General features: G+C 64.6%; 396 protein-coding genes, 4 tRNA genes, 1 other RNA gene, 20 pseudogenes and 1 riboswitch (1 of these 422 running past the window's edge). Of the genes and pseudogenes, 189 read left to right on the top strand and 232 right to left on the bottom strand.

Annotation, left to right across the window (positions count from 1 at the left end; all coding sequences use genetic code 11):
• Window positions 1-608: 608 nt before the first annotated feature.
• Window positions 609-1,511 (bottom strand): hypothetical protein, encoded by a 903-nt coding sequence (locus tag ACVWY3_RS33300; RefSeq protein ID WP_456842234.1) that lies wholly within the window; start codon window positions 1,509-1,511, stop codon window positions 609-611.
• 723 nt (window positions 1,512-2,234) lie between these two features.
• On the opposite strand from ACVWY3_RS33300, the gene ACVWY3_RS33295 reads away from it, so the two are divergent.
• Window positions 2,235-2,504 (top strand): KTSC domain-containing protein, encoded by a 270-nt coding sequence (locus ACVWY3_RS33295; protein WP_456836900.1) that lies wholly within the window; start codon window positions 2,235-2,237, stop codon window positions 2,502-2,504.
• A gap of 10 nt (window positions 2,505-2,514) precedes the next feature.
• Here ACVWY3_RS33295 and tnpC read toward each other — a convergent pair whose 3' ends face one another.
• The 6 genes from tnpC to ACVWY3_RS33265 form a co-directional block, all read right to left on the bottom strand.
• A complete protein-coding gene (tnpC, locus tag ACVWY3_RS33290) occupies window positions 2,515-4,113 on the bottom strand; it encodes an IS66 family transposase (RefSeq protein ID WP_456843261.1) in 1,599 nt (532 codons plus the stop codon).
• A 93-nt stretch (window positions 4,114-4,206) separates the two neighbouring features.
• Window positions 4,207-4,554 carry an IS66 family insertion sequence element accessory protein TnpB gene (gene tnpB, locus ACVWY3_RS33285; RefSeq protein ID WP_027520144.1) on the bottom strand — a complete coding sequence of 116 codons (348 nt, stop codon included), beginning with the start codon at window positions 4,552-4,554 and terminating at the stop codon, window positions 4,207-4,209.
• Entirely contained in the window at window positions 4,551-4,952 is a 402-nt protein-coding gene (gene tnpA / locus ACVWY3_RS33280; RefSeq protein WP_129146458.1) for an IS66-like element accessory protein TnpA, read from the bottom strand. The genes tnpB and tnpA overlap by 4 nt, the downstream gene beginning before the upstream one ends.
• 440 nt (window positions 4,953-5,392) lie before the next feature.
• Window positions 5,393-9,340: a hypothetical protein gene (locus ACVWY3_RS33275; protein ID WP_456842233.1), complete on the bottom strand. Its 3,948-nt coding sequence runs from the start codon at window positions 9,338-9,340 to the stop codon at window positions 5,393-5,395.
• 1,853 nt (window positions 9,341-11,193) lie between these two features.
• Complete coding sequence (locus ACVWY3_RS33270; protein WP_456842232.1) at window positions 11,194-11,376, bottom strand: hypothetical protein; 183 nt, start codon at window positions 11,374-11,376, stop codon at window positions 11,194-11,196.
• A gap of 173 nt (window positions 11,377-11,549) precedes the next feature.
• Window positions 11,550-11,747 carry a hypothetical protein gene (locus ACVWY3_RS33265; RefSeq protein ID WP_456842231.1) on the bottom strand — a complete coding sequence of 66 codons (198 nt, stop codon included), beginning with the start codon at window positions 11,745-11,747 and terminating at the stop codon, window positions 11,550-11,552.
• A gap of 689 nt (window positions 11,748-12,436) precedes the next feature.
• On the opposite strand from ACVWY3_RS33265, the gene ACVWY3_RS33260 reads away from it, so the two are divergent.
• Window positions 12,437-13,312 carry a hypothetical protein gene (locus tag ACVWY3_RS33260; RefSeq protein WP_456842230.1) on the top strand — a complete coding sequence of 292 codons (876 nt, stop codon included), beginning with the start codon at window positions 12,437-12,439 and terminating at the stop codon, window positions 13,310-13,312.
• Between the two features lie 782 nt (window positions 13,313-14,094).
• On the opposite strand, the gene ACVWY3_RS33255 is transcribed toward ACVWY3_RS33260, so the two are convergent.
• Both ACVWY3_RS33255 and ACVWY3_RS33250 read right to left on the bottom strand, forming a co-directional pair.
• Entirely contained in the window at window positions 14,095-14,460 is a 366-nt protein-coding gene (locus ACVWY3_RS33255; protein ID WP_456842229.1) for a hypothetical protein, read from the bottom strand.
• A 94-nt stretch (window positions 14,461-14,554) separates the two neighbouring features.
• Entirely contained in the window at window positions 14,555-16,879 is a 2,325-nt protein-coding gene (locus ACVWY3_RS33250; protein WP_456842228.1) for an AI-2E family transporter, read from the bottom strand.
• Window positions 16,880-17,859: 980 nt separating this feature from the next.
• Here ACVWY3_RS33250 and ACVWY3_RS33245 point away from each other — a divergent pair.
• The 3 genes from ACVWY3_RS33245 (at window position 17,860) to ACVWY3_RS33235 (ending at window position 19,339) form a co-directional block, all read left to right on the top strand.
• A complete protein-coding gene (locus ACVWY3_RS33245; RefSeq protein WP_456842227.1) occupies window positions 17,860-18,219 on the top strand; it encodes a hypothetical protein in 360 nt (119 codons plus the stop codon).
• Window positions 18,209-18,373, top strand: coding sequence for a hypothetical protein (locus ACVWY3_RS33240; protein ID WP_456842226.1), 165 nt, complete (start codon window positions 18,209-18,211; stop codon window positions 18,371-18,373). The genes ACVWY3_RS33245 and ACVWY3_RS33240 overlap by 11 nt, the downstream gene beginning before the upstream one ends.
• A gap of 738 nt (window positions 18,374-19,111) precedes the next feature.
• On the top strand, window positions 19,112-19,339 hold the full coding sequence (locus ACVWY3_RS33235; RefSeq protein ID WP_456842225.1) for a hypothetical protein: 228 nt from the start codon (window positions 19,112-19,114) through the stop codon (window positions 19,337-19,339).
• A 158-nt stretch (window positions 19,340-19,497) separates the two neighbouring features.
• Here the strand turns inward: ACVWY3_RS33235 and ACVWY3_RS33230 are convergent, their stop codons facing one another.
• Window positions 19,498-19,686, bottom strand: a complete 189-nt coding sequence (locus tag ACVWY3_RS33230; protein WP_456837580.1) for a hypothetical protein — start codon at window positions 19,684-19,686, stop codon at window positions 19,498-19,500.
• Window positions 19,687-19,752: 66 nt separating this feature from the next.
• Entirely contained in the window at window positions 19,753-20,679 is a 927-nt protein-coding gene (gene ligD / locus ACVWY3_RS33225; protein ID WP_456842224.1) for a non-homologous end-joining DNA ligase, read from the bottom strand.
• Window positions 20,680-21,096: 417 nt separating this feature from the next.
• Between ligD and ACVWY3_RS33220 the strand changes: the two genes are divergently transcribed.
• A complete protein-coding gene (locus tag ACVWY3_RS33220) occupies window positions 21,097-23,046 on the top strand; it encodes a PAS domain S-box protein (protein WP_456842223.1) in 1,950 nt (649 codons plus the stop codon).
• A gap of 190 nt (window positions 23,047-23,236) precedes the next feature.
• Here the strand turns inward: ACVWY3_RS33220 and ACVWY3_RS33215 are convergent, their stop codons facing one another.
• The 13 genes and pseudogenes from ACVWY3_RS33215 to ACVWY3_RS33155 form a co-directional block, all read right to left on the bottom strand.
• Window positions 23,237-23,467, bottom strand: coding sequence for a hypothetical protein (locus ACVWY3_RS33215; RefSeq protein WP_456842222.1), 231 nt, complete (start codon window positions 23,465-23,467; stop codon window positions 23,237-23,239).
• On the bottom strand, window positions 23,461-23,694 hold the full coding sequence (locus ACVWY3_RS33210) for a hypothetical protein (RefSeq protein ID WP_456842221.1): 234 nt from the start codon (window positions 23,692-23,694) through the stop codon (window positions 23,461-23,463). Before ACVWY3_RS33210 ends, ACVWY3_RS33215 begins: the two co-directional genes overlap by 7 nt.
• A gap of 178 nt (window positions 23,695-23,872) precedes the next feature.
• Complete coding sequence (locus ACVWY3_RS33205; RefSeq protein ID WP_456842220.1) at window positions 23,873-24,049, bottom strand: DUF2934 domain-containing protein; 177 nt, start codon at window positions 24,047-24,049, stop codon at window positions 23,873-23,875.
• 347 nt (window positions 24,050-24,396) lie between these two features.
• Window positions 24,397-24,597, bottom strand: a complete 201-nt coding sequence (locus ACVWY3_RS33200; RefSeq protein ID WP_456842219.1) for a DUF2934 domain-containing protein — start codon at window positions 24,595-24,597, stop codon at window positions 24,397-24,399.
• A 94-nt stretch (window positions 24,598-24,691) separates the two neighbouring features.
• Window positions 24,692-25,705 carry a hypothetical protein gene (locus tag ACVWY3_RS33195; RefSeq protein ID WP_456842218.1) on the bottom strand — a complete coding sequence of 338 codons (1,014 nt, stop codon included), beginning with the start codon at window positions 25,703-25,705 and terminating at the stop codon, window positions 24,692-24,694.
• Between the two features lie 129 nt (window positions 25,706-25,834).
• Window positions 25,835-26,143, bottom strand: coding sequence for a hypothetical protein (locus ACVWY3_RS33190; RefSeq protein ID WP_456842217.1), 309 nt, complete (start codon window positions 26,141-26,143; stop codon window positions 25,835-25,837).
• 64 nt (window positions 26,144-26,207) lie between these two features.
• Entirely contained in the window at window positions 26,208-30,035 is a 3,828-nt protein-coding gene (locus tag ACVWY3_RS33185; RefSeq protein WP_456842216.1) for a hypothetical protein, read from the bottom strand.
• A complete protein-coding gene (locus ACVWY3_RS33180; protein ID WP_456842215.1) occupies window positions 30,035-30,586 on the bottom strand; it encodes a hypothetical protein in 552 nt (183 codons plus the stop codon). Before ACVWY3_RS33180 ends, ACVWY3_RS33185 begins: the two co-directional genes overlap by 1 nt.
• 181 nt (window positions 30,587-30,767) lie before the next feature.
• Window positions 30,768-30,962, bottom strand: coding sequence for a helix-turn-helix transcriptional regulator (locus ACVWY3_RS33175; protein ID WP_456842214.1), 195 nt, complete (start codon window positions 30,960-30,962; stop codon window positions 30,768-30,770).
• 192 nt (window positions 30,963-31,154) lie between these two features.
• Window positions 31,155-32,417, bottom strand: coding sequence for a tyrosine-type recombinase/integrase (locus tag ACVWY3_RS33170; RefSeq protein ID WP_456842213.1), 1,263 nt, complete (start codon window positions 32,415-32,417; stop codon window positions 31,155-31,157).
• Window positions 32,418-32,859: 442 nt separating this feature from the next.
• A complete protein-coding gene (locus tag ACVWY3_RS33165) occupies window positions 32,860-33,960 on the bottom strand; it encodes an IS4 family transposase (RefSeq protein WP_456836948.1) in 1,101 nt (366 codons plus the stop codon).
• A 338-nt stretch (window positions 33,961-34,298) separates the two neighbouring features.
• A complete protein-coding gene (locus ACVWY3_RS33160) occupies window positions 34,299-35,399 on the bottom strand; it encodes an IS4 family transposase (RefSeq protein ID WP_456836948.1) in 1,101 nt (366 codons plus the stop codon).
• Window positions 35,400-36,113: 714 nt separating this feature from the next.
• Window positions 36,114-36,311, bottom strand: a pseudogene (locus tag ACVWY3_RS33155) (ferric reductase); the annotation flags it as partial.
• A gap of 160 nt (window positions 36,312-36,471) precedes the next feature.
• On the opposite strand from ACVWY3_RS33155, the gene ACVWY3_RS33150 reads away from it, so the two are divergent.
• Window positions 36,472-37,479: an LLM class flavin-dependent oxidoreductase gene (locus ACVWY3_RS33150; RefSeq protein WP_456842212.1), complete on the top strand. Its 1,008-nt coding sequence runs from the start codon at window positions 36,472-36,474 to the stop codon at window positions 37,477-37,479.
• A 175-nt stretch (window positions 37,480-37,654) separates the two neighbouring features.
• Here ACVWY3_RS33150 and ACVWY3_RS33145 read toward each other — a convergent pair whose 3' ends face one another.
• The 6 genes from ACVWY3_RS33145 to ACVWY3_RS33120 are packed head-to-tail and all read right to left on the bottom strand — an operon-like array spanning window position 37,655 to window position 42,260.
• A complete protein-coding gene (locus ACVWY3_RS33145) occupies window positions 37,655-38,530 on the bottom strand; it encodes an amidohydrolase family protein (RefSeq protein ID WP_456842211.1) in 876 nt (291 codons plus the stop codon).
• A 12-nt stretch (window positions 38,531-38,542) separates the two neighbouring features.
• Window positions 38,543-38,926: a RidA family protein gene (locus ACVWY3_RS33140; protein WP_027561465.1), complete on the bottom strand. Its 384-nt coding sequence runs from the start codon at window positions 38,924-38,926 to the stop codon at window positions 38,543-38,545.
• Between the two features lie 25 nt (window positions 38,927-38,951).
• Complete coding sequence (gene hpaH, locus ACVWY3_RS33135) at window positions 38,952-39,755, bottom strand: 2-oxo-hept-4-ene-1,7-dioate hydratase (protein WP_456842210.1); 804 nt, start codon at window positions 39,753-39,755, stop codon at window positions 38,952-38,954.
• A 3-nt stretch (window positions 39,756-39,758) separates the two neighbouring features.
• Window positions 39,759-40,619, bottom strand: coding sequence for a fumarylacetoacetate hydrolase family protein (locus tag ACVWY3_RS33130; protein ID WP_456842209.1), 861 nt, complete (start codon window positions 40,617-40,619; stop codon window positions 39,759-39,761).
• A 53-nt stretch (window positions 40,620-40,672) separates the two neighbouring features.
• Complete coding sequence (locus ACVWY3_RS33125; protein WP_283083537.1) at window positions 40,673-41,290, bottom strand: flavin reductase family protein; 618 nt, start codon at window positions 41,288-41,290, stop codon at window positions 40,673-40,675.
• A gap of 4 nt (window positions 41,291-41,294) precedes the next feature.
• Window positions 41,295-42,260 (bottom strand): Bug family tripartite tricarboxylate transporter substrate binding protein, encoded by a 966-nt coding sequence (locus ACVWY3_RS33120; protein WP_456842208.1) that lies wholly within the window; start codon window positions 42,258-42,260, stop codon window positions 41,295-41,297.
• A gap of 126 nt (window positions 42,261-42,386) precedes the next feature.
• On the opposite strand from ACVWY3_RS33120, the gene ACVWY3_RS33115 reads away from it, so the two are divergent.
• The 4 genes from ACVWY3_RS33115 to ACVWY3_RS33100 all read left to right on the top strand — a co-directional run bounded on the left by ACVWY3_RS33115 (window position 42,387) and on the right by ACVWY3_RS33100 (window position 46,065).
• Window positions 42,387-43,175 (top strand): IclR family transcriptional regulator, encoded by a 789-nt coding sequence (locus tag ACVWY3_RS33115; RefSeq protein ID WP_456842207.1) that lies wholly within the window; start codon window positions 42,387-42,389, stop codon window positions 43,173-43,175.
• 237 nt (window positions 43,176-43,412) lie between these two features.
• Entirely contained in the window at window positions 43,413-44,708 is a 1,296-nt protein-coding gene (locus ACVWY3_RS33110; RefSeq protein WP_456842206.1) for an O-acetylhomoserine aminocarboxypropyltransferase, read from the top strand.
• Between the two features lie 3 nt (window positions 44,709-44,711).
• The gene (locus tag ACVWY3_RS33105) at window positions 44,712-45,494 is read left to right on the top strand and encodes an alpha/beta fold hydrolase (protein ID WP_456842205.1); all 783 of its coding nucleotides are present in this window, start codon (window positions 44,712-44,714) and stop codon (window positions 45,492-45,494) included.
• 67 nt (window positions 45,495-45,561) lie between these two features.
• Window positions 45,562-46,065, top strand: a complete 504-nt coding sequence (locus tag ACVWY3_RS33100) for a DUF6496 domain-containing protein (protein WP_456842204.1) — start codon at window positions 45,562-45,564, stop codon at window positions 46,063-46,065.
• Window positions 46,066-46,210: 145 nt separating this feature from the next.
• Here ACVWY3_RS33100 and ACVWY3_RS33095 read toward each other — a convergent pair whose 3' ends face one another.
• Window positions 46,211-46,432, bottom strand: a complete 222-nt coding sequence (locus ACVWY3_RS33095) for a hypothetical protein (RefSeq protein ID WP_456842203.1) — start codon at window positions 46,430-46,432, stop codon at window positions 46,211-46,213.
• Between the two features lie 230 nt (window positions 46,433-46,662).
• Between ACVWY3_RS33095 and ACVWY3_RS33090 the strand changes: the two genes are divergently transcribed.
• Complete coding sequence (locus ACVWY3_RS33090) at window positions 46,663-46,836, top strand: hypothetical protein (protein ID WP_456842202.1); 174 nt, start codon at window positions 46,663-46,665, stop codon at window positions 46,834-46,836.
• Window positions 46,821-47,552 carry an SDR family NAD(P)-dependent oxidoreductase gene (locus ACVWY3_RS33085; protein ID WP_456842201.1) on the top strand — a complete coding sequence of 244 codons (732 nt, stop codon included), beginning with the start codon at window positions 46,821-46,823 and terminating at the stop codon, window positions 47,550-47,552. Before ACVWY3_RS33090 ends, ACVWY3_RS33085 begins: the two co-directional genes overlap by 16 nt.
• Here the strand turns inward: ACVWY3_RS33085 and ACVWY3_RS33080 are convergent.
• From ACVWY3_RS33080 to phnG, 10 genes and pseudogenes are all read right to left on the bottom strand, one after another.
• Window positions 47,549-48,667: an IS630 family transposase gene (locus tag ACVWY3_RS33080; protein ID WP_456838572.1), complete on the bottom strand. Its 1,119-nt coding sequence runs from the start codon at window positions 48,665-48,667 to the stop codon at window positions 47,549-47,551. The two genes, ACVWY3_RS33085 and ACVWY3_RS33080, sit on opposite strands and share 4 nt — an antisense overlap.
• 337 nt (window positions 48,668-49,004) lie before the next feature.
• Complete coding sequence (locus tag ACVWY3_RS33075) at window positions 49,005-49,616, bottom strand: pyridoxamine 5'-phosphate oxidase family protein (RefSeq protein WP_456842200.1); 612 nt, start codon at window positions 49,614-49,616, stop codon at window positions 49,005-49,007.
• Window positions 49,617-49,643: 27 nt separating this feature from the next.
• Window positions 49,644-50,242, bottom strand: a pseudogene (gene phnN, locus ACVWY3_RS33070) (phosphonate metabolism protein/1,5-bisphosphokinase (PRPP-forming) PhnN).
• Window positions 50,239-51,396 (bottom strand): alpha-D-ribose 1-methylphosphonate 5-triphosphate diphosphatase, encoded by a 1,158-nt coding sequence (locus ACVWY3_RS33065; protein WP_456842199.1) that lies wholly within the window; start codon window positions 51,394-51,396, stop codon window positions 50,239-50,241. Before ACVWY3_RS33065 ends, phnN begins: the two are co-directional and overlap by 4 nt.
• 5 nt (window positions 51,397-51,401) lie before the next feature.
• A complete protein-coding gene (gene phnL, locus ACVWY3_RS33060) occupies window positions 51,402-52,100 on the bottom strand; it encodes a phosphonate C-P lyase system protein PhnL (protein ID WP_456842198.1) in 699 nt (232 codons plus the stop codon).
• Window positions 52,101-52,122: 22 nt separating this feature from the next.
• Window positions 52,123-52,920 (bottom strand): phosphonate C-P lyase system protein PhnK, encoded by a 798-nt coding sequence (gene phnK / locus ACVWY3_RS33055; protein WP_456842197.1) that lies wholly within the window; start codon window positions 52,918-52,920, stop codon window positions 52,123-52,125.
• Entirely contained in the window at window positions 52,913-53,809 is an 897-nt protein-coding gene (locus ACVWY3_RS33050) for an alpha-D-ribose 1-methylphosphonate 5-phosphate C-P-lyase PhnJ (RefSeq protein ID WP_456842196.1), read from the bottom strand. The genes phnK and ACVWY3_RS33050 overlap by 8 nt, the downstream gene beginning before the upstream one ends.
• Window positions 53,806-54,921: a carbon-phosphorus lyase complex subunit PhnI gene (locus tag ACVWY3_RS33045; protein WP_456842195.1), complete on the bottom strand. Its 1,116-nt coding sequence runs from the start codon at window positions 54,919-54,921 to the stop codon at window positions 53,806-53,808. The genes ACVWY3_RS33050 and ACVWY3_RS33045 overlap by 4 nt, the downstream gene beginning before the upstream one ends.
• A 3-nt stretch (window positions 54,922-54,924) precedes the next feature.
• Entirely contained in the window at window positions 54,925-55,533 is a 609-nt protein-coding gene (gene phnH, locus ACVWY3_RS33040) for a phosphonate C-P lyase system protein PhnH (RefSeq protein WP_456842194.1), read from the bottom strand.
• A gap of 4 nt (window positions 55,534-55,537) precedes the next feature.
• Window positions 55,538-56,002, bottom strand: coding sequence for a phosphonate C-P lyase system protein PhnG (gene phnG, locus ACVWY3_RS33035; RefSeq protein WP_456842193.1), 465 nt, complete (start codon window positions 56,000-56,002; stop codon window positions 55,538-55,540).
• Window positions 56,003-56,122: 120 nt separating this feature from the next.
• On the opposite strand from phnG, the gene phnF reads away from it, so the two are divergent.
• Complete coding sequence (gene phnF, locus ACVWY3_RS33030) at window positions 56,123-56,851, top strand: phosphonate metabolism transcriptional regulator PhnF (protein ID WP_456842192.1); 729 nt, start codon at window positions 56,123-56,125, stop codon at window positions 56,849-56,851.
• Window positions 56,852-56,979: 128 nt separating this feature from the next.
• On the opposite strand, the gene phnE (ACVWY3_RS33025) is transcribed toward phnF, so the two are convergent.
• From phnE (ACVWY3_RS33025) to phnC, 4 genes are all read right to left on the bottom strand, one after another.
• Entirely contained in the window at window positions 56,980-57,774 is a 795-nt protein-coding gene (gene phnE, locus ACVWY3_RS33025; RefSeq protein WP_456843520.1) for a phosphonate ABC transporter, permease protein PhnE, read from the bottom strand.
• 47 nt (window positions 57,775-57,821) lie between these two features.
• On the bottom strand, window positions 57,822-58,706 hold the full coding sequence (phnE, locus tag ACVWY3_RS33020) for a phosphonate ABC transporter, permease protein PhnE (protein ID WP_456842191.1): 885 nt from the start codon (window positions 58,704-58,706) through the stop codon (window positions 57,822-57,824).
• A 79-nt stretch (window positions 58,707-58,785) separates the two neighbouring features.
• Window positions 58,786-59,721, bottom strand: coding sequence for a phosphonate ABC transporter substrate-binding protein (gene phnD, locus ACVWY3_RS33015; RefSeq protein WP_456842190.1), 936 nt, complete (start codon window positions 59,719-59,721; stop codon window positions 58,786-58,788).
• A gap of 64 nt (window positions 59,722-59,785) precedes the next feature.
• Complete coding sequence (gene phnC / locus ACVWY3_RS33010) at window positions 59,786-60,595, bottom strand: phosphonate ABC transporter ATP-binding protein (protein WP_456842189.1); 810 nt, start codon at window positions 60,593-60,595, stop codon at window positions 59,786-59,788.
• A 173-nt stretch (window positions 60,596-60,768) separates the two neighbouring features.
• Between phnC and ACVWY3_RS33005 the strand changes: the two genes are divergently transcribed.
• Genes ACVWY3_RS33005 through ACVWY3_RS32995 form a run of 3 tightly spaced genes read left to right on the top strand, consistent with a single transcriptional unit; the run spans window position 60,769 to window position 63,338 of the window.
• A complete protein-coding gene (locus tag ACVWY3_RS33005) occupies window positions 60,769-61,428 on the top strand; it encodes a transferase hexapeptide repeat family protein (protein WP_456842188.1) in 660 nt (219 codons plus the stop codon).
• Complete coding sequence (locus ACVWY3_RS33000) at window positions 61,425-62,618, top strand: alpha-D-ribose 1-methylphosphonate 5-triphosphate diphosphatase (RefSeq protein ID WP_456842187.1); 1,194 nt, start codon at window positions 61,425-61,427, stop codon at window positions 62,616-62,618. Before ACVWY3_RS33005 ends, ACVWY3_RS33000 begins: the two co-directional genes overlap by 4 nt.
• A gap of 18 nt (window positions 62,619-62,636) precedes the next feature.
• Window positions 62,637-63,338 carry a DUF1045 domain-containing protein gene (locus ACVWY3_RS32995; protein WP_456842186.1) on the top strand — a complete coding sequence of 234 codons (702 nt, stop codon included), beginning with the start codon at window positions 62,637-62,639 and terminating at the stop codon, window positions 63,336-63,338.
• A 54-nt stretch (window positions 63,339-63,392) separates the two neighbouring features.
• Here ACVWY3_RS32995 and ACVWY3_RS32990 read toward each other — a convergent pair whose 3' ends face one another.
• From ACVWY3_RS32990 to ACVWY3_RS32960, 7 genes are all read right to left on the bottom strand, one after another.
• The gene (locus tag ACVWY3_RS32990) at window positions 63,393-63,986 is read right to left on the bottom strand and encodes a hypothetical protein (RefSeq protein WP_456842185.1); all 594 of its coding nucleotides are present in this window, start codon (window positions 63,984-63,986) and stop codon (window positions 63,393-63,395) included.
• 80 nt (window positions 63,987-64,066) lie between these two features.
• Window positions 64,067-65,467 (bottom strand): selenium-binding protein SBP56-related protein, encoded by a 1,401-nt coding sequence (locus ACVWY3_RS32985; protein ID WP_456842184.1) that lies wholly within the window; start codon window positions 65,465-65,467, stop codon window positions 64,067-64,069.
• Between the two features lie 255 nt (window positions 65,468-65,722).
• Complete coding sequence (locus tag ACVWY3_RS32980) at window positions 65,723-66,661, bottom strand: dihydrodipicolinate synthase family protein (RefSeq protein WP_456842183.1); 939 nt, start codon at window positions 66,659-66,661, stop codon at window positions 65,723-65,725.
• A gap of 123 nt (window positions 66,662-66,784) precedes the next feature.
• On the bottom strand, window positions 66,785-68,866 hold the full coding sequence (locus ACVWY3_RS32975; RefSeq protein ID WP_456842182.1) for a methyl-accepting chemotaxis protein: 2,082 nt from the start codon (window positions 68,864-68,866) through the stop codon (window positions 66,785-66,787).
• Between the two features lie 122 nt (window positions 68,867-68,988).
• A complete protein-coding gene (locus ACVWY3_RS32970) occupies window positions 68,989-69,759 on the bottom strand; it encodes an enoyl-CoA hydratase (RefSeq protein ID WP_456842181.1) in 771 nt (256 codons plus the stop codon).
• 12 nt (window positions 69,760-69,771) lie between these two features.
• Window positions 69,772-70,233 carry a MarR family winged helix-turn-helix transcriptional regulator gene (locus tag ACVWY3_RS32965; protein WP_456842180.1) on the bottom strand — a complete coding sequence of 154 codons (462 nt, stop codon included), beginning with the start codon at window positions 70,231-70,233 and terminating at the stop codon, window positions 69,772-69,774.
• A gap of 48 nt (window positions 70,234-70,281) precedes the next feature.
• Entirely contained in the window at window positions 70,282-70,893 is a 612-nt protein-coding gene (locus ACVWY3_RS32960) for a TetR/AcrR family transcriptional regulator (RefSeq protein ID WP_456842179.1), read from the bottom strand.
• A 142-nt stretch (window positions 70,894-71,035) separates the two neighbouring features.
• On the opposite strand from ACVWY3_RS32960, the gene ACVWY3_RS32955 reads away from it, so the two are divergent.
• From ACVWY3_RS32955 to ACVWY3_RS32945, 3 genes are all read left to right on the top strand, one after another.
• The gene (locus tag ACVWY3_RS32955) at window positions 71,036-72,298 is read left to right on the top strand and encodes an HlyD family secretion protein (protein WP_456842178.1); all 1,263 of its coding nucleotides are present in this window, start codon (window positions 71,036-71,038) and stop codon (window positions 72,296-72,298) included.
• Window positions 72,240-73,862 (top strand): MDR family MFS transporter, encoded by a 1,623-nt coding sequence (locus ACVWY3_RS32950; RefSeq protein ID WP_456842177.1) that lies wholly within the window; start codon window positions 72,240-72,242, stop codon window positions 73,860-73,862. The genes ACVWY3_RS32955 and ACVWY3_RS32950 overlap by 59 nt, the downstream gene beginning before the upstream one ends.
• A gap of 111 nt (window positions 73,863-73,973) precedes the next feature.
• On the top strand, window positions 73,974-75,695 hold the full coding sequence (locus ACVWY3_RS32945) for an ATP-dependent Clp protease adaptor ClpS (RefSeq protein WP_456842176.1): 1,722 nt from the start codon (window positions 73,974-73,976) through the stop codon (window positions 75,693-75,695).
• Window positions 75,696-75,705: 10 nt separating this feature from the next.
• On the opposite strand, the gene ACVWY3_RS32940 is transcribed toward ACVWY3_RS32945, so the two are convergent.
• From ACVWY3_RS32940 to ACVWY3_RS32925, 4 genes are all read right to left on the bottom strand, one after another.
• Window positions 75,706-77,160 carry a GntP family permease gene (locus ACVWY3_RS32940; protein ID WP_456842175.1) on the bottom strand — a complete coding sequence of 485 codons (1,455 nt, stop codon included), beginning with the start codon at window positions 77,158-77,160 and terminating at the stop codon, window positions 75,706-75,708.
• 3 nt (window positions 77,161-77,163) lie between these two features.
• Window positions 77,164-78,183, bottom strand: a complete 1,020-nt coding sequence (locus tag ACVWY3_RS32935; protein WP_456842174.1) for a patatin-like phospholipase family protein — start codon at window positions 78,181-78,183, stop codon at window positions 77,164-77,166.
• Window positions 78,184-78,293: 110 nt separating this feature from the next.
• Window positions 78,294-79,538, bottom strand: a complete 1,245-nt coding sequence (gene serA, locus ACVWY3_RS32930; protein WP_456842173.1) for a phosphoglycerate dehydrogenase — start codon at window positions 79,536-79,538, stop codon at window positions 78,294-78,296.
• A gap of 298 nt (window positions 79,539-79,836) precedes the next feature.
• On the bottom strand, window positions 79,837-81,069 hold the full coding sequence (locus tag ACVWY3_RS32925; RefSeq protein ID WP_456842172.1) for a rhodanese-like domain-containing protein: 1,233 nt from the start codon (window positions 81,067-81,069) through the stop codon (window positions 79,837-79,839).
• A gap of 258 nt (window positions 81,070-81,327) precedes the next feature.
• Here ACVWY3_RS32925 and ACVWY3_RS32920 point away from each other — a divergent pair, with 258 nt between their 5' ends.
• Window positions 81,328-82,446, top strand: a complete 1,119-nt coding sequence (locus ACVWY3_RS32920; protein WP_456838572.1) for an IS630 family transposase — start codon at window positions 81,328-81,330, stop codon at window positions 82,444-82,446.
• A 1,060-nt stretch (window positions 82,447-83,506) separates the two neighbouring features.
• Here ACVWY3_RS32920 and ACVWY3_RS32915 read toward each other — a convergent pair.
• From ACVWY3_RS32915 to ACVWY3_RS32900, 4 genes and pseudogenes are all read right to left on the bottom strand, one after another.
• Window positions 83,507-83,653, bottom strand: a pseudogene (locus ACVWY3_RS32915) (DUF1963 domain-containing protein); the annotation flags it as partial.
• Between the two features lie 195 nt (window positions 83,654-83,848).
• Window positions 83,849-85,045 (bottom strand): PepSY-associated TM helix domain-containing protein, encoded by a 1,197-nt coding sequence (locus tag ACVWY3_RS32910; RefSeq protein WP_456842171.1) that lies wholly within the window; start codon window positions 85,043-85,045, stop codon window positions 83,849-83,851.
• Between the two features lie 2 nt (window positions 85,046-85,047).
• Window positions 85,048-87,369 carry a TonB-dependent siderophore receptor gene (locus ACVWY3_RS32905; RefSeq protein WP_456842170.1) on the bottom strand — a complete coding sequence of 774 codons (2,322 nt, stop codon included), beginning with the start codon at window positions 87,367-87,369 and terminating at the stop codon, window positions 85,048-85,050.
• 211 nt (window positions 87,370-87,580) lie between these two features.
• Window positions 87,581-88,465: a dihydrodipicolinate synthase family protein gene (locus tag ACVWY3_RS32900; RefSeq protein ID WP_456842169.1), complete on the bottom strand. Its 885-nt coding sequence runs from the start codon at window positions 88,463-88,465 to the stop codon at window positions 87,581-87,583.
• A 182-nt stretch (window positions 88,466-88,647) separates the two neighbouring features.
• Here ACVWY3_RS32900 and ACVWY3_RS32895 point away from each other — a divergent pair, with 182 nt between their 5' ends.
• Together ACVWY3_RS32895 and ACVWY3_RS32890 are read left to right on the top strand one after the other, a co-directional pair.
• Window positions 88,648-90,060, top strand: a complete 1,413-nt coding sequence (locus tag ACVWY3_RS32895) for an FAD-binding oxidoreductase (RefSeq protein ID WP_456842168.1) — start codon at window positions 88,648-88,650, stop codon at window positions 90,058-90,060.
• Between the two features lie 8 nt (window positions 90,061-90,068).
• A complete protein-coding gene (locus tag ACVWY3_RS32890) occupies window positions 90,069-90,734 on the top strand; it encodes a GntR family transcriptional regulator (protein WP_456842167.1) in 666 nt (221 codons plus the stop codon).
• Window positions 90,735-90,739: 5 nt separating this feature from the next.
• Here ACVWY3_RS32890 and ACVWY3_RS32885 read toward each other — a convergent pair whose 3' ends face one another.
• On the bottom strand, window positions 90,740-90,991 hold the full coding sequence (locus tag ACVWY3_RS32885) for a hypothetical protein (protein WP_456842166.1): 252 nt from the start codon (window positions 90,989-90,991) through the stop codon (window positions 90,740-90,742).
• 191 nt (window positions 90,992-91,182) lie between these two features.
• Here ACVWY3_RS32885 and ACVWY3_RS32880 point away from each other — a divergent pair.
• From ACVWY3_RS32880 to ACVWY3_RS32870, 3 genes and pseudogenes are all read left to right on the top strand, one after another.
• Window positions 91,183-93,205: pseudogene (locus ACVWY3_RS32880) on the top strand (YgiQ family radical SAM protein).
• 581 nt (window positions 93,206-93,786) lie between these two features.
• Window positions 93,787-94,713, top strand: coding sequence for a tyrosine-type recombinase/integrase (locus tag ACVWY3_RS32875; protein WP_456837439.1), 927 nt, complete (start codon window positions 93,787-93,789; stop codon window positions 94,711-94,713).
• Between the two features lie 11 nt (window positions 94,714-94,724).
• A complete protein-coding gene (locus ACVWY3_RS32870) occupies window positions 94,725-95,936 on the top strand; it encodes an IS91 family transposase (RefSeq protein WP_456837762.1) in 1,212 nt (403 codons plus the stop codon).
• A gap of 423 nt (window positions 95,937-96,359) precedes the next feature.
• Here ACVWY3_RS32870 and ACVWY3_RS32865 read toward each other — a convergent pair whose 3' ends face one another.
• The gene (locus tag ACVWY3_RS32865; protein ID WP_456843519.1) at window positions 96,360-97,268 is read right to left on the bottom strand and encodes a LysR family transcriptional regulator; all 909 of its coding nucleotides are present in this window, start codon (window positions 97,266-97,268) and stop codon (window positions 96,360-96,362) included.
• 150 nt (window positions 97,269-97,418) lie between these two features.
• Here ACVWY3_RS32865 and ACVWY3_RS32860 point away from each other — a divergent pair, with 150 nt between their 5' ends.
• Window positions 97,419-98,351, top strand: a complete 933-nt coding sequence (locus ACVWY3_RS32860; protein ID WP_456842165.1) for a tripartite tricarboxylate transporter substrate-binding protein — start codon at window positions 97,419-97,421, stop codon at window positions 98,349-98,351.
• 219 nt (window positions 98,352-98,570) lie between these two features.
• Window positions 98,571-98,990 carry a hypothetical protein gene (locus ACVWY3_RS32855; RefSeq protein ID WP_456842164.1) on the top strand — a complete coding sequence of 140 codons (420 nt, stop codon included), beginning with the start codon at window positions 98,571-98,573 and terminating at the stop codon, window positions 98,988-98,990.
• An 836-nt stretch (window positions 98,991-99,826) separates the two neighbouring features.
• On the opposite strand, the gene ACVWY3_RS32850 is transcribed toward ACVWY3_RS32855, so the two are convergent.
• Together ACVWY3_RS32850 and ACVWY3_RS32845 are read right to left on the bottom strand one after the other, a co-directional pair.
• The gene (locus tag ACVWY3_RS32850) at window positions 99,827-100,657 is read right to left on the bottom strand and encodes a tetratricopeptide repeat protein (RefSeq protein ID WP_456842163.1); all 831 of its coding nucleotides are present in this window, start codon (window positions 100,655-100,657) and stop codon (window positions 99,827-99,829) included.
• Window positions 100,651-101,295, bottom strand: coding sequence for a FecR family protein (locus tag ACVWY3_RS32845; protein WP_456842162.1), 645 nt, complete (start codon window positions 101,293-101,295; stop codon window positions 100,651-100,653). Before ACVWY3_RS32845 ends, ACVWY3_RS32850 begins: the two co-directional genes overlap by 7 nt.
• A gap of 36 nt (window positions 101,296-101,331) precedes the next feature.
• Here ACVWY3_RS32845 and ACVWY3_RS32840 point away from each other — a divergent pair, with 36 nt between their 5' ends.
• Window positions 101,332-103,671 (top strand): VCBS domain-containing protein, encoded by a 2,340-nt coding sequence (locus ACVWY3_RS32840; protein ID WP_456842161.1) that lies wholly within the window; start codon window positions 101,332-101,334, stop codon window positions 103,669-103,671.
• Window positions 103,672-104,349: 678 nt separating this feature from the next.
• Window positions 104,350-105,066 carry a DsrE family protein gene (locus ACVWY3_RS32835; protein WP_456842160.1) on the top strand — a complete coding sequence of 239 codons (717 nt, stop codon included), beginning with the start codon at window positions 104,350-104,352 and terminating at the stop codon, window positions 105,064-105,066.
• Between the two features lie 156 nt (window positions 105,067-105,222).
• Here the strand turns inward: ACVWY3_RS32835 and ACVWY3_RS32830 are convergent, their stop codons facing one another.
• Complete coding sequence (locus ACVWY3_RS32830; RefSeq protein ID WP_456842159.1) at window positions 105,223-105,405, bottom strand: hypothetical protein; 183 nt, start codon at window positions 105,403-105,405, stop codon at window positions 105,223-105,225.
• A gap of 237 nt (window positions 105,406-105,642) precedes the next feature.
• Here ACVWY3_RS32830 and ACVWY3_RS32825 point away from each other — a divergent pair, with 237 nt between their 5' ends.
• Window positions 105,643-105,765: a hypothetical protein gene (locus ACVWY3_RS32825; protein ID WP_456842158.1), complete on the top strand. Its 123-nt coding sequence runs from the start codon at window positions 105,643-105,645 to the stop codon at window positions 105,763-105,765.
• A 431-nt stretch (window positions 105,766-106,196) separates the two neighbouring features.
• On the opposite strand, the gene ACVWY3_RS32820 is transcribed toward ACVWY3_RS32825, so the two are convergent.
• The 6 genes from ACVWY3_RS32820 to clcA all read right to left on the bottom strand — a co-directional run bounded on the left by ACVWY3_RS32820 (window position 106,197) and on the right by clcA (window position 111,954).
• On the bottom strand, window positions 106,197-106,385 hold the full coding sequence (locus ACVWY3_RS32820; RefSeq protein ID WP_456842157.1) for a hypothetical protein: 189 nt from the start codon (window positions 106,383-106,385) through the stop codon (window positions 106,197-106,199).
• A gap of 333 nt (window positions 106,386-106,718) precedes the next feature.
• Entirely contained in the window at window positions 106,719-106,934 is a 216-nt protein-coding gene (locus tag ACVWY3_RS32815) for a hypothetical protein (RefSeq protein WP_456842156.1), read from the bottom strand.
• Between the two features lie 288 nt (window positions 106,935-107,222).
• Window positions 107,223-107,417 (bottom strand): hypothetical protein, encoded by a 195-nt coding sequence (locus tag ACVWY3_RS32810; RefSeq protein ID WP_456842155.1) that lies wholly within the window; start codon window positions 107,415-107,417, stop codon window positions 107,223-107,225.
• 423 nt (window positions 107,418-107,840) lie between these two features.
• On the bottom strand, window positions 107,841-108,845 hold the full coding sequence (locus ACVWY3_RS32805) for a c-type cytochrome (protein WP_456842154.1): 1,005 nt from the start codon (window positions 108,843-108,845) through the stop codon (window positions 107,841-107,843).
• Window positions 108,846-109,282: 437 nt separating this feature from the next.
• Entirely contained in the window at window positions 109,283-110,311 is a 1,029-nt protein-coding gene (locus ACVWY3_RS32800) for a transglycosylase (protein ID WP_456842153.1), read from the bottom strand.
• A gap of 314 nt (window positions 110,312-110,625) precedes the next feature.
• Window positions 110,626-111,954, bottom strand: coding sequence for a H(+)/Cl(-) exchange transporter ClcA (gene clcA, locus ACVWY3_RS32795; RefSeq protein WP_456843518.1), 1,329 nt, complete (start codon window positions 111,952-111,954; stop codon window positions 110,626-110,628).
• A gap of 310 nt (window positions 111,955-112,264) precedes the next feature.
• On the opposite strand from clcA, the gene ACVWY3_RS32790 reads away from it, so the two are divergent.
• Together ACVWY3_RS32790 and ACVWY3_RS32785 are read left to right on the top strand one after the other, a co-directional pair.
• Window positions 112,265-113,287: an LLM class flavin-dependent oxidoreductase gene (locus tag ACVWY3_RS32790; RefSeq protein ID WP_456842152.1), complete on the top strand. Its 1,023-nt coding sequence runs from the start codon at window positions 112,265-112,267 to the stop codon at window positions 113,285-113,287.
• A gap of 313 nt (window positions 113,288-113,600) precedes the next feature.
• Window positions 113,601-115,406: a tetratricopeptide repeat protein gene (locus ACVWY3_RS32785; protein ID WP_456842151.1), complete on the top strand. Its 1,806-nt coding sequence runs from the start codon at window positions 113,601-113,603 to the stop codon at window positions 115,404-115,406.
• 45 nt (window positions 115,407-115,451) lie between these two features.
• On the opposite strand, the gene ACVWY3_RS32780 is transcribed toward ACVWY3_RS32785, so the two are convergent.
• Window positions 115,452-115,670 (bottom strand): hypothetical protein, encoded by a 219-nt coding sequence (locus ACVWY3_RS32780; protein ID WP_235547971.1) that lies wholly within the window; start codon window positions 115,668-115,670, stop codon window positions 115,452-115,454.
• 198 nt (window positions 115,671-115,868) lie between these two features.
• Here ACVWY3_RS32780 and ACVWY3_RS32775 point away from each other — a divergent pair, with 198 nt between their 5' ends.
• A complete protein-coding gene (locus ACVWY3_RS32775) occupies window positions 115,869-116,195 on the top strand; it encodes a hypothetical protein (protein WP_456842150.1) in 327 nt (108 codons plus the stop codon).
• Between the two features lie 65 nt (window positions 116,196-116,260).
• Here ACVWY3_RS32775 and ACVWY3_RS32770 read toward each other — a convergent pair whose 3' ends face one another.
• Both ACVWY3_RS32770 and ACVWY3_RS32765 read right to left on the bottom strand, forming a co-directional pair.
• Window positions 116,261-116,620: a hypothetical protein gene (locus ACVWY3_RS32770; protein ID WP_456842149.1), complete on the bottom strand. Its 360-nt coding sequence runs from the start codon at window positions 116,618-116,620 to the stop codon at window positions 116,261-116,263.
• Between the two features lie 27 nt (window positions 116,621-116,647).
• Complete coding sequence (locus ACVWY3_RS32765) at window positions 116,648-117,787, bottom strand: acetate--CoA ligase family protein (protein ID WP_456842148.1); 1,140 nt, start codon at window positions 117,785-117,787, stop codon at window positions 116,648-116,650.
• A gap of 14 nt (window positions 117,788-117,801) precedes the next feature.
• On the opposite strand from ACVWY3_RS32765, the gene ACVWY3_RS32760 reads away from it, so the two are divergent.
• Entirely contained in the window at window positions 117,802-118,242 is a 441-nt protein-coding gene (locus ACVWY3_RS32760) for a hypothetical protein (protein ID WP_456842147.1), read from the top strand.
• On the opposite strand, the gene ACVWY3_RS32755 is transcribed toward ACVWY3_RS32760, so the two are convergent.
• Window positions 118,239-118,418, bottom strand: a complete 180-nt coding sequence (locus tag ACVWY3_RS32755) for a hypothetical protein (protein WP_456842146.1) — start codon at window positions 118,416-118,418, stop codon at window positions 118,239-118,241. The two genes, ACVWY3_RS32760 and ACVWY3_RS32755, sit on opposite strands and share 4 nt — an antisense overlap.
• 43 nt (window positions 118,419-118,461) lie before the next feature.
• The gene (locus ACVWY3_RS32750) at window positions 118,462-119,019 is read right to left on the bottom strand and encodes an alpha/beta fold hydrolase (RefSeq protein ID WP_456842145.1); all 558 of its coding nucleotides are present in this window, start codon (window positions 119,017-119,019) and stop codon (window positions 118,462-118,464) included.
• 497 nt (window positions 119,020-119,516) lie between these two features.
• Between ACVWY3_RS32750 and ACVWY3_RS32745 the strand changes: the two genes are divergently transcribed.
• Both ACVWY3_RS32745 and ACVWY3_RS32740 read left to right on the top strand, forming a co-directional pair.
• Window positions 119,517-124,340: an NAD-glutamate dehydrogenase gene (locus ACVWY3_RS32745; protein WP_456842144.1), complete on the top strand. Its 4,824-nt coding sequence runs from the start codon at window positions 119,517-119,519 to the stop codon at window positions 124,338-124,340.
• Between the two features lie 157 nt (window positions 124,341-124,497).
• A complete protein-coding gene (locus ACVWY3_RS32740) occupies window positions 124,498-124,818 on the top strand; it encodes a hypothetical protein (protein ID WP_456842143.1) in 321 nt (106 codons plus the stop codon).
• 61 nt (window positions 124,819-124,879) lie between these two features.
• On the opposite strand, the gene ACVWY3_RS32735 is transcribed toward ACVWY3_RS32740, so the two are convergent.
• Window positions 124,880-124,956 (bottom strand) — tRNA-Arg (locus ACVWY3_RS32735).
• 264 nt (window positions 124,957-125,220) lie between these two features.
• The gene (locus ACVWY3_RS32730; RefSeq protein ID WP_456842142.1) at window positions 125,221-126,720 is read right to left on the bottom strand and encodes an ATP-binding protein; all 1,500 of its coding nucleotides are present in this window, start codon (window positions 126,718-126,720) and stop codon (window positions 125,221-125,223) included.
• A 380-nt stretch (window positions 126,721-127,100) separates the two neighbouring features.
• On the opposite strand from ACVWY3_RS32730, the gene rpmH reads away from it, so the two are divergent.
• The 10 genes from rpmH (at window position 127,101) to dapE (ending at window position 136,267) form a co-directional block, all read left to right on the top strand.
• Window positions 127,101-127,235, top strand: coding sequence for a 50S ribosomal protein L34 (rpmH, locus tag ACVWY3_RS32725; protein WP_008542748.1), 135 nt, complete (start codon window positions 127,101-127,103; stop codon window positions 127,233-127,235).
• A gap of 27 nt (window positions 127,236-127,262) precedes the next feature.
• Window positions 127,263-127,661: a ribonuclease P protein component gene (gene rnpA / locus ACVWY3_RS32720; protein ID WP_456842141.1), complete on the top strand. Its 399-nt coding sequence runs from the start codon at window positions 127,263-127,265 to the stop codon at window positions 127,659-127,661.
• A 16-nt stretch (window positions 127,662-127,677) separates the two neighbouring features.
• Window positions 127,678-129,543 carry a membrane protein insertase YidC gene (gene yidC, locus ACVWY3_RS32715; RefSeq protein WP_456842140.1) on the top strand — a complete coding sequence of 622 codons (1,866 nt, stop codon included), beginning with the start codon at window positions 127,678-127,680 and terminating at the stop codon, window positions 129,541-129,543.
• Between the two features lie 134 nt (window positions 129,544-129,677).
• The gene (yihA, locus tag ACVWY3_RS32710) at window positions 129,678-130,331 is read left to right on the top strand and encodes a ribosome biogenesis GTP-binding protein YihA/YsxC (protein ID WP_456842139.1); all 654 of its coding nucleotides are present in this window, start codon (window positions 129,678-129,680) and stop codon (window positions 130,329-130,331) included.
• Window positions 130,331-130,696, top strand: a complete 366-nt coding sequence (locus tag ACVWY3_RS32705) for a DUF423 domain-containing protein (protein WP_456843517.1) — start codon at window positions 130,331-130,333, stop codon at window positions 130,694-130,696. Before yihA ends, ACVWY3_RS32705 begins: the two co-directional genes overlap by 1 nt.
• 207 nt (window positions 130,697-130,903) lie before the next feature.
• Window positions 130,904-131,791 carry an acetylglutamate kinase gene (gene argB / locus ACVWY3_RS32700; protein WP_235541610.1) on the top strand — a complete coding sequence of 296 codons (888 nt, stop codon included), beginning with the start codon at window positions 130,904-130,906 and terminating at the stop codon, window positions 131,789-131,791.
• A gap of 155 nt (window positions 131,792-131,946) precedes the next feature.
• Window positions 131,947-132,933, top strand: coding sequence for a DUF1036 domain-containing protein (locus tag ACVWY3_RS32695; protein ID WP_456843516.1), 987 nt, complete (start codon window positions 131,947-131,949; stop codon window positions 132,931-132,933).
• Between the two features lie 234 nt (window positions 132,934-133,167).
• Entirely contained in the window at window positions 133,168-133,863 is a 696-nt protein-coding gene (locus tag ACVWY3_RS32690) for a pyrimidine 5'-nucleotidase (protein WP_456842138.1), read from the top strand.
• 186 nt (window positions 133,864-134,049) lie between these two features.
• A complete protein-coding gene (gene dapD, locus ACVWY3_RS32685) occupies window positions 134,050-134,895 on the top strand; it encodes a 2,3,4,5-tetrahydropyridine-2,6-dicarboxylate N-succinyltransferase (protein ID WP_456842137.1) in 846 nt (281 codons plus the stop codon).
• Window positions 134,896-135,100: 205 nt separating this feature from the next.
• On the top strand, window positions 135,101-136,267 hold the full coding sequence (dapE, locus tag ACVWY3_RS32680) for a succinyl-diaminopimelate desuccinylase (RefSeq protein WP_456842136.1): 1,167 nt from the start codon (window positions 135,101-135,103) through the stop codon (window positions 136,265-136,267).
• A gap of 157 nt (window positions 136,268-136,424) precedes the next feature.
• On the opposite strand, the pseudogene truA reads toward dapE, so the two are convergent.
• From truA to def, 3 genes and pseudogenes are all read right to left on the bottom strand, one after another.
• Window positions 136,425-137,163: pseudogene (gene truA / locus ACVWY3_RS32675) on the bottom strand (tRNA pseudouridine(38-40) synthase TruA).
• 118 nt (window positions 137,164-137,281) lie between these two features.
• Window positions 137,282-138,217, bottom strand: a complete 936-nt coding sequence (gene fmt, locus ACVWY3_RS32670) for a methionyl-tRNA formyltransferase (protein ID WP_456842135.1) — start codon at window positions 138,215-138,217, stop codon at window positions 137,282-137,284.
• Between the two features lie 123 nt (window positions 138,218-138,340).
• The gene (gene def / locus ACVWY3_RS32665) at window positions 138,341-138,868 is read right to left on the bottom strand and encodes a peptide deformylase (protein ID WP_456842134.1); all 528 of its coding nucleotides are present in this window, start codon (window positions 138,866-138,868) and stop codon (window positions 138,341-138,343) included.
• A gap of 171 nt (window positions 138,869-139,039) precedes the next feature.
• On the opposite strand from def, the gene ACVWY3_RS32660 reads away from it, so the two are divergent.
• From ACVWY3_RS32660 to ACVWY3_RS32650, 3 genes and pseudogenes are all read left to right on the top strand, one after another.
• Window positions 139,040-140,239 carry a DNA recombination protein RmuC gene (locus ACVWY3_RS32660; RefSeq protein ID WP_456842133.1) on the top strand — a complete coding sequence of 400 codons (1,200 nt, stop codon included), beginning with the start codon at window positions 139,040-139,042 and terminating at the stop codon, window positions 140,237-140,239.
• Between the two features lie 135 nt (window positions 140,240-140,374).
• Window positions 140,375-140,515 (top strand): annotated as a pseudogene (locus tag ACVWY3_RS32655) (GIY-YIG nuclease family protein); the annotation flags it as partial.
• Between the two features lie 183 nt (window positions 140,516-140,698).
• Entirely contained in the window at window positions 140,699-142,063 is a 1,365-nt protein-coding gene (locus ACVWY3_RS32650) for an AmpG family muropeptide MFS transporter (protein ID WP_456842132.1), read from the top strand.
• A 127-nt stretch (window positions 142,064-142,190) separates the two neighbouring features.
• Here ACVWY3_RS32650 and ACVWY3_RS32645 read toward each other — a convergent pair whose 3' ends face one another.
• The 5 genes from ACVWY3_RS32645 to ffs all read right to left on the bottom strand — a co-directional run bounded on the left by ACVWY3_RS32645 (window position 142,191) and on the right by ffs (window position 145,734).
• On the bottom strand, window positions 142,191-142,628 hold the full coding sequence (locus tag ACVWY3_RS32645; RefSeq protein WP_456842131.1) for a hypothetical protein: 438 nt from the start codon (window positions 142,626-142,628) through the stop codon (window positions 142,191-142,193).
• A 27-nt stretch (window positions 142,629-142,655) separates the two neighbouring features.
• Window positions 142,656-143,258, bottom strand: coding sequence for a recombination mediator RecR (gene recR, locus ACVWY3_RS32640; RefSeq protein ID WP_027561562.1), 603 nt, complete (start codon window positions 143,256-143,258; stop codon window positions 142,656-142,658).
• A gap of 1 nt (window position 143,259) precedes the next feature.
• Window positions 143,260-143,580 carry a YbaB/EbfC family nucleoid-associated protein gene (locus tag ACVWY3_RS32635; protein ID WP_027561563.1) on the bottom strand — a complete coding sequence of 107 codons (321 nt, stop codon included), beginning with the start codon at window positions 143,578-143,580 and terminating at the stop codon, window positions 143,260-143,262.
• Window positions 143,581-143,702: 122 nt separating this feature from the next.
• Window positions 143,703-145,541: a DNA polymerase III subunit gamma/tau gene (locus tag ACVWY3_RS32630; RefSeq protein ID WP_456842130.1), complete on the bottom strand. Its 1,839-nt coding sequence runs from the start codon at window positions 145,539-145,541 to the stop codon at window positions 143,703-143,705.
• Between the two features lie 96 nt (window positions 145,542-145,637).
• Window positions 145,638-145,734, bottom strand: an RNA gene (gene ffs / locus ACVWY3_RS32625) — signal recognition particle sRNA small type.
• Window positions 145,735-145,917: 183 nt separating this feature from the next.
• Here ffs and ACVWY3_RS32620 point away from each other — a divergent pair.
• From ACVWY3_RS32620 to ACVWY3_RS32580, 9 genes and pseudogenes are all read left to right on the top strand, one after another.
• Entirely contained in the window at window positions 145,918-146,766 is an 849-nt protein-coding gene (locus ACVWY3_RS32620; RefSeq protein ID WP_456842129.1) for a transporter substrate-binding domain-containing protein, read from the top strand.
• Between the two features lie 115 nt (window positions 146,767-146,881).
• Window positions 146,882-147,544: an amino acid ABC transporter permease gene (locus ACVWY3_RS32615; protein WP_456842128.1), complete on the top strand. Its 663-nt coding sequence runs from the start codon at window positions 146,882-146,884 to the stop codon at window positions 147,542-147,544.
• Complete coding sequence (locus ACVWY3_RS32610) at window positions 147,541-148,335, top strand: amino acid ABC transporter ATP-binding protein (protein ID WP_456842127.1); 795 nt, start codon at window positions 147,541-147,543, stop codon at window positions 148,333-148,335. Before ACVWY3_RS32615 ends, ACVWY3_RS32610 begins: the two co-directional genes overlap by 4 nt.
• On the top strand, window positions 148,335-149,090 hold the full coding sequence (locus tag ACVWY3_RS32605; protein ID WP_456842126.1) for an SDR family NAD(P)-dependent oxidoreductase: 756 nt from the start codon (window positions 148,335-148,337) through the stop codon (window positions 149,088-149,090). Before ACVWY3_RS32610 ends, ACVWY3_RS32605 begins: the two co-directional genes overlap by 1 nt.
• A 53-nt stretch (window positions 149,091-149,143) precedes the next feature.
• Window positions 149,144-150,214 carry a muconate cycloisomerase family protein gene (locus ACVWY3_RS32600; protein WP_456842125.1) on the top strand — a complete coding sequence of 357 codons (1,071 nt, stop codon included), beginning with the start codon at window positions 149,144-149,146 and terminating at the stop codon, window positions 150,212-150,214.
• Window positions 150,215-150,384: 170 nt separating this feature from the next.
• Window positions 150,385-150,804, top strand: coding sequence for an HIT domain-containing protein (locus ACVWY3_RS32595; RefSeq protein WP_027561570.1), 420 nt, complete (start codon window positions 150,385-150,387; stop codon window positions 150,802-150,804).
• 10 nt (window positions 150,805-150,814) lie between these two features.
• Window positions 150,815-151,753, top strand: a complete 939-nt coding sequence (nudC, locus tag ACVWY3_RS32590) for an NAD(+) diphosphatase (RefSeq protein ID WP_456842124.1) — start codon at window positions 150,815-150,817, stop codon at window positions 151,751-151,753.
• A 45-nt stretch (window positions 151,754-151,798) separates the two neighbouring features.
• Window positions 151,799-152,042: pseudogene (locus tag ACVWY3_RS32585) on the top strand (PfkB family carbohydrate kinase); the annotation flags it as partial.
• A 99-nt stretch (window positions 152,043-152,141) separates the two neighbouring features.
• Window positions 152,142-152,651, top strand: a complete 510-nt coding sequence (locus ACVWY3_RS32580) for an Lrp/AsnC family transcriptional regulator (RefSeq protein WP_456842123.1) — start codon at window positions 152,142-152,144, stop codon at window positions 152,649-152,651.
• Between the two features lie 171 nt (window positions 152,652-152,822).
• On the opposite strand, the gene ACVWY3_RS32575 is transcribed toward ACVWY3_RS32580, so the two are convergent.
• Window positions 152,823-154,322, bottom strand: coding sequence for a phosphomannomutase/phosphoglucomutase (locus ACVWY3_RS32575; protein WP_456842122.1), 1,500 nt, complete (start codon window positions 154,320-154,322; stop codon window positions 152,823-152,825).
• A gap of 171 nt (window positions 154,323-154,493) precedes the next feature.
• Between ACVWY3_RS32575 and ACVWY3_RS32570 the strand changes: the two genes are divergently transcribed.
• Both ACVWY3_RS32570 and ACVWY3_RS32565 read left to right on the top strand, forming a co-directional pair.
• Window positions 154,494-154,670: a hypothetical protein gene (locus ACVWY3_RS32570; protein ID WP_456842121.1), complete on the top strand. Its 177-nt coding sequence runs from the start codon at window positions 154,494-154,496 to the stop codon at window positions 154,668-154,670.
• A gap of 144 nt (window positions 154,671-154,814) precedes the next feature.
• Window positions 154,815-155,348, top strand: coding sequence for a transglutaminase-like cysteine peptidase (locus tag ACVWY3_RS32565; RefSeq protein WP_456843515.1), 534 nt, complete (start codon window positions 154,815-154,817; stop codon window positions 155,346-155,348).
• A gap of 247 nt (window positions 155,349-155,595) precedes the next feature.
• Here ACVWY3_RS32565 and ACVWY3_RS32560 read toward each other — a convergent pair whose 3' ends face one another.
• The 3 genes from ACVWY3_RS32560 to ACVWY3_RS32550 form a co-directional block, all read right to left on the bottom strand.
• The gene (locus ACVWY3_RS32560) at window positions 155,596-156,108 is read right to left on the bottom strand and encodes a TIGR02281 family clan AA aspartic protease (protein WP_456842120.1); all 513 of its coding nucleotides are present in this window, start codon (window positions 156,106-156,108) and stop codon (window positions 155,596-155,598) included.
• Window positions 156,109-156,274: 166 nt separating this feature from the next.
• Entirely contained in the window at window positions 156,275-158,749 is a 2,475-nt protein-coding gene (hrpB, locus tag ACVWY3_RS32555) for an ATP-dependent helicase HrpB (RefSeq protein ID WP_456842119.1), read from the bottom strand.
• 121 nt (window positions 158,750-158,870) lie between these two features.
• Complete coding sequence (locus tag ACVWY3_RS32550) at window positions 158,871-160,187, bottom strand: UDP-glucose dehydrogenase family protein (RefSeq protein WP_456842118.1); 1,317 nt, start codon at window positions 160,185-160,187, stop codon at window positions 158,871-158,873.
• A 193-nt stretch (window positions 160,188-160,380) separates the two neighbouring features.
• Between ACVWY3_RS32550 and ACVWY3_RS32545 the strand changes: the two genes are divergently transcribed.
• From ACVWY3_RS32545 to ACVWY3_RS32535, 3 genes are all read left to right on the top strand, one after another.
• A complete protein-coding gene (locus tag ACVWY3_RS32545; RefSeq protein ID WP_456842117.1) occupies window positions 160,381-161,448 on the top strand; it encodes an acyltransferase family protein in 1,068 nt (355 codons plus the stop codon).
• A gap of 195 nt (window positions 161,449-161,643) precedes the next feature.
• Window positions 161,644-164,769 carry a DNA polymerase I gene (gene polA / locus ACVWY3_RS32540; RefSeq protein ID WP_456842116.1) on the top strand — a complete coding sequence of 1,042 codons (3,126 nt, stop codon included), beginning with the start codon at window positions 161,644-161,646 and terminating at the stop codon, window positions 164,767-164,769.
• Between the two features lie 145 nt (window positions 164,770-164,914).
• Window positions 164,915-165,550, top strand: coding sequence for a LysE family translocator (locus tag ACVWY3_RS32535; RefSeq protein WP_456842115.1), 636 nt, complete (start codon window positions 164,915-164,917; stop codon window positions 165,548-165,550).
• A 181-nt stretch (window positions 165,551-165,731) separates the two neighbouring features.
• Here the strand turns inward: ACVWY3_RS32535 and ACVWY3_RS32530 are convergent, their stop codons facing one another.
• Window positions 165,732-166,358 (bottom strand): glutathione S-transferase family protein, encoded by a 627-nt coding sequence (locus tag ACVWY3_RS32530; RefSeq protein WP_456842114.1) that lies wholly within the window; start codon window positions 166,356-166,358, stop codon window positions 165,732-165,734.
• Between the two features lie 185 nt (window positions 166,359-166,543).
• On the opposite strand from ACVWY3_RS32530, the gene pyrE reads away from it, so the two are divergent.
• Both pyrE and ACVWY3_RS32520 read left to right on the top strand, forming a co-directional pair.
• Window positions 166,544-167,107, top strand: coding sequence for an orotate phosphoribosyltransferase (pyrE, locus tag ACVWY3_RS32525; RefSeq protein ID WP_220014271.1), 564 nt, complete (start codon window positions 166,544-166,546; stop codon window positions 167,105-167,107).
• Between the two features lie 249 nt (window positions 167,108-167,356).
• Window positions 167,357-168,133, top strand: coding sequence for a DUF2865 domain-containing protein (locus ACVWY3_RS32520; RefSeq protein WP_456842113.1), 777 nt, complete (start codon window positions 167,357-167,359; stop codon window positions 168,131-168,133).
• 117 nt (window positions 168,134-168,250) lie between these two features.
• Here ACVWY3_RS32520 and ACVWY3_RS32515 read toward each other — a convergent pair whose 3' ends face one another.
• From ACVWY3_RS32515 to ACVWY3_RS32495, 5 genes are all read right to left on the bottom strand, one after another.
• Window positions 168,251-168,682: a hypothetical protein gene (locus ACVWY3_RS32515; protein WP_456842112.1), complete on the bottom strand. Its 432-nt coding sequence runs from the start codon at window positions 168,680-168,682 to the stop codon at window positions 168,251-168,253.
• 341 nt (window positions 168,683-169,023) lie between these two features.
• Window positions 169,024-169,722 (bottom strand): ligase-associated DNA damage response endonuclease PdeM, encoded by a 699-nt coding sequence (gene pdeM, locus ACVWY3_RS32510; RefSeq protein WP_456843514.1) that lies wholly within the window; start codon window positions 169,720-169,722, stop codon window positions 169,024-169,026.
• Between the two features lie 153 nt (window positions 169,723-169,875).
• Complete coding sequence (locus ACVWY3_RS32505; protein WP_456842111.1) at window positions 169,876-172,452, bottom strand: ligase-associated DNA damage response DEXH box helicase; 2,577 nt, start codon at window positions 172,450-172,452, stop codon at window positions 169,876-169,878.
• Window positions 172,453-172,723: 271 nt separating this feature from the next.
• Window positions 172,724-173,953, bottom strand: coding sequence for an ABC transporter substrate-binding protein (locus tag ACVWY3_RS32500; protein ID WP_456842110.1), 1,230 nt, complete (start codon window positions 173,951-173,953; stop codon window positions 172,724-172,726).
• Window positions 173,954-174,069: 116 nt separating this feature from the next.
• On the bottom strand, window positions 174,070-174,996 hold the full coding sequence (locus tag ACVWY3_RS32495) for a methyltransferase domain-containing protein (RefSeq protein WP_456842109.1): 927 nt from the start codon (window positions 174,994-174,996) through the stop codon (window positions 174,070-174,072).
• A gap of 201 nt (window positions 174,997-175,197) precedes the next feature.
• On the opposite strand from ACVWY3_RS32495, the gene ACVWY3_RS32490 reads away from it, so the two are divergent.
• The 5 genes from ACVWY3_RS32490 to ACVWY3_RS32470 all read left to right on the top strand — a co-directional run bounded on the left by ACVWY3_RS32490 (window position 175,198) and on the right by ACVWY3_RS32470 (window position 180,513).
• On the top strand, window positions 175,198-176,235 hold the full coding sequence (locus ACVWY3_RS32490) for a ligase-associated DNA damage response exonuclease (protein WP_456842108.1): 1,038 nt from the start codon (window positions 175,198-175,200) through the stop codon (window positions 176,233-176,235).
• Window positions 176,232-177,893 (top strand): ATP-dependent DNA ligase, encoded by a 1,662-nt coding sequence (locus ACVWY3_RS32485; RefSeq protein WP_456842107.1) that lies wholly within the window; start codon window positions 176,232-176,234, stop codon window positions 177,891-177,893. Before ACVWY3_RS32490 ends, ACVWY3_RS32485 begins: the two co-directional genes overlap by 4 nt.
• 225 nt (window positions 177,894-178,118) lie before the next feature.
• Window positions 178,119-178,424 carry a DUF6460 domain-containing protein gene (locus tag ACVWY3_RS32480; protein WP_456842106.1) on the top strand — a complete coding sequence of 102 codons (306 nt, stop codon included), beginning with the start codon at window positions 178,119-178,121 and terminating at the stop codon, window positions 178,422-178,424.
• A gap of 27 nt (window positions 178,425-178,451) precedes the next feature.
• Entirely contained in the window at window positions 178,452-179,186 is a 735-nt protein-coding gene (locus tag ACVWY3_RS32475) for an MBL fold metallo-hydrolase (protein WP_456842105.1), read from the top strand.
• Between the two features lies 1 nt (window position 179,187).
• Window positions 179,188-180,513, top strand: a complete 1,326-nt coding sequence (locus ACVWY3_RS32470; RefSeq protein WP_456842104.1) for an MATE family efflux transporter — start codon at window positions 179,188-179,190, stop codon at window positions 180,511-180,513.
• 130 nt (window positions 180,514-180,643) lie between these two features.
• Here ACVWY3_RS32470 and ACVWY3_RS32465 read toward each other — a convergent pair whose 3' ends face one another.
• A complete protein-coding gene (locus ACVWY3_RS32465) occupies window positions 180,644-181,741 on the bottom strand; it encodes a quinone-dependent dihydroorotate dehydrogenase (RefSeq protein ID WP_456842103.1) in 1,098 nt (365 codons plus the stop codon).
• Window positions 181,738-182,082, bottom strand: coding sequence for a DUF952 domain-containing protein (locus tag ACVWY3_RS32460; RefSeq protein WP_456842102.1), 345 nt, complete (start codon window positions 182,080-182,082; stop codon window positions 181,738-181,740). Before ACVWY3_RS32460 ends, ACVWY3_RS32465 begins: the two co-directional genes overlap by 4 nt.
• Window positions 182,083-182,273: 191 nt before the next feature.
• Between ACVWY3_RS32460 and ACVWY3_RS32455 the strand changes: the two genes are divergently transcribed.
• Window positions 182,274-182,927, top strand: a complete 654-nt coding sequence (locus ACVWY3_RS32455; RefSeq protein ID WP_456842101.1) for a S24 family peptidase — start codon at window positions 182,274-182,276, stop codon at window positions 182,925-182,927.
• 119 nt (window positions 182,928-183,046) lie between these two features.
• Complete coding sequence (locus tag ACVWY3_RS32450; RefSeq protein WP_456842100.1) at window positions 183,047-183,799, top strand: carbonic anhydrase; 753 nt, start codon at window positions 183,047-183,049, stop codon at window positions 183,797-183,799.
• Between the two features lie 63 nt (window positions 183,800-183,862).
• On the opposite strand, the gene ACVWY3_RS32445 is transcribed toward ACVWY3_RS32450, so the two are convergent.
• From ACVWY3_RS32445 to ACVWY3_RS32430, 4 genes are all read right to left on the bottom strand, one after another.
• A complete protein-coding gene (locus ACVWY3_RS32445; protein WP_456842099.1) occupies window positions 183,863-185,503 on the bottom strand; it encodes a lysine--tRNA ligase in 1,641 nt (546 codons plus the stop codon).
• A gap of 208 nt (window positions 185,504-185,711) precedes the next feature.
• Complete coding sequence (locus tag ACVWY3_RS32440) at window positions 185,712-186,623, bottom strand: transporter substrate-binding domain-containing protein (protein WP_456843513.1); 912 nt, start codon at window positions 186,621-186,623, stop codon at window positions 185,712-185,714.
• Between the two features lie 178 nt (window positions 186,624-186,801).
• A complete protein-coding gene (locus ACVWY3_RS32435; RefSeq protein WP_456842098.1) occupies window positions 186,802-187,392 on the bottom strand; it encodes an SCO family protein in 591 nt (196 codons plus the stop codon).
• A 380-nt stretch (window positions 187,393-187,772) separates the two neighbouring features.
• Window positions 187,773-188,294 (bottom strand): hypothetical protein, encoded by a 522-nt coding sequence (locus ACVWY3_RS32430; RefSeq protein WP_456842097.1) that lies wholly within the window; start codon window positions 188,292-188,294, stop codon window positions 187,773-187,775.
• A 264-nt stretch (window positions 188,295-188,558) separates the two neighbouring features.
• Here ACVWY3_RS32430 and ACVWY3_RS32425 point away from each other — a divergent pair, with 264 nt between their 5' ends.
• From ACVWY3_RS32425 to ACVWY3_RS32410, 4 genes are all read left to right on the top strand, one after another.
• Complete coding sequence (locus ACVWY3_RS32425; protein WP_456842096.1) at window positions 188,559-190,217, top strand: FAD-binding dehydrogenase; 1,659 nt, start codon at window positions 188,559-188,561, stop codon at window positions 190,215-190,217.
• Window positions 190,218-191,135, top strand: coding sequence for an alpha/beta hydrolase family esterase (locus tag ACVWY3_RS32420; protein WP_456842095.1), 918 nt, complete (start codon window positions 190,218-190,220; stop codon window positions 191,133-191,135).
• A 114-nt stretch (window positions 191,136-191,249) separates the two neighbouring features.
• Window positions 191,250-191,600, top strand: coding sequence for a RidA family protein (locus ACVWY3_RS32415; RefSeq protein WP_011083946.1), 351 nt, complete (start codon window positions 191,250-191,252; stop codon window positions 191,598-191,600).
• Window positions 191,601-191,712: 112 nt separating this feature from the next.
• Entirely contained in the window at window positions 191,713-192,078 is a 366-nt protein-coding gene (locus tag ACVWY3_RS32410) for a nuclear transport factor 2 family protein (RefSeq protein WP_456842094.1), read from the top strand.
• Window positions 192,079-192,280: 202 nt separating this feature from the next.
• On the opposite strand, the gene ACVWY3_RS32405 is transcribed toward ACVWY3_RS32410, so the two are convergent.
• The 12 genes from ACVWY3_RS32405 to ACVWY3_RS32350 all read right to left on the bottom strand — a co-directional run bounded on the left by ACVWY3_RS32405 (window position 192,281) and on the right by ACVWY3_RS32350 (window position 203,052).
• Window positions 192,281-193,123 (bottom strand): amidohydrolase family protein, encoded by an 843-nt coding sequence (locus tag ACVWY3_RS32405; protein WP_456842093.1) that lies wholly within the window; start codon window positions 193,121-193,123, stop codon window positions 192,281-192,283.
• A gap of 3 nt (window positions 193,124-193,126) precedes the next feature.
• On the bottom strand, window positions 193,127-194,104 hold the full coding sequence (locus ACVWY3_RS32400) for an aldo/keto reductase (RefSeq protein ID WP_456842092.1): 978 nt from the start codon (window positions 194,102-194,104) through the stop codon (window positions 193,127-193,129).
• A gap of 102 nt (window positions 194,105-194,206) precedes the next feature.
• A complete protein-coding gene (locus ACVWY3_RS32395; protein WP_456842091.1) occupies window positions 194,207-195,139 on the bottom strand; it encodes a sugar-binding protein in 933 nt (310 codons plus the stop codon).
• Between the two features lie 94 nt (window positions 195,140-195,233).
• Window positions 195,234-196,304, bottom strand: coding sequence for an ABC transporter permease (locus ACVWY3_RS32390; protein WP_456842090.1), 1,071 nt, complete (start codon window positions 196,302-196,304; stop codon window positions 195,234-195,236).
• Entirely contained in the window at window positions 196,304-197,062 is a 759-nt protein-coding gene (locus tag ACVWY3_RS32385) for an ATP-binding cassette domain-containing protein (RefSeq protein WP_456842089.1), read from the bottom strand. Before ACVWY3_RS32385 ends, ACVWY3_RS32390 begins: the two co-directional genes overlap by 1 nt.
• A gap of 12 nt (window positions 197,063-197,074) precedes the next feature.
• A complete protein-coding gene (xylA, locus tag ACVWY3_RS32380; protein WP_456842088.1) occupies window positions 197,075-198,397 on the bottom strand; it encodes a xylose isomerase in 1,323 nt (440 codons plus the stop codon).
• Window positions 198,398-199,852 (bottom strand): xylulokinase, encoded by a 1,455-nt coding sequence (xylB, locus tag ACVWY3_RS32375; protein ID WP_456842087.1) that lies wholly within the window; start codon window positions 199,850-199,852, stop codon window positions 198,398-198,400. It lies immediately after the preceding gene.
• A gap of 85 nt (window positions 199,853-199,937) precedes the next feature.
• Window positions 199,938-200,981, bottom strand: coding sequence for a LacI family DNA-binding transcriptional regulator (locus ACVWY3_RS32370; RefSeq protein ID WP_456842086.1), 1,044 nt, complete (start codon window positions 200,979-200,981; stop codon window positions 199,938-199,940).
• An 89-nt stretch (window positions 200,982-201,070) separates the two neighbouring features.
• Window positions 201,071-201,535, bottom strand: coding sequence for a GNAT family N-acetyltransferase (locus ACVWY3_RS32365; RefSeq protein WP_456843512.1), 465 nt, complete (start codon window positions 201,533-201,535; stop codon window positions 201,071-201,073).
• A 2-nt stretch (window positions 201,536-201,537) separates the two neighbouring features.
• Window positions 201,538-202,050: an N-acetyltransferase family protein gene (locus ACVWY3_RS32360; RefSeq protein ID WP_456842085.1), complete on the bottom strand. Its 513-nt coding sequence runs from the start codon at window positions 202,048-202,050 to the stop codon at window positions 201,538-201,540.
• Window positions 202,050-202,631, bottom strand: coding sequence for a helix-turn-helix domain-containing protein (locus ACVWY3_RS32355; protein ID WP_342741104.1), 582 nt, complete (start codon window positions 202,629-202,631; stop codon window positions 202,050-202,052). Before ACVWY3_RS32355 ends, ACVWY3_RS32360 begins: the two co-directional genes overlap by 1 nt.
• A 347-nt stretch (window positions 202,632-202,978) precedes the next feature.
• Window positions 202,979-203,052 (bottom strand) — tRNA-Gly (locus tag ACVWY3_RS32350).
• A 348-nt stretch (window positions 203,053-203,400) separates the two neighbouring features.
• On the opposite strand from ACVWY3_RS32350, the gene ACVWY3_RS32345 reads away from it, so the two are divergent.
• The 4 genes from ACVWY3_RS32345 (at window position 203,401) to ACVWY3_RS32330 (ending at window position 205,782) form a co-directional block, all read left to right on the top strand.
• A complete protein-coding gene (locus ACVWY3_RS32345) occupies window positions 203,401-204,240 on the top strand; it encodes a helix-turn-helix transcriptional regulator (RefSeq protein WP_456842084.1) in 840 nt (279 codons plus the stop codon).
• A gap of 55 nt (window positions 204,241-204,295) precedes the next feature.
• Window positions 204,296-204,655, top strand: coding sequence for a VOC family protein (locus ACVWY3_RS32340; protein ID WP_456842083.1), 360 nt, complete (start codon window positions 204,296-204,298; stop codon window positions 204,653-204,655).
• A 128-nt stretch (window positions 204,656-204,783) separates the two neighbouring features.
• Window positions 204,784-205,182: an SRPBCC family protein gene (locus ACVWY3_RS32335; protein WP_456842082.1), complete on the top strand. Its 399-nt coding sequence runs from the start codon at window positions 204,784-204,786 to the stop codon at window positions 205,180-205,182.
• A gap of 111 nt (window positions 205,183-205,293) precedes the next feature.
• Window positions 205,294-205,782: a hypothetical protein gene (locus ACVWY3_RS32330; RefSeq protein WP_456842081.1), complete on the top strand. Its 489-nt coding sequence runs from the start codon at window positions 205,294-205,296 to the stop codon at window positions 205,780-205,782.
• On the opposite strand, the gene ACVWY3_RS32325 is transcribed toward ACVWY3_RS32330, so the two are convergent.
• The 4 genes and pseudogenes from ACVWY3_RS32325 to ACVWY3_RS32310 form a co-directional block, all read right to left on the bottom strand.
• Window positions 205,779-207,224 carry an MATE family efflux transporter gene (locus ACVWY3_RS32325; RefSeq protein ID WP_456842080.1) on the bottom strand — a complete coding sequence of 482 codons (1,446 nt, stop codon included), beginning with the start codon at window positions 207,222-207,224 and terminating at the stop codon, window positions 205,779-205,781. The genes ACVWY3_RS32330 and ACVWY3_RS32325 overlap by 4 nt on opposite strands.
• A 224-nt stretch (window positions 207,225-207,448) precedes the next feature.
• A pseudogene (locus ACVWY3_RS32320) lies at window positions 207,449-208,502 on the bottom strand (hypothetical protein).
• Between the two features lie 105 nt (window positions 208,503-208,607).
• Window positions 208,608-209,021 (bottom strand): PAS domain S-box protein, encoded by a 414-nt coding sequence (locus ACVWY3_RS32315; RefSeq protein WP_456842079.1) that lies wholly within the window; start codon window positions 209,019-209,021, stop codon window positions 208,608-208,610.
• 161 nt (window positions 209,022-209,182) lie between these two features.
• Window positions 209,183-210,321, bottom strand: a pseudogene (locus ACVWY3_RS32310) (2'-deoxycytidine 5'-triphosphate deaminase).
• 80 nt (window positions 210,322-210,401) lie between these two features.
• Window positions 210,402-210,481: riboswitch (SAM riboswitch) on the top strand.
• A gap of 74 nt (window positions 210,482-210,555) precedes the next feature.
• On the opposite strand from ACVWY3_RS32310, the gene ACVWY3_RS32305 reads away from it, so the two are divergent.
• A complete protein-coding gene (locus ACVWY3_RS32305; protein ID WP_456842078.1) occupies window positions 210,556-211,743 on the top strand; it encodes an O-succinylhomoserine sulfhydrylase in 1,188 nt (395 codons plus the stop codon).
• A gap of 66 nt (window positions 211,744-211,809) precedes the next feature.
• Here ACVWY3_RS32305 and ACVWY3_RS32300 read toward each other — a convergent pair whose 3' ends face one another.
• From ACVWY3_RS32300 to ACVWY3_RS32290, 3 genes are read right to left on the bottom strand one after another with little or no spacing between them, the layout of a single operon-like run.
• A complete protein-coding gene (locus tag ACVWY3_RS32300) occupies window positions 211,810-212,802 on the bottom strand; it encodes an SGNH/GDSL hydrolase family protein (protein ID WP_456842077.1) in 993 nt (330 codons plus the stop codon).
• 12 nt (window positions 212,803-212,814) lie between these two features.
• Window positions 212,815-213,597, bottom strand: coding sequence for an SGNH/GDSL hydrolase family protein (locus ACVWY3_RS32295; RefSeq protein WP_456842076.1), 783 nt, complete (start codon window positions 213,595-213,597; stop codon window positions 212,815-212,817).
• Complete coding sequence (locus tag ACVWY3_RS32290) at window positions 213,597-214,829, bottom strand: OpgC domain-containing protein (protein WP_456842075.1); 1,233 nt, start codon at window positions 214,827-214,829, stop codon at window positions 213,597-213,599. Before ACVWY3_RS32290 ends, ACVWY3_RS32295 begins: the two co-directional genes overlap by 1 nt.
• A 170-nt stretch (window positions 214,830-214,999) precedes the next feature.
• On the opposite strand from ACVWY3_RS32290, the gene apaG reads away from it, so the two are divergent.
• Window positions 215,000-215,404, top strand: coding sequence for a Co2+/Mg2+ efflux protein ApaG (gene apaG, locus ACVWY3_RS32285; RefSeq protein ID WP_456842074.1), 405 nt, complete (start codon window positions 215,000-215,002; stop codon window positions 215,402-215,404).
• A gap of 166 nt (window positions 215,405-215,570) precedes the next feature.
• Here the strand turns inward: apaG and ACVWY3_RS32280 are convergent, their stop codons facing one another.
• From ACVWY3_RS32280 to ACVWY3_RS32270, 3 genes are all read right to left on the bottom strand, one after another.
• The gene (locus ACVWY3_RS32280; protein ID WP_456842073.1) at window positions 215,571-216,578 is read right to left on the bottom strand and encodes an Hsp33 family molecular chaperone; all 1,008 of its coding nucleotides are present in this window, start codon (window positions 216,576-216,578) and stop codon (window positions 215,571-215,573) included.
• Window positions 216,579-216,885: 307 nt separating this feature from the next.
• Window positions 216,886-217,809, bottom strand: coding sequence for an ornithine carbamoyltransferase (argF, locus tag ACVWY3_RS32275; protein WP_456842072.1), 924 nt, complete (start codon window positions 217,807-217,809; stop codon window positions 216,886-216,888).
• Window positions 217,809-219,011 (bottom strand): acetylornithine transaminase, encoded by a 1,203-nt coding sequence (locus ACVWY3_RS32270; protein WP_456842071.1) that lies wholly within the window; start codon window positions 219,009-219,011, stop codon window positions 217,809-217,811. The genes argF and ACVWY3_RS32270 overlap by 1 nt, the downstream gene beginning before the upstream one ends.
• 456 nt (window positions 219,012-219,467) lie before the next feature.
• Between ACVWY3_RS32270 and ACVWY3_RS32265 the strand changes: the two genes are divergently transcribed.
• Window positions 219,468-219,980, top strand: a complete 513-nt coding sequence (locus ACVWY3_RS32265; protein WP_027564820.1) for a GcrA family cell cycle regulator — start codon at window positions 219,468-219,470, stop codon at window positions 219,978-219,980.
• Window positions 219,981-220,081: 101 nt separating this feature from the next.
• Here ACVWY3_RS32265 and phoB read toward each other — a convergent pair whose 3' ends face one another.
• The 12 genes from phoB to ACVWY3_RS32205 all read right to left on the bottom strand — a co-directional run bounded on the left by phoB (window position 220,082) and on the right by ACVWY3_RS32205 (window position 231,908).
• Window positions 220,082-220,789: a phosphate regulon transcriptional regulator PhoB gene (phoB, locus tag ACVWY3_RS32260; RefSeq protein WP_008143479.1), complete on the bottom strand. Its 708-nt coding sequence runs from the start codon at window positions 220,787-220,789 to the stop codon at window positions 220,082-220,084.
• Between the two features lie 22 nt (window positions 220,790-220,811).
• Window positions 220,812-221,528 (bottom strand): phosphate signaling complex protein PhoU, encoded by a 717-nt coding sequence (gene phoU / locus ACVWY3_RS32255; RefSeq protein ID WP_456842070.1) that lies wholly within the window; start codon window positions 221,526-221,528, stop codon window positions 220,812-220,814.
• 11 nt (window positions 221,529-221,539) lie between these two features.
• The gene (pstB, locus tag ACVWY3_RS32250; protein WP_456842069.1) at window positions 221,540-222,358 is read right to left on the bottom strand and encodes a phosphate ABC transporter ATP-binding protein PstB; all 819 of its coding nucleotides are present in this window, start codon (window positions 222,356-222,358) and stop codon (window positions 221,540-221,542) included.
• On the bottom strand, window positions 222,355-223,200 hold the full coding sequence (pstA, locus tag ACVWY3_RS32245; RefSeq protein ID WP_456842068.1) for a phosphate ABC transporter permease PstA: 846 nt from the start codon (window positions 223,198-223,200) through the stop codon (window positions 222,355-222,357). The genes pstB and pstA overlap by 4 nt, the downstream gene beginning before the upstream one ends.
• A gap of 1 nt (window position 223,201) precedes the next feature.
• A complete protein-coding gene (gene pstC / locus ACVWY3_RS32240) occupies window positions 223,202-224,191 on the bottom strand; it encodes a phosphate ABC transporter permease subunit PstC (RefSeq protein ID WP_456843511.1) in 990 nt (329 codons plus the stop codon).
• Window positions 224,192-224,311: 120 nt separating this feature from the next.
• Complete coding sequence (pstS, locus tag ACVWY3_RS32235) at window positions 224,312-225,325, bottom strand: phosphate ABC transporter substrate-binding protein PstS (RefSeq protein ID WP_456842067.1); 1,014 nt, start codon at window positions 225,323-225,325, stop codon at window positions 224,312-224,314.
• Window positions 225,326-225,469: 144 nt separating this feature from the next.
• Complete coding sequence (locus ACVWY3_RS32230) at window positions 225,470-226,768, bottom strand: ATP-binding protein (RefSeq protein WP_456842066.1); 1,299 nt, start codon at window positions 226,766-226,768, stop codon at window positions 225,470-225,472.
• A gap of 33 nt (window positions 226,769-226,801) precedes the next feature.
• Window positions 226,802-227,857 carry a UPF0104 family protein gene (locus ACVWY3_RS32225; RefSeq protein ID WP_456842065.1) on the bottom strand — a complete coding sequence of 352 codons (1,056 nt, stop codon included), beginning with the start codon at window positions 227,855-227,857 and terminating at the stop codon, window positions 226,802-226,804.
• Window positions 227,858-228,581: 724 nt separating this feature from the next.
• Window positions 228,582-229,508, bottom strand: coding sequence for a haloalkane dehalogenase (locus tag ACVWY3_RS32220; protein ID WP_456842064.1), 927 nt, complete (start codon window positions 229,506-229,508; stop codon window positions 228,582-228,584).
• Window positions 229,505-230,095 carry a TetR family transcriptional regulator C-terminal domain-containing protein gene (locus ACVWY3_RS32215; protein ID WP_456842063.1) on the bottom strand — a complete coding sequence of 197 codons (591 nt, stop codon included), beginning with the start codon at window positions 230,093-230,095 and terminating at the stop codon, window positions 229,505-229,507. Before ACVWY3_RS32215 ends, ACVWY3_RS32220 begins: the two co-directional genes overlap by 4 nt.
• 119 nt (window positions 230,096-230,214) lie before the next feature.
• Window positions 230,215-230,511, bottom strand: a complete 297-nt coding sequence (locus tag ACVWY3_RS32210) for a hypothetical protein (RefSeq protein ID WP_456842062.1) — start codon at window positions 230,509-230,511, stop codon at window positions 230,215-230,217.
• A gap of 2 nt (window positions 230,512-230,513) precedes the next feature.
• Complete coding sequence (locus tag ACVWY3_RS32205) at window positions 230,514-231,908, bottom strand: OmpA family protein (protein ID WP_456842061.1); 1,395 nt, start codon at window positions 231,906-231,908, stop codon at window positions 230,514-230,516.
• Between the two features lie 165 nt (window positions 231,909-232,073).
• Between ACVWY3_RS32205 and ACVWY3_RS32200 the strand changes: the two are divergent.
• Both ACVWY3_RS32200 and ACVWY3_RS32195 read left to right on the top strand, forming a co-directional pair.
• Window positions 232,074-233,133 (top strand): annotated as a pseudogene (locus ACVWY3_RS32200) (polysaccharide deacetylase family protein).
• A gap of 140 nt (window positions 233,134-233,273) precedes the next feature.
• Entirely contained in the window at window positions 233,274-234,083 is an 810-nt protein-coding gene (locus ACVWY3_RS32195; RefSeq protein WP_456842060.1) for an SDR family oxidoreductase, read from the top strand.
• A 92-nt stretch (window positions 234,084-234,175) separates the two neighbouring features.
• Here the strand turns inward: ACVWY3_RS32195 and ACVWY3_RS32190 are convergent, their stop codons facing one another.
• The 3 genes from ACVWY3_RS32190 to ACVWY3_RS32180 all read right to left on the bottom strand — a co-directional run bounded on the left by ACVWY3_RS32190 (window position 234,176) and on the right by ACVWY3_RS32180 (window position 237,064).
• Window positions 234,176-234,931 carry a hypothetical protein gene (locus ACVWY3_RS32190; RefSeq protein ID WP_456842059.1) on the bottom strand — a complete coding sequence of 252 codons (756 nt, stop codon included), beginning with the start codon at window positions 234,929-234,931 and terminating at the stop codon, window positions 234,176-234,178.
• Complete coding sequence (locus tag ACVWY3_RS32185) at window positions 234,928-235,716, bottom strand: enoyl-CoA hydratase (RefSeq protein WP_092220437.1); 789 nt, start codon at window positions 235,714-235,716, stop codon at window positions 234,928-234,930. Before ACVWY3_RS32185 ends, ACVWY3_RS32190 begins: the two co-directional genes overlap by 4 nt.
• Before the next feature lie 139 nt (window positions 235,717-235,855).
• The gene (locus ACVWY3_RS32180; RefSeq protein WP_456842058.1) at window positions 235,856-237,064 is read right to left on the bottom strand and encodes an ABC transporter substrate-binding protein; all 1,209 of its coding nucleotides are present in this window, start codon (window positions 237,062-237,064) and stop codon (window positions 235,856-235,858) included.
• Window positions 237,065-237,354: 290 nt separating this feature from the next.
• Between ACVWY3_RS32180 and ACVWY3_RS32175 the strand changes: the two genes are divergently transcribed.
• Window positions 237,355-238,215: a thermonuclease family protein gene (locus ACVWY3_RS32175; RefSeq protein ID WP_456842057.1), complete on the top strand. Its 861-nt coding sequence runs from the start codon at window positions 237,355-237,357 to the stop codon at window positions 238,213-238,215.
• Between the two features lie 131 nt (window positions 238,216-238,346).
• Window positions 238,347-239,738 (top strand): M48 family metalloprotease, encoded by a 1,392-nt coding sequence (locus ACVWY3_RS32170; RefSeq protein WP_456842056.1) that lies wholly within the window; start codon window positions 238,347-238,349, stop codon window positions 239,736-239,738.
• 87 nt (window positions 239,739-239,825) lie between these two features.
• On the opposite strand, the gene ACVWY3_RS32165 is transcribed toward ACVWY3_RS32170, so the two are convergent.
• Window positions 239,826-241,154, bottom strand: a complete 1,329-nt coding sequence (locus ACVWY3_RS32165; RefSeq protein WP_456842055.1) for an MFS transporter — start codon at window positions 241,152-241,154, stop codon at window positions 239,826-239,828.
• A gap of 180 nt (window positions 241,155-241,334) precedes the next feature.
• On the opposite strand from ACVWY3_RS32165, the gene cyoA reads away from it, so the two are divergent.
• From cyoA to ACVWY3_RS32130, 7 genes are read left to right on the top strand one after another with little or no spacing between them, the layout of a single operon-like run.
• The gene (gene cyoA / locus ACVWY3_RS32160) at window positions 241,335-242,495 is read left to right on the top strand and encodes a ubiquinol oxidase subunit II (protein WP_456842054.1); all 1,161 of its coding nucleotides are present in this window, start codon (window positions 241,335-241,337) and stop codon (window positions 242,493-242,495) included.
• An 11-nt stretch (window positions 242,496-242,506) separates the two neighbouring features.
• Entirely contained in the window at window positions 242,507-244,504 is a 1,998-nt protein-coding gene (gene cyoB, locus ACVWY3_RS32155; RefSeq protein ID WP_456842053.1) for a cytochrome o ubiquinol oxidase subunit I, read from the top strand.
• Window positions 244,505-245,134, top strand: coding sequence for a cytochrome o ubiquinol oxidase subunit III (gene cyoC / locus ACVWY3_RS32150; RefSeq protein WP_456842052.1), 630 nt, complete (start codon window positions 244,505-244,507; stop codon window positions 245,132-245,134).
• Window positions 245,131-245,511, top strand: a complete 381-nt coding sequence (gene cyoD, locus ACVWY3_RS32145; protein ID WP_456842051.1) for a cytochrome o ubiquinol oxidase subunit IV — start codon at window positions 245,131-245,133, stop codon at window positions 245,509-245,511. Before cyoC ends, cyoD begins: the two co-directional genes overlap by 4 nt.
• Window positions 245,508-246,356 carry an SURF1 family protein gene (locus tag ACVWY3_RS32140; protein WP_456842050.1) on the top strand — a complete coding sequence of 283 codons (849 nt, stop codon included), beginning with the start codon at window positions 245,508-245,510 and terminating at the stop codon, window positions 246,354-246,356. Before cyoD ends, ACVWY3_RS32140 begins: the two co-directional genes overlap by 4 nt.
• Entirely contained in the window at window positions 246,328-247,719 is a 1,392-nt protein-coding gene (locus tag ACVWY3_RS32135; protein WP_456842049.1) for an ATP-binding protein, read from the top strand. Before ACVWY3_RS32140 ends, ACVWY3_RS32135 begins: the two co-directional genes overlap by 29 nt.
• Entirely contained in the window at window positions 247,709-248,242 is a 534-nt protein-coding gene (locus tag ACVWY3_RS32130) for a response regulator transcription factor (RefSeq protein WP_027565016.1), read from the top strand. The genes ACVWY3_RS32135 and ACVWY3_RS32130 overlap by 11 nt, the downstream gene beginning before the upstream one ends.
• 307 nt (window positions 248,243-248,549) lie before the next feature.
• On the opposite strand, the gene ACVWY3_RS32125 is transcribed toward ACVWY3_RS32130, so the two are convergent.
• The 5 genes from ACVWY3_RS32125 to ACVWY3_RS32105 all read right to left on the bottom strand — a co-directional run bounded on the left by ACVWY3_RS32125 (window position 248,550) and on the right by ACVWY3_RS32105 (window position 255,409).
• The gene (locus ACVWY3_RS32125) at window positions 248,550-249,362 is read right to left on the bottom strand and encodes a CarD family transcriptional regulator (protein WP_456842048.1); all 813 of its coding nucleotides are present in this window, start codon (window positions 249,360-249,362) and stop codon (window positions 248,550-248,552) included.
• Between the two features lie 345 nt (window positions 249,363-249,707).
• Window positions 249,708-250,046: a ferredoxin FdxA gene (gene fdxA / locus ACVWY3_RS32120; protein WP_456842047.1), complete on the bottom strand. Its 339-nt coding sequence runs from the start codon at window positions 250,044-250,046 to the stop codon at window positions 249,708-249,710.
• Window positions 250,047-250,178: 132 nt separating this feature from the next.
• Complete coding sequence (locus tag ACVWY3_RS32115) at window positions 250,179-250,436, bottom strand: RNA-binding S4 domain-containing protein (RefSeq protein ID WP_456843510.1); 258 nt, start codon at window positions 250,434-250,436, stop codon at window positions 250,179-250,181.
• An 84-nt stretch (window positions 250,437-250,520) separates the two neighbouring features.
• Complete coding sequence (locus tag ACVWY3_RS32110) at window positions 250,521-253,895, bottom strand: helicase-related protein (RefSeq protein ID WP_456842046.1); 3,375 nt, start codon at window positions 253,893-253,895, stop codon at window positions 250,521-250,523.
• Between the two features lie 653 nt (window positions 253,896-254,548).
• Complete coding sequence (locus ACVWY3_RS32105; RefSeq protein WP_456843509.1) at window positions 254,549-255,409, bottom strand: DUF3108 domain-containing protein; 861 nt, start codon at window positions 255,407-255,409, stop codon at window positions 254,549-254,551.
• A 466-nt stretch (window positions 255,410-255,875) separates the two neighbouring features.
• On the opposite strand from ACVWY3_RS32105, the gene rpmB reads away from it, so the two are divergent.
• The 4 genes from rpmB (at window position 255,876) to ftsZ (ending at window position 258,738) form a co-directional block, all read left to right on the top strand.
• Window positions 255,876-256,184 (top strand): 50S ribosomal protein L28, encoded by a 309-nt coding sequence (rpmB, locus tag ACVWY3_RS32100; protein ID WP_456842045.1) that lies wholly within the window; start codon window positions 255,876-255,878, stop codon window positions 256,182-256,184.
• Window positions 256,185-256,512: 328 nt separating this feature from the next.
• Window positions 256,513-256,749 carry a hypothetical protein gene (locus ACVWY3_RS32095; protein WP_456842044.1) on the top strand — a complete coding sequence of 79 codons (237 nt, stop codon included), beginning with the start codon at window positions 256,513-256,515 and terminating at the stop codon, window positions 256,747-256,749.
• Window positions 256,750-256,816: 67 nt separating this feature from the next.
• On the top strand, window positions 256,817-257,428 hold the full coding sequence (locus ACVWY3_RS32090) for a hypothetical protein (RefSeq protein ID WP_456842043.1): 612 nt from the start codon (window positions 256,817-256,819) through the stop codon (window positions 257,426-257,428).
• Window positions 257,429-257,478: 50 nt separating this feature from the next.
• Complete coding sequence (gene ftsZ / locus ACVWY3_RS32085) at window positions 257,479-258,738, top strand: cell division protein FtsZ (protein ID WP_456842042.1); 1,260 nt, start codon at window positions 257,479-257,481, stop codon at window positions 258,736-258,738.
• A gap of 376 nt (window positions 258,739-259,114) precedes the next feature.
• Here the strand turns inward: ftsZ and ACVWY3_RS32080 are convergent, their stop codons facing one another.
• Complete coding sequence (locus tag ACVWY3_RS32080) at window positions 259,115-259,462, bottom strand: hypothetical protein (protein ID WP_456842041.1); 348 nt, start codon at window positions 259,460-259,462, stop codon at window positions 259,115-259,117.
• Between the two features lie 475 nt (window positions 259,463-259,937).
• On the opposite strand from ACVWY3_RS32080, the gene ACVWY3_RS32075 reads away from it, so the two are divergent.
• Entirely contained in the window at window positions 259,938-261,269 is a 1,332-nt protein-coding gene (locus ACVWY3_RS32075) for a DUF2235 domain-containing protein (protein WP_456842040.1), read from the top strand.
• Window positions 261,270-261,444: 175 nt separating this feature from the next.
• The gene (locus ACVWY3_RS32070; RefSeq protein ID WP_235541726.1) at window positions 261,445-261,690 is read left to right on the top strand and encodes a PilZ domain-containing protein; all 246 of its coding nucleotides are present in this window, start codon (window positions 261,445-261,447) and stop codon (window positions 261,688-261,690) included.
• Between the two features lie 184 nt (window positions 261,691-261,874).
• On the opposite strand, the gene ACVWY3_RS32065 is transcribed toward ACVWY3_RS32070, so the two are convergent.
• The 5 genes from ACVWY3_RS32065 to cobS all read right to left on the bottom strand — a co-directional run bounded on the left by ACVWY3_RS32065 (window position 261,875) and on the right by cobS (window position 268,002).
• Window positions 261,875-262,282 (bottom strand): hypothetical protein, encoded by a 408-nt coding sequence (locus tag ACVWY3_RS32065; RefSeq protein ID WP_456842039.1) that lies wholly within the window; start codon window positions 262,280-262,282, stop codon window positions 261,875-261,877.
• Window positions 262,283-262,518: 236 nt separating this feature from the next.
• Window positions 262,519-263,631: an NADH:flavin oxidoreductase/NADH oxidase gene (locus ACVWY3_RS32060; protein WP_456842038.1), complete on the bottom strand. Its 1,113-nt coding sequence runs from the start codon at window positions 263,629-263,631 to the stop codon at window positions 262,519-262,521.
• A gap of 160 nt (window positions 263,632-263,791) precedes the next feature.
• Window positions 263,792-264,865, bottom strand: a complete 1,074-nt coding sequence (locus tag ACVWY3_RS32055) for an esterase-like activity of phytase family protein (RefSeq protein ID WP_456842037.1) — start codon at window positions 264,863-264,865, stop codon at window positions 263,792-263,794.
• On the bottom strand, window positions 264,862-266,766 hold the full coding sequence (gene cobT, locus ACVWY3_RS32050; RefSeq protein ID WP_456842036.1) for a cobaltochelatase subunit CobT: 1,905 nt from the start codon (window positions 266,764-266,766) through the stop codon (window positions 264,862-264,864). The genes ACVWY3_RS32055 and cobT overlap by 4 nt, the downstream gene beginning before the upstream one ends.
• Before the next feature lie 237 nt (window positions 266,767-267,003).
• Window positions 267,004-268,002, bottom strand: coding sequence for a cobaltochelatase subunit CobS (gene cobS / locus ACVWY3_RS32045; RefSeq protein WP_018643488.1), 999 nt, complete (start codon window positions 268,000-268,002; stop codon window positions 267,004-267,006).
• A 309-nt stretch (window positions 268,003-268,311) separates the two neighbouring features.
• Between cobS and ACVWY3_RS32040 the strand changes: the two genes are divergently transcribed.
• Window positions 268,312-268,971 (top strand): DedA family protein, encoded by a 660-nt coding sequence (locus tag ACVWY3_RS32040; RefSeq protein WP_456842035.1) that lies wholly within the window; start codon window positions 268,312-268,314, stop codon window positions 268,969-268,971.
• A gap of 180 nt (window positions 268,972-269,151) precedes the next feature.
• Here the strand turns inward: ACVWY3_RS32040 and ACVWY3_RS32035 are convergent, their stop codons facing one another.
• Window positions 269,152-270,381 (bottom strand): citrate/2-methylcitrate synthase, encoded by a 1,230-nt coding sequence (locus tag ACVWY3_RS32035; RefSeq protein ID WP_456842034.1) that lies wholly within the window; start codon window positions 270,379-270,381, stop codon window positions 269,152-269,154.
• Between the two features lie 84 nt (window positions 270,382-270,465).
• On the opposite strand from ACVWY3_RS32035, the gene ACVWY3_RS32030 reads away from it, so the two are divergent.
• Together ACVWY3_RS32030 and ACVWY3_RS32025 are read left to right on the top strand one after the other, a co-directional pair.
• Window positions 270,466-271,560, top strand: a complete 1,095-nt coding sequence (locus tag ACVWY3_RS32030; RefSeq protein WP_456842033.1) for a citrate synthase/methylcitrate synthase — start codon at window positions 270,466-270,468, stop codon at window positions 271,558-271,560.
• A gap of 165 nt (window positions 271,561-271,725) precedes the next feature.
• Window positions 271,726-272,781: a sensor histidine kinase gene (locus ACVWY3_RS32025; RefSeq protein ID WP_456842032.1), complete on the top strand. Its 1,056-nt coding sequence runs from the start codon at window positions 271,726-271,728 to the stop codon at window positions 272,779-272,781.
• 84 nt (window positions 272,782-272,865) lie between these two features.
• On the opposite strand, the gene ACVWY3_RS32020 is transcribed toward ACVWY3_RS32025, so the two are convergent.
• Entirely contained in the window at window positions 272,866-273,501 is a 636-nt protein-coding gene (locus ACVWY3_RS32020; RefSeq protein ID WP_456842031.1) for a J domain-containing protein, read from the bottom strand.
• A gap of 138 nt (window positions 273,502-273,639) precedes the next feature.
• Here ACVWY3_RS32020 and ACVWY3_RS32015 point away from each other — a divergent pair, with 138 nt between their 5' ends.
• Window positions 273,640-273,909 (top strand): BolA family protein, encoded by a 270-nt coding sequence (locus ACVWY3_RS32015; protein WP_456843508.1) that lies wholly within the window; start codon window positions 273,640-273,642, stop codon window positions 273,907-273,909.
• Between the two features lie 96 nt (window positions 273,910-274,005).
• Here ACVWY3_RS32015 and ACVWY3_RS32010 read toward each other — a convergent pair whose 3' ends face one another.
• Genes ACVWY3_RS32010 through ACVWY3_RS32000 form a run of 3 tightly spaced genes read right to left on the bottom strand, consistent with a single transcriptional unit; the run spans window position 274,006 to window position 277,109 of the window.
• A complete protein-coding gene (locus ACVWY3_RS32010; RefSeq protein ID WP_456842030.1) occupies window positions 274,006-275,310 on the bottom strand; it encodes an HlyC/CorC family transporter in 1,305 nt (434 codons plus the stop codon).
• 30 nt (window positions 275,311-275,340) lie between these two features.
• On the bottom strand, window positions 275,341-276,489 hold the full coding sequence (gene aroB / locus ACVWY3_RS32005) for a 3-dehydroquinate synthase (RefSeq protein WP_456842029.1): 1,149 nt from the start codon (window positions 276,487-276,489) through the stop codon (window positions 275,341-275,343).
• Window positions 276,486-277,109 (bottom strand): shikimate kinase, encoded by a 624-nt coding sequence (locus ACVWY3_RS32000; RefSeq protein ID WP_456842028.1) that lies wholly within the window; start codon window positions 277,107-277,109, stop codon window positions 276,486-276,488. The genes aroB and ACVWY3_RS32000 overlap by 4 nt, the downstream gene beginning before the upstream one ends.
• A 161-nt stretch (window positions 277,110-277,270) precedes the next feature.
• Between ACVWY3_RS32000 and ACVWY3_RS31995 the strand changes: the two genes are divergently transcribed.
• From ACVWY3_RS31995 to ACVWY3_RS31980, 4 genes are all read left to right on the top strand, one after another.
• On the top strand, window positions 277,271-277,417 hold the full coding sequence (locus ACVWY3_RS31995) for a histidine kinase (RefSeq protein WP_283083333.1): 147 nt from the start codon (window positions 277,271-277,273) through the stop codon (window positions 277,415-277,417).
• A 17-nt stretch (window positions 277,418-277,434) separates the two neighbouring features.
• Complete coding sequence (xerD, locus tag ACVWY3_RS31990) at window positions 277,435-278,421, top strand: site-specific tyrosine recombinase XerD (RefSeq protein ID WP_456842027.1); 987 nt, start codon at window positions 277,435-277,437, stop codon at window positions 278,419-278,421.
• Window positions 278,422-278,758: 337 nt separating this feature from the next.
• Window positions 278,759-279,721 (top strand): acetyl-CoA carboxylase carboxyltransferase subunit alpha, encoded by a 963-nt coding sequence (locus ACVWY3_RS31985; protein ID WP_456842026.1) that lies wholly within the window; start codon window positions 278,759-278,761, stop codon window positions 279,719-279,721.
• A 534-nt stretch (window positions 279,722-280,255) separates the two neighbouring features.
• Window positions 280,256-281,803, top strand: a complete 1,548-nt coding sequence (locus tag ACVWY3_RS31980) for a L,D-transpeptidase family protein (RefSeq protein WP_456842025.1) — start codon at window positions 280,256-280,258, stop codon at window positions 281,801-281,803.
• A 214-nt stretch (window positions 281,804-282,017) separates the two neighbouring features.
• Here the strand turns inward: ACVWY3_RS31980 and secA are convergent, their stop codons facing one another.
• Window positions 282,018-284,858: a preprotein translocase subunit SecA gene (secA, locus tag ACVWY3_RS31975; protein ID WP_456842024.1), complete on the bottom strand. Its 2,841-nt coding sequence runs from the start codon at window positions 284,856-284,858 to the stop codon at window positions 282,018-282,020.
• A 353-nt stretch (window positions 284,859-285,211) separates the two neighbouring features.
• On the opposite strand from secA, the gene ACVWY3_RS31970 reads away from it, so the two are divergent.
• The gene (locus ACVWY3_RS31970) at window positions 285,212-286,132 is read left to right on the top strand and encodes a peptidylprolyl isomerase (protein ID WP_456842023.1); all 921 of its coding nucleotides are present in this window, start codon (window positions 285,212-285,214) and stop codon (window positions 286,130-286,132) included.
• A gap of 129 nt (window positions 286,133-286,261) precedes the next feature.
• On the top strand, window positions 286,262-287,503 hold the full coding sequence (gene argJ, locus ACVWY3_RS31965; protein WP_456842022.1) for a bifunctional glutamate N-acetyltransferase/amino-acid acetyltransferase ArgJ: 1,242 nt from the start codon (window positions 286,262-286,264) through the stop codon (window positions 287,501-287,503).
• 107 nt (window positions 287,504-287,610) lie between these two features.
• On the opposite strand, the pseudogene ACVWY3_RS31960 reads toward argJ, so the two are convergent.
• Window positions 287,611-287,849 (bottom strand): annotated as a pseudogene (locus ACVWY3_RS31960) (pilus assembly protein); the annotation flags it as partial.
• 104 nt (window positions 287,850-287,953) lie between these two features.
• On the opposite strand from ACVWY3_RS31960, the gene ACVWY3_RS31955 reads away from it, so the two are divergent.
• On the top strand, window positions 287,954-288,364 hold the full coding sequence (locus ACVWY3_RS31955) for a (deoxy)nucleoside triphosphate pyrophosphohydrolase (protein WP_456842021.1): 411 nt from the start codon (window positions 287,954-287,956) through the stop codon (window positions 288,362-288,364).
• 126 nt (window positions 288,365-288,490) lie between these two features.
• Here the strand turns inward: ACVWY3_RS31955 and ACVWY3_RS31950 are convergent, their stop codons facing one another.
• Window positions 288,491-289,369, bottom strand: coding sequence for a methyltransferase domain-containing protein (locus ACVWY3_RS31950; RefSeq protein WP_456842020.1), 879 nt, complete (start codon window positions 289,367-289,369; stop codon window positions 288,491-288,493).
• A 197-nt stretch (window positions 289,370-289,566) separates the two neighbouring features.
• Between ACVWY3_RS31950 and ACVWY3_RS31945 the strand changes: the two genes are divergently transcribed.
• The 4 genes from ACVWY3_RS31945 to ACVWY3_RS31930 are packed head-to-tail and all read left to right on the top strand — an operon-like array spanning window position 289,567 to window position 292,037.
• Window positions 289,567-290,376 (top strand): ComF family protein, encoded by an 810-nt coding sequence (locus ACVWY3_RS31945; RefSeq protein WP_456842019.1) that lies wholly within the window; start codon window positions 289,567-289,569, stop codon window positions 290,374-290,376.
• A gap of 34 nt (window positions 290,377-290,410) precedes the next feature.
• Window positions 290,411-290,686 (top strand): glutaredoxin 3, encoded by a 276-nt coding sequence (gene grxC, locus ACVWY3_RS31940; protein WP_456843507.1) that lies wholly within the window; start codon window positions 290,411-290,413, stop codon window positions 290,684-290,686.
• Window positions 290,683-291,561 carry a carbon-nitrogen hydrolase family protein gene (locus ACVWY3_RS31935; protein WP_456842018.1) on the top strand — a complete coding sequence of 293 codons (879 nt, stop codon included), beginning with the start codon at window positions 290,683-290,685 and terminating at the stop codon, window positions 291,559-291,561. The genes grxC and ACVWY3_RS31935 overlap by 4 nt, the downstream gene beginning before the upstream one ends.
• Window positions 291,558-292,037 carry a DUF1178 family protein gene (locus tag ACVWY3_RS31930; protein WP_456842017.1) on the top strand — a complete coding sequence of 160 codons (480 nt, stop codon included), beginning with the start codon at window positions 291,558-291,560 and terminating at the stop codon, window positions 292,035-292,037. Before ACVWY3_RS31935 ends, ACVWY3_RS31930 begins: the two co-directional genes overlap by 4 nt.
• 118 nt (window positions 292,038-292,155) lie before the next feature.
• On the opposite strand, the gene ACVWY3_RS31925 is transcribed toward ACVWY3_RS31930, so the two are convergent.
• The 3 genes from ACVWY3_RS31925 to ACVWY3_RS31915 form a co-directional block, all read right to left on the bottom strand.
• Window positions 292,156-293,055, bottom strand: coding sequence for an EamA family transporter (locus ACVWY3_RS31925; RefSeq protein ID WP_456842016.1), 900 nt, complete (start codon window positions 293,053-293,055; stop codon window positions 292,156-292,158).
• Between the two features lie 182 nt (window positions 293,056-293,237).
• A complete protein-coding gene (gene ubiG, locus ACVWY3_RS31920) occupies window positions 293,238-293,891 on the bottom strand; it encodes a bifunctional 2-polyprenyl-6-hydroxyphenol methylase/3-demethylubiquinol 3-O-methyltransferase UbiG (RefSeq protein WP_456842015.1) in 654 nt (217 codons plus the stop codon).
• Between the two features lie 135 nt (window positions 293,892-294,026).
• Window positions 294,027-294,494 carry a PH domain-containing protein gene (locus tag ACVWY3_RS31915; protein ID WP_456842014.1) on the bottom strand — a complete coding sequence of 156 codons (468 nt, stop codon included), beginning with the start codon at window positions 294,492-294,494 and terminating at the stop codon, window positions 294,027-294,029.
• 150 nt (window positions 294,495-294,644) lie between these two features.
• Between ACVWY3_RS31915 and ACVWY3_RS31910 the strand changes: the two genes are divergently transcribed.
• The 3 genes from ACVWY3_RS31910 to prfA all read left to right on the top strand — a co-directional run bounded on the left by ACVWY3_RS31910 (window position 294,645) and on the right by prfA (window position 299,663).
• Window positions 294,645-295,901, top strand: a complete 1,257-nt coding sequence (locus ACVWY3_RS31910; protein WP_456842013.1) for an aspartate kinase — start codon at window positions 294,645-294,647, stop codon at window positions 295,899-295,901.
• 348 nt (window positions 295,902-296,249) lie between these two features.
• The gene (ptsP, locus tag ACVWY3_RS31905) at window positions 296,250-298,517 is read left to right on the top strand and encodes a phosphoenolpyruvate--protein phosphotransferase (protein ID WP_456842012.1); all 2,268 of its coding nucleotides are present in this window, start codon (window positions 296,250-296,252) and stop codon (window positions 298,515-298,517) included.
• A gap of 60 nt (window positions 298,518-298,577) precedes the next feature.
• Window positions 298,578-299,663, top strand: coding sequence for a peptide chain release factor 1 (gene prfA, locus ACVWY3_RS31900; protein WP_456842011.1), 1,086 nt, complete (start codon window positions 298,578-298,580; stop codon window positions 299,661-299,663).
• Window positions 299,664-299,672: 9 nt separating this feature from the next.
• On the opposite strand, the gene ACVWY3_RS31895 is transcribed toward prfA, so the two are convergent.
• The gene (locus tag ACVWY3_RS31895) at window positions 299,673-300,149 is read right to left on the bottom strand and encodes a MarR family winged helix-turn-helix transcriptional regulator (RefSeq protein WP_456843506.1); all 477 of its coding nucleotides are present in this window, start codon (window positions 300,147-300,149) and stop codon (window positions 299,673-299,675) included.
• 117 nt (window positions 300,150-300,266) lie between these two features.
• On the opposite strand from ACVWY3_RS31895, the gene prmC reads away from it, so the two are divergent.
• Together prmC and ACVWY3_RS31885 are read left to right on the top strand one after the other, a co-directional pair.
• Entirely contained in the window at window positions 300,267-301,157 is an 891-nt protein-coding gene (prmC, locus tag ACVWY3_RS31890) for a peptide chain release factor N(5)-glutamine methyltransferase (protein WP_456842010.1), read from the top strand.
• 464 nt (window positions 301,158-301,621) lie between these two features.
• Window positions 301,622-302,389, top strand: coding sequence for a DUF4167 domain-containing protein (locus ACVWY3_RS31885; RefSeq protein WP_456842009.1), 768 nt, complete (start codon window positions 301,622-301,624; stop codon window positions 302,387-302,389).
• A gap of 111 nt (window positions 302,390-302,500) precedes the next feature.
• Here ACVWY3_RS31885 and ACVWY3_RS31880 read toward each other — a convergent pair whose 3' ends face one another.
• Complete coding sequence (locus ACVWY3_RS31880; protein ID WP_456842008.1) at window positions 302,501-303,247, bottom strand: methyltransferase domain-containing protein; 747 nt, start codon at window positions 303,245-303,247, stop codon at window positions 302,501-302,503.
• 108 nt (window positions 303,248-303,355) lie between these two features.
• Between ACVWY3_RS31880 and gloB the strand changes: the two genes are divergently transcribed.
• Complete coding sequence (gene gloB, locus ACVWY3_RS31875) at window positions 303,356-304,123, top strand: hydroxyacylglutathione hydrolase (RefSeq protein ID WP_456842007.1); 768 nt, start codon at window positions 303,356-303,358, stop codon at window positions 304,121-304,123.
• A 23-nt stretch (window positions 304,124-304,146) separates the two neighbouring features.
• Window positions 304,147-304,569, top strand: a complete 423-nt coding sequence (locus ACVWY3_RS31870; protein ID WP_456842006.1) for a cupin domain-containing protein — start codon at window positions 304,147-304,149, stop codon at window positions 304,567-304,569.
• A gap of 134 nt (window positions 304,570-304,703) precedes the next feature.
• Here ACVWY3_RS31870 and yddG read toward each other — a convergent pair whose 3' ends face one another.
• From yddG to ACVWY3_RS31855, 3 genes and pseudogenes are all read right to left on the bottom strand, one after another.
• Entirely contained in the window at window positions 304,704-305,573 is an 870-nt protein-coding gene (yddG, locus tag ACVWY3_RS31865; protein WP_456842005.1) for an aromatic amino acid exporter YddG, read from the bottom strand.
• A 115-nt stretch (window positions 305,574-305,688) separates the two neighbouring features.
• A complete protein-coding gene (gene phbB / locus ACVWY3_RS31860) occupies window positions 305,689-306,414 on the bottom strand; it encodes an acetoacetyl-CoA reductase (protein WP_456842004.1) in 726 nt (241 codons plus the stop codon).
• A 240-nt stretch (window positions 306,415-306,654) separates the two neighbouring features.
• Window positions 306,655-307,834 (bottom strand): annotated as a pseudogene (locus ACVWY3_RS31855) (acetyl-CoA C-acetyltransferase).
• Between the two features lie 315 nt (window positions 307,835-308,149).
• Between ACVWY3_RS31855 and phaR the strand changes: the two are divergent.
• Window positions 308,150-308,740, top strand: coding sequence for a polyhydroxyalkanoate synthesis repressor PhaR (gene phaR / locus ACVWY3_RS31850; RefSeq protein ID WP_080140538.1), 591 nt, complete (start codon window positions 308,150-308,152; stop codon window positions 308,738-308,740).
• Window positions 308,741-308,848: 108 nt separating this feature from the next.
• On the top strand, window positions 308,849-309,466 hold the full coding sequence (locus ACVWY3_RS31845; RefSeq protein ID WP_456842003.1) for a class I SAM-dependent methyltransferase: 618 nt from the start codon (window positions 308,849-308,851) through the stop codon (window positions 309,464-309,466).
• Between the two features lie 98 nt (window positions 309,467-309,564).
• On the opposite strand, the gene ACVWY3_RS31840 is transcribed toward ACVWY3_RS31845, so the two are convergent.
• Window positions 309,565-310,452: a branched-chain amino acid aminotransferase gene (locus ACVWY3_RS31840; RefSeq protein WP_456842002.1), complete on the bottom strand. Its 888-nt coding sequence runs from the start codon at window positions 310,450-310,452 to the stop codon at window positions 309,565-309,567.
• 137 nt (window positions 310,453-310,589) lie between these two features.
• Here ACVWY3_RS31840 and ACVWY3_RS31835 point away from each other — a divergent pair, with 137 nt between their 5' ends.
• The gene (locus ACVWY3_RS31835) at window positions 310,590-311,525 is read left to right on the top strand and encodes an alpha/beta hydrolase (RefSeq protein WP_456842001.1); all 936 of its coding nucleotides are present in this window, start codon (window positions 310,590-310,592) and stop codon (window positions 311,523-311,525) included.
• 9 nt (window positions 311,526-311,534) lie between these two features.
• Here the strand turns inward: ACVWY3_RS31835 and ACVWY3_RS31830 are convergent, their stop codons facing one another.
• The gene (locus ACVWY3_RS31830) at window positions 311,535-311,783 is read right to left on the bottom strand and encodes a hypothetical protein (RefSeq protein WP_456843505.1); all 249 of its coding nucleotides are present in this window, start codon (window positions 311,781-311,783) and stop codon (window positions 311,535-311,537) included.
• Window positions 311,784-312,301: 518 nt separating this feature from the next.
• On the opposite strand from ACVWY3_RS31830, the gene ACVWY3_RS31825 reads away from it, so the two are divergent.
• Window positions 312,302-312,499 carry a hypothetical protein gene (locus tag ACVWY3_RS31825; RefSeq protein WP_456842000.1) on the top strand — a complete coding sequence of 66 codons (198 nt, stop codon included), beginning with the start codon at window positions 312,302-312,304 and terminating at the stop codon, window positions 312,497-312,499.
• On the opposite strand, the gene ACVWY3_RS31820 is transcribed toward ACVWY3_RS31825, so the two are convergent.
• Entirely contained in the window at window positions 312,496-313,056 is a 561-nt protein-coding gene (locus tag ACVWY3_RS31820; RefSeq protein WP_456841999.1) for a carboxymuconolactone decarboxylase family protein, read from the bottom strand. The two genes, ACVWY3_RS31825 and ACVWY3_RS31820, sit on opposite strands and share 4 nt — an antisense overlap.
• Before the next feature lie 115 nt (window positions 313,057-313,171).
• Window positions 313,172-313,636 carry an Lrp/AsnC family transcriptional regulator gene (locus ACVWY3_RS31815; RefSeq protein ID WP_036014765.1) on the bottom strand — a complete coding sequence of 155 codons (465 nt, stop codon included), beginning with the start codon at window positions 313,634-313,636 and terminating at the stop codon, window positions 313,172-313,174.
• On the opposite strand from ACVWY3_RS31815, the pseudogene ACVWY3_RS31810 reads away from it, so the two are divergent.
• Window positions 313,635-314,815, top strand: a pseudogene (locus ACVWY3_RS31810) (1-aminocyclopropane-1-carboxylate deaminase). The gene ACVWY3_RS31815 and the pseudogene ACVWY3_RS31810 sit on opposite strands and share 2 nt — an antisense overlap.
• A 184-nt stretch (window positions 314,816-314,999) precedes the next feature.
• Here the strand turns inward: ACVWY3_RS31810 and recQ are convergent.
• From recQ to ACVWY3_RS31785, 5 genes are all read right to left on the bottom strand, one after another.
• The gene (gene recQ, locus ACVWY3_RS31805; RefSeq protein ID WP_456841998.1) at window positions 315,000-316,865 is read right to left on the bottom strand and encodes a DNA helicase RecQ; all 1,866 of its coding nucleotides are present in this window, start codon (window positions 316,863-316,865) and stop codon (window positions 315,000-315,002) included.
• A gap of 167 nt (window positions 316,866-317,032) precedes the next feature.
• Window positions 317,033-317,776, bottom strand: a complete 744-nt coding sequence (locus ACVWY3_RS31800) for a polysaccharide deacetylase family protein (protein WP_456841997.1) — start codon at window positions 317,774-317,776, stop codon at window positions 317,033-317,035.
• Window positions 317,777-317,881: 105 nt separating this feature from the next.
• The gene (metA, locus tag ACVWY3_RS31795; RefSeq protein WP_456841996.1) at window positions 317,882-318,877 is read right to left on the bottom strand and encodes a homoserine O-succinyltransferase MetA; all 996 of its coding nucleotides are present in this window, start codon (window positions 318,875-318,877) and stop codon (window positions 317,882-317,884) included.
• Between the two features lie 13 nt (window positions 318,878-318,890).
• Window positions 318,891-320,192: an O-acetylhomoserine aminocarboxypropyltransferase/cysteine synthase family protein gene (locus ACVWY3_RS31790; protein ID WP_456841995.1), complete on the bottom strand. Its 1,302-nt coding sequence runs from the start codon at window positions 320,190-320,192 to the stop codon at window positions 318,891-318,893.
• Window positions 320,193-320,788: 596 nt separating this feature from the next.
• Window positions 320,789-321,970 (bottom strand): MFS transporter, encoded by a 1,182-nt coding sequence (locus ACVWY3_RS31785; protein WP_456841994.1) that lies wholly within the window; start codon window positions 321,968-321,970, stop codon window positions 320,789-320,791.
• Between the two features lie 98 nt (window positions 321,971-322,068).
• Between ACVWY3_RS31785 and ACVWY3_RS31780 the strand changes: the two genes are divergently transcribed.
• Window positions 322,069-323,028: a LysR family transcriptional regulator gene (locus ACVWY3_RS31780; RefSeq protein ID WP_456841993.1), complete on the top strand. Its 960-nt coding sequence runs from the start codon at window positions 322,069-322,071 to the stop codon at window positions 323,026-323,028.
• Between the two features lie 3 nt (window positions 323,029-323,031).
• On the opposite strand, the gene ACVWY3_RS31775 is transcribed toward ACVWY3_RS31780, so the two are convergent.
• Window positions 323,032-323,121 (bottom strand) — tRNA-Ser (locus ACVWY3_RS31775).
• A 196-nt stretch (window positions 323,122-323,317) separates the two neighbouring features.
• Between ACVWY3_RS31775 and ACVWY3_RS31770 the strand changes: the two genes are divergently transcribed.
• Window positions 323,318-323,659: a hypothetical protein gene (locus ACVWY3_RS31770; protein ID WP_456841992.1), complete on the top strand. Its 342-nt coding sequence runs from the start codon at window positions 323,318-323,320 to the stop codon at window positions 323,657-323,659.
• 175 nt (window positions 323,660-323,834) lie between these two features.
• Here the strand turns inward: ACVWY3_RS31770 and otsA are convergent, their stop codons facing one another.
• The 3 genes from otsA to ACVWY3_RS31755 form a co-directional block, all read right to left on the bottom strand.
• Complete coding sequence (gene otsA / locus ACVWY3_RS31765) at window positions 323,835-325,298, bottom strand: alpha,alpha-trehalose-phosphate synthase (UDP-forming) (RefSeq protein ID WP_456841991.1); 1,464 nt, start codon at window positions 325,296-325,298, stop codon at window positions 323,835-323,837.
• A 311-nt stretch (window positions 325,299-325,609) separates the two neighbouring features.
• Window positions 325,610-326,425 carry a trehalose-phosphatase gene (gene otsB / locus ACVWY3_RS31760; RefSeq protein WP_456841990.1) on the bottom strand — a complete coding sequence of 272 codons (816 nt, stop codon included), beginning with the start codon at window positions 326,423-326,425 and terminating at the stop codon, window positions 325,610-325,612.
• A gap of 3 nt (window positions 326,426-326,428) precedes the next feature.
• Window positions 326,429-327,916: an MFS transporter gene (locus ACVWY3_RS31755; protein ID WP_456841989.1), complete on the bottom strand. Its 1,488-nt coding sequence runs from the start codon at window positions 327,914-327,916 to the stop codon at window positions 326,429-326,431.
• A gap of 175 nt (window positions 327,917-328,091) precedes the next feature.
• On the opposite strand from ACVWY3_RS31755, the gene ACVWY3_RS31750 reads away from it, so the two are divergent.
• The gene (locus ACVWY3_RS31750) at window positions 328,092-328,487 is read left to right on the top strand and encodes a DUF3175 domain-containing protein (protein ID WP_456841988.1); all 396 of its coding nucleotides are present in this window, start codon (window positions 328,092-328,094) and stop codon (window positions 328,485-328,487) included.
• A 77-nt stretch (window positions 328,488-328,564) separates the two neighbouring features.
• On the opposite strand, the gene ACVWY3_RS31745 is transcribed toward ACVWY3_RS31750, so the two are convergent.
• The gene (locus ACVWY3_RS31745) at window positions 328,565-330,598 is read right to left on the bottom strand and encodes a methyl-accepting chemotaxis protein (protein WP_456841987.1); all 2,034 of its coding nucleotides are present in this window, start codon (window positions 330,596-330,598) and stop codon (window positions 328,565-328,567) included.
• Window positions 330,599-330,802: 204 nt separating this feature from the next.
• Window positions 330,803-332,842, bottom strand: coding sequence for a methyl-accepting chemotaxis protein (locus ACVWY3_RS31740; RefSeq protein ID WP_456841986.1), 2,040 nt, complete (start codon window positions 332,840-332,842; stop codon window positions 330,803-330,805).
• 340 nt (window positions 332,843-333,182) lie between these two features.
• Between ACVWY3_RS31740 and ACVWY3_RS31735 the strand changes: the two genes are divergently transcribed.
• The 4 genes from ACVWY3_RS31735 (at window position 333,183) to ACVWY3_RS31720 (ending at window position 338,248) form a co-directional block, all read left to right on the top strand.
• On the top strand, window positions 333,183-333,668 hold the full coding sequence (locus tag ACVWY3_RS31735) for a (2Fe-2S)-binding protein (RefSeq protein ID WP_027563543.1): 486 nt from the start codon (window positions 333,183-333,185) through the stop codon (window positions 333,666-333,668).
• Window positions 333,669-333,751: 83 nt separating this feature from the next.
• The gene (locus tag ACVWY3_RS31730) at window positions 333,752-336,094 is read left to right on the top strand and encodes a xanthine dehydrogenase family protein molybdopterin-binding subunit (RefSeq protein WP_456841985.1); all 2,343 of its coding nucleotides are present in this window, start codon (window positions 333,752-333,754) and stop codon (window positions 336,092-336,094) included.
• Window positions 336,095-336,108: 14 nt separating this feature from the next.
• Complete coding sequence (locus tag ACVWY3_RS31725; RefSeq protein WP_456841984.1) at window positions 336,109-336,909, top strand: FAD binding domain-containing protein; 801 nt, start codon at window positions 336,109-336,111, stop codon at window positions 336,907-336,909.
• A gap of 226 nt (window positions 336,910-337,135) precedes the next feature.
• Window positions 337,136-338,248 (top strand): CaiB/BaiF CoA transferase family protein, encoded by a 1,113-nt coding sequence (locus ACVWY3_RS31720; RefSeq protein WP_456841983.1) that lies wholly within the window; start codon window positions 337,136-337,138, stop codon window positions 338,246-338,248.
• Window positions 338,249-338,384: 136 nt separating this feature from the next.
• On the opposite strand, the gene hppD is transcribed toward ACVWY3_RS31720, so the two are convergent.
• The gene (gene hppD, locus ACVWY3_RS31715) at window positions 338,385-339,503 is read right to left on the bottom strand and encodes a 4-hydroxyphenylpyruvate dioxygenase (protein WP_456841982.1); all 1,119 of its coding nucleotides are present in this window, start codon (window positions 339,501-339,503) and stop codon (window positions 338,385-338,387) included.
• 122 nt (window positions 339,504-339,625) lie between these two features.
• Between hppD and ACVWY3_RS31710 the strand changes: the two genes are divergently transcribed.
• A complete protein-coding gene (locus tag ACVWY3_RS31710; protein ID WP_456841981.1) occupies window positions 339,626-340,105 on the top strand; it encodes an Lrp/AsnC family transcriptional regulator in 480 nt (159 codons plus the stop codon).
• Between the two features lie 73 nt (window positions 340,106-340,178).
• Window positions 340,179-340,490 (top strand): DUF1272 domain-containing protein, encoded by a 312-nt coding sequence (locus tag ACVWY3_RS31705; protein WP_092219441.1) that lies wholly within the window; start codon window positions 340,179-340,181, stop codon window positions 340,488-340,490.
• 134 nt (window positions 340,491-340,624) lie between these two features.
• Here the strand turns inward: ACVWY3_RS31705 and fahA are convergent, their stop codons facing one another.
• The 5 genes and pseudogenes from fahA to ACVWY3_RS31680 form a co-directional block, all read right to left on the bottom strand.
• Window positions 340,625-341,896 (bottom strand): fumarylacetoacetase, encoded by a 1,272-nt coding sequence (gene fahA / locus ACVWY3_RS31700; protein WP_456841980.1) that lies wholly within the window; start codon window positions 341,894-341,896, stop codon window positions 340,625-340,627.
• Window positions 341,897-342,005: 109 nt separating this feature from the next.
• On the bottom strand, window positions 342,006-343,352 hold the full coding sequence (gene hmgA / locus ACVWY3_RS31695; RefSeq protein ID WP_456841979.1) for a homogentisate 1,2-dioxygenase: 1,347 nt from the start codon (window positions 343,350-343,352) through the stop codon (window positions 342,006-342,008).
• 2 nt (window positions 343,353-343,354) lie between these two features.
• Window positions 343,355-344,312 (bottom strand): annotated as a pseudogene (locus tag ACVWY3_RS31690) (MBL fold metallo-hydrolase).
• Between the two features lie 22 nt (window positions 344,313-344,334).
• Window positions 344,335-344,559: a DUF2783 domain-containing protein gene (locus ACVWY3_RS31685; RefSeq protein ID WP_456841978.1), complete on the bottom strand. Its 225-nt coding sequence runs from the start codon at window positions 344,557-344,559 to the stop codon at window positions 344,335-344,337.
• An 8-nt stretch (window positions 344,560-344,567) separates the two neighbouring features.
• Window positions 344,568-346,188, bottom strand: a pseudogene (locus ACVWY3_RS31680) (FAD-dependent oxidoreductase).
• 110 nt (window positions 346,189-346,298) lie between these two features.
• Between ACVWY3_RS31680 and ACVWY3_RS31675 the strand changes: the two are divergent.
• From ACVWY3_RS31675 to ACVWY3_RS31665, 3 genes and pseudogenes are all read left to right on the top strand, one after another.
• Window positions 346,299-346,841 carry a MarR family winged helix-turn-helix transcriptional regulator gene (locus tag ACVWY3_RS31675; protein WP_456841977.1) on the top strand — a complete coding sequence of 181 codons (543 nt, stop codon included), beginning with the start codon at window positions 346,299-346,301 and terminating at the stop codon, window positions 346,839-346,841.
• A 69-nt stretch (window positions 346,842-346,910) separates the two neighbouring features.
• The gene (locus ACVWY3_RS31670; protein WP_456841976.1) at window positions 346,911-347,636 is read left to right on the top strand and encodes a class I SAM-dependent methyltransferase; all 726 of its coding nucleotides are present in this window, start codon (window positions 346,911-346,913) and stop codon (window positions 347,634-347,636) included.
• A 411-nt stretch (window positions 347,637-348,047) separates the two neighbouring features.
• Window positions 348,048-348,128 (top strand): annotated as a pseudogene (locus tag ACVWY3_RS31665) (MarR family winged helix-turn-helix transcriptional regulator); the annotation flags it as partial.
• Between the two features lie 96 nt (window positions 348,129-348,224).
• Here ACVWY3_RS31665 and ACVWY3_RS31660 read toward each other — a convergent pair.
• A pseudogene (locus ACVWY3_RS31660) lies at window positions 348,225-349,032 on the bottom strand (N-acyl homoserine lactonase family protein).
• 384 nt (window positions 349,033-349,416) lie between these two features.
• Between ACVWY3_RS31660 and ACVWY3_RS31655 the strand changes: the two are divergent.
• From ACVWY3_RS31655 to ACVWY3_RS31640, 4 genes are all read left to right on the top strand, one after another.
• Window positions 349,417-350,934 carry a caspase family protein gene (locus ACVWY3_RS31655; protein WP_456841975.1) on the top strand — a complete coding sequence of 506 codons (1,518 nt, stop codon included), beginning with the start codon at window positions 349,417-349,419 and terminating at the stop codon, window positions 350,932-350,934.
• 144 nt (window positions 350,935-351,078) lie between these two features.
• Window positions 351,079-351,753, top strand: a complete 675-nt coding sequence (locus tag ACVWY3_RS31650) for an OmpA family protein (protein ID WP_456841974.1) — start codon at window positions 351,079-351,081, stop codon at window positions 351,751-351,753.
• Between the two features lie 158 nt (window positions 351,754-351,911).
• Complete coding sequence (locus ACVWY3_RS31645) at window positions 351,912-352,841, top strand: efflux RND transporter periplasmic adaptor subunit (RefSeq protein WP_456841973.1); 930 nt, start codon at window positions 351,912-351,914, stop codon at window positions 352,839-352,841.
• A complete protein-coding gene (locus ACVWY3_RS31640; protein WP_456841972.1) occupies window positions 352,841-355,990 on the top strand; it encodes an efflux RND transporter permease subunit in 3,150 nt (1,049 codons plus the stop codon). Before ACVWY3_RS31645 ends, ACVWY3_RS31640 begins: the two co-directional genes overlap by 1 nt.
• A 157-nt stretch (window positions 355,991-356,147) precedes the next feature.
• On the opposite strand, the gene ACVWY3_RS31635 is transcribed toward ACVWY3_RS31640, so the two are convergent.
• Entirely contained in the window at window positions 356,148-356,822 is a 675-nt protein-coding gene (locus ACVWY3_RS31635; protein WP_456841971.1) for a Crp/Fnr family transcriptional regulator, read from the bottom strand.
• Between the two features lie 235 nt (window positions 356,823-357,057).
• On the opposite strand from ACVWY3_RS31635, the gene ACVWY3_RS31630 reads away from it, so the two are divergent.
• Together ACVWY3_RS31630 and ACVWY3_RS31625 are read left to right on the top strand one after the other, a co-directional pair.
• The gene (locus ACVWY3_RS31630; protein WP_456841970.1) at window positions 357,058-359,121 is read left to right on the top strand and encodes an AsmA family protein; all 2,064 of its coding nucleotides are present in this window, start codon (window positions 357,058-357,060) and stop codon (window positions 359,119-359,121) included.
• 245 nt (window positions 359,122-359,366) lie between these two features.
• The gene (locus tag ACVWY3_RS31625; protein ID WP_456841969.1) at window positions 359,367-361,814 is read left to right on the top strand and encodes an adenylate/guanylate cyclase domain-containing protein; all 2,448 of its coding nucleotides are present in this window, start codon (window positions 359,367-359,369) and stop codon (window positions 361,812-361,814) included.
• A gap of 203 nt (window positions 361,815-362,017) precedes the next feature.
• On the opposite strand, the gene ACVWY3_RS31620 is transcribed toward ACVWY3_RS31625, so the two are convergent.
• Complete coding sequence (locus ACVWY3_RS31620; protein WP_456841968.1) at window positions 362,018-362,638, bottom strand: type I restriction-modification enzyme R subunit C-terminal domain-containing protein; 621 nt, start codon at window positions 362,636-362,638, stop codon at window positions 362,018-362,020.
• Window positions 362,639-362,821: 183 nt separating this feature from the next.
• On the opposite strand from ACVWY3_RS31620, the gene ACVWY3_RS31615 reads away from it, so the two are divergent.
• Entirely contained in the window at window positions 362,822-363,118 is a 297-nt protein-coding gene (locus tag ACVWY3_RS31615) for a type II toxin-antitoxin system RelE/ParE family toxin (protein ID WP_456841967.1), read from the top strand.
• A 3-nt stretch (window positions 363,119-363,121) separates the two neighbouring features.
• The gene (locus ACVWY3_RS31610; RefSeq protein WP_247550462.1) at window positions 363,122-363,430 is read left to right on the top strand and encodes a HigA family addiction module antitoxin; all 309 of its coding nucleotides are present in this window, start codon (window positions 363,122-363,124) and stop codon (window positions 363,428-363,430) included.
• Window positions 363,431-363,449: 19 nt separating this feature from the next.
• On the opposite strand, the gene ACVWY3_RS31605 is transcribed toward ACVWY3_RS31610, so the two are convergent.
• The 3 genes from ACVWY3_RS31605 to ACVWY3_RS31595 all read right to left on the bottom strand — a co-directional run bounded on the left by ACVWY3_RS31605 (window position 363,450) and on the right by ACVWY3_RS31595 (window position 366,516).
• Window positions 363,450-363,674, bottom strand: a complete 225-nt coding sequence (locus ACVWY3_RS31605) for a hypothetical protein (RefSeq protein WP_456841966.1) — start codon at window positions 363,672-363,674, stop codon at window positions 363,450-363,452.
• Window positions 363,675-364,089: 415 nt separating this feature from the next.
• The gene (locus tag ACVWY3_RS31600; RefSeq protein ID WP_456841965.1) at window positions 364,090-365,346 is read right to left on the bottom strand and encodes a Spy/CpxP family protein refolding chaperone; all 1,257 of its coding nucleotides are present in this window, start codon (window positions 365,344-365,346) and stop codon (window positions 364,090-364,092) included.
• Window positions 365,347-365,499: 153 nt separating this feature from the next.
• Window positions 365,500-366,516 (bottom strand): LysM peptidoglycan-binding domain-containing protein, encoded by a 1,017-nt coding sequence (locus tag ACVWY3_RS31595; protein WP_456841964.1) that lies wholly within the window; start codon window positions 366,514-366,516, stop codon window positions 365,500-365,502.
• A 162-nt stretch (window positions 366,517-366,678) separates the two neighbouring features.
• Between ACVWY3_RS31595 and ACVWY3_RS31590 the strand changes: the two genes are divergently transcribed.
• Entirely contained in the window at window positions 366,679-367,374 is a 696-nt protein-coding gene (locus ACVWY3_RS31590; protein ID WP_456841963.1) for a hypothetical protein, read from the top strand.
• A gap of 273 nt (window positions 367,375-367,647) precedes the next feature.
• A complete protein-coding gene (locus tag ACVWY3_RS31585) occupies window positions 367,648-370,311 on the top strand; it encodes a bifunctional diguanylate cyclase/phosphodiesterase (protein WP_456841962.1) in 2,664 nt (887 codons plus the stop codon).
• A gap of 168 nt (window positions 370,312-370,479) precedes the next feature.
• Here the strand turns inward: ACVWY3_RS31585 and ACVWY3_RS31580 are convergent.
• Window positions 370,480-370,989, bottom strand: a pseudogene (locus tag ACVWY3_RS31580) (phosphatase PAP2 family protein); the annotation flags it as partial.
• Window positions 370,990-371,668: 679 nt separating this feature from the next.
• Here ACVWY3_RS31580 and ACVWY3_RS31575 point away from each other — a divergent pair.
• Window positions 371,669-372,028 carry a hypothetical protein gene (locus ACVWY3_RS31575; protein WP_456841961.1) on the top strand — a complete coding sequence of 120 codons (360 nt, stop codon included), beginning with the start codon at window positions 371,669-371,671 and terminating at the stop codon, window positions 372,026-372,028.
• A gap of 61 nt (window positions 372,029-372,089) precedes the next feature.
• On the opposite strand, the gene ACVWY3_RS31570 is transcribed toward ACVWY3_RS31575, so the two are convergent.
• A complete protein-coding gene (locus tag ACVWY3_RS31570) occupies window positions 372,090-372,212 on the bottom strand; it encodes a hypothetical protein (protein WP_456841960.1) in 123 nt (40 codons plus the stop codon).
• 95 nt (window positions 372,213-372,307) lie between these two features.
• Complete coding sequence (locus ACVWY3_RS31565) at window positions 372,308-372,484, bottom strand: hypothetical protein (protein WP_283083237.1); 177 nt, start codon at window positions 372,482-372,484, stop codon at window positions 372,308-372,310.
• 130 nt (window positions 372,485-372,614) lie between these two features.
• On the opposite strand from ACVWY3_RS31565, the gene ACVWY3_RS31560 reads away from it, so the two are divergent.
• From ACVWY3_RS31560 to ACVWY3_RS31550, 3 genes are all read left to right on the top strand, one after another.
• On the top strand, window positions 372,615-372,752 hold the full coding sequence (locus ACVWY3_RS31560; protein ID WP_456841959.1) for a hypothetical protein: 138 nt from the start codon (window positions 372,615-372,617) through the stop codon (window positions 372,750-372,752).
• Window positions 372,753-372,879: 127 nt separating this feature from the next.
• Window positions 372,880-373,995 carry a lactonase family protein gene (locus ACVWY3_RS31555; RefSeq protein WP_456841958.1) on the top strand — a complete coding sequence of 372 codons (1,116 nt, stop codon included), beginning with the start codon at window positions 372,880-372,882 and terminating at the stop codon, window positions 373,993-373,995.
• 334 nt (window positions 373,996-374,329) lie between these two features.
• Window positions 374,330-375,217 carry an efflux RND transporter periplasmic adaptor subunit gene (locus ACVWY3_RS31550; protein ID WP_456841957.1) on the top strand — a complete coding sequence of 296 codons (888 nt, stop codon included), beginning with the start codon at window positions 374,330-374,332 and terminating at the stop codon, window positions 375,215-375,217.
• A gap of 381 nt (window positions 375,218-375,598) precedes the next feature.
• On the opposite strand, the gene ACVWY3_RS31545 is transcribed toward ACVWY3_RS31550, so the two are convergent.
• Window positions 375,599-376,447, bottom strand: coding sequence for a caspase family protein (locus ACVWY3_RS31545; protein ID WP_456841956.1), 849 nt, complete (start codon window positions 376,445-376,447; stop codon window positions 375,599-375,601).
• A gap of 426 nt (window positions 376,448-376,873) precedes the next feature.
• Here ACVWY3_RS31545 and ACVWY3_RS31540 point away from each other — a divergent pair, with 426 nt between their 5' ends.
• From ACVWY3_RS31540 to ACVWY3_RS31525, 4 genes are all read left to right on the top strand, one after another.
• Window positions 376,874-378,604 carry a hypothetical protein gene (locus ACVWY3_RS31540; protein WP_456841955.1) on the top strand — a complete coding sequence of 577 codons (1,731 nt, stop codon included), beginning with the start codon at window positions 376,874-376,876 and terminating at the stop codon, window positions 378,602-378,604.
• A 249-nt stretch (window positions 378,605-378,853) separates the two neighbouring features.
• Window positions 378,854-379,576, top strand: coding sequence for a thermonuclease family protein (locus tag ACVWY3_RS31535; RefSeq protein WP_456841954.1), 723 nt, complete (start codon window positions 378,854-378,856; stop codon window positions 379,574-379,576).
• A 107-nt stretch (window positions 379,577-379,683) separates the two neighbouring features.
• A complete protein-coding gene (locus tag ACVWY3_RS31530; protein WP_456841953.1) occupies window positions 379,684-380,871 on the top strand; it encodes a pyridoxal-phosphate-dependent aminotransferase family protein in 1,188 nt (395 codons plus the stop codon).
• A gap of 229 nt (window positions 380,872-381,100) precedes the next feature.
• Window positions 381,101-383,203: a S9 family peptidase gene (locus tag ACVWY3_RS31525; RefSeq protein ID WP_456841952.1), complete on the top strand. Its 2,103-nt coding sequence runs from the start codon at window positions 381,101-381,103 to the stop codon at window positions 383,201-383,203.
• 44 nt (window positions 383,204-383,247) lie between these two features.
• Here the strand turns inward: ACVWY3_RS31525 and ACVWY3_RS31520 are convergent.
• The 3 genes and pseudogenes from ACVWY3_RS31520 to ACVWY3_RS31510 all read right to left on the bottom strand — a co-directional run.
• A pseudogene (locus tag ACVWY3_RS31520) lies at window positions 383,248-383,966 on the bottom strand (ribonuclease activity regulator RraA).
• Window positions 383,967-384,062: 96 nt separating this feature from the next.
• Entirely contained in the window at window positions 384,063-385,802 is a 1,740-nt protein-coding gene (araD, locus tag ACVWY3_RS31515; RefSeq protein WP_456841951.1) for an L-arabinonate dehydratase, read from the bottom strand.
• A pseudogene (locus ACVWY3_RS31510) lies at window positions 385,799-385,966 on the bottom strand (ABC transporter permease); the annotation flags it as partial. The gene araD and the pseudogene ACVWY3_RS31510, both read right to left, overlap by 4 nt.
• 276 nt (window positions 385,967-386,242) lie before the next feature.
• Between ACVWY3_RS31510 and ACVWY3_RS31505 the strand changes: the two are divergent.
• Window positions 386,243-386,662 carry a response regulator transcription factor gene (locus ACVWY3_RS31505; protein ID WP_456841950.1) on the top strand — a complete coding sequence of 140 codons (420 nt, stop codon included), beginning with the start codon at window positions 386,243-386,245 and terminating at the stop codon, window positions 386,660-386,662.
• Window positions 386,640-390,236 carry a PAS domain S-box protein gene (locus ACVWY3_RS31500; RefSeq protein WP_456841949.1) on the top strand — a complete coding sequence of 1,199 codons (3,597 nt, stop codon included), beginning with the start codon at window positions 386,640-386,642 and terminating at the stop codon, window positions 390,234-390,236. The genes ACVWY3_RS31505 and ACVWY3_RS31500 overlap by 23 nt, the downstream gene beginning before the upstream one ends.
• Window positions 390,237-390,349: 113 nt before the next feature.
• Here the strand turns inward: ACVWY3_RS31500 and ACVWY3_RS31495 are convergent, their stop codons facing one another.
• On the bottom strand, window positions 390,350-390,985 hold the full coding sequence (locus tag ACVWY3_RS31495; RefSeq protein WP_456841948.1) for a response regulator transcription factor: 636 nt from the start codon (window positions 390,983-390,985) through the stop codon (window positions 390,350-390,352).
• A 184-nt stretch (window positions 390,986-391,169) separates the two neighbouring features.
• Here ACVWY3_RS31495 and ACVWY3_RS31490 point away from each other — a divergent pair, with 184 nt between their 5' ends.
• Window positions 391,170-391,424 (top strand): hypothetical protein, encoded by a 255-nt coding sequence (locus ACVWY3_RS31490; RefSeq protein WP_456841947.1) that lies wholly within the window; start codon window positions 391,170-391,172, stop codon window positions 391,422-391,424.
• A gap of 55 nt (window positions 391,425-391,479) precedes the next feature.
• Here ACVWY3_RS31490 and ACVWY3_RS31485 read toward each other — a convergent pair whose 3' ends face one another.
• From ACVWY3_RS31485 to ACVWY3_RS31460, 6 genes are all read right to left on the bottom strand, one after another.
• Window positions 391,480-391,983, bottom strand: a complete 504-nt coding sequence (locus ACVWY3_RS31485; protein ID WP_456841946.1) for a response regulator — start codon at window positions 391,981-391,983, stop codon at window positions 391,480-391,482.
• Window positions 391,984-392,129: 146 nt separating this feature from the next.
• Window positions 392,130-392,444 carry a PilZ domain-containing protein gene (locus ACVWY3_RS31480; protein WP_456841945.1) on the bottom strand — a complete coding sequence of 105 codons (315 nt, stop codon included), beginning with the start codon at window positions 392,442-392,444 and terminating at the stop codon, window positions 392,130-392,132.
• 2 nt (window positions 392,445-392,446) lie between these two features.
• Window positions 392,447-393,325: a CheR family methyltransferase gene (locus ACVWY3_RS31475; RefSeq protein ID WP_456841944.1), complete on the bottom strand. Its 879-nt coding sequence runs from the start codon at window positions 393,323-393,325 to the stop codon at window positions 392,447-392,449.
• A gap of 61 nt (window positions 393,326-393,386) precedes the next feature.
• Window positions 393,387-393,773 carry a response regulator gene (locus ACVWY3_RS31470; RefSeq protein ID WP_027563594.1) on the bottom strand — a complete coding sequence of 129 codons (387 nt, stop codon included), beginning with the start codon at window positions 393,771-393,773 and terminating at the stop codon, window positions 393,387-393,389.
• Window positions 393,774-393,804: 31 nt separating this feature from the next.
• On the bottom strand, window positions 393,805-394,278 hold the full coding sequence (locus tag ACVWY3_RS31465; protein WP_456841943.1) for a chemotaxis protein CheW: 474 nt from the start codon (window positions 394,276-394,278) through the stop codon (window positions 393,805-393,807).
• A gap of 80 nt (window positions 394,279-394,358) precedes the next feature.
• Window positions 394,359-397,214, bottom strand: a complete 2,856-nt coding sequence (locus tag ACVWY3_RS31460; protein WP_456841942.1) for a hybrid sensor histidine kinase/response regulator — start codon at window positions 397,212-397,214, stop codon at window positions 394,359-394,361.
• Window positions 397,215-397,943: 729 nt separating this feature from the next.
• On the opposite strand from ACVWY3_RS31460, the gene ACVWY3_RS31455 reads away from it, so the two are divergent.
• From ACVWY3_RS31455 to ACVWY3_RS31440, 4 genes are all read left to right on the top strand, one after another.
• Window positions 397,944-398,654: a Crp/Fnr family transcriptional regulator gene (locus ACVWY3_RS31455; RefSeq protein WP_456841941.1), complete on the top strand. Its 711-nt coding sequence runs from the start codon at window positions 397,944-397,946 to the stop codon at window positions 398,652-398,654.
• Window positions 398,655-398,831: 177 nt separating this feature from the next.
• A complete protein-coding gene (locus ACVWY3_RS31450) occupies window positions 398,832-399,530 on the top strand; it encodes a Crp/Fnr family transcriptional regulator (RefSeq protein ID WP_456843504.1) in 699 nt (232 codons plus the stop codon).
• A 151-nt stretch (window positions 399,531-399,681) separates the two neighbouring features.
• Window positions 399,682-400,059: an Hpt domain-containing protein gene (locus ACVWY3_RS31445; protein ID WP_456841940.1), complete on the top strand. Its 378-nt coding sequence runs from the start codon at window positions 399,682-399,684 to the stop codon at window positions 400,057-400,059.
• 98 nt (window positions 400,060-400,157) lie between these two features.
• Entirely contained in the window at window positions 400,158-400,406 is a 249-nt protein-coding gene (locus tag ACVWY3_RS31440; RefSeq protein ID WP_456841939.1) for a hypothetical protein, read from the top strand.
• Window positions 400,407-400,442: 36 nt separating this feature from the next.
• Here the strand turns inward: ACVWY3_RS31440 and ACVWY3_RS31435 are convergent, their stop codons facing one another.
• Window positions 400,443-401,066 carry a LuxR C-terminal-related transcriptional regulator gene (locus tag ACVWY3_RS31435; RefSeq protein WP_456841938.1) on the bottom strand — a complete coding sequence of 208 codons (624 nt, stop codon included), beginning with the start codon at window positions 401,064-401,066 and terminating at the stop codon, window positions 400,443-400,445.
• 309 nt (window positions 401,067-401,375) lie between these two features.
• On the opposite strand from ACVWY3_RS31435, the gene ACVWY3_RS31430 reads away from it, so the two are divergent.
• The 3 genes from ACVWY3_RS31430 (at window position 401,376) to ACVWY3_RS31420 (ending at window position 404,849) form a co-directional block, all read left to right on the top strand.
• The gene (locus tag ACVWY3_RS31430) at window positions 401,376-402,539 is read left to right on the top strand and encodes a hypothetical protein (RefSeq protein ID WP_456841937.1); all 1,164 of its coding nucleotides are present in this window, start codon (window positions 401,376-401,378) and stop codon (window positions 402,537-402,539) included.
• Between the two features lie 385 nt (window positions 402,540-402,924).
• On the top strand, window positions 402,925-403,350 hold the full coding sequence (locus ACVWY3_RS31425) for a hypothetical protein (protein ID WP_456841936.1): 426 nt from the start codon (window positions 402,925-402,927) through the stop codon (window positions 403,348-403,350).
• Window positions 403,351-403,634: 284 nt separating this feature from the next.
• Entirely contained in the window at window positions 403,635-404,849 is a 1,215-nt protein-coding gene (locus tag ACVWY3_RS31420) for an EAL domain-containing protein (RefSeq protein WP_456841935.1), read from the top strand.
• 422 nt (window positions 404,850-405,271) lie between these two features.
• On the opposite strand, the gene ACVWY3_RS31415 is transcribed toward ACVWY3_RS31420, so the two are convergent.
• The 3 genes from ACVWY3_RS31415 to ACVWY3_RS31405 all read right to left on the bottom strand — a co-directional run bounded on the left by ACVWY3_RS31415 (window position 405,272) and on the right by ACVWY3_RS31405 (window position 408,317).
• Window positions 405,272-405,643: a hypothetical protein gene (locus ACVWY3_RS31415; RefSeq protein WP_456841934.1), complete on the bottom strand. Its 372-nt coding sequence runs from the start codon at window positions 405,641-405,643 to the stop codon at window positions 405,272-405,274.
• Window positions 405,644-405,716: 73 nt separating this feature from the next.
• Complete coding sequence (locus tag ACVWY3_RS31410; RefSeq protein ID WP_456841933.1) at window positions 405,717-407,108, bottom strand: DUF1254 domain-containing protein; 1,392 nt, start codon at window positions 407,106-407,108, stop codon at window positions 405,717-405,719.
• A gap of 348 nt (window positions 407,109-407,456) precedes the next feature.
• Window positions 407,457-408,317 (bottom strand): DMT family transporter, encoded by an 861-nt coding sequence (locus tag ACVWY3_RS31405; RefSeq protein WP_456841932.1) that lies wholly within the window; start codon window positions 408,315-408,317, stop codon window positions 407,457-407,459.
• Between the two features lie 116 nt (window positions 408,318-408,433).
• Between ACVWY3_RS31405 and ACVWY3_RS31400 the strand changes: the two genes are divergently transcribed.
• A complete protein-coding gene (locus ACVWY3_RS31400; RefSeq protein ID WP_456841931.1) occupies window positions 408,434-409,843 on the top strand; it encodes an aminotransferase-like domain-containing protein in 1,410 nt (469 codons plus the stop codon).
• 30 nt (window positions 409,844-409,873) lie between these two features.
• On the opposite strand, the gene ACVWY3_RS31395 is transcribed toward ACVWY3_RS31400, so the two are convergent.
• The 4 genes from ACVWY3_RS31395 to ACVWY3_RS31380 all read right to left on the bottom strand — a co-directional run bounded on the left by ACVWY3_RS31395 (window position 409,874) and on the right by ACVWY3_RS31380 (window position 413,278).
• Window positions 409,874-410,854 (bottom strand): Bug family tripartite tricarboxylate transporter substrate binding protein, encoded by a 981-nt coding sequence (locus ACVWY3_RS31395; protein WP_456841930.1) that lies wholly within the window; start codon window positions 410,852-410,854, stop codon window positions 409,874-409,876.
• Window positions 410,855-410,875: 21 nt separating this feature from the next.
• Window positions 410,876-412,516, bottom strand: coding sequence for an FAD-dependent oxidoreductase (locus tag ACVWY3_RS31390; protein WP_456841929.1), 1,641 nt, complete (start codon window positions 412,514-412,516; stop codon window positions 410,876-410,878).
• Between the two features lie 231 nt (window positions 412,517-412,747).
• Window positions 412,748-413,134, bottom strand: a complete 387-nt coding sequence (locus ACVWY3_RS31385; protein ID WP_456841928.1) for a hypothetical protein — start codon at window positions 413,132-413,134, stop codon at window positions 412,748-412,750.
• Window positions 413,135-413,188: 54 nt separating this feature from the next.
• Window positions 413,189-413,278 (bottom strand) — tRNA-Ser (locus ACVWY3_RS31380).
• Window positions 413,279-413,412: 134 nt separating this feature from the next.
• On the opposite strand from ACVWY3_RS31380, the gene ACVWY3_RS31375 reads away from it, so the two are divergent.
• On the top strand, window positions 413,413-414,276 hold the full coding sequence (locus tag ACVWY3_RS31375) for an alpha/beta fold hydrolase (RefSeq protein ID WP_456841927.1): 864 nt from the start codon (window positions 413,413-413,415) through the stop codon (window positions 414,274-414,276).
• A gap of 185 nt (window positions 414,277-414,461) precedes the next feature.
• On the opposite strand, the gene ACVWY3_RS31370 is transcribed toward ACVWY3_RS31375, so the two are convergent.
• Complete coding sequence (locus ACVWY3_RS31370) at window positions 414,462-415,589, bottom strand: ROK family protein (protein WP_456841926.1); 1,128 nt, start codon at window positions 415,587-415,589, stop codon at window positions 414,462-414,464.
• A gap of 327 nt (window positions 415,590-415,916) precedes the next feature.
• Between ACVWY3_RS31370 and rplU the strand changes: the two genes are divergently transcribed.
• The 3 genes from rplU (at window position 415,917) to ACVWY3_RS31355 (ending at window position 417,408) form a co-directional block, all read left to right on the top strand.
• Complete coding sequence (gene rplU, locus ACVWY3_RS31365; protein WP_235541884.1) at window positions 415,917-416,291, top strand: 50S ribosomal protein L21; 375 nt, start codon at window positions 415,917-415,919, stop codon at window positions 416,289-416,291.
• Window positions 416,292-416,393: 102 nt separating this feature from the next.
• Window positions 416,394-416,663 (top strand): 50S ribosomal protein L27, encoded by a 270-nt coding sequence (gene rpmA / locus ACVWY3_RS31360; RefSeq protein WP_456841925.1) that lies wholly within the window; start codon window positions 416,394-416,396, stop codon window positions 416,661-416,663.
• 151 nt (window positions 416,664-416,814) lie between these two features.
• A complete protein-coding gene (locus ACVWY3_RS31355) occupies window positions 416,815-417,408 on the top strand; it encodes a GNAT family N-acetyltransferase (RefSeq protein ID WP_456841924.1) in 594 nt (197 codons plus the stop codon).
• 274 nt (window positions 417,409-417,682) lie between these two features.
• Here the strand turns inward: ACVWY3_RS31355 and ACVWY3_RS31350 are convergent, their stop codons facing one another.
• Window positions 417,683-418,597 carry a DMT family transporter gene (locus tag ACVWY3_RS31350; protein ID WP_456841923.1) on the bottom strand — a complete coding sequence of 305 codons (915 nt, stop codon included), beginning with the start codon at window positions 418,595-418,597 and terminating at the stop codon, window positions 417,683-417,685.
• A gap of 122 nt (window positions 418,598-418,719) precedes the next feature.
• Between ACVWY3_RS31350 and ACVWY3_RS31345 the strand changes: the two genes are divergently transcribed.
• The 3 genes from ACVWY3_RS31345 (at window position 418,720) to ACVWY3_RS31335 (ending at window position 422,166) form a co-directional block, all read left to right on the top strand.
• Entirely contained in the window at window positions 418,720-419,202 is a 483-nt protein-coding gene (locus ACVWY3_RS31345) for a MaoC family dehydratase (RefSeq protein WP_456841922.1), read from the top strand.
• An 85-nt stretch (window positions 419,203-419,287) separates the two neighbouring features.
• Entirely contained in the window at window positions 419,288-420,328 is a 1,041-nt protein-coding gene (gene obgE / locus ACVWY3_RS31340) for a GTPase ObgE (protein ID WP_456841921.1), read from the top strand.
• Between the two features lie 203 nt (window positions 420,329-420,531).
• A complete protein-coding gene (locus ACVWY3_RS31335; RefSeq protein WP_456841920.1) occupies window positions 420,532-422,166 on the top strand; it encodes an alkaline phosphatase family protein in 1,635 nt (544 codons plus the stop codon).
• Window positions 422,167-422,339: 173 nt separating this feature from the next.
• Here the strand turns inward: ACVWY3_RS31335 and ACVWY3_RS31330 are convergent, their stop codons facing one another.
• Window positions 422,340-423,305: a Bug family tripartite tricarboxylate transporter substrate binding protein gene (locus ACVWY3_RS31330; RefSeq protein WP_456841919.1), complete on the bottom strand. Its 966-nt coding sequence runs from the start codon at window positions 423,303-423,305 to the stop codon at window positions 422,340-422,342.
• A gap of 205 nt (window positions 423,306-423,510) precedes the next feature.
• Between ACVWY3_RS31330 and proB the strand changes: the two genes are divergently transcribed.
• The gene (gene proB, locus ACVWY3_RS31325; protein ID WP_456841918.1) at window positions 423,511-424,632 is read left to right on the top strand and encodes a glutamate 5-kinase; all 1,122 of its coding nucleotides are present in this window, start codon (window positions 423,511-423,513) and stop codon (window positions 424,630-424,632) included.
• A gap of 33 nt (window positions 424,633-424,665) precedes the next feature.
• On the opposite strand, the gene ACVWY3_RS31320 is transcribed toward proB, so the two are convergent.
• Together ACVWY3_RS31320 and ACVWY3_RS31315 are read right to left on the bottom strand one after the other, a co-directional pair.
• Window positions 424,666-424,914 (bottom strand): type II toxin-antitoxin system RelE/ParE family toxin, encoded by a 249-nt coding sequence (locus ACVWY3_RS31320; protein WP_456841917.1) that lies wholly within the window; start codon window positions 424,912-424,914, stop codon window positions 424,666-424,668.
• The gene (locus tag ACVWY3_RS31315; protein ID WP_456841916.1) at window positions 424,904-425,182 is read right to left on the bottom strand and encodes a type II toxin-antitoxin system ParD family antitoxin; all 279 of its coding nucleotides are present in this window, start codon (window positions 425,180-425,182) and stop codon (window positions 424,904-424,906) included. The genes ACVWY3_RS31320 and ACVWY3_RS31315 overlap by 11 nt, the downstream gene beginning before the upstream one ends.
• Before the next feature lie 190 nt (window positions 425,183-425,372).
• Between ACVWY3_RS31315 and ACVWY3_RS31310 the strand changes: the two genes are divergently transcribed.
• The 9 genes from ACVWY3_RS31310 (at window position 425,373) to ACVWY3_RS31270 (ending at window position 433,796) form a co-directional block, all read left to right on the top strand.
• Complete coding sequence (locus tag ACVWY3_RS31310) at window positions 425,373-426,680, top strand: glutamate-5-semialdehyde dehydrogenase (protein ID WP_456841915.1); 1,308 nt, start codon at window positions 425,373-425,375, stop codon at window positions 426,678-426,680.
• 16 nt (window positions 426,681-426,696) lie between these two features.
• The gene (locus ACVWY3_RS31305) at window positions 426,697-427,341 is read left to right on the top strand and encodes a nicotinate-nucleotide adenylyltransferase (protein WP_456841914.1); all 645 of its coding nucleotides are present in this window, start codon (window positions 426,697-426,699) and stop codon (window positions 427,339-427,341) included.
• Window positions 427,342-427,547: 206 nt separating this feature from the next.
• On the top strand, window positions 427,548-427,904 hold the full coding sequence (rsfS, locus tag ACVWY3_RS31300) for a ribosome silencing factor (protein WP_456841913.1): 357 nt from the start codon (window positions 427,548-427,550) through the stop codon (window positions 427,902-427,904).
• A gap of 111 nt (window positions 427,905-428,015) precedes the next feature.
• Window positions 428,016-428,498 (top strand): 23S rRNA (pseudouridine(1915)-N(3))-methyltransferase RlmH, encoded by a 483-nt coding sequence (gene rlmH, locus ACVWY3_RS31295; RefSeq protein ID WP_456841912.1) that lies wholly within the window; start codon window positions 428,016-428,018, stop codon window positions 428,496-428,498.
• A gap of 33 nt (window positions 428,499-428,531) precedes the next feature.
• The gene (locus ACVWY3_RS31290; protein ID WP_456841911.1) at window positions 428,532-429,887 is read left to right on the top strand and encodes a murein hydrolase activator EnvC family protein; all 1,356 of its coding nucleotides are present in this window, start codon (window positions 428,532-428,534) and stop codon (window positions 429,885-429,887) included.
• The gene (locus tag ACVWY3_RS31285; protein ID WP_456841910.1) at window positions 429,884-431,242 is read left to right on the top strand and encodes a S41 family peptidase; all 1,359 of its coding nucleotides are present in this window, start codon (window positions 429,884-429,886) and stop codon (window positions 431,240-431,242) included. Before ACVWY3_RS31290 ends, ACVWY3_RS31285 begins: the two co-directional genes overlap by 4 nt.
• Before the next feature lie 145 nt (window positions 431,243-431,387).
• Window positions 431,388-432,611, top strand: a complete 1,224-nt coding sequence (locus ACVWY3_RS31280) for a divergent polysaccharide deacetylase family protein (RefSeq protein WP_456841909.1) — start codon at window positions 431,388-431,390, stop codon at window positions 432,609-432,611.
• 73 nt (window positions 432,612-432,684) lie between these two features.
• On the top strand, window positions 432,685-433,191 hold the full coding sequence (locus ACVWY3_RS31275) for an RNA pyrophosphohydrolase (RefSeq protein WP_456841908.1): 507 nt from the start codon (window positions 432,685-432,687) through the stop codon (window positions 433,189-433,191).
• A 104-nt stretch (window positions 433,192-433,295) separates the two neighbouring features.
• Window positions 433,296-433,796, top strand: a complete 501-nt coding sequence (locus ACVWY3_RS31270; protein ID WP_456841907.1) for an RNA pyrophosphohydrolase — start codon at window positions 433,296-433,298, stop codon at window positions 433,794-433,796.
• Between the two features lie 268 nt (window positions 433,797-434,064).
• On the opposite strand, the gene ACVWY3_RS31265 is transcribed toward ACVWY3_RS31270, so the two are convergent.
• The 6 genes from ACVWY3_RS31265 to ACVWY3_RS31240 form a co-directional block, all read right to left on the bottom strand.
• Window positions 434,065-435,735, bottom strand: a complete 1,671-nt coding sequence (locus ACVWY3_RS31265) for an adenylate/guanylate cyclase domain-containing protein (RefSeq protein WP_456841906.1) — start codon at window positions 435,733-435,735, stop codon at window positions 434,065-434,067.
• A 152-nt stretch (window positions 435,736-435,887) separates the two neighbouring features.
• Window positions 435,888-436,295 (bottom strand): F0F1 ATP synthase subunit epsilon, encoded by a 408-nt coding sequence (locus ACVWY3_RS31260; protein ID WP_456841905.1) that lies wholly within the window; start codon window positions 436,293-436,295, stop codon window positions 435,888-435,890.
• A gap of 142 nt (window positions 436,296-436,437) precedes the next feature.
• Window positions 436,438-437,880: a F0F1 ATP synthase subunit beta gene (gene atpD, locus ACVWY3_RS31255; protein WP_456841904.1), complete on the bottom strand. Its 1,443-nt coding sequence runs from the start codon at window positions 437,878-437,880 to the stop codon at window positions 436,438-436,440.
• 34 nt (window positions 437,881-437,914) lie between these two features.
• Window positions 437,915-438,790 (bottom strand): F0F1 ATP synthase subunit gamma, encoded by an 876-nt coding sequence (locus ACVWY3_RS31250; protein ID WP_456841903.1) that lies wholly within the window; start codon window positions 438,788-438,790, stop codon window positions 437,915-437,917.
• Window positions 438,791-438,963: 173 nt separating this feature from the next.
• Complete coding sequence (gene atpA / locus ACVWY3_RS31245) at window positions 438,964-440,493, bottom strand: F0F1 ATP synthase subunit alpha (RefSeq protein ID WP_456841902.1); 1,530 nt, start codon at window positions 440,491-440,493, stop codon at window positions 438,964-438,966.
• On the bottom strand, window positions 440,493-441,053 hold the full coding sequence (locus ACVWY3_RS31240; RefSeq protein ID WP_456841901.1) for a F0F1 ATP synthase subunit delta: 561 nt from the start codon (window positions 441,051-441,053) through the stop codon (window positions 440,493-440,495). Before ACVWY3_RS31240 ends, atpA begins: the two co-directional genes overlap by 1 nt.
• A gap of 660 nt (window positions 441,054-441,713) precedes the next feature.
• Between ACVWY3_RS31240 and ACVWY3_RS31235 the strand changes: the two genes are divergently transcribed.
• Window positions 441,714-442,217, top strand: a complete 504-nt coding sequence (locus ACVWY3_RS31235; RefSeq protein ID WP_456841900.1) for a septal ring lytic transglycosylase RlpA family protein — start codon at window positions 441,714-441,716, stop codon at window positions 442,215-442,217.
• Window positions 442,218-442,422: 205 nt separating this feature from the next.
• Here ACVWY3_RS31235 and ACVWY3_RS31230 read toward each other — a convergent pair whose 3' ends face one another.
• On the bottom strand, window positions 442,423-444,633 hold the full coding sequence (locus ACVWY3_RS31230; protein WP_456841899.1) for a primosomal protein N': 2,211 nt from the start codon (window positions 444,631-444,633) through the stop codon (window positions 442,423-442,425).
• A gap of 123 nt (window positions 444,634-444,756) precedes the next feature.
• On the opposite strand from ACVWY3_RS31230, the gene ACVWY3_RS31225 reads away from it, so the two are divergent.
• Together ACVWY3_RS31225 and ACVWY3_RS31220 are read left to right on the top strand one after the other, a co-directional pair.
• The gene (locus ACVWY3_RS31225) at window positions 444,757-445,722 is read left to right on the top strand and encodes a tyrosine recombinase XerC (RefSeq protein ID WP_456841898.1); all 966 of its coding nucleotides are present in this window, start codon (window positions 444,757-444,759) and stop codon (window positions 445,720-445,722) included.
• A gap of 121 nt (window positions 445,723-445,843) precedes the next feature.
• On the top strand, window positions 445,844-446,434 hold the full coding sequence (locus ACVWY3_RS31220; RefSeq protein WP_456841897.1) for a DUF4337 domain-containing protein: 591 nt from the start codon (window positions 445,844-445,846) through the stop codon (window positions 446,432-446,434).
• Between the two features lie 202 nt (window positions 446,435-446,636).
• On the opposite strand, the gene ACVWY3_RS31215 is transcribed toward ACVWY3_RS31220, so the two are convergent.
• The 4 genes in view from ACVWY3_RS31215 to odhB are tightly spaced (at most 58 nt apart) and all read right to left on the bottom strand, a layout consistent with a single transcriptional unit that may run on beyond the window.
• Complete coding sequence (locus ACVWY3_RS31215) at window positions 446,637-447,167, bottom strand: hypothetical protein (RefSeq protein ID WP_456841896.1); 531 nt, start codon at window positions 447,165-447,167, stop codon at window positions 446,637-446,639.
• Window positions 447,168-447,200: 33 nt separating this feature from the next.
• Window positions 447,201-448,601 carry a dihydrolipoyl dehydrogenase gene (gene lpdA, locus ACVWY3_RS31210; RefSeq protein WP_456841895.1) on the bottom strand — a complete coding sequence of 467 codons (1,401 nt, stop codon included), beginning with the start codon at window positions 448,599-448,601 and terminating at the stop codon, window positions 447,201-447,203.
• A gap of 58 nt (window positions 448,602-448,659) precedes the next feature.
• Window positions 448,660-449,421 (bottom strand): SDR family oxidoreductase, encoded by a 762-nt coding sequence (locus ACVWY3_RS31205; RefSeq protein WP_456843503.1) that lies wholly within the window; start codon window positions 449,419-449,421, stop codon window positions 448,660-448,662.
• A gap of 52 nt (window positions 449,422-449,473) precedes the next feature.
• Window positions 449,474-449,818, bottom strand: partial view of a 2-oxoglutarate dehydrogenase complex dihydrolipoyllysine-residue succinyltransferase gene (odhB, locus tag ACVWY3_RS31200; protein WP_456841894.1) — the end only. It continues 897 nt past the right edge of the window; 345 of the gene's 1,242 nt are visible here — the last part of the coding sequence; the start codon falls outside the window, past its right edge; its stop codon occupies window positions 449,474-449,476.

Genomic DNA, 449,818 nt, shown 5'->3' with positions numbered 1-449,818 from the left:
ACCAAACACGCGGACGGGAAAGGGGCTGGAGCCTTTAAGATTTTGAGCGATGGCTGCCCACAAGTCTATTCGACGGCCTGCCCTCCCCGTCGCACAGTATGCTAGACGCACCGGTTCGCGAAACTGCTGAGCTTGTCGCGCGCACAGCGTCGGCGAGCGTTCAACCGCAGTCCAACGTTCAGACGGCAGCGCTGATGATACCCGCAGCTGCGACAAACGCCGCACCCGTAGAGCCCTCTCCAACTGCTGTGAAACGAACCACCTCCGAGCGCGAACGCATCATGGCACGCGTGCAAGGCTTCCGAGCGCATCAAGAACGGGTTCGGCGCGAGCGTGAGGACTTTTATTCCCGCACGGTGCAGCGGGCTCGCGATGTTGCCAACGGGCACTCCCAGGGCACCGCCTAAACCTCGGGTACAAAGAGGGCCGCCCTTTCCTTCTTTCGACTTGGCGAAGGCGGCAACTGGATGGACGGACGGCCCTATGACAGGCCGTCCGCCGACGTGGACTGAAGTTGTGGACTGAAGTTGAAGATGGCCGAGCGGTCTCCCGACGACGCAAGGCGGTCAGCTACGATCTTTGCGTATGATATGGAGTGGCTCAGATCGTCACTGGCCTTCGAACATCTTTGTTTTGCCTATAACCTCCACTGCCACTTCCGCATTCTTCACCGGAACAGCTTTGAGCACTACTGCGCTAACGGTTGCCGTGCCGCGCACATGTCCATCTTTTGCGTCAAGGTGCCAGTTAATATTAGCACACGCTTCGCGATCCATGTACGTGCGCGCACCGGTTTCGATTAGTCTTGCCCGCTCTTGAATGTCAGCATCCAATTTAACGTCCAACGACCTGGGTACTATGACTGCGTCTTGCTCGTCATTGGGCAGTGTGATGCACATGGTCTTAGGGTAAGAGTTCCCACCCCCATAAACCTCGTGGGTCTCGGCCACTTTTCTCAACTGCTTCTCTAACGTTTTCGCGGGGAATGCGGGTAGAGTAATTGTCGGATATGGTTGGTTATCCACGTGTACGCTTAGTTCAACAGGCTTGTACATGCTGGCTCGCTTTATCGGAAAGGAGTCGGCCGATGGTGATTTAATTCTCGATGGCGCACCTTTGGCGCTTGAGTTCAATAAGACAACGTGAAACGGCACGGTATTCACTGTGTAGCTCGGCCTCCACGTATATTCCAAGATGAATTCGTCACTGCTCGTGGCCGCATCTGACAGCTTCACAATGAGGTTTGCGTTCAGGTGCTGAAGGCACTCTACGTACGCCCTAACGCCAAAGTCATCCAATGTCGATGTCAGCAGTGTTTCTTGGTCGCGCTGAGACCACTTCAGGTCCAGCATGTGCTCAAGAGTCGTAGTGAGACTGTGCGCCTCGCCGTATGTGAACTTTCCGTAGTCTAGTATTTCCAAATCGGCCTTGTCGGAGTCCTTCCGATCCTCCCGACTTGCCACGCGCTCAATGTAAGCCAAGTTGGTCAGCAGGTCCTTCGTGTAATACAAGTTCTGCTTAAACTGGGATATGTCGCAAGTCTGCGCAGATGCGTTTGAATTTACGAGCGATGCCGCGCATACCGAGAGGGTTACCAAAAAGCATCTCATGACACTTCCTCCGTACTGGCGAGTGGACGGAGCTTAATGCAATCTCGCACACAATTTAAGGTATGAATAAGCGGTACTGGGTCAAATCTGCTTACGTGCCTAAACGTCCAGCGCCTCCGCTCCGAAACGATACCGCAAGCTGTCCTCGGCCCGGCAAAGCATCAATGCCCCACAGCCGAATGCGCGTGCCGGGGATTTCGAGCGTGTCGCCGTCAAGGATGCGGGTTAGGCCTGCTAGCTCGCACGACAGCGCCAGGCCGCTAACTCCTAAAAGCAGCAAGCCAGCAAGTGCGAGACGAACAATTCACACATCAGGCTGCTTAGCCATCACTCTTTTTGCTCAGACGTGTCATCGGTGTAGTGACTGAACGCCTCCGAGCCGAACATCGCGACATCCCGCTGCATCGCTCGAAACAGGCCCGACTGAAAAAAGCGCTCGTGTCCGCGCGAAGCTGTCTGCAATCTTTTGTTGCTGAGTGGGGGATATTGATTCCAGTACGCGTCTGACGAGCATCGCTCTACCGTTCAGATAATCCCATAGCGCTCGGCACAGTGATATTGTGCGGCTGAAACGTGCCCGTCCGGTGAAGACCGCGGCTGAGGCGAGCGGGAACCAGCTGACGGATGGACGAGGCTTGGCCGGATCGCCATATTGGCTGGATGCGGCGAGGTGTGAAGGCCATGCGGCTGCGTCGGGTGCAATCGTCGAGCATTGAGGCTGCAGGGTATGACCTGAAGCGGCGGATGTTGCGCATACGTTATATCCGCGGTTCGACCTACGATTACCAGGCTGTCCCGGCGAAGGTGTTCAAGAACCTCCTTGCAGCGGAGTCCAAGGGACGGTTCGTCAATTGGTCGATCAAGCCGTACTATCGGTACACGCGGGTTAACTGATCGGCGATGATCAGATCAGCTGCGGCGATGCGGTGAGCGCAGCTTTCCAGTTCCAGGGCAGCAGTTGATCGAGACGTTGAACGTTGTGATCGTTGATGCGAGCGAGCACATCGGCGAGCCAGGCTTGCGGATCGATGTCGTTGAGCTTTGCCGTCATGATCAGCGTCGCCATGATGGCGGCGCGGTCAGCGCCGCGTTCCGAGCCGGCAAACAGCCAGGACTTGCGGCCCAGGGCAAAGCCGCGCAGCGCGCGCTCCGCCGCATTGTTTGTCAGGCAGATCCGCCCGTCATCGATGAAGCGAGCAAACCGGTCCCAGCGGCGCAGCATGTAGTCGATTGGCTTGGCAACTGCAGACGAGTTCGACAGCCGGGCGCGCTGCTCGCGCAGCCATGCTTCCAATGCCGTCAAAGGCGGAGCGCTTTGCTCCTTGCGCATGCGCAGACGCTGTTCGGCGCTTTGGCCGTTGATGCCGCGCTCAATATCGAACAGCGCATCGATGCGCTTGACCGCCTCCAGGGCAATCGGCGAGATCGCTGCGGCATTCCTGTCGCGCCTCGCGTTGGCCGCGATGTCCGCCAGCTCGAAGAACTGCCGCCGGGCGTGGGCCCAACAGAGTGCGGACGTGATCGGTCCCTGCGCGCGGGAGGCGTCATACAGCTCGTTGTAGCCGCTATAGGCGTCGGCCTGCAGGATACCGGAGAAGCTTTGGAGATGCCGTGTGGGATGCTCCTGCCGTCGGTCGCGCGAGGCGTAGTAGAGCGCACCCGGCGGCGCCCGCCCGCCAAACGGTCGATCATCGCGAACGTAGGTCCAGATATGTCCCTTGACCGTCTGGCCCTTGGCCAGGATCGGCACCGTGGTGTCATCGCCATGCAGCCGCTCGGCGGAGAGGACGTGACGCTCGATCAGCCGATAAAGCGGCTGCAGGGCCGCCGCACAGGCGCCGACCTGATCGGCCAATGTCGACAGGCTCAGATCGATGCCCTCCCGGGCGTAGCGCTCGCTCTGCCGGTTCAAGGGCTGATGCTGGCCGAACTTCTCGAACAGGATCATGGCCAGCAGGTTCGGCCCGGCAAAGCCGCGCGGCGTCACGTGGAAGGGGGCTGGCGGCTGGGTGATCGTCTCGCAGTCCCGGCATGAGAACTTTTCGCGCACCGTCTGGATCACCTTCCACTGCCGGGGAATGACCTCCAGCGTCTCGGTGATATCTTCGCCCAGCTTTGATAGCTTCGATGAGCCGCAGCAAGGGCAGCTCTGCGGTGTGGCGACTACGACACGCTCGCGCGGCAAATGGTCGGGGAACGGTTTGCGCGACGGCCGCTTGCGCTGGAAGGATTGTACCGTCTGCGCCTTGGCTGCCGCCCTCTCGGCTGCCAGCTCGTCTTCGGTTGCGGTTGCTTCCAGCTCTTCGAGCTCAAGCTCCATCTGCTCCAGAAGCCGTGCCTTGCGCTCCGAGCGGCTGCCGTAAATCTGGCGACGCAGCTTCTCGATCTCGAGCTTGAGGTAACTGATCAGTGCCTCGGCCGCCTTCGCATTGGCCGCTTCCGCTTTTGCGTTCGCCGCAACCGCCTCCGCTTCCAGCCGCGCGGCGCGCTCCGCCAGGATCATCGCATGCGCGGCGGCAAGATCGGTGGGGAGCGATTCAGATGTGGTCACGAGGATGATGGAATCACATCCACCACGATCCGCAAGTTCAAAGCCTCATCCGACCGATGTCGGCCGCCACGTCTCTTGTGGGTGCCGCCAGTCGATCCCGGACAAGAGATAACCAAGCTGCGCCGACGAGATCGTCACCACACCCTCCGCCGGGCTCGGCCAGATGAAGCGCCCCCGCTCCAGGCGCTTTGTGAACAGACAGGCGCCCTGGCCGTCATGCCAGATCACCTTCAAAAGGTTGCCGCGGCGACCGCGGAAGCAAAACAGGTGGCCGCCCAGCGGGTCGCGATGAAGGATCTCCTGAACCTGCAACGCCAGCGATGGAAAGCCCTTCCGCATGTCGGTATGGCCGGTCGCGAGCCATACCCGCACGCCGGCAGGCAATGGAATCATCGTGGCCGTCCATCAGTCAGCGCCGCCACGACTGCGCTCAGCGTCGCCGCGTCAACCGCGCCCGTGATCCGCATCCGAGCCCCGGCCGCGAACTCAATCTCGATCGCACCGCAGCTTCCGGAGGGCGCCGTCAACGATTGCCGGTCTGGCGCAATGGAGACTGCCGCAAAACGGACTTCGCCATCCTGCCGCTGCATCGGCTCGGGCCCGCAAGCGAGGACGCCGGTCCGCGCCTGCCGCCGCCAAGCCGTAACCAGATTGCGGTGAACGTCATGTCGCCGAGCAACCTCGACAACACTGGCCCCAGGCGCCAGACTCTCCTCCACGATCCGAAGCTTCTCGGCACTCGTCCATCGCCGTCGCCGCTCAGGACCGGACAGAACCGTAACCGTCGTCACGTTTGCTCATTTGCTTGCGAATTAATGAGCAAACCATCTCACCCTCAAGCGCAATCCGGGAAGGCGGCCTCCACCGGGGGCTTACGCTGAAACCAGCCTGCGCCGTTAGGAACTCTCGTCCCCCTCCACTGCCCCGGATGCGATTGCACGAAGCCAAAGATCGCGAACGGTCCGAGTTTGGAGTAGCTAAAACATGTCGAGCTATTGGCCGCCAAGTCTATGTCAATCGCGCGCGTAAGATACCGATTGATGTTTGGCGTGCTCATCGGGAACGACGAGCTCTCGATTTCATCGAACGTCAACACGTGCAGCTCGAATTCGCCTGTGTGCTTATAACGTCCCCGAAGAAAGCGCGACCAGGTCTCAAGGGCCCTCTCACCCGAAGCCGCTTGTTCTTCGGTCAGACGCTTGAGGGATGTCATCCGACATTTGACTGATTATTACACGAGCACATGAAACTCTTGCCATGTACTCCACGACACGCCGTCGCTGGCTCTCACCCAGAGATCGTCCGACACCGTGCCGCTTTGGAAACTCGTCGCGGCGAGCTGAGCTGCATTGACGTTGATTGCAGTGTTCACTGGCTGGACGGTCCCGGATATGGCCCAGTGACCGCTAGAGACTGAGGCTGTGGAATCCCAGAACTGGTATTGCGTGATACTGTCCCCATCGGGATCGGAAACCGAGAAGAGCGATGATGCCGCAATGCTCTGGCTGGGTGCGGCATGGTAGTCCGGTGCGGTAACGACGGGCGCCCTATCCAAGGGAGCATTGACGTGAAACTCCTTCCACGGCCCCCAGGCAAAGCCGTCGTAAGCGCGAGCCCAGAGATCATCTGCGCCTGATCCACTCTGGAAGGTCGTGGTCGAGAGCTGCGCTGACGTGACACCGATAGCGACGTTCGCGGCCTGCGCAACGCCCCCGACCACCCAATGCCCGCTGCTCGGGTCAGTCGTCGAGTCCCACAGTTGATAATTCGTGACAGTGTCTCCATCCGCATCAGAGGCCGAGAGCAGAGCTGAAGCGGCGACATTCTGATTGTGGGTCGCTGTGAAATCCGCTGCGGTCACGACGGGAGGATTGTCCAGCGGAGCGTTGACGTGAAACTCCTTCCAGCTGCTCCACTTCGTCCCGTCGAAGGCGCGAACCCACAGGTCATCCGATCCTGATCCACTCTGGAATGACGCATTCGCCAGCTGGGCGGCGCTGACATCAATGCTCTGGTTCGAAGGCTGTGCAGCGCCAGCGACCACGAAATGCCCGCTCGCGGAATCGGCGGTCGAATCCCAAAACTGGTAGCCGGTGATCGCGTCGTGATCAGCATCGCTAGCCGTGAACAGGGTACCAGCAGCGATGTTCTGTCCATGGATAGCGTTCACATCGGATGCATTGACCACAGGAGCGTTGTCGATCGGAGCATTGACGTGGAACTCCTTCCACGCGCCCCATAGCGTGCCATCATTGGCCCGCACCCACAAATCATCGGATCCGGAGCCGCTCTGGAACGTCGTCGTTGCCAGCTGCGCAGCGCTTACGTCGATGGCGACATTCGACCCCTGTGAAACGCCGCCGACAACCCAATGACCGCTGGAAGGATCCGTTGTCGAGTCCCAGAGCTGGTAGTTGGCTATCGTGTCCCCATCCACATCAGTTGCAGTGAACAGGCCGGAGGCCGCGATGTTCTGGTTGTGGGTAGCCGCGACATCTGAAGCCACAACCATGGGCGGATGGTTCGCATACGGCGTTGCCGTGAACGGCACCCATGCTCCCCACAAAATTCCATCATACGCGCGTACCCACAACTGGTCCGCGGCCGAACCGAACTGATAACTTGTCTGCGCGAGCTGGGCCGCCGTAATGTCGACTTCGGCATTGGCGGCTTGAGCCGCTCCGTTGACGATCCAATGGCCGTTCCCGTTCGTGTCCCACAGCGCATACTGCGTGATCGTATCACCGTCAGCATCGCTGACGGTGAAAAGGCTGGACGCTGCAACGGACGCCTGCCCGTGCATCGCCGTGATGTTTGGTGCGGTGGCGACAGGTGCGTTGTCAATCGGGAATGTGACCGTCACCTTTGCCCAACTGCTCCAAAAGGAGCCGTCGGACGCGCGCAAAAACAGCGTATCGGTGTTACCGGACCCGCTCTGGTACAATGCCACTACAAGTTGGGCGGGCGTCAAAAGGTTGTCAGTCTGAGACGCGAGCTTTTGACCGTTAAGCGACATATATGCACCGCCGGCCCCGGTGTCCCAGACGTCATATTGAGAGATTGAATGTCCCGCCACATTGCTGGCCAAGAAAAGGCTTGAGAGCGAGAAGCTCTGCCCGTGAGTCGCCGGAATATTGAGGGTCAATGGATTGACGATCACAGGATCAGACGGCGGGAGGGTCGGTGCTTGCGGTGTCGGAAGATGGGGATCGTCCCACTCCTGCTGGGGATCGCCTGGGTCAAACAGCTTATACGTGTCTCCGATTCTGGCCTTGACGTCGTCCATCCATTGCTGCCACTGAGCAGACCAATTGATTGACGACAAGTTATTCTTGTACTGGGCTACGCGATCGACCAGTGCCACAGTTGCCAGCGATACGTCCGCCGTCAAATCGGTGGCGCCGGTCTCGATCGAGGCTTTTGCGGTAGCTTTCCAACTGTCAGGCATTGGCAGCTTGTCTACCGCAGACTCCAGAACCGATTTTGCCTGACTAATGATTGGTGCCGTAGCAGCGTTGGCTGCCTGAGCCAGCGTAACCTTAATGGCACTCTTGAAGTCGGAATCACTCTCCGTAGCGACCTGGGCGAGACCCCCAATCACACCGTCAACATAGTCGAACCAGGCTCCTATCGCCTTGAGCTTCGGATCAGAAATGTTGTTTGAAAGTCCAATGTAGGATCTCAGCTGTTCGAAGGCGTCGGCGAGCGACCAGAGCCCATAAGCAACAGCGGAGGCGTGATACAGATCGCTCTCAAGGATGGTCTTGTCCGTGAACTGAAGCTTGTTCCAATTTATAATCGTATCTTTGTTAGATGCGTTTATCGGACTTACGATGGCGCCGAACCCAACACTGCTAGAACCATCTGACAGGCTGAGAGTAGGTTTGAACTTAATATCGTAGGTCGCGCGCGAATTGGCGAACGTTACGATGTCAGTAGAGTTTAGGTTGGTATAGCTTGCCCCATTAATCTCATCGTTGCCGGCTTGCGCTGCTGAAGAGGTAAGGCCCACGCCGGCGAAGGTATCGCTCCCAGCGCCGCCCTTCAGAAAATCGTTGCCCGCGCCGGTGCTGATGTTGTTGCCAGCATTTCCGCCGGTAATCTTCTCGACGCCGGTCCCCGTGATAGTGATTGAATTGGCACTTGTGGCGGTGGAGGCGTCGACGGTGTTGTTGCCGTTGCCATGTATGATGACAGAGACGGTTCCCCCTCCGGCAGTGATCTTGTTGTCGCCGTCGCCATTAATTTGAATCGTATCGGAGCCAGCGTTCCCAGTTATCGTGTTCTTGCCGTTTCCGTTGATTGTAATGTCGTCATCACCCTTGCCTCCCAAATTGATATTGTAAGTGCCAGTAGTTCCAGAGATGTTTGTAAAGCCATCGCCGAAAATATTGATCGTGTCCGTTCCGGTACCTGCTACAACGGAGTTTGAACCGTTACCGGTGATGTTGATCCTGGTGTTACCCGAACCGGCAGTGACACCGTTATCGCCATCGCCGGTGATCGTGATGCTCTGATTGCCGGAGCCTCCAACTACGTTGCTAGCTCCGTTTCCGGTAAGATCGACGACGTCGGATCCTGCGCCGAGGGCAATCGAAAAATTAGCGTTCGCCCCCGTAACGGTCGGGCTGTCGCCTGGCTTGGAGCCTGTTGAAAACGTTCGATAGGACGCATTGAGCGTAACCTCGTCGTTTCCGCCTAATCCGTTTGTCGTATCCGCTCCGTTCGCGATTGCTGCCTGTTGGTCTGAAGTGAGATTGTTAAAGTTGACGCTATCCGCATGGGTTGTGAAGAGGGGGCTAGAAAAGCTCAGCGAATAGGAAACGAAGTCAACGAACACGTAGCCATTTGGGTAGGCGGGGATGCTGTCGTCCCACTGTATCGTCCCTGATAAGGACGTGGGTGCTGTGAATGTGATAGTGGCAGAACCAAAGTCCCCCGAGATTTGTCCAACAAAATCGGTTACGCCGGTGATGCCGTAGCGGTAGAAGTTTCCACCGACACTCAACTCAGTTCCTGAGAAAATAACATTCGGGTCAGCGTAAAAATTCGCGACCGCTCCTAGGAAGCTGTCGCCGGCAGGAGGGACGCCCGGATCAAATGTAAAAAGGTCAGAAAGCGAATATGCGTGATTGAGCTGAATCGTAATTTGCTTAGGAGTTAGCGAGGGATCCGACATGGCGAACTCCCACAAAAAATAATCAAACAGCTCACAGCCTTCGCACCGGTCGAGTCAATAAACGGTCCAAAAAAAATATGACTTGACACGTCATTGCAAATAGCCGCACCGCCGCCCTCGGTGTCGACGGCATCCGCGGCTGCGCTGCACAGCCGACAATACGACCGTGAGGTGCAGCCCTATGCGTTCGATATCCTTGTAATGGGCGGCGATAATTTACGGTCCCTGCCCCTCCGCATGCGAAAAACCAATCCGCAGCGGCTATTGGCGCGGCGGCCGGACGGCATCAACGTGGCTCCCCTTCGAGCGGGGCAAGATCAGTCCAGAGCTGTTCCGCCCCGCCTGCCGCATGGGTTTTGAGGGCTTGTTTCCAAGCACTGCGATCGGCCGTATCGTGGGGGGCCGCCAGAAACACTGGACCAAGGTGAAGAACCGACCCGCCCGCGCTGCGGAGCCCGCCAAGGCTCCACGCGACTCAGCAGTTCTCGGCGCCAACCGGCTGGGGCCCTTCAATTTTGGCAGAAGCCGATGCGCTACGTAGCCCGTGCCATCGACTTAAGGGCGTCTCGTTCGCAAGCGGATTAAGCTTAGGGCTGGGACTGGAAAATATCATTCTTCGCTGCGTTAGCCTGGGCTACGACCGAAGAGCTCTGGAGAATGACTAAGTTTGCTGCCGAATGACCTATGCCGTCCCAGAAGCCGCCGCGCGCAAGCTGGTCGAGATCGCCGCCGCTACCCGTCCGTGCAGGACGGCCGGATCTACATCGAGCGGATCAACGCGCAGTTCGTCGGCTTGAAGGCAGCCGCGGCCATCCGGAGTTTGGGGCCGGTACCCGGTACGCCACCGAGCACGGCTGGCTCGAATTGCACGAGAGCGGAACTTACGTCAGGCTGCTCAACGATGACCGAGCGCGGCCTCTTTGAAGTGAGCCATGGTTGCTGTCCTAACCGGAGGACACCCGTAGATTAAATTTAGGACACTCGATCATTTGAGACTCCGGGAGTGAATCCCGCGCTGGACGCTATGAACCGGCGTGCCGCGTTGAGTAAGGTGCGTCGGGCGGTCTCGGTGCGTCTCGGTCCTCCAGCCCGGAGATGCCTGGGGCCGTTCGTACCTGCGAGAGCAGATTAGGACACTCCGAAGTGAGTGCCTCGTTCGAGCGATATCGTCTTAAGTAGAGTAGGAGTAAAATCCGGTAGCCTCCGGGCTATCACCAGCCCCCGCCCGGAGCGCAGGCGGCCTCGCCACGCAGCGTGCCAGCGTTGGTGGGGCCGCTGCTCGTTGGGATGAAAAGAGGACTCCACTAAGGCGGCCTTACTCTTTCGGTTCCTCAAGCGGGAATGGCTCTTGGGTCCTGCGACCAAGGAATGTGTCCGGCTTGGGTAAGACGCTCGCGCGATGATCTCGCGCATACGGGCGTTCTGTTGAGCAATCTCGGAGGCCAAGTCGTGGGCGCGATAGACCGACTTCTTGTCCATCATGACGATGCTCCCTGTTGTGCAGGCGGGAGCACGAGCGGTCTCTCAGCCACCGACGCCTACGGGCAGAGCCTTGGCCGGTGATGGAAGGTAAACTACCCCGAATCGCTTTGGTTCAGAATTGAACATATGGCTCAGCGCACTGGCGATCCAACCAATCCGCCAAGGTCTTGTATTCGCGAGCCATTTCCAACAGCTCCAGCTTGGCCGCCGGGGTAGTTGAGACGGCCGCCTGATGGCGGCAGAGGGCCTCAAGCGACCGATATGACTCGGATCGAGGATGCATCAGGAGCACCGTGGCCCTCGGTGCGGTTCGCGTCCATCACTTGTGTTACAAAGTGTACATTCGATGATGTGCGCCAGACCCAGCGGCCTTAGTCATTCTCGACCTTTACTTGCTCAATCGCTCTTTCGAGCTCTGCGGCGAGGACCTTGTAGTGAGAGACCACTCGCTCGAACGTCGCTCGCTTGATCTGCGACTTGGCCGTATCTCTCAACTGCTCGCATTTTAGGATCTGCTCGCGCAACGTGGCGAGGTGTTCAAGCATGTCCTTCATGGCATGTTCCCCCTCAGGAACCACCTTAGGGCCAATCAGGACAGTGGCAAATCAATTCAACACTCGGAATCGAATACGGCACCCGGCAGGCGGCCGAGAAATGGTCGAACGACCCCGAGGGAGCCGCCTTCGCATACGATTTGGTCGAAGAGTGAGGCCAACCAGGGAAGATATCAGCGCCAAATTGTAGGTGGGTTCAGGGCCTTGCGGCCTGCCGCCTTCAACGCATCTGTTGAGACTTGCCCTTGTGCCGCAGCTTCCAGGATCTTCGATGCAACATGCGTTCTGGCGCCCGTCTCACTGACAGGAATTTTCTCGCAAACTTCCTCAAGCACCGCCCTGAGAAGCGCAGTCATTTCGGCGTCAAACATGCCCAACTCCCGAAATTGAGAGGATGCTGAACGCCGCACGAGCGGAATATGTTCGCTCGGGAGCGTCCGGCGTGCATTCCCGTCTGGGCTCTGAAATCCCAGCGTCCGCAAAATTGGCACTCGTCTGTCAAAGTATTGTGACACCCCCGCCCGGCCAGCTTCAATCACACAGCTCAAGTCAATCCTGTAGGAATCTGGCAAACGAAACCCCCGGCGCGAACGCTGAGGGCATTTTCCAAGTAACCTTTGATCTAGCAATGTTTCATTTAATAGCAGACGACACCTATTGCGCTTGTGAGGTGGTTCACAGATCGGGACAGAAGGCCCGCCAGCGTCAACCGGCGGGCCCTACCTTTACCGCATCAGCCCGGGGCACGCGTCGCCAGCCGCGCGGGTACACTTCCTGTGCGATCGACGCCCGCGCTTCCCACGGCTGGTGGTAGCTCGCATGCAGTGGAGTCGCTGGGAATGCATAATATTTATTTGCGAGGTGCTACGCTGGTGGCCTTCATTGAGGCATGCCTCCTTCCCCATTCCAAAAAAAGACCTTTGTGAAGTTTAGCGCCTCAATCCCTCTTGCGACTCAGTGTCCGCGTACGCCGTCCACGCCGCGGTTTCACATTGACGGCATTTTAGTCAAAGCAGAACATGCAGTCCTTGGGGCAGGCTTGAACAAGCGGGAGCGTGCCATGCCAGATCTACCGCTGCCTCTTCAACATGACGTAGAGATACAGAACGATAAGACCGGCCAAGTCGGGTACCTCAAATTTATCGGCGACACTTTGGTCGACAGTGCGCTCTTCGATTACGGACTGGGTCCGAACTTTAAGATTGTCGCGTCTGATAGCATAAACGCTGATGGGACTCCCGACCTGGTGGCGCAAAACCAGACGACCGGACAACTCGACTTTCTGTTCCTTGATGCGAACGCCAATTTGATCGGAAGCGCTCTCGGCGCCGTCGTGCCGGATATTGTAGGTGTGGGCTTCGACTTCGGAACGGTACCGGGACAGGCGGGCCATACGATGGTTAGCCAGTTGCCGAACGGTCAACTCGACTTTCTCGCGTTCGATCAATCGGCACACCTGATCGCGAGCGATTTGATCGCAAATACAGCAGGTCTACCATTTGCCGTCGGGGTCGCGGCTGGCTCTAATAGTGCACAGGCAGTGCTTGGTGTAGGCGATCAAGATGCGGTTGTCACACAGCTTCCAAACGGAGCCGTTGATTTCATCGGATTCACGGGGAGCTTCGGCCAGTCTCTCGCATACACTGCGAGCTTTCTCGCTCCTGGTTCGGCAGGAACACCGCCGATCGGTGCCATAAATCAGAACATCGGCTTCAATTTCAACGAGGTAAATCCAGGAAATGCTACTGAGGCGATTCATGCACTCGCGCAATTGCCCGGCGGACGACTCGATGCCATATTTTTCGACTCCGGAAAAAACGACCCGACGCACACGGGCTTCGAGTATGCCTCCACCCAATTCCACTCGACGTTCCCCGGGTGGCATCTCGTTGATGCCGGCCTAGTGAGCCACCAGGATTTATTCCTCATAAGCTGAGTGGCTTAGCTAGGGCGGCTTCGACGTCTGCGCCCGCGGTCGTAAGCGCGGGACCGAAGCCCCGCGCTTATGGTTCCCGTGCGACGATTGGCGCGGACGCCCATCTTGCGGCGGTGCCTCTGAATGATCTTCCGGAGACTCCGCACCGTACATTGGTTGCCTTGCTATCACCAAGATATCCGCCGTCGCGCGTTTTGGGCTTTTCTTCGTCAGCCTGAATGGGGAGATCGTCCACCCTTAGCGGTTCGTCCTTCGTCATCTGTTGATCCCACGATGCATATGCCATCTCCGGAAAAAGCCCGCCGGCGAACCTGCGCCGACGGGCTGTTCTTACTTCTTAGTGTCATGCCCCTTCGACTTGGTGTCATTCATCGTCGCCGAGGGGTTCGCGGACGTTGGGCTGCTCGAGGCGCCCTGGCCGGTGGTAGCCGCCGGAGAATCGCCGCCACCTCCGCCGGAGCCGGAGCCTCCGCCCGCCCCAGCTCCCGCACCCGCTCCCGCTCCGCCAGCGCCACCACCCGCACCGCCTCCGCCCGCGCCTTGAGCGGACGCTGCCGCGATCGAGCCGAACACCAGTGCCGCAGCCAAGGCAATCTTTGCAATCTTCATTGTTGCAGTCTCCTGTTGAAGTTCGCTTGAAACTCGGTCTCCAGGTGAACGTTCCTCGCTCGATGATTGACAACCTCAGCCATGAGGGCCAGCGCTAGCTGATCGTCTAACAGGGATTGAACTCGCCTATCCTCCGCTAAATGAGGGCGGGCGCGGTTTATTTGTTTTTCAAACTAGGGCAGCAATCGAGCGATGCAGCGTTCAAGTTGCTCGATCTGAAAAGGTTTTTGCAACCGCGGCTGTTCGCGAAATTGTTCTGGCGCTCCGTCCGCGCCAAAGCCGCTTGCGAATGCGAACGGGATATTGCGATTTGCGAGAGCCTTCGCCACGGGCTCAATGCTGTCACCCTGCTGCGCCGGCCGGCCTCCATCAACTGGCTTTAATTTCCCGGCCCAGCCACTCGTCCAGATCCTCGGATCGATTTGCCAGGAGGGCGATACGCCATCCGCTGTTCGAGCCGCCAGCCGGTAACCTTTCCGGCGGAGCTTGCCCGCCAATTTCTTCGCGCCGGCCTCGTCACTGATATCACTACGTCGCAACAGCCGTCTTTTCCAACACAATCGACCCGAAGCGGACATAGGGCCAAAGACCGCGGGCAGATGCGGCCGCTAAATGGTGGGTCGGCTCGCTCTCTTAAGATGCGGGATGTATTTCTTTCAAGCCATCGGAATCGACGTCAATGGTCGTTTGGGAGCTCTGGATATCGACCATCAATTGGTTCGCCATCTCCTGTAGCCGGTGACGATCTCGATCGGCGAACTCCCGCGGTTGAGTATCGATGACACAAAGGCAGCCCACAACATGACCGGATGAAGTTCTCAGCGGGGCCCCTGCGTAGAAGCGAATGCCTCTCTCCAGCACACGCGGATCATCGGCAAAGCGCGGATCCTCAGTCACATCCTCAGAAATCAGCATATCGTCTGCAGCGATCACATGCGCATCGAGGGACCCCTCGTGGTTGCCGTGCAGACCAGCTCGAACTTCCTGGGGGAGGCTGTCAGCGGCAGTTGGATGAGTATCGTCGACCAATGACACCAGCGCGATCGGAACGTTGAAGGCTTGCGCGACCTTTCTGGACGCCTCATCGAGGGCCTGACGTTTCGAGGCGTCCAAGCCAAGGCTGCGTAGCGCGGTGAGCTGCGCCCGCTCGGCATCAGCCGTAACCTGGGGCGCATCGCCGCGAGCTGCCGCCCGACCGATCCATGCTTCGACCTGCTCGGTGCAAGCTTGCAGAGACGCGAATGCTGCGTCGGCGGCCATCTGCCTCTTGAGCTCTTCCGCCTGTTCCATTCCCGCCATCAAATTCCAGCAGCAGACGACGAACTTCACTTGGGGAGCCCGGCGACGCAAGCGACGAAAGACATATCGGGCATAGACCTGCGGCTGCGGGTGAAAATAGGACAGGCACACCACGTCCACCCCTTGGAGATCAAGCTGCTCCAATGCTCCCCGACTGACCACGATCGGCGGCAAGACTTTGGCGCCAATGTTACGCTCCTGAAGTACCTGGGCGAGCATCTCCGACGCTGCATGGTCAAGCTCCGTACGTCCTGCGAGACAGAGGACGCATGACTGCTTCGTCGGATGACTTCCCTCTTCCACTGAAGCCGCTTTCTCGCGGACATGGTCGTCAACCTCCCGGACAACCGAGATGGCCGTATCTGCGACGAGGCGGCGGTAGTTGGTGTCAATACTGCTGCGCTGGCGATCATTTTCCGCCAAGCGCAGAGCTGGAATGCCTACATTATCGTACAGCTCGCGCGAGGAGCACTCGTCGACATAGTTCTCGGCGAACTCGACCGCCTCCTCCAAGTTGCCAGCCAATAACCGCTGATAGAGTTGTTCCTCCGGCGCGAGTACAGGGTCGCTGCCAAGCAGAACGCCCAAGAACTCCAACTGCGGGACGTAGCGCCCGATGACGACCAGACAGACGGTCAAAGGTGTCGCCAGGAATAGCCCGACAGGCCCCCACAGCATCGTCCAGAAGATCGCGGCGATGATGATCGCAAGAGATGACAGGCCTGTGCTCGAGCCATAAAGCCAAGGTTCGATGACATTATTGCTGATGAGTTCAGCCGTGAGGAACAGCCCGACGACCCAGAACAGCATCGTCCAGCCTGGATCGACGGCGATGGCCAGGGCAACCGGAAAGATCGCGGCCAGAAAAGGACCGAGGTAGGGAATGAATCGGAGTACCGCTGCGAGCAGGCCCCAAAGAATCGCGTTCGGTACGCCGACAAAGTAGAGCGCAACTCCAATCGGAACGCCATAAGTCAGATTAACAACGAGCTGCATCAGCAGATAGCGGCTGACCCGGCCGGCGGCGTCGTTGATGGCCTGAGTACTCTTTTGAAGGTCGCCGGCTCCCGCCAATTTGATGAAGCGATCGCGCAGATCTTCGCGCTCGAGCAGCACAAAGATCACGAAGATGACGACGAGCCCGGACGTAGCGAGCGGTGCCAGCAACGGACCTATGACAGAGCGGATGAGCTCCAGCGGTCTTGGCTGCGGCGGCTCCATCCGCACCGTGACGGGCTCCTGACTCTCGGTACCTGCGCCAAGCCGCGATGGCGCTGCCCCCGACTTTTTCTGGTCGCCCGAGATCTCCCTGCCAAGATCCTGCATCGTCGTGGTGACCGCGTCCACAATCCCACCGCCTGGCGCAGAGCTTTGCAACGAGTGGATCTTCTCGGTGATGGTGGTCTGATAATTGGGAAGGTTGGTCGCGAGCTGGACCAGTTGGCGCCCGACGACCAAAGCGATTCCTGCGACCACGATGAAGGCAACAAAAACGGCGATTAGTACCGCTGCAATGCGGGGTACTTTCCAACGTCTTAGCCAATTGACCAAAGGCGTGAGAACGAAGCTCAGCAGGATCGCAAGAGCAAAAGGAACGAAGATTTCCCGGCCGAGATAGAGCGCTCCGATGGCCAGGACGATACCACCGGCTGTGAGCATGGGCGAGGACGCGGCTCGGGCGGGCGGTGTTCCTTGCGGCGCCGGAGCCAGCTCGGCCATAGGAGCGAGCCTTTCGGTGGAGGTTTCGGCAGGTCAACCCCAAATCGACGGGTTTGATCCAATCCAGAATATTTCGAGATGTTCGATATCTGCCCTCTGCCAGAGGCAATCAGCCCGACTACCACGGTAGGTTCGGTCCGCGCGACCGCTGATCGGGCTTTTTTGGAGCGGTTTAAGAAGACGTGCCACCGCTCTGTACGGGCTCTATGGAACAGGTGGACAAGCATTAGCCCCGCCCATTGTGAATCCCTGCCCCTTGCTAATCGCCCGGAGCGAGCTGGGGTCGAAGCTTCGTGCAGCTAGGAGTGATCTCAATGCTGATGGTACGACGGTCCGTGCGCTGCGTGGTTGGGTGATGAATGTGCTGCAAGAGGCCGGTGCCATCCGCGAGTGCGAAGAGCACGGATGCGCCCAGGACCGAACGGACCCACATGCCCCATGACGCCAATCCTTGATTGGTTCGTTCATGGTTATTAATGGACCTTCAGTCCAACTGTTCCCTTTGTTCGCCGACCGACTTTAGTTGTCCCAGGTCAGTGCTCCGCACTTGAATGTGAAGACGCGGATAAAACGCTTCGTCTCGATGTCCCAAATCTTGTCAGCCAAAGTGAGCGGTTGGGTGCATTTGGGGCACCGATACACCACAGGTGTAAGAGGTGATGCTAGAGGCATAGCTCGTCTCTCTATCCAGAGACGCACAACCGCCGCGCCCGTTCCAACTTAACTTAGGATATTTTTGGTAGCGGCTCCGGTCGCAGGCCAACGGAGGGGAGGTGGTAAGGGCCGGAGCCGCGTTCCGCCTGAGCGCGGATAGGCATCCTGCACGAATGAGGACGAGCAGCCATTAAACCAGATTAAATGACTCGCAATCAGCGGCCCTACCCCCTAGCTTCGACTCTGGGGCACTGGAGTTTTTGCGTATGGCCTCGCAGTCGATCATTCCGAACGATCGTCTCGACAAAGATTTTTACATCGTCCTCGAGGACTTCCGCGATGGCGCCGCCTTCAGGGAAACTGACGAAGGTATCGACCATGCCACGTTGATTTCCGACCTCCTCAGCGGACAGTACGGCCAAATCCTCCGCGTGGTTGCCTTCAATCCGGTCGAGGGCTGGTCGCGGGACGCCTCAGAGGATGTTGCGCTTGAGCTTGAGCGGCGCATCGCGTTCGGAGGACACCGCATCGATGATGCCTTGAAGGACTTCATTGAGAACCAGCTCAGCCGCGCGATTGGTGTGCAGTTGGCGCTTCCACTGCGGATGGCGAGCTATGCCTCGTGAAGGCAAACCGCAGGGCGACTGGCGCCTGCAACGCGAGAGCGATCATTTCATCCGCTGCACGGTCTGCGGCGAGTTGCTAGACATGCGCGACCTCGGCGAGGTGCTCGAGCATCTCCACTGGCAGCACGTTGAGGAAGAGCCGACACAGCATTGAAGGGACACTATCCGATATGACTTGCGCGCGCTGCGACGGCACGCATTGGGTTTGCGAGAACCACCCCGAACGCCCTTGGGAAGGGCCACATTCCTGCGGCTGCGGGGGCGCGGGCGCCCCCTGCCCGATCTGCAATAAGGGTGAGCCCGACGAGATGCCATTGCTGCCAAACGGCTTTGAGACCAGTTTTACCACCACCGAGATCATGAGGCCGCTTCTTCGAAACAAGTCTCGCGTAAAGTGACCGCCTGACTCGACTTAACGCCTATTACCCTTTTGGCCGTTTTCTTCTTCTCGATTTGGACACCTTCGAACATCGGACGAGGCGCGTTACCGGCCCTGCTCGACGATTGTCCTCTCTGGCTCGGCATGTTCGGCGGTATGCACGCCGCCATCCCTGCCCCATCGGGCGAGCATTACGGCGACTACCAGCACGAAACCTAATATCGCAATGCGCTGCATACCCTTAAACGCTTCGTCAGCCCGCTGGTTACCGAGCGCCTAGGAACGGAGGGTGGCACCATCCATTATCGTCCTATGGAAAACGCCCCCCAAAGACCGAGACCCCGCCAGACGCCGACGGATGATCCTCGACAGCAAACAGACGAGCCAACCCACGGGCAGACGAACAAGCCGTGGACGGGCAATCCCGAAAAGGATCAACTTCCGCCGGACCGGCCGGATCTCGATCTGGAGAAATGGCAAGAGTCCAACACCCACTGAGGCCTGAGTAGCGTGATGTACCAAACGAGAGAGTACCTGGAGTGCGCCGAGAACTGCGCCGAGCTGGCGGAGGAGGCCGAGACCTCCCCCGCCGCGCGCCGCTTCCAGAGGATGGAGGCGGCGTGGCGCGCTTTGGCCGAGGAGCAGCAGTGGCTTAATGGGGAAGTGCCCCCAGTGCCACTCGTACATTCGCCAGTCATAATGAGGAAGGGTCCTGGTGCCTCTTCCCATGTTGTTGCTTGAGCTTAGCAAAAACAACGGGGCTTCCGGCGGCCAGTGAGTACGGCGATCGGCGCGCTCGGAGGGCTGGATCGTCAACATGGCCGGATCGACAATCAAGCGGCACTGTCGAAATGGCCCTCGGGGCGGGAGCAGCGGTGGCAGGAGTTTTCCCGGCGCTCTTAGTGGTCCTGACGAAGTTGCCGCTCAATGTCGATTGCTTGATCTGCATTGCGTGCTCGCTTGAGCAAGGCGTTGCGCTCGTCGCCGGGAGGCTTTCCATCCGCCCGCTCACGCATGTCCTGTGCAAATTGCTCCAGTCGCGTTTCTAGAGAATCGGTCTGCTTGAATCGCCTGCGCTTCAATCCCATCGTATGTTCCTTCTGCTGATGGGTATTGATTGTACGTCCGCGTGCAGATCACCGCAGGAACATAAGTTATTTTCGACTTAAACCTTTGAACGAGCTGGCGCGTAGCAGTCCTTCGGAAGTTATGTCGCGATACTCGATTTCAGCAACAAACTTTGGCTCCACCCACGTGGCTCTGGGTTTTTTGAGTGGCTTACTCAATCTACTCTTCGGGCTGACTACAGTATCGAGCGCATCCCTGATCTTGCGCGAGGTGGTCCGGCTCCAACCCGTGCCGACCTTCCCCAGATAGCGCAGCTCCTTCCCCTCCTGTTTACCGAGATACAGAGCGGCAATACCGGTGGGATCTTTTATGAAGCCGACCACGGGGAATTTACCCTTCTGGACGGTTTTGATTTTTTGCCAGGCTTCCACCCGCTCCGATCGGTATGGAGCATCCACTCGCTTGGAGATGATGCCCTCGTACTTCAGTTTGCTGGCTGCTTCGAACAGCGCCTGCCCGTCCCCTTCGTGATGTTCACTGTAGAGGATAGGCTCCTTGATGCTATTGCTCTCGATTAGCTCCTTGAGCTGCTCCTTACGCGCAAGCTGGGAAAGCTCCCGGAGGTCTTGGCCATCAAGCCAAAGGAGATCGAAAGCAAAGTAAACTAAGCGATCCTGGTCCCCTCTCGCGAGGTCGGCCTGCAGCTCGGAGAAGTTGGGTCGCCCCTCGTGGATAACGACGACCTCACCGTCAACGATGGCCTGACCTTCGATGTCGAAGGCGCCGGCGATCACGGAAAATTTGTGAACCCAGTTGTGGCCGTTTCGCGTGTAGGCGCGGCGGTCGTCGCCATTGATGTGGAGCTGGATGCGGTAGCCGTCATATTTGACTTCGTGAATCCACCGAGACCCGGAAGGCGCCTTCATCTTCAAGGTCGCAAGCTGGGGAGGAATGAACCCCGGCATCGGAGGAGCCCCCCGCTTTTTCGCCGGTGCTTTGGTACGCTTTGCCACTAACGCAACTCACAAAGAGCCCGCCGTCGGGTTGGGGCCAACGGCGGGCAGTCTACCTACGTCAATCAACAAGTCACGAAGGCAAAATCGCGCCCGGAGTTCCTGCACGTTCTCAGCTACAACCGCGATAGCGATTCCTGGTTGTGTTTTCAAGGTCAACGAGAACGCCAGCCGAACGGCAAGAGAACGCGGTGTGATAAAGTGTCCCGAATTATTTGGATGTTCGCGCAAGACGACCTAGGCAGTTGAAGCGCGAGTCTGTCCGACCTCTGGAAACAGACATCAGGGTCTCGAAGATCGAGGGCCGCCAAGAGCCAACGAGCTGACGTTCGCCTCCATGCCACCAATCGCTTGCGCTGGCTCGGAACCTGCCCCAAGCTTTTGAGTTGATCCCACTCTCCTTTTCGAGTTCCGAAAATGAAAAAGACCTCTGTCGGGGATGCCCGCAGCCTCGAACTGATGGTCAATGCGATTGTCGATTACGCGATCTTCATGCTCGATACGGAGGGCTTGGTCAGGACCTGGAACAAGGGCGCCGAGCGCCTCAAGCTCTATGCCGCCGATGAGATTGTCGGGAAGCCCTTCTCGATCTTCTACACGCCTGAAGATCGAGAGAAGGGTCTGCCGAGCAGAGCGCTGGCGACAGCCGCGGAGACCGGGCGCTTCGCATCCGAAGGCTGGCGAGTTCGGAAAGATGGCAGCCGGTTCTGGGCGCTTGTCGTTCTCGACGCCATCCGTGACGAGGAAGGCCGCCTGGTCGGGTTTGCGAAGGTGACGCGGGACATCACCGAGCGGCAGCAGGCCCATAGCGACCTTCTGGAAAGCGAAAGACGATACCGCCGGCTTGTGGAAGCGGTCGTCGACTACGCGATTTTTCAGCTCGACCCTTCCGGGAATGTCGCAACCTGGAATCCCGGAGCCGAGCGCATCAAGGGCTATCGGCCGGAAGAGATCATCGGCCGGCACTTCAGCGCCTTCTACACGCCTGAGGATCTCGAAAGAGGCGTGCCGAAAGCGGCGCTAGCGGAGGCCACCGAGAAAGGGCGGTTCGAAGCCGAGGGCTGGCGCATGCGCAAGGACGGCACGCGCTTCTGGGCATCGGTCGTCATCGATCGAATTACGGACGAGAGTGGCGCGATCATCGGCTTTGCGAAAGTCACGCGTGATCTGACCGAACGCAAGCAGGCACAGGACGAACTTCAACGTGTCCAGGAGCAGCTCGTTGCCTCGCAAAAGCTCGAAGCGGTTGGACAGCTGAGCGGCGGCATCGCTCACGACTTCAACAATCTTCTGATGATCGTCCTTGGCAATCTTGAGAACGCGGAGCGGAGCAGCCGCAATATCGGGGGGCCGAACCTGCACCGCGCGCTGACGAATGCGAAGCGCGGCGCCCAACGGGCTGCGGCACTGACAAGCCGGTTGCTCGCCTTCTCACGCCGCCAAGCGCTCGACCCGAAGCCGGTCAACCTCAATGGCTTCCTGAGCGGCCTCCAGGAGTTCCTTCAGCGCACCTTGGGCGAACGCATCGAAATTCAGACGGTCGGCGGAGCCGGCCTCTGGCAGATCGAAGCGGACGTCAACCATCTGGAATCGACCATCGTCAACCTGGCCATCAATGCCCGGGACGCGATGCCAAATGGCGGAAAGCTGACCATCGAGGGGGCGAATGTCTCCGTCGACGACGATTATTCGCGTATCAACCCGGAACTCGCTGCCGGGCAATATGTCCTCATCAGCGTGAGCGATACGGGCTCCGGCATGACTCCAGAGGTGCTCAATCGTGCATTCGAGCCGTTCTTCACCACCAAAGAGCCGGGGCAGGGAACAGGGCTTGGACTTAGCCAGGTCTATGGTTTCGTCAAGCAGTCGGGCGGACACGTGAAGATCTACAGCGAGGTCGGGGAAGGTACGAGCATCAAGATGTATTTTCCCCGCTACACCGGCAATGCGCAACCTGCGCCCGACGATCCGGACGATCTCATATCGGAAGGCGCGTCTTCAGAGACTATTCTCGTGGTCGAAGACGATGCCGATCTCAGGACCTACGTCTCGGACGTACTGCGGGATCTCAACTACCGGGTTTTGTCAGCAGCTAGCGCGCAGGCCGCCTTAACCATTCTGCTGCAGGAGGATCAGCATGTTGATCTCCTTCTGACCGATGTCGTCATGCCCGGCATCAACGGCCGCGAGTTGGGAAGGCGCGCGCAGCAGATCAGGCCGCATCTCAGGATTCTCTACATGACCGGTTACTCGCGCAACGCCGTCGTTCACCAGGGACGGCTGGACGAGGGTGTCGATCTCCTGGAGAAACCGGTCACCCAAGCAAGGCTTGCGTTGAAGGTTCGCGAGCTTCTGGATCGAACCTGAAAAACGCCAGATAGCCAGCCTCGTCGCCACACGCCTCACCCAGGGCCTGCAGTCCTACTCGCACTACAAAGAGGTTTGCATCGTCAAGCCGGTCAACAAGAGCATTTGCAATGGCGCCTGGATGAAGTGCTCTAGTACCGGCATCTAGATCGGCCCAGAAAGCGGAACGAACCAGGCCGAGAAGAAGTAACTACGGGATATCGGTCTGGCTCCGAGGCCCGATGCCGTACGGCTTGTTGAGGAAGAACTCACGGTTGCCCAGCGCGGCTTCGGCGTACTGATCGATCGCGACCTGGATGGCGAGGACGTGATCGCGGCACCAGCCCTCACGGGTCCCGAGCCTTCGGACAAGCTCCAGCGCCTTGATGTATTCGGGCGGGTTTTGCCAATCCGAAAAATACTGCGGATGAACCCTCACCATTTCCGTCCCCCGAGCACCCGCGGTTTGATCTCGCGCGGTTCAGCCTTCTTCTTCTCATCCCGTTGGGCACAGAGTTCGTCCACCTTCGCTTGCATCCGCGAAAGGAGGGCTTCGGCCGATGCCGTCCCTATCCCGGCTCGCTGGAGCTGGAGGATTTCCTTGCGCTGCCGTCCTATCTGCGCGCGCATGCGCTCGATCTCCGAGCGGACGAATTCGAGTGTGGGCATGGTCTAACCTGGGATTTTGCTCAATAGAACGAAACAAGAACTAAGAGTCAAGCTCGGACGCAAAAAACGCCGCCCGCTTAAATGATCGCGGGCGGCGGCCTTCCAGCCCCGAGAGGGTATGCGCAAAATCTCGGTAGGCTGGCGGTAAGCACGATCTGTACCAAAGCTTTGTGACAGCTCAGACGGGCAAATTGTCAGTCATTCCAGGGGGCACCTCGCCCAATTCCCTGCGTTCGGCAAGAAGCTGCTTCTCAGCCTTGTACCAAAATGTGTCCATCTGTCCCGCCGGCTCCCCGGCCTCTGTCCAGAGATGATACGCCCGAACGCGGATTTCTTCTTCGCTTAGACCAGCCATGACTTTCTCCTTTCAGAAGCAAGCGTTGGCGAAACGCCCGAGTTCCTGTCATGCGGCAACGAGAGCGCTCATCTTCACCTTGCCCTCCGCGCATGCAATCTAAAGTCGGCCAAAACTTCTTCGTAGATGACACGCAAGCCGGCAATTAATGAGCCAGGCCAAGGCTAGCCAGCAACCAATTTGTGCCGACTGCTCATTCTTTCGGCGCATCGGAATCCAATAACCTGCGTTTTCACTAATGCGGGTCCTGGCGGTGACACCTCGTCCGCGAGCCTCACCTCCTCCATCCGCGCAGCCCTCGCCGGCTAACGGCGGGGGCTTGTCGCCATTCTTGCGGGGCCGGAAGATCAGGCTGCGCAGCGTTTCTTTCGCGAGCCCGTCGGCTTCGCCTTTTCACGCGTGACCTTCGAAACACGTGCGACGGAGCTGAGCGACGCGGCGAGGATTTCGCGCTGAGCCTCGAGCGTCTCGGCGTTGCCCTCCTGCTGACCACCTTCCTGCCAGAGCTGGTAGGCGCGCTCGCGGATCGCCTGTTCTAAATCAGACATCTGTGTCCCTCCGATTAGGAGCGGCATCCTGCAAGCTGACGGTTAACAAGGATTCAATCCGAGCAAGTTCCAAAGTGCCTGTGTCGTTGCTGACCTAGATTTCTCCCGCGCGGCTGCGCGCAACCATCATTAGCAGCCCGCCAATCTGCGGCAGCAGAGCCAGCAACATCAACCGAAGCATCTCAAAGTCTTCCGGCGTAGGCCGCAGCAAGCCGCGAGACGTCCAAACTACCAGCTTGCTCGCGGCATCCGTCTGGGGATCTGCTCGCTGGCCGACCGCCGCTTGAGCCGTGTCGAGAACTTGGCGTCGCTCCGCTACTGCGGCTTCCCGCTCTCGGCAAAATTTCCCGACCCCACCTTTGCACTCGCGATCTCGAGCGGCAATAGCGTCGGACAAGCCTGTCTGCGCAGCCGTCACTGCCGGTGTGACGCGTGACGCGCGGGCGAGCGTCACGTCGCTAACGTTCGTTGACGCAAAACCGAGGCCCGCCGTAACGGCGAAAACGAATGTCACCAGCCAGAGAGCCCACCCGAGGGCAGCGGTCCCGCGGCGCCCCATTTGCCAGAGATTGGCGGCACATGAAGGCATTCCCAGTGCAATGAGGTCAGCGGCCGCGCCAAGCGTCAGAAACAGCCATCCCGCGAAGTCGCTGGAGCCCAGCGATCGCGCGAACCAACCGTTGATCGCTACGCCCACGCCCGCCAAAGCAAACGCGGCCGCGTTGAGCAGGATTGGGGCGAACTGAAACCGTGACGCGGCAGTGGCCGTGATGGTGGACGCCGTTGCGGTCTGCACCACGCGAGCGGGCGTGACGGGGCAAGTAGCGCGGGGCAGTTCGGGGGGCGTGACGCGTCCTGCCGAGGCGACCGGCGGAGCCGCAGGTGCTATGCTCGATGCCTTTAAGAGTTCTTCGCGCGGTATTTCGTCACCAAGTGCGCGGTTTGTGGAAGGGGCGAGCTCAGCTTGCGGCGGTGCAGCAGCTTCGGTGCCTCGGCCCTTTGCTTTCCGTTTTCGATCCCGGTAGGCCTTTGACCGCTCGGCGCCAGACATGGCTTTCTTTGGCGCTTCACGGAGCGAGATCACGGCGGCGGAGGTGTTGGAGGTCATCGCGTAACGATCCGTTTTGGCGGTTTTGGCGATTTGGTCGGGTTTACTGCGAAGCTTTAGGCTGGATTCGCGGGACGGAGTTTGGTGACGCGGGGTACGGTCTCCGGACGTCGCCGTAGACGTCACTTTTCACTGAGACCCCGCACAACGCACCAGCGTTTCCTTAAACTGCGGCTGCACTGCCCAAGCGTCGAACCCTTCTTTGGCAAAGCTGCCTCGGGCGACCTCAATCTCCGCCGCGCAGCTGCAAACGACCGTTGCGGTCATTCCGGACCTAACGACTTTTTCGAGGCCGCCGTTCGAGATGATCGTTCCGACGCAGGCGTCTGCAAGCCGGCGAACCACCAAGCCGAGCTTCTCGTTTGCATCCGCCTGGTTGCTCCAAGCGCATACCGCCGCGCTGAGCGCGGCATAGGCGATCGCGGTCCTGGTTTTCATTGTCCCCTCCCCGCGCGTCGCAGGAGGATGCCGGAGCGGCCGTCGACTGCAAGCAGTGGAGTGCTCACGCGCGCTCCGCCTGTCGCATTTTCTCCGCGAGCGCGCGCACGGCGCCGATGAATTGTTCACGACCGACCTTGAGCGTCATCCACTGAATCGCCGCGCGTTCCCACTCCGCGCCGGGGAGCTTCCGAAACCGCGACTTGCCCATGTGGTTCTTGAGCGCGAAACGGGAAATGCCGAGGTGATCGCAGATACGTTCGACCGTCAGCACGGGTTCAGCCGCGAGGGCCCGACGGGGCGGTTGCAGTGTGCGCGCGAGGATAGGCCGGCCTTCATCCTCGACCGGCCAGAAGCGAACGTCACCAGCGGCCGTCCGAACATGTAAGGGCGCCGTCGGGAAAGGCGCCGCGGCCGGATCTCGGCGGTCGGTGCCGAATATGTCGGACACGATGGACGGCGCCCGCGGGAGCCGGAGGACAAGCGGGGGGCAGGTTTCGACGGTGGGCGGCTCTATGTCCGCGCCCGCCGGTTCGAATAGTGCCAGGGCACTGCCGAGTCGATCCGACCAGGCCGCCGCAGCGTCGGGATGCAGAGCCGGATCGACCGCGACCAGATGCGACCGCCTCGAACCTTTGACCTTGTACCTGTACAGCGGCCAGACCTCGACGTGCCGTAACGTGCCCTCCGCCCTTATAAGAATCTCTCTATAAGGACGAAGGGCACCTTTCGCCGCCAGCACCGCATCGACCGCCTCGCGCAGCGCCATTTCGGTCGGATTTTTCTCAAACCAGCGACGGACGGCCGTGGGCGTCGGAAAAAGGTCCGCCAAAGTCGCCTGTTTGCCTTCCCAACTGGCCGGCCAAAACCCACGCGCTGCCAGAAGGCGTGTCGGAGAGGTCTCAAGCCATTCTTCAAAGGTCCCGGTGCTGTCGACTGTGATGTCGACCGGTACTCCCGCCACGATCTCGATGACCAACGGGCGGTCTTTCCCTCGTTGCACGGGCCGCGCACGGTGTACGGCTTGCGTGACTTCTGCATCGCGGATTTGTTCCAGAAGGGCGTCGGCCAGCTGATCCGGATGGTATGGTTGTTCAACAGAAACGACGGCATTGCCCGGGCTGCGCAATGCAACTATGCGGGTGGGGTAGAAACCTGCCCCAATTGACGCGGTCGGATGTCGTCCGAATTCCACCCGCGCTATTCGTTCGATCTCGCCGGCTTGCGGCTCAGTGCGCGAGATCAGGATCTCTCGCAGGCAGTCCTCGAGGTTGTTCATCCCCCGAATATTTCCGTAGTGGTTCAGGATCAAGTTAGAAGGCCGCGTCTTCCACGCGTTCCACGTCTGCTCCAGGTACTCTTCGAGGCTTTTCGGGGCGATGACTCCCGTCTTCCCGCCTGCCCTGCGGTCTTCTGCGGCCTTCACTTCGATTGTACGCATGATCCTTTGCGCGTAGGCCTGTTGCGAGGATCGCTTCTGCGGGCTCTGATCACCACCGGCGCCGGGCACTACTTTTCCGTAGCTGACGGCTTGGTCGACAACTTGGTGCACGGAGAAAACGCCGGCGCCCCGCTCGACCCGGATGTCTGCGACCAGTTCGAACCGAGGAAGCCAGTTCGAGACGACCTTTTCGTTAAGCGTTGCGTCCAAGTGGAGAACCGGCCGCTTGAGCCAATCCGGGTGCGGACGCGCCGGCGTCGCTATACGGATCGCCGGATCATCACCGGCCAACAGCTTCATGCGCGCCGATGTGGGCTCTTCGCTACCGAGCAATTCGCTTAGATGCCGCCAGAACGTCTGGCGGACGCGAACCAACCCGTTTGACAAGGCGACGGGCTCGATACTCGCTTGGATTGCGTCGTCGTCCTCGCGCGGGTCGAAAGCCTTGGCGACGGGAGCATAGCCGTAAGCTTCGCCCGCACCGAGGGCGGCGCAAGCGGCCTCACTGAGACCCTCGGCCTCGAACGGGGCCCGCGGCAGGTAGCTGCCGGGCGCCACCCGCTCTACGGCCGCCCGGGCCCGCCTCAGCCACCGTTCAAGGCGCGCATGTGTCGCCCGGGGAACGGCGAAGTCAGAGAGCGGCAAGTCGTCATCGCGAGCGCTACCCAGCGTGAGAGCCTCGTCGATGATCAAGGCGGTCGCATCTTTCATCGAGCCTTGAGGCTTCGTTGCGAGGGCTGCATGCGTCGTGACCCATACGCGCGGCGCCAGGTCGGCCTGTTGTCGGTAACCGCAGTCGCCACGGAAGGGGCAGAAGCCTCGGCTCGGAGAACCGCAGACGTCATTTATTGAGCCTGACGACTTCACCACGGCTTTGACCAGCTCGCCGCGCCGGCAAAGCTTCACGCCCGGCCGGGCTGGATCGTCGCGATCAATGCCGCGCCATGTGGCCGCGAGCGTTTCGCCCGCGAGGCTATTGATGTCCGCTTCGATCTCTTCTGCTTTGGAGTGCGTTGGCACGGCATAAACAACGCCCCGGCCGGTCTCCTTCGCGTACTGGACAATTCGTTCGATCGCAGTGTGGGTCTTGCCAGCGCCAGGCGTGATCCTAATGCCCCACTGAGCGTATTGCGGTGGTGTGGGTTCGTCGTTTGATGCAAAGATGCTTTCCGGGTCGATTTCCTCGAACTCGACTTCGGCCGAAAGCTCCCCCCGTGCCGCGCGGTGCTCATCAAGGGCCTCTTCGTACGCCTCGCAGTCGGCGAGCCCCTTCGGCACCGCTTCGTCAAAGAAGCGCGCTACGGCTGCTTGCAGCACGGGCCGGGCCTCAGCCAGCGGCATTCCCTGATCCGGCCAAGGGCACGACGCCCGCGCGCGGCGTTCCTCCTCAGCTTGCTCAGACGCTCGCTGTTGACCGCGGACCGAATCGATCAGCGTGTCGATACGGTCGAGCTCCATTCGGCGATAAGCCGGCGGATGAACCTCTGAATCCCATTCGGCGGCGGCAACCCGCTCGGTCAACAGCCGCTTCAGCTTCTCTGGGCTGGCGCTCGACCCGTTCCGACGCCAATAAACGGCGACGCAGTGCTTCAGAGCGCCGTGGCAGCCGGCGCCGCCTTCATGGTCGCCGATGGCCGCGAGGCACTCCGAAAAGGTCGCGCCGACGCCCCCACCCGGCGCGCCCAAGACCGCATTCCGTTCGATCGGGCGCGGGTAGTCGAAACGCGGCACAACTACGCTGTCCGAACTGCCGCCGATCAGACCGGACCGCGGACATCGACCAGCCAAAGGGTCTTGAGCGGCCGCCTCGACGATCGGCGCGGCGACGTAGATCGGTTGAATTGTGGTGAACACGGCTGGGTCAACTGGATATTCGCGAAACCAGGTTTTTGTCGCCTTCCCGGGCTCCGGGACTTTTCGGCCAAGCCATTGCTTAAGCTCCACTTCACCGAGCGGGCGATCAAGCCAAAAGCCGAGCCGGATGTGCAAGCCGGGTTTGATGCCCGCACTGCCCGTGTATTGGTACCAACACGCGACATTGTGAAAGCACGGCGCCAGCTTGGCGCGCACCAATTTCACCGTATCAGCAGGGCTTGCCAACGGATCGAAATCGGCAGGCAGTGCGACGCCGTCGATATCGAACAGGATCCATCGGCGCGGCTTCTCGACCAAAGTTGCTGGCCCATCATCCTTTGGAAACTTTCGACGCAACATCCGCTCGCGATCAATACCGGGAGCGATCGCCCCGCGCACGACACACTTACGCGGATCGACCGATGTCCTCTCAAGAAGGTCGGCGAAGTCGCGGATGCTGGAGACGCTAAGCTCTTCTCCCCGGTAGAACTTTACGTTTTGCTGAGTGCGCGTCTCGATGCTGCCATCTCGGCTCCTGACGATCGTCTTTGTCAGCGGCCGACTAAGCGACGTTAGAACCGTCACGGTGTCGGTCATCAGGCGCGGCCCGCGGCGAGATGGATGACCGTAAGTCTATGCCTCCCCTTAAGGCGTGGTTTCAGGTAGCGGACCCAGCCATCGACTTCCCGCTCCTGACAACGAAACACGACCTGCTTTGGTGCTAAAACGCGGTGCGCCTCGCCGGTTGCTAGGCCGCGCTCTCGATCCACAGCAATCAAGACTTCGTCGCATTCGCCAAGAGCCCACTCTACGGCCGACGATTTGAATACGCTTGGGGTGGATAGTCCGCCAGCTGGGCTCGAGAATTCGATTTCAACGCGGTCGGGAAGCGCCTTCGCGACGTACTGATGAAAAAGGCGCTTGGTCGCAGTGGTGACGCGCACACCCGGCCCTAAGTAAAGAATTACGCTGCTTGCGTGCTCGTCCAAATCAGTCGAGCTTGTGTCTGGCGGCGGCTCGTAAACTTTAAGCATTGATCGGCCAGGCCACGGCGCCTGGTCGCGCCAAGGCGCGTGATAGTTGCCTTCAGCCGTCGACATCAGATGCGCTGGAAAATCCACGGGTCGCGTGGTAGATTGTACGCTCATTCAAAGCATTCCTTCGGCCCTCGTTCAGCGCTGACACGCTGTGCGGGGGCCGAAGTGTTTCGACCGAACCGCGGAGAGCCTCTTTGAGAAGATAAGGTTGCCGAATGCGAAATGAGGGAATGAGATGAGCGCGGGTCAAGCGCCGCGGGCAGATTAGCTTTTTGCAGATCGCCGCCCTTACTTAGGCCGCGACGCCTGCGAATTCCAGAATCGAACGGACCGAGTAGGCAACACGGCGCGCGCCGATCTTCTTGGCTTTCGGCCCTTCACCACGGGAGCGCCAGCGCTCAAGCGTGCGTTCGCTCAGCCGGAGCACCTCAGCGGCCTCGCTTTCACGCAACAGCGTTTCCGGATCCAGCCGCGCGATTGCGCCCAAAAGTCAGCTTACCCGCAAGCGCATCAGAATGGTTTTTCGCTGGGGCGGTAGCGGTGTTCATCGTGCCACATCCTATCTAAGTGGGAATATGGCGTCAGAATCGGACGCATTGTCGATTTTGTCGACGCGCTAAAATCATCAAAATCGACAAAACGCGATCGACAAGGGGACTCTTGGAGCTGGATATCTCGATCACGCGCTCGCGGCGAGATCCGTAACCCCAGCGTCGGCAACAACACGAGCGACGTATTTAGCCCATCGATCCGCCGCATCGACGCGCTCTTTCCATCGCGGTTCGCGATCGTATGTTTCGAGAAGCTCTTCGCGCGTGTGGTTGAGCATCATCTCGGCTACTTCCTCCTCTACGCCTGCGGCAGAGAGACCGGAACGGAACGAGCGGCGGCAGTCGTGCAAATTGAACTTGACCCCGCACTTCTTCACGAGATCGGGCTGGCGCTTGGACCACCCCGTCATGCGCTTGCCGCCGGCGCCCGCGAAAACGTAGTCGCTCTTCGCCCACTTCTTCTGGCGCTGCAGAATCGCTAGAGCGAATGCTGGTAGCGGGACGCGATGCTCTCGGCCGTTCTTCGTTTGCGGTCCTGGAATGGTCCAAACGCCCTTCGTGAAGTCAACGTCTGATCGCTTCATGAGAGCCGTTTCCTTCCGCCGCTGTCCTAGCAGCAAGAGGATCCGCACATAGTCCCCGTACGGCGCCGAAACTGCGCTACAACCGCGCCAGATGAGTTTGAGCTCGGCCTCCGGGATCGCCCTTCCGGTTCGCGAAGTGAACTGAGCGCGCGTTTTGCGATCGCGGCGCCAGCCGGCCAAGGGGTTTGCATGGAGCAAGCCGCGGTTGACGCACCAATTGAGGAACGTCGCGGCTTTCGAACGCAGATCCTGAGCGGCTCCGGGCTTCTTTCGCTCCTCGAGCTTGGCGACCTGGTTCGCAACCGATTGCCGGTCTATCGTCTGCACGTCGACCTTCCCCAGCGGCCCCAGCAGTTCCCGCCGCAGTAGAGAGACGATGTGCACCGTGTTGACTACGTGCCGACCCTTGAGATGCTCTTCGTAAGCATCGATCGCACGGTCCAAGCGCGCCGCATCGCGGCGCAAGGCTTCTTTCCGCTGGCTCTGAGGGTCTAAACCTCCAGCAATCTGGCCGGCGAATTTGCGGGCGGCCGTCCTAGCATCGGCCAATCGGACAGAACCAACCTCGCCAAGCGTCATGCGCCGTTGCGGCGCCTTCCGGCCTCCGCCGCCGGCCCGGTACAACAGGATGAAGAGCTTCCGACCCGACGGCCAACAGCGCACACCAAACCCGCGCACCTCTGAATCCCAAAGAACGACCTCGCGGCCCTCTTCTGGCTTCAGCGCCTTGATGCGCTCCTCGGTGAGGTTCACTCGATTCTGCATTTTCTTCACCCCTATGCCCGGAAGCACCCCGGAATCACGCATTTGCGGGCTCGCGCGGGCTGCGTCGGGATAGTGTCTCACGGAAGTCACTGATTGCCCAGTATTTTCGGGAGCGCGCGGGCTCGCGCGGAATCACGCGGAGCTGGGGCACACTTTTGGTAATGGAGAGGTCGACAGTTCAATCCTGTCTGGCAGCACCATTTCTTCGGTTCAATCACACGCAGATCGGCATTCTCGCGGCACCAAACGCCCGAGTTTTGCTCTCCTCTTTCGCCCTCCTCCAATGGGAGGGCGCAGGGAAGGCCGCATAGGCGTTAAGGTAGCGCAAGCATTGATTGATATTGACGTTTTCGGGGAGGCTCGCGCAGGTGCCGCCCGAGCGCTCGCTTACTGCGGCGCAAGCGGCGGATGGTTGGTTGTGGAATGATTGCTTGCAGCAAGGATGCAACGAGTTGTTGCAAGATACGCCAACCGCCAGGTGTCGTCAGGCGGCCTGCTTCCAGTGGGGAGAGTCCTCGAAGTCGCGGACAAGCGGCTCGAGCAGCAGGATAATCAAGAGGTGAGCCAGCAGGTAGGGCTTCGCCGAACGCTGATCAGTTCCAGGCGGTGTCTTGAGACCAATCAGGCTTTTCAGTCGCTTGAAGCCAAGTTCGATCCGCCATCGCAGTCGATAGAGTGCAAGCACATCCTTGGCGGAGAACTCGTCCCGTGCGAGCGACGTGACCAGAATGACCCAATCCGCGGCTTCCAGAGTCCCTTTGGAGATGATGCGGTTTTCGTCTCGTGCGTCTCGCCGAGCTTTACGACGCGAAGCCGCGGCCGCACCGGTGGGCTTCTTGACCGCAACCAGACGCATAGCCAGAGGCGCCCCGTCCTTGCGTTTGATCCAAATCCTCCGATCGATCAGTCCGCGTGCCTTTGCCGCACGCAATTGGGCCATCAGATCGAATGGAAGGCCTTGGGCATCAAGCCAGCGCGCGTTCTTCCAGCCTGCTCGGATCAGAACGTCGGCACCAGCCGCGCGGACAGCCGCGATGCGGTCAGGTTGCAGATAAGCGCGGTCAGCAATGCGGATCTCGTTCTTGACTACTGGTATCCGGTCAAACGTTTCGCCCTCTTGCTGATCCGTTAGCTCGAAGTGACCAAAGCGCTCACTTGGCAGATCAAATGCACTATGAAGCCGCCAAAGCTCACTGCTCCTGCGGGCAGTCGGCCCGGCCTGAGGTACTGTCGTCGCATCGACGATGCGGATCAGGCGGCCTCGGCTCGCCTTCGGCGCTGCCGCATCGAGCAAGCTCTCCACCAGCACTGCAAACCAATCGCCACATTGACGCAGGCGATAGAACAACGCCACGCTGCTGAGGTCCGCAAGGCCAACAGAAGCCGCCCACGCAGCTGTCGATCTCAATCCTCTTTCCCCTAAACAATAGGCCAGCATCAGCCGAAGCAACGCCACCGCGTCTGGAATTTGGCGCCGCCGCGCGAAAGCCTTCGTCTGGCGCGCGCTTATCTCAAGCTGCTCAGCCCCACCCAGCTGCGCAACCACTCTCGTCCAGTCCTCATTTAGAAGCGATTCGTCTGCCATGCCCCTTGGAATCACGTGTGATTCCAACACTCAAGAATAAACTTAACGCCTATGGGGAAGGCCGGGTGCCGGCTGGCACCCATGATCCGCTGCGCGAAGAAATTGCACACGCAAATGCGCAGGCGGGAAACAGGTGGGCCGGAGAACACCCGGCCTTCCCCATAGGCGTTAAGGTAGCGCAAGCATTGATTGATATTGACGTTTTCGGGGAGGCTCGCGCAGGTGCCGCCCGAGCGCTCGCTTACTGCGGCGCAAGCGGCGGATGGTTGGTTGTGGAATGATTGCTTGCAGCAAGGATGCAACGAGTTGTTGCAAGATACGCCAACCGCCAGGTGTCGTCAGGCGGCCTGCTTCCAGTGGGGAGAGTCCTCGAAGTCGCGGACAAGCGGCTCGAGCAGCAGGATAATCAAGAGGTGAGCCAGCAGGTAGGGCTTCGCCGAACGCTGATCAGTTCCAGGCGGTGTCTTGAGACCAATCAGGCTTTTCAGTCGCTTGAAGCCAAGTTCGATCCGCCATCGCAGTCGATAGAGTGCAAGCACATCCTTGGCGGAGAACTCGTCCCGTGCGAGCGACGTGACCAGAATGACCCAATCCGCGGCTTCCAGAGTCCCTTTGGAGATGATGCGGTTTTCGTCTCGTGCGTCTCGCCGAGCTTTACGACGCGAAGCCGCGGCCGCACCGGTGGGCTTCTTGACCGCAACCAGACGCATAGCCAGAGGCGCCCCGTCCTTGCGTTTGATCCAAATCCTCCGATCGATCAGTCCGCGTGCCTTTGCCGCACGCAATTGGGCCATCAGATCGAATGGAAGGCCTTGGGCATCAAGCCAGCGCGCGTTCTTCCAGCCTGCTCGGATCAGAACGTCGGCACCAGCCGCGCGGACAGCCGCGATGCGGTCAGGTTGCAGATAAGCGCGGTCAGCAATGCGGATCTCGTTCTTGACTACTGGTATCCGGTCAAACGTTTCGCCCTCTTGCTGATCCGTTAGCTCGAAGTGACCAAAGCGCTCACTTGGCAGATCAAATGCACTATGAAGCCGCCAAAGCTCACTGCTCCTGCGGGCAGTCGGCCCGGCCTGAGGTACTGTCGTCGCATCGACGATGCGGATCAGGCGGCCTCGGCTCGCCTTCGGCGCTGCCGCATCGAGCAAGCTCTCCACCAGCACTGCAAACCAATCGCCACATTGACGCAGGCGATAGAACAACGCCACGCTGCTGAGGTCCGCAAGGCCAACAGAAGCCGCCCACGCAGCTGTCGATCTCAATCCTCTTTCCCCTAAACAATAGGCCAGCATCAGCCGAAGCAACGCCACCGCGTCTGGAATTTGGCGCCGCCGCGCGAAAGCCTTCGTCTGGCGCGCGCTTATCTCAAGCTGCTCAGCCCCACCCAGCTGCGCAACCACTCTCGTCCAGTCCTCATTTAGAAGCGATTCGTCTGCCATGCCCCTTGGAATCACGTGTGATTCCAACACTCAAGAATAAACTTAACGCCTATGCGGCCTTCCCTGCGCGATGGGTTGACGGCTTATACGCGCTCTCCCCGGAGCCGAGTTCCTTCTGGCCTCCGTCACCTCGCGAATTGGCGATGGCTTGAGGCCCGGTTGAGCCTCGATCCATCTCCGCAAGGCTTGACCGTAGCAACGACGGTCAGGACCACGCGCTTTCGCCGTTCGCGTCGGCCCGGCTTCGCTCGAGGAGCTTCGCCGGACACAGCGCCGTCCGTTCCGCACGGAGCAAAGACCTCACGAGGTTCATCTCGCCCTGGTCCCGCATACCCGTGCCCGGCGCTGCCGCGTCCACCGCACCCCGATCCACGTTCGACACGACGTACGATCGCCCCTCCTCCGGGGACCGGGATGGCGGGATAGTGCCGCAAATCCGAATTTCGGTAAAGCGGAATATTTTTGCGGAAGGGGATTGACGGGATTTGGCAGGAGGCGGGCGTGTTGCCCGACGGGTCGCGCAGGTAAGGTTAATTCTTCCTTTCGATTGTCGGTAAAGTTTTATCTATTATCGTCTTTGTCATTCGTGACGAACCAGAGGCTCCAATAGTGTTTGCGTGTTGCCTGATCGTGACTGGAACTGCACTGCTCCTGGCCGGCCTGGTCGCCTTCGGCCTTCATAGAAACTCGCTGCACTCATTGGCATTGCTGTAGTCGGCCGCGATAGGCCGAGAAGCCCGGCAGATAGCCGCCGATCAGCAGGGGCTGAACGAGCACGAGGCCGAGGGCGATGATCCCGGCGAAGCCGGCGAGGATGTAGACCGGGCCGCGCTATGCGAGCTGCTCGCTAGCCTCGGCAAACGCGATCGGCACGCCGATCGCCGTGACAAGGGCGGTCCAGATCAGGATCACCCGGGCCAGCAGCAACAGGCGCAACACGCCCAGTCGAGACGAAGGACGCCCTACGTCGCAATAACAGGGTTGTGAATGCGGCCGCCGGCGGCGAGAGCAGCTTCCTGCACGCTGGCATTACATATGATCTTCGCAGTCCCTCCACGCCGGTACCCCGCCCATGATCCCTTTCTCCATCCTAGACCTCGCACCTATCCGTCAGGGCGGCGACGCGTCGCAGGCGTTCCGCAATTCGCTTGATCTCGCGCTACATGCGGAGACGTGGGGCTTCAAGCGTTTCTGGCTCGCCGAGCATCACAACATGACGGGGATCGCGAGCGCGGCGACTTCAGTCGTGATCGCCCATGTCGCAGGCGGGACGAAGACGATCCGCGTCGGCTCTGGCGGGATCATGCTGCCGAACCATTCGCCGCTTGTCATCGCCGAGCAGTTCGGCACGCTGGAATCGCTTTATCCCGGCCGGATCGATCTCGGCCTCGGGCGAGCGCCGGGCACCGACCAGTTGACCGCGCGGGCGCTGCGGCGCGACCTCGCCACCACGTCCGAGAATTTCCCGCACGACGTGCTGGAGCTGCAGGCGCTGCTCGGTGACGTGCAGCCGAACCAGGCGATCCGCGCCGTGCCGGGCATGGGGACGAAGGTGCCGCTCTGGATCCTGGGATCGAGCACCTTCGGCGCGCAGCTTGCGGCGATGCTCGGCCTGCCCTTCGCCTTCGCCTCGCATTTCGCGCCACAGATGATGATGCCGGCGCTGCGCGAATATCGCGCGCGCTTCGAGCCGTCGGCCCAGCTCGACAAGCCCTATGCGATGATCGGCGTCAACGTGTTCGCCGCCGACAGCGACGCGGAGGCGCGGCGCATGTTCTCCTCGCTGCAGCAGCAGTTCATCAACCTGTGCCGCGGCACGCCGGGGCCCCTGCCGCCACCGGTCGACGACATGGACGCGCTGTGGTCGCCGGCCGAGAAGGCCGGCGTGGGCCAGTCGCTGTCCTGCTCCGCAGTCGGCTCGCCGGACGTGGTCGAGGAAAAGCTGAAGGCGCTGATCGCCGAGACCGGCGCGGACGAATTGATGACCACGGGCCAGATCTACGACCACGCGGCGCGCCTGCGCTCGTTCGAGATCGCGGCCGAGGTGCGGGATCGGCTGGCGCAGCAGCCGGCGGTGTGAGGGCGATCGCAGCTCAACGGAGGTGCGCTCCCTCCCCCGCACGCGGGGGAGGGCTGGGGAGAGGGTGTCTCCACAATGGGACAATCCCCAAGAGCAATGAGCCCTCACCCCGCCCCTCTCCCGCAAGCCAAGCGGGAGAGAGAGTGCACCGTGATCGTGGCGAGCTTCGCGCGCTCTAATCCGGAAAGCCGAACAGCTTGGCCGGATTGTGCACCAGGATCTTTTCCAGCTCGGTCGGATCGGGCGCGTAGCGGTACATCAGTTCGAGCAGATCGGCATCGTTCGGCGGCTGCTTCACGGAGACCGGGTGCGGCCAGTCGCTGGCCCAGACGCAGCGGTCGGGTGCGGCCTCGATATAGGCGCGCGCGATCGGGATCACGTCGTCGTAGGGAGCGCCGGCCTTCGAGGTCTTCTCGCCGAGCGACAGCATGACCCAGAAATTGCCCTTCTTGAGCAGCTCCAGCATCTTGCGCAGGTTCGGATCGTCCTTGCCGGCTTCCGGATCGGGCCGCGCCATGTGGTCGATCAGCACGGGCACGTCGAGATTCTCGTACTTGGCGACGCTGGATACGATGCCATCCTTCTCCGGTTGGATCTTGACGTACCAGCCGAGCTCGCGGATCCGCGCGATGGCCCGGGCGAAGTCGGCGTCCGAGAGCACGGCACCGAGCTCCTGGCGAAAACTGAAGCGCGCGCCGCGCACGCCGGCCTCGTGCAGCTTGGCAAGATAAGAGTCGCTCGCCTCCGCGAACACCAGCGCGTTGGCGCAGCCGCGATAGTTCGGACCCATCGCGGCGAGGCCGTCGAGCACGACGGCATGGTCGGCGCCGTAGGTCGTGGTCTGCACGATGACGCCGCGCTCGATGCCGAGCGCCTTGTGCATGCGCAAGGCCGCCTCCCAGGTTGCGGTCGGCATCCGATAGGCGGCGCCGGGACGCTCCGGATATTTCTCGATCGGACCGAGCACGTGAAACTGGCTGTCGACGCTCTTCGGTGGCGGCGGCTTGCTTGGGCGGCGCGGATTGGGATCGAACGGCAGATAGGTCGGCATGCGCAAATCTCCTCAGTCGATCACGGCGGTGAAGTCGCACTGCACCAGCGCGCCGCCATCCATGTTGTCCATCGGCAGCGCGTGGCGCGCCGGGCGCGAGTGCTCGTCCGGAAACATCTTCAGCCATTCAACATTGACCGGACCGCGCTGCGTGCGGTCCTTCAGCCACACCGTCATCTTGATGATGTCGTCGGTGGTGCCGCCGGCGGCCTCCACCGTCGCCTTCATATGCGCGAACATGTTGGCGCATTGGGCGTCGAGACTCTCGGGCATCACGCCGGCCGCATCGCGGCCGAGGATGACGCCGGACATCACGAGATTGCCGATGCGGCAGGCGTTCGGAATCGGATTGGCGTGCTTGAATCCGCCGATATGGATGCTCTTGCGCCGTGTCATGGTACGCTCCCTGCTTGTTGTTGGTTCAGACGAACTGGCACGACACCGAGCCGAACGCGCCATAATCGGCATGGAAGGTGTCGCCGCGCCGGATGTCGACGGGCCGCGTGAAAGACCCCGCCAGCACCACCTCGCCGCTCGCGAGATGCTCGCCGTGTGGCGCGAGGCGGTTGACGAGCCAGGCGATGCCGTTGGCGGGGTGGTTGAGCACGCCGGCGGCAAGGCCGGTCTCCTCGACCTCGCCGTTGCGGAACAACAGTGCGCCGATCCAGCGCAGATCCGCATCCATCGGGCGGATCGGCCGGCCGCCGAGCACCAGCGCGGCATTGGCCGCATTGTCCGAGATCGTGTCCATGACCTTGCGCGTCTTGCCCGTCGCGGGATCGACGCGATGCACGCGCGTTTCCAGGATCTCGAGCGCCGGCGTGACGTAGTCGGTGGCATTGAGCACGTCGAAGATGGTGCAATCGGGCCCGCGCAGTGGTGCCTTCAGCACGAAGGCGAGCTCGACCTCGATGCGCGGCGCATGGAAGCGGTCGAACGGGATCGGCGTCGCATCGGCATAGAACATGTCGGCGAACAGCACGCCGTAATCGGGCTCATTGATGCCGACCGCGTTCTGCATCGCCTTCGAGGTCAGGCCGATCTTGTGGCCCTTGATGACGCGGCCGCGGCCGAGCTGGAGCTTGGTCCATGCGCGCTGTATGGCGTAGGCATCCTCGATGCTGAAGTCCGGATATTCTTTCGAGAACATCGGGATCAGCGCCTTGGTGCGCTCGGCCTCGTCGAGGCGCGCGGCCAGGCGTTCGATCGTCGCGGCATCCAGCATGATTTAACTCTCCGCGGCGACGGTGTTGCGCAGCACGCCGATGCGGCTCGATTCGACCTCGACGACGTCGCCGACCTTGAGCCAGCGCGGCGGATCGAAGCGTGCGCCGGCGCCGGTCGGCGTGCCCGTCACGATCATGTCGCCGGGCTTCAGCGTGGCGAAGGTGGAGAGATAGGAGATCAGGAAGTCGAACGGGAACATCAGCCGCTCGGTGGTGTCCTGCTGCCGCACCTCGCCGTTGACGCGGGTGACAATGTCATGCGGCCCGCGGGGGTCGAGCTCGTCCGCGGTAACGATCCACGGCCCGATGCTGCCGGAGCGGTCGAAGTTCTTGCCTTGCGTGACGTTGAACTTGCCATGACGCAGCCAGTCGCGAACCGTGCCCTCGTTGCAGAGCGTCATGCCGAAGATGTGCGCCCACGCCTTCTCGCGCGGGATGTGACGGCCGCCCTGCCCGATCACGATGACGAGCTCGCCTTCGTAGTCGAGCTGGTCGGAGACGTCAGGCTTCTCCAGCGGCTGGCCGGAGCCTGATATCGAAGACATGCTGCGCACGAACAGGCTCGGATATTTGGGCAGGTCGGAATTGTCTTTGTATTCGGCGTTGCGCTCGGCGTAGTTGACGCCGATGCACCAGAGCTTTTCCGGGGCGAGCACCGGCGGCAGCAGGACGAGATCTTCCAGCGCGTGATCCGGCTTCTGTCCGGCCGCGGCTTCCTGCGCATCGGCGAGCGCGTTCGCCGCGATCAAGGCCCGCACGTCGGAGAAGTCGCGGCCGATGCGTTTGGTCAGATCGACCACGCCGTCTTCAACGGCCGCGCCATAGCGCGGCTCTCCGTCCAGGAGATAGCTTACGAGTCGCATTGTCGTTTCCTCCAATGATTTTCCGGCGCAGGCCGGCGCGGCTGGCCGCGTGCTCAGTCTTTCGATTTGGGCGTCTGGAACACGGTGTTCAGCGTCACGATCTCGCCGAGGCGGGCGTAGCGTGGCCCGCCGATGCGCGCGATCGGGTCGAGCGCCTTGGTCTCGACCTTGCCGTCGTTGACGAGGCCGTCGCGCAAGTGGAACATCACGACCTCGCCGACAATGAGCCGGCTCTTGGCCTCGCCGAATTCGAGGCACTGACGGAAGCGGCATTCCATCGCAACCGGCGCCGCCGCAAGGCGCGGCACCTTGATGCGCTCGCACGGCACCGTCTCCAGGCCGAGATGCTCGACCTCGCTGATCTCAGGTGGATGCTCGACCGAGCTATCGTGCACCGCCGACATCAGCGGGGTATCGGCGATGTGGATCACATATTCCTCGGTATCGAGGATGTTGTGCGCGGTGTCCTTGTAGTCGGCGCCCTTGCGGCCGACGCTGATGGCGAGCATCGGCGGCTTCTGCGAGACGAAGGTGAAGGCGCTGAACGGGGCGAGATTGAGCACGCCCTTGCTCGAGAGGCTCGTCACCCACGCGATCGGGCGCGGCACCACGATGCCGGTCATCAGGCGATAGATGCGCTCGGCGCCGAGCTCGGTGGGATCGATCCGCATGCGATCAGTCAGCCTTGATGTTGGCCTTGCGCACGACCGGAATCCATTTGGCGTCCTCGCGCTCGAGATAAGCCTTGAACTCCTCCGGCGTCATCGCCGTTGCTTCGCCGCCGAGCTTCTCGAACTTGTCGACCACGCCGGGGTCCTTCAGGATCGCAACCAGCGTCTCGTGCAGCTTGTCCACGATCGGCGCCGGCGTGCCCGCGGGCGCGAACAGGCCGGTAAAGGTCTGGCCGTCAAAATCCTTGTAGCCGAGCTCGGCGAAGGTCGGCACGTCCGGCAGCGACTTCAGGCGATGCGGGCTGGTGACGGCGAGCGGGCGGAACAGGCCGGCCTTGATGTGCTGCAGGCTGACCGTGAGCTGGTCGAATGCGAACTGCACCTGGCCGCCCAAGAGGTCGTTGATGGCCGGCGCGTTGCCGCGGTAGTGCGCGGTGACCCATTGCAGGTCGAGGCTCGACTGCATCAGCTCGCTGAGCAGGTGGTTGGTGGTGCCGGGGCCGGGCGAGGCCATGGTCAGCTTGCCGGGCTCGCGCTTGGCGAGGTCGATGAATTCCTTGAAGGTCGTCGCCTGCACCGAGGGATGCACCTCGAGCACCAACGGCGTCATCGAGATGGTCGAGATCGGCAAAAAGTCCTTCTTCCAGTTATAGGCCTCGCGCTTGTTGATCTCGGTCGCGAACAGCACCGGGCCGTTGGCGCCGACGAACAGCGTGTAACCATCGGGCGCTGATTTGGCGAAGGCCTCGCCCGCGATCATACCGCCGGCGCCGGCCTTGTTCTCGATTATGAAGGGCTGGCCGAGCTTTTCCTGGAGCTTGTCGGCGATGATGCGCGCCGCGCTATCGACATTGCCGCCGGCAGGATAGGGCACGATCAGCTTGACGTTGCGCGCCGGCCATTGCTGGGCCGATGCAGGTCCCGCCAGCATCGCGGCGGCGGCAGCTATGGCAAACCAGATTAATCTCATGTTAACCTCCCGGCGGCGCTTCCAATTTCAGGTCGGTTGCCCTGACGGCAGGGCATCCCGACGGAAGCGCAATCTCCAGATGCGCGCTTTACCTGTCGAGCGAATTGTGGCGTTCTCGTCCATATTATGGACAGAGCAGAATCCACCCGCAGCGCGATGGAACCGCGGCAAGGCGCACAAACGATCCGGCGCGCGCTCGCGGTGCTGCGCATTCTTGCAGCAGGCCGCGAGGACGGCGTGCCGCTGGCCCAAGTCGTGCAGGCGACCGGCCTCACCCGCCCGACCGTGCATCGCATCGTCCACGTGCTGATCGAGGAAGGCATCGTCGAACGGAACGAGAAGAGCGGCCGCTATGCGATCGGCAATCAGGTGCCGGAATTGGCGCTCGCGCGTCCGCGGCCGTCGCGGCTGCTGGTCGCCGCCAATCCGTCGATGCGGCGCGCCTCCGCCGAGATCGGAGACACGCTGTTCCTGACGGTGCGGACCGGCAACGACACGCTGTGCGTCGATCGCAGGATCGGCGTCTATCCGATCCAGGTGCTGTCGATCGAGATCGGCGCGCGCCGGCCGCTCGGCGTCTCCAGCGCAGGCGTTGCCATCCTCGCGGCGATGCCAGCACAGGAGGCACGAAAGATCGTTGCAGCCAACGAGAAGCGGTTCGAGGCCTATCACACCGACGCCGCGACCGTGCTGGGCGAGGTCACGTCGGCGCGCAAGCGCGGCTACTACATGCGAGAGACCGGCCTCGTGCAGGGCACGAAATCGATCTCGATCTGGATCAAGACGCCTGACGGCCAGCCCGCCGCGGCAATGACGGTCTCCGCCGTCCGGACGAGGCTCGGACCACGGCGCGAGCAGGAGGTGGCGGAGATCTTGCTCCGCGAGGCGCGGATCATCGAGCAGGCGATCGGCTAAAGCGCGATCAGATTTGGATGAATCGTCATCGCGCCTTTAGGTTGTTGTTTACGCATGATGTTTCCGGAAAACCGCTTCGCACTTTTCCGGATCATGCCTTAGCGCTGACGGCGCTCCTTCGCCTCTCCCGCATTCGGGGCGAGGGAGCGCACCGCCATCGGCGCTGTCAATGGCTGACTTCACGCTCCGTTTTATGGCACAACGGCCGCCTCGCCGAATGACCAACGAGGCCACGCAATGCCCGCGCCGAAACCGCCTTCCTTCGAGACCCTGAGCCTGCATGCGGGCCAGCATCCGGATCCTGCGACCGGCGCCCGCGCGGTGCCGATCTACCAGACCACGTCCTACGTGTTCCAGGATTCCGACCACGCCGCCGCGCTGTTCAACCTGGAGCGCGCCGGCCACATCTACACGCGCATCTCCAACCCGACCACCGGCGTGCTGGAGGAACGGCTTGCTGCGCTCGAAGGCGGCGTCGGCGCGATCTGCACCGCGAGCGGCATGGCGGCGCTGCATCTGGCCATCGCCACGCTGCTCAATGCCGGCGACCATATCGTGGCGTCGAGCTCGCTCTATGGCGGCACTATCAACCTTTTGGCGCATACGCTGCCGCGCTTCGGCATCACCACAACGTTCGTGAAGCCGCGCGATCTCGGGGCGTTCCGCGCGGCGATCAAGCCGAACACGAAACTCGTGATCGGCGAGACCATCGGCAATCCCGGTCTCGAGGTGCTCGACATTCCCAAGGTCGCGGCGATCGCGCATGAGGCGAAGATCCCGCTCTTGATCGACAATACATTTGCCACGCCCTATCTCAGCCGGCCGATCGAGCTCGGCGCCGACATCGTGATGCATTCGGCGACCAAATGGATCGGCGGCCACGGCATCGCGATCGGCGGCGCCATCGTCGATGGCGGCCGCTTCGATTGGCGCGGCTCGGGCAAGTTCGGCGTGCTGACCGAGCCCTATGGCGGCTATCACGGCATCGTCTTCGACGAGCAGTTCGGCACGGCCGCCTTCATCATGCGCGCCCGCACCGAAGGCCTGCGCGATTTCGGCGCCTGCCTGTCGCCGACCAACGCGTTCCAGCTTTTGCAGGGCGTCGAGACGCTTCCCGTGCGCATGGACCGCCATATGCAGAACACGCATCTCGTGCTGGAGGCGCTGAAATCCAACAAGGCCGTCGACTGGGTGCTGCATCCCTCGCTCGAGGACCACATCGACTACCAGCTCGCAAAACAGCTGCTGCCGCGCGGCGCCGGCTCGATCGTCTCCTTTGGCATCAAGGGCGGGCGGCCTGCGGGCCGCAAGTTCATCGAATCGCTGCGCATGATCAGCCATCTCGCCAATGTCGGCGATGCCAAGACGCTGGTGATCCACCCGGCCTCGACCACGCATCAGCAGATGGACACCGAGCAGCTCAAGGCAGCCGGCATCGGCGAGGAGCTGGTGCGGCTGTCGGTCGGCATCGAGACCGCCTCCGACATCATCGACGATCTCGCGCAGGCGCTGCGCATCTCGCAAAAGGTCTGAACCATGAAGCTCTCCGTCAACGGCCTCGAGGTGTTTGTCGCGAACGGCGGCCGCGACTTCGACAAGTCCCTGCCTACCGTGGTTTTCATCCACGGCGCCGGCTTCGACCATTCGACCTGGGCGCTGCACACGCGCTGGTTCGCCTATCACGGCTTTGGCGTGCTGGCGCCCGACCTGCCCGGTCACGGCCGCTCGACCGGCCGTTCGCTCGGCAGCATCGCCGAGATGGCCGACTGGACGGCCGCGCTGCTCGATGCCGCGGGAGCTGCGAAGGCGCACCTGATCGGCCATTCCATGGGCTCGCTGATCTCGCTGGAGACGGCGGCCCGCCACCCCGACAAGGTGTCCGCGCTGAGCCTGGTCGGCACCGCCGCGACCATGACGGTCGGGCCCGATCTGCTCAAGGCCGCCGAAGCCAATTCGCAGGATGCCAACGACATGGTCTCGATCTGGGGCCTCGGCTTCAAGGCCGAGCTCGGCGGCAGCCTCGCGCCCGGCCTGTGGATGCATGGCGGCGCGCAGGCGGTGCTCAAGCATTGCGAGCCGGGCGTGCTGTTCAGGGATTTGTCGGCCTGCAATGCTTATGCGAATGCACTTGCGGCTGCTGCGAGCGTGAAGGTGCCGACGACGCTGATCCTCGGCGAGCGGGACATGATGACACCGGCAAAGGCGGGCAAGGCGCTTGCGGCAGCGATCCCGCACGCGAAGACCGTCGTGGTGCCGGGCGCAGGTCACATGATCATGGCCGAACGCCCGGATGAACTGCTGGCGGCGCTGAGGGCCTGATAGGATCAATCTCCCGCGTCGCGCGTTGCGGTCAGACACCCCTGTGACTGAAACGGGATTTTGACCCATGCCAAGACAGGAAATCATCCGCAAAGCGAAGCAGGACAAGCGTGCCGGCAAATCGGCGAGCACGCAGGCCGGCGAGTTCGTCAAGGACGAGATCGACAAGATCAGGAAGGGCAAGCACGGCGCGCGCTCGACCAAGCAGGCCATCGCCATCGGCCTGTCCGAGGCGCGCCGCGCCGGCGTCGACCTGCCGCCGCCGCGCAAAGGGCGCACCAAGAAGTCGACGCGCCGCAGCGCCAAATACGCCTATGAGGTCGGTCAGGGCAAACGCACGGCGAAGCGCCGGCCGAAAGTGTCGCGCGCCGTCGAAGGCGTGTTGAAGAAGGAGCCGCGCTCGACCGCATCGCGCAGCGCGCTGTCGAAGCAGGGCAAGCGCGCCGCAAGCCGGCGCACCGCAGCTTCGCGTTCGGCCGCTGCGCGGAAGGCCAGTCGCACCAAGGGCGCCAAGGCCCGCTCCGCTGCAGCACAGAAGGCGGCACGCACCCGGTCGCGCCGCCGGAGTTGAACAGTCGCGCGCTGGTATAGGCCGAGGTTGCGCTCTGGCGAGGCCCCTCAGGATGAGGCGGAACCGCCTCCTGCTCAAGAGCTTGGACGAAGACGGCCGCCACGAGCGTCATGGCCGGACTTGTCCCGGCCATCCACACCTGAGATCAGGTGGCGAACAGTTGGGAATTCGCGCGGCGACTCCGCTCGGAGAGCACGGCGCGGGCGGCCCGCTCGGCCTCGCGCGCCGAGCGGAACTGGCGGCCTTCGAGACTGTCGAACAGGCGCTCGGAGGAGAAGAAACGGAAGCCGCGCTCATCGCGGGTGATGATCCCGGCGGCACGATCGTGGATCTCGATGATGTAGGCGTTCGATAGGGCTTGGGACATGGCTGCTCGTTCGCCGAAGTTCGGCGTTCCTGTCTTGGGATTTCCGGTGTGCGGCGTTGCTAAGAGACGGTCAGCAACAACAGGCGCCTGTGGCCGCCGAGAAACAGCGCCGCGTCATGCACGCATGCATGTCGCCTCTGTTACGCTGGTGATCGGTTCTCATATCGCGGCTTCAGGCTCGAGGAGCAGTTTCGACGCGTCGAATATCGAGCGGTTGGCACAATTGGTCAATGAAATGGCTATCCATATTTGTCGTGAGCGCGCTGGTGCGCTTCTCCCGCGGCAAGAGCTGGCAGGCGGTTTCATCTCGCGATGAGTTCAACACGGCACGCACGGCCGGCATGGTACGCTTCCGGTGGGCGCAAGAGAAAAATCGGGAGATAACGGCATGGCAAATGATCTGAGGGGGCGCACCGCGCTCGTGACCGGCGGCTCGCGCGGAATCGGCGCGGCCGTCTGTCGTGCGTTGGCCGAAGCTGGTGCGGCCGTGGCGATCAATTGCCGCGAGCAGATCGGACAGGCCGAGCAGCTGGCCGGCGAGATCAGCAGGCAGGGTGGCCGCGCCATCGTCGTTGCCGCCGATGTCTCGCAAAGCGAGGCGGTGGCGAACATGGTCGAGCACGTCACCGGCGGGCTCGGCCCCATCGACATCCTCGTCAACAATGCCGGCATCGCCATCACGCGCGGCGTCGACGACCTCACCGAGGACGATTTCGACCGCACCATGCTGGTCAATCTGAAATCGGCGTTCCTGTGCACGCAGGCGGTGCTGCCGTCGATGCGTGCGCGGAAATGGGGCCGTATCGTCAACATCTCCTCGGGCGCGGCGCGCGGTGCTGGCTCGATCGGCCCGCACTACAATGCGTCCAAGGCCGGCATGGAGGGCCTCACGCGCGGCTATGCGGCGCGGCTGGTCAAGGAAGGCATCACCGTCAACGCGGTGGCGCCGTCGCTGATCGAGACCGACATGATGAGCGGTCAGCCGCAACTCGTCAGCCGCATCCCGCTCGGCCGTTTCGGCACGGCGGACGAGGTGGCGAAAGCGGTGATGCTGCTGGTCGACAACGCCTACATGACCGGGCAGACCATCGCGCTGAGCGGCGGGATGGCGTTCAACTAGTGTCCTGAACCAGAAGTTCGCAACATTGGTCCGTTTTGTGCCGGGGCATTGTATCGGCAGAAGCGCTCGATGGAAGCAAGGATGTCGTCAGCGGACTTGGTCCATCGGAATGGTTTCGGATCGGCATTGTGTCGTTCGATGAACGAGGTGATGTCCGCCCTGAGGGCAGCGACACTGCGATAGACGCCGCGCCTGATCTTCTTATCGGTAAGGAGCGCGAAGAAGCGCTCGACCTGATTGAGCCATGACGAACTGGTCGGAGTCAGGTGCACATGCCAACGCGGCCTTTTGGCTAGCCATTTCCGGATCAGCGGCGTCTTGTGCGTTGCATAGTTATCCATGACGAGATGGACGTCGAGTTCGCCCGGTACGGCGGCCTCGATCTCGTCGAGGAACTTGCGGAACTCGGCGGCTCGGTGGCGTCCGTAGCATTTGCCGATGACCCGTCCGGTCGCAATGTCGAGAGCGGCGAACAGCGATGTGGTGCCGTGCCTTTTGTAGTCATGGCTCCTTCGAGCCGGCTGACCGGGACGCATCGGCAGCATCGGCTGACTGCGGTCCAGCGCCTGGATTTGGGACTTTTCGTCTACACACAGAACGATGGCGTGTGCCGGCGGCGAGACGTAAAGGCCGACGACGTCGCGCACCTTGGCGACGAAGTTCGGATCGGTGGAGAGCTTGAATGTCTCTAGCCGGTGCGGCTGGAGCCCGAAGGCCCGCCAGATGCGTTGCACCGTTGACACCGACAGGCCGCTGGCCTTCGCCATGCCCCGAGAACTCCAATGAGTGGCGTTCTCGGGGCAGCTTTCCAGCGTCCGCACGATCACAGCTTCGATGCGGGCATCGTCAATGGTGCGCGGCGCCCCGGAACGCGGCTCGTCGTGCAGCCCGGCCACGCGCTGCTCTACAAAACGCTGCCGCCACTTGCCTACCGTTCCCCGCTCCAGGCCTAGCTTGGCCGCCACCTCCTTGTTCTGACCGCCTTCCGCGCAGGTCAGCACGATCCGGGCTCTCAGAGCCAGCGCCTGCGCCGTTTTCCGCCGCATCGTCAGCGACTGAAGTTCGGCAAGCTCATCATCGCTCAATATCAGGGGCGCAAGCCGCTGGGCCGACATCAGATCCTCCGTCGCTGTTACAGCCGCCATCTCTGGCACAGCGACGCGAATCTACTGCGAATCTACGATTGCGAACTTGTGACTCAGGACACTAGGGTGGTGCACACCCCGTATGGCCGGGCTTTGTCCCGGCCATCCACGCCTTACAGGTGGCACGAAGAACGTGGATGCCCGGGACAAGCCCGGGCATGACGATCATTAGAGCCGCAGGGTGGGCAAAGCGGAGCGTGGCCAAGTTCTGTCGCGATGTTGGACAGGTGGTGGGCACGGCGCAAGTGCGCCTTTGCCCACCCTACGATTCCGCAAGAGCGGGGCGAGGGAGACGAGAGAGCGGAGATCACCACATCGTCGCGGCCGCGCGCGTCGGCCAGATGCGGTCGTACTCTTCGCCGCCGACCTTGTTCTCGCTCATCTCGGCGAGGATCTGGCCCGGCGTCGGCAGCGTCCTGGGATCGATGCGCTTGTCGGAATTCCAGAGGTCGGAGCGGACGATGGCGCGGGCGCACTGGAAGTAGATCTCGTCCACCGCCATCACCATGACGCTGCGCGGCGCCTTGCCGTCGACCTTGAATGAATCGAGCAGGCCAGGATCGATCGAGAGATGGGCGCGGCCATTGGCGCGGACCGCGTTGCCGGAGCCGGGAATCAGGAACATCAGCGACACGCGCGGATCGCGCACGATGTTGCGCAGTGAATCGACCCGGTTGTTGCCGCGCCGGTCCGGCAGCATCAGCGTCTTCGGATCGTGGATGCGGACGAACCCGGGCAGATCGCCGCGCGGCGAGCAGTCGATGCCCTCGGGGCCGATGGTCGCGAGCGCCGCGAACGGCGCCTTCTCGATGAAGATGCGGTAGAGCGGAGTGACGTGGTCGGCGACTTTCACGGTCGAGGCGTCGTTGGTGGCGCCGTAGATGGCCTCTAGCTCCTCGACCGTATTGATCACGGTCATTCCACTCTCTCCTTGTTTTGCCGGCCGCTACTCGCGCCAGCCTTCGTTCCTGATCACCCGCACGAGCTGGCGGCTGTGGTAGTCCGCGCTGCCGGCGTTGAGGATGGTGACGTCCGCATTCGCCGACGCGTCGTCGACGCTGCGCGACAGGCGCGCCGCGATGTTGCCGTCGCTGTGACGCGCCCGCGCGGCGAGCCGCTGCGCCAGCACGTCCGGCGGGGCGGTGATCGCGACCACCACGACGTTCGCATAGGTCTTGCGGAGCGCGCCGATCACCGTGCGCGAGACGTTGACGACGACGGCGCGGCCGGCGCGGATGTCGTCGTTGATTTCGAGCGGCAGGGCGCGTAGCAATGCCCGTGCGCCTCCCAGTGCACGGCGAAATCGCCGTGGTCGAGCGCGCGGCGGAATTCATCGGAGCTCATCGCGATGTTGTCCTCAGCCGCTGAGGATTCGCGCGTCACGACGCGGCGCGGGAAGACGATGTCGTGATCCTCGACGCAGGCTGCTTGCGCGAGCCGCAACAGCGTATCCTTGCCCGCACCGCTCGGTCCGACCACAAGCACGAGCCGCCCCGGGCCGGTCGCGCCCGTCTCATCCTGCGCTATGGCCATCGTCTCGCTCATGCGACGCGGCGTCCTTCGCGCCAGACGCTGCGGACGACGGGAACGTCGCCTGCAACATGCACGCGGATCAGATCGGCGCGCTTGCCGGTCGCGACCTCGCCGCGGTCGGTGAGGCCGACCGCCTCGGCCGGCGCCTTGGTCACGGTGCGAACCGCGGCCGGCAGGCTGATCGCCGGCACATGCTCGGGCAATTGCAGCGCGGCCATCAGGAGGCTCGACGGGATGTAGTCCGACGACAGGATGTCGAGCAGGCCTTCGCGGGCGAGGTCGACGGCGGCGATGTTGCCGGAATGCGAGCCGCCGCGCACCACGTTCGGCGCGCCCATCAGGATGTCGATTCCGGCCTGGTGCAGGCCGCGCGCGGCCTCCAGCGTGGTCGGGAATTCCGCGACCGACACGCGATCGCGCACGGCGTCCGCGACGTTCTCCTCGGTGGTGTCGTCGTGGCTCGCGAGCGGAATGTTGTACTCGTGTGCCAACGCCACGATCTCGCGCATGTTGGCCGCGGCATAAAGCCTCTGATATTCGAAGCGCTTTGCGAACAGCTCGTCGAGCTCGGCATCGGTCTTGCCGCCGCCCTTGCCGCGGTAATAGTCGCGCAGCTTGACCTCGTCGCGGAACTGGCGCTGGCCCGGCGTATGATCCATCAGCGACATCAGCTTGACGTCGGGACGGTCGATCAGCTCCTTGGCCTCCTCGACCACGCTCGGCATCGGGATCTCGCAGCGCAGATGAAGGAAGTGGTCGGCGCGCAGCAGATTGGCATTGCGCGCGGTCGTGATCGCGGCGGCGAGCACGCCGGCCCGGCCGTCGACCTCCTCGGCGCCGTCCTCGCGCCAGACCCGGAGCGAGTCGAACACGGTGGTGATGCCTGAGGTCGCGAGCTGGCCGTCATAGGAGATGACGGCGGCGACCGGATTCCAGAATACCTTTGGCCGTGGCACGTAATGCGCTTCGAGGTGGTCGGTGTGGAGCTCGATCAGGCCGGGCATGATGAGGTCGCCGCCGGCGTCTTCTGCGTCCGCGGGCGCGGTCCCATCGCCAATCTCGGCAATGCGTCCGTTGGCAAGGGCGAGCCAGCCCTGCTCGATCACCCGGTCAGCCAGCACGATCCTGGCGTTGGCGATCAACGATTCCTTCGACTTCATTTCCATTCCCTTCAGGCCGCGGCGGCAAAGCTGGTGACGTCGACGATGCGGTCGGCGATCAGATGGCGGATTTCATCGTCATGGACAATGGCGACCATGGCGACGCCCTCGCGCTTCTTCTCGGCGACCAGCTCGACCACGACGGCGCGGTTGGCGGCATCGAGCGAGGCGGTCGGCTCGTCCAGTAGCAGGATCGGCAGATCCGAGATGAAGCCGCGCGCGATGTTGACGCGCTGCTGCTCGCCGCCGGAGAAAGTCGCAGGCGGCAGCTGCCAGAGTCTTGCGGGGATGTTGAGCCGATGCAGTAATTCGCCGGCACGGGCCTGCGCGTCGGCCCGGCTCATGCCGTTCACGATCAGCGGCTCGGCGACGACGTCGATGGTGGCGACGCGCGGCACGGCGCGCAGGAATTGGCTGACATAGCCGATGGTACAGCGGCGGATGTTCAGGACCTGCCGCGGCTCGGCAGTGGCGAGATCGACCACCGCGCCGCGATGGCGGATGCCGATGCGGCCGCTATCGCAGCGGTAGTTGCCGAAGATCATCTTCAGGATCGACGATTTGCCGGCGCCCGATGGCCCAGACAGCACGACGCATTCCCCCGGGGCGACCTGGAAGCTCACGCCGCGCACGACCGGCAATTCGATGCCGCCTTGCAGATGCATCGTGAAGGTCTTACCGGCGTCGGTGATGTCGATCATCGCGGTCATCGGAGAACTCATGTTGGAAGGCTTATGGCGGCAGAATCGAGGAGACGAGGAGCTGGGTGTAAGGCTCGCGGGGATCATCGAGCACCTGGTCGGTGAGGCCGGTCTCGATGACGCGGCCGCCCTTCATCACCATCACGCGGTGTGACAACAGGCGCGCGACCGCGAGATCGTGGGTGACAATGATGACAGCAAGGTGCAGCTCGGCGACGAGGCTGCGCAAGAGGTCGAGCAGGCGCGCCTGCACGGAGACATCGAGGCCGCCGGTCGGCTCGTCCATGAACACCAGCCGCGGCTCGGTGACGAGGTTGCGCGCGATTTGGAGGCGCTGGCGCATGCCCCCGGAATAGGTACGCGGCGCATCATCGATGCGCGCGGTGTCGATCTCGACGCGGGTGAGCCAGTCCGACGCAGTGTTGCGGATGCGGCCATAGTGGTTCCAGCCCACCGCCATCAGCCGCTCGCCGACATTGGCGCCGGCCGAGACCGCCATGCGCAGGCCCTGCGCTGGATCCTGGTGCACATAGCCCCAATCGGTGCGGAACAGGAAGCGGCGCTCGGCCTCACCCAGGGTCGTGAGGTCGCGGGTGATACCATCGCGCATCCGATACGACACCCGGCCGGCGGTCGGCGCGAGCTGGCCCGACAGCATCTGCAGCAGCGTCGATTTGCCCGAGCCGGACTCGCCGACGATCGCCAGCACCTCGCCGGGATAGAGCGCGAACGACACGTCGCGGCACGCTGCGATGCGGCCATAGGACTTGCCGAGGGATTCCGCCACCAGCAGCGGCTGGTCGTCTTCAAGCGTGTCGAGATCAGCCATGTGAACTCCCCTGCGCCTTCTCCTTGTACGGCGCGGCGCTGAGGCTGCCGTGATGGCCAGCGGCCTGGCGGCCCTCGCAATAGTCGGTGTCGGAGCAGACGAACATCCGGCCGCCCTTGTCGTCGGTGACGATCTCGTCGAGATAGGAATTTTCGGCGCCGCACAGCGCGCAGGGCGCGTTGAAGCGGTACGGTTCGAACGGGTGATCCTCGAAATCGAGCGACACCACCCGGGTGTAAGGCGGAATCGCGTAGATGCGCTTCTCGCGGCCGGCGCCGAACAGCTGCAGCGCCGCGCAATTGTCCATCTTGGGATTGTCGAATTTCGGCGTCGGCGACGGATCCATCACATAGCGCGCATTGACCTTCACCGGATAGGCATAGGCGGTCGCGATGTGGCCGAAGCGGGCGATGTCCTCGTAGAGCTTGACGTGCATCAGGCCGTATTCGGCGAGCGCATGCATGCGCCGCGTCTCGGTCTCGCGCGGCTCGAGGAAGCGTAAGGGTTCCGGGATCGGCACCTGATACACCAGCACCTGGTTCGCGCGCAGCGTCGTCTCCGGAATGCGGTGACGGGTCTGGATCACCGTTGCCTCGTCCGTCGCGGTCGTCGTGGCAACGCCCGCGGTCTTGGCGAAGAATTTGCGGATTGAGATCGCGTTGGTAGTGTCGTCGGAGCCCTGGTCGATCACCTTGAGCACGTCTTGGGGACCGAGGATCGCGGCCGTCACCTGCACGCCGCCGGTGCCCCAGCCATAGGGCATGGGCATCTCGCGGCTGGCGAACGGCACCTGATAGCCGGGGATCGCGATCGCCTTGAGGATCGCGCGGCGGATCATCCGCTTGGTCTGCTCGTCGAGATAGGCGAAATTGTAGGCGGGCGCGTTCATTCCGCGGCCTCCTTCATGGCATCGGGGGCGTTGGCGTCGGCAAACGCTCTGGAAAATTCTTGGCGGAGCTTGCGCAAGAGCCCGAGCTCGGACTGGAAGTCGACGTAGTGCGGCAGCTTCAGATGCTCGACGAAGCCGGTCGCCTGGACGTTGTCCGAATGCGACATCACGAATTCTTCATCTTGCGCGGGGGCCAGGGCCTCTTCACCCAGCTCGCGGGCGCGCAGCGCGCGGTCGACCAGCGCCATCGACATGGTCTTGCGCTCGCTCTGGCCGAAAGCGAGACCGTAGCCGCGGGTGAAGCACGGCGCTTCGGTCGCCGAGCCCTTGAACTGGTTGACCATCTGGCACTCGGTGAGCTCGATGGAGCCGAGCGGCACCGCGAAGCCGACCTCCTCGGCGAAGAATTCGACCTCGACCTCGCCGAAGCGGATCTCGCCGGCGAAGGGATGGTTGCGGCCATAGCCGCGCTGGGTCGAGTAGCCCATCGCGAGCAGGAAGCCTTCGTCACCGCGCGCGAGGTTTTGCAGACGCAAATCGCGATCCGCCGGAAAGTTCAGCGGCTCGCGGGTGAGATCGCCGACGGTAGCGCCTTCTTCGGCCGGCGGCGAGGATTCGATCAATCCGTCGCGGCCGAGAATGTCGGTCACGCGCGGCGTTGCCGCGCTCGAGGCTTCGGCCGTCGCGGGCGGCTCCGGCACGAAGCCTTCGGCAAGCGCAGGATCTAGCAGGCGATGCGTATAATCGAAAGTCGGACCTAAGATCTGGCCGCCGGGGATATCCTTGAAGGTCGAGGACACCCGCCGCTGAACGCGCATCGCGCCGGTGTCGACCGGCTCGCTGACACCGAAGCGCGGCAGGGTGGCGCGGAAGGCGCGAACCAGGAAGATCGCCTCGATCAGGTCGCCGCGCGCCTGCTTGATCGCGAGCGCCGCGAGTTCGCGGTCATAGAGCGAGCCCTCGCTCATGACGCGATCGACGGCAAGGCCGAGCTGCTCCGAGATCTGGTCGAGAGTGACCTCCGGAACGCTTTGATCGCCGCGCCTGGCATTTGCGAGCAGGCGATGGGCGTTCTCGATGGCGCGTTCGCCGCCTTTGACTGCGACATACATGCTTCAGCTTCCCTTGTTCGCGACGCGCGTCGTGCGCGGGATCGCAACCACGGCATCATCGGCGACCAGCACCACGTCGATGCCGCGCGGAAACAGCGTCTCGTTGAACTTCAGACGGTCGAATAAATCGGTCGGCTTGATCGAGGCCTGGAGCGTCGCGACGCCGTCGATACCGGGGCCGCGCAGCTCGAAGGCGCGGCCGGAATCGAGGCTCTCGACCTGGATGATCACCGTGGTCGAACGATCCGGATATTCATTGGTGCCGAGCGCGAAGCGCTCCAGCGCCGGCAGCAGGACGCCATCGCCGATCAGCGCGAAGCTCGCAATCGAGTTATCCTGGATCACCGGCGCACCGGTGTGGAACTTCAGCCACTTCGTCACGTCGGAGCTTTCCGCCAACCGCGCATCGAGCCAGAGCGGCGTGTCGTGATCGAACAGCGTGAGCGCGATCGCGGCCGTGCCGCGCATCATCATGCCCGGCGCGCCCGCCATCGGCACGATGCGCTGGACCGAGCCCGGCCGCGCCATCGCATCCATCACCGAGCGAAAGGTCGATTGGGCCGACAACACCTTGTCGGCGAACCCCGGCGGCAATTCCGCAATCGTGGTCATGGTCTCACCCCTCACCGCGCACCATGGTGTAGAAATCAACCTTCGTCGCGGCGGTCTCTTCCGCCACCTGCCTGCGCTCGACCATAAGCTGCTCGCGCAACGGCGCGATTACGTCGCGCTCGACGGCGGCGGCGAAATCGCGCGACTGCATCAGCGCATCGCACAACGCGATCAGCCGCGCCTTGTCGCCGTCGCGTCCGAGCGTGTAGCCGAAGCCGACCTCGCCGCTCGCAAGCCGCACCGCGGCACGCGACACCGTGGCTTCGCCGAGATTGAACGGCGCGCCGTCGCCGCCGACGCGCCCGCGCAGCATCACGAGGCCGTTCTCCGGCGCGCGCAGATCCCGATGATCGGGCAACGCGATAGCGCGGAGGCGGGCGGCGATCTCGCCCGCCTCCGCATGCGCCAGCACGGCCATCGCGGCCTGGCGCTGGGCTTGCTGGTTGTTGTGCTGGGTCACCTGATCCACCGAACTTTTCGACACAACTTGCCGAATCTAAGTTGTCTATGATAATAGACAACTTGATACGGAAGCGCCATGACTGTTTCGTGACAAACGTGTGATTTCTGGAGTAGGCTTTCCGGCGACATGAGTATGCAGGACACCGCCTCCTCAGGCGTCGCGCTGTGGCGCCTCGTCGCCGACGGCATCGAACGCGGCATTGCCGACGGCCGCTTTGCGGCCGGCGACAAATTGCCGGGCGAGATGGAGATCGCCGAAACCTATCGCGTGAACCGCCACACCGTGCGGCGCGCGCTCGCGGCGCTCGCCGAGCGCGGCCTCGTGCGCGCCGAACGCGGCAGCGGCACCTATGTCGAGGCGCAGAAGCTCGCTTATCCCTTGCGCTCGCGCACGCGCTTCTCCGAGATCGTCGGCGCCGAGGGCCGCGAACCGCATGGGCGGCTGATCGAGGCGACAGATGACGTGGCGACGCGCGAGCTGGCGCGGGAACTCGGCCTCAAGGCCGGCGCGCCCCTGGTGAGGATCGAGGCGATCCGGCTTGCCGACCGCACGCCGATCTGCGTCTCCACCACCTGGCTGTCAGCGGAACTGTTCCCCGGCGCCGGCGAGGTGTTCGCCGAGACGCGCTCGATGACGAAGCTGCTCGAGCATTTCGGCGTGCGCGACTATCGCCGCGGCGCGACGCGCATCACCGCGGGTATCGTCGATGCCACCGACGCCGCGCGGCTCGACCTGCCGCTGGGCCGGCCGATCCTGGTGGTGGATGCCACCGACCATGATCTCGGCGGCAAGCCGCTGGTGACCAAGCACTCGCGGTTTGCGGCCGAGCGGGTGGAGTTTCTGGTGGAGTCGTAGCGACTGTCTCCGCAAAACCGGAGCCGTAGGGTGGGCAAAGGCGCGACAGCGCCGTGCCCACCATCTTTGCAAGATTCGCGAGAAGTGGTGGGCACGCTTCGCTTTGCCCACCTCTACGGCACCTGTGCTTAGGCGACCGCCCTACGCCCGATAATGGCAAACCGAAGCTTGCCCGAGATGAAATCGATCGCGGAGACGGCGACGAGGATCATCAGGATCAGGAACGACACCTTCTGCCATTCCAACACGCGGATCTGCTCGGCGACCTGGAGGCCGATGCCGCCGGCGCCGACGATGCCGATGATGGTGGCCGAGCGGGTGTTGGATTCGATGAAGTAGAGCACCTGCCCTGCGATCACAGGCAGCACCTGCGGCAACAGACCAAAACGGATCTCGTGCAGCGCGCTGCCGCCGGAGGCACGGATGCCTTCGACCTGCTTCTGGTCGGCGCCTTCGATCGCCTCCGAAAACAGTTTTCCGAACGCGCCGAAATCCGACACGGCGATGGCGAGCACGCCGGCGAACGGGCCGAGTCCGACCACGTTGATCCATACCAGCGCCCAGATCAGCGTATCGACGCCGCGGATCGAATCGAGGAAGCGGCGTACGGGAAAGCGCAGGATCCGCGAGGGGATGACGTTGCGCGCGGCGAACAGGCTGACCGGCAGCGCGAACAATGCGGCGAGCGTGGTGCCGAGCAGCGCGATCGAGAGCGTCTCGCCGAGCGCCTTCAGGTAGGCCGGCAGCGAGGAGCCGGGATCCGGCGGGATCATCATCGGGCTGATCCAGCCGAGCTGGCTGAGGCCGGCGAAGAACCGCGAGGGCGAGAAATCGAGATCGACGAGGCCGTAGATGAGGATCGCGAACGCCGCAACGATCATCGCCGGCATCGCGAGCCGCGTCGATGCCGGCCGGTCGAACATTTCGGGGTAGCGCGCTCGCATCTCGCGCGTATCGACCTCCTGCGGCGTCACGTCCGCGCCTCCTTGCCGAACAGGCGGCCGCGCAGCCAGCCGGTGGTGATGTCGATGATGAAGACGGTGATGATGATGAACAGGAGGATCGCGCTGACGTCGGAGTAGTAGAACTTGCGGATGGCGACCACGAGCTCCTGCCCGATGCCGCCGGCACCGACGAACCCCATCACCGAGGCCTCGCGGACATTGATCTCGAAACGCAGCAGCGCGTAGCTGGCATAGCCGGCCGTGACCTGCGGCAGGATGGCAAAGCGCATGCAGGCGAGCCAGCCCGCGCCGGTCGAGCGGATGCCTTCGACCGGCTTCATGTCGGCATTCTCGACGATCTCGGAAAACAGCTTGCCGAGCGCGCCGGTGGAGTGGATCGCAATCGCGAGCACGCCGGCCATCGGCCCGAGCCCGAAGGCGATCACGAAAACCAGCGCGAACACGATGCCGGGCACAGTGCGCGCGAATTCGAGCAGGCGGCGGACCACGAAGCGCAGCCAGGACGACGGCGAGGTGTTTTCGGCAGCGAAGAAGTTCAGGGCAAAGGCCAAGGTCGCGCCGGTCAGCGTGCCGACATAGGAGATCAGCAGGGTCTCGCGCAGCATCTTCAGCCATTTACGCCAGCCCCAGAGCCACTCGCCGAAATCGGTCCAGACCCGCTGGCCATTGTCGAGCGTGAGGATGCGGTCGAAATAGCTGATGAAGTTGCCGAAATAGGTGAACAGCGTGCGCAAATTCACCTCGGCGCCGATGCCGGCGAGAACCAGCGCCGCGGCGAAGATCACGACTCCGAACAGAAGGCGGATCCGCTTGCGCGCAACCGCCTGGCGATAGGCGGCGTTGAGCGCGGCCAGCTGCTGCTCGGGGAGGATCGAAACCGCGACGGTCATCGGATCAGGAACGGTGATCGGTCAAAAAAGAGAAAGAGCCGGGTCCGTCGACCCGGCTCAAGTGGCTCGTCCCGAAAGCTCAGGACGCCTTCTTCTTACGCAGCGCATCGACGAACTTGATCAGCTCGATCGTGCCATCCCAGTCCTTGGTGGTGGCGGGATGAAACCCCTTCTTCTGGCCATCCGACAGGCGCTCGAACGCGGCCTTGTCCTTGGCCGGCGCGTCGAAGAACGCCTTGGCGATCGCAGCCTTGGCATCTTCCGGCAGGTCCGAGTTGTAGGCATAGGGGCCGTTGATGATCGGCGCCGACTTGTGGATGATGCGGAAATCATCCTTCTTCATCGCCGAGCCGTCGGCGTTCTTCAGCATGCCCTTGGTCAGCATCTGCGCCAGCGTGGAGTCGTCGTCGCTGGTCCACTGATTGGCCGCGACGTCAACCGTGCCCTGCGCCAGCGCCAGCATGGCATTCTCGTGGCTGCCGGTGAAGACGACCTTGCTGAAATAGCTGTCGGCGTCTGCGATACCCATCTTGTCGAGCTCGAAACGCGGCACGTTGTTGCCGGAAGTCGAATTCGGGTCGACGAGGCCGAGATTCTTGCCCTTGAGGTCGTCGACCTTCTTAAAGGGGCTGCTCGCCTTGACGAAGAACACCGAGTAGTAGCCGGTCGAGCCGTCGGCGTTGATGTCGTTGGCGAAGGCGTCGGTCTTGACGCCGGTGAGGCGAGCGCGGGCGAACGAGGCCGAGCCGTAGCTCGCGATATGGATGTTGCCGGCGCGCTGGCCTTCGATCACGGCCGCGTAGTCGTTGGCGATGCGCAGCGTGACCTTCACGCCGAGCTGCTTCGAGAGATATTCCACGAACGGGGTCCAGCGCTCGGTGACGCCGGAGGCGTTCTCCGCCGGAACGACCGCAAAGGTCAGCTCGGGATATTTGGCTTTCCAGTCTTCGGCGGAGGCCGACGAGGCGAAAGCGAGCGCGGCAGCGCCGGCAAGAACTAATCTGCGAGTGATCATGATACCCTCTTGATCGTTGGAAATCGGTTGACGCGAAACTGGCAAACTCAACAGGTGGCGCGGCTCAGGCGGCCGCGGCAGTTCCAAGCGCCGGAACGCCCTCGGGCGCAGGGACAGGGGTGCCGCCCATGACGTCGGCGGCTTCGAGATCGTAGAGCTCGCGCGCAACGTGGTCGGTCAGCGCCGACGGCGCGCCATCGAACACAACGCGGCCCGCTGCCATGCCGATCAGGCGATCGCAGTAGGTGCGCGCCAGATCGAGCGAATGCAGGTTGCAGAGCACGGTGATGCCGAAGTGCTTGTTGATGCGCAAAAGCGCATCCATCACGATCTTGGTGTTGCGCGGGTCGAGCGAGGCGATCGGCTCGTCGGCGAGGATAATGTCGGGCTGCTGCACCAGGGCGCGGGCGATGGCGACGCGCTGCTGCTGACCGCCGGAGAGCTGGTCGGCGCGCTGGGCGGCGAGCGAGGCAATGTCGAACTGCTCGAGCGCGGACATCGCCAGCGCCTTGTCCTGCTCGGGCCAGATCTGCGAGAGCGAGCGCCAGGCCGGAATGGTGGCGAGGCGCCCCATCAAGACATTGGTCAGCACATCGAGCCGGCCGACCAGGTTGAACTGCTGGAAGATCATGGCCGAACGCGCCCGCCACTGCCGCAGCTCCTTGCCGCGCAACGCGGAAACGTCCAGACCGTCGAACAGGATGCGGCCCTGCGTCGGCGTGACGAGACGGTTGATGGTCCGCAGCAGGGTCGATTTGCCGGCGCCGGAGCGCCCGATCACGCCGACGAAGCCGCCGGGGGAAATTTGAAACGAAGCGTCGTCCACCGCGGCTTTTGCGCCGAAGCGGCACGTCAGGCCTTCAACCACCAGCATGCAGGGCTCCAGAGTAGCTGGAGCCCACCGCTAACGCCGGCGCTTGACACTTGTGTGACACGCGCAGTGCGGTGCGGCGATCCTACACAGCTCGTCCCCTGTCATCGCTTCGTCATGACATCGTCATCAAGCCGCTCGAAGAGGAGTGCCCGCCCTCGCATTACGGACGTAACATGGCCGGTCAGAAGCTTTCGGTTCAACCGACCATCGATCCGTCCGCAAAGCTGCATGAAACCAGGCTCGGCGCCTATACAGAGGTCGGTGCGCGCACCATCCTGCATGAAGTGGCGATGGGCGATTACTCCTATGTCGTGAACGACGCCCAGATCACCTACACGACGATCGGGAAGTTCTGCTCGATCGCGGCGATGACGCGGATCAATCCGGGCAATCATCCGATGCATCGCCCCGCGCAAGCGCACTTCACCTATCGTTCCAGCGCCTATTTCGAAGGCGAGAGCGACGACATCGAGTTCTTCGACTGGCGGCGCCAGCATCACGTCCATATCGGCCATGACGTCTGGATCGGCCATGGCGCCATCGTGCTGCCAGGGCGCAACATCGGCACCGGCGCGGTGATCGCGGCCGGCGCCATTGTCAGCAAGGACGTGCCGGCCTACACCATCGTCGCCGGCAATCCTGCGCGCATCGTGCGGCGGCGATTCCCGGAAGAAATCGCCGGACGGCTCGCAAAGCTGGCGTGGTGGGATTGGGATCACGACAAATTGCGTGAGGCGCTGCCTAATTTCCGCAAACTCGGGATTGAAGATTTCCTCGCGACATACGAAGCACGGTCGAATTCCACAACCAGCAAACGAAGCGCGGTCGCGTGACAGACATCTTCCTTGAGGGCGGCCGGGCCCTGATCGGCACCGAGCTCGTCGAGACGTCCCTTCTCGTGTCTGGAACTGATATCGCCGAGGTCGATGCCTCGCGCGGCCGGGCGCGGCTTGCGATCGATGCGCGCGATCTCCTGGTGCTGCCCGGCATCGTCGACCTGCATGGCGATGCCTTCGAGCGGCAGATGATGCCGCGCGCCGGCGTCGACTTCCCGATCGACGTCGCGCTCGCCGACAGCGATCGCCAGGCGATCAGCAACGGCATTACCACGGTGTTCCACGCCACCACCTGCTCGTGGGAGCCGGGCCTTCGCAGCGCCGACAATGCCCGCGGCCTGATGGAGGCGATCGAACGCCAGCGTCCGCAATTCGCCGCCGACACCCGCTTCCACCTCAGGCACGAGACCTACAATCTCGACGCCGAGGCCGAGATGACCCAGTGGCTCGCCGAGGGCCGCATCGACCTGTTCGCCTTCAACGATCACATGGACGGCGTCGTTGCCGACATCTCCAATCCGCGCAAGCGCAACCGCATGGTCGAGCGGACTGGCCTGTCGAGCGAGGCGTTCGACCGTCTGGTCGGACACGTGATGTCACGCAAGGCTGAGGTGCCGGCTTCCGTCTCGCGGCTGGCCACCGCGGCCCGTGCCGCCGAAGTGCGGATGCTCTCGCATGACGACGCAACGCCGGCGATGCGCCAGGAGTTTCGCGAGCTGGGCGCTGACATCGCGGAGTTTCCGATCAACGAGGAGACCGCGCGCGCCGCGGCAAGCCACGGCGATGCCATCGTCTACGGCGCGCCGAACGTCGTGCGCGGCGGCAGCCACACCGGCTGGACCAAGGCGTCCGACATGATCGCCAAGGGGCTCTGCTCGGTGCTGGCGTCGGACTATTACTATCCCGCGCAGCTGCTCGCTGCGTTCCGTCTCGCCGCCGATGGCGTGTTGCCGTTGACCGAGGCCTGGAGCCTCGTTTCGGCGGGACCTGCGCGTGCAACCGGCCTCACCGATCGCGGCGTGCTTGCAGAAGGCCGCCGCGCCGACATCATCCTCGTCGACGACACCGTGCCGCTGCGGCCGCGGCTGATCGCGGTGATCTCTGGCGGCAAGCTCGTGCATCTCACCGATGCGACACGGCTGCTCGCAGCGGCAGCGACGCCGCGCGGGGCTGTCGTTGCGGCATAAACCGGTTATGTTCGGGCAATGACAGGTTTCCCTCGCTACGCGATCTATTTTGCTGCAGGCAGAGACAACGCACTGTCCCGCTTCGGGGCCGAGCTGCTCGGCTACGATGCCTATGCCGGCGACGAGCTGCCGTTTCCGGCGGATGCATTGCGCATCGCGCCGGACTGGCGCGACATCACCAGCGATCCCCGCAAATACGGCTTTCATGCCACGCTGAAGGCGCCGATGGCGCTCTCGCCCGGCAAGACTGAAGCCGATCTCATGGCTGCCTGTGTGGCCTTCGCCGGTAAGCCGCGGCCGATCCCGGCGATCCGCCCGATCGTCGATTCCATCAGCGGCTTCATCGCGGTCATTCCGGCCGAGCCGGTGGACGCGCTCCAAGAGCTTGCGGCTGATTGCGTTCGCAAGTTCGATTCCTTCCGCCCCGGCCTGACCGCGCAAGACCGCGCGCGTCGGAAGCCGGAGAAGCTGAGCGAGCGCCAGCGCGATTATCTCGACCGCTGGGGCTACCCCTACGTGATGGAGGAGTTCCGCTTCCACATGACGCTGACGGGGCGGCTGGATGCGGAACGGCGCGGGCCGATCCTGCAGATGCTGCGGGAGCGGTTTGCGGCGCTGAAGCTCGATATGCCGCTGACGGTCGATCGCATCGCGCTGTTCAAGCAGGATGATGTCAAGGCGCGCTTTCGCATCATCGGCGAGTGGGCCTTGGCGCGCTAAAGCGCGATCTTTCCTGAAAACCGCTGCGCACTTTTCCGGATCACGGTCCGAACCTCAGCGCCAGCTCGCAAGATTGAGGGCGAGCGCAACCGCGCCGACCAGAACGAGGCTGATGGCCCAGACTGCATCCAGATTGAACCAGCTTCGCGAGACGAACTTTAGTCCCAGATAGCGGTAGACCAGCCAAGCCAGACACCCGCCCGCACTGACCATGGCGGTCACGTGAACCAGCGACACCAGTACCGCCATCCCGAGACTTGCCTTCATCAGCGCGCCCGCTGCCTGGTGGCCTGCATCGAGCTCGAAGGCCTGGCAGAGCCCGAGATAGATCGGCACGAGCATCAAGGCGGCGCCGTGAGCAATGGCGACGGCAAATGACCAGAGGCCCAATTGCGTCGGCGGAATTCGTGCCAGCGCGCGGGGATGGCGCCGCACCGTCAGCTGATAGACGCCGAAGCCGATGACGAGAAGGCCCGCGAGTAGCTGGATCGGGCGCTGCCACGCGGCCAGTACGAGCAGGAACGCGAATGGCAGGAGCACGAGAAGTGTTGCGAGGAGATGCCCGGCCGACAGCGCCCATAACGCGCGAAAGAGCGCGCGTGGGCTCTTGTCCATGAGCCCGGCCGAAACCGCGAGCGGCCATCCCATTGCCGGATTGACTCCGTGGTAGAGACCGCTCGCAACAAGAGCGAGCCAGAGCCAGAGTGCCGGGCTCGCGTGCCCCCAATCTAGACCGACGGGTAACAAAAGGAGTCCGTCGAACAATCGCCGCCCTCGAGCCTGATCTGGTGCGCACGATATCCGTCGGGGAAGCTCACGAAATAGTTCTTGTCGAGCTCGAGGCCGCCATTGCGACCAACATTGGCCATGACTTCCACGCCCGGAACCCCATCGGGATAGAACTGGTCGTCCCAGGTGGAATAGAGCGAATTGGTCCAGTACACGCGCCTGCCGTCGCGACTGATCTCGACCATCTGCGGACCCGCGGCAAATGCCTTGCCGTTCGGATGGGGCGTGCGGCGCGCGATGCCTCCGATGTGGACGGACCCCGCAAGCTTCGGTTTGCGCGGATCACTGACGTCGTACTGGCGCATTTCTCCGGTGCCCCAGCACGAGGCATAGAGAAATCGGTCGTCCATCGACAGATCGATGTCCGTCACCAGCGGCGGTACCGCGCCAAATCCCTGCAGCAGCGGCGGCAGCTTCTCCTTGGGCGCTGGTTCGGGAGGGATCGTCGCCGTCTTTTCGGCATGGAATTTCCCGCCCTCGCGCCACCAGGTCCAGATCGATGCTTCGAGATTGGTGGTGTCGACCACCACGCCGACGAAGCCGTACTCGCGAACCGGATCGTGCGCCGGCCGTACCTCCAGCGCCATCTGATGATTGGCGCCGAGATCGATGGTCTGGACGTTGCGACGGGCGCGAAGGTCCCAGAAATGGAGACGATGGCCGTATTTGTTCGCAAGCAGGTCTTCCGGGACGATCCCGTTCTCGAACTGCGGCGGCAACGCCCATTCGCTCGTCACCATGTAATCGCGCGGCAGATTCCACCAGAAATCATAATGCAGCGTCTGCGGGCCGCGGTCGATCTCCCATCGCCCGAGGACCTCGAACGTCTCGCAATCCATGATGAAGACGCCTGGAGGTCCGTTGGTGCCGTCCTTGCCGCCACCGCCCAGCGTGCTCACATAGATGCCGTCCGGCCCGCAATGGATCGTATGCGGCCGCGAGTAGCCGGTCTTCCTGAAGACCTCCTCCGGTTCGATGATCTTGTGGATCTTGGCCTGGGTCGGATCTGGCTTGGTATCGATGATGTAGATTCGCGACGAGCGCAGCCCGGGGATGATGAGATAGCGCCGCTCGATGAAAGCGTGTCCGGTGAGCGGCGAAAGAGCGGAGGAGCAGGCATTCCAGCCGAAATGATGAAACTCATCGCCCTTGTTGGGCATCGTCACGGTGTGAACGATCTGGCCATAGGTCGGCGATCCCGGCTTGACGTCGATGACCGCGAGCGCATCCGGCCTTGAGAAATCCGGACTGAGCAGCAGCGTGTAGGCAAAGTTCTCCGCTGGTGCTTCCATCGCAAGCTTGGGCGATGCGTGAAAGGTCGGATCCGGCCTCATCGTCATGGCACTGCCTCCCTGTTCTGTCGGTTCGCGCCAACCTGGCTCGGGATAGCGGCATAATGAAGAACAGTTCCGCGACGTCTTGCGTCCCGCGGGCTTGGTCGGCGAGCGTACAATATGCCATTGCCGCGCCGCGGGGAACGGCCGGAGCCGCGCCAATTCGACGCCTTCAGCCGAAATCGGCAGGTGACATGAGGCGAGCGCGCACCTCACCCACAGTGTCGTCCCGAAGGCCGGGACGACACTGAATGTTTGGCCCTATTTGCCCCACCGCAGCGCCAGGGCATCGCGCTCCTTGGCGAGTTCCAGCAGGCCCGCGCGTGTCGCCGGATGCAGCGGCTGCAAGGGATGGCGCACCGTCTCAGATTTGATCACGCCGCCGGCCTGCATCATCGCCTTGCAGGCGATCAGGCCGCATTGACGGTTCTCGTAGTTGATCAGGGGCAGCCAGCGCTCATAGGCAGCTTTCGCCTTTTCGCGGTCGCCGGCGAAATAGGGATCGATGATCTGGCGGATCCCGTCCGGATACCCGCCGCCCGTCATCGCGCCGGTCGCGCCCGCATCGAGATCGGCGAGCAGCGTGATTGCCTCCTCGCCGTCCCACGGTCCCTCAATGTCCTTCCCGCCCGTCTCGATCAGGCTGCGCAGCTTTGAAGCAGCGCCCGGCACCTCGATCTTGAAATAGCGGATGTTGGAGAATTCGCGCGACAGCCGGGCCAGCAGCTCGACCGACAGCGGCGTGCCCGCGACCGGCGCGTCCTGGATCATCATCGGAATATTGATCGCACCGGAGAGCACCCTGAAGAATTCGACGATGCCCTTCTCGGGCACGCGGAACGTCGCGCCATGATAGGGCGGCATCACCATCACCATGGCGGCGCCGGCCGCTTCCGCCTGCTTGCTGCGCGCGGCGCAGACGGCGGAGCTGAAATGCGTGGTGGTGACGATGACGGGAACCCGGCCGGCGACATGCTCCAGCACGGCGTGCATCACCGTCTCGCGCTCGGCGTCGGTGAGCACGAACTGCTCGGAGAAATTGGCGAGGATGCAGATGCCGTGCGAGCCGGCATCGATCATGAAATCTATGCAGCGACGCTGGCCCTCGAGATCGAGCTCGCCGCGCTCGTCGAAGATGGTGGGTGCGACCGGGAATACGCCGCGATAGGGGCGCTGGACCTTGTGTGGCGTGACCGGCATCGAACTCTCCATCCCTGATGTGTCTTGCGTCTGCTGCCGCGCTGGCGCGGCGGCACAGATGTACCTGCCGCGCGGACCGGCGGCAATGGCCGCGCGACGTCGGGATGGGGGAACTGAGCGAAGTTAAGCAGTCTTCACCGCGCCGAGGAAGCCCTCGACCGCGACGCGGAGACGATCGGCATCCGCCGACATCTTCTTCACGGACTCCGACAGCACCGTGCCGGCGTTGCCGGTCTCCTGGTTGAGCCTGGCGACGCTGCCGATGGTGTCGGTGACCTCGCGGGTGCCTTGGGCTGCCTGCTGGAAGTTGCGCGAGATCTCGGTGGTGGCCGCACGCTGCTGCTCGACGGCGGCGGCAATTGCCGTCATCTTCTCGTCGATGCCGCTGATGGCGCCGCCGATCGAGCGGATCGCGGCAACCGCCTGACCGGTCGCACCCTGGATCTCCTCGACCTGGCGCGAGATCTCTTCCGTCGCCGTCGCCGTCTGCGCCGCAAGGCTCTTGACCTCGCCGGCGACCACCGCGAAGCCGCGGCCGGCTTCACCGGCGCGTGCGGCCTCGATGGTCGCATTCAGCGCGAGGAGATTGGTCTGGCCGGCAATGGCGTTGATCATCTTCACGACCTCGCCGATGCGGCTTGCGGTCTGATCGAGGATCTCGACCGTGGCGTTGGTCTGCTCGGCCTGCGAGACGGCCTCGCGCGCCTCGCGGGCGCTCGACTGCACCTGCGCGGAGATCTCGCCGACGGACGCCGAGAGCTCCTCGGTCGCCGCGGCGATGGTCTCGAGATTGTTGGTGGCCTGCTCGGCGGCGGAAGAGACCGCCGCGGTCTGGCTGCTCGATTCTGACACCAGCGAGCGCACGCCGGTCGCGGTGGCGTCGAGCTCCTTGGTGGAGGCCACCACGCTCTGGAGCACCGCCTGCACGGTGTCGTCGAAGCTGCGACAGGCCGCATCCACCGTGCCGGATCGGGCGAGCTGGAGTGCCTGCTGCGATTCGCGTTCCTGGCCGAGACGCTCGGCAGTCGCCGCACTCTCGCGCAGGCTTTCGAGCGCGGTGGCCATGGTGCCGAACTCGTCGGGATATCTGGATTGCGGCACCGGTGTCGCATAGTCGCGGGCGCTGATGCGTGCGATTGCGTCGAGGATGGCGCGCACCGGACGCATCAGGCGGTTGCGCACCACGTACACGCCCGCCATGGTCAGGGCGAGTGCCAACAGGAAGGCGAGCGACTGCACGATCAGCTTGGTCAGCGCTATCGCCTGAACGGCCTCGGCGCGCGCGATCGACTGATCCAGCGCCTTGGTGGCGACGCCGACGATCAGCGGGAACGGCGACTGGCACAGCGTGTTCCATTCAGCCGCCGGCATCGCAGGCTTGCCGCTGCCATCGAAATTCCTGGTGAGATCGCCGATCTGCTTGAGGACGGCGTCGGTCTTGGCCTTCGCCTCCGACGCGGCTGTCACCAGCTCCGCGGTCACATCAGGCGCAGCCAGTAGCTCGGCCATGCCGGCCCAGCCGGAATTGATCGTTCCGTCCCATTGCGCCACCGACCGCTTCTGGGCGTCGTCGAGCGGCTTGCTGCTGTTGACGTTCGAGCGCAGCGACGAGCAATAGATACCGTAGCGGTCGCGCACCTGCCAGGCGAAGCGGCGGGCCTGGATCATGCGGGCGATGTAGGGATCGTTCATCCAGGCGCGGTTCGACACCGCGGTCGAGGCGAGGTTCGCGGTGTCGATCACCTTGGTGACTGCGTCGTACCAGGAATTGGTCCGCTCGATCTTGCGCTCGGCGCGCGGACGCTTGGCTTCGTCGTAGAACAGCTGGAACTGCGGCGCAGCGTCGCTCCAGCGCTGCTTCAGCGTGCTGGCGAGCTCGTCGCGGCGCGCGAATTCGACGGTGGCAAGCGCGGCGATGATCCCGTCATAGCCGGCCTGCTCGGCTTTCTCGGCCTCACTGAGCTTTGCCTTGGGATCGTCCTCGCCGAGGATGGCGCTTTGGGCGTCGCCACGATTGTTGCGCAGGGACAGCACGCCATGGAAGATCGCCTTGTCGGCAGCGGCAAGCCGCGCCGTCTCGAGACTGTCGCTGTAGCGGCCGAAGGCTCCGACCATCTGGATCGCCGTAGAGGCCAGCGCTCCGACGGCGAGCAGGGCCATCAAGGCCAGGAGAAGCGAGCTTACCGATTTCTTAAACATTGCCATGGGGGTCAGGGGGCCTGCTTTGTACTGCGGGCCACCCTGCATCGCGACATGCCAAGGATCGGTTAAGGGTTTGGTCAAATTGCCGGGAGTTTCCGGCCTACTGACGCTTTACGCTAGCGAAATCAGGCAACCCTCGTGAAATCGGGCGGGCGGCGCTCGGCAAATGCCGTGAACGCTTCGCGCGCCTCGGCGGTGCGCAGGCGCTGCGCGAACTGCTCGCCCTCGGCCTGCATCTGCGCCACCAGCGCCTCGCCATTGCGCATCAGCTTCTTGGTCGCGGTGAGCGCGCCAGCCGGCTGGCGGGCAAGACGCTGCGCAAGGGCAAGTGCTTCGGCATCGAGCCTCTCGAGCGGCACCACGCGGTTGGCGAGGCCCCAATCCAGCGCGGACTTCGCCGGCACCGTCTCGCCGAGCGCGAACATCTCATAGGCGCGGGCATAGCCGATACGCGCCGGCATCAACAGGCTCGAGGCAGCTTCCGGCACCAGCGCGAGGCTGACGAAGGGCGTCGACAATTGCGCGTTGTCCGCGAGCACCACGAGGTCGCAATGCAGCAGCATCGTGGTGCCGACGCCGACGGCGCGTCCCTGCACCGCCGCAACCAGCGGCCGCGTGCAGCGCGCCAGCGACTGGATGAAGCGCACGACGTTGCGGCTGCCTTCCGACTTGCCCGATGCGACGGCGGCGAACTCGCCGACGTCGTTGCCGGCAGTGAACATGTCGCCCTCGCCGCGGATCAGGATCACGCGGACCGAAGCATCGCGCTCGGCGGATTCGATGCTGTCGGCGAGCTTGCCGTACATCGCATCGGTCAGCGCGTTCTTCTTGTCGGGCCGCACCAAAGTGAGCGTGAGAATTCCGCTGTTGTTCTCGACTCGCACATGCTCGGTCATTGCTCTCTCCTGCTAGTCCTGTGGATCTCTTGTCGCGTCTCTTGGAAACTTGTCCTGAATGCTTGTCAGCCAGCGCGCGACCACGTCGATCTCGGCAGCTGTAAACCCTTCCGTCAGCGCCGCGTTGACCGCCGCCGCGGAGGTCTTCGCCTGCATCAGCGCAGTCCTCCCCTTCGGCGTCAGCCAGACACGAAAGGCGCGGCCGTCCTCGGCATCGGCCCGCCGCTCCACCAGCTTGGCGGCCGCCGTGCGATCGACCAGGCCGGATATGCCGGCCGGACCGAGATCGAGCGCAGCACCCGCCTCGCCCATCAACACGCCGTCCTGCTTGCCGAGGATGAACAGCAGCCCCGCCTGCGCCGGCGTCACGTCGCTCCCAGGTTGCGCTGCCATCCAGCGCTGCAAGCGGCGCTGCGCGACGTTCAACAGATAGATCAGCCGGTGATGCCGCGCCTCGGGCGATTTATTTCGCATGCGAATCATATAATTGCAATTCCGGCGAATTGTCAAAACCTGCCGCCGCTAGCTGCCCAACGGCCCGCGACAGCCGTCGAGCAGAATTGCGGCGCAAACCTTCGCCCGCTTCTCGATCTCCTTGCGCGAGGGCAGTGTCACGCCTGCGTAGATCGCCGCGCGCTGAGGCGCCGACACCATCATGCCGATCATCATCCCCGCGGCTTCATCGACGTTATCGAGCGCGATGCGCTTCTTCTTGACTTGATCGCGAAGCCAGCCCGCGAGCGCCGCCGCGGTACGGGCGATGCCGTCCCTGTAGAAATTCGCGGCGAGGTCGGGGAACGTCGCCGATTGCTGCAACACCATGCGCTGCAGCGCCACGACCTCCGGATCGAGCGCGAGATCGGCACAGGCAACCAGCACGGCAGCCAGGCTCGTTTCGACATCGGCCTGATTGTTGGCCTGAAGATTGACGTCGGAGAGCAGCCGCTCGAGCCGGTCCGCGCACATCGCCTCGAACAGGGCCGCCTTACCCGGAAACAGCCGATAGAGAGTCTTGGTGGAGATGCCGGCGCCGCGCGCCAGCTCCTCGGTGCTGGTGGCTGCGTAGCCATCGACGGCGAAAGCGTGCCGCGCGGCCTCGAGGACGATTCGCTTCGTCTCGTCATCGCTGCGCACCGGTGGCCGCCCGCGCGGGCGACATTCTAATGACGGTTTTGCCTGAGCCATGTTTTTAGATGATGCCTGTCATTCCATTGACAGTCTCCAACCTAGTCCTATTTTGGAAATCGTCAAGTTTCCTAATTCGAGGGAGCCGGCCATGAACGTGCACACCACCCCGTCCAAGACTGAAGCCACCGTGGTCCCGCCCCCTGGGCTGGAGGGCGTCCTGCCCGCCCCGCCGGAACCGGCGCGCCGCCAAAAGCCAAATCTTCGCAAGCTGTTGCTGGCAGGGGTGGCCGCCGCCGCCCTCGCCGGCGCAACCTGGTACGGCTACGATTACTGGACCGTCGGCCGCTTCCTCGTCTCCACCGACGACGCCTATGTGAAGGCCGACAACACCACCATCGCGCCGAAGGTCAGCGGCTATCTCGACCGCGTCCTGGTCGGCGATAACGAGCCTGTGAAGGCCGGCCAGGTGCTGGCCCGGATCGACGACCGCGATTTCCGTGTCGCGCTCGATCAAGCCAAGGCCGATGTCGCCGCCGCGAACGCAACGGTGACGAGCAAGCAGGCGCAGCTCGACGTTCAGGAAGCCGTGATCGCCGCCGCGAAGGCGACCATCGATGTCGACACGGCCGCGAAGGTCTTCGCGCAGCAGGAGAACAAGCGCTACAGCGACCTCGCCAAGACCGGCTATGGCAGCCTCCAGAATGCGCAGCAGGCGCAGGCGCGCGATGCCGGCGCGGACGCCGCGATCGCCCGCGACAACGCCAATCTCATCTCCGCACAGAAGCAGGTCGATCTGCTCAAGGCCGAGATCGTGCAGGCGAAAGCCGCGGTCGCGCGCGCCGCCGCGGTCCAGCAACAGGCCGAGCTCAATCTCGGCTACACCACGATCGTCTCGCCGATCGACGGCGTCGTCGGCAACCGCACGCTGCGCATCGGCCAGTATGTGCAGGTCGGCACGCAGCTGATGTCGATCGTGCCGACTGACGGCGCCTATGTGGTCGCCAATTTCAAGGAGACCCAGCTCACCCATGTGCGCGCCGGACAGAGCGTCGAGATCGAGGTCGACACCTTCCCCGGGCAGGTCGTGCACGGTCACGTGGATTCCATCGCGCCGGCCAGCGGCCAGGAATTCGCGCTGCTGCCGCCCGACAACGCCACCGGCAATTTCACCAAGATCGTGCAGCGCATCCCCGTGAAGATCGCGCTGGACGCCGAGACCGCGCCTGCGATCGCGCTGCGGCCCGGCATGTCCGTGATCCCGACGATCGCAACCCGTTCAGCGCCGACCGCGCAAGCGGCCACGACGCCTCAAGTAAAACCGAAAGCAAAGCTCGTTTCCCGAGGGTCGTGCCATGTCAAACAGCCTCTCAATCTCGACGCCCGCACAAGCAATTCCGGCCGCGACGCCTGACCGCGTCGCCGCCGATCCCAATCGCGCCAGCGCCACGGTCTGGATCGCCGTATTCGCGGCGATGATCGGCGCCTTCATGGCGATCCTGAACATCCAGATCACCAACGCCTCGCTGCTCAACATCGAGGGCGGCATCGGCACCGGCGCCGACAACGGCTCCTGGATCTCGACGTCCTATCTGATCGGCGAGATCATCGTGATTCCGCTGACCGACTACCTGTCGCGGGTGTTCTCGTTTCGCAACATCATGCTGGCCTTCGCGTCGTTGTTCGCCGCATTCTCGGTCGCCTGTGCCTTCACCCACGATCTGCCCTCAATGATTGCGATGCGCGGCTTGCAAGGCTTCTTCGGTGGCGTGCTGATCCCGATGGCCTTCACGCTGGTCTTCACCAGGCTGCCGAAGGGCCAGCAGCCGATCGGCCTTGCCATGTTCTCGCTCGCCGTGACCTTTGCCCCGGCCATCGGCCCGACCATCGGCGGCTACCTCACCGAGAATTACGGCTGGCAGACCATCTTCTTCGTCAACGTGCTGCCCACCGCGGTCATGGTGACGACGCATTTCTTCACGCTGGAACGCCAGCCGCTGAACCTTGGCCTGCTGCGTGAAGGCGACTGGTTCGGCATCGCCACCATGGCGGTGGGCCTCGCCTCGCTCCAGGCCGTGCTGGAGGAAGGCAACAAGGACGATTGGTTCGGCTCGCCCTTCATCGTGCGGCTCGCAATCATCTCCGCGGTCAGTTTGTCGCTGTTCGTCTACAACGAGCTGGTGGTCGAGAAGCCCCTGCTGCGCCTGCGCCTCCTGACGCAGTGGAATTTCGGCGTCGGCACCATCGCCGCAGTGTTCCTCGGTTTTGCGCTGTTCGGCTCGGTCTATCTGCTGCCGGCCTATCTCGGCCAGGTGCAGGGCTACAATGCCGAGCAGATCGGCAACGTGCTGGCCTGGACCGGCCTGCCGCAGCTCTTGCTGATTCCGCTGGTGCCGAAGCTGATGCAGCGGTTCGATGCCCGCTATATCGCGACCATCGGCCTGCTGCTGTTCGCCGCGAGCTCCTTCATGAACATCATGATGTCGCTCGATTACTCAGGCGACCAGTTCTTCGTCCCCAACGTCGTGCGCGCCGTGGGTCAGGCACTGACGCTCGCGCCGCTGTCTGCGCTCAGCCTCGGCAGCGTCGCGCCGCAGGACGCGCCGGCGGCCTCCGGCATCTCCAACATGATGCGCAATCTGGGCGGCGCCATCGGCACCGCGGTGCTGGCGACGATCGTCACCAAGCGCGAGCAGTTCCACTCCAACATCATCGGCCATTCCGTCACGCTCGGCCGCGAGGAAGTCCGCGGGCGCATCGCGCAGATGACCAATTACTTCATCGCGCACGGCGTGCCCGACCCCAATGCCGCGCGCGAGCAGGCCATCATCGCGCTCGGCAAGACGGTCAGGCGCCAGGCGCTGGTGATGGGCTATTCCGACACTTTTGCGGTGATCGGCGTGGTGCTGGTGCTCGCCGCGATCGCGGTGCTGCTGACGCGGCGGGTAAAGGCGGCGGGTGGCGGGGGTGCGCACTAACAACTCGTCCATCCATTGCAATTTGTCCCGGCCGCCACGCTCGACGGTCGCCTTCTTTTGTGTTCCCTATATGTTCTAATCAATTGCAGGTTGTGAAAAAAGGAGCGTTTCGTGAGCGAGACCGAGGTCGAGATCGTGCCGGTTCAACTCGTGCTGCACGACGACGAAGACGTTCCGCGTGAGTTCATTGTCGACCTGTTGAACCGTGTCTTCGGCAAGTCGGACAGCGAGGCAGCTTCCGTCATGGCCAGCATCGAGAAGCACGCGACCGCTGTCTGTGGTCCTTACCCACCGTCCGTAGCGGACGCCCTACTGGAATCTGCCAGACGGCGCATCAGTATCGCCGGCCATTCTCTCGTGATCATGCGGGAAACGGCGAAGCCTTGCTGCGGCCTTTGCGGTCAACCTACAGCGCAATCGGAAGTGCAGTTGACGGACCGTACAGTATGGTTGTGCGCCGATTGCGTGCGCGCGGCAGCAACCGCATCCCAGGAACTCCCCGAAGAAGAGCTTAACTACGCGTTCAGTGTCCTGAATTCGTATTTTGCCGACGTCCCGCGCAGCCAGCTCGTAACCACGGTCCGCCAGTTTCCCGGCCACATGCGCGCAGATGTCCAATCCGCCATCGATCGACTATTCGCCGCGCCGGTTCGGTTATTCGGCCTCGCCGAGGATCGTCGCTACGAAACACTATCGATGTCGCGACTGATGCAGGACGATAATTTTGCAGTAACCATCGCACCACTTCAGTACAACGACGTTGATATCGGCGAACCGACACCGGCCAAGTGCCTCGACAACGGTCTCTGGCTTTGCACTGCGTCGGGCCTTCGCTACGCGATACTTCTGGCTATTCATCGGGAATACGGCCGTGAGACTGGCGTGCGAATCGAAATCATGGTGCCGGCCGGGGCCGCGGGAGCGGAACTTGTCCAACAGTGCTTTGCCGCATTGGAGGACGCAGTGCAGGCTGCGCGCACCTATCGCGGCAAGATCCTCTCTCTCGATGCCGATTCCGACTACCGCGGCCGCTCGCGCGGGATCACGGTGCACCGGCTTCCTTCCGTCAGTCGCGATGAAGTGATCCTGCCCGAACAGACGTTACGGCTACTTGATCGCAACGTCCTGAACTTCGTGGGTACGCGGGATGTTCTGCGCCGCCTCGGCCAATCGACCCGGAAGGGTATCTTGCTCTACGGCCCACCCGGCACGGGCAAGACTCACACCATCCGTTATCTCGCGACCCACCTGCCCGGACATACGACGCTGATCATCACGGCGGAGCAAATCGGCCTGCTCGGCGCCTACATGAATCTCGCTCGCCTCCTGCAACCGGCCATGGTTGTGATCGAAGACGTCGATCTGATTGCGCGGGCGCGTGAGAACATGAGCGGTTGCGAAGAACCGCTGCTCAATCGACTACTCAATGAGATGGATGGCTTGAAGCAGGACGCTGACATCCTGTTCGTGCTGACGACCAATCGGCCTCAGCAACTCGAAGGCGCTCTCGCAGGCCGCCCGGGACGTATCGACCAGGCGATCGAAGTGCCGCTTCCCGACGAGACCGGCCGCACCAAGCTGGTCCGGCTCTACGGCAAGGGACTGCCGCTCGCCGATGCAGTCGTCACTGAGGCGGCCCGACGCAGCGAAGGGACGAGTTGCGCATTCATCAAGGAATTGATGCGGCGGCTTGCGCAGGCGAGCCTCGCGCGCGATGGGGGCAAATCCGTCATCTCCGCCGATATCGACGAGGCGCTCGACGACATGCTGTTCTCCGGCGGTCGGCTCAATGCCCGGTTGCTGGGAGGTGCACAGGCGATGGCGGCGGGATAAACTGCCTGTCTCAGAACGATCCAAACGCGCTGCCCAAGGCGATCACGACGACCAATGCCAGCAGCGACGTCACGATTCCCACCATCACGATGTCGAAATAGCTGTCGCGATGCGTCAGGCCGCAGATCGCGAGCAGGCTCACCACCGCACCATTGTGCGGCAGGATATCGAGCGTGCCCGAACCGATCACCGCGACGCGATGCATCAGCGCAAGGTCGATGCCGGTTCGTGCAGCGAGATCGACATAAGTCTCCCCGAGTGCATCGAGAGCAATGGTCAGGCCGCCCGACGCGGAGCCGGTCAGCGCAGCCAGGATGTTGGTCGCAACCGCCAGCGAGACCAGCGGGCCGCCTTCGATCGCCAGCACCCAGTCGCGCACGGTCGTGAACGCCGGCAGCGCGGCGACGACCGCGCCGAATCCGACCAGGCTCGCGACGCTGAATGCGGGTAGCACCGACGCGTTGGCGCCAGCGTCCATGGTCTGCCGCAACGCCGGCAGGCGCGACCAGTTCAGCACGATGGTTGTGACAATGGCCGCAGTCAGCGCCACCGTGACCGACCATACGCCCGCAACCGCGGCAAGCGACGTCCCGCCGAAGCGCTGCTCGGCGAGGTAGCTGACATCGAGCCGAGGCAGCACCACGAGCGACATCACCAGATTGACGACTACTACGACGATCAACGGCAGGACCGCATTCAGGACCGGTGGGGCCTTGTCACTGCGATGGCCATGTTGCAGCTCCGCCGGATCGAACTCCCGCGCCGTCGTCGATCGCTCGCGCACGAGCTCGTCAGCAGCGGCGCGCTCGGTCACATCCTCGACATCGTCACCATAGCTCTCGCCGGTGCGCCGCGCCTTGGCCTCTGCGCGATGCAGCCACCACAACCCCGTGCCGAGCATGATCAGAGAGGCGACGATACCAAGGCCCGGCGCAGCAAAGGGTGTCGTGCCGAAGAACGGCATCGGAATCGCATTCTGGATCGAGGGCGTGCCGGGCAAAGCCGACATGGTGAAGGTCGACGTCCCCAGCACGATCGCGGCCGGAATCAGCCGCCGCGGAATTTCAGCCGCACGAAACAGCGAGCGGGCCATCGGCACGATGACGAAGAAGGCGACGAACAAGCTGACGCCGCCATAGGTCACCGCCGCGCCGGCCAGCACCACGGCCAGGACCACGCGGCGCTCGCCAAGATGCTTGGCCATAGTGGCGGCCACCGAGGTCACCGCTCCGCTGTCGTCCATCAGCTTGCCGAACACGGCGCCGAGCAGGAAGATCGGAAAGAACTGCGCCAGAAATGCCGCTGCATTCACCATGAAGACCTGGGTGAGATTTGCCAGCAGCGGCTCGCCGCCAAACAACGCAGCCACCAGCGCGGCGAACGGCGCGAGCAAGAGCACGCTCCAGCCGCGAAACGCGAACAGCACCAGCAGGCCGAGCCCGACGAGCAGGCCGAGAAGACCCATGCCTCAACACTCCGCCAGGAGGACATCGAGATCGGCGGTCGAGCGCCGGCCGACGTCGGCGCCATGCTCGGTGAGAAACGCCTCCGCGGCGAGCCGCCCTTCGGCGCGCAGCATCGAGATGAACTCCCACTCCGCATTGAGCTTGGACGAGGCGCCGAACTTCGCCAGCATGTCGCTCTTGATCCGGTGCGTCCGCATCTTGGCCCAGCGCGCGCCCTCGCCGCTGCCGGGATCGGCGGCCTGGCGCAGCAGCGCGATCATGCGCAGCTCCTTCATCAGGGGCGAGTTGAAGGAGATCTCGTTGAGCCGGTTGAGGATCTCCGCGGCCGTCCGCGGCGCCTCCGGCCGTTCCGTCGGATTGATCTGGACCAGGATGGTGTCGTGCGCATCGCTCTCGCGCACCAGCGGCGTGATGGTCGGGTTGCCGGCAAAGCCGCCGTCCCAGTACGGCTCGCCGTCGATCTCGATCGCGCGAAACATGGTCGGCAGGCAGGCCGATGCGAGCAGCACGTCGGCCGTGATCTCGGCATTGCGGAAGATTCGTCCGCGACCGGTTCGTACCCGCGTCGCCGTGATGAACAGCATGATCGGCGAGCGCGCCAGCCGCTCGAAATCGATGCTCTCGGCCAGCACCGCGCGCAGCGGATTGTAGCCGGTCCAATTGAGATCGTAGGGCGAGAGCACGCGCGACATCAAATCGGTCAAGATGTAGAAGGGCGAGGTGTCGAGCGTCCAGCGCCCCATCAGCCGGTCGAGCGGCGAGCGCTGGAGCGGACTGAGGGCCGCGGCTTTCGACACCCGGCGCCAATATTGCGCAAGCGCCTCACGTGCGCCGTCCGCGCCGCCGGCGGTCCAGCCGTCCGCCAGCACCGCCGCATTCATCGCGCCTGCCGACGTTCCGGAGATCGCGGCAATGCTAAGCCACTTCTCCTCCAGCAGGCGATCGAGCACGCCCCAGGCGAAGGCGCCGTGCGAACCGCCGCCTTGAAGCGCGAGGTCGACGAGTACGGAATCCCGTTCCATCGCAGCACCGCCGCAACTGAAGCTCAAATTCGACACGAATTATAACGCGCCGAGGATGACGACAGTGTATGGAGCGGCTGGCGCGAAACGCAACCGGAACGTGGGCCCGCTTAATGCTCGAACACCAGCCTTGCGCCCACCGTGCCTTCGAGGCTGCGGATCTGCTGAAGCAGGGTTCCGGAATCCTGACCGGCAAGGTCGGCGTCGAGCACGACATAGCCGAGGTCTCCTGCCGTCTCCAGATATTGCGCGGCGATGTTGATGTCGCGCTGCAGGAACACCTCGTTGAGACGCCGCAGCATGCCCGGCACGTTGCGATGGACGTGGCTGAAGCGCGCGCCCGAGGGACGCAGGTGCAGCTGCACCTCCGGGAAGTTCACCGCGCCCATGGTCGATCCCGTGATGAAATAGTCGACCAGCTTGCGCGCGACCTCGCCGCCGATACGCTCCTGCGCCTCCTCGGTCGAGCCGCCGATATGCGGGGTAAGGATGACGTTCTCGAGGCCCTGCACCGGGCTCTTGAAGCGGTCGGCGTTCGACGACGGCTCGACCGGAAACACGTCGATCGCGGCGCCGGCGAGATGGCCCTCGCGCAAGGAGCGAGCGAGCGCGTCGAGATCGACCACGGTGCCGCGGCTGTTGTTGATCAGGAACGAGCCCGGCTTCATGGCGCGCAGCTCCTTCTCGCCGATCATGCCTGATGTCTCCGGCGTCTCCGGCACGTGCAGGCTGACGACGTCGCTCTGCGCCAGCAGCTCCTCCAGCTTCTCGACCGGTTCGGTATTGCCGTGGCGGAGCTTGTCGGTGCGGTCGAAATAGATCACGCGCATGCCCATCGCCTCAGCAAGGGTCGAGAGCTGCGAGCCGATATTGCCGTAGCCGATGATACCGAGGGTGCGGCCACGCACCTCGCGGCTGCCGGTCGCCGACTTGTCCCAGCCGCCCTCATGCGCCGAGACCGAGCGCGGGAAGATCCGCCGCAGCAGCATCACGATCTCGCCGATCACGAGCTCGGCGACGCTGCGGGTGTTGGAGAACGGCGCATTGAACACGGGAATACCGCGCTTGCGCGCTGCCAGCAGATCGACCTGGTTGGTGCCGACGCTGAAACAGCCGACCGCGAGCAGTCCATCCGTGGCCGCGAGCACCTCATCTGTGATCTGGGTACGCGAGCGGATGCCGAGCAGCGACACGCCCTTGAGCGCCTGCCGCAGGTGCTCGCCCTCCAGCGCCTTGGTCAGCCGCTCGACATTGGTGAAGCCCGCGCTCTTGAACAGGTCGACAGCGCTGTCATTGACGCCTTCGAGCAGCAGCGCCTTCGCGCTCCGCTCAGGGCTTTGGCCTGGGGCTGGCATAGGATCTCCATAGGTGACGGCTTTGCCGCAGCTCTTAGACCGCGGACGAGGCCAAGTACAATAGGGGTTGGATACGGGGCGAAGATGGCGGGCAGGAGGTATGCTTGGCATCCCACGAGCTCAGCTATCCCCTCACGCACAATCGCCGCCCCGTCATCCCGAGGCGCGAGTGATGGGGCGCGTAGCGCCCCATCGGGAGCCTCGAAGGATGAACGGCCCCGATGCAGCCGGGGCTGTCGCCCTTCGAGGGCCGCCAAGAGGCGGCCACCTCAGGGTGACGGAGCTACTCGATCGTCCGTCAAATCACGTAAAACCCGTGCGTGCCGTCAAGCCTGAGCTGCTCGACCAGGCCATATTCCCAATCGAGATAGGCCTGCATCGCGGCCTGCGCGACATTGGTGCCTTCATAGGGGCGGCGGTACCGATGCGCCGGGTCGAGCTTCGGCAGCACGCGCGGCGGGCCATTCTCGAGCGCTCCATCATAGCCGCCCTCGAGCACATAGACCTCCCAGCCCATCTGCGCCAGCCATGACGCCGTCATGTCGGCGCGCACGCTTTGGTCGTCGGTGAGGACAATGCGCGCGCCGCGCACCGGCGCGGCCATATCGGTCTCCTGAACCAACTGGCCGCCGGGATAATGGCGGAAGCCGAGGAGATGCCCGGCCGTGTATTCCTCGGCCTCGCGCACGTCGAAGCGATAGAGCGTGCGATCGCGGTCGGCGATAAGCGCGGCCATCTCGCTCGCGCCGATATGGCGGACGCCCGCACGGTAGGCGACATCGCGGGCATTGGCCGGGCCGCCCTCGAACGGCCCGACCCCGCCACGCTTGTCGGCGCCATGGTTGAGCGCATGCCGCGCCAGCGTCCAGCCGATGGTGCCGTTGCGCAGCGCGCGCACCTTGTTGGGCACGCCGGCGTTGATCAGCGACTGCGTGCCGATGATCGAACGGGTGCGGCCGGCGCAATTGACGATGATGGTGGTCTCAGGGTCGGGTGCGGCCTGCCCTGCCCGCAACACCAACTCCGCGCCGGGCACGCTGACCGAGCCCGGGATGTTCATGGTGGCATATTCGTCGAAGCGGCGGACGTCGAGGATGGCGATGTTGGCCTTGTCGGCGATCAGCTTTGCCACCTCGTCGGCGCTGAGCGAGGGCGTGTGGCGGCGTGCTTCGACCAGCTCTCCGAACGCCTTGGAATAGGAATTGACGTCCTCGAACATTTGATAGCCCGCATCGCGCCAGGCTGTCAGCCCACCCTCGAGCGCGCTGATATTGGTGTAGCCGAGCGCGGCAAGGCGTTCGGCGCCGGTCTCAACCAGCCCCTCGCCGTCATCATAGAGCACGATCGCCACGTCCTTGCGCGGCAAGCGCACCTCGGCTTCGACCGCGATCCGGTCCACAGCCATGTTGGCGGCAAACAGCGGATGGCCTGTGGCGAAGGCAGCCTCGTATCTGAGATCGAGCAGCGCGATTTCCGCGCGCAACAGCAACGCGCGGCGGATATCGGCGGGAGCGACGGTCGGAAGCTTCATAGGGTGGACCTTGGCGAAAGACAAGCCAAGGGCTTTTGAACGATTGCGAGCGTGTTGGCTAGCTTTATCCAGAATCGAAAACGAAACGGCGACCGTCGGTCATCGCCCAATCGACGACTAGCTATGTTCGGGGCCGACCCAAGCTTACCCAGCTGGCTTTACGCTAGTGTCCTGAGTCACAAGTTCGCAATCGTAGATTCGCAGTAGATTCGCGTCGCTGTGCCAGAGATGGCGGCTGTAACAGCGACGGAGGATCTGATGTCGGCCCAGCGGCTTGCGCCCCTGATATTGAGCGATGATGAGCTTGCCGAACTTCAGTCGCTGACGATGCGGCGGAAGACGGCGCAGGCGCTGGCTCTGAGAGCCCGGATCGTGCTGACCTGCGCGGAAGGCGGTCAGAACAAGGAGGTGGCGGCCAAGCTAGGCCTGGAGCGGGGAACGGTAGGCAAGTGGCGGCAGCGTTTTGTAGAGCAGCGCGTGGCCGGGCTGCACGACGAGCCGCGTTCCGGGGCGCCGCGCACCATTGACGATGCCCGCATCGAAGCCGTGATCGTGCGGACGCTGGAAAGCTGCCCCGAGAACGCCACTCATTGGAGTTCTCGGGGCATGGCGAAGGCCAGCGGCCTGTCGGTGTCAACGGTGCAACGCATCTGGCGGGCCTTCGGGCTCCAGCCGCACCGGCTAGAGACATTCAAGCTCTCCACCGATCCGAACTTCGTCGCCAAGGTGCGCGACGTCGTCGGCCTTTACGTCTCGCCGCCGGCACACGCCATCGTTCTGTGTGTAGACGAAAAGTCCCAAATCCAGGCGCTGGACCGCAGTCAGCCGATGCTGCCGATGCGTCCCGGTCAGCCGGCTCGAAGGAGCCATGACTACAAAAGGCACGGCACCACATCGCTGTTCGCCGCTCTCGACATTGCGACCGGACGGGTCATCGGCAAATGCTACGGACGCCACCGAGCCGCCGAGTTCCGCAAGTTCCTCGACGAGATCGAGGCCGCCGTACCGGGCGAACTCGACGTCCATCTCGTCATGGATAACTATGCAACGCACAAGACGCCGCTGATCCGGAAATGGCTAGCCAAAAGGCCGCGTTGGCATGTGCACCTGACTCCGACCAGTTCGTCATGGCTCAATCAGGTCGAGCGCTTCTTCGCGCTCCTTACCGATAAGAAGATCAGGCGCGGCGTCTATCGCAGTGTCGCTGCCCTCAGGGCGGACATCACCTCGTTCATCGAACGACACAATGCCGATCCGAAACCATTCCGATGGACCAAGTCCGCTGACGACATCCTTGCTTCCATCGAGCGCTTCTGCCGATACAATGCCCCGGCACAAAACGGACCAATGTTGCGAACTTCTGGTTCAGGACACTAGTCGCACTCCAACGTGGCGACGACCCGGGAAAAGTCGAGTCGCGCAAGTGCATCACGATCGATCCAGAAATGAAGCACGCATCCAATATTGGAGTGCCAACCAAGAAACGCAAGTTCGCCTTTTGGAGTAACAGCACGTCCTCCAAATGCTCTTCGGTCGCATCTTGCGGGCCGCTACCATATCCGAGCATCTGATGAAGCGCCGTTCTGAAATAGCGGTGTTTTCCATCTTCCACCGTCGGCGTTTTCCAACGATTTTGCCGCTCGAGATTCTCAACATAGCTGGCACGGGCATCATCGCATGCATCAGCATCCTCCTCCGCCATGGAACGGATCGTATGGTTGATGGCATCGCCCAAGTCGCACGCGAGGGTGCTCGTATACGTCCGTACTTGCCCGTCCATCTTCTCATAAGTCTGAACGACATCGAGCCACCATGACCTGAAGGCCATCCTTGTGTCGGGATCGACGTCATCCATCGGGGTCAATGCTCGGCAACGCTCGAGCCATTCGATGGCACCCCCATGAACGCGCTTCAGTTCCACGATTGCTTCGTCGGCAAGCGGCTTGCCGTAATACCCCAGCTTCAAATCGCGCAGGACGTGCGACAAGACGGACCGAACCACATAAGTGATCAGGAGCCAGTTGAAGGGCCAATCCTCATCTTTCTCATACTTGGCCGCCGTTCGGAACTGAAGCAGATCACTTTCCTCCGGCTCACCCGGTCCCAATGCCTTGCATAATTCTTCGATCATGAGCTCACCTCCCACATCATCCTCGTGGAAGTAGAAGTCGCGGAACGGCCTGAACGAAAGCGGGTACTTGAATTCGACCTTGGAATGAAAGTCGAGGGTTGGGTCGAGCCACTTGACTTGGCGGTCACCGTCAGTGCCTCCCAGCGGCATGAGATTTGGCGGTGGCGCGCGGTCGGGATACGTGCCGCCGTCAGCAGGGCTATAGAGAACGCAGCAAGGCGGTCGCCCTTCTCCAACGAACACCGAACTGCAGAAGAAATAGAGAGTGCCTCGTTTCGGAAGCGGCGACCAGCCGGAGCCGAGCACTTCGGCCAGATCAATTTGAGCCACGGATGTGAGCGCAACCTTCTCCAACGTCTCGTTCGCCTTGACCTCTGCCGTCGGCCACTCAAGCTGCGGAGGCAACTTGGGGAGTCCACCGAAAAAGCTCCGCGCCGGATGCGTGAGTGGCACGGGCAGGTCGCTGCGTCTGACAAGCACCGCGGGCAGCGCCGTTTCTTCGAGTTCGTCTCGTTCCGATCGCGCCAGAATAGCCCCACGACTTCTGCGTGCATCTAGCGGATCGAACCATTTTGCGGAGCCGCAGACAAGGGTTCTTGTCTGCCGACTGCCACGGGACGGGCTTGAGCGGTCGGCCGAATCCAGTGCTCACTCGCCCGGAACAAGCCGCCCGACCGGCGGCTGCGCCGGCCGCCGCAACTTGCGTCGCGACAGATGGAGCAAAATGCCGGTGACGACGAACAGCGGCATCAAGGCCGCGGCAATCATGAAGGCGAGCTTGCCCGGCCATCCCAGGATCGCGCCGCGATGGATGTCGTAGATTGCCGCGATGACCTTTTCGCCGAACGTCTTGTCGGAATAGCGTTCCGCGGAGACCAACTGGCCGGTGACCGCATCGACGCGGAATTCGTCACGCGTGGCCTCGAGCGTGGAGTCCTGGCCCCACGATCGGATCCGGATCACCGTGCCCGAGCCACCCGGCAACGTCAGCAGCACCCTGGAGAAGCGGTCGCCCTGCTCGCGACGGAGCGTGGTCCAGGCGCGGTCGAATCCGATCGGCTGGGCCGGCTCGTCACGACCAGCTGCGCGCGACGCCTTTGCGGGCATCTTCGGCTGCATCTTCGCGGCAGCGACCTCCGGACGCGCCAGCAGCCAGACGACACCATCCTTGTACCAGTCGAACGAGTACCACAGCCCGGTCAGCGTCATCACCAGGTAGAACGGCAGCACCCAGGTGCCGATCACCGCATGGAGCGAGCGATGCAGCCCGCGTCCGCTGAGACCGAGGTTGGGCTTCAGCCACACCTTCATGCTGCCGGCGCGGCGCGGCCAGCGCAGCACGAAACCCGAGACCAGCATGACGATCAGGACGAGCGCGGCGACGCCGGTTATCGGCCGGCCCCAGCCCTTGGCATCGCCGGGGATCAGCAGCCAGCGATGCAGCCTGCGCACGGTCGCAAAGAACTCCTCGCCGCGCGGCGGACCCAGCACGTGCGCGTCAAAGGGATCGACATAGAGCGACGTCGGCCGCCCACCCTGCTCGTCGCGCGCGAAGCGAACACGCACCGCAGCGGCCGGATCGCTCGACAGCGTCACGGCCGAGACCTGGCCGAGATCCTGCCCCGCCTTCAGCCGGGCGACCAGTTCGTCCGGCATCAGCGCCAAGGCCTGACGCGGCGCGACCTGCATGATGCCGCTGTTCAGACCATCGACGATCTCGTCCTCAAAGCTCATGATCGCGCCGGTCAGCGCGATCACGGCAAGCAGCAGCGCGAGGACCAGGCCCGCGATGGAATGGACCTGGAGCAGGACGGATTTGATGCTGTGCCCGAGCCGCGCCGCCATCGCTAGAACTTCACCGTTGCCGACAGCGAGAAGCGCCGGGCGTCACCGATCGCGACGTTCAAAGCGTTTCCGGTGGTCGACGTGTAGTAGAGCTTGTCGAACAGGTTCTTGACGTTGAACTGATAGGTCACCGGCAGATTGTCGATCCTGGTGTCGTAGGTCGCAAAGACATCCGCGACGGTATAGGCCGGCAGAAAGAACGAGTTGGCGGAATCGGCCGGCCGGTCACCGACATAGTGCGCGCCGCCGCCGAGCCGCAGCCGTCCGGGCAACCGTTCACCGAAATCGTACACGAGATAGAGCGAGGCCGTGTTCATCGCGGCGTTCAGCAGTTTTGCGTTGCCGTTGACGGGATCGTTGATCAGACGTGCATCGGTGTAGCCGTAGCTGCCGATCATGCTCCATTCGTCGGTCAGCCTGCCGGTGACGTCCAGTTCGACCCCGCGCGACCGCGCCGCACCGGACGCGCGCGCCGCCGACTTGCCGTTACCGATATCGTCCAGCACCAGCACGTTCTTCTTCTCGATCTCGTAGACCGCCAGAGTGCCCGACAGCCGCTTGTTGACGTCGAACTTCAGGCCGGTCTCCCACTGCGTTCCCTCCTCGGGCGCGATGGTGGAATCGACGACGAAGCCGGTGGTGAACGCGGCAATCGTCGAGGTCGGCTTCAGCGATTGCGTGTAGCTCACATAATAAGAGAGCTGGTCGTTAAGCTTGAAGATGACGCCGCCGAGCGGCAGCACCTTGTCACCCGCCAGATTGGTATTCGTGATGAACTTCGGCCGGCCTTTTCCGGCGAGCTGCTCGTATTCCATCCAGCGCACGCCGCCGACCAGGGAGAGCCAGTTGGTCACGTGGAAGGTGTCCTGGGCGAAGAGGCCGCGGGTGCCGAGCTTGTCGGTCTGCTCGCTGTCCGTTGCCGAAACCGTCGTGCCCGGCACGACCAGCCCATACACCGGGTTGTAGAAATTGAAGCTCGGCGTCGCCTGGCGGATCAGATCGTGGCGATCGATGGTGCGATAGAGTGCCTCGCCGCCGAACAGGATCTCGTTGCGGAAGCCGCCCACCCAGACGTCACCCTGCAGATAGGAGGTGCCGTAGCTAGCATTGCTCAGCGAATTCTGTGTACCGTCATTGCTTCGGGTCTCGACGCCGGTCTTGGCGTTGACGCCGGTAATGCGAAGCTGGTTGGCGCTGTAGGTCTCGGTGTTGTAGCTGTAGGCTGCCGTGACCTTCCAATTGTCGTCCAGCTTCTGCTCGACCGAGCCCTGCACCAGGTCGGAGGTGCCCCACATGTTGTTGAAGGGCTCGTCGAGCCGGCGCGTCTTCGGGATGGCCAGCGGCGCTCCGTTGACGAAGGCCGTACCGCGATCGAACGGAGTGATGAACTCGCGGTGCTCATAGGTGAGCTGGACCGTCGTGGTCTCGCCGTACCAGGCCAGCGACGGGTTCACCAGCATCTCGCGGTGACGGCCGAAATTGCGCCAATAATCCTCGCTGACGCCGTAGCCGATGAAGCGATAGGCGAGGCCGCCATCGCCGATCGGACCGGTGATGTCGAGCGTGCCGTCCGCGCCACTGCGGTTGTTCGCGTAGGTCGAGCCGAGCAGCGTCACCGACCCGTGCTGGTAGAGCTCCGGGCGCTTGCTGATGGTGTTGACGATGCCGCCGGGATCCATGATGCCGTAGAGCAGCGAAGCCGGCCCTTTCAGCACTTCGACGCTCTCGACCGCGGCGTTCAGGCTGCGGCCCTGCACCAGCGGCATGCCGTTGCGCATGATCGAGCCGTCACGGTTGTCGCCGAAGCCGCGGCGGATGACGGCGTCCTGGGTGCCCGCGAGCGTATTGGTCTGGGTGATGCCGCTGATGTTGACCAGCGCATCGTCGATGTTGCGCGGGAGCTGGTCCTTCAGCACCTGCGCGGGGACGACGTTGACGGACTGCGAGGTATCGAGCGGCGAGGCGCCGCTGCGCAGCGTGGTTGAGCTCGGCATCGCGCGATAGCCGAGCTTGGCCGCCTGTTGCGCAGCCGCTTCGGCCGCCGCTCGCTCCGACAATGTCGGCGCGGCGGGTGCCGGACTGCGGTTGGGTTGATGGCGCGCAATCGCTTGCGCATGTCGCGGAGATTGGCTCGATGCACGCGCCGGCTTCGGCCGCTGCACCGGGGCTTCCACCGTCACCGGCGGCAGTGCCGATTGCGCCTGCGCGCTCGCGTTGGAGGGGCATTCGACGAGCAGCACGGCTGCGCCAATGAGAAGACCGGCATGGCTCCTATCGGCAGCGGTTCGACGGCCGCGGTCGCGGCCATCCAGATGAGCACGCACGTTCTTTTCACTTCCAAGTCAGACACAACATTGAAGCTGGCGCGTCTAACAGCCGCCGGGCGTGAAGAGAACCGTAGGCGGGATTGAATTGCTCTAGTGTTGAATCATTCTAAGAGCAGATCGCGGCGTTACGGCAAACACCAATGCCGTCGCAGCGAGCGCGACACGCTGCGCGAAAATTCGCGGCGCCATATCGCGGCGCTTTGCGAACTCAGGCGATGGCAGGGGCGATCAGCTCGTCGAGCTTCCGCTTGAATGCGGTGCCGTCCGAAAGCGCGCGAAGCGGCGGACGCACGCGCAGCCAGGCTGCGTCATCCGTCTGCGCCGCCAGGATCGCCTTCAGCGTCGGCAGGAACGACGGCGTCTTCACGACGACGTCGATCGCTGCCTGCATGCGCGCTTCGACGTCCCGCCCGTCGATCATGCCCTTGACCAGCTCGGGCACGATATTGGCCATGCCGCAGATGGTGCCGGCGCCGCCGGCGGCGATCGCGCGGGCGATGTCGGCTTCATTGCCGACGGTGATGGCGAGCTCGGGGGCAGCTGCACGGAACGCCTGGAATTGCTTGAAGTCGCCGCTGGAATCCTTCAGGCCTGCGACCACCTTGCCGTAGCGCTTGCGCAGGCTCGCGGCGACGCTGGTCGGGATCGCGACACCGGAGACCTGCGGGATGTGATAGAGATAGGCGCGCAGGCGATCGTCGCCGACACCGTCGAGGATCGCGGCGAACGCGTCCTCGATACCCTCGGGCATAACGCTGCGATCGAAATAGGGCGGCAGCAACAATACGTGACGCAGACCGAGGCCGAGCACGGCGCGCGTCAGCGCGACGCTGTCGCTGATGGCGGGAAAGCCGCCGCCGATGCCGATCCGTTCCGCCGCAACCCCGGCCTCGAGCACGGCCTCGATGGTCGCGACGCGCTCAGTTACGTTGAACGAGGTGCCTTCGCCGGTGGTGCCGAACAGCACCACGCCGTCGACGCCCTTGCTGAAGAGCTGCTTGGCATGAGCCGCCAGCTTGGTGCAGTCCACGCTGCCGTCCGCCGCCAGCGGCGTCGCTGAAGCCACCCAGAACCCGCGAATTGCCTCTGCCATCTCACGACCCTTCATACCAGCGACCTCGGACCAAGCCCCCGATCTCCAACGACCTGAGAAGGCTTTGCCGGTCCTTGTTTTTGCTTTATTTTCCATCTTGTACCTTACATACAAGACGCAGGCAAATCCTTTCCACCATCGCGGCGCGCATGAGGCGCAGCTGAATCTAGAAGAGGTCTCGCATGAACATGGTGACCCCCATCGAGCATCCCGACCGGTTGCTCGGCGCCTTGCGTGACAAGCTCGGCGCGGCGGCGGTCCTGACTGGCACCGACGTGCCCGCGCGCAATTGCAACGACTGGAGCGCGAGCCTGGCGCGGACGCCGCTGGCGGTGATCCGTCCGCTCGATGCGCAGGGCGTTGCCGACGCGATCCTGACTTGCCGGCAGGCACGGCTGCCATTCGTGCCGCAGGGCGGCTTGACCGGGCTGTGCCGCGGCGCCTCGCCTGAAGCGGGCTGGGTCGCGATCTCGCTCGAGCGCATGACCGGCATCGAGGAGATCGATCCTGCCGCCATGACGATGACGGTGAAGGCGGGCACACCGCTGGAGACGATCCAGAAGGCCGCGGACGAAGCCGGTTTCTTCTTTCCGCTCGACCTCGGCTCGCGCGGCTCCTGCGCGATTGGCGGCAATCTCTCCACCAATGCCGGCGGCAACCGCGTGATCCGCTACGGCATGACGCGCGAGCTGGTGCTCGGCCTCGAGGCGGTGCTGCCTGACGGCACCATCATAACGAGCCTCAACAAGCTGATGAAGAACAATGCCGGCTATGACCTCAAGCATCTCTTCATCGGCTCGGAGGGCACGCTCGGCATCATCACCCGCGTGGTGCTGAAACTGTTCCCGAAGCCGCGCTCGACCATGGCGGCGCTCTGCGCGCTGAAGGACTATGCCGCGGTGATCGACCTGCTCAATGCCGCGCGCAGCGGGCTCGGTCCGCTGCTGTCGGCGTTCGAGGTGATGTGGTCGGACTATTGGGACGTCATCACGAATCGCGCCGGCGTGAAGCCGCCGGTCGCGGCGGGCCATGGTCTGTACGTGCTGGTGGAAGCGCAAGGCACCGACGAGAGTGTCGACGCGCCACGCTTTCAAGCCTGGCTCGAAGAGCTGATGGAGCGCGGGCTGCTCGCCGATGCGGCCGTGGCGCAATCGCTGGCGCAGACGCAAAGCTTCTGGCGCGTCCGTGATATCTGCGCCGAGTTCGGCCAGGTGCTGGGGCCGCACATCTCCTACGACATCGGCCTTGCGGTCGCACGCATGGACGAGTTCGCCACGCGCTGCAAGGCGGCGCTCGCTTCCGGCATCAAGGGCTGCGAGAGCGTCTATTACGGCCATATCGGCGACGGCAATCTGCATCTCGTCTCCTGGGTCACGGGCCTGCCGGTCGAGCAGCAGCCGAAGGAAGAGATGGACGCGATCATCTACGGTCTCGTGCGCGAACTGGGCGGCAGCGTCTCCGCCGAGCACGGCATCGGCACGCTGAAGAAGAAGTGGCTCGGCCACGCCAGGAGCGAGGCCGAGATCGCTCTGATGCGGACGCTGAAAGCCGCGCTCGATCCCGATCATCTGCTCAATCCGGGCAAGGTGATCTGAGAGAGCCGATGCGCTCGCTAAAGCTCGATACGCCGAAATCGCTGTCGCAGCGCGTGATGCAGCGGCTGCGGCAGGCCATCATCGACGGCGAGTTCGCGCTGGGCGCCGCCATCTCCGAGGAGATGGTGGCCAATTCCTTCGGCGTCAGCCGCACGCCGGTGCGCGAAGCAATGGGCCAGCTGCAGGCGCAGGGTCTCGTGGTGATTCGCCCGCAGGTCGGCAGCTTCGTGTTCACGCCGAGCGCGGAGGACATCGATGCGCTCTGCACGTTCCGCGTGGCGCTCGAACCCAAGGCCGCCGAGCTCGCGTTCCGCCACGATCGCGACGGCGCAATTGCAGCGATGAGCGAGGCGATCGCGGCGATGGAGCCTGCGGTCGAGGCCAAAGACAACATCGCCTATGGCCGCGCGGACGCCGCCTTTCACGAGGCGTTGTTCGCCCATTGCGGCAACCGCTACCTCGCCGAATCCTACCAGCTCGTCTCCGGGCGCGTCGCTGCGCTCCGCACCAATCTGACCTCGCCGATCGACGTGCGCACCCGCTCGTCCTTCGACGAGCATCGCAGGCTGCTCGATTTGTTCGCGCGCGGCGAGTTCACGGCGTTCGAGGCGCTGATGACGACGCATATCACCAATTCGGGCGTGGTCTATGCCAAGGCGTTGAAGGTGGCATGAGCGCGCTATCGCGCGTCCCTCGATCCCGGCCTGTCCAGAAAATCCAGCGCGGTGTTGATCTGCTCGAGCTGGTGCTCAAGTTTGTCGCGGTCCTCGGCCGACGACGCTTTCTCCAGTTGCTCGACCAGCTTTTGCTTCCGTGCCAGCAAGTTCTCTATGACCGTACTCACAGCTCCCCCAATAGCCCCGAAGCAAGCATCGGAGCAGAAATCCGGCCGCAGCACTGGCGCCGGAATCGTCGAGGCGCGCGCGAGCACCGCTCGCACGAGTGCCTAGTTCAGAATGTTCGCGAAGACGGTTGGTTCCTTTCGAGCGAACCACAACCAATCATGCCTGGTCGAGGGCGGGGGCTCGCGAACGGTTAACGGCCTCGAACGAGCAGGGAACCCCGATCTTTCACGCGTCTGTCGGTTGTATTCGCGGCTCCGCAGTCCTATGCGTAAGCGCCATGGACATCCAGATCATTGCCGCCGAAAAGCCCCTGATGGCGAAGGCGCGCCCGCGCAAGCCGGCGCCGTTCCTCCCGATGAGCCGCGCCGAGATGGACGCGCTCGGCTGGGATGAATGCGACATCGTGCTGGTGACCGGGGACGCCTATGTCGACCATCCGAGCTTCGGCATGGCGATCATCGGCCGGCTGCTGGAGGCGCAGGGCTTCCGTGTCGGCATCATCGCGCAGCCGGACTGGCATTCGGCCGAGCCGTTCAGGGCGCTCGGCAAGCCAAAGGTGTTCTTCGGCGTCACTGGCGGCAACATGGACTCCATGGTGAACCGCTACACCGCGGACCGGCGCCTGCGCCATGACGACGCCTATACGGCGGGCGGCCAAGGCGGCAAGCGGCCGGACCGCTCGACCGTCGTCTACGCTCAGCGCTGCCGCGAGGCGTACAAGGACGTCCCGATCGTGCTCGGCGGCATCGAGGCCTCGCTGCGCCGGATCGCGCACTACGATTACTGGTCCGACAAGGTGCGCCGCTCGGTGCTGGCCGACGCCAAGGCCGACCTGCTGCTCTACGGCAATGCCGAGCGCGCAGTGGTCGAGGTGGCGCAGCGGCTCGCCGCCGGCGAAGCGCCGCGCGAGCTCGACGACATCAGGGGCGTCGCGCTGTTCCGCCGCGTGCCAGAGGACTACACCGAGCTGCATGCCGACGATCTCGATTCCGCCGACGAAGGCGCATCGCGGAAGCCGGGGCCGACCGTGATTCGCCTGCCGGCACTCGAGCAGGTCGAGCAGGACCGCGAGGCCTATGCGCGCGCCTCACGCGTGCTGCACCGTGAGAGCAATCCCGGCAATGCGCGGCCGCTGGTGCAGCGTCACGGCGACCGCGACCTCTGGCTCAACCCGCCGCCGATCCCGCTCACCACCGAGGAGATGGACGCGGTCTACGATCTTCCCTACGCACGCGCGCCGCATCCGTCCTATGGGGACGCGCGGATCCCAGCCTGGGAGATGATCAAGTTCTCGGTGACGATCATGCGCGGCTGTTTTGGCGGCTGCACCTTCTGCTCGATCACCGAGCACGAGGGGCGCATCATCCAGAACCGCTCCGAGGGTTCTATTTTGCGCGAGATCGAGCGCATCCGCGACAAGACGCCGGGCTTCACCGGCGTGATCTCCGACATCGGCGGTCCCACCGCGAACATGTACCGGATGGCGTGCAAGGACCCGAAGGTCGAGGCGGCGTGCCGCCGGCCATCCTGCGTCTTCCCCGAGATCTGCCCGAACCTCAACACCTCGCATGACGATCTCATCAGGCTCTATCGCAAGGTGCGCGAGACCCGTGGCATCAAGAAGGTGATGGTCGCCTCGGGCGTACGCTACGACCTCGCGGTCGAGAGCCCCGAATACATCAAGGAGCTGGTCACCCATCACGTCGGCGGCTATCTCAAGATCGCGCCCGAGCATACCGAGCGCGGCCCGCTCGACAAGATGATGAAGCCGGGCATCGGCGCCTACGACAAGTTCAAGCGGATGTTCGATGAAGCGGCCGAGCGGGCCGGCAAGAAATATTACCTGATCCCCTATTTCATCGCGGCGCATCCGGGCACGACCGACGAGGACATGATGAACCTCGCGCTGTGGCTGAAGAAGAACCGCTATCGGGCCGACCAGGTGCAGACCTTCCTGCCCTCACCGATGGCGACCGCGACCGCGATGTACCACACCGGCGTCAACCCGCTGCGCGGCGTGCGCCACGGCGGCAGCGACAGGGTCGATGCGATCAAGGGCCCTGCGCCAGCGCCGCCTGCATAAGGCGTTTTTGCGCTATCACGACCCCGACAACTGGCCGGTGCTGCGCGAGGCCTTGATCGAGATGGGCCGCCGCGACCTGATCGGCTCGCAGCCCCACCAGTTAGTCCCAGCGCACCAGCCCCCCGGCACCGGCAAGGCCGCCGGCACCAAGCGCCCCGTTCGCCCCGGCGGCAAAACGCAGCGCTTCACGACCAAGGGCCTGCGCGTGATGAAGTAGCCAGCACGAGCCCCATGCTCTCGTGCCGCTCAAACAAAATGTTCGAAACAACCCCATGCACGGTAGCCGGCCCTCGCGGGATCAATGGCTTAGACGTCCTGCGAAGAGGTTTGACCGGTCGGGCAAAAAATCGTTGCTCCGTCGGGCAACACAGGCGCATGATGGCATGATCGGGCACGTGGGATAGAGCGAGCCCGGTCTCCTCCCGCATCGACATCCTCGCGCTTCACACCGCATCCCGCGCGCAGGCTGTTACGCGCCCATTCAACGCGTTGGAGGGATGCTTCCCGGCGATCAGCACCCTGCGGCGTACCCAGTGACTCCGGATGCGCTAGGGTGTGCACTCACCAATCGATCAGCCCTGAAGCAGGCCATGGCCGTTCTAACTTCGAAACCGGACATGGCCCGTTCGTCTCTGGAAGTCAGCAAGGGGCCAAGGCACAAAGTCGCTGCGCTCCAGCCCGCTGCGCGGGAGCAAGAGCCGAGAGGCCGGTAGCCAGTTGAGAGGATAGTGGTAGCACTGGAGAGCCCCCGTCCTGAGAATCGAGGTGTTGCAACCCTCACTCAGGAAGGAGCTCTCCATGAGCGATACCAACACAGTCAGTCCGCTGCGTCAGCGTATGATCGAAGACATGGCTGCGCGCAAGCTCAACCCGCACACGCGGCGTGGCCACATTTACAGTTGCAAGCGGTTCGCCGCCTGGCTCAAACGTTCGCCCGATACGGCAACCCCCGACGAGGTGCGCCAATTTCAGCTGCACCTGATCGAGAGCGGGATGAGCATCTGCAACCGCAATCGGATCATGACCGGGGTGCGGTTCCTGTTCCGCGTCACGCTACGTCGTCACGATCTGGCGGCCGAGGTCTGGCACATCAAGGAGCCCGAGAGGTTGCCGCCGGTGCTAAGCCCTGAGGAGATCAAGCGTGTCCTGACCATGGCGACGAGCCTGAAAGCGCGAGCGATGCTAACGCTGGCCTATGGTTGCGGATTGCGCGCCGGCGAGGTGGTGCGGCTGCGGGCGGGCGACATCGATAGCGAGCAGAAGATCATCCGCGTTGTGCAGTCGAAGGGCCGCAAGGACCGGCACGTGATGCTGCCGCCGGAGGTCCTGAAGCTGTTACGGCAATGGTGGAAGGCGGGGCCGACCGCGTCCAACAACGGCGTCGCGCCCGAACAGCGCTGGCTGTTTCCCGGTCGCAATCAACGTCAGCCACTGACCACGCGTCAGTTCAGCCGGTTGTTCAAGGAGGCCGCCAAAGCCGCGGGGCTGCGCAAGACGGTCCCGCTGCATTCGCTTCGCCACAGCTTCGCGACCCACCTGCTCGAGCGCGGCAGGGACATTCGCGTGATCCAGGCGTTGCTCGGACATTCCAAGCTTGAGACGACAGCCCGCTACAGTCGCGTCGCGATCGGACTGATTGCCAAGATCGAGAGCCCGCTCGAGGGCCTAAGCGCCTCGCGCCGCCGCCGGCGACAGCGAGACAGTGAGGAGCCGCCAGCGCCCTAGCGCCGCCGGCGGTGGCTCGGCCAGTTCTGGAGGTCGCGGACATCCTCCGCGATCACGGCTCTGCTTGGCGTGACGCCAATCAGGGGCATGTGAGCCTCGGGCAATTGAAGGTGATGAGTGCGATCGAGCGCTGTCGTACGGCAGCACTCGGCGGCCACGTCGCACGCTGCGAGAACACAGCGTGCGGCTATACCGAGATCGCGTACAACTCCTGCGGCAACCGGCATTGTCCGAAGTGCCAGGGTGCGGCGTCACGCCGATGGCTGGCCGACCGCGAAGCGGAGCTATTGCCGGTGCCGTATTTTCACGTCGTCTACACGCTGCCGAGCGAGTTGCGTGACATCGCCTACCAGAACAAACGCGTGATCTATAACCTGCTGATGAAGGCAGCGGCCGAGACGACGCTCGCCATCGCAAGCGATCCCAAGCGCCTCGGTGCGCGGATCGGTATCACGGCCGTGCTGCACACCTGGGGCTCGGCGCTCACCCACCATCCGCACGTGCATATGATCGTGCCGGGTGGAGGGCTCTCGCTCGATACCACGCGATGGATCGCCGCGCGCTCCAACTTCCTCGTCCATGTCAACGTGCTGGCGCGCCTGTTCCGGGGCAAGATACTGGCGATGCTCATGGATGCGCATGACGCCGGCGAGTTGAAGTTCTTCAACACCCATGCCGGACTTGCCGACAAGACAACGTTCAAGCGCTTCATCGCCCCGCTGCGCAGCATCAAGTGGGTGGTCTACTGCAAGGCCCCGTTCGCGGGGCCCGCGCAGGTGCTGCGCTATCTCTCCCGTTACACCCATCGTGTCGCCATCTCCAACCGCCGCCTCGTTGCAGCCGACGAGGAGGCGATTGCGTTCCGCTGGAAGGACTATCGCGTCAGCGGCCCCGACCGTTGGAAGACCATGCGGCTTCACCCGCACGAGTTCATCAGGCGCTTCCTGCTGCACGTGCTGCCCAAGGGTTTCCACCGCATCCGCCACTACGGGCTCTTTGCCTCAACCAACCGTGCCGAGAGCATCGCAACCGCCCGCGCACTCCTCAATGTCGTCCCGTCTGCCGCCGATCCCCAACAAGAGCCGGATGGTGCGCCGGATCCACCGCGGGTGCTGCCGTGCCCATGTCCCCGCTGTGGCGCGCGCATGATCGTCATCGAGACCTTCGCACCCGGCTGCGCGCCGAGCTGGCGACCAACACCGATCAGGATCGACACGTCATGACCAACACCGCGTGTAAGCCTTGCAGTTTTCCTGGCCCGATATGCCGGCTCCACGCCGGTAGCGCTCTCGCTCAACCCAATGGCATCCAGCAGTGCCCGGATCCTGCGTTGATGCACTCCGAGCAGCCGCCGAGATGCCCATTGCATGCTCCCAATCTCGCCCGCGACCCTATCCGCAGGTCACATCCTGCCTCCGTCGCGTCCACCATCGAGGTCGGCGCCGCCGTCAAATCCGCATAGCACTCGCTGCCCGGCCAGTGCCCAACTTCCCGCGACTTCGTGCCTTGGCGCTTTTTGGACGCCGGCTAGTTGAGCGTGCGGAGCGTCTCTCGTTGCCGGCGTCCAAAAACCTGCACAGGAGCTGACGTCGGGATGCGCCAGCAATAATGTCATTCACGGCCTCATCAGTCTGTAAAGAACGCGTTCACGTTATTCGCGCGCGGCTTCTCGCCTGTCGGGCTCTAGGCCCGACCGTGATCTCAGCCAATTCGTAAAATGCCTGCACCAATCGTGTTCGTTGCGCCCCTCTGTTCCAAAGCAAACCTGTACGGCGAACAAACGAACGATCCGGCAGAGCCAGTTTACGCAGGGATAGACCCTCAGGCCACGGGGGTGCCCAATCAGGCAGCAGCGAAACACCGAGACCCCGATCGACCATGACTGCAATGAGCTCAAGCCCATCAAGCTCATAGCGATCGTTCGGCCGGATGCCAGCCTTGCGCAGATAGTCGTCGATGAGGCGGCCCGCGAAAACGTTTCGATCGAGACGAATGAAGGGCTCCCTCGCAAGCACACTGTGCGCGTCGCGCACCTTAAGCGAGGCGGGTGTCAGGACCACGAACGGTTCTTCGCGCAAGACGTGCCACTCGCACGTCTTTGGTATTGCAAACGGCGGGTGGCTCGTGATGGCGGCGTCGATATCTCCACCCATCAATTGCTTATACAGACCCGACGAAGTGCCGCGAATGATGCGTACGTCGATGCGCGGATAGGTACGCGTGAAAGGAATTAGTGTGTCGGCAAACAGGCCCGTCAACGACGTCTGCATGACGCCAATTCTCAATTCTCCAGACAGCTCATCACTGGAAGCGATTGCCTTGAGATCCTGGACCTCGTTGATGAGGCTGCGGGCCCGATCGAGAATGGCGGTCCCTGCCGGTGTCGGCTGCATGACCCGTCCTGAGCGCGACAGGAGGCGAGCTCCGATATCCGTTTCGAGCGCGCGGATGCGCTGCGTCACGCCTGCAGGTGTCAGATTGAGCCGACGCGCCGCTTCGGCAATCGAGCCGCACTCGATGACGGTGACCAGGCTTTGCAGGAAGCGTGTATCCATATCAACAAAACTTATCGTTTGAAGATAGAAATATCTACCTTTTGTTGGTTTCCGCCGTTCGGCAATATCAAGCCCACATTCACGGAGCGACGGTACGGCGGGCACTGGAGAATGGACATGAGAAAGCATCTTCTTCTCGGCGTGCCTGCTGTGTTCGTCGGCATCGCTCCCGCGCCGGGCGCGGAGTACCCCACCAAAGCGATCAGCTTCGTGGTGCCGTTTGCGGCAGGTGGGCCGCTCGATTTTCTCGCCCGAGCTGTCGCCGAGCCGATGAGCGAAGCGCTCGGGCAACCTATCGTTATCGAGAATATACCGGGTGCGGGCGGCAGCATCGGCGTCGGACGCTCCATTCGAGCAGCGCCGGATGGGTACACCGTCAGCGTCGGAAACTGGAGCACTCATGTGCTGAACGGCGCGATGTACGCGCTGCATTATGACTTGCTTGAGGACCTGACACCCGTTGCGCTCCTCGCGAGCGCTCCGCAGATCATCATCGGCAAGCGCGACCTGCCGGCCGGCGACTTCAATGGCCTTGCCAACTGGCTGAAAGCGAACAAGGCGAACGTCGGCACCGCGGGCACCGGTTCAGCCAGCCACGTCGGCGGCCTGCTGTTTCAGAATTTGGCCAAGGTCGATTTCGCTTTCATTCCCTACCGCAGCGCGGGTGCGGCGCTGCCAGACCTTGTCGCCGGTCACATCGACCTGATGTTCGATCAAGCCTCGAATTCCCTCGAGCAAATCCATGCCGGCACGATCAAGGCCTACGCAATCACCAGCAGCAGCCGGCTCGCCGTAGCTCCGGACATCCCGACCGTGGACGAAGCGGGATTGCCGGGATTCTATATCTCGGTCTGGAGCGGGCTCTGGGTGCCGAACGGTACGCCGCCCGACGTCATCGCAAAACTCAGCGATGCCGCCGCAAAAGCGATTGCCACACCGGCCTTGCGAAAGCGTCTCGCCGACGTCGGACTGGACCTGCCGCCTCCTGATCGGCAGTCCCCGGCGGCGCTGGAAGCCCTGCAGAAGGCCGAGATTGCCAAGTGGTGGCCTATGATCAGGGCCGCAAACGTCAAGGCCGAGTGACTGCGGAAGTCATTCTTTTTTGTCATTGGAGGTGCATATGCTGTTCGCCAGCAAGGCCAGCGAAGTCCGGCCATAAACCTTTGCCCGAAAGCGGAGTCGGCGACCTGGCGCGCGCGCCTCGTTGGGGCCTTGTGGTTTTGCGGGCGCAGGTGTGAGATGATGCTAGGCACCCGGCAGGCGTCAAGGTGCCGTGGCAGCTTTCATCAGGGAGGCGTAACAATGGCACCAACGGCACCAGGTGGTATCAAGAAGAAGAAGGGTGGCGGAGAGATTACGGTACCGGAATTTGCGATTCCGCCAGATGCTGTTCCCGGCATTGCGCAAGTGATCGTCAATGCATGGAATAACGACGCAAGCCTCGCCAACATTTTGGATCGTAACCCGAGCGGAGCGAACAAAGGGTGCGCCACACCAACAGCCGTCAACCAAGCCACAGCGGCAATCAATGCAGCATTTCCGGGATTCAATTTGAAGCGGGCCGTAATAATCTCGGAAGACGAGCACGATGCGGGATATACGATGGAAACTGCGGACGACGTGGTCTTCGTGCTCCCAAACCCATCCCGCGTGGTTCTCACCGGAACACATCTTCTTGAATCGGCTAAGTTGCTGATGGCCTGCACGCCGAACGGGATCTAGAAGTTCCGGGGCATTGACGTGAGGCCGCGCCGTATCGACGCGGCCCCTTCTATTTAGCTGATCGGCCCCGGCTAGGTCTCACACCATGGCTGCTTCGGGTCAATCGCGTCGACTTGGCCTGATCGACGCCGCGTCGGCGTCGACGCGCCATGCGGAGTTTATCGCGGCGGGCCACCAGCGGTCCTCGATCGCAACCCGCGATGTCCGCAACTCCTGTCGAAGCCGACGTTGGCTGGCCAGCTTCGCACAGTTTCGGTTTTTAGAGATCTTCTCGAAGTCCCTTCAAGAATGGGAGCCTACTGGTTCATCGAGGTGACCAAGGAAGTTCGTCGAGGACCTCGTGACGGAGGTCGACCGCTTTGCATCGCGCCTCGCGGCTCCCCCGAGAGACCAGGGCAATCGCATATGAAAACGGCGTGACTTTTGGCGCTACCGTTTCCACATCGTCATGGCCGGGCTTGACCCGGCATCCACGTCTTCACTCCTGCACAACAAGACGTGGATGCCCGGGACATAGGCGAGCGAAGCGACGCCGTCCTTGCGGACGGATATGCCCGGCATGACGAGTTTGTGGAGCGATCGGCTGCTCACAAGACACATCGAACCTGCAGCATTATCCGCATATGCGATAGCCCTGCCCGAGAGACGCTGGCGCTCCACAACGACGCGTTCCTGGCGACGGCCAGTCCGTCTACCCCGCCCTTCCGCTTAAATCGAAAGCGCGATGAGATCAGGATGAATCGTCATCGCGCTTTAGCATGTTGTTTGCGCATGATCCTTTCGGAAAACCGCTGCGCACTTCGCGCCAACGCAGCCCTCCGGGTCCGGATCATGCTTTAGCGCACGCCGTAGCGTGCGAACTCCTCGACGACGTCCGGCCTTGCGGCCTTCGCGGCTGCGATGTCGGCGTCACCGGATGCGGTCTCGCCGCGCCTGATCTTCGCGAGCCCCCGGCCGTACAGCGCGAGGGCCAAGTTCGGATCGATGCGCAGGGCCGCATCATAGTCGGCGATCGCGGCCTCCAGGCGTCCCGTCCTCAGGTAGGCCAGCGCGCGCGAATCGTAGGTCGCGGCCGTGTGCGCGCCGCCTGCGACGGCCCGGTCGCACGCGGCCACCGCGGCTTGCGGATCTCCCGTGCTCGCCCGGATCCAGCAAAGTCCGCTCCAGGCTCCCTCCAGGTCGGCGTTCAGGCGCACCGCCTCGGCGTAGTCGCGCTCCGCGCGCCCCGGATCGCCCTTCTTCAGCCAGGCCTCAGCGCGGTTGGCGAGAGCCCTGGCGTAGTCCGGCCGCAGGTCGACGGCCCGGTCGAGGTCCTCGATCGCGGCGTCGTAGTCGCCCCTTCTGAGGCGGGCCGCGCCGCGGTTGTTCAGGGACCTGGCGGAGCGCGGGTCGATCGTGATGGCGCTCTCGAAGTCGGCGACGGCGCGGTCGTAGTCGGCCTTCTCGGCATAGGCGATGCCGCGGTTATCGTAGGCCGTGGCCAGCGACGACGGTCCGCCCCGGCCGGCCTCGATGAAGGCCGAGCAGGCCTCGATCCTCGTCTGCGGCGCAGCGGCACTGTTGCACAGCTCGATGTTCCGGAACTGCGGCTCGTTCGGCTTCTGCGCCGCCGCCGGCGTCAGCGCCATGAGCAGGAAGGACGCGGCCGCGAGGCGCGCGCTCAGCATCCCCGGCAGACGCCGGTGCCGCGATCGGCCCTGCGCTCCCGGCCCGGGGCCGGCGGGACCGCCGCACGGCGCTTCGGAACGCCGCTCTTGTCGAGTACGCGGTCCTTGCCCTCCTCGATGAGGGTGGCGAACCTGACGCTGCCGTCGTCAGAGACCTCGATATGCGGCGTGGTGCCTCGGATTCCCATGGTCGCCACAGGAGTATCGACCTTCATGTCGCCATTCTTGGCCACGGCGCCGGCGACGAAGGTGACGGTCCCCCTGGTCAGGCTGAAGAGACTCGCGTTCGATTTCGCGTCAGGATCGTAGACGAATTCGTTCAGCTCCATGCTGGCGTTGCTGGACAGGTTGAACGAGCTGCCGTCGGCGAAATTGATGCCGAGCTTGCCGTCGGCCCCGGTCTTGACCACGTCTCCCCGGTAGACGGGATCGCCGACCTTCACGCCAGCCTTGTCGTCGGAGAGGACGGCCTGCGCGACAGTCGCGGAGGCATGTTCGACCGCCACCTTGCCGGCGGCGGTCACGATCTTGCCGATAGGCCTGAGATCGGCGGATCCGCTCTGCGCCGGCACGGATTGAGACCCCGCCAGGGCGAGCCACAGGCCCACGAGGCTCGCCATCGTCCGTCGTCCGTTCATGCATACGCTCCCCTCGCGCGAGAAGAGCCCCATCGAATGATGGCAGAGCGCCGGACGGCGGACCAGCGCCGTCCCCCGGAGTACCCCTTAATAGTCAGCATGGACCTGCTTTCAGCGCGCGTGAGCTCGCCGAAATGGAGTATTCCCGGACGCGGTATCGGGGCGGATGTGGCGGCATCACACCATCGAGACGACAACATGCGAGGCCTCGGAATGTCGCCCGCACGGATGTTTGACGACCTCCGCCGGCGGCCGGACGCGCCGCAGCCCGGTAGCCGATCTGGCGCGGCAGTCCTGACCGGCGGGATGTCGTTCGTGGCGCTGATCCTGTCGGCGCTGAAGGAGGCCTGGGGCGCCGATCCCGATCTCGCGCTGTTCGACCGCGGTGACATCACCTACAAGGACTTCGCGCACGGCTCCTTCGAGCTCATCACCAAGGAGGCCGTGCCACGGCACATCATCGTCGACGACCCCGGGCAGACGGTTGTGCTCGAAAGGCACGGGTCGTCGGTCGGCCTCACCCAGGTCGCCAACAACGCCTCGCGGATGGAGGATCTGCAGAGCCAGCAGCAGGACGTGCTCGCGAACTATTCGAAGGAGAACAAGCCGCCCGGATCCAGCACGCCGCCGGGCGAGACAGGCGATCAGTCGCCGCAGCCGATCAACCTGATCGAGCCGGACGTCCCGGCGTTGCAGCACGGGCTGCCCTCGCTCGTGGTCCCCGCGAGCCTCGTCCCGGACCCGCCGCTTCATTCGCCGCCGACGCTGACGCTAGGCGCAGGGGTTGTCGAAATCGACACCTTCAGATTCGACGAGTTCTCCGCGAGCAGCGGCAGCTTCTCGGCCACGAGCTCCAGCTCCGGCGCCGCGCTGACCTTCGGCATCGCCGGCGGGATCGTCGGCGCTTTCACGATCGCCGGCGCGACCTTCGACGTGGAGAAGCCCGGATCCTTCGGCGTCCTCTACGTGAACAGCCATACCGGCGCTTACACCTACGTTCCGAACGACGACGCCATCAACGCGCTGAAGGCGCCGAGCACCGACAACTTCACGATCACGGCCTCCGACGGCTTCGCATCCGCGAGCCAGACCTTCAGTATCGACATCAACGGCACGGACGACGCGTCCGTGATCTCCGGCGCCACAGCCGGGTCGGTCGCCGCGGTTGCGATGACTTTCGCCGCGGCCTTCGCCGCCAATCACGATGCCTTTGCCGCGCCGGCCGCGAGCGGCACGCTGACGGACACCGACGTCGATGATCCCGCCAACACGTTCACGGCGGTGAGCACCCCGCACGCCAGCGACCACGGCTACGGTACGTTCACCATGACGACCGACGGACACTGGACCTACACGCTGGACGACGCGAACCCGGCGGTGCTGGCGCTGAAGGCTTGCGACACGGCGACCGATAGCTTCACCGTGACCACGATCGGCGGCACGCCGCAGACGATCACGGTGACGATCCAGGGCGCCGACGACCCGTCCGTCGTATCCGGAGACACACATGGCCGCGTGGTCGAGGCCGGCGGAGTCCACAATTCGGATCACGGCGTCCCGGTCGCGGTCGGCGTGCTGACGGCCATCGACGTCGACGGACCTCCGGACGACTTCGAGGCGGTGCCGTGTCCCGAGACGAGCGATCACGGCTACGGCAGTTTCACGATGACAGCCGACGGCCACTGGACCTACGCGCTCGACAATGGCAATTGCGCGGTCCAGGCGCTCAACGTCGGCGACAGCCTTACCGACAGCTTCACCGTGAAGACCGCAGACGGGACCGCGCAATTGGTGACGGTCACGATCGAAGGCAGCAACGACGCGGCGACGATCTGCGGCCAGGCCTACGGACGGGTGATCGAGCCGAGCAACCCCTGCGCCCCGCCGCCGAGCGCCTGCGGCACCCTGACCGACAAGGACGTGGACAATCCGGACGACACCTTCACCGCGACGGCGTGCCCGCAGGCGAGCGAGCATGGCTACGGCAGCTTCACCATGACCGCCGGAGGCGTCTGGACCTATACGCTCGATCCGGCCAATCCGGCGGTCGAGGCCCTGCGATCCTGCGACGTGTTGATCGACTGCTTCACCGTGACGACCATCGACGGCACGCCCCAGGTCGTGACGGTGGCGATCCAGGGCGCCGGCGATCCGCACGAGCAGTCCTTCCATTTCAGGGAGGACGCGGGCCCGCGCGCTCCAGCGAGCGCAGCCGCCGCGCCGCCGGATCCGGTCCCGCCGGACGCCCAGGCGGACGCGCCCGCGGCGCTTCCGACCGAACCCGGGTCGGACGTCTGGCATTTCGCCGGACATTTCGACGGCATCGTCCACGGCGGCCCGCCTCTCCCGGCGCCGCATCACGACTTTATCGTCTGAGAGGCCGGTTTGCCTTCAGGGCTTTGCGTTTTCCGCACCCGCTCTTGTGGTCGCCACGAATCGTATTGCATCCTATTGCACGGGAAACGCGAAGACGATGGACGACCTCCAGCAGCGCCGGCACGAAACTGCCGAGCGCCTCGCGTCATCAACGCGTTGGAGGGATGCTTCCCGTCATAAGTCCAAATTCGCCGCGCGAGACGTGGAACATGTCTCTTGAGGCTGGCCGGTACCCAGCCTACCCCGAAATGGACAGGTGAGTTCTCCCTAAGAGGCATAGGAGAGCGCATAGTCGAGGGCATAACACTGCTGTGCCTTTGCAGCGATACATGGAAGTCACTGATCGGTGGAACGAGAGCAAAGCCTTCGTCCGCAAGCTCTCCATCACGAAAGAAAGTCGAGCGAATTTAGACGCGGGCTCTCAACCAATTGCACTTACGGCGACGCCAAACCGACAATCGAAGGCCGCAGCGATATTCATGCGACTAGCGACCTCATCAACGAGGCGCAGAGCGCGGTAGGCGTGTCTGCGATACGAAGCCGGGCGTCGGCTTCGGTGCTCACACCGCTCACATACTTTCGATTGGATGACCGCGATGTCGCGCAATGCCGGGCGACATGCCGCGCGAAACGCTTGTCTATTTGACTATCTCAGCAAGTCTACGAGGGAGACATACGATGAGCATCTCGCATCACATTGCGAAAGCCGCAATTATGGGAGCCTTCGCGGTCCTGCTTGCCGCGCCGATGGCTGCGGCAGAGCAAGGCGGGCGGTACTGGGTGCCGAAAACGACGAGCGCCGGCTCATACTGGAGACCGTCAGCGCAATATTCCGAGCCGACAACAATGACGCCGGCCCCATACCCGGCGCTGACAACGCCCTCAGTTCCAATCTCCGAAATGACCCAGACCAATCGAGCCCCGCAGGGGCGATCGCTAGTGAAAAAAACGACGAAACGGTTCGCTGCCAAACAGCCGCGGAAGCGATCCGCGCTCGAGGCGATGGCCCGGGACGAACCCGCTTCCAAAACGCACCGTTTGATCCTCCAGGTCAACACGAATGACCCTGCCGCGATGAATCTCGCGTTGAACAACGCCACGAACGTTACGCAACATTATGGGGAGCTCGGGGAGAAAGTGAAAATCGAGGTGATCACGTTCGGGCCCGGACTGCATATGCTTCGCGATGACACGTCGCCGGTGAAAGCTCGCATTGAGCAAATGGCGCTGAGCATGCCGGAGATATCATTCAAGGCTTGCGGTAACACCCAACAAAAGATGCACGAAGCCGAGCACAAGGACATACCGATTGTTTCTCAGGCGCAGGTGGTAAAGTCAGGCGTGGTGCGCGTGATGGAACTGCAGGAGACGGGCTGGACCTACGTAAAGCCGTGAGCGGACATCTCTAGTTCGCCCTGGCCGCGGTGAGAAAATTCAGTCCGCTTCAGCAGATCGAAACGGCCGCACCTTACTTTGCAAATGGCGCCGTTTTTTAGATCGCTGCAAGCCGTTTCCTAAGCGCCACTTGCGACATCCCATGCCGAAGCGGACTTACTCTGCTAGATCTTGGACGGTGCGGATGCGTTCGGCACGCTGCGCCAGATCGTCATAGTTCTTGGCAACCTTGCGCAGCGTTTCCCTCGTCTGGCTATGCTCGGCATTGTCCGCCTTTGCACGAAACTCTTCCGCGCGCATCTGCCAATATTTGGGCGGGTGCCAGCGCTCGATACCCATGATGCAAGCTCCCAACTGGTGCATTTATGTTCATTAATGGACGTTCACTCCAAGCGTTCCATCTGCTGCAGCGCTGCAAGCTAGGGTCAGCCGCGGCCCGACTGCGGACCTCCAAAAAGGATCGGCTTGGTCTGGGGCTTACGGTTCCAGCGCTTCTAGGATTTGGTCTCGGTGCTGGATGAAGAGGTCTTGGCTCGTGCAAAAACTGTGAAGCAGGCTTCTAGCCACCGTTAAGTCATGGCCGCGACGCGCAAGCTCATCAATGAGATCCTCTTGCTCGGCGATCCGTCGCTCACCTTGGGCAACGTGGCGCTCCGCCTGCTCCAGGTGGCGAAGGTGCATGGCGCGATCAGCAAATAAACGGCGGTGGGGCATGGGACCGCTCCCTGTCAGGCGGGAGCACAATCGGTCTCTCAGCCACCGACGCCTGGCCTAGCCTTAGCCGGTGATGCCCGTAGTATATCCTGACTCGGCCGGGAGCAGAATGCCGCCCTGGGTCAAAAGCGGCGGTCGGGGCAGGTGCCGCCCCGCGTTCCGCTTACTGCCAAACAGCAGATCTCCAATCGGCTGAGCCTTCGTCAGCCAAGGGCCCAACAGGTGACATTCGCAGTGAAAGAGGCCCGCCAACGGAGGCGGCCTTACTCCTTTCGAGATCGCTCCATAACCGTCCGCCAGCATCTGAAGCCGGTCGCGAGAATGCGATTCAGAAGCGTGTTCGGCCGCTCTGCTGTGTTCGGCGGCTAGTCGCGCAAACTTTCCGGCGTCACCGTGGCCGCGCGTGAAGCAAATGGTCAGCAGGCGTGCCGACGCACAATTTGATGACGCTCCTGCTTGCGCAATTCATCGACGAGACGTTCGAGATAGGGCGGCAGCGAAGCTTCGAGAGATAAGTCCCGTTGCAATCGGTCACCCACCTCGTCGCAGATCGACCGCGCCGTCTTACGGTCGATGTGGTCTGATATTCGGGTGGTCGGTTCCATATCGCGACCTTTCGATTTGGCCCCACGATTCACATAAGTTACAGGCGTTGGGAATGTTTCGCGCAGCTTCGAAGGATCCCGATGTTCCGTCAGAGGGGGACGAAGGCTCTAGATCGAAGCCGAGCTGGCGCAGGAGCAGCATTCCCTAGGAGACGTGCCTCGCAAGGTGCGTCAGACTTGTTGCCGTGGTCAGCGCCTGCCAGCCCCCCGTCAACGCAATTCCGCACTCCGGGCGTGGAGGCATCCGGCACGCGCACCACGAACACCATCACCGTCGCGACTAGCGACCGGTATCTTTCTGAAGGGACGATGAGGCCGCCTTTCGGGACGGCCTCAAGTGGGGCCGAGTTCTCTCGCGGCCGTCTTCGCGATCTCGTCCGGGTCATGAGTGCCCGCGGCGTCGATCTCGATTACCTTCCGCGCCACGATCTCGCAGACCGGATCGTTGCGATCGACCAAATGTAGTGATTTCAGCGCAGCAGCGAACGCCTGACGGAGTCGTTCAGCGTCTGCCGAGCTGGCATTTCCCAAAAGCCGATTGATCGGCATAGCTTCTAGCCCCGTTAGCCACCCTCATTTCAGGGAGGCTCGCCAAGCGGAATGCTAGCAAGCATTTCAGGTCACTTACAAATCCAATTTGGAGCTTCAGCCCCGAGCAATGGCAGAATGCGGCGGAAAACACGGAAGACAGGGAACGCTTTGCGGATTTCCGAGTTTTCCCGATGCCCTTCCCCAAGAGGGTGACCCCAATCGGCCCCAGCTTCATCCCCTGCCCGGAGCTGGGGCCATTTCTTGACATGAGTTCCGAAATGAAAGCGGCGGCCGCGTAAGTCGACCTTAGTTCTTCGTTAGCGGCTTTTTTGGCTCTTGGGCGGCCATCTCGATATCAACCGCGGGCAACTCGCCCGTGCGGTCCTTCAGGTCGGCCGCTCGCTGGATCAATCCCGACGCAACCTGCGGGTCCTTTGTTGTTTTGGCCATTCGCAGCAGCGTTGCTGCCGCCTCTCGGGCGAAGGAGGTGTAACGCGGCACGTCTTTTTATCCCGTTGAAGTCCCGTGGGATGAGTCAGAATCCGGACTGCGTTCCGGTGCTTTGTACAAAAATGTACACAGGCGACAAAAAGGCCTCAGCTCCGCGGCTGGAACCAAGCTGAGGCCCGTGTCGGCATCACGTTATCGAGGCATGAACCGGGACGATCAACTTAGCCCCGCCCATTTGGTTCCCGCGCTTGCAAGGCGAGCGTTCGTCCTGATCATCCCTTCCCGCGGGGGACGCCCGATGTCGGCTCGGGGTGAATCTGCGACTTCGTCCCCGCTTAGGGCTATTTCCGGTCTAACCTACTCGCTCATGCGAGGGTCAGCAGCGGGGCCAGAAGCGGACGTGGGCCAGAACAGATCCATGCTCCAGAGCTAAGCTGCCGAGAACGGCGCGAGCAACCGAGCTTCTATGTTCCTCTAGGGATCAAGCGAGCCGACGTAAGCTGCAAGGGCGATCATATCGTCCTGAGAGAGCTTCTCGACAGTCTCTTTCATGAGAGCACTTGCGCCGCCTGCCCGGCCACCTTGCTGAAACTCGTAGAGTTGGCGCACGATGTAGGTTGGCGAGCGCCCTGCGATTGGTGGAGCGGGGTTGAGGCCCTTCAATTTCGGCCCGTGACAAAGGCTGCAGGCTATGGTGGTCCCCGAGCCACCAGTCCGCGCCAGTGCCTCTCCTTTTGTCACGCTTCCAACCGGCACATAGGCCGTGAACGTAGCTCGTGAGTCGCGAAGTTCAAACTGGTCTACATCGTCCGGCATCTCGACGATGCGCTGGCCGAGCGCCTCGGTGCCTCCATCTAAGCTCTTCACGTAAAATAAGCGCGACGGCCCCGTTTTCGGGATCGTCTCGCTCTCCACGACTTTGATAACCCGCTTGGGCTTAAGCGAGGCGAAGTAATCCGCTGCGGCGCGAAGTTCGTCGTCAGTCAGGTCCTTGACTGACGCCAGCATCAGTTGCGTAGAAGGCCTCTGAGGGCCGGACATTTTTCTGGCCCCGCTCTTAAAGGCGGCGATCTGTTGGATAAAATACTCGACTGGTAGGCCGGCGAGGCTTGCATTCTCCGGACCACCGGTCCCCTCGACACGATGACATGATCCGCAAGCGCGAACGTTTGGCTTGCGTCCGTACGCGACGACATCCGGCATCAGAGGATGGGCGTCGGGATGCCAATCGGGCGCCACAAAAAGGTCACGGGCCTGTCTCCAGCTGAATGCGGCGCTACTGCCGGGGAGAGTGTTAGGCCGGTCGTCCGGTGGCGGCACTTTGACATTCGGATCCCACAAAAAGGCCCAGGCAGGAACCTCACCAGGAGCAGAGCCAGCAGATGGAGCAACACTTTGTGTAAACCCATCTCTGCTTGCGTACATCGCCATTGGCAACAGGATCAGCGCATAAAGCAAATTCTTCTTTGCTGGTTTCAAATTTACCTCCTGCAAAAAAGACCTACGTGAATAGGGAAAGCTAAAAAGCAGAGGTCTTCATCTTTTCTCGACCGTCCACCAGTACAAATTGGAAGTGCCGTTCTTGGCTAGGCGAAGCCATTTGCGGCCGCCAAGTGGTCGCAGCCGCTGCAGCCAACGTGATCAACCCGCGCCGCGTCATTGCCGATCCCGCGGTCAGGCGTATAGCTTATTCGCATCAGCAGGTTGGTGGAAGAGCCCGATGTCGCGTTCGGGACAAAATCGGCCTTAGCCACTTGCATCGCCCTGTTCGGGTCACCATCAGCAAGCCGACTTCGCGACGCTATGAGCTAGCGTTAGCCATGGGCCTTGAGCCGACTTGGTCTACCCAGCTGGATCTGTTTCGCCACGGCGGCTAAAGGCAATGCAAGCGTGGTGGGGCCGCGCCGACAACGGAATTATTGGCTTGCCGCCGCAGCGGCAGTCGCCACATATTTCGTGTAGAATTCGGCAACCCGGCCGCGCCACATGCCGACGAACGCCTCTGACGTTACGTTGTCCACCGATTTCCAGGTGCGCTTGAAGGCCGGAAGTGCATTGCCCCAAATCGCGCGTTTGCACCACCGCTCACCCTTCTCCTTGCCTTCGCTGGTGGCGCACATTGATTTCCAGGCGGTGCGAGCGGGACGGCTGATGTGCTCAGCGGCACCTTCCCAGCCCTGCTGATGGATCAGGTAAAGATCGCTCATGTCCGGCGTCCGGTGCGTGATCCACTCGAACTGGACGCCTTCGGTAATGATTTTGTAGGCGGCCGCAACGGCGTTGTCCCGCGGACTGCGAATCTGCCCGAAGCCGAACTTTCCGAACTCATATTGGCTCAGCTGAAACAGGCCGATATACGACCCGGTGCGTTGATTGGGGTTGAAACCGGATTCGATCTTGGCAACCGCCATCATGAAATTGAAATCAAGACCAAACGCGTCGGAAGCGCGCTTGATCTCTTCGGCCGGCGTTCCGACCGGAATGTCCTTGAACGCACGCAAGACGATCTCCGCCGGTTTCTCGGCGGGCGGCAGTTCGGACCAGACGTAGTAGACCAGATAACGGAAATCCCGCGTCGACGCCGCTTTCGGAGCATCGTTGGACGCATCGCGTTCTGGCGGCAACGGTTGGACCACATCCTGTCCCAACGACGCCAATTTTGGCGCGACGGGTTCATCGACGATCTCGGCATCGGCCCTCAACGGCCCGGAACCTGCCGACGTCAGCGCGCCAAGCTCTGCTCTTTCTGCCCGAAGCGCTGCCGCAAGTCTGGCGGATGCCTCTGCGTACAAGGCAGGCGTCACCGTGTTCGCAGGAGCCGCTATGTTCGCTGCCGCTTCCGGCATGACATCCGATACTGTGGCGGCCGGTCTGCTACCGGCGGCCAGACAAAGTCCCACGGATGCGACAACAGCCACGATGCAGCTGGTCTGCCAAACCTTCATCGCCCGAAGTCCACGGATGGCTTCTGTACAAAGGCTGTTCGCATGTTCCTGCGGCCTGTGGATGAGCACTCTTCCTAGAATCTTGCGGTTTAAATGTGGTGAACGGGACCAGGCTTTCTGCCTCGCAAGTCGATGTGTCCTTTGCGTCACAGGTGGTCCCTGGCGGGAGACGCTCGTGGGGTCGGCTATAGGTCAATCTCGTCCGTTCGCTGCGGTCAAATTGGCGTCGGGTTTACCCCTCACGGCCGGCATCGAGGCCTCAGGCGGAATTTGTCGCGATGCGCACGCGAAACGCGGCTCAGGAATTTCCGATCTCATCTCTGTCTGATCTGCCGCTCCAGGCGCAGCGTATGCTCACGAAGGGACTCGTAGATCGGTGCATTGCCCAGCAGCATGGGCAGCAGCATCGCCATGAAGCAGGCGCCCAGCATCGGCAGCAGCATCGTCACGTTGCCCGTCATTTCGGCGACGAGGACGATGCCCGTCACCGGCGCGCGCACGACGCCGGTGAAGAGAGCGGCCATGCCCACCAATGCAAATGCTTCCGGCTGGATCGAGAGCGCCGGGAATGCAACGCGGCAAGCCTGTCCGAACAGCAGCCCGGACTGGGCTCCCAGCACGAGCAAGGGTGCGAACAACCCGCCGGGCGTGCCGGCCGCGTATGAGAGAGCGCCGAGCGCGAATCGGATCAGGAACGCGAACCCAAGGATCCCCGCATTCTCATAGCCGATCAACGCGCGCTGCGTGATCTGATCTCCGCCACCGATCAGGTCGGGCGAGAACCAGGCCAATGCGCCGACGCTTGCGCCGATCAATCCGGCGCGGAGCTCGATCGGCAGCCGTCCAAATCGGTCACGAACCGCGATGGTCGCGAGCAGGGTGCGATTGTATGCGACCGCCAGCAGACCCGCGATGCCGCCCAGGGCCAGGAACAGCGGCGCGGATTCAAACCTGGGATAGCTCAGCGGCGCGACCTGGAAGTCGGGTGCGTCACCGAGCAGCAGTCTTGCGACCGGTATCGCCGTTGCGAGAGCGGCAAGGGCAGCGACGGCAACACGGTGCTCGAACCTCTGCACCAGCTCCTCCAGCACAAACACGAGCCCGGCAATCGGCGCATTGAAGGCCGTTGCAAGGCCGGCGCCAGCGCCGGCCGCCAGCAGCACCCGGGCATCCGCCCAACAGAGCCGGCCGACGCGCGCCGCGAAAACCGCGATACCGGCGCCCATCTGGACGGTCGGCCCCTCACGGCCCAGCGCCAGTCCGGAGCCGATCGCCAGTATTCCGCCGAAGAACTTCACCGGCACCAGACCAAACGGCGCCGGTGGGATCTCCTCACGCAGGACTGCTTCGACATGCGGAATGCCGCTGCCCGAAGCGTGTGGCGAGAATTGCCGCACCATCCACGCGGCAACCAGGGTTGCGACGGCGCACGCGCCGACGACGGTGAAGAACCCCCAGATTGCGTGGCCATGGGCCCAGGCGATCATCGCATCGCGCAGACCATCCGCACGGAGAAGTAAAAGCCGGAAGATCGCCCCGACACATCCAGTCGCCGCTCCGACGATGAGAGCCATCGCCGCGAGCCCCAACAGGCTGCGACGTTCGTCTGCGACTTGCCGCTCGTGGTCAGGGTTATGGTCCACAGCCGGTCGATGATCCCGAGGCCTTCGCAAGCGACAATCTTTGCCGAAATCACCGGCGAATGTCCCGAAAAATAGTTCTGACCTGACCGAAGAACTTGCCTCTCCGACCGACACGCGAGGACCTCACCCCAGGTCAAGGTGGCTTCGGATCGACCTTACTTCGCTCGGTCGGTTTTTACCTTGTCGGCCATCATCGCCATTCAGCACGTCGGAAATGGCACAATTGAAAAGTGTATATGCCTCGCACGCCGCCCAACTTTCCTCCAGCCGACATATCGCAAACTCCCGCGATCATGCTTACCTTGGCCTCATGAAAAAAATCGGATTCCTCTCCTTCGGACACTGGATGCCCTCGCCGCAGTCGCAGACCCGCTCTGCCAGCGACACGCTGCTGCAATCCATCGACCTTGCGGTTGCGGCCGAACAGTTAGGGGCGGACGGCGCTTATTTCCGCGTGCATCACTTTGCGCGCCAGCTGGCCTCGCCCTTTCCGCTGCTTGCGGCCGTCGGCGCCAAGACGAGCAAGATCGAGATCGGCACGGCCGTGATCGACATGCGCTATGAGAACCCGCTCTACATGGTGGAGGACGCCAGCTCCGCTGATCTCATCGCCGGCGGACGGCTTCAGCTCGGCATCAGCCGCGGCTCGCCCGAGCAGGTGATCGACGGCTGGCGCTATTTCGGCTACCGGCCTGCCGAGGGCAAGAGCGATGCCGACATGGGCCGCCGCCACGCTGAAGTGTTCCTTGATCTCCTGCGCGGCGAAGGTTTTGCCGAGCCCAATCCGCAGCCGATGTTCCCCAATCCGCCGGGCCTCTTGCGCATCGAGCCGCATTCGCAAGGGCTGCGCGAACGCATCTGGTGGGGCGCCGGCTCGAATGCGACCGCGGTGTGGGCGGCCAAGCTCGGCATGAATTTGCAGAGCTCGACGTTGAAGAACGACGAGACCGGCGAAGCCTTTCACGTGCAGCAGGCTGCGCAGATTCGAGCCTATCGCGCCGCATGGAAGGAAGCCGGCCACAGCCGCGAGCCGCGCGTCTCCGTCAGCCGCAGCATCTTCGCGCTGATGGACGATCGCGACCGCGCCTATTTCGGCGGCGAGCGCGGCGGCGAGGACCAGATCGGCTTCATCGATCCGCGCACCCGCGCGATCTTCGGCCGCTCCTATGCCGCCGAGCCGGACGTGCTGATCGAGCAACTGCGGCAGGACGAGGCGATCGCCGAGGCCGACACGCTGCTGCTGACGATTCCCAACCAGCTCGGTGTCGCCTATTGCGCGCATGCGATCGAGGCGATCTTGACCCATGTCGCGCCCGCGCTTGGGTGGCGGTGAGACAATCCGGGTAAGGGGCCGCGGCGTTCAGTGAGACCTAATCCCCTCACCCGGATCGCATCTTCGATGCGCTCCGACCTCTCGCTACGGGAGAGGTGAACGGATCCTAAGCGCGTCTCCAGCGTCATGAATCTGAGAACGTGGTCGAGCAGGCGCGTCCGTCTGCTTGTGCGAGGCTTGCGACGACGATCGTAACCGTCGGCTGTCCAGCTTTCGACCGTCGCGAGAATCATGCATTTTCGTCGGCTCAACGTCGAATGTCGATCGTGAATTGGCCGGACACCGCTAGCGCCGCGCCGTCAGCAAGAGCGCAATGACCGCCCGCAACGTGCCAGCGATGGAGACACCGGCCGCCTGCTTCGAGGCGGGCCTTCAGCATCTCCGGGCCGGACGGCATCTCGACGCGCGTGCTTGCTGCGAGCAGACCCTGACGATCGATGCTGAGCACACCGACGCCCAGCATCTCATGGGGCTGCTGTCTCTCCATGAGAAGCACTACAATGACGCCCTGGAGTGGATCGTCCGCGCGATCCGGCGAGCACCCAAGCCCGAATATCTTGCAAGCTTCGGAACGGCATTGCAGCTGCATGGGCGCTTCGAGGAGGCGCTCAACGTCGTCGACAAGGCGATCCAGCTTCGGCCTGGCGACGCCGATTTGTGGCGGCAGCGCGGCGACATCCTCACTCAACTGTCGCGCCTCGAGCAGGCCCTGCCGAGCTTCCAGCACGCGCTCAAGCTCGATCCGGAGCATCACGACACTTTGCGCAAGAGCGGGACTCTCCTCCACAAGCTCGGGCGGAACGAGGAGGCTATCGCCCATCTGGACCTCAGCGACAGGCTGTTCCCGAACCATGCCCCGACGCTGCACGCGCGTGCATGGGTTCTCTACACGCTGAAGCGGTTCGAGGAGTCCGCGATCGAGGGCGAGCGCGCGCACCAGCTCGCTCCCGACCAGGCCGACACCTGCAACAATCTCGGTCTTTCGCTGCGGCGGCTCGGCAGGGATGATGAGGCGTTGGCTTGGTTCGAAAAAGCCATCGCGATAGAGCCGCGCCTGGTGGCGGCCTTCAACAACAAGCTGACCACGCTCTTCCACCTGCATCGCTTTAACGAGGTCTTCGCGCTGTCCGATCACATGAAGGCGCTCGGGCTGAATGATACGGTAACGGACTGGAACGTGGCCCTGGCTCATCTCCTGACCGGCGATTTCGAAGCCGGCTGGCGCGGGCACCAGACCCGGTTGAAACTGCCTTCGGCGAAATACGCCAGGTTTCCGCAACCGATGTGGCTCGGTGGCGAAGACATCGCAGGAAAGACGATCCTGGTCGCTGCGGACGAGGGGCTGGGAGACACCATTCACTTCGTACGCTACGTGCCCATGCTGGCGGCGCGCGGGGCGCGCGTCGTTCTTGCCATCCAGGACCCGCTGCATCGCCTGATGTCGCCTCTAAGCGGCGTATCCCTGTGCGTCCCGATGTCGGCGGCAGGGACGCTGCCGGCCTTCGATTTGCACTGCCCGATATCCAGCCTTCCGCTCGCCTTCGGCACCCGGCTCGATACGATTCCGGCGGACACACCGTATCTGCCCTCGCCTCGGGAGGACCGTATTCAGGCCTGGGGCAATCGTCTTGGTCCTCGAACCAGGCTCCGCGTCGGCCTCGCCTGGTCCGGCGATCCGGGCCATGTCAACGATCACGCGCGCTCGATATCGCTGCGGACGCTGTCCCGTATCCTCGACATCGATGCCACTTTTGTCAGCCTCCAGAAGGCGCCGCGCCCCGGCGACACCGCGGTGCTGCGGGAGAGAAGCGACATCGTCGACCTGACCGCCGACCTCACCGATTTCAGCGAGACCGCCGCGTTGATGAGCTGTCTTGATCTCGTGATCACCGTCGATACCAGCATCGCTCATCTGGCCGGCGCCCTTGGCCGTCCGACCTGGCTCCTGCTGCCATGGACGCCCGACTATCGCTGGCTGCTCGAGCGAACAGACAGCCCCTGGTATCCCAGCATGCGGCTGTTCCGGCAGACCGAGACCCGGGAATATGAGAGTGTGCTCGATCGTGTCAGGGACGAACTGCGCGCACGGGCCGCCTCATTTGGATCCTGCGCGCACTAAACGTGGTGTTTTAGGAGCCTCACCGGCGATTGAGCCGGCTGTGATTTACTTGCGCGGCGCCAGCTGCAGCTCCATCAAGGCGATCCGCTGGAGGTCAGCGACGTTACGTTCGCCCGCACCGGCGGTGCGGAGGATGGATTCGGCGAGCGCGTTGACATGCGAGGAATGCACGGGCTCCGGCAGCGTCGCAACCGCAGCTTCCAGGGCGGCGGTCATAAGCTCGATCACCTCGGGGGAAAATGCAGCGTTGGAAAAGTTTTTCATCGCATCGGCCGCATGATCAACGTCGGGAAAAAGTGGAAGTTCCCCGCGTGGCGCCGGAAATCCCCACGCCAGGCCGTCCTCACTTCGCCACTGCGACGAAACACTGCACCTGACGATGTGAACTGATGCCGGGGCTAGCGCATTTGGCGTCCGTTACGTTGCTGGGCGCTCGGGTTCCTTGCAGCGAAGGGAGTTCATATGCCAACCAAGCCGACCATCGCGCGCATCTGGCGCGGCCGGACCTGCCGCGACGTCGCTGACGCCTACCAGGCCTATCTGCAAGCCGAGGGCATTCCCCCGCTGATGAAGACGGCCCTGGGCGTGCAGCAATTGCGCGAGGACCGCGATGAGGAGACGTGGTTCACGACGATCTCCTACTGGGCCGACGTCGCGGCCATGGCCGCCTTCACCAAAGGCGAGCCGAACAAGGTGCATCATCTCGCGCGCGATCCGGAATTCCTGATCGAGCTGCCGGCGCGCATCGAGATCCATCGCATTCTCATCGACCAACAGGGTCTGCGCTGAACGCCAGCGACGGCGTGGAGCTGACCCGCGCCGCCGCAGCGAGTCTCCGGCCCGGAGTGCCGAACCTATTGCACCTCGATGTTCGCGTCCTTGACCAGCTTGCGCCAGCGCTCCTCCTCCTGCGCGACGTAGCGATCGAGCTCTTGCGGAGCGCTTCCGATCATGATCAGCTCCTGCGCCGTCGTTCGCGCGATGATGTCGGTGCCGCCGCCGGCCGAGAAGGGCACCACGATCTTGATGATCTTCTCGGGAAATTCGGCCCGCGCCGGCGCCGCACCAAGCCCCGCCGCGACCGGCAGGACGGCACAGGCGAGGATGGCGAGGTTCAGCCAGCGCCGCACGGCGAAACCCTTCCCGCGAGCGCCGTCGTGATTGGTGAGTTCGCCAAAGGCCATCTGGAGCTCCATCCGATCTTGTTCAGACATTGAGAACAACCAATCCATCGGCTGCCTTCACGCCCTGGCCCGCCGGCAGCACGAAGACCGGATTGATCTCGGCTTCCGCGAGGCGCTCGCCGAGCTGCGCAACCATGCGCGAGAAGCGACGATCGTTGCGGCGAGCGCTTCGACATCGCATTTCGGGCGGCCCCGAAAACCGTCCAGCAGCGGCCATGTGACGAGATCGCGCGCCATCGCTCGCGCCTCGGCGAGGCTGAGACCGCCTTCCGGCGGAAGCAGACGCATCGTCGTGTCCTTGAACAGTTCGGCGGTGACGCCGCCCGTTCCGAGCAGGATCGCGGTGCCCAGGGGATCGCGATGCATGCCGAGAATGATCTCGACGCCGCTCGACACCATCTCCTGAACCAGGAAGCGTTCAGGCCGCTTGCCGGCTCTTGCCTCGACCTCGTCAGCCATCGCCAGCAGGCGGGCGCCAATCGTCTCGACGGTCACATTGACCGCGACGCCGCCGACGTCGCTCTTGTGCGCGATCTCGCGCGAGAGAATCTTGAGCACGACCCGGCCACTGAGGTCGCGCGCCGCCTGTTCGGCTTCGCCTGGTGTTGCTATCACCTTCTCTGCAACGACCGGAATACCGAAGCGGGCGAAGAGTGCTTTCGCCTGCGCCTCATCCAGCGATCCCGCCGGAAAGTCGCTGATATCGGACGTCGCCGCGATCGAGCCGGATGTCTGGATCTCGTTCGGCATTCCAGCCTGCAAAAGCCCGTCGAGTGCAGCGGCGCAGCTCTCGGCGGAGGTGTAGGCCGGGACACCGCGCCGGGTGAGGACGGAGACCACGTCGGGCGCGTAGGGGCTCACATAGGCAATGACGGGCTTGTCGCTGAGCGGCAGGCAATCGTGGATAGCATCAGCCATCAGAGCCGGCGATCCCACCGCCGACGACCCGGCAATGACCGCCAGCGCGTCGTAGGAGGGACTTGCGAGCAGGATCTTGATCGCGGCGCGCAGCAGGTCCGGCTGCAGGCCGGCCAGGGTCACGTCGATCGGGTTGCGATCGAGCGCGGCATGCGATCCTGACTGCAATGCGCGCAATTGCGCGGCCGTTTCCACATCGGGGGCGGGCGTTGCGAAGCCTGCGACGCCGAGGCCTGTGGTCGCCTTGCCACATGAGCAGGCGCGTTGGTCCGGCAGCATGGTCGCATCTGGCCGTGTTTGAAACGCCAGCCGCTTCCGATTGGAAGTCACTATCAAAGGCCCTTGAATGCCGCGCAATTTCCTGCGGCAAGTGGGCGCCGGGATATCTCACTCTCAATGGAGCGATCGTTGGTTATTGGCGACGAATTGATTGCGTTGGAGCTTTCCAGCTCGGCGTCGCCGAACGAGACAGGACCGACGCCTTTCACGAGGTCTATGGCCGCGAAATTCTGAAGCTGGACATCGAACCTCTGCCCGAGAGGACGCTCCAGGTCGACATGAACCTGCGCGCGTTACCCGGAATGTCCGTAGCTATGGCGACCGTTTCGCCGATCGTCTGTCGCCATACCAAGTCGATGATCGACAACGTTGATCCGGTGATAGTGCTTAATCTCGAGGGGACTGCGAACGGACGATTTCGTAGTCTGTCGAACGGCTGCCGCGACGAAGCTTAGCCGGGTCTTCGCACGTAGAGCGAGATAAACCGGTCGATCATCGGGTTGATCTGCTCCGGCACTTCCAGCGACAGGAAATGCCCGGAGCCGACGGCTTTGGCCGTGACCAGTTGCGGGCACAGCGCCGCAAAACGATCCAGATCCGCGAGCCGATGGGCCGCTTCGATGTAGAGCACCGGGACCCGGCACGCCTGCGCGCACTCACGCGCGCGATGCACATCAAGGGAACAGACTTGTAAACGTGGATACCAGCACGTGCTGCGGCGTCGCCAGAAAGGTCTGTTCGACATGGGCGCGGCATCTGTCGGTCGGCAGACAGGAGTCCTCCACGATTTTCCGGACCTCGTCCGCAAAATCCGCACCCTTCAAGCCCTCCAGATACCCTGTAAAGACCGCTCCTGCCGAGGCCGGGAAGAGCACCCCTGAATCGAGCAGCACCAGGCCCGCAGGAAAGTCCGGATAGCGGGCGGCGATTTCGAGCGCCATGTTGCCACCCATGCTTTGACCCACGATGACCGGCCTTGTGATCTGCTGTCGGTTGCACAGAAAGACGAGATCATCGGCGAAGCCTTCGATTGAATACGCCTGTTGCGGCTTGTCGCTCTCGCCATGTCCCCGCAGCTCGGCGTTCAACGCCCGACCTTGACGGGCGAAATATTCCATCTGCGGCGCAAAATGCGTGCGATCCCCGCCCAGGCCATGGACGAACAGGAATTCAAGCGGTCCCGCCCCGGCGATGTCGAAGGACAACCGGATGCCGTCATGCACGACTTTCATGGGTCATCTCCGTATTCACCGATATGCCCAGACGTCTCTCTGGCGAATACCTAGTCTAAGTGACGGACCCCGGCCGATAAAGACGGCACCACGGGTTCGCCGCTGTGCCATGATGCTGTGGCCGACCAAGCGTTCCGGTCGCGGTTACGAATAGTGAGCAGCCGTGCGACGATATCGTCCGGCGCAGAAATTCTGGGGTGCCCAGTTTTGGACTGAAATGGCGCGCCCCTGAGAATACAACCACGAACTCATACACAATTGAAATTCCTCGTCATTTTGCAAGGCACCCAACGGCGCGATGGTCGTCGGCACCGGCTTTCCGCCCCAAAGCGCGCCCCGCAACTCCGCGCGCCATGACGGCTGCGGAATGCTAATATCGTCGAAGCCGCAAGACCGACGATTTCGCCGAGGCGATTGAAATGCGGTCGAGAAGATGCGCTCGAAGAGGCGCACTCAAGAACAACGCCCGACCGTAGTTGCGGTTCGTCGGCTGGGACATGGAGGACGCTATGGCATGGCGTGACGACAAGGCCCGGGCAACTCTGATCCGCGAGGCAGCCGGAAGCGTGCAGCCGGGCAAGGCCCCCGCAAGCTTTGCCGAGCTTCTGTTCGCCTTCACCAATGTCGAGGATCTCGCCAGTCACGATGCCTCCTCACTTGCCTTCCTGGCCGAGCAAGCCTGGGAGCATGTGCAGCGGCGCACGGCAGGGCGTGCCGATATCCGCGTCGTCAATCCGCTGATGCCGGACGGGCGCGAGATCTCCGTGCTCGAAATCCTCAACGACAACATGCCCTTCCTGTTCGATTCCACCATGGCGGAGCTCACCGAGCAGGGTATCGAAGTCACCCTCGTCGCTCACCCCATCATCGCGGTTGAGCGCGATGACCAGGGCAGGCTCCTGCGCTTCTACGGCGAGGCACTCCCGGAAGGGGCAAAGGGCGCGCGAGAGAGCCTGATACACCTCCACATCACCCGCCTGGACGCCGACGCGGACCGCGAGAGGCTGATTGACGGCCTCACCAGGACGTTGAGCGACGTGCGCGCCTGCGTCGCGGACTGGCGCGCCATGCGCGACCGCGTCGAGGACGCGGTCAAGACGTTCTCGTCCAATCCGCCGCCGCTGCCGATCGACGAGGTCGCCGAGGCCAACCAGTTCCTGCAATGGCTGTGCGCGGACAATTTCACCTTTCTCGGCGTGCGCGAATATCGCTTCTTGCCCGGCCGCGATGCGTCGGACGACGTCGCGACCGGCGAGGGCCTCGGCATCCTCCGCGATCCCGACGTGAAGGTCCTGCGCCGCGGCAGCGAAATGGTGGTGATGACGTCGGAGATTCGCGAGTTCATGCGCGAGCCGACCCTGCTCATCGTCATCAAGGCCAATGTGAGCAGCCGCGTTCATCGCCGCATCCGGATGGATTATGTCGGCATCAAGCTCTATACGCCCGACGGCCGGCTCGAGGGTGAATTGCGAGTCGTCGGCCTGTTCACCTCGGGTGCCTATACGCGCTCGGCACGACAGATCCCCTATGTTCGCCACAAGGTATCGCGGGTGCTCCAGCGCGCCGGCTTCGACCCGAACAGCCATTCCGGCAAGGCTCTCCAGCATATTCTCGAAGAATATCCGCGCGACGAGCTATTCCAGATCGACGTCGATACCCTCTTCGACTTCGTTATGGAGATCCTGATCCTCTATGAGCGTCCCCGCGTCCGGGCGCTGGCGCGGGTCGACAAGTTCGACCGCTTCGTTTCGATCCTCGTGTTCATTCCGCGCGACAAATACGACACCAACGTGCGCATGCGCGTCGGCACCTTCCTGTCGCAGCGCTACAAGGGGACACTGTCGGCCTCCTACGTGTCCTTCCCCGAAGGAGCATTGGCGCGCGTCCACTACATCATCGGACGCTATGAAGGTAAGACTCCCGCCGTCGAGCGCGCTACGCTGGAAGCCGGGATCAGCGCCATTGCCGCGACCTGGGCCGACAAGCTGAAGGCGGCGCTGGCTGCGTCTACCGACGGCATGCGGGCGCGCATGCTCGCAAATCGCTACGCTCAAGCCTTCAGCGGCGGCTATACCGAGGTTGCCACGGCAGAACAGGCAATCGCCGATATCGCCACCGTCGAGAAGCTCACGCCGGCCCGCCCGGTGACGATCTCGGTTCATCGCTTCGAGGAGGACGATCCCAGGCGCTTCGGGCTCAAGGTGTTTTCGGATGCCGCCCCGCTGTCGCTGTCCTACCGCGTGCCGGTGATCGAAAATCACGGCCTGCGCGTGGTCAACGAACGCACCTATCAGATCGTGCCCGGCAACAGACCCGAGCCGGTCTGGCTGCACGACATGACGATCGAGACCAGCGATGGCCTGCCGATCGAGATCAATCCGGACTTCAGCCATCGCCTGGAGGCCTCGATCATGGCTGTGGTCACGGATCGCGCCGAGTCCGACGGGTACAATGCCTTGATCCTGCGCACGGCCCTGGGCTGGCGGGAAGTCTCGACCATCCGGGCGCTGTCGCGCTATTTGCACCAGATCCGCGCACCGTTCACCCAGGACTATATGTGGGAGACCTTGCGCAAGAACGCCGCGATCACGGCCAACCTCGTCGCGCTGTTCCAGGCCCGCCGCGATCCACGCCTCGTCCTGACCGATCGCGAGCGTTCGGCGCGCGAGATCACTCTCCTTGCCGAGATCGAGGAACAGCTCAAATCCGTCGCCTCGCTCGATGAAGACCGCATCCTGCGCCGTTTCACCAATCTGGTGCAGTCGACCATCCGCACCAATTTGTGGCAGGTCGGCCCGGACGGACATCCGCGCCCGGTGATCTCCTTCAAGTTCGACGCGCGCAAGATCGAGGATCTGCCCCCTCCCCGACCGCTCTACGAGATTTTCGTCTATTCACCGCGTGTCGAAGGCATTCACCTGCGCTTCGGCAAGGTTGCGCGCGGCGGCTTGCGCTGGTCCGACCGGCCGCAGGATTTCCGCACCGAGATCCTCGGCCTCGTGAAAGCGCAGCAAGTCAAGAACGCCGTGATCGTGCCGGTCGGCGCCAAGGGCGGCTTCGTGCCCAAGCGCCTGCCGCCGCCCTCCGATCGCGAGGCGTGGCTCGCGGAGGGCACGGAAGCCTATCGCATCTTCGTGCGTTCGCTGCTCGAACTCACCGACAATCTCGACGGCGACATCGTGGTGCCACCCGACTTGACCGTGCGGAATGACGGCGACGATCCCTATCTGGTCGTCGCCGCCGACAAGGGCACCGCCACCTTCTCCGACATCGCCAACGCGATCTCGGCCGAGAAGAACCATTGGCTCGGCGATGCCTTCGCCTCCGGCGGCAGCCAGGGCTACGACCACAAGAAGATGGGGATCACGGCGCGCGGCGCCTGGGAGGCGGTCAAGCGCCACTTCCGCGAGCTCGGCACCGACATTCAGACCATGCCTTTCACCGTGGTCGGCGTCGGCGACATGTCCGGCGACGTCTTCGGCAACGGCATGCTGCTCTCGCCGGCGACGAAGCTCGTTGCGGCGTTCGATCACCGCGACATCTTCATCGATCCCTCGCCCGATCCGGCGATCAGCTTCAGCGAACGCAAGCGCCTGTTCGACCTGCCGCGATCGAGCTGGCAGGATTACGACAAATCGCTGATCTCGCAGGGCGGCGGCGTGTTCTCGCGCGCGCTCAAGGCGATCCCGCTCGCGCCGGAAGTACGCAGCCTGCTCGATCTCGACAAGGAGCAGGCAACGCCCTTCGAGGTGATGACGGCGATCCTGAAGGCGCGCGCCGACCTCTTGTGGTTCGGCGGCATCGGCACTTACATCCGGGCGTCGACGGAGAGCGATGATCAGGCCGGCGACCGCGCCAACGATCCGATCCGCATCACCGGGACCGAGGTTCGCGCCAGGGTGATCGGCGAAGGCGCCAATCTCGGCGTCACTCAGCGCGGCCGCATCGAAGCGGCGCAGAAGGGCGTCAAGCTCAACACCGACGCGATCGACAATTCGGCCGGCGTGAACACATCCGACGTCGAGGTCAACATCAAGATCGCATTGGCGCGCCCTGAGCGCGAGGGACGCCTCAGCCCGGCTGACCGCAACACCCTGCTTGCCGCGATGACCGACGAAGTCGGGGCGCTGGTCCTGCGCAACAACTATCTGCAGACGCTGGCGCTCTCGCTCGCCGAACGCAAGGGCATGGCCGAGACGGGCTTCCTCACGCGCCTGATGCAGTCGCTCGAGCAGCGCAGCCTGCTCAGCCGCGCCGTCGAATTCCTGCCTGACGACGCCGCGATCGCCGAACGGACGAGGCGCGGGCAGTCCCTGACACGGCCCGAGCTCGCCGTGCTGCTCGCCTACGCCAAGCTGACGCTCTACAGTGACCTGCTCGAAACCGGCGTGCCTGACGATCCTTATCTCGCCCGCAGGCTGTCCCAGTATTTTCCGCGCGAGGTTCTCGACAAATTCCCGGCCGCGGTCCAGCACCATCGACTCCGACGCGAGATCATCGCGACCAGTCTCGTCAATGCCGTGATCAACCGCGGGGGCCCGGCATGTATCGTGCGCCTGACCGACGAGACCGACGCCGATATCTCGACCATCGTCATGGCCCAGGTGGCGGTGGACGCGATCTACGAGCTCAGGCGACTCAATGACGCGATCGACGCGCTCGACAACCGAATCGACGGGCAGTTGCAGCTCAGCCTCTACGCGGCGGTCCAGGACCTCCTGCTCTCCCGCATGGTCTGGTATGTGCGCAATGTCGATTTCAGGGATGGCTTGAGCGCCGTCATTGCCCGGTTTGGCCCTGCCGTCCGCGAGATCGCAGCCTCGCTCGACAATGCCCTGCCAGCGGACTTGCAGGCCGCACGCAGCAAGCGCCGCCAGGACCTGATCGATGCCGGCGTCCCGTCCGACCTTGCCGGCGACCTGGCCGATCTCGATGCTCTGGTCCCGGCGCCTGACATCGTGACGGTCGCCGAGCGCACCAGCCGCAGCATCGGTGATGCCGCCGCGACGTTCTATGCCGCCGAGGCCAATTTTCGTCTCGACCGCATCACCGCGGCCGCGCGCAAAGTGCCGGCCGGCGATCATTTCGAGCGTCTCGCCATCGACCGCGCCATCGACCTGATCGCCGCTGCCGAAAGACGCCTGGCCGCAGACATGCTGACGATCGGCCAATCCGGTCAGCAGGCTGCGGAGACATGGCTTGCTGCTCATCCCGAGGCGACACGCATCCGCCGTGCGGTCGAGGAGATTGCCGCCGGCGGCCTGACGCTCGCCAAGCTGGTGGTGGCGGCGAACCTGCTGGGGGATCTGGTCAAAGCCTGAGGGCGTGCGAGACGGCGATGCAAGACGTGCAATGCTAAAGCGCGATCCGGAAAAGTGCGCCGCGCTTTTCCGAAAAGATCATGCTCAAACAACAACCTGAAGCGCGATGACGATTCCTCCTGATCCCATCGCGCTTTAGCGCAGGACGGGGGAACCAATGATCCACGCCACTTGCCACACCGCCGACAATGTCCGCTGCATCGAGTTCGATGCCACGCCGTGGTTCAGCGAGGCGGATGATCCGAGCATTATCGATTTGGCCCAGCGAGGATGGACCAGCACGGCGATTGCAGAGTCCCTCGAGCACCGACGAGGATACGAAGGCTTGCACGATCTCGTCGAGTACGCGGCGAAGCGACTGCAATCGGAGTCCCTGGAGGACCCGACCTGGGAAACCTTCGCGTGCGTCGTCGATGGACCTGAGGCCGTCGCCTGGCTCAAGCAGAACCGGCCCAACGTCGCGGCAAGAATCCCGTAAGCCACGGAAAGCGCAGCAAAGGCCACCATTGATTGGCGGTGTAGCAAGCGAAAGCGGAAAATGGCGCGCCCGGAACGATTCGAACGTCCGACCCTCAGATTCGTAGTCTGATGCTCTATCCAGCTGAGCTACGGGCGCGTTTTTCGCGAACGGTGCGGGCAGGACCCGCAGGCAGCCTCCGGACAGCGCCGGAGGGGTGCGAAAGAGCGCTCTGACTAGCCGCTCTTGTCCCGATTGGCAAGGTCCGGGATGGGGAGATTTTGCAGGGAGATGACGATCTCCACCTGGTCGTTCCGGGGCTCGCGCAACGAGAACCCGGAATCTCGAGCCTGAAACCTCGGGATTCCGGGTTCGGCGCTTTGCGCCGCCCCGGAATGACATCCAGCTCGGCCTCTGGCCGAGTTACGCCCGCTGCCGCTCGTTGCGAATGGAGAGGAGTTCCACGGGACGGTCGGGGATGACGATGCGGAAGGTGGCGCCGATCGTGCCTTCCACCAGGTGAATGTCGCCGCCATGGGCGCGGACCAGCTCGGCGGCGATTGCCAAACCAAGGCCGCTGCCGCCAGGGCGGCCGGAGGTCTGGAACGCCTCGAACAGGTGCTCCTTCGTCTTCTGCGGCACGCCTGGACCGGTATCGGAGACCTCCAGGATTGCGACGGCGCCTTCGCGCTTTCCCGTGATCCGGATCTGTTGCACGCCGCCATCGCCCGAGGAATGGCTCTCCAGCGCCTGGGCGGCGTTGCGGACGAGGTTGAGCAGAACGCGGAACAGTTGATCGGGATCGGCATCGACGGCGAGCCCGCGCTCGATCGCGGCGACCCAGGCGATCGAGGCGTCGTTGGCGAGCCCCGCCGTCTCGCGCACCTCGAGCACCACCGGCTCGATCAGGATCATGCGGCGGTCGGGCGCGGCCTCCTGGGCGCGGCCATAAGAAAGCGTAGACTGGCAGAACGCGATAGCGCGCTCGAGCGAGCGCACCAGTTTGGGCGCAAAGCGCTGCACCCGGGGATCGGGCACGCTGGCGAGCTGGTCGGAGAGCAGCTGCGCGGAGGCAAGCAGATTGCGCAGATCGTGGTTGATCTTGGAGACGGCGAGGCCGAGCGCGGCGAGCCGGCTCTTCTGATTCAGCATCGACATCAGATCGCGCTGCATGTCGGACAATTCGCGCTCGGCGACGCCGATCTCGTCACTGCGCTGGCTCGGCACGATGATGCGGGCCGAGCTTTCCGGATTCTCGTGGAAGCCGACCAGGCTCGCGGTCAGCCGCCGCATCGGCCGTACGAACAGATAATGCAGCGCCAGATAGACGAGGCCCGCGGTGAGCACGCCGATGATAAGCGCCACCACCACGACGTTGCGGGAGAAGCGGTACATCGACTGCCGCAGCGGCAATTCGTCGGTCACGATCTCGACGAACTGGGCATTGCCGACGCCGGGCCCGACGATGCGGATCGGCTGGTTGCCGGTCTCCAGCATCATCTGGAACGAGCCGGTGATCGCCTCCCACACGCTCATGTCGCGCAGGTCAACGTCATGCTCGATCGTGGCAGGAAGATTGTCGCTGGCGAGCAGGCGGCGCTGCTGGCCCATTTTGATGGCGACGGCGCGGGCATTGATGCTCTTGAGGATCTCGCGCGAGAGCGAATCGGGGACCATGCCGAGCGGGGCCGCATCCAGCACCAGCGCCGCCGTATTCGCCGCGGCGACGCGATCGTTGAGGCGGTTGACCCAGAAGTTGGCGATGGCGGGCACGTAGAGCAGGATGGCCGCGATCATCACCAGGGGCACGGTGAGCAGCAGCAGCTTGCCCGACAGCCCAAGCCCGTCGGGTCCCCGCGGCCGCGCCGCCGCCGGGTCCCGCTGATCCGCATCCTGGATCGGCTGGAGGTCTGTCGCTGCCACGAAATTCGTCCTCGCTGCCTTGCCCGGTGAACGACTTGCTTGGTGAACGATCTGGCTGAGGAAGGATGCGGTCCGCCCCCGGCCCGGTCAAATTACAGATCGCTAATCTGCCGATGTGGGATCTAATCACGGACGTGGCGAGTCGCTACCTCAAGGGTTAAAAACCCCGCACAAACAGCGATATTCACTGGAACAGCGCGCTCTTGCGGCGTTGACGAAAACAAGACGCTCCCTTATAAGCCGCGCGAATTGTCCGCGATGACCCGGTGTGACGCCGGGAGCGGCTCTCTTGGGGCCGAAAAGGGCCCGTTTTGGGCCGCATCTTCCGGACTTTACCATCAATTCTACAGGCAAATTGCCCGGTCAGCGGAGAAAAACCCGTGAAGCGGACTTATCAACCCAGCAAACTGGTGCGCAAGCGCCGTCACGGTTTCCGTGCCCGTCTCGCCACTGCCGGCGGCCGCAAGGTCCTCGCCGCCCGCCGCGCCCGCGGCCGCAAGCGTCTGAGCGCCTGAGCCGGACCCCCATTTTGGGATTTCATCATGGATCGGCTGAGGCAGCGGGCGGATTTCCTCGCCGTTGCCAATGGCGCGCGGGTGAATAGTCCCGCGTTCGTCCTGCAAAGCCGCCGCCGCGACGACCTTGGCCCTGTCAGGATCGGCTTCACCGTCAGCAAAAAGAACGGCAACGCCCCCGAGCGCAATCGCATCCGGCGCCGGCTTCGCGAATTGGTGAAGCGGCTCGATCCGGTGTCGATGCAGCCCCATCATGATTATGTACTGGTCGGCCGAAGGGACGCGCTCTCGCGCGACTTCGCCACCATGCTCGACGATCTGCGCATAGCCTTCTCGAAGCCCGCGCGGCATACGGCCAAAGGCCCCTCGAAGGGACGCGGCCCGAGGCCAGGCGCCAGCGCGCCAGCCAGCCGCAAACCGGATTGATGACGAGACAATAGAGATGACCGACAATCGCAATACCATCCTCGCCGTCATTCTGTCGGGCCTCGTCCTGATCGCCTGGCAATATTTCTACAACGTGCCGCAGATGGAGAAGCAGCGCGCCCAGCAGCAGGCGCAGGCCGAGCTCCAGAAGAACACGCCGCAGCCGACCGCCTCGGCGACGCCAGGTGGCGCGCCGGCAACGCCGGGTTCGACGCCGCAGGCCGGCAATGCGCCCGCGTCCGCCGCGGCGCCGGGCAACCAGCAGGCCCAGCCGGTCGTTGCCCGCAGCGCCGCGATCGAAGCCAGCCCGCGCGTCAAGATCGACACGCCGCGGCTTTCCGGCAGCGTCTCGCTGAAGGGCGGCCGCATCGACGACCTCGCGCTGGTGCAATATCGCGAGACGGTCGACCCGAAATCGCCGCCGATCATCCTCTATTCGCCCTCGGGCACGGCTGAACCCTATTACGCCGAATTCGGCTGGGTGGCCGCAACCGGCGTGACCGCCAAGATGCCGGATGCGCAGACCATCTGGCGGCAGGACGGCAGCGGCAGCCTGACGCCGACGACGCCGGTGGTGCTGAAATGGGACAATGGCGAGGGCCTCACTTTCCGCCGCACCATCTCGGTCGACGACCATTATCTCTTCACCATCAAGGACGAGGTGAGCAATGTCGGCAACGCGCCGGTTACGCTCTATCCGTTCGCGCTGATCTCGCGCCACGGCACGCCGCAGGTCTCGGGCTATTACATCCTGCATGAAGGCCTGATCGGCTATCTCGACGGCCTGCAGGAATACGCCTACAAGAAAATCGACGAAGCCAAGTCGGTGAACTTCAAGGCCACCAATGGCTGGCTCGGCATTACCGACAAGTACTGGGCTTCGGCGCTGCTGCCGGACACCAATGCGCAGCTGCAGGCGCGCTTCTCGTCGAACCCGACCGGCAATGTCCACACCTACCAGACCGACTATCTGCTCGATCCCGTCACCGTCGCGATCGGCGGCACAGCCACCGCGAACGCGCGGCTGTTCGCGGGCGCCAAGGAAGCCGGCGTCGTCGGCGTGTTCCCGTTCGCCGGCCTCGGCGGCTACAACAAGGAGCTCGGGCTCAACCATTTCGACCTGTTGATCGACTGGGGCTGGTTCTACTTCATCACCAAGCCGATGTTCCTCGGCCTCGACTTCTTCTACCGCTTCTTCGGCAATTTCGGCATCTCGATCCTGCTCGTGACCGTGATCGTGAAGCTGTTGTTCTTCCCGCTGGCGAACAAGTCCTACGCCTCGATGGCAAAGATGAAGTCGATCCAGCCGCAGCTGCAGGCGCTCAAGGAGCGCTACCCCGACGACAAGGTGAAGCAGCAGCAGGAGATGATGGAGATCTACCGCAAGGAGAAGATCAACCCGGTCGCCGGCTGTCTTCCCGTGGTGATCCAGATCCCGGTGTTCTTCTCGCTCTACAAGGTGCTGTTTGTCACCATCGAAATGCGGCACGCGCCGTTCTACGGCTGGATCAAGGACCTTTCGGCGCCGGATCCGACCAACCTCTTCAATCTGTTCGGGCTGATCCCGTTCGATCCGACCACGATCCCGGTGTTCGGCCATTACCTCGCGCTCGGCATCTGGCCGATCATCATGGGCATCACGATGTGGTTCCAGATGAAGCTGAACCCGACGCCTCCCGATCCGACGCAGCAGATCATCTTCAACTGGATGCCGCTGATCTTCACCTTCATGCTGGCGGGCTTCCCGGCGGGCCTCGTGATCTACTGGGCCTGGAACAATTTGCTCTCGGTGCTCCAGCAGAGCTTCATCATGCGCCGCAACGGCGTGAAGGTGGAGTTATTCGACAATCTCAAGGCGACGTTCGCGAGGAAGGCGACGTAGGTCCCTCTCACACAGTCATTCCGGGATGGTGCGAAGCACCAGACCCGGAATCTCGAGATTCTCAGGCGCGCAATTGCGCACCGGAGTTCGATGCTGCGCATCGCCCCGGAATGACAGGAAGCAAAGAGCTTCGCATGACCGACGACAATGATGCGAAGCTGATCGAGGCCGGGCGAAAACTGTTCGCGCGCGACTGGCAGTTCATCTGGGCCTCGCCGTCGATCCAGACGTTGCCACCGATGGCGGGACTGGAGATCGCCTTTGCCGGGCGCTCCAATGTCGGCAAGTCCAGCCTGATCAATGCGCTCACTGGTCGCAACACGCTGGCCCGCACCTCGCATACGCCGGGCCGCACCCAGGAGCTGATCTTCTTCGAGGTCCCCGGGAAAAGGGATCTGCGCCTCGTCGACATGCCCGGCTACGGCTATGCCAAGGCACCGAAAAGCCAGGTCGCATCCTGGACCGAGCTGATCCACAAATTCCTGCTGGGTCGCGCCTCGCTCGCGCGCGTCTATGTGCTGATCGACGCGCGGCATGGGCTGAAGGACGTCGATCTCGAAGTGCTGAAGACGCTCGATCGCTCGGCGGTCAGCTATCAGATCGTGCTGACCAAGGCCGACCAGGTGAAGGCCTCCGAGCTAGAAGCGCGCATCGCCGAGACCGAGACTGCTCTCGCCAAACATCCGGCCGCGTTCCCGAGCGTGCTCGCGACCTCCTCGCGCAACTCGACCGGCATGGCCGAGTTGCGGGCCGCGATGGCGAAGCTGCTGGAAGAGCGGGCGTCGTGATGGTGGCGCACCGCCTCGCGATTGGGCTTGCCGGTTTGATGGGCGCCGCCGGCGTCGCGCTGGCCGCCGCCTCCGCTCACGGCGCGGATGCCAGCCGCCTCGCCTCCGCCAGTGCCATGCTGCTGTTTCATGCGACTGCCATATTGGCCGTGATCGCCCTGCTCGCACGTGGGCTCCTGCATGGCGGAATCGGGCTCATTGCTGCATTCGGCTTCGTGATTGGCACCGCGCTGTTCGCGGGGGATCTGACCTTGCGGCAGTATGCCGGGCACTCGCTGTTTCCCATGGCCGCACCGACGGGCGGAACGGTGATGATCTTGGGTTGGCTCGCGGTGACGCTGGCGGCGGTGGTCGCGAGAAAGTAGGTCTCGTGCCCCGGACGCAGCGCAGCGCTTCAGCGGTGCGCTGCTGAGCCGGGGGCCCATGCCGCTTTCTGGGGCCCGGCTCAGCGGCGCGGCACTACGCGCCGCACCGCGTCCGGGACACGAGAGCGGCATGCCAGCAACGCTTTGCGCCGCGCCCGCCAATCGGATAGAACGCGCACCGACAGTCCCGCCAGCGAGATCCGCCCCATGACCGACATCTCTCCGCTCGACCAGGCCCGCATCCTGTCCGAAGCGCTGCCGCACATGCAGCAGTATGACGAGGAAACCATCGTCATCAAATATGGCGGTCATGCCATGGGCGACGAGGAGACCGCGAAGAATTTTGCCCGCGACATCGTGCTGCTGGAGCAGACCGCGATCAATCCGGTGGTCGTGCATGGCGGCGGACCGCAGATCGCGACCATGCTCAAGCGCCTCGGCATCGTCTCGGAATTCGCCGCCGGCCTGCGCATCACCGACAAGGCGACCATTGAGATCGTCGAGATGGTGCTGGCCGGCTCGGTCAACAAGCAGATCGTCGGCTACATCAACGAGGCCGGCGGCAAGGCCGTGGGCCTGTCGGGCAAGGACGGCAACATGGTGAAGGCGTCGAAGACGACGCGCACCATCATCGATCCGGACTCGCATATCGAGAAGGCGGTCGATCTCGGTTTCGTCGGCGACCCCGAGAAGGTCGACCTCACGCTGCTCAACCAGCTGATCGGCTACGAGCTGATTCCGGTGCTGGCGCCGCTCGCGACCTCGCAGGACGGCCAGACCTTGAACATCAACGCCGACACCTTTGCCGGTGCGGTCGCCGGCGCGCTGAAGGCAAAACGCCTCTTACTGCTCACCGACGTGCCCGGCGTGCTCGACAAGTCGAAGAAGCTGATCCCGCAGTTGTCGGTCAAAGACGCGCGAAAATTGATCGCCGACGGCACCATCTCCGGCGGCATGATCCCGAAGGTCGAGACCTGCATCTACGCGCTCGAGCAGGGCGTCGAGGGCGTCGTCATCATCGACGGCAAGATGCAGCACGCGGTGCTGCTCGAGCTCTTCACCAACCAGGGCACGGGCACGCTGATCCACAAGTGAAGAGCGAGCGGACAAAGAAAACCGTCATGGCCGGGCGTGTCCCGGCCGTCCACGACCTTTCGTTCCACGCCAAGAACGTGGATGCCCGGCACAAGGCCGGGCATGACGAGCGGAAGACGAGGCCACACCGCCGCTCCCTCCTCACCCGCATCCTGATGACGCTGCCTGCCGCAGCCGTCTCGTTCTTCTTCTCCTCCGCGCCGGCTTTCGCCGACCTCAAGATCTGCAACCGCATGTCCTATGTGGTCGAGGCTGCGATCGGCATCGACGACAAGGCGGCGACCGCGACGCGTGGCTGGTTCAGGATCGATCCCGCGGCCTGCCGCGTGGTGGTGCAGGGCACGCTGACTGCCGACCGCATTTTGCTCAACGCGCGCGCGCTCGGCGTCTATGGCGCCTCACCGATCCCGCAGAGCGGCAGCGACATGCTGTGCGTAGCGCAGGACAATTTCGTCATCGCCGCCGCGCGGCAGTGCCGCAGCGGCCAGACACAGGTCCCCTTCACGCAAGTGACGCCGACGCGCGGCGACGACGGCAATGCAGTCGCCTATCTCGCCGAGGATTCCGAATATGACGACGAGCAGGCGCGCCTTGCCGGCATCCAGCGCCTCCTGGTGATCATCGGCTACGACGTCGGCGCCATCGACGGCGTCGACGGGCCGAAGACGCAAGGAGCGCTCGCCGCATTCCTGAAGAGCCGCGGCCTGTCGTCCGACGCCGTATCGTCGCCCAATTTCTTCAAGACCATGGTCGATGCGACGCAGACGCCCTCGTCGAGCGGCCTGACATGGTGCAACGACACGCCGCACAAGGTGATGGCGGCGGTTGCGACCGACGACGGCAAGTCGGTGACGAGCCGCGGCTGGTACCGCATCGATCCCAAGACCTGCCTGCATCCCGACGTGACGGGCACGCCGAAGCGGATCTTCAGCTTTGCGGAAGCCCTCGATGCCGACAACCGTGTTATCAAGCTCAAGGATAAGCCGTTGAACTGGGGCGGCGACAAGCAGCTCTGCACGCGCGAGACCAAGTTCGAGACCGTTGAGCAGACCGATTGCGGCGCGCGAGGGTTTGCGGCGACGGGATTTGGCGCGGTGGACATGTCGAGCGGCGGCAAGACGCTGCGCTTTGCGATGCCGTGATGGTCTTGCTGTGATCAGGTCGTCGTCGCCCACAACTCCCCCATCGTCGCTGCGAAAGCAGGGACCCATAGTCCCAGGGAACAGTGTGACGCACGATGGTAGTTGCCAGTCTTCGCCAAACTCGATCCCGTGGTTATGGGTTCCGGATCGGCGCTCCGCTTCGCTGCGCTTGTCCGGGACGACAGCAGAGAATGTGGCTACGCTTGTCCGGAACGACGAGTTGAGAATGCCTACATGAAATCTCCCCGCGCCTTCACCCACATCGACACCTGGGTGTTCGACCTCGACAACACGCTCTACCCGCATCACGTCAATCTGTGGCAGCAGGTCGATGCACGCATCGGCGAGTTCGTGTGCAACTGGCTGAACGTCGGCCCGGAGGAAGCGCGCAGGATCCAGAAGGATTATTATCTGCGCTTCGGCACCACCATGCGCGGCATGATGACCCTGCACGGCGTGCGTGCGGACGACTACCTCGCCTATGTGCACAAGATCGATCACTCTCCCCTGGAGCCGAATCCGCAGCTTGGCGAAGCCATCGCAAAGCTGCCGGGACGAAAACTGATCCTGACCAATGGCTCGGTCGACCATGTCGATGCCGTGCTGGCGCGGCTCGGCCTCGCCAGCCATTTCGACGGCGTGTTCGACATCATCGCGGCCGGCTTCGAGCCGAAGCCGGCACCGCAGACCTATCGAAAATTTCTGGCCGACCACGCCGTCGATCCGACCCGGGCGGCGATGTTCGAGGACCTCGCCCGCAATCTCACCGTTCCCCACGCGCTCGGCATGACCACCGTGCTGGTGGTGCCTGACGGCACCAAGGAAGTGGTGCGCGAGGATTGGGAGCTGGAGGGACGGGACGCAAACCATGTCGATCACGTCACGGATGATCTGACGGGATTTTTGGCGCGATTGTCCCACCCCCAATAGCCGTTATTCCCCGCGAAAGGAGGTATCCAGTAATCACCGCCATCTCGGTTTATCACGACTGCCGCGGCGTACTGGATCACCCGCTTTCGCGGGTGATGACAGCGGGCCAAGCTTGACTCTCCCGGCCCAAATCCCGAAAAAGCGCCCCAATCCATCAAAATTCCCTGATCCGAAGAGGAAAGCCCGATGTCCCTGTCCGCCCTCGAATCCACCATCAACAGCGCCTTCGACGCGCGTGACGGCATCTCGACCTCGACCAAGGGCGAGGTACGCGAGGCCGTGGACCAGGCGCTGGAGACGCTGGACAAGGGCGAGGCGCGCGTTGCCGAGCGCGGCGCTGACGGCAAGTGGAAGGTCAATCAGTGGCTGAAGAAGGCGGTGCTGCTGTCCTTCCGCCTCAACGACATGGACGTGATTCCCGGCGGCCCGGGCAAGGCCAGCTGGTGGGACAAGGTGCCCTCGAAGTTCGAAGGCTGGGGCCCGAACCGTTTTCGCGATGCGGGCTTTCGCGCGGTCCCCGGCGCCGTCGTCCGCCGCTCGGCCTTCATCGCCAGGAACGTCGTGCTGATGCCGTCCTTCGTCAATCTCGGCGCTTACGTCGATGAGAGCACCATGGTCGACACCTGGGCGACCGTCGGCTCCTGCGCGCAGATCGGCAAGCGCGTGCACATCTCCGGCGGCGCCGGCATCGGCGGCGTGCTCGAGCCGCTCCAGGCCGAGCCCGTCATCATCGAGGACGACTGCTTCATCGGCGCGCGCAGCGAGGTTGCCGAAGGCGTGATCGTGCGCAAGGGCGCGGTGCTGGCGATGGGCGTGTTCCTGGGCGCCTCGACCAAGATCGTCGACCGCGAGACCGGCGAGGTCTTCATGGGCGAAGTGCCGGAATATTCGGTGGTGGTGCCCGGCGCGCTGCCCGGCAAGCCGATGAAGAACGGCGAGATCGGTCCGAGCACCGCCTGCGCCGTGATCGTCAAGCGCGTCGACGAGCGCACGCGCTCGAAGACCAGCATCAACGAGCTGCTGCGGGACTAAGCGCGCCACGAACGTAAACCTATCACCGACACCCTGAGGTGGCCGCCTCTTCGGGGGCCCTCGAAGGGCGACGGCCCGGCTGCCGGCTGCATCACGGCCGTTCATCCTCGAGGCTCCCGGCGCGATGCCTTGCATCGCGCCACTCGCACTCAGGCTGACGGGTTTAGTCTAGCCCACCCGGCGGCATGCATGTTAAGCGGAGCGCATGACAGATGCTCTCTCGATTGCCCGCGATCTCATTCGCTGCCCCTCGGTAACCCCTGAAGATGCCGGCGCGCTCGGCGTGCTTGAGAAAGTGCTGGGCACAGCGGGCTTCATTTGCCACCGCGTAACCTTCAGCGAGGAAGGCACCGCCGACGTCGACAATCTCTATGCGCGGATCGGCACAGACGGCCCGCACATCACCTTTGCCGGCCACACCGACGTGGTGCCGCCGGGTGACGAGAGCGCCTGGAGCGTCGGCGCGTTTTCCGGCGAGGTGAAGGACGGTTTTCTGCACGGCCGCGGCGCGGTCGACATGAAGGGCGGCATCGCCTGCTCGGTCGCAGCTGTCCTGGAGCATCTCGCCGCCAATGGGGGCAAGCCGCGCGCGGACGGGACGGGCTCGATTTCGTTCCTGATCACGGGTGACGAGGAAGACGTCTCCATCAACGGTACCATCAAGCTGCTCAAATGGGCCGCCGAGCGCGGCGAAAAATTCGATCATTGCGTGCTCGGGGAGCCCTCCAATGTCGAGACGCTCGGCGACACGATCAAGGTCGGCCGCCGCGGCTCGCAATCGGGCACACTTTACGTCGAAGGCGTGCAGGGCCACGTCGCCTATCCGCACCGCGCCTCCAATCCGGTGCCGGATATTTCCCGCTTGATCGTCGCGATCTCCGACGAGCCGCTCGACCATGGCAGCGCGCAATTCCAGGCCTCCAATCTCGAATTCACCTCAGTCGACGTCCGCAACAAGGCCTACAACGTCATCCCCGGCGAGGCCCGCGCCAAATTCAACATCCGCTACAACGACAACCACACCCAGGCGTCCTTGCGCGAGCTGCTCGAGACGCGGCTCGCCAAAGCCTGCGGCAACCGCATCAAGGCCCGCATCGTCTGGGAGCCGTCGAACTCCAACGTGTTCGTGACCAAGCCCGGCCCGTTCACCGATCTCGCGGTGTCGGCGATCGAGGAGGTGACGGGGCGCAAGCCGGAGCTGTCGACGAGCGGTGGGACGTCGGATGCGCGGTTCATCTCGAGCTATTGCCCGGTGATCGAGTTCGGGCTCGTGGGCCAGACCATGCACCAGGTCGACGAGCGCGTGCCGGTGACGGATCTGGAGAAGCTGACGAAGGTGTATCGCGGGATTTTGGCGCGGTATTTTGGGTAGGCGCGGCTGTCGCCCAGCACACCACTGTCATCGCCCGCGAAGGCGGGCAATCCAGTATTCCAAAGGCAGCAGCGATAGAGTCGAGAGGCCGCGGCGTACTGGATGCCCCGCCTTCGCGGGGCAGGACACTGAGCGTGAAGCGGGAGCTCCCACCTCTTCAGTAGTCCACCCTCATCAAATAAAGCCCCTCGGGCGGGGGCGACGATGCCGCAGGCGGCGCGATTGCGGGCTTTGAGCGCTGCGGAGAGGTCGTCCGCGGTCCAGCGGCCCTCGCCGACCCAGACCAGCGATCCCACCATCGAGCGGACCTGGCTATGCAGGAACGAGCGTGCCGACGTCACGATGGTGATCTCGCGGCCGTCGCGCAGCACGTCGAGCTGGTCGAGCGTCTTCTCCGGCGACTTGGCCTGGCACTCGGTGTCGCGGAAGGTGGTGAAATCGTGCTTGCCGAGCAGGCGCTGCGCTGCCGCATGCATCGCATCGGCATCGAGCCGGCGCGGCACCCGCCAAGCGTGGCCGACGTCGAGCGCGAGATTGGCGCGGGTGTTGATGACGCGATAGCGGTAGTGGCGCTTCACGGCCGAGAAGCGCGCCTCGAATGTATCAGGGACGATCTCCGCCTCGAGCACCGCGATCGGATGCGGGCGCAGATGCGCATTGAGCCCGTCGCGAAAGCGGCCCGGCGGAAACTGCTTCTCGACATCGACATGCGCGACCTGGCCGCGCGCATGCACACCGGCATCGGTTCGGCCGGCGCCGTGCACGCGCAAATCCGCGCCGGTCATCGCCTTCACGGCCGCTTCCAGCGCGCCCTGCACCGACGGCAGCGTGTCCTGGATCTGCCAGCCGAAGAACGGCGCGCCGTCATATTCGATGGTGAGCTTGTAGCGGGGCATCTCAATCCGGGTGGTGTCATCATCCGCGAAGGCGGATGATCCAGTACTCCGAGACATCTCTGCTCAGGCGAGAAGCCTCGGCGTACTGGATACCCCGCCTTCGCGGCGTATGACAGCCTTAGGTGAATTTGGCTCCCGCCCTCAGCGGCACGCCGCGCAGGAAGTCCGCGGCCTGCATGCGGGCCTTGCCTTCGCGCTGCAGCTCGATGATGCGGATCGCGCCCTCCCCACAGGCGATGGTGAGGAGGTCGTCGAGCACCTCGCCCGGCGCGCCCGAGCCTTTCGCCAGCTCGCAACGCAGGATCTTGACGCGCGCATTGTCGGCTAGGCCGTCAAGTTCGGTCCAGGCGCCGGGGAACGGGGACAGGCCGTGGATGTGGCGGAGCACCGCGCGCGCCGACTTCGTCCAGTCGATCCGCGCCTCGGCCTTGTCGATCTTGGCGGCATAGGTGACGCCGTCCTCGCTCTGCTTTTTGAGCTGGAGCCCGCCGCGTTCGAGCGCGGCCATGGTGCGGACCATCAGATCGGCGCCGAGACGGGAGAGGCGATCGTGCAGGTCGAGCGCGGTCATGGTGTCGGTGATCGGAAGCCTTTCGGCCATCGCGACGTCGCCGGTATCGAGGCCGACATCCATCTTCATCACCATCACGCCGCTTTCGGCGTCGCCGGCCATGATCGCGCGGTTGATCGGCGCGGCGCCGCGCCAGCGCGGCAGGAGCGAGGCGTGCAGATTGTAGCAGCCGAGCTTCGGCGCATCGAGGATCGCCTGCGGCAGGATCATGCCGTAGGCGACGACGACGGCTGCATCGGCGTCGAAGGCGCGAAATTCTTCCAGCGCTTCCGGTGTCCTCAACGTCTTCGGCGTCAGCACGGGCACGCCGAGCTTTCGCGCGGCTTCCTCGACCGGGGTCGGCTGCAGTTGCAAGCCGCGCCGCCCGCCCGGCTTCGGCGCGCGGGTGTAGACCGCCGCGATCTCGTGGCCGTGCGCGACCAGCTCGAGCAGCGTCGGCACGGAGAAATCGGGCGTGCCCATGAAGATGAGGCGGAGGGGCATGGGGAAACCTGCGAACGACGCAAATCCAGTGACGGGTCGTTCCGGGGCGGCTCGAAGAGCCGAACCCGGAATCTCGAGGTTCCGGGTTCGATGCTGCGCATCGCCCCGGAACGACGCAGAGCCCTACTCGCCCGCGCGCTTGGCGGCTTTCTCGAACTTCTTCATCACGCGGTCGCGCTTGAGCTTCGACAGATAGTCGACGAACAGCACGCCGTTGAGATGGTCGATCTCGTGCTGGATGCAGGTGGCGTAGAGGCCTTCGGCATCCTCCTCGTGCACCTTGCCGTCGAGATCGGTGAAGCGCACGCGCACCTTCGCGGGGCGCTCGACCTCCTCGTAATATTCGGGGATCGACAGGCAGCCTTCTTCGTAGGTGGACAGCTCCTCGGAGGACGCGATGATCTCGGGGTTGATGAACACGCGCGGTTCCGGCTTGGTCTCGCCGTCCTGGTTGGGCTTGGCGAGGTCCATGGTGATCAGCCGCAGCGGCTGCGCGACCTGGATCGCCGCAAGCCCGATCCCGGGAGCGTCGTACATGGTCTCGAACATGTCGTCGGCAAGCTTGCGGATCTCCGGCGTGACCTTCTCGATCGGCTTGGAGACCAGTCGCAGCTGCTTGTCCGGCAGGATGATGATTTCTCGTAGGGCCATGTCGGCGATTTAAGCCGCGCGCCGGATGCGGTCAATGCGGCCAGGAACCCGGCTCACGCTCCACTCACGATAAAACTTCAGGTTTCGTTAACCATAAAATTTAGGGAGTTCTTTACCAAATACGTTCCCTCTTCGTTCGCGCCTCAATGCGAATCGGCTAGAAGGGCTGGCATGAACGAGATCATTTTCTTGGCTGGCGACTGGCCGGTGCGCACCATCGATGCGCTGATCGGCTTCGGCGCGCTGGTCCTCATCCTGCTGGTTGTGATTGCGGTCGTGATCGCGCGCTCGGGACGGCGCGGCGCGGAACTCGCCACGGCCCAGGCGATCCGGGCCGACGAGCTCGAGGAGCGCCTGGCCCAGGTGCTGCGCGCCCAGGCCGAGGCCTCCGGCCGGGTCGACGCCATGACCCAGGCGCTGGCCGGCCGCCAGGCCGAGATGGCCCGGGCGGTCAATGAGCGGCTGGATTCGGTGACCCACCGCGTCGGCCAGTCCATGGAACACTCGACCCGCAACACCATGGAGAGCCTGCGGGCGCTGCACGAGCGGCTCGGCATCATCGACAACGCGCACAAGAACCTCACCGACCTCACCACGCAGGTGACCACCTTGCGCGACGTGCTCGCCAACAAGCAGTCGCGCGGCGCCTTCGGCCAGGCGCGCATGGAGGCGATCGTCCAGGACGGTCTGCCGAAAGGGTCTTACGAGTTCCAGTTCACGCTTTCGACCGGCAAGCGCCCGGACTGCGTCGTGTTCCTGCCCGACCAGCGCCCGCTCTGCATCGACGCCAAATTCCCGCTGGAGGCGATGACGGCGCTGCACGATGCCCGCACCGACGAGGAGAAGCGCCTCGCCACGCAGCGGCTGCGCGGCGACGTGATGAAGCATGTCAGCGACATCGCGGAGAAATATCTCGTCGCCGGCGAGACCCAGGAGATGGCGCTGATGTTCGTGCCGTCGGAATCGGTCTACGCCGAGATCCATGACGGTTTCGACGACGTGATCCAGAAGGCCTATCGCGCCCGCGTGGTGCTGGTGTCGCCCTCGCTCCTGATGCTCGCGATCCAGGTGATGCAGCAGATCATGAAGGACGCACGCATGCGCGATGCCGCCGACCTGATCCAAACCGAGGTGATCAAGCTCGGCGACGATCTCGGCCGCCTGCGCGAGCGCGTGCTGAAGCTGCAGAAGCATTTCGCCGACGCCAACGAGGACGTCCGCCAGATCCTGATCTCCGCCGACAAGATCGAGAAGCGGGCGGGGCGAATCGAAGAGCTCGATTTCAGCAAGACCGACGCGCCGGAAGGCCCGCGGCTGGTGGCGACGGGCGCGGGCGAGCTGTTTCCGCGGAAGCTCCAGGCGGGGGAGTAGAATTGTAGTACATTGTCACGCCCCGCGAAGGCGGAGGCATCCAATACGTCGCAGCGATTGTGGTTGAACCGAGACGCTGGTGATTACTGGATCGTCCGCCTTCGCGGACGATGACAGCGCAGTGGGAGGCGGCAGATGGGCACACGCCACTACTACGTCTACTTCCTCGCCAGCGGGATTGGCGGTACGCTGTACATCGGCGTGACCAATGACCTCATCCGCCGCGTAGCGCAGCACAAGTCCAAACTCATTGAGAGCTTCACTGAAAAGTACGATAGCCGGGCCGCCATGACGCTGTCATGCCCCGCGAAGGCGGGGCATCCAGTACGCCGCAGCGGGTGTGATTGAGCCGAAATGCTGGTGATTACTGGATCGTTCGCCTTCGCGGACGATGACAAGAGGGGAGTTAAGAGCTCCCGCCTCACTGACCGCCCCTCCAGAATCTGCTAACACCGCCCCATGACCGCACCCGAGGTGACCTCCCCCGCCGCTAGCCCCGCCCCCGCGACCTCATGGCGCGAGAGCCTGGGCGTGTACCTGCAATCGCGGGTACTGATCGTGCTGTTCCTCGGTTTTTCCTCGGGGCTGCCGCTGGCGCTGTCGGGCTCGACGCTGCTGGTGTGGATGCGCGAGGCCGGGGTCGATCTGGAGACGATCGGAAAACTTGCGCTGGTCGGCACGCCCTACACGCTGAAGTTTCTCTGGGCGCCGCTCGTCGATGCGCTCCATGTTCCGATCTTCACCCGCATCTTCGGGCGACGTCGCGGCTGGCTCCTGTTCTCGCAACTACTGCTGATCGTCTCGATCCTGCTGCTTGCAATGACCGATCCTGCGCGCTCGATCCTACTCGTCGCCCTTGCCGCGCTGCTGGTGGCCATGACGTCTGCAACGCAGGACATCGTCGTCGACGCCTTCCGCGTCGAAAGCCTGCCCGAAAGCGAGCAGGCCGCGGGCATGGCCTCCTATGTGGCGGCCTATCGCATCGGCATGCTGGTCTCGACCGCGGGCGCGCTGTTCATCGTATCCGGCTTCGAAGGCACGGGCATCGGGCGGCCCAGCGCCTGGATGTGGGGCTATATGACCATGGCCGCGCTCGTGCTGATTGGCACCATCACCGCGCTGGCCGCAACCGAGCCGGAACAATCGGTCCGGGCGGAAGCAGCATCGAAGTCGGAAGCCGCTTTCAACCGCGTCCTGCATGCAACGATCGGCGCCTTTTCAGAATTTCTGTCACGCAAGGATGCGCTGGCGGCGCTTGCCTTCGTCGTGCTGTTCAAATTCACCGACGCATTCTCCGGGACCATGACTGCGCCGTTCGTGATCGACCTCGGCTTCACCCGCAACGACTACGCGGCGATCGTAAAGGGCGTCGGGCTGGCCGCGACCCTGATCGGCGGCTTTGCCGGCGGCTTCGTTGCACGTCGCTATTCGCTCGCAACGAGCTTGTGGATCGGCGGGGTGGTGCAGGCGATCGCGAACCTCTCCTTCTCGTGGCTCGCACTTATCGGCACCAACCAATGGGCGCTGGCATTCGCCATTACCTGCGAGAACTTCACCAGCGCGATCGGCACCGTGATTTTTGTCGCGTACCTGTCCGCGCTCTGCCAGAACCCGCTGCACACCGCCACGCAATACGCGCTGCTGACGGCGCTTGCCGCGGTGGGGCGGACTTATCTTTCAGCAGGCGCGGGCTATGCGGCCCATGCGACCGGCTGGGCGCTGTTCTTCGTGATCTGCGTGCTGGTGGCGATCCCGAGCTTGGTGCTGCTGGCCTGGCTGCAGAAGCGCGGGCATTTCGAGGCGCTGGGACCGGTCAGGGTTTAGGCCCATCTCTCTCCTTCGTCATTGCGAGGAGCTCTTGCGACGAAGCAATCCAGACTGTTTCCGCGCAGAAAGTCTGGATTGCTTCGCTTCGCTCGCAATGATGACGGAGAGAGAGCAATCGCGCCTCCTACTGCTTCCTGATCAGGCTCCATTTCGTGATCACGGCCTCGCTCATTTGGCCGGGATCGCTGGCGCAAGCGACCTCGTCGACCTTGACCGAGATCTCCTTGCCGACGAACGATTTCAGCTGCGCGGCCTGCGCGTCGCTGGAGGTGACGAGCTGGAAGGTCTCGGGCCCGGTCTCGAGATTGCACAGCCCGCTCGGCGGCGGCAGGCGGCGCGGCTCGGAGGTGATCTGGTACATCGCAACCCGCTTGCCGGCGTTCTTGAAGTCGCGCACCTTCAGCGCATTCAGCTCGCCCGAGAGCACGTCGCCATTGTTGATGGGCTTGCCGGGCTTGGTCGGCGGCGGCGCCCCGCCGCCCTGCTGAGCGGAGATAGCCGGGGTCACCACCGTCATCATCATCAGGGCCAAAGCCAGCCGTTTGGCGAATCGTTTCGTCATGTCGTCCGTTCCGTGAAGTCTGGATTGTTAGAACAGGGTCCGCTGCCGCATGGCGGCCGATAGCGTACCTTCATCGAGATAATCAAGCTCGCCGCCGACCGGCACACCGTGCGCGAGTCGGGTTACTTTGACGTTGGCGTCCTGAAGCAGGTCGGTGATGTAATGCGCCGTGGTTTGGCCGTCGACGGTGGCGTTCAGCGCCAGGATGATCTCGTGCACCTCGGCGGCATGCGCCCGCGCCACCAGCGCGTCGATTGTGAGGTCCTGCGGACCGACGCCGTCGAGCGGCGACAAGGTCGCGCCCAGCACGTGATAGCGGCCTTGGGTCGCATTGGCCCGCTCCAGCGCCCAGAGATCGGCGACGTCGGCGACAACGACGATGATGGCAGGATCGCGCTTCGGATCGGTGCAGACCGTGCAGGGATTTTGCGTGTCGATGTTGCCGCAGGTCTTGCAGACCTGGACCTTGTCGAGCGCGACCTGCAAGGCCGAGGACAGCGGCATCATCAGCGCTTCGCGCTTCTTGATCAGATGCAGCGCCGCGCGCCGCGCCGAGCGCGGGCCAAGGCCCGGCAGCCGCGCGAGAAGCTGGACCAGCCGCTCGATCTCGGGACCTGCAACCGCGCCCATCTTACTGGCCGAACAGCCCCGGCGGCAGGCCGAGCCCGCCGGTCAGCGCCTGCATCTTCTCCTGCATCGCCGTCTCCGCCTTGCGGCGGGCATCGCCAAAGGCGGTGACGAGCAGGTCTTCCAGCACTTCGCGCTCTTCCGCCTTCATCAGCGAGGGATCGATCTTGACGCCCTTGACGTCCATCTTGGCGGTCATGCGCACGGCGACGAGACCGCCCCCGGAGATGCCCTCCACCTCCACGTTGCCGAGCTGCTCCTGCATCTCCTGCATCTTGGATTGCAGCTGCGCTGCCTGCTTCATCATGCCGAGAAAGTCAGCCATGGGTGCTCGTCCTTGTTGGCGCCATCCATCGTCATCGCGCCCTAGCTTGTTGTTTGAGCATGATCTGGTCGGAAAACCGTTTCGCACTTTGCGTTACGCGGCCCTTCGGGTCCGGATCATGCTCAGAGATCGTCGTCGCCGTCGGAATCGTCGGGCGGATCGTCAGTGCCATAGTCGGCATTAATATTGGATTCCGGCGCCTCGGGGGCAAGCCTGCGGACCTCGACGACTTTCGCGCCGGGAAAACGCGACAGCACCTCCTGCACGCGCGGATCGGCCTCCGCAGTGCGGGCATGCTCCTGCTTAGCGGCCTGGTTTACCGAGCGCAGCGTCGGCTGGCCCTGCTCGTTGGAGACGATCACGGTCCAGCGGCGGCCGGTCCAGAGCTCGAATTTCTTCGCAAGCTCCGAGATCATGGTCTTGGAGGCGTTGGGCTCGAGCGCGACCTCGAGCCGGCCCTCCTCGAAACGAACGAGGCGCATGTCGCCCTCGAGCGCGCCCTTGGTCAGGAGGTCGCGCTTCTGCCCGGCAAGCGCGACGAGCTGGGTGAAGCTGGTGATGCGGAGCTGAGGCGCCGCACCTTGCGGATTGGGCGCGGGCGCCGCCATCTGCGGCCGGGCAGCGCCGCCGAACGCGGTCGGCGATGATGTCGGCATGCGCACCGGCGCCGCTGAGGTCACGGGCGCTGCGGAGGCCATTGGTGCAGCCGGCGCACTGCGCGCGCTACTGCCGCCGCTCGCGACTGGTGAGCCGCCGCCATTCTGCTCCAGCATCCTGATCGCCTCGTCCGGCGTCGGCAGGTCGGCGACATAGGCGATGCGCACCAGCACCATCTCGGCGGCCGCGGCGGGCCGCGTCGCAGCCTGCACCTCGGTGATGCCCTTGAGCAGCATCTGCCACGTCCGCGACAGCACCCGCATCGAGATCTTCGCGGCGAAATCCTTCGCGCGGACGCGCTCGGTCTCGCCATAGGCGACGTTGTCAGCAGTCGCCGGCACGATCTTCACCCGGGTGACGAAGTTCACGAACTCAGCGAGATCGGACAGCACGACGATCGGATCGGCCCCGACATCGTACTGGTCGCGGAACTCCTTGAAAGCCGCGGCGATGTCGCCGCGCACCAGCGAATCGAACAGGTCGATGACGCGGGTGCGGTCGGCAAGGCCCAGCATCTGCCTGACCGCATCGGCCTTCACCTGCCCCGCCGCATGTGCGATCGCCTGGTCGAGCAGCGACAGCGAATCGCGCACCGAGCCTTCCGCGGCGCGCGCGATGATGCCGAGCGCCTCCGGCTCGATCTCGACGCTTTCCTTCGCGGCGATGTTGGCGAGGTGCTTCATCAGCACGTCGGCCTCGACGCGGCGCAGGTCGAAGCGCTGGCAGCGCGACAGCACGGTGACCGGAACCTTGCGGATCTCGGTGGTCGCGAACACGAACTTAGCGTGCTCCGGTGGTTCCTCCAGCGTCTTCAGGAAGGCGTTGAACGCCGCCGTCGACAGCATGTGGACTTCGTCGATGATGTAGACCTTGTAGCGGGCGCTGGCCGGCGCATAGCGCACGCTGTCATTGATCTGGCGGACGTCGTCGACGCCGGTATGCGAGGCCGCGTCCATCTCAAGCACGTCCATGTGCCGGCTTTCCATGATCGCCTGGCAATGCACGCCCAAGGTTGGCATTTGGATGGTCGGCCCCTTCACCGAGCCATCCGGCATCTCGTAGTTGAGTGCACGCGCGAGGATGCGCGCGGTGGTCGTCTTGCCGACGCCGCGGACGCCGGTGAGAATCCAGGCCTGCGGAATCCGCCCGGTCTCGAACGCGTTGGAGACGGTGCGGACCACGGCCTCCTGGCCGATCAGATCGTCGAACGAGGAGGGACGGTATTTGCGCGCCAGTACGCGGTAAGGCGCGTTGCCGGCCGGGCCGGCGCTATCGGGATTGGAAGGGGCGCCAGCGTCGGTCATCGGTCGATCCGCAATGAAATGTCTCTCGGCCGGCTTTTGCGGAAAGGAGCGCGCGCTGGCGGGAAGCCCGCCGGCGCAATTCGCTCGGAAAAACAGGTAGGAGACTGACGAGCGACCCGATCCGGACCTCGTTAGGGCTGCTTCCTTCCGGACCTGACCCGGTTGGCGAGTGGCTCGTCCACCGCCAATCTCCCGGTCCCTATTTGGGGCCAAAGGAAGCGGAAAGCAAGCGGGTATCGCCCCGAACCGTCTGGGTTTGCCCAGCATCCGGGCAAATCCGGATCTGCCCAGCCGATAGGCTGTGCTTTCACTGATGGGACCACCTTGCTAAGAACGCTGCCGGAACTCCACCCAACCAGAAAAGCGATTGATCCCAATGGTTACACGTCGTGATGTTGCATCGATTGTCGGACTTGGCGCGGTCACCGCAGCCGCGCTGGCCGCCCCAGCCGTGGCCCAGACCGCGGCCGACCCGAACGAATCGACCTTCGCCCGCATCCGTCGCACCAAGAAGATGCGGATCGGCGCGGTCGGCGGCGGCGCGCCCTATTACATGAAGGACCTCGCCACCGGCCAGTGGAAGGGTTTCTACATCGACATCGCCAAGGGGCTCGCCGACGACATGGAGGCCGAGCTCGAGATCACCGAAACCACCTGGGGCAATTCGGTGCTCGACCTGCAGTTCAACAAGATCGACATCTTCTTCGGCCTCAACCCGACGCCGAAGCGCGCGCTGGTGGTCGATTTCTCGGTGCCGGTCTTCAACAACGCGTTCGGCATCCTCTGCAAGAAGGACTTCAAGCCGAAGAGCTGGGCCGAGCTGAACTCGCCCGACGTCAAGATCGCCGTCGACCAGGGCTCCTCGCACGACCAGGTCGTCAGCCGCCTGACGCCGAAGGCGCAGATCTCGCGGCTGAAGACCGCCGACGATGCCACCGCTGCGCTGCAGACCGGCCGCGTCGACGCGCAGTGCCTGATCACCATGCTGTCGCTGACCGTCTTGAAGAAGAACCCGTCGCTCGGCCAGTTCGTGCTGCCGACGCCGATCTTCGCGACCACGTCCAACGCCGGCTTCCGCCGCGAGAACGACAAGACCTTCCGCGACTACGTCAACACCTGGATCGACTTCAACAAGGGCCTCGGCTTCATCCGCAACGCGATCATCACGAATATGGAGCTGGTGGGCGTGACCGAGGCGGACATCCCGCCGGGCGTGTCGCTGTAACATCAGCACCGTCATTCCGGGGCGATGCGCAGCATCGAACCCGGAATCTCGAGATTTCCGGGTTCGCCCTTCGGGCGCCCCGGAATGACAGTACGCACGACGAGCAAAAACACGCATGTATCAGTGGGACTTCGGCATCCTCTGGAGCTATCGCTGGCTCTTTCTCAACGGGCTTGGCGTCACTGTCGGCTTCACCGTGATCATCGTCGTGTGCGGGCTGCTGTTCGGCCTGCTCGGCGCGTTCGGCAGCCTGTCGCGCTTCAAGGCGGTACGGCTCGTCGCGCTCGCCTTTATCGAGGCGTTCCGCTGCACGCCGATCCTGGTGCAGCTGATCTGGTTCTACTACGCGCTGCCGATCCTCGCCGGGGTCGAGATGACGCCGATCACGGCATCCGCGCTGGCGCTCTCACTCTATGGCGGCTCGTTCTATTCGGAGATCATCCGCGGCGGCATCGTCTCGATCGACAGCGGCCAGTCGGAGGCCGGCGCCGCGCTCGGCATGACGCCGAGCCAGACGATGCGGCGCGTCGTGCTGCCGCAGGCGATCAAGCGCATGATCCCGGCGCTGATGAACCAGTCGATCATCCAGTTCAAGAACACCTCGCTGGTCTCGGTGCTCGCGGTGCCTGACCTCGTCTATCAGAGCCAGGTCGCCGCCCACGACAGCTATCGGCCGCTCGAGACCTACACGGCGGTCGCGGTCGCCTATGCGGCGATCCTGATTCCGCTCACCATCATCGTCCGCCGCGGCGAGAAGCGACTGGCGGTGAGCGAATGACCGAGACGCCGAAAATCGAGATCCGGGCCTTACGCAAAAGCTTCGGCAGCAACGAGGTTTTGAAGAACATCAATCTCGACGTCGCCAAGGCCGGCGTCGTGGCGCTGATCGGCCCGTCCGGCTCCGGCAAGTCCACGCTGCTCCGCTGCATCAACCTCCTGGTCGTGCCCGACGGCGGCAGCGTCCGTGTCGGCGAGACGCGCTTTGCGTTCGGCGATGGTTCCAAGCTGCCAGACGTGAAGACGCTGGCAAAATTCCGCGCCACCACAGGCATGGTGTTCCAGCACTTCAACCTGTTCCCGCACATGACGACGCTCCAGAACGTGATGGAGGGGCCGGTCACGGTGCGGCGCATGGCCAAGGCGGACGCCGAGAAGCTCGCGCGTGCTCAGCTTGCAAAAGTTGGCCTTGCCGAGAAGGCCGACCAATATCCGGCGACGCTCTCCGGCGGACAGAAGCAGCGCGTCGCGATCGCGCGTGCGCTGGCGATGGAGCCTGACGTCATGCTGTTCGATGAAGCCACCTCGGCGCTCGATCCCGAGCTCGTCGGCGAGGTGCTCAACGTGATGCAGCGCCTCGCCTCCGAAGGCATGACCATGGTGATCGTGACCCACGAGATCGCCTTTGCCCGCGAGGTCGCCAATCGCCTGATCTTCATGCGCGACGGCATCGTCGTCGAAGAAGGTCCGGCGCGGCAGGTGATCGACAATCCGCAGCAAGCCGCGACGCGCGCCTTCCTCAGCCATTTCCACCGCACCGGCGCGTTGCCGCCGGCCACGCCGGCATCGTGATGCAAAATATCCATCGCGTCTATCTCGTGACGGGCGCCGCCAGCGGCATCGGCCGCGCCACCGCAAGACTGCTCGCTGATCCCGGCATCGCGCTCCTGCTGCACACCCGCTCCAACGCCGAAGGTCTCGACGCCACTGCGGCGGAGGCCGAAGCGAAAGGCGCCCTTGTCGCCAAATGCCTTGGCGATCTCGCCGACGAGACTGCTGCCGCCAACGCCGTCGCCGCTGCGCGCGCCGTTTTCGGCCGGCTCGACGGATTGATCCTGGTCGGCGGCCATGCCCGCCGCGGCAGCGCCATCGGCACGCCGGCGGATGAGTTTCGTAAGGCGATGGACGAATCGGCGCTGGCGTTCACGCGCATGGTCGAGGCCGCGCTGCCGCTGTTACGGGCCGGGCAGGACGGGCGGATCGTGGCGGTGTCGTCCTTTGTCGCGCACGCGATCCGGCCCGAATTCGCGCCGTTCGCGGCCACCGCCGCAAGCCGTTCCGCGCTGGAAGCGCTGGTGCGGCTGACTGCGATCGAGCTTGCCAAGGACGGCATCACCGTCAACGCGGTTTCGCCCGGCCTCATCATCAAGGACAAGCCGAGCGAAAGCCGGCTCTCGCCCGAGCAGATTGCGGCTACCGAAGCGCTGATCCCGATGCGCCGCCGTGGGCGGCCGGAGGAAGTCGCCGAGATCATCGCCTTCCTGGCATCCCCGAAAGCATCCTACGTCACCGGCCAGGTCTGGCACGTCAATGGAGGCCTGACATGACCGAAGCAATCATCGCACGTCTGCGCCTGTTCCTGATCTAGAGCCCGATCAAGATGGCGCGCCTGCAGGGCGTCGGCAACGTCAAGGGCACGGTGAAGCGCGTGCTGATCGAGCTGACCTCGAGCGACGGCATTGTCGGCTGGGGCGAGGCCGCGCCCTGGGAGGTATTCACGGGAACGCCGGAAGCAGCATTCTCCGCGCTCGACATCTATCTGCGACCGATCTTGCTCGGCAAACCCGTGCGCCGCATCCGCGCGCTGATGGCCGAGCTCGACCGCGCGCTGGTCGGACACGCGGAAGCAAAAGTCGCCATCGAGATGGCGCTGCTCGACATCGTCGGCAAGGCGTCAGGCCTGTCCGTCGCCGACCTCCTCGGCGGCCGCGTGCGCGACACGATCCCCCTGTCGTTCTCCATTGCTGATCCGGATTTCGCTGCCGATCTCGAACGCATGCGAAAGATGGTTCCTGAAGGCAACGTCATCTACAAGGTCAAGACCGGCGTGAAGCCGCATCGCGATGACCTCGACCATCTCGAAGAGATCCGAAAAGAGTTCGGTGACAAGGTCGATCTGCGCGTCGACTACAACCAGGCGCTGGCGCCATTCGGCGCGATCAAGATCCTGCGCGATGTCCAGGAATTCGCGCCGACCTTCATCGAGCAGCCGGTGCCGCGCAAATTTCTCGACGTGATGGCGCAGCTCGCCGCGGCGCTGGAAACGCCCGTGCTCGCGGATGAGAGCTGCTTCGACCGCCGCGACATGATGGAGGTGGTGCGCCGCGAGGCCGCCGATGCCGTCTCGATCAAGCTGATGAAGGCCGGCGGCCTGTTCGAGGCGCAGGCCATCATGGCAATCGCCGACATCGCCGGCCTGCCCGGCTATGGCGGCACGCTATGGGAGGGCGGCATTGGCCTTGCCGCCGGCACGCAGCTGATCGCGGCGACGCCAGGCATCTCGCTCGGCTGCGAGTTCTACATGCCGCATCACGTGCTGACCGAGGATGTGCTGGAAGAGCGCGTCGCCAACCGCGGCGGCCACGTCGTGGTGCCCGAGGGCCCCGGCCTCGGCATCCGCGTCAGCGACGCCTCCATCCGCGCCAATGCGCGGGTGCTTGCGGAGGCGTAAGCCACCGGCGCGGCCACAAACTCGGTTGTCGTCCCCGGGCAAGCGTCAGCGCAGACCCGGGACGACGATCGCGTATGCGGCGGCCGCGTAGCGCAATCCTTCCCCTATCGGACCCCATATCGTATGGTCTGAACCAACCAGCCCGCCCTACGGGCCATCCGGAAACGCATATGTCTGATCCCGCCTGGTCGCTGCATTCCCGTCTGAAAGAGGACACCATCGACATCGGAGATCTGCCGCTGTCGAAGGTGCTGGTCATCAAGGACGCGCATTATCCCTGGCTGCTGCTGGTGCCGCGGCGGGTCGATGCGGTCGAGATCATCGATCTCGACGAGGTGCAGCAGGCGCAGCTGATGACCGAAATCTCCCGGGTCTCGCGCGCGCTCAAGGAGATCACCAAATGCGACAAGCTCAATGTCGCAGCGCTCGGCAACCTCGTGCCACAGCTTCACGTCCACATCATCGCGCGCCGCACCAGTGACGCGGCCTGGCCGCGGCCCGTCTGGGGCGTGATGCCGCCGCTGGCACACGATGCTGCCGAGGTTCAGAATTTCATCAGCGCGCTTCGCCGAAAAATCTGGTTGGGTTGAAAGAATAACAATGTCAGCATTCGACGCATTTCCGCTGGGGCAGCCGGCCTTCGTCACCAATGGCCTCGATCGCGCCGCGCATCTGCGCCGCGACGATGAAAAGCTGTTCGCGCTGGAGCAGAAATCCTCATCGCGTGCCTATGTCGTTTACCGCGACTCGCTGCTGGTGAAGCGCGAGGGTGACAAGGTGCGCGCGCAGCTCGGAATCGACGAGGCGCTGAAATGCGGCGCCAATCCCGGCACGATCTTTCTGGGGCTGCGCGATGGCGCCGCGATTTTCGGCATGGGTCTATCGCAGGCCGCCGCAGAGAAGCTGATCGGCCGCGAGGATTACACCGTCACCGAGCTGCGCGGCATGGCGATGCAGGGCGTCATCCCGCCCGACGAGCTCTCGGCGATCGCGATGGCGAAGTCGATGGTCGGCTGGCACCAGCGCCACGGCTATTGTGCCAATTGCGGCGCGCGCAGCGCGATGAAGGAAGGCGGCTGGAAGCGGGATTGCCCTGCCTGCAAGGCCGAGCATTTTCCGCGCACCGACCCCGTCGTGATCATGCTGGTGGCGTCCGGCGACAAATGCCTGCTCGGCCGCCAGAAGCAGTTTCCGCCGGGCATGTTCTCGTGCCTCGCCGGCTTCGTCGAGGCCGCCGAGACGATCGAGGATGCGGTGCGCCGTGAGATCCTCGAAGAATCCGGCATCCGCTGCACCGATGTGCAGTATTACATGACGCAGCCCTGGCCCTATCCGTCGTCGCTTATGATCGGCTGCAGCGCGCGGGCGCTGAACGAGGACATCGTCGTCGACCACTCCGAGCTGGAAGACGCGCGCTGGTTCACGCGCGAGGAAGCGGCCAAGATGCTGACGCGGACCCATCCGGACGGACTCGCCGGGCCACACCCCTTCGCCATCGCCCATCATTTGCTCGGCCGCTGGGTGCACGACAAGAGCTGACCGCCGATAGCACTACCTGCGACCGCGCCGCGCATCCTCTGCATTGGCACCCGCGGCACGATCTGGCCGAACGAGGGCGCGCTGGAGGAGACACCGGCCTTCCCGGTGGAGGCGGTCGATACGCTGGGCGCCGGCGAATCTTCCACGGCGCCTTGACGCTTCGCCTCGCCGAGCGGGCAGGCGTTGCGATTCGCCGCGGCTACCGCAGCGCTGAAATGCTAGCCGCCATGGCGGTGGCCTGGCTGCCCCACAACGTATTGAATTTGAAGAGTTTTTGCGCCCCCGCCCTAGAGCAATTCCACTGCTACGCCGAGAATATGGGCTTGCTGTGGAAAGATTTTCTCTATATCAGGGAAATCCGCCCCTGAAATGGAACAAAGTTCTTCAAATGACTGACCTCGCTGTCCACCTGCCCGAGACCAGCCGCCGCCTCGACGCCATCGACCGCAAGATCTTGATGGTACTCCAGGAGGATGCCTCCCTCTCGGTCGCCGAGATTGGCGACCGTGTCGGCCTGTCCTCGACCCCCTGCTGGAAACGCATTCAGCGGCTTGAAGCCGACGGCGTGATCCTGAAGCGGGTTGCCCTCGTCGACCAGAACAAGATCGGGCTCGGCATCTCCGTATTCGTCTCGGTCGAGAGCGCCGATCATTCCGACGCCTGGCTGAAGAAATTCGCCGAAGCCGTCAGCGCCATGCCCGAGGTGATGGAATTCTATCGCATGGCCGGCGACGTCGATTACATGCTGCGCGTCGTGGTCGCGGACATGCAGGCCTATGACGTGTTCTACAAGAAGCTGATCAGCGCCGTGCCGCTGAAGAACGTTACGTCGCGCTTCGCCATGGAGAAGATCAAGTCGGTGACCGCGCTGCCGATCCCGGCGGTCGTGGCGGCGTAGAAAGCTCGCGTATCGCCACAGAGTAAACTGTCATCGCCCGGCTTGACCGGGCGATCCAGTACTCCGTGACGCCAGCAATAATATCGAGAGGCCACGGCGTACTGGATCACCCGCCTTCGCGGGTGATGACAGCAGTGAGTGCGGCGAGCGCGAGCGCTCTCCGCTCCCACCTCAAATCTTCTGATTATACTCGCCAACCTCCGGATGGTTGCGCAGCACGCTGTTCACCATCTCGAACATGTCGTGCATACGCTGCTCGGAGACCGGGCTTTCGACCACGACGACGAGCTCGGGCTTGTTGGAGGAGGCGCGCACAAGGCCCCAGCTGCCGTCCTCGACGGTGACGCGTACGCCGTTGACGGTGACGAGATCGCGGATCGCCTGCCCGCCGATCTTCGCGCCCGTGGCCCGCAGATCCTCGAAGTGCTTCACCACCTTGTCGATGACGCCGTATTTGACCTCGTCGGCGCAATGCGGCGACATGGTCGGCGACGACCAGGTTTTTGGCAGCGCATCCTTCAGATCCGCCATCGACTTGCCGGGGGCGCGGTCGAGCATGTCGCAGATCGCGATCGCCGAGACCAGGCCGTCGTCATAGCCGCGGCCGTAGGGCTTGTTGAAGAAGAAGTGGCCCGACTTCTCGAAACCGGCGAGCGCGCCGGTCTCGTTGGTGCGGCGCTTCATGTAGGAATGGCCGGTCTTCCAATAGGCGGTCTTCGCGCCCTGCTTCTGCAGGATGGGATCGGTGACGAACAGGCCGGTCGACTTCACGTCGACGATGAACTGCGCGTCCTTGTGGATCGCCGACATGTCGCGGGCCAGCATCACGCCGACCTTGTCGGCGAAGATCTCCTCGCCGGTGTTGTCGACGACGCCGCAGCGGTCGCCGTCGCCGTCGAAGCCGAGGCCGACATCGGCCTTGTGATGCAGCACCGCGTCGCGGATCGCGTGCAGCATCTCCATGTCTTCGGGATTCGGATTGTATTTCGGGAAGGTGTGATCGAGCTCGGTGTCGAGCGGAATCACCTCGCAGCCGATCGCCTCCAGCACCTGCGGCGCGAACGCGCCGGCGGTGCCGTTGCCGCAGGCGGCGACGACCTTGAGCTTGCGCGTCAGCTTCGGTCGATTGGTGAGATCGGCGATGTACCGCGCCGGATAGTTTTCGTGGAACCGGTAGGAGCCGCCGTCCCTGTTCTTGAATTCGGCATTGAGCACGATCTCCTTCAGCCGCGTCATCTCGTCGGGACCGAAGGTCAGCGGACGGTTGGCGCCCATCTTCACGCCGGTCCAACCATTGTCGTTGTGCGAGGCCGTGACCATGGCAACGCAAGGCACGTCGAGATCGAACTGCGCGAAATAGGCCATCGGTGTCACCGCGAGGCCGATGTCGTGCACCTTGCAGCCCGCCGCCATCAGGCCGGAGATCAGTGCGTATTTGATCGAGGCCGAATAGCCGCGGAAATCATGGCCGGTGACGATCTCCTGGCTGACGCCGAGCTCGGCGATCAGCGCGCCCAAGCCCATGCCCAGCGCCTGCACGCCCATCAGGTTGATTTCCTTCTGAAACAGCCAGCGCGCGTCGTATTCACGAAAGCCGGTCGGCTTCACCATCGGCTCGGATTCGAAGCCGTAGGTATTCGGCAAAAGTACGGATTTCGGCTTGGGAAACATTGAGACAATCTCGCGAAGGGCTAGGATTGCCGCAGCTTTAGCGAATGCCGGGCTGCAGCGGAAGGAGGGAATGGCAGCTTATGGCTGATAATTGCGGCAGTTTGGTCACGGGAAAACCTTACTGCTGCTTCGCGATGCGCACGTCGCACGCAAGAATGGCAGGATTCTGCCATGATCGATCACACCTCAGATGCGCTGTCGCGCCTCGCAGTCTCGGATCGAGGGATCGTATTGAAGCCGACCGGGCCGGCCGCGGATGTCCACTCAGGGTTACTCCGCCTCGCCCGCTCATTTATCCGCAATCGCCATGGCGCAGCACGCGGGCTGACTGATCATTTGGATCATTAACGGAAGCCTCGTTTCGAGCTCTCTCCCCACGTTGCGCGTAGGAGACAAGCGATGCGCACGGCGTCGATCCTGGTCGCAATCGCGGCCGGCACAGTCTTGTCGATGTGCCAAATGATGGCCGCTCATGCGGCCAACGAGAGGCTGTTGGACCGACCGGCCGGCCCTCCGCCGCAACCCCTCAACATCAGGTTTGGCAATCCGACGCTTGGACCGATGGCCCACACCAAATTCTGCTTGCAATATCCCGACGAATGCCGCGCTCGCCTGCCGTTTCGTGGCGGTCCGGTTCACTTGACTGAAGAGCGATGGGCAGATCTGAAGGAGGTCAACGAGGCCGTGAACAAGGCCATCATCCCCGAGCCGAATGAGCTGGGCCTGGAGGGGGAAGTCTGGCTGATCGATCCCGACCGCGGCGACTGCAACGACTACGCCGTCAGCAAGCGCCACAAGCTACTCAGCCGGGGCTGGCCCCAGCGGGCGCTTCTGCTCAGTGAGGTCGTGAGCGTCTGGGGCAAGCACCATCTGGTTCTGGTCGTTCGAACGCGGAGCGGCGATCTGGTGCTGGACAATCTGACGACGCAGATCAGACCGTGGCTGCGCACGCCCTATCGCTGGATTCGAATCCAATCGCCGAGCGAACCGCGATACTGGAACATCGTCGCGCCGCGCGTCGTCTAAAGCGCGATGAGATCAGGATAAATCGTCATCGCGCTTTAGCAACTCGATGTTTGCGCATGATCTTTTCGGAAAACCGCTGCGCACTTTTCCGGATCATGCTTTAAAGCGCGACGAGACTTGGATCAATCGATGCGCGCTCAGGACCCGGTTCACCTCTCCCGTAGGGACAGGTGAGCTACGGACGGCCCGCCGAACCTAATTCGTCATGCTCTACTGGGCGCATGACCCGCAAGAGCGTGGAGCGAGGCTATTGCTCCAGCATCATCTGGCTGTTGGCGTATTCGAAGCGCTTGAGGCGGGAGAGGAAGGAGAGGCCGAGCAGGTTCTCCGACAACGCCTCGTCCGGGAGCACCATGGCATCGACGTCGCGCACGACGAGGCCGCCGACATCAAGCATGGCGATGCGGGTGCGCGCGGCCTTGATGGTGCCGTTGGCGGTGGAGACGGTAGCGTTGTACTCGCTGCGCGTCGGGCGGAGGCCGAAGCGCGCGGCGGAGGTCTCGTTGAGCGCGACGACGGAAGCGCCGGTGTCGACCATGAAGCCGATGCGCTGGCCCTCGATGCGCCCCTCGGTCTGGAAATGACCGCGGCCGTCGCGCGGGATGTTGAGCGTGCGGCCGCCGGCCGGCGCCGCGGCCGCAAGAGCGACCGTCGTGCGCGGCGCGGAGGTCGCGGAGGCCGTGCTCATCTTGTCCGCCATCTGCGCCATGAACGTGCCCAGGCCGATCATGACGGCCGCGATGATCACAATGTTACGCATCACACCACTTCCGAGCCGGAAAGCCCGATTTCACCACGCCACACGCCCGCCCGCGAGCGAAGCCGCAGGCAGAACGGTGCCATTTTGGCGAAAAGGATGAGCGAACGGTTAATGCGGTGGTGGCTCGACGCTCTCTCCGCAGGCGCGGGGCGAGGGAGAAGACACATCACGTCCCGCGCGGCTTCGCCCGCCTTGTCGGCGCGGCGCTGGCGGGATCGTCCGGCCAGGGATGGCGCGGGTAGCGGCCGCGCAGATCGGAGCGGACCGCGGCGTAGCTGCCGCGCCAGAAGCCGGGGAGATCGCGCGTCACCTGCACCGCGCGCTGCGCCGGCGACAGCAGCTCCAGCACCAGCGGCACCTTGCCCGCGGCAATCGAGGGATGGGTGTTGAGGCCGAACAACTCCTGCAGCCGCACCGCGATGGTCGGCCCCTGCTCCGCCTCATAGTCGATCGCGAGCACGCTGCCGGTCGGCGCCTCGAAATGCGTTGGCGCTTCGCGGTCGAGCCGCGCGCGCATCTCCCAGGGCAATAGCGCCATCAGCGCGTCGGAGAGATCGCCGGCCGAGATGTCCTTGAGCGCGATCTTGTCGTAGAGCGCCGGCACCAGCCAATCGTCGCGCCGCGCGATCAGTCCGTCGTCGGATAGGTCCGGCCAGCTCTCGCCTTCGGCCTTGCGCAGAAACATCACTCGGTCGCGCCATTGTTTTGCGGCCTTCGACCAGGGCAGCCGGTCGAGGCCGGCGGCGATCAGCCCGTCGGCAAGAATGCGCGCAGTGTCCTCCGAAGGCGACACGGCAAGCATGGCCTCGGAGAGCGTGATCGCATGCAGGGCGCGCTTGCGTCGTGCACGCAGCGCCATCGCGCCGCGATCGAACGAGATCTCGTCGACGCTCTCGATGTGCTCGGCGAAATGCTGTTCGATCTCGGCCTGTGTGATCTGCGCGGCGAGCAGGATGCGGCCGCTCGCGGCCGTGCCGGTCATCTCGCCGATCGCGATATAGGGCGCGCGGGCGAGCGACCACGTTTGCTCCACCGCAGCGCCACGGCCATTGGCGAGCAGGAAACTGCCATTGCCGCGGTTGCGCGCGACACGGTCCGGGAAGGCATAGGCGAGCATCAGACCGGTGGAGAGATCAACCTGCTCGCGCGCCTTCTCCGACGCCGCCACCTGCGAGGCCCAGCGCCGCGCGAGATCGCGGGCGCTGGCGGCGCGCGGCGAGCGGTCGCGGCGGAACTGGTCGCGCCGGTGCTCGAGATCGACGCTGTCGCCGCCAAGCCCGCGCTCGGTAATGATCGCCGCGATCTCGGCGGCGGCTTCACCGCTGCCTGCGCGATGCGAATCCACGATCATGCGTGCGAGCCGCGGCGGCAGCGCCAGCGCGCGCAGGCTCTTGCCCTCTGGAGTGATGCGCCCGTCGCGATCGAGCGCGTTGAGCTCTTGGAGCAGGCTCCTGGCCTCCTTCCAGGCCGGCTGCGGCGGCGGATCGAGGAATGACAGCGCGGCAGGGTCTGCGACGCCCCATTGCGCGAGGTCGAGCACCAGCGAGGACAGGTCGGCGCTGAGGATCTCCGGCTGGGTGTAGGGCGCGAGCGAAGCCGTCTGCGGCTCGTCCCAAAGCCGATAGCAGACGCCGGGCTCGGTACGGCCGGCGCGGCCGCGGCGTTGGTCCACCGCCGCGCGCGCGGCGCGCACGGTTTCGAGCCTGGTCAGGCCGATGTCCGGCTCGTAGCGGGGCACCCGGGCAAGGCCAGAATCGACCACGATGCGGACGCCTTCGATGGTGAGCGACGTCTCCGCGATGGAGGTCGCCAGCACGACCTTGCGCATGTCCTTCGGCGCTGGCGCAATGGCGCGATCCTGCACGGCGGCGTCGAGCGCGCCGAACAGCGGCACGATCTCGATGCTGGCGTCCTGCACGCGCTCGCTGAGGAAATTCTGGGTGCGACGAATTTCGGCAGCGCCCGGCAGGAAGGCCAGCACCGAGCCGCTGTCGGCGCGGAGCGCGGACGCAATCGCATCCGCCATCTGCCGCTCGATCGGCGCGTCGGCCTTGCGGCCGAGATAGCGCGTCTCGACCGGAAACGCCCGGCCTTCGCTCTCGACGACAGGTGCATCGCCGAGCAGCTTTGCGACCCGGGCGCCGTCGAGCGTCGCCGACATTACGAGGAGGCGTAAATCTTCGCGCAAGCCGAGTTGTGCGTCCCGCGCCAAAGCGAGGCCCATGTCGGCGTCGAGCGAGCGCTCGTGGAATTCGTCGAACAGGATGGCGGCGACGCCTGAAAGTTCGGGATCGTCGAGGATTTGGCGGGTGAAGATGCCTTCTGTCACGACCTCAACGCGCGTGGCGCGCGAGATCTTCGAGCCGAAACGAACGCGGTAGCCGACGGTTTCGCCGGCGCGCTCGCCAAGCGACTTGGCCATGCGGTCGGCGCTGGCGCGCGCGGCGATGCGGCGCGGCTCCAGCACGATGATCTTCCTGTCCCTGGCCCAGGGTGCATCGAGCAGCGCCAGCGGCACGCGCGTGGTCTTGCCGGCGCCGGGAGGGGCGACCAGCACGGCAGCGTTATGCGCCTCCAGCGTGCGCGAGAGGTCGTCGAGCACGGCGTCGATCGGGAGGGGGGTGTCGAAGCTGCGAGGCAAGAAATCATCCGCTCGTCATGTCCGGGCTTGCCCCGGGACATCCACGTTCTTGGATTAGAAAACAGACGTGGATGGCCGGGACAAGCCCGGCCATGACGGAATTATGCACTCTCGTGGAGCCTCAGCCCTGCACCGGCGGGCGCCCGACACTCTCGTAGGTGAAGCCGGCGGCTTCCATCTCTTCCGGGCGGTAGATGTTGCGGAGGTCGACGATGACGGGCTGGGCCATGGCGCTCTTCAGCCGGTCGAGATCGAGCGCGCGGAACTGGACCCATTCGGTGACGATGACGACCGCGTCGGCGCCTTGCGCGCAGGAATAGGCGTCCTCGCAATAGGTGATGCTGGGCAGCTCACCCTTCGCCTGCTCCATGCCGACCGGGTCGAAGGCCTTGACGGTCGCGCCCATGTCGATCAGGCCGGTGACGAGCGGGATCGACGGCGCATCGCGCATGTCGTCGGTGTCGGGCTTGAAGGTGAGGCCGAGCACCGCGATGGTCCTGCCGCGCAAGCTACCGCCGAGCGCCTGGCTGACCTTCCGCGCCATCGCGCGCTTGCGGTTCTCGTTGACCGCCAGCACGGATTCGACGATGCGCAGCTGCACGTCATGGTCCTGGGCGATCTTGATCAGCGCCTTGGTGTCCTTGGGAAAGCACGAGCCGCCGAAGCCGGGACCGGCATGCAGGAACTTGGTGCCGATGCGGTTGTCCAGGCCAATGCCGCGCGCGACCTCCTGGACGTTGGCGCCGGCCTTTTCGGACAGGTCGGCGATCTCGTTGATGAAGGTGATCTTGGTCGCCAGGAACGCGTTGGCGGCGTATTTGATCATCTCCGCGGTGCGGCGCGCGGTGAACATCAGCGGCGCCTGGTTCAGCGACAGCGGACGATAGAGGTCGCCCATCACCTTGCGGCCGCGCTCGTCGGAGGTGCCGACCACGATGCGGTCGGGGAACTTGAAGTCGCGGATCGCCGCGCCCTCGCGCAGGAATTCGGGGTTGGAGGCGACGACGACGTCGGCGTCGGGATTGGCCTCGCGGATGATGCGCTCGACCTCGTCGCCGGTGCCGACCGGCACGGTCGACTTGGTCACCACCACGGTGAAGCCGGACAGCGCCTGCGCGATCTCCTTCGCGGCGGCGTAGACATAGGACAGATCGGCGTGGCCGTCGCCGCGGCGCGAGGGCGTGCCGACCGCGATGAACACGGCGTCGGCCTCGGCAACCGGCTTCGACAGATCGGTGGTGAAGTCCAGCCGCTTGGCCTTGACGTTGCTGGCAACCAGCTCATCGAGACCGGGCTCGTAGATCGGGATCTCGCCGCGATGAAGGCTGGCGATCTTCTTCTCGTCCTTGTCGACGCACGTGACCTCGTGACCGAAATCCGCAAAGCAGGCCCCGGACACCAGTCCCACATAACCCGTGCCGATCATCGCGATTCGCATGAAAAACCCTGTTCTGGCTGGTTAACAAAACCCCAACTCGGGGCGGTTTAGCACTTTCCGATGGGGAGGGAACAGCCCGCATGCAAAAACCGGCACGCAGCTTGAACCGGTAAAGAAGTCGGAAACCCACTGGGATCCAAACTGCCCCACGCCCATACGGAGCTGGGCGGAACACGCCTCGAAACGGGACATCATGGCATCATCAGGCACAATCGCAGCAAGCAGGAGCCCGAAGGCCCCGAGGGCCGGGCGTGTCGACTGGGTCGATTACGCCAAAGGCATCTGCATCATCATGGTCGTGATGATGCATTCGGTGCTGGGGGTGGAGCTCGCCGCCGGCAAGACCGGTTTCATGCATGTCCTGGTGGCCTTTGCAAAGCCGTTCCGGATGCCCGATTTCTTCCTGATCTCGGGCCTGTTCCTGCCACTGGTGATCGATCGCGACTGGCGAACCTATCTCGACCGCAAGGTGGTGCATTTCGCCTATTTCTATGTCGTCTGGGTGACAATCCAGTTCGGCTTCAAGGCGCCCGCCTTCGCCGCGGAATCGAGCTGGCGTGACGCGGGCCTGTTGTATCTGGAATCCTTCATCGAGCCGTTCGGCACGCTGTGGTTCATCTATCTGCTGCCGGTGTTCTTCGTCGTCACAAAACTGACACGGCGAATCCCTCCGCTTGCGATCTGGATCATTGCCGCCGCGCTGGAGACGGCGCGCATCGCGACCGGCTGGACCGCGATCGACGAATTCTGCGCGCGCTTCGTCTACTTCTATTCGGGCTATCTGTTCGCGACTTACGTGTTCGCGCTGTCGGACCGCGCGCGAAAACATCCCGCGCTGGCACTCGCCGGGCTCGCGACCTGGGCGCTGGTCAATGCCGGCCTCGTCGCTATTGGCGCGAGCGAGTGGAAGATCGTCTCGCTCGGGCTCGGTTTTGCCGGCGCGTGCGCGATCATCACGATGGGCACATTGCTGGCGCGCGCGCATTGGCTCAATTTCTTCCGCTTCTGCGGCGAGCATTCGATCGTGATCTATCTCGCCTTTTTCCTACCGATGGCGGCGACCCGCACGCTGCTTTTGCGCACTGGCATCATTGCCGACATCGGCACGGTGTCGCTGATCGTGACCATCGTCGGCGTGATTGGATCGCTGGCGATCTGGCGGGCCGCGCTGCGCATGGGCGCCCACTTCCTGTTCGAGCGGCCGGATGCGTTCTGGATCGCGCCGAAGAAGGCGGGGCCGGTGCTCCAGGCGGCCGAGTAGCTGCGCTCACGGTGTCCTCGCCCGGCTTGACCGGGCGACCCAGTACGCCGAGACGTCAGTGATGGAGCCGAGAGGCCGCGGCGTACTGGATTCCCCGCTTTCGCGGGGAATGACAGCGGGGGATAGTCGCGCGACCAGCCCAAAATTCGCGCTTCCGAGGCTGTCAAAACCCGCAAAAATTCATACATTGCGGCCATGCCCAAAACATCCCCGAAAACCACCGCCAAAGCTGACACCAAGGCTGCGCGCAAGACTACGGAAGCCGAGGCTACCGAAGCCAAGACTACGGAAGCCAAAGAGGCCGCCGGCAACGAGCCCGCTGCTGCCAAGGCTGCTGCCAAACCGGTTGCGGCGAAGGCGGTTGGGAAGGACGACCACGTGTTCCTGGTCGACGGTTCCTCCTACATCTTCCGCGCTTATCACGCGCTGCCGCCGCTGAACCGCAAGTCGGACGGCTTGCAGGTCAATGCCGTGCTCGGCTTCTGCAACATGCTGTGGAAGCTCTTGCGCGACATGCCCGAGGACAACCGGCCGACGCATCTGGCGATCGTGTTCGACAAGTCGGAAATCACCTTCCGCAACAAGATCTATCCCGACTACAAGGCGCACCGGCCGCCGGCGCCTGACGACCTGATCCCGCAATTCGCGCTGATCCGCGAGGCCGTGCGCGCCTTCGACCTGCCCTGCCTGGAGCAGGTCGGCTTCGAGGCCGACGATCTGATTGCGACCTATGTGCGGCAGGCCTGCGAGCGCGGCGCGAGCGCAACCATCGTCTCCTCCGACAAGGACCTGATGCAGCTCGTCACCGACTGCGTCACCATGTACGACACCATGAAGGACCGCCGCATCGGCATCCCCGAGGTGATCGAGAAGTTCGGCGTGCCGCCGGAGAAGGTGGTCGAGGTGCAGGCGCTGGCCGGCGATTCCACAGACAACGTGCCTGGAGTCCCCGGCATCGGCATCAAGACCGCCGCGCAGCTGATCGTCGAATATGGCGATCTCGACCAGCTTCTGTTCCGCGCCGGCGAGATCAAGCAGCCGAAGCGGCGCGAGGCGCTGCTCGAGAATGCCGAGAAGGCGCGGATTTCGCGCAAGCTCGTGCTGCTCGACGACAAGGTCGATCTGGACGTGCCGCTCGACGATCTCGCTGTCCACGAGCCCGACGCGCGCAAGCTGATCGCCTTCCTGAAGGCGATGGAATTTTCCACGCTGACGCGCCGCGTCGCCGACTATTCGCAGATCGATCCCGCCAGTGTCGACGCCGATCCCGGCTATGCGAGCGGCGCCAGCGTGTTCTCGCCGCTGCCGCCTTCGGACGTCGTGCCCGCGCCGGGGCCTGGCGCGGCGCCGCAGGCGCGGCCGAACGAGCCCAACAAATCGGCGAGCAAGGAGGACAAGGCCGCGAGCCTGAAGGGCGGGCCGATCTCGCTCGCCGCGGCGCGCGAAGAGGCGCTACGCAAGCTTCCGGTCGAGCGGGCCAGGTATCAGGCGATCAAGTCGCTGAAGGAGCTCAATGCCTTCGTTGCGCGCATCCATGATACCGGCCATGTCGCGATCGAGATCAAGGCGAACTCCATCGACCCGATGCAGGCCGATTTCTGCGGGATCGCGCTGGCGCTGGCGCCGAACGAAGCCTGCTACTTGCCGCTGGCGCACAAACAGGCCGGCGGCGGCGCCGGCCTGTTCGACGCGGGGCTTGCGCCCGACCAGGTCGGGCATGACGACGCCATCGAGGCGCTGCGGCCGGTGCTGGAATCACCGGGCATCCTCAAGATCGGCTTCGACGCCAAGTTTGCCGCCGTGATGCTGGCGCAGCATGGCATCACTCTGCGCAACGTCGACGATGCGCTCCTGATCTCCTACGTGCTCGACGCCGGGCGTGGCTCGCATGCGCTGGAATCGCTGTCCGAGCGCTGGTTCGGCCACGCCATGCTGAAGGAAAGCGAGCTGCTCGGCAGCGGCAAGGGCAAGATCACCTTCGACCAGGTGCCGATCGACAAAGCCGCGCCGCTGTCGGCGGAACGCGCCGACTTGGCGCTGCGCGTGTGGCGCGTGCTGAAGCCGCGCCTCGTCGCCGAGCACATGACCGCCGTCTACGAGACGCTCGAACGGCCGCTGGTCCCGGTGCTCGCGCGCATGGAGCGGCGCGGCATCTCGATCGACCGCCAGGTGCTCTCACGCCTGTCGGGCGAGTTCGCCCAGACCGCCGCGCGCGTCGAGGCCGAGATCCAGAAGATCGCGGGCGAGCCGGTCAATGTCGGCAGCCCCAAACAGATCGGCGACATCTTGTTCGGCAAGATGGGATTGCCAGGCGGCAGCAAGACCAAGACCGGCGCGTGGTCGACCACGGCGCAGGTGCTCGACGATCTCGCCGAGCAGGGCTACGACTTCCCGAAAAAGATATTGGAGTGGCGCCAGGTCTCGAAGCTGAAATCGACCTATACCGACGCGCTGCCGACCTACGTCCATCCGCAGACCCATCGCGTACACACGACTTACGCGCTGGCCGCGACCACGACGGGCCGGCTGTCGTCGAACGAGCCGAACCTGCAGAACATTCCGGTGCGCACCGAGGACGGGCGAAAGATCCGCCGCGCCTTCATCGCAACGCCGGGGCACAAGCTCGTCTCCGCCGACTATTCGCAGATCGAGCTGCGGCTGCTCGCCGAAATCGCCGATATTCCCGTGCTGAAGCAGGCGTTTCGCGACGGGCTCGACATTCACGCCATGACGGCATCGGAGATGTTCGGCGTGCCGATCGAGGGCATGCCGAGCGAGATCCGCCGCCGCGCCAAGGCGATCAATTTCGGCATCATCTACGGCATCTCGGCGTTCGGTCTCGCCAACCAGCTTGGCATCGCCCGCGAGGAAGCCTCGGCCTACATCAAGAAATATTTCGAGCGCTTCCCCGGCATCCGCGCCTATATGGACGAGACCAAGGAGTTCTGCCGGCAGCACGGCTACGTCACCACGCTGTTCGGCCGCAAGTGCCACTACCCCGACATCAAGGCCTCGAACGCTTCGGTGCGCGCCTTCAACGAGCGCGCTGCGATCAACGCGCGTCTCCAGGGCACCGCGGCCGACATCATACGCCGCGCCATGACGCGGGTTGAAGATGCGCTGGCCCAGAAGAAGCTCTCGGCGCAGATGCTGCTCCAGGTGCATGACGAGCTGATCTTCGAGGTGCCGGATGCCGAGGTCGAGGCGACGCTGCCGGTCGTGCAGCACGTGATGCAGGACGCGCCGTTCCCGGCCGTGCTGCTGTCGGTGCCGCTGCATGTCGATGCGCGCGCGGCAAACAATTGGGATGAAGCGCATTGATCTCTCCTCACCTCTCCCCGTGAGAGCGGGGCGAGGGAGCGCACCGCGCGCGTAGCGCGAAACTCAATTGTCCTCCGTGCAATTGCGCGGTGGCCCCGCGCGCCCGCTCATATTAGAACCGTGCCATCACCCGCACCGGTTCACCATGCCCCACGCCTCCGCTCTGCTCAGCTTCGCGCTCGTCTGCCTTGGTCTCGTGCTCACGCCTGGGCCGAACATGATCTATCTGATCTCGCGCTCGATCACGCAGGGGCCGGCCGCAGGCATCGTCTCGCTCGGCGGGGTGGCGCTGGGCTTCGTGTTCTACATGCTGTGCGCGGCGTTCGGCATCACGGCGCTCTTGCTCGCGATCCCCTTTGCCTATGACGCGCTCCGCTTTGCCGGTGCCGGTTACCTGCTCTGGCTCGCCTGGCAGGCGGTGAAGCCGGGCGGGCGCTCGCCGTTCCAGGTGAAGACGCTTGCCATCGACAGCCCGCGCAAACTGTTCGCGATGGGCTTCGTCACCAACCTGCTCAACCCGAAGATCGCGATGCTGTATCTGGCGCTGCTGCCGCAGTTCATCGACCCGATGGCCGGCAGCGTGCTGACGCAGTCGGTGGTGCTGGGCGCGATCCAGATCGCGATCAGCGTCAGCGTCAATGCGATGATCGCGCTCGCGGCGGGTTCGATCGCGCTATTCCTGGCGAGCCGGCCGAGCTGGCTGCTGATGCAGCGCTGGCTGATGGGCACCGTGCTGGCCGGACTTGCCGTGCGCATGGCGGTGGAAGCGAAGAAGGTGTGAGACCTGTTAACCTCTCCCCGCTTGCGGGAGAGGTCGAATTCGATCGAGATCGAATTCGGGTGAGGGGTACAGGTCTCGCCACCATCTCGCGTAGGGAAAGCGGCCCCGAACCCCAACCCTTTCAGCGCGAGCGAAGCTCGTCGTGGCCCCGTAAGAACGGGGAGAGGGAGAAAATCCACCCTCAATCCAGCTTCGCCTCCATCCCCCGCTTCACGGCAGGGCGCGCCATCAGCGCGTCGTACCAGCGCTTGACGTTGGGGAAATCGGCCAGCTCAACCTTGTGGCGAGGATGGCGCCAGGCCCAGCCCAGGATGGCGAAATCGGCAACGGAGAGGTCGCCGGCGACGAAGTCGCGGCCATCGAGCCGGCGGTCGAGCACGCCATAGAGCCGGCGGGTCTCGGCCATGTAGCGCTTGAGGCCATACGCGCGGTCCTGCTCGTTCTCGAGCGCGATGAAATGATGCACCTGGCCGGGCATCGGGCCGAAGCCGCCCATCTGCCACATCAGCCATTCATAGACGGGGATGCGCGCGCCAAGCGATTTCGGCAGGAATTTGCCGGTCTTTTCGCCGAGATAGAGCAGGATCGCGCCGGACTCGAAGATGCTGACCGGCTTGCCGTCGGGGCCCTCGGGGTCGAGGATCGCGGGGATCTTGTTGTTGGGCGACAGCTTCAGGAAGCTGGGCGCCATCTGCTCGCCCTTGGTGATGTTCACCGGGACCACCTTGTAGGGCAGCCCCATTTCCTCCAGCGCGACCGAGATCTTGCGGCCGTTCGGCGTGTTCCAGGTGTGCAGCTCGATCGTCATGCCCAATGTCCTTGCCTCGTTCCCTTCCCCGAAATGTTCGGCATCCAACTACCTCGGCGCTGGCATCCCCACAACCGGCGGGCCGGGATGGCCGATCCCTGTTGACGGGGGATGCCCCCTCTGGAATGTCGCGGCCGTCGCGGATAAATTCCGCCTCCTCCAAAAACGCTGTTTGAGGGACCGCCGTGTCGAAATCCGCCTCCCGCGCCCGCCTGTTCGAAATCATCCGCCGGCGCTCCTTCGGCCGCGGCGAGGTGACGCTCGCGTCGGGCCGCAAGAGCGATTTCTACTTCAACCTCAAGCCGACCATGCTCGACCCCGAGGGCGCGACGCTGCTCGCCGAGCTCACCTATGAGGCGCTCAAGGACGACCAGCTCGATTTCATCGGCGGGCTCGAGATGGGCGCGGTGCCGCTCGCCGGCGCGCTGGCGCAGATCTCCTGGATCAAGGGCCATCCGATCGCGGCGTTCTTCGTGCGCAAGAAGCCGAAGGAGCACGGCGCAAGACTCGCGATCGAGGGCCTACCCAAGGGCGAGACGCTCGCCGGCAAGCGCGTCGTGATCGTCGAGGACGTCACCACGACCGGCGGCTCGGCGATGAAGGCGGTGGAATCCGTGCGCGAGACCGGCGCCGAAGTCGTGCTGGTGCTGACCATGGTTGACCGTGAGGAAGGCGCCACCGACACGTTCGGCGCAGCCGGCCTACCGTTCCGCTCGCTGTACAAGGCGTCGGAATTTTTGAAGGCGTAAGGCAGCACAACTTTGTCAGCCGTCATGCCCGGGCGTGTCCCGGAAGCAACGGTCGGTCGGAAGCTGTGCCTGGCCTTAAAGAGGCCACCGCCTCGTCTTGAAACCGCCTCCGCTCAACTGCTCATTTACCATCGCGCACTATGGTGAATCATGTGCTGAGATCTCACAAGATCTCGGCCTGTTCAGTAGCGTCGGGTGGAGTGAGCATTGCGTACACACTTGTCCCATGCGCGGCGACAGCGTCGCGCAATGCTTGTAGCCAGCCTCCTTGCGGCTCCAATGCTCGCGGCCCCCGCCCCGGTTTCGGCCGAAGGCCTGTTCGATTTCTTCTTCGGCGGCCTGCAGCAGCAGCGGCCGCAGCGCGAGGTGCCGCAGCAAGGGAACTCCTACGCCGATCCCTTCACCGGCCAGCAGAACGCCGCAACCTCGCAATATGTGCCGCCGACACGCGCGGCCGCGGCCGGCGGCTCCGGCCCGGCGTTCTGCGTGCGCAGCTGCGACGGCAAATATTTTCCGCTGATGCGCGGCCTCGCCTCGCCCGCGCAGATGTGTCAGGCGTTCTGTCCCGCCAGCGCGACCAAGGTGTATTTCGGCTCGTCCATTGACGGGGCCTATTCGCAAACCGGCGAGCGCTACGCCGACAGCGAGAACGCGTTCGCCTACCGCAAGGCGCTGCGGTCGGACTGCACCTGCAACGGCCGCGAACCGGTCGGCCTCGCGCCGGTCGATCTGGCGCTGGACTCCTCGCTGAAAGCCGGCGACGTGATCGCCACCAGTGACGGTCTCGTCGCCTATACCGGCATCCGCGTCGGCAACGACCAGGCCGCGGACTTCACGCCAGTTGCCTCCTATCCCGGTCTCACCGCGCAGGTCCGCGCCCGCCTCGGCGAGATGAAGGTGGCGCCGGTGCGCGCCGAAACGGTGTCGGCGGATGCGCCGGCTCCGGCCGAGATCGTGCGCGAGGCGCTGCCCGACGTGACGGTGCCGAAGACGCCAAAGTCGGCGAAGCGGGCGGGGTTGGATTAAGCCCGACTGCATCCAATTCGTCATTGCGAGCGCAGCGAAGCAATCCAGAAATGCACCCGCGGAGGCATTCTGGATTGCTTCGTCGCTTCGCTCCTCGTAATGACGGAGGTTGCAGCACTACCTCCCGATGATCACCCCGATCACGTTCGGCGCGGCCAGGTATTTCTCCTCGATCGCCGCGCGCGCGGCGGCGCGGTTCTCGGCCGTCAGCAGGCCGCGCTTCTCGGCCAGAATCATCCAGCAGAAGCCCCACCAGTCGGTCAGCATGCCCTGATCGTCGACGAGGTCGTAACCCTGCTCGGCTGCGAAGATGCGTGCATGCGCTTCGTCCAGCGTATCGAGGAACAGATGGTCCTCGGGCGAAAACAGATCGTCGCTGATGTCGTCGATCGTGTAGCCCCAGATCGACTGGCACACGGCGTTGAATTCGCGGTCGAACTGGTCGTCGTCGACGGCAAAGCGCCGCGCTGTCTGATGCAGCCGCGACAGCGAGCGCGCGAAGTCGGCGATGCGGGTGAGAGCAAACTGATCGAAGGCAATGTTGGACATGTAGTCCTCGCAGAGTCTGACAGACGCTAGATATTGTGTCGGCAGCGCGCCGAATCACAATGATATATCAAAGACTTGCTAAAGTGTTCTTAATTTGTTCCAGTGCCACCTAAATGCTGTGTGTGGTCGCCCGAAATGCAGGTGCTCAAATTGCCCTCTGCGGATAGCCGGAATCGAAAGGGGCCGCCTTGCGACAGCCCCTTGCCGGTTGCAATTCTTGTTCGGGATGCGAAATTCCAGCCCCGGCGGCAGCCAAGTTAGAGCTCGCAAACGACTTCGGCGACTCCGGATAAATACCGAACGTAGCGCTGTCCCAATTTCGGTTGGCAAACCCCGGGAATTCAATGACAGCGCGAGGCCGCGATCGCATGGACGCGGCGATCGCCGAGCAGATGGGCGACGAAACCGCTCTTTGGAAAAATCTTTGCGAACGCCGCATCGCGGATGCTGAGGCCGCCGGCATAGGCGCCGAAGGCCGGCATCACGGCGCGCATTCCGTCGCTGGCGAAGCAGCGGCGCTCCATCGAACGGCCGCGTGCGGAGACGCGGGCCTTCGGATGCAGATGGCCGGCGATCTCGCCATCCGCGCCGGTCGGCTCGTGGCGGAACGTGATCGGGCCGATCGCGACTTCGTCGGCGATCGTGCCGCCGAGATCGCGCGGCAACATGGGATCGTGATTGCCCGAGATCCAGATCCAGTCGCGGCCGGTCTGGAGCGTGGCGACGGCATCGCGATCGTCAGGCGACAGCCGCTCATGCGCGGTGCGGTCGTGAAAGCTGTCGCCGAGCGCGATGACGGTGCGCGGGTTATGGCGGGAGATGACAGCAGCGAGACGGCTCAGCGTGGCCAGCGTGTCGTAAGGCGGCAGCAGCACGCCGCGCGTGGCGAAGCTGGAGCCTTTTTCCAGATGCAGATCGGAGACGACGAGCAGGCGCTGCTCGTCCCAGAACAGCGCGCCGGAGAGATCGGTGTGGAGCGAGACGCCGGCAACATCCACGTGCAGTGTGTTCGTCACCGAAAATGCGACTTGCTCCGTCATGACCGGGCATAAACGTTCGAAGAACGGCGTCGCTTCCGCTCGCCTACGCCCGGCCATCCACGCTTTTGCCGCAACAAGAAAGACGTGGATGCCCGGGTCAAGCCCGGGCATGACGATGTGGATGGGGTTGCGCGCCTCACTGGCAGAAATTCTCTACGACATCGCCTCTTTGACGAGTTCGTCGGCGGCTTCCGCCAAAAGCTCGTCTGCAGCTTCGCCATAAACTGACTCGCGGCCGATTTCCAGCATCACGGGGACGGCGAGTGGGGAGACGTGGTCGAGTTCCCGGTGGGTGATGCGGCCCTGGATGCGGGCGAGCATGTCGCCGAGGCGGCGCAGGTCGAGCAGGCCCGTGGCGGCATCGGCGCGGGCGGCGCGCAGCAGGACGTGGTCGGCTTGGTGTTTCCGCAAGACGTCGTAGACCAGATCGGTCGAGAACAGCACCTGGCGGCGGCTCTTCTCTTCGCCGGTGTGGCGGCGCGCGATCAGGCCGGAGATGATCGCGCAGTTGCGGAACGTGCGTTTCATCAGCGCGGATTCGGCGAGCCAGGCCTCGAGGTCATCGCCGAGCATATCGGGGGCGAACAGCGCGTTGAGGTTGACCCGGCCGTCGCGAATCATGAAGGAGAGATCGCCAAGCCCCCAGATCGCCACCGCATATTCATTGGCGACGAATCCGAGCGGCCGGGCGCGGGCGCGCTCGAGCCGTCGCGTCAGCAGCATGCCGAGGGTCTGATGCGCGAGCCGACCCTCGAAGGGATAGCAGACGATGTAATGCTTGTTGGCGCGCGGAAAGCTCTCGACCAGGAGCTCGCGCACCGCGGGCACGCGCGAAACATCCTTCTGCAGCGACAGCCAGTCGCGCACCTGCTCCGGCAAGCCTTTCCATGCGCGCCCGTCGTCGAGCAGGCGGCGAACGCGTTCGGCAAGATAGGTCGAGAGCGGGAACTTGCCACCCATATAGGACGGCACTTTCGGATCCTTGTCATGCGCGCGCGAGACATAGACCTGATCCTCAACCAGGGTCTCGTAGCGCACCACCTCGCCGCTGAACACGAAGGTGTCGCCGGGGCTGAGGCCCTCGATGAAGGCCTCCTCGATCTCGCCGAGCAGCCGGCCGCCGCGCGCGATCACGCCGGTCGATCCGCCTGCTTTTCCCTGGCTGCCGCCGCGGGAGCGCACCAGACGCACTTTCAGCATATCGTCCTCGACGATGGTGCCGACATTCATCCGATAGCTCTGCCGCACTTTCGGGTTAGCAACGCGCCAGCGGCCCTCCTTGTCCTGCTTGATACGGGCGAAGCGCTCATAGGTCTTCAGCGCGTAGCCGCCGGAGGCGACGAAATCGACGACATCGTCGAAATCCTGCCGCGACAGGTTTGCGTAGGGCGCCGCGGTCCGGACCTCGCCATAGAGCTCGTCACTGAAAAACGGTTCGCCACAAGCGCAGCCGAGCACGTGCTGAGCCAGCACGTCGAGCGCGCCGGTGCGCAAGGGCGGCGTGTCCTGCGCATTCTCCGCGATGGCGTCGATGGCGACGCGGCACTCCAACACCTCGAACCGGTTGGCCGGCACCAGCACGGCGCGCGAGGCTTCATCGAGGCGATGGTTGGCGCGGCCGATGCGCTGCATCAAGCGCGACGATCCCTTGGGTGCGCCGATGTTGACGACGAGATCGACGTCGCCCCAGTCGACGCCGAGGTCGAGCGAGGAGGTGCAGACCACGCCGCGCAGGCGCCCTGCCGACATCGCGTCCTCGACCTTGCGGCGCTGCGCAACGTCGAGCGAGCCGTGATGCAGCGCGATCGCAAGGCCGTCGTCATTCATGCTCCAGAGATTCTGGAACAGCATCTCGGCCTGGCTGCGGGTGTTGACGAAGACCAGCGTGGTCTTGTTCGCCTTGATCAGCTCGTAGATTTCCGGAAGCGCGTGGCGCGCGCTGTGGCCGGCCCAGGGCAGGCGCTCGCGCGTATCCAGCATCTCGACCTCCGGCGGAGCGGCGCCGCCAGCGACGACGATGTCGGCGGCGACCTTCCCGCCTTCGGGCTGCGGCACCAGGAAGCGCGCGAGCTGATCCGGCTCCGCCACCGTCGCCGAAAGGCCGATCGCGCGCATCTGCGGCGCAAGCCGCCACAGCCGCGCGAGCCCGAGCGAGAGCAGATCGCCGCGTTTCGACGTCACCAGCGCGTGCAGCTCGTCGAGCACGATGCGCTTGAGCGAGGAGAACAGGAACGGCGCATCGTCAGAGGAGAGCAGCAGCGCTAGCTGCTCGGGTGTCGTGAGCAGGACGTCCGGCGGATAGCGCCGCTGGCGCTGGCGCCGCGACACCGGCGTGTCGCCGGTGCGGGTCTCGACCTTGATCGGGAGGCCCATCTCGGCGATGGGGCGCTCGAGGTTGCGGGCGATGTCGACGGCGAGCGCCTTGAGCGGCGAGATGTAGAGCGTGTGAAGGCCGCTACTGCGCTGCACGGTGCGACCGGTAGAGACGACGGCTTTCGTCGGCGCCGCGAGGGCGGCACTCAGCTCCACCAGCGTCGGCAGGAATCCCGCCAGCGTCTTGCCGGCGCCGGTCGGCGCGATCAAGAGCGCGGAACGGTCCTCGCGCGCCTTCTCTAGCAGTGCGAGCTGATGCTCACGCGGTGACCAGCCCCGGGCCGCGAACCATTGCTGGAAGCGCTCGGGCAGCAGCGCGGAGGGCTCGGCCGGGGATTTGAGGATGCGGGGCGGCACGGCATCACAGGTAAGCCGTAGGGGTGAGTTCGTCGAGGGGGTGGGAGAGCGAGATGCATCTCCGGCGTCATGGCCGGGCTTATGCGGGCTTGTCCCGGCCATCCACGTTCTCACCCGCGGTGACAAAGACGTGGATGCCCGGGACAAGCCCGGGCATGACGAGTTTGTGAAGCCAGCGTGAGTCCAACTGCCTCCGTCCCTGCGGAGGCTCCCGCTCACCCTACCCTCTCCCGCAAGCGGGGAGAGGGGAAGAGAGAGCGGTGCGCCTTCCCTACTCCGACATCGGCTTGTCGGAGATGTCCCAATCCTTGCCGCTGAAGGTGGAGATGAACAGCGTCTTCATCGGCGTGTAGTCCTCGGGCGTGTAGCTGTAGGTGACGCCGTCGAGGAAGTAGGGCGAGTGGAAGCCCGCGAGTGTGGAGGCCTGCTTCAGCACGTTGGCGCGGGTGAGATCGTCGCCGCAGCGGCGCAGGATCTCGCCCATGGTCACGGCCTGGCCGTAGCCGGCAAAGGCGATGGTGTTGTCGGGATCGATGGTCGGCATGTACTTTTTGCGCAGCTCCTCGAACGCCATCACGTCGGGGTCCTTCTCCCATTTGGGCAGGCCGACCTCTTTGTTGTAGCGGATGGCGACAATGCCGGTGGCGTTCTCAAGGCCCGCAGCGTTGAGGATAGAGCGGCCGGTCGAGCCGGCCGACAGCAGCTGCAACGGCTTCCAGCCGAGCTCGGCGACTTTGCGGATCGACTGCGAGGAGGCCTTCCCGGTGGAGATGTTGTAGAAGACGTCCGCGCCCGACTTCGAGAGATTGATCAGTTGGGAATCGACCGTCGGATCGGTGAGATCGTAGGTCTGCTCCATGATCACCTGCGCAGTGCCGCCGGCATCGGCCAGCACCTTCTTGAACGGCCCCAGGAAGTCGCGGCCGAAATCGTCGTTCTGGTAGAGGATGCCGACCTTGGCATTCGGCTTCACGCTGACCACGTGCCGCGCCAGTATGCGCGCCTCGGTCGGGTAGAGCGGCAGGCCGGCCATGGTCCATTTGAACTCTTTCGGATTGTTCCACTTCGACGCGCCGGTGTTGAGCAGCAACTGCGGTACGCCCTTGGAGTTCAGATATTTGTGCACGGAGGTCTGCGGTGCGGTTCCGAGCGAGCCGTAAAGCGCCAGCACCTCCTCCTGCTCGACCAGGCGCCGCGTCGCCTCGACGCATTTCGGCGCGCTGTAGGCATCGTCCATGGTGAGGAACTTGATCTTGCGTCCGTTGATGCCGCCCTTCTCGTTCAGCATCTGGAAATAGGCTTCGCCGATGCGCCCGAGCACGCCGTAGAGCGAGCCGGGACCGGAATGCGGCACGGTCTGTCCGATCTTGATCTCGGTGTCGCTGGCACCCGCATCGTATTTCTTCTCCGCCGCCCGGACATACGGCGCGGGCAAGGTGGAGGCAGCGATGGTGGCGAGCGCGCCGGCGCTGAAATCGCGCCGCGATGGATTCCTGGTCATTGTTGGCTTCTCCCTGGTGCGTGCATTGTGCTGGGAAGGCAGCATCGCTCGCAAGTGGGAAGTCGTCGCTTTGCCACGCAATGACACTCAAATCATTCGAGTTGCAGCGCCTAGACTCAAGTTTTCTCGGCGACGACGACGAGGCCGCGCACCGGCTCGTTGTTCTCGTTGCGTGGCGAGGCCGGCTCCAGCGTCAGCAGCATGAGGCCGGCTTTCGCAATGGCGCCGCCGACATATTCCGCCGAGTGGGCATAGCGCAGACCTTCGCCGAGCACGATGCCGCTCCCGTCGTGCGTCTCCAGCGTGAAGGCGAGCACGCCGCCGGGTACGAGCACGCGCTTGGCCTCAGTCAGCACGGGCGCGAGATCGGAGAGATAGACGAACGCGTCCGCGGCGACGACGAGATTCGCGCTGGCATCAGGCTTGGTGCGCAGGCCTTCGATCATGTCGGCGACCTCGAGCTCGGCATAGAGCCCGGTGGCGCGCGCCTCCTTGATCATGCCGGGCGAGAGATCAATACCGATGAAATGGTCGACCTGCTTTGCGAAGGCAGCTGCCGCAAGTCCCGTGCCGCAGCCGAGATCGATGGTGCGCTTGAAGAAGGCCGGCTTCTTGGCGGCGACGCGCGCGGCCAGCACCGCTTTGAAGATCAGCGCAGGCGCGCGATAGCCGAGATCGTTGATCAGCGCGTGCTCGAAGCGAGGCGCATATTGATCGAACAGCGCCTGCACATAGGCCTTCGGCATCTGCGCCATTTCAGTATCGCCGAGCCGCATCAGATGCAGGCCGGCGCCATGCTGATCCTCCGGGTCGGAAGCGCGCGCTTTCCGAAACGCCGCGATTGCCTTGTCGCGCTCGCCGAGCTGCTGACGGATCTCGCCGAGCGTGAACCAGGCCGAGGTAAAATTCGGCGCAAGCTCGATCGCCTGCTCCAGCAGGTCGGCGGCGGCGGGCAGGTCGCCCTTGAGCTGGAGGTCGCGCGCGAACTCGAAACGGCGGTCGGCCATGAGATCGCCGGAGGTCAGGAACAGGCGGAGCGGCATGGGGAACTTGGCTCGTCATTGCCGGGCTTGTCCCGGCAATCCATCAAAAAAGCAACTCTTTAAGAGGATGGACGCGCCGGTCCCGCCTCCGCCAAATGGCTTCGGCGGGCTTTTACACCACCGGGCCGGCGAAGCCTAGCGGACACGGCAAGCCCGCGCATGACGGGTTAATATCGGGACACCGCTGCCTATATCACTTCCATGCGTCCTCAAGAGATCCTGCTGCCAGTTGCTGCCGGGCTGTGCTGCAAGCCCGGCGGCTTCCACGTCGATCCTGTCCGTCCCGTGGAGCGGGCCGTCATCACGCACGGCCATTCGGACCACGCCCGTGCCGGCCATGGCGCCGTGCTGGCGACGCAGGAAACGCTGGATATGATGCGGCTGCGCTATGGCGAGAATTTTGCCGGCTCGATCCAAGTCATCCGCTATGGCGAGGAGATCCGGCTCGGCGACGTCCGGGTGAAGTTTCATCCGGCGGGGCATGTGCTGGGCTCGGCGCAGATCGCAGTGACCTGCAAGGACACCTGCATCGTCGCCTCCGGCGACTACAAGGACGCGCCCGACCCGACCTGCGCTTCGTTCGAGCTCGTGCCCTGCGATGTCTTCATCACGGAGGCGACTTTCGGCCTGCCGGTGTTCCGGCACGGCAATGCGGCCGATGAGGTGAAGAAGCTGCTGGCCTCGGTCGCACTGTTTCCGGAGCGTGCGCATCTCGTCGGCGCCTATTCGCTCGGCAAGGCGCAGCGCTTGATCGCGCTGCTGCGGCAGGCCGGCTTTGACGCGCCGATCTACCTGCATGGCGCGATGGAGAAGATCACCGAATACTATCAGAGCCGCGGCATCGAGCTGGGCGAGCTCAGGCCGGTGAAGGGCATGAAGAAGGCGGCGCTCGCCGGCACCATCACACTGGCGCCGCCCTCGGCGACGTCAGATCTCTGGACGCGCCGCTTCCCCGATCCCGTCACCGCGTTCGCCTCGGGCTGGATGCGCGTGCGCGCCCGCGCGCGGCAGCGCGGCGTCGAGCTGCCGCTGGTGATTTCCGATCACGCCGATTGGGACGGCCTCACCGCGACCATTGCGGCGACCGGCGCGGGCGAAATTTGGGTCACGCACGGGCAGGAAGACGCGCTGGTGCATTGGTGCCAGTCGCAAGGCCTCCGCGCGCGGCCGCTCGATCTCGTCGGCTATGGCGACGAGGAGGAGACCGAGACGCCGCTCACGGACGAGGCCGAGGCATGAACCGCTTCGCCGAATTGCTGGACCGCCTCGCCTACGAGCCCGGCCGCAACAACAAGCTGCGGCTGATCACCAGCTACTTTCGCGAAGTCGGCGATCCCGACCGCGGCTATGCGCTGGCGGCACTGACCGGCGCGCTCAGCTTCAAGCACGCCAAGCCGGCGCTAATCCGCGATCTCATCGCAACGCGCACCGATGAGGTGTTGTTCGGGTTGAGCTACGACTATGTCGGCGATCTTTCGGAGACGGTGGCGCTGATGTGGCCGAAGGCATCGCTGGCCGCTCACAACAACCCGCCTTCGCCGACTCTCGCAGAGGTCGTCACCACGCTGCGCACGCTCGGCAAGACCGAGCTGCCAAAGCAGCTCGAGCGCTGGCTCGACGAGCTGGATGAAACCGGCCGCTGGGCGCTCTTGAAACTCGTCACCGGGGCGCTGCGCATCGGAATTTCCGCGCGGCTGGCGAAGACAGCCGCTGCAGCACTGGGCGACAAGGATCCGCATGAGGTCGAGCTGATCTGGCCGGGGCTCGCGCCGCCCTATCTCGACCTGTTTGCCTGGCTGGAAGGCCGCGCCGACAAGCCGGTCAATCGCGATCCCGCGCCGTTCCGCCCCGTGATGCTGGCACACGCGATCGAGGAGACGGATTTCACGACACTGGATCCCGCCGACTACATTGCCGAATGGAAATGGGACGGCATCCGCGTGCAGGCGGTGGCCGGCCGCGACGAGCGCGGCCACATCACCGCGCGGCTCTACTCGCGCACCGGCGAGGACATCACGGGGAGCTTTCCGGATCTCGTGCCGTCGCTGCGGCTGCCCGGCGCGATCGACGGCGAGCTATTGATCCTGCGCGAGGGCCGCGTCCAGAGTTTCAACGTCCTGCAGCAGCGGCTCAACCGCAAGGTCGTCTCGCCGAAGCTGATCAAGGAGTTTCCGATCCATCTTCGCGCCTATGATCTGCTCGGTGACGACGAGAACGATCTGCGCGAATTGCCGTTCGCAGAGCGGCGCGAACGGCTCGAGACATTCATCGCAAAGCTCCACGATCCCCGCATCGATCTCTCCCCCACCGTCCCCTTCGCAAGCTGGGAGGCGCTGACCGCCGCGCGTGCCGACCCGGCAAGCGCCGGCGCGGGCGAAGACGCGGACGCGGTCGAAGGCGTCATGCTGAAGCGGCGGGACGCGCCTTATCTGCCGGGCCGGCCGAAGGGACAATGGTGGAAGTGGAAGCGCGACCCGCACATCATCGACGCCGTGCTGATGTATGCGCAGCGCGGCCACGGCAAGCGGTCGTCGTATTACTCCGACTACACGTTTGGCGTCTGGACCGAAGGCGAGAGCGGCGACGAGCTGGTGCCGGTCGGCAAAGCCTATTTCGGTTTCACCGACGAGGAGCTCTTGCAGATCGATCGTTTCGTTCGCCGCAACACCACGGAAAAATTCGGCCCCGTCCGCCATGTCGTGCACGAGGCGGACAAGGGCCTGGTGCTGGAGGTCGCTTTCGAGGGCCTGCAGCGTTCGCCGCGGCACAAATCCGGCGTCGCGATGCGCTTTCCCCGCATCAGCCGCCTGCGCTGGGACAAGCCGCCGCGGGAGGCGGATAGGCTGGAGACGCTGGAGAGGATGTTGAAGGCGGAGGCGGCGGAGATTGAGGTGTGAGCCGGGCGAGGCTTGAGGCTGGACGCAGCCGCGACGGCAGTACGCCCCTCTCCCGCTTGCTTGCGGGAGAAGTTAAGGAGCCCGCGGCCAGTGGCGTGCCACAACAGAAGCTCTGGCGCGCTTGCCCGAATTAAACTCCCGTAACCCGATTGACGCCCCTTCACGGGTTCCCCATGTCCCCCGCCGTGCCTTATAATGGGATCGAATCCGCCCGAGGAGTTTGCGATGGTCCAAGACGTCAGAGATTTGCCGGCCGGCCGCAGCGACGGCCTGCACCGCTTTCTCGGCGGCTCGCCGCTGGCGGTCGCGTTTCGGCTGGTCCTGCTCTCGATCCTGGTCGGCGTCGTGCTCGCCGCGATCGGTTTCGATCCCTGGAATATCATCTACAGCATTCGCCTCTTGTTCCAGCGGCTCTGGGATCTCGGCTTCGACGCTGTCAACTGGCTGTGGCGCTACTTCCTGCTCGGCGCGGTCATCGTGATCCCGATCTGGCTGCTCTCGCGCATCTTCGGCGCCCCGCGCGGCCGGTAACGACTTGCTTCGGGGAGTGCGCAGCCGATGCAACTGCGTTTCGTCGGCTGCGGTGACGCCTTCGCCTCCGGCGGCAGGCTCAACACCTGCTTTCATGTCTCGGGGCGCAGGGCGAACTTTCTGATCGATTGCGGCGCGTCGGCCCTGCCGGCGCTGAAGCGGCTCGCGATCGACCGTAACGAGATCGATCTCATCCTCATCACGCATTTCCACGGCGACCATTTCGCCGGTCTGCCGTTCTTCCTGCTCGACGCACAGTTCTCGCGGCGGACGCGGCCGCTGACGATCGTGGGCCCGCAGGGTCTCGAGACGCGGCTCAGCCAAGTGATGGAAGCGTTGTTCGAGCATTCCTCGAAGACAAGACAGCATTTTGAACTCAAGATCATCGAGCTCGCGCCGAAGCAAAGCCGAAGCTTCGACGCGGTGACGGTGACGCCCTACCCGGTCGTGCATGGCGAATCCGGCGGCCCCTTCCTTGCCTACCGCGTCGAAGCCGAGGGCCGCACGCTCGCCTACAGCGCCGATACCGAATGGACGGAGGCGCTCATTCCGCTGGCGCATGGCGCGGACCTTTTCATCGTCGAAGCGTATATGTACGAGAAGGTGGTCAAGAATCATCTCAGCCTGAAGACATTGGAACAGCACCTGACCGCCATCGGCGCCAAACGTCTGGTCCTCACCCACATGAGCGACGACATGCTGTCGCGCCTGGACGACATCGAGCATCTCGCCGCCGAAGACGGCATGGTGCTCGTGTTCTGACATGCACGCGCCTGTCCCCCTCAAGATCGGCTCCCGTCAGGTGTTCGCCATCGCCGGCCCCGCGATGGTCGCGAACCTGACGACGCCGCTGATCGGCGTGGTCTCGACCACCGCAATCGGACGGCTCGATGATGCCGCCCTGCTCGGCGGCGTCGCGATGGCCTCCGTGATCTTCGACTGCCTGTTCTGGCTGTTCGGCTTCCTGCGCATGAGCACGCTTGCCTTCACCGCGCAGGCGCTCGGTGCGGGCGAGACGCGCGAGCAGACCGTAATCCTGGTGCGCGGCTTCATCGTCGCAGGGCTGATCGGCGCGGCGCTGATCGCACTGCAATTGCCGCTTGCTGGCGTGCTGCTCGACCTGATGGGCGGCAGCGAAGGCGTCACGCGCGCGGCAAAAACCTATTTCACGATCCGGATCTGGTCCTCGCCATTCGCCTTCGCCAATTACGTCATCCTCGGCTGGCTGGTCGGGCAGGCCCGCGCCAATCCGGCGCTCGCGCTCCAGGTCGTCATCAACCTCATCAACATGGCGGCGACGATCCTGCTGGTGCTGGTCTACGACACCGGCATCGCGGGTGCGGCGATCGCCGCGCTGCTGTCGGAGAGCGTCGGCTTCGCGCTCGGCGTCGTGGTTTGCCGGCGCTATGCGCATGGCGGCTTTGCCGTTCCCCGCGCAACGCTGTTCGACCGCGCCAAGCTGATGCGGATGCTGGCGGTGAATTCCGACATCCTGATCCGCACCGCGGCGCTGATCAGCGTGTTCCTGTTCTTCACCGCCAAGGGTGCGCGCGCCGGCGACGTCACGCTGGCCGCGAATTCGGTGCTGAACAACTTCCTGCTGGTCAGCGCCTTCTTCCTCGACGGCCTCGCCAATGCGGCCCAGCAGCTCTGCGGCCGCACCTTTGGCGCGCGCGATGCCAAAGGCTTTGCGGATTCAACCCGGCTGGTGCTCTCGTGGGGCCTCGGCTTCGCGATGATCGTCGCGGTGGTGTTCGCGCTGCTTGGGCCTGATATCATCAACTTCATGACCGCAAGCGAGGACGTCCGCCACGCCGCGCGCGCCTTCCTGCCGTTCATCGTGCTCGCGCCCATCCCCGGCGTGTTCGCCTTCGGCTTCGACGGCATCTATGTCGGCGCGACCTGGGCGCGCGAGATGCGCAACCTGATGCTGGCCTCACTCGCGATCTTCCTCGGCGTCTGGCTGGCGCTGCAATCTCTAGGCAATGCCGGGCTGTGGTGCGCGCTGATCGCATTCTATATCGCCCGCGGCGGCTTGCAGGGCGCAAGATATCCGGCGCTGTTCAGGGCGACGTTTTTAAAGCCGTAGCTCTCGTCTCCCGGACGCGGCGCAGCACGCAGTGATGCGACGCAGAGCCGGGACCCAGCAGCCTTTGGGCCCCGGCTCTGCAGCGCACCGCTGAAGGAGCGCTGCGCTGCGTCCTGGGCACGAGACTGCCTTACATCCCCGGCCAATCTTCCGCCGTGAGCGTCGCCGCATCGGCGCCGACGATCTCCGACAGCGAATCCCGCCCCGTGCGCAGTAGCGTCGAGGTGAGGTCGCGCTTGATCTCGTCGACGAGGCCGAGGCCCTTGTAGACCAGTGACGAATAGAGCTGGATCAGGCTCGCGCCGGCGCGGATCTTCGTCAGCGCGGCACCGCCGGAATCGACGCCGCCGACGCCGACCAGCGGGAAGGCGCCCTCGACCCGCACATAGGTCTCCGCAACCATGCGCGTCGACAGGCGGAACAGCGGCCGGCCGGAAAGACCGCCCTGCTCCTTGGCGCGTATCTCCTCGCGCAGCGTGCTCGGCCGCGCGATGGTGGTGTTGGACACGATCATGCCGTCGACCTTGCGCGAGCGCGCGACCTGCACGACGTCGTCGAGCTGGGCGAGGCTCAAGTCCGGCGCGATCTTGAGCAGCACCGGCGTATCGCCGGCCTTCTGCCGCACCCGCTCGCGCGCGTCGATCACCCGCGCAAGCAGGTCATCGAGCAGCGCGCCCTCCTGGAGATTGCGCAGGCCCGGCGTGTTCGGCGAGGAGACATTGACCGTGAAGTAGCTCGCGACCGGCGCGAAGGTCTCGATCAGCTTGACGTAGTCGCCGACGCGGTCAGGCGAATCCTTGTTGGCCCCGACATTGACGCCGACGATGCCGCCATGCTGCGCGCGCGCAGCGAGCCGGCGCAGCGCAATTTCGGCGCCGTCATTGTTGAAGCCCATCCGGTTGATGACCGCTTCGTCGCGCTCGAGGCGAAACAGCCGCGGCCGCGGATTGCCTCCTTGCGGCTTCGGCGTGACCGAGCCGATCTCGACGAAGCCGAAGCCGAGCCGCAGCAACGCATCCGGCACCTCTGCGCTCTTGTCGAAGCCCGCGGCCATGCCGACCGGATTGGGAAAGTTGAGCCCGAAGGCGCGCACCGCGAGCTTGGCATCGTCAGGACGCGGCTTGACCGGCGGCAGGAAGCGCAGGCCCTGGATGGCGAGGCGATGCGCATCCTCCGGATCGAGCCAGCGCAGCACCGGCAGCGAGAAAGCGTCGAAGGCACGGATCACGGCAGAAGCTCCGGTGTGTCGTGGCCGCCGTCGGAGCGCATGTTGAGGTTCGTCACCGCGATCACGGCGCCGAGATCGAGCTCGCCATAGAGATGCGGAAACAGCTCGTCGTTGCGCGAGCGCTCCCAGCGCAAGTCGCTGCCGAGCGCATCGCCGTCGACCTCGATCAGGAACAGCGCGCGCTGCCCGAAATAGTGCTTGCGCAGGGTCTCGGGAACCTGGGAGGCAGTCGAGAAATGGATGAAACCGTCGCGCGCATCGTCCGCGCTGCCCCGGTACACGCCCTGCCGTTCCGCCTCGCGCCAGGCCGAGGCCGGACAGATTTTGTAGATCTTGACCACCGCTTACGCAGCCCTGTTTGCTCTTTGAGTCTTTTGAGTTTTTTTCGTCTGTCGGGGTCGTTCGAAACCCGGCGAGACCGTAAAGGCGGCCCCCTCCGAACTCAAGAGTTAGCCACCGCCTCTTGCGCGAAAAGCGGAAAACCGGTTGATTTGCGGACAGTTTTCCTGGGTTGCGACGGGCTGGACCTTCCATGGTCAGGCAGGCCAAAGCGCAGAGGATACTGACTCACGACCAGATCTGGGTTGCGCTGGATCGGCTGGCGGAGCGCGCCGGCCTGTCGCCGTCGGGCCTCGCCAAACGCGCCGGGCTCGATCCAACCACCTTCAACAGATCGAAGCGCGTCACCTCCGACGGCCGCGAGCGCTGGCCCTCGACCGAATCGATCGCGAAGGCGCTGGCGGCGACCGGATCCTCGATCGACAGCTTCGCCAGGCTGATCGGCGACGAGGCGGGCGAGGACCGCTCCGTTCCGCTGCTCGGCTTCGCGATGGCGGGCGCGAGCGGCGCTTTCGACGAATCAGGTTTTCCGTCCGGCAAGGGCTGGACCGAGGCAGCGCTTCCCAATGCCGAAGACGGCCGCACTTTCGCGCTGGAGATTTCCGGCGATGCGCTTGCACCTGTGTATCGCGACGGCGACATCATCCTGGTCTCGCCCGGCGCGCCGGTCCGCAAGGGCGATCGCGTGGTGGTGAAGACGAGGACGGGCGAGGTGACGGTCGCGACACTGAAGCGTCGCACGGCGAAGGCGCTGGACTTGCAGCCGCTCGAGGCGATGCAGGGCGAGCGCACGCTCGCGACGAGCGATGTGGCGTGGCTCGCGCGGATCGTGTGGGCGAGCCAGTGATGGCGTCGTGACCGCACCATGACACCGGCCGCATCTGCAGCGGCGATCTTGCGACTCACCGCCCCTCTCGCCTAGGTTGCGCACGCATTGCCGATCAAGTTCATCTGAGGGGGAATATGATGAATCGCCGCCACGCATTGAAAGCGCTCGCGGGTCTTGCGCTGTGTCCGCTCTGCAAGCCGGGCTTCGCCGCCGAAGGCGCGCATTGGAGCTACGAGGGCGCCGGCGGTCCGGCCAAATGGGGCGATCTCGACGCGGCCAACAAGGCCTGCGCGGTCGGCCTGCAGCAATCGCCGATCGACATCGAGGCGACGATCAAGTCGCAATTGCCGGCGCTGAAGCTGAACTGGGGCAAGAGCGCCGACACCATCGTCAACAACGGCCATACCATCCAGCTCAATTTCGCCGAACGCAGCATGCTTCTTCTCGGCGAGGTCAAATACAAGCTGCTCCAGGTCCACTTCCATCGGCCGAGCGAGCACATGATCGGCGGCAAGAATTTTGCGATGGAGGCGCATTTCGTCCACCGCAACGATACGGGCGGCCTCGCCGTGGTCGGAGTCTTGATGACGGAAGGCAAGGCGAATGCCGCCTTCGCCAAGATCGTCAAGACCATGCCGGCGGCGGAAGGCCCCGCGGTGAAAGCGGACGCCGGCATCGATCCGCATGCCATGTTGCCGCCGAAGCTCGGCTATTACCGCTATTCCGGCTCGCTGACGACGCCGCCCTGCTCGGAGGTGGTGGAATGGCTGCTGCTCGCCGACCCCATCCAGGTGTCGGCCGCCGATGTCGCCGCGTTCGCAAAACTCTATCCGATGAATGCGCGGCCCGTGCAGAAGGACAACCGGCGCTTCGTGCTGCGGTCGATTTGAGTTGCGACTCCAATCAACGTCGTCGTCCCGGCGGACGCCGGGACGACGACGAGAATGCATTGTCTACGCGCTGCGCGCCAGCGCACCGTCGATCATGTTGACCGCGTTCTGCACGCCGTAGACCGCGACGAAGGAGCCGAAGCGCGGGCCTTTCTCCTGGCCGAGCAGAACCTGGTAGAGCATGTTGAACCAGTCGAGCGTGACGCCCGGACGGCCATCCTTGCCCTTCTTGATCTGGTCGAGGAACGGCTCGCGGCGGCCGATCTCGTAGACGACGTTCTGGATGTCCTCGGCAGATGCATCCTGCGGCAGCTGCGAGAGCGCATCGCGCAGATCCTGCAGCGCGGCGCGCTCGGTCTCGGTCGGCGTGCGGAACTGCTTCGTCGGCGCGACGAAGTCGCGATAGTAGTTGATGGCGTAGCCGACCATCGCATCGAGCTTCGGATGCGTCTGCGGGGTCACGCCGGGACGATAACGGCCGATGAAACCCCACAGCGTCTCGGCATTCTCCGCATTGGACGACGACACCAGCGTCAGCAGCAGCTGGAAGGTGACGGGCATGTCGCCCTGCGGCGGACGGCCGTTGTGGATGTGCCAGACCGGATTGCCCAGCTGCTGCTTGTCGTCCTGCTTCGGAAAGCCGTCGATGAACTGCTGGTAGTCGTCGACATTGCGTGGGATGACGTCGAAGTACAGACGCTTGGCCGCCTTCGGTTCGCGGTACATGAACAGCGACAGCGATTCCGGCGAGGCATAGCGCAGCCATTCGTCGATGGTGAGGCCGTTGCCCTTCGACTTCGAGATCTTCTGACCCTTCTCGTCGAGGAAGAGCTCGTAGTTGAAACCTTCGGGCGGCGTGCCGCCGAGCGCCTTCGCGATCGCGCCCGAGAGCTTCACGGAGTCGATCAGGTCCTTGCCGGCCATCTCGTAGTCGACACCGAGCGCGACCCAGCGCATCGCCCAGTCCGCCTTCCACTGGCACTTGACGTTGCCGCCGGTGACTGATGTCTCGACCTCCTGGTTGGTATCAGGATCGACATAAGTCACCGTTCCCGCTGCGACGTCGCGGCGGATCATCGGCACCTGCAGCACCACGCCGGTGGTCTTGCTGATCGGCAGGAACGGCGAATAGGTCGCGCGGCGGTCGGGCCCGAGCGTCGGCAGGATGATCGCCATGATCTTGTCGTAGGCGGCCAGCATCTTGAGCAGCGTCGCGTCGAAGCGGCCGGACGTATAATAGTCCGTCGAACTCGCGAACTCGTAGTCGAAACCGAAATGGTCGAGGAACTTGCATAGGCGTGCATTGTTATGCGCGCCGAAGCTATCATGCGTGCCGAAGGGATCGGGCACGCGCGTCAGCGGCTTGCCGAGATTAGCTTCCAGGGGTGCCCTGTTCTTCACGTTGTCCGGCACCTTGCGCAGGCCGTCCATGTCGTCCGAGAAGGCGAGCAGGCGCGTCTTGATCTTGTCCTCGGTGAGCACGCGGAAGGCATGGCGCACCATAGAGGTGCGCGCGACCTCGCCGAAGGTGCCGATATGCGGCAGGCCGGACGGACCATAGCCGGTCTCGAACAGCACCTCGTCCTTGGGGCTTTTCTTCAGCCGCGCGACAATGGCCTTCGCCTGCTCGAACGGCCAGGCGTTGGATTGTTCGGCGAGCGCACGCAGGTCGCTCGGGTTCGCAGCGAGATCGATAACGGACATCAGGGGGCCTCCGGGCCGCGGAAAATAGCGATTTCCGGGCAGAATGCAAAAATGGTCTTGATCGTCATTCCGGGGCAATGCGTCAGCATCGAACCCGGAATCTCGAGCTTCCGGGTCTGGTCCTTCGGACCATCCCGGAATGACAAGTCAACAATCTCGAGATTCCGGGTTCGCGCTTTGCGCGCCCCGGAATGACGGCGTTGGTTGACTAGAACGGGCTCACCGAGAAATAGCGCAGCCAAAGATCGGTGTAGCGGCCTTTTTCCCAGACGCGGAACAGGGCCCAGTTCAAGGCTTGGCGCAGCACGTCGTTGCCCTTGCGCACAGCAATGCCGATGCCCTCGCCGAAGAAGCGGCTCTCGACGAAGGGGCCGCCGGAGAAGGCGCAGCAATCGCCGGAATCGGTGCCGTTGATCCAGAACGCCAGCGAGATGGCATCGCCGAAGATGAAGTCGACCTCGCCCTTGCGAAGTGCGGCGCGTAAGCTCTCGTCATTGGGATAGCCGTGCAGCTCGGCGTCTGTGAACATCGCCTTCAGATAGGCTTCATGCGCCGAGCCGGCGATGACGCCGACCTTCTTGCCCTCGAGATATTCCGGGCGGATCTCCGGCATCACCGCGTCCTTGCGCGAGACGAAGCGCGCCGGCACGCGGTAATAGGGATCGGTGAAATCGACGCGGGCGCGCAGCTGCGGGCTCACCGCCATCGAGGCGATAATGGCATCGCCCCGGTTGGAGGAGAGCGCGTCGACCAGCGTCTCGAAGCGGCGCATCTGCACCGTGCAGGTGACCTTGATCTCCTCGCACAGGCTGCGTGCAAGGTCGACGTTGAAGCCGGCCGGGTTGCCGTCGGCACCGGTGTAGTTGAAGGGGGGATAGTCGGTCTCGGTCAGAAAGCGGATCACGGTCAGGCGCGACAGGTCCGGCCGCTCCGGCCGGCGCCGCGGGTCCCAGAAGCCGGGAACCGCCTGCGGCGCGGCCTGGGGCGCCGCCGGAGGCTGCTTGGCCGGGGCCTGGGCGTTCGCGCCGGGCAAGCCCGCGAGCAGGCTGACGGCGGCGGCCAGTCCGAGCAGGGCGCGGCGCACGATTTTGGACGGTTTTGCCTGTCGCGACGGGGCCATCGGCGGGAAAGTAATGAATTTCATTGAGATCGGGGGCCTTATAGACCATCCCGCCGAGAACGCGAGCGCCGATTGTGGCCACTTGGTCGTCTGCCCGGGCCTTGTCCCGGGCACCACGCTCCCTGGCGAGCGCGCGAAGGCGTGAATGGCCGGGTCGAGCCCGGCCATGACGGCTGAATCAAAGATACCGCTTCAAATCGGCCGCGGCCTCTTCCGGGGTCCGTTTCAGATTGAACGGCGAGACGAAGCGGCCGTCGCGGTCCATCAGGTAGACCAGCGCTGTGTGATCCATGGTGTAGTCACCGTCCTTGGTCGGGACCTTCTTGGCGTAGACGCGGTACGAGGTGATCACCTTGGCGGTCTCGGCGGGATCGCCGGACAGACCCTCGAGGTGTGGATCGAAGCTCGACAGATAGTCCTTCATCGTCGCCGGCGTATCGCGCTCGGGATCGACCGAGATGAAAACGGCGTTGACCTTGTCGGCATCCTTGCCCATCGCACGCAGCACTTCCGAGATCTCGAACAGCGAGGTCGGGCAGACGTCGGGGCAATGAGTGTAGCCGAAGAAGATCAGGGTCGGCTTGCCCTTTAGGCTCTTGTCGGTGACGGCCTTGCCGTTCTGGTCGGTGAGCTGGAATGGGCCGCCGATCGCGGCCGGCTGGGCCACCTTGCTGACTCCGCCCATGGCCCAGAACATGATCAGCAGCCCGAGGACGAGGCTTGCGGCGAAGGCGGTCGCGATCACCAGCGGACGGGCGGCGGAGCTCATGAGCGGAAAACTTCCTGTCGCGGATCAGAAGCAGGCGGCAAAGCCAGTCCTGATCATTTCGAAGAACACCTGGCTGCCATAGTGGAACCAGAGCGCCAGCCCGCCGAGCACGACCAGCCCGCCCGCGCCTGCGAACAGCAGCACGGACGGCGTCCGCCCGGCAGTGGGCGAATTGTCCGATACAGGATGCGCGGGGTGCAGCGGTTGAGCCATGACAACGATGGGGGGCGAAGGCCCCCGGTTTCCAGGCCTTCAAATAGGCTTTAGCCCGCCTGCGGGCAAGGCGCGGCCAAGCAGGCAGGGCGCCGCCAAGCAGGTAAGACGCCACCAAGCAGGTAAGACGCCGCCGGCGAGCCAAACGACCCGTCGTGCCTGTGGTGTCAGTGAAGAAGTTGGCCCCGGGCGGTCTCGACCTGCTCCGGTTGCGGGAGGGACCGGCGTGCCGGCTTGATCGCCAAAGCCTGGGCGTCCATGTAGCAGGGCTTGTACATGGCCTGGAGCTGCTTGCCCCTCAGGAACAGCATGTGCGGGGTCAGGCCGCCGCGCTGCGCGATCCAGCGCTTCACCTGCGACGGATACATCGCATAGAGCATCTGGGTCGCTTCGGGATTGGTGACGGCGCGGCCATTGGCGCCGAAATCCCAGGCGGCGTGGAAGCCGAGCGTCGCACTCGAGGTGACGCAGATGCGGTTATGCGGGATGGCGCCGAGGACGATGGTGCAGGCCGAGGCGCAGAGGCCGTCGATGATGACGGTCTCGCCCGATTGCCTGAGGTCCTGGTATTTGTCGACGTAGGTTCCAATCCGGCCGCCGCGGTCATCCGCGATCCGGACCACCGCGTGAGAAGCCCCCATGCCCGCGATCAAGAGAACCGCCGCAAGCAACCCCGTCAGAAACTTCATTGTCCCCCGCCCCGGTCGAATTCGAATCTGCGTGTCAGGTGGTGATGCAGTGCTAGCGTCCGTCGTAACCAAGGTTTTGTCTAGGCAGGCCGGCTTGATCAAAACAAATTCAAATCCAGTGTTGCGTCCGCGCTGCACCTGGCCGGTCTCTATCCCAAAGTGGAACAAGTTAACGAGGTCTTACGCGCCACGCCCTTGATCTCAGTTACGACCGCTGGCTTCAATCCGGGCAACTACAGGGGGGAACTCTTGGAGGGGGAAAGCATGGCTGAGAAAACAGACATCATCGTGGTCGGCGCGGGACTGTCGGGACTCGTGGCCGCGACCGAGATCGCTGATGCAGGCAAGCGCGTGATTGTCGTCGACCAGGAAGGCGAGCAATCGCTCGGCGGCCAGGCGTTCTGGTCGTTCGGCGGACTGTTCCTGGTCGATTCGCCGGAGCAACGCCGGCTCGGCATCAAGGATTCCTTCGAGCTTGCGATGCAGGACTGGATCGGCACCGCCGGCTTCGACCGCGACGAGGACTACTGGCCGCGCCAATGGGCCGAGGCCTATGTGGCTTTCGCGGCCGGAGAGAAGCGCGCCTGGCTGCGCGCGATGGGCCATCGAATCTTCCCAGTCGTCGGCTGGGCCGAACGCGGCGGCTATGACGCGATGAGCCACGGCAATTCGGTGCCGCGCTTCCACGTCACCTGGGGAACCGGGCCCGGCATCGTCGAACCGTTCGAGCGCCGCGCGCGCGAGGCGGCGAAGAGCGGCCGGCTCAGCTTCAAGTTCCGCCATCGCGTCGATGCGCTCTCCATCAGCAACGGCACCGTAGATGGCGTCAGCGGTGTCGTGCTCGCGCCTGACAATATCGAGCGCGGCAAGAGCTCCTCGCGCAACGTGGTCGGCGAGTTCGCGCTGAAGGCGCAGGCGGTGATCGTGGCTTCCGGCGGCATCGGCGGCAATCATGAGCTGGTACGGCAGAACTGGCCGCAGCGGCTGGGCGAGCCGCCAAAATTCATGATCTCCGGCGTGCCCGAGCACGTCGACGGCCGCATGATCGGCATCACCGAGAAATCAGGGGCGCGGCTGATCAACCGTGACCGCATGTGGCACTATGTCGAAGGCATCCAGAACTGGTCACCGATCTGGCCGCGCCACGGCATCCGCATCCTGCCCGGCCCCTCCTCGATGTGGTTCGACGCAACAGGCACGCGATTGCCGGCGCCGCTCTTCCCGGGCTCCGACACGCTCGGCCAGCTCAAATACATCATGTCGACCGGCTATGATTATTCCTGGTTCATCCTGACCCAGAGCATCATCAAGAAGGAATTCGCGCTGTCGGGCTCAGAGCAGAACCCTGACCTCACCGGCAAGAGCTGGCGCATGACCTTGCGCCGCGCCACCAACAAGGGCGCGCCGGCACCGGTGGAAGCATTCAAGAACCATGGTGTCGACTTCATCGTGCGGGACAAGCTGGATGATCTCGTCGCCGCCATGAACAAGCTCGCGGGCAGCGATCTCCTCAAGCTCGAGCACATCAAGATGCAGATCGAGGCGCGCGACCGCGAGATCGCCAATCCTTACGTCAAGGATGCGCAGGTGATGAACATCCACAATGCGCGGCGCTATATCGGCGACAAGCTGATCCGCACCGCCTCTCCGCACCGCATCCTCGACCCCGCGCAGGGACCGCTGATCGCGGTCAAGCTCAACATCCTGACCCGCAAGACGCTGGGCGGCTTCGAGACCGATCTCGACTCCCGCGTGTTCGGCCAGGAGGGCAGCGTCATTCCCGGTCTTTACGCGGTCGGCGAAGCCGCCGGTTTCGGTGGCGGCGGCGTGCACGGCTATCGTTCGCTGGAGGGCACGTTCCTCGGCGGCTGCCTGTTCTCCGGCCGCAATGCCGGCCGCGCGGCGGCGAAGGCGGTGGGGTAGATGCGGCGGTGGATCCAGATCGGCGCGCTTGTTGCGAGTCTCGCCGCCGGCCCGGCTGCGTTCGCCGACACCATCGACGTCAACGGCGTGATGCGGTCCTACACCGTGCAACTGCCGGCCATACGCGCCGTGCCGCTCGTGATCGTGCTGCACGGCAAGACCCAGCGCGGCGCCGACATGATTTCTCGGACGGCGTGGCCGCAGGTCGCGAAACGTGAAGGCTTTGCCGTGGCGTTTCCTGATGGCCTCAACCATGCCTGGGCCGATGCGAGGACCAAGGCGGGACCCGCGCTTCGTGGTCCGCCGCCCAGCACCGACGACGTCGCCTTCATCGCAAAGCTGGTCGAGAAGCTAGTGGCAAACGGCACGGCTGATCCGAAACGCGTCTACGTCACCGGCATCTCCAATGGCGGCGCCATGGCGATGACGCTCGTTTGCGCCCGCGCCGATCTGTTTGCGGCGGCCGCGAGCGTGGTCATGAATCTCACCGATGAAGCCGCGGTCACCTGCCATCCGTCGCGGCCGCTGCCGATGCTGATCATGAACGGGACGGCCGACCCGCTGGTGCCGTACGAGGGCGGACGTGGATCGAGCTATTTTGCCGCAGACGGGTTCTGGTCGACCGAGGAGACGCTTGCCTTCTGGCGCAAGCTCAATGGCTGCGAGATCGATGATGGCGAAGTAACGGACTTGCCCGACAGGGCGGGCGCGGACCATTCCACTGTGACCCGGATCGCCTCACGCTGTCCCAGGGGACACGATGTCGTGCTCTATCGCGTCAAGGGCGGCGGCCATCGCATGCCTGGCTTCGCTGCGGATGCGCGCTTCCCGAGGGTCGCAACCGGCCTGCTCGGACCGCAGAACGGCGATATCGATGGCGCCGAGACGATCTGGACTTTTTTCAGTCAGTTTCCATGAGCGGCGCGTGCGTGTCCGGCAACGCATGCGTGCCGGGCAACGCATGCGTGCCTGGAGTGGCACGCTGCAGGGGGCTGCGCTAGACAGGGCCGCCATTCCCACCAGGAGATTCCAATGAGCATTCAGCGTTTCGAAACCGGCCCGCGCATGAGCCAGGTCGTCGTGCACGGCAACACCGTTTATCTCGCCGGCGTCGTCGCCAGCAAGGCCGCCGGTGAAAGCGTGACAAAGCAGACCCAGGACATCCTGGCCACCATCGACGGCCATCTCGCCAAGGCCGGCACCGACAAGTCGAAACTGCTCTCGGCCACGATCTACATCACCGACATGAAGACGTTTGGCGAGATGAACGCGGTGTGGGATGCCTGGGTCTCGCCCGGCAACACCCCGGCCCGCGCCACGGTCGAAGCCAAGCTGGCCGCGCCGCAATACACCGTCGAGATCATGGTGACTGCGGCGAAGTAATTTTCGCGTTGCGAATTCGCGCGCGCCGATGACCTCCGAGGTAATCGATCGGCGCGCGCAAACCTTCGATAGTGACGGTCAGCCGGACACGGCGTCATCGAAGGAGAGCTACATGACCGACCACACCGCCATCGCCCACTGCTATATCGATCTCTGGAACGAGCGCGCGACGAGCCGCCGTCGCGAGCTGCTGAGCGAGACCTGGACGGCGGATGCGAGCTATGTCGATCCGCTGATGAAGGGCGACGGTCCTGATGGCATCGACGCGCTGATATCAGGCGTGCAGCAGCGCTTTCCCGACTTCAAATTCAAGCTGATCGGCGAGCCCAACGGCTACGGCGACCATCTGCGGTTCTCGTGGGGGCTTGGTCCTGACGGCGTCGACAGCCCGATCAAGGGGACGGATTTCGCTGTGCTGAAGGACGGCCGGATCAGGAGCGTGACCGGATTTCTGGACCAGGTGCCCGCGGGGGCGTGAGGGACACTGCGCGTTACTACGCCCTCTCCCCTTGTGGGAGAGGGCATCACCGCTCGCAGACACTGGCTGACTGGGGTGAGGGGTATCTCTCCGCGCGCGAGTCTTGAGAGGTGAGTTCGCGGAGAGAGAACCCCTCATCCGGCGCTTCGCGCCACCTACTCCCGCAAGGGGAGAAGGAAGGAAGAAGCGCATCGACTGCAAATCAAGCTAACCGATACGCCGCCCTCGCATTCAGCCCAAACGCCTTCTCCCGCACATTCGGCCCAAGCTTCGCCAGGCACGCCTCCAGCGCGCCCTTGATCTCGCGATAGCTGCCCGCAAGCAGGCACACCGGCCAGTCGGAGCCGAAGATCAAACGGTCCTCGCCGAAACATGTTGCGGCGTGCGCGACGAACGGGAACAGCCGCTCCGCATCCCAATCGTCCCAGGCCGCTTCGGTCGCGAAGCCCGAGATCTTGCACCAGACATTGCCGCAGGCAGCCAGCGCCTTGATGCGATCGGCCCATTCGTCGCTGCCGCCATCGGCGATCGGCGGCTTGGCGGCGTGGTCGAGCACGAAGCGCGCTTCGGGGAAGGCCTGCGCGGTTGCGATCGCGGCCGGCAATTCGCGGGTGCGGACCAGGAAATCGTAGGTGAGATCGCTCGCGAAGATTGCGGTCAGGCCGCGCTGGACGTCTTCGCGCAACAGCCAATCCGGATCGACCTCGTCATGGACCTGGTGGCGGATGCCGATGAGCTTGTCCCCGCCGGGCAGGGCGCGGAGCCGATCTAGCGTTTCGACGAGATTGCCATCGGTCAAATCGGCCCAGCCGACGACGCCGATCACAGAAGGCGTCGCATGCGCAATGCGCAAGAACTCCTCCGTCTCCTCCAGCGCGGAGCGGCACTGCACCACGATGCTCGCGTCGATGCCGTTTGCCGTCAATAACGGCGCGAGATCGGCCGGGCCGAAGGCGCGGCGGATCGGCGCAAGCTCGGGCCCATCCATCCAGGGATAGTCGGCGCGGGCGGGATCCCAGAGATGCTGGTGCGCGTCGATGATCATGGCTCACGCTCCACCAGGCAGCGGCGCACGTGCGTCGACGAGGTTTCGCGCGCGCAGCTCCTGCCAGAAGGCTTGCGGCACCGCCCGCTCTGACATCGCGATATTGTCGGAAACCTCGGACGCATTGCGTGCCCCCATCACGGCGACCGTGATGGCCGGATGGGCCACGCAGAACTGGAGCGCGGCGGCCTTCAGCTCGGTGCCGTGCTTGCGGCAGAGTTCGTCGAGTTCGAGCGCCCGCGCGACCAGCGACGCATCGGCATCATGATAGTTGAACTTCGCACCCGTGTGCGGATTGGCCAAAATGCCGCTGTTGTAGATGCCGCCGAGCAGGATGCCGACGTTCTTCGCCCGGCAGACCGGAAACAGCGCATCCAGTGCGCCCTGGTCGAGTAGCGTGTAGCGGCCGGCGAGCAGGAAGCAGTCGACCGGCACGGCTTCGGCAAAGCGGACCAGCATTTCCGACTGGTTCATGCCGGCGCCGATCGCCTTGACCGTGCCGTCCTCGCGCAGGCGCTGGAGCGCGCCGAAGGCACCGGTGACGGCGTCGTCATAGTGGTCGTCGGGATCGTGCACGAGCAGGACGTCCACTCGGTCGAGCCCGAGGCGAGCAAGACTCTCCTCCACCGAGCGCATCACGCCATCGTAGCTGAAGTCGAACACCGGCCGCTCGCGCGGCGTGCCCTTGTAGTGCTCGTCCTCGGCGGCGCCGCCTTCAGGGGCACGCAGCAGGCGGCCGACCTTGGTCGAGATGACGTAGGAGTCGCGCGGCTGTTGCCGCAGGAACGCGCCGAGCCGCCGCTCGGCGAGGCCAAAACCGTAGAGCGGCGCGGTGTCGTAGAAGCGGATGCCGGCCGACCAGGCGCGTGCGATCGTCGCCTCTGCATCGGCATCGCTGACGGGGCTGAACAATCCGCCGAGCGGGGCGGAACCGAGACCGAGTGACGTGACGTCGAGCGAACCGAGCCGCGACCGTTTCATTTCAATCTTCCAGTTTTCTTCCGGCAGTGCAAAGATCATCTCCCCCGCCTGCGGAAATCGCAAGCGGGGGAGGCACGCAGGAGCACGGGGCTGGCGACGCTCCTACTTCAGCATCTGCGCGACGTTGTCCTTGGTAACGAGGTCGAGGCCGGTGTAAACGATTTCCGGCACCTTCTCGCCCTTCTTGATGGCCAGCAGCGTGTCCATCGCCTTCTCGCCCATCTCGAACGGACGCTGGCCGACCAGCGCGTTGGCATAGCCGTCGCGCAGCAGCTCGAGCTGCATCTTCAGCGTGTCGGCAACGACCAGCGTGAACTTGCCGCTGTCGATATCCTTTTTGTTCCTGGAGGCGAAGGCCTTGAAGCCCTCGGGGGCGAACATCGGCCAGCCACCAATCGGAACGATCGCGGCGAGGTCAGGCGTTGCGGTGCGCATGTCCGTCATCTGCTGCACCGCCAGTGCCGGATCATCGTTGCAGAACGTCGGCGAGCCCGCGACCTCGGTCCATTTCGACCCCTTCAGCGCCTCGCGCACGCCGTCGACACGCTCGGCGAGATTCTTGGCACCGGGCCCGCCCGAGACCATCGCGTATTTGCCGCCATCGGGCCGAAGCTTAAGCAATTCCTTGCCGAGCGCGACGCCGAATTCCTTGTTGTTGGTGCCGATATAGGCGATGCGCTTGGAGCCGGGGGCATCGGCATCGAAGGTGATGACGGGGATGCCGGCGGCGGTCGCCGCCTCGATCGACTTGGTCATTGCCGCGACGTCGGCGACAGAGATGGCGAGGCCGTCGACCTTCTGGGTGATGAAGTCCTGGATGATCTGCGCCTGCGTCGCCGGCTCATGCTCGACCGGCCCCTTGTAGATGCACTCGATGTTGCCGAGCTCCTTTGCCCGTTTCTCGCAGCCGTCGCGTGCGAAGTCGAAGAACGGATTGTTCATCGCCTTGGGCACGATCACGAAGCGGTAGTTCGCGGCGAATGCCGGGGTCGCCATCATCGCGACCGCAATGCCGGCAAGAAGAAGTTTCCTCATTGTCTCCTCCACCCTTGTTTGATGCCCATCCTCTCGAATTCGTTCGGGAAGCGGATAGGCGGCATTCTCGTTGCCTTCCCGGAACGACGTCACGTCAGGTCATCCGCGAGCGGATGCGATCGACCAGCACGGCCAGGATGATGATCACGCCCACCAGCGTCTGCTGCCAGTACGAGCTGACCTGCGCCAATACCAGACCGTTGCGGATCACTTCCAGCAGCACGCAGCCGACGATGGCCCCGAGCGGACCGCCGATGCCGCCGGCGAGGTTGGCGCCGCCGATCACGGCCGCCGCGATCACATTGAGCTCGTAGGAGGTCGCCATGTTGGCGGGCGCCGATCCGAGCCAGCCGGAGATGATGATGCCCTGGAGGCCAGCGGCAAGCGCGCAGATCACGTAGACCTCGATCTTCACTCGCACCACCGGAATGCCGGTCAGCTCCGCCGCCTTCTCGTTGCCGCCGAGCGCGAAGACGTGGCGGCCGAACGAGGTGTGATGCAGCACCATCGCCATCGCCAGTGCGAGGATCACGAGATAGATGAACGGCGCCGGCACGCCGAGCACGTCGCCCGAGGTCAGCGCATAGAAATAATCGGCATCCGGCCCACCCGGAAAACTGCCGCGCCCGTTGGAGACGACATAACCGAGCCCGCGCACGATCGAGAGCATGCCGAGCGTGGTGACGAAGGGTGACAGGCCGAGCACGGCGATGCAAAAGCCGTTGACGAGGCCCGCGATCAGCGCAACGCCGAGGCCGGCGAGGATCGACACCAGCAGGATCAGGCCGGGAACGTTGGCCAGCACGGTCTTGCCGTCGGCTGCCATGTGCACCAGCGGCGAGCCGGGGGCCGACAGCTCGGTCATCACCATCGAGGCGATCATGGCGGAAAAGCACATCATCGATCCCACCGACAGATCGATGCCGCCGGTGATGATGACGAAGGTCACGCCGAGGGTGGCGATGGCGATGAAGGAAAAATTCTTCGCCACGTTCTGCATGTTGCCTTCAGTGAAGAAGTACGGGCTGGCGAAATGCATGATCACCAGCAGCACCGCGAGCGCGAGCAGGACGTAGCCGGTCTGGGAGGCGAAGATGCCGCGCTGCCACCACGTGATCTTGCCGACGTTGGAGAACGTGATCGGGGATTCCATAGGCATGGCCATCACGCCGCCTCCTTCGCGCCGGTGATGAGGGCGGTGACTTCCTCAGGGCTGGTCTCCTGGATCGGCTTGTCGGCCCGCTTCTCGCCGCGGCGCATGACGATGACGCGGTCGCACACCGCGAACACGTCGGGCATGCGGTGTGAGATCAGCATCACGGCGACGCCCTGCTCCTTCAGCCGGTGAATCAGGCCGAGCACCTGCTCGACCTGGCGCACCGAGATCGCGGCGGTTGGCTCGTCCATCATCACCAGCCGCGCATTGGAGAGCCGCGTCCGCGCGATCGCGACCGCCTGGCGCTGGCCGCCCGACATCTGTTTGACGAGATCGTCCGGCCGCGTCTCCGAGCGCAGCTCGCCGAACAATTCCAGTGCGCGCGACGCCATGGCCTTGTGGTCGAGCAAGGCGATGGGTCCGAACTTGCGCTTCAGCTCGCGGCCGAGAAACACGTTGGCGGCGGCGGTCAGATTGTCGGCGAGCGCGAGATCCTGATAGACGACCTCGATGCCGACGGCGCGGGCATCGACGGGCCGGTTGAAATGCACCGCACTGCCGGCGAAGCGCATCTCGCCGTGGGTGGGGCGGAAATTGCCGGCGATGATCTTGACCAGCGTCGACTTGCCGGCGCCGTTGTCGCCCATCAGCCCGACCACTTCGCCCGGCAAAACCTGCATGTCGACGTCATGCAGCGCGCGGATCGCGCCGAACTCCTTGCCGATGCCGGAGAGCTCGAGGACCGGTGTCGCGTCAGCCTTGGTCATCAGCAGCCTTCCTCAGACGTAGCGGTTGACGAGAGATTCCAGATATTCCTGCCGGCCCGAGCGCGGCTGCGGATCGAAGCCGGGCCTCATCGCACGGTCGGCGAGATCGGCGAGCGAAAGCTGGCCGCCGAGAATGGCGCGGCCCTCGGGGCCGGCCCATCCCTCATAGCGCGTGGCGATCGGCGTCGTGAGCACGCCGGCATCGAGCATGTCGGCGGCGGCGAGGAACGCGCGCGCGCAGGCATCCATCGAGCCGACATGGGCGTGGATGAGATCATCGGGGTCGATCGACTGGCGGCGGATCTTGGCGTCGAAATTCAACCCGCCGGAGGTGAAGCCGCCGCGGTTCAGGATCTCGTGGAACACCAGTGCCAGCTCGCCGACGTTCATCGCGAACTGGTCGGTGTCCCAGCCGAGCAGATCGTCGCCGCGGTTGATATCGAGCGAGCCGAACACCCCAAGCGCCTCGGCCAGCGCGACCTCGTGATGGAAGGAGTGGCCGGCGAGGATGGCGTGGTTCTGCTCGATGTTGAGCTTGACGTCGTTGAGCAGGTCGTAGCGTTCGAGGAAGCCGTAGCAGGTCGCGACGTCGAAATCGTATTGGTGCTTGGTCGGCTCCTTTGGCTTGGGCTCGATCAGGATCGGGCCCTTGAAACCTATTTTGTGCTTGTGCTCGACGATAAGCGAGACGAAGCGGCCGAGCTGGTCGAGCTCGCGCTTGAGATCGGTGTTGAGCAGCGTCTCGTAGCCTTCGCGCCCGCCCCACAGCACATAATTCTGGCCGCCGAGCCGGTGCGTTACCTCCAGTGCGGCGCGGACCTGACCCGCTGCATAGGTGAAGATGTCGGGGTCCGGGTTGGTCGCAGCGCCTGCCATGTAGCGGCGATGCGTGAACAGGTTTGCCGTGCCCCAGAGCAGGCGGACTTTCGCCGAGGCCATCTTCTGTTCGAACATATCGGCGATGGCGTTGAGGTTGGCGACGGACTTGCTGAGCGAATCGCCTTCCGGCGCCGCATCGACGTCGTGGAAGGTGAAAAACGGTACATCCAGCAGGCGGAACAGCTCGAAGGCGACATCGGCCTTGGCGCGCGCCATGGCCATCGCATCGGTGCCGTGGTGCCAGGGCCGCAAAAAGGTCTCGCCGCCGAAGGGATCGCCGCCGGGCCAGCACAGCGAATGCCAGTAGCAGACCGCAAAGCGCAAATGATCCTCGAGCCGGCGACCACGCACGATGCGGTCCTTGTCGTACCAGCGGAAGGCATGCGTGCTCGCCGCATCCTTTCCGACGAAGGCGACAGGCGTGCTGGCGTCGAAGAATCTGGCTGGCGCGTTCACTTAAATCGTCTCCTTCAGTGCGGGATAAAGCGGGCGCCAGTGGCGATAGGCCTCGTCGTAGGCGGCGGTCACGGATGGGCGGGGTACGAAACTCGCAAGCCGCCGTGGACGTATGCAGACATCGGCCGGAGCTTCACCGGTCGCGGCGAGGCGACCGAGCCGCGCAGCACCGAGCGCCGCACCGACCTCACCTTCCTCGACGCGGTGGACGGGAATGCCGAGCACGTCAGCGCAGATCTGCGCCCACAGCGGCGAGCGCGAGCCGCCGCCGACGAGATCGAGTTCGGTGATCGGCCCGCTCGCCGCGCTCAGCGCCGCCAAATTGTCGCGCGCGGCGAACGCGACGCCCTCGAGCACCGCCTGCACGATCTGGCCGCGCCCGGTCGCAGCCCGCAAGCCGACGAAAGCGCCGCTCGCGGCGGCATCGTTGTGCGGCGTGCGCTCGCCATCCAGATAGGGCAGGAATTTGATCGGGCTCGGCCCGTCGACGTGCTCGCCAAGCGGCGCGAGAAGCGCGGCAGCCGGCGTCTCCATCACGGCGGCGAGCCAGGCGAGCGAAGCCGCCGCCGATAGCATCACGCCCATCTGGTGCCAGAGGCCAGGCAGTGCGTGGCAGAAGGCATGCACGGCCGACGCAGGCGCCGGCGCGAATCGATCCGTGACGCGGAACACGACGCCCGATGTGCCCATCGACAGGAAGGCGTCGCCGGGCGCAATCGCGCCAAGCCCGATCGCACTCGCCGCGTTGTCGCCGGCACCGCCGGCCACCACGACGTCCTTCGCCATGCCCCAGCGACGCGCGTATTCCGACGCAAGCGTTGCACTGACCGCACTGCCTTCGACGAGGCGGGGCATGTGGTGAAGATCGAGCCCGGTCGCGTGCAGCAGCAGGGCCGACCAGCGGCGCTCGCCGACGTCGAGCCAGAGTGTGCCGGCCGCGTCCGACATGTCCTCGACCATCTCGCCGGTCAGCCGATAGCGCACATAGGCCTTCGGCAGCAGCACCTTTGCGATGCGCGCGAACAACTTCGGCTCATGCCGCGCGACCCAGAGCAGCTTTGGCGCGGTGAAGCCGGGCATCGCCAGATTGCCGGCGATCATGTGCAGCGACGGGCAGCGTCGCTCCAGCGCGGCGCATTCGGCTTGCGAGCGGCCGTCGTTCCAGAGGATGGCGGGGCGCAGCGGCCGTCCGTTCTCGCCAAGCAATGTCGCGCCATGCATCTGGCCCGATAGCCCGATGCCCGCGACCTGCGCGACCTCGCGCGGATGATTGCTCGCGAGGTCGTCGACGGCGCCGATCGCGGCATCGACCCAGGCGTCGGGATCCTGCTCGGACCAGAGCGGCGCCGGGTGCGACAGCGCAAGGTCACGCGCCGCCGTCGCGACGACCGCGCCGGCTGCGTTCACGAGCACCGCTTTCACACCGGATGTGCCGATGTCTAGTCCGAGATACACACCATCCTCCCTTCTTGCCTGCCACCGGCCTGCGATCTTGCGTCGCCTTCGCCGCAACGGGCCTTCCTGAAAATCCATCCTGCCGCTACGGCAGATTGTCCCTCATCACGATGTCGATCCTGATCTTCTCCTGCTCGCGCAGGATCGGCTCGCCGCGGGCGAGCGCCAGCAGCACCCGCACGGCGGCGCGCGCCTCATGTCCCGGGTTCTGCGAGATCGCGGCATCCATCACGCCCTGGAGCAGCAGCCGGCGCGTCAGCGCGGTGACGTCGTGCCCGACAAACACGACCTTGTCGCGGCCGGCCTCGCTCAATGCCTTGGCAACGCCGTGTGTGCCGGCGCCGACGTTATAAAGGCCGACAATGTCAGCATGCCTGCCCAACAGCCGCGCCAGCAGCTGCTCCGAACGATCGTCCTCATCGCGCCCTTCCAGCACCGGCAGCACGTTGAGGTCCGGGAATTCCGAGGCCATCACCTGATTGAAGCCAAAAATGCGCTCGGCGTGATCGCGCAGGCCCTGCGAGCCCGCAACGATCGCGACCTTGCCGGACCGCCCGCTGGCCAGCCGCCCGACCAGCGCGCCGGCGGTGCGGCCCGCGGCGATGTTGTCGATGCCGACATAGTGGTGCCGCCGCGACGACGGCACGTCCGAAACCAGGGTGACGACCTTGGTGCCCGCCTCGACGAGGTCGTTGATGGCGGCGCGGACACCGGGATGATCCAGCGCCACCACGGCAACGCCGTCGTAATCGCCGGCCAGCGCCTCCAACGAGGCGGCGAGCACGGAGGGATCGAACACGTCGGTCGCGACCATCTCGACGCTCAGGCGACGGGCCGAGAGCCAGGCCGACATCTCGCCGAGATAGGCCTGGATCTGCTGCATGAACGGGTTCGGCCCCGAGGGCATCACGAAGGCGAAGCGGCGCGCTCGGCCGCGGGCAAGCTCGGCGGCGGCGACATGCGGCTGAAAGGAATTGCGCTCGATCGCCTCTCTGACGCGTCGGACCGTGTCCGGCCGCACGCCGGGCCGGTTGTGCAGCACGCGGTCCACCGTCGCGAGGCTCACGCCCGCCTGCCGGGCGATATCCTTCAGCGTCAGCGCGGTGGCGGTGAGAAAGTCTTCAGCCATGGCTGAAGGCTAGCAGAGGTGTTTTGAGGTACGCAACTCATTTTGAGGGACAGGAGGACATTCTCGTGCCGCGGTTGCGTCATGCGGCGCTAGCCGCCGGTCAGGTCGAGTGTCAGGAACAGGCTGTTGGGATCCTCGACATAGCCCTCGAACGGCCCGCAAAGCACAAAACCGTGCGCCCGGTAGAGCGCGTGCGCGGGCTTGAAATAATCCCAGGAGCCGGTCTCGAGGCTGAGCCGCGTCAGGCTGCGGGCGCGGGCTTCCGCGATGATGTGGCGAAGCATCTGGCCCCCAAAGCCGCGCCGCCGGGCGGTCCAGAGCGTGTGCATCGACTTCACCTCGCCATGGTCGGTCGAGAGCATCTTCAGCGCACCGGTGGCAACCAGCGTGTCGTCGTCCCAGCCGGTCCAGAAGGCGACGTCGCTCGCGCGAAGGCCGGAGAGGTCGAGCGCATGCGCGCTGCCGGGCGCCGTGTGCGCCCGCGCCGCCGTAACGTGGTGATCGAGCAACGCAATGACCCGCGGATCGAAGGTGTCCCCGGTGCGGATCTGCATCATTACGGTCTCACGCCGCTTGCGAGCTGCTTCTGCATGAAGACGAGATCGAGCCAGCGGCCGAACTTGCAGCCGACCTCCGGCATGCGGCCGACCTCGGCAAAGCCGAGCGAGGCATGCAGGGCAATCGAAGCGGCATTGGCGGCCTCGATGCCCGCAATCATCGCATGCTTGTTCAGCGCCGTGGCGCGCTCGATCAGCGTCGCCATCAGGCTGCGGCCGACGCCGAGCCGATGGTACCGCTCGCCGACATAGACCGAATTCTCCACGGTATGGCGGTAGCCAGGAAACGGGCGGAAATCGCCGAACGAGGCGAACCCGACGACGTCCCTGCCCTTCATCGCGACCAGCACGGGATAGCCGGCTTCCTGTCGCGCGAAAATCCACGCGCGCCGCGAAGCCAGGTCAGCCGGTCCATCGGTCCAGACCGCCGTGGTGTTGAGCGCGGCATAGTTGTAGATGGCGAGGATGTCCGCAGCATCCTCCAGCGTGGCGTCCCGCACGATCAGCGGCATCACATTTTCCCGTAAGAGGTGCCGCGCCGCGTGATGATGACGTAGCGTGCATCCTGTTTGGTTTCGTTCTCGAAGGTCACGGCCCGCATCACGTCGAAGTCGAGACAGTCGCCATCACGCAGGCGCACGGATTTGGCGTCGATATGCACGCAGACCGCGCCCTCCAGCATCAGGAGTTGCTGGGTGAAGGCGTTGCGGCCCCAGGGGCTGTAGGACACGCGCGCGCCGGCCGGCAGGTCGACGACGATGATCTCGATGCCGCTGGCCGCATCCGGCGGCGAGGCATGACGCCGCCGGTAGCCGCTGTCGGGATCACGCCAATGCGGCTGGTCGGCGAGGCGCATCAGGCGCTCCGGCGGCTTCTCCGCGAGCGCGACGACGTCGCTGAGCGTGACGTCGAGCGCGGCGCAGAGCTTGTTGAGCAGGGAAGCCGTCGCACTGCTCTGCGCCCGCTCCACCCGCCCGATCATGGCCCGACTGACGCCGGAGCGCGCTGCCAACTCGTTCAACGTCATGCCGCCTTGCGTCCTCAACGTCTTCAAGCGCCGACCGATCGCACGGTCGAGTTTCTGCTGGTCCATTGGTCCTGACCTTCATTGGCAGCATCAGCCGGCGCAAAGGACCGCGTCCGCCGGAGCATGGGGAAGCTTAAGCCAGCAAGCGGCCAATGCCGGGCTCATGAGGCTAATATATTAGAATCCTGGCCCGGTTCACGAGCGCGGAGTTACTTTCCGCTGGCTCGCTCTTGCGCGTTCTGCGCGGCAAACACGACGCCGCCGAAGGTCTGATTCAAAAGCTTGGATTTCGCCAAAATTCTTTTGACAGATGCCCACGCGGAAAATCACCACGAGACCAATTGCGGTCCATCCAAATTCGCCAGCGCTGAATAGGATACGGCCGCCACCAAGTCTCTGAGCTTTGAAAGCTTTGGAGCGGGCGAAGGGAATCGAACCCTCGTATGCAGCTTGGGAAGCTGCCGTTCTACCATTGAACTACGCCCGCTTATGCGTGTCTTGCGCCCGTCCTGATTAGCCGAGACAACGCCTCCCGCCAAGCGGTTTGGCGCGTCCGACCGGACGCTTCTTAGCGTTTTGGCAAGATTTTGGGTGCGCGCGATTGTGGCGGTGTTATGATCGATCTGTCGGGGGAAGACGTGCATTGATTGGGGCGTGTGCATGGTGGGGCGCGCTTACGCGATGTTCGACACAGCGATCGGGCGCTGCTGCCCGTTGCCCCGCCGCGAGCGCCCGGCTAAGGCGCGATCCTGATCGCACCTTAGCTTTGTCTTTTTCGGCATGATCTTGTCGAACAACCGCTACACACCTGTCCGATCATGCCTAGATAGGCGTCATGGACGCCACCACCCTGCTGACGACACGCTCGATGACCGTCTCCGAGTTTCGCTGCGATGCGGGACCGGACGACAAGCCGTTTCCGGAATGCCGCACCGGCCATTCCATCGCCTATGTCCGCTCTGGCAGCTTCGGCTGCCATTGCCGCGCCGGCTTCTTCGAGCTGGTGGCAGGATCAATCCTGGTCGGCGCGCCCGGCGAGGAATACACCTGCACGCATGAGCATGTCTCGGGAGACGTCTGCCTCGGCTTCTTCTTCAGCGAGAGCCTGGTCGACGCGCTCGGCGGACGCCGCGAGACCTGGCAGGTCGGCGCGACGCCGCCACTGCCCGAGCTGATGGTACTTGGCGAGCTCGCCCAGACGGCAGCAGATGGCAACAGTGATTTGGGTCTCGACGAGATCGGCCAGATCCTCGCCGGCCGCTTCGTTGACGTCGTCTCGGGTAAGGCGCGCAAGCCGGCGACGCCGACCGCACGCGACCGACGCCGCGCGGTTGAGGCCGCGCTGTGGATCGACGACAATTCGCATACCGAGGTCGACCTCGAACAGGCCGCGAAGCAGGCGGGCCTCAGCCCGTTCCATTTCCTGCGGCTGTTCTCCGCCGTGCTCGGCGTCACCCCGCATCAATATCTGGTGCGCTCGCGGCTGCGGCATGCGGCGCGGCTGCTCACGGACGAGGACATCACGGTCACGGACGTCGCCTATGACGTCGGCTTCGGGGATCTCTCCAACTTCGTCCGCACGTTTCATCGCGCCGCCGGCGTATCGCCGACGAAGTTCCGGCAGGCTTCGAAGGGGATGCGCAAGATTCTCCAAGAGCAGCTCGCCCTCAACTGACTAGTTTCGTCTCCGGCGCGCGCCAGTTGCGGCGCGCTTTGCAATGGAGACGACCATGTACGACCACATCGGATTGCGCGTTGCCGATATCGACGCCGCCACGCGCTTCTACAGCGCGGTGCTGGCGCCGCTCGGTTATGTCCTGTGCTCCAGCGGAGACGGCTATGCCGGCTTCGGGCCGAAGGGGGAGCCCGCGCTATGGCTGCACCTGAACAAGGGACGCAAGGCCGACGGCGCGCATATCGCGTTTCGCGCCAAGGACCACGACGCGGTCAAGGCGTTCCACAGTGAGGGCCTGAAGAGCGGCGGCCGCGACAATGGCGGCGCCGGGCCGCGCAAAGATTACAGCCCGACATATTATGCGGCGTTGTTGATCGACCCTGATGGCAACAATGTCGAGGCGGTTTGTGTGTGAGGCCCGACCAAACGCGCCACATACGCTGTCGTTCCGGGATGGTACGTAGCACCAGACCCGGACTCCCGAGATTCCGGGTTCGCGCTTTGCGCGCCCCGGAATGACTCCGGCAAAAATGGGAATCCTCCATGGCCTCCATCCACAACGACATCCCCCTTCCCGCCTCCGCGAACGACGTCTGGGACGCGGTGCGCGATTTCGGCGCGCTGCATCAGCGGCTGGTGCCGGGCTTCGTCACCGCCTGCACGCTCGACGACGATGCACGGATCGTTACCTTCGCCAACGGCTCCGTCGCGCGCGAGGTGATGGTCGATTGCGACGATGCGCGGCAGCGGCTGGTCTATGCGATCGACAACGAGCGGCTGAAGCATTACAGCGCCTCAGTGCAGGTGATTGCCGAGGGCGACAAGAGCTGCCGCCTGATCTGGATCATCGACATGTTGCCGAACGAGCTTGCACCCTATGTGCAGGGCCAGACCAGAGAGGCGATGGCCGCCATGCACAAGGCGTTTCCGCGCCCCGCCTGAACGCTCTGTGACTTCCGGCACAGAGCCTTCCCCGCGCCGGCCGTAACCATGACCGCGTGCGTCCGGTTGGCTCCGCTCTTCCGGCGGCGCCGCGCACGCGAGGAGCAGGCCATGAGAGGTGCGGACAAGGTGATCTGCCAGGCGGCCGCCGTGCTGCTGCTGTTTTCGATTTCGAGCGCGCCGGCAAAGGCGCAGTTCCTCGGCGGCGGTGCCGGCGGCGAGGACATGATGACCCAGATGGCGCCGATGCTGGAGATGATGAAGGCAAAGATGGGCAAGCGCCGCTTCGCCATGCTGATGCAGACCATGGGCCCGATCATGAGCCGCATGATGGAGAACGGCGGCGGGTTCGGCGGCATGATGGGCGGCGGGGGTTTTGGAGGCTTTACCGGCGGCAATCTCGGCGGCGGGTTCGGCGCGCCAAATTATGGCGGTTACACGCCGATGGGCGGCGGCGCCATGCCGGCCGGCTTTGGCGGCATGGGCGGCGGCGATATCATGGGCATGCTCGGCGGCGGCGACATGATGGCGATGATCCCGCAATTGATGCGGCTCGCCAATGCCGGCGGTAGCGGCCATCGCCGCCACAGGCATCGCTAGTCCGCTGCGGCTGACAGCGCCGGCCTGATCGCGGGCTTGCTCTCGCGCGGACCCCAGCGCGTCAGCACGACGCTGGAGCATGACAGCAGGCCGAGCACGACCATCGAGCTTGCGGCCAGCCAGAAGAAACTCTGTGCGGTCGCCTCATGCGTCGACAGCCACCAGCCGGCGGCCGAGATGTAGGTCAACCGCGCAGTCTGCGCCAGTACCGGGCCGATCACCTTCGCCGCGCCTTGCGAGGAGAAATACATCGTCGTTGCAAGGCCGAAGAACGCATAGAACGGCCCGACCGTCGAGAGATATTGATGGCTCGCCGCGCGCACGGCCGCGCTGTCGGTGAAGATGTTGACCCAGAGATCGGGGAAGATCGCAACCAGGCATGCCGGCGTACCGACGGCCATGAAGGCGGCAGCGCTGGCGATCCAGGCGATGCGCCGGGCCCGCGCGATGCGGCCCGCGCCGATCGCCATGCCGACCATCGGCACGCAGGCGATGCCGAACGAGAACGCGATCGAGGTCAGCACAAATTCCAGCCGCGCGCCGATGCCGTAGCCGGCGAGGATCGCGGTGCCGAACTTCGCCAGCATGTGGGTGAAGATCGAGATCGTCAGCACCGATTGCAGCGGCGAGAAGCAGGCGATGGCGCCGACCTTTAGGATGTCGAAGAACATCGCCCATTGGATGCGCAGGCCGCGCAGCTTTGGTGCGATCCGCGCGCGGCCGGAGAACAGGTACCACCCCATGATGCAGACATTCATGGAATAGGCGATCAGCGCGCCGGCCGCAACGCCGCGCATGCCGAGTTGCGGCACCGGGCCCAGCCCGAGACCGAGCGTGCCGCCGAGCACGATCTGCCAGGCCGCGGAGTTGAGGATGAGGAACGACGGCAGCTTCATGTTGCCGGTGCCGCGCAAGACGCCAGCCATGGTGTTGAGCAGCCAGGGCAGCACGGCGCCGCCGAAGAACACCTGCGTGTAGGCGACCGCATGCGTGAGCACATCGCCGCGGCCGCCGAGCATCTCCAGGACCCTGGGCCCGAAGATCAGCATGCCCAGCATGAAGACCAGGCCGAAGCTGATGCCGATCAGCATCGCATGCACCGCGAGCGTGCCGGCGCGCTCGCGGTCGCCGGCGCCGAGCGCACGCGCGATGGCGGAGGCCACCGCGCCGCCCATGGCGCCGCCGGACATCGTCATGGTCAGGATCACTGTCGGAAACACGAGCGCCATCGCGGCCAGAGCCTCGACGCCAAGCCGGCCGATATAGGAGGTCTCCGCGATCACCGTACAGGTGCCGGCCGATAGTGCGATCACGTTGGGCCAGGCGAGTGCGAGCAGCGTGCGCAGGATCGGCCCGTCGGTCAGCGCACTCTTCACGGGCGGCGAAGGCGACGGCAGCGGGCGCTCTTGCTCATCGACCGGGATTTCGGCGATGTCGGACATGTCCTCTCCCGGGCGCAGGCGCCATTCGCGGCGCGGCAATGAACAGGTGTGCCAATCGATGTCTTCGCGCGGAAGGCGCTGCGGCGGTTGTTAGCACGGTAATGGCCGATTCCTCCTGCGTCAGGTGCAGGCGTGCCCTGCGGCAGCGCATTTCAGCCCGTGGAATTGTGAATCTCAGTTTCCTTGCGGGCGCATCGAACCACGAAGGCAACGCAAGCGCGGCATTACCCAATCGTCCAGATCAGCGATGGACGCCCGCCTGCGGCGGTGCGCAGCCGCACGCCGATGTGCCGGCCGCATCCCGCGGCGAGGCCCTCGAACAATCCTTCGAGCACCTTGGCACAGGCGGGGTGATAGTCGGCGACGTCGTCCATCAGCTTCCAGCTCTGCTGGCGGATTTCGAAGCTGCCTTCGGAGCGGGTCGTCTCGGCCGCATCATCCTGCGCAGCGACCAGCGCATTCAGGAACGATGCGAATTCGCCCGCGTCACCGCGGCTCATCGAGAGCGCGGCCGCGACCTCATCGAAATACTGCATGCCGATCAGCTTGCCCGTGAGATGCAGGAGGTAGCCGGCATCCTCCGGCCCGAACAACTGCACCATCACGGGAGCCGCCGTGCGCACATATTCCATCGCGTAGTTGCGATAGGCTTTTTCAAGCCGCGGCTTTGGCCAGCTCGCGACAGGCAGGGCCGGCGCGGTCCTGGCATCGAACAGCGGCGCGTCCAGATGCCGAGCGAACACGAGGCGCTGGTCGAGCTCGAGCGGATAGTCATACTGATGATAGTAACCTTCGAGCCCGTCTTGGCCGTCGACGCTCTGCTTCGTGCAGACGAAGCCGAGGCGGAGATCGCCGAGCGCGACGCCGTTGTTGGCGTGCCAGCCGCGCAGCATCGCGCGGCTCACCTCGCCCGGCACGCCGCAGATCGCGGTGCCCCTCCAGATCCAGCGCGGCGGCGGATAGCGGATCCAGGCCTTTGTGTCGCTCTCATACATGTATTCGACATGGACGCCGCCGATCCAGTTGGAGAGGTAGTGATATTGCGCGGCACCCACCGCCGGCGGCAGATGATCGATCCCGAGCTTCTTGAGCCCGGGCAGGAAGCGCTCCTGCTGCTGGCGGCGAAACACGCGGAAGACAAACTCCGCCGCATCCGCCGTGCCGCGTCGCGTGACGACGGTGAGGATGAGGCCGGTGAAATAGGCGTGGTAGAGCTCTGCGACCGCGCGCCAGCGCTTCCCATTGGGCGTGCTGCGCGGCATCTGATGCGGCGGTCATGTTTCGCTCCCGATCGTTGTTGCGATCGAGTGTGTCACTGCCTCCGGTGACAGACAAGTTCACGCGGATGCAAGGCCCTCTGCGCGACAGCCTGTCAATTCCGCATCACGAATTTTGTACGGCTTTCGCGGCACGCTCGCGCTCGACGCGTTCGGTGACGTCGCGCGCCATTGCCACCGATCCCTGCACCGCACCGCCGGAATCCCGCACCAGCGCGAAGGTCATCTCGATATAGAGCTTGCGCCCGCTCTTGTGCAGCGCGCGAGTCAGCGTCGGCCTGCCCGCAAGCTTCATCGTCCCGCTCGCGAGCGCGGCCTCAAAACCCTTCCAGTGCGCGGCGCGCAGATGCTCGGGAATGATGAGGTCGAGGTTTTGGCCGAGCGCTTCGTCGGCGGAGAAGCCGAACAGCGCGGCCGAAGCGCGATTCCAGCGCATGATCGTGCCGGAGCGATCGGAATAGATCAGCGCGTCCGCGACGTCGTTGAGGATGCTTGTGTCGAGGTGGGATTGATCGCTCATGTGATGTCTTCCCGCCAGCATTCTGCGTCACCGCCCGCCCAGTGCGCAATTGCGCACAGGGGCGGGCGGTCCGATACTCCGAGGCGGCAGTGACTGAGCGGACAAGCCGCTGCGTACTAGATGGCCCGGGTCAAGCCGGAGCATGACAGTAGATTGTGGAACTACACCCGAAAATGCTTCGATAGTTTGAGGCCCTGCGCCTGGTAGTTGGAACCGATGCGCTGGCCGTACATCGCATCGGGGCGCGCCAGCATCTTCTCGTAGACGAGGCGGCCGACGATCTGACCGTGCTCCAGAATGAACGGCACTTCGCGCGAGCGCACTTCGAGCACGGCGCGCGCACCCTGCCCGCCGGCGCCGGCGTAACCGAAGCCGGGATCGAAGAAGCCGGCATAGTGCACGCGGAATTCCCCGACCAGCGGATCGAACGGCACCATCTCCGCGCGGCGTAATCCGGCGGCACCTGCACTGCTTCCTTGGAGGCGAGGATATAGAACTCGCCGGGGTCGAGGATCAGGCTGCCGTCGGGGCGCGCGGAGATCGGCTCCCAGAAATCCTCCACCGCGTAGCCGGCGCGGCGATCGACATCGACGACGCCGGTGTGGCGCTTGGCACGATAGCCGACGAAGCCGCTGGCTTTCTCCCCCGAGAGATCGACCGACAGGGCGACGCCGCCGGAGAGATCGGCATCGTCGATGTCGACGAGGCGCTCGGCGGCATGCAAGCCGTCGAGCTCGTCGGCATTGAGGATGGCGTCACCAGTGCGGAAGCGCACCTGCGACAGGCGCGAGCCTTCGCGCACCAGTACCGGAAACGTCTTCGGGCTGATCTCGGCATAGAGCGGACCATGATAGCCGGCGCCGATCATGTCGAAGCGGCGGGTGCCGTCGGCGATGACTCGGGTGAAGACGTCGAGCCGGCCGGTCGAGCTCTTGGGGTTCGCGGCCGCGACGATCTCCGGCGGCAGCGCCAGGCTTTCCAGCAGCGGCACGATGTAGACGCAGTTGGTCTCCAGCACCGCGCCGTCGGCGAGACTGAACTCGTGCAGCTTCAACTCGTCGATGCGCTCGGCGACGGTGGCGCCGGGGCCGGGCAGGAAGCTGGCGCGGACGCGATAGGCGATGTCACCGAGGCGCAGATCGAGGCTCGCCGGCTGGATCTGGCTTTCGACGAAGTCGTATGCGGGCAGGATGAGGCCCGCTTCCGCCATCGCCGCGATCATGCGGTCGGGCAGGATACCATTGGCGTCGGCGGCAACCGTAAAGCTCAACCGGGGGTCCTCATGAAGGGGCAAACGCATCCGGACATGCCGGAAATACTAGCCTTTTACGGCTATCCGATGGACGCCTTGACGGAAAGGGCATTGCGGAATATGAGCATCACTTATCCCGTGGTGATTTGAGCCGGCCGGCTTGCAGCCACGTTAAATAAGTCGCTAAACAGGCCGGGGACCTCTGTGATCCCGGCCCGTGGAGATATCCAGGCCGGTTTTTTTGTGGCCGTTTTCAACGAGACGGTCATGTCGGAGGGTCCTATGTCGAAGTCGCCTACCACCTACCGCCCCGAAACCCGCCTGGTCCATTCCGGCACCCTGCGTTCGCAATATGGCGAGACGTCGGAGGCGCTGTTCTTGACGCAAGGCTACGTCTACAACAGCGCCGAGGAGTGCGAGGCGCGGTTCAAGGGCGAGGACCCCGGCTTCATCTATTCGCGCTACTCCAACCCGACAATCGCGATGTTCGAGCGCCGCATGATCGAGCTCGAAGGCGCCGAAGCCGCCCGCTCGGCGGCAACCGGCATGGCCGCTGTCACCACCGCGATCCTGGCGCCACTGAAGGCCGGCGATCACGTGGTCGCCTCGCGCGCGCTGTTCGGCTCGTGCCTCTACGTCGTCCAGGACCTGCTGCCACGCTACGGCATCGAGACCACGCTGGTCGACGGCCTCGATCTCGACCAGTGGCAGCGCGCGCTCAAGCCCAACACCAAGACGTTCTTCCTGGAGAGCCCGACCAACCCGACGCTCGACGTACTCGACATTCCCGGCATCGCCGAGATCGCGCACAGGGGCGGCGCGCGGCTGGTGGTCGATAACGTGTTCGCGACCCCGATCTGGCAGAGCCCGCTGGCGCTCGGCGCCGACGTCGTGGTCTACTCCGCGACCAAGCACATCGACGGCCAGGGCCGCTGCCTCGGCGGCATCATCCTGTCGTCGGAAGCGTTCATCGCCGAGCACATCCATAACTTCATGCGCCAGACCGGCCCATCGATCTCGCCGTTCAACGCGTGGGTCCTGCTCAAGGGCCTGGAGACGCTGGGCGTGCGCGTGCGCGCGCAGACCGACACGGCGGCGCGGATCGCCGAGGTGCTGGCGAGCCATCCGAAGATTTCGCGGCTGGTCTATCCCGGTCGCGCCGATCATCCGCAGGCGGCGCTGGTGAAAAAGCAGATGCGCGGCGGCTCGACGCTGATCGGCTTCGAGGTCAAGGGCGGCAAGTCCGCGGCGTTCCGCGTGCTCAACGAGCTCAAACTTGCGAAGATCTCGAACAATCTCGGCGATGCCAAGAGCCTCGTCACGCATCCGGCGACCACGACGCATCAGCGCCTGAAACCGGAAGACCGTGCCGCGCTCGGCATCAGCGAGGGATTCATCCGCTTCTCCGCGGGCCTCGAGCATGCGGACGATCTGATCGAGGATCTGACGGCAGCGCTGGAGAAGGCCTGACGGGCGAATGGCGAATAGTGAGCGGCGAATAGAATCTCTGTTCGCTCCTCGCCATTCCTATTCGCTCTACATCGGCCGGTACGTCCGCACGTCCGCGGGCACGTTCACGCCGATCTTGATCTGGCCGACGGAGCGGATGATGTCGTCGCCGAGCAGCTGGGCGAAGCAGGCATAACCCCAATCGTTCATGTGCAGGCCGTCGGCGATCACGAAGCTCTCGACCGGGATCGACTGCTTCTCGTGCCAGTCGCGCATCACCTCGAAGCGCGGGAAGATGCCGACGTGACGAAGCTCGGCGACCTTGCCGAGCAGCTTCACCATCTTGCCAGCGCTCTCGGCGCGCTGATTCACGGCCGGGGAATATTGCGGATCGACCAGCACGATGTCGGCGCCGCCGGCGGCCTGGATGCGGGCGATGCCGTCCTCCACCATCTTGGCGGTGTCGCCGGGATCGAGATTGCGCAGCACGGCGTTGGTGCCGACCTGCCAGATCACCAGATCCGGATGCACGTCGATCACCTCCTTCTGGAGGCGCTTCATCATCTCGGGCGCATCCTCGCCGCCGACGCCGGCATTGACGACGGTGATGTTGGCGGTCGGATATTGCCGGCGCAGCTGCGCGGCGAGGCGGTTCGGATAGTTGAACTCCGGCGAGCTCGCGCCAAATCCCGCGGTCGACGACGAGCCGAACGCGACGATGACAACGGGCTGGCCGGCGACGAGCTTGCTTGCGACATGCGGCAGCGAGCCCATCGCCTTCGAGCCGCCCTTCGGCGGCAGGCAAGGCACGCGGCTGAAGATGTCGCTGGCGGATTTCGCCACCTGCTTCACCTTGTCGATGGCGCGCGAGGTGATGCCGCGCTGCTCGGGCGAGGTCGCGCCGACGGTGGTCTGGGCAGGCGATGCGGGAGCGGGATTAGCCGATTGCGCGGGCGTCGCCTGCGCCTGCGCGGCTTGCGCCTGGGCGCGCGTCTGCGAGGCCGGGGTCAGCAACAGCAGCGCTGCCGCTACGGGCGCAGCCAGCGATGCAGTCAGGCAAAAAGGGCGGAAGGTACTCATTAACGCTAGTCCTCAATTCTGCTGCTGGGCAGGCCCCAGATGGGCAGCGTCGATCACGAACTGTGCCAACGCCCGGCCGAGGCAATCATGGACCTGTTTCGCTAGCTCCGGCCCGCGGGACGGGCTGAACAGGTCGAACTGCCCCTGATCATTCCACTGCCGCATGATCGCGAAACGATCGAACAGCGGGACATCATGCTCCTGCGCCACCACCCGCATGTTGTCGAGATATGGCGGCACCGAGATCATGGTTTCGGTACGCGGGCTGTACTGCAAATTCATCAAGACGACGTCAGCCCCTGCATTTTGCAGCGCGGCAACCCCTTCGGTCACAGCGCCGCGGAAATCGTCGGGATCGATGGCTCGGATAGCATCCACGGTCCCGGTCTGCCAGATGACCAAAGTAGGCCTTTTTGCTTCCATCAGCTTAACGAAGGTTCCGGCCGCCTCCTCGGCCGTTTTCTTGCTCTGTATTTCTACGGAGACGTGCACGGCCGCCGACGGCGGGAGCATTTCCTTCAGGACCGCCTGCATGCGCGCCGGATAGGACGCGTCCTCGGAGGCCGGAATGGTGGTCGAACGGCTGCCGATGACCAGGATTTCAAGGGGTTTGCCTGATTTGACGACCTCGGCGACCCTGGGAAGCTGACTCTCGCTGGTCAGCAGATAAGATGGCAATTCGCAGGCTGCGGGCGCGGCAGGAGCGGCAGCAGGCGCAGCATCGCCCGCGCGCGCGTGGGGCGCGGCGAGGCTACCGCATAGCAGGATCAGGCTCAGGAGAACCTTCGCCTTCATCAGCCCCCTCCCGCCAGATCGGCGTTGCCGACGGCGTTTTTGGTTTTCGCACCGCTCTTGTCAGCCACGCGCTTGTACCACGAAATCACCGAAGCCACGCCCCACATGATCAGGATTCCGCAGAGACTAATCAGCGCATGCATGACCGCGCCGCCGGAGACTTCGGCCAGGATGAAATGGCCGGCAAAGGCGAGGAAGACGCCGAGGCAGAAGATCTCGAGGGAGTGCTGGCCGCACAGGATCAGCGGGCGCAGCCAGGGCGATCTCAGGCCCGGCCACTCCCGCGGCAGAAAGCGCACGGTGAGCGCCGCCAGCGCCAGGAAATGCGTGAAGCGCAGCACATCGAGATCGGTCTTGTCGATCGGGTACATCCATTGCTCGAGCCGCTTCGGCATGAAATGCGACAGCTGCGGCACGTACCAGGTCAGCGTCACGTAGAACGCCGCGACGATATAGGCGATCGCGATCCACATCGTCACCGGCGAGGCCAGGATACGCGACATGCGCCGCGCACCTCCGAGCGCGCACCATGCGCCGAACACGAACAGCAATTGCCAGGCGAGCGGATTGAACGCCCAGAAGCCGTTCGGATAGGCGGAGAAGTAGAGATCGAATTCCCAGGTCACCGCATAGAGCGCGGCCGAGAGCGCGAGCGTGACGTCGGGCTTCCACTTCATCGACCACAGGATCAGCGGCAACGCCAGCATCAGCACGATATACAGCGGCAGCACGTCCATGTTGACGGGACGGAAGCGCAGCAGCAGCGCCTGCACGATGGTGATGTCGGGCTGCTTGAGGAAGTCCATGATCCCCATTTCTTCAGTGTAGAGCGGGTTTTCGAAGCTGGTCGCCACATAGGAAATCTCGGCGAGGAAGATCGTGAACAGGAAGACGTGGGCGACGTAGATCTGCCAGACGCGCCGCAGGACGCGCGCGGTGGCGATGACGACGCCGCTCTCCAGCATCGCCCGGCCGTAGACGAAGGCGGCGGTGTAGCCGGAGATGAAGATGAAGATCTCGGTGGCGTCGCTGAAGCCGTAATTGCGGATCGTGAACCAGGTCAGAAGGCTCGGCGGCAGATGGTCGATGAAAATCAGCCACAACGCGAGGCCGCGGAACAGGTCGAGCCGCAACTCGCGCTCGCCGATGGCGGGCAGCGAGATGGCCGGCGCGGCCGCGCGCGGTTTTGCGGTTCCCGCGATCGATCCCGTCACTTGGTCGGCAATGGTCATTGGGGCCTAGAAACCCTTGCGCAAGTCGCGACGCATGAAGGAGTTTACAGGTCCGGCCATCGTCTCGCAAAGCGGCCGGATCACATTTGGGGTCTACTTCCTTGCGAATTCTGGCGGGACGATGTCGCGAAAACCGCCTCAGGCGTTTGGTTCCGGACCCGGATTTCGTTATGATGGCAGCCATGTACCGCGCCGTGACCCGTCAGATCGAAGTGACCGTCGAGCCGAACTTTGTTCCGGAGCAGTCGTCGGCCGACCGCTCGCGCTTTTTCTGGTCCTACACCATCGTCATCACCAATTCGGGCGACGAGACCGTGCAGCTCAAGACGCGGCACTGGATCATCACCGACGCCTCCGGCCGCCAGCAGGAGGTGAAGGGCGAGGGGGTCGTCGGCGAACAGCCGATCCTGGCTCCTGGCGAGCGCTTCGAATACACCTCGGGCGTCCCGCTCTCGACCGCCTCCGGCTTCATGACCGGCCGCTACCAGATGGTCAGCGAAAGCGGCGAACGCTTCGAGATCGAGGTGCCGACATTCTCGTTGGACAGCCCGGACAGCAAGCGGGTGCTGAACTAGGACGCGCAGTTCGCCGCAACGCTCACAACTGTCATGCCCCGGCTTGACCGGGGGCATCCAGTACGCCGCAGCCTCTCGCTTCCATCACCACCGTCTCGGAGCACTGGGTCGCCTGCCTTCGCGGGCGATGACCCTGAGTGGGTGCAATACGAAAACAACAGACGCCTTACGCGTCCTCCACACCCGCCTCATGCGGCGTGAACTGGTACACCGAGCTGCAGAACTCGCAGGTCACGACGACCTTGTCGTCCTTGACCATCGCGGCGCGATCGTCCGGCGAAAAACTCTTCAGCATGGACGCGACCGCATCTCGCGAGCAGGAGCATTGCGCCTTGAGAGACAACGGCTTGAACACGCGCACGCCGCGCTCGTGGAAGAGGCGGTAAAGCAGCCGCTCGCCGGACAGCTCGGGATCGATCAGCTCGACATCCTCCACGGTCTCGATCAGTGAGCGTGCCTCAACCCAGGCGTCGTCCTCGGCAACGCTGTGCACTTCGGCGCCTTCAGGGGCATCGCCGGGATGCAGGTCGGCCTGCCGCGCGCGCTCCGGGGCTTTCGGCAGAAACTGCATCAGCATGCCGCCGGCGCGCCAGCGATGCTTGCCGCCATCGCTACTGCGCCACTCCTCGCCGACCGCAAGGCGCACCTTGGTCGGGATCTGCTCGGAGCGCAGGAAATATTCGTGAGCGGCGTCTTCCAGACTACCGCCGTCGAGCGCGACCAGACCCTGGTAACGGCTCATGTCGGGACCCTGGTCGATGGTCATGGCGAGATGACCGCGGCCGAGCAGCGTGCCGGAGTCCTTGGCGACACCAAGGCGCGCGGCATCGAAGCGCGCATAGGCGCGCAGGCGATCCGGCGCCTGGTAGTCCACCACCAGGAACGACACCGGACCGTCGGTCTGGGCCTGGAGGATGAAGCGGCCCTCGAATTTCAGCGCCGAGCCGAGCAGCGTCGTCAGCACGATGGCCTCGCCGAGCAGCTTGCCGACCGGCGCCGGATAATCGTGCTTGGTCAGGATCTCATCGAGCGCGGGCCCGAGCCGCACCAGGCGACCGCGCACGTCGAGCGCGTCGACCTCGTAGGGCAGCACGGCGTCATCGATCGGAACCGCTGATGGCGCGCGAACCGGGCCTTCAGGCCCGGTCTTCATGTCAGGGGATTGGAAAACCATGGCGCTTTATCTGGGGTCGGAGGTGGTGGAATGGAAGGGCCGCGAGGGGCGGTGTGTTCCGGATGCAGTCATGATCGCACACGATCCTGCAGATTCGATGTCGTCCCGGGGCGCGCGACTTGTCCGCCGAAGCTCGAAGAGCGAAGGCGAAAGCGCGAACCCGATACGCATGACCGCAGGCCTGGGTTTGGCGAAGACTGTCGGCCTTTAGCGTCCGCCGCGCGAGAGATTCCGCGGTAGCCCCTGCGTTCGCAGTGCGTTCGCAGGGACAACGATCTGTGAGGCGACCGCCGGGGCTTCGGCGAGATTACGTCACCGCGTCGAAGCACCAGGCCAGAATGCCCTTCTGCGCGTGCAGGCGGTTTTCAGCCTCGTCGAACACGACCGATTGCGGGCCGTCGATCACGTCATCCGTGACCTCCTCGCCGCGGTGGGCCGGCAGGCAGTGCATGAACAGCGCGTCTGGCTTGGCGAGCGACATCAGCTTGGCATTGACCTGATAGGGCTTGAGCACGTTGTGCCGGTGCTCGCCTTCCTTGTCGCCCATCGACACCCAGGTATCGGTGACGACGCAGTCGGCGCCCTTCACGGCGGCCTCAGGATCGGTGCCGAGCACGATCGGCGCATTCGTCGCCTTGATCCAGTCGCGCATCACCTTCTTCGGCGCGAGCTCCGGGGGCGTTGCGACGTTGAGCTTGAACTTGAAGCGCTCGGCGGCGTGAGCCCAGGACGCCAGCACGTTGTTGTCGTCGCCGGTCCAGGCCACCGTCCGGCCCTCGATCGGGCCCCGATGCTCCTCATATGTCATGAGGTCGGCCATCACCTGGCAGGGATGCGAACGCCGCGTCAGGCCGTTGATGACGGGCACGGTCGCATGTTGCGCAAGCTCGAGCAGCGCCTCGTGGTTGAGGATGCGGATCATGATGGCATCGACATAGCGCGACAGCACGCGCGCAGTGTCGGCGATGGTCTCGCCACGGCCGAGCTGCATCTCGGCTCCGGTGAGCATGATGGGCTCGCCGCCGAGCTGGCGCATGGCGACGTCGAACGAAACGCGGGTGCGAGTCGAGGGACGCTCGAAGATCATGGCCAGCGTCTTGCCTTCGAGCGGCTTCACCGGCTGGTGCGCCTTCTGCTTCGCCTTCATCGCGGAGGATGCGGCAAGCATGCGCTTGAGCTCGGTGAGCGGCAGCTCGTTGATATCGAGGAAATGCTTGGGTGAACTGCTCATCAGCTTGCCGCCCGCTTGTTGGCGGCAAGGGCCGTGCAGGCGCGCTCGAGCCGCACGACGCTATCCTCGATCTCGGCTTCTGTGACGACCAGAGGCGGCAGGAAACGCACGACATTGTCGCCGGCGCCGACGGTGAGCAATTTTTCGTTGCGCAGCGCTGCGACCAGATCGGCGGAGGGCACCACGGCCTTGATGCCGATCAGGAGCCCCTCGCCGCGCACCTCGCTGACGACGTCGGGGTGACGGTCGATCACGGAGGCGAGCTTCTGCTTGAGCAGCAGCGACATCTTCTGCACGTGATCGAAAAAGCCGGGCTTGAGCATGACGTCGAGAACGGCGTTCGCAGCCGAGATCGCGAGCGGATTGCCGCCGAAGGTCGAACCATGCGAGCCGGGGCCCATGCCAGCCGCCGCCTCCGCGGTCGCCAGCACTGCGCCAATCGGGAAGCCGCCGCCGAGCGCTTTCGCCAGCGACATCACGTCAGGCGTGACGCCGGTGCGCCGATGCGCGAACAGATCGCCGGTGCGGCCCATTCCGGTCTGCACCTCGTCGAACGCGAGCAGCAGGCCCTTCTCGTCGCAGAGCTGGCGCAACGCCTTGAGGAAGGCGGGCGGCGACGAACGCACGCCGCCCTCACCCTGGATCGGCTCGATCAGGATGCCGGCGGTCTGCGGACCGATCGCCTTCTTTACGGCCTCGATGTCGCCATGCGGCACCTGGTCGAAACCGTCCATCGGCGGGCCGAAACCTTCGAGATATTTTGCAGCTCCCGTCGCAGCCAGCGTTGCCAGCGTGCGGCCGTGGAAGGCGCCTTCGAAGGTGATGATGCGGTAGCGCTCGGGATGACCCTTGGAGAAGTGATGATGGCGGACCAGCTTGATCACGCCCTCCAGCGCCTCGGCGCCGGAATTGCAGAAGAAAACGAAATCCGCAAAGCTCTCGCTGCATAGGCGCGCGGCGAGCTTCTCGCCATCGGGGCTCTGGAACAGGTTCGACATGTGCCAGAGCTTCGTCGCCTGCTCCTGCAGCGCCTTGACCAGCGCGGGATGAGCATGGCCGAGCGCATTCACCGCGACGCCCGATGTGAAGTCGAGATAGCGCTCGCCGTTGGTCGCGATCAGCCAGCAGCCTTCGCCGCGCTCGAAACCGAGGTCGGCCCTGGCGAAAACGGGGAGCAAATGCGGCGCGGCGCTGTTGGTCATGACGATCACTTGGATGTTGCGGACGGCCTGAGTGCGTTGCGCAACGCACCATTGACCGGCCCGGAAAACGAAACGTGCCGCCTTTTAAGGGCGGCACGCACGACTATCTTATGCTTGGTGAGACGGGTGTCAATGCCGCCCGAAAAGCCCCAGGAAACGCTGAATCCGTAGTCTTGCGGTGCCGATTTTGCGGGATTTTTCACCACGGAACATGTGGAAGCGAGTCGGCGGACTCTTGCGCGCGAGTCACGCCATATTGTAGCGTTTGGACTGTCAGATACGACATCTCGTGCAGCAGTTCTGATCCCAAGAGTCCTCATGTACCGGCGTAAACGTTCGGGCGCACCTTGTGTGCCCGGCGAGCCTTAAGGGATTCTGGCGGCACGGGTTTTTCAAGGCTTAGGCATTCGCTGTGAGGCCCCAGGATGGCTGGCCGGCAGCGAGGGAAAGGGTGCAATGACGGTTTTGACCTGGTCCGATGATCGCGTCGAGCAGCTGAAGAAGCTCTGGGAGGCCGGACTTTCGGCCAGCCAGATCGCGGCCGAGCTCGGCAATGTGACCCGCAATGCCGTGATCGGCAAAGTGCACAGGCTCGGCCTGTCCGGCCGCGCCAAGAGCCCCTCGTCGGCCGCGCCCCGGCCGCGCAAGGCGCGTCCCGCGCAGCACATGATGCGCGTGAGCCGCCCGATCTCGCGCGGCAACACCGCGCTGGCGCAGGCCTTCGAGGTCGAGGTGGAGGCCGAGCCGGTCACCTACGACAACGTGGTGCCGATGAGCCAGCGGCTGTCGCTCCTGGAGCTGAACGAGGCGACCTGCCACTGGCCGGTCGGCGATCCATCGAGCCCGGATTTCTTCTTCTGCGGCGGCAAGGCGCTCTCCGGCCTGCCCTATTGCGCGCAGCACTCGCGCGTCGCCTACCAGCCGGCGGCGGATCGCCGCCGCGCGCCCGCGAAGCCGGGCACGCGCTGAGCACTGCTTCAACGACATCGTCCCGGCACGCGGCCGGGACGATCCGAAGCAAAAAAGCGCGCCGCTCGGCACGCTTTTATTTTGCTCGCTTGCAGCCGTTCTTACGTCTGCTCCGCTTTCGCGAAGCGATCGTCCAGCGCGTAGCCGGCGCCGCGGACGGTGCGGATCGGGTCCTGCTCGCGGCCGAGATTGAGCAGCTTGCGCAGACGGCCGATATGCACGTCGACGGTGCGTTCGTCGATGTAGATGTCGCGGCCCCAGACGCTGTCGAGCAGCTGCTCGCGCGAGAACACGCGGCCGGGGTGCTCGAGGAAGAACTCCAGCAGGCGATATTCGGTCGGACCGAGATCGATCGGCCGGCCCGAGCGCGCGACGCGACGCTTGTCGCGGTCGAGCTCGATGTCGCCATAGGCGAGCACGGTTGCGAGCCGCTCCGGGCTCGCGCGCCGCAAGAGGCCCTTCACGCGCGCCAGCAGCTCCGGCACGGAGAACGGCTTGACGATGTAATCGTCGGCGCCGGTCGCAAGACCCCGCACCCGCTCGCTCTCCTCGCCGCGCGCGGTCAGCATGATGATCGGAAGCTGCTTGGTCTCCGGGCGGGTGCGCAGCCGTCGGCACAGCTCGATGCCGGAGAGGCCCGGCAGCATCCAGTCGAGCACGATCAGGTCGGGGATGTGCTCCTTGAGACGGGTGTCGGCGTCGTCACCGCGCATCACCGTCTCGACGTCATAGCCATCGCCTTCGAGGTTGTAGCGAAGCAGCTCGGTGAGAGCTTCCTCGTCTTCAACCACCATAATGCGCGCGCCCATGGTGTCGTCGCTCCTTGACTCTTCAGCTATTCGGGATCGTCGTGGCAAAGGTCGTCATGTCACCCTTCGGCCGCTTGTCGGTGATCGCCTGGCCCTCGATCATGTAGAACACGGTCTCGGCGATGTTGGTGGCATGGTCACCGATGCGCTCGATGTTCTTGGCGCAGAACATCAGGTGAATGCAGAACGAGATGTTGCGCGGATCCTCCATCATATAGGTGAGAAGCTCGCGGAACAGAGAGGTGCAGATGGCGTCGACTTCCTCGTCGCCCTTCCACACCGCCATCGCCGCCGGCAGGTCGTGCGCGGCATAGGCGTCCAGCACCGACTTGACCTGCTGCTGCACGAGGTCGGTCATGTGCTCGAGGCCGCGGAACAGCTTCAGCGGATGAAAGTCCGTCTCCAGCGCCGCGACGCGCTTGCCCATGTTCTTGGCGAGATCGCCGATGCGCTCGAGATCGGTGGCGACGCGCATGGCGCCGACGATCTCGCGCAGGTCCACCGCCATCGGCTGGCGGCGGGCGATGGTGAGCACGGCGCGCTCCTCGATCTTCTTCTGGAGCGCGTCGATCTCGGCGTCGGTCGCGACCACGCGCTGGCCGAGCACGACGTCGCGACGGATCAGCGCGTCGACGGAATCGACGATCATGCGCTCGGCGAGGCCGCCCATCTCGGCGACCAGGCGGGTGAGCTCCTGGAGGTCGGTGTCGAAGGCCTTTGCGGTATGTTCAGAACCCATATCCCGTCTCCTCAGCCGAACCGGCCGGTGATGTAATCCTGCGTGCGCCGATCGCTCGGCGAAGTGAATATCTTGCTGGTATCGTCGAACTCGATCAACTCGCCGAGATACATGAAGGCGGTCTTGTCGGAGACGCGGGCCGCCTGCTGCATGTTGTGGGTGACGATCGCGATCGTGTAGTTCTCGGACAGCTCCTGGATCAGCTCTTCGACCTTGGCGGTCGAGATCGGGTCGAGCGCCGAGCAGGGCTCGTCGAACAGGATCACCTCGGGCCGCACCGCGACGGTGCGGGCGATGCAGAGGCGCTGCTGCTGGCCGCCGGAGAGCGAGAGGCCGGACGCATTGAGCTTGTCCTTGACCTCGTTCCACAGCGCGCCGCCGCGCAGCGCCTTCTCGACGCGGTCGTCCATCTCGGACTTCGAGATCTTCTCATAGAGACGGATGCCAAACGCGATGTTCTCGTAGATCGTCATCGGGAACGGCGTCGGCTTCTGGAACACCATGCCGACGCGGGCGCGCAGCAGGTTGAGGTCCAGCTTGGGGTCGAGGATGTTGGTCTGGTCGAGCATCAGCTGGCCGGTGGCGCGCTGGCCCGGGTAGAGGTCGTACATCCGGTTGAAGATGCGCAGTAGGGTCGACTTGCCGCAGCCCGACGGGCCGATGAACGCCGTGACGCGATTGGTGCCGAGCGTCAGGTTGATGTTCTTCAGCGCGTGGTGCTCGCCGTAATAGAAGTTGAGGTTGCGCACCGTCACCTTGGCCGGGGCCTCGGGCAGCGGCTGCGAGCCGTGCTGAACGGGCGTACTGACGGTAACTGACATATCGCTCATTTTGCGGTCCTCTCGGCGCTCAGGATGCGCGCGCCAATGTTCAGGGCAAGCACGGTCAACGTGATCAGCAGGGCGCCGCTCCAGGCGAGCTGCTTCCAGTAGGCATAGGGGCTCTGCACGAAGTTGTTGATGGTCACCGGCAGGTTGGCCATCGTCTTGTTCAGGCTCAGGCTGAAGAACTGGTTCGACAGCGCGGTGAAGAGCAGCGGCGCGGTCTCGCCGGCGACGCGGGCGGTGGCCAGCATCACGCCGGTGATGAGGCCCGAGCGCGCCGCGCGATAGGCGATGCGCTTGATCACCAGCGAGCGCGGCAGACCGAGCGCGGAGGCAGCCTCGCGCAATGCGTTCGGCACCAGCAGCAGCATGTCCTCGGTCGTGCGCAGCACCACCGGAATGACGATCACGGCGAGCGCGAGGCAGCCGGCGATGGCCGAGAAGCCGCGCATCGGCACCACGACCGCGCCGTAGATGAACAGGCCGATGATGATCGAGGGCGCCGACAGCAGGATGTCGTTGATGAAACGGATCACCGAGGTCAGCTTGTCGTTGCGGCCGTACTCGGCGAGATAGGTGCCCGCGAACAGGCCGAGCGGCGCGCCGATGCCGACGCCGAGCGCGGTCATGATCAGCGAGCCGACGATGGCGTTGAGGAGGCCGCCCTCGGTCGAGCCGGGCGGCGGGGTGTTTTCGGTGAAGACCTGGAGGTTGAGCCCGGTCAGGCCGTTGTAGAGCAGCGTCAGCAGGATCAGCGCGAGCCAGGTGACGCCGAAGGCGGCGGCGGCAAGGCAGAGCGCACGGATGACGATGTCCATGCGGCGGCGGCGTGCGTAAATCGGGTTCATGTTACTTCCCCGCCTTCTTTTCGAGACGCAGCAGCATCAGGCGCGCGGCGGCGAGCACGAAGAACGTGAGCACGAACAGCAGGAGGCCGAGAAGGATCAGGCCGGACTGGTGCAGGCCGTCGCTTTCGGCGAACTCGGACGCGATCGCCGCCGAGATCGTGGTGCCCGGGGCGAAGATCGACGAGGAGATGCGGAACGAGTTGCCGATGATGAAGGTCACCGCCATGGTCTCGCCGAGCGCGCGGCCGAGCGCCAGCATGACGCCGCCGATGACGCCGACGCGGGTGTAGGGGATCACCACGCTGCGGACGACTTCCCAGGTGGTGCAGCCGACGCCGTAGGCCGCTTCCTTCAGCACCGGCGGCACCGTCTTGAACACGTCGACCGAGATCGAGGTGATGAAGGGCAGCACCATGATGGCGAGGATCAGCGAGGCATTGAACAGGCTGAGATAGGACGGGGGACCGGCGAAGATCGCGCCGAGCACGGGGATGCCGTCGGAGATCTTGATCATGAACGGCTGGTAGGTGTTGGCCAGGAACGGGCCCAGCACGAAGAAGCCCCACATGCCGTAGATGATCGAGGGGATGCCGGCGAGCAGCTCGATTGCCATGCCGATCGGGCGGCGCGCCCATTGCGGGCACAGCTCGGTGAGGAAGATGGCGATGCCGAGACCGACCGGAATGGCGATCAGCATCGCGATGAACGAGGTGACGAGCGTGCCGTAGATCGGGCCGAGCGCGCCGAGCACGGGGGGATCTGCCGACGGCGCCCAGCGCTGCGTCCACAGGAACGAGAGGCCGTATTCCTTCATCGCCGGGAAGGCACCGACGATCAGCGAAACGATGATGCCGCCGAGGATCAGCAGCACGGAGATCGCGCTGAGCCGCGTGATCCAGTAGAAGGTGAGGTCACCGAGCTTGAACGCGCTCAACGCCTTGGCGCGATCGTACGGTCCGGCGGCATCAACTACATTGCTCTCGACAGCCATCTCTGCCACGCCGATCCCCTGTACCTGTTTATATACGCTTGTTGTCGGTGCTGCGCTCCGGATGCAGCGCGAGGCCGATCCGGAGCGGACGTCTTTGAGGTCCCGGCAATCGAGAGCGCCTTAGCTCTTAATGTCGGCCGACCAGGTCTTCTCGATCAGCTTCACGACGCTCTCGGGCATCGGGATGTAGTCGAGCTCCTCGGCGGCCTTGGCGCCGTTCTTGAACGCCCAGGTGAAGAATTTGATGGCTTCCTTCGACGCCGCCTTATCCGCCGGCTCCTTGTGCATCAGGATGAAGGTCGCCGCGGTGATCGGCCAGGACTTGTCGCCGGGCTGGTCGGTCAGGATGACGTAGTAGCCGGGAGCCTTGGCCCAGTCGGCGTTGGAAGCAGCCGCCTGGAAGGCTTCGACGGTCGGCTGAACCGTCTTGCCGGCCTTGTTGATTAGGGCGGTGTAGGTCAGCTTGTTCTGCTTGGCATAGGCGTACTCGACATAGCCGATCGAGTTCTTGGTCTGGCTGATGTTGCCCGACACGCCTTCGTTGCCCTTGGCGCCGACGCCGACCGGCCACTCGACCGCGGTGCCCTCACCGACCTTGCTCTTCCAGTCCGCGCTGGCCTTGGAGAGATAGTTGGTGAAGTTGAAGGTGGTGCCCGAGCCGTCCGAGCGGCGGACCACGGTGATGGCATCCGACGGCAGCTTCACGTTCGGATTGAGCTTCTTGATCGCGGCGTCGTCCCACTTGGTGATCTTGCCGAGATAGATGTTGGCAAGGGTCTCACCGTCGAACACCAGCTCGCCGGCCTTGACGCCCTCGATATTGACGACGGGAACGATCGCGCCCATCACCATCGGCCACTGGACGAGGCCGTCCTTCTCGAGCTGCTCTGCCTTGAGCGGCGCGTCGCTGGCGCCGAAGGTCACGGTCTTGGCCTGGATCTGCTTGATGCCGCCGCCCGAGCCGATCGACTGATAGTTCAGACCGTTGCCGGTCTCCTTCTTGTAGGCGTCAGCCCATTTCGAATAGATCGGGAACGGGAAGGTCGCACCGGCACCCGTGATGTCGGCAGCAAAGGCTGCCGTCGTCGTTGCGGCGACCAAGCCAGCAGCGACGATAGTTTTGATGAAATTCATGCTGGTCTCCATACAGGGGAACGAAGCGCCATCCGCGCCCGATCGCGCTCCCCGCGCCGCCCCTTTAGGAGCGGTCGGCTGTGCTTTTACGAAGGTTTCGTGACAGTTGGATGACACCACCAAGCGACTGGAATCGCTTTGATTTCAGCTCTGTGTCAGGTTCTTCACCTGAGGAAAACAGGCGGTGAAGGTGGCGCCCTGCCGGGGCACACTTTCGATCAAAAGCCGCCCGCGATGACGGTTAAGAATATGTTTGACCAGCGATAATCCGAGCCCGGTCCCGCCCTGCGAGCGGCTGTCGCCGACGTCGACCCGGTAGAACCGCTCGGTCAGGCGCGGCAGGTGCTCGGGCGCGATGCCGGGACCGAAATCGCGCACAAGGACCCGGATTTCCTGGGTTCCATCCGTGTCTGCCGGAACCGTCAGCGACACGATGACCCGGCCGCCCGAGGCGCCGTATTTGAGCGCGTTCTCGATCAGGTTCTCGAACAGGCGCAGCAGCTCCTCGCGATCGCCCGCGATCATGACGGGGGTCTCCGGCAGATGGGTCTCGACCTCGACCTGGCGCTCCCGCGCCAGCGGCTCCAGCCCGTCGGCGACCTGGAAGATGATCGGCAGCAGGTCGACCAGCGTGTCGGGCCGCACATGGGCCGACAATTCGACCCGCGACAGCGAGAGCAGATCGTCGATCAGGCGCGCCATGCGGGTGGCTTGGTTGTGCATGATGCCGAGAAAGCGCTCGCGTGCTTTCGGATCGTCCTTGGCCTGGCCCTGCAGCGTGTCGATGAAGCCGGACAGCGCGGCCAGCGGCGTGCGCAGCTCATGGCTGGCATTGGCGACGAAGTCGGCGCGCATCTCCTCGACCCGGCGCAGCGGCGTCTGGTCGTGGAAGGTCATCAGCATGCATTTGTCGGCGCCGCCGAAGGTGGTCGGAACCGGCACCGGGGTGATGATCAGCTCCATCCAGCGGTCGACCGGAACGTGGTCGAGGTAGGTGGCGCGCCGTGGCTCGGTGGTCGCGATCGACTCGCGCAGCGCGGTGATGATCTCCGGCGAGCGCAGCGCGAACTGGGCGAGCTCGTTCTTGCGCAGCGCCGGCGCGAGCTGGGCGGCTGCGGCATTGAGATGGATGACGCGGCCGGCGCGGTCGAGCAGCACCGCCGGATCCGGCATGCCGGCGACCACCGCGGCCACCGCCGCGCTTTCGACCGGGTTGACGCGGCGGGTGTCGTCGCGCGAGGCGGCGTTGTCGTGCAGCCGCCAGGGGATCAGCGCCGCAGCCGCGATGCAGAGGAATACTGTCGCGGCGCGGATCACGGACAATTCGCCGAGCGAGACCACGACCGACAGCGCCAGCGCCGCGGCGATCAGGATGACGGTGGAATGGCGCAGCCGGTCGGACCAGGGCTGCGCGGAGGGAGACGATGGGGCGTCGATCGCCATCGGTGCGGGCTTCTCCTAAGGACTCGACGCCGTTCAGGCGCCGCTGTCGCTGCGCTCTCTCACATAGGCGGCTTCGCGCGCCGGGCCGGGGTCGAGCTTGAGCGCCGCCTGCTGCAAACGCTTCGATCGTGCGCCGATTATGACTTCGCGAAACGTCAGCAAGATTACAGATATGACGAAGGGGGACAGATAATAGAGGACGCGGAACAGAAGCATGCCGCCGAGGAGTTCCTCGCGGTCCATCTGCCAGAGGCCGACCAGCATGGCGGCGTCGAACACGCCGAGGCCGCCGGGCGAGTGGCTGGCAAAGCCGAGCAAGGTCGCCGAGACGAAGATCACGGCGACCACGACGAATCCGAGATTGGGCTCGTCCGGGACCAGCACGTACATCGCGAGCGCACAGAAGCCGAGATCGACGATGCCGATCGCGATCTGGAGCAGCGTCAGCGGGCCGCCCGGCAGCACCACGGTCCAGGGACCGCGGCCGACCACCCGCGGCTGGGTCCAGACCCAGACCACATAGGCGACGAGGGCCACGATGATCATCATGGCCAGCGTCCGGTTCAACCAGGCCGGAAGCTGGTCGATCGAGGCGGCAGCCTCCGGATGATAGGAAATGCCGAGGCCGAGCACGGCGGCGTTGCCGAGCCAGAAGGTCAGGCCGGCGAGAAAGCAGATTTTTGCGACGTCGATCGCGTTCAGCCCGTAGGCCGAGTAGATGCGGTAGCGCACTGCGCCGCCGGTGAAGACGCTGGCGCCGACATTGTGCCCGATCGAATAGCTAGTGAAGGCGGCGAGCGCGTTGACGCGATAGGGCACGTGGGAATGACCGATCGCGCGCACCGCGAACAGGTCGTAGAAGGTCAGGGTGAAATAGCCGGCGGCGACGAACAGGGCGGCCATGGCGATCTGGCTCGGCTCGGTGCTTTTGATCGCCTCGAGGACCTCGTTGAAGTCGATGCCGCGCAACATGTGGTAGAGCACATAGCAAGCGATGCCGATGACCGCGACGCTGATCACAACTCCAAGTTTGTGCAGGATTTGCTTCTGGCGCAGAAACGACATCGCCCTGCGTATGGCTTCCAGCATCTAGACCTCGAACAACGCTTCAGCGGCCGGGGTGGCCGGCGAACAGGCGGACGACGCACTGGCACTCAACGAACGCTCGCCGCCGGCTCCGGCATCGCGCATGCCCCCCGCCCCTCCACTAGCGCGTTTTGGGGCCGAGTGGAATTCGACAATTCGAACAAAAACTCGTGCCTTCAATGTTTTAGGCAGGCTGCGGGCTCCGGATGCACGGTTTGGCGCTTTCGGCGGCAAGGCTTGAGGCGAATCTCCATAGCAATCCTGCGCAAGCGCCATGAAGTTTTGATGATTTCAGCCGCACAATGTTCCGTCACGTTTTAAGCCGACGTCAATCTATGGCCCGTGCCCGCCTGTGAAAGAGGGGCCGGCCGACTGTTGTGCCGCGGATTTTTGCGATGGGCTGCAGGCTGTTGGGGTCCTGCCATGGAGGCGAGCTTTCAGACGCGGAGCTACACTAGCTGGCTTCGCAAGCGCACATGACGTCAGAGCTTTCTGGGAGCGCCTATGCTTCCACGGCGTCATGGCCGGGCTTGCCCCGGCCACCCACGCCTGCCTTCGGCGCGAAGAACGTGGATACCCGGGCCTTCGCCTCGCCGAAGCGGCTTCGGCCGCGCAGGCGGGACAAGCCCGGGTATGACGAGCCGCCGCCAAAGCGGCGCGCTTGTCCATCAGTCTAGCCGTAGGGACAGCAGTAGACGTTGGTCACTTCAGGCCTCTCGCCCCTCCCTCAAGCCGCGAGCTGCGGACGCATCGCCTCGATACCGGCGATCCAGCCTGCGACGGAGCGGCCGATCGCCTCGGGGTGATCTTCCTGGAGAAAATGCAATCCCGCGCCCAGCTGGACCAAGGAGCAATGCTTCAACGAGGCCGCAAACCGCTCGGCAAATTCCGGCGCAACGAGCGCACCGGGCTGAGCTGCAAACAGCAGCTTTGGGTATGATGATGCGGCCAGCGCCGCATGCGCGGATTGAAGCGTCGCATAGACATCGGCCGGCTCGCCCGCGATCGGCAGCTCGCGCGGGAAGGCGAGAATGGGGCGGCGGCTTTCCGGCGTCGGGAATGGCGCGCGATAGGGCGCCATTTCGTCCTCGCGCAGCTTGCGCACGATGCCGCCGGGCAGCACGCGCTCGACGAACGCATTGGCCTCGAGGATCATGGCCTCGCCTTCACCGGGCGTCCTGAACTTGCGAAACACGGCCCTCGCCGCCTCCGCATGATCCTGCTCCTCCGGCGCATCGGTGTGGTGGAAATCCTGCCAGGTCGGCATCGGGCGGATGAACTCCATGAAGGCAAGTCCGCGCACGAACTCCGGCCGGCGCGCGGCGAGATGAAATGCGAGCGCGGTGCCCCAGTCCTGCGCGACGAGATAGGCCGAGGAGATGCCGAGCTCGTCGATCAAGGCGTCGAGATAGCGGACGTGATCGGAGAAGCGATAGGCGATGTCGGGCTTGCCGGACTGGCCGAAGCCGATGAGGTCGGGCGCGATGCAATGCGCGAGCGGCGATACCAGCGGCAAAATATTGCGCCAGATGTGCGAGGAGGTGGGATTGCCGTGCAGGAACAGCGCGACCGGCGCGCCTGCCGCGCCTGCCTCGCGATAGGCCATGTTGCTCCCCAGGACGGACGCTGTGCGAATCTCGGTCTGCTTGGTCATGTCAGCTCCTTGAACACGGTTTGGAATGCGATGGTCTTGAATCGCTCGAGCGCTTTGGGATTGCGGTCGACCTTCATGCGCAGAATGGCGCCCTGCCAGGATGCGAGCAGGAAATCGGCAAGCTCTGCGGGCTCGAAATCCGAGGCGATCTCGCCGCTGGTCTGGGCATCCCTGATGCAGGCCGCGAACGGCACGCGCCATTCGGCAAAGATCTCGGCAAGACGAGCGCGTAGCAGCTCGCTGCTGCCGGTCGCCTCCAGGCTGAGATCGCCGATCAGGCAACCGCGGCCGTAGCCGTCGGCCTCGAGCCGGCCGGTGATGATGTCGAGATAGCGCTTCAGCCGCGCGCGCGGAGTCAGCGAGGTGTCCTCGAGCGCCTCGGCGACCAATCCCCTGGTGATGCCGAAATAGCGGTCGAGCACCTCGGAGGCGAATGCCTCCTTGGAGCGGAAATGATTGGTGAATGATCCCTGCGGCGCGCCCGCCGCAGCGGTGACGTCGCGCACGCTAGTGCCATGATAGCCGGTCCGGAACATGACTTTCAGGCCGGCATCGAGAATGGCGTCTTTGAGTGAAGGCTTCGGCATGGGCCGTATAATACGTACGTACGTATTGTTGTCAAGCGCGAACTTGTCTTTTCGCAGCCCTTGGCGATCAGACCATTATCGGAGTGTGAGATCGGCCCGCTGCCGGACCCGCGGGCTCATCAGGCCGCAGGCATGCTCCGCGACACCACGCGGTCGCGCAGCCAGGCGCCGATGGTGCAGCCGACGAGATAGCAGGCGAACATGATCAGGCCGAGATCGAGCCAATAGCCGAAGCGGCCGGGGACCACATGCGTGAACGAGGCCGCAACCAGGGCTGCGGCAAGCACGGCGAGCCAGCGCGCGGTCACTTTCGAAGTGCCGTTGCCGCGCTGGACCACCGAGATCCAGCCCATGCAAAAGCCGAGCAGCAGCGAGCCGATCAGCCAACCCATGTGGAATGAGACGAGATAGGGCATCGTCACCTCACCAGAAATTCGATGCGGCGGTTCTGCGCCTTGCCGTCGTCGGTGTCGTTGCCGGCAAGGGGCTGCGTGGCGCCATAGCCGACCGCGGTGAAGCGGGTGGCGGGCAGGCCGGCCTTGACCAGATAGTCGATCACTGCCTGCGCGCGCTTCTCCGAGAGAGCCTGGTTGAAGGAATCCTCGCCGTCGGCATCGGTATGCCCGGCGACCTCGATGTCGGTGGTGGGGCAGCGCAGCGCAGTCTCGATGAGGTGATCGAGAATGCCGGCGGAATCCGGATCAATATCGGCGCGCTTCGTGGCGAAACGGATTTTGCCCTTGTTCAGGAGCTCGGTGAACAATTGCTGGCACACGGTGCCATCGACCGGGCCCGCGGCGGGCTTCACGGTGATCTCGGGCTTGTACTGCCAGTTCTTCGGAAAGTCCTTGCCGAGCCCGGCACGGATGTCGTTGGCGGCGCCTTCATAGAGCGCATCCCCCGACAGCTTCACCTCGCGATCGGAGACGACGAGCGTGCCGGTCGACAGCCGCGACAGCGCGCCGAGCGCGGCGACCACGGCGGTGTTGAACGAGCCGGGCGCGCCGATGCTGGCCTTGAGATTGTCGACCACCTTCTCGCCGAAGAATTTGCGCGACGCGCTGGTCGCGATCGCCGCGTGCACGTTGTTGTCGGGCACGTAGCCGGTCAGCGTCACGGTCGCTGCGACCGGGTCCTTGTAGGCCTGGAAGATGTAAGGCGGCGCCTTGATATCGTTCGCCGCGACAGAGAAGCCCTCGGGCAGGTTCTTCAGCGCGGCGGCGATCGCCTCGCGGCCGCCGAGCTCGCGCGCCATACCAGACAGGCTGACCTTGGTGTCGGAGATCGTGATCTTGCCGTCCTTGAGCTTGCCGATCTGGTCGAGCAGCAACATCGCGGCCGCCTCGAACCGCGGCGGCGCCCCGCGCGCCAGGGCCATCTGATCGGCGACCTCGACCCCATTGACCTCCTTGCGGGCGGCCTCGGTCAGCCGCTGCTTCATCGACGGCAGCGGCGCGGAGCCCGACAGTGTCACCCGCACCACGTCGCGTTCGGCGTTCCACACGAAGGGCTTTGCTTCGGGAACAAGGCGGGTGAGGTCGTCGACCAGGCGCACGCCGGGAACCATCTCGACCGCCATCACGGCGTCGCGGCGCCCTTCCTCGGAAAACGCTTCCGCAGCCAAGCTGACGTCGCGACCGTCCACCGTGATCCGGGTCTTGTCCAGGACGGTGTCCTTGAGCGCCGCCGAGCTGCGGGACGAGAGGTCCGCCTCGACCGGCAAGGTATTATTCCAGGCCGCAAATCCCCACATGACGGCCAGGGGGATGAGCCCCGGCCACCATTTGCTGGCCCACCTGAAAAGCTTCTGCATTCGACGACCCGAACTCTGGAACCGGAGACAAAACAAACCCTTGGCGGGCTGTCAAACCGGAAATGGCGCCTTTCCGAAGGCCCTGCCGGACAATTGGAATAACTTTTTCTTCAAGGGTCCCACCCTAAGTTGAGGGCGGAATGCCCGGGGGTCGCCCAGCCTGCAATGAAACAACTCCGCAATAACGTCATCCGCGCCGGGCTGGGAGCACTCTATTTCAGCGGGGCGCACCACCTGTTGCGTCCGCTTCTGTCGGGCGTGGGCGCCATATTCATGCTGCACCACGTGCGGCCGGCCCGCGAGGGCGCGTTCCAGCCGAACCGGCATCTCGAAGTCACCCCCGAATTCCTGCGCGCCACGTTGTGCCATCTGCGCTCGCGCGACATCGACATCGTCAGCATGGACGAGCTGCATGAGCGGCTGCGGCAGGGCCGGTTCGACCGCCGCTTCGCCGCCTTCACGCTCGACGACGGCTATCGCGACAATGTGGACTATGCGCTGCCGGTGCTGCGCGAATTTGACGCGCCATTGGCCGTCTATGTCGCCAGCGATTTCGCGGGAAGGATTGGGACAGCTGTGGTGGGCGGCGCTGGAGGCCGTCATCGCCACGGCCGAGCAGATCGACGTCAGAATCGGCAAAGCCGCACTGCGCCTCGATGCGAGCACGCCCGCCGCGAAGCAGGCGGCGTTCGATCGCCTGCATGACTGGCTGCGCGCGCTGCCGGACGAGCGCGATCTCAGGCGCGAGATCGAGCAGCTCTGCACGACATACGGCGTCGACATGGAGGCGCTTTGCCGCAGCCTGTGCCTCACCTGGGACGAGGTGAAGGCGTTTGCCGCCGATCCCCTGGTCACGATCGGCGCCCACACCATCAGCCATTGCAATCTCGCCAAGCAGGCAGAGGACCTTGCCGCGCAGGAGATGGCGGTGGGCCGCGCGCGGATCGAGCAGGCCCTGGGGCGCCCCGTGCTGCATTTCGCCTATCCCTATGGCGACCGCGAGGCGGCCGGGATGCGCGAATTCGCCCTTGCCGCATCCGCCGGCTTCAAGACCGCAGTGACGACGCGTCCCGGCATGCTGTTCGCCGAGAACGCCGACCACATGACCGCGCTGCCGCGCGTCTCGCTCAACGGCAATTACCAGGACACGCGGATCCTGCCGGTGCTGACCTCGGGTGCCGCGACCGCGATGTGGAACGGCTTTCGCCGGATCGCGGCGGCGTAGCTGCTCCATTGCGCACTAGGCGTGGACGACACCTAGTGAGTTTGAACCGGCCTCGCGCAACACGCTCAGCTCGGTGTCGCGCCTTTCTTGACTCCCCTCGCCTCCACGCCCACAACGAGCACCAACCCTAGGGAGGCACCATGTTCAACGACCTGTTCTCGCTCAAAGGCCGCATCGCGCTCGTCACCGGCGGCTCGCGCGGCATCGGCAAGATGATTGCGGCGGGCTTTCTCAGCGCCGGCGCGGCGAAGGTCTACATCACGGCGCGCAAGGCCGGGCCTTGCGAGGAGACTGCCAAGGAGCTCTCCGCACGCTATGGCGGCGAATGCATCGCGCTGCCGATCGACATCTCGACGGTTGCCGGCGCCGAGCTGCTCGCCGGCGAATTCAAGAAGCGCGAACCGAAGCTTGACATCCTCGTCAACAATGCCGGTGCCGCCTGGGGCGCCGAGTTCGACGAATTTCCGGAGAGCGGCTGGGACAAGGTGATGAACCTCAACGTCAAGGCGCCGTTCTTCCTGACCAAGGCGCTGGCCGCGCCGTTGCGCGCGGCGGCTTCCGCCGAGCGGCCGGCGAAGGTGATCAACATCGCCTCGATCGACGGCATCTTCGTCAACCCGATGGAGACCTATTCCTACGCCGCAAGCAAGGCCGGGCTGATCCATCTGACCCGGCGCATGGCGGTGAAGCTGATCTCCGACCACGTCGTCGTCACAGCGATCGCGCCCGGCCCCTTCCAGTCTGACATGAACCGCGCCGCGCGCGACCATGGCGACGAGGTCGCAACCCGCGTGCCCGCTGGGCGCATCGGCACCGACGAGGACATGGCGGGCGCCGCGATCTATCTCGCCTCGCGCGCGGGAGATTACGTGGTGGGCGCGACCATCGCGGTCGACGGCGGCATCGTCTATGCCAACCCCGGGATCAAGGGGAGCGGGTGGGATAGCTGAGGGGCTGCGGCATGTGCAGATTCCAGTTGCCGTTCTGGCGCCATCTCGTCATGGCCCGGGCATGACGACACAACGAGAAACTTCGCAGGTGATCAAGCAACAAGCCGGAAGGTCACCCCGCCCAGCAAAAACTCGTTGCCCGCAACGGCGAGCCCCTTCGCCTTGGCCGCATGCAACGCGCTTGCGACGTCGACCACCCGGAACTCCAGCGCGCTCATGATCTCGCTCCCGCCCTTCACGAAGCGAAAGGTGGCGTTGGGCAGCTTCAACTCGGCGTTGCCAGCCGCAACGCCGATGATCTTGCTCCAATGCTCCGCGAGCCCCTGCGGGTCCGGGCTCTGCATCTCCACCGCAGTCAGCGCCTGAGTCACATCCTTGCGGATGAACTTTTGCCAATCCGGCCCGGCGGGCGGGTACGGACCTAGAATGTCGTCGCTGCCTTGGGTGTGGTTGAACTCGATGAAGGCGGCGCGGCAGTCGCGAGGGTGGAGCTGGACGCCGTGATAGGGCGCGTGGTCAATGACGTTTGCGGTGCGCACGCCCATGGCGTTCGCATTGCGGCCGCGCTCATCCGGATCGTCGCAGCAGAAGATCGCCATGTAGCCGCCGCGGCCGCCGGTCTTCTCGATAAAGCGGCCTGCCGCGGTGCCGTTCTTGAACGGCGCCACCACCTCCAGCAGGATCGTGTCGACCGGGAGCAGCGCGTTCTCAAGGCCGTATTTGGCGACGTTGCCGTCGCGATAGCAGACCGAAAGGCCCATGATCTCCGCGATATGGGAGATCACGGGCGCAAGCTGCGGCGCGACCAGGCAGATCTGCCGCAGCCGCATATAGGGCGCCGCGGTCATGCGCCCTTGAAGGTCGGCTTGCGCTTCTCGACGAAGGCCTTTGCGGCCTCCTTGTGATCCTCTGTGTCGCCGCAGCGGGTATGATGGATCGCTTCGCCGTCGAAGCAATCTTCCAGCGCCAGATGCTCGGCATTGTTGATGTTGCGCTTGATGAAGCCGAGCGCGATCGAGGGGCCCTGCGCCAGCGATAACGCGAGCTCGTGCGCCGCCGTGTCGATCTCGGCGTCGGGCACGACCTTCGTCACCATGCCGATCGCATGCGCTTCCTTCGCGGTCAGCACCGGCGACATCAGATAGAGCTCGCGCGCCCGCGCGCTGCCGAGCAACTGGGTCAGGAAATAGGTGCCGCCGTAATCCCCGGAGAAGCCCACCTTTGCAAAGGCCGTCGTGATCTTGCAGGACTCGCTGGCAATGCGCAGGTCGCAGGACAACGCCATCGACAGACCTGCGCCGGCCGCGGCGCCGTCGAGCTGCGCCACCACGGGTTTCGGCATCTGGTGCAGGATGCGCGAGACCTCCATGCCGCGCCGCAGATTCGCCAGCTTCTGCTCGAACGGCAGCGGCGCGCGACCTGCCGCCATCGATTTGACGTCGCCGCCGACGCAGAACGAGCCGCCCGCGCCCTTGAACAGCACCGCACGCACCTCGGGATCATCGGCCGCGCGCCGCGCCGCCTCGACGAGGCCGGCCACCATCTCGGGGTTGAGCGCGTTCTTCCGCTCCGGGCGATTCATCGTGATGGTGAGCAGTCCGCCTTCGAGCTTTTGCAGGACCATGTCGTTCATGGGACGTCTTCCTTGTTGCTATGTACTTCGTTCGGGGGCTCGCGAAGCGAGAACTCTGGTGCGCAATTGCGCACCTGAGAACCTCGAGATCCCGGGCTCGCTCCGCGCCCGGGATGGTGTCGTGACTTACGTCACGCCGTCACTTCTTCACCAGCGGGCAGCGCGACTGCTCCGGCGACTGGAACGCCTCGCTGCCCGGCACGGTGGCGAGCAGCTTGTAATCGTCCCAGCGGCCCTTGGACTCCGACGGCTTCTTCACCTCGAACAGGTACATGTCGTGCACCATGCGGCCGTCCTCGCGGATCTTGCCGTTATGTGCGAAGAAGTCGTTGATCGGCGTCTCCTTCATCACCTTCATGACCGCGGCGGCGTCGGTCGTACCCGCCGCCTTCACCGCCTTCAGATAATGCGTGACGGAGGAATAGACGCCGGCCTGTGCCGAAGTCGGCGGCCGCTTGACGCGCTCTTGAAAGCGTTTCGAGAAAGCGCGCGTCTCGTCGTTCATGTCCCAGTAAAAGGCCTCGGCCAGCAGGAGGCCCTGCGCGGTCTCGAGCCCGATCGAATCGATGTCGGTGACGAAGGCGAGCAGCGGCGACAGTTTCTGGCCGCCCTTGGTTATGCCGAATTCGGCGGCCTGCTTGATCGCGTTGACAGTGTCGCCGCCGGCGTTGGCGAGGCCGATCACCTTGGCCTTGGAGGACTGCGCCTGGAGCAGGAACGACGAGAAGTCCGACGTGTTGAGCGGATGGCGCACGCTGCCGAGCACCTTGCCGCCGGTCTTGGTCACGACGGCGCTGGTGTCCTTCTCCAGGTCCTGACCGAAGGCATAGTCGGCGGTGAGGAAGAACCAGGTGTCGAGGCCCGACTTCACGGTCGCAAGGCCGGTCACATTGGCCTGGCCGAACGTGTCGAACACGTAGTGGATGGTGTACGGACCGCAGGCCTCGTTGGTGAGACGGATCGAGCCGGGGCCGTTGAACATGATGATCTTGCCTCGCGCCTTCGCGATCTCGCCGGCGGCGAGCGCAGTCGCGGAGGCCGCGACGTCGTAGATCATCTCGACGCCCTGATTGTCGATCATGTCGCGCGCGATGTTGGCGGACAGATCGGCCTTGTTGAGATGGTCGGCCGCCAACACCTGGATCTTGCGTCCCAGCACCTCGCCGCCGAAATCCTCCACCGCCATCTTGGCCGCGGTCTCGCTGCCAGGGCCGGTGATGTCGGCATAAAGGCTCGACATATCGAGGATGCCGCCGATCTTGAGCGGGGGCTTGTCCTGGGCTTGCGCGGCGGCGCTCGCACTCAGGGCAAACGCGGCGGCAAAAATGTGCGCCCAAACATGCTTCATGGAAAGGACCTCCCGTTATCGCGCCGTTGCTCTGATGGCGGCTTGGTTATTGATGTTGCCGCGATCATGCCGCATGCGCGACAGCGCAGCAAGCGCGGCCGCTACGCAGCTTTCGTGACGGCACGCGTTTTCCGCAAAGCGGAATGGTCGGAAGACGCAAGACGTTGCCGCGTTGTTGTTTGCGAGCGAGCGTGAGGCAATGACATAGCATCGCGCGCCTGCCGTAGGGTGAGCAGAGGCGCTCTTCGCGCCGTGCCCACCAAGCGGCGCATCGAACCAAAGACGTGGGCATGCTTCGCTTTGCCCACGCTACGAGTGCCCCTTCGCCATTCACTACGTTTGAGTTAAGGTCACCGCGTAACGCAATCTCTCCGGGTCACGTGACGCGACTGCTTCATCTCATCGTCGCATTTTTTCTCGTCGCGGGTGACACGGCGTTCGCCGCGCCATGCCAATTCGACACGCAGGGCGAGGGCCGCGTCGCGGGAATCACCGATGCACGCAGCGTGCGTCTCGACGACGGACGCGAAGTGCGCCTCACCGGGATCGAGGCGACCGCAACGACCAAGCAGGCGCTGACATCGCTGCTCACCGGCCGCGACGTGATCCTGCGCGGCAGTGACGACACGCCCGACCGCTATGGCCGGCAAGGTGCACTGGTGTTCATCGGCGAGAGCGAGGTCTCCGTGCAGGCCATGCTGCTCGCCCAGGGCGACGCTCTCGTCTCCGGCGAGGTCACGGACAAGGACCGCGCGGCGGCCCTGACGGCGTCGGAGGCCGCCGCCCGGCGCCAAAAAATGGGCAGCTGGGCTGACCCGTCGGCCATAAAAAACGCGGAAAGTTCGGACGATATTTTGGCCGGGATCGGGCGCTTTATGGTGGTCGAAGGCAAAGTCCTGTCGGTCCGGCAAGCTGGGGCAATGACCTACCTCAACTTCGGGCGGAACTGGACACGCGGCTTCGCCGTGACTATTTCAAAGCGCGTGTTACCAACCTTTGAGGGCGCGGGGATCTCCCTTAAGTCCCTGGAGAATCGACGGATTCGAGTCAGGGGCTGGATTGAGGGGACGACGGGGCCGCGTATCGATGTGCGTCTCTTGGGACAGGTTGAATTGCTGGGCGCAAACGAGCCTACTGGGGTAAGGCCTTAACGGCCGGGCACGGGTTAATCGACGTGAATGGGGTGCTAGAACGGCACGGACGAGGTGATTGCCGCCGCCTGCGGGCTGCGCCGGCCGCGCTTTGCCTGGCGCTGGGCGGGCTCCTCGCTGGTTGCGGCGACATGAATCGGTTCCAGACCGCAGCCGCGCCGCCGACGGTCGCCCTGCCCAAGCCGAAGCCGGCCGTCGCGCAGACCCCCGCCACCGAGAAGGAGCACGAGCGCATCCTGGCGAGCTATGGCGGCACCTATGACGACCCCAAGCTCGAGGCGCTCGTCAGCAAGACTGTCGACCGGCTGGTCGCGGCGTCCGACCGACCCGACCAGGGCTACAAGGTCACCATCCTCAATTCCGGCGCGGTCAACGCCTTCGCGCTGCCGAACGGACAGCTTTATGTCACGCGCGGCCTGCTTGCGCTTGCGAGCGACACCTCGGAATTGTCCTCCGTGCTCAGCCACGAGATGGCGCATGTGCTGTCCAAGCACGCCGCCATGCGCGAGGACCAGGCGCGCCAGGCCGCGATCGTCACCCGTGTCGTCACCGACATGAGCAACGATCCCGATCTCACCGCGCTCGCCCTCGCCAAGACCAAGCTCACCATGGCGAGCTTCTCGCGCAACCAGGAGTTCGAGGCCGACGGCATCGGCGTCGGCATTTCCGCCAAGGCGCATTTCGATCCCTATGGTGCCGCGCGCTTCCTCTCGGCGATGGAGCGCAATGCCGAGCTGAAGGCCGGCAAGACCTCGCTCGATCCGCGCGCCCAGGATTTCACTTCGTCGCATCCGGCTACCCCGGAGCGCGTGCAGAACGCACAGGCCATCGCGCGGCAATATTCGGCACCCGAGGGCGCCGAGCGCGAGCGCGAGAGCTACCTCGCCGCGATCGACAACCTCGTCTACGGCGAGGACCCCAGCGAAGGCTTCGTGCGCGGCCGCAGATTCCTGCATCCCAAGCTCGGCTTCACCTTCCAGGCGCCTGATAATTTCACGCTCGACAACACCGCGCAGGCGGTGATCGGCGTACGTGACGGCGGCTCGCAGGCGATGCGCTTCGACGTCGTGCGCGTGCCGGCCGAGCAGTCGCTCGGCGACTACCTCAATTCCGGCTGGATGGAGGGCGTCGAGAAGGCTTCGACCGAGGACATCACGATCAACGGTTTTCCGGCCTCCTCCGTCACCGCGAAGGGCGACCAGTGGCAGTTCAAGGTCTACGCACTGCGCTTCGGCAGCGACGTCTACCGCTTCATCTTCGCGGCCCGGCAGAAATCGACCGAGAGCGAGCGCAACGCGCGCGAGACCGTCAACTCATTCCGCCGCCTGACGCTCGACGAGATCCAGGCTGCGCGCCCGCTGCGCATCAAGGTCATCACCGTGCAGCCGGGCGACACCGTGGAATCGCTGTCCCACCGCATGGCCGGCGTCGATCATCCGGCCGAACGCTTCCGCGTGCTGAACGGCCTCGACCGCACCGCGCAGGTGAAGGTCCGCGACCGCGTGAAGATCGTCGCGGATTGACGCGCGCTAAGCGCGCGTCATCTCGGGGCGCCGCGCTACCCGAACCCCGATATCGAGCCACAAGTAGCTATGCGTTCCGCGTGCCGATCAGCGGCCCGCGTCCATATCGCCGGCCTCGCGCTGGCCGCTGAGCCAGAGCGCGAGCAAGGTCCAGAATGCGCCGGACAGCAGATACGCACCCGAGGCGATGACGCCGAGATTGGTGGCGAGCAGCAGCGCGACCAGCGGCGCAAAGCCCGCGCCGAACAGCCAGGCCATATCCGAGGTCAGCGCCGAGGCGGTGTAGCGATAGGCCTGGCGGAAATTCGAGGCGATCGCACCCGAGGACTGGCCGAACGACAGGCCGAGCAGGATGAAGCCGATCACCATGTAGATGGTCTCGCCGAACGCGCCGGCGTCGAGCAGCTGCGGGGCAAAGCCGCTGTAGATCGCGATCGCGATCGCCGAACCCATCAAGAGCGACTTGCGGCCAACACGGTCGGCGATGATGCCGGAGACCACGATCGCGGCGACGCCGAACACGGCGGCGACGATCTCGATGATCAGGAAGCGCACCGGGCTCTCGCGGGTGAACAGGAACACCCAGGACAGCGGAAACACAGTGACCATGTGGAACAGGGCGAAGCTCGCCAGCGGCGCGAAGGCGCCGAGCATGATGTTCTGGCCTTCCCGCGCAACCGTCTCGGAGATGCGCGAGGGCTGCAATTCGCGGGTCTCGAACAGGGAAGCGTATTCTTCCGTCGTCACCATGCGCAGCCGGGCGAACAGCGCCACGACGTTGATGGCGAAGGCAACGAAGAACGGATAGCGCCAGCCCCAGTCGAAGAAATCATCGGCCGAGAGGTTGCCGGCGAAATAGGCGAACAGTGCGCTCGCCACGATCAGCCCGAGCGGTGCGCCGAGCTGCGGCACCATCGCGTACCAGCCGCGCTTCGACGGCGGCGCGTTCAGCGCCAGTAGCGAGGCCATGCCGTCCCAGGCGCCACCCCAGGCCAGACCCTGCGCGATGCGCGCCAGCGCCAGCAGCCAGATCGCGGCGACGCCGATGTCGTGATAGCCGGGCAGGAAAGCGAGCGCCACGGTGGCGGTGCCGAGCAGGAACAACGCCGAGACCAGCTTGGCGGTCTTGCCGTAGCTCCGGTCGATGGTCATGAAAATCACGGTGCCGATCGGCCGGGCCATGAAGGCCAGCGCGAAGATCATGAAGGAATAGAGCGTGCCGGTCAGCTCGCTCGTGAACGGGAAGACCAGGCGCGGGAACACGATCACCGAGGCGATCGCGAACACGAAAAAGTCGAAGAATTCCGAGGTGCGGCCGATGATGACGCCGATGGCGATCTCGCCGGGACTGGCCTGGTCGTGGCCGTGCTCGCCCGAGTGGAGGTCTGCCATTGCGGGGGTCTGTGCCGTCGCCATTCGTGCGCCCTTAACGTCCTGAAAACCAAAGCCGACCGCCCGGCGGACGCCAGGCAATCTGGGCCTGTCTGACCCAACATCCCGCAGTGCAACATTGGACAAATTGTCCAATGTCCGGATTGTTGCGCCGCAGCTACCCGTTGGCCCCGCAAAGGAAACTCATTTTCAAAGGCTCGGCCCGTGTCTCGTCTCAAGATCCTGGCACTACTACCCCTGGCAGTCGCGCTCAGCGGCTGCAACTATGTCGTGCTGGCGCCAGCCGGCGACATCGCTGCCCAGCAGCGCGACCTCGTCATCATCTCCACCGTCCTGATGCTTCTGATCGTCGTCCCCGTGATGGCGCTGACGGTGCTGTTCGCCTGGCGCTACCGCCAGTCCAACACCTCGGCCCGCTATGAGCCGGAATGGGATCACTCGACCAAGCTCGAGCTGGTGATCTGGTCGGCGCCGCTTCTGATCATCGTCTGCCTGGGCGCGCTGACCTGGATGGGCACGCATCTGCTCGACCCCTATCGCACGCTCGGCCGCATCCATGCCGACCGCGCCATCGACCAGTCCAAGGCCCCGCTCGAGGTCGACGTCGTCGCGCTCGACTGGAAGTGGCTCTTCATCTATCCGGACTACGGCATCGCCACCGTCAACGACCTCGCCGCGCCGGTCGATCGTCCGATCAACTTCCGCATCACCGCCTCCTCGGTGATGAACTCGTTCTACATCCCCGCGCTCGCCGGCCAGATCTATGCGATGCCGGGCATGGAGACCAAGCTCCACGCCGTGGTGAATCACGCCGGCACCTATAAGGGCTTTTCGGCCAACTACAGCGGCGCCGGCTTCTCCGGCATGCACTTCAACTTCCAGGGCCTCGACGACAAGGGCTTTGATGCCTGGGTCGCGCAGGCCAGATCGGCCGGCGGCTCGCTCGGCCGCGCCGAATATCTCCAGCTCGAGAAGCCGAGCGAGAACGAGCCGGTGCGCCGCTACGGCACGGTCGATGCCGATCTCTACCGCCTGATCCTCAACATGTGCGTCGAGACCGGCAAGATGTGCCAGAGCGAGATGATGGCGATCGACGCCAAGGGCGGCAACGGCCATGAGGGCCTGAACAACACCCTGCCGCTCACCTACGACAAGTACGCCCGCCGCGGCACTCCGTTCGGACCCGAACCGACTTTCGTCGCCGGTACCTGCACGCCGGATGCGCCGCAGGGCCAGACCACGGCGGCGATCAAGGCGCCGCTCGACACCGCGCCGCTGCTCGGCGCCGGCCTGAAGCGGCCGACTTTCACGCCGCTGAGGTCCTCGTCCTTCTTCCTCGGACAGCGTCCGAAGTCAGACTCCTAAAGAGATCCAGCATGTCTCCTGATCTTCTCAAGCTCATCTTCGGCCGCCTCGGCTTCGATTCGCTGCCGCTGCACGAGCCGATCCTCGTCGGCACCTTCGCGGTGGTGGCCCTCGGCGGCGTCACGCTGCTCGCCGGCCTGACCTACTTCCGCCTGTGGGGCTATCTGTGGCGTGAGTGGTTCACCACCGTGGACCACAAGCGCATCGGCATCATGTACATGATCCTCGGCATCGTGATGCTGTTGCGCGGTTTCGCAGACGCTCTCATGATGCGTGCGCAGCAGGCGATGGCGTTCGGCGGCTCCGAAGGCTTCCTCCCCGCCCATCACTACGACCAGGTCTTCACCGCCCACGGCGTGATCATGATCTTCTTCGTGGCGATGCCGCTGGTCACCGGCCTGATGAACTACGTCGTGCCGCTTCAGATCGGCGCGCGCGACGTGTCGTTCCCGTTTCTGAACAATTTCAGCTTCTGGATGACGGTCGGCGGCGCGGTGCTGGTGATGGCCTCGCTATTCATCGGCGAGTTCGCCCGCACCGGCTGGCTGGCTTATCCGCCGCTCTCCAACATCGGCTACAGTCCTGACGTCGGCGTCGACTATTACATCTGGGCGCTGCAAGTCGCCGGCGTCGGCACGACGCTATCGGGCATCAACCTGATCTGCACCATCGTCAAGTTGCGCTGCCCCGGCATGACCATGATGAAGATGCCGGTGTTCACCTGGACCTCGCTCTGCACCAACGTCCTGATCGTCGCCTCCTTCCCCGTGCTGACCGTCGTGCTCGCGCTGCTCTCGCTCGACCGCTACGTCGGCACCAACTTCTTCACGAACGATTTCGGCGGCAGCGCGATGATGTACGTGAACCTGATCTGGATCTGGGGTCACCCCGAGGTCTACATCCTGGTTCTCCCCGCCTTCGGCATCTTCTCCGAGGTGACCTCGACCTTCTCCGGCAAGCGCCTGTTCGGCTACACCTCGATGGTCTACGCCACGGTCGTCATCACCATCCTGTCGTACCTGGTCTGGCTTCACCACTTCTTCACGATGGGCTCGGGCGCCAGCGTCAATTCGTTCTTCGGCATCACCACGATGATCATCTCGATCCCGACGGGCGCGAAGATGTTCAACTGGCTGTTCACGATGTATCGCGGCCGCATCCGCTACGAGCTTCCGATGCTCTGGACGATCGCCTTCATGCTGACCTTCGTGATCGGCGGCATGACCGGCGTGCTGCTCGCGGTGCCGCCGGCCGACTTCGTGCTGCACAACAGCCTGTTCCTGATCGCCCACTTCCACAACGTGATCATCGGCGGCGTGGTGTTCGGTGCGTTCGCCGGCATCAACTACTGGTTCCCGAAGGCGTTCGGCTTCAAGCTCGATCCGTTCTGGGGCAAGCTGTCGTTCTGGTTCTGGGTCACCGGCTTCTACCTCGCCTTCATGCCGCTCTATGTGCTCGGCCTGATGGGCGTGACCCGCCGCCTGCGCGTGTTCGACGATCCGTCCCTGCAAATCTGGTTCGTCATCGCCGCGATCGGCGCCGGCCTCGTCTTCCTCGGCATCCTGTCCATGCTGATGCAGTTCGCGGTCAGCCTGCTCAAGCGCGAGCAGCTCAAGGACGTCACCGGCGATCCCTGGGATGCGCGCACGCTGGAATGGGCGACCTCCTCGCCGCCGCCGGACTACAACTTCGCCTTCACCCCCGTCGTTCACGACAATGACGCGTGGTGGGACATGAAAAAGCGCGGCTACCAGCGTCCGCTCTCCGGCTTCAAGCCGATCCATATGCCGAGCAGCACGGGCAGCGGCATCATCCTCGCCGGCTTCGCCACCGCGATGGGATTCGGCCTGATCTGGTACATGTGGTGGCTGGCGGCCGCGAGTTTCATCGCGATGCTCGCCGTCGGCATCGGCCACACCTTCAACTATCACCGCGACTTCGACATTCCGGCTGAGGACGTCATCCGGACCGAGGACGCGCGCACCAAACTGCTCGCCGGAGCCAAGTAAATGACCATTGCTGTCAAACCCACCCAATCGGGCGAGCCGCTGTTCTATCTCGCCGACGAACACCCGCATCCGGAAGGCTACAGCACCTCGCTCGGCTTCTGGATCTACCTGATGAGCGACTGCCTCATCTTCGCGATCCTGTTCGCCACCTTCGGCGTGCTCGGCGGCAACTACGCCGCCGGCCCCGCGCCGAAGGACCTGTTCGACCTGAACCTGGTCGCGGTGAACACCTCGATGCTGCTGCTGTCGTCGATCACCTACGGCTTCGCCATGCTGACGATGCAGCAGAACAAGATCGCCCAGACCCAGATGTGGCTGGCGATCACCGGTCTGTTCGGCCTCGCCTTCATCGGCATCGAACTCACCGAGTTCGCCCACATGATCCATGAAGGCGCTACGCCTCAGCGCAGCGCCTTCCTGTCCGCCTTCTTCACCCTGGTCGGCACCCACGGCCTGCACGTCTCCTGCGGCCTGATCTGGCTGGTGACGCTGATGGTGCAGGTCTGGAAGTTCGGCCTGATCGAGGCCAACCGCCGTCGCCTGATGTGCCTGTCGATGTTCTGGCACTTCCTCGACGTGGTCTGGATCGGCGTCTTCACCTTCGTCTATCTCCTGGGAGTTCTGCGATGAGCACCGATACCCACGCAGCCGGCGCGCACGACCATCACCACGGCGACGGCCACGCCCACGGCACGTTCTCGACCTATATGCTCGGCTTCGTGCTCTCGGTCGTGTTGACCGCCATCCCGTTCTGGCTGGTGATGAGCGGTGCGCTGCCGAGCAAGCAAATCACCGCGCTCGTGATCATGGCGTTCGCGGTCGTGCAGATCGTCGTGCACATGATCTACTTCCTGCACATGAACACCACCTCCGAGAACGGCTGGAGCATGATGGCGCTGATCTTCACCATCGTCATGGTGGTGATCGCGCTGTCCGGTTCGCTGTGGGTGATGAACCACCTCAACAGCAACATGATGCCGGTCCACCAGATGACGGGAATGAAGTGAGCGACGCGGGAGCCGTGACGGGCAAGGCAAAGGGGAGGCGCGGCGAGGCTACGCGCCCCTCCCTGTGGCTCACGGCCCTCTCGCTCGCGGCTTTCGTCGTTCTGATCGCGCTCGGCGTCTGGCAGGTCGAGCGACGCGCCTGGAAGCTGGCGCTGATCGACCGGGTTGAGCAGCGCGTCCATGCCCCGGTCCAGCCGATCCCCGCGCCGGCGTCATGGTCTGCGGTCACCGCCGCGAAGGACGAATACAGGCACGTCAGCCTTGCTGGCCGCTTCCTGCACGACCGCGAGACGCTGGTTCAGGCCGTGACCGAGGAAGGTCCGGGCTATTGGGTGCTGACGCCGCTTCAGCGCGATGACGGCACGCAGGTCCTGGTCAACCGCGGTTTCGTGCCGACCGAGCGGCGCGACGCATCGACGCGCCAGGCCGGCAATCCCGACGGCGAGGTCGAGATCACCGGCCTCCTGCGCATGACCGAGCCCAAGGGCGGATTCCTCCGAAACAACGTGCCTCAGCACAACCGCTGGTATTCGCGCGATGTCGCGGCGATTGCGGCCGCACGCCGCCTCACCAACGTCGCGCCCTTCTTCGTCGACGCCGACGCCGGATCACAAACCGCTGGCGGGCCGATCGGCGGATTGACCGTGATCCGCTTTCCCAATAACCACCTGATCTACGCGCTGACGTGGTTTGCCCTGTCCTTCATGCTGGCCGGCAAGCTTTTTGTCACATTCGGCGGCGGGCTGTTCCGCCGCAAGCGCTTCGTCCACGAACCGGCTGGCGGCCCCGATGCCGCCGCCCGCAGGACGGGATCAGATGCTGGAACGATCGTCGAACAGGCCTGACGACGGAACAACGCCGACGCTTGCCGCTGGCGCCGTCACGCTGCGATCGCAGGCGGACGCGCGCGGCGAGCTGATCGGCGCTGCGCCGACCGATGACGAAACCAACCGCAAGAACATGGCGCTGCTGATCCAGCTGCGCTGGACCGCGGTGATCGGCCAGATCGTGACCATCGGCGGCGTGCATTTCTGGCTCGGCATTCCCCTGCCCCTGGAGCGAATGGGCGCGGTGATCGGTGCGCTGGTGCTGCTCAATGTATCCAGCCTGATCTGGGTGCGCCATCGCGCCGCGATCTCCAGCAACGAGCTGCTGGTCGCCTTGATGCTCGACGTCGCTGCGCTCACCGCGCAGCTCTACCTCAGCGGCGGCGCCACCAATCCTTTCACCTCGCTGTTCCTGCTCCAGGTGACGCTCGGCGCGGTGCTGCTCGATGCGCGTTCGACCTGGTCGCTGGTCGCCCTGACCTGCGCCAGTTTCGTCTGGCTGACGATCGCCTATCGCCCGCTCGACCTGCCGCCAAACCCGCTGAGCGAAACCTATACGCTCACCGTCGCCGGCATGCTGCTGGGCTTCGTGCTCAATGCGGTGTTGCTGGTTGTGTTCGTCACCCGCATCAACAGGAATCTGCGACAACGCGATGCGCATCTGGCGGCGCTCCGCCAGCACGCGGCCGAGCAGGACCACATCGTCCGCATGGGCCTGCTCGCCTCCGGCGCCGCGCATGAGCTCGGTACACCGCTGGCCTCGCTGTCGGTGATCCTCAGCGATTGGCGCCGCATGCCGGATCTTGCCGCCGACCAGGAGCTCGCCGAGGACCTCTCGGAAATGGAGACCTCGCTGCAGCGCTGCAAATCCATCGTCACGGGCATCCTGGTGTCGGCGGGCGAAGCGCGCGGCGAAGGCTCCTCGCCGACCACGGTGACGGCGTTCGTCACCGCGCTGGTCGAAGAATGGCGCGACGCGCGCTCGGCGCGGACGCTCTATTTCGTCAACACCTTCGGCGAGGACGTCGCGATCGTCTCCGACATCGCGCTGAAGCAGGTGATCTTCAACGTGCTCGACAACGCCTATGAGGTCTCGCGCGACTGGGTCGAGCTCGTGGCCGAGCGCGAGGGCGACAATCTGGTGCTGGCGATCAGCGACCGCGGCCCGGGCTTCGCGCCGGAGATGCTGGCGCAGCTCGGCAAGCCCTATCAGTCGAGCAAGGGCCGCGCCGGCGGCGGGCTCGGCCTATTCCTGGTGGTGAACGTCGTACGCAAGCTCGGTGGCACCGTGACCGCCGAGAACCACAGGAAGCGCGGCGCCACCGTGCGCCTGACGCTGCCGCTCGCAACGCTCGCGATCGGAGGCAAGTTTGACGCCTGACCGCTCGCTCATTGTCGTGGAGGATGATGCCGGCTTCGCGCGCACGCTGAAGCGCTCGTTCGAGCGCCGCGGCTACGAGGTTGTGCTGGCGGCATCGATCGAAGAGGTCCGCAAGGTGCTGGAGGAGCGATCCTTCGGCCATGCCGTGGTCGATCTCAAGCTCGGCGGCGCCTCGGGCCTCGCCTGCGTCGAGCTGCTGCATACGCACGATCCGGAGATGCTGATCGTGGTGCTGACAGGCTTTGCCAGCATCTCCACCGCCGTCGAAGCCATCAAGCTCGGGGCCTGCCACTATCTCGCCAAGCCCTCCAATACCGACGACATCGAGGCCGCTTTCAACAGGGCCGAAGGCAACGCCGAAGTCGCGCTGGACACGCGGCCGACCTCGATCAAGACGCTGGAATGGGAGCGCATCCACCAGACCCTGATCGAGACGGATTTTAATATTTCGGAGGCAGCGCGGCGATTGGGGATGCATCGCAGGACGCTGGCGAGGAAGCTCGAGAAGCGGCCGGTGAAATAGGCTATCGCGCAGCGCGGCCGTAGCCCAGGATGGGCGAAGCGATATCCGGGCTGCAAAAATGACCGGCCTGCTTCTGCATCTCGCCTCGCGACGTGACAGTTGAGGTCAACACCGTCCTGATCGAAGCGCGCATTGACCTCGATGCGGCAGAGCTTCACGCGCGAGATCAACTTGGTCATTTGTGCGAGAGCTGCCTTGCGCACCTGCCTTCTCCCGGTTCACGGGGACCGATGATCCCAGGCCGCACACAAGCAAAAGCCCGGCCGAACGGCCGGGCTTTTGATGTGCTTGCGCGTAACGAAGCTGCTTACGCGGCCTCGTCAGCGACGGTGGTGTCGTCGCCATCGGTATCGTCGGTATCGCCCTCGGCATCCGTATCGGCCTCGCCCTCGGCAGCTTCGGCCTTGGCATTGGCGCGGCGCGGGCTCTTGGCGAGCTGAGCCTCGATCTCCTTGACCGCTTCGGTCTCGGTCGAGTGCTGCACCACCGCGATCTCGCGGGACAGACGGTCGAGCGCCGCTTCATAGAGCTGGCGTTCGCTGTAGGACTGCTCCGGCTGCGACTCCGAGCGGTAGAGGTCGCGCACGACCTCCGCGATCGCGACGATATCGCCCGAATTGATCTTCGCTTCGTATTCCTGGGCGCGGCGCGACCACATGGTGCGCTTGACGCGGGCGCGGCCCTTGAGCGTCTCCAGCGCCTTCTTGACCAGCGCGGGCTCGGACAGCTTGCGCATGCCGACATTGGCGACCTTTGCGGTCGGAACGCGCAGCGTCATCTTGTCCTTGATGAAGTTGATGACGAACAGCTCGAGCTTCGCGCCGGCGATCTCCTGCTCCTCGATGGCCAGGATCTGGCCGACGCCGTGAGCGGGATAGACCACGAATTCGTTGGCCTTGAAGCCCTGACGCTGGGTCACGACCTTCTTTTCCTCGACCTTCGGCGCAGCAGCGGCCTTCACGGCCGGCTTGGCGGCAGCGACGGGAGCCTTGGCAGGCGCAGCAGCAACGGGGGCCTTCGCGGCGGGCTTCGCAGCATGAGCCTTAACAGCAGCGGACTTGGCAGCAACAGGCTTGGAAACGGTCGCTTTCGCGGCCGGCTTGGCAGTCTTGTGAGGCATTGCGCTTCTTTTGTTCTTCGAGGACTTTGCAGCCGGCGCCTTCGTCGCGGTCCGACCCTTGGATGCGCTACGGCTGGCCGCGGCGACTTTTTTGGCCTCCTTATGGGAAGCCCTCGCTGAAGTACTCTTTTTACGCGTTTTCTGTGACACAGCCTGCGCGCGGAAACTGCCACGCCCCTGTTCGACATTTTGGTTTCACGGGAACCCAGAGGGGCCAACGGGGCTGACGGGGTTCGGCTCAATGTGCCCAATATAGCACATTTCCCGCAAAAATCAATGATTTAGGGGCTTTTACGACTGGTTTTCGGCGCCGACGAAGGTATTAGGGTTAAGTTTGGCCCTGATTCAGTCTCCGGAGCCGGGGTTCGGAGAAAAATATTTCTCGAACTTGCCATCCATCCCGTCGAACTCCTTGGCGTCGGCGGGTGATTCTTTCTTCTGGGTGATGTTCGGCCAGCTCTTGGCGTATTCGGCGTTGACCTCGAGCCACTTTTCCAGGCCCGGTTCCGTGTCCGGCTTGATGGCGTCGGCGGGGCATTCCGGCTCGCACACGCCACAATCGATGCACTCGTCCGGATGGATGACCAGCATGTTGTCACCCTCGTAAAAACAATCGACCGGGCAGACCTCGACGCAGTCGGTGTACTTGCACTTGATGCAGTTTTCAGTGACGACGTAAGTCATCCAACGCTCCGAAAAGCTCTTTTAAAAGTCGCGGCTTGCCTAGCGCGGATGGCCCGGCGCCGCAAGGTCGGGAAGGCCCGATCATGACCGCTTTATGTGATTGATCGACCAAGAAATGAATTGGCGGCGCAATTAATTGCGTTTTGCTTCGCTCAGCTCCTCGTAGAGCACGCGCGCCGAGGCGGCATCGCCGCGGCGCTCGTTGAAGGCGATGACCTTCAACACGCGCACGGTGCGATCGAGCGCGATGGTGAGGACATCACCGATCTTGATCGCATGGCCTGGCGATTTTTCGCGCGCGCCATTGACGCGGACGTGGCCGGACTCGACGAGCTCGGCCGCGGAGGTGCGCGCCTTCACCACTCGCGCGTGCCACAGCCATTTGTCGATGCGCTGCCGGTCGGTCGTGGCTCTATTCCTTCTGACGCGCTCTCTTCACGCGAACCGCTCCGCATTTCGCTTGAAAACGCTATGCTACTCCTTCCGCCCCGACAGCTGCTCCTTCAGCGCGGCGAGCTTGGCGAAGGGCGAGTTCGGATCGATGGGACGATCGCGCTCGCGCGGGGCGGCGCTCGAGGCGTAGGGACGCAGCGAGGGACCGGACTCGCGGTCGCGACGATCGCGGCCCTTGTCGCGGTCGCGGCCGCCGCGGTGCTCGCGCTCGCCGGGCTTGCCCTTGTTGCGATCGCGATCCTTGCCCTCGAAGCGGCGGTTGTTGTCGCCCCGCTGCTCGCGGCGCTCGCCGCCGCCTTCGTCGCGGCCCTCGCGGAAATCCCTGCCATCCCGGCGATGACCGCCGTGACGATGACCCGGCTTCGCGCCTTCGGCGGCTCCGCCGGGCGCGGCGCTCGCTGCAGCGGGCGCGCTGCCCGCTTCAGCACCGGCCTGCGGGCGCACCTGGTTGTGGTGACGCTGATGGCGATGGCGCTCGTGGCGCGGCTTGCGATCCTCGTGACGGCCGCCGGGACGCCAGACCTCGACGAGCTCGGGCTCGGCAGGCGCAGCCGCATCTGCAGATGCGGCAGCTTCGGTTGCAGCGGCCTCGGCGGGCGCGGCTTCGAGGCCGCTTGCCTCAGTTGCCTCAGTGGGCGCAACGGCTTCTTCCGCCGGCGGCGCGATGCCCGGAGCGTCTTCGGGCGTGACGGGAGCCTCGGGTGAGGCTTCGACCGCCGGCTCCTCGTGCGCAGGCTCGTCGTGCTGCTCCATGCCGGGCGCGTCTTCAACGGTGACGGCTTCAGCAGAGGGCGTATCAGAGGCGGCTGCCTCGGCCGGCAGACCGGCGACGGCTTCAGCGGCGATCTCGGTCGAGGTCTCCGCGCTGCCTTCACTGGGCGGCGTTTCGGCTGCAACGGTCTCCGCAGCAGGCGCCGCCGGCTTCACCGGCAGCGGCGGGCGCTTCTCCATGCGATAGCCGAGCGCGCGCAGCACGGACGCAAAGTCCTCGCCGGCGGAGCCGGTGAGCGAGGTCATCGCCTGCGTCACCACGAAGCTGCGGCCGTCGAACGCGCCAGCGGGCTTTTCGCCGGGCGAGTTCTCGCGCCAGGCCAGCGCCGGGCGGATCAGATCGGCAAGACGCTCCAGGATGTCGACGCGCACGGCGCGCTCGCCAGCCTGCTTGTACCCGAGCACGCGATAGGCATCGCGCGGCAGAGATTTGTCGACCGGGAACGAGGTGCGGCCGGACGAAGCCAGATGCTGCGCGCCCGAAAGCGAGGACAGATCGACATTGTCCTGCTTCAGCGCCCAGAGCAGCGCGGCGAGCGCGCGTGCGGCGGGCTTCAAGAGGCCGGGGAAATAGATGTGATAGGCGCCGAAGCGGACGCCGTATTTGCGCAAGGTCGCGCGCGAGGGCTGATCGAGATCCTTCAGCTCGCTCGCGATCTTCGGGCGCTCGAGCACGCCGAGCGCCTCGACCAGCTGATAGGCGATGCCCCGGGCAATGCCGGTGACGTCCTCGGCCTTCGACAGCTCGAACATCGGGCCGAGCAGCTTTTCGATATGCGTCTTGAGCCAGAGCTCGAGCCGGGCCTGCACCTTCTCGCGGGGGCCGCCGGTGAGGCGCTCGTCGGAGATGATGCGGATGCGCGGATGCAGCGCGTCGTCCGCGGCAGACAGCCGCGCCACGGCATCGCCGGTCCAGCGGATGATGCCTTCCGAGGTCAGCACGAATTGGTCGTCCGGCGCATTGCCCAATTTCTCGGCGCGCGCATTGATCTCGCCGGCGAGCACCGCTTGCGCTGCAGCCTGCAAGGCTTTCGCATCGGAGCCGGCCTCCGCCGCATCCGGTGCAAAGGTGAAGCCATCGAGGCGGCCGATGACATGGCCTTCGACGATGACTTCGCCGGTCTTGCCGATTTCAGTATTCAAGCTCGTGTTCTCCCGCAGGCGGCGCATCAATACACTGGTCCGGCGATCAACGAAACGCTCAGTCAAGCGTTCATGGAGCGCATCCGATAATTTATTTTCGACCTCCCGCGCGATCCCCTGCCAGCGTTCGGGGTCTTTCAGCCAGTCCGGGCGGTTGGCAACGAAGGTCCAGGTGCGGATCTGCGCGATCCGGGCCGACAGCGTATCGATATCACCGTCGATGCGGTCGGCCTGGTCGACCTGGGCTGCGAACCAGGAATCGGGGATGCAGCCCTTCTGCATCAGGAAGCCATAGAGCGTCGTCACCAGCTCGGCATGGGCCGCCGGCGACAGCTTTCGGTAATCGGGGACCTGGCAGGCCTCCCAGAGCCGCTCCACGGCGGCCTTGCCATGCGCGATATCGCGCACCTCGACGTCGCGGGCGGCATGGTCGAGCACGCGCATGTCCTCGGCAACAGGGGCGCGCGTCAGCGCGTCATGGCCGGGGGCAAGGTTCAGCGACACCTGGAGCGCGCCGAGCGAGGAGAAATCCAGCTTCGAGTTGCGCCATTGCAGCATCTTCACGACATCGAAGGTGTGGTTCTGGAGCGCGTTGACGAGCTCGGGCTCGAACGGCGCGCAGCGCCCTGTCGTACCAAAGGTGCCGTTGCGCGTGGCGCGGCCGGCGCGGCCGGCGATCTGCGCGAACTCGGCCGGGGTCAGGCGGCGGAACTGGTAGCCGTCGAACTTGCGGTCGGAGGCGAAGGCGACGTGGTCGACGTCGAGATTGAGGCCCATGCCGACCGCGTCGGTGGCGACGAGATAGTCGACATCGCCGTTCTGGAACATCGCCACCTGCGCATTGCGCGTGCGCGGCGAGAGCGAGCCCAGAACGACGGCAGCGCCGCCATGCTGGCGGCGGATCAGCTCGGCGATGGCGTAGACCTCGTCGGCGGAGAAGGCGACGATGGCGGTGCGGCGCGGCTGGCGTGTGATCTTGCGATCGCCGGCGAATTCGAGGCTGGACAGGCGCGGCCGCGTGATCATGGAGGCGCCGGGCAACAGCCGCTCGACGATTGGGCGCATCGTCGCGGCCCCTAACAGCAGCGTCTCGTCGCGGCCGCGGCGATTGAGGATGCGGTCGGTGAAGACGTGGCCGCGTTCGAGATCGGAGGCGATCTGGATCTCGTCGACGGCGAGGAAGGAGACGTCGATGTCGCGCGGCATCGCCTCGACGGTGGAGACCCAATAGCGCGGGTTCTTCGGCTTGATCTTCTCCTCGCCCGTGACCAGCGCGACGCTCTCGACACCCGCGCGGTCGGCGATCTTGTTGTAGACCTCGCGCGCCAAGAGGCGCAGCGGCAGCCCGATCATGCCCGAGGGATGCGCCAGCATCCGCTCGATGGCGAGATGGGTCTTGCCGGTGTTGGTCGGCCCGAGCACCGCAGTGACGCCAGCGCCGGGCGCGCGCTCGGAAGCGAAGGGGGAGGAAGAGAAGGCCATGTCTATCGGATTAGGTAATGGCGATTTGGGCGAATGTCAGTGCTGGATGGGGCGTGTTGGGGGCTGATGCCTGTCGGCTCCGTCTCCGGTCGCTGGGCTGCCGCGCCACCCTCCGCTGTCATGCCCCGGCTTGACCGGGGCATCCAGTGCCGCGGCCTGTCCGCTCAACCACATCCGCCTCGGCGGACTGGATCGCCCGGTCAAGCCGGGCGATGACACCGGGCGCGTCGGAGCCGCCTTCCCAAACCTCGCGCAACTGTCTCACTTTGCGACGCTTTTCCCGTTCTCTTTAAGCTTCGGAACGACTCTAGAACGAATCGCGGCCGAATCGCTGACTCCCCGTTGAGTCCTGTTACGTTCACGCAACATGTCGCGGGACTCGTTTTGCGTGTGCACTAGATGGAGTTTTGGTGTGCCGCACAAGCGACGATTTGAGGACGGAAAGGCTCAAGTTGGGGACGGCGCCGAGTCGAATCAGAATCGGGGCGGAGTCAAACGGATTCGCAATTCTCGAGCCCTCGAAACAAAAATCGAAAACAACCCCATGCACAGTAGCAGCGCCTCGCGCCCATCTGGCGGGGTGGCGGCGGTTAAGAGGTTGAGATAGCTGGTGTTCTTACCCTCCCCTGAAGGGGGAGGGTGGGCAGCGGGAACTACTGCGTCTTCGCCACGCGCGGGGGCTGGGGCGAGGTGATGAAGCTGGTGGCTTCCAGCATCGCCGGCCCCAAGGGGGTCGGAACCTTCAGCCAGAACGGGACCAGGATTCGCGTGCCCGCCACCGGGGCGAACGCGATCTCGATATTGCGCTGGGCGGCGAGATATTTGATCACGGGGCGGTCGGGGATGTAGCCGGCCACGGGCACGAAATAGAGCGCGCAGACCACGACCGGGCCCCGGTACCCCTTCTCCGCCTTCACCGTCTCCATGCGCTTGAAATCGAGCTTGAGGTCGTAGCGCATGCGGCCGTCGAACACGGGGGCGGCGTTGTGGCAGGCCTCGGGCGTGACAGGATCGCCGGTGCCGGGCACGCGGAGCAGCGAGGCCGTCATTGGGTCCCAGACGCCGCGGCGATGCGCGTCGGTGACGACGATGCGGTCAGGATCGACCGGCGGCTCCGGCACGATGCCGAACTCCTTCACATTGCCCTTGTCGAGCGTTATGCGGATCTCTTCGGTCTTCTTCGAGGTGGTGGTGGAGGCCTGGTAGCCGGTCGCAACCAGCGCGCCGTTGACGACGCGCCCCTGCGAGGCGCCGGTGCCGGACCCGCCCGCGAACGACTTCAAAAGCCCGGTGGTGCCGCCACTGGCCGCGGCCGCGAACACGTCGTCGCCGATATCGATGTTCCAGGCGCCCTTGCCGACGGGAATGCCCGCCAGCGTCGCCTCATATTGCGCCTCGAGCTTGCCCTGCGCCGCTACCGGCTCGGCGCCCCACGCGAGCGCGAGCCCGCAAAGGGCCGCGAAGGCCAGCCGGCGGGCCGAGCGCGGCCGGGACGCAAGTCGGGGAAGTCTCAGCACGAAACGATCCAATCGGGGCGCGACGGCTGTTACTTAAGCCAAAAACCGCGGCGCACAATGTGTCCGGGCATCTCAAGCCTGGAACTTGAGCCGACTCTTCAAGCCCGATTGCGCCCTTTATGTGATGGTAAGGGGTTTCAATCATTGCCGTTTTGGTGATCGGGGGGTGGCAAGCTCTTGCCACTTGTTCCCCTGTCATGCCCCGGCTTGACCGGGGCATCCAGTACCCCGCGGGGCCCTCGACTCCAACCACCGCCTCGGAGTACCGGATCGCCCGGTCAAGCCGGGCGATGACACCGAGGCTGGGCATAGTGCGCGCCCCCAAAACCCCGCCCAAAACCTTGACGTCCCGCCCCTTCCCCCCTATACGTCCGCCCGCTCCCTGCAAGGACAGAGAATTTGCCCCTGTGGCGCCCCGAATGGCGGCCGCAACTCATTGGGGGCTCGAACCAAGGATAATGCCATGTCTCGCCGCTGCGAACTGACGGCCAAGGGCCCCCTCGTCGGCCACAAGGTCAGCCACTCCAACATCAAGACCAAGCGCCGCTTCCTGCCGAACCTCGTCAACGTGACGTTCATCTCGGAAGCCCTCGGCCGCAACGTGCGCCTGCGCGTCTCCACCAACGCGGTCAAGAGCGTCGACCACAATGGCGGCTTGGATGCCTATCTGCTCAAGGCCAATACCGACACGCTCTCCCCGCGCGCGGTCGAGCTGAAGCGCGCCATCCAGAAGAAGGTCGGCGACACTCAGCCTGCGAAGAAGGCCAGCTAAGGATTTTGAAATCGGGCGGGGGCTAGGTTGCGTCGCGTGGCGTAGGCTTAGCCAGTAAGAGTTTGCGTTGCGGCCGGATCGAGAGATCCGGCCGTTTTTGTTTTGGTATCGATAGCTGCGCTGAAAGTTCAATTGCAGATTGAACGATAGATGTCCAAGATGATTGGCAGGGGCTTACGGGCAGAGTTGTTATCGCGCATCGCGATATAAGACAAAGATGCCAAATCTCGATTGCTTCCTGAGCAATCGTAATGCGACGAGTGTTTGACCAGTGAATGCTCGGTGATCGCATAGGAGTGCCTGTAAGCCCCTTCTTATTGGGGGCCGAGTGTCATTACTGCTCAAGCTTAAAACAGCGAAATCATTGGACGATATCGCGAGCCTGTTAGGGTACCAACCGCAGGGGCTCGCCTACAACGTCCTGAAGCTCCATCGCTGCCTGCGCAAGACCGACAGGACGCAGCCGCGGCAGATGGTGTTCTGCGATCCCGGGGTCGACCCGCTGGCGGAGACCCGTAAACACCACCGCGCGCCCGTTAACCGTCCATTAACCAACGCAGCCTAGCCTGCGGTAATCGTCCAGCCATCATTAGCTCGAAATGCCTTCCCGGTTTGCTCCAGGAGAAGTGCCGATGTGCGTTGCGTTGTTGACGTATGCTGATCTCAGTGCCCGCCTGAATATCTCGCGCGAGGCCGCTCGGTCGTTGGCGAGACGCCGCCGGTTGCCGCGCTCGCGGTCGGATGACGGCAAGACGCTGGTGAGCGTCGATCTCGCCGAGCTCCGCTACACGCCCCGCCCGCGACGGGCCCGCCAGGCGGACCATATCGATGCCGCCACGGCAAAGATCGAGGCGTCGCGCGAGCCGGTCGCCACTTCGCTGGAAAACGCTTCTGATTCTTGTTCTGACGCGCTTTCTTCACGCGAACCCGCCGCCACTTCGCGCGAAAACGCTATGGAGATCGAGGCCCTCAAGGCGGAGGTTGCGCGGCTCGAAGAGGTCGCAACCGCCTACAGGGCCGTGTTCGAGCGCGAGCGTGAGCGCGCCGATCGGCTGGCCGCCGAGCTGATGCAGGCGGCGGCCGAGACGGCGGCAGCCAATGCGTGGGCGGCACGACTGGAAGACGAAGTGGCGGACTTGCGGAGCGGTCGCCGCGCTGGCGGCGGGATCGCGGGACAGGCCGCGCTTCGATTGGGACATCTGGCCGCTGCGATCGTGCAGGCAGACCGCGCGGCTCGCAGGTAGCACTTGAACCTTTACCCATTCCCGGCCGCCGGAGCAAACGCGAGGACAGAATGACTGACATCACCGACATCCGCGAGATGAAGGCCCGCATCGTCGTGTTCGGCGTCGGCGGCGCCGGCGGCAACGCCGTCAACAACATGATCACGGCCGGGCTGCAAGGCGTCGAGTTCGTCGTCGCCAATACCGACGCGCAGGCGCTTGCCATGTCCAAGGCAACGCGCCTGATCCAGCTCGGCACCAACGTCACCGCAGGCCTCGGCGCCGGCTCGCAGCCCGAACTCGGACGCGCCGCGGCCGAGGAGGTCATCGACACGATCCGCGAGCATCTGACCGGCGCGCACATGGTGTTCGTGACGGCCGGCATGGGCGGCGGCACCGGCACCGGGGCTGCGCCGATCGTCGCCAGGACCGCGCGCGAGCTCGGCATCCTCACCATCGGCGTCGTCACCAAGCCGTTCTACTTCGAGGGCCAGCGCCGCATGCGCTTTGCCGAAGCCGGCATCGAGGAGCTGCTGAAGACGGTCGACACCCTCCTGATCATCCCGAATCAGAATCTGTTCCGCGTCGCCAGCGCGAAGACGACGTTCGCCGATGCCTTTGCCCTGGCCGACCAGGTGCTCTATTCGGGCGTCGCCTGCATCAGCGACCTCATCGTCAAGGAAGGCCTGATCAACCTCGATTTTGCCGACGTTCTCTGCGTGATGCGGGAGAAGGGCAAGGCCATGATGGGACGGGGCGAGGCGTCCGGCGAGAAGCGCGTGCTCGCGGCCGCCGTGGCGGCCATCTCCAATCCGCTGATCGAGAACCCCTCGATCAAGCGCGCCAGCGGCCTCATCATCTCCATCACCGGCGGCAAGGATCTCATGCTGTACGAGGTCGACGAAGCCGCCACCCGCATTCGCGACGAGGCCGACCCGGACGCCAACATCATCGTCGGCGCCTCGTTCGACGAAAGCCTCGAAGGCATCGTCCGCGTCTCGGTGGTGGCGACCGGGATCGACAATGTCGACCCGGCGCACGAGGCGCCGGCGGTGGAAACCGCGCTCACGCAGCTCGCCGGACGGCTGCGCAACGACGGCCGCCGCATCGCCGATCGCATCGAGCGCAGTGCTGGCCTTCCGCACGTGGAAAGCCCGCCGCTCCGTCCGCAGCCGCATAACCCAGTGGGGCCACCGGCAAGGCCGAATCCGGACTATGCGCGCCAGGCGATGCCGCAGCCGCTCGATCCTTACGGCCGATCATCCCCGCGCAACATGGCCGACGAAAGCATTCTCGATATCCCCGCCTTCCTGCGCCGCGCCGCCAACTGAGCGTGTCGCTACTAGGCGGCTCCAGAGCGCGATGAGATCAAGTTCGGTCCTCTGTCAGAGGTCCACCTCTGCCAGCGGGGAGAAGTCGGATCGCGCCTAGCGATGCGAAGGGGGCCGCTACGCTCAGTGAGACCGTATCTCTCTCCCGCGGATCGCATCTTTCGATGCGCATCACCCTCTCCCCTTGTGGGAGAGGGTGGCTTCGCGATAGCGAAGCCGGGTGAGGGGTTCTCTCCGCGCGTGAGGCTGTGGGTTCGTGGAGAGATACCCCTCATCCGGCGCCATAGCCGAAGCCTCGCTTCGGCGTTCTTAGGAACGGCGGCCGAAGGCCGCCTATGCCACAAGGGGAGAAGGGAAAGCAGGCCACTCGCCACGTTCACGCGGCCGTGCTGCGCGGGTTCTCCGCGGCTTCCCTTTTTTCCGTCTCCTTGTCGCGAGACAGCCAGGCCGGAAAGCGAAGCAGGCGATCGCCCGCCTCTTTTGGCGGCTCGATGGGCGCCTCACTGGCCGAGCTCGGGAGGTCCAGCACGGCGTGTCCTGTTCGCACGGCGTCCGCCCGCTGGTCCAGTTCACGCAAGAGGGGATCGAGCACGGTGTCGATTTCGGTCGCCACCGACACCAGGAAGCTCTTGAGCTCGCCCGCCTCGGGCACCACGGCCGAGGCCTGCTCGATCGCCTTGGAGAGGCCGTCGACGACAGGCGTAAACGCGCCGGCGGCTTGCATGAAAAATTCGGGTTTTTATCGCTTCGATTTCGCCGAGGACGCGATCACGCTCCCGCCTGTTCTTCTCCTCCGCAAGGCGGGCTTCGATCTCGGCGATCTGAGCCGTCAAGGTGGTGGCTTCGGATGCGAGTGCATCGCGTCTTGCGCGCGCGCGATCGAGATCGCGGCTGAGATTGTCCACTAGATCGTCCTTCCCGAACATTGCTTTGCTCCGTAGGACAGCCGTGGCGCGAACCGCCAGCCGCTCAAGCGAGCCAAAGGCTGGACCGGCCGAAAAAGGCATCATTTGCGGTCGCGTCACATGGGCCGACATGGTGACCCCCAGTCGTCCACATTAGGCGCCGGCATGGTTAATGACTGGTTAATGTCAACAGATGATGCGGGGCGACATGCGGCCCCATTGCCGGCTTCGTCTCCTCGCTGCCATCCAGTTCCGCTATACTCGCCCAGGTCGCATCAGCCGGAGGCGCATCCGATGGACCAGGCGCACGACACCGACCGCAAAGCCGAGCCGAAAAACCTCGTCATCTGCTGCGACGGGACCGGCAACGAGATTTCGGAGAACATCTCCAACGTGCTGAAGCTCTATCGCTGCCTGCGCAAGACCGACAAGACGCAGCCGCGGCAGATGGTGTTTTACGATCCCGGGGTCGGCACGGTGACGGAGCCGACGACCTGGAACCGCTGGAAGGCCAACATCAACCTGGTGCTGGGGCTCGCCACCGGCTACGGGCTCGACGAGAACGTGCTGTCGGCCTATTGCTTCCTGATCGAGCATTACGCGCCGGGCGACCGCATCTACCTGTTCGGCTTCTCGCGCGGCGCCTATACCGTGCGGGTGCTGGCGGGGCTGATTCACAAGATCGGCCTGATCTCGCCGGAGCAGGCGAACCTCGCAGGCTCGGGCCTCGTCGCCTACAAGCAATATTCCGGCACCGGGCGCGGCAACGACATCTCCGACCTGCAGGACGTCACGGTCGACGACCAGGGGCCTCTGCCGAAGGACACGTTCGACCTCGCCGCGCAGTTCGCGCGCATCACCTCGACGCGCTGGCCGACCATCCACTTCATCGGCGTCTGGGACACGGTGGCGAGCGTGATCGTGCCGCGGCGCGACAATTTCTTCTTCGTGTTCAGCCTGGAGGAGCTCGCCTTCACGCTGCGCAATCCCAGCGTCAAGATCTTCCGGCAGGCGATCGCGATCGACGAGCGGCGCTGCATGTTCCGCCTGAAAGCGTACGAGGAGCCGCAGGAGTTCTGGCGCAACCGCTATGTGCCGGACGAGAAGAAGGAGCAGCAGGACATCCTGCAGGTGTGGTTCGCCGGCGTGCATTGCGATGTCGGCGGCGGCTATCCGGAGGCGGAGAGCGCCGAGTCGAAATATCCGCTTGTGTGGATGATCGAGGAGGCGGCGAAAGCGGGCCTGAACTTCAACCCGCGCACCGTGAACCAGCTCGCCTGGGGCGTGCCGCGCAAGAACTCGCCGTTCAAATACGTCGAGCCGGCTTACACCGGCAAGGCGGGCGCGCTGCACAATTCGATGACGGCGGCCTGGCGCGTGCTGGAATATCTGCCGAAGAGCGCGAAGTACAAGGAATGGCCGGAGCGGAAAGTGTTTGCCGGCTTCTACATCCCCGATTGCGAGCCGCGCGTCATCCCCGAGGGCGCCCATGTGCATGAGAGTGTGCTGAAGCGCATGGCGGTGGAGCCGGACTACCGCCCGGTGAACCTGCCGAAAGCGTACGTCACCGTGCCGATGCCGGTGCCCCCGCATGCGGACGGGGCGGTGCCGGAGCACGTGGCGTGAAGGCTCTTACCCTCCCATGGAGGGGGAGGGTGCGCACCTCGCTACCGCCGGTTTCTCCATTGGCCGCCACTTTTCGTTAAAATTCTCCGGCCCGCCTTAGCGTCATCGCATCAACTCCTCTGCATCATCCTGCACAGAGCCCGCCTTAAGCAGCGGAATTGGAGGAGATGTGCCAATGCATCCGCGCAAGTTCGTCCGCGTCAAACCCGCAGGCCTCGTGTCCCGCCAGGCCAAGATCATCACCGACCCGCGCGCGCCGGTCATCAACTGCACGCTGATCGACTATTCGCCCGGCGGCGCCTGCGTCGATCTCGGCGGGCAGGTGAAGATCCCCGATAGGTTCGAGCTCTTGCACGTCAACACCAAGAAGCGCTGCCGGATCGCCTGGAAGCGCGGCACGCGCGTGGGTGTGGTGTTTTGAGATAGCGAGGCGCGCCGCTTACCCTCCCCTGGAGCGGGAGGGTCGATCGCGCGCAGCGCGAGCGGGGTGGGGTGATCTCTCCATTCGGGCAGTCCTCGTGGGGAGAGATCACCCCACCCCGCTGCGCATTCCGCTTCGCTCCATGCCCAGCGACCCTCCCCCTCCAGGGGAGGGTAAGTGCCATCTACTTCCGCATCCTCGCTTTCGTGCCCGCCACGATCTGCATGGCGACGCCGGCGATCCAGCCGAGCAGAGCGAGCCAGGTCCAGGCGATGTGGGGCTCGAGCCGCAGCACGATCACGGCGACGGAGGCGAGCGCGGTGATGGTGGCGCAGAGCGTGCCGGCGGCGCTCAAGAATTCCGCGGCGTCGATATGGCTGTGCGCGTCGTCGAAGGGAAGCTGCGGCGTGTCGATGCCGAGATAGAAGCCGACGAAGCCCAGCAGCATCATCGTCAGCAGGAAGCCCTGCGTGGTGAGGTGCGCGATCGACGAGCCGACATAGGCGCCGACGAACAGCCCGCACGCCGCGCCTGCCATCGCCAGGCCGACGCGCTCGAACACATGGGCGGTCTTCCGGACACGAAACCGCATGGGCGGGCCTCCGTGATGTCCCTCGATGCAAGGTTAGGCCAGTTTTGCGGACCGCGAAAGCCGAGGAGTTTTACGGATGCGTGAGGTCGCGAGATGGTGAGGCGGACGACGGGCGCCACATAGTCCGCCGTCGTCCCTGCGAAAGCAGGGACCCATAACCACCGGAAGCAGTTTTGCGAGGACTCGAAATGAAGTTGTCAACGCGCGTTTGCGCCTCATCGCGCCTCACTGCGCCTTCACCGCGCCCCGAACGTCGTCCTCCCAAACAGCGCCTTCTGCGTCGAGGGCTGCGAGCGCCAGTATTGCGGCGGGGCTTCGACTTCGCCGCCGAGTTCGGCGGCGGCGTGCCAGCCCCAGCGCGGGTCGTAGAGCATGCCGCGGGCGAGCGCGACCATGTCGGCCTTGCCGCTGGCGACGATGTCCTCGGCCTGCTTCGGGTCGGTGATGAGGCCGACCGCGATGGTCGGCAATCTGGTCTCGCGCTTGATGGCCTCGGCAAACTGCACCTGATAGCCGGGGGCGAGCGGAATCTTCTGCAGCGGCGAGACGCCGCCGGAGGAGGCATCGATCCAGTCGATGCCGCGCGCCTTCAGCGCGCTCGCGAACTCGATGGTCTGACCAAGGTCCCAGCCGCCCTCGACCCAGTCGGTCGACGACACCCGCATGCCGACCGGCTTGTCGTGCGGCACGACGGCGCGCACCGCGTCAAAGACCTCGAGCGGGAAGCGCATGCGGTTCCGCAGGCTGCCGCCGTATTCATCGGTGCGCTTGTTGGAGATCGGCGACAGGAACTGGTGCAGGAGATAGCCGTGCGCGCCGTGCAGCTCGATCGCGTCGATGCCGATGCGCATCGCGCGCTTTGCCGAATCGACGAAGGCATCGCGGATACGCTTGAGGCCCGCGCCATCCAGCGCCAAGGGCGCGGCCTCGCCCTCCTTGTGCGGCACCGCTGATGGCGCCACGGTCTGCCAGCCGCCGCGCTCGACCGGGATCAGCTGGCCGCCGTCCCAGGGCCGCGCGCTCGACGCCTTGCGGCCGGCATGGGCGAGCTGCATCGCCACCGCGGTGGAGGAATGCTTGCGCACGGAAGCGAGGATCTGCTTCAGCGCGGCCTCGCAGGCATCGCTGTAGAGCCCGAGGCAGCCCGGCGTGATGCGGCCGATCGCCTCGACATGGGTCGCCTCGATGCAGAACATCGCCGCGCCCGACAGGCTGAGATTGTTGATGTGGGTGAAGTGCCAGTCATTGGCGACGCCGTCATCGGCCGAATATTGGCACATCGGCGACACCACGACGCGGTTCTTCAACGTCAGGCCGCGCAGCTTGATCGGGGAAAACAGGGCGCTCATGCGGGGAGTTCCGGGGGATGGAGGGATGGAAGCGATTGCATGAAGTTTAGTCGGTGGATGGCGAATTGCGAGTTGCGCGGGCGGCATGGCGGCTAGCGGCGGCATGCATTGCGGGTGTCATGTGGTCAATGAGAACACCGTCGCCACAAACTCGGCGCGCCTACTCCACCAGCGTGAACTGCAGCAGCAGTGTCCGTTGCAGCAGCGAGAAATTGTCGTCAGACACCAGCGTCAGCACGGTCTCGCCCTCGGCGGTGACGTGGGTGTCGATGCCTTCCATGTTGTCGATCTCGTGGCCGAGATCGGCGGCGAACAGCGCGGGGCCGTCGACCACCGCGCCAGGCGCGATGGACTTCAAGGGAATCGACCGGATGCGGATGTTCACGCCGGTGAACCAGGAGAATTTGCGCTCGAGGATGAGGAGCTCGCCGCTGGGCAGCAGCACGGCATCGCTGATGTCGAACTTGTCGGTGCGGCGCACGCCGAACTGGCCGGGCGCGGGACCGCCGATCAGGAACGCGACCAGATTGCCGTCGGCATCGAGTCCGCGCTCGGAGAAGGCGATCAGGGTGCCGGCCAGCGGCTGGCCTTTCGGCACGAAGACCAAAGCCTCCAGCCCCTTGTTGGTCGGCAGCTTGCGGATCGCCGCCGGCGTCGGCACCACCTCGCCGCGCGCCTGCGTACCGCCCTTGGCGAAGTCGAAGCGCATGATCTGGTTGACGCGCTCGAGCCCGACATAAAAGACACTGCCGTCACGCGCGAGCGACTCGGTGTCGTACCAGTAGCGCGTCTCGGTGATCGGCCTGCCTGCCGCATTCAGCATCGGCGCCGCCTCGACATTGTCGAGCGCGACCATCTTGCCGCTGGAATAACGGATGCTGCCGGTGAACCAGCTGCCCTGGTCGGACAGCGCGAGGAAACGCTCGCCCTTGCTATCGAGAAACCGGAGCGCGGACAGGCCGCCGAAACCGCGATGCGGCGAGGTCAGCACGAGGCCGCTGCGATATTCCAACGATCCGAAGCGCACGCGCGAGCGGTCGCGTGGCTCGAACGAGGGGATCTGCCGCGCATTGACCTCGATGCTGACGGGCGCGGTGACGGCGTGCTCGACTTGCGCCGGGCGAGGCGCCGGCTCGGTCGTGGCCTGCGCCTGCGCCAATCGGGGCAGCGTGAGGATAGAACATCCCGCCGCCGCGTGGCCAAGAAAGCTGCGGCGGGATGGCTGCGTGCTCACGAATGCAATTTGCGTCGCGGGCGACCGGCCGGCTGGGTTGGTGCGGTGTTGGTCTCGCTGAAGAGCTCGGCGAGCTTCTCGGTGATGGCGCCGCCGAGTTCTTCCGCGTCCACGATCGTCACCGCGCGGCGATAGTAGCGCGTCACGTCATGGCCGATGCCGATCGCGATCAGCTCGACCGGCGAGCGGGTCTCGATCTCCTCGATGATGTGGCGCAGGTGCCGCTCGAGATAGTTGCCGGCATTGACCGACAGCGTGGAATCGTCGACCGGCGCGCCGTCCGAGATCATCATCAGGATCTTGCGCTGCTCGGGCCGGCCGAGCAGGCGCTTGTGGGCCCAGTCCAGTGCCTCGCCGTCGATGTTCTCCTTGAGCAGACCCTCGCGCATCATCAAGCCGAGATTCTTGCGTGCACGGCGCCAGGGGGCGTCGGCGGACTTGTAGATGATGTGGCGGAGATCGTTGAGGCGGCCGGGATTGGGCGGCTTGCCGGCGGCAAGCCACGCCTCGCGCGATTGCCCGCCCTTCCAGGCGCGCGTGGTGAAGCCCAAAATCTCGACCTTGACGCCGCAACGCTCCAGCGTGCGCGCCAGAATGTCGGCGCAGGTGGCGGCGACCGTGATCGGGCGTCCGCGCATCGAGCCGGAATTGTCGAGCAGCAGCGTGACGACCGTGTCGCGGAACGTCGCCTCCTTCTCGTGCATGAAGGACAGCGGGTGATAGGGATCGGTGACCACGCGCGACAGGCGCGCGGGATCGAGGATGCCCTCTTCGAGGTCGAACTCCCAGGCGCGGTTCTGCTGCGCCATCAGGCGGCGCTGCAGCCGGTTGGCGAGGCGGGCGACGATGCCCTGCAGATGCGCGAGCTGCTTGTCGAGATAGGTGCGCAGGCGCTCCAGCTCGTCATGGTCGCAGAGGTCTTCGGCGGAGATGACTTCGTCGAATTTCGGCGCGAAGGCGTGGTATTCCGGTCCGCGCGGCTCGTTCCTGCCGTGCGCGTTCGGACGCGTCGCCTCGCCCGGCGTCTCGTCGTCGCCGAGCTCGCCGTCGTCGAAGGTGTCGGAGGTCGAGGCCTGCGCGCTTTCCATCGCGCTCTCGCTCATCTCCTCGCTGGAGGCCTGCGCCTGGTCGGCGCTCATCTCCTGGGCGGCATCGGAATCGGGCGAGCCTTCGGCACCGGACTGATCGTTGTCGCCGTCCTGGTTTTCGTCGTTCTCGTCATTGTCCTCGCTGTCGGCGTTGCGCTCGTCGCCGAGCTCGAGCGCCGAGAGCAGATCGTGCACGGCATCGCCGAACCGGGTCTGGTCCTCGACCACGCCGTCGAGCCGGTCGAGCCGCTTGCCGATCTTGTCCTCGAGGATGGGCCGCCAGAGATCGACCATCTTCTTGGCGGCCGTCGGCGGCGCCATGCCGGTCAGGCGCTCGCGCACCAGCATCGCCAGCGCATCGGCCAGCGGTGCGTCGGCGCGGTCGGTGATCTCGTCGAATTTGCCACGGTGGAAATGGTCGTCGAGCATCGCGGTGAGGTTTTTGGCAACACCGGCCATACGGCGTGCGCCGATCGCCTCGACGCGGGCCTGCTCGACCGCCTCGAACACGCCGCGCGCCTGCGGATTGCCGGGCATCAGCTTGCGGTGCACCTTGGGATCATGACAGGCGAGCTTGAGCGCAATGGAATCGGCGTGGCCGCGCACGATGGCCGCATCGCGCTTGGTCAGTTTCCGCGCCGGCTCCGGCAGCCGCGCCTTGCCGGGGGCAAGGCCGGGGCGCTCGGCGGCGAACGAGACATCGAGCTCGGGCGATTTGGCGATCGCCTTGAGGCAGGAAGCCACCGAGCGCTTGAACGGCTCGGTCGGCGCTTCCTTGGCGTTGCGGAATTTGGAGTTGGAGGTGGTGCTCATCTCGATCTCACCGTCGTCCCAAGCTCAGCTTGAGCTGTCGTCCCGCGAACGCCGGGACCCATAACCACAGGACGTCGCTTGGCGAAGGGTGGCAACTGATAGCTCGCGCAACAACCACGGCCTGTGCTTCTCGCGACGAGCGCAAGCGCTCGCGCGGGGATCCCGGATCTGCGCTCCGCCCTGGACAACGCTTCGCGTTGCCAAGAGCTGCGCTTGTCCGGGACGACATCTCACACCTCAGCTCAGCGCCACGTTGACTGCCGATTCCGGCAGCTCCGCATTGAAGCAGCGCTGATAGAACTCGGCGACCAGGGGACGCTCGAGCTCGTCGCACTTGTTGAGGAAGGTGACGCGGAACGCGAAGCCGATATCGCCGAAGATGTCGGAGTTTTCCGCCCAGGTGATCACCGTGCGCGGGCTCATCACCGTCGACAGATCGCCATTGGCGAAGGCGTTGCGGGTGAGATCGGCAAGGCGCACCATCTTGTTGACGATGTCGCGGCCTTCCTGGGTGCGATAGTGCTTGGCCTTGGCCAGCACGATCTCGACTTCCTCGTCATGGCTGAGATAGTTCAGCGTGGTGACGATCGACCAGCGGTCCATCTGACCCTGGTTGATCTGCTGGGTGCCGTGATAGAGGCCCGAGGTATCGCCGAGGCCGACCGTGTTGGCGGTCGCAAACAGGCGGAACGCGGGATGCGGCTTGATCACCTTGTTCTGGTCGAGCAGCGTCAGGCGTCCGGAGACTTCGAGCACGCGCTGGATCACGAACATCACGTCCGGGCGGCCGGCGTCGTATTCGTCGAACACCAGCGCGACGTTGTTCTGCAGCGCCCAGGGCAGGATGCCGTCACGGAATTCGGTGACCTGCTTGCCGTCGCGGACGACGATCGAGTCCTTGCCGACGAGGTCGATACGGCTGATGTGGCTGTCGAGGTTGACGCGCACGCAGGGCCAGTTCAGGCGGGCGGCGACCTGCTCGATATGGGTGGATTTACCGGTGCCGTGATAGCCGGTCACCATCACGCGGCGATTGCGGGCAAAGCCGGCGAGAATGGCGAGCGTGGTGGCGCGGTCGAAGCGATAGTCGGAATCGACTTCGGGCACATGAGGATCGACTTCGGAATAGGCCGGCACTTCGAGATCGCTGTCGATCCCGAACACCTGGCGCACCGACACCTTCATGTCGGGCAGACCGGAAACTTCCTCAACTTTGGACATGGCGGCGGTCGTCATCAATCCTCCGAGGTCCCGGGCGGTCCCGAAACCGGTTATTCGCACGTTGGCTGCGGCTGGGTGCTGAAAATCAACCTATCAGAGACAACGAGCCGGCAGAAGCCCGCGCGCCAATCAAAGTTCCGTTGTCTTTTCATTTAGATAGGTCAGGAACGCAGTTTTTGGAGGGCTGCCTTGCGAATCATGCCGAATTTCGCGCCGGGACGGGTGCCGTGACCGCGAGAATGGCACTTTTACCACCCGTCCTTACTTGTGTAGGGTCCCGCCCCCTGGGTGAACCCAAGTCCAACCGACCGCCACAGAGACGACGTGACGTCCTTTCTCGATCCGCTCATCTCCTTCGTCTCAGTCCATGCGTGGCTGGCCTATCTGACCCTGTTCCTGGCGGCGCTGCTGGAAGCCGTGCCGGTGGTGGGATCGGTCATTCCGGGCTCGACCATCATCCTGGCGCTGAGCGCCCTGGTTCCGGGCGGTGAGCTGAAGCTGCAATGGGTGCTGCTGGCGGCCGCGCTCGGCGCCGTGCTGGGCGACGGTTCGGCCTATTGGATCGGGCACCGGCGCCAGCGCGAGATCCTCACCGCCTGGCCGCTGACCAATTACCCGCGCGTCGTCGCCGAGAGCGAAAGCTTCTTCGAGCGCTTCGGCACCTGGGCCGTGTTCTTCGCCCGCTTCGTGCCGCCGATCCGCGCCTTCGTGCCGGTGACCGCCGGTGCGCTCGGCATGGCGCCAGCACGGTTTTACGTGGTGAATATCCCGGCGATCCTGGCCTGGGCCCCGGCGCATGTGCTGCCGGGCGTGCTGGCGGTGTCGGCCTTCCACCAATATTTCGGCGTGCCGCACCACGGGCATCCGTTCAAGCACATGTGGATCTTGACGGTGGTCGGCGTTGCGATCGTGGTGGGCGTGGCGCTGTGGATCTATCGCCGGCGAAATGGTGGCGGTGTCGCGACGGTGAAGCCGCGAGCTTAGATTTTACCCTCCCCTTGAGGGCGACGGGGTGGGGTGATCTCTCAGCACGGGCAGTCTTCGCGTGGAGAGATCACCCCACCCCGCTCGCGCTTCGCGCGATCGACCCTCCCCCTCCAGGGGAGAGTAAGAGCCGGGCCTGCATGTTCGGGACGCGCGTTGCGCGTTCCTCACCATGAGGGTCTAGCTCTTGGACTCCGCGCCTGCCGCCCGCCTCCCCGGTGCCGGCCCGACATACCTCGCCCTTGGCCTGATCAACTTCCCGAACTGCAATTGCTCGCTGGCATGGGCGATCCAGCCGACGCTTCGCGCCATCGCGAACAGGGCGAGCTCGCTGCCGGCAGGCAGCCGCAGCGCATGCACGAGCACAGCCAACGCGTAATCGATATTCACGAGCTCGCCGGTCGCCTCGATGATCCGCTCCGGCACTTCGCGGGTGAATTTTCGCGGCGCGCCGGCGCGGGCCAGTGCATTCAGCAGCGATTGCGCGCGGGGATCGCCGCGCTTGTAGACGCCGTGGCCGAAGCCGGCAAAGCGCTCGCCGAGCGCGACGCGCTCGCGCACCATGGGCTCGACGTCGCGGTCGATCAGCGTCTTGACGAGCTGCGAGGCCAGCACGCCGGCGCCGCCATGCTTGGGGCCTTTCAGCGCGGCAAGGCCCGCAATCACTGAATCATAGAGGTTGAGGCCCGTGGACGCCGCACAGCGCGCGGTGAAGGTCGAGGCGTTCAATTCGTGATCGGCGAGCAGCACGAGCGCGCGGCGGATCAGATCCGGCGCGTGCTTGTTGTCCGCCGCCCAGGCGCGTCCGACCTGCTGGTGCAGCGGCTCCGCCGACGGCTCGGCATTGAGTATGGTCGCAACCAGCAGCCGGAGGATGCGTGCGCCGACCATGGCGCGGCCATCCGGGGCGCGGGTGAACGCACGAGGATCGGCGCTGGCGGCGAGCGCCAGCACGGCAATGGCGCGATCGATCGGCGCGGCGCGGCGCGCAGCTCCCGCGATCGCGCGCATCTCGTCGGAAATCTCCGGCTGATTGTCCGGCGCGAAGGGATCGACCTCGGAGACGTCCCATAGCAGCGTCGCGGTGTGCTCCAGCGTGTCATTCTCGGCGAGATCGACGCAGTTCACGCCACGGTAGATGGCGCCCTCCTCGGTGATGGTCGATATCTCCGTGTCCATCACCGGCAGATCGGCATCGAAGCTGCGCAGGCCGCGCGGCTCGGGCGATGGCACCCGGCGCTCCTTCAGCGCGCGGACGTCCTCGGCGCGGTAACGGTTCTTGCGCGAGTCTGGCGTCGGCTCGGAGCGGATCAGGCCGCGGCTGACATAGGCGTAGAGCGTGGCTGGCGAGATCGCGAGCTCGGCCGCTGCTTCGCGGGCGGAGAGGTAGAGCTCCCTGGAATTTTTCATATTGATTTATGTAATCGAGATTGATCAATCCGTCGAGGGGCCTGATGTTTCCTTCTGTGCAGCGCAAAAAGGGAGATTTGGGTCATGAACATCCACCTCACCAAAAGTCAGATCGGGCTGGACGGCATTCCTGCGGCCGAGACCGTGCTGAGCCATGTCGATGGCGAGCGGGGCGAGCTGATCATCGCCGGCGAGCATGTCGGCCGCCTCGCCGCCGTCTCGAGCTTCGAGGGCGTCACCGCCCGCCTCTGGAATGGCGCCAGCAAGACCACCCTCACCGAGGCCAATGTGCGGGCGAGCCTGGGCGCGGCGCGCGAGCGCGCCTTCGCACGGCTGCCCCAATTGCTCGCAGCGAGCCAAGGCATGGGCATCGTCGACGGGTTTCGTGCGGCGGTCGCGGGGCTGCGCGCCGAGCCCGGGCTCGAGCACGAGGCCACCATCGTCGGCGCGTTTCCGGTGATCGCGGGCGCGCTGGTCCGGCGCGCGAAAGGGCTCGATCCGGTCGCGCCCGATCCGGACGTGAGCCACGCCGCCGATACGCTGCGCATGTTGCACGGACGCGCGCCTGCCGCGCGGGAGGTCACCGCGCTCGATGCCTATCTCGTCACCGCCAGCGACCACGGCATGAACGCCTCGACCTTCACCGCGCGCGTCGTTGCATCGACGCAAGCCGATCTGTTTGCCGCCGTCACCGCCGGCTATTGCGCGCTGACCGGCCCGCTGCATGGCGGCGCGCCGGAGCCGGTGCTGGAAATGCTGGACGCCATCGGCAGGCGCGAGCGGATCCAGCCCTGGGTGGACGCGGCGCTGGCGCGCGGCGAGCGGATGATGGGCTTTGGTCACCGGATCTATCGCGTGCGCGATCCGCGCGCCGACGTGCTCAAGACCGCGGTCGAGGCGCTGGCGTCCAACGGCACCGATCTGCCGTTCGCCGGCGAGGTCGAGGCCTATATCCGCGCCGCCCTGCGCAAGAAGAATCCGGAGCGGCCGCTGGAGACGAATGTGGAGTTCTTCACCGCGATCCTGCTCGATGCGCTGGCGATCCCACGACAGGCCTTCACGCCGATCTTCGCGGTGGCGCGCAGCGCAGGTTGGACCGCGCATGCGCGGGAGCAGCAGCGCACCGGGCGACTGATCCGGCCGAGTTCGTCCTATGTCGGGGTGATGCCGGAGGCGTGAGACCGCCAGGGAACCAAAAGGAAAGGCGACAGCGGAGCTGCGCTCCGCTGTCGCACCCGAAGTCCTGATCTACGGCAGCTGGAGGAGCCGGTACGTCTCGGACGAGCACCTTGGAACATCCGCGCGGCCAGCGCATTGCCTGATCTGGCCCCGCAGAGGAATGCAATGCTGGACTTGTTTGGACAAGCGGACGAGGCCAGGATTGGCGAGATCGCCGCCGGCCATGCGCCAAGCCGGCTCGAAGCGGGAGCCGATTCCGAGAGGCGGTTCCGGGACCTGCTCCAGGCGCTGCCCGCCGCCATCTACACGACCGACGCGACGGGCCGCATCACTTTCTTCAATCAAGCTTGCATCCACTTTGCCGGACGTACGCCGAAAATCGGCGAGATGTGGTGCGTGACGTGGAAGCTCTATCTCCCCGATGGCACGCCGCTCCCCCACGACGAATGCCCGATGGCCGTCGCGCTCAAGGAGAACCGGCCGGTGCGCGACGTCGAGGCTGTGGCCGAACGGCCGGACGGCTCCCGGATCTGCTTCATGCCATATCCGACGCCGCTGCGCGACGGGCGCGGTCAACTGGTTGGCGCGGTGAACATGCTGGTCGACATCACCGCCCGCAAGGAAGCCGAGCAACGGATGATGCTGCTCACATCCGAGGTCGACCATCGCGCCAACAATCTGCTTGCGGTGTCTCAGGCCATGCTGCGGCTGACCAAGGCCGACACCGCAGAGGAATTTCGGGCCGTCTTTGCGGGCCGGCTCAGCGCCCTTGCCAACGTGCAAAGACTGTTCTCGGCGTCGCGCTGGACCGGCGCTAATCTGAAAACCATCGTGGAAGAGGAGCTCCGGCCGTACGCAAGCCCGGACGGCGAGCGGATCAGCATCGCGGGAGAGGAGGTCCATCTGCCGCCGACGCTGGCGCAGTCGATCGCAGTCGCGCTGCACGAGCTGGCGACCAACGCCGCCAAATATGGCGCGCTGTCGATACCTTCGGGCCGGCTGGAGATCCGCTGGGAGACCACGGGCACAGAATCTCTCGTGCTGCACTGGTCGGAGAGCGGCGGTCCCCGGGTTGACGAGGCGCCGAAGCGCAAGGGCTTCGGAATCGGCGCGGTCGACGGCATCGTCCGGATGTTGCAAGGACGGGTGACCCGGCGGTGGCGCCCGGAAGGACTGGTTTGCGAATTGTCCCTGCCGGAAGCGTCGATGAGAGCGCGATGAGATTGGGATGCAGCGTCGTCGCGCTTCACCTCGTTGCTTGAGCACGATCCTTCCGGAAGACCTCACGGTTTTCCGGATCCCGCCCTACGCCTCGCGCACCACGGTCTTCAGATAATTATACGCCTTGATGATCTCGATCAGGCGATCCTCGGTCGAGCGGTCGCCGCCGTTAGCGTCGGGGTGGTGCTGCTTGACCAGCGCCTTGTACTTGGTCTTGACGTCGGCGAGCGTGGCGTCGGGGCCGAGGCCCATGACCTGGAGCGCCTTGCGCTCGGCGTTCATCACCTTGCGCGTCTCGGCCTTGGGCTGCGCGTCGGGGCCCTTGCGCCAGCTGGCGCGGCCGTTGATCTCGCTGAACATGCTGAATGGATCGAAGGCGCCGTCGATCTCGGCTTCCGATCCCTTCTTGACGCCGCCATTGGCGCCCATCTTCCAGGTCGGGCGGTGGCCGGTCAGCGCATCCTTCTGATAGCGCGCGACCGCGTCAGCATTCATGCCGGAGAAGAAATTGTAGTTCTGGTTGTACTCGCGCACGTGGTCGAGGCAGAAGTGCCAGTACTCGCGCTGGTTCTCGCGCCCCTTCGGCGCACGGTGCGAACCCTTGTTCTGGCATCCGGCCCATTCGCAAGCGACCACGGTCTCGCGCGGCTTCGCTTCCGGCTGCTTGCCGCGCGGCTTGACGCGAATGGAGTCGAAGAACTTTGATGAATCGATCGGCATGGCTGACTTTGACTACGCAATGCAAAAACCTTCAAGTCTTGACATTGCAATTAGGACGAAACCCCGCAGCATTTCGGCGTTTTCAGAACGGCCGCCGGCGGCATTGACGGGGTGCGATCACGTACCTTAATGGCACTCATGGTCATGAAAGATACTATCAGCAACAAGTTGCAGGAAGCTTTCACGCCGGAAAGCCTGCGGGTCGTCGACGAGTCACATTTGCATGAGGGCCACGCCGGCCATCGGCCAAGCGGCGAGACGCACTTTCGCGTTTATATCGTATCTGAAGCCTTCAAAGGGAAGAGCCGGGTCGACCGCCACCGCATGATAAATTCGGCGCTGGCCGCGGAACTTTCCGGCAGCGTTCACGCGCTCGCGATCCACGCGCAGGCGCCGGGGGAAAATTAGCTCCGTCATTCCGGGGCGGCTCGAAGAGCCGAACCCGGAATCTCGAGATTCCGGGTTCGCCGTTCGGGCGCCCCGCAATGACGATACAAGAAGGACTTAAAACGACGTCCCCGCCCGCCTCGGCTTCGCCTCTTCCATCTCGGCCTCGCGCGGCACCGGTGAAATACGGAGCGCGGTGATGCGGTTGCGTTCGCGGCGGAGGACGCGGAAACGGAAGCCGTGAAAGGTAAAACTTTGGCCGCGGTCGGGGATCGAGCGCGCCTCATGAATGACGAGGCCGGCAACCGTGGTTGCCTCTTCGTCGGGCAGATGCCAGTCCATGGCGCGGTTGAGATCGCGGATCGGCACCGAGCCGTCGACCACCACCGAACCATCTGGCTGGGCGCGCACGCCGGCGACGACGACGTCGTGCTCATCCGAGATATCGCCGACGATCTCCTCCAGAATGTCTTCCAGCGTTACGAGGCCTTCGACCTCGCCATATTCGTCCACCACGAGCGCGAAATGGGTCTTGCGGCGGCGGAAGGCCTTCAGCTGCTCGGAGACGGGGCGCATCTCCGGCACGAACCAGGGCGGCAGCGCAATGGTGGAGACGTCGATGCGCGAGGTGTCGCCGTCGGAGGCGCGGATCGCACGCAACAGGTCCTTGGCGTGGAGCACGCCGATGATGTTCTCCGGCTTCTCGCGCCAGAGCGGGATGCGGGTGTATTCGGTCGCCAGCACCTCGCGTACCAGCTCTTCCGGCGGCAGGTCGGCGTTGATCATCATCATCTCGGTGCGATGGATCATGACGTCGGAGACCTGGAGCTCGCGCAGGTCCAGCAGGCCGCCGAGCATGTCGCGGTCCTGCTTCTCGACCTTGCCCTCGTGATGCAGGAGGTCGACCGCGCCGCGCAGGCGCTCGGTCGGCGACAGGATCGCCTGGTGCTCGCCGGCAAGGCCGAACAGGCGCATCAGGACACGCACGATGACTTCGACGATTCTGAGCAGCGGCCCCAGCACATACATCGTCAGCCGCATCGGGCGCGCGACCGCGAGCGCGATGCGGTCGGGCGCGTTGATGGCGATGGTTTTCGGTAGCACCTCGGCGAAAATCACGACCAGCGCGGTCATGACGCCGGTGGCATAGAGCACGCCGACATCGCCGAACCAGGAGGTGAAGATGCCGGTGGCGAGCGCGGAGGCGCCGATATTGGCGATGTTGTTGCCGAGCAGCAGCGCGCCGATCAGGCGCTCGCGCATGTCGAGCAGCTCAGAGACCACGTCGGCGTCGTGATTGCCCTGCTTGGAGAGCCTGAGCATGCTGGCGCGCGAGGCGCCTGTCAGCGCGGTCTCGCTCGCGGCAAAGAAGCCCGAGACCAGCAGGCAGATGATGACGATGGTGAAGCCGAGCCAGTCCATGCACCACTCGAAAAAATGATCAGCCGCGCATCAAGCCTTTTGCGCGAGCTTGTCCTTGAGGAAGTCGCGCACCGGAGCCGGCTCGACATCCTTAGCGATGACGGCGCGCCCCACGGCCTCGAGCAGGATGAAGGTGAGCTTGCCGCGCTTGACCTTCTTGTCCTGCGCCATCAGCGCCATCAGCGCGTCGGCGTCCGCAAGTCCTTCCTGCGCGAAACCCGCGATGTCGTGCAAGCGCGTCGGCAGGCCCGCCTCGATCAGATGACGCTCGACGCGCGCCGCCTCCGCCTCGCCGATCATGCCGAGCTTCGCCGAGAACTGCGCCGCCAGTGTCATGCCGATGGCGACGCCCTCGCCGTGGAACAGGCGATCGGAGAAGCCGGTCGCGGCTTCCAGCGCGTGACCGAAGGTGTGGCCGAGATTGAGCAGCGCGCGCTCGCCGGTCTCGCGCTCGTCGCGCGAGACGATTTCGGCCTTCGCCCGGCAGGAGGTCGCGATCGCATGCTCGCGCGCCGAGCCGCCCTTGAAGATGTCGGAATGGTTCTTCTCCAGCCAGGTGAAGAAGGCCTCATCGCCGAGCACGCCGTATTTGGCGACCTCGGCATAACCGGCGCGGAATTGGCGCGGCGACAGCGTGTCGAGCACGGCGGTGTCGGCGATGACAAGCACCGGCTGGTGGAAGGCGCCGAGCAGGTTCTTGCCCTGCGGCGAGTTGATGCCGGTCTTGCCGCCAACGGAGGAATCGACCTGCGCCAGGAGCGAGGTGGGTACCTGCACGAAATCGACGCCGCGGCGCAGGATCGCCGCGGCAAAGCCGGCGAGATCGCCGACCACGCCGCCGCCGAGCGCGATGACGAGATCGTTGCGCTCGATCCTGGCGGCGATCAAGGATTCGCTGACCTTCTCGAGTCCTGCGTAGGTTTTCGAGATCTCGCCTTCCTCGACCACGATGTGCGAGGTCGGAATGCCGCTGGCCGCGAGCGAGGCTTCGGTCGGCTTGAGCCAGTATTTTGCGACGGTGCGATCGGTGACAACAGCCGTGCGGACACCGGGACGCAACGCGGCAACGCGTTCGCCGAGCGAAGACAGCACGCCGCGGCCGATGACGATGTCATAGGCGCGATCGCCGAGCGCGACGTCAACATTGACAGGGTCGGAGTGTTTCAACGGCGCGGTCATCGTGCGGTACTCGCGACGTCGGCAGGTGGCTGGGCGGACTGCGCCCCGCAGAGATGGGCGTGCAGCATCTCGATGGTCTCCTCGACGATCTTGTCGTGCGGCACGTCGCGCGAGGCGATGGTGAGGTCGGCATTGCCATAGATCGGCTCGCGCTCGGTGAGCAGACGCGTCACGGTTCCCTCGGGGTCGGGCGTCTGGAGCAGCGGACGGTCGGCGCGGCGGCGGACGCGGCGCATGATCACGTCGTGGTCGGCCTTGAGCCAGATCGAGATCGCTTTGGCCGCGATGCGCTTGCGCGTCTCCTCGCGCATGAAGGCACCGCCGCCGGTGGCAAGCACCAGCGGTCCACCCTCGAGCAGCCGCGCGATCACGCGGGCCTCGCCGTCGCGGAAATGCGGCTCGCCATGGCGCTCGAAGATCTCGGGTATGGTCATGCCGGCCGCCGCCTCGATCTCGGTGTCGGCATCGACGAAGGGCAGCTTGAGCCTGAGAGCGATGCGGCGACCGATGGTGGATTTGCCCACCCCCATCATGCCGACGAGCACGATCGAGCGCGCGCCGAGCGCCGACAGGATGCCGGCCTCGGGGGACGCAGGAATCGGCAAGGCGGCGTCGGACATGAATTTCGCTCTGGATCTCGCTCAATCTGCCGCCAAAGGCGGCATGGTTTGGCCACCTATACGACCCCGCAGGGGGCCTCGCCAGAGGACTCTTGCCACGAAACGGCGAACATGTTGGATGATTTCATTGGTTAATTCGCTACGCCCGAGACCCTATCCCGATGCCCAGCCTGTTCCGCTTCCTGACGGTCGTCGCCGTGATCGCCGGCATCGTCTATGGCGTGGTATTCGCGCTGGCGAACTTCGTCAGCCCCAAGTCGCGGGAAATGACGGTGACGATCTCGCCGGATAAGTTTCTCAAGAAATAGGAGCTAGCCTGACGGGCATGCGCGCCAAATCTTCCGCCAGCACGCCCTCCGATGCCAAGCTCACCGGCCTGTTCCTCGACATGCTCGCCGCGGAACACGGCGCCGGCCCCAATACGCTTGATGCCTACCGCCGCGACCTCACCGATTTCTCGGAATTTCTGGGCCGGATCGGCCACAGTTTCGCGGACGCGGAGACGCAAACGCTGCGCGACTACCTCGCCGACCTCGACACCCGCGGCTTCAAGTCCACCAGCGTTGCCCGGCGGCTGTCGGCGATGCGGCATCTCTATCGCTTCCTGCTGAACGAGCGGATCCGGAGCGACGATCCCGCAGCGATCCTGTCCGGCCCCAAGCGCGGCCGTGGCCTGCCGAAGGTGCTGTCGATATCAGATGTCGACCGCATGCTCCGCCGCGCCAAGGAACTGAGCGAGGCGGCGGAGGCATCGCCCTCGAAACGGCTGCGCGCGTTGCGGCTCTATTGCCTGCTCGAGGTGCTCTACGCCACAGGCCTGCGCGTCTCCGAGTTGATGGCGCTGCCGCGCTCGGCGGCCAAGCGCGACGCCCGCATGATCGTGGTGCGCGGCAAGGGCAACAAGGAACGCCTGGTGCCGCTCAACGAGGCTTCGCGCCAGGCGATGGCGGATTATCTCAGCGCAATGGAAGCCGCGAAGGAAGACAACAAGGGCGCGAAGAAAAAGGACGGCCTCGCCGCCACGAAATGGCTGTTCCCCTCCTCCGGCGAGAGCGGACACCTGACGCGGCAGCATTTTGCGCGCGACCTCAAGGAACTCGCGGTCGCCTCGGGCTTGCAGGCCCGGCTCGTCTCCCCGCACGTGCTGCGCCATGCCTTCGCCAGCCACCTGCTCCACAATGGCGCCGATCTACGCATCGTGCAGACGCTGCTCGGCCACACCGACATCTCGACCACGCAGATCTACACCCATGTGGTCGAGGAGCGGCTGAAGAGCCTGGTGCGCGATCTGCACCCGCTGGCGGAGAGGTAAACAGGTCTCGTGCCCCGGACGCGGCGCAGCGCCACTTCGGCGTTGCGCTGCAGAGCCGGGGCCCATCTCACCACGTGTCGTGCCGCTTGCTGGGCCCCCGGCTCTGCGCAGCAGCGCTAAAGGAGCGCTGCAGCGCGTCCGGGACACGAGATCGGGGTCGGGACTGCAACCGAAACCGCCTTGACTTCGGCCACATCTCCGCAGAAAGAGCCGGAGCCTTTCGAGTGATCTGGCGCGTTTCCTGAGCGCACAGGTCAAGCCCTTGAAGAAGCTACACTTCTCTCCTCGAGCTCAAATCCGCTTCGCCGCCTCGCCCGATCCTTCCTATATTGAGTTGATGCAAGACCAGATGCGCAGCTATCTCGATTTCGAAAAGCCCGTCGCCGAGCTCGACTCCAAGGTCGACGAATTGCGCGCGCTCGCCGCCACCGGCACCGATATCAGCGATGAGATCGCGCGGATCGAGGACAAGGCGGCGCAGGCGCTGGCCGACCTCTATCTGAACCTGACGCCGTGGCAGAAGACGCTGGTCGCGCGGCATCCGCAGCGGCCGCATTTCAACGACTTCATCAAGGGCCTGATCACCGAATTCACCCCGCTCGCCGGCGACCGCAAGTTCGGCGAGGACGAGGCGCTGGTCGCCGGCTTCGGCCGCTTCCGCGGCGAGCCGATCTGCGTGATGGGCCAGGAAAAGGGCGATTCCACCGACAGCCGCATCCGGCACAATTTCGGCATGGCGCGGCCTGAGGGTTATCGCAAATGCGTGCGGCTGATGGAGATGGCCGAGCGCTTCGGCCTGCCGGTGCTGTCGCTCGCCGATTCCGCCGGCGCCTATCCCGGCATCGGCGCCGAGGAGCGCGGCCAGGCCGAGGCGATCGCGCGCTCGACCGATGCGTGCCTGGCGCTGACCGTGCCCAACGTCGCGATCATCACCGGCGAGGGCATGTCGGGCGGCGCCATCGCCATCACCACCGCCAACAAGGTGCTGATGCTGGAGCACGCGATCTACAGCGTGATCTCGCCGGAGGCCGCCTCCTCCATCCTTTGGCGCGACGGCACCAAGGCGCAGGAAGCCGCCAACAACATGAAGATCACCGCCCAGGACATGCTCCGCTTCGGGGTGATCGACGCCATCTTGAAGGAGCCGGTCGGCGGCGCCCACCGCGACCCCGCCGCCATGATCGCGACCACGGGCGAGGCGATCGCCAAGGCGTTCGACGAGCTCCGCGGCCTCGATGGCGAGGCGATCCGCAAGCAGCGGCGGCAGAAATTCCTCGATATTGGCCGGAAACTGGGGTGATTTGGCCCGGTTTCGGTGCCGTAGGGATAGGTAAAGCGACGCGCGCCTACCATTCCACACCATACGAACAGCTCGTGGACTACCTACGCCTCATTCCGGGGCGCCCGCAGGGCGAACCCGGAATGTCGAGCGTTCGGTGCTTCGCGCCGCCCCGGAATGACGAGCCCCAGCCCCGGTAACCCCGCGTTAACCCTTTTTTGCCCAAATCGGCGATCTCTGTACCGTTTTGGCCGAAAGGCCCTGTTAAGGCCCAAGGTTGCGTCCATTTAGTTCCTGTTGACCATGCCACTGGGCCAACGGCCTCGTGATCCCGGCTCGGGTTGCGGCCGCATGACCCAGAGGTTAGAATTTTAATCAATGGCTTCAGGGCATAAGCGCTGGAGCGTGGTCTGAACGAGCCGGCCATGGCGGGTCGGTTTCCGGTCAGGTCATGCGCCAAACGAAGTGGGGTTCGCGCTCTCTGCCCGGCACGGTGTGGGGTCCATCTTGATTTCTCGTTCGCTTGCTCGCGCGCTCTTGGCGTCTGTTGCGCTGATGACGGCCGGCGTCCTGCTGACCGGCTGCGATACCGACCAGGTCTCGCTCGCGACCAATGCCAAGGCCAACCAGCCGGTGCCGCCAAAGCTTCTCGCCGCGATGGCCGAGAAGGACATGGATCTGCAATCGCCGATCCTGGTGCGTCTGTTCAAGCAGGAGGCCGAGCTCGAGGTCTGGAAGCAGACCCGCTCCGGCCAGTTCGCGCTGCTCAAGACCTATCCGATCTGCCGCTGGTCGGGTGACCTCGGCCCCAAGGTGCGCGAAGGCGACCGCCAGGCGCCGGAAGGATTCTATTCGATCAATCCGAGCCAGATGAATCCGCAGTCGGCCTATTACCTGTCCTTCAACACGGGTTACCCGAACGCGTTCGACAAGGCGCTGGGCCGCACCGGCTCGCAGCTGATGGTGCATGGCGATTGCTCCTCGCGCGGCTGCTACGCGATGACCGACGAGCAGATCGCCGAGATCTATTCGCTCGGCCGCGAATCCTTCTTCGGCGGCCAGAAGGCGTTCCAGCTGCAGGCCTATCCGTTCAAGATGACGCCGGTGAACATGGCCAAGCACCGGAACAATCCGAACATGCCGTTCTGGAAGATGATCAAGGAAGGCTATGATCATTTCGAGGTGACGCGGCAGGAGCCGAAGGTCGATTTCTGCGAGAAGAAGTACGTGTTCGACGCGGCAAAGCCGGCCGACGCCAAGCGCGATCCGGTGTTCGACGCCTCCGCAAAATGCCCGGCCTATGTGATCCCCGAGGACATCGCCAGCGCGGTGCGCGAGAAGCAGGCCAAGGACGAGGCCGAATACGCGAAGCTGGTTGCCAAGGGCACGCCGGTCGCGCGCATGAACACCGGCATCGACGGCGGCATGAACAAGATCTTTGCCGCCAAGATTCCGGAGGGCTCGACCGGCCTGTCCGAGAGCGCCGAAGGCACCACGCTGCAGATGCTGGCGATGGCAAAGGCGCCCGGCACGATCCCGGGCCACGTCAATCCGCCCAAGCCGAACCTGGATGCGGTCGCAAGCGCGCCGCAGGAGGAGCCGGTCACAGCCAGCAGCGCGCCCGCGGCCAACATGCGCATCGCCGCGGCTCAGCCGGCCGAGAAATCCCAGGAAAAATCCCAAGAGAAATCCCAGGAAAAATCCCAAGGCGGCTTCTTCTCGAATCTCGGCCGCAAGATGGGCCTCGGCACCGCCGATACTACGGCGACGACGACGCCTCCGCCGCAAGCCACCGCGTCAGTCGCTCCGGCCGCGAGCACCACGACGCCGCCAACCGCAGCGTCCCGGCTGAAGGCCGCCGTGACGAGATTCGTGCCGGGACAAGACAAGTCCAAGGACGCGGCGAAGGACGCGACGAAGCCGGCGGTGGCTGCAAAGCCGGCCGAGCCAGCGAAGCCCGACACCCGCCTCGCCGCAACGCGGCCGGAGCTGAAGCCGTCAGTGGCGTCGGAGAGCGCGAGCGGCAGCGCGCCGATGATGGCCGGCGCGGCACCGGTGGTGCAGTCGAACTCGTTCGACAGCCGGTTCTCGGCGATGAAGTAGGCAGAGGCGAGATTTACTCGTCCTTCGCGGCGTTCTTCGGCGTGTGCTGCCTTTGGAGAGCGGAGAATACGCGAGCTCGCGCCTACAACCTCGTCATTGCGAGGAGCCCTTGCGACGAGGCAATCCAGAGTCCTGCCGCGGGGGCATTCTGGATTGCTTCGCTCCGCTCGCAATGACGGAGAATGAGGCGACGGTGTCGCGCCTCACTCAAACCTCACGCATACCGCCCGTGGCAGTGCTTGTACTTCTTGCCGCTGCCGCAGGGGCAGTCCTCGTTGCGGCCGACCTTGCCCCAGCTCGCGGGGTTCTTCGGATCGCGCAAGGCTGCGTCGGTCGCCTGCGGGGCGAGGGTGACGCTGGCGAGGGCCATCTCGTCTTCGCCGGTGTTCGGGTCGAACTTGTGCGCTTCCATCGCTGGCAGTACCGGTGCCTCCTGCTCCGGCGGAACGATCTCGACGCGCATCAGCTGCGCCGTGACGGCCTCGCGCAGGTGAGCGCTCATCTCCTGGAAGAGATTGAAGGCTTCGGTCTTGTACTCCTGCAACGGATCGCGCTGGCCGTAGCCGCGCAGGCCGATGACCTGGCGCAGATGATCGAGCATGATCAGATGCTCGCGCCAGAGATGGTCGAGGGTCTGGAGCAGAATGGTCTTCTCGACGTAACGCATCACGTCGGGACCCCATTGTGCGACCTTGGCGGCCATGTGCTCGTCGGCCTTGGTCTCGATGCGGGTGAGCAGCTCCTCGTCGGCGATGCCCTCTTCCTTGGCCCAGTCGTCGACCGGCAGGTCGAGATCGAGCACGCGCTTCAACTCGTCCTTGAGGCCGGCGACGTCCCACTGCTCGGCATAGGCATGCTCGGGCACGTGCTTGGCGACGAGGTCGTCGATGAAGGCGTGACGCATGTCGGTGACGGTCTCGGCGACGCTGTCGTCCTTCATCAGGTCGACGCGCTGGTCGAAGATCACCTTGCGCTGGTCGTTCTGGACGTTGTCGAACTTGAGGAGGTTCTTGCGGATGTCGAAGTTACGCGCCTCGACCTTCTGCTGCGCCTTTTCGAGCGCCTTGTTGATCCAGGGATGGATGATCGCCTCGCCCTCCTGCAGGCCGAGACGCTGCAGCATGCTGTCGAGACGGTCCGAGCCGAAGATGCGCATCAGATCGTCTTCCAGCGACAGGAAGAATTTCGAGCGGCCGGGATCGCCCTGACGGCCGGAACGGCCGCGCAGCTGGTTGTCGATGCGGCGGGATTCGTGGCGCTCGGAGCCGATGATGTAGAGGCCGCCCGGCTTCTTCACGGTCTTGGCGGGTTTGCTACCCTTCGCCGGCTCGATCTCGACGGTCTCCTCGGCCTTCAGCACGATGTCGCGGAAGTGCTCGATGTCGGCCTTGATCTGCTCGATCTTCTTGGCCTTCTCGGCCTCGTCCGTGATGCCGACCGTCTCCTGCTGGATGCGCATTTCGAGCGAGCCACCGAGCTTGATGTCGGTACCGCGGCCGGCCATGTTGGTTGCGATGGTGATCGCGCCGGGCACGCCGGCTTCCGCGACGATATAGGCTTCCTGCTCATGGAAGCGCGCGTTCAGCACTGCGAACAGTTTTGCCGGCTTGCCGGCGCGGGCGGCGGCATAGAGCTTGTCGAGCGCGTGCTCCTTGCCGAAATCGATCTGCTTGTAGCCGTTCTGCTTCAGGAATTCGGCGAGCACTTCCGACTTCTCGATCGAGGCCGTGCCGACCAGCACGGGCTGGAGCCGTGCGTTGGCGCGCTCGATCTCGGCGAGGATCGCCTGGTATTTTTCCTTCTGGGTCCGGTAGACCTCGTCGTCCTCGTCGAGGCGCGCGATCGGCAGATTGGTCGGGATCTCCACGACCTCGAGCTTATAGATGTCGAACAGCTCGTCCGCTTCGGTCGCGGCCGTGCCGGTCATGCCGGCCAGCTTCTCGTACATGCGGAAGTAGTTCTGGAAGGTGATCGAGGCCAGCGTCTGGTTCTCGGGCTGGACCTGGACGTGCTCCTTGGCCTCCAGCGCCTGGTGCAGGCCTTCCGAATAGCGGCGGCCCGGCATCATGCGGCCGGTGAACTCGTCGATGATGACGACCTCGTTGTCGCGGACGATGTAGTCCTTGTCGCGCGTGAACAGCGTGTGGGCGCGCAGCGCCTGGTTGATGTGGTGCACGACGGAGACGTTCTCGACGTCGTAGAGCGACTCGCCCTTGAGCTGGCCGGCATCGCGCAGCAGCGTCTCGATCTTCTCCATGCCGGCTTCGGTCAGCGTCACCGTGCGCTGCTTCTCGTCGACCTCGTAGTCGGTCTTGTCGAGCTTGGGCAGGAAGCCGTCGATGGTGTTGTAGAAGTCGGAGCGGTCGTCGAGCGGGCCGGAGATGATCAGCGGCGTGCGCGCCTCGTCGATCAGGATGGAGTCGACCTCGTCGACGATGGCGAAGAAGTGCGGCCGCTGGACCATGTCCTCGAGCCGGTACTTCATGTTGTCGCGCAGATAATCGAAGCCGTATTCGTTGTTGGTGCCGTAGGTGATGTCGCAGGCATAGGCCGCCTTGCGCTCGGCATCATCGAGGCCGTGCACGATCACGCCGGTGGTCAGGCCGAGGAAGCTGTAGATCTGGCCCATCCAGCCGGAGTCGCGGCGGGCGAGGTAGTCGTTGACGGTGACGACGTGGACGCCCTTGCCGGCGAGCGCGTTGAGGTAGACCGCGAGCGTTGCGACCAGCGTCTTGCCTTCGCCGGTCTTCATCTCGGCGATGTCGCCCTCGTGCAGCACCATGCCGCCGATCAGCTGGACGTCGAAATGGCGCTGGCCGAGCGTGCGCTTGGCCGCCTCGCGCACGGTGGCGAAGGCGGGCACCAGGATGTCGTCGAGCGTCTTGCCTTCGGCGAGCTGCTTCTTGAACTCGGCAGTGCGGGCCTTGAGCTCGTCATCCGAGAGCTTGATGAGCTCGGGCTCCAGCGCGTTGATCGCGTTGACGCGGGACTGGTATCCCTTCACCCGCCTGTCGTTGGAGGAGCCGAAAAACTTGCGGGCGAGCGCGCCGATCATGACCAGTTCCTGTGTTCGCGATTTAACCGCGTGGCAGCCGAAAGGTTGTCACCCACCTGCCTATCAACTCACCGTGACGCCTGATGGCGTCAGAGCCCGGACTGCGGGGGTCGTCCGCCATATGGGTGGGAATTGGGCAAGTCAGGGTTCAACGGCCAAAAACGCAGCAAAATAAACGCCATCGCCATGGACGCGACCGGGCAGAGATATGGCCGGGTCAGAGCCTTGTCAACGGCGGCCGCATTGCGGCTAATTCATCAAATTGACAGACTTTTCGCGTTGCAAAGCCCCCCTGAATTGGGCGAGTGTCCGCCCCGCTCGAGCAGCCCCCTGCTTCAACAAAAGGATTTTCCATGACCACCTCGTACCCGGTAACCACCGGCCAGCGTTTGCGCCTTGCCTCCGCCCTGGCTGGCAGCCTCACTCTGGCGCTGACCCTGGCGTTCGCGGGCCCGCTCCGGGCCGCCGACGATCCGGTGCTGGCGAAGGTCAATGGCGCCGAGATCAAGAAGAGCGACGTCGCCATGGCCGAGGAGGAACTCGGAGCGAGCCTCGCCCAGATGGACCCGGCGACCAAGGACGAGAACGTCCTGTCGTTCCTGATCGACATGAAGATCGTCGCCAAGGCCGCCGACGACAAGAAGATCGGCGACAGCGATGAGTTCAAGAAGCGCCTGGCGTTCGCCCGCAACCGCCTGCTGATGGACAGCCTGCTCGCCGGCGAGGGCAAGGCCGCCACCACCCCGGACGCGATGAAGAAGGTCTATGAGGAGGCCTCCAAGCAGATCACCGGCGAGCAGGAGGTGCGCGCCCGTCACATCCTGGTCGAGACCGAGGACGAGGCCAAGGCGGTGAAGGCAGAGCTCGACAAGGGCGCCGATTTCGCCGAGCTCGCCAAGAAGAAGTCGAAGGATCCGGGCTCCGCCGACGGCGGCGACCTCGGCTTCTTCACCAAGGAGCAGATGGTGCCGGAATTCTCGGCGGTGGCGTTCGCGCTGGAGCCCGGCAAGATCTCCGACCCCGTGAAGTCGCAGTTCGGCTGGCACATCATCAAGGTCGAGGAAAAGCGCAACCGCAAGGCGCCGGATTTCGACCAGGTCAAGACCCAGATCGAGAACTACGTCACCCGCAAGGCCCAGGCCGACTACGTCGCCAAGCTGCGGAGCGAAGCCAAGGTCGAGCGCATGGACCAGGCCGACGCGTCCAAGGACGCCAAGCCGGCCGACGCGGCCAAGCCGTCCGACAGCAAGATGGCGCCCCCCGCCAAGAAGTAAGAATTTGCTGTCACTTCGGTGACGTGAAGAGTATCTAAGCCTTCATGATGCCCGGCCCCAAGCGCGAAGCGCGTCTTCGCACAGAGGGGCCGGGCATCTGCATATCCAGACCCACCAAGGCGCCCCGCGATGTCCTCCTCCGTCTCTCCCCTCGCCCCGAAGAACGTCCCTGATTTGCCCGTGATCGCGGGGGTCCGTCTTGCGACGGCCGAGGCCGGCATCCGCTACAAGAACCGCACCGACGTCCTGCTGGCGGTGATGGACAAGGGCACCGCCGTCGCGGGCGTCTTCACCAAGTCGAAGTGCCCGTCGGCGCCGGTGGAATGGTGTCGCGCCAAGCTGAAGGGCGGCAAGGCCCGCGCCCTCGTCGTCAATTCCGGCAATGCCAATGCCTTCACCGGCAAGACCGGCCGAGCCTCCACCGCACTGACCGCCAAGATCGCGGCCAAGGCGGTCGGATGCAGCGAAAGCGAGATCTTCCTGGCTTCGACCGGCGTGATCGGCGAGCCGCTGGACGCAACCAAGTTCGACGGCGTGCTGGGACGCCTCGCCGAGACCGCCGAGCCCGGCGACTACCTCGCCGCGGCCAAGGCGATCATGACGACCGACACCTTCCCCAAGGTCGCGACCGCGACGGTCAAGCTCGGCAAGGCCAAGGTCACCATCAACGGAATGGCCAAGGGCGCCGGCATGATCGCGCCCGACATGGCGACGATGCTGTCCTTCATCTTCACCGATGCTCCGATCGCGCCGGCCGCGCTCCAGGCCCTGCTCAAGGCCGGCGTCGAGGACACCTTTAACGCCGTGACGATCGACGGCGACACCTCGACCTCCGACACGCTGCTGGCCTTCGCCACCGGTGCTGCCGCTGCGCAGGGCGCGCCCAAGATCAGCCGCGCCAGCGATCCGCGCCTGAAGGCGTTCGTCAAGGCGTTCAACCAGATCCTTGCCAACCTGTCCGAACAGGTCGCCCGTGACGGCGAAGGCGCGCGCAAGCTGGTCGACATCACCGTCGAAGGCGCCAAGACCAAGGCCTCGGCGCGCAAGATCGCGATGTCGATCGCCAACTCGCCACTGGTCAAGACCGCGATCGCCGGCGAGGACGCCAATTGGGGCCGCGTGGTGATGGCGGTCGGCAAGGCCGGCGAGCCCGCCGATCGCGACAAGCTTTCCATTTCTTTCAACGGCATCCGCGTCGCCAAGAGCGGCGCGCGCGACCCCGATTACGACGAGGCCCAGGTATCGGAAGCGATGAAGGCGCCGGAGATCGCGATCAAGGTCTCGCTCGGCCTCGGCAAGGGCCGCGACCGCGTCATGACCTGCGACCTGACCAAGGAGTATGTGGCGATCAACGGGGATTACAGATCGTAAGGCAGCCGTCATCCGGGGCACGCGAAGCGAGAACCCGGAATCTCGAGATTCGATTGCGCACCATAGCTCGATGCTGGCGCATCCCCCCGGGAATGACGCCTCTGACATCACCCCGAAATCCGCGCGTCGGCGAGGTCCTTCTTGAACAGCGCGGTCATGGCGTCCGAGATGCCTTGGGTCGGGCTCACCTCGAAATAAAGGCCGGGCGAGGCGCAGCTCTGCTTGATGGCGGTGCAGAGCGACACGTCGATTGGCGACTGGCAGCGGCCGTCGGCTTGGCGCAGCCAGCGGTGTACTCGTCGGCGACGCCGTCCGAGACGAAGAACAGATATTTCATCGGCGCGGCCTAGGAACCGACGATTAGATATGACTTATGAGGTTCCCGGAAATCCGGCCGCGGCGCAGTTAACGAAACGCTCCGGATCATCTTCAACGAGCAGTATTTTTGGCATGGCAGATCTCAAGCTGACATTGGTGGTGGCCTGTGCGCTGGTCGACGCCGACAAGCGCGTCCTGATCGCGCGGCGCCCCGAGGGCAAGGCGCTGGCGGGCCTCTGGGAATTTCCCGGCGGCAAGCTCGAGCCTGGCGAGCGGCCGGAGCAGAGCCTGATCCGTGAGCTCCACGAAGAGCTCGGCATCACCGTGGCCGAGCCGTGCCTGGCCCCGCTGACGTTTGCGAGCTACGGCTACGAGACGTTTCACCTCTTGATGCCGCTCTACATCTGCCGGCGCTGGGAAGGGATGGTCACCGCACGCGAAGGCCAGAACCTCGCCTGGGTCCGCGCCAACAGACTGCGCGACTATCCGATGCCGCCCGCGGACATTCCGCTGATTCCCCATTTGATCGATTTGCTGATGTGACGATGCCCTTGCATCGTCATTCCGGGGCTCGCGAAGCGAGAACTATGGTGCGCAATTGCGCACCTGGGAACCTCGAGATTCCGGCTTCGGTCCTGCGGACCGCCCCGGAATGACGGCATCTGCGGCCTACCTTTCCCCCGCCTTCTTCACCGCCTCCGCCAGGCTCGCTTTCGCCGACCCGGGCTTCAGCGGCTGCTGCTGGCTCGCATGCGGGGCCCAGCCGGACAGCCAGATGGTGTCGAACGTGGCCCGGATGCGGCCGTCGGCATCGGCGAAGCGCTCGGCGTAGATCTCGGCCATCCGCAGCAGCGTGGCGCGCCGGCTCGGCGCGCGGCGGCGCTCGATCAGCACATTGGCCGCGCCCATGCGGCGCAGGTCCTGCATCAGCGCGAACGCGTTGGCATAGCGCACCACGACGCGATCGACATCGGTCACCGGCAGCGCAAAGCCCACCCGCTGCAACAGCGCGCCGATGTCGCGCAAGTCCGCGAACGGCGCCACGCGTGGCGACACGCCGCCCTCGCATTCCGCTTCGGCGGCAGCCAAGGCATGCCGCAGCTCGGTCAGGCTGTCGCCCCCGATCATCGCGGCGAGCAGCAGCCCGTCCGGCTTCAGCGCGCGGCGGATTTGCGCCAGCACGCCCGGCAGATCGTTGACGAATTGCAGCGCCAGCGCCGAGACCACGAGATCGAGGCTTTCCGGCGCGAAGGGTAATTTCTCCGAACCCGCCGCATCGAGCGCAATCCGCTCGATGGAAGGAAGCCGCGCCCGCAGCCCCGCCAGCCCCTCACCGGGTGTCCAGAGATCGACGGGGGCGTGAAACTCGCGCATCACTGCGGCCAGCCGGTCGGACATGTCCTCGGCGACACGATCGAGCAGGAAGGTGACGCCGCCTTGCGCCTGTGCCCGCCGCTGCCGCGCATGCAGCAAGGCGCGATCGAACAGAGCGGGTGGGGTTTGCGGGGTCTGGGCCATGCCGCTGGTTACGCCGATCACGCTGGCCATGGCAATCATTCTCGTGTCCCGGACGCGCTGCAGCGCTCTTAGCGCTGCTGCGCAGGGCCGGGACCCCAAAGGCAACATCGTATGATGCGGTGGGATGGGCCCCGGCTCTGCAGCGCACTGCCGAAGTGGCGGGGCGCTGCGTCCGGGGCACGAGAGAGCGGCTTGAGCGCGGTCCAGCTGAACGCTAGCCTCCTCTCATGGAAGCCGAAAGTGCCCCTTCCCGTTCCATCGCCGCGCCGCTGCGAACCGCATGGTCGGCTGGCCGCACCGTGCTGGCGCGGGCGGCCCGGCTCGCGCTCGACATCGCGCTGCCGACGCTGTGCGTCTCCTGCCGCGAGCCGGTCGACGGTGAGGGCGTCTGCGCGGCCTGCTGGGCGAGGCTGTCGTTCATCGAACGGCCCTATTGTCCCCGCCTCGGCATTCCCTTCGTCTATGACCCCGGCCCCGAGATGCTGTCGATGGAGGCCATCGCGAACCCGCCGGCCTACCAGCGGGCGCGCGCCGCCGTGCGCTATGACGACATCGCCCGAACCCTGGTGCACGCGCTGAAATACCAGGACCGCACCGATCTGGCTCCGGCCATGGGCCGCTGGATGGCGCGCGCGGGCGGCGAACTGCTCGCTGAGGCCGACATGCTGGTGCCGGTGCCCCTGCATTGGCGGCGCGCCTGGCGCCGCCGCTACAACCAGTCCGGCGCGCTGGCGCGCATCATCGAGCGGCAGAGCCGGGTGAAAATGAAGGCTGAGGTGCTGCGCCGGGTGCGTGCCACCGAGCAGCAGATCGGCCTGTCGCGGGCCCAGCGCACCACCAATGTGCAGGGCGCATTCCAGGTATCCCCTGACCATCGGGCCGAAATCCAGGGCCGCCGCATCATCCTGATCGACGACGTCCTGACCACGGGTGCGACGCTGGACGCCTGTGCGCGGGCCCTGCTCCGCGCCAAGGCGGCCCAGGTCGACGTGCTGGTCTTCGCCCGGGTTGTCGAGAGCGCCCCCCGTCCCATATAATTCAATGAATTCTGACATGAAAGCGCTGGACGAGATGACCGTTGCTGTCGAGATCTACACCAGGCCGGGTTGCGGCTATTGTTCCGCCGCGAGGTCCCTGCTGACCCGCAAGAAGGCGACCTTCGCGGAATTCGATGTCGCCAAGAACCCGTCCTGGCGCCAGGAGATGTACGACCGCGCCGGCGAGGGCTCGACTTTCCCGCAGATCTGGATCGGCGGAACCCATGTCGGAGGCTGCGACGAGCTCTACGCGCTCGATCGCGAGGGCAAGCTCGACGGCCTGCTCGAGAGCGTGAAGGCCGTCTCATGAGTGATAACAGGACCTTCACCGCCGCGATGGTGCAGATGCGCACCGGCTTGATGCCCGGACCGAGCCTCGAACAGGCCACCAAGCTGATCCGGCAGGCGGCGGCCAATGGCGCCGACTACGTGCAGACGCCCGAAGTCAGCAACATGATGCAGCTGAACCGCAAGGCGCTGTTCGAGCACCTGCAGACCGAGGAGAACGACACCTCGCTGAGGGCCTACCGCGCGCTCGCGGCAGAGCTCGGGATTCACATCCATGTCGGCTCGCTGGCGCTGCGCTTCTCGCCGGAGAAAGCGGTCAACCGCTCGTTCCTGATCGGGCCCGAGGGCAACGTGCTCGCGAGCTACGACAAGATCCACATGTTCGACATCGAGCTGCCGGACGGCGAGAGCTATCGCGAATCCGCCAATTACCAGCCGGGCGAGACCGCCGTGATCTCCGATCTGCCGTGGGGCCGCGTTGGCTTGACGATCTGCTACGACGTGCGGTTCCCCGCGCTTTACCGTGCGCTCGCCGAGAGCGGCGCCCATTTCATCACGGTACCATCGGCCTTCACCCGCAAAACCGGGGAAGCGCATTGGCACGTGCTGCTGCGCGCGCGCGCGATCGAGACCGGCTGCTTCATCTTCGCCGCTGCGCAGGCCGGCCTGCATGAGAACAAGCGCGAGACCTACGGCCATTCGCTGATCGTCGATCCCTGGGGCGAGATCCTCGCTGAGGGCGATGTCGAGCCCGGCATCATCATGGCGAAGATCGACCCGGCCAGGGTCGAGACCGCCCGCCGCGCGATCCCCTCGCTCCAGCACGGCCGCCGCTTTGGCGTCACCGATCCCAAGGCGGGGCCGGATCACCTGCACCTCGTGCGGGGATCGGCATGATCCGCTACGCACTGCACTGCGACCGCGGCCACGACTTCGAAAGCTGGTTCCAGAGTTCTTCGGCCTATGATTCCCAGGTGAAGCGCAAGCTCGTGACCTGCCCGATCTGCGGCTCGGCCAAGGTCGACAAGGCGATCATGGCCCCGCGCATCGTCGGCAAGAAGGGCCGCGGCCGTGCAGCCCCGCCGGAGCCCGTGGCTGCCGCCACGCCCGAGGCTACTCCGTCAGGACCGACATCGCTGCTGATGGCCCAGGAGCGCGAGCTGCGCGCCAAGCTGAAAGAGCTGCGCGACCATATCGTCAAGAACGCCGACAATGTCGGCGAGCGCTTTGCGAATGAAGCCCGCGCCATGCATTACGGCGACAAGGAGCACCGCCCGATCTACGGCGAGGCCTCGCCGGAAGAGGCGAAGTCGTTGATCGACGAAGGCATCGAGGTCTCGCCGCTGCCGACGCTGCCGGAAGACAGGAACTGACGCACGAAGCGCGTCATCCCGGGATGGTCCGAAGGACCAGACCCCAGATGCGCAATTGCGCATCGGGGGATCTCGAGATTCCGGGTTCCCCCTTCGGGCGTCCCGGAATGACGGCCAGTTACACGCCCACCAGCAGCGCAACGCCCCCTACGATCAGCAGGATCCCAAATATCTCGCGCGGTGCGATCGGCTGCTTGAACGAGTAGTAGGCTACGCCTTGCGCGAACAGCACCTCGATCAGCGCAAGCGTGCGGACATTGGCGGCGGCCGTCAGCGCAAACGCGAGAAACCAGAATTGCGAGGCGAAGGCGCCCATGAAGCCGGCGAGCAGCGACGGCTTCCATAGCCCCAGGATCGATTGCAGCACCTTTGGCGCACGCCAGAGCAGATAGATCGTCAGGATCAGCGTCTGCACGAACAGCCCGAGCACCAGCGTGCACGACGACGCCGTCACGAACGATACGTTGGGCACGGTGATGATGGCGCCACGAAAACCGACCGCAGAGAGCGCGAACGCCGCCGCGGCGACGAGGCCGGTGATCGTCGGCTTCAGCTCCGCAAAACTCTTCTCGCCGCCGGGCCGGAGCGCCGTGATGACGACGCCGACCGTCGCGATCACGATCGCCAGCACCTTCAGCCAGGTCAGGCGATCGCCGAGGAAGACGAAGCCGAAGATCGCGGTCTGGATCGCCTCGGTCTTCAGGTAGGCCGTCGTCACCACGAAGGAGCGATCGTTCATCGCGAGCAGCATCAATCCGGTGGCAACGATCTGGCTGAGTGCGCCAAGCAGGAGCCACGGCCAGAACGCGGACGGCGGCATGCCGAGGTGATCGCCGGTGATGATCAGCACCACGCCCAGGAACAGCAGCGAGAACGGGAAGCCGAACAGGAAGCGGATGTTGGTCGCGCCCCATGTCCCCAGCGGCTTCGTCAGCGACCTTTGCATCGCATTGCGCGCGACCTGCCCGAGCGCAGCGATGATCGTGAAGGGAATCCAGAGGCTGGTGACGGCGAGCATTGGGGGGGTGGCTAATACAGGAAGTGTGGGGCCAACCTGCAAGCTGGGACGCATGCGGTCAACCGCGGGGATGTCATGGGAGCGATGCTCTCGCAACAAACACACTGTCGTCCCTGCGCACGCACTGCGTTCGCAGCGACGACACCGCCCAGGAAGCGACAGCACGGGTCCTATTCACGACCTCACACCATGCCTTCCGCCACCACCATGTAGTTCACGTCCATGTCCGAGGAGAGGGACCATTTGTCGGCGAAGGGGGAGTAGACGACGCCGGTCTGCTCGGTGATGACGAGGCGGTTGTCGAGGAGATATTTGGTCAGCTCGTCCGGCGTGACGAACTTATTCCATTCGTGGGTGCCGCGCGGCAGCCAGCGCAGGACATATTCGGCGCCGACGATGGCCAGCGCGAAGCTCTTCCAGTTCCGGTTCAGGGTCGAGACCACCATCAACCCGTTCGGCTTCAGCATCGCGGCGCAGCGCTTGAGGAAAACGCCGACATCGACGACGTGCTCGATCACCTCCATCGCCAGCACGATGTCGAAGCGCTCGCGCGGGTCGATCTCCTCGACCGTGGTGCAGCGATAGTCGATCGCAAGGTGGCTCTTGTCGGCATGCAGCTTGGCAGCCGCAATGTTGCTCGCCGACGGATCGATGCCGATGACCTGCGCGCCGAGACGCGCCAGCGGTTCGCATAACAGGCCGGCGCCGCAGCCGATGTCGAGCACGCGCAAGGACCCGAGGCAGTTGAGGCTGCGCACATTGCGCTCGAACTTGCGGCAGGCGGCGTCGCGGATATAGCCGAGCCGCAGTGGGTTGATCCGGTGCAGCGGCGCCATCTTGCCCTTGGGGTCCCACCACTCGGCGGAGAGTTTTGAGAATTTCGCGATCTCGGCGGCGTCGACGGTCGAGCCCGGGCTGGGCGGCTGCGGTGGCGGAAGTATTTTGCTGCATGCTCATGGTTACGCGCGGTCCTACCGCGTGGTGATCGAACTACGGAAGGCGAGCGGCGAGGCGATGGTTTTGATCGTCTCGATCCCCTCGCCGACGCCGCGAATGGTCACGTCGCCGTAGTTGAGAATTCGTCCAAGAATGGTCTGATCAACGTCGACACTCTCGACCTTATCCAGCGCCATTTCAAAGGTGCGGCGCTTGATGAACCCGGTCTTGTGCACAACCCTGAGATTGGTGACGTCGGTCTCGGTGGTGAAGCGGTGGAACCAGCCCTTCACGGTCCAGAACAGGGCCGCCAAGGCCACCACGCCCGCAGCGATGAGACAGAGGATCACGAGCCCGTCGCTCGCGGTCTGCCGCGACAGGATCAGCAGGCCCAAGGCCACGACCCAGGCCACAATCGCCGGAAAATAGAAGATCCAGTGCGCGTTGGTCGAATACAGCACCCGCTCGCCGGGCTGCAGGATTTCGTCAATATAGCGCGCCATGACCTCGGTTAACCCATTGTCCGGATTGGCCCCCGCAGGAACCCGCTTGCCCCCGGCCCCGCCCCTCTGTATACGCGCGGTCGGTATCCCCTGGCATCCGTCCAGCGCGGGTCACCATACTGATCCTTATGAAGGAATGCACGCGTCGTCATGAGCCGCCTCGTGATGAAATTCGGCGGCACGTCCGTCGCCAACATCGAACGTATCCGCAACGTCGCGCGCCATGTGAAGCGTGAGGTCGACGCCGGCCATGAGGTCGCGGTGGTCGTCTCGGCGATGTCCGGCAAGACCAACGAGCTGGTGGCCTGGTGCTCCGAGGCCTCGCCAATGCACGACGCGCGCGAATACGACGCCGTGGTCGCCTCCGGCGAGCAGGTGACGTCGGGCCTGCTTGCCATCGTGCTGCAGAGCATGGGCATCCAGGCCCGCTCCTGGCAGGGCTGGCAGATCCCGATCAAGACCAGCGACGCCCATGCCTCGGCCCGGATCGAGGACATCGACGGCGGCGAGATCATCAAGCGCTTCCAGGAGCGCAAGGAGGTCGCGGTCATCGCCGGCTTCCAGGGCATCAACCCCGACACCAATCGAATCACCACGCTCGGCCGCGGCGGCTCCGACACCTCGGCGGTGGCTGTTGCCGCGGCCGTCAAGGCCGACCGCTGCGACATCTACACCGATGTCGACGGCGTCTACACCACCGACCCGCGAATCGTGCCGAAGGCCAAAAGGCTCGACAAGATCGCATTCGAGGACATGCTGGAACTGGCGTCCCAGGGCGCCAAAGTGCTCCAGGTCCGCTCGGTGGAACTCGGCATGGTCCACAACATGCCGATCTTCGTCCGCTCGAGCTTCGACAAGCCAGAGGATATCGACCCGCATGCCAACCAGCCGCCCGGCACGCTGATCTGCAGCGAGGAGGAGATCATGGAAAGCCACGTCGTCACCGGCATCGCCTTCTCGAAGGACGAGGCCCAGATCTCGGTGCGCCAGATCGAGGACAAGCCGGGCGTTGCCGCCTCGATCTTTGGTCCGCTGGCGGAAGCCAACATCAATGTCGACATGATCGTGCAGAACGTGTCCGAAGACGGCAAGACCACCGATCTCACCTTCACGGTGCCGGCCGCCGACTACACCCGCGCCAAGGACACCATCACCGCCGCTAAGGCCAAGATCGGTTATGCACGGCTGGATACAGCTACCGACGTCGCAAAGATCTCGGTGATCGGCAGCGGCATGCGCAGCCATGCCGGCGTCGCCGCCCAGGCGTTCTCGGCCCTTGCGGGTCGGAATATCAACATCCGGGCCATCACAACCTCCGAGATCAAATTCTCGGTCTTGATCGACACGGCGTACACCGAGCTTGCGGTGCGCACCCTGCACACGCTCTACGGCCTCGATCAGACCTGAAGCGCCACCTCGTCGCGCGTCAGAATGTCGTTTAAGCATGGTCCGGAAAGCCGCTTCGCACTTTACCGGACCGTGCTTAGGCTAATTTTCTCTTAGCGGTCGCAGCAAACGCGAGGGTGTACACACCTTCGCGTTTGGCAGGCGTTTTGCTTGGCAAAACAAGCGTCAATTCGCTATACGGCGAACAGGGTGGGCTGCCGCAGACTGGGTCCCAGTTCAGGCCGCTGATTCGGTGCAAGCGAGGGCTTGCGCCAGCGCCGGACAAACAATTTGGTTGTTTTTCTGGAATTTTAGGCCAGCCGCCGGCCGACACCGCCGGGCCCGGCAGACGGAGGAGATTGACGGTTCATGCGGAGCGCGTCGGGAGGTCCCCGCGTCTTGTTGAGACGGCTCCGCGAAACCATGGCGGAGCAGGTCTCGGCCCAGGAGCGGCTGGACAAGATCGTGGTGCTGATCGCCGCCAATATGGTGGCCGAGGTGTGCTCGGTGTATGTGCTGCGCATCGACAACACGCTCGAGCTCTACGCCACCGAAGGCCTCAACCGCGAGGCGGTGCACCACACCGTGCTCAGCGCCCATGAGGGTCTGGTCGGCCTCGTCGCCAGCGAGGCGACCCCGCTCAACCTGAGCGATGCGCAGAGCCACCCGGCCTTCTCGTTCCGCCCAGAAACCGGCGAAGAAATCTATCACTCGTTCCTGGGCGTGCCGATCCTGCGGGCCGGCAACACGCTCGGCGTGCTCGTCGTGCAGAACCGCGCCAAGCGCAACTATGTCGAGGAGGAGCTCGAGGCGCTTCAGACCACCGCGATGGTGCTGGCGGAGCTGATCGCCTCCGGCGAGCTGTCCGCACTCGCCCCGCCGGGCATGGAGCCTGCGGCGCGCCATTCCGCGCAGAAGGTCGGCGCCATCCTGTCGGAGGGTATCGCGCTCGGCCATGTCGTGCTGCACGAGCCGCGCGTCGTGATCAAGGATTACATCGCCGAAGACCTGCCGAAGGAAATCAAGCGGCTCGACACTGCGCTTGCCAAGCTGCGCGCCGATCTCGACCGCATGCTGGAGCGCGGCGACGTCGCGGAAGGAGGCGAGCACCGCGAGGTGCTGGAAGCCTACCGCATGTTCGCCAACGACCAGGGCTGGTCGCACAAGCTGCACGAGGCCGTCGCGACCGGCCTCACTGCGGAAGCCGCCGTCGAGCGCGTGCAGTCCGACACCCGCGCGCGCATGCTGCGCTCGACTGATCCGTATTTGCGCGACCGGCTGCATGATCTCGAGGACCTCGGCTACCGCCTGATGCGGCAGCTGGTCGGCCAGGACCACGCGCCCTCGCGCGAACAACTGCCCGACAACGCCATCGTCATCGCGCGCGCGATGGGTCCCGCCGCGCTGCTCGACTACGACCGCAAGCGGCTGCGCGGCATCGTGCTGGAGGAAGGCACCGCCAACTCCCACGTCTCGATCGTGGCGCGCGCGCTCGGCATTCCCGCCGTCGGCGAGGTGCCGAATGCGCCGGGTATAGCCGATCCCGGCGATCCCATCATCGTCGACGGCACGTCTGGGTCGATCTATGTGCGTCCGTCGCAGGAGATCGAGGCTGCCTTTGCCGAGCGCGTGCGCTTCCGCGCCCGCCGGCAGGCACAATATCTGGCGCTGCGCGATCGCCCCTGCGTCACCAAGGACGGGCAGAAGGTCGAGCTGATGATCAATGCAGGTCTTGCGATCGACCTGCCGCATATCGAGGATACCGGCAGCGCCGGCATCGGCCTGTTCCGCACCGAGCTCCAGTTCATGGTCGGCCAGAGCCTGCCGCGCACCAGCGACCAGCTCGCGCTCTATCGGACCGTGCTGGATGCGGCCGGCACCAAGCCTGTCACCTTCCGCACGCTCGACATCGGCGGCGACAAGGCGCTGCCCTATATGGAAGCGGTGATCGAGGAAAATCCGGCGCTCGGCTGGCGCGCGATCCGGCTTGGGCTCGATCGTCCCGGCCTGCTCCGCGGCCAGATCCGTGCCCTGCTGCGCGCGGGCGGCGGCCGCGCGCTGCGCATCATGTTCCCGATGATCTCGGAGGTTGCCGAATTCGACGCCGCCAAGGCGCTGGTCGAGCGCGAGCTCACTTATCTGCGCCAGCACGGCCACACGCTGCCTGAAAGAATCGACATCGGCACCATGGTCGAGGTGCCCGCGCTACTCTACCAGCTCGACGAGCTGCTGAAGAAGGTGGACTTCATCTCGGTCGGCTCCAACGATCTGTTCCAGTTCCTGTTCGCGGTCGACCGCGGCAATGCCAAGGTATCCGAGCGCTTCGACACCATGTCGGCGCCGATCCTGCGCGCGCTTCGCGAGATCGCGCGCAAGGCGAACGAGGCGAAGAAGTCGCTCTCGCTCTGCGGCGAGATGGCCTCCAAGCCGATCGGCGCGCTGGCGCTGATCGCGCTCGGCTATCGCTCGCTGTCGCTCTCGGCGACCGCGCTCGGCCCGGTCAAGGCGATGGTGCTCGATCTCGACGCGAAGAAGGCCGAAGCGGTGCTCGGCCCGCTCGTCGACGCGCCTGCGGGCAGCGTCTCGATCCGGCAGAAGCTGACGGAATTTGCCGAGGCCGAAGGCCTGGCCTTGTAGCGGGCCTGTCGCCGCTTTCCGCCGCCCGCCCGCCGCTTTCCGCCATTTGAGACTGAACCGATGTCGTCACTCCCTGAAGCCAAACTGGACGTCCTGCTCGCGCATCATGCTTCGCTCGAGGCTGAATCGCTCGGCCAGCTCGCCTCCGACCGCTATGTCCAGATCACCCGCGAGCTCGCCGAGATCACGCCGCTGGTCGCGGCCGTGAAGGCCTATCGGTCTGCAGTCAAAGAGCTCGCCGACACCGAGGCGCTGATCGCCGACCCCGCAACCGATGCCGAAATGCGCAGCATGGCCGAAGCCGAGCGCGACGAGCTGACGCCGAGGATCGATGAGCTGGTCCAGAAGATCCGCGTGGCGCTGCTGCCCAAGGACGCCATGGACGAGCGCAACGTCGTGCTGGAAATCCGCGCCGGCACCGGCGGCGACGAGGCCTCGCTGTTCGCCGGCGATCTGTTCCGCATGTACGAGCGCTTCGCCAGCTTGCAGGGTTGGAAGGTCGAGGTGATCTCGGCGAGCGAAGGCACTGTCGGCGGCTACAAGGAAATCATCGCGGAGGTGCAGGGCCGCGGCGCCTTCTCCAAGCTCAAATTCGAATCCGGCGTGCACCGGGTGCAGCGCGTGCCCGACACCGAGACGCAAGGGCGCATCCACACCTCGGCGGCAACGGTCGCGGTTCTGCCGGAGGTCGAGGATGTCGATGTCGACATCAAGAACGAGGACCTGCGCATCGAGACCATGCGCGCGCAAGGCGCGGGCGGCCAGCACGTCAACAAGACGGAATCGGCGATCCGCATCACCCACATCCCGACCGGCGTCGTGGTGATGATGCAGGACTCGCGGTCGCAGCACAAGAACCGCGCCTCGGCCATGAACATCCTGCGCTCGCGCATCTACGATGCCGAGCGCCAGCGTGTCGATGCCGCGCGCTCGGCCGAGCGCAAGGAGAAGGTCGGCTCCGGCGACCGCTCCGAGCGCATCCGCACCTACAACTTCCCGCAAGGCCGCGTCACCGACCACCGCATCAACCTGACGCTCTACAAGCTGCCGCAGGTGATTGCGGGCGAAGCGCTCGGCGAATTGATCGACGCGCTGACGACCGAGCACCAGGCCGCACAGCTCGCGGCGCAAGGCGCTGCGGCATAAGCTCGCGCCTCAGCGCGCTTTGGCCTGGAACGAGCGCAGGATCTTGCCCAAAGCGGGCGCGGCGACGCTCAGCTCGTCCAGATGAATGCGCGAGAGCGATCGCAGCTTCTGCTCGCCTTTGGCCGTCAGCTTGACCAGGACGCGACGCGCGTCCTCGGGATCGGCTTGCCGGCCAATCAGCTTCAGCTTCGCCATCCGATCCACCAGCTCCACTGCGGTGTGGTGCCGGATCAGGAGAAAGCGCGCGATATCGCCGACGCTGGCGCCGTCGGACTCAGCCAATCCCTTGATCGCCAGCAGCGCCTGGTGCTGCTGCGCCGTCAATCCCGCGTTCTGGGCCGCGGCTTCGCTGAAGGCCAGGAAGGTTCGAAGCTGATAGCGGAATTGCGCCAGCGCCGTGTAATCGGAGTCGCGCATCGTCCGGTTGCTTGAAGACCGTGCAGGCTTCGCCGCCGTCGAGCGTTGCGCCTTCTTCGCCTGAACCATGCCGTTCTGATCGTCATAGGCCGCCATGGATGCCTCCCTCGGCACGCGGCGCGATCAAACGCGCTCCTTTCCGTTGACGCAAGCAAGTCCGCCGATCTATCCACGATGCCAGGCAGGATGGTTCCATTGGCGACAGATTCCAGACACAGCATCGAGAGCGCACGGCGCGCGCTTGCCGCACGACTGCAAGCGGCGGGCATCGAGGAGCCCGGTCTCGACGCCCGCCTGCTCGTCGGCGCCGCAGTGGAGCTCGATCTCACCGCGATGGTGACGCAGGCGGCGCGAGGGCTGACGCAAGACGAGATCGCGCGGCTCGAAGCCTATGCGCAGCGCAGGCTCGCGCATGAGCCGGTCGCCCGCATTCTCGGCACGCGGGAGTTCTGGGGCCTGCCGTTCCGACTGTCGGAGGCAACGCTGGTGCCGCGGCCGGACACAGAGACTGTGGTCGAGCTGGCGCTCGAGATTTTTCGCGAGTTCAGGGGTTCGGGGCGACACCCGCGAATCGCCGACATCGGCACGGGATCCGGCGCCATCCTGCTCGCTTTGCTGCACGAGATTCCGGAGGCGTTCGGCGTCGGCACCGATGTCAGCCTGACCGCGCTCCACACCGCGCGGGATAATGCCGCGGCACTCGGCCTGTCCGGCCGCGCCGCCTTCGTCGCCTGCTCCTACGCGGCGGCGCTTCAAGGCCCGTTCGACCTCATCGTGTCGAACCCACCCTATATTCCCTCGGCTGAAATTCCGAAGTTGAGCATCGAAGTGCGCGAGCACGATCCGCATCTGGCGCTCGACGGCGGCAATGACGGTTATGATGCCTACCGCGCCTTGATCCCGCAGGCGGCCGAGCGCCTTGCCGCAGGCGGGGCGGTGATCGTCGAGGCCGGTCAGGGTCAGGCCCGGAATATTGAAACCTTGATGGGGGCCGCGGCGTTATCCGTGGACAGGCCACCCAAGGCCGACCTGGGAGGCGTTCTCCGAGCCGTATCGGCCCGAAAAATGCCCCCATAAAAAGCCCGATTGGCCAGCAAAAAGCTCTTGGAATATCCCTTGGGAACGACTACGTTCCGCTCAACACATCGGTGCCGGCCCCGTAGACCTACGGGCGAAAGCCGGGGCTCTCGGGCGAGAGCGTTACTGATTATAGGTTCCAAGCCGCAGGTCCTGTTGAGCGCGATCGCCAGTGGAGCTGCGCTGCTCTCCGACCGCAACGTGAACGAAAGCCAGATATTGCGCTTGAAGACTTACGCAAGAAAGCTGGGCTTGTTTCGGCAGGCGAAATGAATGGGTTCGCTGGCAATGGGTGCTGGCGAGTGGGGAACGCGTCTTTGTTGAACGCGACGGTCGACGAACATCGGCAGGGTTCGATCCGCTCTTGCGCGCGGCGCGCGCGAGACGTCTGAACCACTGTCAGCAGGTCACTCCTAGCAATCGGTAATGCGTGCAACCTTTAGGGCTGGAATTAAAGGCAGGACATGAGAAACGGTCAGAACAAGCAGCGGATGCGCAACCGCAACAACAATAACAACAACAACCGGCGCGGCCAGAACCCGATGACCCGGGTCTACGAGTCCAACGGACCCGACATCAAGATCCGCGGCACCGCCTCGCACATCGCTGAAAAGTATCTCCAGCTCGCGCGCGACGCGCGCTCCTCCGGCGACCCCGTTGCAGCCGAGAACTACTATCAGCATGCCGAGCATTATTTCCGCCTGATCGCGGCGGCCCAGGAACAGTTCCGCCAGAACCAGCAGCAGCCGCGCGGCGACGAGCCGATCAGCACCAGCGACGACGGCGAGGACGATGGCGAGAATTTCTCGAATTTCGGCCAGGAGCCGGGCTTCGTCCCCCAGCCGCCACAGCAGCAGCCCTACATGCGCGAAGGCCAGCGCGATCATCACCAGCGCGATCACCAGAGCCGCGACAACCAGCAGCCCTATCAGCGCGACAACCAGCAGCCGCGCGAGCACCGCGAACGCGATCATCGCCCGCAACCGCAATATCAGCCGCAGCCGCAACCTGCGAACCAGCCGCAGCCCGTCATCGCCGATGCCGGCAGCGTCGACCGCCTGCCCTCCTTCATCACCGGCGCACAGCCGCAGGTGAATGGCGGCCAGGGCGGCTTTGAGGGCGGCGGTGGCGGCGAGCGCTATCCGCGCCGCCGGCGCCGGCCGCATGGCCCGCGCCCCGAGCGCGAGGCTGCTCCCGCCGGCTCGAGCGATGATCTCGCGCCCGGCGAGTAAGCTTTTCCGAAAATCTGAATGAGAATCGTCCCGGCTCGCCGGGACGATTTGTTTTTGACAGTGCGCGTTGGCTGAAGCGGTGAGGGCCGGATCACCTCTGGGGAGGTGAATTCAAGTGCGCGTCACCGTCGTGGAGGAAGGCACCAGCACCGGCTTGGTCAGCGCGGGAATGAGGCGTGCCCGCTCGCGCTTGGCGGGGATCGCGCGGTAGACCTGCTTGGTAGCTTCGACGATATGCACGCCGGCAAAGGGCAGCGACAGCGCCGCGCCGGCACGCTCCCACATCTGCGCCGATTTCAGCACCCAGCCGCCGGCATAGGGCGGCATGAACAGCGCCTCGCCCCAGGCGGTCGGTGTGAACCAGGTCTGGCGCAGCAGTTCGGTGATTTGCGAGCGCGAATACGGCCGGCCGTGGCCGAACGGCGTGTTGTCGGTGCGGGTCCACACACCGCGCCGGTTCGGGATCACCGCGATGACGCGCCCAGACGGCGACAGCACCCGCCACACTTCGCGGAGCAGCGCAGCCGGATCGTCCGACATCTCCAGCGCGTGGACCAGCAGGATGCGATCGACCGCGGCCTCGGGCAGCGGCAGGGTGAATTCATCCACCAGCGAGGCCAGCGCGGGCCGCCCCGTGGGCCACTTCAGCACGCCCTGGGCCGCCGGCATGAAGGCGATGCAGCGCTCGGCATCCTCGCGAAACAGCCCGAGATAGGGCGTCGGATAGCCGATCCCGAGCACGCGCTGTCCCTTGGCATTCGGCCAGCGCTCCCTGATGCCGCGATTGATCATTTGCCGCGCCACGATCCCGAGGCGGCGGGAATAGAACTCGCGAAGATCGACGACATCCATGCTCATGACGGCAATGTAACATGCAGAAGGGCGCTGCCGCGCGCGGAATATTGCATTGCCTGCGCAACGTTAACGCCATATTTGTCTGGCGGGGCTGAGCGCGATGGAGATGTCATGGCCGCCGAAATTCGTACTTTCAACTGTTTAAACGACAATTTCGGTTATCTGATCCACGATACGGAAACCAAGGCAACCGCGTCGATCGACGCGCCGGAGGCCGGCCCCATCCTTGCGGCGCTGGAGCGCGAGGGCTGGCAGCTCACCGACCTCCTGATCACCCATCATCATGGCGATCATGTCGGCGGCGTCGCCGAACTCAAGCAGAAATACAATTGCCGCGTCGTCGCGCCGCACGACAAGACGACGAAGATTGCGAATGTCGATCTGCGTGTCGCCAACGCCGACGTGGTCAAGGTCGGCAATCTGCTGGCGCGCGTCGTGGAGACGCCCGGCCACACGCTCGACCACATCTCCTACGTGTTCGACAACGAGAAGACGGTGTTCGCCGCCGACACGCTGTTCTCGATCGGCTGCGGCCGCGTGTTCGAGGGCACCTATCCGATGATGTGGGATTCGCTGTTGAAGCTGCGGGCCCTGCCCGACGATTTCAAGCTCTATTGCGGCCACGAATACACCGCCTCCAACGTCAAATTCGCCCTCACCGTCGAGCCCGACAACGCGGCGCTCCAGGCGCGCGCGGCGGAGGTGGCGAAGCTGCGTGCCGAGAACAAGCCGACAATTCCCTCACTGCTTGGTGACGAGAAGCGAGCAAACGTGTTCCTGCGGGCTGATGCGCCCGAGGTCGCAGCCAAGCTACACATGAAGGGCGCGGATGCCGCCGCGGTGTTCGGCGAGTTGCGCGAGCGCAAAAACAAGTCCTGAACACGCAAGCCCTGACTGGATCGATGCCGACCGCAGCCGAGATCATCGCACGCCTCGAACTCCGCCCGCATCCCGAGGGCGGGCATTATCGCGAGACGTTTCGTGACCAGGACACCGATGCCAATGGCCGTTCGCGCTCGACCCTCATCTACTTCCTGCTTGCGCGCGGCGAGCGCTCGCACTGGCATCGCATCGATGCAGTCGAGACTTGGCATTACTATGCCGGCAGCCCCTTGATGCTGCGCATCGCGCATGAGGGCTGCTCGCAGCACGAGGTGCGCCTCGGCACGGATCTCGTGAGCGGCGAGCGGCCGCAGGCAATCGTGCCGGCTGATGCCTGGCAGATGGCGGAGAGCACCGGCGAATGGACGCTGGTCGGCTGCACGGTGGCGCCCGCGTTCGAATTCGCGAAATTCGAGCTCGCGCCGACGGGCTGGGAGCCGTAGCCACCTACTGTCATCCGGGGCGCCGCGCGGCGGCGAGCTATGATGCGCAATTGCGCATCTGAGAATCCATTTCACCTTCATTGACGCGGACAGATGGATTCCGGGCTCGCGCTTCGCGCGCCCCGGAACGACGATCATCGCTTCCTCAGCACCATGTCTTTGGCCGCGATCAGGCCGCCGCCGGCGATCAGGATCGCAGCGATGGCGATGTTGGCGCTGGCCTTGGCAAAGCCGGCGGCGATAAGGAAGCCGGTCGAGAGCAGCGGCGTCGCGTAGGAGGCGGCGCCAAGCACGCGGATGTCGCCGCGCTTCATGCCGACGTCCCAGGCGTAGAAGGCGGCGCCGACCGGGCCGATGCCGAGCCCGATCACGGCGAGCCATTGCACCGCGGTCTCCGGCCACACCGTGTATTCCAGCACGCCATGCATCAGCGCGGCGAGCACGGACGTGGCGAGGCAGAAGCCCGCGACCGCATCGGTCGGCACCGCCTTGAGCCGGCGCGACAGCACCGAGTAGGTCGCCCACACGAAGGCGGCGATGAACGCCGCAATCAATCCCGGCACCGCCCCCGGCGCAAAACCGCTGGTGTTGCCGGCGAACAGCAACACGGTGCCCACGAGGCCGAGCACGGCGCCGATGACGTGATGCACGGCAAGCCGCTCGCCCGGCAGGAAGGACGAGAACAACACGATCAAAAGCGGCCACATGTAGTTCAGAAGGCCAGCTTCCGCCGGCGGCGCGAAGCGCAGCGCCAGGAAATACAGCGCGTGATAGCCGAACAGGCCGCCAACGCCGACGACCCACACGACCAGCGGCTGGCGCAGGCTTTTGGCGGTATCGCTGCGGCCGATCCAGGTCAAAAGGCCGACGAGACCGCCGATCGCAAAGGTCATCGCAGCGAGCTGGAACGCCGGGATCTTTCCGGTCGCGACCGTCATCACTGACAGCAGCGACCACATCAGGATCGCGGTCAGTCCGATCAGTGTGGCTGTGCGGGGGGTCATCGATCAAACGGCTATGAGGACGTTTATGCCCGGCGCGAGGCCGGGCATTTCGTCTTCACTATCGCCTTGTCGGGCCTGATGCTACAGGCATTTAGCCCATGGGCGTGCCGCCGTGTCAGGCCTGATACTGACCGCCATTGATGGTCATGGTCGATCCCGTGATGAAGCCGGCCTCGTCGGCCGCGAGGAACACGACCGCGCGCGCGATCTCCTCGGGCTCGCCGAGCCGGCTGACCGGGATCTGTGGAATCACGCTCTTCTCCAGAACGTCCTTCGGCACCGCCTGCACCATTTCGGTGTTGATATAACCGGGGCAGATCGCATTCACGGTGATGCCACCCTTGGCGTTCTCCAGCGCGAGCGCCTTGGTGAAGCCGATGTCGCCGGCCTTCGCCGCGGAATAGTTGACCTGGCCGAACTGTCCCTTCTGTCCGTTGATCGATGAGATCGAGATGATGCGGCCGAACTTGCGCGCGCGCATGCCCTCGATCACCTGCCGCGTCATGTTGAACAGCGAGCCGAGATTGGTGTTGATGACGGCATTCCACTGCTCGAGCGTCATCTTGTGGAAGGCAGTGTCGCGGGTGATGCCGGCATTGTTGACGAGCACCTCGATCGGCCCGAGATCGGCCTCGACCTTCTTCACCCCTTCGGCACACGCGTCGAAGCTGCTGACGTCCCACTTATAGACGGCGATACCGGTCTCAGCCTTGAACTTATCCGCCGCCGCATCGTTGCCGGCGTAGCTCGCCGCGACCTTGTAGCCGGCCGCCTTCAGCGCCTTGCTGATCGCAGCTCCGATGCCCCGTGTACCACCCGTCACCAATGCAACACGTGCCATGTCGTATTCCTTCCCTTGGACTCTTCGGACGTTTCTGAGTGATCGTTTTTAACGGTGGATTATGCGGCTGGTTTGACGGACATCAAGAACAAAACGCCCGGCGTTGAGCCGGGCGTTCGTATTTAGTCGAGGCCTGCGCAGTTGCGAAGAATATTTGATTTGCACTCGCCGCCTTTTTAGTCGCGTGCAACGCACTCAATCAGGTGTGCAGCGCACGCGTCAGTTTCACGCCGGCGACGTTCAGTCGCGCGCCACACACATCGCGATACCCATGCCGCCGCCGATGCACAGCGTGGCGAGGCCCTTCTTCGCATCGCGCTTCTGCATCTCATGCAGCAGGGTCACCAGCACGCGCGCGCCGGAGGCGCCGACCGGATGGCCGATCGCGATCGCGCCGCCATTGACGTTGACCTTCGAGGTATCCCAGCCGAGGTCCTTGTTGACGGCGCAGGCTTGCGCCGCGAAGGCCTCGTTGGCCTCGATCAGGTCGAGATCGCCGACGCTCCAGCCGGCCTTCTTCAGTGCGGCGCGCGAGGCCGGGATCGGGCCCGAGCCCATGATCTTCGGATCGACGCCGGCCTGCGCCCAGGACACGATGCGCGCGAGCGGCTTCTTGCCTTCCTTGGCCGCCTGCTTGGCGGTCATCAGCACCACGGCGGCAGCGCCGTCATTGATGCCCGAGGCCGAGCCTGCGGTGACCGTGCCGTCCTTCTCGAAGGCGGGCTTGAGCTTGGCCATGGCATCGAGCGTTGCGCCATGGCGCGGATATTCGTCGTCGCTGACAACGACGTCGCCCTTGCGGGTCTTGATGGTGACGGGGACGATCTCGTCCTTGAACTTGCCGGCCTTCTGCGCGGCCTCGGCCTTCTGCTGCGAGGCCACGGCGAACTCGTCCTGCTGGGCACGGGTGATCTGCCACTGCCGCGCGACGTTCTCGGCGGTGTTGCCCATGTGGTAGCCGTTGAACGCATCCCACAGGCCGTCCTTGATCATGGTGTCGACCAGCTCGAGGCCGCCCATCTTGACGCCGCCGCGCAGGTGCTGGGCGTGCGGGGGCCATGCTCATGGATTCCTGGCCGCCGGCAACCACGATCTCCGAATCGCCGTTGAGCAGCGCCTGGTAGCCCAGCGCAACGGTTCGCAGGCCGGAGCCGCAAAGTTGGTTCACGCCCCAGGCCGGGCTTTCGACCGGAATGCCGGCCATGATCGAGGCCTGGCGGGCGGGGTTCTGGCCCTGAGCCGCGGTCAGGATCTGGCCCATGATGACTTCCGAGACCCGGCCGGGCTCGATGCCACCACGCTCCAGCGCGGCCTTGATGGCAATGGCGCCGAGGTCATGAGCGGGAAGGGTCGCGAAGGCTCCGTTGAAGCTTCCGACCGGGGTGCGGGCGGCGCTGACGATGACGACATCGTCTGACATGGGCATCTCCTGGGGCTTGAGGTTTTCGAAAAAGGGGCAGGCGGGCGGTTGGGAAAAGGCCCGTCAGTCTCGTCAGGCATCCTGTTAACGTCGTTGAGGCATGTCAATCGGCCGGCAACCGAATTCATGCCGCAGCGCATTCAAAATAGCGTTCTTGGCGCTTTCGCAAGCACGTTTTTGCCGCCCGATTAACCGTGGCGCACAAAACGGTAGCGTGACCCCTTTGAAAATGCTTATTTTGTTGCGTTGCGTACTCTTCCCGCCCTGCGGCATAGCCGCCGGGTTCCCGTTCTCAGCGTTTGCAAGTGAGAGCCCATGGCGAAATCAGACCAACCCACCACCATCAAGAAATACGCGAACCGCCGGCTCTATAACACCGGAACGAGCACCTATGTGACGCTGGAAGACCTCGCCGCCATGGTCAAGGACGGCGAAGATTTCCTGGTCTACGACGCCAAGACCGGCGACGACATCACCCGCTCCGTGCTGGCCCAGATCATCTTCGAGCAGGAGAACAAGGCCGGCCAGAATCTGCTGCCGACAACCTTCCTGCGCCAGCTGATCCGCTTCTACGGCGACAGCATGCAGATGGTGGTGCCGAAATATCTGGAGCAGTCGATCGCGACGCTGACTCAGGAGCAGGAGAAATTCCGCAAGCAGATCGCCAACACGCTGTCCGGCACGCCGTTCGCACCGCTGGAAGAGCAGGTCCGCCGCAACATGGAACTGTTCCAGCAGACCTTCTCGATGTTCAAGCCGTTCGCCGCACCCCGCCCGGCAGCGAGCCCCGAGCCGGAGCCCGATGCCAATGCCGAGGCGCCGAAGGACAGCAACATCGACGATCTGCGCCAGCAGATGAAGGAAATGCAGGAGCGCCTCGAGCGGATGTCGAAGAAGGACGAGTAGCCCTTCGTTCGCGCCGGCGCGTCCGCACTCGGCGGACGCGCGAATTGCCACTTGATCCCGGCAGCGCCGCTTGCACGCTGCTGTCCCCCGGCCGAGGCCGGAGCCGCCATGTCTGACCACACCACGCACTGGCAGAACGTCTACGCCACCAAGGGCGAGGCAGAGGTCAGCTGGTTTCAGGCCAGCCCAACGATCTCGCTCGATATGATTCGCGCGGCCCGTCCTGACCATGACGCGGCCATCATCGATATCGGCGGCGGAGCCTCACGGCTGGCCGATGCGCTACTACGAGACGGATACCGTGATCTCGCTGTGCTGGATCTGTCCACCAATGCGCTTGACGCGGCCAAGAAGCGCATCGGCGCCGCCGCTTCAACGGTCGACTGGATCGTCGCCGATGCCACGACGTGGCGCCCGGCGAAGACCTACGATGTCTGGCACGATCGCGCGGCGTTTCACTTCCTGACTGATCCGAACGACAGGGCTGCTTATGTCGAACGCCTGCGGACGGCAGTCAAACCAGGCGGGCACGTCATCATCGCGACGTTTGCGCCCGATGGTCCGGAGAAATGCAGCGGCCTGCCGGTGCAGCGGCACGACAGTGCGAGCCTCGCCGCGGAGCTCGGGCCGGAGTTCGCGCCGGTCGAGACGCGCCGCGAGACGCATCACACCCCGTGGGAATCGACACAGGCGTTTCAGTTCAGCCGGTTTCGGCGACAGGCTTAGCTCTGTCTTGGCCGGGCTTGTCCCCGGCGATCCACGCATACGGCGAAGAAGAACGTGGATGCCGGGACAAGCCCGGGCATGACGGCGGAACGCGCAGATCAAGCCGCGAGCTTCACCGCATGCGCAAAGTCCCAATAGAGTTTGCGCGCCTTGGCGTAGAGCGGCCCGGGCTTCAGCTCGCGCTCGTCGATGCGGATCACCGGCGCGACTTTTGCAAAGTTGCCGGTGGAGAAGATCTCGTCGGCGGCGAGAAAGTCGGCATAGCGCAGCGTCTTCTCGACCACGGTGACACCGTCGCCGCGGAGCAGGCTGATGACGCGCTGGCGCGTGATGCCGTTGAGGAAGGTGCCGTTCGGCACCGGCGTGAACACCACGCCGTCTTTCGCCATGAACACGTTGGAATTGCCGAACTCGGCGACGTTGCCGAGCATGTCGAGCATCAGCGCGTTCTGGAAGCCGCGGGAAGCCGCCTCCGCCAGTGCTCGCGAATTGTTCGGATAGAGGCAGGCCGCCTTCGCCTCCAGCGGGGCGCATTCGGCGGTCGGCCTGCGGAACGGCGATAGCGTGATGGCGTTGCCGACGGGCTTTGGCATCGGCGCCTCGTAGATGCACAGGCACCAATCGGTGGTCTCGGGATCGAACAGCACGCCGCCGCCCGAGCCGTTCTGCGCCCAATACATCGGACGGATGTAGAGCTCGGCATTCGCCGCAAAGCGCGCGATGCCTTCATTGGCGAGCGAGAGCCAGGTGCCAGTGTCGACCATCGGCTTCAAGCCGAAATTGATCGCGGATTGGTTGGCGCGGGCGACGTGACGGTCGAGATCGGGCGCGACGCCCTCGAACGCGCGCGCGCCGTCGAACACGACCGAGCCGAGCCAGGCCGCATGCGTGCGGGGGCCCATGATCGGCACATTGCCGTCGTGCCATTTGCCCTCGAAGAAGGTCCAGCTCGGCGAATATTCGATGGGTTTCTTGATCTCGGCCATGGCTGGCCTCCCGTGGAAGTGTTCCGGCACTATTGTCCCAATTTCTAAACGATTTGCTGCGGGGACTCGACCCCTCCAGGGGAGGGGAAGTCAGAGCAAAACCGGCATATAATATCGGCCACGTCACGGAGAGTCCCATGCCGCTCGATCCGCTCGCCAAGCGATTGTTGACCATGATGGCTGCGGCTGGGCCGCAAGCACGGAGCCGGCCGAGCGTCGAGGCGCGGCGGCAGTCGCTGGCAAAGCTGATGCAATTCGCGCGCGCTGACGCGCCTGACGTGACGACGTCCGACGGCACTCTCCCCGGCCCCGGCGGAGCGCTGCCCTATCGGCTCTATTCACCCGCTAGCGCGGGCGAGCGCGCGCCGGGTTTCGTGTTCTTTCATGGCGGCGGGCTCGTCGCCGGCAGCATTGCCACGCATGACCGCATCGCCGCGGCGCTGGCGCATGCGACCGGCTGCCGCCTCGTTTCGGTCGACTACCGGCTCGCGCCCGAACATCAATTCCCGGCCGCCGTGGACGATGCGATCGCCGCCACCGAATGGGCCGCGCGCGAAGCAGCTTCGCTCGGAATCGACGCCGAGCGGCTGGTGGTCGGCGGCGATTCCGCCGGCGCCACGTTGGCTGCGATCGTGTGCCAGGAGGCCGCGCAAAGCGCCGGCCTCAGCATCGTCGCGCAATGCCTGATCTGCCCGGTGCTGGATTTCGAAGAGACCTCGCCTTCGCGCGAGGAATTCGCCGAAGGCCATCTGATCGATCGGGTCACGATCGAGGCCGATCTCGCCGACTATCTTCCCGAAGGCCAGGATGCCGCCGATCCCCGTATCTCGCCGCTGCGCGCGACACGGCTCGCGGGCCTGCCGACCGCGATCATCCACACCGCCGAGTTCGATCCGATGCGCGACGAGGGCAATGCCTACGCCCGCAAGCTGCTCGCCGCCGGCGTCGCCGTCGAGCACGTCTGCCACGACGGCATGGTCCACAATTTCCACGCCATGGGCGCGATCCTGCCGCAGGCCCAGCTCGTACTGTCGCAGATCGGCGAGCAGGTCAGGCGCGCGGTGGAGAAATAAAGGCGCGAATCACACGCGCACGCCGATCACAGCACGCGCCGCTACAACATATTCCGGCCAATGCGCGTCCGCATAACGCTCGGCCTGACGCGCGCAATTGATATCGGGCGCATGCGCAGCGGCGATCGTGCGGGCGAAGCGCTCTTCGGCAACCGTCACCTCGCCGGGCTCGGGCGACGGCACGGCAGCGGCGACAGCAGTCGGAGCAACAGCGAGCCCCGCCAGACCAGTGAGCAAAATGCGGCGTGACGTGTTCATGTCTGTCGTCCTTCCATTGTCCGGCCGCACTCTGGCCGGCGAGTGTGTCAGAGCAATCAGGGGAGGGTAACCGCGCACATCCGCCTCGTCCACCGCTAGCGGATAGCGCTTGACCGGGGGAATGATCACGTTCCATCTAAAACACGATTCCGTCATCAGAGCGCCACGCGCCGGATTGTCACGTGCCCCACCGAGCCGATCATACCGTCCGGCTCTGCCCGTCGTGATCGGGCTGCTTGGCCTGACGATTTCGGCAGGCGCCGCCTTCGCCGCCGGCGACGAAGAGGACGAGCCCGCAAAGCCGACTGTCCCGAACATCTATCTCGATCTCCGCACCATCTATGCAACGATTCCCGCAGGCGCGCTCGGGCTCGGCTTCGGCAACACGTCCTTGTCGGCCGCGTTCGAGGCGCTGGCGGCACAACGCGGAGCGGCACTGCCGAACGGCTTGCCGGCGGCGAAATCGATCGCCCTCGACCTGCCGCTGACGGTCGACGTCAGCGATCGGGTCTCGCCGCATGCAATCGTTCGGCGGCGCACAGCTCGCAGGCCGGACCCTGGCGGAGTCCTTCACCCAGCCGATCCTGCGGCTCGATCTCGACCGCATAGACGATAACGACAACCGCATGTTCGGCATCACCGCACAGATCGCGTGGATGCCGAAGCCGTCCTATCAGCTGACCTTGCGCACGCCGGTCTACGCCGTACGTAACTAGTCAGGCACCGGCACGTCGAAGGTGTTGAGCGTGACCGAGACCATGCAATAGACGCCGACGAGATAGGACAGCTCGGCCGCACCGTGCTCGCCGAACTCCTTCACCGCCGCCCGATAAGTCAGCTCCGGCAGCACGCCACCACTCACCAGCGCAGATGCCATGTCGTAGGCGACCGCTTCCTGCTTGGTGAGATCGACCGGCCGCTGGCCGGCGACGATGGTCGCGAGCTTCTCGTCGGAGAGGCCGCGTTGCTCGGCGACCAGCACGTGGGCATAGAGCTCATAGCCGGAGCGGAAATGCGAGCCGGTGACGAGGATCGCGACCTCGCGCACCGGCGCCGGCAGCAGCGGATTCGATGCGATCGCCTTGACCAAGTCCCACACCGGCCTGCCAAAGCGCGGCTCGCGAATCCAGGGGTTCCAGGGCCCGAGCAGCGCGCCGTCATCGCGCATGTTCACGAAGCCCTTGAAGTGGTCCGTGATGCCGGCTCGCATGTCGTCATAGAGCGGCTTCTGTTCGGCGGTCAGATCCTTCGGATCGAGAATGGGAAGGCGCACGGCAGGATCTCCTCGTTGAGAAGCGCCGAGGCTCGCCCGCATGTGCCTGCGTGGCAAGTGAAGTTGCCGTGACGACCGTGCGATTCGAAAAGTGGCGTCGGAGCATCGGCTCCGCTCAAAACTCCAGGGGCGCGTTGTCGACGACTTCCTTCATCACGAAGAAGGTGCGAGTCTGGCGCACGCCGGGCAGCGCGATGAGCTGCTCGCCGTGGATGCGGTTGAAATCCTCCATGTCGCCGACGCGGATTTTCAGGAAATAGTCGAAGTCGCCGGCGACGAGGTGGCAGTCGAGCACGAATTTCAGTTTTGCAACGGCCTGCTCGAAGGTCGCAAAACTCTCCGGCGTCGAGCGATCGAGCACGACGCCGACCATCACCAGGGTCCCCTTCGCCACCTTCTTCGGCGCCACCATGGCCCGCACAGTCGCGATGAAACCGTCCTCGAACAGGCGCTGGGTGCGGCGATGGCAGGTGGCGGGGCTGATCGCAACGGTTTCGGCCAGCTCCGCATTGCTGAGCCGGCCGTTATTCTGCAGCAATCTCAGGATCTTAAGGTCGGTGCGGTCGAGACGCGCGGCCATGGAAGAAGCTTCCACATATCCTCGTAAATTCGGAAGGAGTGTGCCGAAGTGGCTCCAACTCCGCAAGATCTGGCGCAATATGGCTGCAAAATTCGAGAGCACATTTTGCCGGGTTGATGCTAGCGACGTCCCCAGACCTCAACGCCAACCGGGATCTCCCATGAAGCTCGACAAATTTCCGCGCTATCCGCTGACCTTCGGCCCGACGCCCATCGAGAAGCTGGAGCGGCTGTCAAAGCATCTCGGCGGCAAGGTCGAGATCTATGCCAAGCGCGAGGACTGCAATTCCGGCCTCGCCTATGGCGGTAACAAGCTGCGCAAGCTCGAATACATCATCCCCGATGCGATCGCCTCCAACGCCGACACGCTGGTGTCGATCGGCGGCGTGCAGTCGAACCACACCCGCATGATCGCCGCGGTGGCCGCCAAGATCGGCATGAAGTGCCGCCTGGTGCAGGAGGCCTGGGTGCCGCACGAGGACGCGGTCTATGATCGCGTCGGCAACATCATGCTCTCGCGCATCATGGGCGCCGACGTGCGCCTGGTCGATGACGGGTTCGACATCGGCATCCGCAAGAGCTGGGAGCAGGCGATCGAAGAGGTGAAGGCGGCGGGCGGCAAGCCCTACGCGATCCCCGCCGGCGCCTCCGTGCACAAATATGGCGGGCTCGGCTATGTCGGCTTCGCCGAGGAGGTCCGCAAGCAGGAGAAGGAACTCGGCTTCAAGTTCGACTACATCATCGTTTGCACCGTCACCGGCTCCACCCATGCCGGCATGCTGGTCGGCTTTGCGGCCGATGGCCGTGCGCGCAAAGTGATCGGCATCGATGCGTGTCGTTCACGCCGGCGCAGACCAAGGCGCAGGTGCTCGAGATCGCGCAGAACACCGCAAAACTGGTCGAGCTCGGCAAGGAGCTCGTCGCCGATGACGTCGTGCTGATCGAGGACTACGCCTATCCCGCCTATGGCGTGCCGTCGGAAGAGACCAAGGAGGCGATCCGCCTCACCGCGCGGCTCGAAGGCATGATCACCGACCCCGTCTATGAGGGCAAGTCGATGCAGGGCCTGATCGATCTGGTGCAGAAGGATCATTTCGAGAAGGGCGCGAAGATTTTGTACGCACATCTCGGCGGCGCGCCGGCACTGAACGGCTATGCTTATGCGTTCAGGAATGGGTGAGTGAGGCGGCGGCGCGCCTCCCCTCCGCTGTCGTCCCTGCGAAAGCAGGGACCCATAACCACAGGGAGCAGTGAGGCGGAGGCTGGCAACTCCGAGTCTTCGCCAAACCACTCCATGTGGTTATGGATGCCGGATCGGCGCTTCGCTTGTCCGGGATGACGATGTGAAGAGATCGGGAACGCCCCTACCGCGTCCTGATGATCTGCAATAGCTCTTCGCCATAGTGCTCGAGCTTTTTGTCGCCGATGCCGGGCACGTTGCGCAATTCGTCCAGCGTGGTCGGCCATGCGCGGACGATGCCGTCGATGGTGGCATCGTGCAGCACCACATAGGCCGGCACGCCGCGCTCGCGCGCGATGTCTGAGCGCCAGGAGCGCAGCCGCGCGCGCAATTCGGGATCGACATCGCCTTGCGGCGCGTTTGCGGCCGGGGCGAGATCGCCGCGGCGGGATTTGGCGCGGCTGGCGCGGACACGTGCGCCGGGCGCTTCCTCGCGCAGCCACACTTCGGTCTCACCACGCAGCACGCCGCGCGAAGAGTCCGTCAGCTTCAGTGCGCCATAGGCTTCGCTGTCGCTCTGCAAGTGACCCATCGCCACCAGCTGCCGCAGCACGGTGCGCCACTGCTTTTCGTTGAGCTCTCGCCCGATGCCGAACACGGACAATTTGTCGTGGCCGAACTGCGTCACCTTCTCGGTCAGGCGGCCGATCAGGACGTCGATCAGGTGCATCGCGCCGAAGCGCTGCCCGGTGCGATAGGCGCAGGACAGCAGCTTCTGCGCCAGCACTTTGCCGTCGCGCATCTTCGGCGGCGTCAGGCAATTGTCGCAATTGCCGCAACTCTCGCCCGTCACGATCTCACCGAAATAGGCGAGCAGCCGCCGGCGCCGGCAATGCGGTGTCTCGGCAAGGCCGACCAGCGCGTCGAGCTTGCCGATCGAGACCCGTTTGAAGTCGTCCGAGCCGCTGGATTCGTCGATCATGCGGCGCTGCTGCACGATATCCGAGAGGCCATAGGCCATCCAGGCCGCCGAGGGCTTGCCGTCGCGGCCGGCACGCCCGGTCTCCTGGTAATAGGCCTCGATGCTTTTGGGCAGGTCGAGATGGGCGACGAAGCGCACATCGGGCTTGTCGATGCCCATGCCGAAGGCAACGGTCGCGACGATGACGATACCATCCTCATTGAGGAAGCGGTCCTGGTTGCGCGAGCGCACGCTGCTGTCGAGACCGGCATGATAGGGCAGCGCCGGAATGCCGGCATCGCCGAGCGCGGCGGCGACCTCCTCGACGCGGTTGCGCGACAGGCAATAGACCACGCCGGCATCGCCGGCATGCCGCTCCCGGATGAAGTCCTTCAGCTGCGATACCGCGTTGCGCTTGTCGACGATCTCGTAGCGGATGTTGGGACGATCGAAGCTGGAGACGAATTGCGGCGCGTCAGTGAGCCGAAGCCGCTCCACGATCTCCTTGCACGTCAATTCGTCGGCGGTCGCCGTCAGCGCGATGCGCGGCACCTCAGGAAAGCGCTCGGCGATGATGGAGAGACCGACATATTCAGGGCGGAAGTCATGCCCCCATTGCGAGACGCAATGCGCCTCGTCGATCGCGAACAGCGCCACCTTCGCCTGCGCCAGCAGCGACAGGCAGCGCGGCGCGACCAGGCGCTCCGGCGCGACATAGAGCAGATCGAGATCGCCGGCGATCAGGCGGCGTTCGACGTCGGAGGCTTCCTGCGGGCTGAGCGAGGAGTTCAGCGCGGCAGCATTGATGCCGGCCTCCTGCAGGCCGGCAACCTGGTCGCGCATCAGCGCGATCAGCGGCGAGACCACGATGCCGCAGCCTTCGCGCAGCAGCGACGGAAGCTGATAGCACAGCGACTTGCCGCCGCCGGTCGGCATCAGCACGAGGCAATTGCCGCCTTCGGTAACGTGCCGAATGATCTCGCCCTGCGCGCCGCGGAACCCCGGCAGGCCGAACACCGAATGCAGCACCGACAACGCGTCGCGGCCATTCGCCGGCGCAGGCAGTGGAGCGGTGGAGGATATGGACATGGTGCCGGAGATGCTTTGGAATTTGTCACAACGCCAGTCGCATGACGGCGCGGTCGTGGCAAGGCTGTTTGCGAGGCTTGCACCGCTGCTTCTTCTCCCTCTCCCCGTTCTCACGGGACCGCGACGAGCTTCGCGGCCCTCTCCGCAAGCGGGGAGACGTGCAGCAGCTACGCCCCGATTCGTCGCAGCGCTTCCGCGACTGTCACGATCGGCATGTTGCGCTTGCCCGCCGCGTCCAGCGCGTGGCGCATCAGGACCGGCGTGCAGCCATAGGGGCTCGGCGTATCAGCGACGTCATGGCCGTAGAAGATCAGCCAGCCACCGCTTGCGACCGCCGCGTCGAAATAGCCATCGACGCCCGCTTTGTCGATCTCGCGGTCGACCAAGGGCGAAGCGCACAGGAACTGGAGGTCGATGACGTCGCTGTTGACGCCGGGCAGGATGCCGCGCGCCGACCGGAACGCTTTGGCGAGTTGCGGCTTGCGCCAGATCGAGGCGATGCCATAGGGATAGGCGAAGTTCTCCAACACGATCGACGAATCGATGCTGCGGAAGTGGCTGCGGTTGCGCTCGATCTCGCGAGCCATGGCTGCCTCGTCGAGATCGGCCGAGCTTTGGTGCGAGAAGGTGTGGCAGGCGATCTCGTGACCGGCACGGTGCAACCGCACGATGTCGTCATTCGACAAGCCATGCCAATAGTCCGACGGACGATCGATCAGGCTGCCGGCGATGTAATACGTGCCGCGGCCGCCATGCGCTTCGAGGAGCGATGCGCCCGCGCCTGCGGCGCTGTCGGGTGCATCGTCGAAGGTGAAGCTCACCATCGGCGCATGTGCCGGCAGGCGGTGCGGCGCGGCGCGGAAATGCCGGGCCAGCCGATTGCTCACGCGTCCCTGGAGTGCCGACCACACGACCGCATTTCCTGTTCGCCCCGATTCGCTCAATCAAGCATTCGTGTGCGGCCCGAGGCAAGCTTCACACTTCGTTAGTCCTAACATGGAACGCGCCGCACCGGCCTAGCGCGGCACGACCGAGACTTCGGTGTCCGCACCAAGATATTGCAGCCAGTTGCGGAACAGCACCGCCGCAGCACTGCCCGCCGCGATATCCGTGCGCAGATTCAGCGCGGGCAGCTCGTTGGTCAGCGCCGGGTGACGCTGGTGCTTCGCCTGCTTCTCGAACCGGAGGAGCTTTTCCTCGGTGGCTGCGTCAAAATAGCTCACCGGCAGGTGCGGATAGATCTCACGCTCGCGCGCGAGATAGCGGCCGATATCGCGCAGATATTCGCGCTGCAGCGACAGCGCGTCGTATTCAGGATGGCCCTGGAAGAAGACGAAGCGGCTGGCATATTGGCGGACGAAGACGTCGACGCCCGCCTGGGCCGAGCGTGTCAGCACCTGATAGCCGGCCTCGGCGAGGTCGCTCTCGGCGATCTCGTTCAGGCGCGAATGCGAGACTTTTAGCGGCGCAGGTGCCGCGCGGGTCAGGGCATCGTCCGTCACCGCCTCGCAATCGAAGATGCCGTGACACTTGGCCGGCAGCCGCCTCCGCTCGATACGATCGAGATGCAGCACCGCTGCATGCGCCGCAAGGCACGACCAGATCGTGGAGCGCGTGTAGAGCCTCGCCCAGTCGATCAGCTCGGTGAGATCCCGCCAATACGGCTCCTGGTCGAGCTCCGGTGCGACCGGCTCGGCGCCGGTCACGATCAGGCCGTCGAATCTGTACCGCCTGAGATCCGCGAGGTCGGAATATTCGCTCTCGACGTGCCACTTCGCTTCCGGTGAGCGTTTGACCGAAGGCAGCGAGAAGCAATGGAAACGGATGCGGCGCGCACCGGCAGCTGCCTGCAGCAGCTTCATGAACTGCCGTTCGGTCGCCTTCAGCGCCGCATCAGGCATATTGTTGATCAGGCCGATGGTGAGCTCGCCGTGGTCGCGCGCAAGATCGCGCTCCGCCGGCACCAGCGCCGGGCTAGAGATACCTTGATCCCTGTCGATCAAGATCGTCATCGCCGCCGTCCGCCTACTCCGCGGCCTGGAGGCGCGCCGGCGGACAGGCCTTTGCGAGCGCCTGGTCGATGTCCTCGATGATGTCTGCGGAATGCTCGATGCCGATCGACAGGCGGATTGTCTCCGGCAGCACGCCGGCGGCGCGCTGCTGCTCGGCCGACATCTGACGGTGCGTGGTCGAGGCCGGATGGCAGGCCAGCGACTTGGCGTCACCGATATTGACGAGGCGCGTGATCAGCTTGAGCGCATCATAGAAGGTCTTGCCGGCCTCCATGCCGCCCTTGATGCCGAAGGTGAACAGCGAGGACGCGTTGCCATTGAGATATTTCTCGACCAGCGGATAGTAGGGGCTGTCCGGGAAGCCGGCATAATTCACCCAGGCCACGCGCGGATCGCCGCGCAGGAATTCGGCGACCTTGCGGGCGTTCTCGACATGGCGCTCCATCCGCAGCGCCACGGTCTCGATGCCCTGGAGCAGCAGGAAGGCGTTGAACGGCGACAGCACCGAGCCCATGGTGCGCTGATAGACGCTGCGCGCGCGCTCGATATAGGCGGTCCTGCCGAAGCGCTCGGCGTAAACGAGTCCGTGATAGGAGGCGTCCGGCTTGTTGTAGGCCGGGAAGCGGTCGGCGTATTTGGCCCAGGGGAAGTTTCCGGAATCGACGATGGCGCCGCCGAGCGTGGTGCCGTGGCCGCCGAGAAACTTGGTCAGCGAATGCACGGCGATGTCGGCGCCGTAGTCGAACGGCTTGAGCAGAATCGGGGTGGCGACCGTGTTGTCGACGATCAGCGGCACGCCGTGGGCATGCGCGATCTTGGCCAGCGCCTCGATGTCGCAGACGTTGCCGGCGGGGTTGCCGATGGTCTCGGCGAACACGGCACGGGTATTCTCGTCGATCAGTTTTTCGATTGCCTCGGGCTTGTCGCTCTCGGCGAAACGGCCGGCGATGCCTTGCCGCGGCAGGATGTGCGAGAGCAGCGTGTGCGTGGTGCCGTAGAGCTGCGGCACCGACACGATGTTGCCGCCGTGGTCGGCGACGTTGACGAAGGCGAAATGCAGCGCGGCTTGGCCGGTCGCAACCGCGAGCGCGCCGACGCCGCCTTCGAGCTGGGCGATGCGCTTCTCCAGCACAGCGCTGGTCGGATTGGCGATGCGGCTGTAACGGAAACCCTCGGCCTCGAGATTGAAGAGCGCGGCGCCATGGTCGGCGCTGTCGAAGGCGTAGGCCGCGGTCTGGTAGATCGGCACCGCAACAGCGTGCGTGGTGGCTTCGGGCTCGTAACCGGCGTGAATAGCGATCGTCTCGTTGCGCATCGTGCCACCTCCGCGTGGTGCGGGCCGCACTTATTGGCCTGCATGAGGCATGTGCGTTGTCCGCCGTCCCTCTGTTAGAGACGGGTGGTAAAGCGGACAATAATTCGCATAGAGATCGACGAAGTAACCCTAACGCTTGTTGGTGAATCGGCCGGAATTCGAGTTAATTTGGGTTAATGAACCGCAGCGCCCTGACGCGGCTTGTCCCGGGTGCCGTTTCTCTTTCGTTGCGGGACGGGGGCACGCCATACTGTACAGCCGAGCGCTTCGAACGCCCTCACAGCTCTCAACGCCTGTGCTTCGCCTGAATCGAATCGCTGCCTCTCGAAGCGGTTCGTGCGACGTCGGCTATTGCTACAAAGTCTCCAGCGATTCCAGCATCACCGACGCGTTGAATGCGGGGTTCCACAAGGCGATCGCCGCCTCGCATCTGACGATCTGGCCGCGCGCTTTCCGATCACGCCGGTGGCGTCGCGCGAAGCCCTCGCGCGGCGCGCCGGCCCCAGTTGATCACGGAGAGCCGCATGATCTTTTCGGGAAACCGCTGCGCACTTTTCCGGATCATGCTTTTAGGCCGCGATCGCCGATCGTTGTCCTCATTCCGCGGGGCAGGCCGCAACGGCGGCCTGTCGACGGTCGAGCCGGAGGCTCCACAGCGCGAGCAGGAGGCCGATTGCCGTGATGCCCGCCGCGACCAGCGGCAGGATGGAGAGGCCGAGCCCGCGATCGATGCTGACACCGCCGGCCCAGGCGCCGAGCGCATTGCCGAGATTGAACGCGGCGATGTTGAGGCTGGAGGCCAGCGTGCGGCCGCTGGGGCCGGCCGCCTCCAGCACGCGAAGCTGAAGCGGTGCGACGGTTGCGAAGGCGGCGATGCCGAGCAGCAGGATCAGCGCGACGGCTGCAATCTTGACCGACAGCACGGCGGCCAAGCCGAGCAGCACGAAAGCGAGCGCGGCGAGCGTGCCGATCAGCGCACGCCCCAGGCCGCGATCGGCAAGCTTGCCGCCCGCGACATTGCCGATCGCAAGGCCAACGCCGAACACCAGCAGGATCGGCGAGACTGCGGCTTCCGAGAAACCGGTGAAGCGGGTCAGGATCGGCTGGATATAGGTGAACACGACGAACAGCCCGGCAAAGCCGAACACGGTCATGGCAAGGCCAAGCAGCACTTGCGGCCGGCCGAGCACCGCGACCTCCTCCGCGAGCGAGATCGGCTTGTCGTCCTTGCCGACATGGCCGGGAACGAGCGCAGCTACCACGGCAAACGCAATCACGCCGATCATCGTCACCGCCCAGAACGCCGCGCGCCAGCCGAGCATCAGGCCGAGCCAGGCGCCGAAGGGAACGCCCAGCAGGGTTGCGACGGTGAGGCCGATGAACATGGTGGCAATGGCGGAGGCGCGCTTGTCTTCAGCGACAAGGCTGGTCGCGACCACCGAGCCGACGCCGAAGAACGTGCCGTGGGCGAGCGAGGTCAGCACCCGCGCGGCCATCAGCAGTTCGTAGTTCGGCGCGAGCGCGCATGCCGCGTTGCCGAGCGTGAAGATCGCCATCAGCGCCAGCAGCGCGGACTTCCGCGGCATTCTGCGAGTCGCCAGCGTCAGGACCGGCGCGCCGACGAACACGCCGAGCGCATAGCCGGAGATCAGCAGGCCCGCGACCGGCACGGAGACACCCATGTCGGCGGCGACCTGGAGCAGCAGGCCCATGATGATGAATTCGGTGGTGCCGATGCCGAAGGCACCGGCGGTGAGGGCGAGGACAGCGGGAGGCATGCGGGACTCCAATGGATGAGACGAGCCACGCAGATAGCCGCACCGCGACAAAAGCATTAGGATGTCCGCAATCAAATCATTTGTGACATGAATTCAATATGGCCCGTTTCGACACCAACCGCTCCGCCGAGATGGAGGTTTTCGTCCGCGTCGTTGATCTCGGCGGTTTCACCCAGGCCGCGCGGAGCCTGCGGCTCACGCCCTCGGGCGTCAGCAAGCTGATCTCGCGGCTGGAGACGCGGCTCGGCTCACGCCTCGTCAACCGCACCACGCGCAAGCTCACGCTGACGGTAGAAGGCCGGGCTTTTTACGAGCGCGCCGTGCGCATTCTCGCCGAGATGGAGGAGGCCGAGCGTGAGGCCGCTTCGCGCGCTGCGCCGCGCGGCCGCCTCACCGTCAACTGCAACATTCCGTTCGGCATGCTGCATGTGATGCCGCTGCTCCCGCGCTTCCTCGAGCAGCATCCCGAGGTCACGCTCGATCTCGTGCTGACCGATACGCTGATCGACCTGATGCAGGAGCGCGCCGACGTCGCCATACGCGCCGGGCCGCTGCGGGCCTCGCGTCTCGTCGCGCGGAAGCTCGGCACCAGCCGCATGGTCGTGGTCGGCGCGCCGAATTACCTCGCACGCTCGGGCATACCGAAGATGCCGGCTGATCTTGCCGACCACCGTGGCATCGGCTGGACCTTCCCGCGCTCGATCCGCGCCTGGCCGTTCAGGCGCGGCGATCACACCGAGGAAATCGTGCCGCCGCCGCTCGCGCGCGCCAGCGACGGCGAAGCCGCGCGCCGGCTCTGCCTTGGCGGCATCGGCCTCGCCCGTCTCGCCCTGTTCCACATCGGCCCCGACATCGAAGCTGGTCGCCTCGTGCCGGTGCTGCAAAGCTACAACCCCGGCGACCGCGAGGACATCCACGCCGTCTATGTCGGCCACACCGCACCGCTCCCGGCACGCGTGCGCGCGTTCATCGATTTTCTCGCCGAGCATGTGCGGGTGCCGGATCCCATGCTGAAGCGCGCGGGAGACGGGAGGTGGAAGGTGACGAAAGGGCGGTAAAAATGGCGGAGAGAGTGGGATTCGAACCCACGGTACGGTTTCCCGCACACACGCTTTCCAAGCGTGCGCCTTAAGCCACTCGGCCATCTCTCCGGAGCGCCCTCTCTTGAAGGGGCGCCGATGATTTTGCAAGGGATCGCGGGGAAATCGGACGATTTTTCCGCAAGCTGTTGTATTTATGAGGAAATATCATAGGACGCGAGACCGCTTGGAACCGCCCGCGGACTGAACCGGCGGCGGGTTTGGCGCGACGATTCACCTGAAGCCACCAAACACGTCCGGGGACGCCATGACCTTCCGCAACGCCATCGTCGCGCTGAGCCTGATTTCGGCCCTTGGCTCCACCTTTGCCGCACCGGCCCTGGCCCAAGTCTGCACCCGGCACGGCGTGGACGTCAGCTGCGACGACGGGCGGCGCGGCATCCTGTCGGGCAACGCCATCCTCTGGCCCGACGGGACGCGCTCGAGCGCGACGCCGCATCCAAGCATCATCATCGGCAACAAGAGCTCGGTCCATGTCGGAGCCGGCGTGTTCGTCGGCCAGGGCAAGGGCATGGTGCCGCTGGACGACCCCAACGCGCCGAACAAGCGGCAATGCGCGATTCTGGACGGAGTGTCGTATTGTTATTGAGGTGCTCGTCTTCACCTCGCCCCGCTTGCGACGAGAGGTCGGGCCGCTCTCCGCGACGCGCAGCATCGTCCGGCGCGATCCGGGTGAGGGGGGACAGATCTTCGACGATCTCACCTGCGGAGAGAGCCCCTCACCCCAACCCTCGCCCCGTAAGAACGGGGAGAGGGAGAAGAAACTAAATCAGCCGCACGCCCGAGATCGCCGACTTCAGCCAGCGCAGCGCCTGCGGCGGCTGAGATGCGAGCGGCGCGACTGCCGCCTTCTCGGTGCGGCACTTCTCCAGCTCGGCGACGAAGTCCGCCGACCATTGCTGGATGGTGTGCCCGCGCAGCTTTTTCATCATCGCCTCCCAACGCATCTTGCGCTCGGTGAGCGGCATCGCGGCGGCGACGGCGATGGCGCGCGCCATGCCGTCGATGTCGTGCGGATTGACCAAGAGCGCGGTGTCGAGCTCGTTGGCGGCGCCGGCGAATTTCGACAGCACCAGCACCCCCGGATCCGCCGGATTCTGCGCGGCGACGTATTCCTTGGCAACGAGGTTCATGCCGTCATGCAGCGGCGTCACCACCCCGACCTGCGCGGTGCGGTAGAGGCCCGCGAGCACGGTCTGGCTGAACCCTTTGTTCAGATAGCGGATCGGCGTCCAGTCGACCTCACCATGGCGGCCGTTGACGTCGGTGACGAGGCGCGCGACCTCGTTCTGGAGATTGCCATAGGCCTCGATGCCGCCGCGCGAGGGGTTGGCGATCTGGAGCAGCGAGATGCTGCGCGCAAACTGCGGTTGCTCGGTCCACAGCCGGTCGAACGCGCTGATGCGGTTGACGAGACCCTTGGAATAGTCGAGCCGGTCGACGCCGATGGCGAGACGCTCGCCGTTGAGGCTGCGCCGCAGCCGCGACACGTCGGGGTGCGACGCCGACTTCGCGGCATAGGCTGCGAACTTCTCCGCATCGATGCCGATCGGGAAGACCTCACAGCGGGTGCGGCCGTGCTGCGAAAGCACGATACCATCCTCGACGGCGAGGCCGAGCTCACCGCCGACATAGGAGAGGAAATTCTGGCGGTCCTCCTCGGTCTGGAAGCCGATGAGGTCGTAAGCCAGCATCGCCGTGATCAGCTCGCGATGATGCGGCACGCCCTGCATCACCGCGGCGACCGGCCACGGCGTGTGCAGGAAGAAGCCGATCGGATCGTCGACGGAAAGATCGCGCAGCTCGGCGCCGAGCGCGAGGAAATGGTAGTCCTGCACCCAGAATGCGGTCTTGGGTTTGCGGAAGCGCATCAAGGCGCGCGCCATGAAGGCGTTAACCTCGCGATAGCTAACATAGTCGTCGCGCGAGACGCGGATGAGATCGCTGCGAGAATGCAGTGCCGGCCACAGCGCCGAATTGGCAAAACCTTCGTAATAGCCGCCATAATGCGCCGCCGGCAGATCGAGCGTCGCAATCGCGCCGGAACCCAGCGCTTCGATCTCCGCAAACGGTTCCTTCTGATGGCCGTCGCGCACGCGGCCGGAGGAACCCACCCAGATCGCCCCTGAATGTTCGACGACTGGAAGCAACGCGGCCGCCAAACCGCCCGTCATGGGCTCGTTGGGCTTGCCGCGTGCCACACGATTTGAAACGACAACCAAGTTCACAGGTCGTCCCCTCCTGTTCATTCCACCCCGTTTAACTGCCGTTCATCAATATGGTTCCTGGTCATGATTTCTTCGGATTGAAACCAAAATCGGGCATGCGCGTTGGAACTGGTTTTCCTCGCGGAACCTGGAAATTTCACTGCAAAGACAGCATTCGCGGCTGATCCCGCGGCGCGCATTTGCGCCGCGTAATGATACCGCGCCGGATCTATTGTGTCGGTGACGTGGCGCTGCCTTGGTTTTACCTAAAGCGCGTTCGCGCTTTAGGTTTAACATGATCCTTTCGGAAAACCGCGGCACGCTCTTCCGGATCATGCTTTCGGTTCGAGCAGGCGGGCGAGGAACGCGCGCACGTCGCTCGGCGCGTCGAAGTGACCGTTGACGCCGATGGCGCGGCGGCCGACCGAGAAGGCGAGCCCGTTCATGTCGGGCATGATCGCGAACACGGTTTCATCCGTGACGTCGTCGCCGATGAAGATCGGGCGGCGTCCCCTGAACGGCTCGTGCTTCATCAATTCGCGCACGCCGCTGGCCTTGGTGAATCCGGAATGCTTGATCTCACAGACGAACTTGCCGGGCAGCACCTCGATCGGCGCGTTGGGCAGGTCGGCGCGGATCAGCGAGACGGATTCGTAGATCGCCTTCTCCGCATGCGGCGCAAGGCGGTAATGCAGCGCCAGTGAATAGCCCTTGTCCTCGAGCAGAATGCCGGGGCTGAGCTTGGCGATTGCCGCCAGGCGCCGCTTCAGCTCCTTGTCCAGCGGCGGCGCGTGCACGTCGTCGGCTTCACTGTCCATCGACAGCCGCATCTCGGCGCCGTGACCGGCAACGGCGCGGAAGACATCCGGCGCGAAGATCAGGTCGATGTCGTTCAGCGAGCGGCCGCTGACCAGCGCCAGCGCGCCGGAGGTGCGTTCCGCGAGCGCCTTGAGCGTCTCCGACAGGCCCGGCGGCACCCACACCTCGCGCGGCGTCGGCATCAGGTCGAGCAACGTGCCGTCGATATCGAGCAGGAAGGCGGTTTCGCCGAGATGCGGCAGCAGCGCATGCGGCACCGGCACCGCGTCGGGAGCTTCATCATCGGCCATGGCGCGCGTCTGATCCAGTTCAACGAGTTCTGATGTCATAGTCTACTCCATGAAGGCGAGCGGCCGCGCGATTTGTTCGAGCGATTTGCGTTCCGCGGAGACGGCATAGCGCCACGCCATGAACGCGGCCGCGATCATCAGGAAAGATCCGAGCAGATAGCCGGCGAACACGCTGGTACGCGATCCCGTGTCGATCAGCGCACCGAACAGCGCCGGCCCGATCACGCCGCCGATACCGGTGCCGACCGCATAGAACACTGCGATGGCCAGCGCGCGGACTTCGAGCGGAAAGGTCTCGCTGACGGTGAGATAGGCAGCGCTCGCGGCCGGCGATGCGAAGAAGAAGATCACCATCCAGGCGATGGTCTGTCCCTGCGCGCTCAAGGCGCCGATCGAGAACAGATAGCCCGACAGCGCCAGCAGCAGGCCCGACGCGCCATAGGTGAACATGATCATGGTGCGGCGGCCGAGGGTATCGAACAGGCGGCCGAGCAGCAGCGGGCCGAGGAAGTTGCCGGCGGCGAAGGGCAGCAGATACCAGCCGACGTGATCGGCGCTGATGCCGTAGAAATCAGTCAGCACCAGCGCGAAGGTGAAGAATATGGCGTTGTAGAAGAACGCCTGCGCGCTCATCAGCACGAGGCCGACCAGAGCGCGCTGGCGATAGGCGAAAAACAGCGTGTGCACGACCTCGCGGATCGGCGTATGATCGCGCATCTTCAGCCGAATCTTTGCGAAAGCTCCGTTGCTCGGATGCTGGTCATGGCCGATCACCGAGCGCTCGATCTCATCGACGATCGCATGAGCCTGGTCGGGCCGGCCATGGATCATCAGCCAGCGCGGACTTTCCGGAATCCACATCCGCATCAACAGCACGACGAGGCCGATGGCCGCGCCGATCAGATAGGCGAGGCGCCAGCCGAGGTCGGGGCCGATCACGGCGGGATCGAGCAGGACGATGGCAGCAACTGCGCCCATTGCTGCGCCAATCCAGAAACTGCCGTTGATGACCAAATCAGTCCAGCCGCGATAGCGCGCCGGGACCAGCTCCTGGATCGTCGAGTTGATCGCGGTGTATTCGCCGCCGATGCCGGCGCCGGTGAGAAAACGAAACAGCGCATAGCTCGCCACATCCCACGACAGCGCGGTCGCGGCCGTTGCAGAGAGGTAGAGCGCCAGCGTGATAAAGAACAGCTTCTTGCGGCCGATGCGGTCGGTCAGCCAGCCAAAGCCGAGCGCGCCAAGCACCGCGCCGGCAAGATAGGCGGAATTGGCGATGCCGAGATCGAGATTGGAGAAGTGCAGCACCGGGCTCTGCTTCAGCGCGCCTGAGAGCGCGCCGGCCAGCGTCACCTCGAGACCGTCCAGGATCCAGGTGATGCCGAGCGCGAGCACGACGCGCGTATGAAAGCCGCTCCAGGGCAGTGCGTCGAGCCGCGAAGGTATGCTGGTCTCGACGATGCGCTCAGTCGCGGCCGCCGCCGAGATCGCAGATCCATAAGTCGGCGCTGGGCTCTGCTGCAATTCCATCGCGTTGTTGTCTGACCAATGAAAGCAGCCCCGGTTCACAGGATGTGGGCAGGGGCGGTCATGGAGGTGGGGCATTCGGCCTGCCACCTGCGACAACGCCAGCGGCGAAGGCAGGTTCCCGTGGGAACGGCCGCCGATCCTGCCCGTTTCCGATGGATCCGGAGGGAGTTGACGCATGGCTCATGTCAGAAAGACGACACATTCGCGCAAAACAGCCGCCCGCAAGACTGCGCAAGGGACCGCGCGCCGGAAGAGCAGCACCCGGCGCAGCACCGCGCGCAAGAGCACCAAGCGCGCTGCGCCAAAACGCTGGTCGCAGCGCGTGACCAAAGAGAGCGACGCGCTCGACCTCAAACAAGGCGTGTTCAAGCTGACCAGCGCGAAGAAGATCGCAGCCTCGCTGAAGTACTCGGCCGAGCACAGCTCGCGCCGCAAGACCGGTGCGTACCGGTCGGCGCTGTCGATGCTGACGTTCTACATCAACCGCGCCGGCAAGACGCTGCCGAAGACGCAGCGCTCGCGGCTGGAGCGGGCGAAGGTGGAATTGAAGCGGGCGTTCGGGAGGGAGTGAGATTCACACTTCTTGCTCCGCTGTCGTCCCGGACAACTTCGCGGGGACGACAGTGGAGGGTGGCGCTACGGCGAGCCTTACGCCGCGCGGATATTCGCCATGAAGCGGTCGAGCTCGGCGCGCAGGCGGGTGCTTTCGCTGGAGAGCGACTTGGCCGAGTTCAGCACCTCCTCCGAGGCCGAGCCGGTCTCGGCGGCGCCGCGGTTGACCTGGCCGATGTCGGTGGCCGCGGTCTGGGTGCCCAGGGCCACGGTCTGGACGCTGCGGGCGATCTCCTGCGTCGCGGCGCCCTGCTGCTCGACCGCGCTCGCAATCGACGTCGAGATCGAGGAGATCTGGCCGATGGTGGCGCCGATCTCCTTAATCGCCGCAACCGATTCGGCGGTGGCACCCTGCATGCCCGCAATGTGCGAGGAGATTTCGTCGGTGGCCTTCGCGGTCTGGCTCGCCAGCGACTTCACCTCGCTGGCGACCACCGCAAAGCCGCGGCCGGCCTCGCCGGCGCGCGCCGCCTCGATGGTGGCGTTGAGCGCGAGCAGATTGGTCTGCTCGGCGATCGCCGTGATCAGCTTGACCACCTCGCCGATCTGCTGCGCGGCATGGGAGAGTTTTCCAATGCGGCCGTCGGTTTCCTTGGCCTGCACCACGGCGGCCTCGGCGATCCGGCTGGAATCGCGAACCTGGCGGCCGATCTCCTCGACCGAGGCTGACAGCTCTTCGGTCGCGGTCGCGACCGACTGCATGTTGCTGGAGGCCTGTTCGGAGACGCCGGCGACCTGGCTCGACAAGGCCTGCGTGGTCTCGGCGGTGCGGGTCAGCGTGGACGCCGCCGATTCCAGTTGCACGGCGGAGGACGAGACGTTGGAGACGATGGCGCCGACCGCGCTCTCGAAATCATCGGCAAAGCGGATCAGCTCCGCGCGGCGCGCCGCACTTGCCTCCTTGTTCTGGGCTTCGCTGGCGGCAGCATCGCGCTCGGCCTTGGCGACCGCCTGAACCTTGAACTCTTCCACGGCGCCGGCCATCTCGCCGATCTCGTCCTTGCGGCCGAGACCTGGAAGCACGACATCGAAATTGCCCGAAGCGAGCTCGCGCATCGCCTTGCACATCGCGATCATCGGCCGCGAGATGCCGTTGCCGAGCATCAGGGCCAGCACGATACCGACGGCGAGGCCGCCCAGCGCCATCATCACCATCAACTGCTCGGTCTCGCCGATCGTCGCATTGGCGCTGGCCTCGATGCGCTGCTGATCAGCGGTCAGGTCCGAGCGCAGATCAGCTGAAAGCTTGAGGATCGACGCCGCTGATTTGGTCATCTCGCCGTTGGATTTGACGATGATCTTCACGTTCTCGGTCAGCTTGGCGAACGAGGTGCGGTACTGCTTGAGGAGATTGCCGATCTCGGTGACGCGGTCGGTGATCTTCTGGTCGTTGGCATAGATGGAGACCAGCAGGGTCTCCAGGAACTTGATGCGGGCGATGACGCCGTCGGCGGTCTTCGGCTCCGGCTTGGCGACGAAGGCGCTCACCGAGGTGGAGACCGCCAGATATTGCGAGGTGACGTCCTTGGCCGTGGTCTGCACGGAAGCCAGCCCCGCCAACGCGGCCGTGTCGGCGAGATCGTCGAATTTGAAACGGATCTTGTTGCCGACGCTGTTGAGCTCGTCGGCCGCGATCTTGTTGTTCTCGCGCGTCAGCGTGATGATCTCGCTGAAGATCTTGGCGAAGCGCTGGAACTCGGCCTCGAGCTTGCCGACCTGCTCGCGGCGGGCAGCCCCGGTCGTGGCCGCCATCGACTTGGCGATCGCGCCTCTCAGATTCTCTTCCGCCGCCTTGGCCGCGGTCTCGTCGTCGTTCGCGCCGGTCAGCGTATAGGCCCGCGCCAGCCCCTGATAGGCGATCAGCTCGCGGTCCACGGTGCGGGCGAGATCGGCTTCCGACACGCTGGTGCGATAGGCGGCGACGGCGCCCTGGATCCGCTCGAAGCCGAAATAGGCGAAAGCCATGCTGACGGCGAGGATGGCCAGCACCGCCACGAAGCCGAGGATGATTTTTGCGCGAAAGCGCAAGGTGAACAGCTTCGATGAGTTCGGCTTCGACTTGGCAGACATTCCCCCACCCCATTCCATTCGCGGAAAACCAGGCGCAGCCCGGAAGCAGCCCGCTTCCTGACTCATCGGCACGTTACGGGGCAAAGGATAAGCTGTGGTAAATTTGTGGCGCCGCAACTGGCGGTTAGGTGTCGCGGAGAGTTGCGCGCTCCGTCGTCCCCGCGTTCGCGGGGACGACAATGGAGGGTGGCGCTACGGCGAGCCTTACGCCGCCCGGATATTCGCCATGAAGCGGTCGAGCTCGGCGCGCAGGCGGGTGCTTTCGCTGGAGAGCGACTTGGCCGAGTTCAGCACCTCCTCCGAGGCCGAGCCGGTCTCGGCGGCGCCGCGGTTGACCTGGCCGATGTCGGTGGCCGCGGTCTGGGTGCCCAGGGCCACGGTCTGGACGCTGCGGGCGATCTCCTGCGTCGCGGCGCCCTGCTGCTCGACCGCGCTCGCAATCGACGTCGAGATCGAGGAGATCTGGCCGATGGTGGCGCCGATCTCCTTAATCGCCGCAACCGATTCGGCGGTGGCACCCTGCATGCCCGCAATGTGCGAGGAGATTTCGTCGGTGGCCTTCGCGGTCTGGCTCGCCAGCGACTTCACCTCGCTGGCGACCACCGCAAAGCCGCGGCCGGCCTCGCCGGCGCGCGCCGCCTCGATGGTGGCGTTGAGCGCGAGCAGATTGGTCTGCTCGGCGATCGCCGTGATCAGCTTGACCACCTCGCCGATCTGCTGCGCGGCATGGGAGAGTTTTCCAATGCGGCCGTCGGTTTCCTTGGCCTGCACCACGGCGGCCTCGGCGATCCGGCTGGAATCGCGAACCTGGCGGCCGATCTCCTCGACCGAGGCTGACAGCTCTTCGGTCGCGGTCGCGACCGACTGCATGTTGCTGGAGGCCTGTTCGGAGACGCCGGCGACCTGGCTCGACAAGGCCTGCGTGGTCTCGGCGGTGCGGGTCAGCGTGGACGCCGCCGATTCCAGTTGCACGGCGGAGGACGAGACGTTGGAGACGATGGCGCCGACCGCGCTCTCGAAATCATCGGCAAAGCGGATCAGCTCCGCGCGGCGCGCCGCACTTGCCTCCTTGTTCTGGGCTTCGCTGGCGGCAGCATCGCGCTCGGCCTTGGCGACCGCCTGAACCTTGAACTCTTCCACGGCGCCGGCCATCTCGCCGATCTCGTCCTTGCGGCCGAGACCTGGAAGCACGACATCGAAATTGCCCGAAGCGAGCTCGCGCATCGCCTTGCACATCGCGATCATCGGACGCGAGATGCCGGTGCCGAGCAGGAAGGCGAGGACTGCACCCAGCAGCGTGCCGCCGACGGCCAGCATCAGCACCAATTGCTCCGTCTTGCCGATGGTCGCTTCCGACTCCGAATCCAGCCGCTGCTGCTCGGCGACGAGGTCCGCCTTCATGGCGGTGGCGCCTTGGAGGATTGCGCCGGCCGAACCGCTCATCTCGGCGACGAGATCGTCGACCATCTTGGCGTTGGCGATCAGCTTCTCCAGCGCTTCGCGATAGGCGACCAGGATGGTCTTGGCGTCCTTCAGGCCGGCGACAATCTTGTCGTCCATGGAATAGACCGCGCCGAGCGAGTTCTCGACGAATTTCAGCCGGGCTAGCGCGCTGGTGGCGATGGCCTGGTCGGACGTCAGCACGAAATTGGTGGCCGCGGCGCTCGCGGTCTGGAACTGGGCGTTGACCTGCTTGGTGCCGAACTCGATCGCCTGCGCCTCGGAATCAGACGCATTGTTGCCGATGTCGTCGAGCTTGTACTTCAGGAGATTGGCCTGGCGCGTCAGCTGATTCTGCACCAAGAGCGTGCTGTCGCGTTTGGCCTGGAGCACCTTTGCAAAGGTCGCGGAGAAATTCGAAAATTCCTTGGCGAGGCTGGAGAGGCTCTCCTGCCGCACTGGCGTCTTGGCGCCCTTGATGGCCTGGTCGATGGCATTCTTCAGGCTGGCTTCGGCGTCGAGCGCCGCCTTGGCGTCGTCTTCCTTGCCGGTGACGACGAAATATTTCACTGCCGAACGGTAGCCCAGCAGCTCGCGGTCGATGTTGCGGGCAAGGTCCGCCTCGGAAACGCTGCTGCGGTAAGATCCGACGCCGGACGACACCCGCTCAAAGCCGAAATAGGAGAAGGCCATGCTGCCGGCGGAGATCACCAGCACGGCACCGAAGCCCAGAATGATCTTGGCGCGGAAACGGAGGGTCGGAAAGATTGTGCGCTTAGATGGCGACGCGATACGCCCGGACATTCCAACCCCCATTTATTCTATTCAGCCGCGATCCGGAGGCGCCCCGCCCTCGACCTGGATGCGCAAAACTAAGGCAGAATCGATAAGGGGCGGTAAATTCCGCGACGCCCGCCCAAGGCGGGACTTCATCGGCCAGAGGCCGACCGGTGGGATGGCGGCTGGCATCCCACGGCCGGCCGGTCCGGCCGCCGAATCCCCAACCCGCCCGCACAAGTCGTTGCGTCCACGGCGGGATCGATGACTTTTCCATGACCGGGGCGACCAAAATCCCAGTTGCAAAGTCCGGACGCCGCTGTCTCTAATTAGAAACAATCAAAATCATCCCGGGAGGACTACAACCGTGTCTACAGTCAAACTGACGGTGAACGGCAAGGCCGTCGCTGTTGACGTCGAGGATCGTACGCTGCTGGTTCACCTGCTGCGCGATCACCTCAATCTCACGGGAACCCATGTCGGCTGCGACACCAGCCAGTGCGGCGCCTGCGTGGTCCACATGGACGGCCGGGCGGTGAAGTCCTGCACCATGCTGGCGGGCCAGGCTGACGGCGCCAATGTCACCACCATCGAAGGCATCGCGAAGGGCGACGAGCTGCACCCGATGCAGGCGGCTTTCCGCGACAATCACGGCCTGCAGTGCGGCTATTGCACGCCGGGCATGATCATGTCGGCGATCGATATCGTGCACCGCCATGGCGGCCAGCTCGACGAAGCCACCGTCCGCCAGGAGCTCGAGGGCAATATCTGCCGCTGCACCGGCTACCACAACATCGTCAAGGCCGTGCTGGATGCAGCCGGACGCATGAAGGTCTCGCAGGCGGCCGAGTAAGCGGCCCGCCTCGAATAAAGAACCACCGCTGCTGCTTTCGAGGGAAAGCGCAGTCAAGACAATTCCGGTCGGGAGGACCAGACATGGGTGTTGAAGGCATCGGCGCGCGCGTCGTGCGCAAGGAAGACAAGCGTTTCATTACCGGCAAGGGCCGCTACGTCGACGATATCAAGCTGACGGGCATGACCCATGCCCATTTCATCAGAAGCCCGCACGCGCACGCCAAGGTGAAGGGGATCGACCCCTCCGCCGCGCTGAAGATGCCGGGCGTGGTCGCGGTGCTCACCGGACAGCAACTGGTCGATGACAAGGTCGGCAATCTCATCTGCGGCTGGGCCATCACCTCCAAGGACGGCAGCCCGATGAAGATGGGCGCATGGCCGGCGATGGCGCCGGAGACGGTGCGCTTCGTCGGGCAGGCCGTCGCGGTCGTGATCGCCGAGAGCAAGAATCTCGCGCGCGATGCGGCCGAATCCGTGGTCGTGGATTATGAAGAGCTGCCGGCCGTCGCCGACATGCAGTCGGCCATCAAAGCTGGCGCGCCGCAGCTTCACCCCGAAGCTCCCGGCAACCAGGTCTATGACTGGGTGATCGGCGACGAGGGCGCGGTGAACGCCGCCTTCGCCAAGGCCGCCAACGTGGTGAAGCTCGACGTCACCAACAACCGCCTCGCCCCGAACGCGATGGAGCCGCGCGCGGCGATCGCCGATTATGATGCCGCGGAAGAGCACTTCACTCTCTATACGACGTCGCAGAACCCGCACGTCGCCCGGCTCGTGCTGTCGGCGTTCTACAACATCGCCCCCGAGCACAAGCTGCGCGTGATCGCCCCCGACGTCGGCGGCGGCTTCGGCTCGAAAATCTTCATCTATCCCGAAGAGATGGTGGCGCTGTGGGCCTCCAAGAAGGTCGGCCGCCCCGTCAAATGGACCGGCGACCGCACCGAGGCCTTCCTCACCGACGCGCATGGCCGCGACCATGTCACCCATGCCGAGATGGCTTTCGACGCCAACAACAAGATCATCGGCCTGAAGGTGAAGACCTACGCCAATTTCGGCGCCTATATGTCGCTGTTCTCCTCGTCAGTGCCGACCTATCTCTACGCGACGCTGCTGTCGGGCCAGTACAACATCCCGGCGATCCATGCCGAGGTGATCGGCGTCTACACCAACACCACGCCGGTCGATGCCTATCGCGGCGCGGGCCGTCCCGAGGCGAGCTATTTGATCGAGCGGCTGATGGAGACAGCGGCACGGCAGCTGAATGTCGATCCGGCCGCGCTGCGCCGGACCAACTTCATCACCCAGTTCCCGCACCAGACGCCTGTGATCATGGCCTATGACACCGGCGACTTTAATGCCTCGCTCGACGCGGCCATGAAGGCGATCGACTATGCCGGCTTCCCCGCGCGCAAGGCCAAGGCGAAAGCCGACGGCAAGCTGCGCGGCATCGGCGTCTCCTGCTACATCGAAGCCTGCGGCATCGCGCCGTCCAAGGCCGTCGGCAGCCTGGGCGCCGGCGTCGGCCTGTGGGAGTCCGCGGAAGTCCGCGTCAACCCGGTCGGCACCATCGAGATCCTCACGGGCTCGCACAGCCATGGCCAGGGTCACGAGACCACGTTCTGCCAGCTCGTCGCCGACCGCCTCGGCGTTCCCATCAGCCAAGTCTCGATCGTGCATGGCGACACCGACAAGGTGCAGTTCGGCATGGGCACCTACGGCTCGCGCTCGGCGGCCGTCGGTCTCACCGCGATCCTGAAGGCCATGGAGAAGATGGAATCCAAGGCCAAGAAGATCGCGGCGCATGCGCTGGAAGCGTCGGAAGCCGACATCGTCATCGAGAACGGCGAGTTCAAGGTGACCGGCACCGACAAGGCGATCGCCTTCCCGATGGTCGCGCTCGCGGCCTACACCGCGCACAACCTGCCCGACGGGATGGAGCCGGGCCTGAAGGAGAGCGCCTTTTACGATCCGACCAACTTCACCTTCCCGGCCGGCGCCTATATCTGCGAGCTCGAGGTCGATCCCGGCACCGGCAAGACCTCCTTCGTCAACTTCGTCGCGGCCGACGATTTCGGCCGGCTGATCAACCCGATGATTGTCGAGGGCCAGGTCCATGGCGGGCTCGCGCAAGGCATCGGCCAGGCGCTGCTCGAGCACGCCATCTACGATGCCAACGGCCAGCCGGTCACGGCCTCGTTCATGGATTACTCCATGCCGCGCGCCGACGATCTGCCTTCGTTCAATCTCTCCCACACCACGACGCTGTGCCCGGGCAATCCGCTGGGCATCAAGGGTTGCGGTGAGGCCGGCGCGATCGGCGCGTCAGCGGCCGTGATCAACGCGATCACGGATGCGATCGGCAAGAACAATCTGGAAATGCCCGCAACCCCGGACCGGGTGTGGCGCACGATCCACGCGGCTTAAGGGGAGGAACGAACATGTACCAGACCACCTATCATCGCGCTTCCTCGGTCGACGAGGCGGCCAGCCTGTTCGGCAAGAGCAGCGAGGCAAAGTTCCTCGCTGGCGGCCAGACGCTGCTGCCGGTGATGAAGCAGCGCCTCGCCGGCCCCTCCGACGTGATCGACGTCGCCAAGATCAAGGACATGATCGGCGTCGAGGCTTCGGGCGACACGCTGACCATCAAGGCAGCCACGCCGCATTATGACGTTGCGACCAGCGAGGCGGCGAAGACGGCGATCCCCGCGCTTGCCTATCTGGCATCGCTGATCGGCGATCCCGCCGTGCGCTATCGCGGCACGATCGGCGGGTCGATCGCCAATAACGATCCCGCAGCGGATTACCCCGCCGCATTGCTCGCGCTTGGCGCCACCGTGAAGACCAACAAGCGGTCGATTGCGGCGGAGGACTTCTTCCAGGGTCTGTTCACGACGGCGCTGGAGGACGGCGAGCTCATCACCGCCGTGTCGTTCCCGATCCCGGCAAAAGCGGGTTACGCCAAGATGCGGCATCCGGCCTCGCGCTTCGCGCTCACTGCCGTCTTCGTCGCGCAGACCAAGTCGGGCGAGATCCGCGTCGCCGCGACCGGCGCCTCGCAAAGCGGCGTGATGCGGGTCGGCGCCATCGAAGCCGCGCTGAAGGCGAATTGGTCGCCCTCGGCGCTCGACAATGTCAGCATTCCCGCGAGCGGACTATTGGCCGACATCCACGGCTCGGCGGAGTACCGCGCCAACCTCGTCAAGGTGATGGCGCAGCGCGCGGTGACTGCGGCGGGCTGATCGAGCAAGAGCGCGACAGCACGTCATGCTCTAGCGCCTCGACACAATTTTTCCGCGGCGCGCAGAAATGCGCGCCGCTTTTATTATGCGCCCATGCGTGAAAAGCGCTTGCCTCGCTGGCGTGAAGGCGAGAAAAGTTAATCAGCCAATTAACTCGCCCCCAAGAGCAACGTCAGAGGCGCTTGCCGGACCAGCGGCATTTGCCTGCGACCGAGGAAACAACAACGTGCTCGATAAACCCGCCCAAAACTCATCCGTCCGCACCTCCGGCCCTCTCTCGGGCTTCCGCATCGTCGAATTCGCCGGCATCGGGCCCGGCCCGTTCGCCTGCATGATGCTGGCCGACATGGGCGCCGATGTCGTCACGCTCGATCGCGTCGGCGCCAAGAAGAGCATGAAATCGGTGGCGGGCCGCGGCCGCAAGGTGATCGAGCTCGACCTCAAGGACAAGGCGGCAATCGCGCAGGTGCTCGACCTGCTCGCCGGCGCCGATGCGCTGGTCGAGGGCTTTCGTCCCGGCGTGATGGAGCGGCTTGGGCTCGGCCCCGACGTGGTGCTCGCGCGCAACCCGAAACTGGTCTACGGCCGCATGACCGGCTGGGGCCAGGAAGGCCCGCTCGCGAATGCCGCCGGCCATGACATCAACTACATCTCCATCACCGGCGCGCTCGCCGCGATCGGCACCAAGGAAGCGCCGGTGCCGCCGCTGAACCTCGTCGGCGATTTCGGCGGCGGCGCGCTCTATCTCGTCGTCGGCGTGCTCGCGGCGCTGCTGGAGGCGCAGAAGTCCGGCAAGGGCCAGGTGGTCGATGCCGCGATGTGCGACGGGGCGGCCTCGCTGATGTCGTTCTTCTTCGACATGACGACGCTCGGCCGCTGGACCGAAGGCCGCAACCAGAATTTCCTCGATGGCGGCGCTCATTTCTACGGGGTCTACGAGTGCGCCTGCGGCCACTTCGTCTCGATCGGCTCGATCGAGCCGCAGTTCTACGCGCTGCTGCGCGAGCACGCGGGCCTGACTGACGCAGATTTCGACGCGCAGATGGACCGCAAGGCCTGGCCGGCGCTGAAGGAGAAGCTGAAGGCCGTGTTCAAGAGCAAGACGCGCGAGGACTGGTGCAAGATCATGGAAGGCACCGACATCTGCTTCGCGCCCGTGCTGACCATGTCGGAGGCGACACAGCACCCGCACATGGTCGCCCGCGAGGTCTTCATCGAGCGTCATGGCGTGAAGCAGCCCGCGCCCGCGCCGCGGTTCTCACGCACGCCGTCGGCGGTTCGTGAGCCGGAGGCGGCGGAGATTGGAGCAGTGGTGAAGGCGTGGCAGACTGGGAAGTAGCCCCAGCGCACAAATCCGTAGGGTGGGCAAAGGCGCATAGCGCCGTGCCCACGCTCTCTTCAAAATACCGATAGAAGTGGTGGGCACGCTTCGCTTTGCCCACCCTACGGCAGTGTGCGTGTAGCAGCAGCGTCCTTTACGCCGCCGTATCCACCTTCAGCACCCCGCGCCGGATCTGATCCTCCTCGATCGACTCGAACAGGGCCTTGAAATTGCCCTCGCCAAAGCCGTCGTCCCCCTTGCGCTGGATGAACTCGAAGAAGATCGGTCCGATAGCATTCGCCGAGAAGATCTGGAGCAGCACCTTGGTCTGGCCGCCGTCAACCACGCCCTCGCCGTCGATCAGGATGCCGTTCCGCTGCAATCGGGCGACATCCTCGCCGTGCTTGGGCAGGCGCGCATCGATCTTCTCGAAATACGTGTCGGGCGGCGACGGCATGAAGGGCAGGCCGGCTTCGCGCAGGCCCTCGATGGTGCGGTAGATGTCATGGCAGCCGCAGGCGATGTGCTGGATGCCCTCGCCGCGATAGGTCTTTAGATATTCCTCGATCTGCCCGGAATCGCCGGCGTCCTCGTTGATCGGAATCCGGATCTTGCCGTCCGGGCTGGTCAGCGCGCGCGAGAACAGGCCCGAAGCGCGGCCCTCGATGTCGAAGAAGCGGATCTGGCGGAAGTTGAACAGTCTTTCGTAGAAGCCGGCCCAGACGTCCATGCGGCCGCGATGGACGTTGTGGGTGAGGTGGTCGAGATAGAACAGGCCGGCGCCATGCGGCCGCGGATCGCGCGCACCGAGCCATTCGAACTCGGCATCATAGGCCGAGCCCTTGGCGCCGTAGCGATCGACCAGATAAAGCAGGCTGCCGCCAATGCCCTTGATCGCGGGCACGTCGAGCGTCTTCTGCGCCGAAGACGCGTCGGCGGGCTCGGCACCGAGTGCAATCGCGCGCTCATAGGCCGCCTTGGCATCGACGACGCGAAACGCCATCGACGGCGCACAGGGGCCGTGGGCGGCCACGAACTCGTAACCGTGAGTGCCGGGCTCCTCGTTGACGAGATAGTTGATGTCGCCCTGGCGATAGACCGTGATCTTCTTGGTCTTGTGGCGCGCGACGGGCGCATAGCCCATCAGCTTGAACAAAGCATGCAGCTCTTTCGGATTGGGATGGGCGTATTCGACGAACTCGAATCCATCGGTGCCCATCGGATTGTCGGCGGTAATAGTGGCCGGCGGTGCATCGTGCGGAAACGGACCCATGGCGCTCTCCCAAATGGCTGCTGGACAGGAACTATCCTTCATCGGGCGCGCAATAGGCGTGCAATCGAGATGCGTTTTGGCTACCTTGTGCACGATCCGTGCACGAAATGGACAGATGACGCATGATTTCCGTGGACGCCTTCGATCTCAAGATCCTGACCGCACTCCAGGACGACGGCCGCCTCACCAACCAGGAGCTGGCGGATCTCGCAGGCCTCTCGGCCTCGCAATGCTCGCGGCGGCGGATGCGGCTGGAGGAGGAGAAGGTGATCGCGGGCTATCACGCCGACCTCTCCAGCGAGGCGCTCGGCTTTGGCGTGATCGCCTTCATCCAGGTGGGGCTCGCGACCCACTCGCCGGACAATTCAAAACGCTTCCGCGCGCTGGTGAACCGCATTGACGAGATCCAGGAAGCTTATTCGCTGACGGGAGACGCCGACTACGTGCTCAAGGCCGTGCTGCGCGATCTCAAGGGCCTTTCCAACCTCGTCAATGACGTACTGATGCCGCATCAGAGCGTCGCGCATGTGCGCTCCTCCATCGTGCTCGACCGGCTCAAGGAAAGCTCAAAGCTGCCGCTCAAGGAGATCAAACCCGGCTGAAATCGAGGGAACTACGGCATTCGCGCTGCGCGCGCGATCTGCGATGATCCCGGTCAATCCGGGAGATTCAGCCATGGCGCTCCAGCTTCGACCGAACTGCGAGTATTGCGACCGCGACCTGCCCCCCGATGCAACGGATGCGCGGATCTGCTCCTATGAATGCACGTTCTGTGCGGACTGCGTCGAGACAAAACTCTCCAACGTTTGCCCGAACTGCGGCGGCGGCTTTGCCCCGCGGCCGATCAGGCCGACGCAGGAATGGCGACCGGGCGTGTGCACGAGCAAGCAGGCGCCGTCCGACAAGCGGGTGCATTTGAAGTACAGCGTGGAGGACGTCGCGGCGCATTGCGCGCGGGTGCGGGACGTGCCGCCGGAGAAACGATAGGCTCTCTCCACGTCATGCGAGGAGCCCTTGCGACGAAGCAATCCAGACTGCCGCCGCGGAAAACTTCTGGATTGCTTCGCTGCGCTCGCAATGACGCAGAACGAGGACGGAGCGTCGCCTCAATGTCCCAGCAATCACTCCGCCGCCAAGATCGTCCCCTCGACCTCGCCGAATCCGACGCGATAGCCGTTGCCCTGGCACCAGCCGCGCATGACAAGGCTATCGCCGTCCTCAAGAAACGAGCGCTTGGCGCCGCCGGGCAGTTCGACCGGCTCGGTGCCGTTCCAGCTGATCTCCAAGAGACTCCCGCGCTGGTTCTTCTCGGGCCCGGAGATGGTGCCGCTGCCCAAGAGATCGCCGACATTCATGGCGCAGCCGCTTGAGGCGTGGTGCATCAACTGCTGCACCGAGGACCAGTACATGTATTTGAAATTGGTGCGGCTGATGCTGGCAGACGCGTTGGCACCCGCAGCGCGCAAGGAGACATCGAGCTCGACATCGTAGTTCTGCGGCTTCGCCTGCTTGAGATAATCCAGCGGCACCGGCGCCTGCTCCGGCCCTCTCACGCGGAACGGCTCCAGCGCCTCGCGCGTCACCACCCACGGGCTGATCGAAGTTGCGAAGGCCTTTGCCAGGAACGGGCCGAGCGGCACATATTCCCATTGCTGGATGTCGCGCGCGCTCCAGTCGTTCAGTAGCACGAAACCGAAGATCATCTCCTCGGCCTGGCTCTCGGTCAGCATGCCGCCCATCGGTGAGGGCTGGCCGACGACGACGCCGATCTCCAGCTCGAAATCGAGCCGCTTGCAGGGCGCAAAGCTCGGCACCTCCACATTCGGCGGCTTCAACTGACCGCGCGGACGCTTCACTCTTGTGCCGGAGACCACCACCGTCGAGGCCCGGCCGTTATAGGCGATCGGCATGTGCAGCCAGTTCGGCTGAAGCGCATTGTCCTTGCCGCGGAACATCACACCGACATTGGTGGCGTGCTCCTTCGACGAATAGAAATCGGTGTAGCCCGAGACCGTGAACGGAAGATGCAGCTTCGCGTCCTGCATCGGCACCAGCGCGCGGCTGCGCAGCTCCTGATTGTCGCGCAGCTGCGGGTTATCGTGACGCAAGAGCTCGCTGATCCGCGCCCTCGTCCCGGTCCAGACTTTCGGCCCCAGCGCTATGAAGGGATTGAGCGAGGGTCCGGAGAACACGCCGAGTGGGCCGACATCGAGCCGCGAATCCTGCTCGAGCTCCCAGAGATCGAGCACGTAGTTGCCGATGGCGACGCCGACGCGCGGCGTCGGATTGGCCCCGGTCGAGAACACGCCATAGGGCAGGTTCTGGATCGGGAAGTCGGAAGAAGGGTCGATTTCGATGAAGGAGCGGAGACTGGGATCGTTGGGGTGGGTCACGAGAATTCTCCAATCGAAAAATCGTCATGCCGGGGCTTGACCCGGGCATCCATCCTTTCAGGGGAGGATGGATCGCCGGGTCAAGCCCGGCGATGACGAACAACAAAACTCACGGCTTGTTCGGGTCGAACCGCTTCTCCAAGCCCTTCCAGCAATCCGCGTAATCGTCCTGGAGCGTCGACGATTTTGCGGCATGCGCCGTGACGCGCTGCGGGTAGCGGGTCTCGAACATGAAGGCCATGGTGCCGGTCAGCTTGACCGGCTTCAGCTCACTGTTGCTGGCGTGCTCGAAGGCATCGCGATCGGGGCCGTGCGGCAGCATGCAATTGTGCAAGGAGATGCCGCCCGGCACGAACCCCTGTGGCTTGGCGTCGTAGACGCCGTAGATCAGGCCCATGAACTCGCTCATGATGTTCATGTGGTACCAGGGCGGACGGAAAGTGTTGTCGGCGACCATCCAGCGCTCGGGGAAGATCACGAAATCGATATTCGCGGTGCCCGCTGTCTCCGACGGCGAAGTCAGCACCGTGAAGATCGAGGGATCAGGGTGGTCGAAGCTGATCGCGCCGACCGGCGAGAACGCGCGCAGATCGTATTTGTAGGGCGCGTAATTGCCGTGCCAGGCGACGACGTCGATCGGTGAATGCGGCAGGGTCGTCTTGAACAGCGAGCCGCCCCATTTCACGTAGAGCTCGGTCGGCGTGTCCTTGTCCTCGTAGTTCGCGACCGGCGTCAGGAAGTCGCGCGCATTGGCGAGGCAATTCGCACCGATCGGTCCGCGCTCCGGCAGCGTAAAGGCGCCGCCGTAGTTCTCGCAGAGATAGCCGCGCGCCGGACCATTCGGAATCTCCACGCGGAACTTGACGCCGCGTGGGATCACGATGATCTCACCGGGCTCGGCATCGATGCGGCCGAACTCGGTGACGAGGCGCAGATTGCCCTGCTGGAGCACGAACAGCAATTCGCCGTCGGCGTTGTAGAAGTGCTCGTCCACCATCGACTTGGTGATGAGATAGACATGCGCGGCCATGCCGGCCTGGGTATTGACGTCGCCAGCGGTGGTCATGGTCTGCACGCCCTGGAGGAAGGTTACCTCCTCCTTCGGCAGCGGCGTCGGATCCCAGCGCAGCTGCGCGATCGGCAGATCGTACTCATGACACGGCGCCGACCGCCACAGCCCGGCGTCGACTTTCTCGAATCGCCCGGAATGCTTCACCGAAGGCCGGATGCGATAGAGCCAGGAGCGCTCATTGGTGCCGCGCGGCGCGGTGAAGGGCGAGCCGGAGAGCTGCTCGGCATAGAGGCCGTAGGCGCAGCGCTGCGGCGAGTTGCGCCCGATCGGCAGCGCGCCCGGCAGCGCCTCGGTCTCAAAAGAGTTGCCGAAGCCCGACATATAGCCCGGCGTCACCTGGGCCGAGCTGCGGACGATCTGATCAGGCGAGGTATTGATGTTCATGACTATCCTCCTCCTTGCAGGGCGGCCCACATTTCCTGGTCGCGCTTGTCGGTCCAGATCACGGGATCGTCGATCCCCGACGCTTCGTCGTAGGCACGCGACACGTTGAACGGCAGGCAGTGCTCGTAGATGGCGAAGCTGGAAAACTTCGGGTCCATCACCTCGCGCGTCGCCGCCATCGATTCCTTCAGCGTGCGACCCTTGGCGACGGAGATTTCGGCCGCGCCATAGAGCGAGGTGACGAAATCGCGCGTCATCGCGATGGCCTCGCGCACCATGCCAACGCCTTTCAGCGCATCGCCGCGGCCCGGCGCGATCGCCTTGGGATTGAAGTTGCGGATCTCGTTCAGTGTCAGTGGCCATTCGCGCAAATGCGCATCGCCGCAATAGCAAGCCGAGTGATATTCGATCAGATCGCCGGAGAACATCACCTCGGCATCCGGCACCCAGGCGACGATGTCGCCGGAGGTGTGGCCGGCCCCTAACTGCATCAGTCGCACTTCGCGCTTGCCGAGATAGATCGACATCTCGCCTTCGAAGGTCAGCGTCGGCCAGGTCAGGCCAGGAATGCTGGCAGCATCCTGGAACAGGCGCGGGAAGCGGCCGTATTCGGAATCCCCAGTCCTGCTGGCCGCGCTCCGCGATCAGCCGATGCGTCTCCTGCGAGGCCACGATCCCTTGCGCCTTGTAGGCGGAGGCGCCGAGCACGCGCACGGCGTGATAATGCGACAGCACGACATATTTGATCGGCTTGTCGGTGACGGCTTTGACGCGCTCGATCACCTTGTTCGCCATCGCAGGCGTCGCTTGCGCGTCGAACACGAGGCAACTGTCATCGCCGACGATAACAGCGGTGTTCGGATCGCCTTCGGCGGTGAAGGCGTAGAGATCGGTGCCGATCTCGGAGAAGGTGATCTTCTTCTCGGAGAGATCGCCGGTGGATGCGAAGTTCTTCGCCATCAGGTCATCCTCAAGTCAGTGGTTATTGTTGTTGCTGTTGTTGCTGCTGGCCGTCGATCATGCGGCGCTTCGCCAGCCCGATCGCCTCGCGCAGCACGTCGATGTCGCCGATATGATTGGCGAGGATCAGCACCAGCGCCGCGTCGAAATCGGCGCTCTGCTCCTCGGTGAGGCCGCGATGCGCATCGACGATGGCGCGAAAGGCGTCGTCAGGCCGTGCGAAGTTCGAGCTGGTCGAAAGCGGCATGGGAAACCTCAATTGACGCCGGTGGCGCGCGACAGCGCCGCTGTAATCGCCTCGCGCGTCGGATGGCGGAAGCGCGCCGCGACATAGCCATCTGGCCTGAGCAGATAGGCTGCGCCCGGCTCGGCATCGTAGCGCTTTGCGACCAGGCCCTGGGAATCGGCCAGCCCGCCCGCGCCACCGACGCGGATATCCTTCAGGCCTTCCGGCGCGTCGATCGCTGCGCCATTGCTGAACGACAGCAAGGTGAAATCCGTTCCACCTTTGCGGAACGCATCGGTCAGATAGGCCTGCTCGCCGGCAACAGGAGCGTCGAGCATGGAACAGCCGGGAGAAGGGCCACCGCGCCATGCATCTGCATCAGGCGATGACAGCGGCGAGTCATAGCTGCACGGCACCGAAAGGCGGCCGCCAATTAACCATGCGCTTGCCGAACTCGGTCTCCTTGGCGAGCGACAGCACCGCCTTGCGCAGCCGCGCTTCCTGGTGCGAGTTCGGCGCCATGAAATCGGTCGAGCGGGTCGATTCGCGGATGTTCTCGTCGGCCGCGAAGCTCCGCTCGATATGGTAGCTCTCAAGCAGGCTCGCTGGCGAAGTCCCACGCAGCACGCGGTCGAGCTTCCAGGAGAGATTCTCGGCGTCCTCGAGTCCCGAGTTCGCGCCGCGAGCGCCGAACGGCGAGACCTGATGCGCGGAGTCGCCGGCAAAGATCACGCGGCCATGGATGAAGCGGTCCATCCGGCGGCATTGGAATTTGTAGAGCGAGATCCACTCGAACTCGAATTTGTCGTGGCCGAGCATGCGCGCGATCCGCGGCCGAACGTTCTCCGGCTTCTTCTCGACTACGGGATCGGCGTAGCGGTTGAGCTGGAGGTCGATGCGCCAGACATCGTCGGGCTGCCGGTGCAGCAGCGCCGAGCGCCCGGCGTGGAACGGCGGATCGAACCAGAACCAGCGTTCGGTGGGGAATTCCGCCGTCATCTTGACATCGGCGATCAGGAACTGGTCCTCGAACACCTGTCCGGCAAACTCGGCGCCGACCATCTGCCGCAGCGAGGAGCGTGCCCCGTCGCAGGCGATGACGTATTGCGCGTGCAGGCGATAGGCACCCTCCGGCGTGTCGATTGTCAGCGCCACGGAATCGTTGCGGCTCTCCAGCGCCGTCACCTTGTTGCGCCAGCGCAGGTCGATCGCAGGCAGATCACTGACGCGGTCGACCAGATAGGCCTCGGCGTAATATTGCTGGAGGTTGATGAAGGCCGGCCGCTTGTGGCCATCCTCGGGCAGCAGGTTGAACTGATAGAGCTGGGACTCGCCGTGGAAGATGCGGCCGACGCTCCAGACTACGCCCTTGTCGACCATACGGTCGCCGACGCCGAGCCGGTCCAAATATTCCAGCGAACGCTTCGAGAAGCAGATCGCGCGCGAGCCTTCGCCGATGCGGTCGGCATCGTCCAGAAGGACGACGCGCTGGCCGCGCTGGGCAAGGTCGATCGCCAGCGACAGCCCCACCGGGCCGGCGCCGACGATCACCACCGGATGCTCCGCCGGGCTAGAGCCGGGGCGATCCTGATCGGGGTGGCGGCGATAGCCGAACTGGGTTTTGGCCTTTTGCGGATTGGCCTGCGCCATGCGCTAACCTCGGCTCTGGTCAGAAGAGGACTGATCTGCTAGATAGTCTCACGTGCAACTATTTTGGACCGGAGCCGGCCGGCCGTCAACTGGAATTCGGAGCGCTCTCCTTGGCGAGGACATCCAGCGACATCGCGCTGAAGACGCGGCAAGGCGATGAGGCTTCGCCGCGGCCGAAGGCGCGCCTCGATCTGTTCAAGTTCGTGCCGTTCCGCCTCAACCGGCTTGCGGCGGAAGTCAGTGCTGCGCTCGCGGTCGAATATCAGGAACGTCACGGCCTCGACATTCCGGCCTGGCGCGTGATCGCCACGCTCGGCTTCCGCAACGAGGCCTGCAGCGCCCAGTACATTTCGCAATGCACCCGCACGCACAAATCCACCATCAGCCGCGCGGTGACCACGCTGCTCAATGCGCAGCTGATCGAGCGCGTCGAGAACGAAGCCGACCGCCGTGAATTCCGCCTGCAACTGACGAAGAAGGGCCGCGCGCTGTACGAAGAGCTGTTCCCGCAACTCTTGCGACGGGAAGACGAGATCCTCGCCTGCCTTTCCGCCCAGGAGCGCAAGCAGCTCTCGGCCCTGCTCGGCAAGATCGAGGCGAGTCTCGATCTGATCCAGACTAGCGAGGAGGCCGACGCGAAGCAGGCCTATTAGAGCGCATAGAGGCGCAGACGCCTAGACGGACTGAGAAGGCTTGGTAGGCTCGTGACGGCACTAGCTTATATGGCGGCGCTACTTGTGGCATTTGCCGCAACTGGCGCATACGCCGCTGATATAGGTTACCTGGCTCCCCCCGGCGTCGCTGCAAACGAGTTTCCCTCACCGCAGCGCGCCGTTGCACGGATCGTCAGCCCACGCCGCGCCGCCGAAGAGCGCCGCGACGCCCTCAATGAGGCCGGTCAGATCGCACGCGCTCTTGAACTGAAACCGGGAATGACGGTCGGCGACATCGGAGCAGGCAGCGGCTACCACACGGTCAGGCTCTCGCGCCTCGTCGGACCCGCCGGCTCTGTCATTGCCCAGGACGTCACGCGGGATTACCTGATTGAACTGGCAAGGCGAACAGAACTTCTGAAGTTGACGAACGTGCAATTCGCGCTCGGCGAACCACACGACCCGCGCCTGCCCGCCTCCTCGCTGGATGCCGCAATCCTCGTGCATATGTATCACGAGATCGCCCAGCCCTATGCCTTCCTCTACAATCTTGCGCCCGCCCTGAAGCAGGGTGCGCGGGTCGCAATTGTGGATCTCGAGCTTCCGACATCGAAGCATGGCACGCCAATCGACCTCTTGCGCTGCGAATTAACGGCCGTCGGCTATCGCGAGGTCGCCGCATATCAACTCACCGGGGACACAGGATATTTGGTGATATTCTCTCCGCCGGAGCTAGCGGCGCGAAAATCTCCGCGCGATATCGTTGCTTGCGGCGATCCTGCCGGCACTCGCTGACACCATATCTACGCCCGTTCAGGGCGCGTCGGACTTGTTCTCGATGAGATTGGCTTCTAGCGAATATATCGACGTAACGAATGTCGTCATATCCGCCGGCTCGGAAGTGATAAAACCACTCGGCGTCCTCGTCCGAATAGTGGCCGGCAATTGTCATGCATCGATACCCTGGTGCAGGCTCAATGGCATACATTGCCAAGCGCAATTCTTCTCATTTTGTATTGTTCATCACGCCAAGGTTTTAAGCCACTTTGTTTACCCCGTCAGGCGCCTCTATTGGCGGTCCTGTTCATAGTGGATGAGCCCCGCGACGTCACTGGCCTGACTCGGACCTCCGGGAGCTCTTCTGCGCGCTGCTTCCAGGAACGCAGCGGACTTCAGGCCCGCCTGATCTCAGCCGCAAGAGCGCGCTCGGCTCTGCTCGGCGAGTTCGAAGCGAGCCTCGATCTGATCCAGACCAGCAAAGAGGCGGACGCCAAGCAGGCGTATTAGCCGTCGCTGTCACTCCGGGGCACCGCGATAGCGGCGAACCCGGAATCTCGAGATTCCGGGTTCGCGCTATGCGCGCCCCGGAATGACGCTATCGCGTCACTTCGCAAACGATCTTGTCGGCGGCAAATGCAGCGCCCAGGCATCGACCTTGTCGCTGGCGCGCGGGTAGATTTCCGTCACGATCGGATCGTGACCGGGAATGAATCTGTCAGGATGTCCGGCGAGACGCTCGATCGTCTCCCAGCCCGCCGCCATGTCGCCGACATTGTAGACGATCGGGAATGGGCTCCTGCGCTGGAGATTGGCGTAGTAATGCGCGGCGTCGGACGCCAGCACCACCGGCCCCGCGCGCGGTCTCGACCTTGACCACCTGCAAACCGTCCGAATGGCCGCCGACACGATGCACGGTGATGCCGGGCGCGACCTCACCGTCGCCGGAATAGAACGTGACGCGCTCGCCGTAGACATGGCGCACCATCTGCGTGACGTGCTCGACCGTGAACGGATGTCGCAGCAGGCCATTGCACATGCAGCGGCCTGTCGCGTAGGCCATCTCGCGCTCCTGAAGATGGAAGCGCGCGTTCGGGAAGCGGTCGAGATTGCCGGCATGGTCGTAATGCAGATGCGTCACGATGATGTCGCCAATAGCCGACGCAGCGACACCGAAGCGCTCCAGCGCGTCCACCGGATTCAGTGTCAGCTTGCGCGCTCGCGCGCTCGCCTCCTCGGCATTGAAGCCGGTATCGACCAGGATGTCGCAGCCCTGCCCTCGGATCAGCCAGACGAAATAGTCGAGGTCTTGCGCCGCGGTGTCATGCGGATCCGGGGCCAGGAAGTTCATGTGGGGGGTGCGCGGCGACATCGTCGCATAGCGCAGCGCGTAGATTTCGTAGGCGTTTCCCATGGTCTTGCTTTTCTGGAGTTGGATCTTGCGGGACGATCGGGCGCACCAAGCCATTGTCCGCAACAAAGGTCAAACGCTGGAGGCTGCAGTGACAGCGAGCCTGCCATGTGAGCCGGCGACGTGAGACCAATCACATTCTCATTCGACCCGGCTGCCCTAAACATGCTGCCGCAAGTGTCGAACCGAACGCATCGAGCCGCAATCATGACAGCCCGTTCATTCTCCTCCCGGCGCGCCCATGCGTTGCGATCAATCGTCGCGATTACGCCGAATCTCCAAGCGGTTGACGCCCCCCTTCCCGGGTTTGATAATGCCTGGAGCGTAAGTTAAGGTCGCCGCGGCGCACGCTGGGAACGGCGCCTTTTTGGCTGGACCGCGCTGATTATGAAAATTCGCTTTCTCGTTCTTCTGCCCCTCCTCATGTCGCTTGTCCCGGCTGCGCCGTCCCTGGCCGCCGGCGACCGCTATGCGCTGGTCATCGGAAATGCCAAATATCCGGATGCGGATGCTCCGCTGAAGGAACCGATCAACGACGCGCGCGAGCTCGCCGACGAGCTCAAGCGCGACGGCTTTTCCGTTGACATCGGCGAGAACCTGACCGGCGACGGCATGCGCCGCGCGTTCGACAAGCTCTATGGCAAGATCAAGCCCGGTTCGGTGGCGCTGGTGTTCTTCAGCGGCTTCGGCATCCAGTCGGCGCGCCAAAGCTACATGCTGCCGGTCGACGCGCAGATCTGGACCGAATCCGACGTGCGCCGCGACGGTTTCAGCCTCGAGACCGTGCTCGGTGAGCTCCATACCCGCGGCGCCGGCGTCAAGATCGCGCTGGTCGATGCTTCCAGGCGCAATCCGTTCGAGCGCCGGTTCCGCAGCTTCTCGGCCGGCCTCACCCCGGTGATCGCGCCGAACGGCACGCTGGTGATGTATTCGGCGGCGCTGGCTTCGGTGGTGTCGGACGCCGGCGGCGACCACAGCCTGTTCGTGCAGGAACTGCTCAAGGAGATCCGCGTCCCCGACCTGATGGCCGAGGAGACGCTGAACCGCACCAAGATGGGTGTCACCCGCGCCTCGCGCGGCGAGCAGGTGCCGTGGATATCCTCTTCCCTGGCCGAAGATTTTTCGTTCATTCCGGGAGCGGGTGGCTCGCGTCCGACAACGGCTCCAACGCCCGCGCCGCCCGTCGTCGCCAACAACCCGCCGCCGGCGCCGCCCGCACCACCTCCGCCGCCTAAGCCGGCCGACACGGTTGCAGCACCTGCGCCTGCGCCTCCACCCGCGCCCGCACCGGCCCCCTCGCCGAAGCCGCAGGTCGAGGCCGCCCTGCCCCCGCCGCCGCCTCCGGTGAAGCCGGCCGAGACAACCCCGGCCCCGAACGCGGATAGCGGACCGAACGCGGCCGCTTTGGCTGAGGACCCCACCATCAAGGGCCTGACCGCCAAGATCGCGGCCAATCCGGATGACGTGAACGCGCTGTACCGGCGCGGCCAGGTCTATGCCAGCAAGGGCGCCTACAACCTCGCCATCAAGGATTTCGACGACACGCTGCGGATCAACGCGAAGGACGTCGAGGCGCTGAACAACCGCTGCTGGACCCGCACCGTCGTCGGCGATCTCCAGGGCGCGCTGAAGGATTGCAACGAGGCGCTGCGGCTGCGACCGAACTTCGTCGATGCGCTGGACAGCCGAGGGCTCGTCAACCTCAAATCGGGCGCGGTCAAGAACGCCATCGCCGATTTCGACGCGGCCTTGCGGATCAACCCGCGCCTGACCTCCTCGCTCTATGGACGGGGGCTCGCCAAGCAGCGCAACGGCTCGGCCCAGGAAGGCGCGCTCGATATCGCCAATGCCAAGGCGATGGATCCGAACATCGTTCAGGAATTCGCAAGCTACGGAGTACGCTAGGATTTTTTCCAGTTGGGGCAGCGTACGCCTCGAACCTTGGCGGCCCAAGCAAGACTAAACAACGGATGCCGCAAGCGGCCTTTCCGGGGCTTATTGCAAGGAATTTTGGAACCGCGCAGGTCGGCTGCGCAGGAGGGACTGGCAATGAGATTTGCTGCAAAAGGACTTACCGCGATCCTGTCGGTCATGGCGATCGGCGCCGCGCTGTCGCTGCCGGCCGCACCCGCATTCGCCGGCGACGACGGCAACAGCAAGAACGTCACCGAGGACGAGATCGTCCGCGCGCTGGCACCGCCGCCGAAGAAGCCGCTGACCCGCGGCCTCTCCATCGGCGCGCCGCAGGCCGATCCCGCGCCGAGCGCGGCGGAGACCAAGCTGCTCCAGTCCGTGCGCGGCCGCTCGACGCGCTCGCTGTCGTCGACCGAGCGCGAGGAAATCGCATCAGTCGCCAAGGACAAGCCGAACATCGATCTCGAGATCACGTTCGATTACAACTCCGCCAATATCAGCGCCAAGTCGCTGCCCTCGGTGCAGGCGCTCGGGCGCGCGCTGACCAGCCCCGACCTGAAGGGCTCGACCTTCGTCGTCGCCGGCCACACCGACGCCGCCGGTAGCGAGGCCTACAACCAGGATCTCTCGGAGCGCCGCGCGGACTCGATCAAGCGCTATCTGGTCGAAAAATACAGCATCGCCGCGACCGACCTCGTCACCGTCGGCTACGGCAAGAGCAAGCTGAAGGATCCAACCCAGCCGATGGCGGAGGTCAACCGCCGCGTGCAGGTCGTCAACATGGAAAACAAGACCACCGCATCGAAGTGAGCGCGACGCAATCCTTTGCAATGACCCGTCGTGATGTGGTGTAAAGTCTTGCTGCCGAAGCGCGTCCCGCAGCCTTGCGGGGCGCCGCTTTATTTCACGGAAACGCTCTTCAAAGGCCTCGTGCGGATGGCCGTGAGCCAGGCCAGGACACTCCGGCGATGAACGTCTCCGAATATCTCAAACCCGCCGGAACCGTATTGTTCGTCGTCGTGCTCGGCGTCGGCTATTATCTGTTCGAGCATCGGCATCGTCCCGAGGCGAAGGAAACGCCGGGCGAGGCGCTCGTCATCGTGACGAAGTCGACCAATGCCTGCTTCTCCGACCTCGTGCGGGTGACCGGTTTCTTCGTGCCGCGCCGCGAGGCCGTGGTCGTCGCCGACCAGGAGGGCTCCAGGGTCACCGACCTCTTCGTCACCGAAGGAACTCTCGTCACCGACAATCAGGAGCTGGCGCGCCTGACCGCGCCGCCGCAGATTCCCGGTCAGCCGCAGCGGCCCGGGCCGCAAGGACCGATCTCGCTGAAGGCGCCCGCGCCAGGCCTCGTCACCGAGGTCCGCACCATCGTCGGCGCGCCCGCTTCCCCGCAGGCCGGCCCGATGTTCCGCATCGCCGTCAACAACGAGATCGAGCTGGATGCGCAGGTCCCGGCCGTGCACATGCCCAAGCTCAGCCCCGGCGCGACGGTGCGCATCAGCCGCGACGACGCGCCCGATCTGATCGGCCGGGTCCGGCTGGTTGCGCCCGAGATCGACCGTGCCACCCAGCTCGGCCGCGTCCGCATCAGCGTCACCAACAATCCGTCGCTGAAAGTCGGCGTGTTCGCCCGCGCTTCCATCGACGCCAAGCGGAGCTGCGGCGTCGCGGTCCCCAAGACCGCGATCGACCATCTCACCGTGCAGGTGGTCAAAGGCAACATCGTCGAGACGCGCAAGGTGCGGGTCGGCTTGTCGTCCGACACCGCGACGGAAATCTTGGAAGGGCTCGACGTCGGCGAGATCGTCGTCGCCGACGCCGGCTCTTCGCTGCATGACGGCGACCAGATCAAGACCATGTTCGCCGATGAACTCGATCGCACGCGGGTACGCTGATGGCTCTCAATATCTCGGCATGGTCGATCCGCAATCCGCTGCCGTCGGTGGTCTTTTCGATCATCCTCCTGATCCTCGGCTGGGTCTCCTTCACCAAGCTCGCGGTGACGCGGCTGCCCTCGGCCGACATTCCAGTGATCTCGGTCGCGGTCTCGCAGTTCGGCGCGGCGCCCGCCGAGCTCGAATCCCAGGTCACCAAGACCATTGAAGACGCGGTCTCCGGCGTCGAGGGCGTGCGGCACATCACCTCGTCGATCACCGACGGCCTGTCGCTGACCACGATCCAGTTCGCGCTGGAGACCAACACCGACCGCGCCCTCAACGACGTCAAGGACGCGGTGACGCGCGTGCGCTCCAACCTGCCCCAGAACGTCATCGAGCCGCTGATCCAGCGCGTCGACGTGATCGGGCTGCCGATCGTCACCTATGCCGCGATCGCGCCCGGCAAGACGCCGGAGCAGCTCTCTTATTTCGTCGACGACGTGGTCAAGCGCGCGCTGCAGGGCGTGCGTGGCGTCGCCCAGGTCGAGCGCATCGGCGGTGTCGAGCGCGAGATCCTGGTTTCGCTCGATCCCGACCGGCTCCAGGCCATGGGGCTCACCGCCGTCAATGTCAGCCAGAGCCTGCGCGGCACCAATGTCGATGTCGCCGGCGGCCGCGCCGAGATCGGCAAGAATGACCAGGCGATCCGTACGCTGGCCGGCGCCAAGACACTGAGCGACCTCGCCGGCACCATGATTCCGCTGTTCGGCGGCGGCGAGGTCCGTCTCGACGATCTCGGCACGGTCACCGACACCATCGCCGACCGCCGCACCTTCGCCCGCTTCAACGGCGAGCCGGTGGTCGCACTCGGCATCAAGCGTTCCAAGGGCGCCAGCGACGTGGTGGTCGCCGCCGCCGTGCAGAAGCGCATCGACGCGCTCAAGGCCGCCTATCCCGAGGTCGATCTCAAGCTGATCGACACCTCGGTCGAATTCACCAAGGGCAATTACGAGGCGGCGATCTCGACCCTGTTCGAGGGCGCCATCCTCGCCGTCGTCATCGTGCTGTTGTTCCTGCGCGATTTGCGCGCGACCATCATCGCCGCGATTTCGCTGCCGCTGTCGATCTTCCCGGCTTTCTGGGCGATGGACATCCTCGGCTTCTCGCTCAACCTCGTCAGCTTCCTCGCCATCACGCTGTCGACAGGTATCCTGGTCGACGACGCCATCGTCGAGATCGAGAACATCGTGCGGCACATGAACATGGGCAAGTCGCCATACCGTGCCGCCCTGGAAGCCGCCGACGAGATCGGCCTCGCCGTGATCGCGATCTCGCTCACCATCATCGCGATCTTCGCGCCCGCGAGCTTCATGTCGGGCATCGCCGGACAGTTCTTCAAGCAGTTCGGCATCACCGTCTCGGTGCAGGTGTTCTTCTCGCTGCTCGCGGCACGCTTCGTGACGCCGATGCTGGCAGCCTACTTCCTCAAGCATCACGCGCACCACGAGCCGCCACCCGGCCGCATCCTGCGGACCTACCACAGCATCGTGTCGTGGTCGGTGAAGCACTACTTCATCACCGTGCTGATCGGTTTCGGCATCTTCGCTGCCTCGATCTGGAGCATCACGTTGCTGCCGCAGGGCTTCCTGCCGGCGCAGGACAGCGCGCGCTCGCTGCTTGCCCTCGAGCTGCCGCCGGGCACCCAGCTCGCCTACACCGAAAAGGTCACCGAGGACATCGTCGCGCGCCTGCGCAAGCGGCCGGAGGTGAAGAGCATCTTCGTCGACGGCGGCCGCGTTCCGCCCGGGACCCAGGAAGTCCGGCGCGCCGCCCTGATCATCAACTACACGCCCAAGAACGACCGCGACATCACCCAGCGCGAGCTCGAATTCTCGATCAGCCAGGAGCTGGAGAACGTTCCAGATATCCGTTTCTGGTTCCTGGACGAGAACGGCCTGCGCGCGATCTCGCTGGTCGTGACCGGCGTCGACGCCAACATCGTCAACAACGTCGCAAGCGAGCTTGCGACGCAGATGAAGCGGATTCCGACCATCTCGAACGTGATCTCGGAGACCGCGCTGGAACGCCCGGAGCTGCGCATCGAGCCGCGAGCGGACCTTGCCGCGCGCCTCGGCGTCTCAACCGAAAGCCTGTCGCAGACCATCCGCGTCGCCACCATCGGCGACGTCGGCCCCGCGCTCGCCAAGTTCGACGTCGGCGATCGCCTGGTGCCTATCCGCGTCCAGCTCGAGGATGCCGCGCGCGGCAATCTCAAGACGCTGGAGCAATTGCGCGTGCCGCTCGGCGAGCACGGCGAGAAGGGCGGCGTGCCGCTCTCGGTGATCGCCGACGTCAAGCTCGACCAGGGCCCGACCAGCATCAACCGCTACGATCGCGAGCGGCAGGCTACCGTCGCCGCCGACCTCGTCGGCTCCGCAGCGCTCGGCGACGCCACCAAGAAGATCTACGAACTGCCGGTGATGAAGAGCCTGCCGAAGGGCGTGAAGGTCTCACCGTCGGGCGATGCCGAAAGCCTGAACGAGCTGTCCGACGGCTTTGCCACCGCGATCACGGCCGGCCTGATGATGGTCTATGCGGTGCTGGTGCTGCTGTTCGGCACTTTCCTGCAACCGATCACCATCTTGTTCTCGCTGCCGCTGTCGATCGGCGGCGCGATCGCAGCCCTGCTCGTCACCGGCAAGCAGCTGACGACGCCGGTCTGGATCGGCATCCTGATGCTGATGGGTATCGTCACCAAGAACGCCATCATGCTGGTGGAATTCGCGATCGAGGCGATCAATGGCGGCAAGCCGCGCGACGAGGCGATGATCGACGCCGGCATGAAGCGCGCCCGTCCGATCGTGATGACCACGATCGCGATGGCCGCCGGCATGATGCCGAGTGCGCTCGCGGTCGGCGCCGGCGGCGAGTTCCGCTCGCCGATGGCGCTCGCGGTGATCGGCGGCCTGATCTTCTCGACCATCCTGTCGCTGGTGTTCGTGCCCGCGATGTTCATGGTGATGGACGATCTCGGCGCGCTGATCTGGCGCTTCGGCAAGCGGCTGATCGTGCGCAGCGAGGACGCCGAGACCAGCGGGCATCATGGGGCCGCACCGGTGCAAGCGTCGCCAGCGGCGAAGAACATCGTGCACCCGGCGGCGGAGTGAGGTTAGCGCGGGGAAACGTTCGCACGATCGTCGAAGAGCTCGACGACAATACCGTGCTCGCCGAATTCAGCGACGACGGGCGGCCATATGCCGTGGCCCCTGCCCGCGATCTGAGTTACTGACCTTGCACGACATGCCGGAAGCAGCCTAGCTGCCGCTACTCGTTCCGTGCGATCGCGGTCAGCTTCGTCATGTTCCGCAGCAATATCCGGCCGCGCTGGAGATCGAGGATCGCTTCCTTGCGCCAGGCCTGGAGCTGGCGGTTGACGCTTTCGCGGGCGGCGCCGACGAAGACGCCGAGCTGCTCCTGCGAGATGTGCACCTCGGAGCCGAAATCGGCGGCTAGGGCGCAGAGCCGCCGTGCCAGCCGCACCGGCAGCGGCTGCAACATGGATTCCTCCATGCGCTCGCTCTGCCAGCGGATGCGCTGGCATAAGAGCGCGATGATCTTGATCGCGACCTTCGGCTCGCGCTCGAGGAAGCCGAGGAAATCCTCGCGCCGCAGCACGAACAATTCGCTGGCCTCGCCCGCGGTCGCATCCGCCGTGCGGCTCTGGCCATCCAGCACCGCGACCTCGCCGAACAAATCACCTGGTCCCATGAAATTCAGCGTCAGCCGGCTGCCGTCGGAAGCGCCCGTCTCGATGCGGACCTGGCCGCGGCGCACGCCGAACAGCGCATCGCCGGGATCGCCCTTCTGGAACAGTACCTCGCCGTTGCCCAGATGCTGGGTGTGGCAGAGACTGGACAGCCGCTGGAGTTCATCTGTGCCGAGGTCGGCGAACATCGCATTCATCTTCAGAATGACCGCAAATTCGGCCTGCTTGCTCATTTCAATGTCCCTGTGAATTTCTTGGCAAATCGCTTGGAACCATCGACATCAGGATCGCGTAAAACCGCGCGGGGGAAGTGTGTCATAAGTCACATAACTTTGCAGCTCCCCCAGACTATTTTTGACTGCTTGGAGCCGCTTCCCGTCCCGGGATAAACTCAGGCGCAAAGGACGAGGCGCAAAGTGCCGGTATTTGCCGGTTTCGACGCCGGTTGTCCGTCGCTGGAAAGTCGACATGAGAGCAGTGAAATTTGCCGGCGCAATTGTGGCCGCCGTCATCATCGTGATCGCACTCCTGCTGGTGGTCGGGGTGCCCTCCGGCTTCCTGACCTCCACGATTGCCTCGCGGCTCGAGAGCGCGACCGGCTATCGGCTCTCGATCGACGGCACCATCAAGATCAGCATTTGGCCGACGCTGAACGTCACACTGAACGATCTCACGCTCCAGGACCCCAAGGACCGCAGCGGCATCACGCGCCTGACGGTCGACAGCGTACAGGCCGACATGTCGCTGGCCAGCGTCTGGTCGGGCCGCCCGAAGATCAGCGAGCTCGTCGTCACCCATCCCGTGCTCTATCAGCCGCTGCTGCGCGAGCGCCTGCCGAATGCCGGCACCTCGTCCAAGCCGCCGTTCGGCACGGGCGGCGCCACCATTGACCGCGTCAAGATCACCGACGGCGAGGTCGCCTTCTCGCGCGTGCGCGCTCGCGTCGAGGGTCGCATCAGCGCCATCAACGCCGATGCCGTCGTCGACCGCGACCGCAAGGTCAACGTCACCGGCACCGCGGGGGTTGGCGAGCACCCGACCAGGTTCGACATCAAGGCGACGACGCCGGCGCCGCCGGCCGAGCGGCCCACGATCCCCGTGGATTTCGCCATCGACATGCCCGATGTGCTGAAGTCCCAGCTCGCCGGTCATGCCGAGATGCGGCTGAACGGCGACATCGTGATGATCAACGGCATCAACGGCACGCTCGGCGACGGCGCGTTCAACGGCTGGGCTTCCGTCGACATCGCGAGCAAGCCGCTGGTCAAGCTCGACCTCGACTTCCAGCGGCTCGCGATTCCGCTGGCGAAATCGCCGGACAGCGCGTCGGGACTCCCCTGGAGCGATGCGCCGATCGACGTCTCCGGATTGAACTACGTCGATGCGCAAATCAGGCTCTCGGTGAGCGAGGCTGTGATCGGCGATGCCCGGCTCGCGCCTTTGGCGCTCGATGCAAAACTCGCCGGCGGCATACTGAAGGCCGGCACCGCCAATCTCGGCGCCTATGGCGGCCAGGTCTCGGGCGAGGTGATCCTGGATGCGACCACCGGCGCGCCCAGCTTTGCCATGCATTCGGACCTCGTCGGCGTGCGCGCGCTGCCGCTGCTGCAGGGCCTTGCCGAATTCGACCGCATCGACGGCAAGCTGCAGGCCAAGCTCGCGCTGCGCAGCGCCGGCACCAGCCAGCACGCGCTGATGGCGAACATGCAGGGCACGGCCTTCGTCAATTTCCAGGACGGCGCCATCCGCGGCATCAACGTCGCGCAGATGATCCGCTCGCTGACATCGAGCACGCTGTCCGGCTGGCAGGACAACCAGAACAGCAACCAGAACAGCAGCCAGGAGCAGAGCACGGACCTGTCGCAGCTCTCGGCCTCGTTCCGCATCGACAAGGGCCAGGCGGTGACGACCGATCTCAACCTGATCGGGCCGCTGGTGCGCGTGACCGGCGCCGGCACCATCGCACTCGACACCAAGATGATGGGCTTTCGCGTCGAGCCGAAGCTGGTGATGACGACCGAAGGGCAGGGTCGCACCAACGAGCCGGTCGGGTTCGGCATTCCCGTGATGATTCAGGGCAGCTGGTCGCAGCCGAAAATCTATCCCGATATGGCCGGCATGCTCGACAATCCGGAGGCCGCCTATGCCAAGCTGCGCGAGATGGGCAAAGGCCTGTTCGGTCCCGATGGCGCCGGGCTCGGTAACATCCTGGACAGCCTCGGCCTCGGCGGCGCGACCGCGCCGGGTGGCGGCAATGCAGCCGGAAATGCCAATCCGCAAACCCAGCAGCCGGCGCAGAACAATCTGCTCGGCGGCTCCTTGGGCGAGGCGATTGGCAATCTCATCCAGCAGGGGCTTTCTGGCGGTGCCGGACCAGGCACGGCGACGGGCACGGGTCGCAGTCGCAGTCTGCCGGCAACACCGTCCACGCCGACACCGCAGGCTTCGCCCGCGCCCCCGGAAGACCCGCCGGCGGCGCAGCAGGACAGCCAGCCCATGAACGACGTGCTGCGGCAGCTCTTCAATCGGTGATTGGCGGACCAACAAGCGGGGCTCCACATCCCCCCTTACATGAGCCTGCCCTCCGCAGCTTCCTCCGAACGGATGAGGCTGCGACATTTCACCGCCCATCCGGCTGCCCGATCGTCCACAACGGGTAACCACACCGCCGGCTCGGCCGGTCGCGGGACGGTCCACTGACCCAAATTATGGTAGAAGGCTGCCGGGGCCGGTACGGCCCGTAGCGCCGGCGTCGATGGCGGCGCAAGAGGATCGGGATGGCAGGGGCGAACGACAAGACACGGTTTCTGCGCGAGGGCCTGTTCGCCAAATATGTCGTCTCCCTCGTCGGGCTCGTCGTGTTCGTCCTCGCCGTCAACGGCGCGATGGAGACCTGGATCTCGTATCGCGCCACCAAGACGTCGCTGACCGATGGGCTTGAGGACAAGGCGCAAGGAGCCGCCCGGCGGATGGAGCAGTCGGTCTCCGAGCTCGAGCGCCAGATCAGCTGGGTGACACGGGCGAGCCAGGACACGCTCGAGAAGCGCCGGGCCGACTACGCGCAGCTGCTGCACCAGGTCTCGGTCGTCAACCAGCTGTTCCAGCTCAACGGTGAGGGCCGCGAGGTGCTGCGCGTCTCGCGCCAATCGACCACGACCGGCGGCAATGCCGACCTCTCCCGCGACATGCGCTTCACCGACACGGTGGCTCGCGGCGTCAGCTATTCGCCGGCCTATTTCGTCGACCAGCGGCCGGTCATGTCGATCTCGGTGGCGCATTCCGGCTTCAATGCCGGCGTCACCGTCGCCGAGATCGATCTCAGCTTCCTCTCCGACTTCCTGTCCGACGCCCAGGTCGGCAAGGCCGCCTTCGCCTATGTCGTCGATCCGCGCGGCCGGGTGCTGGCGACGTCGTCGAAAGGGCCCGATATCGGCAAGGACCTGTCGAAGCTGCCGCAAGTGGCGGCCGCGATCGCGCCCGGCCGCCAGCCCGAGACGTCGGGCACCGACTTCAACGGTCATGCGGTGCTGTCGGCCGCGAGCACCGTTCCGAAGCTCGGCTGGAGCGTGCTGTTCGAGCAGCCGACCACGCAGGCCTTGACGCCGATCCGCGACCAGCTGGTGCGCATCGCGCTTTTGATCGGCATGGGCCTGATGGTCGCGATCCTCGCCGGCACCCTGCTCGCCCGCCGCATGATCATCCCGATCACGGCGCTGCGCGACGGCGCGCACAAGCTCGGCGAGGGCGATTTCAGCCATCGCATCGACGTCCACACCTCCGACGAGCTGGAAGATCTCGCCGGCCAGTTCAACCGCATGGCCGGCCAGCTCCAGGAGACCTATGCGAACCTGGAGGCCAAGGTCGAGGAACGCACTCGCGATCTCGCGCAGTCGATCAACGAATTGAAGGTGCTGGAAGAGGTCGGCCGCGCCCTCGCCTCCTCGCTCGATCTCAACGCCGTGCTGCCGACGATCGCGGCGCGCGCGATCGAGATCACCCATGCCGACGCGGTGCTGATCTACGGCTATGACGCGGAGGCACGCCGCTTCGATCTGGTCGAATCCAATGGCATCGACAAATCGGCCGAAGGTGCACACGTCACCATCGGCGAAGGCGAGAACATCCTGAGCGATGCCGCCGCGAGCGGCGAGCCGATCGCGATTGCCGATCTCGATGAGGCCGCCGAGCAGCCGCTGCGCGATGCCGCGATCGAAGCCGGCTTCCACTCGGTGCTGGTGGTGCCGCTGGTCGATCAGCAGGGCACGCTCGGCTCGCTGGTGGTGCTGCGCCGCGCCAGCGGCGCGTTCGCCGCCAGCATCATCGGCCTGATGCGCACCTTCGCCAATCAGGCCGTGCTGGCGATGCGCAACGCGCGGCTGTTCACCGAGGTCGACCACAAGAGCCACGCGCTCGAGGCGGCGAACGAGACCGTGCGCGCCCAGGCCGACAAGCTGCGCGTACAGACCGAGCAGCTCAAGGACTGGAACAAGTCGCTGGAGGAGCGCGTCAGGACGCAGCTCGGCGAGATCGAGCGCATCCGCAAGCTCGAGCGTTTCCTGGCGCCGCAGGTGGCGCAGCTGATCGCCTCCTCCGACAGCCCCGAGGGGCTGCTCACCAGCCAGCGCCGCGAGGTGACGGTGGTGTTCTGCGACCTGCGCGGCTTCACCGCGTTCACGGAAGCGACCGAGCCGGAAGAGGCGATGAACGTGCTGCGCGAATATCACGCTGCGCTCGGCCAGCTCATCTTCAAGTATGAGGGCACGCTCGACAAATATGCCGGCGACGGAGTGATGATCCTGTTCAACGCGCCGATCCAGTTCGAGGACCACACCAAGCGCGCCGTGAAGATGGCGGTGGAGATGCGCGACACCATCGGCCCGCTGACCGAGCGCTGGCGCAACCGGGGGCACAGCCTCGGCTTCGGCATCGGCATCGCACTCGGCTATGCCACGCTCGGCCAGGTCGGCTTCGAGCAGCGGCTGGAATATGCCGCGATCGGCAGCGTCACCAATCTCGCCTCCCGCCTCTGCGGCGAGGCCAAGCCGAACCAGATCGTGGTCAGCCGCCGGGTCTATGGCATGGTCGAGCCCTGGGTCGAGGCGCGCGCGCTCGACGATCTCCAGCTCAAGGGGTTCAATCATCCCGTGCTGGCGATGGAGATTTTGTCCTGGCGCGAGGAGGTGGAGAATGTGGTGGATGCGGCGGCGGCGCGGCGAAGAGGGTAGCCGCTGACAAAAGTACGAAAACAACCCCCTGCACAGTAGGAAAGGCCCTGGCAGGACAGCAACTTGTGCCGGAGATACGGATTTTACGAAATTGCCTTTGACACGTCGGGCAAAACACTGGCAGAATGGCATCATCTCGCTTTAGCGCCGAGCTGATCCATCATTCGTTGATGTGTAGGCTTGTCGGATCGCGCCCGGCGTGCTCAAGCCACGGCACTATCGTTGATTTCTCGGATTGTGCTGACGAGACGGACGACCTTCGCTTCATCGAACAGGTGCTCTGGTCCGGTCGGCGCGACGGCCGTGAAGGGCGGCTCGTAAAGCAACGACGGGTCCATCATGCCCTGATCGGTCAAATGCTCGATCACCATGTTGATGAACTCGATCTGTGCCGCGGTCGCGGTGCCGGTGGCGATGAACCCGCCGAATGCCTCGCTGGCCGCAGCGCGATCGAGCCCGACGAGTGAGCGAACGAACCGTCCAAAGCCGTGACTCGTCTCTCGCGCGCGCTCGATATCGCCGGCTTCGCCGACACCGGCATCGAGAAGTAGTTTTTCAAGCTCGCTCAGATCGGATGGCGTCAGGGGTTTGCCCTGTCGAAGCTTGTGCAGGACGATATTGTCTTGATGGGCTCGCAAGAAATGGCGCGCCTTGGTCTTGAAGCGGGCGAAGTCGGCCTCCCCGACTTGGGGCAATTGCAGTTCGACGCCCTCTCCGATCTCGTCGGCAAAATTCGAATAGACCAGCGCCTTCTTGCCTTTCTCGATGTGCTGGACGAGATCCCGGAGACGCAAGCGCACCAATTCCAGGAGCGGCACAGTCACGCCCTCCCACCGTTGATCGGTCTGGATGTCCTCGATCAGTTCGGCATGCTGCGCGATCGCCGGAATGGCGCGGTGTCACGGAATGATCCCCGACAACCATAGACAACCGCCTGGCGATCTCATAGCCCCACTAGCGCTTGCGCTGTGAACCGGTGAGTGGTACCCCATCTCAGGGGATGACCCATGATCCTGAGTTTCCGGGACGAATGGTTGCGAGATTTCTTCGTGGAGGACGCCAGATCGCGGAGAATCCCGGCGGATTTGGGGGCGCCGCTGTTCCGCAAGATCCAGTTGATCGACGACGCGACGACGGACCGCGACCTGAGATCGCCGCCCAGCAATCATTTCGAGAAGCTGCGCGGCCATCTCGACGGTTTTCATTCGATCCGCGTCAATGACCAGTGGCGGCTGCTATTCCGCTGGAACGGCGCGCGCGGCGAGGCGACCGACCTCTATCTCGACGACCACAGCTACAGGTGACCCATGCTGATGACGAAGCGCAAGCCGGCCACGGTCGGCGAAATTCTCACCGAGGAATTCATGAAGCCGATGGGCCTGACCCAAGGCGCGCTGGCCGAGGCGATGGGGGTGCAGCGCAAGCACGTCAACGAGCTCTGCAACGATCGCCGCAATGTCACCGCGGCCACTGCGCTGATTCTCGCCCGCGTGTTCGGCAATAGCCCGGACTTCTGGCTGAACGTACAGCGGCGGACAGATTTGTGGGAGGCAATGCATTCGGCCCGCGACCGCAAGCGGATCGAACGGGCGCGACCGCTGACATCGGCGGCCTGACGCCGCACGCACGGGAGCTTTACAGCAGGCCCTTTGGTTTGGCGGCGTCGATCCGCTCGATGTCCTCCTTGAGAAAGGTGTTCACGAGGTCGTTCAGCGAGGTGCCCTGGGTCTCGGCGAGGTCCGACAGATAGGCCAGGACGTCGGGCTCCAGATGGACGGGCGGCACCAGCCGGGCACCTTTCCGGAAGAATTTGCCGCGCTGGGCGGCTGAGAAATCGTATTCGCTGGTCACCCTCTTCATAGGACTTGATCTCGCGGCGGGTCGGCTGCCGCGCCGAGATGATGCGAACCGCAGCCGCCCGTGAGCATTCCCTGCCGCGATTATCGCTTGCTGGAGGCTGAAATAGCAACTGCTGCCCGGGAAGCGAAGCGCGGCTTTGGGGTGATGGTGGGCGCTGTGGAAGAGTCGTGAAGGCGCCTGACGGACTGGCTGACACCGTTTTCTCCGCTACCCCCGCCCTGCCGCAAGAAGCAGGGCAATCGCATATGGCTTGCACCTTGCGGCGGCATCGGCACTCGGCTCCCTCTCCCGCTTGCTTGCGGGAGAGGCGGAGCAAGCCACAAGGGGAAGGGAACGCAGTATCATCGGGGCGCTAGGCGAATCTCATCCCCAGATCTTAGGTTTTGATCTGGCGCCGCGCGCGCCGGCAGCGCGCTCACGCCCCCCGCTTCGGGCCGATCGCCTCGAAGGCGGCCTTCTGCTCGTCGGTCAGATCGGCCTCGAAATCGTCGAGTGCATCGGCGACGGTCTTGACGGCTTCCAGCATGGCGCCGAGCCGCGCCTTCACCGCAGTGAGGCGGGCCTGCGGGGTTGCTGCGGTCTTCGCGGCGCACGGGCTCAGCGTTTCCATGGTGCGCAGCGTGGTGTCCTGGAGCACCTCAAGCCGGGCGCGGCCGGTGTCGTCGAGCTTGAGGGTCGCGGCGATGTCGGCGGCGGGCCATTGCTGCTGCACGAGCTGCTCGTACTGGCGTTGCGCCTGCACATCATAGCGCGGATCGTTGTCCGCCTCGCAGGCGCTCGCCGCCTGTGCGTCCTTCTTCTGGCCGGCCGCGAGCGCGGCACGACGTTGCTGGCCGAGCGCATCGAGCTTTTTCTTCTGACCGTCGTCGAGCAGGTCTTCGAATTTTGCCAGCGGCGCTGCGACGGCGTCGGTGGCCTTGATCATGGCCTCGATGCGCTCGCGCATCAGGCCGAGGCGCTCCGCCGCGGTCGCGGGCACCTCTGCCGGGCAGGCCGCGCGAATGCTGTCGCGGGCCGCGAGCCAGGCGGCACCGAGATCGTCGAGCGCTGCGCGCTGCACTTCGTTCGGCTGCACGGCGGCGATGATGCGATCCATCGGGAAGCCGGCGGGATCGCTGGCGTCGCAGATGTTCTGCGCCGACGGAATCTTCCGCGCGCGCCGGCCTTGCGGCGCGGTATAGGCAGCGAGCTCGGTTGCGGCATAGGGCGCGAAGATCGCGGCATAGATGTCGCCATAGCCATAGAGCGAAAGGCTGGTCATATCGCCGAGGATGACGGCATTGGCGAGATCGTCCTGCGCGAACGGCCAGAACACCGGGCCGGCCCAGCCATAGCTGCCGTCGGGATGGCGCCACCAGCCCTGCGGGCGGCGGCCGCCACGCCAGCCCGACAGCGCGGCCTGCGCCGTGAGCGCCGCACGCAGGATGTAAGGATTGGGCGGCTGACCGCGCTCCGCCCCGCGCGGATCCTGCGATCGCAGGGCCGCGGAGTGGTACCGGCTGCCCCGCACCGCCATGCGGGAATGACGCAGGCGCGACATGCCGATCATGTGGCCGACGGCGAAGCGCGCGATGCCGAGCGGACCGCCACGCAATCCGAACTGCGCCTCGGCCTTGCTCGGCAGCAGCACTGCCAGAACCGCGAGGATCGCGCCCGCGAGCGCCGGTCCCATGCCTGATCTCGACATGACCCCTGAGCTGACCACTTTTTGGGCCTCCTCCAGCGCCAGGCGCGCAGCGCGCGGCACGGAGATGACTCACAGCGGAACCAAAGGTTCCGCCGCCGCGCCGGTCAAAGCGTCGCAGAAGGCATCAATGCGCCTTGATCAGTGCGCCTTGGGCAGCACAACGGTCTGACCGGGATAGATCAGGTTCGGATTGTGGATCTTGTCGCGGTTGGCGTTGAAGATCACCGCATAGCGGGCGCCGTCGCCATAAGCGAGGCGGCTGAGCGCCCACAGGCTGTCGCCCCGCGAGATCACCCGGCTGCTGCCCGCTTCCGCGGGAGCGGCGTTGAAGACCTCCGCCGGCGAGGCCGAGGCGACCGCATTGGCGGCCGGCGCGCGCGCCAGAACCTTCGGCTTCGGCGTTCCCATCAGCCTGGTCCGGGCCGACGGCCTCTCCAGCGCGGAGGCCAGGTGCGGCGCAGCTGACGGCAGCGACGCCACGACATCCGATTTGTCGTCCGGCCTCTCGGCCTGCCTCGCCTCCTGCCGCGCCGCGGGCGCCGGGCGCGCCGCCGGCGGCGCGGCTTCGGCGATGGTCACCGGCATGGTGCGCGCGGACTGTGTGACGGCGCCATTGGACGCCGTCGCGCGCAGGGTCAGCTCATAGGAGCCGGCGGGAAGCTGCGGCGGGGTCATCACGAACTGGCCCGACGCGTCGGCCGTCACGGTATCGAGCGGCTGGCCGTCGCGCAGCAGCTCGACCTTGGCGCCCGGCGTGGCCTGACCCGCGATCACCGCCGCCTCGCCGTGACCGTCGACGCGCGCGACGTCGAACCGGGGGCCGGCATCGGCCGCTCCCGCCGGCGGCTTGGCCGGCGCCAGGTCGCCGAGTGCCGCGACCTGCTTCTGCGTCTCGGCGAGCGGAGCCGCCTTCGGCGGGACGACCGGTTCCGGAGATGCCGATGGCGCAGGCTGCGGGGCGGCAAGCTTGGACTCATCCGGCTTAGGTTCAAGCTTGGCCTCAGGCTTCGCGGTCTCAGGCTTGGCGGCGACGGCGACCTCGGTCTTCGCGCCGCCCGGCCACAGCCGGCGCAGCTCGGTGGGCCCGATCACCAGCACGGTGCCACCCAATGCGAGCAGACAGAACGCAATGAAGGCCTTGGACGCGGTCATCATCGATGCAGAACCTTGGATCGCAAATCAGCCGATGCCGGCAAATTGCGCCGATTTGGCTGCGGCAGCAAGACGGTCGATGGGATGATCACTCTTTCGGATGAACCGGCACGGCTCCGCCGGAGTCCAATGCGCCGCGCCGCAGTTATTTTAGGTATTTTTTCCGTGACCAGATTTTGCTGTCCCGCGCCTTGGCTGGCGCTCGCCCTCTTCCTCGCCGCCTCCCCCGCGCTCGCAGCATCCGGCCCGCCGCCGGGATTCGTCCTCACCGACAATGCCGATCTCGCCTTCACCTCGCCCGACGGCGCCACCAGGCTCGAGCAGTACATGAAGGACAGCGAGGACCTGTTCGGCATCAAATGGCAGGTCTGGGCGCGACGCGGCGATCAGATGTCGGAGCTGAAGCCCGAGCAGGGCTATGGCGCCGGCTTCCGCTTCACCGCCGATTCGCAATGGCTGGTGCGGATGCAGAAGACCGGCTCGGGCGAGCAGGACCTGTTTCTCTACCATTTCGAGAACGGCGCCTTCGTCAACGCGACGAAGAAATCGCTGGGCGACCTCGCCTGGGGCTATTTCCACAGCCGCCACGACACCAGGAACATGAAGCTCGACTACCACATCTCGGCCAATCTGGTGAAGGGCACCGAAGATGTCTATCGCTGGCTCGGCGTCGACTGGCCCAACAACCGTTACCTCCTGATCTCGCTGTCGGGCGAGATGGACAAGCATCCGAAGAACGTCGCCGTGAAGGGATTGGCGGACTGGAAATGCCGCTATGACCTCAAGACCGGCAAGTTCGACGTCCCGGCGATGTTCGCCAAGAGCAATGCGGAAGCACTGGAATGGGAGATCAAGCGGTGAAGTTTTACAGCGCGATCGTCATGCCCGGACATAGCTTGTCCGAAGGACGGCGTCGCTTCGCTCGCCTATGTCCCGGGCATCCACGTTCTTGGTTCCGCGAGGAAAGGCGTGGATGGCTGGGACAAGCCCGGCCATCATGCCGCGGAGGCTTATGCCCAAGAACTTCGCCAGGAACCAACCCTCTGATTTCCTTCCGATTCATATTTTCCTAACCGTTGCTGGTAACGCGCTCTTGTCGGTTTTGCCGCATCTTGCATCCCACGGGAGGGCTGGATGGGCACATCAATCCGATGGACCGCGCGGATTCGCGCGTTGCTGCGCCGTTGGCAGGGAGCGCCGCTGACGTGGCTGATCGCCGGCGGCTTCGTGCTGATGGTAGCGATGGCCATCGGCACCGGGCTCACGGTGGATCGCTTCCGCCAGAACGCGATCGCGAGCGGGCGCGAGAGCCTGGAAAACTCCGTCCGCCTGCTCGCCCGCCATTTCGACCGCGAGTTCGAGGATTTCGCGGTGCTGCAAAAGAGCATCATCGCGGAGCTCGAAAGCCATGGCATCGAATCCGCCGATGTGTTCCGCAGCGAGATGGGCACGCTTGCGATGCACGAGGTGCTGCGCAACAAGGCCAGCGGCTGGTCCGATGTCGCCGGCGCGAACGTGTTCGATTGCGACGGCAGGCTGATCAACTCGTCGCGGAGCTGGCCCGTCGCCGACGTCTCCATCGCCGATCGCGGCTATTTCGAACGTCTCAAGAGCGATCCCGCGGCGCAGGAGGAGGTCGAGGTCGTGCCGGGCCGGTTCGGCAGCGGTCCCGCCATCGTGTTCGCGCGGCGCGTCTCCGGCCCCCACGGCGAGTTCCTCGGGCTGGTGACGCGTGCGATCACGCCGGACCAGCTCGAGTCCTTCTTCGCCTCGACCGGACTCGGCGAGGAATCCTCGATCGCGATGCATCACCAGAACGGCCAGCTGCTCGCGCGCATTCCGCATGTCGATGCCATGATCGGGCAGAATTTCCGCAACGGCCCGCCGCAGCAGCAGGCGGTGTTCGAACGCACCTTCGTCACCACGCAGCTCGCAAGCCCGATCGACGGCAAGGACCGCATCGTCGCCTCGCGCCTCCTGACCGGCGAGCCGCTGGTCGTGGTCGCGACCAAGTCGCTGGACGCCACGCTCGCCACCTGGCGCACGCAGACGAAATTCTTCGTCACCGTGGCCGTGCTGTCGATCGGCCTGCTCGTGCTGACGTTGTTCCTGATCTTCCGCCAGATGACCAACCGGCTCTCGGTGGAGAAGCAGCGGCTCGACACCGCGATGAACACCATGACGCAGGGCCTCCTGATGTTCGATCAGGACCAGCGGCTGATCGTCTGCAATCGCCGCTACATCGAGATGTACGGCCTCTCCGCTGGCGTGGTGAAGCCCGGCGCCTCTTTCCGCGACGTGATCCAGCACCGCCACGACACCGGCTCGTTCGACGGCGACGTCGATGCCTATTGCGACGACGTCCTGGACAATGTCGGTCGCACCCAGAGCGCCATAGTCGAGACCACCGACGGCCGCCTCATCGAGGTCAAGAACCAGCCCGGTGCGGCCGGCGGCTGGCTTGCCACCCATGACGACGTCACCGAGCGCATCCGCGCCGATGAGCGCATCGCGCACATGGCGCATTACGACGCGCTGACCGACCTGCCCAACCGCGTGCTAATGCGCGGACATCTGGAGCGCCGCGTCGCCGAGCTCGCCCAAGGTAATCCGTTCGCGATCCTCTATATCGACGTCGACGAGTTCAAGGGCGTCAACGATTCGCTCGGGCACGAGGTCGGCGACGAATTGCTGCGCCAGGTGGCGAACCGCCTGCGCGCCTGCGTCAGCGGCAACGACATGGTCGCACGGCTTGGCGGTGATGAATTCGCCATCATCAAGGCGGGCACCTGCGATGAGGCCGAGCTGGCCGCGCTGGCGGACCATATCCTGAAGGCGCTGCGCATGCCGGTGAACTGCAAGGGCCAGGAGATCCAGATCGACGCCAGCATCGGCATCGCGATCGCGCCCGACCATGGCGACAATCTCGACGATCTGCTCAAGCGCGCCGATCTTGCGATGTATGCGGCCAAGACCGAGGGCCGCGGCACCTTCCGCGTCTTCATCCCCGAATACGACGCCAAGGCGGGGCAGCGCCGCCAGCTCGAGCTCGACCTGCGCCAGGCACTGACCCGCGGCGAGTTCGAGGTGCATTACCAGCCGCTGGTCGACCTCGCGGCCAACGTCGTCACCGGCTGCGAGGCGCTGCTGCGCTGGCGCCATCCCGAGCGCGGCATGGTCTCGCCCGCCGATTTCATTCCGGTTGCGGAAGACACCGGCCTGATCGGCGAGATTGGCGAATGGGTCCTGCGGCAGGCCTGCACCGAGGCGGCGAGCTGGCCGGGCGATATCCGCGTGGCCGTCAACGTTTCGCCGGTGCAGTTCCGCTCGCGGACGCTGGCGCTGAAGGTCACCGGGGCGCTTGCGGAATCGGGACTCTCACCCGGCCGGCTCGAGCTCGAGGTCACCGAGACCGTGCTGATCCGCGACGACGAGGAGGCGCTCACCGTCCTGCAGCAGCTGCGCGCGCTCGGCGTGCGCATCGCGCTCGACGATTTCGGCACCGGCTATTCGTCGCTGAGCTATCTGCACCGCTTCCCCTTCGACAAGATCAAGATCGACCGCAGCTTCATCAGCGACATCGGCCAGTCCGAGGACTCATCTCCGATCGTGCAGGCCGTGGTGCACATGGCCGCCGCGCGCCGCATGGCGACGACGGCGGAAGGCGTCGAGACCGAGGCCCAGCGCGATGTGCTGCGCCAGCTCGGATGCAGCCAGATGCAGGGCTGGCTGTTCAGCCCGGCCGTGCCGGCGGCGAAGCTGAAGCAATTGCTGTCGGCGCAGGCGGTGGCGGCTTAGCTCGCCCGGCGGAGCGCGTTGGCTTTGTCGTAGGCGCTGACCGGGGGCGGATACACCTCGCCACCCGCGTCCAGTCGTTCGCCGGTTATGCGGGTGAGAGCGCGTCGGACTGCGATCCAGCTCAATAGCGCGATGGCCAGGCCCGCGGCCACATCGCAAAAAGTAATGACTGCCGTCCACCGGCGTTGCCGCGATCATCGCGACGTTGAGCAAGGCCGCGATCCAGCCGACATGTTTGACCGGCCACAGCGCCAGGAGGAAGAGCAGCCCGAGCGCGGCGTGCAGGCTCGGGAAGCTGATGATGCCCTCGGCACCCTCCGCGACCAGATGCACGAACGTGCCATCGCGCAATCCGAAGAACACCGGAAGCGGCAGATCCCGCGTCACCGGTACGATGGCGGGAGAACTGGCCGCGGACAGATGCAGATGACCCCAGACGCCTTGGGCCGGCATCGGTGTTGACACGCCGATCGTCACGAGCGTCGTCAGCACGAAGCTCAGCATGAAGATGCGCAGTCGCAGGGCATGCCCTGCCGCAGCCAGCACGATGACAATGGCGGTCGCCTGCACGGCGAAGCTCGCATAGGCAAGCGCCAGGATCCGATGCAGCAGCGGCGCGGCGTTCATCGCATCGAGCCACGACATCCAGTCGAAGCCCATACGCCGGTCTAGCACCATGAGCTCGTTGTCCCACAGCGGGAATGCCGCACTCGCCGCGACATAGGACACGGGCGCCGCGACCGCCGCAAAGGCGATGATCTGCGCCGCACTGGTGAGCGCGTCGGCGAGAGCTGCGTCCTTTCTCACGGTCGCGTAGAACCAGCTGCCCAGCACGAGCACGGAGGCAACGAGCGCGGGCTTCCAGAATGTCGCCCATTCGATGCGGAACGGTCCCAGCATCGCGGCGAGCAGCACCCCACCGGCCATGGCCGCAATCACGATCCAGACGGCACGACCGGCCTGCTTCAACCGGTCGGCGTGGAGACGTTGGGTCATGGCGGCGATCGACCAGAAACGGAGCGGGTTCTACGGACGAGGCGGGGCTTGACCGCGGAAAGAGCCGCGCACATGGGACAATGACGACCACCAGAGCCGCGGCGACTGCGGCCAGTCGAGGCCACACTGACTGACGAAGAGTTAAGGACTCGTTCTCCCGACCCTAACGGCACCGTCGCCGAACGGCAGAGGGGCCCCGGCCCGCCGCCGCAAAAATAGGATCAAACCTCGGGCCTTGTGGTTATTGCCCTGCCGAGACGGCTGGAACTCCGGCCGGTGGGCGGCAGCCAACATGCATCACGCGCGTCGCAGCAGGCTTCGCGTCTGCACGATCGCGCGTGCGCGAACCGAGCGAGGCGACATGGCGGTCGTGATTCTCAGGATGATCCCTGTTCTGGCGGCGATCGCCATGATCGGCCTGCCCGCACAGGCCCGCGACGATGGCCGCTACGCCAACTCACCGCTCAAGGGCTGGTTCGAGAGCCTGCACAGCAAGGCCGGCGGCCCCTGCTGTGCGGATGCCGACGGCACCGTGCTCGACGATGTCGACTGGGACACGCGCGAAGGACACTATCGCGTGAGGCTCCAGGGCGCCTGGATCGAGGTGCCGGATGACGCCGTGATCACCGAGCCGAATCGCGCCGGCCGCACCATGGTCTGGCCCTATTACGTCAACGGCCGCGCCTTGATCCGCTGCTTCATGCCGGGCAGCATGATCTGAGCTTCACCGGAAAACCGCAGAATGGATCAGTCGACCATGCGGCTGCACGACATGCGCGGGCTCACTTCGCCTGCCGGGCCGCCCGGATTTCGACGAACTCGGCGTCGGGATGGCTGACGATGGTGGCGACCCAGATGCCGCTGATGATCAGCGACCAGGCGGTGTCCCAATAGATCCAAAACACGTCCAGCCTCCCTTTCGCTCTCCTCCGCCCGCGGGATCGGGGTAACGGCAAGACGGGGCGGCCGTTCCCAATGAAAGTGCGGCGCAGGCGAGGCGCTATTTTGGTTTGGTCGGCGGCGGCGTGCGATCGGTTTGGCCGGTGTGGCGCTTTGCCACGACGTCCTCATCGCGCGGACCCTGGCGCGGGCGCGGCGGCGGCTTCGGCTGGCCGGCCTGACCGCCATGCTTGCCGCCCATGTCGGGCTTGCCTTCGAGGTCGTTTTCGCGGGGCATGACGGCTCAATGCGCTGGGCCCCGCATTGTTTCGCTGTTTCACCTGTGAATGAGTTCATAGGACCGTCGCTGTTTGCAGTGCACGATCGCTCGCGGCACCGGGGGTATCGCGAACGATGGACTTGGCCTGATGCGGAAACGACTCGTGGTCTGGACGATCTTGACCTGCGCGCTGGTTGCGGTCGCGGTGTGGGGCCTGCTCGGAGCTCCCAACTATGCGGCCGGCCCGCATTTGCCCTCCCGCAGCCTGACGGCGGCGGTGCGCTAGCCATCCCGCGCAACCGATACAATTTCGGCATCGATCGATCTCAATTGGAATTTCGTGCGGCGGCGCGGCTCCCGCTATCTTCGCCGGCAAAAATGACGCCGCCGCATTGGCTTTCAGGAGGAGCCCCATGTTGAGACCGACACGCCGCGGCGCATCGGGCGCTGCGATCGCTACCACACTTGCTTTGCTCGCCCTCATCTCTGGAGTCCGCCCCGGCATGGCCGAGACCTTTGCCTATGTCGGCAACGCCGACAGCAACGACATCAGCGTGTTCAAGCTGGCCGACAACGGCGAGATGACGGCGGTGCAGACCGCTGCCTTCACCGGGGTCGAGAAGCCCGGCTCCTCGACGCCGCTCGCGATCACGCCCGACCACCGCGTGCTGATTGCCGGCGTGCGCTCGCAGCCGTTCCTCGCGGCGAGCTTTGCCATCGACCCGAAGACGGGCCGGCTTAGCCATATCGGCAATGGACCGCTCGCCGACAGCATGGCGAACATCGCGGTCGACCGCGGCGGAAAATTCCTGTTCAGCGCCTCCTATGGCGGCAACAAGGTCGCGCTCAATCCGCTTACTGCCAACGGCGTTGTCGGCGAGCCAAAGCAGGTGATCCCGACCGGGCTCAACGCCCACGCTTTCCTGCCCTCGCCCGACAACCGTTTCGTGTTCGCGACCAATCTCGGCTCGGACCAGGTGTTGAGTTTTGCATTCGATGCCACCGCCGGCTCGCTGACGCCGAGCGATCCGCCGGCCTACAAGGTGCCGGAGAAATCGGGGCCGCGACACTTCGTATTCCATCCCAACGGCAAGTTCGTGTACATGATCCACGAGCTGAACGGCGATGTCGCCGCCTTCAGCTATGAGGCGAAGAGCGGCGCATGGGACGAGATCCAGCGCACCACGGCGCTGCCGGAAGGCTTCACGGGAAATCCCTGGGCCGCCGACATCCACATCACGCCTGATGGCCGCTTCCTCTACGCCTCCGAACGCACCACCAGCACGATCGCCGCCTACAAGGTCGACGCGGCCAGCGGCAAGCTGACCACGGTCGGCAGCACGCCGACCGAGAAGCAGCCGCGCGGCTTCCACATCGATCCCTCCGGCCGCTACCTCGCCGCGGCTGGCGAGCTCTCCGACAGCATGACGGTCTATGCGATCGACCAGAGCAGCGGCGCGCTGGGGAAACTAAAGTCCTATCCGACCGGCAAGAAGCCGAACTGGGTGGAGTTTCTGAGCCTGCCGTGAGGGCTGCTCCTACCTGCCCTCCTTGCGCCATATCATAAGAGGCCGTCATGCCCGGGCATAGCCGGCCGCAAGGACGGCGTCGCTTCGCTCGCCTATGTCCCGTGCATCCACGTTCTTCGTTCTGCGCGCTAAGGCGTGGATGGCCGGGACAAGCCCGGCCATGACGAGTTTGCCGGGGGGCGACCGTCAGCGAACCTCTTCGTCGCTGCGCAGACTAATCCAACAGGCGGCATCGCGCCGCCTCCGCTGCGGCATTCTCATCCGGCCGGCCCATGGTCCGCTGCGGCTGCTTCTGCTATCCATGAGGCCGTCAAGGCCCCAACCGGAATAACCGATGCGTTCATTGCCTGCGCGTTTCTTTTCCAGACATCTCGTTGCGCTCACCGGACTGTTGCTGCTGTCCGCTCCGGTCGCGCGCGCCGCCGAAGACGAGGCGCCCAAGGGGCCGGCGGTCACCGTGCTGAAGGCGGCAAAATCCTGCTTCTCGGACATCGTCGAGGCCACTGGCACCATCATCGCGCGCGAGGAGACCTCGGTGCGGCCCGAGCGTCCCGGCCTGAAGGTGACGGAGGTGCTGGCGGACACCGGCGACACCACCACGGCCGGCCAGGTGCTGGCGCGGCTGGCGCTGCCCGAAGGCGGCACGCTTCAGGTCACCGCGCCCGTGGCGGGCGTGATCGCGACCTCGACCGCGCAGATCGGCAATTTCGCCTCGGCCAAGGGCGAGGCGCTGTTCACGATCGTGGCGCGTAGCGAATATGATCTGGTTGGCCTGGTCGCAACTACCGATGTGCGCAAGCTCGCGGTCGGCCAGCAGGCGACGGTGCGGATTGCCGGCGCCGGCGATCTCGACGGCAAGGTGCGCCGCATCGGGCCGACCGTCGAGCCGAACATCCAGCAGGGCATGGTCTATATCGGCATCTCCTCACAGAAGCGGCTACTGCTGAACGCGAGCGGGCGCGCGCTGATCAAGAGCGGGCAGAGCTGCAACGTCGCGGTGCCGCTCACCGCCGTGCAATATTCGTCCGCCGGCACCGTGGTGCAGGTGATCCGCCGCAACCGCGTCGAGACCAAGCGCGTCGAGATCGGCTTGATGTCGGGCGGCAATATCGAGGTGCGCGACGGCCTCAACGAAGGCGACATCGTCGTCGCCCGCGCCGGCGCGCTCTTGCGCGAAGGCGATCCGGTGCGCCCGGCAATGGCCGCGGAGGCGGCGAAGTAGCGGACGCGATCGTCATTGCGAGCCAACGGGTCCGCGCGAAGCGCGGCCCGATGACAGGCTGCGCGAAGCAATCCAGAATCTCTCCGCGCAAGGACTCTGGATTGCTTCGTCGCAAGAGCTCCTCGCAATGACGGCGGAGAAGCAGATGTCCGCAAAGCACGCATGGCGCAGCGTGGGCAAAGCGGAGCGTGCCCACGTCTTCTATCGAGATATTTGAAAGATCGCGGGCACGGCGCGTTGCGCCTTTGCCCAACTTGCAAGAGCTGCAATTGCCGCGAAACTAAAGCGCGATGAGATTAGGATGAAGCGTCACCGCGCTTTAGGTTGTTGTTTGCGCATGATCTTTTCGGAAAACCGCTTCGCACTTTTCCGGATCATGCTTTAGCCGCCGGCTTCGTTGAACTGCACGTCCTCGAGCAGCGAGGAGGACACGGTCGGGACCTGGTCGCCTTCGGAGGCACGTGAGATGGCGACGCGAGTCTTGTTGAAGACGCTCTCGGCGCTGCCCTGCGCATTGAGGTTGTTGAGGAACTCACCAACCAGCACGCTGTGCTCGCCCTTGCCGTCGTCGACGACCTTGCCGGGCGAGGCCGAGGAGAGGATCAGCGCGTTGTCTGGCGCGCTGATCGGCGCGAGACCGTGGCTGTAGGAGCGGAAGCGGCGCTCATAGGGGTTACGGCGCGAGGCGTCGACCACGACGAGCTTGGCCTTGGCGCCCTGCTCCTTCATCATCTCGAGGACGCCCTCGATGGAGACGCCGTGGCGGCGGACGTCGCTTTCCTTCCAGATCACGGCGTCCACGGGCAGCATGTAGCTCTCGCGTCCCGCCTGCACGCCGAAGCCGCCGAAGAACAGCATGACGACGCTATCGCGCTTGATCCGCGACTTCAGGCGGTTGACGGCTCGGACCATGTCGTCCCTGGTCGCGTCTTCCACCATGTCGACGTCAAAGCCGTTCTTGCGCAGGCTCGAGGACAGCGCGCGGGCGTCATTGATCGACTGCGTCAGCGGCGCGCTGGCGTCGGGATAATGTCCATTGCCGATGACGAGGGCGAGGCGCGAGGTCTGGCCGATCGAGCCGGTGACCTGGTCGATCGAAACCGCCTTGGCGGCATCGAGCGCGCGCATGTTGAGGGCAGCATGGGCGCCGATCACCAGCGACACCGTACCGATGAGGGCTGCGGCGACTGCGATCGTGCGTCGGGAAATGTCGAGCTGCCTTAAATTCATCTCGCTTCATTCCTGTCAGTGCCAAAGACCAGCCAAGCGCGCGCACACAGTTTGGGTAGCGCGATAGCGGCTTCAGGTTTGAGGGATCGGCCGGGGATGTGCCCCCGAATTGCGCGCAATTTGCGGCGCCGCACCAAACAAACTCTTAACCGGATATCGCCCGCGGGGCAATAGATTGCCCGAAATTTCGACTAAGTCACTGAAATTATTCGCTAATTGTCACGGCCTCACATGTGGATTTTTTGCGTCCCCGTAGCCTTCCGGAGCCTCATCATGCAGTCTCCGTGCCCGGTTTTTCTGTGACCATCGTCACATTTGTTTTTCCCGCGAATCCGGGTAGCCTTTTCAAAGACTTGGCACGGGGGTGGCGCGCGGATGGGAGCGTGCCGGGCCGCTCCTGACCAAGCCCCCGCGACCAGGTATTTCATGAGCCTTCATTATTTCGCCGGTGCCGCCTGCCGGGCGCTGACAGCGCGCAAGGACGGCCCCTCTCTCTATGACGTCTGCGATCCCGTGCTGGCGGCGACCTCCGGCGGCGATCCGCATCTGGCCAAATTTTACAAGACCGCGCTCGGCAATCCCGCTTTGCGCCTGCTGCTCCACCGCGCCGGACTGCCCGAGTTGCGCGAGAAGGTGAAGCTCGCCCGGCTGCGCGAGGCGCTGACCCGCGCCCGCGACGATGCGGAGCCGGACTGGGCCGCGGTCGGCCAGCCCGTCGCCGATCTCGTCGACGGCATCACGCTCGATCATCCCAAACCGCCGCCGGCGGCGTTCACCGCTACGATGCCGCAGCACTCGCAGATCGACGGCGCGATCCGCGACTGCGCCCAGCACCTGCTCGGCTCGTACCGCAAGAACGGTTTCCTGCCGACCTATGCCGCCTTCAACCTGATCGGCGATCCTGACTTCCGTGGCCGCGAGCTGATCATGGCGCTGACGGGCCTGAATGCGCGCGGCTACAAGAACTCTTCGCTGCTGTTCAATCTCGCCCGCGTCTTCATCGCGCGCACGCCTGCGCGCGCCGTGGTCAATCCGCCCTGGAAAGGCATCGCCGAGCCGATGTGGGAGCCGGTGCAGATCCGCCACCGCTCGGCCTATTACGATGCGTTCTTCATCGAGGCGCTGCTGAGCTATCTCGAGACCGGCCTCGCCTCGCCGGCGGACAAGACGGCAGCCGAGCGCGCAATCGCCGAGATGGTGGACTTCTGCGTCAACGTCAGCCGCGAAGAGGTCGAGGGCATCGACGGCGCGCGGTTCAAGGTCATCACTGCGCTGGCACCTCCGCCGCATCCGCGCTTCTCGCGCTACTTCGCGCAGATCAAGCAGGACCTCGGCTTCGGCGTCTACGTGCCGGATTGCGACACCACGGCGTGCTCGATCTCCGCGGCGACGCAGGCCGGCTGCCTTGATGCGATCATCGACCAGCCGCTGCTGGATTTCTACGCCGGCTATCAGGTGCGCGCCGGAATCAACGAACCACGGGTGACCGTGCCGCTCAACGACCATATCGACTATGAGGGCGGTGTCGCCACCTGGATCGACAATCTCAAGGGCGAGCGGCCGTACGGCAACGATCTCGATCCGACGCTCAATCTCGACATTCTCGAGGTGAGCTTTCGCAACCTCGCGCGCTGGAAGATTTTGGAGACGCCGGCGCGGCTCGCCACGGTGCACCGGATCATCGGCTTCCAGAAACGGCTGGCCGCGAGCGGCGCCTTCGCCAATCCGCGCTCGCATATCTATTACCTGCCGGAGCTCTACAGCGCCTATTTTGGCCGCTGCTATGCGGCGTTCCTGGCGCTGCCACTGGCGGCGCAGGCGGCGATCGATCCCGACGGCGATTTCGATTTTATCCGCCACCGCGTGCTGTCCTACGTCAAGGGCGAGCTGATGGCGGCGGAGATGAACGTGTTCGACGCCGCGCTGGCGCTGATCGCGCTCGGCCATCTCGGCGCCGATCCGCGCGCCTTCGCGCCGGCGCTGAACGTGATCGTCGGAAGCCTCGGCGAAGGCGGCCGCCGCGGCCCGTTCCGCGCCTATGAGTGGAACAAGATGAAGACGCCGACGCGGATCCTGGTGGGCGGGCCGGAGGTGACGTCGGCGTTCGTGTTGATGGGGCTGGCCGTGGCGAAAAGGGCGATGGCGGGACGGGGTTAGGTTCTCGTGCCCCGGACGCAGGTCTCGTAGGGTGGGCAAAGGCGCACTTGCGCCGTGCCCACCATCTCTCTCGATCGCAAGATGCGTGGGCACGCTTCGGAGCGGCGTTGCACGCCGCACCGCGTCCGGGACACGAGCCCCAATGACAGGAAGTTGAAAGCCTATCTGTTAGGCATGAGCTGGCCGCGAGGCCAAAAGCCGACCACAATTGCGCGCCTCTATCGATATTTTCATCACACGCGGACCGGCATGTTGCGAAAATTCCTGATTGCGCTGTGTTTCCTCGTCCCGTCGCTGGCTGAGGCCGCCGACATCACCGGTACGGCGAAGGTGCGCGCCGGCGACACCGTCGTGATCGGCAACACGCGGATCCGGCTCGGCGGCATCGACGCGCCAGCGGTCGACCAGCTCTGCCTCAACACCAACGCCGAGCGCTGGACCTGCGGCGTCGCCGCCCGCGACGAGCTCGCCAAATATGCCGAAGGCAAGACCTGGGTCTGCCATACCCGATCGATCGACCGGCGCGGCCGCACCGTGGCGCGCTGCGAGGTCGGCGGCGAGGACATCCAGAAATGGCTGGTGCGCAGCGGCTGGGCGCTGGCTTATACCCGCATCTCCCATGACTACGAACCGGACGAGGCTGCCGCACGTGAGGCCAAGGCGGGCATGTGGCAAGGCGCCTTCATCGCGCCCTGGGACTGGCGCGTGCGCAACAAGAAGACCCCGATCCTCGGCGCGACCAAGCCGCCCGAGGGCGCGCATGCGGTGCTGCTCGCGTCCGCCTCGGGCCCCGTCGCGCCCTCACCGGACTGCACCATCAAGGGCAACGTCAACTCGTCAGGCGAATGCATCTATCACCAGCCGACCAGCCGCTGGTACGCGCAGATCAAGATGAAGATCAGCAAGGGCACCCGCTGGTTCTGCTCAGTGGAAGAGGCCGAAGCGGCCGGTTGCCGGGAGACTAAGAGATAACCCACTTCAGGCCTGCATTTTCGGCGCTTTTCTCAGGCCCCAGCGCCGCGTAAAAGTAGGAATCAGCGACCCACCAGCCTGTCCTCCAACAACAAGGACCAACAGCAATGACCGTTCGCGCGGGCCGGGAATTTCTGGCCATCCCCGGGCCCACCACGATGCCCGACGAGGTGCTGCGGGCGATGCACCGTCCGGCGATCGACATCTACTCCAAGGAGATGCACGATCTGACCGACAGCCTGCTCAGCGACATCTCGAAACTGTTCGCGACCAAAGGCAAGTCCTACATCTACATCGCCAACGGTCACGGCGCGTGGGAAGCCGCGCTCAGCAACGTGCTGTCGCGCGGCGACAAGGTGCTGGTGCTGGAGAGCGGACGCTTCGCAATCGGCTGGGGCAATGCGGCAGCCCTGATGGGCGCCGAGGTCGAGGTGCTCAAGGGCGACTGGCGCCGTGCGGTGCGGCCGCACGAGGTCGAGGAGCGCCTGCGCCGCGACAAGGAGCACAGCATCAAGGCCGTCGTCGTGGTCCAGGTCGATACGGCCTCGGGCGTGCAGAACGACATCGAGGCGATCGGCAAGGCGATCAAGGCGGCCGGCCATCCCGCGCTGTACATGGTCGATACTGTCGCCTCGCTCGGCTGCATGCCGTTCGAGATGGACAAATGGGGCATCGACGTCGCGATGTCCGGCTCGCAGAAGGGCCTGATGACGCCGCCCGGCCTCGGCTTCGTCGCCGCCAATGCGCGCGCGCTCGAGGTGCACAAGAAGGCGGACCTGTCGACGCCCTATTGGAGCTGGAGCGAACGCGAGGGCACGGAGAATTATCGCAAATATGCCGGCACCGCCCCAGTCCATCTGTTGTTCGCGCTGCGCCGGGCGATCGACATGCTGCACGAGGAAGGACTTGAAAACGCCTTCCGCCGCCACAGCCTGCTCGGCGAAGCCGCGCGCCGCGCGGTCTCCGTCTGGGCGGAAGGCCAGGTGCTCGGCTTCAATGTCGCGGAGGCAAACGAGCGCTCCAACACCGTGACCACGGTGACCATGAGCAACGGCCATGACCCGGCCGTGCTGCAGCGCTATTGCAAGGACAAATGCGGCGTCGTGCTCGGCACCGGCATCGGCGATCTCTCCGGACAAGCCTTCCGCATCGCCCATATGGGCCATGTCAACGCACCGATGCTCCTCGGCACGCTCGGCGTGGTTGAGGTCGCCCTGAACGCGCTGAAGATCCCGCACGGCAAGGGCGGGCTGGAGGCGGCGGTGTCGTATCTCGGTGAAGAGGTGGCGGCGTAAGCGCTCGGTGCCCCGGGCGCTGCGCAGCACCAAAAGCGCGTCCACACGCGTCTTCGACGCACTATGGTGATGCGCTGCTAAGCCGGGACCCCAGTTTGTTGCATGAGTCCCGGCTCTTTGCGTCGCGTCATTTCATGCCGCGCCGCGTCCGGGACACGAGAGACTTCTTTAAATCCCCCGCATCCGATCTGATATAGAGGCAAGACACATCCCTATATCGAGGATCGATTTGCCCAACAGCAGCAGCAAGACGCCCCCCGTCGCCCCGCGCCGGCCGCATTCCTTCACCCGGCACGGCATCACCGTGACCGACGACTATGCCTGGCTGAAGGACGAGAAGTGGCAGGAGGTGCTGCGTGATCCCGCGGTGCTCGACCCTGATATCCGCAAATATCTGGAGGAGGAGAACGTCTACACCGAAAGCCTGCTCGGCCATACCTCGGCGTTGCAGAAGACGCTGGTGCGCGAGATGCGCGGACGGATCAAGGAGGACGATTCCAGCGTGCCGTCGCCGGACGGACCGTTCGCTTATTTCCGCAGGTTCCGCGAGGGCGGGCAGCACGAGCTGTTCGGCCGCATGCCGCGCGAGGGCGGCAACGAGCAGATCGTGCTCGACGGCGACGCGCTGGCCAAACACCACAAATATTTCAAGTTCGGCGGCAGCCGGCACTCGAACGATCACAAGCTGCAGGCCTGGAGCGCCGACACCAAGGGTTCGGAATATTTTTCGATCCGCGTGCGCGACTGGGCGACGGGCAAGGATCTCGACGATCTCGTCGAGGAGACCGACGGCGGCGTGGTCTGGAGCAAGGATGGAAGGAGCTTCTTCTATGTGAAGCTCGATGACAATCACCGGCCGATGCAGGTGTGGCGGCACAGGCTTGGCACGAAGCAGGCCGACGACACACTGGTCTATGAGGAGCAGGATTCCGGCTGGTTCACCCATCTGCACGAGAGCACCAGCGGCCGCTTCTGCGTAATCGCCGGCGGCGACCACGAGACGAGCGAGCAGCGGCTGATCGATCTCGCCAATCCCGAGGCGCCGCCGCGCCTCGTCGCAGCCCGCGAGGAAGGCGTGCAATATTCGCTCGCCGACCGCGGCGACCAGCTGTTCATCCTCACCAATGCCGACGACGCCATCGACTTCAAGATCGTCACCGCGCCGCTCGCTTCGCCCGAGCGCAAGAACTGGCGCGACCTGATCCCGTATCGCCCAGGGATCTACATCATCGACCTCGATCTCTATGCCGGCCATCTGGTGCGGCTCGAGCGCGCCAACGCGCTGCCCTCGATCGTGATCCGCGATCTCACTGACGGAGACGAGCACGCCATCGCCTTCGACGAGGCCGCCTATTCACTCGACACCATGGGCTCCTACGAGTTCGAGACGACGAATCTTCGCTTTTCCTATTCGTCGATGACGACGCCGTCGGAAGTCTACGACTACGACATGGTCAAGCGCACGCGCAGCTTACGCAAGGGCCAGGAGATCCCGTCGGGCCACAACGTCGCCGACTACGTCACCACGCGCATCATGGCGAAATCGCATGATGGCGCCGAGGTGCCGGTCTCGATCCTCTATCGCCGCGGGCTCAAGCTCGACGGTTCGGCGCCGCTGTTGCTCTACGGCTACGGCTCCTACGGCATGGCGATGCCGGCCTCGTTCAGCGTCAACCGCCTGTCGCTAGTCGATCGCGGCTTCGTCTACGCCATCGCCCATATCCGCGGCGGCGCCGACAAGGGCTGGGGCTGGTATCTCGACGGCAAGCGCGAGAAGAAGACGAACTCGTTCGACGATTTTGCCGCGAGTGCCCGTGCGCTGATCGATGCCAAATACACCAGCGCGAAGCGCATCATTGGTCATGGCGGCTCGGCCGGCGGCATGCTGATGGGCGCGGTGGCAAACCGCGCCGGCGAGCTGTTCGCCGGCATCGTCGCCGAGGTACCGTTCGTCGACGTGCTCAACACCATGCTCGACGACACGCTGCCGCTAACGCCGCCGGAATGGCCCGAATGGGGCAACCCGATCGAGAGCGAGAAGGATTTTCGGACCATCCTGTCCTACTCGCCCTACGACAATGTCGCCGCGAAGGAGTATCCGGCGATCCTGGCAATGGGCGGGCTGACCGATCCTCGCGTGACCTATTGGGAGCCGGCGAAGTGGATCGCGCGGCTGCGCGCCACCATGCGCGGCGGCGGCCCGGTCCTCTTGCGCACCAACATGGGCGCCGGCCATGGCGGCGCATCGGGGCGCTTCGACCGGCTCGATGAGGTCGCGATCGTCTATGCTTTCGCGCTGTGGGCGGCGGGAATGGCGGAGGCCCGGGTGTGATCTTCTCCCTCTCCCCGTTCCGCGTGCGGGGAGAGGCGAAGGAACTACCGCCCGTTCTTCTTCCGCCATTCCGCGAAATCCGTCAGCGTCTGCGGATCGGTCGCCGGATAAAGGCCAAAAATGCCGCGCCCCTTGCCGACTTCCTCAGTGACGAAATCCTCGAACGCGGTCATCTCAAAGGTTTCATTGGCGATCTCGTCGGCGAGATGCGCGGGGATCACGATGACGCCGTCGGCATCGCCGAGGATGACGTCACCAGGAAACACCGGCGCGTCGCCGCAGCCGATCGGCACGTTGATCTCGATCGCCTGGTGCAGCGTGAGATTGGTCGGCGCCGAGGGGCGATGGTGATAGGCGGGAATGCCGAGCTTGGCGATCTCGGCGGAATCGCGAAAGCCGCCATCGGTGACGACGCCGGCGACGCCGCGCTTCATCAGCCGCGTCACCAGGATCGCGCCGGCCGAAGCGGCTCGCGCATCCTTGCGACTGTCCATCACCAGCACGGCGCCGGGTGGGCAATCCTCGACCGCCTTGCGCTGCGGATGCGAGCGATCCCTAAACACGTCGATGGTGTTGAGATCCTCGCGCGCCGGCATGTAGCGCAGCGTGAAGGCCTCGCCGACCATGGTCGGCTGGTCGGGACCGACGGGATGCACGTCCTGGATCATCTGGATGCGCAGGCCGCGCTTGAACAAAGCGGTGGCGACGGTGGCGGTGGAGACGGATTTGAGCTTGTGCGGGTGGCTTCGGAAAGTTTGGTCATCTCGTGCTCTCTCATGGTCGTCATTCCGGGGCGGCGAAGCCGAACCCGGAATCTCGAGGTTCCGGGTTCGCTTCGCGCCCCGGAACGACGGTGAAACTAATAAATCGACGGCTCGCCGATCGGCGCGCCGAAATCGGTCTCGAGGAAGTCGAAGTCGCAGCCGTCATTGGCCTGCTTGATATGCTTCGTAAACATCCAGCCGTAGCCGCGCTCGAAGCGGCGCTCGGGCTGTTTCCAGGCGGCGCGGCGCTTTGCGAGTTCGGCTTCGGGCACCTCGAGATTGATGGTGCGCGCGGCGACGTCGAGCGTGATCCGATCGCCGTTCTGCACCAGCGCCAGTGGGCCGCCGATGTAGGATTCGGGCGAGACGTGCAGAATACAGGCGCCGTAGCTGGTGCCGCTCATGCGCGCATCCGAGATGCGCACCATGTCGCGCACGCCTTGCTTCACGAGTTTTGTCGGGATCGGCAGCATACCCCATTCCGGCATGCCCGGCCCGCCCTGCGGCCCCGCATTGCGCAGGATGAGAACGTGGTCCTCGGTGACATCTAAGTTGGGATCGTCGACCGCCTTCTTCATCGAGGGATAGTCGTCGAACACCAGGGCGGGACCGGTGTGCTTGAGGAAGCGCGGCGCGCAGGCGCTCGGCTTGATGACGCAGCCATCGGGCGCAAGATTGCCCTTGAGCACGGCGAGCGCGCCTTCCTTGTAGATGGGATTGTCGACCGAGCGGATCACATCGGCATTGTGCACCTCGGCGCCGCCGATGTTCTCGCCCAGCGCCTTGCCTGTCACCGTGATGCAATCGAGATGCAGATGCTGCTTGATCTGCCCCATCAGCGCCGGCAGGCCGCCGGCGTAGAAGAAGTCCTCCATCAGGTACGTATCGCCGCTCGGACGGACGTTGGCAATCACCGGCACCTTGCGGCTGGCGATCTCGAAATCGTCAAGACCGATGTCCTGGCCGGCGCGGCGGGCCTGCGCGATCAGATGGATGATCGCGTTGGTGGAGCAGCCCATCGCCATTGCGACCGCAATCGCGTTCTCAAACGCCTTGCGGGTCTGGATGGTCTTCGGCGTCAGGTCCTCCCACACCATCTCGACGATGCGGCGGCCGCACTCCGACGCCATGCGGATATGGTTGGCGTCGGCCGCGGGGATCGAGGAGGCGCCCGGCAGCGTCATGCCGATCGCCTCCGCAATCGCGGTCATGGTCGAGGCCGTGCCCATGGTCATGCAGGTGCCGTAGCTGCGGGCGATGCCGGCTTCGATGTCGAGCCAGTCCTTGTCGGAGATCTTGCCGGCGCGGCGCTCGTCCCAATATTTCCAGCCGTCCGAGCCGGAGCCGAGCGTCTTGCCCTTCCAGTTGCCGCGCAGCATGGGACCGGCCGGCAGATAGATCGCCGGGATGTTCATCGAAGTCGCGCCCAAGAGCAGCGCCGGCGTGGTCTTGTCGCAGCCGCCCATCAGCACCACGCCGTCGACGGGATGGCTGCGCAGCAGCTCCTCCGCGTCCATCGCCAGCAGGTTGCGGTAGAGCATGGTGGTCGGCTTGAGCAGCGATTCCGACAGCGACAGCGCCGGCAGCTCGATCGGCAGGCCGCCCGCCATCAGGACGCCGCGCTTGACGTCGTCGACGCGCGACTTGAAATGCATGTGGCAGGGCTGCGCGTCCGACCAGGTGTTGAGGATCGCGATGATCGGGCGGTCCTTCCACTCCTCGGGGGCATAGCCCATCTGCATGGTGCGGGAGCGATGGCCGAACGAGCGGAGGTCGTCGGGTGCAAACCAGCGCGCGCTGCGCAGCTGGTCGGGCGTGATTTTCTTCTTGGTCATGATTGGGAGCCCCATTTCTGGACGGTGTTCCGCTCGATGGCGCGGAAGATCAGGTTCTCGACAAAGAGGCCAATGATGATCACGGTCAAGAGGCCCGCGAACACCGCGGGTATGTCGAGCAGATTGCGGTTCTCGAAGATGAACCAGCCGAGTCCCAGACTGCCGTTGCAGAGGCCGAACCAGATCAGCGCGAGCGGCAGCAGCGCGATCGCCGGCAGCCGCGCCGATCCCGCGGCCGGCGCGAAGGACGGTTCCGCCGCCTCGGCAAACCATCTGCACGAAGGCATGCATAATCGCGGGGCCTGGAGAGAGCGGCGCCGGCAAGCCGTCATATCGTCGCGAAGTGCTTGCAGGCTGGGCGGAATCCGCGCAACAATTTCATGTTTGATGGCTTGATTTGGGGCGCCGGAATGTCCCCTCCGCCCCGGAGGATTTCAGACGTGGCCAACATCCTGATCGTGGATGACGACCCCGCCGTGCAGATCACGATCCGGCTTCTCCTGGAGCGGGCCGGGCATCACGTCACCGTCGCCGGCGACGGCCGCCAGGGACTTGCAATGTTCGAGGCCAGCGGGTTTGACCTGTTGTTTCTCGACATCTTCATGCCCGGCATGGACGGGCTGGAGACGATGCGCCACATCCGGGCGCGCCGGTCGGCCGTTCCGATCATCGTGATCTCCGGCCGTTCGGCCGCGCCGGACGCCTATGCGGAACCGGATTTCCTGAAGATGGCGACCAAGCTCGGCGCCGTGGCGAGCCTGCGAAAGCCGTTCGGGCCCGGCGCCCTGCTCGCCGCCGTCGATGGCTGCCTGAAGGCGGCTCTGCCGGAGAGGTCCGATGTCAGCTCCGGCCAGCGATGACGAGGGCGGCTCCTGGGCTCCGGTCCAAACCAAGCGCGGCCATACGGGAAGTCGAGCGAACATTCCCATGACGCTCACGACGCGGCTCGCCATCGCGATGATCCTGCTGGTGGCGGTCACCGTGGCCGCCGTCGGCTGGCTTGGCTATCGCAACATCACGCAAGCCGTCATTCCGCGGGTGCTGGAGCGGGTCGAAGCCCAGTCGCGCCTGCTGGCGACCAATCTCGAATCCTACGTGTCCGGCGTACGCGGCGATCTGATCGGCTATCGCTCCGCCGCGGCGATCAACGGCCTGATCCGCGCTCACATCGGCGGCGGAATTGACGCATCCGACGGCGTCTCGGAGCAGACCTGGCGCGAGCGCATCGCGACGCGGCTCGCGGCCGAGATCGAGGCCAAGCCCAGCTACGGGCAGTTTCGCATCATCGGCCTTGATGACGACCAGCGCGAGCTGGTCCGCGTCGATCGCTCGGGCCCGAATGGCGCGGTACGGATCGCCCCCAACAGCGAGTTGGCGCACAAGACCGACCGAACCTACTTCCAGGAAACGATCAAGCTCGCGCCAGGCGAGATTTACGTGTCGCCGATCGAGCTTGCGACCCGCCAGGGCGGGACCACGGACCTGCACATTCCGACCCTGCGGGTGGCGACGCCGCTGTTCACGCCGGAGGGCAAGCCGTTCGGCATCATCATCGCCAATATCGACATGCGTCCGGCACTCGAGCGCGTCCGCGCGACGACGAGCTCGGGAGGGGACATCTACGTCGTGAATTCGCGCGGCGACTATCTCGTCCATCCCGATCGTGCGCGGGAATTCGGCTCGCTGCGTGGCCATCCCACCAACTGGCGCAATGATTTTCCGTTTTTTTCCGCCGTCGCCGGCACGCCTGACGTGTCGACGCATCTCACGACCGACGCAGCGGGCCGGCCGAGCGGCGCGGCGATCGCACCGGCACTGCTTGCGGGCAAGGAGTGGATCGCAATCATCGTGACCGTTCCCCCGGCCGTGTTCGGCCGCGTGCCGGCCGCGATTCAAACGACGTCCCTGCTCGTCGGCCTGCTCGCGGTCCTCGCTGCGGCTGCGCTCGCGGTGCTGCTCGCGCGCTCATTGACGCGCCCGATTGGCCGCCTGACCGCGGCGGTCGAAGCCATCGGCAGCGGGCGGCCGGCGGACATTCCGGTCGACGCCAGCGGCGAGACCGGCGTGCTGGCGCGGGCCTTTGCCCAGATGGTCGAGGAGACCAGGGCGAAAACAGCCGCGCTCGAGCACGAGGTCCGCGAGCATCGCCGCACCGAGGCCGCACGAAGCCATCATGCGGCGCGCGAGCAGCTGTTCAGCGCCGCCGTCGAATCATCCGACGATGCGATCGTGATGCAGACGCTCGAGGCCATCATCATCGGCTGGAATCCGGCGGCAGAGCGCCTTTACGGCTACTCGGCGGACGAGGCCATCGGCCAACCCACTTCGATCATCGTCCCGCCCGATCGCCGCGAGCACGGCAAGGACTATCTGCGGCGGATCGCCCGCGGCGAGCCGATCGAGCGCTTCGAGACGGTGCGCCTGCGCAAGGACGGCACGCCGGTCGAGATCTCGCTGAGCCTCTCACCGATCAGGGGACCGTCGGGCGAGATCGTCGGCGCCTCCGGCAGTGCACGCAGCCTCACCGAGGCGCGGCGGGCCGAGCGCGTGCTCCAGCAGCAGCTCGAGGAGCGCCGGCAGATCTTCGACACCTCGCAGGATCTGATCATGATCATGGACGCACGCGGCCATGTCGCGCAGATCAGTCCGAGCAGCGAGACCATTCTCGGCTACAAGCCGGACGAGATGATCGGCCGCAGCGGCGCCGATTTCGTTCATCCCGATCATCTGGAGCAATCCCGCGCGCAGATGCGCGCACTGCGGCGCGGCGACCGCCCCAAGCTCGACGACACCCGCTGCTTCCACAAGAACGGGCACGAGGTCTGGCTGTCATGGCTCGGCAGCTGGTCCGAACAGGCGCACCGCTTCTATTTCGTCGGGCGCGACATGACGGAGGCACGGCGCGCGCAGGAATCCCTGCAGGAGAGCGAACGACTCGCCCGCAACATCGTCGAGACCTCGCTCGACGCCTTCGTCCAGACCGACGAGGCCGGCAGGATCCTGAACTGGAACTCACAGGCGGAACAGCTGTTCGGCTGGCGCCGCGACGAGGTGCTCGGCAAGAGCACGATCGACCTGATCGTGGCCGAGAGCGAACGCGAGCGGGTCAGGGCCGGCCTGAAGCGCTTCCTGGAAGAGGAGGACGGCACGACGCTGAACCGCCGCCGCGAGCTCATGTGCCGGCGGCGCGATGGCAAGGAATTCAAGGCCGAGCTGAGCGTCACCGCGCTGAAGCGCCGCGAGGGCCTGCTGTTCAACGTGTTCTACCGCGACCTCACCGACAAGATCGCAGCCGAGGAGCGTATCCGCCACGCCGAGAAGATGGAGGCGGTCGGCCAGCTCACCGGCGGCGTGGCGCACGACTTCAACAACATTCTCACCGTCATCACCGGAACGATCGAGATCCTGGCGGAGGCGGTCGAGAAGGAACCGCAGCTTGCGGCCATCACCAAGATGATCGACGAGGCCGCCGCGCGCGGCGCCGAGCTGACCCAGCATCTGCTCGCCTTCGCGCGCAAGCAGCCGCTCCAACCGCGCGAGATCGACATCAATTCGCTGATCATCGACACCGCCAAACTGTTGCGGCCGACCCTGGGCGAGCAGATCCAGATCGAATCGGTGTTCGAGGACGAGAACTGCGTCGCGATCGTCGATCCGAACCAGCTCACCACCGCGATCCTCAACCTCGCGCTCAATGCCCGCGACGCCATGCCTGGCGGCGGCAAGCTGATCGTGGAGACGGGCGCCGCTTATCTCGACGAGGTCTATGCCAGCGTCAACGACGTCCGGCCGGGGCATTACGTGCTGATCGCCGTGAGCGACACCGGCACCGGAATTGCCGCCAACATGCTGGCGAGGGTGTTCGACCCGTTCTTCACCTCGAAGGGACCGGGCAAGGGCACCGGGCTCGGGCTTTCGATGGTCTACGGTTTCATCAAGCAGTCCGCGGGGCACATCAAGATCTACAGCGAGGAAGGCCACGGCACCACGATCAAGATGTACCTGCCGCCCGGCAAGACGCCGACGGTCGTCGGCGAGGGCGTGACGCCGGCCACGATCGAGGGCGGACACGAGACGATCCTCGTCGTCGAGGACGACCGGCTGGTGCGCGACTACGTACTGGCGCAGCTGCATTCGCTCGGTTACGTCACCTTGCAGGCCGCGAACGCCGCCGAGGCGCTCGCGATCGTCGCCGCCGGCAAGCCGTTCGATCTTCTCTTCACCGACGTCATCATGCCCGGCAAGATGAATGGACGGCAGCTCGCCGACGAGCTGGCGAAGACGCGGCCCGATCTGAAGGTGGTCTACACATCAGGCTATACCGAGAACGCGATCATCCATCACGGCCGGCTGGATTCGGGCGTGCTGCTGCTGGCGAAGCCCTATCGCAAGTCGGATCTCGCGCGGATCATTCGCAAGGCGCTGAACGGGTGATGTTGAGGAGTCATTCCGGACGCGCGTAGCGCGATCCGGAATCTCGAGATTCCGGGTTCGATGCTCCGCATCGCCCCGGAATGACTAAGAAATATCCGCGATACGACTGCGCCTTACGACGCGCGCTGGGCCGCGGTCATCACGATGCGGATCAGGTCGGCGGCGTTACGCGCGCCGAGCTTCTTCATGATGTTGGCGCGATGGTCCTCGATGGTCCGCGGGCTGATGCCGAGCGTGCGGCCGGCTTCCTTGTTGGACGCACCGGAGGCGAACTGCTCCAGCACCTCCCGCTCCCTGCGCGTCAACGGCTCGCGTCCGGGGAAATGCAGAGATCCGAATTTCGGCGCGGCATTTTCCGCCTGCCTGCGTGCATAGGCTCCGATCGCCTCGTCGAGCCGGCCGACGATCTCGCTGCCGCGGAACGGCTTCTCGATGAAGTCGAGCGCGCCGCTCTTGATGGCGCTCACCGCCATGGCGATGTCGCCCTGTCCGGAGATCATGAAGATCGGTGCCGGATAGTCCTCGCCATGCAGCTCCTTCAGGATGTCGAGGCCCGACTTTCCGGGAATGTGAACGTCGAGCAGGATCGCAGCCGGTGTGCGGTTTCGCGCGACGGAGAGCAGCGCCGCGCCGTCCGCAAAACAGATCACCTCGTAACCCGACGCCTTCAACACCATCGACAAGGTGTCGCGAACGGCGGGGTCGTCGTCGACCACGAAGATTTCACCGCGAGAGCTTTGTTCGGCCATGTGCCATATCCAGTTGGCATGAAGGACTCGCGTCCGCGCCAAGCGTTATGGCGTTAGGCGCGGATTCGGCCCACCCGTATTTGTACGGGACATGGACTTAACGCACAAGTAGCGGCAGGGTGCCTAATTGCGGGGTACGGAGAATATCCATGCTAAATTACGCCGGCACGCCCCGCTCGCCGCGATGGCCGATACTGACAGCCGTCAGTTGATCGCAGCCGAACTTCGCTCTCTGATCGCGCGCATCGAGATCAGTATGCGTCTGATCGACGCGGCCATGGAGAGCGACGACGATAGCATACCTGCGGGTTCCACCGAGATTGTCGTGCTCGACGACGTTACGCCGCGTTATGCCACGGCGAGCGCCGCGCTCAACGCCTGCCGGGCGGAGCTCAGCCACGCCCTGCAGCAATTGTCGGATTCTGGCAGCGCAGCGTAAGTCACAATCAACGCGGCTCACCTGCCCGCGGCTGATTGCATGGCAGCTCCGCGCCTCAGGCGCGGTGCCGTTCCACGACCGCATCGGTGGCGACGCCGCCCCAGGTATGGATCGCCGGCAGGCCCATCGCGGTCTTGCCGAGATTGGCAAGACTGATGCGCAGGGCCGCGAGGTCCAGCGGCTTTGGCAGGCTCTGCAGCTCGATCCCGACGGCGCGGGCGAAGCTGCGGGCAGCGCTGCGGCGCTTGCCATCCATGCCGCTGATGACGATCACGGCACCAGTGAATTTCGCCTCCGCCATCTCGCGCAGCACGTCGATGCCGTCGCCGTCCTCCAGCACGAGATCGAGCGTCACACAGTCGAAGCGCGCGGCGCGGAGCTTCTCGATCGCCGCCGCCACGGACGGCGCCACGGTGACTTCGTGACCGGCCTGCTTCGCGGCGACCGTGATCAGGCTGCGCTGCGTGGCGTCGTCGTCGACCACCAGCAGCTGAAGCGCACGCCGCTCCGCGGCGTCGGGCAGGTTGGACGTGACGGGGGAGAGGGAACTTCTGGGCATTGCCGTATTCCTGAGATTGAGACCGGCAATGGGTACACGGCTCGCGCTTAGGCGACGTAAAACCGCGGCGGCAAATTCATTCGGATGTTTCAGCAAATATAAAGCAACGTCGCGGAAAGCGCGCAGCACTCGTAGCCGCGTGCCGATCAGGCCGCCGCGTCGTGACCGCCGGCGCCGCGCTTCTTCCGGTTCTTACCGCGCAGGAATTGGATGTCCATCTCGGCGCCGTTGACCCGCACCAGCTCGCAGCGGCGATAGGCCAGGCCCGTGGACGACAGCAGCAGGAAGAATTCTTTCAGGTTCAATCCCTGGATCGAGCCTTCCACCGTGAGGATGGCGTCGGTGTCGGAGATCGCGTTGAGCTTGCAGTCGCGGCGCCAAGTGCCATCGATGGCCATGATGCAGACATCATAGCCGCGACTGAACGTCACGCGTTCGGTGCCCTTGCCATCCTCGGCCATGCCTATCGTCCTGCCATGACAGCCATGCGCGGCGCCGCGCCGGCGAGCACCGGCTTGGCGACGGCCGCACGCGGATCGTTCGGCTTGTAGAGGCCGCGCCGCTCCGGGATCGGCCTGAACGTATCGGTCAGTCCGACCACGGTTTCGGCTGCGCCCAGCACCAGGAAGCCGTCGGGCTCGATCTGGCGCGCGAGGCGGTTGAAGATGTTGATCTTGGTGTCCTGGTCGAAATAGATCAGCACGTTTCGGCAGAAGATGACGTCGAAGGTGCCGAGCTGGGCGAAGTCGTGCAGCAGGTTGAGCTGGCGGTGCTGGATCATCGCCCGCAGCTCGGGATTGATCTGCCAGGTCTCGCCGGTCTGCTTGAAATATTTCACCAGCATCTGGATCGGCAGGCCGCGCTGCACCTCGAACTGGCTGTAGATGCCGGCCCTGGCCTTCTCCAGCACCTCCTGCGACAGGTCGGTCGCGATGATCTCGACACGCCAGCCGGTGAGGGCCGCGCCCATTTCCTTCAGGCACATCGCCAGCGAATAGGGCTCCTGCCCGGTCGAGCCGGCGGCACACCAGATGCGCACACTGCGCTTGCCGGCGCGCGCCTTGATGATCTCGGGCATGATGGTGTCGCGGAAATGATCGAACGGGACCTTGTCGCGGAAGAAGAAGGTCTCGTTGGTGGTCATGGCTTCGACCACGTCCGTGATCAGCTGGCGCGAGCCGGCTTGCAGCTTCTGCACGAGCTCGGCGATGCCGGAGAATCCCGCCTTGCGGGCGAGCGGCAGCAGGCGGCTTTCGATCAGATATTGCTTGTCTGCGGACAGGTCGAGACCCGAATTATCCTTCAGGAACTTACGTAGATACTCGTACTCGGTCGGAGTCACGGATAGCCCTCTTCGAAGCTGTACTGGGAACACTCTGGCCCAAACGTCAGGCCAGACACACTCAGACCATGGCTTGTCCGACCGGGATCAGACCAACTTCAGCGAACTTGTCGGCGATGATGTCTTTGTCGAAGGGCTTCATGATGTACTCGTTGGCGCCGCCGCTGAGCGCCTGAGCGATATGAGCCACGTTGTTCTCGGTGGTGCAGAACACCACCTTCGGCTGGTCGCCGCCGGGCAGGCGGCGCATGTGGCCCATGAACTCGAAGCCGTCCATCACCGGCATGTTCCAGTCGAGCAGCACCGCATCGGGCAGCTGCTTCTGGCAGATCTCGAGCGCCTTGGAGCCGTCCTCGGCCTCGGTGACTTGGAATTCCAGGCCCTCCAGGATCCGGCGCGCGATCTTGCGCACGACGCTGGAATCATCGACCACCAAACAGGTCTTCATTTTGGTTCTCCGGCTTCGATGTTTCGTTGGCTCACGCAGCCATCTGCACTTCGGTCTTCAATTCGAGCACGCGGTCGACGTCGAGGACGACCATGAGCTGGCCCTCGAGACGGTGGACGCCGCCGGCGAGCTTGGCCATGCGGGGATCGAGGTTGACGGGGTTTTCCTCCTTGCCGTCCTCGGGCAGGCGCAGCACCTCGCCGATCTGGTCGATCAGAAGGCCGTAGGATTCACCGCGCAGATCGACGCCGACCGCCATCGGCGCCTTGCCGTCCTCGGCCTTGGGCAGGCCGAGACGGGCGCGCATGTCGATCACGGTGACGATGCGGCCGCGCAGGTTCAACACGCCCGCGATCTCGCTGGAGGCGAGCGGCACGCGGGTGACGCGCTCGGGCATGAACACGTCCTGGACGCGCGAGATCGGCAGGCCGAACAGCTGGCCGCCGATCATCGCGGTGACGTATTCGACCATGGCGCCTTCGGCGGACTGGGTCTTCCTGCTCATTGGCGAACTCCTCGTCCCGTTCCTTAGGTTTTGAGCATGATCTGATCGGAAAACCGCTTCACACTTTTCCGGATCATGCTCTAGGCCGCTGCCCGGCTCAGCTCGGAGGCGCCGGCCGCGCCCGCGGTCTGCTCCTTCAGCGCCGCGATCAGGCCGGGACGGTCGAACTTGGCGACATAGTCGTGGAAGCCGGCCTGCCGGCCGCGCTCGATCGCCGCCGGCGACACCAGCGCCGACAGGCCGATGATCGGCGTGGCCGCGAGGTTGTTGTCGGAGCGGATCACTTCCGCGAACTCGAACCCGTTCATGTCAGGCATCTCGATGTCGGTCAGGATCACGTCGAAGCTTTGCGCGCGCAGGGCCGCGAGGCCCTCCTGCGCGGTCGGCGCGGTGCGGACGCGGTAGCCGGCCGCCTTCAGCACGGGCGCCAGCATGTTGCGGAAGAAGGCGCTGTCGTCGACCAGCAGCACCGACTGCGAATGCATCGACGGCTTCATCTCCTTGCGGGTGAACCAGTCGGCGAACGCCATCGGCAGGAAGTGGCCGACGTCGATCACTTCGGTGGCCTGGCCCTTGATCACGGCCGAGCCGAGGATGCCGGAGGAGGAGCCGCCGACCTCGATGTTGAGCCGTTCCTCGACGATGTCGATGATCTCGTCGACGACGAGGCCCATGGAGCGGCCGTCGTCGGCGAACACCAGGATCGGCTGGGCGCCCTGGCTCGCGATGGTGACGCTCTCCATGGCGACCAGCGGCATCAGCTGCTCGCGGTACTGCACCATGTAGCGGCCGTTGGAGAACTCGATCTTGTCGGCGGGCAGCTCTTCCAGGCGCGTGACGAGGCCAAGCGGGACCGCCTTGGGCTGCGACGAGCCGGCGCGGAACACCAGCAGCGAGGTGGTCTGCTCGCCCGAGCCGATGTGATGGCCGGCGCCCTCGTCGGCCATGTCATGGGCCGAGGAGCCGGAGGCGCCGAGCGCTTTGGCGATGCCGTTGGGGTCGATGATCATGATGACGGCGCCATCGCCCAAAATGGTGTTGCCGGAGAACATGTCGATGTGACGCAGCTTCGTCGACATCGGCTTGACCACGATCTCTTCGGTGTGGAACACGCCGTCGACGACGATGCCGAAGGTCTGGCTGCCCACTTGCGTCACCACGATGAAGCCGTTCTCGGGATCGGAGGCCGCGCCGTCGTCGATCTTGAGCAGCTTCTTGAGATGGATCAGCGGCAGAAGCTTGTTGCGCAGGCGCAGCACCGCGGTGTCCTTGATGCGCTCGATGCGGTGCTCGGAGTTGGCGCGGGCGCGGACCAGCTCGACCACCGAGAGCTGCGGGATCGCAAAGCGGTCGCCGGCAGCTTCCACGATCAGCGCGGAGACGATGGCGAGGGTCAGCGGGATCTTGATGGTGACGGAGGAGCCTTCGCCGGCCACCGACTTGATGTCGATGGTGCCGCCGATCTGGTCGATATTGGTGCGGACCACGTCCATGCCGACGCCGCGGCCGGAGACCGAGGTGACGGCGGCCGCGGTGGAAAACCCCGGCGCGAAGATGAACTTGTGAATCTGCGCTTCGCTCATCTTCTCGAGCTCGGCCTCGGTGACGAGACCGGACGAGAGCGCCTTGGCCTTGATCTTCTCGGTGTTGAGGCCTCTTCCGTTGTCGGCGATGCAGATGATGATGTGGCCGCCCTCGTGGTAGGCGGACAGGCGAATGGTGCCCTGCTCGCCCTTGCCGCTCGCCAAGCGCTCGGCGGGGGTCTCGAGGCCGTGATCGGCGGAGTTGCGCACCATGTGGGTGAGCGGGTCCTTGATCAGGTCGAGCACCTGGCGGTCGAGCTCGGTGTCGGCGCCGTGCATCTCCAATTCGATCTGCTTGCCGAGTTCGCTGGAGAGGTCGCGGACGATGCGGGGCAGCTTCTGCCAGGCGTTGCCGATCGGCTGCATGCGCGTCTTCATGACGCCTTCCTGCAGCTCGGCGGTGACGTTGGAGAGGCGCTGTAGCGGCACCTTGAACTCGGTGTCCTCGTTGCGGCGGGAGATCTCCAAAAGCTGGTTGCGGGTCAAGACCAGCTCGGAGACCATGGTCATCAAATGCTCCAGCGTATCCACGTTGACGCGGATCGACTGGTTGGCGACGCGGTCGCCCTCGCCGGCACTCTCGTCGGCCATCGACTTCTTCGGCGCGGCCTTTTCCTTGGCGGGCTTGGCGGTTTCCTTGGCCTGCTTCGCTGCTTGCTTGGCGGCAGGCGCCTCGGCAGCCGGCGCGGGCTCGGCCTTGGCCACCGGGGCGGGGACCGGCGCTTCGATCGCGGTCTCGCGGAAGGCGCGCTCGAGCTCGTCGAGCGAGACTTCGCCCGGACGCAGCGGACGCTCCAGCGTCTGCTCGACCAGCGAGCCGGTGGTCATCTCTTTTGCCGGGGCCGGCTTGGCTTCGGCACCAGGTGCGTCCGGCACCAGCGGCGGCGCTTCGGCAACGGGAGCAGAGCTTCCCGCGGCCGGCATCGGCTGCGCCGAGCCTGACGCGATCGGCGAAGCCGACGCTGACATCGCCGCCATGCCCTGCTCGACCATCGCTTCCAGCTTGTCGATGAGATCGCGGTCGTTGCCCTCGGGCTCGGCTTCGGTCGCCTCGAGGCCGGCGAGGATCTCCTTGATGCGGTCGATCGAGGACAGGATCACCGTCACGGCCTGCCCGGTTACCGGCATGCCGTCGCGGAATTTGCCCATCAAGGTCTCGCCGGCATGCGCCAGCGCTTCGAGCCGCGGCAGGCCGAGGAAGCCGCAGGTGCCCTTGATGGTGTGGACCAGGCGGAAGATGTTATCCAGGATCTTGGCGTTGTTCGGCTCCTGCTCGAACTTCACCAGCTGATTGTCGACGGTGTCCAGGCTCTCGCTGGTCTCCGTCAAGAACTCCCGCAACAGATCATCCATGAGCTACGCCTTACTGACCTCGACCTGCACCTGGACGCCCGAGCCGTCGCGCCTGGCAATCGACGGAAGTCCGCTTCTGGATCGTTAGACATCCCCTTTCACGGTCCCGTTAATTTCAGCCTCCGTGCTAATACGGATATTGAAGAGAAGTTTGCCGTTCGGCCGGATGCGAAAGCGTTTTTCGGCAAAACCGGCAGCACGCTGCGGCGGCAAAGCGCGTGAGGTAAACGCAACCACAATCGCATGACGAGCCGCGCTCGAAAGTCCTGCTGCTGAAGGGCGATATGCGTGAGGCGCGCGAAATCGAATCGCGCGGCCGGCAAGCAGCTGCGCTCACGCGGCCATCGCTTCCCGGCTTTGCCGGGATTTGCGAAGTTCGCGTTTGCGGTAAACGGACGGTTACCCCGCAGCCGCTGCAGCCCGTGCTGCGCTAACCCAGCCACGAGGCGGCGGCAACGTCGCCAGCCGGACGATGCTCCGCCAGGCAATCGTTGATGGCGGCGACATGAAAGCGCCCTTGCCGCTCTTTCCTGCGATGGCTGCAGGGACCGAGACGCAGAACCCCGTGAGCGAATCGCCCGTTCTTGTCTCATCGCCAATGCGGCAGGTTGTCTGCCTTAACGGCGATATCGACGACACACAACCTTTGCAATAAAATTTATTGTGGTGCAACTACATGACGAATGATGCGCGGCGCCAATCATTCATCGCATGCGCGGATTGACCTGCATGACCGCGAGCAACCGCCCGCCCAACCAGTTGCTGCAAAGGCTCGAGGCGGCAGACTTCGATCTGCTGCGGCCTCATCTGGCGACGGTCGCAATGGTCAGGGAGTCTGCCTTGGGCAAGGCGGGCGCCGCGCTGAGACACGTCTACTTCCCGCACGGCGGTTCCGTGTCGATTACCGTGGGTCTGTCGGAAGGACAGATGATCGAGGTCGCGATGCTGGGCCGCGACAGCGTCGTGGGCGCCGGCGCGGCGCTGGCCGACGGCATCGCGCCGGCGGACGCGGTGGTCCTATTCCAGGGGGCAGCATCCCTGCTGGACATCGAGGCGTTCCGCGCGGTGGCCGCCGCAAGCACGCGGTTTCGCAGCCTCATGGTCCGCCATGAGCAGGCCCTGCTTGCGCATGCTCAGCAATCTTTGCTCTGCAACACGCTCCACTCCGTCGAGGCGCGGCTGGCGCGCTGGCTGTTGCGGGCCCGCGAGCTCTCCAACAGCGAGATGCTCCCGCTGACGCAGGAAGCGCTGGCGCGGATGATCGGCGTCAGGCGCAACGCCATTTCGCTGGTCGCACATGCGCTTCAGCAGGCCGGCATCATTCACTACGCCCGCGGCCAGATCGAAATCGTCGACCTGCAAGCGCTGGAGACGACCTCCTGCGGCTGCTACTCCGCGGTGAAGGCCCACCACACGCGCCTGATCGGCGCCCTGCCATGACGATGGCGCCGGCTGCATGCCGAGATGCACACAGCGTCGCGGCGATCCGCGCGACCGGACGTCTTGTCCCAATTGCCAATATATCCCGATGGGCAGATGATGAAACTACCCGTGCGGGGAGCGCTTTCGCTTGCCGCGACTTTGCGGGTGCATGAGACGGAGACGGCCTTGGAAACGATGGTGCGCCCATCCAACGGTTTCCTGTCCGCGCTGTCGGCAGACGATTATGAATTGATCCGTCCGCATCTGCGCACCGTGGATCTGCCGCACGACGCGGTGCTGGTCGAGACTGGCGAGACGCTCAGGCGGGCCTACTTTCCGCACCGCGGCGTCATCTCGCTGGTGGTGAAGCTCGCCAGGGGCGAGCATGTGCAGGTCGCCATGATCGGCCGCGACAGCCTGCTCGGGACGCTCTCGATCATGGGCGATGCCTGCGCGCTGAACACGGCGATGGTGCTGGTTCCCGGCGTCGCATCCGTGATGGATCTCGACCGGTTGCGCGGCGCGGCCGAGCAGAGCAGCACCCTGCGGACGTTGCTCACGCGTCACGGGCTGGCGGTCTACGTCCAGGTCCAGCAGACCGCGGCCTGCAACGTCGCCCATCCCGTGGAGTCGCGGCTGTCGCGCTGCCTGCTGCACACCCATGATTTGTCGGGCGACTACCGGCTGCTGCTGACCCAGGAGGCGATGGCGCACATGATCGGGGCCCGGCGCAACAGCGTGTCGCTGGTCGCCAACACCCTCCAGCATGCCAATTTCATCCATTACAGCCGCGGGCACATCCAGATCCTCAATCTCGACGGGCTGCGCCAGACCGCATGCGAATGCTACGCCACCGTGAAGGCCCAATACGACCGGCTGCTCGGCCGGCACTGACCGCCGTCCGCGCATGGTAAACCTTCGGCTAACGCCGGCGCGCAAACACGCTCCGTCCTGCTACCGGAACTGAAATGCGAATGCCCTAGACACGGGGCTCGCGCCGCACGCGCTGCGCGACCGATGAACCGCAATCAGGACAGGCAAAGCCATGTTTGAAGTGACCGCCGCGCCTGCTCGGAAAGCGATCGACATCGAGCCCGCGCGCGAGCCCGGTGCCTATGAGGCGCTGGTGGCGGAGATCGGCGAGGACGGTGCCCAGGAAGTGCGCACTGTGTTCTGGGGCGAGACCCGCGCACGCCTGCAACTGTTCCGCTCGCTCGCGCTCGCGCAGCACCATGCCAGGATCGCGCGGGAAGCGCATTCGCTGAAGAGTGCGGCCGGAACGTTCGGCTATGTCAGGCTCGCGGCGCTGGCGCTGCGGCTGGAGAAGACGGCGGAGACGCTTGAGGAGAGGCAATTCCACGATCTGCTGGCCCTGATGGCTGCCGCCTTTGACGCCGCCCGCGCGCAAGAGCCGCAGAGGTAGAAAACTGCGTGCAAAACCCGCCGTAATTCTACGGCTTGGGATTTTTAGAGATGGCTAATCATAGGTGGCGATAGTCGCCGGAAACCAGGAGGGTTTCCATGTTCACCTATGAGACTGCGGACCAGAAAGAGGTCCGTCGCTTCCGCATCGCGCAGTTCAACGGCCGCATGGCGACGGTGAAATCTGGCGAGGCGACGGTGACTGGTTTCGTTCGCTCGGTGCTGGAGCATGAATCGAGCATGCCGCCGCGCTGGACCATCACGATCATCCCGAACGCGCCGAAGGAAGGGCCCAAGCCGCTGCGGCCCGGCTCGCGCGCGCGTCCCTTCGCCGAAGACTATTTCTGAGCGCGATCGGCCACAGGCCCGCGCAACACTAAGATCTCAATCGATCGAATGCAGCAGCGCCGCGCGGACGAGGTCCGCGGTGTTGCGCGCGCCGAGCTTGCGCATCGCCTCGGCGCGATGGCTCTCGAAGGTGCGCGGGCTGATCTGCATCCGCAGCGCACCCTGCTTGTTCGAATAGCCCTCGCTGATCAGCCGCAGCACCTCGCGTTCGCGCTTGGTCAGCCGCTTCTGGCCCGACAGGCCGAGCAGCTCCGCGCCGGGGAGGCGCTGCGGCTGCGCTGCGCGAGCAGGCTTCAATTCGGCATCATCGGTGCCGGACGGGGCCGGCAGGCCCCCCTTGTGAGGACCGGCAAGCTGCTTGACGAGGCCGCAAACGCGCTCGGTCTGCGCCAGCGCATTCTCCACCACCCGCTGCAAATAGGCGCGGTCGCCGGTGACGGGCGCGAGCTGATCGCTGTGATGCTTGATCTCGCCCATGTAGAGCAGCAGCGCAGTCAGGGGGCCGTTGAGCTCGCGGGCGATGGCGGCGGCCATTTCGTCGGCCGCCTTGGCACGGGCCGCGTTCAGGCGGACGAAATCGAGCTCTTCAGCTGGAGCAGCGCCGCTTTCATACCATTCCGACGACCGCGAATCAGTGGCCGTATCATTCTGTGACCCCATGTGATTCGTTTACCGGAACCCACCCCGGTCTGTGGTTAACTTTTTGCTCCGTAAGACTACGGTGATTTTGACGTTTTTGTGCTGAAATACGGACATCGGCACAATTTGTGCTTGCGGGCTGCCGCCATTCAGCGCGCCGGGGTTGAGATTTCCGCTTAACCACGGCGTCCCGGCCGATGCTCCCGGCTCCCGGCCTTTACCGATTAATTAACAATGACTTGCTTCTCTTGGCAGCACTGAGAGCGCGCAAATGCCTCCCCGCATCTGGCCCTTAGCCTGGCGGGAAACGCTGCGAAAGAATTGCGTGCCATGAACGAGATCAATCGGCTGTCGGAGTTCTTGCAGAGGCTGACGCCGCTGTCGCGCAGCTGCCTGCTCAGCGAGCTCGAGCGGCTCGAGCTCTGCGGCATCGACATGCCGGGCTCGGCCGAGATCCAGGCGCGCCTGCGCGCCGAGTTTCGCAAGGACGGATCGAGCCAGGCGCGCGCCACCAGCCCGTCGCGCCATTTCTTCGCGCCGCTCGAGCTGCTGCTGATCGACGGCGCGCCCGAGCATGCCAATATCGGGCGGATCTCGCGCAACACCCTCACCCCGATCTGGGAGTGGATCTGCCGCGATCTGCTGCCGACCATGGCGCGCGACTACATCAAGGCGATCAACGACCAGGTCGCCGCCAACAACCCGAAGGAAGTGCTGAAGACCGCCTCGATCTTCCAGACCAAGGTCCTCAAGGTGCTCGAGAACACGCTGGCCTCGGCCGAGAGCACCGAGTTCGCGCGCGGCAAGCTCGCGCAGTACACGGCCTCCCGCGCCGCCTTCGACGACGTCAGGAAGATGCAGCATGTGCTGCGCGCCGGCGACGCGCTGCCGAAATTCAACGCGAAGCTGCCCGAGAAGATCGCGAAATTCGACGATGGCCTGGTCGCGCAGATCACGGCGCAGCTCGATGCCTTCAAGAAGGCCCATCCCGAAGCGCTGCCTTACGCGCTGACGCTGGTCGCACGGCGCCTGAAAACGCCGTGGCAATTGGTGCGCCTCGCCACCAAGGCGGCCGCCAGCAAGAGCGCCGCAGACGTCGCCGTGACGCCCTATGCCTGTGTCGTTCCGATGGTGCTCGACAGGCTCGACGACAAGCGCCTCGCGCTGCGGGTCGCGCTCCGGCACAACCGCGTGCTGGTTGCGCGCGACCTGCTCGCGGAGATCTACGACACCGAATATGCGCTCAAGGTCCGCATCGACGGCATCGAGGCCAGTGAATGGGGCATCCGCCTTCAGCAGCTGATGGACGCGATCGCGGCACTGGTGTCCGCGGAGGTGAGCCGCTTCCCCGCCAATGTCGGCCACATTCTCGGCTCGCGACGGCTGCGCAGCCACGAGACGCTCGGGGGCAAGCTCTCCTATCTGGCCTGGAAGGGACGCGACGCCGTGCAGGACGGCGCGGCGGCGTTTCGCAAATTGATCGGGCAGACCTAGGAGCATGATCCGGAAAAGTGTGCAGCGGTTTTCCGGCAGGATCATGCTCAAACGATAACGCGCGCGGCTAACGCGGCAGGCACAGGAAGCGGTCCATAAATCGCCCTGAGAGCACGAACCTGAACCACCAATAGATCATCCGCCGCATCGACATAGCTGTAATCCTCGACAGCCCACCCACCGGCTGCGCGGAGCAATAGCGCAGGTGCAGCAATGCGCATGTGAGCTGCTTCACACTTGCGCCGGCCCGGCCGGACGCATTGTCGCAGAACCGTCACGAGCGAAGGCGGAACCTGCCAGCATCGCGCGAAAATGAGTTCGTCGCTCGTGGCCCATGCAACTATCCTCCCGATGCTCTGCAGAAGCATCGAGAAGGAGGGTCGCGATGAGACCGGCTCGAGTGACATGGACGATGGTGGCGCTGCTCACGGGCGCGCTGGCGCTCACATCGGCGACGACGGCGCAGACCTCGCCGCCGCAAGGCAACGCCGCGCCGACTGCCGACAACGCGGTGCTGCTCACCGTCTTCTTCAAGCACGACCAGTCCCGCCCGCTGAACGAGCTGAACGCGCAGCTCGAGAAGCAGGGCTACTACAAATCCTTCCCACCGCCCGGCGTCGAAGTCGTGAGCTGGTACGTGATGATGGGGATCGGCCAGGTGATCACGCTGCGCCTGCCCGCCTCGCGCCTGCGCGAAGTCAATCGCGTCATCGAGGACACCGCGTGGGGTCCCTACCGCACCGAGTTCTATCCGACCTACGACTACAAGGCTGTCGGGATGGCTCAACACGACAAGGCCACAAGCAATTGAGGCGTCCATTATTCAATTGGGCGAAACGCGAACGGCATCGTCCTATTGCAGGACACCGCTGCTTCTTGCGCACGAGATGCAACGTTCGAGAATCTGCCGCGATGACGGTGTCACGCAGCCGTCACGCGCGGTCAGACGTAAAAACTTCTCTAGCGAGATCCGTACAATTTTAGACGTGCTGCGTGCTTTAACGTTACCCAGATAATTCAACAATCGGCTCAAGCCCTCCATATTTGAAACTGCTCCCATCGCTAACACCGTTCGCGGAACGGGAGTGTTTTGCGATGAACGACGAAGTTGTAGAACTCGCCGGACGAAGGCCCAAAACCTTCGGACGGCGAAAAATGATGCCGCGCGCATGCGTCGCCGACAGCAAGCGCCACCTGCGCGCTTTCCTCGCAGAGGTGCTGGAGGATCTCGGCTTCGTCACCAGCGAATGTGCCAGCGCCGAAGAGCTGCAAGCCGTGCTGACCAGCGACTTGCCGGACCTGATCCTGCTCGGCATCGCCGCCGACGGCATCGAGCCCGGGAAATTCCTGGAGACGCTGGTGCGTGAGGCCTTCGACGGCAAGGTTCTGACGGTGGGTGCCCGCGAATCGATCATCGTCAAGGCCGTGCAGCAGGTCGGCGAGGAATATGGCCTTGCGATGCTGCCGCCGCTGACGACGCCCTTTGCAGCGGAGACGCTGCGCGAGCGCATCGCGGTGCTGCTGCCGGAGGAGCCGGCGCCGAGCCCGGCCGTGCATGTCGGCGAGGCCCTGCATGCCGGCTGGCTCGAGCTCTGGTACCAGCCCAAGATCGACGCGCGCACGCTGATCCGCAGCGGTGCCGAGGCGCTGGTGCGGATGCGGCATCCGACCTGGGGCGTCGTGCCGCCCGCCTATTTCATCCCTGAAACGCACGATCCGCATCTGCGCGACCTGTCGGAATTCGTGATCGAGCGCGCCGTGCAGGACTGGCACTATCTGCTCGAGCAGCAGAGCCCGGTCGATCTCTCGATCAACCTGCCGGCGTCGTATCTGAAGGAGCCGCAGGCCGCGCGCGAGCTCTGCCGCCGCATGCCGACGCATCCGGCGTTCGGCGGACTGACGATCGAGATCGACAGCGAGGAGGCGATCCGCGACCTCGATCTCCTGGCCGAGGTCGCGCGCGAGGTGCGCCTGTACAATATCGGCCTGTCGATCGACAATCTCGGCGCCAACTGGCCGTCGCTGATGGACCTCGACAGGATTCCCTTCATCAAGCTGAAGGCCGACCGTCACTTCGTCACCGGCAACGCCAATGACCGCCTCAAGCGCACGGTGTGCCGCCACATCGTCGAGCTCGCGCATAGCTACGGCGCGTGCACCATCGCCGAAGGCGTCGAGAGCCGCGCCGATCTCGTCGCCGCGAACGAGCTCGGCTTCGACCACGTGCAGGGCTATCTGTTCGGCAAGCCGATGCCGCTGAAGAAGTTTGCAAGGAGCGCGCTGACGCGGACCGTGATGGGAGGAGAATGAGGCTATCGCCTCACCGGCCGCCGCGCGACGCAGAGGCGCGCGCGGTCGCAGCAATCGATTCCCAAGGACAGCTCGCAAAAGCGACGAGATTCCGGGTCATGCTCTAGCGGCAGACCCAGGCGCCATTGACCAGCACGCGGACACAAGCTGGCGCCGCGACAGCGGCTCCTACGGTCGCTGCACCCACCGCTGCTCCACCGACAACGGCACGGCGCGTCGTTCGACGCGCGACGCCGGCGACACTCGCTGGAGTCGCCGGTCGCCCTACGCGGGCCTCTGCGCTTTGGATCGAGAATGAAAGGCCAGCCTCTTCCGGCCACTGCACCGAGCCCATGGCTGCGCAGACAACAATGGCGCCGGCCAGCCAGAAGTTCATTCCGTGTCGCATGACGCTCCTCCTTCGCTTCGAGTTCCCAACAATGCTATTTGGCGTTTCGGTTCTTGCTTGCGCCTTTGAGAGGTGCCGAGGGCCGCGCGCTCACCGATTCGGCAGCCTGAATACAAGAGAGAAGATCAACGTAACTTTGAGCATAGGGGACGGAAATGACCTCGGCTTCGCAGCTATCCCGAGCAGGACCGGCACTTGCCGACCAAAGCGCGCTCAGTTGCTGCTGGGCATCCGTTTCATCGCTCATGCATTTCTCGAGGCTCTGACCCAGAACGACTCCGTTTGCCTTGTCATCGGCCACCGTTGCCTTGCACAGCGCCTCGACATTCAGGTGGGGGACGCGATCAGAAACGGGCGTGACCAGTTGGCCCCCGAGAAGTGCCGCCGACAAAAGCGCAACCTTCATGCTGTTCTCCTCAGGTTCTGCCAGACCTTGAGCTGGGGCTGCTCGCACCGCGGCTCCCGCCTACCCGTTGCGATCAGCTGCTCGTAACCCTCCTGACGGCGGGCGGAGACCAGCTGCCGTTGATGATCGAAGGCGCCTTCTCGTTCGGCCAATACATCCGCAGCATCAGAACGAACTTGCCGGCCGGGGCGGGCAGCCAGTTGGACTCCTTGTCCCTTCCAGGCGAGTCCTTCTGGATATAGAGGTCGACCGCTCCGTCCGGATTGGCCTTGAGATTCTGACGCGCACTGATCGAATAGCGGTTGATCGGATTGGGGACGAAGAAATATTTCTCGTCGTACATCGTGAGCGACCAGAAGCCGCCCACGGGAGGAAGCTGCCCCTTCGGGAAGCGCATCACATACTTGTTGCTGCCGACGTAATCTTTGCCATCGATGTCCTTCTGCGACGTCGGATAGCAGGCATCTTGGATTCGGTTGGCACCGAGCCCGATGGCGGTGACCAGGGCGCGATTGAGATAGTCGGTGCCGTAGACGCCGGTCTCCGTGTCGAATGCCCAGCCGTTCGTGTTCCTGATGGCCTTGTTGACCTTGAACTGGATCATGATCCGGTCGAAACCGACTTGCGGGATGCGCTTCGCAAAATCGGTGTCGAGCTTGCTCGCGTCGAAATCCTTGCCCGGAACGAGACCGATCTTCGCGAATTTGGCGAGCTCAGGAGCATCGGCGGCTCCCGGCGGATTCCGCTTCATCAGTTGAGCCAAAAGGCTGAAATAGGCCACGGCGTCCATACGATTGACCTGATCGCGCACCGGGGTGGTCATGTCGATCGTCGAATCGACCTTGGCAGCTGGAGGCGTGTAGGATGTCCCGTATGCGCTCAAGGGGAAGAGCTTGCACTCATCCTGGGCGGCGTGCACCGCCGCGTAGTCCTCAGCTGTGCCGGTACAGTAGATGCGACCTAGAATCCACACGATGCTCGTGGGCGACTTGTACTCCTTCACGCCGGCAGGGAGCTTGCCTTTCCAACCCGGGCCGGTGATCGCATAAGTCTGCGCCTTGGTCCCCGTCGTGCGCTTGCCCGGGACCTGGAATACGTTTGTCCAGCCATCAAGCATCGGAAACAGAAAATAGCGGTCCTTCATGTCGGGAATGGCGACGACCCACGGCTCGTCCCCCACGTCGATCCACGCACTGGTGTAGAGCGTATCCGCATTCGGAGCCGTCACATCCTTGAAGCTTGCGTCGGGATAGGTCCGCAGCTTGATGAATTGCCCCATGGGCCCGCGCGTGCCCTCGACGGAGGCTTTATTGGTCATGACCCGTCGCGTTATCTCCATCGTCACGAGTGGATAGCCGAAGACGTAGGCATCGGTGGCAAGCCAGAAATCTTCGCCTCCTTCGACCGCGCTCAACAAAGGACCGTCGTAATCCGCTCGGCCGGCCGAGAGTGCAAGTGCCGACATCGCGCTTCCCAAACCGGCAGATAGAAGATTTCGACGCGTAATGTTCATGACGGCACTCCCAAACCTGCTGTGATAGGCCACTCTGATCTCGAGAGTTCAATTGACGATGGACACTCCCGCAATGGTGCGCGGATTTCCGTCGGTCGAGGAGGGTGCCGGTCATTGGCCCATCGGCAAAACCTGCAGGGATACCGGCCAAGCGCTGTTACGTTATTGCGAAATAGGCACGCGATACATCGAGGAGAGAACTCGCGTCATCCAATGAGACAGTGCGCGCCGGGACAGACGTTGATCTAGATCAACATCGATGCCCGCACATGCCTGGTCGGGACTCGCGCTACATCGCGCTCACGCAAACCGCCGCGCGAAGAAGACGCAGACCACCACGAGCGCAGTCGCGGCGATCATGCTCCAGGCGACCGGCTCGTGCAGCAGCAGACCTGCGAGCGCGAGGCCGAAGAACGGCTGGAGCTGCTGCAACTGGCCGACACGCGCGATGCCGCCGATTGCAAGGCCCCGGTACCAGAAGATGAAGCCGAGGAACATGCTGAAGACCGAGACATAGGCCAGCCCGATCCAGGCCGGCGCACCGACATCGTTCCATGCCAGTGGCGAGGTGAGAGCCGCAACCGGCACCATCAGCGGCAGCGCAAGCAGCAGCGCCCAGGAAATCACCTGCCAGCCGCCGAGGCGGCGCGACAGCGCGGCGCCTTCGGCATAGCCGAGGCCGCACAGCACGATCGCGGCTACCATCAGGAGATCGCCAGTGAGCGAGGCCGAGCCGTCGCTGGACATCGCAAAGCCCGACACCGTCGCGCTGCCGAGCACGGCGAACAGCCAGAACAGCGGCTGCGGCCGCTCCCCGCCGCGCAGCACGGCGAAGATCGCGGTCGACAGCGGCAGCAGGCCAATGAAGACGATCGAATGCGCCGAGGTGGTGTGCTGGAGCGCGAGCGCGGTCAGCAGGGGGAAGCCGACCACGACGCCGATGGAGACGATCGCGAGCGAGGCGAGATCCTTGCGCTCCGGCCGCGCCTGACGAAGCAGGAAGAGCACGGCCGCACCGATCAGGGCAGCGATGATCGCGCGCGTGGAGGTCAGGAACAGGGCGGAGAAGCCGCCGACCGCGACGCGCGTCGCCGGAAGCGAGCCGCTGAAGATGATGACGCCGAGAATTCCGCTGCCCCAGCCGCTGCCCGCAGATTGCATTTTCGTCTCGCTTGTTGTGTCGCCATCTTCGGCGTTCCGCGCTGGCGAGACCAGCGACAATCCAGTACAATCCGGCTGAACTGTATGGGTATGGAAGGCAGTACACCCTGGACGGCATGGCGCAGACGAAGGGACCCGGCGGAACGCGGACCCTTGATGTGATGAGCGCGATCCGCGCCAAGGTCGCGGGCCGCGCACTCAGTGCCGGCGACCGCCTGCCGTCGATCCGCAGGCTTGCCGCCACGATGGGCGTCTCGCCGTCCACCATCGTCGAAGCCTATGACCGGCTCGCCGCCGAAGGCCTGATCCGCGCCCGCCGCGGCTCGGGCTTCTATGTTTCACCGACGGCGGCGCCGCCGCTGGTACTTGCCGAGGCCGAGCCGCGCCGCGACCGCGAGGTCGACCCGTTCTGGGTCTCCAGGCAATCGCTCGACAGCGACACGGCCGTGCCAAAACCCGGCTGCGGCTGGCTGCCGCCGGAGTGGATGCCCGAAGAAGCCTTGCGCCGCGCCACCCGCGCGCTGGCGCGGACCGAGGCGAGCGTGCTGACCAATTACGGCTCGACGTCCGGCTCGCTCACGCTGCGCCGTATGCTGCTCGCGCGCCTCGCCGAGGACGGGATCGAGGCCTCGATCAACCAGCTGATGCTGACGGGCTCGGGCACGCAGGCGACCGACCTGATCTGCCGCTTCCTGCTGCGGCCCGGCGACACCGTGCTGGTCGACGATCCCTGCTACTTCAATTTTCGCGCATTGCTGCGCGCGCATCAGGTCAGGATCGTGAGCGTGCCTTACACGCCGTCGGGTCCCGACGCCGCGCGCTTCGAGCAGATCCTCGGCAGCGAAAAGCCGCGGCTCTACATCACCAATTCAGCGCTGCACAACCCGACCGGCGCGACCATCTCGCTCCAGAGCGCGCACCGGCTGCTGACCGCGGCGGCGGCGCACGACCTCACCATCATCGAGGACGACATCTTCGGCGACTTCGAGCCGGAGCGCTCGCCGCGCCTGGCCGCGCTGGATGGCCTGAACCGCGTGATCCGCATCGGCAGCTTCTCCAAGACACTGTCGGCCTCGGTGCGCTGCGGCTACATCGCCGCGCGGCCCGACTGGACCGAGCATCTCGTCGATCTCCAGGTTGCGACCAGTTTTGGCGGCCCAAGCCCGGTCGCCACCGAGATCATCGCAAATGTCCTGGCCGGCGGCAGCTATCGCAAGCACATGGACGAACTCAGGCAGAAGCTCGTGCGGGCGCGCCGCGACGTCGCGCGCAAACTTCAGGCGCTAGGCATAGAACCCTGGCTGATGCCGCACGGCGGCTTTTTCCTCTGGTGCCGCCTCGCGGGCGGACAGGATGCCACCCAGGTCGCCCGCGCAGCGCTGAATGAAGATGTCGTGCTCGCGCCTGGCAACGTCTTCAGCGTGTCGCAGACCGCACAAAACTTCATGCGGTTCAACGTGACGCATATGAACGAGCCGCGGATCTGGGATGTGCTGCGGCGGGCGTTGAAGGCGGCGCCGGCATGATGGCCGACGAGAAGGCGCCGCGGAGAACATTCAGTTCGCCTTGATGCCGGCCTCGCTGATCAGCTTGCCCCATTTCGCGCTTTCATTCTCGATGAAGCGGCCGAACTGCTCGGGCGAACTCGGCGCGGGCTCTGCGCCGAGGGTCCGGATCTTCTCGGCGACCGACGGATCCTTCAGGGCCTTCACGAAGGCTTCGTTCAGCCTGCCGACGATGTTTGGCGGCGTGCCGGCGGGTGCAACGAGCCCGAACCAACCCACGGATTCGAAACCTGCGATGCCGCTTTCGGCCAAAGTCGGCACGCCGGGGAGCGATGACAGGCGGCGCGCCGAGGACACGCCGATCGCGTTGAGCTTGCCTTCGAGGATCAGCTGCTTCGATGCGGGAACATCGAGCACCGCGAAGGGGACATGGCCGGCGAGGACATCGACCGTCGCCGGCGCGGTCCCACGATACGGGACCAGCTCCATGGCGATCCCGGCCTTTTGCGTGAACAGCGCCGCCGTCAGATGCATCGCCGTCGAATTGCCGCCATGTCCGATCGACAGCGCACCCGGCTTTGCCTTGGCGAGCGCGATCGTCTCCACCGTCGAATGCGCCGGCACGTTGGCGGAGGCGACGAGCACGAAAGGGATTTCCGCAAGCAGGGTGATGGGCGCGAGCTGCTTCGGATCGAACGGCATCGACGGATTGAGGTGCGGGTTCACGGTCAGCGCACCTGCCGGCGCGACGCCGAGCGTGCAGCCGTCCGGCGCGGCCTGCGCGACCGCGGCCATGCCGATATTGCCCCCTGCCCCGGCGCGGTTTTCGATCACCAGGCCCTGCTTGAGCTCGGCGGTGACCACCGGCTCGAGTGCACGGATCACGGTATCGGCGCTGCCGCCGGGCGGAAAGGTCACGATGATCTTGATCAATTGCTCCGGATAGGCCGCCTCGCCCGCCTCCAGCGGCAGCACGGCGAAAGTCACGGCCGTCAGCACGGTCAGGATGCGGCGCCTTGCAACGTGAAACACGTTCTCCTCCTCGCGTTCTCGTTACGCCGCAGCGCCGGTGATGCGCGCCAGCAAGCCCGGTGGATGGTCGGGCGCGGCTTGCCCGCGCCAGGCGATGTGCTGGTCGGGCCGCACCAGCACCAGCTTCTCGGCATAGGCGCCGTTCGCCTCATCGGCCGCAATGTCGACCAGCGCCAGCGGCACGCCGCGCTCATCCGCCGCGGATTTCAGCGATGCCACGTCGATCGCCGGATCGAACCGCAGCAATGTGTAACCCGGCCCGAAGGCGTCGTAGAGCGATCGTCCATCACGCAGGAACAGATGCGGCGCACGGGCGCCCGGCACGGTGGAGGGCGTAAAACTGCCCATCGCGTAGGCCGGCGGGGTTTCGCCATCATAGGCGATGATCGGCGAGGCATCGTAATAGTAGCCGAAGTTGAGGCCGGCGCAGCAATATTGCTGAACGTTGAGATCGTAGGCCGCTCGCGCCAGCGCCGCGCGCGCCGCATGGCCGCGCGGGGTGTCGTCCTCGATCTCCGCCGAGACACCGCCGCGCTGCGCCATCATCTTCATGGCGTGGTCCATCGCAAAGCGCGAGACTTGCTCGGTGATCGGCTGACGCTCCGCCTCATAGGCATCGAGGATCGCGGCCGGCGCCCAGCCGTTGAGATGCGCCGCCAATTGCCAGCAGAGATCGACGGCGTCCGCAATGCCCGCATTCATGCCATAGCCGGCATATGGCATCCATAGATGCGCGGCATCGCCGCAGATGAAGACCCGACGATCGCGGAAGCGATCGGCCACCAGCCTGCGCCCGACCCAGTCTTCCTTGCTGAGGATTTTGTACTCGAAGCGCTCGTCGACGCCGAGGATGGCGCGGATCGACCAGTCGCGGTCGACCGAGTCGAACTCGGGCTCGTCGGGCTTCAGATGATTGTGGATCAGCCAGCGATCGTGGCCGTCGATCGCGACGGTCGTGCCCGATCGTCGCGGGTTGAGCGAGAGCACCATCCAGGCCGGCTTGTGCGCGCCCATCAGCTGCTTGAGTTGCGGGGCTTCGATGTAAGTCGATTGCACGCGCTGGATCACCGGCGTTCCGGACAGGTTCGCCCCGATCGATTTGCGGACGAACGAGCGGCTGCCATCGCAGCCGATCACGAAGCTGGCTTCGATGCGGAGTGTCTCTCCGCTGTCGAGATTGCGCGCCTGCGCGACGGCATGGTCATCATCCTGCTGGATCGAGGTGATTTCGGTGCGCGCCAGAATGGTAATGCGCGGCTGCGCTGCGGCGTGGCTGAACAGGATCGGCTCGAGATAGATCTGGTTGATCCGGTGCGGCGGCTCGGGCGTCGGCCACCAGGTGTCGGGGCCGCCGGTGGCGCTGTAGCGGCGCGCGCGGGAGGGAATCTCGATGCGGCAAAGCTCGATGCCGGTCGCCGTGGTCCGGTACGAGCAGTCGTTCGGGAAGTCGGCGGGAAGTCCGGCGTCGCGCAGCTTTGCGGCGACACCGAGCCGGCGGAAGATCTCCATCGAGCGCGCGGAGACGTGATTGCATTTGACATTGGGCGGATCGCCGGCGTGGCGGATCTCCGCGACGACGACGTCGATCCCGCGCGAGGCCAGATCCATCGCCGCGGTTAGTCCCACCGGTCCGGCGCCCACGATCAGGACCTGTGCCTTCATGCTCGTCTCCATCCCCTTGCGCCGCGGTCTTGGCCGCCAGCATGTATTTGAAAATCGAAAACAACCCCATGCATAGTAGCTGGCCGCGGCCGGCGCGGCACCAGCCACATTCGACGAACCATCTGATCAAGCAAGACAAATCTCGAAAGCGCTGCGCGCCGGAGAGCTACCTGCCGAGAGCCACGACACAGCCGGTCGCAGCGCTGGGGGCGCGCGGGCCCCCTGACGGATCTAGACGAGTTCGCCGGTCCACCGGTCCCGCCCGTTCCAATACGGGCAGTGTGGGCAGGCCTCTCCCGTTGGATAGTCAATGCCCTCTTCGTGCGGACAGCCGATAATTCCGTCTGCCATCGCGACCGAGTGCACCGAATGCTGCTTTAGAAATAAACCAATTTCGGCAAGCACCCTCTGATCGCTCCGCACATCCGCGGTCTCCGACAGCCAACGGCGCAATTCGGGCTCCGCTCCTTCAGTTCGGATGAAGGAGACGGCTACTTTTGAGGCCCGCCGATTGTCGGGCCCATAGAACGCGATCGTGCCGAACGGATAGCCGCGCATTCCCTGCTTGGCTTTCTTCCGGAGCCACTTCTCAGGTTGCGGTCCGATCTTCATCGGCATCAGAGAGCACATCCCCCGTCGCGTTCACAACTTGCCTAGCCTGCTGCGGACTGATGGCGGAGAGGGAGGGATTCGAACCCCCGATAGGCTTGCACCTATGCCGCATTTCGAGTGCGGTGCATTCAACCACTCTGCCACCTCTCCTGAAGGTGCCGGTGAGGGGCAGGAACCCCTGTGGTCGGGCGTGTAATAGGCGAGGATGGCGGGCCAGACAAGGCGCGAAAGGCGAAAATCCGCTGCCTCATACACCTCCGTCTTTTCACATCGAGGGAACCGCGATGGAGCATCTCACGGTCGAGGCCAATGGGGCCAATTTCCACCTGGTCCGCGCTGGACAAGGAAAGCCGCTGCTTTTGCTGCATGGTTGGCCGGAATTCTGGCTGACCTGGGAGCCGGTGATGGCCCGCCTGGCGGACCGCTTCATGCTGATCGCGCCCGATTTGCGCGGCTTCGGCGACAGCGACAAGCCGGACGGGGCGTACGGTCCGGACGGCCATGCGGCGGACATGCTGGCGCTGATGGAGGCGCTCGGCATGAACCGATTCGGCGTCGTCGGCCATGATGTCGGCGGCGCCGTGATGCAGCCGCTGGCCCGCCGGGCGGCGGAACGGCTGGCAGGGCTGTTCTTCTTCGATTTCGTCTATCCCGGCATCGGACCGCGCATGGCGGCCCCTGATAGGCTGAACCACATCTGGTACCAGTCCTTGCACCAGATGGAGATGGCGCCTGCGCTCATCGGTGCGAGCCGCGAGAGCTGCCGGCTCTATATCAGCCACTTCCTCAAAGGCTGGGCGCACCGGAAAGATGCCTTCGACGATGTCCTCGACACGTTCGGCGACAACTACTTCAAGGACGGTAACCTCGCCGGCGGCTTTGCGCATTATCGCGCCTCGCATGCCGGGCGCCTCGCGATGATGAAGGGCGAGGCTCGGCCGCTCCCGCCGATCGTTGTGCCGACCTGCGTGCGCTGGGCCGAGCACGATCCGCTGTTTCCCTATGCCTGGACCGACCGGCTGGGCGAGACGTTTGCCGCGCTCGATCTGGCGATGTTTCCCGGCGTCGGACATTTCCCGCACCGGGAAGACCCCGATCGCGCGGCTGAGGAGATCGCGGCGTTCTTTCAGCGCATCGGCTGGAGTTGAGCCTCATCGAGAGGCCAAAACGGGTGGGACCGCCAGACGCGGTAAACACTGGCGGTCCCGGTGCCGCTCATTGAAATGCTGGCCAGGAAGGGCGGCTTCGCCGGCCAGGGTGAGGCGACGATTCGACCGTAGCGTGCAGCCGGTGCGCGGCAACGCAAAGCGGTCCTTAACCTAACCAGTCAAGGTTACTCCTTGTCGTTCTTACCCTTTTTCTTCCCGTTCTCCGGAGAATCCCGGTCCTTGCCGTTGCCCTCCTTGCGGCGGTTGGTGAAGCGGGCGTTGCCAAGTCCGGTGCCGATGGTGAGCACGCCCCAGCGCGCGACGTGCTGCATGAACGGCACCTCCGAGAGGCCCTGAACCACGCCGTCATTGTGCATGAGGATCGCGGTGTCGTGCCCGCCGATGACGGGGATAGCCTCGACGAGGCTCGCCGGCAGGTTGAACTTGCTGCTCTCCCAATTGCCCGGCAGGTTCTGCGCGCCCTTCTCGATCGAGCCGTCCGCATTGATCACGCCCGGACAGGCGATGCCGATGAAGGGGGCGAGCTTGAAGCCCTCGGCTTCGGCGTCCTCGATCAGGCCTTCGAGCATCTTGACCAGCCGCTTCACCGCGGCCTCGCGGCTCGGCTCGTCGTCGGCGTGGCGCCACAGATCGGATTTGAAGACCGCCGCCTTGGACAGGTCCGGCGCCTTCTTCCAGCGCGTCTCGACGATCCCACAGCGGATATTGGTGCCGCCGATATCGACCGCGAGGATGCTGTCATAGGCTTCGAAAATCCAGGACGGCGCGAGGTGCAAGGCCCCGATCAAGCCGGCATCGTCGGGATCGAAGCGGATCGGCACCAGATCTACCTTGAAGCCTTCCGACTTGAGGATGATCTCGGCCCGGGCAATGGCGATCTCGCCGAGCCGGCTGGCGCGAAAACCGCCGCCAACCACGATGCATTCGGTCTTGTCCCAGGCCTTGGTCTTGAGGAATCGCCGCGTCACGTAAGCGAGCTCCTGCGCGAAGTCCTCGATCGCGCTGTGCACGACGGCCGCAGCCTCCGTGTCGTCGCCGCTCAGAACGGCGTCGAGGGCCTTCTTGCTGATGTTTTCGGAGGGCTCGTCACCGAAAGGATCGTCGCCGCTCTTGCGCAGCGGTTTGCGCCATTCTTCGAGGATCTCGCGAAAGGCCCCCTTGCTGGCGCGGTCGCCGAGAAAGCCGTCATCGTCCTTGATCTCGATGTTGAAGCTGTCGACGTCGACCGACGGCAGGCGGCTCGCCCCGTGTTGGGCGATGCCCGTTGTGTTGACCAATTCGTCCGTTGCCATGGAAGCCCTTGCCCACGCTGATTTGGCGGGACAACGGCGCGGGAACCCATTTGGTTGCAAACCGGCCGCGCGTTCGGCTGGCGGTGCTGAATGAGGCCAAATGCTTCAAATCCCGGCCCTTTTGGGCGGTTTTCCTTGACTTGCGGCTGTTGGCCGCTATAAGTCCCACACCCGGCGCGGGGCGTTTCTCGCGCCGCTTGTTTTTGCGTGGGTTTTCAAAGGGATAACTCCCACCCGCACAAAACGCAGATAAACCCATAGCGACTGACAAAAAGCCGGCCCGGACGATGTGTCCCGAGGCCGGGATTGAACACGGAGACAAAAACGATGTTCGCAGTCATCAAAACCGGCGGCAAGCAATACCGCGTCGTGCCGGATGATGTTCTCGAAGTAGGCAAGATCGAAGGCGAAGTCGGCTCGATCGTGCAGTTGAATGAAGTTCTGGTGCTCGGCGGCGACACGCCGGTGCTGGGTGTTCCGACGGTCGCAGGCGCGTCCGTTGCGGTCGAGGTGCTCGACCACAAGCGCGGGCCGAAGGTCATCGCGTTCAAGAAGCGCCGCCGCAAGAACTCGCGCCGCAAGCGCGGCTACCGCGACGAGATCACGGTGCTGCGCGTCAGCGAGATCCTGACGGACAACGCCAAGCCCACCAAGGGCCCGCGGCCGAAGAAGGAGAAGGTGGCAAAGGAAGCCGCCGAGTAACGGAAGCCGATCACGCCAATTCACGAATTGATGCGTGCGACGTTTTGAAATGATTCCGTCAAGGAATTGACCTAGAACTACGCAGGATTTCGGAGACGAGCCATGGCTCACAAAAAGGCAGGCGGTTCATCGCGCAACGGACGCGATTCGAAGGGTAAGCGCCTCGGCATCAAGGCGTTCGGCGGGGAGATCGTCACTCCCGGCAACATCATTGCGCGTCAGCGCGGCACCACCTGGCACCCGGGCCTTAATGTCGGCATGGGCACGGACCATACCTTGTTCGCCAAGGTCGAAGGTCGTGTTGCGTTCCAGGCCAAAGCTAACGGCCGCACCTTCGTATCGGTGCTCCCGATCACAGAGGCGGCTGAATAGACGGTGGATCAATTCGGAGTCCGCCGGGTCCTACCAAACCGGCGGAGTCCTTGAGATCAAAAGATCGAAGGCTCCAAGGGGAGGCGGGAAACCGGCCTCCCCTTTTCTTTGACTTGCTCGCTTTGACTTAGTGACTTTCACGGAGCCGGACATGTTACAGGATTTCTCGAGCGTGACCTTGCGGGAGGCGAGACCTGATGTCGTCGCCACCGAGCGGCTGACCTTGCGGCGGCCGACACTCGCCGACGTAAGAAGCATCGCCCAGCTCGCCAACGATCGCCGCATCGCGGAGAATACCCGCCGCCTCCCCCATCCCTATTCGCAGGACGACGCCGTCGAGTTCATCCGGGCCACGTCCGCGCTCGGCAGCGAGACCGTGTTCCTGATCGAATACGACACCACGCCCGTCGGCATGGTCGGCATCGACTGCTCGACGCCCGACAATGCCGAGCTCGGCTACTGGCTCGGCGTCGAGCATTGGGGCCAGGGCTTTGCCACCGAGGCCGCGCGCGGCGCGATCGACTTCTTCTTCGAGGAGTTCGAGGACGACCACCTCTATGCCGGCGCGCGCGTCACCAACCCGGCCTCGCGCAAGGTGCTGGAGAAGTGCGGGTTCCAGTGGAGCGGCGTGCAGCTGCACCGTTTCCTGGCGCTCGGCTCATCGACGCCGGTCGACTGCTTCCGCCTCTCGCGCGGCGTGTGGTCGTCGCTGAAGAGCTGGAGCAGCGCACGACGGATGAGGTAGGGCGCGAGGCGCTGCCACACAAAAAGTGTCGTCCCGGCGAAGGCCGGGACCCATAGCCACACAGAGAGGAGTGTGGCACGAGACGTCCACTCAGAGTTCTTCGCCAAACCACTCCCGGATCGGCGCGCGCTTTGAAGCGCGATGAGATTAGGATGAATCGTCATCGCGCTTTAGGTTGTTGTTCGAGCATGATCTTTTCGGAAAACCGCTGCGCACTTTCCGGATCATGCTTTGGGCGCGTTGTCCGGACGACAGCGGAATGATTCGTCCGCTCTTACACCGGCGGATTCACCTCAGCGCCCTCGCGCCCCAGATCGCGCTCGCGCAGATAGATGTAGAACCCGGCACCGATGATGATCGCAGCGCCGACGATGGTGGCGACCTGTGGCACATCCCCGAACACGAAAAAGCCGAAGATCACGGCCCAGACGATCATCGAATACTGATACGGCACCACAACGCTCGCCGGCGCGAGCTTGAGCGAGCGGTTGACGCAGAACAGCGCCGTGACCGAGATCAGCCCAGCCAGCGCGAAGAAGACGAGGCTTCCGGGCGTCGGCGGCACCCAGTGGAATGCCGACAGCACGGCGCCGAGCGAGAACGTGCCGATGAATTGCGAGGACGCCATCACGATGTCGGGCGTCTTGCGCAGGCTGCGCGTGATCAGCATCAAGGTTGCAAAGGATAAGCTGCCGCCGAGCGCGATCAGCGCCGGCAGGCTCACCGTCTGCGCCGATGGCCGCAGCGCGATCAAGACGCCGCAGAAGCCGATCAGGATCGCGGTCCAGCGCCGCCAGCCGACCTTCTCGCCCAAAAAGATCGCCGACATCGCGGTGACGAAGATGGGACCGGCGAGATAATAGGTGATGACGTCGGCGAGCGGCAGATAGACTGTCGCGAGGAAAAAGGCGGCCACTTCCAGCGTCGACAGGATGACGCGGAAGAGCTGCAATCGCGGCCGCTCCAGATTCAGGAACTGGTAACGCTGCTTCCAGATCAGCGGCGCCAGCAGCAGCAGCGCCGCGCAGGCGCGCAGGAGCAGAAGCTGCCCCACCGAATACGTCCCGACCAGGAACTTGCCCATGGCGTCGCCGAACGAGAACATGAAGATCGACAGCACCATGAGGGCGATGCCGGCCAGCCGTGCCGAACGCTCGTCATAGGCGGAGAGATTCTTGAAGAAGGGCATCGGCGCCGTTTTAATCAGGTGGGCGCGCGGGACAAGCCCGCCCCTGACGAATTGAACGCATTGTCGCACTGCGCGGCATCCGATACGGATCGCTCTCTGAATTCGTCCCGATGGTGCAGCGCATGACCGACTTCGATCCGACCGAGCATCGCATGATTTCCCAGCAACGCTGGTTTGAAGATTTCGTCGTCGGCGAGCGCTTCGTGCTGCCGAGCCGCACTCAGACCTCGGCGGTATTCGCGGCATTCCAGACCGCGAGCGGCGACACCCATCCGGTGCATTATGATGTGGAATATTGCCGCAGCCGCGGCATGCCGCATCTGCTGGCGCACGGCTTCCAGACCCTGATTCACACCGCGCCCGGCGCCGGGCTGTTTCCGTTCATGGTGGAAGAGTCCCTGGTCGGCTTCCTCGAGCAGTCGAGCCGGTTCCTCAAGCCCGTCTACGCCGACGATACGATCTATCCGGCGCTGGAGGTCACCGAGCTGGTGCCGGGCCGCACGACCGGCACGGTCACGCTGAAGAGCACCGTGTTCAACCAGCGCAAGGAATTGGTGCTCGAGGGCACGCAGAGATTCCTGATCCGCCGTCGGCCGCCCGGTTAAGCAAGGAGCGCAATTCGCGGATTTTCGACCGGTTTGCGGATCAATCCGGGTTGCCGCGCCAGCCTGGCTGGCCTACCTATGGCCCATGAAATTCCTCGATGAAGCAAAGGTCTATATCCGCTCCGGTGACGGCGGGAACGGCTGCGTGGCGTTCCGCCGCGAGAAGTTCATCGAGTTCGGCGGGCCCTCCGGCGGCAATGGCGGCCGCGGCGGCAATGTGATCATCGAGGTCGCCGACGGCCTCAACACGCTGATCGACTACCGCTACCAGCAGCACTTCAAGGCCCAGAAGGGCGAGAACGGCATGGGCTCCGACCGCCACGGCGCCAACGGCAAGAACATCGTGCTCAAGGTCCCCGTGGGCACGCAGATCTTCGACGAGGATCGCGAGACGCTGATCCACGACTTCACCAAGGTCGGCGAGAAATTCGTGCTGGCGGAGGGCGGCAATGGCGGCTTCGGCAACGCGCATTTCAAATCGTCGACCAACCGCGCGCCGCGCAACGCCAATCCCGGCCAACCCGGCGAAGAGCGCTGGATCTGGCTGCGGCTGAAGCTGATCGCGGACGCCGGCCTCGTCGGCATGCCCAATGCCGGCAAGTCGACCTTCCTGTCCAAGGTCAGCGCAGCGCGGCCGAAGATCGCCGACTATCCTTTCACCACGCTGCATCCGCAGCTCGGTGTTGTGAACGCCGACGGCCGCGAATTCGTGCTCGCCGACATTCCCGGCCTGATCGAAGGCGCGCATGAGGGCACCGGCCTCGGCGATCGCTTTCTCGGCCATGTCGAGCGTTGCCGCGTGCTGCTGCATCTGATCGACGCAACCTGCGAGCATGCCGGCAAGGCCTACAAGACCGTGCGCAAGGAGCTCGATGCCTATGGCGGGCAGCTCACCGACAAGATCGAGATCGTCGCGCTGAACAAGATCGACGCGGTCGCGCCGGACGATCTCAAGAAGCAGAAGGAACGCCTGAAGCGCGCCGCCAAGAAGACGCCGCTGCTGCTCTCGGGCGTTACCGGCGACGGCGTCAAGGAAGTCTTGCGCGCATTGGCCGATGTGATCGGCGAAAGCCCAGTGTCAGCCAAGGCCAAGAGCGCGGCCGAAGCGGAGCCGTGGTCGGCCTGATCTCTCTCCACGCGGCGACCCATACCGCGTGATCTCTCGATTGGAACGATTGTAGTACCGCCCGGCGAATCTTTGCCAAACCGCTAGCTGTGGTTATAGGTCCCTGCGTTCGCAGGGGGACTGCGGGCCTGGGCATCAGTGGCTTGTCTTCGCTGGCGCGATAGCGCAGCATCAAACAATCAAGAAACTTCAGGGATGCCGGCATGGCGCGCGCGAAGAACGTTCTCTGGATCATGTGCGACCAGCTTCGCTACGATTATCTCGGCTGCACCGGCCATCCCACGCTGAAGACGCCGAACATCGACGCCATGGCGAAGCGCGGCGTGCTATTCTCGAAGGCCTATGTGCAGTCGCCGATCTGCGGGCCGTCGCGGATGTCGTTCTACACCGGACGCTACATGCGCTCGCACGGCTCGCACTGGAACGGTTGGCCGCTGCGTGTCGGCGAGCCCACGCTCGGCGATCACCTGGGGAAGCTCGGCGTGCGCAACGTGCTGGTCGGCAAGACCCACATGGCGCCAGATATCGAAGGCATGAAGGCACTCGGCATCCCGCCGGAATCTGTCATCGGCGTGCACGTCGCCGAATGCGGCTTCGAGCCCTATGAGCGCGACGACGGTCTGCATCCGACCGGACGGCCGCGCCCGAAATACGATGACTATCTGCGCAGCCAAGGATTCGAGGCGACCAATCCCTGGGAGCACTGGGCCAATTCCGGCGCCGCGGAAGACGGTTCCTTGCAGAACGGCTGGCTGCTGGTCCACGCCGACAAGGCCGCGCGCGTGCCGGACGAGCATTCAGAGACGCCCTACATGACGCGGCGCGCGATGGATTTCATCAGGGAGGCCGAAACCGACGGCCGGCCGTGGTGCCTACACCTGTCCTACATCAAGCCGCACTGGCCTTATATCGCGCCCGAGCCTTACGCCAGCATGTATTCGACCGATGACATGATCCCGGTGATCCGCTCCGAGCGCGAGCGGCAGAACCCGCATCCGGTGTTCGGCGCCTATATGGACATGCGCTACTCCCGCAACATGGCGCGCGACGAGGCCCGGGAGAAGGTGATCCCGACCTATATGGGCCTTATCACCCAGATCGACGATCAGATGGGCGTGCTGATGAAGTTTTTGGGAGCGCGCGGCCTCTTGGACACCACCATGATCGTGTTCACCTCCGATCATGGCGACTATCTCGGCGATCACTGGATGGGCGAGAAGGATCTGTTCCACGAGCAATCGGCAAAGATTCCACTCATCATCATCGATCCGTCGAAAGAGGCCGACGCCACGCGCGGCACCAGCAGCGACGCGCTGGTGGAAGGCATCGACCTTGCGCCGACCTTCGTCGACTATTTCGGCGGCAAGGTGCCGGGCCACATCCTCGAAGGGCGCTCGCTGCTGCCGCTGCTGCGCGGCCCGACCCCGGGCGATTGGCGCAAAGTGGCGTTCTCCGAATACGATTATGCCATGCAGGACGTGCGGCTGAAGCTGAACCAGCCGATCGAGCGCTGCCGCCTGTTCATGGTCTTCGACGGCCGCTGGAAATACATCCACGCCTCCGGCTTCCGCCCGATGCTGTACGATCTCGAAACCGATCCGCAGGAATATGTCGACCGCGGTGACGATCCCGAATGTGCTGCGATCATCGCCCGGCTCCAGGCCGAGCTGTTCGACTGGGCGCTGCATCCGAACGACCACATCACCACGCCGCGCGAGAAGATCGCGGCCTATGCGGATAACCAGCTCCAAGTAAAGGGCGGCGTCTTGATCGGCATCTGGGATGAAGCGGAGCTTGCGGCGATCAAGAACGGCATCGAACAGCGCGCGAAGATGTGACCGAACAGGGCGCAGCTCTCTCAGCTCGTCATGCCCGGGCATAGCCGTCCAAAGGACGGCGTCGCCTCCGCTCGCCTATGACCCGGGCATCCACGTCTTGCGTCAGTCGCGGTGACGCGTGGATGGCTGGGTCAAGCCCGGCCATACGGCGGAGTGTAGGGCGCGAGCGGAGCCTAATTCTCGATCTTGTAGCCCGTCGCCTTCACGATCGGCTGCCAGAACGCCGCGTTCGCGGCGAGCTCTTTCGAAAGCCCATCCGCGCTACTGCCGACCGGGATCAAGCCGATTGCGGCGAGCTTCTCCTTCACCTCGGGCTTGGCGAGTGCCGCGCTCGCCGCTGCACCGAGCCTGCTGGCAAAGTCCGGCGGGCTGCCGGCTGGGAGCCACATGCCGTACCAGCCGTCCGCGACGAGATCGATGCCGCTCTCCCTCAGCGTCGGAACGTCAGGCGCGAACGGCGAACGCTCGGCGCTCGCGACCGCGATGATCTTGACGCCCTTGGCGCGATGTTGCGGCAGCGCATCGGCCAGCGTGACGATGCCGAACGAGATGTGGCCGCCGACGAGGTCGTTGAGGATCGGGGCGCTGCCGCGATAGGGAACGCGCGTGAGCGGAATGCGGAGATCCTTCTCGAGCTTGGAGCCCATGAAATGCGGAATGGTGCCGTTGCTCGGCACGCCGAACGACGTCTTGTCCGGATGTGCCTTCAGCCAGGCGACAAATCCCTTGAAATCGGCGACGTCTATCGCCGGACTGACCACCAGCGCGAATTCGAACCGCGCCAGGAGCGACACGGGCATGAAGTCTTTCGCCGTGTCGAAGCTCGGCGTCGTCTCCACCATCGGCAGCAGGTACATGGTCGGCCCCGTCGTCACCAGCACCATGCTGCCGTCGGGGCTCGCGCCCTTCACCGCCTTGATGCCGATCAGGCCGTCGCCGCCGGTACGGTTCTCGACCACGATGGTCCGTTGCAGCACCGGTGCCATCTCCTGCGCGATCAGCCGGCACAGCGTGTCGCCGCCGGCTCCCGCCGCGAACGGAAAGATGATCTTGCTCAGCCCGGCCTGCGCCCGCGCCCCACCCGCCTGCGCCAGCAGCGGCAGACCGAGACATCCGGCCATGAACGTGCGGCGATCCATTCTCGTCCCCTCCAGCCCATTATTGCTTGACGGCATTAGAGCGGGGCCAGCGTTCAAGACAAGGCCGACCTTCGCCGTTTACCGTCCCGACCGGCTTGCGCCGGCCATCGTCCTGCTGCAAAAGCAGGGCTCATCGGCGCCGCCTTGTCGCTCCGCCGTTTCCAATGCAGGGCAAGTCGCAGCACCGCTGCCAAGACATACACACATGGCCAGCCCCGAACTCAGTCAATTCCGCCGCATCGTCGTCAAGGTCGGCTCCGCTCTGTTGGTCGATTCCGACAAGGGCGAGGTGCGTGCCTCGTGGCTCGCTGCGCTCGCCGACGACATGGCCAAGCTGCACCGCGAAGGCCGCGACGTCCTCGTCGTCTCCTCTGGTTCGATCGCGCTCGGCCGCAGCCGGCTCAAGCTGCCGCGCGGCCCGCTGAAGCTGGAGGAGAGCCAGGCCGCCGCCGCCGTCGGCCAGATCGCCCTGGCGCGGATCTGGTCGGAGGTGTTAGGGGCTCACGGCATCGGCGCCGGACAGATTCTGGTGACGCTCCAGGACACCGAGGAGCGCCGCCGTTATCTCAACGCCCGCTCCACCATCGGCAAGCTGCTGGAATGGCGCGCGATCCCCGTGATCAACGAGAACGACACGGTCGCCACCAACGAGATCCGCTATGGCGACAATGACCGCCTTGCCGCGCGCGTCGCCACCATGGCGAGCGCGGACCTCCTCGTGCTGCTGTCCGACATCGACGGGCTTTACGACGCTCCGCCGAAGAACAATCCGAATGCAAGGCTGATTCCGGTCGTGGAAAGTATCTCCTCCGAGATCGAGGCGGTAGCGGGAGACGCCGAGTCCGAGCTGTCGCGTGGCGGCATGCGGACCAAGGTCGAGGCTGCCAAGATCGCCACCACCGGCGGCACGCATATGCTGATCGCCTCCGGCAAGATCGAGCATCCCTTGCAGGCGATTGCCAATGGCGGCCGCTGCACCTGGTTCCTGACGCCGGCCAATCCCATCACCTCGCGGAAGCGCTGGATCGCGGGCTCGCTGGAGCCGAAGGGCACGCTGACCATCGATGCCGGCGCGGTCGCCGCGCTGCGCGCCGGGGCCAGCCTGCTGCCGGCCGGCGTGATCAAGGTCGAGGGCCAGTTCGCGCGCGGCGATGCCGTGATCGTGCGCGGCCCCGACACCAGCGAAGTCGGCCGCGGCCTGATCGCCTATGACGCCGACGACGCCGAGCGGATCAAGGGCCGCTCTTCCCCGGACGTGATGGCCATCCTCGGCATCAGCGGGCGGTCGGAGATGATCCATCGCGACGATCTGGTGATGGGCGGGTAAGAACCGAGCGCCGTCTATTGCACGTCGTCGGCATCAATATCCTGCCGACTGTGCATGACGCGAATGATCTCCACGCCATTTGGTAGCGGGATATAGAAGATCGCCTGCGCGCAATTCCCGCCGCTCCCGCCTCGCAAGCGGGTTCTCGGCCAGCATCTCGAAAATCTCGCCGATGCGTTCGATCTGCTTCTCGGCAGCCCGAATGCTATCGGAAGCGATGAAGTCCCAGATCGAATCGAGATCGAGGTCTGCTTGCGGGGCTTTGCGGAATCTATTCGCCACGTTTGCGCGCGGCCAACCGTTGCCGTCCCCGCGCCTTGATGTCGTTCATCCATTCCTGGACGCCGACCTCTTCCATCGGCCCACTGTCGAAGCCCTTCTGGATCTCCTCCCGCAGCGCCTCCAGCTTGAGCTTGCGCTGCTCCTCGCGCTCTTCGACGAGCCGAAGGCCTTCGCGCATCACCTCGCTGGCGGTAGCATAGCGGCCGCTCTCGACCAGATTGTCGATCAGATCTTCGAAATGCTTGCCGATGCTGTAGCTGCTCGCCATGGGGAGACTCCGTTAGCAAATAATGATATTTATTGATATCGGTAGCCCGCAAGGCTTCCCCCAGCCTCCAGCGCCAATCAGCCAAGGGCCGACCCGACGGCAGGAAGCGGGTCCCAGCCATTCCCTCCCCGCCCTTCGCAGACGCGGGATTTCCGTGCTAGGACACAGCCTTAGCAGAAGGTTTGACCCCATGGCCGCCCCCCTCAAAGCCGTTGACGGCAATGCCGACCGGACCAGCGATCTCCAGGCGCTGATGTCCGATCTCGCCACCCGTGCCCGCGCCGCCGCGCGCGTGCTGGCGCTGGCGCCGCCGGAGCAGAAGAACCGGGCGCTGGAAGCCATGGAGCGGGCGATTCGCGCGAACTCCGCCGCGATCCTCGCCGCCAATGCCGAGGACGTCGCGGAAGCACGCGGATCGAGCAACATGACCCCCTCCTTCATCGATCGCCTGACGCTGACGCCGGCGCGCGTCGAGTCGATGGCCGAGGGCATCGGCATCGTACGCGGCATCGCCGATCCCATCGGCGTCGTCACCGAGAGCTGGCAGCGGCCGAACGGCATGACCATCGAGCGCGTGCGCGTGCCGCTCGGCGTCGTCGGCGTGATTTTCGAGAGCCGGCCGAACGTTGCGGCGGATGCCGGCGTGCTGTGCCTCAAGTCCGGCAACGCGGTGATCCTGCGCGGCGGCTCCGACAGTTTCCGATCCTGCCGCGCCATTCATGACTGCCTGGTGCAGGGCCTGCGCGAAGCCGGCCTGCCCGAAGCGGCGATCACGCTGGTGCCGACGCGCGACCGCGCGGCGGTCGGCATGATGCTGTCAGGCTTGAACGGCGCCATCGACGTGATCGTGCCGCGCGGCGGCAAGAGCCTCGTCGCGCGCGTCGAGCAGGAGGCGCGCGTGCCGGTGTTCGCGCATCTCGAAGGCGTAAACCACGTCTATATCGATGCCAGCGCCGACCTCGCCATGGCGAAGTCGATCGTGCTGAACGCAAAAATGCGTCGCACCGGCGTCTGTGGTGCGGCCGAGACGCTGCTGGTCGATCGCGCCGCTGCCGGCACAAACCTGAAGCCGCTGGTCGAGATGCTGTTGGATGCCGGCTGTGAAGTGCGCGGCGACGATGCCGTGCAGAAGACCGACCCCCGCGTAAGACCTGCCAGCGACGACGATTGGGACACCGAATATCTCGACGCGATCATCGCGGCGAAGGTGGTCGACGGCGTCGACGGCGCGATCGCGCATATCCAGAGCCACGGCTCGCATCACACCGACGCGATCGTGAGTGCGGATGAGGCGGCGGCGAAGAAGTTTCTCAGCGAGGTCGATTCCGCGATCGTGCTGCACAACGCCTCGACGCAGTTCGCCGATGGTGGCGAGTTCGGTTTCGGCGCCGAGATCGGAATCGCCACCGGCCGCTTCCACGCCCGCGGTCCTGTCGGCGCCGAGCAGCTCACGAGCTTCAAATATCGCGTTCACGGCACCGGACAGACGCGGCCGTAAAGTCGCAGGGCGGGCATTGAGCAACAATTTCGTCGTGCCGCGTTTCGTGGCGCAAGCAGTCCCGCCCCACACCAAGGGCATGCGCATCGGCCTGCTCGGCGGTTCGTTCAATCCGCCGCATCAGGCCCATCGCGCGATCAGCCGGTTCGCCTTGACGCGATTGCAACTCGATCGCGTCTGGTGGCTGGTGACCCCCGGCAATCCGCTCAAGGAGAACGGCAATCTGCATGAGCTCGGCGAGCGGATGCAGGCCGCGCGCGACGTCGCCGACGACCCCAGGATCGAGGTGAGCTGTCTCGAATCCGTCATTCGTACCCGCTATACTATCGACACGATCAACACCTTGCGCCGCCGCTTCTCGGGCCTGCGCTTTGTCTGGATTATGGGCGCCGATAACCTCGCTCAATTCCATCGTTGGCAGGACTGGCGGCGTATCGCGGCCCAAGTTCCGATGGCAGTGATCGATCGGCCGCCGCAGAGCTTTCGTGCCCTCGCCTCGCCCGCCGCCAAGGCGCTCGCGCGCTACCGCCTGCCCGAGGAAAAGGCAGCATTGCTCGCGGACCAGCCGGCGCCGGCCTGGGTCTTTCTGACCGGTTTGAAGCTGAATCTCTCCTCAACGGGCCTGCGGAACCCGGACGGGAGCTGGAAGGGAACAACGTGAGACGGCGTGTGCGGAGCGTGGTGGGGATTTGGGGCTCTCTGGCATATTGAAACCCTTAACCCCACATGATGTAGTGTAACCGGTGGGCGCCGGATTCGGCGTTCGCGATACAGTGAAAGGAATGGTCCCTGACCACATCTGTATTGTCCAAGTCTGTTTTACCCAAGGTTGCTAAGCCTACGCGTAAAACATCGACCAAAGCGGCCTTGCAGGCGCAACCCGACGCCGACAAGACGCTGAGCCTGATCCTCTCCCGCCTCGAGGACATGAAGGCGGAAGAGACGGTCACCATCGACCTTCGCGGCAAATCGACGTACTCCGACTACATGATCGTCACCACCGGCCGGGTGAACCGGCACGTCGGCGCGATCGCGGACAACGTCACGAAGGGCCTCAAGGAAAACGGCATCAAGAGCATCCACGTCGAGGGCTTGCCCAATTGCGACTGGGTGCTGATCGATTCCGGCGATGTGATCGTGCACGTGTTCAGACCCGAGGTCCGCGAGTTCTACAACCTTGAGCGGTTGTACACGCAGGGCCCAGGGGCGGCGAAGGCGATCTAGGCTCAACGAGCCGATTTCGAATCGGCTGACGCGCATGCTAGCGTCGTGCGCGCGCAAACTGCGCGCGGTCTCGAAACACGACTCCGAAGATATCGGACCCCTGAAGATATCATGCGCGTTGCTGTCATTGCGGTGGGCCGGCTGAAGCAGGGCCCCGAACGGGAGCTCGCCGACCGCTATTTCGAGCGGTTCGACGAGGCCGGCCGCAAGCTCGGATTCCGCGAGCTCAGCATCCACGAGATCCCAGAAAGCCGTGCGCGCGACGCCGCGACGCGGATGGCCGAAGAGGCCGCGGCGATCTCCGCGCATGTTCCCGAAAAATCGATCCTGGTGGCGCTGGACGAGCGCGGCCAGAATCTCGACTCCGCCGTATTCGCACGGCACCTCGGCCGCTGGCGCGACGAGGGTGCCGGTCATACTATCTTCGTGATCGGAGGGGCGGACGGACTTTCGCCCGAATTGCGCCGTAAGGCCAAGCTCGCGATCGCGTTCGGCGCTGCGACCTGGCCGCATCAAATGGTCCGCGTCATGCTTCTGGAACAGCTTTATCGGGCCGCCACCATTCTGGCCGGCCACCCCTATCACCGCGCGTGAGGCGCGCCACAACGAGCACCTTTACCTGACGCGATGCGAGCGCCTGTCCTCAACCTGCTGATTGCAAGCCTCGCAGGCGCAAGCCTCGCGCAAGCCCACGTAAGCCTCGCGCAAGCTCAGGCCGCAGCACCGGCACCGCAGACCGCGGCCGTCTCGCCCGAGGCGATCAAGCAGCGCGAGCAGGAGCTCGAGGCCGCGCGCGCACGGCAGAAGAGCGCGGAGGAGGCGCAGGCCAAGCTCAAGGCCGAGATCACCTCGCTCGGCCAGGACCGCACCCAGCTCAATCAGCAATTGATCGACACCGCCGCCAATGTGCGCACTGTCGAGACCAAGATCGACGAGGCCGAAGCGCGGCTGCGCACACTCAATGGGCGCGAGCAGGAGATGCGCAGCTCGCTCGATTCGCGCCGCGCCGACATCGTCGAGGTGCTGGCGGCGTTGCAGCGAGCCGGCCGGCGCACGCCGCCGGCGCTGCTGGTGCGGCCCGAGGATGCGCTGCAATCATTGCGCACGGCGATGCTGCTCGGCGCGGTTGTGCCGGAATTGCGCGGCCGCGCGGAAAAGATCGCAAGTGAGATCGGCGAGCTCGTCGCCCTGCGCAAGACCATCGCGAGCGAACGCGACCAGCTCGCCTCCGACCGCGACAGGGTCAGGAGCGATCAGACCCGCCTCGCGGCCCTGGTCGACGAGCGGCAGCGCCAGCAGGCGGCACGCGAAAAGGACCTCGATGCCGAGAGCTCGCGCGCCATCGCGCTTTCAAAACAGGTCGGCGATCTCCAGGGGCTGATCACCAGGATGGAGCAGGACCTGCAGAGCGCCGCCAAGGCCGCCGAGAAGGCGGCCGAGGCCGCAAGGCAGGCCGAGGCCAAGGCGGCCGCGAACGCCAATGCCAGCGCAAAGTCCGGCCCAGCCGCTTTCAAGGACCGCTCGCGGACCACCCCGGCGATTGCCTTCGCCTCGGCCAAGGGGCTCCTGCCGCTTCCGGTTAACGGTAACAAGATCAGGGACTTTGGCGGTTCCGACGGGGTCGGCGGGGTCCAGAAGGGCATTTCCCTGGCGACCAAGCCCGGCTCCCAGGTCACAACGCCGTGTGACGGCTGGGTGGTCTATTCCGGCCCATTCCGCAGCTATGGACAACTCTTGATCCTCAACGCCGGGGGCGGGTATCATGTCCTGATCGCCGGGATGGAGCGCATTTCGGTAAACATCGGGCAGTTTGTGCTCACGGGGGAGCCAGTCGCGACCATGGGGTCGACCTCTCAAGTCGCCTCCATTCTCGCCACGAACGCGAGCCAACCTGTGCTCTATGTCGAGTTCCGCAAAGACGGCACTCCAATCGATCCAGGCCCATGGTGGGCCGCAAATGAAGGCGAGAAGGTTCGCGGATGATGCGCAAGACTTCAGTTATTCTCCTCAGCGCGGCCACCGGTGCGGCGCTGACGCTGTTCGTGACCCAGCCCCGCGCGGTATTCATGGGCTCCAGCGCGCGAGCCGCGACCGCGGACACCTATCGCCAGCTCAATTTGTTCGGCGACGTCTTCGAGCGCGTGCGCTCCGATTATGTCGAGAAGCCCGACGACACCAAGCTGATTGAATCCGCCATCAGCGGCATGCTCACTGGCCTCGATCCGCATTCGAGCTACATGGACGCCAAGAGCTTCCGCGACATGCAGGTGCAGACCCGCGGTGAGTTCGGCGGCCTCGGCATCGAGGTCACGATGGAGGACGGCCTGATCAAGGTGGTCTCGCCGATCGACGACACCCCCGCCTCGCGCGCCGGCATCATGGCCAACGACATCATCACCAATCTCGACGACGAGGCGGTGCAGGGCCTGACCCTGAACCAGGCGGTCGAGAAGATGCGCGGTCCGGTCAACACCAAGATCAAGCTGAAGATCATCCGCAAGGGCCAGGACAATCCGATCGACGTCACCCTGGTGCGCGACAACATCCGCGTCCGCTCGGTGCGCGCCCGTGTCGAGGCCGACGACATCGCCTACGTCCGCATCACCACCTTCAACGAGCAGACCACCGAAGGCCTGAAGCGCGAGGTCGCCAATCTCTCGAATCAGATCGGCGACAAGCTCAAGGGCTACATCATCGATCTGCGCAACAACCCGGGCGGCCTGCTCGAGGAAGCGGTCACCGTCTCAGACTCGTTCCTGGAGAAGGGCGAGATCGTCTCGACCCGCGGCCGCAATGCCGAGGAGACCCAGCGCCGCACCGCGCATGCCGGCGACCTCACCAAGGGCAAGCCGGTCATCGTGCTGATCAATGGCGGTTCGGCCTCGGCGTCGGAAATCGTCGCCGGCGCGCTGCAGGACCACAAGCGCGCGACCATCGTCGGCACGCGCTCGTTCGGCAAGGGCTCGGTGCAGACCATCATCCCGCTCGGCTCGGGCAACGGCGCGCTGCGCCTGACCACCGCGCGCTACTACACGCCGTCGGGCAAGTCGATCCAGGCCAAGGGCATCGTGCCTGACATCGAAGTGCTCCAGGACGTGCCGGACGAGCTGAAGTCGCGCACCGACACCAAGGGCGAGGCTTCGCTGCGCGGCCATCTCAAGAACGATGGCGACGAGAAGACCGGTTCGCAGTCCTACGTCCCGCCGGATGCCAAGGACGACAAGGCGCTCAAGCTCGCCGACGATCTGCTCCACGGCATCAAGAACAGCGCGTCCGCCGCGCCGACGCCGGGCGGCGACAGCAAGGCGACCGCCGACAGGCCCAAAGCCGCGAACTAAGTCGGCACATCAAGCGATCCAAAGAAAAGGGCGGCTTTGAGGAGCCGCCCTTTTTGCTTGGAACTCCTCAGTCTCCGCCCTCTCCCGGCCTGCCGCCACTTGACCCCGGCGTGGTATCGTCGGGGCGAGTGATTCGGGATCTCGCATGACTGAAACGGCCGATGATCTGAGCGCCCCGCTCGGACAGGACAAGCCGCGCCGCAAACGCCGGCTGCGGCTGCCGTTCACGGCCATGCAGTTCCTCGCCGTCATGCTCGGCCTGTTCCTCGTCACCTTCGCCGGCTTCGCCATCTTCAACAAGGATCCGCTCGGCGGCGAGCCGATGACGCGGATCGCGATCCGGGAGCCCAAGGCGACCGACGAGAAACCGGCCGCATCCAGCCATGGCCAAGAAGGCAAGCAGGAGAGCAAGCACGAGGCCAAGGAAGCGGCGAAGCTGGCAGGCGAGCAGAAGACCGTCACCATGATCGACGGCTCGACCGGCGCGCGCCATGACGTCGTGATCGGCGCCGCCGATGCCGCCGACAAGGGCGATGCGGCCGCTGCATCCGCCCCGCCCCCCGTGATGGCGGGGATCGACCCGAAGCTGCTGGAGAAGTCGCGCTACGGGATGATCCCCGTGGTGGCCGGAGACCTGAAGCCCTTCAACGTCTATGCAGCGGATGCCGATCGGGCCAAGGCCGCCAGGATGCCGGTGGTCGCGATCGTGATTGGCGGCCTCGGCGTCGGCGCGGCAAAAACCACCGATGCGATCATGAAGCTGCCGGCTGCGGTGACGCTGGCCTTCACGCCCTACGGCGCCGATCCCGGCAAGCTTGCCGAACGCGCCCGCGCCCAGCGCCACGAGATCTTCCTGCAGATCCCGATGGAGCCCTACGACTTCCCGGACAACGATCCCGGGCCGCAGACGCTGCTGACCTCGCTCACCACCGACCAGAACATGGACCGCCTGTACTGGCACCTCAGCCGGATGCAGGGCTATGCCGGCATCACCAATTTCATGGGCGCCCGCTTCATCGCGACGGACGCGGCAATGCAGCCGGTCATCCGCGAGGCCGCCAAGCGCGGCCTCGGCTTCTTCGACGACGGCTCCTCGCCGCGCAGCATCGCGCCGCAGCTTGCCGGCAGCCAGGCGATGCCGTTCGGCAAGGGCGACATTGCGATCGACGCGGTGCCGACGCCGACCGAGATCGACCGCGCCCTCAACAAGCTCGAAGCGGCAGCGCGCGAGCGCGGCGCTGCCATCGGCACCGCCTCGGCCCTGCCCGTCTCGATCGAGCGCATCAGTGCCTGGTCCCGGACATTGAGCGACCGAGGTATCCTTTTGGTGCCATTGACAACCGTGATGCTGAAATCAAAATCCAGCTAAATCAACGGATTGGGACGGCACGAGGCCGGCGGGGCCTGTTCGAGCCCTACAGCACGCGGAGAGGTCTGGCGGAATGGCGCGTTACGAGGATCTGCCCTACCGGACCTGCGTCGGCGTGATGCTGATCAACCCAAAGGGACTGGTGTTCATCGGCCGCCGCGCCGGTGGCGTCGAGCATGTCGATGACAGCCATGTCTGGCAGATGCCGCAGGGCGGTGTCGATCCCGGCGAGGACACCTGGGAAGCCGCGCGGCGCGAGCTTTATGAGGAAACCAGCGTGCGCTCGGTCGAGCGGCTCGGCGAGGTTCCGGACTGGCTCACCTACGACATTCCCCGCACCGTGGCGGGCCGCGCCTGGAAGGGCCGCTATCGCGGCCAGCGCCAGAAATGGTACGCGGTGCGCTTCACCGGGAAGGACAGCGAGATCAATGTCGAGAGGCCGGGCGGCGGCGGCCACAAGGCCGAATTCGTCAGCTGGCGTTGGGAGCCGATGAAGAACCTCCCCGGGCTGATCATCCCGTTCAAGCGCCCGGTCTACGAGCGGGTGGTGCAGGAATTTTCCGCGCTGGCGGAGGATTGAGCCTTATTGTCGTCCCGGGGCGATGCGCAGCATCGAACCCGAGACCTCGAGATTCCGGGTTCGCACTGCGCGCGCCCCGGAATGACGACGAGAGATATTTGCAAGTGCCCGATCAAAAACCCTACCGCCCCAATGTCGGCATCGCGCTGTTCAATGCCGATGGCCGCGTGCTGATCGGCCATCGCTTCAAGGGCGACGGGCCCGAGATCATCCTGCCCGGCCTCGACTGGCAGATGCCGCAGGGCGGGGTCGACGAGGGCGAGAACCTGCGCGATGCGGCGATGCGCGAGCTCTGGGAGGAGACCAGCGTCGTCAGTGCCGACTATCTCGGCGAGACCGACTGGTTCAGCTACGAATTCCCGCCCTATGACGGGCCGCAGACGCATCGCCTCGCAAAATTCCGCGGTCAGCGCCAGAAATGGTTCGCACTGCGCTTCACCGGCAAGGATGACGAGATCGATCCGCTGACACCGCGCAACGGCCAGCCCGCCGAGTTCGACGCCTGGCGCTGGGAGCGCCTCGACCGCGTCGCCGACCTCGTGGTGCCGTTCCGACGCGAGGTCTACCGCGCCGTGGCGCGCGAGTTTGCGGCGTTCGGAAACTGAGACAACCCCATGCACAGTAGAATGGCGTTTGAAATCATTTGAGAATTTTTTCGCTGAGATTTGCGTGTGAGGGCGGCACCGCTCTCTCGCTCCCTCCGCCGCAAGGGGGAGGGAACGCACCTCCGCGGGCGCGCTAGAGCATGATCCGGAAAAGTGCGAAGCGGTTTTCCGAAAAGATCATGCTCAAGCAATAACCTCAAGCGCGATGATGATTCGTCCTGATCCCATCGCGCTTTAGTCGGGCCCAAGCGCAGCAGACTTTAGTTGATCAGTTGATTGGTCCCACCGTGAATGGGCCGATGGCGATGACGTGGCAATCGCTGTCGCGCCTGGCGCAGTCGGCGAGTGCGGCGCTGACGGCGGTCTGCTCGTCGGCGGCCTTCAGGCCGAGCCCGGGACGGCCTGCGGTGCCGACGGCAACGGCATTCCAGCCCATGGCATCGCCGAGCTTGCGCACGACGTCGTCGCGGTCGTCGGCGACGATCGAGGGATTGCTGGCAGCATGGAAGAAGCCGGTGACCCTGAACAGGGCCGGGATCGGCACGACGAAATTGTCGTCGACCGCGACGATCATGCAGGCGACGCCGGCAATGGCGCCGCACGATTCGAGCGAACGCCGCGCCGCGTCCTCGGCGGAAGCTGCTCCGAGCACCATGAAATATTGTCCGCCCGGGCCGAGTGCGATCGAGCGGGATTTCGCTGCCGGCACGAACATGTTCTCGAGCCGCACCTTTTGCTGTTCGCGCACGATCGGAAAATCCTTCGACGCGAAGGGCCGCTCGGTCATGGCGTCATGCCGGAAGTACGGCGACGGCGGCATCGGCGGCTTGCCGTGGGCGTAGACGACATTGTTGCCGACCGCATAGAGCTCGCAGCGCCGCGGCGATTGCGCCGCATCGGCGCGCTTCTGGCACTGCTCGATCGCACCGTTGCGCGCAGCCTCCTCGCTCGGCTGGTTCAACACCGAGCCGGTGAAGCCGCCGACATTGAGCGCGAAGGCCTTGTAGTCGCCGGCCGCGGAATAGTCGCCGGCGAGGTAATTGCGGACGCGCTCGTTGATGAAAGGCACGCTGTCGGCGGCAAGCTTGCCCGCCATCGGCGCGGCGGATGGGGACGGCGCCGGCATCGGCGCCATCGCAGCGCCGGCATTCGACGGAGCCATCTGGGCCTTTACAACCTGGCTCGGCGTTGGGCTCGGCGCCATGGCCGCCGCGCTCGGCGTTGTGCTCGGCACGACAGTGGGTGTGACCGCCGGCGTCGATGCGGCGGTCGCCGTCTGCTTGAGCCTGGTGTTGTAGAGGAAGCCCGAGACGACGATGGCGACGATCGAGACGATGGCAACCACGAGCGGCCACATCCACACCGGTGCGGCAGCGAGCTTCGCGCCCGCCTTCTTCACCTGCGGCTTGGTGTAGGTGCCGTCCTCGCGGCGCATCGCCACCATGTAGGCGTGAACGGGCGTTGGGATGTTCTTGACCTCCTGCGCACCGATATCGGCGAACTGCACCGAGAGCTTGTTGGCAACCTGCTCGTGCACCGCGCGGGAGATGCAGATGCCGCCAACCTCGGCGAGGCCTTCGAGCCGGGCCGCGATATTGACGCCGTCACCCAGCAAATCGCCGTCGCGCTCAACCACGTCGCCGATGGTGATGCCGATGCGGAACGACATCTGCCGGCTCGGCGGATAGGCCATGTTGCGGGTTCGCAAGGACTCCTGGATGTCGATCGCGCAGCGCACCGCATCGACCGCGCTCGGAAATTCCGCGAGCACGGCATCGCCCGCCGTGTTGAAGATGCGTCCGCCCGCCTTTGCGATGAAATCGTCGACGACCTCGCGATAAGAGGCGAGACGCCGCAGCGTCTCCTCTTCGTCTTCCGCAACCAGCCTCGAGTAACCGGCAATATCGGCCGCGAAAATCGCCGCGATCTTGCGTTTCATCTGCACCCAGCCCCGGAACAAATTCGCGGGCGCAGAATGCCGCTATCTTCGGCGCGGTGCAACAAAGTTTCAGCGCCCACCATGGTGGGTGACGAGCGCTGAACTTGTTCGGGAATTTTGAAGCTTGAGCCCCGGAGCGGCTGCGCCGGGGCTTAGTGCATAGCCGTGGAATTGAGCTGCTGCTGAATGCTCTTGTAATGGTCGAGCCGCTCGATCGCCTGATCGAGCTCGCTGCCTTCGTGCTCTTTCAGCCCCTCTTCCATCTCCGAGATGGTCTCGGCGAACTGGGCGCGATCGAGCTCGTCCAGCGAGGTCGCGACGTCGGCGAGCACGGTCAGGCCGTTTTCGGAGACTTCGGCGAGGCCGCCGAGCACGATGACCTTCTCGTGGCGGCCAGCGGTGGTGATGGTGAGAATGCCGGGCCGGACCGCAGCCACGACCGGGGCATGTCCGGCCAGCACGCCGAAATCACCCTCGACGCCGGGGATGTCGACCTGATCGACCTCACCTGAGAAGGCGAGCTTTTCCGGAGAGACGAGATCGAAGTGGAAGGTGGCCATGGGCTATCCGTTGTTTTCCGCTTGTCACCCGCGGGCTTGCCCCGCGGGCCCATCCATCAAAATTCTCTTTCGATGGATCGCCGGGACTTCAGTTCGAAGACGCGCTTCGCGCTTTAGCCCGGCGATGACGAGATGAGAAAGCTTAAGCCGCTTCAGCAGCCAGCTTCTTGCCCTTCTCGACGGCCTCTTCGATGGTGCCGACCATGTAGAAGGCGGCTTCCGGCAGGTGATCGTACTTGCCGTCCACCAGGCCCTTGAAGCCCTTGATGGTGTCGGCGAGCTCGACGAACTTGCCGGGCGAACCCGTGAAGATTTCGGCGACGTGGAACGGCTGCGACAGGAAGCGCTCGATCTTGCGGGCGCGGGCCACCGTCAGCTTGTCCTCTTCCGAAAGCTCGTCCATGCCGAGAATGGCGATGATGTCCTGGAGCGACTTGTAGCGCTGCAGCACCTGCTGGACCTGACGGGCGACCGCGTAGTGCTCCTCGCCGACGACCAGCGGGGAGAGCATGCGGGAGGTCGAGTCGAGCGGGTCCACCGCCGGATAGATGCCCTTTTCCGAGATCGCGCGCGACAGCACCGTGGTGGCGTCCAAGTGCGCGAACGAGGTGGCGGGTGCCGGGTCGGTCAAGTCGTCGGCCGGGACGTAGATCGCCTGCACCGAGGTGATCGAACCCTTCTGCGTCGTGGTGATGCGCTCCTGCAGCGCGCCCATGTCGGTCGCGAGCGTCGGCTGATAACCCACCGCCGAAGGAATACGGCCGAGCAGCGCCGACACTTCCGAACCCGCTTGCGTGAAGCGGAAGATGTTGTCGACGAAGAACAGCACGTCCTGGCCCTGGTCGCGGAAGTGCTCGGCAACAGTCAGACCGGTCAGGCCGACGCGGGCGCGGGCGCCCGGCGGCTCGTTCATCTGGCCGAACACCAGCGCGCACTTCGACTTCACGCTCGGATCCGGATTGTGCGGATCGGCGTTGACCTTGGACTCGATGAACTCGTGATAGAGGTCGTTGCCCTCGCGGGTCCGCTCGCCGACGCCGGCGAACACGGAGTAACCGCCGTGCGCCTTGGCGACGTTGTTGATCAGCTCCTGAATCAGCACGGTCTTGCCGACGCCAGCGCCGCCGAACAGGCCGATCTTGCCGCCCTTCGCATACGGCGCGAGCAGATCGACGACCTTGATGCCGGTGACGAGAATTTCGGCTTCGGTCGACTGGTCGGTATAGGTCGGAGCTTCCTGGTGGATGGCGCGGGTGCCTTCCGACTTGATCGGGCCGGCCTCGTCGATCGGCTCGCCGATGACGTTCATGATGCGGCCGAGCGTACCGTCACCCACGGGAACCGAGATCGGCTGACCGGTGTCTGTCACCTCCTGGCCGCGCACCAGACCTTCGGTGGCGTCCATCGCGATCGTGCGGACGGTCGACTCGCCGAGATGCTGCGCGACTTCCAGCACCAGGCGGTTGTTGCCGTTCTTGGTCTCGAGCGAGTTGAGAATGGCCGGCAGGTGGCCTTCGAACTGCACGTCGACGACGGCGCCCATGACCTGGGTAACGCGACCGATCTGTGTGGCTGCTGTAGCCATTTACTGTCTCCTTCGATCCGAATTTCGTTTCCGGTCAGACTGCTTCTGCGCCGGAGATGATTTCGATGAGTTCCTTGGTGATCTGAGCCTGACGCGTGCGGTTGTAGACCAGCGTCTGCTTGCGGATCATTTCGCCGGCGTTGCGGGTGGCGTTGTCCATCGCCGACATCTGCGCGCCGTAGAACGAAGCGTTGTTCTCGAGCAGGGCGCGGAAGATCTGCACCGCGAGATTGCGCGGCAACAGGCGCGTGAGGATCTCGTCCTCCTCCGGCTCATATTCGTAAGAGGTCGCGCTGCCGTTCGCACCGCCTTCCTCGACAACCAGCGGAATGATCTGCTGGGCGGTCGGGACCTGTGCGATCACCGACTTGAACTGCGAGTAGAACAGCGTGCAGACGTCGAACTCGCCGGCGTCGAAACGGGCCAGCACCTTCTTGGCGATGTCCTCGGCGTTGACGAAACCGAGCTGGCGCACGCTACGCAGGTCGAGATGCTCGACGATCTGCCTGTCGAACTGGCGGCGCAACTGCTCATAGCCCTTGCGGCCGACGCAGAAGAATTTGACTTCCTTGCCCTGCGCGCTCAGCGCCAACGCGCGCTCGCGGGCGAGACGCACGATCGAGGAGTTGAAGGCGCCGGACAGGCCGCGCTCGCCGGTGCAGACCAGCAGCAGGTGGACCTGGTCCCTCCCGGTGCCGGCCAGCAGCGTCGGCGCACCGGGCGAGCCGGCGGCGGCGCTGGCGATGTTGGAGATCACCGCGCTCATCTTGTCGGCGTAGGGACGCGCGGCTTCCGCCGCGGTCTGCGCGCGGCGCAGCTTGGAGGCCGCGACCATCTGCATGGCCTTGGTGATCTTTTGCGTCGCCTTGGTGGAGGCGATGCGGACGCGCATGTCTTTAAGTGACGCCATTCTTCGTTCACCCCGGCGGCCAGCCTGTGGCTTGCCGCGACCCTATCCTTTCGTCATGCCCGGGCTTGTCCCGGGCATCCACGTCTTCTCCCCCACGCGGCGACGCGTGGATGGCCGGGACATCAGAGGCGAAGACGCGCTTCGCGCTTTAGCCCGGCCATGACGGTTCTCTATTACGCGAAGCTCTTGGCGAAACCTTCGACCACCGACTTCAGCTTGGCGGCGGTGTCATCCGAGAGGTCACGGCTGTCGCGGATCGCGTTGAGAATGTCGACGTGCTTGCCGCGCAGCAGCGAGAGCAGACCGTCCTCGAACGCACGCACCTTGTTGATCGGGAGCGGATCGAGATAGCCGTTGGTGCCGGCCCAGATCACACAGACCTGCTCTTCCATCTTCAGCGGCGAGAACTGCGGCTGCTTCAGCAGCTCGGTCAGGCGCGAGCCGCGATTCAGCAGGCGCTGGGTCGATGCGTCGAGGTCGGAGCCGAACTGCGCGAACGCCGCCATTTCGCGGTACTGGGCGAGCTCGCCCTTGATCTTGCCGGCGACCTTCTTGGTGGCCTTAGTCTGCGCCGACGAACCCACGCGCGACACCGACAGACCGACGTTCACCGCGGGACGGATGCCCTGGAAGAACAGGTCGGTTTCCAGGAAGATCTGGCCGTCGGTGATCGAGATGACGTTGGTCGGAATGTAGGCCGACACGTCGTTGGCCTGGGTTTCGATGACCGGCAGCGCCGTCAGCGAGCCCGAGCCCTGGTCCTTGTTCAGCTTCGCCGCGCGCTCGAGCAGGCGGGAGTGCAGATAGAACACGTCGCCGGGATAGGCTTCGCGGCCCGGCGGACGGCGCAGCAGCAGCGACATCTGGCGGTAGGCGACGGCCTGCTTCGACAAGTCGTCATAGATGATGACCGCGTGCATGCCGTTGTCGCGGAAGTACTCGCCCATGGTGCAGCCGGTGAAGGGCGCGATGTACTGCATCGGCGCCGGATCAGACGCTGTGGCAGCGACGACGATCGAGTATTCGAGCGCGCCCTGCTCTTCCAGCACCTTCACGAACTGCGCGACGGTCGAACGCTTCTGGCCGACAGCGACGTAGACGCAGTACAGCTTGATGTTCTCGTCCGGCTGCGCGTTTAGCGGCTTCTGGTTCAGGATGGTGTCGAGCGCGATCGCGGTCTTGCCGGTCTGGCGGTCGCCGATGATCAGCTCACGCTGACCGCGGCCGATCGGGATCAGGGCATCGATCGCCTTGAGGCCGGTCGCCATCGGCTCGTTCACCGACTTGCGCGGAATGATGCCGGGCGCCTTGACGTCGACGCGCATGCGCTTGTCGGCCTGGATCGGACCCTTGCCGTCGATCGGATTGCCGAGCGCGTCGACGACGCGGCCGAGCAGGCCCTTGCCGACCGGCGCGTCCACGATGGCGCGGGTGCGCTTGACGGTCTGGCCTTCCTTGATCTCCCGGTCGGCACCGAAAATAACGACGCCGACGTTGTCGGTTTCGAGGTTCAGCGCCATGCCGCGGGTGCCGTTCTCGAACTCGACCATTTCACCGGCCTGGACGTTGTCCAGACCATAGACGCGGGCGATGCCGTCGCCGACGGACAGCACCTGTCCGACTTCGGAAACTTCAGCTTCCTGGCCGAAATTCTTGATCTGGTCCTTGAGGATCGCGGAAATTTCCGCGGCGCGGATGTCCATCAGCCTGCCTCTTTCATCGCGTGCTTGATCGAATTGAGTTTGGTGCGAAGCGAACCATCGACCATGCGGCTGCCCAGCTTGACGACGAGGCCACCGATGATCGCGGGATCGACTTTCACGTTCAGCGCGACGTCCTTGCCGGTCACCGACTTCAGGGCAACCTTGAGGGCGTCGAGATTCTTGTCGGAGAGCGCCTCCGCCACGGTCACGTCGGCCGTCGTCTCGCCCTTGAACTTGGCGACGAGGGCGCGATAGGCGCGGATGACGTCAGCCACCGCGAACAGGCGGCGGTTGGCGGTCAGCACCTTGAGGAAATTGGCGGAGATGCCGGCAATGCCGGCCTTGTCCAGAACGGCCGCGAGCGCCTTGGACTGGGCGTCGGCGGCGAACACCGGGCTGCGGACGAGGCGCTTGAGATCGGCGCTCTCGTTCAGCATGGCATCGAATTTGTCGAGATCGGCTTTGACCTCGTCGACCACTTTCTGGTCGCGGGCCAGTTCAAACAAGGCCGTTGCATAACGGCCCGACACACCTGAAACGGACGTATCTTCTGCAGCCACAGACGCGCTCTTTTTGCTGTCAAACTCGCAAGGGAAAAACCGTCGCCACGAAGCGGCGCCTAGCGATCCAAGCCCTTGGAATTCAAGCGGGACTTCGATTTTCGGCCGACACGGGAGGTGCCGGGTCCGTTAAAATCGCGGCTTTGCTAACATAGCAGGCGCGCACGTGCAACATGACGCCAAATTAAAGGCATGAGGTTCGTTCGCCACTTCGTCGCAGCATCTCGCGCGAAATGACGAGCTGCCGGGTGACCTGCCCGGCAGCCTGCTGTGCCACGGAATTGCCTTGAGCCTTACGACCGCATCCCGCCACTTTGTTCCTGCCCCGAGCGCATAGCGGCCATGAACACGGATCGCTGAGGCGTGACCTCCGGCCCTCCTGTTCCGCGCCCCGAATACTTATCGAATTCTAAGGATCGGGAACGACAACTTCGATCCACAGTATTCACAAGTAATGCGGAAGTTAACGAATTATTAAAATTCAAGACCACGGGCCATCGGCTGCAATATCGGTGCCAGTCACAAGATGTTTCACGACGAAACATAACGAATTTACTGCCCAATTCATGCCTCATTGGGAATCGAAACGCCGTCCCGCTCACAAACTGATGGGGGCTCCACTTGCCACATATGTGGCAATACTAGCTTAGGGACCAATAGATGCTGTCTTTGAAGACGCTGGGCTCCGTGACCCAGCCGCGCACGGCGATTGCCTTTGTTGCCGCAACTCTCATCGTCGGTGGAACTGCCACCGAAGCTTCCGCCAAGTCCCGGCATCACCGGCACTCGCATCATCACCGCCACCACGCCCAGGCTGACACCAACGCCGGCGCGGATTGGCGCAGCGCCAATGCGTCGATGAACCCGTCCACGGGCACCGGCCGCAGCTTCTCCGGCATGGCCTCCTACTACGGCAACGAATCCGGCAGCCGCACCGCCTCGGGCCAGCGCTTCAATCAGAATGCCATGACCGCGGCGCACCGTTCGCTGCCGTTCGGCACCAAGCTCCGCGTCACCCATGGCGGCCAGAGCGTCATCGTCACCATCAATGACCGTGGCCCGTTCATCCGCGGCCGCGTGCTCGATCTCTCCACGGGCGCCGCCCGCGCCATCGGCCTCACCGGCGCCGGCGTCGGCCGCGTCACCGCGGAAGTCATCTCGTAAGGCGTTCAAGACGCCTCACATCGCCCGCGCAGATTTCATCAGTTTGATGCGCGCGCGAAACAAGCCCGCGGTCTTGGGGGACCGCGGGCTTTTTATCGTCACCCCGGGGCGATGCGCAGCATCGAACCCGGGATCTCGAGATTCTCAGGTGCGCAACTGCGCACCATAGTTCACGCTTCGCGTGCCCCGGAATGACGGTAGGGACCTACAAAAAGCTCTGCGGATCGACGTCGACTTCGAGCTTCAGATTGCCTGTCGGCTTCGGGCAGACCGCGAGCCAGTTGCGCAAATAATCCGAGAGATCAAAGCCGCGCGCGGACTTCACCAGGATGCGGAAGCGGTAACGGCCCTTGATCACGGCGAGCGGGGCTTCCGCGGGGCCCAGCACCACGACGCGCTCGTCGCGCGGGGCGAGCGCAACGAGCTTGCGGCCGAAGCCATCCGCGCTCGGGCGGTCGCCCGCGGAGATGATGAGGCTCGCGAGGCGGCCGAACGGCGGATAGAGCGTCTTCTCACGCAGCTCGATCTCGCTGTCGTAAAAAGCCTCGCGGTCGCAGGCGATCAGCGCCTTCATCACGGGATGATCGGGCTGATGGGTCTGGAGATAACCGACGCCGCGGCCCTGCTCGCGGCCGGCGCGACCGATCACCTGATTGAGCAATTGCCAGGTGCGCTCCGCCGCCCGCGGATCGCCATTGCTAAGGCCGAGATCCGCATCGACCACCCCGACGAGATTGAGCCGCGGGAAGTTGTGGCCTTTCGCGACGAGCTGCGTGCCGATGATGATGTCGACGCGGCCTTCCGCGATCTCGGCGAGTTCCGAGCGCATCGTCTCGATCGAGGTGATGAGATCGCTCGACAGCACCATGGTGCGTGCGTCCGGGAACAGCGCGGCGGCTTCCTCCTGCAAACGCTCGACGCCGGGGCCAACCGCGACCAGGGATTCCTCTGCCGAGCAGTTCGGACAGAGATGCGGTCGCGGCATCGAGAAGCCGCAATGGTGGCAGACGAGGCGCTGGCGGAATCTGTGATCGACCAGCCAGGCATCGCAGATGGTGCAGGCGAAGCGATGGCCGCAGGCGCGGCACAGCGTCAGCGGCGCATAGCCGCGACGGTTAAGGAACAAGAGCGCCTGCTCACGCCGCTCGATCGCGGTCCTGATCTCGCCCGCAAGCCGCGGCGAGATGAAGCGGCCGCGTGCGGGCGGCTCGCGGCGCAGGTCGATGGCCTCGATATGCGGCATGTGCTGGCCGCCGAAACGCGAGGGCAGCGCGATGCGTTGATAGCGGTTCTTGCGCGCATTGACCTCGGATTCGACCGAGGGCGTTGCGGAGGCCAGCACGATCGGGATCTTTGCGATATGCGCGCGCACCACCGCCATGTCGCGGGCGTGATAATGCACGCCCTCGTCCTGCTTGTAGGCCTGGTCGTGCTCTTCATCGACGACGATGAGGCCGAGATTGGCATAAGGCAGAAACAGCGCCGAGCGCGCGCCGACCACGACGGGGGCTGATCCTTCGGAGATCGCCGCCCAGTTGCGCGCGCGGGTGCGCGGCGTCAGCTCGGAGTGCCATTCGATCGGGCGTACGCCAAAACGCTGCGCAAAGCGGTCGAGGAACTGGCCGGTGAGCGCGATCTCCGGCATCAGGATCAGGGACTGTTTTCCGCGGCGGATGGTTTCCGCAACGGCCTCGAAATAGACCTCGGTCTTGCCGGAGCCGGTGACGCCGTCGAGCAGCGCGACGTGGAACGTGCCATTGGCCGCGAGCGCGCGCATCGCATCGACGCCGGCACGCTGCAGCGGCGAAAAATCCGGACGGCCGAATTCGGGATCGGGAGCCGGCGGCGGCGGAGGCGGCGGCATCGGCTCGACCGTGAGCGTGCCTTCATCGACGAGGCCGTCGATCACGCCGGCGGAGACGCCGGCTTCCTTGGCCGCCTCGGATTTGCCGTGCAGCAGCCGGTCCGACAGCAGCTCGATCACGCGCGCCCGCGCCGGCGTCAGCCGCCTGGGGGGATCACCGACGAGGCGCACGCCGGGGCGCACCCGCTCGGGACCCAAATTCTCGCCCATGCGCAGGCACATGCGCAGCACCATGCCGCGCGGGCTCAGGGTGTAATTAGCGACCCAGTCGACGACCGATCGCAATTCGGGTCTCAGCGGCTGGATGTCGAGCTTCTCGCTGACCTCCTTGAGGCGGTTGTGCAGGCGTGGATCGGGATTGGCGTTCTCGCCCCAGACCACGGCCAGCACCTCACGGGCCCCAAGCGGCACCCCGACGAGATCGCCCGCCTTCAGCTCCATCCCGCGTGGCACCTTGTAGGAATAGGTCTGGTCGAGCGCGACCGGCACCAGCACGTCGACCATGCGGGTCGCGTTGGCGGGGACGGCGTTGCTGCGCGGCGAATGATCCATCAACGGTCTTTGGAGGGAGAATCGGAACCCTGCAGCCTTCAGGCTAGCGCCGTGGCGCGGCCTTAGCGAACAGTAAACTGGTCTGATGCGATATACTGTGCGGAATCATTACGTCCAGAGCGCATGAGCAAAGCGGCCGCCCCCCAGATCGAGCTCGCCAGTGCCGATCCCTCGATCGCGCAGGAGATGGCGCGCTGGCTGGCGCATCTCGGTGCCGAGCGGCGGCTTTCGCCGAAGACGCTGGAGGCCTATGGCCGCGACTTGCGGCAGTGTCTCGATTTCCTTTGCGGTCATTGGGGCGAGCGCGTGACGCTGGCGCGTTTCGCATCGCTTGAAGCCACCGACATCCGCGCGTTCATGGCGATGCGCCGCGCCGACGACATCGCCGGCCGCAGCCTGATGCGCGCGCTGGCGGGCCTGCGCTCGTTCGGCCGCTTCCTCGAGCGCGAAGGCAAGGGCAAGGTCGGCGCGCTCTCCGCGATCCGTGCGCCGAAGGTGGCGAAGAGCCTGCCGAAGCCGCTACCGATGGCGTCGGCAAAGCGTCTTGCCGATGCCGACGAGCGCGCCGGCGAAGAACGCGAGACCTGGATCCTGGTACGCGATGCCGCGGTGATGGCGCTGCTGTATGGCTCGGGCCTGCGCATCTCGGAAGCGTTGGGGTTGAAGCGCCGCGAGGTGCCGCGTCCGGGCGAAGGCGACGTGCTGATCGTCACGGGCAAAGGCAACAAGACCCGCATGGTGCCGGTGCTGCAGAACGTGCTCGAACTGGTGCAGGAATATGTTTCGATGTGCCCGTATCCGCTGCCGGCGGAAGGGCCGATCTTCGTCGGCGCACGCGGCGGACCGCTCAGTCCGCGCATCATCCAGCTCGCGATGGAGCGCCTGCGCGGCGCGCTTGGGCTCCCCGACAGCGCGACGCCGCATGCGCTGCGCCATTCCTTCGCCACGCATCTGCTCTCGCGCGGCGGCGACTTACGCGCCATCCAGGAATTGCTCGGCCATTCCTCGCTCTCGACCACGCAGGTCTATACCGGCATCGATTCGGAGCGGTTGCTGGAAGTCTATGCCAGCGCGCATCCAAGACGCTGAGCTGCCTCTGAACCAGCGCTGAATAGCCGCGCGGTTCTGACATGAAGCTGTCACAGCGTGCGTGCCTCTTGCGCAGCGCCCGCGGTTCGGTCAATCGTTGGGAGCCACGACAGGAGGATTTATGAGCGCACATGAAAGCATGGAGCATGCCGAGCACGCCGAACACGCGTCCGGCTCGAACAAGAAGATCGCCCTGCTGATCGCCGTGCTGGCGCTGTTCCTGGCGATCTCGGAGACGCTCGGCAAGGGTGCGCAGACCGAAGCGATCAGCAAGAACGTCGAGGCCGCCAATCTCTGGGCGTTCTTCCAGGCCAAGAGCATCCGCCGCACCGTGGTGGTGACCGCAGCCGAGCAGGGCAAGCTCACGCTCGGCGCCACCACCGAGGACGCGCAGAAGGCGGCGGTGCAGAAACAGATCGACGACTGGACCAAGACCGCGCAGCGCTACCGCTCCGAGCCGGAGACCGGCGAAGGCACCGAGCAGCTCGCCGAGAAGGCCAGGCATGCCGAGCACGAACGCGACGAGGCGACCGCGAAGTACCATCATTTCGAGCTGGCATCGGCCGCCTTCCAGATCGGCATCGTGCTGGCCTCGGCCACCATCATCACCGGCATGATCGCGCTCGCCTATGTCGGCGGCATCCTGACGCTCGCCGGCATCGTCATGACCGCGCTCGGCCTGTGGTGGCCGCACCTGCTGCATCTGCATTGAGGGGGCTCAAGGCGCGGCGGCGACACTGCTAATTCCGTCATCCTGAGGTGCGAGGGCCGCGATGCAACGCATCGCGGGCGGAGCCTCGAAGGATGAACGGCCACCGCTATAGCCGCGAGGCAAGAGCCGGGCCGTCGCCCTTCGAGTGCCGCTGAAGAAGCGAGCCACCTCAGGGTGACGTGTGAGATGAATGTGCCGGCGCTCACCGCGCCTCGTGCACGCTCTTTCTGAAACGCTGGATCAGGCGCAGCGTGCGTGACGACCAGCCTTCGCCGTTGCCGGCGATCAGCTCGCGGATGCGGCGCTTGACCGGGTCGACCAGCTCGGAGGCCTTGGCGCGGACCTTGAGCACCAGCTCATAGAGCCGCTCGAACCAGTGCATCTCCAGCAGCTTGTCGCGGGTGACGTCGAACACGAAGGCGGTGACGCCGACGCCCAGCAGCTTTGCGAACAGGAATGTGGAGACGCCGCTCAGCCAGTATTCGTGCGTGAGCAGATAGAGGCCGATCAGCTTGAGCGGAAACAGCGGGATGATCGGTACCGCGAACACGATCAGCGTCATGGCCGGCGGCAGCGCATCGACGCGCTCCGTCAGCCATTGCTTGAACCGTGCGAGCGGAATGGCTGCGACAACCCGCGCGACGATCGGCTCGAGATGGTCCCACAGCCAGGCTTCGATCAGGAAGACGATCGCCAGCAGGACCCAGACCGGTTGAAGGAGGCGGCGCAGCATGTGTTTCCCGCCCGATTCGGAGCTGGGCGCGGCCTACATATGGATAGCCCGCTTGCCGACTGCAAGCGCGGCTTCCTTGACGGCTTCCGAGCGGGTCGGATGCGCGTGGCAGGTGCGGGCGAGATCTTCCGCACTGCCGCCGAATTCCATGAGAACACAGGCCTCATGGATCATTTCACCGGCCTCGATGCCGATAATGTGCACGCCGAGCACGCGATCGGTCTTCGCATCTGCGAGAATCTTCACAAAACCATCAGTCGTTTGGTTGACCTTGGAGCGGCCGTTGGCGGTAAAGGGAAACTTCCCGACGGTATAAGCGACGCCCGCCTGCTTCAGCTCCTCCTCGGTCTTGCCGACCGAGGACACTTCCGGCGTGGTATACACGACGCCTGGAATAACGTCGTAATTCACGTGGCCGGCCTGGCCGGCGATGATCTCGGCAACCGCAACGCCTTCATCCTCGGCCTTGTGCGCGAGCATCGGGCCTGCGACGACGTCGCCGATGGCATAGACGCCCTTCAGGCTGGTGGCGAAATGCGGATCGATCTGGACGCGGCCGCGATTGTCCAGCGCAACGCCGGCTTCCTTCAGGCCGAGCCCATCCGTGTAGGGCACGCGGCCGATGCACACGAGCACGACGTCCGCCTCGATGGTCTCGGCCGCGCCACCCGCAGCCGGTTCGATTTTCGCAAGCAGTGCCTTGCCGTTCGCTTCGACGCCGGTGACCTTCGAACCAAGCTTGAACGCAAACCCCTGCTTTTCGAGGATGCGCTGGAACTGCTTGGCGATCTCGCCATCCATGCCGGGCAGGATGCGATCCAGGAATTCGACGACCATGACCTCGGACCCGAGTCTGCGCCACACCGAGCCGAGCTCAAGCCCGATCACGCCGGCGCCGATGACCAGCAATCTGCCCGGCACCTTGTCCAGCGACAGCGCGCCGGTCGAGGAGACGATGCGCTTCTCGTCGATCTCGATACCCTTGAGGCGCGCGATGTCCGAGCCGGTGGCGATCACGATGTTCTTGGTCTCGACGATTTGCGACTTGCCGTCGGCGGAGACTTCGACCTTGCCGGTGCCGAGGATCTTGCCGGTGCCCTTGAGCACGTCGACCTTGTTCTTCTTCATCAGGAACTCGACGCCCTTGACGTTGCCGTCGATGCCCTGCTGCTTGAAGTTCATCATTGCGGGAAGATCGAGCTTCGGCGAGGAGACCGACACGCCCATCTTGGCGAAGGAGTGCCCGGCTTCCTCGAACATCTCGGAGGCGTGCAGCAGCGCCTTCGAGGGCATGCAGCCGACGTTGAGGCAGGTGCCGCCGAGCGTCGCGTTCTTTTCGACCACGGCGACTTTCATGCCGAGCTGGCTGGCGCGCACCGCGCAGACATAACCGCCCGGTCCGGTGCCGATGACGACGAGATCGTAGGTAGCCATGAGAGAAAGTCCCGTAAGGTTTGGCGTGATGAGGATGTGTCAGCGTCCGCGCGGCGCGTCAGCGTCCGCCGGACACATCGAGAATGGCTGAGGTGACGTAAGACGCCTCGTCCGACAGCAGCCAGACGATGGCATTGGCGATTTCGTCGGCGGTGCCGACGCGCTTCATCGGCACCAGATGGGCCAGACGATGGGCGCGGTCGGGCTCGCCGCCGGCGGCGTGGATCTCGGTGTCGATCAGGCCGGGGCGAATGCCGGCGACACGAATGCCTTCGCTCGCGACCTCATAGCCGAGGCCGATGGTGAAGGAATCGATCGCGCCCTTCGACGCCGCGTAGTCGACATAGGTGTTGGGCGAGCCGAGCTTGGCAGCGACCGACGACAGATTGACGATGACGCCGCCCTTGCCGCCGTGCTTGGTCGACATCCGCTTCACCGCCTCGCGCGCGCAGAGGATCGAGCCGGTGACGTTGACGGCCATGACGCGCTGGATGCGCTCGGCCGACATCTCGTCGACGCGCACGCCGCTCTTGCCGACGATGCCGCCATTGTTGACGAGCGCGCCAAGCGTACCGAACTTGTCCGCTTCCTTGAACAAATTGAGGATGTCGCTTTCCTCGGCGACATCGCATTTCACCGCGATGGCCTTGCCGTTGCTGGCCGCGATCGTGGCTACGACCTCGTCGGCGGCCTGCTTGTTGCTGGCATAGCCGACCACGACGCGGTAGCCGCGCGCGGCCGCCGCAAGCGCGGTCGCCCGCCCGATGCCGCGGCTGCCGCCGGTGATGACAACGACCTTATCCGTCACGCGCGCCTCCATGGTTCGACACGCGCCGTCGCGCATGGCGACGGCGCTCGCAGAGCATCGGGGATCAGAGATCGAGCACCAGGCGCGCCGGATCTTCCAGGCTCTCCTTGACGCGAACCAGGAAGGTGACGGCTTCCTTGCCGTCGATGACGCGGTGATCGTAGGACAGCGCCAGATACATCATCGGACGGACCTCGATCTTGCCGCCGACGACCATCGGCCGCTCCTGGATCTTGTGCATGCCCAAAATGCCGGACTGCGGCGCGTTCAGGATCGGGGTCGACATCAGCGAGCCGTAGATGCCGCCATTGGTGATGGTGAAGGTGCCGCCCTGCATCTCGTCGATCTTGAGCTGGCCGTCACGGGCGCGGCGGCCGAAATCGGCGATGCTCTTCTCGATGTCGGAGAT

The organism is Bradyrhizobium sp. USDA 4486 (genome assembly GCF_054057995.1).
Note: the sequence above shows the minus strand (reverse complement) of the source record. Positions and strands in the feature narration are given on the sequence as shown.

What these genes read in the sequence shown, in the direction of transcription:
- ACVWY3_RS31350 (WP_456841923.1), bottom strand. Translation starts at nt 418,597, where the DNA reads ATGCCCTTCTTCAAGAATCTCTCCGCCTATGACGAGCGTTCGGCACGG.
- ACVWY3_RS31685 (WP_456841978.1), bottom strand. Translation starts at nt 344,559, where the DNA reads ATGCCGCTTTCGACCAGCTCGAACTTCGCACGGCCTGACGACGCCTTT.
- ACVWY3_RS31390 (WP_456841929.1), bottom strand. Translation starts at nt 412,516, where the DNA reads ATGAAGGCACAGGTCCTGATCGTGGGCGCCGGACCGGTGGGACTAACC.
- fdxA (WP_456842047.1), bottom strand. Translation starts at nt 250,046, where the DNA reads ATGACTTACGTCGTCACTGAAAACTGCATCAAGTGCAAGTACACCGAC.
- ACVWY3_RS32595 (WP_027561570.1), top strand. Translation starts at nt 150,385, where the DNA reads ATGTCTGATCCCGCCTGGTCGCTGCATTCCCGTCTGAAAGAGGACACC.
- ACVWY3_RS31285 (WP_456841910.1), top strand. Translation starts at nt 429,884, where the DNA reads ATGATGCGCAAGACTTCAGTTATTCTCCTCAGCGCGGCCACCGGTGCG.
- ACVWY3_RS32070 (WP_235541726.1), top strand. Translation starts at nt 261,445, where the DNA reads ATGCATCCGCGCAAGTTCGTCCGCGTCAAACCCGCAGGCCTCGTGTCC.
- ACVWY3_RS32185 (WP_092220437.1), bottom strand. Translation starts at nt 235,716, where the DNA reads ATGAACGACATGGTCCTGCAAAAGCTCGAAGGCGGACTGCTCACCATC.
- ACVWY3_RS33075 (WP_456842200.1), bottom strand. Translation starts at nt 49,616, where the DNA reads ATGACCGTGATCAATACGGTCGAGGAGCTAGAGGCCATCTACGGCGCC.
- ACVWY3_RS32390 (WP_456842090.1), bottom strand. Translation starts at nt 196,304, where the DNA reads ATGGCCATGCCTATGGAATCCCCGATCACGTTCTCCAACGTCGGCAAG.
- ACVWY3_RS32920 (WP_456838572.1), top strand. Translation starts at nt 81,328, where the DNA reads ATGTCGGCCCAGCGGCTTGCGCCCCTGATATTGAGCGATGATGAGCTT.
- ACVWY3_RS33145 (WP_456842211.1), bottom strand. Translation starts at nt 38,530, where the DNA reads ATGCCGACCTATCTGCCGTTCGATCCCAATCCGCGCCGCCCAAGCAAG.
- ACVWY3_RS33050 (WP_456842196.1), bottom strand. Translation starts at nt 53,809, where the DNA reads ATGAACGCGCCCGCCTACAATTTCGCCTATCTCGACGAGCAGACCAAG.
- ACVWY3_RS33165 (WP_456836948.1), bottom strand. Translation starts at nt 33,960, where the DNA reads ATGGCAGACGAATCGCTTCTAAATGAGGACTGGACGAGAGTGGTTGCG.
- aroB (WP_456842029.1), bottom strand. Translation starts at nt 276,489, where the DNA reads ATGACCGCGCCGTTGAAACACTCCGACCCTGTCAATGTTGACGTCGCG.
- ACVWY3_RS32430 (WP_456842097.1), bottom strand. Translation starts at nt 188,294, where the DNA reads ATGAAGTTTCTGACGGGGTTGCTTGCGGCGGTTCTCTTGATCGCGGGC.
- ACVWY3_RS32035 (WP_456842034.1), bottom strand. Translation starts at nt 270,381, where the DNA reads ATGAAAAATTCCAGGGAGCTCTACCTCTCCGCCCGCGAAGCAGCGGCC.
- phnE (WP_456843520.1), bottom strand. Translation starts at nt 57,774, where the DNA reads ATGTTCGACCGGCCGGCATCGACGCGGCTCGCGATGCCGGCGATGATC.
- argJ (WP_456842022.1), top strand. Translation starts at nt 286,262, where the DNA reads ATGTCCTCCTCCGTCTCTCCCCTCGCCCCGAAGAACGTCCCTGATTTG.
- ACVWY3_RS32980 (WP_456842183.1), bottom strand. Translation starts at nt 66,661, where the DNA reads ATGCCGGTCACGCCACACAAGGTCCAGCGCCCCTATCGCGGCGTATTC.
- ACVWY3_RS31535 (WP_456841954.1), top strand. Translation starts at nt 378,854, where the DNA reads ATGTTGCGAAAATTCCTGATTGCGCTGTGTTTCCTCGTCCCGTCGCTG.
- ACVWY3_RS31605 (WP_456841966.1), bottom strand. Translation starts at nt 363,674, where the DNA reads ATGAAGAGGGTGACCAGCGAATACGATTTCTCAGCCGCCCAGCGCGGC.
- ACVWY3_RS33205 (WP_456842220.1), bottom strand. Translation starts at nt 24,049, where the DNA reads ATGGCTGGTCTAAGCGAAGAAGAAATCCGCGTTCGGGCGTATCATCTC.
- ACVWY3_RS31955 (WP_456842021.1), top strand. Translation starts at nt 287,954, where the DNA reads ATGGCAGATCTCAAGCTGACATTGGTGGTGGCCTGTGCGCTGGTCGAC.
- ACVWY3_RS31260 (WP_456841905.1), bottom strand. Translation starts at nt 436,295, where the DNA reads ATGGCCACCTTCCACTTCGATCTCGTCTCTCCGGAAAAGCTCGCCTTC.
- atpD (WP_456841904.1), bottom strand. Translation starts at nt 437,880, where the DNA reads ATGGCTACAGCAGCCACACAGATCGGTCGCGTTACCCAGGTCATGGGC.
- ACVWY3_RS33275 (WP_456842233.1), bottom strand. Translation starts at nt 9,340, where the DNA reads ATGTCGGATCCCTCGCTAACTCCTAAGCAAATTACGATTCAGCTCAAT.
- yddG (WP_456842005.1), bottom strand. Translation starts at nt 305,573, where the DNA reads ATGACCCCCCGCACAGCCACACTGATCGGACTGACCGCGATCCTGATG.
- fmt (WP_456842135.1), bottom strand. Translation starts at nt 138,217, where the DNA reads ATGCCCCTCCGCCTCATCTTCATGGGCACGCCCGATTTCTCCGTGCCG.
- ACVWY3_RS31405 (WP_456841932.1), bottom strand. Translation starts at nt 408,317, where the DNA reads ATGCAATCTGCGGGCAGCGGCTGGGGCAGCGGAATTCTCGGCGTCATC.
- pstS (WP_456842067.1), bottom strand. Translation starts at nt 225,325, where the DNA reads ATGAATTTCATCAAAACTATCGTCGCTGCTGGCTTGGTCGCCGCAACG.
- ACVWY3_RS32750 (WP_456842145.1), bottom strand. Translation starts at nt 119,019, where the DNA reads ATGAAAGTCGTGCATGACGGCATCCGGTTGTCCTTCGACATCGCCGGG.
- ACVWY3_RS31440 (WP_456841939.1), top strand. Translation starts at nt 400,158, where the DNA reads ATGTTCACCTATGAGACTGCGGACCAGAAAGAGGTCCGTCGCTTCCGC.
- ACVWY3_RS32695 (WP_456843516.1), top strand. Translation starts at nt 131,947, where the DNA reads ATGACGCTGCCTGCCGCAGCCGTCTCGTTCTTCTTCTCCTCCGCGCCG.
- ACVWY3_RS32330 (WP_456842081.1), top strand. Translation starts at nt 205,294, where the DNA reads ATGAGAGGTGCGGACAAGGTGATCTGCCAGGCGGCCGCCGTGCTGCTG.
- ACVWY3_RS31280 (WP_456841909.1), top strand. Translation starts at nt 431,388, where the DNA reads ATGACTGAAACGGCCGATGATCTGAGCGCCCCGCTCGGACAGGACAAG.
- ACVWY3_RS33100 (WP_456842204.1), top strand. Translation starts at nt 45,562, where the DNA reads ATGCCAAGACAGGAAATCATCCGCAAAGCGAAGCAGGACAAGCGTGCC.
- ACVWY3_RS31575 (WP_456841961.1), top strand. Translation starts at nt 371,669, where the DNA reads ATGGCGGTCGTGATTCTCAGGATGATCCCTGTTCTGGCGGCGATCGCC.
- phnH (WP_456842194.1), bottom strand. Translation starts at nt 55,533, where the DNA reads ATGACCACGATTGCGGAATTGCCGCCGGGGTTCGCCGACAAGGTGTTG.
- pstC (WP_456843511.1), bottom strand. Translation starts at nt 224,191, where the DNA reads ATGGCTGTCGAGAGCAATGTAGTTGATGCCGCCGGACCGTACGATCGC.
- ACVWY3_RS32740 (WP_456842143.1), top strand. Translation starts at nt 124,498, where the DNA reads ATGATCCACGCCACTTGCCACACCGCCGACAATGTCCGCTGCATCGAG.
- ACVWY3_RS31895 (WP_456843506.1), bottom strand. Translation starts at nt 300,149, where the DNA reads ATGGTTCAGGCGAAGAAGGCGCAACGCTCGACGGCGGCGAAGCCTGCA.
- ACVWY3_RS31970 (WP_456842023.1), top strand. Translation starts at nt 285,212, where the DNA reads ATGACCACCTCGTACCCGGTAACCACCGGCCAGCGTTTGCGCCTTGCC.
- ACVWY3_RS32325 (WP_456842080.1), bottom strand. Translation starts at nt 207,224, where the DNA reads ATGTCCGACATCGCCGAAATCCCGGTCGATGAGCAAGAGCGCCCGCTG.
- ACVWY3_RS33260 (WP_456842230.1), top strand. Translation starts at nt 12,437, where the DNA reads ATGCCAGATCTACCGCTGCCTCTTCAACATGACGTAGAGATACAGAAC.
- lpdA (WP_456841895.1), bottom strand. Translation starts at nt 448,601, where the DNA reads ATGGCTACCTACGATCTCGTCGTCATCGGCACCGGACCGGGCGGTTAT.
- ACVWY3_RS32230 (WP_456842066.1), bottom strand. Translation starts at nt 226,768, where the DNA reads ATGGCGATCGACGCCCCATCGTCTCCCTCCGCGCAGCCCTGGTCCGAC.
- ACVWY3_RS31355 (WP_456841924.1), top strand. Translation starts at nt 416,815, where the DNA reads ATGTTACAGGATTTCTCGAGCGTGACCTTGCGGGAGGCGAGACCTGAT.
- recQ (WP_456841998.1), bottom strand. Translation starts at nt 316,865, where the DNA reads ATGTCCATATCCTCCACCGCTCCACTGCCTGCGCCGGCGAATGGCCGC.
- phnC (WP_456842189.1), bottom strand. Translation starts at nt 60,595, where the DNA reads ATGCTGGTGGTTGAAGGCCTGACGTGCCGCTTCGGCGCAAAAGCCGCG.
- yihA (WP_456842139.1), top strand. Translation starts at nt 129,678, where the DNA reads ATGACCGACGACAATGATGCGAAGCTGATCGAGGCCGGGCGAAAACTG.
- cobT (WP_456842036.1), bottom strand. Translation starts at nt 266,766, where the DNA reads ATGAGCACCACCTCCAACTCCAAATTCCGCAACGCCAAGGAAGCGCCG.
- ACVWY3_RS32400 (WP_456842092.1), bottom strand. Translation starts at nt 194,104, where the DNA reads ATGAAACGGTCGCGGCTCGGTTCGCTCGACGTCACGTCACTCGGTCTC.
- rpmA (WP_456841925.1), top strand. Translation starts at nt 416,394, where the DNA reads ATGGCTCACAAAAAGGCAGGCGGTTCATCGCGCAACGGACGCGATTCG.
- grxC (WP_456843507.1), top strand. Translation starts at nt 290,411, where the DNA reads ATGACCGTTGCTGTCGAGATCTACACCAGGCCGGGTTGCGGCTATTGT.
- ACVWY3_RS33105 (WP_456842205.1), top strand. Translation starts at nt 44,712, where the DNA reads ATGAAGCTCTCCGTCAACGGCCTCGAGGTGTTTGTCGCGAACGGCGGC.
- ACVWY3_RS32535 (WP_456842115.1), top strand. Translation starts at nt 164,915, where the DNA reads ATGCCCCACGCCTCCGCTCTGCTCAGCTTCGCGCTCGTCTGCCTTGGT.
- phnK (WP_456842197.1), bottom strand. Translation starts at nt 52,920, where the DNA reads ATGGCTGATCTCGACACGCTTGAAGACGACCAGCCGCTGCTGGTGGCG.
- ACVWY3_RS32195 (WP_456842060.1), top strand. Translation starts at nt 233,274, where the DNA reads ATGTTCAACGACCTGTTCTCGCTCAAAGGCCGCATCGCGCTCGTCACC.
- ACVWY3_RS32060 (WP_456842038.1), bottom strand. Translation starts at nt 263,631, where the DNA reads ATGAGCGCCCTGTTTTCCCCGATCAAGCTGCGCGGCCTGACGTTGAAG.
- ACVWY3_RS31710 (WP_456841981.1), top strand. Translation starts at nt 339,626, where the DNA reads ATGATTTCCGTGGACGCCTTCGATCTCAAGATCCTGACCGCACTCCAG.
- ACVWY3_RS32210 (WP_456842062.1), bottom strand. Translation starts at nt 230,511, where the DNA reads ATGCCCTATCTCGTCTCATTCCACATGGGTTGGCTGATCGGCTCGCTG.
- prmC (WP_456842010.1), top strand. Translation starts at nt 300,267, where the DNA reads ATGGTTCCATTGGCGACAGATTCCAGACACAGCATCGAGAGCGCACGG.
- ACVWY3_RS33150 (WP_456842212.1), top strand. Translation starts at nt 36,472, where the DNA reads ATGATCCCTTTCTCCATCCTAGACCTCGCACCTATCCGTCAGGGCGGC.
- ACVWY3_RS31530 (WP_456841953.1), top strand. Translation starts at nt 379,684, where the DNA reads ATGACCGTTCGCGCGGGCCGGGAATTTCTGGCCATCCCCGGGCCCACC.
- ACVWY3_RS31230 (WP_456841899.1), bottom strand. Translation starts at nt 444,633, where the DNA reads ATGGATCATTCGCCGCGCAGCAACGCCGTCCCCGCCAACGCGACCCGC.
- ACVWY3_RS31780 (WP_456841993.1), top strand. Translation starts at nt 322,069, where the DNA reads ATGGCCCGTTTCGACACCAACCGCTCCGCCGAGATGGAGGTTTTCGTC.
- ACVWY3_RS31205 (WP_456843503.1), bottom strand. Translation starts at nt 449,421, where the DNA reads ATGGAGGCGCGCGTGACGGATAAGGTCGTTGTCATCACCGGCGGCAGC.
- ACVWY3_RS33200 (WP_456842219.1), bottom strand. Translation starts at nt 24,597, where the DNA reads ATGTCTGATTTAGAACAGGCGATCCGCGAGCGCGCCTACCAGCTCTGG.
- ACVWY3_RS31430 (WP_456841937.1), top strand. Translation starts at nt 401,376, where the DNA reads ATGAACGAGATCAATCGGCTGTCGGAGTTCTTGCAGAGGCTGACGCCG.
- ACVWY3_RS31555 (WP_456841958.1), top strand. Translation starts at nt 372,880, where the DNA reads ATGTTGAGACCGACACGCCGCGGCGCATCGGGCGCTGCGATCGCTACC.
- ACVWY3_RS32610 (WP_456842127.1), top strand. Translation starts at nt 147,541, where the DNA reads ATGACCGAGACGCCGAAAATCGAGATCCGGGCCTTACGCAAAAGCTTC.
- ACVWY3_RS31400 (WP_456841931.1), top strand. Translation starts at nt 408,434, where the DNA reads ATGGCGCAGACGAAGGGACCCGGCGGAACGCGGACCCTTGATGTGATG.
- rlmH (WP_456841912.1), top strand. Translation starts at nt 428,016, where the DNA reads ATGCGCGTTGCTGTCATTGCGGTGGGCCGGCTGAAGCAGGGCCCCGAA.
- ACVWY3_RS32360 (WP_456842085.1), bottom strand. Translation starts at nt 202,050, where the DNA reads ATGCCGCTGATCGTGCGGGACGCCACGCTGGAGGATGCTGCGGACATC.
- ACVWY3_RS33005 (WP_456842188.1), top strand. Translation starts at nt 60,769, where the DNA reads ATGGCCGGTCAGAAGCTTTCGGTTCAACCGACCATCGATCCGTCCGCA.
- metA (WP_456841996.1), bottom strand. Translation starts at nt 318,877, where the DNA reads ATGACGATCTTGATCGACAGGGATCAAGGTATCTCTAGCCCGGCGCTG.
- ACVWY3_RS32445 (WP_456842099.1), bottom strand. Translation starts at nt 185,503, where the DNA reads ATGTCCGTTATCGATCTCGCTGCGAACCCGAGCGACCTGCGTGCGCTC.
- ACVWY3_RS32010 (WP_456842030.1), bottom strand. Translation starts at nt 275,310, where the DNA reads ATGGACTGGCTCGGCTTCACCATCGTCATCATCTGCCTGCTGGTCTCG.
- ACVWY3_RS31995 (WP_283083333.1), top strand. Translation starts at nt 277,271, where the DNA reads ATGCCCAGCCTGTTCCGCTTCCTGACGGTCGTCGCCGTGATCGCCGGC.
- ACVWY3_RS32300 (WP_456842077.1), bottom strand. Translation starts at nt 212,802, where the DNA reads ATGAGTACCTTCCGCCCTTTTTGCCTGACTGCATCGCTGGCTGCGCCC.
- ACVWY3_RS32475 (WP_456842105.1), top strand. Translation starts at nt 178,452, where the DNA reads ATGCAACTGCGTTTCGTCGGCTGCGGTGACGCCTTCGCCTCCGGCGGC.
- ACVWY3_RS32365 (WP_456843512.1), bottom strand. Translation starts at nt 201,535, where the DNA reads ATGCAGATCCGCACCGGGGACACCTTCGATCCGCGGGTCATTGCGTTG.
- ACVWY3_RS32645 (WP_456842131.1), bottom strand. Translation starts at nt 142,628, where the DNA reads ATGACGAAACGATTCGCCAAACGGCTGGCTTTGGCCCTGATGATGATG.
- ACVWY3_RS32075 (WP_456842040.1), top strand. Translation starts at nt 259,938, where the DNA reads ATGGACCAGGCGCACGACACCGACCGCAAAGCCGAGCCGAAAAACCTC.
- ACVWY3_RS33120 (WP_456842208.1), bottom strand. Translation starts at nt 42,260, where the DNA reads ATGAGATTAATCTGGTTTGCCATAGCTGCCGCCGCCGCGATGCTGGCG.
- prfA (WP_456842011.1), top strand. Translation starts at nt 298,578, where the DNA reads ATGTCGTCACTCCCTGAAGCCAAACTGGACGTCCTGCTCGCGCATCAT.
- phaR (WP_080140538.1), top strand. Translation starts at nt 308,150, where the DNA reads ATGGCGAAATCAGACCAACCCACCACCATCAAGAAATACGCGAACCGC.
- ACVWY3_RS31470 (WP_027563594.1), bottom strand. Translation starts at nt 393,773, where the DNA reads ATGAAGACCTGTTTGGTGGTCGATGATTCCAGCGTCGTGCGCAAGATC.
- ACVWY3_RS32265 (WP_027564820.1), top strand. Translation starts at nt 219,468, where the DNA reads ATGACGGTTTTGACCTGGTCCGATGATCGCGTCGAGCAGCTGAAGAAG.
- serA (WP_456842173.1), bottom strand. Translation starts at nt 79,538, where the DNA reads ATGCCAGCCCCAGGCCAAAGCCCTGAGCGGAGCGCGAAGGCGCTGCTG.
- ACVWY3_RS32355 (WP_342741104.1), bottom strand. Translation starts at nt 202,631, where the DNA reads ATGGACCAGCAGAAACTCGACCGTGCGATCGGTCGGCGCTTGAAGACG.
- polA (WP_456842116.1), top strand. Translation starts at nt 161,644, where the DNA reads ATGCCCAAAACATCCCCGAAAACCACCGCCAAAGCTGACACCAAGGCT.
- ACVWY3_RS31615 (WP_456841967.1), top strand. Translation starts at nt 362,822, where the DNA reads ATGATCCTGAGTTTCCGGGACGAATGGTTGCGAGATTTCTTCGTGGAG.
- ACVWY3_RS31455 (WP_456841941.1), top strand. Translation starts at nt 397,944, where the DNA reads ATGACCGCGAGCAACCGCCCGCCCAACCAGTTGCTGCAAAGGCTCGAG.
- ACVWY3_RS31465 (WP_456841943.1), bottom strand. Translation starts at nt 394,278, where the DNA reads ATGAGCAGGAAGACCCAGTCCGCCGAAGGCGCCATGGTCGAATACGTC.
- ACVWY3_RS32910 (WP_456842171.1), bottom strand. Translation starts at nt 85,045, where the DNA reads ATGGCGGCGCGGCTCGGGCACAGCATCAAATCCGTCCTGCTCCAGGTC.
- ACVWY3_RS31310 (WP_456841915.1), top strand. Translation starts at nt 425,373, where the DNA reads ATGGCCGCCCCCCTCAAAGCCGTTGACGGCAATGCCGACCGGACCAGC.
- def (WP_456842134.1), bottom strand. Translation starts at nt 138,868, where the DNA reads ATGGCCCTACGAGAAATCATCATCCTGCCGGACAAGCAGCTGCGACTG.
- ACVWY3_RS31250 (WP_456841903.1), bottom strand. Translation starts at nt 438,790, where the DNA reads ATGGCGTCACTTAAAGACATGCGCGTCCGCATCGCCTCCACCAAGGCG.
- ACVWY3_RS32825 (WP_456842158.1), top strand. Translation starts at nt 105,643, where the DNA reads ATGGCCGCGACGCGCAAGCTCATCAATGAGATCCTCTTGCTCGGCGAT.
- ACVWY3_RS31985 (WP_456842026.1), top strand. Translation starts at nt 278,759, where the DNA reads ATGCAAGACCAGATGCGCAGCTATCTCGATTTCGAAAAGCCCGTCGCC.
- ACVWY3_RS32785 (WP_456842151.1), top strand. Translation starts at nt 113,601, where the DNA reads ATGACCGCCCGCAACGTGCCAGCGATGGAGACACCGGCCGCCTGCTTC.
- ACVWY3_RS31930 (WP_456842017.1), top strand. Translation starts at nt 291,558, where the DNA reads ATGATCCGCTACGCACTGCACTGCGACCGCGGCCACGACTTCGAAAGC.
- ACVWY3_RS33215 (WP_456842222.1), bottom strand. Translation starts at nt 23,467, where the DNA reads ATGGTGAGGGTTCATCCGCAGTATTTTTCGGATTGGCAAAACCCGCCC.
- ACVWY3_RS31375 (WP_456841927.1), top strand. Translation starts at nt 413,413, where the DNA reads ATGGAGCATCTCACGGTCGAGGCCAATGGGGCCAATTTCCACCTGGTC.
- cyoB (WP_456842053.1), top strand. Translation starts at nt 242,507, where the DNA reads ATGTCTCCTGATCTTCTCAAGCTCATCTTCGGCCGCCTCGGCTTCGAT.
- ACVWY3_RS33110 (WP_456842206.1), top strand. Translation starts at nt 43,413, where the DNA reads ATGCCCGCGCCGAAACCGCCTTCCTTCGAGACCCTGAGCCTGCATGCG.
- atpA (WP_456841902.1), bottom strand. Translation starts at nt 440,493, where the DNA reads ATGGACATCCGCGCCGCGGAAATTTCCGCGATCCTCAAGGACCAGATC.
- rpmB (WP_456842045.1), top strand. Translation starts at nt 255,876, where the DNA reads ATGTCTCGCCGCTGCGAACTGACGGCCAAGGGCCCCCTCGTCGGCCAC.
- ACVWY3_RS31950 (WP_456842020.1), bottom strand. Translation starts at nt 289,369, where the DNA reads ATGGCCAGCGTGATCGGCGTAACCAGCGGCATGGCCCAGACCCCGCAA.
- proB (WP_456841918.1), top strand. Translation starts at nt 423,511, where the DNA reads ATGGCCAGCCCCGAACTCAGTCAATTCCGCCGCATCGTCGTCAAGGTC.
- ACVWY3_RS33230 (WP_456837580.1), bottom strand. Translation starts at nt 19,686, where the DNA reads ATGGGATTGAAGCGCAGGCGATTCAAGCAGACCGATTCTCTAGAAACG.
- ACVWY3_RS32690 (WP_456842138.1), top strand. Translation starts at nt 133,168, where the DNA reads ATGAAATCTCCCCGCGCCTTCACCCACATCGACACCTGGGTGTTCGAC.
- ACVWY3_RS31460 (WP_456841942.1), bottom strand. Translation starts at nt 397,214, where the DNA reads ATGGATGATCTGTTGCGGGAGTTCTTGACGGAGACCAGCGAGAGCCTG.
- rnpA (WP_456842141.1), top strand. Translation starts at nt 127,263, where the DNA reads ATGGATCGGCTGAGGCAGCGGGCGGATTTCCTCGCCGTTGCCAATGGC.
- phnL (WP_456842198.1), bottom strand. Translation starts at nt 52,100, where the DNA reads ATGACCGCGATGATCGACATCACCGACGCCGGTAAGACCTTCACGATG.
- ACVWY3_RS33065 (WP_456842199.1), bottom strand. Translation starts at nt 51,396, where the DNA reads ATGGAAATGAAGTCGAAGGAATCGTTGATCGCCAACGCCAGGATCGTG.
- ACVWY3_RS32220 (WP_456842064.1), bottom strand. Translation starts at nt 229,508, where the DNA reads ATGACCAAGCAGACCGAGATTCGCACAGCGTCCGTCCTGGGGAGCAAC.
- ACVWY3_RS31730 (WP_456841985.1), top strand. Translation starts at nt 333,752, where the DNA reads ATGGGTGTTGAAGGCATCGGCGCGCGCGTCGTGCGCAAGGAAGACAAG.
- otsB (WP_456841990.1), bottom strand. Translation starts at nt 326,425, where the DNA reads ATGACATCAGAACTCGTTGAACTGGATCAGACGCGCGCCATGGCCGAT.
- ACVWY3_RS31610 (WP_247550462.1), top strand. Translation starts at nt 363,122, where the DNA reads ATGCTGATGACGAAGCGCAAGCCGGCCACGGTCGGCGAAATTCTCACC.
- ptsP (WP_456842012.1), top strand. Translation starts at nt 296,250, where the DNA reads ATGCGGAGCGCGTCGGGAGGTCCCCGCGTCTTGTTGAGACGGCTCCGC.
- ACVWY3_RS31445 (WP_456841940.1), top strand. Translation starts at nt 399,682, where the DNA reads ATGTTTGAAGTGACCGCCGCGCCTGCTCGGAAAGCGATCGACATCGAG.
- ACVWY3_RS31275 (WP_456841908.1), top strand. Translation starts at nt 432,685, where the DNA reads ATGGCGCGTTACGAGGATCTGCCCTACCGGACCTGCGTCGGCGTGATG.
- ACVWY3_RS31705 (WP_092219441.1), top strand. Translation starts at nt 340,179, where the DNA reads ATGGCGCTCCAGCTTCGACCGAACTGCGAGTATTGCGACCGCGACCTG.
- araD (WP_456841951.1), bottom strand. Translation starts at nt 385,802, where the DNA reads ATGACCAAGAAGAAAATCACGCCCGACCAGCTGCGCAGCGCGCGCTGG.
- ACVWY3_RS32370 (WP_456842086.1), bottom strand. Translation starts at nt 200,981, where the DNA reads ATGGCTGAAGACTTTCTCACCGCCACCGCGCTGACGCTGAAGGATATC.
- ACVWY3_RS32080 (WP_456842041.1), bottom strand. Translation starts at nt 259,462, where the DNA reads ATGCAAGCCGCCGGCGCGTTTACGCCTGTCGTCGACGGCCTCTCCAAG.
- ACVWY3_RS31345 (WP_456841922.1), top strand. Translation starts at nt 418,720, where the DNA reads ATGACCGACTTCGATCCGACCGAGCATCGCATGATTTCCCAGCAACGC.
- phnF (WP_456842192.1), top strand. Translation starts at nt 56,123, where the DNA reads ATGAGTATGCAGGACACCGCCTCCTCAGGCGTCGCGCTGTGGCGCCTC.
- ACVWY3_RS32635 (WP_027561563.1), bottom strand. Translation starts at nt 143,580, where the DNA reads ATGGCTGACTTTCTCGGCATGATGAAGCAGGCAGCGCAGCTGCAATCC.
- cobS (WP_018643488.1), bottom strand. Translation starts at nt 268,002, where the DNA reads ATGACGACCGCCGCCATGTCCAAAGTTGAGGAAGTTTCCGGTCTGCCC.
- cyoD (WP_456842051.1), top strand. Translation starts at nt 245,131, where the DNA reads ATGAGCACCGATACCCACGCAGCCGGCGCGCACGACCATCACCACGGC.
- ACVWY3_RS32125 (WP_456842048.1), bottom strand. Translation starts at nt 249,362, where the DNA reads ATGCCTCACAAGACTGCCAAGCCGGCCGCGAAAGCGACCGTTTCCAAG.
- ACVWY3_RS31215 (WP_456841896.1), bottom strand. Translation starts at nt 447,167, where the DNA reads ATGCTGCGCCGCCTCCTTCAACCGGTCTGGGTCCTGCTGGCGATCGTC.
- ACVWY3_RS32515 (WP_456842112.1), bottom strand. Translation starts at nt 168,682, where the DNA reads ATGTCCAACATTGCCTTCGATCAGTTTGCTCTCACCCGCATCGCCGAC.
- ACVWY3_RS31265 (WP_456841906.1), bottom strand. Translation starts at nt 435,735, where the DNA reads ATGAAACGCAAGATCGCGGCGATTTTCGCGGCCGATATTGCCGGTTAC.
- ACVWY3_RS32965 (WP_456842180.1), bottom strand. Translation starts at nt 70,233, where the DNA reads ATGCGAAATAAATCGCCCGAGGCGCGGCATCACCGGCTGATCTATCTG.
- ACVWY3_RS32660 (WP_456842133.1), top strand. Translation starts at nt 139,040, where the DNA reads ATGAACGAGATCATTTTCTTGGCTGGCGACTGGCCGGTGCGCACCATC.
- ACVWY3_RS32580 (WP_456842123.1), top strand. Translation starts at nt 152,142, where the DNA reads ATGACTGACCTCGCTGTCCACCTGCCCGAGACCAGCCGCCGCCTCGAC.
- ACVWY3_RS32135 (WP_456842049.1), top strand. Translation starts at nt 246,328, where the DNA reads ATGCTGGAACGATCGTCGAACAGGCCTGACGACGGAACAACGCCGACG.
- ACVWY3_RS32455 (WP_456842101.1), top strand. Translation starts at nt 182,274, where the DNA reads ATGGTCAGGCAGGCCAAAGCGCAGAGGATACTGACTCACGACCAGATC.
- argF (WP_456842072.1), bottom strand. Translation starts at nt 217,809, where the DNA reads ATGAGCAGTTCACCCAAGCATTTCCTCGATATCAACGAGCTGCCGCTC.
- ACVWY3_RS32015 (WP_456843508.1), top strand. Translation starts at nt 273,640, where the DNA reads ATGGTCATGAAAGATACTATCAGCAACAAGTTGCAGGAAGCTTTCACG.
- hppD (WP_456841982.1), bottom strand. Translation starts at nt 339,503, where the DNA reads ATGGGTCCGTTTCCGCACGATGCACCGCCGGCCACTATTACCGCCGAC.
- ACVWY3_RS32385 (WP_456842089.1), bottom strand. Translation starts at nt 197,062, where the DNA reads ATGACCAAGGCTGACGCGACACCGGTCCTCGAGCTCTCCGGCATCGGC.
- obgE (WP_456841921.1), top strand. Translation starts at nt 419,288, where the DNA reads ATGAAATTCCTCGATGAAGCAAAGGTCTATATCCGCTCCGGTGACGGC.
- ACVWY3_RS33270 (WP_456842232.1), bottom strand. Translation starts at nt 11,376, where the DNA reads ATGAAGGACATGCTTGAACACCTCGCCACGTTGCGCGAGCAGATCCTA.
- ACVWY3_RS32440 (WP_456843513.1), bottom strand. Translation starts at nt 186,623, where the DNA reads ATGGCCCCGTCGCGACAGGCAAAACCGTCCAAAATCGTGCGCCGCGCC.
- ACVWY3_RS31770 (WP_456841992.1), top strand. Translation starts at nt 323,318, where the DNA reads ATGACCTTCCGCAACGCCATCGTCGCGCTGAGCCTGATTTCGGCCCTT.
- ACVWY3_RS32000 (WP_456842028.1), bottom strand. Translation starts at nt 277,109, where the DNA reads ATGTCCGACGCCGCCTTGCCGATTCCTGCGTCCCCCGAGGCCGGCATC.
- ACVWY3_RS33180 (WP_456842215.1), bottom strand. Translation starts at nt 30,586, where the DNA reads ATGAGCGTACAATCTACCACGCGACCCGTGGATTTTCCAGCGCATCTG.
- ACVWY3_RS33045 (WP_456842195.1), bottom strand. Translation starts at nt 54,921, where the DNA reads ATGTATGTCGCAGTCAAAGGCGGCGAACGCGCCATCGAGAACGCCCAT.
- ACVWY3_RS32490 (WP_456842108.1), top strand. Translation starts at nt 175,198, where the DNA reads ATGCGTCCTCAAGAGATCCTGCTGCCAGTTGCTGCCGGGCTGTGCTGC.
- ACVWY3_RS31885 (WP_456842009.1), top strand. Translation starts at nt 301,622, where the DNA reads ATGAGAAACGGTCAGAACAAGCAGCGGATGCGCAACCGCAACAACAAT.
- ACVWY3_RS31490 (WP_456841947.1), top strand. Translation starts at nt 391,170, where the DNA reads ATGGCCGATACTGACAGCCGTCAGTTGATCGCAGCCGAACTTCGCTCT.
- dapD (WP_456842137.1), top strand. Translation starts at nt 134,050, where the DNA reads ATGTCCCTGTCCGCCCTCGAATCCACCATCAACAGCGCCTTCGACGCG.
- ACVWY3_RS31220 (WP_456841897.1), top strand. Translation starts at nt 445,844, where the DNA reads ATGAGCGCACATGAAAGCATGGAGCATGCCGAGCACGCCGAACACGCG.
- ACVWY3_RS32875 (WP_456837439.1), top strand. Translation starts at nt 93,787, where the DNA reads ATGAGCGATACCAACACAGTCAGTCCGCTGCGTCAGCGTATGATCGAA.
- ACVWY3_RS32520 (WP_456842113.1), top strand. Translation starts at nt 167,357, where the DNA reads ATGCTTGTAGCCAGCCTCCTTGCGGCTCCAATGCTCGCGGCCCCCGCC.
- ACVWY3_RS32775 (WP_456842150.1), top strand. Translation starts at nt 115,869, where the DNA reads ATGCCAACCAAGCCGACCATCGCGCGCATCTGGCGCGGCCGGACCTGC.
- ACVWY3_RS32790 (WP_456842152.1), top strand. Translation starts at nt 112,265, where the DNA reads ATGAAAAAAATCGGATTCCTCTCCTTCGGACACTGGATGCCCTCGCCG.
- ACVWY3_RS32950 (WP_456842177.1), top strand. Translation starts at nt 72,240, where the DNA reads ATGTCAAACAGCCTCTCAATCTCGACGCCCGCACAAGCAATTCCGGCC.
- ACVWY3_RS32480 (WP_456842106.1), top strand. Translation starts at nt 178,119, where the DNA reads ATGGTCCAAGACGTCAGAGATTTGCCGGCCGGCCGCAGCGACGGCCTG.
- ACVWY3_RS32175 (WP_456842057.1), top strand. Translation starts at nt 237,355, where the DNA reads ATGCTTCGCTTTGCCCACGCTACGAGTGCCCCTTCGCCATTCACTACG.
- ACVWY3_RS33245 (WP_456842227.1), top strand. Translation starts at nt 17,860, where the DNA reads ATGGCCTCGCAGTCGATCATTCCGAACGATCGTCTCGACAAAGATTTT.
- ACVWY3_RS32780 (WP_235547971.1), bottom strand. Translation starts at nt 115,670, where the DNA reads ATGAAAAACTTTTCCAACGCTGCATTTTCCCCCGAGGTGATCGAGCTT.
- ACVWY3_RS31425 (WP_456841936.1), top strand. Translation starts at nt 402,925, where the DNA reads ATGAGACCGGCTCGAGTGACATGGACGATGGTGGCGCTGCTCACGGGC.
- ACVWY3_RS32840 (WP_456842161.1), top strand. Translation starts at nt 101,332, where the DNA reads ATGATGGCAGAGCGCCGGACGGCGGACCAGCGCCGTCCCCCGGAGTAC.
- ACVWY3_RS31450 (WP_456843504.1), top strand. Translation starts at nt 398,832, where the DNA reads ATGGTGCGCCCATCCAACGGTTTCCTGTCCGCGCTGTCGGCAGACGAT.
- pdeM (WP_456843514.1), bottom strand. Translation starts at nt 169,722, where the DNA reads ATGACGGAGCAAGTCGCATTTTCGGTGACGAACACACTGCACGTGGAT.
- ACVWY3_RS32830 (WP_456842159.1), bottom strand. Translation starts at nt 105,405, where the DNA reads ATGGGTATCGAGCGCTGGCACCCGCCCAAATATTGGCAGATGCGCGCG.
- ACVWY3_RS32935 (WP_456842174.1), bottom strand. Translation starts at nt 78,183, where the DNA reads ATGGAACGGGATTCCGTACTCGTCGACCTCGCGCTTCAAGGCGGCGGT.
- ACVWY3_RS32770 (WP_456842149.1), bottom strand. Translation starts at nt 116,620, where the DNA reads ATGTCTGAACAAGATCGGATGGAGCTCCAGATGGCCTTTGGCGAACTC.
- ACVWY3_RS31435 (WP_456841938.1), bottom strand. Translation starts at nt 401,066, where the DNA reads ATGGGGTCACAGAATGATACGGCCACTGATTCGCGGTCGTCGGAATGG.
- apaG (WP_456842074.1), top strand. Translation starts at nt 215,000, where the DNA reads ATGATGGCAGCCATGTACCGCGCCGTGACCCGTCAGATCGAAGTGACC.
- ACVWY3_RS31835 (WP_456842001.1), top strand. Translation starts at nt 310,590, where the DNA reads ATGCCGCTCGATCCGCTCGCCAAGCGATTGTTGACCATGATGGCTGCG.
- ACVWY3_RS32600 (WP_456842125.1), top strand. Translation starts at nt 149,144, where the DNA reads ATGGCGCGCCTGCAGGGCGTCGGCAACGTCAAGGGCACGGTGAAGCGC.
- ACVWY3_RS31630 (WP_456841970.1), top strand. Translation starts at nt 357,058, where the DNA reads ATGAGAGCAGTGAAATTTGCCGGCGCAATTGTGGCCGCCGTCATCATC.
- ACVWY3_RS32335 (WP_456842082.1), top strand. Translation starts at nt 204,784, where the DNA reads ATGGCCTCCATCCACAACGACATCCCCCTTCCCGCCTCCGCGAACGAC.
- ACVWY3_RS33170 (WP_456842213.1), bottom strand. Translation starts at nt 32,417, where the DNA reads ATGCGTGATTCCGGGGTGCTTCCGGGCATAGGGGTGAAGAAAATGCAG.
- ACVWY3_RS32550 (WP_456842118.1), bottom strand. Translation starts at nt 160,187, where the DNA reads ATGCGAATCGCGATGATCGGCACGGGTTATGTGGGACTGGTGTCCGGG.
- ACVWY3_RS32815 (WP_456842156.1), bottom strand. Translation starts at nt 106,934, where the DNA reads ATGCCGATCAATCGGCTTTTGGGAAATGCCAGCTCGGCAGACGCTGAA.
- ACVWY3_RS33140 (WP_027561465.1), bottom strand. Translation starts at nt 38,926, where the DNA reads ATGACACGGCGCAAGAGCATCCATATCGGCGGATTCAAGCACGCCAAT.
- ACVWY3_RS32850 (WP_456842163.1), bottom strand. Translation starts at nt 100,657, where the DNA reads ATGCTGAGCGCGCGCCTCGCGGCCGCGTCCTTCCTGCTCATGGCGCTG.
- ACVWY3_RS31870 (WP_456842006.1), top strand. Translation starts at nt 304,147, where the DNA reads ATGCCGACCGCAGCCGAGATCATCGCACGCCTCGAACTCCGCCCGCAT.
- ACVWY3_RS32940 (WP_456842175.1), bottom strand. Translation starts at nt 77,160, where the DNA reads ATGGGTCTTCTCGGCCTGCTCGTCGGGCTCGGCCTGCTGGTGCTGTTC.
- ACVWY3_RS32410 (WP_456842094.1), top strand. Translation starts at nt 191,713, where the DNA reads ATGACCGACCACACCGCCATCGCCCACTGCTATATCGATCTCTGGAAC.
- gloB (WP_456842007.1), top strand. Translation starts at nt 303,356, where the DNA reads ATGGCCGCCGAAATTCGTACTTTCAACTGTTTAAACGACAATTTCGGT.
- ACVWY3_RS32975 (WP_456842182.1), bottom strand. Translation starts at nt 68,866, where the DNA reads ATGGCAATGTTTAAGAAATCGGTAAGCTCGCTTCTCCTGGCCTTGATG.
- ACVWY3_RS32895 (WP_456842168.1), top strand. Translation starts at nt 88,648, where the DNA reads ATGAACATGGTGACCCCCATCGAGCATCCCGACCGGTTGCTCGGCGCC.
- ACVWY3_RS31840 (WP_456842002.1), bottom strand. Translation starts at nt 310,452, where the DNA reads ATGGCCGAGATCAAGAAACCCATCGAATATTCGCCGAGCTGGACCTTC.
- ACVWY3_RS31845 (WP_456842003.1), top strand. Translation starts at nt 308,849, where the DNA reads ATGTCTGACCACACCACGCACTGGCAGAACGTCTACGCCACCAAGGGC.
- hpaH (WP_456842210.1), bottom strand. Translation starts at nt 39,755, where the DNA reads ATGCTGGATGCCGCGACGATCGAACGCCTGGCCGCGCGCCTCGACGAG.
- ACVWY3_RS32495 (WP_456842109.1), bottom strand. Translation starts at nt 174,996, where the DNA reads ATGCCGCTCCGCCTGTTCCTGACCTCCGGCGATCTCATGGCCGACCGC.
- ACVWY3_RS33190 (WP_456842217.1), bottom strand. Translation starts at nt 26,143, where the DNA reads ATGAAAACCAGGACCGCGATCGCCTATGCCGCGCTCAGCGCGGCGGTA.
- phoU (WP_456842070.1), bottom strand. Translation starts at nt 221,528, where the DNA reads ATGGGTTCTGAACATACCGCAAAGGCCTTCGACACCGACCTCCAGGAG.
- ACVWY3_RS32180 (WP_456842058.1), bottom strand. Translation starts at nt 237,064, where the DNA reads ATGAAGCATGTTTGGGCGCACATTTTTGCCGCCGCGTTTGCCCTGAGT.
- ACVWY3_RS31755 (WP_456841989.1), bottom strand. Translation starts at nt 327,916, where the DNA reads ATGGAATTGCAGCAGAGCCCAGCGCCGACTTATGGATCTGCGATCTCG.
- ACVWY3_RS32190 (WP_456842059.1), bottom strand. Translation starts at nt 234,931, where the DNA reads ATGACCGCGGCGCCCTATATGCGGCTGCGGCAGATCTGCCTGGTCGCG.
- ACVWY3_RS32630 (WP_456842130.1), bottom strand. Translation starts at nt 145,541, where the DNA reads ATGACCGACGCTGGCGCCCCTTCCAATCCCGATAGCGCCGGCCCGGCC.
- ACVWY3_RS31650 (WP_456841974.1), top strand. Translation starts at nt 351,079, where the DNA reads ATGAGATTTGCTGCAAAAGGACTTACCGCGATCCTGTCGGTCATGGCG.
- pstB (WP_456842069.1), bottom strand. Translation starts at nt 222,358, where the DNA reads ATGAGCGATATGTCAGTTACCGTCAGTACGCCCGTTCAGCACGGCTCG.
- ACVWY3_RS32615 (WP_456842128.1), top strand. Translation starts at nt 146,882, where the DNA reads ATGTATCAGTGGGACTTCGGCATCCTCTGGAGCTATCGCTGGCTCTTT.
- ACVWY3_RS31225 (WP_456841898.1), top strand. Translation starts at nt 444,757, where the DNA reads ATGAGCAAAGCGGCCGCCCCCCAGATCGAGCTCGCCAGTGCCGATCCC.
- ACVWY3_RS31745 (WP_456841987.1), bottom strand. Translation starts at nt 330,598, where the DNA reads ATGTCTGCCAAGTCGAAGCCGAACTCATCGAAGCTGTTCACCTTGCGC.
- ACVWY3_RS32225 (WP_456842065.1), bottom strand. Translation starts at nt 227,857, where the DNA reads ATGCTGGAAGCCATACGCAGGGCGATGTCGTTTCTGCGCCAGAAGCAA.
- ftsZ (WP_456842042.1), top strand. Translation starts at nt 257,479, where the DNA reads ATGACTGACATCACCGACATCCGCGAGATGAAGGCCCGCATCGTCGTG.
- ACVWY3_RS32560 (WP_456842120.1), bottom strand. Translation starts at nt 156,108, where the DNA reads ATGCGTAACATTGTGATCATCGCGGCCGTCATGATCGGCCTGGGCACG.
- argB (WP_235541610.1), top strand. Translation starts at nt 130,904, where the DNA reads ATGACCGACATCTCTCCGCTCGACCAGGCCCGCATCCTGTCCGAAGCG.
- hmgA (WP_456841979.1), bottom strand. Translation starts at nt 343,352, where the DNA reads ATGAACATCAATACCTCGCCTGATCAGATCGTCCGCAGCTCGGCCCAG.
- ACVWY3_RS32395 (WP_456842091.1), bottom strand. Translation starts at nt 195,139, where the DNA reads ATGAGGAAACTTCTTCTTGCCGGCATTGCGGTCGCGATGATGGCGACC.
- tnpC (WP_456843261.1), bottom strand. Translation starts at nt 4,113, where the DNA reads ATGATCCTGGCGGAGCGCGCCGCGCGGCTGGAAGCGGAGGCGGTTGCG.
- ACVWY3_RS31410 (WP_456841933.1), bottom strand. Translation starts at nt 407,108, where the DNA reads ATGTCGGCACTTGCACTCTCGGCCGGCCGAGCGGATTACGACGGTCCT.
- ACVWY3_RS31980 (WP_456842025.1), top strand. Translation starts at nt 280,256, where the DNA reads ATGACGGCCGGCGTCCTGCTGACCGGCTGCGATACCGACCAGGTCTCG.
- ACVWY3_RS32545 (WP_456842117.1), top strand. Translation starts at nt 160,381, where the DNA reads ATGGCATCATCAGGCACAATCGCAGCAAGCAGGAGCCCGAAGGCCCCG.
- ACVWY3_RS32030 (WP_456842033.1), top strand. Translation starts at nt 270,466, where the DNA reads ATGAACATCCACCTCACCAAAAGTCAGATCGGGCTGGACGGCATTCCT.
- ACVWY3_RS32405 (WP_456842093.1), bottom strand. Translation starts at nt 193,123, where the DNA reads ATGATCATCGACGCGCACCAGCATCTCTGGGATCCCGCCCGCGCCGAC.
- ACVWY3_RS32650 (WP_456842132.1), top strand. Translation starts at nt 140,699, where the DNA reads ATGACCGCACCCGAGGTGACCTCCCCCGCCGCTAGCCCCGCCCCCGCG.
- secA (WP_456842024.1), bottom strand. Translation starts at nt 284,858, where the DNA reads ATGATCGGCGCGCTCGCCCGCAAGTTTTTCGGCTCCTCCAACGACAGG.
- ACVWY3_RS32420 (WP_456842095.1), top strand. Translation starts at nt 190,218, where the DNA reads ATGCGGCGGTGGATCCAGATCGGCGCGCTTGTTGCGAGTCTCGCCGCC.
- xerD (WP_456842027.1), top strand. Translation starts at nt 277,435, where the DNA reads ATGCGCGCCAAATCTTCCGCCAGCACGCCCTCCGATGCCAAGCTCACC.
- ACVWY3_RS31635 (WP_456841971.1), bottom strand. Translation starts at nt 356,822, where the DNA reads ATGAGCAAGCAGGCCGAATTTGCGGTCATTCTGAAGATGAATGCGATG.
- ACVWY3_RS31420 (WP_456841935.1), top strand. Translation starts at nt 403,635, where the DNA reads ATGAACGACGAAGTTGTAGAACTCGCCGGACGAAGGCCCAAAACCTTC.
- ACVWY3_RS31545 (WP_456841956.1), bottom strand. Translation starts at nt 376,447, where the DNA reads ATGAATTTAAGGCAGCTCGACATTTCCCGACGCACGATCGCAGTCGCC.
- ACVWY3_RS33250 (WP_456842228.1), bottom strand. Translation starts at nt 16,879, where the DNA reads ATGCTCACAGCCGGTGGTATCGTCCTGGCCATCGGAGCGCTCTATCTC.
- yidC (WP_456842140.1), top strand. Translation starts at nt 127,678, where the DNA reads ATGACCGACAATCGCAATACCATCCTCGCCGTCATTCTGTCGGGCCTC.
- ACVWY3_RS32090 (WP_456842043.1), top strand. Translation starts at nt 256,817, where the DNA reads ATGTGCGTTGCGTTGTTGACGTATGCTGATCTCAGTGCCCGCCTGAAT.
- ACVWY3_RS31585 (WP_456841962.1), top strand. Translation starts at nt 367,648, where the DNA reads ATGGGCACATCAATCCGATGGACCGCGCGGATTCGCGCGTTGCTGCGC.
- ACVWY3_RS31540 (WP_456841955.1), top strand. Translation starts at nt 376,874, where the DNA reads ATGAGCCTTCATTATTTCGCCGGTGCCGCCTGCCGGGCGCTGACAGCG.
- ACVWY3_RS31385 (WP_456841928.1), bottom strand. Translation starts at nt 413,134, where the DNA reads ATGCCGATGAAGATCGGACCGCAACCTGAGAAGTGGCTCCGGAAGAAA.
- ACVWY3_RS33210 (WP_456842221.1), bottom strand. Translation starts at nt 23,694, where the DNA reads ATGCCCACACTCGAATTCGTCCGCTCGGAGATCGAGCGCATGCGCGCG.
- ACVWY3_RS31595 (WP_456841964.1), bottom strand. Translation starts at nt 366,516, where the DNA reads ATGATGACCGCGTCCAAGGCCTTCATTGCGTTCTGTCTGCTCGCATTG.
- ACVWY3_RS33195 (WP_456842218.1), bottom strand. Translation starts at nt 25,705, where the DNA reads ATGACCTCCAACACCTCCGCCGCCGTGATCTCGCTCCGTGAAGCGCCA.
- ACVWY3_RS32415 (WP_011083946.1), top strand. Translation starts at nt 191,250, where the DNA reads ATGAGCATTCAGCGTTTCGAAACCGGCCCGCGCATGAGCCAGGTCGTC.
- ACVWY3_RS32605 (WP_456842126.1), top strand. Translation starts at nt 148,335, where the DNA reads ATGCAAAATATCCATCGCGTCTATCTCGTGACGGGCGCCGCCAGCGGC.
- ACVWY3_RS32745 (WP_456842144.1), top strand. Translation starts at nt 119,517, where the DNA reads ATGGAGGACGCTATGGCATGGCGTGACGACAAGGCCCGGGCAACTCTG.
- ACVWY3_RS32835 (WP_456842160.1), top strand. Translation starts at nt 104,350, where the DNA reads ATGAGCATCTCGCATCACATTGCGAAAGCCGCAATTATGGGAGCCTTC.
- ACVWY3_RS32205 (WP_456842061.1), bottom strand. Translation starts at nt 231,908, where the DNA reads ATGCAGAAGCTTTTCAGGTGGGCCAGCAAATGGTGGCCGGGGCTCATC.
- ACVWY3_RS32485 (WP_456842107.1), top strand. Translation starts at nt 176,232, where the DNA reads ATGAACCGCTTCGCCGAATTGCTGGACCGCCTCGCCTACGAGCCCGGC.
- ACVWY3_RS33185 (WP_456842216.1), bottom strand. Translation starts at nt 30,035, where the DNA reads ATGACCGACACCGTGACGGTTCTAACGTCGCTTAGTCGGCCGCTGACA.
- ACVWY3_RS31480 (WP_456841945.1), bottom strand. Translation starts at nt 392,444, where the DNA reads ATGGCCGAGGATGGCAAGGGCACCGAACGCGTGACGTTCAGTCGCGGC.
- ACVWY3_RS32065 (WP_456842039.1), bottom strand. Translation starts at nt 262,282, where the DNA reads ATGCGGTTTCGTGTCCGGAAGACCGCCCATGTGTTCGAGCGCGTCGGC.
- ACVWY3_RS33130 (WP_456842209.1), bottom strand. Translation starts at nt 40,619, where the DNA reads ATGCGACTCGTAAGCTATCTCCTGGACGGAGAGCCGCGCTATGGCGCG.
- cyoC (WP_456842052.1), top strand. Translation starts at nt 244,505, where the DNA reads ATGACCATTGCTGTCAAACCCACCCAATCGGGCGAGCCGCTGTTCTAT.
- ACVWY3_RS32315 (WP_456842079.1), bottom strand. Translation starts at nt 209,021, where the DNA reads ATGAGCGATCAATCCCACCTCGACACAAGCATCCTCAACGACGTCGCG.
- ACVWY3_RS32800 (WP_456842153.1), bottom strand. Translation starts at nt 110,311, where the DNA reads ATGAAGGTTTGGCAGACCAGCTGCATCGTGGCTGTTGTCGCATCCGTG.
- ACVWY3_RS32110 (WP_456842046.1), bottom strand. Translation starts at nt 253,895, where the DNA reads ATGGCCTTCTCTTCCTCCCCCTTCGCTTCCGAGCGCGCGCCCGGCGCT.
- ACVWY3_RS32340 (WP_456842083.1), top strand. Translation starts at nt 204,296, where the DNA reads ATGTACGACCACATCGGATTGCGCGTTGCCGATATCGACGCCGCCACG.
- ACVWY3_RS33085 (WP_456842201.1), top strand. Translation starts at nt 46,821, where the DNA reads ATGGCAAATGATCTGAGGGGGCGCACCGCGCTCGTGACCGGCGGCTCG.
- ACVWY3_RS32865 (WP_456843519.1), bottom strand. Translation starts at nt 97,268, where the DNA reads ATGGATACACGCTTCCTGCAAAGCCTGGTCACCGTCATCGAGTGCGGC.
- ACVWY3_RS33265 (WP_456842231.1), bottom strand. Translation starts at nt 11,747, where the DNA reads ATGTTTGACGCCGAAATGACTGCGCTTCTCAGGGCGGTGCTTGAGGAA.
- ACVWY3_RS32990 (WP_456842185.1), bottom strand. Translation starts at nt 63,986, where the DNA reads ATGGGATGGCCGCTCGCGGTTTCGGCCGGGCTCATGGACAAGAGCCCA.
- phnD (WP_456842190.1), bottom strand. Translation starts at nt 59,721, where the DNA reads ATGATCACTCGCAGATTAGTTCTTGCCGGCGCTGCCGCGCTCGCTTTC.
- ACVWY3_RS32955 (WP_456842178.1), top strand. Translation starts at nt 71,036, where the DNA reads ATGAACGTGCACACCACCCCGTCCAAGACTGAAGCCACCGTGGTCCCG.
- ACVWY3_RS32995 (WP_456842186.1), top strand. Translation starts at nt 62,637, where the DNA reads ATGACAGGTTTCCCTCGCTACGCGATCTATTTTGCTGCAGGCAGAGAC.
- ACVWY3_RS31655 (WP_456841975.1), top strand. Translation starts at nt 349,417, where the DNA reads ATGAAAATTCGCTTTCTCGTTCTTCTGCCCCTCCTCATGTCGCTTGTC.
- ACVWY3_RS32470 (WP_456842104.1), top strand. Translation starts at nt 179,188, where the DNA reads ATGCACGCGCCTGTCCCCCTCAAGATCGGCTCCCGTCAGGTGTTCGCC.
- ACVWY3_RS32765 (WP_456842148.1), bottom strand. Translation starts at nt 117,787, where the DNA reads ATGCTGCCGGACCAACGCGCCTGCTCATGTGGCAAGGCGACCACAGGC.
- ACVWY3_RS31945 (WP_456842019.1), top strand. Translation starts at nt 289,567, where the DNA reads ATGGAAGCCGAAAGTGCCCCTTCCCGTTCCATCGCCGCGCCGCTGCGA.
- ACVWY3_RS32705 (WP_456843517.1), top strand. Translation starts at nt 130,331, where the DNA reads ATGGTGGCGCACCGCCTCGCGATTGGGCTTGCCGGTTTGATGGGCGCC.
- ACVWY3_RS32855 (WP_456842164.1), top strand. Translation starts at nt 98,571, where the DNA reads ATGGCACCAACGGCACCAGGTGGTATCAAGAAGAAGAAGGGTGGCGGA.
- ACVWY3_RS31565 (WP_283083237.1), bottom strand. Translation starts at nt 372,484, where the DNA reads ATGCCCCGCGAAAACGACCTCGAAGGCAAGCCCGACATGGGCGGCAAG.
- ubiG (WP_456842015.1), bottom strand. Translation starts at nt 293,891, where the DNA reads ATGGCGCCGCTGCACCGGATCAACCCACTGCGGCTCGGCTATATCCGC.
- ACVWY3_RS31335 (WP_456841920.1), top strand. Translation starts at nt 420,532, where the DNA reads ATGGCGCGCGCGAAGAACGTTCTCTGGATCATGTGCGACCAGCTTCGC.
- ACVWY3_RS33090 (WP_456842202.1), top strand. Translation starts at nt 46,663, where the DNA reads ATGAAATGGCTATCCATATTTGTCGTGAGCGCGCTGGTGCGCTTCTCC.
- ACVWY3_RS32450 (WP_456842100.1), top strand. Translation starts at nt 183,047, where the DNA reads ATGAATCGCCGCCACGCATTGAAAGCGCTCGCGGGTCTTGCGCTGTGT.
- ACVWY3_RS31415 (WP_456841934.1), bottom strand. Translation starts at nt 405,643, where the DNA reads ATGAAGGTTGCGCTTTTGTCGGCGGCACTTCTCGGGGGCCAACTGGTC.
- ACVWY3_RS31290 (WP_456841911.1), top strand. Translation starts at nt 428,532, where the DNA reads ATGCGAGCGCCTGTCCTCAACCTGCTGATTGCAAGCCTCGCAGGCGCA.
- ACVWY3_RS31600 (WP_456841965.1), bottom strand. Translation starts at nt 365,346, where the DNA reads ATGGGACCGGCGCTCGCGGGCGCGATCCTCGCGGTTCTGGCAGTGCTG.
- ACVWY3_RS32290 (WP_456842075.1), bottom strand. Translation starts at nt 214,829, where the DNA reads ATGACCATTGCCGACCAAGTGACGGGATCGATCGCGGGAACCGCAAAA.
- recR (WP_027561562.1), bottom strand. Translation starts at nt 143,258, where the DNA reads ATGGGCGCGGTTGCAGGTCCCGAGATCGAGCGGCTGGTCCAGCTTCTC.
- ACVWY3_RS32170 (WP_456842056.1), top strand. Translation starts at nt 238,347, where the DNA reads ATGAATCGGTTCCAGACCGCAGCCGCGCCGCCGACGGTCGCCCTGCCC.
- ACVWY3_RS31915 (WP_456842014.1), bottom strand. Translation starts at nt 294,494, where the DNA reads ATGGCGCGCTATATTGACGAAATCCTGCAGCCCGGCGAGCGGGTGCTG.
- ACVWY3_RS33220 (WP_456842223.1), top strand. Translation starts at nt 21,097, where the DNA reads ATGAAAAAGACCTCTGTCGGGGATGCCCGCAGCCTCGAACTGATGGTC.
- ACVWY3_RS32570 (WP_456842121.1), top strand. Translation starts at nt 154,494, where the DNA reads ATGATCGATCACACCTCAGATGCGCTGTCGCGCCTCGCAGTCTCGGAT.
- ACVWY3_RS32845 (WP_456842162.1), bottom strand. Translation starts at nt 101,295, where the DNA reads ATGAACGGACGACGGACGATGGCGAGCCTCGTGGGCCTGTGGCTCGCC.
- ACVWY3_RS31910 (WP_456842013.1), top strand. Translation starts at nt 294,645, where the DNA reads ATGAGCCGCCTCGTGATGAAATTCGGCGGCACGTCCGTCGCCAACATC.
- tnpB (WP_027520144.1), bottom strand. Translation starts at nt 4,554, where the DNA reads ATGATTCCATTGCCTGCCGGCGTGCGGGTATGGCTCGCGACCGGCCAT.
- ACVWY3_RS33240 (WP_456842226.1), top strand. Translation starts at nt 18,209, where the DNA reads ATGCCTCGTGAAGGCAAACCGCAGGGCGACTGGCGCCTGCAACGCGAG.
- ACVWY3_RS31315 (WP_456841916.1), bottom strand. Translation starts at nt 425,182, where the DNA reads ATGGCGAGCAGCTACAGCATCGGCAAGCATTTCGAAGATCTGATCGAC.
- ACVWY3_RS31815 (WP_036014765.1), bottom strand. Translation starts at nt 313,636, where the DNA reads ATGGCCGCGCGTCTCGACCGCACCGACCTTAAGATCCTGAGATTGCTG.
- ACVWY3_RS33125 (WP_283083537.1), bottom strand. Translation starts at nt 41,290, where the DNA reads ATGCGGATCGATCCCACCGAGCTCGGCGCCGAGCGCATCTATCGCCTG.
- ACVWY3_RS32435 (WP_456842098.1), bottom strand. Translation starts at nt 187,392, where the DNA reads ATGAGCTCCGCCGCCCGTCCGCTGGTGATCGCGACCGCCTTCGCCGCA.
- ACVWY3_RS33160 (WP_456836948.1), bottom strand. Translation starts at nt 35,399, where the DNA reads ATGGCAGACGAATCGCTTCTAAATGAGGACTGGACGAGAGTGGTTGCG.
- ACVWY3_RS32165 (WP_456842055.1), bottom strand. Translation starts at nt 241,154, where the DNA reads ATGGCGACGGCACAGACCCCCGCAATGGCAGACCTCCACTCGGGCGAG.
- ACVWY3_RS31370 (WP_456841926.1), bottom strand. Translation starts at nt 415,589, where the DNA reads ATGGCAACGGACGAATTGGTCAACACAACGGGCATCGCCCAACACGGG.
- ACVWY3_RS31550 (WP_456841957.1), top strand. Translation starts at nt 374,330, where the DNA reads ATGCGTTCATTGCCTGCGCGTTTCTTTTCCAGACATCTCGTTGCGCTC.
- ACVWY3_RS32925 (WP_456842172.1), bottom strand. Translation starts at nt 81,069, where the DNA reads ATGAAGCTTCCGACCGTCGCTCCCGCCGATATCCGCCGCGCGTTGCTG.
- ACVWY3_RS31830 (WP_456843505.1), bottom strand. Translation starts at nt 311,783, where the DNA reads ATGAACACGTCACGCCGCATTTTGCTCACTGGTCTGGCGGGGCTCGCT.
- ACVWY3_RS32215 (WP_456842063.1), bottom strand. Translation starts at nt 230,095, where the DNA reads ATGCCGAAGCCTTCACTCAAAGACGCCATTCTCGATGCCGGCCTGAAA.
- dapE (WP_456842136.1), top strand. Translation starts at nt 135,101, where the DNA reads ATGACAGATGCTCTCTCGATTGCCCGCGATCTCATTCGCTGCCCCTCG.
- ACVWY3_RS32820 (WP_456842157.1), bottom strand. Translation starts at nt 106,385, where the DNA reads ATGGAACCGACCACCCGAATATCAGACCACATCGACCGTAAGACGGCG.
- ACVWY3_RS32500 (WP_456842110.1), bottom strand. Translation starts at nt 173,953, where the DNA reads ATGACCAGGAATCCATCGCGGCGCGATTTCAGCGCCGGCGCGCTCGCC.
- ACVWY3_RS31750 (WP_456841988.1), top strand. Translation starts at nt 328,092, where the DNA reads ATGGCTCATGTCAGAAAGACGACACATTCGCGCAAAACAGCCGCCCGC.
- ACVWY3_RS32280 (WP_456842073.1), bottom strand. Translation starts at nt 216,578, where the DNA reads ATGGTTTTCCAATCCCCTGACATGAAGACCGGGCCTGAAGGCCCGGTT.
- phoB (WP_008143479.1), bottom strand. Translation starts at nt 220,789, where the DNA reads ATGGGCGCGCGCATTATGGTGGTTGAAGACGAGGAAGCTCTCACCGAG.
- ACVWY3_RS32305 (WP_456842078.1), top strand. Translation starts at nt 210,556, where the DNA reads ATGTCGAAGTCGCCTACCACCTACCGCCCCGAAACCCGCCTGGTCCAT.
- ACVWY3_RS31485 (WP_456841946.1), bottom strand. Translation starts at nt 391,983, where the DNA reads ATGCCCAGAAGTTCCCTCTCCCCCGTCACGTCCAACCTGCCCGACGCC.
- ACVWY3_RS33235 (WP_456842225.1), top strand. Translation starts at nt 19,112, where the DNA reads ATGTACCAAACGAGAGAGTACCTGGAGTGCGCCGAGAACTGCGCCGAG.
- ACVWY3_RS32270 (WP_456842071.1), bottom strand. Translation starts at nt 219,011, where the DNA reads ATGACCAACAGCGCCGCGCCGCATTTGCTCCCCGTTTTCGCCAGGGCC.
- nudC (WP_456842124.1), top strand. Translation starts at nt 150,815, where the DNA reads ATGTCAGCATTCGACGCATTTCCGCTGGGGCAGCCGGCCTTCGTCACC.
- ACVWY3_RS33295 (WP_456836900.1), top strand. Translation starts at nt 2,235, where the DNA reads ATGGACGAGGCTTGGCCGGATCGCCATATTGGCTGGATGCGGCGAGGT.
- phbB (WP_456842004.1), bottom strand. Translation starts at nt 306,414, where the DNA reads ATGGCACGTGTTGCATTGGTGACGGGTGGTACACGGGGCATCGGAGCT.
- ACVWY3_RS31670 (WP_456841976.1), top strand. Translation starts at nt 346,911, where the DNA reads ATGGCGGCGCTACTTGTGGCATTTGCCGCAACTGGCGCATACGCCGCT.
- ACVWY3_RS33115 (WP_456842207.1), top strand. Translation starts at nt 42,387, where the DNA reads ATGGACAGAGCAGAATCCACCCGCAGCGCGATGGAACCGCGGCAAGGC.
- ACVWY3_RS31785 (WP_456841994.1), bottom strand. Translation starts at nt 321,970, where the DNA reads ATGCCTCCCGCTGTCCTCGCCCTCACCGCCGGTGCCTTCGGCATCGGC.
- ACVWY3_RS32295 (WP_456842076.1), bottom strand. Translation starts at nt 213,597, where the DNA reads ATGAAGGCGAAGGTTCTCCTGAGCCTGATCCTGCTATGCGGTAGCCTC.
- ACVWY3_RS31560 (WP_456841959.1), top strand. Translation starts at nt 372,615, where the DNA reads ATGCGGAAACGACTCGTGGTCTGGACGATCTTGACCTGCGCGCTGGTT.
- ACVWY3_RS32025 (WP_456842032.1), top strand. Translation starts at nt 271,726, where the DNA reads ATGCTGGACTTGTTTGGACAAGCGGACGAGGCCAGGATTGGCGAGATC.
- ACVWY3_RS31500 (WP_456841949.1), top strand. Translation starts at nt 386,640, where the DNA reads ATGTCAGCTCCGGCCAGCGATGACGAGGGCGGCTCCTGGGCTCCGGTC.
- ACVWY3_RS31880 (WP_456842008.1), bottom strand. Translation starts at nt 303,247, where the DNA reads ATGAGCATGGATGTCGTCGATCTTCGCGAGTTCTATTCCCGCCGCCTC.
- ACVWY3_RS31330 (WP_456841919.1), bottom strand. Translation starts at nt 423,305, where the DNA reads ATGGATCGCCGCACGTTCATGGCCGGATGTCTCGGTCTGCCGCTGCTG.
- ACVWY3_RS32620 (WP_456842129.1), top strand. Translation starts at nt 145,918, where the DNA reads ATGGTTACACGTCGTGATGTTGCATCGATTGTCGGACTTGGCGCGGTC.
- ACVWY3_RS32425 (WP_456842096.1), top strand. Translation starts at nt 188,559, where the DNA reads ATGGCTGAGAAAACAGACATCATCGTGGTCGGCGCGGGACTGTCGGGA.
- ACVWY3_RS32890 (WP_456842167.1), top strand. Translation starts at nt 90,069, where the DNA reads ATGCGCTCGCTAAAGCTCGATACGCCGAAATCGCTGTCGCAGCGCGTG.
- ACVWY3_RS33095 (WP_456842203.1), bottom strand. Translation starts at nt 46,432, where the DNA reads ATGTCCCAAGCCCTATCGAACGCCTACATCATCGAGATCCACGATCGT.
- ACVWY3_RS33080 (WP_456838572.1), bottom strand. Translation starts at nt 48,667, where the DNA reads ATGTCGGCCCAGCGGCTTGCGCCCCTGATATTGAGCGATGATGAGCTT.
- ACVWY3_RS31790 (WP_456841995.1), bottom strand. Translation starts at nt 320,192, where the DNA reads ATGCGCAACGAGACGATCGCTATTCACGCCGGTTACGAGCCCGAAGCC.
- ACVWY3_RS32970 (WP_456842181.1), bottom strand. Translation starts at nt 69,759, where the DNA reads ATGACCGAGCATGTGCGAGTCGAGAACAACAGCGGAATTCTCACGCTC.
- rplU (WP_235541884.1), top strand. Translation starts at nt 415,917, where the DNA reads ATGTTCGCAGTCATCAAAACCGGCGGCAAGCAATACCGCGTCGTGCCG.
- pstA (WP_456842068.1), bottom strand. Translation starts at nt 223,200, where the DNA reads ATGAACCCGATTTACGCACGCCGCCGCCGCATGGACATCGTCATCCGT.
- ACVWY3_RS32020 (WP_456842031.1), bottom strand. Translation starts at nt 273,501, where the DNA reads ATGCCGATCGATTCATCAAAGTTCTTCGACTCCATTCGCGTCAAGCCG.
- ACVWY3_RS31825 (WP_456842000.1), top strand. Translation starts at nt 312,302, where the DNA reads ATGCAATCGTTCGGCGGCGCACAGCTCGCAGGCCGGACCCTGGCGGAG.
- ACVWY3_RS32345 (WP_456842084.1), top strand. Translation starts at nt 203,401, where the DNA reads ATGGACGCCACCACCCTGCTGACGACACGCTCGATGACCGTCTCCGAG.
- ACVWY3_RS32900 (WP_456842169.1), bottom strand. Translation starts at nt 88,465, where the DNA reads ATGGCAGAGGCAATTCGCGGGTTCTGGGTGGCTTCAGCGACGCCGCTG.
- ACVWY3_RS31740 (WP_456841986.1), bottom strand. Translation starts at nt 332,842, where the DNA reads ATGTCCGGGCGTATCGCGTCGCCATCTAAGCGCACAATCTTTCCGACC.
- ACVWY3_RS31645 (WP_456841973.1), top strand. Translation starts at nt 351,912, where the DNA reads ATGAACGTCTCCGAATATCTCAAACCCGCCGGAACCGTATTGTTCGTC.
- ACVWY3_RS31235 (WP_456841900.1), top strand. Translation starts at nt 441,714, where the DNA reads ATGCTGTCTTTGAAGACGCTGGGCTCCGTGACCCAGCCGCGCACGGCG.
- ACVWY3_RS31725 (WP_456841984.1), top strand. Translation starts at nt 336,109, where the DNA reads ATGTACCAGACCACCTATCATCGCGCTTCCTCGGTCGACGAGGCGGCC.
- ACVWY3_RS31625 (WP_456841969.1), top strand. Translation starts at nt 359,367, where the DNA reads ATGGCAGGGGCGAACGACAAGACACGGTTTCTGCGCGAGGGCCTGTTC.
- ACVWY3_RS32575 (WP_456842122.1), bottom strand. Translation starts at nt 154,322, where the DNA reads ATGTTTCCCAAGCCGAAATCCGTACTTTTGCCGAATACCTACGGCTTC.
- ACVWY3_RS31925 (WP_456842016.1), bottom strand. Translation starts at nt 293,055, where the DNA reads ATGCTCGCCGTCACCAGCCTCTGGATTCCCTTCACGATCATCGCTGCG.
- ACVWY3_RS32530 (WP_456842114.1), bottom strand. Translation starts at nt 166,358, where the DNA reads ATGACGATCGAGCTGCACACCTGGAACACGCCGAACGGCCGCAAGATC.
- phnE (WP_456842191.1), bottom strand. Translation starts at nt 58,706, where the DNA reads ATGACCGTCGCGGTTTCGATCCTCCCCGAGCAGCAGCTGGCCGCGCTC.
- ACVWY3_RS31640 (WP_456841972.1), top strand. Translation starts at nt 352,841, where the DNA reads ATGGCTCTCAATATCTCGGCATGGTCGATCCGCAATCCGCTGCCGTCG.
- ACVWY3_RS31495 (WP_456841948.1), bottom strand. Translation starts at nt 390,985, where the DNA reads ATGGCCGAACAAAGCTCTCGCGGTGAAATCTTCGTGGTCGACGACGAC.
- ACVWY3_RS32985 (WP_456842184.1), bottom strand. Translation starts at nt 65,467, where the DNA reads ATGACGATGAGGCCGGATCCGACCTTTCACGCATCGCCCAAGCTTGCG.
- ACVWY3_RS31935 (WP_456842018.1), top strand. Translation starts at nt 290,683, where the DNA reads ATGAGTGATAACAGGACCTTCACCGCCGCGATGGTGCAGATGCGCACC.